Origin of the sequence: Microbacterium esteraromaticum (genome assembly GCF_014084045.1) — a bacterium.
Classification (GTDB): Bacteria; Actinomycetota; Actinomycetes; order Actinomycetales; family Microbacteriaceae; genus Microbacterium; species Microbacterium esteraromaticum_D.
The window spans coordinates 1527457-1988829 of record NZ_CP043732.1 but is presented as its reverse complement, the minus strand read 5'-3'; the positions used below and the strand labels follow the sequence as shown (position 1 = coordinate 1988829).

General features: G+C 68.0%; 426 protein-coding genes, 9 tRNA genes and 4 pseudogenes (2 of these 439 cut by a window edge). 137 read left to right on the top strand and 302 right to left on the bottom strand.

Features of this window, described 5'->3' with window-relative positions:
* Window positions 1-800 carry the 5' portion of a glycosyltransferase family 2 protein gene (locus tag FVO59_RS09420; RefSeq protein ID WP_182252402.1) on the bottom strand. It extends 172 nt beyond the left edge of the window, so only the first 800 of its 972 coding nucleotides appear in the window; it begins with the start codon at window positions 798-800; its stop codon lies off the left edge, out of view.
* An 84-nt stretch (window positions 801-884) separates the two neighbouring features.
* On the opposite strand from FVO59_RS09420, the gene FVO59_RS09415 reads away from it, so the two are divergent.
* Entirely contained in the window at window positions 885-1952 is a 1068-nt protein-coding gene (locus FVO59_RS09415) for a glycosyltransferase family 4 protein (RefSeq protein ID WP_259363133.1), read from the top strand.
* A gap of 14 nt (window positions 1953-1966) precedes the next feature.
* Here the strand turns inward: FVO59_RS09415 and FVO59_RS09410 are convergent, their stop codons facing one another.
* Genes FVO59_RS09410 through FVO59_RS09400 form a run of 3 tightly spaced genes read right to left on the bottom strand, consistent with a single transcriptional unit; the run spans window position 1967 to window position 6079 of the window.
* Window positions 1967-3127, bottom strand: a complete 1161-nt coding sequence (locus tag FVO59_RS09410; RefSeq protein ID WP_182252401.1) for a glycosyltransferase family 4 protein — start codon at window positions 3125-3127, stop codon at window positions 1967-1969.
* Window positions 3111-4709, bottom strand: coding sequence for a tyrosine-protein kinase domain-containing protein (locus tag FVO59_RS09405; protein ID WP_182252400.1), 1599 nt, complete (start codon window positions 4707-4709; stop codon window positions 3111-3113). The genes FVO59_RS09410 and FVO59_RS09405 overlap by 17 nt, the downstream gene beginning before the upstream one ends.
* The gene (locus FVO59_RS09400; protein ID WP_182252399.1) at window positions 4679-6079 is read right to left on the bottom strand and encodes an O-antigen ligase family protein; all 1401 of its coding nucleotides are present in this window, start codon (window positions 6077-6079) and stop codon (window positions 4679-4681) included. Before FVO59_RS09400 ends, FVO59_RS09405 begins: the two co-directional genes overlap by 31 nt.
* An 87-nt stretch (window positions 6080-6166) precedes the next feature.
* On the opposite strand from FVO59_RS09400, the gene FVO59_RS09395 reads away from it, so the two are divergent.
* On the top strand, window positions 6167-7258 hold the full coding sequence (locus tag FVO59_RS09395; RefSeq protein WP_182252398.1) for an acyltransferase family protein: 1092 nt from the start codon (window positions 6167-6169) through the stop codon (window positions 7256-7258).
* Between the two features lie 33 nt (window positions 7259-7291).
* Here the strand turns inward: FVO59_RS09395 and FVO59_RS09390 are convergent, their stop codons facing one another.
* Window positions 7292-8617 carry a UDP-glucose dehydrogenase family protein gene (locus FVO59_RS09390; RefSeq protein WP_182252397.1) on the bottom strand — a complete coding sequence of 442 codons (1326 nt, stop codon included), beginning with the start codon at window positions 8615-8617 and terminating at the stop codon, window positions 7292-7294.
* Between the two features lie 77 nt (window positions 8618-8694).
* On the opposite strand from FVO59_RS09390, the gene FVO59_RS09385 reads away from it, so the two are divergent.
* Together FVO59_RS09385 and FVO59_RS09380 are read left to right on the top strand one after the other, a co-directional pair.
* Window positions 8695-9180 carry a VanZ family protein gene (locus tag FVO59_RS09385; protein WP_182252396.1) on the top strand — a complete coding sequence of 162 codons (486 nt, stop codon included), beginning with the start codon at window positions 8695-8697 and terminating at the stop codon, window positions 9178-9180.
* Window positions 9181-9328: 148 nt separating this feature from the next.
* On the top strand, window positions 9329-9916 hold the full coding sequence (locus FVO59_RS09380) for a hypothetical protein (protein WP_182252395.1): 588 nt from the start codon (window positions 9329-9331) through the stop codon (window positions 9914-9916).
* A 499-nt stretch (window positions 9917-10415) separates the two neighbouring features.
* On the opposite strand, the gene FVO59_RS09375 is transcribed toward FVO59_RS09380, so the two are convergent.
* The 5 genes from FVO59_RS09375 to FVO59_RS09355 form a co-directional block, all read right to left on the bottom strand.
* The gene (locus FVO59_RS09375) at window positions 10416-11243 is read right to left on the bottom strand and encodes a hypothetical protein (RefSeq protein ID WP_182252394.1); all 828 of its coding nucleotides are present in this window, start codon (window positions 11241-11243) and stop codon (window positions 10416-10418) included.
* Window positions 11244-11481: 238 nt separating this feature from the next.
* Entirely contained in the window at window positions 11482-12846 is a 1365-nt protein-coding gene (gene glmM, locus FVO59_RS09370; protein ID WP_182252393.1) for a phosphoglucosamine mutase, read from the bottom strand.
* 17 nt (window positions 12847-12863) lie between these two features.
* Window positions 12864-13349, bottom strand: coding sequence for a 30S ribosomal protein S9 (rpsI, locus tag FVO59_RS09365; protein ID WP_182252392.1), 486 nt, complete (start codon window positions 13347-13349; stop codon window positions 12864-12866).
* Window positions 13350-13379: 30 nt separating this feature from the next.
* Window positions 13380-13826 carry a 50S ribosomal protein L13 gene (gene rplM / locus FVO59_RS09360; RefSeq protein ID WP_182252391.1) on the bottom strand — a complete coding sequence of 149 codons (447 nt, stop codon included), beginning with the start codon at window positions 13824-13826 and terminating at the stop codon, window positions 13380-13382.
* A 247-nt stretch (window positions 13827-14073) separates the two neighbouring features.
* Entirely contained in the window at window positions 14074-15705 is a 1632-nt protein-coding gene (locus FVO59_RS09355) for a choice-of-anchor G family protein (RefSeq protein ID WP_182252390.1), read from the bottom strand.
* Window positions 15706-16144: 439 nt separating this feature from the next.
* Here FVO59_RS09355 and FVO59_RS09350 point away from each other — a divergent pair, with 439 nt between their 5' ends.
* From FVO59_RS09350 to FVO59_RS09340, 3 genes are all read left to right on the top strand, one after another.
* On the top strand, window positions 16145-17044 hold the full coding sequence (locus FVO59_RS09350; protein ID WP_182252389.1) for a glycosyltransferase family 2 protein: 900 nt from the start codon (window positions 16145-16147) through the stop codon (window positions 17042-17044).
* 204 nt (window positions 17045-17248) lie between these two features.
* On the top strand, window positions 17249-18337 hold the full coding sequence (locus tag FVO59_RS09345; protein WP_182252388.1) for a glycosyltransferase family 4 protein: 1089 nt from the start codon (window positions 17249-17251) through the stop codon (window positions 18335-18337).
* The gene (locus FVO59_RS09340) at window positions 18334-19278 is read left to right on the top strand and encodes a glycosyltransferase family 2 protein (RefSeq protein ID WP_182252387.1); all 945 of its coding nucleotides are present in this window, start codon (window positions 18334-18336) and stop codon (window positions 19276-19278) included. Before FVO59_RS09345 ends, FVO59_RS09340 begins: the two co-directional genes overlap by 4 nt.
* 196 nt (window positions 19279-19474) lie before the next feature.
* Here FVO59_RS09340 and FVO59_RS16760 read toward each other — a convergent pair whose 3' ends face one another.
* On the bottom strand, window positions 19475-20446 hold the full coding sequence (locus FVO59_RS16760; protein WP_430736346.1) for a Coenzyme F420 hydrogenase/dehydrogenase, beta subunit C-terminal domain: 972 nt from the start codon (window positions 20444-20446) through the stop codon (window positions 19475-19477).
* A 15-nt stretch (window positions 20447-20461) separates the two neighbouring features.
* Here FVO59_RS16760 and FVO59_RS16500 point away from each other — a divergent pair, with 15 nt between their 5' ends.
* The 3 genes from FVO59_RS16500 (at window position 20462) to FVO59_RS09325 (ending at window position 23502) form a co-directional block, all read left to right on the top strand.
* A complete protein-coding gene (locus tag FVO59_RS16500) occupies window positions 20462-20704 on the top strand; it encodes a hypothetical protein (RefSeq protein WP_259363132.1) in 243 nt (80 codons plus the stop codon).
* Between the two features lie 61 nt (window positions 20705-20765).
* Complete coding sequence (locus tag FVO59_RS09330) at window positions 20766-21854, top strand: polysaccharide pyruvyl transferase family protein (protein ID WP_182252385.1); 1089 nt, start codon at window positions 20766-20768, stop codon at window positions 21852-21854.
* Between the two features lie 172 nt (window positions 21855-22026).
* The gene (locus tag FVO59_RS09325) at window positions 22027-23502 is read left to right on the top strand and encodes a lipopolysaccharide biosynthesis protein (RefSeq protein WP_182252384.1); all 1476 of its coding nucleotides are present in this window, start codon (window positions 22027-22029) and stop codon (window positions 23500-23502) included.
* A gap of 284 nt (window positions 23503-23786) precedes the next feature.
* Here FVO59_RS09325 and FVO59_RS09320 read toward each other — a convergent pair whose 3' ends face one another.
* Both FVO59_RS09320 and FVO59_RS09315 read right to left on the bottom strand, forming a co-directional pair.
* Entirely contained in the window at window positions 23787-24728 is a 942-nt protein-coding gene (locus FVO59_RS09320; RefSeq protein ID WP_259363535.1) for an acyltransferase family protein, read from the bottom strand.
* Window positions 24729-24941: 213 nt separating this feature from the next.
* Window positions 24942-26132, bottom strand: coding sequence for an O-antigen ligase family protein (locus FVO59_RS09315; RefSeq protein ID WP_182252382.1), 1191 nt, complete (start codon window positions 26130-26132; stop codon window positions 24942-24944).
* Window positions 26133-26303: 171 nt separating this feature from the next.
* On the opposite strand from FVO59_RS09315, the gene FVO59_RS09310 reads away from it, so the two are divergent.
* Window positions 26304-27194, top strand: a complete 891-nt coding sequence (locus tag FVO59_RS09310) for a nucleotidyltransferase family protein (RefSeq protein WP_182252381.1) — start codon at window positions 26304-26306, stop codon at window positions 27192-27194.
* Between the two features lie 50 nt (window positions 27195-27244).
* Here FVO59_RS09310 and FVO59_RS09305 read toward each other — a convergent pair whose 3' ends face one another.
* The 9 genes from FVO59_RS09305 to FVO59_RS09265 all read right to left on the bottom strand — a co-directional run bounded on the left by FVO59_RS09305 (window position 27245) and on the right by FVO59_RS09265 (window position 38707).
* On the bottom strand, window positions 27245-29491 hold the full coding sequence (locus tag FVO59_RS09305; RefSeq protein WP_182252380.1) for an N-acetylneuraminate synthase family protein: 2247 nt from the start codon (window positions 29489-29491) through the stop codon (window positions 27245-27247).
* A 49-nt stretch (window positions 29492-29540) separates the two neighbouring features.
* On the bottom strand, window positions 29541-30386 hold the full coding sequence (locus FVO59_RS09300; RefSeq protein WP_182252379.1) for a hypothetical protein: 846 nt from the start codon (window positions 30384-30386) through the stop codon (window positions 29541-29543).
* A gap of 182 nt (window positions 30387-30568) precedes the next feature.
* Window positions 30569-31315: a glycosyltransferase family protein gene (locus FVO59_RS09295; protein ID WP_182252378.1), complete on the bottom strand. Its 747-nt coding sequence runs from the start codon at window positions 31313-31315 to the stop codon at window positions 30569-30571.
* Between the two features lie 239 nt (window positions 31316-31554).
* On the bottom strand, window positions 31555-32100 hold the full coding sequence (locus FVO59_RS16630; protein WP_182252377.1) for an acyltransferase: 546 nt from the start codon (window positions 32098-32100) through the stop codon (window positions 31555-31557).
* Window positions 32097-33125: an NAD-dependent epimerase/dehydratase family protein gene (locus FVO59_RS09285; protein WP_182252376.1), complete on the bottom strand. Its 1029-nt coding sequence runs from the start codon at window positions 33123-33125 to the stop codon at window positions 32097-32099. Before FVO59_RS09285 ends, FVO59_RS16630 begins: the two co-directional genes overlap by 4 nt.
* A 94-nt stretch (window positions 33126-33219) precedes the next feature.
* Complete coding sequence (locus FVO59_RS09280; RefSeq protein WP_259363534.1) at window positions 33220-34776, bottom strand: tyrosine-protein kinase domain-containing protein; 1557 nt, start codon at window positions 34774-34776, stop codon at window positions 33220-33222.
* Between the two features lie 426 nt (window positions 34777-35202).
* Window positions 35203-36330 (bottom strand): acyltransferase family protein, encoded by a 1128-nt coding sequence (locus tag FVO59_RS09275; protein WP_182252374.1) that lies wholly within the window; start codon window positions 36328-36330, stop codon window positions 35203-35205.
* A 35-nt stretch (window positions 36331-36365) separates the two neighbouring features.
* Window positions 36366-37397 carry a glycosyltransferase family 4 protein gene (locus FVO59_RS09270; protein WP_182256658.1) on the bottom strand — a complete coding sequence of 344 codons (1032 nt, stop codon included), beginning with the start codon at window positions 37395-37397 and terminating at the stop codon, window positions 36366-36368.
* A 110-nt stretch (window positions 37398-37507) separates the two neighbouring features.
* Window positions 37508-38707 carry a hypothetical protein gene (locus FVO59_RS09265; protein WP_182252373.1) on the bottom strand — a complete coding sequence of 400 codons (1200 nt, stop codon included), beginning with the start codon at window positions 38705-38707 and terminating at the stop codon, window positions 37508-37510.
* A gap of 163 nt (window positions 38708-38870) precedes the next feature.
* Between FVO59_RS09265 and FVO59_RS09260 the strand changes: the two genes are divergently transcribed.
* Window positions 38871-39158, top strand: a complete 288-nt coding sequence (locus FVO59_RS09260; RefSeq protein WP_182252372.1) for a hypothetical protein — start codon at window positions 38871-38873, stop codon at window positions 39156-39158.
* A gap of 3 nt (window positions 39159-39161) precedes the next feature.
* On the opposite strand, the gene FVO59_RS09255 is transcribed toward FVO59_RS09260, so the two are convergent.
* From FVO59_RS09255 to FVO59_RS09225, 7 genes are all read right to left on the bottom strand, one after another.
* Window positions 39162-39830, bottom strand: coding sequence for an endonuclease/exonuclease/phosphatase family protein (locus tag FVO59_RS09255; RefSeq protein ID WP_182252371.1), 669 nt, complete (start codon window positions 39828-39830; stop codon window positions 39162-39164).
* A gap of 57 nt (window positions 39831-39887) precedes the next feature.
* Complete coding sequence (truA, locus tag FVO59_RS09250) at window positions 39888-40769, bottom strand: tRNA pseudouridine(38-40) synthase TruA (RefSeq protein ID WP_182252370.1); 882 nt, start codon at window positions 40767-40769, stop codon at window positions 39888-39890.
* A gap of 128 nt (window positions 40770-40897) precedes the next feature.
* The gene (locus tag FVO59_RS09245; RefSeq protein ID WP_182252369.1) at window positions 40898-44251 is read right to left on the bottom strand and encodes an ATP-binding protein; all 3354 of its coding nucleotides are present in this window, start codon (window positions 44249-44251) and stop codon (window positions 40898-40900) included.
* Window positions 44248-45120, bottom strand: coding sequence for a DUF4194 domain-containing protein (locus FVO59_RS09240; RefSeq protein ID WP_346265659.1), 873 nt, complete (start codon window positions 45118-45120; stop codon window positions 44248-44250). Before FVO59_RS09240 ends, FVO59_RS09245 begins: the two co-directional genes overlap by 4 nt.
* A complete protein-coding gene (locus tag FVO59_RS09235) occupies window positions 45113-46582 on the bottom strand; it encodes a DUF3375 domain-containing protein (protein ID WP_182252368.1) in 1470 nt (489 codons plus the stop codon). The genes FVO59_RS09240 and FVO59_RS09235 overlap by 8 nt, the downstream gene beginning before the upstream one ends.
* Before the next feature lie 85 nt (window positions 46583-46667).
* On the bottom strand, window positions 46668-47408 hold the full coding sequence (locus FVO59_RS09230) for an SDR family oxidoreductase (protein WP_182252367.1): 741 nt from the start codon (window positions 47406-47408) through the stop codon (window positions 46668-46670).
* 32 nt (window positions 47409-47440) lie between these two features.
* Entirely contained in the window at window positions 47441-48106 is a 666-nt protein-coding gene (locus FVO59_RS09225; RefSeq protein WP_220465659.1) for a TetR/AcrR family transcriptional regulator, read from the bottom strand.
* Between the two features lie 154 nt (window positions 48107-48260).
* Between FVO59_RS09225 and FVO59_RS09220 the strand changes: the two genes are divergently transcribed.
* The 4 genes from FVO59_RS09220 to FVO59_RS09205 all read left to right on the top strand — a co-directional run bounded on the left by FVO59_RS09220 (window position 48261) and on the right by FVO59_RS09205 (window position 50707).
* Entirely contained in the window at window positions 48261-48746 is a 486-nt protein-coding gene (locus FVO59_RS09220; RefSeq protein WP_259363129.1) for a type 2 periplasmic-binding domain-containing protein, read from the top strand.
* On the top strand, window positions 48743-49732 hold the full coding sequence (locus tag FVO59_RS09215) for a cation diffusion facilitator family transporter (protein WP_259363128.1): 990 nt from the start codon (window positions 48743-48745) through the stop codon (window positions 49730-49732). Before FVO59_RS09220 ends, FVO59_RS09215 begins: the two co-directional genes overlap by 4 nt.
* Window positions 49733-49837: 105 nt before the next feature.
* On the top strand, window positions 49838-50437 hold the full coding sequence (locus FVO59_RS09210) for a PASTA domain-containing protein (protein WP_182252364.1): 600 nt from the start codon (window positions 49838-49840) through the stop codon (window positions 50435-50437).
* A 132-nt stretch (window positions 50438-50569) separates the two neighbouring features.
* Window positions 50570-50707 carry a hypothetical protein gene (locus tag FVO59_RS09205; protein WP_182252363.1) on the top strand — a complete coding sequence of 46 codons (138 nt, stop codon included), beginning with the start codon at window positions 50570-50572 and terminating at the stop codon, window positions 50705-50707.
* Window positions 50708-50850: 143 nt separating this feature from the next.
* Here the strand turns inward: FVO59_RS09205 and FVO59_RS09200 are convergent.
* From FVO59_RS09200 to FVO59_RS09110, 19 genes are all read right to left on the bottom strand, one after another.
* A tRNA-Met gene (locus FVO59_RS09200) sits at window positions 50851-50924 on the bottom strand.
* A 32-nt stretch (window positions 50925-50956) separates the two neighbouring features.
* Window positions 50957-51028: transfer RNA gene (locus tag FVO59_RS09195), tRNA-Thr, on the bottom strand.
* Window positions 51029-51094: 66 nt separating this feature from the next.
* A complete protein-coding gene (locus FVO59_RS09190) occupies window positions 51095-52366 on the bottom strand; it encodes a M23 family metallopeptidase (RefSeq protein WP_182252362.1) in 1272 nt (423 codons plus the stop codon).
* Window positions 52367-52495: 129 nt separating this feature from the next.
* Window positions 52496-53290 (bottom strand): inositol monophosphatase family protein, encoded by a 795-nt coding sequence (locus tag FVO59_RS09185; RefSeq protein ID WP_182252361.1) that lies wholly within the window; start codon window positions 53288-53290, stop codon window positions 52496-52498.
* Window positions 53287-54429 (bottom strand): hypothetical protein, encoded by a 1143-nt coding sequence (locus FVO59_RS09180; RefSeq protein ID WP_182252360.1) that lies wholly within the window; start codon window positions 54427-54429, stop codon window positions 53287-53289. The genes FVO59_RS09185 and FVO59_RS09180 overlap by 4 nt, the downstream gene beginning before the upstream one ends.
* Before the next feature lie 72 nt (window positions 54430-54501).
* A complete protein-coding gene (locus FVO59_RS09175; protein WP_182252359.1) occupies window positions 54502-55311 on the bottom strand; it encodes an enoyl-CoA hydratase/isomerase family protein in 810 nt (269 codons plus the stop codon).
* Window positions 55312-55387: 76 nt separating this feature from the next.
* Window positions 55388-55879, bottom strand: a complete 492-nt coding sequence (locus FVO59_RS09170) for an FBP domain-containing protein (RefSeq protein ID WP_182252358.1) — start codon at window positions 55877-55879, stop codon at window positions 55388-55390.
* 77 nt (window positions 55880-55956) lie between these two features.
* Complete coding sequence (locus FVO59_RS09165; RefSeq protein ID WP_259363127.1) at window positions 55957-56676, bottom strand: ankyrin repeat domain-containing protein; 720 nt, start codon at window positions 56674-56676, stop codon at window positions 55957-55959.
* Window positions 56677-56710: 34 nt separating this feature from the next.
* Window positions 56711-57592: a ribokinase gene (locus tag FVO59_RS09160; RefSeq protein ID WP_182252357.1), complete on the bottom strand. Its 882-nt coding sequence runs from the start codon at window positions 57590-57592 to the stop codon at window positions 56711-56713.
* Between the two features lie 34 nt (window positions 57593-57626).
* Window positions 57627-58403 (bottom strand): GntR family transcriptional regulator, encoded by a 777-nt coding sequence (locus FVO59_RS09155; RefSeq protein ID WP_182252356.1) that lies wholly within the window; start codon window positions 58401-58403, stop codon window positions 57627-57629.
* Between the two features lie 124 nt (window positions 58404-58527).
* Window positions 58528-59487 (bottom strand): SIS domain-containing protein, encoded by a 960-nt coding sequence (locus FVO59_RS09150; protein ID WP_182252355.1) that lies wholly within the window; start codon window positions 59485-59487, stop codon window positions 58528-58530.
* Window positions 59484-60386, bottom strand: coding sequence for a PfkB family carbohydrate kinase (locus tag FVO59_RS09145; protein WP_182252354.1), 903 nt, complete (start codon window positions 60384-60386; stop codon window positions 59484-59486). The genes FVO59_RS09150 and FVO59_RS09145 overlap by 4 nt, the downstream gene beginning before the upstream one ends.
* A complete protein-coding gene (locus FVO59_RS09140) occupies window positions 60386-60826 on the bottom strand; it encodes a secondary thiamine-phosphate synthase enzyme YjbQ (protein WP_182252353.1) in 441 nt (146 codons plus the stop codon). Before FVO59_RS09140 ends, FVO59_RS09145 begins: the two co-directional genes overlap by 1 nt.
* A complete protein-coding gene (locus FVO59_RS09135; RefSeq protein WP_182252352.1) occupies window positions 60823-62916 on the bottom strand; it encodes an ADP-ribosylglycohydrolase family protein in 2094 nt (697 codons plus the stop codon). Before FVO59_RS09135 ends, FVO59_RS09140 begins: the two co-directional genes overlap by 4 nt.
* Window positions 62913-63737, bottom strand: coding sequence for a carbohydrate ABC transporter permease (locus FVO59_RS09130; RefSeq protein WP_182252351.1), 825 nt, complete (start codon window positions 63735-63737; stop codon window positions 62913-62915). The genes FVO59_RS09135 and FVO59_RS09130 overlap by 4 nt, the downstream gene beginning before the upstream one ends.
* Complete coding sequence (locus FVO59_RS09125; protein ID WP_182252350.1) at window positions 63734-64660, bottom strand: carbohydrate ABC transporter permease; 927 nt, start codon at window positions 64658-64660, stop codon at window positions 63734-63736. The genes FVO59_RS09130 and FVO59_RS09125 overlap by 4 nt, the downstream gene beginning before the upstream one ends.
* A gap of 75 nt (window positions 64661-64735) precedes the next feature.
* Entirely contained in the window at window positions 64736-66088 is a 1353-nt protein-coding gene (locus tag FVO59_RS09120) for an ABC transporter substrate-binding protein (RefSeq protein WP_182252349.1), read from the bottom strand.
* Window positions 66089-66151: 63 nt separating this feature from the next.
* Window positions 66152-67045 (bottom strand): nucleoside phosphorylase, encoded by an 894-nt coding sequence (locus FVO59_RS09115; RefSeq protein WP_182252348.1) that lies wholly within the window; start codon window positions 67043-67045, stop codon window positions 66152-66154.
* A 39-nt stretch (window positions 67046-67084) separates the two neighbouring features.
* The gene (locus FVO59_RS09110; protein ID WP_182252347.1) at window positions 67085-67993 is read right to left on the bottom strand and encodes a carbohydrate kinase family protein; all 909 of its coding nucleotides are present in this window, start codon (window positions 67991-67993) and stop codon (window positions 67085-67087) included.
* On the opposite strand from FVO59_RS09110, the pseudogene FVO59_RS09105 reads away from it, so the two are divergent.
* A pseudogene (locus tag FVO59_RS09105) lies at window positions 67965-69010 on the top strand (nucleoside hydrolase). The gene FVO59_RS09110 and the pseudogene FVO59_RS09105 sit on opposite strands and share 29 nt — an antisense overlap.
* Entirely contained in the window at window positions 69007-70014 is a 1008-nt protein-coding gene (locus FVO59_RS09100; protein ID WP_259363126.1) for an adenosine deaminase, read from the top strand. Before FVO59_RS09105 ends, FVO59_RS09100 begins: the two are co-directional and overlap by 4 nt.
* 89 nt (window positions 70015-70103) lie before the next feature.
* Here FVO59_RS09100 and FVO59_RS09095 read toward each other — a convergent pair.
* A tRNA-Tyr gene (locus FVO59_RS09095) sits at window positions 70104-70184 on the bottom strand.
* 86 nt (window positions 70185-70270) lie between these two features.
* The gene (locus FVO59_RS09090) at window positions 70271-71176 is read right to left on the bottom strand and encodes a carbohydrate kinase family protein (protein ID WP_182252346.1); all 906 of its coding nucleotides are present in this window, start codon (window positions 71174-71176) and stop codon (window positions 70271-70273) included.
* A gap of 96 nt (window positions 71177-71272) precedes the next feature.
* On the opposite strand from FVO59_RS09090, the gene FVO59_RS09085 reads away from it, so the two are divergent.
* Complete coding sequence (locus FVO59_RS09085; protein WP_182252345.1) at window positions 71273-71863, top strand: hypothetical protein; 591 nt, start codon at window positions 71273-71275, stop codon at window positions 71861-71863.
* Between the two features lie 226 nt (window positions 71864-72089).
* Here the strand turns inward: FVO59_RS09085 and rpoC are convergent, their stop codons facing one another.
* A complete protein-coding gene (gene rpoC, locus FVO59_RS09080) occupies window positions 72090-75965 on the bottom strand; it encodes a DNA-directed RNA polymerase subunit beta' (RefSeq protein ID WP_182252344.1) in 3876 nt (1291 codons plus the stop codon).
* Window positions 75966-76030: 65 nt separating this feature from the next.
* Window positions 76031-79531, bottom strand: a complete 3501-nt coding sequence (gene rpoB, locus FVO59_RS09075; protein ID WP_182252343.1) for a DNA-directed RNA polymerase subunit beta — start codon at window positions 79529-79531, stop codon at window positions 76031-76033.
* A gap of 204 nt (window positions 79532-79735) precedes the next feature.
* Between rpoB and FVO59_RS09070 the strand changes: the two genes are divergently transcribed.
* A complete protein-coding gene (locus FVO59_RS09070) occupies window positions 79736-80236 on the top strand; it encodes a hypothetical protein (protein WP_182252342.1) in 501 nt (166 codons plus the stop codon).
* Window positions 80237-80295: 59 nt separating this feature from the next.
* Here the strand turns inward: FVO59_RS09070 and FVO59_RS09065 are convergent, their stop codons facing one another.
* From FVO59_RS09065 to FVO59_RS09045, 5 genes are all read right to left on the bottom strand, one after another.
* Window positions 80296-80607, bottom strand: coding sequence for a hypothetical protein (locus FVO59_RS09065; RefSeq protein ID WP_182252341.1), 312 nt, complete (start codon window positions 80605-80607; stop codon window positions 80296-80298).
* 124 nt (window positions 80608-80731) lie between these two features.
* Window positions 80732-82396 (bottom strand): ABC transporter ATP-binding protein, encoded by a 1665-nt coding sequence (locus FVO59_RS09060; protein ID WP_182252340.1) that lies wholly within the window; start codon window positions 82394-82396, stop codon window positions 80732-80734.
* A 17-nt stretch (window positions 82397-82413) separates the two neighbouring features.
* Window positions 82414-83361, bottom strand: coding sequence for an ABC transporter permease (locus tag FVO59_RS09055; protein ID WP_182252339.1), 948 nt, complete (start codon window positions 83359-83361; stop codon window positions 82414-82416).
* Window positions 83361-84365 carry an ABC transporter permease gene (locus FVO59_RS09050; protein WP_182252338.1) on the bottom strand — a complete coding sequence of 335 codons (1005 nt, stop codon included), beginning with the start codon at window positions 84363-84365 and terminating at the stop codon, window positions 83361-83363. Before FVO59_RS09050 ends, FVO59_RS09055 begins: the two co-directional genes overlap by 1 nt.
* Before the next feature lie 71 nt (window positions 84366-84436).
* Complete coding sequence (locus FVO59_RS09045) at window positions 84437-86113, bottom strand: ABC transporter substrate-binding protein (RefSeq protein ID WP_182252337.1); 1677 nt, start codon at window positions 86111-86113, stop codon at window positions 84437-84439.
* 162 nt (window positions 86114-86275) lie between these two features.
* On the opposite strand from FVO59_RS09045, the gene FVO59_RS09040 reads away from it, so the two are divergent.
* The 4 genes from FVO59_RS09040 (at window position 86276) to FVO59_RS09025 (ending at window position 89717) form a co-directional block, all read left to right on the top strand.
* On the top strand, window positions 86276-87505 hold the full coding sequence (locus FVO59_RS09040) for an LCP family protein (RefSeq protein WP_182252336.1): 1230 nt from the start codon (window positions 86276-86278) through the stop codon (window positions 87503-87505).
* A gap of 25 nt (window positions 87506-87530) precedes the next feature.
* Entirely contained in the window at window positions 87531-88400 is an 870-nt protein-coding gene (locus tag FVO59_RS09035; protein WP_182252335.1) for a spermidine synthase, read from the top strand.
* A gap of 258 nt (window positions 88401-88658) precedes the next feature.
* Window positions 88659-89189 carry a hypothetical protein gene (locus tag FVO59_RS09030; protein WP_182252334.1) on the top strand — a complete coding sequence of 177 codons (531 nt, stop codon included), beginning with the start codon at window positions 88659-88661 and terminating at the stop codon, window positions 89187-89189.
* 39 nt (window positions 89190-89228) lie between these two features.
* Entirely contained in the window at window positions 89229-89717 is a 489-nt protein-coding gene (locus tag FVO59_RS09025; protein ID WP_182252333.1) for a SprT-like domain-containing protein, read from the top strand.
* Window positions 89718-89755: 38 nt separating this feature from the next.
* Here the strand turns inward: FVO59_RS09025 and FVO59_RS09020 are convergent, their stop codons facing one another.
* From FVO59_RS09020 to FVO59_RS08980, 9 genes are all read right to left on the bottom strand, one after another.
* On the bottom strand, window positions 89756-90130 hold the full coding sequence (locus FVO59_RS09020; protein WP_182252332.1) for a DUF3054 domain-containing protein: 375 nt from the start codon (window positions 90128-90130) through the stop codon (window positions 89756-89758).
* Between the two features lie 131 nt (window positions 90131-90261).
* Window positions 90262-90942: a 2-phosphosulfolactate phosphatase gene (locus FVO59_RS09015; RefSeq protein WP_182252331.1), complete on the bottom strand. Its 681-nt coding sequence runs from the start codon at window positions 90940-90942 to the stop codon at window positions 90262-90264.
* 85 nt (window positions 90943-91027) lie between these two features.
* The gene (locus FVO59_RS09010) at window positions 91028-92497 is read right to left on the bottom strand and encodes an FtsX-like permease family protein (protein WP_182252330.1); all 1470 of its coding nucleotides are present in this window, start codon (window positions 92495-92497) and stop codon (window positions 91028-91030) included.
* Window positions 92494-93255, bottom strand: a complete 762-nt coding sequence (locus tag FVO59_RS09005; RefSeq protein ID WP_182252329.1) for an ABC transporter ATP-binding protein — start codon at window positions 93253-93255, stop codon at window positions 92494-92496. The genes FVO59_RS09010 and FVO59_RS09005 overlap by 4 nt, the downstream gene beginning before the upstream one ends.
* A gap of 262 nt (window positions 93256-93517) precedes the next feature.
* The gene (locus tag FVO59_RS09000) at window positions 93518-94153 is read right to left on the bottom strand and encodes a response regulator (RefSeq protein WP_182252328.1); all 636 of its coding nucleotides are present in this window, start codon (window positions 94151-94153) and stop codon (window positions 93518-93520) included.
* A gap of 27 nt (window positions 94154-94180) precedes the next feature.
* Entirely contained in the window at window positions 94181-95398 is a 1218-nt protein-coding gene (locus tag FVO59_RS08995) for a sensor histidine kinase (protein ID WP_259363124.1), read from the bottom strand.
* A 60-nt stretch (window positions 95399-95458) separates the two neighbouring features.
* Window positions 95459-96250 carry a class I SAM-dependent methyltransferase gene (locus FVO59_RS08990; RefSeq protein WP_182252327.1) on the bottom strand — a complete coding sequence of 264 codons (792 nt, stop codon included), beginning with the start codon at window positions 96248-96250 and terminating at the stop codon, window positions 95459-95461.
* Window positions 96251-96271: 21 nt separating this feature from the next.
* A complete protein-coding gene (locus FVO59_RS08985) occupies window positions 96272-97393 on the bottom strand; it encodes an AMP-binding protein (protein WP_182252326.1) in 1122 nt (373 codons plus the stop codon).
* A gap of 13 nt (window positions 97394-97406) precedes the next feature.
* Window positions 97407-98318, bottom strand: coding sequence for a 1,4-dihydroxy-2-naphthoyl-CoA synthase (locus FVO59_RS08980; protein ID WP_182252325.1), 912 nt, complete (start codon window positions 98316-98318; stop codon window positions 97407-97409).
* A 44-nt stretch (window positions 98319-98362) separates the two neighbouring features.
* Here FVO59_RS08980 and FVO59_RS08975 point away from each other — a divergent pair, with 44 nt between their 5' ends.
* Complete coding sequence (locus tag FVO59_RS08975) at window positions 98363-99055, top strand: peptidylprolyl isomerase (protein WP_182252324.1); 693 nt, start codon at window positions 98363-98365, stop codon at window positions 99053-99055.
* 92 nt (window positions 99056-99147) lie between these two features.
* Here FVO59_RS08975 and FVO59_RS08970 read toward each other — a convergent pair whose 3' ends face one another.
* Both FVO59_RS08970 and FVO59_RS08965 read right to left on the bottom strand, forming a co-directional pair.
* Window positions 99148-100101: a permease prefix domain 1-containing protein gene (locus tag FVO59_RS08970; RefSeq protein ID WP_182252323.1), complete on the bottom strand. Its 954-nt coding sequence runs from the start codon at window positions 100099-100101 to the stop codon at window positions 99148-99150.
* A 1-nt stretch (window position 100102) separates the two neighbouring features.
* The gene (locus FVO59_RS08965) at window positions 100103-100438 is read right to left on the bottom strand and encodes a PadR family transcriptional regulator (RefSeq protein ID WP_182252322.1); all 336 of its coding nucleotides are present in this window, start codon (window positions 100436-100438) and stop codon (window positions 100103-100105) included.
* A gap of 78 nt (window positions 100439-100516) precedes the next feature.
* Here FVO59_RS08965 and FVO59_RS08960 point away from each other — a divergent pair, with 78 nt between their 5' ends.
* Together FVO59_RS08960 and FVO59_RS08955 are read left to right on the top strand one after the other, a co-directional pair.
* The gene (locus tag FVO59_RS08960; RefSeq protein WP_182252321.1) at window positions 100517-101536 is read left to right on the top strand and encodes a GNAT family N-acetyltransferase; all 1020 of its coding nucleotides are present in this window, start codon (window positions 100517-100519) and stop codon (window positions 101534-101536) included.
* 130 nt (window positions 101537-101666) lie between these two features.
* Window positions 101667-102644 carry an o-succinylbenzoate synthase gene (locus tag FVO59_RS08955; RefSeq protein WP_182252320.1) on the top strand — a complete coding sequence of 326 codons (978 nt, stop codon included), beginning with the start codon at window positions 101667-101669 and terminating at the stop codon, window positions 102642-102644.
* Window positions 102645-102752: 108 nt separating this feature from the next.
* Here the strand turns inward: FVO59_RS08955 and FVO59_RS08950 are convergent, their stop codons facing one another.
* A complete protein-coding gene (locus tag FVO59_RS08950) occupies window positions 102753-103376 on the bottom strand; it encodes a TetR/AcrR family transcriptional regulator (protein ID WP_220465656.1) in 624 nt (207 codons plus the stop codon).
* A 128-nt stretch (window positions 103377-103504) separates the two neighbouring features.
* Between FVO59_RS08950 and FVO59_RS16755 the strand changes: the two are divergent.
* Both FVO59_RS16755 and FVO59_RS08940 read left to right on the top strand, forming a co-directional pair.
* Window positions 103505-106263: pseudogene (locus FVO59_RS16755) on the top strand (MMPL family transporter).
* Window positions 106260-108422 (top strand): YhgE/Pip domain-containing protein, encoded by a 2163-nt coding sequence (locus tag FVO59_RS08940; protein WP_182252318.1) that lies wholly within the window; start codon window positions 106260-106262, stop codon window positions 108420-108422. The pseudogene FVO59_RS16755 and the gene FVO59_RS08940 overlap by 4 nt, the downstream one beginning before the upstream one ends.
* A gap of 260 nt (window positions 108423-108682) precedes the next feature.
* Here FVO59_RS08940 and ccsB read toward each other — a convergent pair whose 3' ends face one another.
* Genes ccsB through FVO59_RS08915 form a run of 5 tightly spaced genes read right to left on the bottom strand, consistent with a single transcriptional unit; the run spans window position 108683 to window position 113295 of the window.
* Window positions 108683-109666, bottom strand: coding sequence for a c-type cytochrome biogenesis protein CcsB (ccsB, locus tag FVO59_RS08935; RefSeq protein ID WP_182252317.1), 984 nt, complete (start codon window positions 109664-109666; stop codon window positions 108683-108685).
* A gap of 3 nt (window positions 109667-109669) precedes the next feature.
* On the bottom strand, window positions 109670-111475 hold the full coding sequence (gene resB / locus FVO59_RS08930; protein WP_182252316.1) for a cytochrome c biogenesis protein ResB: 1806 nt from the start codon (window positions 111473-111475) through the stop codon (window positions 109670-109672).
* Entirely contained in the window at window positions 111456-112220 is a 765-nt protein-coding gene (locus FVO59_RS08925) for a cytochrome c biogenesis CcdA family protein (protein WP_182252315.1), read from the bottom strand. The genes resB and FVO59_RS08925 overlap by 20 nt, the downstream gene beginning before the upstream one ends.
* Window positions 112217-112837, bottom strand: coding sequence for a TlpA family protein disulfide reductase (locus FVO59_RS08920; protein WP_259363120.1), 621 nt, complete (start codon window positions 112835-112837; stop codon window positions 112217-112219). The genes FVO59_RS08925 and FVO59_RS08920 overlap by 4 nt, the downstream gene beginning before the upstream one ends.
* 23 nt (window positions 112838-112860) lie before the next feature.
* Complete coding sequence (locus FVO59_RS08915; RefSeq protein WP_182252314.1) at window positions 112861-113295, bottom strand: MerR family transcriptional regulator; 435 nt, start codon at window positions 113293-113295, stop codon at window positions 112861-112863.
* A gap of 62 nt (window positions 113296-113357) precedes the next feature.
* Here FVO59_RS08915 and FVO59_RS08910 point away from each other — a divergent pair, with 62 nt between their 5' ends.
* Complete coding sequence (locus FVO59_RS08910; protein ID WP_182252313.1) at window positions 113358-114248, top strand: NAD(P)/FAD-dependent oxidoreductase; 891 nt, start codon at window positions 113358-113360, stop codon at window positions 114246-114248.
* Window positions 114249-114283: 35 nt separating this feature from the next.
* Here FVO59_RS08910 and FVO59_RS08905 read toward each other — a convergent pair whose 3' ends face one another.
* The 3 genes from FVO59_RS08905 to FVO59_RS08895 are packed head-to-tail and all read right to left on the bottom strand — an operon-like array spanning window position 114284 to window position 116082.
* On the bottom strand, window positions 114284-114925 hold the full coding sequence (locus FVO59_RS08905) for a histidine phosphatase family protein (protein WP_182252312.1): 642 nt from the start codon (window positions 114923-114925) through the stop codon (window positions 114284-114286).
* Between the two features lie 22 nt (window positions 114926-114947).
* A complete protein-coding gene (locus FVO59_RS08900) occupies window positions 114948-115244 on the bottom strand; it encodes a transcriptional regulator (RefSeq protein ID WP_182252311.1) in 297 nt (98 codons plus the stop codon).
* A complete protein-coding gene (locus FVO59_RS08895; RefSeq protein ID WP_182252310.1) occupies window positions 115225-116082 on the bottom strand; it encodes a hypothetical protein in 858 nt (285 codons plus the stop codon). The genes FVO59_RS08900 and FVO59_RS08895 overlap by 20 nt, the downstream gene beginning before the upstream one ends.
* A 136-nt stretch (window positions 116083-116218) precedes the next feature.
* Here FVO59_RS08895 and aspS point away from each other — a divergent pair, with 136 nt between their 5' ends.
* Window positions 116219-118003, top strand: coding sequence for an aspartate--tRNA ligase (gene aspS / locus FVO59_RS08890; RefSeq protein ID WP_182252309.1), 1785 nt, complete (start codon window positions 116219-116221; stop codon window positions 118001-118003).
* Between the two features lie 160 nt (window positions 118004-118163).
* Window positions 118164-118679: a GNAT family N-acetyltransferase gene (locus tag FVO59_RS08885; protein WP_182252308.1), complete on the top strand. Its 516-nt coding sequence runs from the start codon at window positions 118164-118166 to the stop codon at window positions 118677-118679.
* A gap of 3 nt (window positions 118680-118682) precedes the next feature.
* Here FVO59_RS08885 and FVO59_RS08880 read toward each other — a convergent pair whose 3' ends face one another.
* The 7 genes from FVO59_RS08880 to FVO59_RS08850 form a co-directional block, all read right to left on the bottom strand.
* The gene (locus FVO59_RS08880) at window positions 118683-119507 is read right to left on the bottom strand and encodes a carbohydrate ABC transporter permease (RefSeq protein ID WP_220465655.1); all 825 of its coding nucleotides are present in this window, start codon (window positions 119505-119507) and stop codon (window positions 118683-118685) included.
* A complete protein-coding gene (locus FVO59_RS08875; RefSeq protein WP_182252307.1) occupies window positions 119504-120451 on the bottom strand; it encodes a carbohydrate ABC transporter permease in 948 nt (315 codons plus the stop codon). Before FVO59_RS08875 ends, FVO59_RS08880 begins: the two co-directional genes overlap by 4 nt.
* Before the next feature lie 50 nt (window positions 120452-120501).
* Window positions 120502-121749, bottom strand: coding sequence for an ABC transporter substrate-binding protein (locus FVO59_RS08870; RefSeq protein ID WP_182252306.1), 1248 nt, complete (start codon window positions 121747-121749; stop codon window positions 120502-120504).
* Between the two features lie 153 nt (window positions 121750-121902).
* Window positions 121903-122727: a sulfite exporter TauE/SafE family protein gene (locus tag FVO59_RS08865; RefSeq protein WP_182252305.1), complete on the bottom strand. Its 825-nt coding sequence runs from the start codon at window positions 122725-122727 to the stop codon at window positions 121903-121905.
* Between the two features lie 115 nt (window positions 122728-122842).
* The gene (locus tag FVO59_RS08860; protein ID WP_182252304.1) at window positions 122843-123169 is read right to left on the bottom strand and encodes a hypothetical protein; all 327 of its coding nucleotides are present in this window, start codon (window positions 123167-123169) and stop codon (window positions 122843-122845) included.
* A 142-nt stretch (window positions 123170-123311) separates the two neighbouring features.
* Complete coding sequence (locus FVO59_RS08855) at window positions 123312-124982, bottom strand: hypothetical protein (RefSeq protein WP_182256924.1); 1671 nt, start codon at window positions 124980-124982, stop codon at window positions 123312-123314.
* A gap of 386 nt (window positions 124983-125368) precedes the next feature.
* Window positions 125369-126034 (bottom strand): response regulator transcription factor, encoded by a 666-nt coding sequence (locus FVO59_RS08850; RefSeq protein WP_182252303.1) that lies wholly within the window; start codon window positions 126032-126034, stop codon window positions 125369-125371.
* Between the two features lie 277 nt (window positions 126035-126311).
* On the opposite strand from FVO59_RS08850, the gene FVO59_RS08845 reads away from it, so the two are divergent.
* Window positions 126312-128165 (top strand): RNA polymerase sigma factor, encoded by a 1854-nt coding sequence (locus FVO59_RS08845; RefSeq protein ID WP_182252302.1) that lies wholly within the window; start codon window positions 126312-126314, stop codon window positions 128163-128165.
* 65 nt (window positions 128166-128230) lie between these two features.
* On the opposite strand, the gene FVO59_RS08840 is transcribed toward FVO59_RS08845, so the two are convergent.
* The 9 genes from FVO59_RS08840 to FVO59_RS08800 all read right to left on the bottom strand — a co-directional run bounded on the left by FVO59_RS08840 (window position 128231) and on the right by FVO59_RS08800 (window position 133091).
* Window positions 128231-128986, bottom strand: coding sequence for an amino acid ABC transporter ATP-binding protein (locus tag FVO59_RS08840; protein WP_182252301.1), 756 nt, complete (start codon window positions 128984-128986; stop codon window positions 128231-128233).
* Window positions 128983-129780, bottom strand: a complete 798-nt coding sequence (locus tag FVO59_RS08835) for an amino acid ABC transporter permease (protein WP_182252300.1) — start codon at window positions 129778-129780, stop codon at window positions 128983-128985. The genes FVO59_RS08840 and FVO59_RS08835 overlap by 4 nt, the downstream gene beginning before the upstream one ends.
* 34 nt (window positions 129781-129814) lie before the next feature.
* A complete protein-coding gene (locus FVO59_RS08830) occupies window positions 129815-130630 on the bottom strand; it encodes a transporter substrate-binding domain-containing protein (RefSeq protein WP_182252299.1) in 816 nt (271 codons plus the stop codon).
* A gap of 128 nt (window positions 130631-130758) precedes the next feature.
* Entirely contained in the window at window positions 130759-131058 is a 300-nt protein-coding gene (locus FVO59_RS08825; protein ID WP_182252298.1) for a Dabb family protein, read from the bottom strand.
* Window positions 131055-131318: a glutaredoxin family protein gene (locus FVO59_RS08820; protein ID WP_182252297.1), complete on the bottom strand. Its 264-nt coding sequence runs from the start codon at window positions 131316-131318 to the stop codon at window positions 131055-131057. Before FVO59_RS08820 ends, FVO59_RS08825 begins: the two co-directional genes overlap by 4 nt.
* Window positions 131315-131608 carry a rhodanese-like domain-containing protein gene (locus FVO59_RS08815; protein WP_182252296.1) on the bottom strand — a complete coding sequence of 98 codons (294 nt, stop codon included), beginning with the start codon at window positions 131606-131608 and terminating at the stop codon, window positions 131315-131317. Before FVO59_RS08815 ends, FVO59_RS08820 begins: the two co-directional genes overlap by 4 nt.
* A gap of 65 nt (window positions 131609-131673) precedes the next feature.
* Window positions 131674-131772, bottom strand: a complete 99-nt coding sequence (locus tag FVO59_RS08810) for a 30S ribosomal protein bS22 (RefSeq protein WP_003792170.1) — start codon at window positions 131770-131772, stop codon at window positions 131674-131676.
* Between the two features lie 115 nt (window positions 131773-131887).
* A complete protein-coding gene (locus tag FVO59_RS08805) occupies window positions 131888-132079 on the bottom strand; it encodes a helix-turn-helix domain-containing protein (protein ID WP_182252295.1) in 192 nt (63 codons plus the stop codon).
* A gap of 85 nt (window positions 132080-132164) precedes the next feature.
* Window positions 132165-133091: a TetR/AcrR family transcriptional regulator gene (locus FVO59_RS08800; protein WP_182252294.1), complete on the bottom strand. Its 927-nt coding sequence runs from the start codon at window positions 133089-133091 to the stop codon at window positions 132165-132167.
* 80 nt (window positions 133092-133171) lie between these two features.
* Between FVO59_RS08800 and FVO59_RS08795 the strand changes: the two genes are divergently transcribed.
* The gene (locus tag FVO59_RS08795) at window positions 133172-134077 is read left to right on the top strand and encodes an efflux ABC transporter ATPase subunit, DrrA-related (RefSeq protein WP_182252293.1); all 906 of its coding nucleotides are present in this window, start codon (window positions 133172-133174) and stop codon (window positions 134075-134077) included.
* Window positions 134074-134877 carry an ABC transporter permease gene (locus tag FVO59_RS08790; protein WP_182252292.1) on the top strand — a complete coding sequence of 268 codons (804 nt, stop codon included), beginning with the start codon at window positions 134074-134076 and terminating at the stop codon, window positions 134875-134877. The genes FVO59_RS08795 and FVO59_RS08790 overlap by 4 nt, the downstream gene beginning before the upstream one ends.
* A 36-nt stretch (window positions 134878-134913) precedes the next feature.
* Here the strand turns inward: FVO59_RS08790 and FVO59_RS08785 are convergent, their stop codons facing one another.
* Entirely contained in the window at window positions 134914-135324 is a 411-nt protein-coding gene (locus FVO59_RS08785) for an ArsR/SmtB family transcription factor (RefSeq protein ID WP_182252291.1), read from the bottom strand.
* Window positions 135325-135407: 83 nt separating this feature from the next.
* Here FVO59_RS08785 and FVO59_RS08780 point away from each other — a divergent pair, with 83 nt between their 5' ends.
* Complete coding sequence (locus tag FVO59_RS08780; protein WP_182252290.1) at window positions 135408-136838, top strand: TrkH family potassium uptake protein; 1431 nt, start codon at window positions 135408-135410, stop codon at window positions 136836-136838.
* A gap of 1 nt (window position 136839) precedes the next feature.
* Window positions 136840-137502 (top strand): potassium channel family protein, encoded by a 663-nt coding sequence (locus FVO59_RS08775; RefSeq protein WP_430736282.1) that lies wholly within the window; start codon window positions 136840-136842, stop codon window positions 137500-137502.
* Between the two features lie 138 nt (window positions 137503-137640).
* Here FVO59_RS08775 and proC read toward each other — a convergent pair whose 3' ends face one another.
* Genes proC through FVO59_RS08760 form a run of 3 tightly spaced genes read right to left on the bottom strand, consistent with a single transcriptional unit; the run spans window position 137641 to window position 140298 of the window.
* The gene (proC, locus tag FVO59_RS08770; RefSeq protein WP_182252288.1) at window positions 137641-138480 is read right to left on the bottom strand and encodes a pyrroline-5-carboxylate reductase; all 840 of its coding nucleotides are present in this window, start codon (window positions 138478-138480) and stop codon (window positions 137641-137643) included.
* Window positions 138481-138539: 59 nt separating this feature from the next.
* Complete coding sequence (locus FVO59_RS08765; protein ID WP_182252287.1) at window positions 138540-139655, bottom strand: NAD(P)/FAD-dependent oxidoreductase; 1116 nt, start codon at window positions 139653-139655, stop codon at window positions 138540-138542.
* 37 nt (window positions 139656-139692) lie between these two features.
* Window positions 139693-140298, bottom strand: a complete 606-nt coding sequence (locus FVO59_RS08760; protein ID WP_182252286.1) for a helix-turn-helix domain-containing protein — start codon at window positions 140296-140298, stop codon at window positions 139693-139695.
* Window positions 140299-140543: 245 nt separating this feature from the next.
* Between FVO59_RS08760 and FVO59_RS08755 the strand changes: the two genes are divergently transcribed.
* The 9 genes from FVO59_RS08755 (at window position 140544) to FVO59_RS08715 (ending at window position 149429) form a co-directional block, all read left to right on the top strand.
* On the top strand, window positions 140544-141458 hold the full coding sequence (locus FVO59_RS08755; RefSeq protein ID WP_182252285.1) for an ABC transporter permease: 915 nt from the start codon (window positions 140544-140546) through the stop codon (window positions 141456-141458).
* Window positions 141455-142351, top strand: a complete 897-nt coding sequence (locus FVO59_RS08750) for an ABC transporter permease (RefSeq protein ID WP_220465654.1) — start codon at window positions 141455-141457, stop codon at window positions 142349-142351. The genes FVO59_RS08755 and FVO59_RS08750 overlap by 4 nt, the downstream gene beginning before the upstream one ends.
* A gap of 9 nt (window positions 142352-142360) precedes the next feature.
* A complete protein-coding gene (locus tag FVO59_RS08745) occupies window positions 142361-143161 on the top strand; it encodes an ABC transporter ATP-binding protein (RefSeq protein ID WP_182252284.1) in 801 nt (266 codons plus the stop codon).
* On the top strand, window positions 143161-143997 hold the full coding sequence (locus FVO59_RS08740; protein WP_182252283.1) for an ATP-binding cassette domain-containing protein: 837 nt from the start codon (window positions 143161-143163) through the stop codon (window positions 143995-143997). The genes FVO59_RS08745 and FVO59_RS08740 overlap by 1 nt, the downstream gene beginning before the upstream one ends.
* 42 nt (window positions 143998-144039) lie before the next feature.
* Window positions 144040-145617 (top strand): ABC transporter substrate-binding protein, encoded by a 1578-nt coding sequence (locus FVO59_RS08735; RefSeq protein ID WP_182252282.1) that lies wholly within the window; start codon window positions 144040-144042, stop codon window positions 145615-145617.
* 96 nt (window positions 145618-145713) lie between these two features.
* Window positions 145714-146307 carry an isochorismatase family protein gene (locus FVO59_RS08730; RefSeq protein WP_182252281.1) on the top strand — a complete coding sequence of 198 codons (594 nt, stop codon included), beginning with the start codon at window positions 145714-145716 and terminating at the stop codon, window positions 146305-146307.
* A gap of 2 nt (window positions 146308-146309) precedes the next feature.
* Window positions 146310-147536, top strand: coding sequence for an NAD(P)/FAD-dependent oxidoreductase (locus FVO59_RS08725; protein WP_182252280.1), 1227 nt, complete (start codon window positions 146310-146312; stop codon window positions 147534-147536).
* 10 nt (window positions 147537-147546) lie between these two features.
* A complete protein-coding gene (locus FVO59_RS08720; protein WP_182252279.1) occupies window positions 147547-148518 on the top strand; it encodes a cation diffusion facilitator family transporter in 972 nt (323 codons plus the stop codon).
* 20 nt (window positions 148519-148538) lie between these two features.
* Window positions 148539-149429 (top strand): alpha/beta hydrolase, encoded by an 891-nt coding sequence (locus FVO59_RS08715; protein WP_182252278.1) that lies wholly within the window; start codon window positions 148539-148541, stop codon window positions 149427-149429.
* A 5-nt stretch (window positions 149430-149434) separates the two neighbouring features.
* Here the strand turns inward: FVO59_RS08715 and tadA are convergent, their stop codons facing one another.
* From tadA to FVO59_RS08685, 6 genes are all read right to left on the bottom strand, one after another.
* Window positions 149435-149866, bottom strand: a complete 432-nt coding sequence (tadA, locus tag FVO59_RS08710) for a tRNA adenosine(34) deaminase TadA (protein WP_182256640.1) — start codon at window positions 149864-149866, stop codon at window positions 149435-149437.
* A 111-nt stretch (window positions 149867-149977) separates the two neighbouring features.
* The gene (locus tag FVO59_RS08705) at window positions 149978-152026 is read right to left on the bottom strand and encodes an alginate lyase family protein (protein WP_182252277.1); all 2049 of its coding nucleotides are present in this window, start codon (window positions 152024-152026) and stop codon (window positions 149978-149980) included.
* A gap of 40 nt (window positions 152027-152066) precedes the next feature.
* Window positions 152067-154319, bottom strand: a complete 2253-nt coding sequence (locus tag FVO59_RS08700; RefSeq protein WP_182252276.1) for an FAD-dependent oxidoreductase — start codon at window positions 154317-154319, stop codon at window positions 152067-152069.
* A 90-nt stretch (window positions 154320-154409) separates the two neighbouring features.
* Window positions 154410-155696 (bottom strand): sugar ABC transporter substrate-binding protein, encoded by a 1287-nt coding sequence (locus tag FVO59_RS08695; protein WP_182252275.1) that lies wholly within the window; start codon window positions 155694-155696, stop codon window positions 154410-154412.
* Between the two features lie 37 nt (window positions 155697-155733).
* Window positions 155734-156639, bottom strand: a complete 906-nt coding sequence (locus FVO59_RS08690; protein WP_182252274.1) for a carbohydrate ABC transporter permease — start codon at window positions 156637-156639, stop codon at window positions 155734-155736.
* Window positions 156636-157481: a carbohydrate ABC transporter permease gene (locus tag FVO59_RS08685; RefSeq protein ID WP_259363113.1), complete on the bottom strand. Its 846-nt coding sequence runs from the start codon at window positions 157479-157481 to the stop codon at window positions 156636-156638. The genes FVO59_RS08690 and FVO59_RS08685 overlap by 4 nt, the downstream gene beginning before the upstream one ends.
* A gap of 227 nt (window positions 157482-157708) precedes the next feature.
* Here FVO59_RS08685 and FVO59_RS08680 point away from each other — a divergent pair, with 227 nt between their 5' ends.
* Window positions 157709-158482: an IclR family transcriptional regulator gene (locus FVO59_RS08680; protein WP_182252273.1), complete on the top strand. Its 774-nt coding sequence runs from the start codon at window positions 157709-157711 to the stop codon at window positions 158480-158482.
* Between the two features lie 23 nt (window positions 158483-158505).
* Complete coding sequence (upp, locus tag FVO59_RS08675; protein ID WP_182252272.1) at window positions 158506-159138, top strand: uracil phosphoribosyltransferase; 633 nt, start codon at window positions 158506-158508, stop codon at window positions 159136-159138.
* A 96-nt stretch (window positions 159139-159234) separates the two neighbouring features.
* Here upp and FVO59_RS08670 read toward each other — a convergent pair whose 3' ends face one another.
* The 3 genes from FVO59_RS08670 to nadE form a co-directional block, all read right to left on the bottom strand.
* Complete coding sequence (locus tag FVO59_RS08670; RefSeq protein ID WP_182252271.1) at window positions 159235-160005, bottom strand: hypothetical protein; 771 nt, start codon at window positions 160003-160005, stop codon at window positions 159235-159237.
* A gap of 32 nt (window positions 160006-160037) precedes the next feature.
* Entirely contained in the window at window positions 160038-163550 is a 3513-nt protein-coding gene (locus FVO59_RS08665) for a TM0106 family RecB-like putative nuclease (RefSeq protein ID WP_182252270.1), read from the bottom strand.
* Window positions 163551-163620: 70 nt separating this feature from the next.
* A complete protein-coding gene (nadE, locus tag FVO59_RS08660) occupies window positions 163621-164439 on the bottom strand; it encodes an NAD(+) synthase (protein WP_182252269.1) in 819 nt (272 codons plus the stop codon).
* Window positions 164440-164490: 51 nt separating this feature from the next.
* Between nadE and FVO59_RS08655 the strand changes: the two genes are divergently transcribed.
* A complete protein-coding gene (locus tag FVO59_RS08655; RefSeq protein ID WP_182252268.1) occupies window positions 164491-165048 on the top strand; it encodes a phosphorylase family protein in 558 nt (185 codons plus the stop codon).
* Here the strand turns inward: FVO59_RS08655 and FVO59_RS08650 are convergent, their stop codons facing one another.
* The 3 genes from FVO59_RS08650 to FVO59_RS08640 form a co-directional block, all read right to left on the bottom strand.
* Window positions 165049-168066, bottom strand: a complete 3018-nt coding sequence (locus tag FVO59_RS08650; RefSeq protein ID WP_182252267.1) for an AAA family ATPase — start codon at window positions 168064-168066, stop codon at window positions 165049-165051.
* Entirely contained in the window at window positions 168066-169226 is a 1161-nt protein-coding gene (locus FVO59_RS08645; RefSeq protein WP_182252266.1) for an exonuclease SbcCD subunit D, read from the bottom strand. Before FVO59_RS08645 ends, FVO59_RS08650 begins: the two co-directional genes overlap by 1 nt.
* An 85-nt stretch (window positions 169227-169311) precedes the next feature.
* A complete protein-coding gene (locus FVO59_RS08640) occupies window positions 169312-169620 on the bottom strand; it encodes a GNAT family N-acetyltransferase (protein ID WP_182252265.1) in 309 nt (102 codons plus the stop codon).
* 340 nt (window positions 169621-169960) lie between these two features.
* On the opposite strand from FVO59_RS08640, the gene FVO59_RS08635 reads away from it, so the two are divergent.
* Window positions 169961-170650: a winged helix-turn-helix domain-containing protein gene (locus FVO59_RS08635; protein WP_182252264.1), complete on the top strand. Its 690-nt coding sequence runs from the start codon at window positions 169961-169963 to the stop codon at window positions 170648-170650.
* Window positions 170651-170792: 142 nt separating this feature from the next.
* Window positions 170793-171737, top strand: a complete 945-nt coding sequence (locus FVO59_RS08630) for a DNA-3-methyladenine glycosylase family protein (protein WP_182252263.1) — start codon at window positions 170793-170795, stop codon at window positions 171735-171737.
* A gap of 158 nt (window positions 171738-171895) precedes the next feature.
* Here the strand turns inward: FVO59_RS08630 and FVO59_RS08625 are convergent, their stop codons facing one another.
* From FVO59_RS08625 to FVO59_RS08610, 4 genes are read right to left on the bottom strand one after another with little or no spacing between them, the layout of a single operon-like run.
* Window positions 171896-172651 carry an iron ABC transporter ATP-binding protein gene (locus FVO59_RS08625; protein ID WP_182252262.1) on the bottom strand — a complete coding sequence of 252 codons (756 nt, stop codon included), beginning with the start codon at window positions 172649-172651 and terminating at the stop codon, window positions 171896-171898.
* Window positions 172648-173688, bottom strand: coding sequence for an iron chelate uptake ABC transporter family permease subunit (locus FVO59_RS08620; RefSeq protein WP_182252261.1), 1041 nt, complete (start codon window positions 173686-173688; stop codon window positions 172648-172650). Before FVO59_RS08620 ends, FVO59_RS08625 begins: the two co-directional genes overlap by 4 nt.
* A complete protein-coding gene (locus FVO59_RS08615) occupies window positions 173681-174697 on the bottom strand; it encodes an ABC transporter permease (protein ID WP_182252260.1) in 1017 nt (338 codons plus the stop codon). The genes FVO59_RS08620 and FVO59_RS08615 overlap by 8 nt, the downstream gene beginning before the upstream one ends.
* Before the next feature lie 51 nt (window positions 174698-174748).
* Window positions 174749-175741, bottom strand: a complete 993-nt coding sequence (locus FVO59_RS08610) for a siderophore ABC transporter substrate-binding protein (protein ID WP_182252259.1) — start codon at window positions 175739-175741, stop codon at window positions 174749-174751.
* 86 nt (window positions 175742-175827) lie between these two features.
* On the opposite strand from FVO59_RS08610, the gene FVO59_RS08605 reads away from it, so the two are divergent.
* The 4 genes from FVO59_RS08605 to FVO59_RS08590 all read left to right on the top strand — a co-directional run bounded on the left by FVO59_RS08605 (window position 175828) and on the right by FVO59_RS08590 (window position 178549).
* Window positions 175828-176595 (top strand): siderophore-interacting protein, encoded by a 768-nt coding sequence (locus tag FVO59_RS08605; protein ID WP_182252258.1) that lies wholly within the window; start codon window positions 175828-175830, stop codon window positions 176593-176595.
* 155 nt (window positions 176596-176750) lie between these two features.
* Complete coding sequence (locus FVO59_RS08600) at window positions 176751-177158, top strand: VOC family protein (RefSeq protein WP_182252257.1); 408 nt, start codon at window positions 176751-176753, stop codon at window positions 177156-177158.
* Window positions 177159-177160: 2 nt separating this feature from the next.
* Window positions 177161-177964 carry an alpha/beta fold hydrolase gene (locus FVO59_RS08595; protein ID WP_182252256.1) on the top strand — a complete coding sequence of 268 codons (804 nt, stop codon included), beginning with the start codon at window positions 177161-177163 and terminating at the stop codon, window positions 177962-177964.
* 177 nt (window positions 177965-178141) lie between these two features.
* On the top strand, window positions 178142-178549 hold the full coding sequence (locus FVO59_RS08590; protein ID WP_182252255.1) for a VOC family protein: 408 nt from the start codon (window positions 178142-178144) through the stop codon (window positions 178547-178549).
* A gap of 7 nt (window positions 178550-178556) precedes the next feature.
* On the opposite strand, the gene FVO59_RS08585 is transcribed toward FVO59_RS08590, so the two are convergent.
* The gene (locus tag FVO59_RS08585; RefSeq protein ID WP_182252254.1) at window positions 178557-178961 is read right to left on the bottom strand and encodes a RidA family protein; all 405 of its coding nucleotides are present in this window, start codon (window positions 178959-178961) and stop codon (window positions 178557-178559) included.
* A gap of 52 nt (window positions 178962-179013) precedes the next feature.
* On the opposite strand from FVO59_RS08585, the gene FVO59_RS08580 reads away from it, so the two are divergent.
* On the top strand, window positions 179014-179418 hold the full coding sequence (locus tag FVO59_RS08580) for a VOC family protein (RefSeq protein ID WP_182252253.1): 405 nt from the start codon (window positions 179014-179016) through the stop codon (window positions 179416-179418).
* A gap of 17 nt (window positions 179419-179435) precedes the next feature.
* Here FVO59_RS08580 and FVO59_RS08575 read toward each other — a convergent pair whose 3' ends face one another.
* Entirely contained in the window at window positions 179436-180107 is a 672-nt protein-coding gene (locus FVO59_RS08575) for a hypothetical protein (protein ID WP_182252252.1), read from the bottom strand.
* An 85-nt stretch (window positions 180108-180192) separates the two neighbouring features.
* Here FVO59_RS08575 and FVO59_RS08570 point away from each other — a divergent pair, with 85 nt between their 5' ends.
* Window positions 180193-180780, top strand: a complete 588-nt coding sequence (locus tag FVO59_RS08570) for a TetR/AcrR family transcriptional regulator (protein WP_182252251.1) — start codon at window positions 180193-180195, stop codon at window positions 180778-180780.
* 295 nt (window positions 180781-181075) lie between these two features.
* Window positions 181076-182245, top strand: coding sequence for an RtcB family protein (locus FVO59_RS08565; protein WP_182252250.1), 1170 nt, complete (start codon window positions 181076-181078; stop codon window positions 182243-182245).
* A 125-nt stretch (window positions 182246-182370) separates the two neighbouring features.
* Here FVO59_RS08565 and FVO59_RS08560 read toward each other — a convergent pair whose 3' ends face one another.
* The 7 genes and pseudogenes from FVO59_RS08560 to thrC all read right to left on the bottom strand — a co-directional run bounded on the left by FVO59_RS08560 (window position 182371) and on the right by thrC (window position 191671).
* Entirely contained in the window at window positions 182371-183885 is a 1515-nt protein-coding gene (locus tag FVO59_RS08560) for a PucR family transcriptional regulator (RefSeq protein ID WP_182252249.1), read from the bottom strand.
* Entirely contained in the window at window positions 183882-184916 is a 1035-nt protein-coding gene (locus FVO59_RS08555) for an S-methyl thiohydantoin desulfurase domain-containing protein (RefSeq protein WP_182252248.1), read from the bottom strand. The genes FVO59_RS08560 and FVO59_RS08555 overlap by 4 nt, the downstream gene beginning before the upstream one ends.
* A 9-nt stretch (window positions 184917-184925) precedes the next feature.
* Window positions 184926-186026, bottom strand: a complete 1101-nt coding sequence (locus tag FVO59_RS08550) for an S-methyl thiohydantoin desulfurase family protein (protein WP_182252247.1) — start codon at window positions 186024-186026, stop codon at window positions 184926-184928.
* On the bottom strand, window positions 186023-187120 hold the full coding sequence (locus FVO59_RS08545) for an S-methyl thiohydantoin desulfurase family protein (protein WP_182252246.1): 1098 nt from the start codon (window positions 187118-187120) through the stop codon (window positions 186023-186025). Before FVO59_RS08545 ends, FVO59_RS08550 begins: the two co-directional genes overlap by 4 nt.
* A gap of 1 nt (window position 187121) precedes the next feature.
* Window positions 187122-188669 (bottom strand): hydantoinase/oxoprolinase N-terminal domain-containing protein, encoded by a 1548-nt coding sequence (locus FVO59_RS08540; RefSeq protein ID WP_182252245.1) that lies wholly within the window; start codon window positions 188667-188669, stop codon window positions 187122-187124.
* 29 nt (window positions 188670-188698) lie between these two features.
* Entirely contained in the window at window positions 188699-190039 is a 1341-nt protein-coding gene (locus FVO59_RS08535) for a purine-cytosine permease family protein (RefSeq protein WP_182252244.1), read from the bottom strand.
* A 214-nt stretch (window positions 190040-190253) separates the two neighbouring features.
* Window positions 190254-191671, bottom strand: a pseudogene (thrC, locus tag FVO59_RS08530) (threonine synthase).
* A 141-nt stretch (window positions 191672-191812) separates the two neighbouring features.
* On the opposite strand from thrC, the gene FVO59_RS08525 reads away from it, so the two are divergent.
* Genes FVO59_RS08525 through FVO59_RS16480 form a run of 3 tightly spaced genes read left to right on the top strand, consistent with a single transcriptional unit; the run spans window position 191813 to window position 193205 of the window.
* Window positions 191813-192271, top strand: coding sequence for a carboxymuconolactone decarboxylase family protein (locus tag FVO59_RS08525; protein ID WP_182252243.1), 459 nt, complete (start codon window positions 191813-191815; stop codon window positions 192269-192271).
* 38 nt (window positions 192272-192309) lie between these two features.
* Window positions 192310-192906, top strand: a complete 597-nt coding sequence (locus FVO59_RS08520) for a sigma-70 family RNA polymerase sigma factor (RefSeq protein WP_259363111.1) — start codon at window positions 192310-192312, stop codon at window positions 192904-192906.
* A complete protein-coding gene (locus FVO59_RS16480; protein ID WP_259363110.1) occupies window positions 192867-193205 on the top strand; it encodes a sigma-70 family RNA polymerase sigma factor family protein in 339 nt (112 codons plus the stop codon). Before FVO59_RS08520 ends, FVO59_RS16480 begins: the two co-directional genes overlap by 40 nt.
* A 12-nt stretch (window positions 193206-193217) precedes the next feature.
* On the opposite strand, the gene FVO59_RS08515 is transcribed toward FVO59_RS16480, so the two are convergent.
* Together FVO59_RS08515 and FVO59_RS08510 are read right to left on the bottom strand one after the other, a co-directional pair.
* Window positions 193218-193964 carry an AAA family ATPase gene (locus FVO59_RS08515; protein WP_182252242.1) on the bottom strand — a complete coding sequence of 249 codons (747 nt, stop codon included), beginning with the start codon at window positions 193962-193964 and terminating at the stop codon, window positions 193218-193220.
* Window positions 193965-194142: 178 nt separating this feature from the next.
* On the bottom strand, window positions 194143-194637 hold the full coding sequence (locus FVO59_RS08510; protein ID WP_182252241.1) for an SRPBCC family protein: 495 nt from the start codon (window positions 194635-194637) through the stop codon (window positions 194143-194145).
* A 118-nt stretch (window positions 194638-194755) separates the two neighbouring features.
* On the opposite strand from FVO59_RS08510, the gene FVO59_RS08505 reads away from it, so the two are divergent.
* Entirely contained in the window at window positions 194756-195910 is a 1155-nt protein-coding gene (locus FVO59_RS08505; RefSeq protein WP_259363109.1) for an FUSC family protein, read from the top strand.
* Here FVO59_RS08505 and FVO59_RS08500 read toward each other — a convergent pair.
* Window positions 195895-196074: a hypothetical protein gene (locus FVO59_RS08500; protein WP_182252240.1), complete on the bottom strand. Its 180-nt coding sequence runs from the start codon at window positions 196072-196074 to the stop codon at window positions 195895-195897. The two genes, FVO59_RS08505 and FVO59_RS08500, sit on opposite strands and share 16 nt — an antisense overlap.
* Window positions 196071-197819: an FAD-binding protein gene (locus tag FVO59_RS08495; RefSeq protein ID WP_182252239.1), complete on the bottom strand. Its 1749-nt coding sequence runs from the start codon at window positions 197817-197819 to the stop codon at window positions 196071-196073. The genes FVO59_RS08500 and FVO59_RS08495 overlap by 4 nt, the downstream gene beginning before the upstream one ends.
* Before the next feature lie 70 nt (window positions 197820-197889).
* Here FVO59_RS08495 and FVO59_RS08490 point away from each other — a divergent pair, with 70 nt between their 5' ends.
* Window positions 197890-198834 carry a LysR family transcriptional regulator gene (locus tag FVO59_RS08490; protein WP_182252238.1) on the top strand — a complete coding sequence of 315 codons (945 nt, stop codon included), beginning with the start codon at window positions 197890-197892 and terminating at the stop codon, window positions 198832-198834.
* Between the two features lie 6 nt (window positions 198835-198840).
* Here the strand turns inward: FVO59_RS08490 and FVO59_RS08485 are convergent, their stop codons facing one another.
* Window positions 198841-199401 (bottom strand): response regulator transcription factor, encoded by a 561-nt coding sequence (locus FVO59_RS08485; protein WP_182252237.1) that lies wholly within the window; start codon window positions 199399-199401, stop codon window positions 198841-198843.
* Window positions 199402-199523: 122 nt separating this feature from the next.
* On the opposite strand from FVO59_RS08485, the gene FVO59_RS08480 reads away from it, so the two are divergent.
* Window positions 199524-200717, top strand: a complete 1194-nt coding sequence (locus tag FVO59_RS08480; RefSeq protein ID WP_182252236.1) for a hypothetical protein — start codon at window positions 199524-199526, stop codon at window positions 200715-200717.
* 90 nt (window positions 200718-200807) lie between these two features.
* Here the strand turns inward: FVO59_RS08480 and FVO59_RS08475 are convergent, their stop codons facing one another.
* The 5 genes from FVO59_RS08475 to FVO59_RS08455 all read right to left on the bottom strand — a co-directional run bounded on the left by FVO59_RS08475 (window position 200808) and on the right by FVO59_RS08455 (window position 207091).
* Window positions 200808-201518, bottom strand: coding sequence for an aspartate/glutamate racemase family protein (locus FVO59_RS08475; protein ID WP_182252235.1), 711 nt, complete (start codon window positions 201516-201518; stop codon window positions 200808-200810).
* Between the two features lie 60 nt (window positions 201519-201578).
* On the bottom strand, window positions 201579-202850 hold the full coding sequence (locus FVO59_RS08470) for an alpha-L-fucosidase (RefSeq protein ID WP_182252234.1): 1272 nt from the start codon (window positions 202848-202850) through the stop codon (window positions 201579-201581).
* A gap of 86 nt (window positions 202851-202936) precedes the next feature.
* A complete protein-coding gene (locus tag FVO59_RS08465) occupies window positions 202937-204352 on the bottom strand; it encodes an FGGY family carbohydrate kinase (RefSeq protein WP_182252233.1) in 1416 nt (471 codons plus the stop codon).
* A gap of 57 nt (window positions 204353-204409) precedes the next feature.
* Window positions 204410-205567, bottom strand: a complete 1158-nt coding sequence (locus tag FVO59_RS08460) for an NAD(P)/FAD-dependent oxidoreductase (protein ID WP_182252232.1) — start codon at window positions 205565-205567, stop codon at window positions 204410-204412.
* Window positions 205568-205597: 30 nt separating this feature from the next.
* On the bottom strand, window positions 205598-207091 hold the full coding sequence (locus tag FVO59_RS08455; RefSeq protein ID WP_182252231.1) for an APC family permease: 1494 nt from the start codon (window positions 207089-207091) through the stop codon (window positions 205598-205600).
* A 92-nt stretch (window positions 207092-207183) separates the two neighbouring features.
* Here FVO59_RS08455 and FVO59_RS08450 point away from each other — a divergent pair, with 92 nt between their 5' ends.
* Complete coding sequence (locus FVO59_RS08450) at window positions 207184-207927, top strand: GntR family transcriptional regulator (RefSeq protein ID WP_182252230.1); 744 nt, start codon at window positions 207184-207186, stop codon at window positions 207925-207927.
* On the top strand, window positions 207924-208574 hold the full coding sequence (locus FVO59_RS08445) for an HAD family hydrolase (RefSeq protein WP_182252229.1): 651 nt from the start codon (window positions 207924-207926) through the stop codon (window positions 208572-208574). Before FVO59_RS08450 ends, FVO59_RS08445 begins: the two co-directional genes overlap by 4 nt.
* A 36-nt stretch (window positions 208575-208610) precedes the next feature.
* Here FVO59_RS08445 and FVO59_RS08440 read toward each other — a convergent pair whose 3' ends face one another.
* Window positions 208611-209459 (bottom strand): helix-turn-helix transcriptional regulator, encoded by an 849-nt coding sequence (locus FVO59_RS08440; RefSeq protein WP_182252228.1) that lies wholly within the window; start codon window positions 209457-209459, stop codon window positions 208611-208613.
* Window positions 209460-209563: 104 nt separating this feature from the next.
* Between FVO59_RS08440 and FVO59_RS08435 the strand changes: the two genes are divergently transcribed.
* A complete protein-coding gene (locus tag FVO59_RS08435) occupies window positions 209564-210598 on the top strand; it encodes an SDR family oxidoreductase (protein WP_182252227.1) in 1035 nt (344 codons plus the stop codon).
* A gap of 423 nt (window positions 210599-211021) precedes the next feature.
* Here FVO59_RS08435 and FVO59_RS08430 read toward each other — a convergent pair whose 3' ends face one another.
* From FVO59_RS08430 to FVO59_RS16800, 7 genes are read right to left on the bottom strand one after another with little or no spacing between them, the layout of a single operon-like run.
* Window positions 211022-211297 carry a rhodanese-like domain-containing protein gene (locus FVO59_RS08430; protein WP_259363108.1) on the bottom strand — a complete coding sequence of 92 codons (276 nt, stop codon included), beginning with the start codon at window positions 211295-211297 and terminating at the stop codon, window positions 211022-211024.
* 32 nt (window positions 211298-211329) lie between these two features.
* The gene (locus FVO59_RS08425; RefSeq protein WP_033105402.1) at window positions 211330-211848 is read right to left on the bottom strand and encodes a DUF4395 domain-containing protein; all 519 of its coding nucleotides are present in this window, start codon (window positions 211846-211848) and stop codon (window positions 211330-211332) included.
* Between the two features lie 20 nt (window positions 211849-211868).
* Window positions 211869-212639, bottom strand: a complete 771-nt coding sequence (locus FVO59_RS08420) for a sulfite exporter TauE/SafE family protein (RefSeq protein WP_182252226.1) — start codon at window positions 212637-212639, stop codon at window positions 211869-211871.
* Window positions 212640-212656: 17 nt separating this feature from the next.
* On the bottom strand, window positions 212657-214066 hold the full coding sequence (locus tag FVO59_RS08415) for an MBL fold metallo-hydrolase (RefSeq protein WP_182252225.1): 1410 nt from the start codon (window positions 214064-214066) through the stop codon (window positions 212657-212659).
* 26 nt (window positions 214067-214092) lie between these two features.
* Window positions 214093-214212, bottom strand: coding sequence for a DUF8730 family Cys-rich protein (locus FVO59_RS16805; RefSeq protein WP_494516663.1), 120 nt, complete (start codon window positions 214210-214212; stop codon window positions 214093-214095).
* A 14-nt stretch (window positions 214213-214226) separates the two neighbouring features.
* On the bottom strand, window positions 214227-214592 hold the full coding sequence (locus FVO59_RS08410) for a thioredoxin family protein (protein ID WP_033105406.1): 366 nt from the start codon (window positions 214590-214592) through the stop codon (window positions 214227-214229).
* Window positions 214593-214598: 6 nt separating this feature from the next.
* A complete protein-coding gene (locus tag FVO59_RS16800; protein ID WP_074731942.1) occupies window positions 214599-214784 on the bottom strand; it encodes a DUF8730 family Cys-rich protein in 186 nt (61 codons plus the stop codon).
* A gap of 101 nt (window positions 214785-214885) precedes the next feature.
* On the opposite strand from FVO59_RS16800, the gene FVO59_RS08405 reads away from it, so the two are divergent.
* The gene (locus FVO59_RS08405; protein ID WP_182252224.1) at window positions 214886-215179 is read left to right on the top strand and encodes a metal-sensitive transcriptional regulator; all 294 of its coding nucleotides are present in this window, start codon (window positions 214886-214888) and stop codon (window positions 215177-215179) included.
* Window positions 215180-215323: 144 nt separating this feature from the next.
* Window positions 215324-216234: pseudogene (gene lgt, locus FVO59_RS08400) on the top strand (prolipoprotein diacylglyceryl transferase).
* A 282-nt stretch (window positions 216235-216516) separates the two neighbouring features.
* On the opposite strand, the gene FVO59_RS08395 reads toward lgt, so the two are convergent.
* Both FVO59_RS08395 and FVO59_RS08390 read right to left on the bottom strand, forming a co-directional pair.
* Window positions 216517-217035, bottom strand: coding sequence for a DUF305 domain-containing protein (locus FVO59_RS08395; RefSeq protein ID WP_259363107.1), 519 nt, complete (start codon window positions 217033-217035; stop codon window positions 216517-216519).
* Window positions 217032-217433 carry a four-helix bundle copper-binding protein gene (locus FVO59_RS08390; protein ID WP_182252223.1) on the bottom strand — a complete coding sequence of 134 codons (402 nt, stop codon included), beginning with the start codon at window positions 217431-217433 and terminating at the stop codon, window positions 217032-217034. The genes FVO59_RS08395 and FVO59_RS08390 overlap by 4 nt, the downstream gene beginning before the upstream one ends.
* A gap of 269 nt (window positions 217434-217702) precedes the next feature.
* On the opposite strand from FVO59_RS08390, the gene FVO59_RS08385 reads away from it, so the two are divergent.
* From FVO59_RS08385 to FVO59_RS08360, 6 genes are all read left to right on the top strand, one after another.
* Entirely contained in the window at window positions 217703-217984 is a 282-nt protein-coding gene (locus FVO59_RS08385; protein ID WP_060926252.1) for a metal-sensitive transcriptional regulator, read from the top strand.
* A 35-nt stretch (window positions 217985-218019) separates the two neighbouring features.
* Window positions 218020-218343 (top strand): heavy-metal-associated domain-containing protein, encoded by a 324-nt coding sequence (locus FVO59_RS08380; protein WP_182252222.1) that lies wholly within the window; start codon window positions 218020-218022, stop codon window positions 218341-218343.
* 54 nt (window positions 218344-218397) lie between these two features.
* On the top strand, window positions 218398-220527 hold the full coding sequence (locus FVO59_RS08375) for a heavy metal translocating P-type ATPase (RefSeq protein WP_182252221.1): 2130 nt from the start codon (window positions 218398-218400) through the stop codon (window positions 220525-220527).
* 53 nt (window positions 220528-220580) lie between these two features.
* Window positions 220581-221015, top strand: coding sequence for a DUF6153 family protein (locus FVO59_RS08370; RefSeq protein ID WP_182252220.1), 435 nt, complete (start codon window positions 220581-220583; stop codon window positions 221013-221015).
* Between the two features lie 86 nt (window positions 221016-221101).
* Window positions 221102-221695, top strand: coding sequence for a DUF305 domain-containing protein (locus FVO59_RS08365; RefSeq protein WP_182256632.1), 594 nt, complete (start codon window positions 221102-221104; stop codon window positions 221693-221695).
* A 212-nt stretch (window positions 221696-221907) separates the two neighbouring features.
* Window positions 221908-222684, top strand: coding sequence for a F510_1955 family glycosylhydrolase (locus FVO59_RS08360; RefSeq protein ID WP_259363106.1), 777 nt, complete (start codon window positions 221908-221910; stop codon window positions 222682-222684).
* Window positions 222685-222800: 116 nt separating this feature from the next.
* Here FVO59_RS08360 and FVO59_RS08355 read toward each other — a convergent pair whose 3' ends face one another.
* A complete protein-coding gene (locus tag FVO59_RS08355) occupies window positions 222801-222974 on the bottom strand; it encodes a hypothetical protein (protein WP_153243572.1) in 174 nt (57 codons plus the stop codon).
* A gap of 130 nt (window positions 222975-223104) precedes the next feature.
* Between FVO59_RS08355 and FVO59_RS08350 the strand changes: the two genes are divergently transcribed.
* The 3 genes from FVO59_RS08350 (at window position 223105) to FVO59_RS08340 (ending at window position 224788) form a co-directional block, all read left to right on the top strand.
* Complete coding sequence (locus tag FVO59_RS08350) at window positions 223105-223359, top strand: hypothetical protein (protein WP_074731521.1); 255 nt, start codon at window positions 223105-223107, stop codon at window positions 223357-223359.
* A gap of 176 nt (window positions 223360-223535) precedes the next feature.
* A complete protein-coding gene (locus tag FVO59_RS08345) occupies window positions 223536-223847 on the top strand; it encodes a hypothetical protein (RefSeq protein ID WP_045264357.1) in 312 nt (103 codons plus the stop codon).
* 287 nt (window positions 223848-224134) lie between these two features.
* Window positions 224135-224788 (top strand): DsbA family protein, encoded by a 654-nt coding sequence (locus FVO59_RS08340; protein ID WP_045264183.1) that lies wholly within the window; start codon window positions 224135-224137, stop codon window positions 224786-224788.
* Between the two features lie 85 nt (window positions 224789-224873).
* Here the strand turns inward: FVO59_RS08340 and FVO59_RS08335 are convergent, their stop codons facing one another.
* The 6 genes from FVO59_RS08335 to FVO59_RS08310 all read right to left on the bottom strand — a co-directional run bounded on the left by FVO59_RS08335 (window position 224874) and on the right by FVO59_RS08310 (window position 230561).
* A complete protein-coding gene (locus FVO59_RS08335; RefSeq protein ID WP_259363105.1) occupies window positions 224874-225407 on the bottom strand; it encodes a signal peptidase II in 534 nt (177 codons plus the stop codon).
* Complete coding sequence (locus FVO59_RS08330; RefSeq protein ID WP_045264185.1) at window positions 225404-226012, bottom strand: cadmium resistance transporter; 609 nt, start codon at window positions 226010-226012, stop codon at window positions 225404-225406. The genes FVO59_RS08335 and FVO59_RS08330 overlap by 4 nt, the downstream gene beginning before the upstream one ends.
* Window positions 226012-227922, bottom strand: a complete 1911-nt coding sequence (locus FVO59_RS08325) for a heavy metal translocating P-type ATPase (RefSeq protein ID WP_182252218.1) — start codon at window positions 227920-227922, stop codon at window positions 226012-226014. The genes FVO59_RS08330 and FVO59_RS08325 overlap by 1 nt, the downstream gene beginning before the upstream one ends.
* A complete protein-coding gene (gene cmtR / locus FVO59_RS08320; RefSeq protein WP_045264358.1) occupies window positions 227919-228278 on the bottom strand; it encodes a Cd(II)/Pb(II)-sensing metalloregulatory transcriptional regulator CmtR in 360 nt (119 codons plus the stop codon). The genes FVO59_RS08325 and cmtR overlap by 4 nt, the downstream gene beginning before the upstream one ends.
* Window positions 228279-228387: 109 nt before the next feature.
* Window positions 228388-229788 carry an FAD-dependent oxidoreductase gene (locus FVO59_RS08315; protein WP_045264187.1) on the bottom strand — a complete coding sequence of 467 codons (1401 nt, stop codon included), beginning with the start codon at window positions 229786-229788 and terminating at the stop codon, window positions 228388-228390.
* An 11-nt stretch (window positions 229789-229799) separates the two neighbouring features.
* On the bottom strand, window positions 229800-230561 hold the full coding sequence (locus tag FVO59_RS08310; protein WP_430736280.1) for an MIP/aquaporin family protein: 762 nt from the start codon (window positions 230559-230561) through the stop codon (window positions 229800-229802).
* A 48-nt stretch (window positions 230562-230609) separates the two neighbouring features.
* Here FVO59_RS08310 and FVO59_RS08305 point away from each other — a divergent pair, with 48 nt between their 5' ends.
* Window positions 230610-231284: an arsenate reductase/protein-tyrosine-phosphatase family protein gene (locus tag FVO59_RS08305; protein ID WP_046747248.1), complete on the top strand. Its 675-nt coding sequence runs from the start codon at window positions 230610-230612 to the stop codon at window positions 231282-231284.
* Window positions 231285-231305: 21 nt separating this feature from the next.
* Complete coding sequence (locus FVO59_RS08300; protein ID WP_062635603.1) at window positions 231306-231704, top strand: arsenate-mycothiol transferase ArsC; 399 nt, start codon at window positions 231306-231308, stop codon at window positions 231702-231704.
* Window positions 231705-232195: 491 nt separating this feature from the next.
* Here FVO59_RS08300 and FVO59_RS08295 read toward each other — a convergent pair whose 3' ends face one another.
* Both FVO59_RS08295 and FVO59_RS08290 read right to left on the bottom strand, forming a co-directional pair.
* Window positions 232196-233494: a nucleotide-binding domain-containing protein gene (locus tag FVO59_RS08295; RefSeq protein WP_045264191.1), complete on the bottom strand. Its 1299-nt coding sequence runs from the start codon at window positions 233492-233494 to the stop codon at window positions 232196-232198.
* On the bottom strand, window positions 233494-234048 hold the full coding sequence (locus FVO59_RS08290; protein WP_197073244.1) for an SLATT domain-containing protein: 555 nt from the start codon (window positions 234046-234048) through the stop codon (window positions 233494-233496). The genes FVO59_RS08295 and FVO59_RS08290 overlap by 1 nt, the downstream gene beginning before the upstream one ends.
* A gap of 365 nt (window positions 234049-234413) precedes the next feature.
* Here FVO59_RS08290 and FVO59_RS08285 point away from each other — a divergent pair, with 365 nt between their 5' ends.
* On the top strand, window positions 234414-235286 hold the full coding sequence (locus FVO59_RS08285; RefSeq protein ID WP_153243569.1) for an HNH endonuclease: 873 nt from the start codon (window positions 234414-234416) through the stop codon (window positions 235284-235286).
* On the top strand, window positions 235286-236911 hold the full coding sequence (locus FVO59_RS08280; protein WP_182252216.1) for a restriction endonuclease subunit S domain-containing protein: 1626 nt from the start codon (window positions 235286-235288) through the stop codon (window positions 236909-236911). The genes FVO59_RS08285 and FVO59_RS08280 overlap by 1 nt, the downstream gene beginning before the upstream one ends.
* Before the next feature lie 402 nt (window positions 236912-237313).
* Here FVO59_RS08280 and FVO59_RS08275 read toward each other — a convergent pair whose 3' ends face one another.
* Window positions 237314-238183: a hypothetical protein gene (locus FVO59_RS08275; RefSeq protein WP_153243567.1), complete on the bottom strand. Its 870-nt coding sequence runs from the start codon at window positions 238181-238183 to the stop codon at window positions 237314-237316.
* Between the two features lie 239 nt (window positions 238184-238422).
* Between FVO59_RS08275 and FVO59_RS08270 the strand changes: the two genes are divergently transcribed.
* Window positions 238423-241218: an NACHT domain-containing protein gene (locus tag FVO59_RS08270; protein ID WP_046746359.1), complete on the top strand. Its 2796-nt coding sequence runs from the start codon at window positions 238423-238425 to the stop codon at window positions 241216-241218.
* Window positions 241219-241402: 184 nt separating this feature from the next.
* Here FVO59_RS08270 and FVO59_RS08265 read toward each other — a convergent pair whose 3' ends face one another.
* Window positions 241403-244123, bottom strand: coding sequence for an ATP-dependent DNA helicase (locus FVO59_RS08265; protein ID WP_062635597.1), 2721 nt, complete (start codon window positions 244121-244123; stop codon window positions 241403-241405).
* A 476-nt stretch (window positions 244124-244599) separates the two neighbouring features.
* Between FVO59_RS08265 and FVO59_RS08260 the strand changes: the two genes are divergently transcribed.
* A complete protein-coding gene (locus tag FVO59_RS08260; protein ID WP_045264198.1) occupies window positions 244600-245076 on the top strand; it encodes an HAD domain-containing protein in 477 nt (158 codons plus the stop codon).
* Between the two features lie 23 nt (window positions 245077-245099).
* Here the strand turns inward: FVO59_RS08260 and FVO59_RS08255 are convergent, their stop codons facing one another.
* A complete protein-coding gene (locus tag FVO59_RS08255; RefSeq protein ID WP_045264199.1) occupies window positions 245100-245477 on the bottom strand; it encodes a hypothetical protein in 378 nt (125 codons plus the stop codon).
* Between the two features lie 86 nt (window positions 245478-245563).
* Window positions 245564-245986, bottom strand: a complete 423-nt coding sequence (locus tag FVO59_RS08250) for a hypothetical protein (protein ID WP_156149170.1) — start codon at window positions 245984-245986, stop codon at window positions 245564-245566.
* 262 nt (window positions 245987-246248) lie between these two features.
* Between FVO59_RS08250 and FVO59_RS16670 the strand changes: the two genes are divergently transcribed.
* Window positions 246249-246533, top strand: a complete 285-nt coding sequence (locus FVO59_RS16670) for a helix-turn-helix domain-containing protein (protein ID WP_197073245.1) — start codon at window positions 246249-246251, stop codon at window positions 246531-246533.
* On the opposite strand, the gene FVO59_RS16665 is transcribed toward FVO59_RS16670, so the two are convergent.
* The 6 genes from FVO59_RS16665 to FVO59_RS08220 all read right to left on the bottom strand — a co-directional run bounded on the left by FVO59_RS16665 (window position 246414) and on the right by FVO59_RS08220 (window position 252222).
* A complete protein-coding gene (locus FVO59_RS16665; protein ID WP_045264201.1) occupies window positions 246414-247076 on the bottom strand; it encodes a hypothetical protein in 663 nt (220 codons plus the stop codon). The genes FVO59_RS16670 and FVO59_RS16665 overlap by 120 nt on opposite strands.
* 482 nt (window positions 247077-247558) lie before the next feature.
* A complete protein-coding gene (locus FVO59_RS16750; RefSeq protein ID WP_153243565.1) occupies window positions 247559-248461 on the bottom strand; it encodes a TniQ family protein in 903 nt (300 codons plus the stop codon).
* Window positions 248458-249189, bottom strand: a complete 732-nt coding sequence (locus tag FVO59_RS08230) for an ATP-binding protein (RefSeq protein WP_259363530.1) — start codon at window positions 249187-249189, stop codon at window positions 248458-248460. The genes FVO59_RS16750 and FVO59_RS08230 overlap by 4 nt, the downstream gene beginning before the upstream one ends.
* Window positions 249190-249194: 5 nt before the next feature.
* A complete protein-coding gene (locus tag FVO59_RS16465; RefSeq protein ID WP_259363097.1) occupies window positions 249195-249485 on the bottom strand; it encodes a hypothetical protein in 291 nt (96 codons plus the stop codon).
* The gene (locus tag FVO59_RS08225; protein WP_156172595.1) at window positions 249482-251407 is read right to left on the bottom strand and encodes a TnsB C-terminal domain-containing protein; all 1926 of its coding nucleotides are present in this window, start codon (window positions 251405-251407) and stop codon (window positions 249482-249484) included. Before FVO59_RS08225 ends, FVO59_RS16465 begins: the two co-directional genes overlap by 4 nt.
* Before the next feature lie 77 nt (window positions 251408-251484).
* Window positions 251485-252222 carry a TnsA-like heteromeric transposase endonuclease subunit gene (locus FVO59_RS08220; RefSeq protein ID WP_182252215.1) on the bottom strand — a complete coding sequence of 246 codons (738 nt, stop codon included), beginning with the start codon at window positions 252220-252222 and terminating at the stop codon, window positions 251485-251487.
* 469 nt (window positions 252223-252691) lie between these two features.
* On the opposite strand from FVO59_RS08220, the gene FVO59_RS08215 reads away from it, so the two are divergent.
* The 3 genes from FVO59_RS08215 to hrpB all read left to right on the top strand — a co-directional run bounded on the left by FVO59_RS08215 (window position 252692) and on the right by hrpB (window position 257524).
* The gene (locus tag FVO59_RS08215) at window positions 252692-253123 is read left to right on the top strand and encodes a MarR family winged helix-turn-helix transcriptional regulator (protein ID WP_182252214.1); all 432 of its coding nucleotides are present in this window, start codon (window positions 252692-252694) and stop codon (window positions 253121-253123) included.
* 54 nt (window positions 253124-253177) lie between these two features.
* A complete protein-coding gene (locus tag FVO59_RS08210) occupies window positions 253178-254800 on the top strand; it encodes a flotillin domain-containing protein (RefSeq protein ID WP_182252213.1) in 1623 nt (540 codons plus the stop codon).
* A gap of 168 nt (window positions 254801-254968) precedes the next feature.
* A complete protein-coding gene (gene hrpB, locus FVO59_RS08205) occupies window positions 254969-257524 on the top strand; it encodes an ATP-dependent helicase HrpB (protein WP_182252212.1) in 2556 nt (851 codons plus the stop codon).
* Between the two features lie 10 nt (window positions 257525-257534).
* Here the strand turns inward: hrpB and FVO59_RS08200 are convergent, their stop codons facing one another.
* The 4 genes from FVO59_RS08200 to FVO59_RS08185 all read right to left on the bottom strand — a co-directional run bounded on the left by FVO59_RS08200 (window position 257535) and on the right by FVO59_RS08185 (window position 260338).
* Window positions 257535-257873, bottom strand: a complete 339-nt coding sequence (locus tag FVO59_RS08200; protein WP_182252211.1) for an ATP-binding cassette domain-containing protein — start codon at window positions 257871-257873, stop codon at window positions 257535-257537.
* Window positions 257874-257918: 45 nt separating this feature from the next.
* Entirely contained in the window at window positions 257919-259418 is a 1500-nt protein-coding gene (locus FVO59_RS08195) for an L-serine ammonia-lyase, iron-sulfur-dependent, subunit alpha (protein WP_182252210.1), read from the bottom strand.
* A 61-nt stretch (window positions 259419-259479) separates the two neighbouring features.
* The gene (locus FVO59_RS08190) at window positions 259480-259728 is read right to left on the bottom strand and encodes a DUF6457 domain-containing protein (protein WP_182252209.1); all 249 of its coding nucleotides are present in this window, start codon (window positions 259726-259728) and stop codon (window positions 259480-259482) included.
* Entirely contained in the window at window positions 259721-260338 is a 618-nt protein-coding gene (locus FVO59_RS08185; RefSeq protein ID WP_182252208.1) for an NTP transferase domain-containing protein, read from the bottom strand. The genes FVO59_RS08190 and FVO59_RS08185 overlap by 8 nt, the downstream gene beginning before the upstream one ends.
* A 74-nt stretch (window positions 260339-260412) precedes the next feature.
* Between FVO59_RS08185 and fdhD the strand changes: the two genes are divergently transcribed.
* Window positions 260413-261267, top strand: coding sequence for a formate dehydrogenase accessory sulfurtransferase FdhD (gene fdhD / locus FVO59_RS08180; protein WP_182252207.1), 855 nt, complete (start codon window positions 260413-260415; stop codon window positions 261265-261267).
* Window positions 261268-261533: 266 nt separating this feature from the next.
* Window positions 261534-263615, top strand: coding sequence for an FdhF/YdeP family oxidoreductase (locus tag FVO59_RS08175; protein ID WP_259363095.1), 2082 nt, complete (start codon window positions 261534-261536; stop codon window positions 263613-263615).
* 104 nt (window positions 263616-263719) lie between these two features.
* On the opposite strand, the gene FVO59_RS08170 is transcribed toward FVO59_RS08175, so the two are convergent.
* From FVO59_RS08170 to FVO59_RS08135, 8 genes are all read right to left on the bottom strand, one after another.
* A tRNA-Arg gene (locus FVO59_RS08170) sits at window positions 263720-263792 on the bottom strand.
* Between the two features lie 73 nt (window positions 263793-263865).
* Complete coding sequence (locus FVO59_RS08165; RefSeq protein ID WP_259363094.1) at window positions 263866-264498, bottom strand: asparagine synthase; 633 nt, start codon at window positions 264496-264498, stop codon at window positions 263866-263868.
* A gap of 54 nt (window positions 264499-264552) precedes the next feature.
* A complete protein-coding gene (locus FVO59_RS08160; RefSeq protein ID WP_259363093.1) occupies window positions 264553-265212 on the bottom strand; it encodes a GntR family transcriptional regulator in 660 nt (219 codons plus the stop codon).
* Between the two features lie 66 nt (window positions 265213-265278).
* On the bottom strand, window positions 265279-265413 hold the full coding sequence (locus FVO59_RS08155; RefSeq protein WP_182252206.1) for a methionine/alanine import family NSS transporter small subunit: 135 nt from the start codon (window positions 265411-265413) through the stop codon (window positions 265279-265281).
* Window positions 265410-267029 (bottom strand): sodium-dependent transporter, encoded by a 1620-nt coding sequence (locus FVO59_RS08150; RefSeq protein ID WP_182252205.1) that lies wholly within the window; start codon window positions 267027-267029, stop codon window positions 265410-265412. Before FVO59_RS08150 ends, FVO59_RS08155 begins: the two co-directional genes overlap by 4 nt.
* Before the next feature lie 71 nt (window positions 267030-267100).
* Window positions 267101-267313: a multidrug transporter gene (locus tag FVO59_RS08145; RefSeq protein ID WP_259363092.1), complete on the bottom strand. Its 213-nt coding sequence runs from the start codon at window positions 267311-267313 to the stop codon at window positions 267101-267103.
* Between the two features lie 71 nt (window positions 267314-267384).
* The gene (locus FVO59_RS08140; protein ID WP_182252204.1) at window positions 267385-267975 is read right to left on the bottom strand and encodes a hypothetical protein; all 591 of its coding nucleotides are present in this window, start codon (window positions 267973-267975) and stop codon (window positions 267385-267387) included.
* Between the two features lie 86 nt (window positions 267976-268061).
* Window positions 268062-268943 (bottom strand): MurR/RpiR family transcriptional regulator, encoded by an 882-nt coding sequence (locus FVO59_RS08135; protein WP_182252203.1) that lies wholly within the window; start codon window positions 268941-268943, stop codon window positions 268062-268064.
* A gap of 265 nt (window positions 268944-269208) precedes the next feature.
* Here FVO59_RS08135 and FVO59_RS08130 point away from each other — a divergent pair, with 265 nt between their 5' ends.
* From FVO59_RS08130 to FVO59_RS08095, 8 genes are all read left to right on the top strand, one after another.
* Entirely contained in the window at window positions 269209-270771 is a 1563-nt protein-coding gene (locus tag FVO59_RS08130) for an ABC transporter substrate-binding protein (RefSeq protein WP_182252202.1), read from the top strand.
* Window positions 270772-270867: 96 nt separating this feature from the next.
* Window positions 270868-271845: an ABC transporter permease gene (locus tag FVO59_RS08125; protein ID WP_182252201.1), complete on the top strand. Its 978-nt coding sequence runs from the start codon at window positions 270868-270870 to the stop codon at window positions 271843-271845.
* A complete protein-coding gene (locus FVO59_RS08120; protein WP_259363091.1) occupies window positions 271842-272735 on the top strand; it encodes an ABC transporter permease in 894 nt (297 codons plus the stop codon). Before FVO59_RS08125 ends, FVO59_RS08120 begins: the two co-directional genes overlap by 4 nt.
* The gene (gene murQ, locus FVO59_RS08115) at window positions 272735-273739 is read left to right on the top strand and encodes an N-acetylmuramic acid 6-phosphate etherase (RefSeq protein ID WP_182252200.1); all 1005 of its coding nucleotides are present in this window, start codon (window positions 272735-272737) and stop codon (window positions 273737-273739) included. The genes FVO59_RS08120 and murQ overlap by 1 nt, the downstream gene beginning before the upstream one ends.
* Entirely contained in the window at window positions 273740-274978 is a 1239-nt protein-coding gene (locus tag FVO59_RS08110) for an anhydro-N-acetylmuramic acid kinase (protein ID WP_259363090.1), read from the top strand.
* On the top strand, window positions 274975-276165 hold the full coding sequence (locus tag FVO59_RS08105) for a serine hydrolase domain-containing protein (protein ID WP_182252198.1): 1191 nt from the start codon (window positions 274975-274977) through the stop codon (window positions 276163-276165). The genes FVO59_RS08110 and FVO59_RS08105 overlap by 4 nt, the downstream gene beginning before the upstream one ends.
* Window positions 276162-277832: a dipeptide ABC transporter ATP-binding protein gene (locus FVO59_RS08100; RefSeq protein WP_182252197.1), complete on the top strand. Its 1671-nt coding sequence runs from the start codon at window positions 276162-276164 to the stop codon at window positions 277830-277832. The genes FVO59_RS08105 and FVO59_RS08100 overlap by 4 nt, the downstream gene beginning before the upstream one ends.
* An 80-nt stretch (window positions 277833-277912) precedes the next feature.
* Window positions 277913-278866 carry an ornithine cyclodeaminase family protein gene (locus FVO59_RS08095; protein WP_182252196.1) on the top strand — a complete coding sequence of 318 codons (954 nt, stop codon included), beginning with the start codon at window positions 277913-277915 and terminating at the stop codon, window positions 278864-278866.
* Between the two features lie 16 nt (window positions 278867-278882).
* On the opposite strand, the gene FVO59_RS08090 is transcribed toward FVO59_RS08095, so the two are convergent.
* On the bottom strand, window positions 278883-279926 hold the full coding sequence (locus FVO59_RS08090; RefSeq protein WP_220465653.1) for a GDSL-type esterase/lipase family protein: 1044 nt from the start codon (window positions 279924-279926) through the stop codon (window positions 278883-278885).
* A 287-nt stretch (window positions 279927-280213) separates the two neighbouring features.
* On the opposite strand from FVO59_RS08090, the gene FVO59_RS08085 reads away from it, so the two are divergent.
* From FVO59_RS08085 to FVO59_RS08075, 3 genes are all read left to right on the top strand, one after another.
* The gene (locus FVO59_RS08085; protein ID WP_182252194.1) at window positions 280214-280597 is read left to right on the top strand and encodes a RidA family protein; all 384 of its coding nucleotides are present in this window, start codon (window positions 280214-280216) and stop codon (window positions 280595-280597) included.
* A gap of 47 nt (window positions 280598-280644) precedes the next feature.
* On the top strand, window positions 280645-281274 hold the full coding sequence (locus FVO59_RS08080) for a MurR/RpiR family transcriptional regulator (protein ID WP_220465652.1): 630 nt from the start codon (window positions 280645-280647) through the stop codon (window positions 281272-281274).
* Between the two features lie 168 nt (window positions 281275-281442).
* The gene (locus FVO59_RS08075) at window positions 281443-282879 is read left to right on the top strand and encodes a serine hydrolase domain-containing protein (RefSeq protein WP_182252192.1); all 1437 of its coding nucleotides are present in this window, start codon (window positions 281443-281445) and stop codon (window positions 282877-282879) included.
* A 35-nt stretch (window positions 282880-282914) separates the two neighbouring features.
* Here the strand turns inward: FVO59_RS08075 and FVO59_RS08070 are convergent, their stop codons facing one another.
* Window positions 282915-284111, bottom strand: a complete 1197-nt coding sequence (locus FVO59_RS08070; protein WP_182252191.1) for an alanine racemase — start codon at window positions 284109-284111, stop codon at window positions 282915-282917.
* A 171-nt stretch (window positions 284112-284282) separates the two neighbouring features.
* Here FVO59_RS08070 and FVO59_RS08065 point away from each other — a divergent pair, with 171 nt between their 5' ends.
* On the top strand, window positions 284283-285107 hold the full coding sequence (locus FVO59_RS08065; RefSeq protein ID WP_182252190.1) for a M55 family metallopeptidase: 825 nt from the start codon (window positions 284283-284285) through the stop codon (window positions 285105-285107).
* 18 nt (window positions 285108-285125) lie between these two features.
* On the opposite strand, the gene FVO59_RS08060 is transcribed toward FVO59_RS08065, so the two are convergent.
* The 9 genes from FVO59_RS08060 to FVO59_RS08020 all read right to left on the bottom strand — a co-directional run bounded on the left by FVO59_RS08060 (window position 285126) and on the right by FVO59_RS08020 (window position 297978).
* A complete protein-coding gene (locus FVO59_RS08060; RefSeq protein ID WP_182252189.1) occupies window positions 285126-286706 on the bottom strand; it encodes an N-acyl-D-amino-acid deacylase family protein in 1581 nt (526 codons plus the stop codon).
* Window positions 286703-287512 (bottom strand): serine hydrolase, encoded by an 810-nt coding sequence (locus FVO59_RS08055; protein ID WP_182252188.1) that lies wholly within the window; start codon window positions 287510-287512, stop codon window positions 286703-286705. The genes FVO59_RS08060 and FVO59_RS08055 overlap by 4 nt, the downstream gene beginning before the upstream one ends.
* A gap of 2 nt (window positions 287513-287514) precedes the next feature.
* On the bottom strand, window positions 287515-288882 hold the full coding sequence (locus tag FVO59_RS08050) for a M20/M25/M40 family metallo-hydrolase (protein ID WP_220465651.1): 1368 nt from the start codon (window positions 288880-288882) through the stop codon (window positions 287515-287517).
* A gap of 58 nt (window positions 288883-288940) precedes the next feature.
* Window positions 288941-290599 carry an ABC transporter ATP-binding protein gene (locus FVO59_RS08045; protein ID WP_182252186.1) on the bottom strand — a complete coding sequence of 553 codons (1659 nt, stop codon included), beginning with the start codon at window positions 290597-290599 and terminating at the stop codon, window positions 288941-288943.
* Window positions 290599-291537, bottom strand: coding sequence for an ABC transporter permease (locus FVO59_RS08040; RefSeq protein WP_182252184.1), 939 nt, complete (start codon window positions 291535-291537; stop codon window positions 290599-290601). Before FVO59_RS08040 ends, FVO59_RS08045 begins: the two co-directional genes overlap by 1 nt.
* Window positions 291534-292577 (bottom strand): ABC transporter permease, encoded by a 1044-nt coding sequence (locus tag FVO59_RS08035; RefSeq protein ID WP_220465650.1) that lies wholly within the window; start codon window positions 292575-292577, stop codon window positions 291534-291536. Before FVO59_RS08035 ends, FVO59_RS08040 begins: the two co-directional genes overlap by 4 nt.
* A gap of 187 nt (window positions 292578-292764) precedes the next feature.
* The gene (locus tag FVO59_RS08030) at window positions 292765-294411 is read right to left on the bottom strand and encodes an ABC transporter substrate-binding protein (RefSeq protein ID WP_182252182.1); all 1647 of its coding nucleotides are present in this window, start codon (window positions 294409-294411) and stop codon (window positions 292765-292767) included.
* 366 nt (window positions 294412-294777) lie between these two features.
* A complete protein-coding gene (locus FVO59_RS08025) occupies window positions 294778-296712 on the bottom strand; it encodes a S9 family peptidase (protein WP_182252180.1) in 1935 nt (644 codons plus the stop codon).
* Between the two features lie 24 nt (window positions 296713-296736).
* Window positions 296737-297978 carry an NAD(P)/FAD-dependent oxidoreductase gene (locus FVO59_RS08020; RefSeq protein ID WP_182252179.1) on the bottom strand — a complete coding sequence of 414 codons (1242 nt, stop codon included), beginning with the start codon at window positions 297976-297978 and terminating at the stop codon, window positions 296737-296739.
* A 213-nt stretch (window positions 297979-298191) separates the two neighbouring features.
* Here FVO59_RS08020 and FVO59_RS08015 point away from each other — a divergent pair, with 213 nt between their 5' ends.
* The 3 genes from FVO59_RS08015 (at window position 298192) to FVO59_RS08005 (ending at window position 301288) form a co-directional block, all read left to right on the top strand.
* Window positions 298192-298635, top strand: a complete 444-nt coding sequence (locus tag FVO59_RS08015) for an Lrp/AsnC family transcriptional regulator (RefSeq protein ID WP_182252177.1) — start codon at window positions 298192-298194, stop codon at window positions 298633-298635.
* Between the two features lie 198 nt (window positions 298636-298833).
* Complete coding sequence (locus FVO59_RS08010; RefSeq protein ID WP_182252175.1) at window positions 298834-299880, top strand: homoserine dehydrogenase; 1047 nt, start codon at window positions 298834-298836, stop codon at window positions 299878-299880.
* Window positions 299873-301288: an aldehyde dehydrogenase family protein gene (locus FVO59_RS08005; RefSeq protein ID WP_182252173.1), complete on the top strand. Its 1416-nt coding sequence runs from the start codon at window positions 299873-299875 to the stop codon at window positions 301286-301288. The genes FVO59_RS08010 and FVO59_RS08005 overlap by 8 nt, the downstream gene beginning before the upstream one ends.
* Before the next feature lie 175 nt (window positions 301289-301463).
* Here FVO59_RS08005 and FVO59_RS08000 read toward each other — a convergent pair whose 3' ends face one another.
* Both FVO59_RS08000 and FVO59_RS07995 read right to left on the bottom strand, forming a co-directional pair.
* Window positions 301464-301922 carry a hypothetical protein gene (locus FVO59_RS08000; RefSeq protein WP_182252171.1) on the bottom strand — a complete coding sequence of 153 codons (459 nt, stop codon included), beginning with the start codon at window positions 301920-301922 and terminating at the stop codon, window positions 301464-301466.
* Between the two features lie 483 nt (window positions 301923-302405).
* Window positions 302406-302494: transfer RNA gene (locus tag FVO59_RS07995), tRNA-Ser, on the bottom strand.
* Window positions 302495-302988: 494 nt separating this feature from the next.
* Here FVO59_RS07995 and FVO59_RS07990 point away from each other — a divergent pair.
* Genes FVO59_RS07990 through FVO59_RS07970 form a run of 5 tightly spaced genes read left to right on the top strand, consistent with a single transcriptional unit; the run spans window position 302989 to window position 309808 of the window.
* A complete protein-coding gene (locus FVO59_RS07990) occupies window positions 302989-303486 on the top strand; it encodes a hypothetical protein (protein WP_182252169.1) in 498 nt (165 codons plus the stop codon).
* Window positions 303487-303509: 23 nt separating this feature from the next.
* Window positions 303510-304517: an aldo/keto reductase gene (locus FVO59_RS07985; protein WP_182252167.1), complete on the top strand. Its 1008-nt coding sequence runs from the start codon at window positions 303510-303512 to the stop codon at window positions 304515-304517.
* 17 nt (window positions 304518-304534) lie between these two features.
* On the top strand, window positions 304535-305413 hold the full coding sequence (locus FVO59_RS07980) for a phosphoenolpyruvate hydrolase family protein (RefSeq protein WP_182256366.1): 879 nt from the start codon (window positions 304535-304537) through the stop codon (window positions 305411-305413).
* The gene (locus tag FVO59_RS07975; protein ID WP_182256364.1) at window positions 305410-306249 is read left to right on the top strand and encodes a phosphoenolpyruvate hydrolase family protein; all 840 of its coding nucleotides are present in this window, start codon (window positions 305410-305412) and stop codon (window positions 306247-306249) included. Before FVO59_RS07980 ends, FVO59_RS07975 begins: the two co-directional genes overlap by 4 nt.
* Before the next feature lie 25 nt (window positions 306250-306274).
* The gene (locus FVO59_RS07970) at window positions 306275-309808 is read left to right on the top strand and encodes an indolepyruvate ferredoxin oxidoreductase family protein (protein ID WP_182256362.1); all 3534 of its coding nucleotides are present in this window, start codon (window positions 306275-306277) and stop codon (window positions 309806-309808) included.
* 11 nt (window positions 309809-309819) lie between these two features.
* On the opposite strand, the gene FVO59_RS07965 is transcribed toward FVO59_RS07970, so the two are convergent.
* From FVO59_RS07965 to FVO59_RS07930, 8 genes are all read right to left on the bottom strand, one after another.
* Entirely contained in the window at window positions 309820-311181 is a 1362-nt protein-coding gene (locus tag FVO59_RS07965; RefSeq protein WP_182256360.1) for an aminotransferase-like domain-containing protein, read from the bottom strand.
* Window positions 311182-311190: 9 nt separating this feature from the next.
* The gene (locus FVO59_RS07960; protein ID WP_182256358.1) at window positions 311191-311820 is read right to left on the bottom strand and encodes an NHL repeat-containing protein; all 630 of its coding nucleotides are present in this window, start codon (window positions 311818-311820) and stop codon (window positions 311191-311193) included.
* Window positions 311821-312184: 364 nt separating this feature from the next.
* Entirely contained in the window at window positions 312185-313942 is a 1758-nt protein-coding gene (locus tag FVO59_RS07955; RefSeq protein WP_182256356.1) for an ABC transporter permease, read from the bottom strand.
* Window positions 313939-314472 (bottom strand): TOBE domain-containing protein, encoded by a 534-nt coding sequence (locus FVO59_RS07950; RefSeq protein WP_182256354.1) that lies wholly within the window; start codon window positions 314470-314472, stop codon window positions 313939-313941. The genes FVO59_RS07955 and FVO59_RS07950 overlap by 4 nt, the downstream gene beginning before the upstream one ends.
* Complete coding sequence (locus tag FVO59_RS07945; protein WP_182256351.1) at window positions 314436-315104, bottom strand: ABC transporter ATP-binding protein; 669 nt, start codon at window positions 315102-315104, stop codon at window positions 314436-314438. Before FVO59_RS07945 ends, FVO59_RS07950 begins: the two co-directional genes overlap by 37 nt.
* A 34-nt stretch (window positions 315105-315138) precedes the next feature.
* Complete coding sequence (locus tag FVO59_RS07940) at window positions 315139-316254, bottom strand: ABC transporter substrate-binding protein (RefSeq protein ID WP_182256349.1); 1116 nt, start codon at window positions 316252-316254, stop codon at window positions 315139-315141.
* 58 nt (window positions 316255-316312) lie between these two features.
* A complete protein-coding gene (locus FVO59_RS07935; RefSeq protein ID WP_220465712.1) occupies window positions 316313-317143 on the bottom strand; it encodes a phosphoenolpyruvate hydrolase family protein in 831 nt (276 codons plus the stop codon).
* 25 nt (window positions 317144-317168) lie between these two features.
* Window positions 317169-318371, bottom strand: a complete 1203-nt coding sequence (locus FVO59_RS07930; protein ID WP_182256347.1) for a Tm-1-like ATP-binding domain-containing protein — start codon at window positions 318369-318371, stop codon at window positions 317169-317171.
* A gap of 187 nt (window positions 318372-318558) precedes the next feature.
* On the opposite strand from FVO59_RS07930, the gene FVO59_RS07925 reads away from it, so the two are divergent.
* Together FVO59_RS07925 and FVO59_RS07920 are read left to right on the top strand one after the other, a co-directional pair.
* Entirely contained in the window at window positions 318559-319548 is a 990-nt protein-coding gene (locus FVO59_RS07925) for an NAD(P)-dependent oxidoreductase (protein ID WP_182256345.1), read from the top strand.
* Window positions 319549-319557: 9 nt separating this feature from the next.
* A complete protein-coding gene (locus tag FVO59_RS07920) occupies window positions 319558-320406 on the top strand; it encodes an HpcH/HpaI aldolase family protein (RefSeq protein ID WP_182256343.1) in 849 nt (282 codons plus the stop codon).
* Here the strand turns inward: FVO59_RS07920 and FVO59_RS07915 are convergent.
* Entirely contained in the window at window positions 320337-321170 is an 834-nt protein-coding gene (locus FVO59_RS07915; RefSeq protein WP_259363507.1) for an IclR family transcriptional regulator, read from the bottom strand. The two genes, FVO59_RS07920 and FVO59_RS07915, sit on opposite strands and share 70 nt — an antisense overlap.
* Before the next feature lie 37 nt (window positions 321171-321207).
* Between FVO59_RS07915 and FVO59_RS16745 the strand changes: the two genes are divergently transcribed.
* Entirely contained in the window at window positions 321208-321957 is a 750-nt protein-coding gene (locus tag FVO59_RS16745) for an NAD(P)-dependent oxidoreductase (RefSeq protein WP_430736340.1), read from the top strand.
* Window positions 321958-322000: 43 nt separating this feature from the next.
* Here the strand turns inward: FVO59_RS16745 and FVO59_RS07905 are convergent, their stop codons facing one another.
* The 4 genes from FVO59_RS07905 to serS form a co-directional block, all read right to left on the bottom strand.
* Window positions 322001-323251 (bottom strand): LCP family protein, encoded by a 1251-nt coding sequence (locus FVO59_RS07905; RefSeq protein ID WP_182256337.1) that lies wholly within the window; start codon window positions 323249-323251, stop codon window positions 322001-322003.
* Window positions 323252-323275: 24 nt separating this feature from the next.
* A tRNA-Ser gene (locus tag FVO59_RS07900) sits at window positions 323276-323360 on the bottom strand.
* A 113-nt stretch (window positions 323361-323473) separates the two neighbouring features.
* A complete protein-coding gene (locus FVO59_RS07895; RefSeq protein ID WP_182256937.1) occupies window positions 323474-324268 on the bottom strand; it encodes an HAD hydrolase family protein in 795 nt (264 codons plus the stop codon).
* A complete protein-coding gene (gene serS, locus FVO59_RS07890) occupies window positions 324265-325581 on the bottom strand; it encodes a serine--tRNA ligase (RefSeq protein ID WP_182256335.1) in 1317 nt (438 codons plus the stop codon). Before serS ends, FVO59_RS07895 begins: the two co-directional genes overlap by 4 nt.
* A 76-nt stretch (window positions 325582-325657) precedes the next feature.
* Between serS and FVO59_RS16460 the strand changes: the two genes are divergently transcribed.
* Both FVO59_RS16460 and FVO59_RS07885 read left to right on the top strand, forming a co-directional pair.
* Window positions 325658-326002, top strand: coding sequence for a hypothetical protein (locus FVO59_RS16460; RefSeq protein WP_259363506.1), 345 nt, complete (start codon window positions 325658-325660; stop codon window positions 326000-326002).
* A complete protein-coding gene (locus FVO59_RS07885; protein WP_259363505.1) occupies window positions 325903-326655 on the top strand; it encodes a diacylglycerol/lipid kinase family protein in 753 nt (250 codons plus the stop codon). Before FVO59_RS16460 ends, FVO59_RS07885 begins: the two co-directional genes overlap by 100 nt.
* A gap of 7 nt (window positions 326656-326662) precedes the next feature.
* Here FVO59_RS07885 and FVO59_RS16455 read toward each other — a convergent pair whose 3' ends face one another.
* The 3 genes from FVO59_RS16455 to FVO59_RS07870 all read right to left on the bottom strand — a co-directional run bounded on the left by FVO59_RS16455 (window position 326663) and on the right by FVO59_RS07870 (window position 329105).
* Window positions 326663-327046, bottom strand: coding sequence for a hypothetical protein (locus tag FVO59_RS16455; protein ID WP_259363504.1), 384 nt, complete (start codon window positions 327044-327046; stop codon window positions 326663-326665).
* A 377-nt stretch (window positions 327047-327423) separates the two neighbouring features.
* Window positions 327424-328878: a cardiolipin synthase gene (gene cls, locus FVO59_RS07875; protein ID WP_430736345.1), complete on the bottom strand. Its 1455-nt coding sequence runs from the start codon at window positions 328876-328878 to the stop codon at window positions 327424-327426.
* Between the two features lie 53 nt (window positions 328879-328931).
* Window positions 328932-329105, bottom strand: a complete 174-nt coding sequence (locus FVO59_RS07870) for a hypothetical protein (protein ID WP_182256331.1) — start codon at window positions 329103-329105, stop codon at window positions 328932-328934.
* A 161-nt stretch (window positions 329106-329266) separates the two neighbouring features.
* On the opposite strand from FVO59_RS07870, the gene FVO59_RS07865 reads away from it, so the two are divergent.
* Complete coding sequence (locus FVO59_RS07865; protein ID WP_182256329.1) at window positions 329267-330379, top strand: DUF4192 family protein; 1113 nt, start codon at window positions 329267-329269, stop codon at window positions 330377-330379.
* Between the two features lie 11 nt (window positions 330380-330390).
* Here the strand turns inward: FVO59_RS07865 and FVO59_RS07860 are convergent, their stop codons facing one another.
* From FVO59_RS07860 to hpt, 12 genes are all read right to left on the bottom strand, one after another.
* The gene (locus tag FVO59_RS07860; RefSeq protein ID WP_182256327.1) at window positions 330391-331578 is read right to left on the bottom strand and encodes a MarP family serine protease; all 1188 of its coding nucleotides are present in this window, start codon (window positions 331576-331578) and stop codon (window positions 330391-330393) included.
* Window positions 331579-331591: 13 nt separating this feature from the next.
* Window positions 331592-333115 carry a lysine--tRNA ligase gene (gene lysS, locus FVO59_RS07855; protein WP_182256325.1) on the bottom strand — a complete coding sequence of 508 codons (1524 nt, stop codon included), beginning with the start codon at window positions 333113-333115 and terminating at the stop codon, window positions 331592-331594.
* Window positions 333116-333182: 67 nt separating this feature from the next.
* Entirely contained in the window at window positions 333183-333881 is a 699-nt protein-coding gene (locus FVO59_RS07850) for a DUF2520 domain-containing protein (RefSeq protein ID WP_182256323.1), read from the bottom strand.
* The gene (locus tag FVO59_RS07845; protein ID WP_259363503.1) at window positions 333878-335560 is read right to left on the bottom strand and encodes a PH domain-containing protein; all 1683 of its coding nucleotides are present in this window, start codon (window positions 335558-335560) and stop codon (window positions 333878-333880) included. The genes FVO59_RS07850 and FVO59_RS07845 overlap by 4 nt, the downstream gene beginning before the upstream one ends.
* 23 nt (window positions 335561-335583) lie before the next feature.
* Window positions 335584-336141 carry a PH domain-containing protein gene (locus FVO59_RS16450; RefSeq protein WP_430736344.1) on the bottom strand — a complete coding sequence of 186 codons (558 nt, stop codon included), beginning with the start codon at window positions 336139-336141 and terminating at the stop codon, window positions 335584-335586.
* 220 nt (window positions 336142-336361) lie between these two features.
* On the bottom strand, window positions 336362-336826 hold the full coding sequence (locus FVO59_RS07835) for a DUF3180 domain-containing protein (RefSeq protein WP_182256319.1): 465 nt from the start codon (window positions 336824-336826) through the stop codon (window positions 336362-336364).
* Window positions 336823-337362 carry a 2-amino-4-hydroxy-6-hydroxymethyldihydropteridine diphosphokinase gene (gene folK / locus FVO59_RS07830; RefSeq protein ID WP_182256613.1) on the bottom strand — a complete coding sequence of 180 codons (540 nt, stop codon included), beginning with the start codon at window positions 337360-337362 and terminating at the stop codon, window positions 336823-336825. The genes FVO59_RS07835 and folK overlap by 4 nt, the downstream gene beginning before the upstream one ends.
* Complete coding sequence (gene folB / locus FVO59_RS07825; protein ID WP_182256316.1) at window positions 337362-337730, bottom strand: dihydroneopterin aldolase; 369 nt, start codon at window positions 337728-337730, stop codon at window positions 337362-337364. The genes folK and folB overlap by 1 nt, the downstream gene beginning before the upstream one ends.
* A gap of 1 nt (window position 337731) precedes the next feature.
* A complete protein-coding gene (folP, locus tag FVO59_RS07820; protein ID WP_182256314.1) occupies window positions 337732-338526 on the bottom strand; it encodes a dihydropteroate synthase in 795 nt (264 codons plus the stop codon).
* Window positions 338523-339113: a GTP cyclohydrolase I gene (gene folE / locus FVO59_RS07815; RefSeq protein ID WP_182256312.1), complete on the bottom strand. Its 591-nt coding sequence runs from the start codon at window positions 339111-339113 to the stop codon at window positions 338523-338525. The genes folP and folE overlap by 4 nt, the downstream gene beginning before the upstream one ends.
* Before the next feature lies 1 nt (window position 339114).
* Entirely contained in the window at window positions 339115-341121 is a 2007-nt protein-coding gene (gene ftsH / locus FVO59_RS07810; protein ID WP_182256310.1) for an ATP-dependent zinc metalloprotease FtsH, read from the bottom strand.
* A 72-nt stretch (window positions 341122-341193) separates the two neighbouring features.
* Entirely contained in the window at window positions 341194-341745 is a 552-nt protein-coding gene (hpt, locus tag FVO59_RS07805) for a hypoxanthine phosphoribosyltransferase (protein ID WP_182256308.1), read from the bottom strand.
* An 85-nt stretch (window positions 341746-341830) separates the two neighbouring features.
* On the opposite strand from hpt, the gene FVO59_RS07800 reads away from it, so the two are divergent.
* Window positions 341831-342415: a DUF937 domain-containing protein gene (locus FVO59_RS07800; protein ID WP_182256306.1), complete on the top strand. Its 585-nt coding sequence runs from the start codon at window positions 341831-341833 to the stop codon at window positions 342413-342415.
* Window positions 342416-342418: 3 nt separating this feature from the next.
* On the opposite strand, the gene tilS is transcribed toward FVO59_RS07800, so the two are convergent.
* The gene (gene tilS, locus FVO59_RS07795; protein WP_182256304.1) at window positions 342419-343411 is read right to left on the bottom strand and encodes a tRNA lysidine(34) synthetase TilS; all 993 of its coding nucleotides are present in this window, start codon (window positions 343409-343411) and stop codon (window positions 342419-342421) included.
* A gap of 146 nt (window positions 343412-343557) precedes the next feature.
* On the opposite strand from tilS, the gene ppa reads away from it, so the two are divergent.
* Window positions 343558-344049, top strand: coding sequence for an inorganic diphosphatase (ppa, locus tag FVO59_RS07790; protein ID WP_182256302.1), 492 nt, complete (start codon window positions 343558-343560; stop codon window positions 344047-344049).
* Window positions 344050-344128: 79 nt separating this feature from the next.
* On the opposite strand, the gene FVO59_RS07785 is transcribed toward ppa, so the two are convergent.
* Entirely contained in the window at window positions 344129-345538 is a 1410-nt protein-coding gene (locus FVO59_RS07785) for a M23 family metallopeptidase (RefSeq protein ID WP_182256300.1), read from the bottom strand.
* Window positions 345539-345767: 229 nt separating this feature from the next.
* Here FVO59_RS07785 and FVO59_RS07780 point away from each other — a divergent pair.
* From FVO59_RS07780 to FVO59_RS07765, 4 genes are all read left to right on the top strand, one after another.
* A tRNA-Glu gene (locus tag FVO59_RS07780) sits at window positions 345768-345840 on the top strand.
* Between the two features lie 26 nt (window positions 345841-345866).
* Window positions 345867-345940: transfer RNA gene (locus tag FVO59_RS07775), tRNA-Asp, on the top strand.
* Window positions 345941-346009: 69 nt separating this feature from the next.
* Window positions 346010-346082, top strand: a tRNA-Phe gene (locus tag FVO59_RS07770).
* 427 nt (window positions 346083-346509) lie between these two features.
* Window positions 346510-347199, top strand: a complete 690-nt coding sequence (locus FVO59_RS07765; RefSeq protein ID WP_182256298.1) for a hypothetical protein — start codon at window positions 346510-346512, stop codon at window positions 347197-347199.
* 728 nt (window positions 347200-347927) lie between these two features.
* Here the strand turns inward: FVO59_RS07765 and FVO59_RS16445 are convergent.
* The 4 genes from FVO59_RS16445 to FVO59_RS07745 form a co-directional block, all read right to left on the bottom strand.
* Window positions 347928-348782 carry a DUF4440 domain-containing protein gene (locus tag FVO59_RS16445; protein ID WP_259363502.1) on the bottom strand — a complete coding sequence of 285 codons (855 nt, stop codon included), beginning with the start codon at window positions 348780-348782 and terminating at the stop codon, window positions 347928-347930.
* On the bottom strand, window positions 348779-349354 hold the full coding sequence (locus tag FVO59_RS07755; RefSeq protein ID WP_182256295.1) for a dihydrofolate reductase family protein: 576 nt from the start codon (window positions 349352-349354) through the stop codon (window positions 348779-348781). Before FVO59_RS07755 ends, FVO59_RS16445 begins: the two co-directional genes overlap by 4 nt.
* 118 nt (window positions 349355-349472) lie before the next feature.
* Entirely contained in the window at window positions 349473-350120 is a 648-nt protein-coding gene (locus FVO59_RS07750) for a response regulator (RefSeq protein WP_182256293.1), read from the bottom strand.
* Window positions 350117-351178: a sensor histidine kinase gene (locus FVO59_RS07745; RefSeq protein WP_182256609.1), complete on the bottom strand. Its 1062-nt coding sequence runs from the start codon at window positions 351176-351178 to the stop codon at window positions 350117-350119. The genes FVO59_RS07750 and FVO59_RS07745 overlap by 4 nt, the downstream gene beginning before the upstream one ends.
* A gap of 149 nt (window positions 351179-351327) precedes the next feature.
* Between FVO59_RS07745 and FVO59_RS07740 the strand changes: the two genes are divergently transcribed.
* Window positions 351328-352065, top strand: coding sequence for an ABC transporter ATP-binding protein (locus FVO59_RS07740; RefSeq protein WP_182256291.1), 738 nt, complete (start codon window positions 351328-351330; stop codon window positions 352063-352065).
* Window positions 352062-352829, top strand: a complete 768-nt coding sequence (locus FVO59_RS07735) for an ABC transporter permease (protein ID WP_182256289.1) — start codon at window positions 352062-352064, stop codon at window positions 352827-352829. The genes FVO59_RS07740 and FVO59_RS07735 overlap by 4 nt, the downstream gene beginning before the upstream one ends.
* A 136-nt stretch (window positions 352830-352965) precedes the next feature.
* Here FVO59_RS07735 and FVO59_RS07730 read toward each other — a convergent pair whose 3' ends face one another.
* The 13 genes from FVO59_RS07730 to FVO59_RS07670 form a co-directional block, all read right to left on the bottom strand.
* Window positions 352966-353913, bottom strand: coding sequence for a nucleoside hydrolase (locus FVO59_RS07730; protein ID WP_182256287.1), 948 nt, complete (start codon window positions 353911-353913; stop codon window positions 352966-352968).
* Window positions 353914-353922: 9 nt separating this feature from the next.
* On the bottom strand, window positions 353923-355209 hold the full coding sequence (locus tag FVO59_RS07725) for an MFS transporter (RefSeq protein ID WP_182256285.1): 1287 nt from the start codon (window positions 355207-355209) through the stop codon (window positions 353923-353925).
* An 11-nt stretch (window positions 355210-355220) separates the two neighbouring features.
* Window positions 355221-355985 (bottom strand): nucleoside phosphorylase, encoded by a 765-nt coding sequence (locus FVO59_RS07720; RefSeq protein WP_182256283.1) that lies wholly within the window; start codon window positions 355983-355985, stop codon window positions 355221-355223.
* On the bottom strand, window positions 355982-356119 hold the full coding sequence (locus FVO59_RS07715) for a hypothetical protein (protein ID WP_182256281.1): 138 nt from the start codon (window positions 356117-356119) through the stop codon (window positions 355982-355984). The genes FVO59_RS07720 and FVO59_RS07715 overlap by 4 nt, the downstream gene beginning before the upstream one ends.
* Complete coding sequence (locus FVO59_RS07710; protein WP_182256279.1) at window positions 356116-356754, bottom strand: nucleoside phosphorylase; 639 nt, start codon at window positions 356752-356754, stop codon at window positions 356116-356118. The genes FVO59_RS07715 and FVO59_RS07710 overlap by 4 nt, the downstream gene beginning before the upstream one ends.
* 29 nt (window positions 356755-356783) lie before the next feature.
* Window positions 356784-357677 carry an energy-coupling factor transporter transmembrane component T family protein gene (locus tag FVO59_RS07705; protein WP_182256277.1) on the bottom strand — a complete coding sequence of 298 codons (894 nt, stop codon included), beginning with the start codon at window positions 357675-357677 and terminating at the stop codon, window positions 356784-356786.
* Window positions 357678-357687: 10 nt separating this feature from the next.
* Window positions 357688-358584, bottom strand: coding sequence for an energy-coupling factor ABC transporter ATP-binding protein (locus tag FVO59_RS07700; protein ID WP_182256275.1), 897 nt, complete (start codon window positions 358582-358584; stop codon window positions 357688-357690).
* Complete coding sequence (locus FVO59_RS07695; protein WP_182256273.1) at window positions 358577-359440, bottom strand: energy-coupling factor ABC transporter ATP-binding protein; 864 nt, start codon at window positions 359438-359440, stop codon at window positions 358577-358579. Before FVO59_RS07695 ends, FVO59_RS07700 begins: the two co-directional genes overlap by 8 nt.
* Window positions 359441-359498: 58 nt before the next feature.
* A complete protein-coding gene (locus FVO59_RS07690) occupies window positions 359499-360215 on the bottom strand; it encodes an ECF transporter S component (RefSeq protein ID WP_182256270.1) in 717 nt (238 codons plus the stop codon).
* A 160-nt stretch (window positions 360216-360375) separates the two neighbouring features.
* A complete protein-coding gene (locus FVO59_RS07685) occupies window positions 360376-361329 on the bottom strand; it encodes a nucleoside hydrolase (RefSeq protein WP_182256268.1) in 954 nt (317 codons plus the stop codon).
* On the bottom strand, window positions 361326-362102 hold the full coding sequence (locus FVO59_RS07680) for a GntR family transcriptional regulator (protein WP_182256266.1): 777 nt from the start codon (window positions 362100-362102) through the stop codon (window positions 361326-361328). Before FVO59_RS07680 ends, FVO59_RS07685 begins: the two co-directional genes overlap by 4 nt.
* Entirely contained in the window at window positions 362102-362779 is a 678-nt protein-coding gene (gene deoC / locus FVO59_RS07675) for a deoxyribose-phosphate aldolase (RefSeq protein WP_182256264.1), read from the bottom strand. The genes FVO59_RS07680 and deoC overlap by 1 nt, the downstream gene beginning before the upstream one ends.
* Window positions 362779-363711, bottom strand: a complete 933-nt coding sequence (locus FVO59_RS07670; RefSeq protein WP_220465711.1) for a PfkB family carbohydrate kinase — start codon at window positions 363709-363711, stop codon at window positions 362779-362781. The genes deoC and FVO59_RS07670 overlap by 1 nt, the downstream gene beginning before the upstream one ends.
* 166 nt (window positions 363712-363877) lie before the next feature.
* Here FVO59_RS07670 and FVO59_RS07665 point away from each other — a divergent pair, with 166 nt between their 5' ends.
* The 3 genes from FVO59_RS07665 (at window position 363878) to FVO59_RS07655 (ending at window position 366983) form a co-directional block, all read left to right on the top strand.
* Entirely contained in the window at window positions 363878-365347 is a 1470-nt protein-coding gene (locus tag FVO59_RS07665) for a deoxyguanosinetriphosphate triphosphohydrolase family protein (protein ID WP_182256261.1), read from the top strand.
* Complete coding sequence (locus FVO59_RS07660; RefSeq protein ID WP_182256259.1) at window positions 365347-365895, top strand: hypothetical protein; 549 nt, start codon at window positions 365347-365349, stop codon at window positions 365893-365895. The genes FVO59_RS07665 and FVO59_RS07660 overlap by 1 nt, the downstream gene beginning before the upstream one ends.
* Before the next feature lie 167 nt (window positions 365896-366062).
* Window positions 366063-366983: an NADP-dependent oxidoreductase gene (locus FVO59_RS07655; protein WP_182256257.1), complete on the top strand. Its 921-nt coding sequence runs from the start codon at window positions 366063-366065 to the stop codon at window positions 366981-366983.
* A gap of 66 nt (window positions 366984-367049) precedes the next feature.
* Here the strand turns inward: FVO59_RS07655 and FVO59_RS07650 are convergent, their stop codons facing one another.
* The 3 genes from FVO59_RS07650 to FVO59_RS07640 all read right to left on the bottom strand — a co-directional run bounded on the left by FVO59_RS07650 (window position 367050) and on the right by FVO59_RS07640 (window position 369180).
* Window positions 367050-367307: a DUF6458 family protein gene (locus FVO59_RS07650; RefSeq protein WP_182256255.1), complete on the bottom strand. Its 258-nt coding sequence runs from the start codon at window positions 367305-367307 to the stop codon at window positions 367050-367052.
* Between the two features lie 107 nt (window positions 367308-367414).
* A complete protein-coding gene (locus FVO59_RS07645; RefSeq protein ID WP_182256605.1) occupies window positions 367415-368554 on the bottom strand; it encodes a low temperature requirement protein A in 1140 nt (379 codons plus the stop codon).
* Between the two features lie 131 nt (window positions 368555-368685).
* Complete coding sequence (locus FVO59_RS07640) at window positions 368686-369180, bottom strand: winged helix DNA-binding protein (RefSeq protein ID WP_259363500.1); 495 nt, start codon at window positions 369178-369180, stop codon at window positions 368686-368688.
* 109 nt (window positions 369181-369289) lie between these two features.
* On the opposite strand from FVO59_RS07640, the gene FVO59_RS07635 reads away from it, so the two are divergent.
* A complete protein-coding gene (locus FVO59_RS07635) occupies window positions 369290-369649 on the top strand; it encodes a hypothetical protein (protein ID WP_182256251.1) in 360 nt (119 codons plus the stop codon).
* A gap of 3 nt (window positions 369650-369652) precedes the next feature.
* Here FVO59_RS07635 and FVO59_RS07630 read toward each other — a convergent pair whose 3' ends face one another.
* A complete protein-coding gene (locus FVO59_RS07630; RefSeq protein WP_182256603.1) occupies window positions 369653-370864 on the bottom strand; it encodes a glycosyltransferase in 1212 nt (403 codons plus the stop codon).
* A 120-nt stretch (window positions 370865-370984) separates the two neighbouring features.
* Between FVO59_RS07630 and FVO59_RS07625 the strand changes: the two genes are divergently transcribed.
* Window positions 370985-371248, top strand: coding sequence for a glutaredoxin domain-containing protein (locus FVO59_RS07625; protein ID WP_182256249.1), 264 nt, complete (start codon window positions 370985-370987; stop codon window positions 371246-371248).
* A gap of 29 nt (window positions 371249-371277) precedes the next feature.
* On the top strand, window positions 371278-373008 hold the full coding sequence (locus tag FVO59_RS07620; RefSeq protein ID WP_182256247.1) for an aldehyde dehydrogenase family protein: 1731 nt from the start codon (window positions 371278-371280) through the stop codon (window positions 373006-373008).
* A 32-nt stretch (window positions 373009-373040) separates the two neighbouring features.
* Here the strand turns inward: FVO59_RS07620 and ypfJ are convergent, their stop codons facing one another.
* The gene (gene ypfJ, locus FVO59_RS07615; protein ID WP_182256245.1) at window positions 373041-373916 is read right to left on the bottom strand and encodes a KPN_02809 family neutral zinc metallopeptidase; all 876 of its coding nucleotides are present in this window, start codon (window positions 373914-373916) and stop codon (window positions 373041-373043) included.
* A 51-nt stretch (window positions 373917-373967) separates the two neighbouring features.
* Here ypfJ and FVO59_RS07610 point away from each other — a divergent pair, with 51 nt between their 5' ends.
* Window positions 373968-374957: a malate dehydrogenase gene (locus FVO59_RS07610; protein ID WP_182256243.1), complete on the top strand. Its 990-nt coding sequence runs from the start codon at window positions 373968-373970 to the stop codon at window positions 374955-374957.
* Window positions 374958-374999: 42 nt separating this feature from the next.
* A complete protein-coding gene (locus FVO59_RS07605; RefSeq protein WP_182256241.1) occupies window positions 375000-375458 on the top strand; it encodes a recombinase family protein in 459 nt (152 codons plus the stop codon).
* 11 nt (window positions 375459-375469) lie between these two features.
* Here FVO59_RS07605 and FVO59_RS07600 read toward each other — a convergent pair whose 3' ends face one another.
* From FVO59_RS07600 to FVO59_RS07510, 19 genes are all read right to left on the bottom strand, one after another.
* Window positions 375470-376120 (bottom strand): hypothetical protein, encoded by a 651-nt coding sequence (locus tag FVO59_RS07600; RefSeq protein WP_182256239.1) that lies wholly within the window; start codon window positions 376118-376120, stop codon window positions 375470-375472.
* Window positions 376117-376614, bottom strand: a complete 498-nt coding sequence (locus tag FVO59_RS07595) for a hypothetical protein (RefSeq protein ID WP_182256237.1) — start codon at window positions 376612-376614, stop codon at window positions 376117-376119. The genes FVO59_RS07600 and FVO59_RS07595 overlap by 4 nt, the downstream gene beginning before the upstream one ends.
* Window positions 376611-378173 carry an alpha/beta hydrolase gene (locus FVO59_RS07590; RefSeq protein WP_182256235.1) on the bottom strand — a complete coding sequence of 521 codons (1563 nt, stop codon included), beginning with the start codon at window positions 378171-378173 and terminating at the stop codon, window positions 376611-376613. Before FVO59_RS07590 ends, FVO59_RS07595 begins: the two co-directional genes overlap by 4 nt.
* Before the next feature lie 3 nt (window positions 378174-378176).
* A complete protein-coding gene (locus tag FVO59_RS07585; protein ID WP_182256233.1) occupies window positions 378177-378458 on the bottom strand; it encodes a hypothetical protein in 282 nt (93 codons plus the stop codon).
* On the bottom strand, window positions 378455-378643 hold the full coding sequence (locus FVO59_RS07580; RefSeq protein WP_182256231.1) for a hypothetical protein: 189 nt from the start codon (window positions 378641-378643) through the stop codon (window positions 378455-378457). Before FVO59_RS07580 ends, FVO59_RS07585 begins: the two co-directional genes overlap by 4 nt.
* A 164-nt stretch (window positions 378644-378807) precedes the next feature.
* On the bottom strand, window positions 378808-379095 hold the full coding sequence (locus FVO59_RS07575; protein WP_083428829.1) for a WXG100 family type VII secretion target: 288 nt from the start codon (window positions 379093-379095) through the stop codon (window positions 378808-378810).
* 183 nt (window positions 379096-379278) lie between these two features.
* Window positions 379279-379566: a WXG100 family type VII secretion target gene (locus tag FVO59_RS07570; RefSeq protein ID WP_083428829.1), complete on the bottom strand. Its 288-nt coding sequence runs from the start codon at window positions 379564-379566 to the stop codon at window positions 379279-379281.
* Window positions 379567-379725: 159 nt separating this feature from the next.
* Window positions 379726-380292 carry a hypothetical protein gene (locus tag FVO59_RS07565; protein ID WP_182256229.1) on the bottom strand — a complete coding sequence of 189 codons (567 nt, stop codon included), beginning with the start codon at window positions 380290-380292 and terminating at the stop codon, window positions 379726-379728.
* Window positions 380283-380852 carry a hypothetical protein gene (locus tag FVO59_RS07560; RefSeq protein ID WP_182256227.1) on the bottom strand — a complete coding sequence of 190 codons (570 nt, stop codon included), beginning with the start codon at window positions 380850-380852 and terminating at the stop codon, window positions 380283-380285. The genes FVO59_RS07565 and FVO59_RS07560 overlap by 10 nt, the downstream gene beginning before the upstream one ends.
* A complete protein-coding gene (locus FVO59_RS07555; protein ID WP_182256224.1) occupies window positions 380849-381307 on the bottom strand; it encodes a hypothetical protein in 459 nt (152 codons plus the stop codon). The genes FVO59_RS07560 and FVO59_RS07555 overlap by 4 nt, the downstream gene beginning before the upstream one ends.
* A gap of 40 nt (window positions 381308-381347) precedes the next feature.
* Window positions 381348-382634, bottom strand: a complete 1287-nt coding sequence (locus FVO59_RS07550; RefSeq protein WP_182256222.1) for a putative T7SS-secreted protein — start codon at window positions 382632-382634, stop codon at window positions 381348-381350.
* Window positions 382634-382963, bottom strand: a complete 330-nt coding sequence (locus tag FVO59_RS07545) for a hypothetical protein (protein WP_182256220.1) — start codon at window positions 382961-382963, stop codon at window positions 382634-382636. Before FVO59_RS07545 ends, FVO59_RS07550 begins: the two co-directional genes overlap by 1 nt.
* A gap of 163 nt (window positions 382964-383126) precedes the next feature.
* Entirely contained in the window at window positions 383127-383660 is a 534-nt protein-coding gene (locus FVO59_RS07540) for a hypothetical protein (RefSeq protein WP_182256218.1), read from the bottom strand.
* Window positions 383657-384265, bottom strand: coding sequence for a hypothetical protein (locus FVO59_RS07535; RefSeq protein WP_182256216.1), 609 nt, complete (start codon window positions 384263-384265; stop codon window positions 383657-383659). Before FVO59_RS07535 ends, FVO59_RS07540 begins: the two co-directional genes overlap by 4 nt.
* Window positions 384249-384806: a hypothetical protein gene (locus tag FVO59_RS07530; protein WP_182256214.1), complete on the bottom strand. Its 558-nt coding sequence runs from the start codon at window positions 384804-384806 to the stop codon at window positions 384249-384251. The genes FVO59_RS07535 and FVO59_RS07530 overlap by 17 nt, the downstream gene beginning before the upstream one ends.
* A gap of 9 nt (window positions 384807-384815) precedes the next feature.
* Window positions 384816-386000, bottom strand: coding sequence for a hypothetical protein (locus FVO59_RS07525; protein WP_182256212.1), 1185 nt, complete (start codon window positions 385998-386000; stop codon window positions 384816-384818).
* On the bottom strand, window positions 385997-386302 hold the full coding sequence (locus FVO59_RS07520; protein ID WP_182256210.1) for a hypothetical protein: 306 nt from the start codon (window positions 386300-386302) through the stop codon (window positions 385997-385999). The genes FVO59_RS07525 and FVO59_RS07520 overlap by 4 nt, the downstream gene beginning before the upstream one ends.
* Window positions 386303-386387: 85 nt before the next feature.
* A complete protein-coding gene (locus FVO59_RS07515; protein WP_083428829.1) occupies window positions 386388-386675 on the bottom strand; it encodes a WXG100 family type VII secretion target in 288 nt (95 codons plus the stop codon).
* 297 nt (window positions 386676-386972) lie between these two features.
* Entirely contained in the window at window positions 386973-387893 is a 921-nt protein-coding gene (locus FVO59_RS07510) for a LysR family transcriptional regulator (protein WP_182256208.1), read from the bottom strand.
* Between the two features lie 58 nt (window positions 387894-387951).
* On the opposite strand from FVO59_RS07510, the gene FVO59_RS07505 reads away from it, so the two are divergent.
* Window positions 387952-388893 carry a DMT family transporter gene (locus tag FVO59_RS07505; RefSeq protein ID WP_259363528.1) on the top strand — a complete coding sequence of 314 codons (942 nt, stop codon included), beginning with the start codon at window positions 387952-387954 and terminating at the stop codon, window positions 388891-388893.
* A 49-nt stretch (window positions 388894-388942) separates the two neighbouring features.
* On the opposite strand, the gene FVO59_RS07500 is transcribed toward FVO59_RS07505, so the two are convergent.
* The 30 genes from FVO59_RS07500 to FVO59_RS07365 form a co-directional block, all read right to left on the bottom strand.
* The gene (locus FVO59_RS07500) at window positions 388943-389149 is read right to left on the bottom strand and encodes a hypothetical protein (protein WP_182256206.1); all 207 of its coding nucleotides are present in this window, start codon (window positions 389147-389149) and stop codon (window positions 388943-388945) included.
* On the bottom strand, window positions 389146-389277 hold the full coding sequence (locus FVO59_RS16440) for a hypothetical protein (protein ID WP_259363498.1): 132 nt from the start codon (window positions 389275-389277) through the stop codon (window positions 389146-389148). The genes FVO59_RS07500 and FVO59_RS16440 overlap by 4 nt, the downstream gene beginning before the upstream one ends.
* A 191-nt stretch (window positions 389278-389468) precedes the next feature.
* Window positions 389469-393974 carry a type VII secretion EssC family protein gene (locus FVO59_RS07495; protein WP_182256203.1) on the bottom strand — a complete coding sequence of 1502 codons (4506 nt, stop codon included), beginning with the start codon at window positions 393972-393974 and terminating at the stop codon, window positions 389469-389471.
* 22 nt (window positions 393975-393996) lie between these two features.
* Window positions 393997-395421, bottom strand: a complete 1425-nt coding sequence (locus FVO59_RS07490) for an RDD family protein (protein WP_182256201.1) — start codon at window positions 395419-395421, stop codon at window positions 393997-393999.
* A complete protein-coding gene (locus FVO59_RS07485; protein ID WP_182256199.1) occupies window positions 395418-396131 on the bottom strand; it encodes a hypothetical protein in 714 nt (237 codons plus the stop codon). Before FVO59_RS07485 ends, FVO59_RS07490 begins: the two co-directional genes overlap by 4 nt.
* Entirely contained in the window at window positions 396128-397765 is a 1638-nt protein-coding gene (locus FVO59_RS07480) for a serine/threonine-protein kinase (protein WP_182256197.1), read from the bottom strand. Before FVO59_RS07480 ends, FVO59_RS07485 begins: the two co-directional genes overlap by 4 nt.
* Window positions 397762-398085: an FHA domain-containing protein gene (locus FVO59_RS07475; RefSeq protein WP_182256195.1), complete on the bottom strand. Its 324-nt coding sequence runs from the start codon at window positions 398083-398085 to the stop codon at window positions 397762-397764. The genes FVO59_RS07480 and FVO59_RS07475 overlap by 4 nt, the downstream gene beginning before the upstream one ends.
* On the bottom strand, window positions 398046-399116 hold the full coding sequence (locus tag FVO59_RS07470; protein WP_182256193.1) for a hypothetical protein: 1071 nt from the start codon (window positions 399114-399116) through the stop codon (window positions 398046-398048). The genes FVO59_RS07475 and FVO59_RS07470 overlap by 40 nt, the downstream gene beginning before the upstream one ends.
* Window positions 399113-399922, bottom strand: a complete 810-nt coding sequence (locus FVO59_RS07465; protein WP_182256191.1) for a PP2C family protein-serine/threonine phosphatase — start codon at window positions 399920-399922, stop codon at window positions 399113-399115. The genes FVO59_RS07470 and FVO59_RS07465 overlap by 4 nt, the downstream gene beginning before the upstream one ends.
* On the bottom strand, window positions 399919-401292 hold the full coding sequence (locus FVO59_RS07460) for an RDD family protein (RefSeq protein ID WP_182256189.1): 1374 nt from the start codon (window positions 401290-401292) through the stop codon (window positions 399919-399921). Before FVO59_RS07460 ends, FVO59_RS07465 begins: the two co-directional genes overlap by 4 nt.
* Window positions 401289-403673, bottom strand: coding sequence for a transglutaminase domain-containing protein (locus tag FVO59_RS07455; RefSeq protein ID WP_182256187.1), 2385 nt, complete (start codon window positions 403671-403673; stop codon window positions 401289-401291). The genes FVO59_RS07460 and FVO59_RS07455 overlap by 4 nt, the downstream gene beginning before the upstream one ends.
* Window positions 403670-404929, bottom strand: coding sequence for a DUF58 domain-containing protein (locus FVO59_RS07450; protein ID WP_182256185.1), 1260 nt, complete (start codon window positions 404927-404929; stop codon window positions 403670-403672). The genes FVO59_RS07455 and FVO59_RS07450 overlap by 4 nt, the downstream gene beginning before the upstream one ends.
* The gene (locus FVO59_RS07445) at window positions 404929-405900 is read right to left on the bottom strand and encodes an AAA family ATPase (RefSeq protein WP_182256183.1); all 972 of its coding nucleotides are present in this window, start codon (window positions 405898-405900) and stop codon (window positions 404929-404931) included. The genes FVO59_RS07450 and FVO59_RS07445 overlap by 1 nt, the downstream gene beginning before the upstream one ends.
* Before the next feature lie 95 nt (window positions 405901-405995).
* Window positions 405996-411719 (bottom strand): Ig-like domain-containing protein, encoded by a 5724-nt coding sequence (locus FVO59_RS07440; RefSeq protein ID WP_259363497.1) that lies wholly within the window; start codon window positions 411717-411719, stop codon window positions 405996-405998.
* A 530-nt stretch (window positions 411720-412249) separates the two neighbouring features.
* Window positions 412250-417976 (bottom strand): Ig-like domain-containing protein, encoded by a 5727-nt coding sequence (locus FVO59_RS07435; RefSeq protein ID WP_182256179.1) that lies wholly within the window; start codon window positions 417974-417976, stop codon window positions 412250-412252.
* Between the two features lie 493 nt (window positions 417977-418469).
* Entirely contained in the window at window positions 418470-419027 is a 558-nt protein-coding gene (locus FVO59_RS07430; protein WP_182256177.1) for a hypothetical protein, read from the bottom strand.
* 1 nt (window position 419028) lies between these two features.
* Window positions 419029-419856: a PP2C family protein-serine/threonine phosphatase gene (locus FVO59_RS07425; RefSeq protein ID WP_182256175.1), complete on the bottom strand. Its 828-nt coding sequence runs from the start codon at window positions 419854-419856 to the stop codon at window positions 419029-419031.
* Window positions 419853-421394: a DUF5684 domain-containing protein gene (locus tag FVO59_RS07420; RefSeq protein WP_182256173.1), complete on the bottom strand. Its 1542-nt coding sequence runs from the start codon at window positions 421392-421394 to the stop codon at window positions 419853-419855. The genes FVO59_RS07425 and FVO59_RS07420 overlap by 4 nt, the downstream gene beginning before the upstream one ends.
* Complete coding sequence (locus FVO59_RS07415) at window positions 421391-423937, bottom strand: transglutaminase-like domain-containing protein (protein WP_182256171.1); 2547 nt, start codon at window positions 423935-423937, stop codon at window positions 421391-421393. Before FVO59_RS07415 ends, FVO59_RS07420 begins: the two co-directional genes overlap by 4 nt.
* Window positions 423934-425232, bottom strand: coding sequence for a DUF58 domain-containing protein (locus FVO59_RS07410; RefSeq protein ID WP_259363496.1), 1299 nt, complete (start codon window positions 425230-425232; stop codon window positions 423934-423936). The genes FVO59_RS07415 and FVO59_RS07410 overlap by 4 nt, the downstream gene beginning before the upstream one ends.
* Window positions 425233-425300: 68 nt before the next feature.
* Window positions 425301-426266 carry an AAA family ATPase gene (locus tag FVO59_RS07405; protein WP_182256167.1) on the bottom strand — a complete coding sequence of 322 codons (966 nt, stop codon included), beginning with the start codon at window positions 426264-426266 and terminating at the stop codon, window positions 425301-425303.
* Between the two features lie 46 nt (window positions 426267-426312).
* Window positions 426313-432231 carry an Ig-like domain-containing protein gene (locus tag FVO59_RS07400; protein ID WP_182256165.1) on the bottom strand — a complete coding sequence of 1973 codons (5919 nt, stop codon included), beginning with the start codon at window positions 432229-432231 and terminating at the stop codon, window positions 426313-426315.
* The gene (locus tag FVO59_RS07395; protein ID WP_182256163.1) at window positions 432231-433358 is read right to left on the bottom strand and encodes a serine/threonine-protein kinase; all 1128 of its coding nucleotides are present in this window, start codon (window positions 433356-433358) and stop codon (window positions 432231-432233) included. The genes FVO59_RS07400 and FVO59_RS07395 overlap by 1 nt, the downstream gene beginning before the upstream one ends.
* A 93-nt stretch (window positions 433359-433451) precedes the next feature.
* Window positions 433452-434021: a DNA-3-methyladenine glycosylase I gene (locus FVO59_RS07390; protein ID WP_182256161.1), complete on the bottom strand. Its 570-nt coding sequence runs from the start codon at window positions 434019-434021 to the stop codon at window positions 433452-433454.
* Window positions 434022-434155: 134 nt separating this feature from the next.
* The gene (locus FVO59_RS07385; RefSeq protein WP_182256159.1) at window positions 434156-436216 is read right to left on the bottom strand and encodes an acyl-CoA dehydrogenase family protein; all 2061 of its coding nucleotides are present in this window, start codon (window positions 436214-436216) and stop codon (window positions 434156-434158) included.
* Window positions 436217-436377: 161 nt separating this feature from the next.
* Window positions 436378-437811 carry an MFS transporter gene (locus tag FVO59_RS07380; protein WP_182256157.1) on the bottom strand — a complete coding sequence of 478 codons (1434 nt, stop codon included), beginning with the start codon at window positions 437809-437811 and terminating at the stop codon, window positions 436378-436380.
* 64 nt (window positions 437812-437875) lie between these two features.
* Window positions 437876-438079, bottom strand: coding sequence for a MetQ/NlpA family ABC transporter substrate-binding protein (locus tag FVO59_RS16435; protein WP_259363495.1), 204 nt, complete (start codon window positions 438077-438079; stop codon window positions 437876-437878).
* The gene (locus FVO59_RS07375) at window positions 438028-438693 is read right to left on the bottom strand and encodes a MetQ/NlpA family ABC transporter substrate-binding protein (protein ID WP_259363494.1); all 666 of its coding nucleotides are present in this window, start codon (window positions 438691-438693) and stop codon (window positions 438028-438030) included. Before FVO59_RS07375 ends, FVO59_RS16435 begins: the two co-directional genes overlap by 52 nt.
* A gap of 49 nt (window positions 438694-438742) precedes the next feature.
* Window positions 438743-439414: a methionine ABC transporter permease gene (locus FVO59_RS07370; protein ID WP_182256155.1), complete on the bottom strand. Its 672-nt coding sequence runs from the start codon at window positions 439412-439414 to the stop codon at window positions 438743-438745.
* Window positions 439411-440175: a methionine ABC transporter ATP-binding protein gene (locus tag FVO59_RS07365; protein ID WP_182256152.1), complete on the bottom strand. Its 765-nt coding sequence runs from the start codon at window positions 440173-440175 to the stop codon at window positions 439411-439413. Before FVO59_RS07365 ends, FVO59_RS07370 begins: the two co-directional genes overlap by 4 nt.
* Window positions 440176-440261: 86 nt before the next feature.
* Here FVO59_RS07365 and FVO59_RS07360 point away from each other — a divergent pair, with 86 nt between their 5' ends.
* Window positions 440262-440675: an OsmC family protein gene (locus FVO59_RS07360; protein WP_182256150.1), complete on the top strand. Its 414-nt coding sequence runs from the start codon at window positions 440262-440264 to the stop codon at window positions 440673-440675.
* Between the two features lie 208 nt (window positions 440676-440883).
* Here the strand turns inward: FVO59_RS07360 and FVO59_RS07355 are convergent, their stop codons facing one another.
* The 4 genes from FVO59_RS07355 to recQ all read right to left on the bottom strand — a co-directional run bounded on the left by FVO59_RS07355 (window position 440884) and on the right by recQ (window position 445231).
* Complete coding sequence (locus tag FVO59_RS07355) at window positions 440884-441219, bottom strand: hypothetical protein (RefSeq protein WP_259363493.1); 336 nt, start codon at window positions 441217-441219, stop codon at window positions 440884-440886.
* Between the two features lie 220 nt (window positions 441220-441439).
* A complete protein-coding gene (locus tag FVO59_RS07350) occupies window positions 441440-442411 on the bottom strand; it encodes an HNH endonuclease signature motif containing protein (RefSeq protein ID WP_259363527.1) in 972 nt (323 codons plus the stop codon).
* Window positions 442345-443040: a hypothetical protein gene (locus FVO59_RS16430; RefSeq protein WP_259363492.1), complete on the bottom strand. Its 696-nt coding sequence runs from the start codon at window positions 443038-443040 to the stop codon at window positions 442345-442347. Before FVO59_RS16430 ends, FVO59_RS07350 begins: the two co-directional genes overlap by 67 nt.
* A gap of 181 nt (window positions 443041-443221) precedes the next feature.
* Window positions 443222-445231: a DNA helicase RecQ gene (recQ, locus tag FVO59_RS07345; protein ID WP_182256148.1), complete on the bottom strand. Its 2010-nt coding sequence runs from the start codon at window positions 445229-445231 to the stop codon at window positions 443222-443224.
* A gap of 81 nt (window positions 445232-445312) precedes the next feature.
* On the opposite strand from recQ, the gene FVO59_RS07340 reads away from it, so the two are divergent.
* From FVO59_RS07340 to FVO59_RS07325, 3 genes are all read left to right on the top strand, one after another.
* Window positions 445313-445855: an ECF transporter S component gene (locus tag FVO59_RS07340; RefSeq protein ID WP_182256146.1), complete on the top strand. Its 543-nt coding sequence runs from the start codon at window positions 445313-445315 to the stop codon at window positions 445853-445855.
* A gap of 81 nt (window positions 445856-445936) precedes the next feature.
* Window positions 445937-448330, top strand: a complete 2394-nt coding sequence (locus FVO59_RS16425) for an ATP-binding cassette domain-containing protein (protein WP_259363491.1) — start codon at window positions 445937-445939, stop codon at window positions 448328-448330.
* Between the two features lie 10 nt (window positions 448331-448340).
* Window positions 448341-449213: a siderophore-interacting protein gene (locus FVO59_RS07325; protein WP_182256144.1), complete on the top strand. Its 873-nt coding sequence runs from the start codon at window positions 448341-448343 to the stop codon at window positions 449211-449213.
* Between the two features lie 112 nt (window positions 449214-449325).
* Here the strand turns inward: FVO59_RS07325 and FVO59_RS07320 are convergent, their stop codons facing one another.
* From FVO59_RS07320 to FVO59_RS07270, 11 genes are all read right to left on the bottom strand, one after another.
* Window positions 449326-450489: an acyl-CoA dehydrogenase family protein gene (locus FVO59_RS07320; RefSeq protein ID WP_182256141.1), complete on the bottom strand. Its 1164-nt coding sequence runs from the start codon at window positions 450487-450489 to the stop codon at window positions 449326-449328.
* A 138-nt stretch (window positions 450490-450627) separates the two neighbouring features.
* Window positions 450628-451557, bottom strand: a complete 930-nt coding sequence (locus tag FVO59_RS07315; protein WP_182256139.1) for a M15 family metallopeptidase — start codon at window positions 451555-451557, stop codon at window positions 450628-450630.
* A gap of 36 nt (window positions 451558-451593) precedes the next feature.
* Window positions 451594-452445 (bottom strand): HpcH/HpaI aldolase/citrate lyase family protein, encoded by an 852-nt coding sequence (locus FVO59_RS07310; RefSeq protein WP_182256137.1) that lies wholly within the window; start codon window positions 452443-452445, stop codon window positions 451594-451596.
* A complete protein-coding gene (locus FVO59_RS07305) occupies window positions 452442-453632 on the bottom strand; it encodes a CaiB/BaiF CoA transferase family protein (protein ID WP_182256135.1) in 1191 nt (396 codons plus the stop codon). The genes FVO59_RS07310 and FVO59_RS07305 overlap by 4 nt, the downstream gene beginning before the upstream one ends.
* On the bottom strand, window positions 453629-455587 hold the full coding sequence (locus tag FVO59_RS07300) for an SUMF1/EgtB/PvdO family nonheme iron enzyme (protein ID WP_182256132.1): 1959 nt from the start codon (window positions 455585-455587) through the stop codon (window positions 453629-453631). The genes FVO59_RS07305 and FVO59_RS07300 overlap by 4 nt, the downstream gene beginning before the upstream one ends.
* Before the next feature lie 4 nt (window positions 455588-455591).
* Window positions 455592-456521 (bottom strand): ribokinase, encoded by a 930-nt coding sequence (locus FVO59_RS07295; protein ID WP_182256130.1) that lies wholly within the window; start codon window positions 456519-456521, stop codon window positions 455592-455594.
* Window positions 456518-457882 carry an ADP-ribosylglycohydrolase family protein gene (locus FVO59_RS07290; protein WP_182256128.1) on the bottom strand — a complete coding sequence of 455 codons (1365 nt, stop codon included), beginning with the start codon at window positions 457880-457882 and terminating at the stop codon, window positions 456518-456520. Before FVO59_RS07290 ends, FVO59_RS07295 begins: the two co-directional genes overlap by 4 nt.
* Window positions 457879-459048 carry an ADP-ribosylglycohydrolase family protein gene (locus tag FVO59_RS07285; RefSeq protein ID WP_182256126.1) on the bottom strand — a complete coding sequence of 390 codons (1170 nt, stop codon included), beginning with the start codon at window positions 459046-459048 and terminating at the stop codon, window positions 457879-457881. The genes FVO59_RS07290 and FVO59_RS07285 overlap by 4 nt, the downstream gene beginning before the upstream one ends.
* A 94-nt stretch (window positions 459049-459142) precedes the next feature.
* Window positions 459143-460438, bottom strand: coding sequence for an ABC transporter substrate-binding protein (locus FVO59_RS07280; RefSeq protein WP_182256124.1), 1296 nt, complete (start codon window positions 460436-460438; stop codon window positions 459143-459145).
* A gap of 57 nt (window positions 460439-460495) precedes the next feature.
* Window positions 460496-461335: a carbohydrate ABC transporter permease gene (locus tag FVO59_RS07275; protein WP_182256122.1), complete on the bottom strand. Its 840-nt coding sequence runs from the start codon at window positions 461333-461335 to the stop codon at window positions 460496-460498.
* Window positions 461332-461373, bottom strand: partial view of a carbohydrate ABC transporter permease gene (locus FVO59_RS07270; RefSeq protein ID WP_182256120.1) — the final stretch only. 900 nt of this gene lie beyond the right edge of the window; the window shows 42 of its 942 coding nt (coding positions 901-942); the start codon falls outside the window, past its right edge; the stop codon is at window positions 461332-461334. The genes FVO59_RS07275 and FVO59_RS07270 overlap by 4 nt, the downstream gene beginning before the upstream one ends.

Below are 461373 nucleotides of genomic sequence, written 5' to 3'. Positions count from 1 at the left end.
GCGATCTCGGTCGCCATCCCCGAGACGATCCGGCCGAGGTGGCGGATGAGATGCGGATCCCCCCACCCGAGCACGGTGGTGAGCAGCAGGATGTGGTTGCGGGCGCCGTAGAAGCGGTAGCGGAGGTCGAAGCGCTTGCCTTTGGCGTACTCCCCCGCGACGTGCAGCACGGCGGCGCGGGGAGCGAACACCACCCGCCAGCCGGCGGTCTTCACACGCAGAGCCAGGTCGGAGTCCTCACGCAGGCACGTGCCGGGGTAATGATCGTGGATGCCCCCGATGCTGCGCAGTGCCTCGGTGCGCACGGTCATGTTGGCGCCCAGCATGTGATCGGTCTCGACGATGCGCCCCGGGTCTGCGCCGAAGTTCCCGGTGAGAGTCCCGTCCGGCAGCAGCCGCCCGATCCGGTCCCAGCCCTCGAGCTCCTCGCCGGGACGATCGTTGTCGGCGCGTCCGCCCACCGCCCCCACAGCAGGATCGTCGTACGCGGCGAGGATCTCCGCGAGCCACTGCGGCTCGGCGTACGCGTCGTCGTCGATGAAGGCGATGACGTCTTCATCGGCGCCCTGCACGCCGATGGCGCGCGAGGTGGCGAGCAGGCCGACGCCGAGGTCGTTGCGACGGTAGTGCACATCGGGGAAATCGGAGACGACATCGCGGGTGAGGGTGTCGGGCGATGCGTCCACCACGACGACTCGCGCCGGTGCGACGGTCTGCGCGGCGAGGTGCTCGAGGCACGTGCGGACGTGCTCGGGTCGACGATACGTCGCCACGACGACCAGTGCGCTGCGCTCGGCCATGAATCTCCCCACTCGGGTGAGCTGCGGCTCGCCCATCTCCCCGTGTCAACGATACTGATACCACGGCGACAGGAGAGACTCGATGTGGGCATCCGGATGCATCGGCTGAGCATCGCGACCATCGCGACCGACAACCCGATGGGCGCGCAGGCATACGTCCGTCAGATCGCGGATCGTGCGGCAGGCGCCCTGGGCACGGCGTCGACGTCGCCGTGGACCGTGCGTGAGGTGGCGACCAGGTCGTTGCGCTCGTCACTGCCGGGCCAGCGGCGGCTGCCGCTCACCAGGGTGGCGAAAGCACCGGCATCCATCCGCCGGATGCTGGGTGCCGCTCTGTTCGCCGGCGATACGCTGACGCACCGGATGGCGCTGGAGCTGCCACCGGGCCGACATGATGTCGTGACGCTGCACGACGTCGTGTCATGGCGCTTTCCCGACGAGTCCGCCCCGGTGCCGGCCGCGGCGGAGGAGCTGCGGAGCGCAGAGGCGGTGATCTGCGTCTCGCAGTTCACCGCCCAAGAAGCCGTGGATCTGCTCGGCGTGCGCGACCCTGTCGTGGTGCACAACGGCGTCGATCCTCGGTACCTCGATGCACCTGCCCTCGACGCGGTGACGCGGGAGGGCCTCGGGCTCGACGGTCCGTACGTCCTGCACGCCGGTGGCGCCGCGGCGCGGAAGAACCTCGAGGGACTGGCGCGGGCGTGGCCCTCGGTGCACCGCGAGCGTCCGAGCCTCACGCTCGCGTTGGCCGGACCCCCGCACCCCCGGCGGACCGCCCTCTTCGACGGCATGCCCGGCGTGCGGATGCTGGGTCGGGTGCCCGACGAGCTGATGCCGTCGCTGGTCGCCGGAGCAGGCGTCGTGGTCGTGCCGTCGCTGGTCGAGGGCTTCGGGCTGCCCGTGCTCGAGGCGATGGCCGCGAACGTTCCGACGGTCGTCGCCGAGACGAGCAGCCTCACCGAGGTCGCGGCGGGTCACTCGATCATGGTCGGCACGGATGGCGCGTCCATCGCCGCGGGTCTCATCGAGGTGACTGCGGACGCCGTGGCGGTGGCGGAGATGGTCCGCGGCGCCCGCGCCCATGCGGCGCAGTTCACCTGGGAGCGCAGCGCCCAGGGCCATGCCCGCGTGTGGCAGCGCCTGGGCGGCTGAGCCCGCGACCCGGATCAGGACACGCGTTCGTAGAGTCGCTCGTAGGCGTCGGCGGCTCGTGACCAGGTGAATCCGCTGACGTCATCGCGTCCGCCGCGGGCGACCCGCGTGCGCAGCTCGTCATCGGAGACGATCCTGGTGATGGCCGCGGCCAGGGCGTCGACATCCGTCGGGTCGACGAGCAGCCCGTTCTGCTCGTGCCGCACGAAGTCGAGCGCGCCGCCCCGCGATGTCATCACCAGCGCAGTGCCGGCACGCCACGCCTCGAGGGCGACGATGCCGAACGACTCCACACGCGAGGGGACGATGACTGCGAGGGCGGCGGCCATCCCCGTCGCCACCTGCCGCGGCGTCTGCCGGCCGATCAGGCGCACCCGGTCATGGAGTCCGGCCGCATCGATCCGCTGCTGCAGCGCCTCGCGTTCGGGGCCGTCGCCGCCGATGACGAGGGGGATTCCCGGCTCTGACCGCGCGTATGCGTCGATCAGCAGGTCGAAGCCCTTGGGACGCCCGAGACGCCCCACCGCGTAAAGGCAGGGCACGCTCGGCGGGGCCGTCCGATCGGGTCGCACGTCGAGGTCGACGCCGTTGGGGACGACGAGTCCGGATGCGTCGAGTCCGTGATGGGCGCGCAGGTCGTCGAGCACGAACCGGCTGGGCGCTGTCACCGACACAGCCGCGGCGAGCGCACGTCGCAGCCACGAGCGCAGCAGGGCGGAGCGCGCGTATATGCCGTGGTCGTCGCCGAGAGTCTCGCCGTGCGAGGTCACGATCATCGGAGTGCGGAACCGGCGGTGCAGCAGCTCTGCGTAGATGCCGTTCGGTCCGAAACACTGCACGTGCAGCAGGTCGGGCGAGAACCGACGGTGCGCCCGGACCCATCGCGCCCACGCCGGCACGATGCGCAGGCCGAAGCGCAGCAGCGCTCCGAGGTCGCGGGCGGGAAGCGGGGCCGGCAGGTAGCGCACCGCGATCTCGCTGCCGTCGCGTGCCGTGAACGGGGCATCCGGGAGCTCGCCGCGGTCGACGGTCCACACCTCGACGGTGTGGCCGCGCGACTGCAGCTGCAGCGCGATCTGAGCGACGTGCTCCTCGACCCCGCCCACGTGCGGGGCGAATGACGACGTGATCAGTGCGATGCGGCGGGGCGCTCTCGCGTCACTGCTTCTTGGCATTGCGCGGCGCGGACCGGCGCGGCGGCACCTCGACGGTCGCACCCCGCAGCAGCTCGTCGAAGTCGTCGGAGTCCGCGGGTGCCGGCGCCGCGACGGGATTCACGCGGGTGCGCGTGTCGTCGGCTGCCGGAGCCTCGGAGGCGGCGGTCGTGGCCGCCCCTCCCGCGGGCGTGGCGGCCTGCCTGGCGCGCCGCGTGCGCGCCTTCGGTGCTTTGGCCGGTGTGTACTCGTAGGTGTAGACCGACGACTCCGCCCCGGTCAGCGGCGCACGATTGAGCACGATGCCGAGCACCCGACCGTGCACCTTGTGCAGTGCGTCGCGCGCCTTCTCGACGAGGTCGTACGTGGTCTTGCCGACCGACACGACGAGTAGCACGCCGTCGGCCTGATGTGCGAGCACGGCCCCATCTGTGACCGCCAGCAGCGGCGGAGCGTCGACGATCACGGTGGCGTGCTGAGCGAGCTCGTCGAGCAGGGACTTCATGCGCGCCGATCCGAGCACCTCGCTGGGGTTCGGCGGGATGGTCCCCGCGGTGAGCACGGCGAGGCTGTGCGCGTGCGGCGTGCGCTGCAGCACCTCGGCGAGTGCGGCGCGGCCGGCGAGGACATCGGTGAGGCCGGCGGGAGCATCCACGCCGGCGGTCTTCGCCACCGTCGGCCGGCGCAGGTCGCCGTCGACGAGCACGACGGGGGCGCCGTTCGCCGCGAGGGTGGCTGCGAGATTCGCGGCGACGGTCGACTTGCCCTCGCCAGGCACCGCACTGCTGACCACGATGACGCGCGGCGGGTTGTCGACGTCCATGAACTGCAGGTTGGTGCGGATCACGCGCAGCGCCTCGCGCAGCGCATAGCTCGACTTCGTGCCGGTCTGGTCGTCGGTCAGCAGACGATGGCCGTCCTGCACCTCGTCGGCGGCGGGCAGGATGCCGACGACAGACGTGCCGAGTCGCTGCTCGACGTCGTCGCTGGCGCGCACACGGCGGTCGGACACGGCGCGCACCAGCGCGAACGCGATGCCCATGCCGAGGCCGAGCACGCCGCCGACCAGCAGCGCCATGCGCTTGTCGGGGAAAGACGGCGCGCTCGGGAGCGCGGCCGACTCAGCGAGCTCGACGGTGACAGGAGCAGATCCGGGCGAGCCATCGCCCTCACGCTCGTCGATCGTCGCGGTGAGTCCGTTCACCCATGCCTCTGCGAGATCGCGGGCGGCCTCGGGAGACGCGGCGGCCGCGGTGATCTTGATGATCGGAGTGCCATCGGGATTGTCGGCCGCGATGCGGGCGACGAGGTCCTCCGGCTTCACCTCGAGTCCGAGCTCGATCGCCGCCTTCTCGGCGACGTTGCGCCAGGTCGCCATCTCGAGGTAGGTGGGGACCTTGTTCTTGGTGATCAGGTCGTTCGCCCCGGCGGTGATCTCCTCTCCTGGGACGGGCTTGACCGTCACGACACCACTGGCGTCCGCGTTGTAGACCGGGGTCTGCATGGCAGCCCACCCGAAACCGGCCCCCAGGCCCAGCACCGTGAGCAGCACGATGCCCAGCCAGTGCCGCTTCAGCGCGTTCGCGTAGTCACGGAGTTCCATGACGCCCCCATCTGTCCCTGATCCTCGATCTTAGAAGTTTCGTCGGCTGCGGGAGCGTCCCGCGTCTGCTGCTCGCTCGTCCAGACCTGGGCGCCCAGACAGACCCCGGCGATGAGGAAGGGCACCGACACCTGCGACGCGACCCAGAACAGGTCGAACTGGGCGGCGACGATGCGCGAGACGACCGCGGCGAAGGCGAGCGCGCCGAACGCGGGATGCGCGGTCCAGAACTTCCACATCACCACGGCGATGCCCATCCACATGACGGCGAACGCCACAAGCCCGACGAGCCCCGTCGAGGCGAGCACCTCGAGCTCGGCCTGCGGCGGCTGGAAGTTCGCGGTGGGGTGCACGTACCAGTAGCGAAGTCCGTGTCCGAAGATCGGCGAGTGCTTCCACAGTGCATACACCTCGCGGAACCATTCCAGGCGCTGATAGGTCGAGTTGAACCTGTTCTGCGACTCGACCTGCTCGATCACGCTCTGCACGATGAGCACCGCGCCGGGAATGGCCAGCAGCGCCACCAGCGCCTTGTGATGCCCCGCGCCCTGGCGCAGCGTGTAGAGCAGCAGGGCGATGATCAGGCCGATCACGGCCTGTCGCGACTGCGTGATGGCGAGTGCGATGAGGAAGAGCCACATCGCGGGCAGCGTGACGCGTCTCGTCAGGCCTGCGGCCGGAGGCCTGATGAACACGATCAGCACGCCTGTGGCGAGCGCGAAGCCCGCGAAGTTCTTGTGCATGCTCCACGGCCAGCGCGGGTAGATCGCCTGGAAGCCCTCGGTCACGTAGACCACCACAGCCGTCGCGATCGTGCCGAGGGCGATCACGGCGACCGCGCCGACCATGAGCAGCAGCGCGGCGCGCAGCAGCCCTGCCCGGCCGATCCCCCAGCCCAGCACGAGGGCGCCGCTGATCAGCAGCCAGGCATGGAACCACTCGACAGTGTTCTGCGGGTAGGGATTGACGATGACGGTGAAGAGCGTGGCGAACTGGTACACCCCGTTGAGCCACAGCATGGCGCGCATCGTCGGGCTGAAGTCGCGACGCGAGAGCAGCACGACGGTGGCGAACCCAAGGGCGATGGCGAGGTCCGATACCGTGAGGTCGGTGCCGCCGAGGCCGATGCGAGCCGTGACGAACGCGCCGGGCACGGCGAGCAGCGGGAGCACCATCGGGTGACGAGGGGTGAGCACGACGCCGATGACGATCACCGCCAGCGCGATGGCGGTCGTCGCGCCGTCCGACATGGCGCGCTCGAGCAGGAAGTAGACGCCGAGCAGGGTGGCGACGGCGAACAGCATCCAACGCCAGAGATTGGCCCAGAACTCCGCGAGCAGGGCGCGGATCGAGGCACGGCTGATCGCCATGTCCCCCTCCTCTCCCTCGCGGTATCTCAGTATCGCACCCGGCCTGCCGCGACGCTTCTGCTCGGCGCTATGCTGAGCGCGATCGCCATGCCTGACACCCCCACGGTGGCCTCCCCCGGCCCAGCGGCGAGCACCTACGTGCCCGCGCTCGACGGCGTGCGCGCCATCGCCGTGGCCGCCGTCTTCCTGCTGCACCTCGCCGCCGCGTACTTTCCCGGCGGCGCGGTGGGAGTCGACCTGTTCTTCGTGCTCTCGGCTTTTCTGATCACCGGTCTGCTGCTCGACGAGTTCTCACGCACCGGCCGCGTGCGCTTCGGCGCGTTCTACCTGCGACGTGCATTCCGCCTGCTCCCCGCGCTGCTGATCTGGCTCGTGCTGGCCTCGTTCACAGCCGTCCTCGCCGGTGAGGGCGAGAAGGTGCCGTGGAGCGTCGCGGGCGCCCTGTTCTACTTCAACGACTTCCAGCAGGCATGGACCGATCGTGTGGCGACGGCGTTCAACCAGTCCTGGTCGCTGAGCGTCGAGGAGCAGTTCTACTTCGTGTGGCCGCCGCTGCTGGTGTTCGTGCTGCTGCGCGCCTCCCTCGGTGCGCAGCGCTGGTTCCTTCACGCATCCGTGCTGGTGGCGGTCGTGGTGCCGTTCGCCGGTCCGAACTACTTCCTGCCGACGGGCCACCTGCTGCCGCTGGTGATCGGATGCTGGGCTGCGGAGCAGCGCGCTCGCGGCTGCACCCCGTGGGTCGGGGCGCTGATCAGCCGACCGTGGGTGGGCTATGCCGCCTGCGCCGTGTTCGCGTTCGCCACGGTGACCGACATCCGGCCTCTGCGTGAGGCGACATTCATCGCCGCCTCGGTGGCGACGGCTGCGCTGCTGCTGCAGCTCACGATCGGCGCCAGGACAGCGGTGTCTCGGATGCTGGGCTCGCGCGTGCCCGTCTGGATCGGGGCTCGCTCATACGGGGTCTACCTGTACGGGCTGACCTTGATGGGCCTGGTTCCGCTGCTGCTGCCGGGGATCGAGCTGAAGATCGCGGCTCCGATCGACATCGTGCTCACGGCTGTCGTGGTCGCCGCGTCGTACCGGTTCGTCGAGTCGCCGATACGCCGATGGGGGCGGGCACGGCTCGCAGGGCGCCGGCGACAGGACGCGGACGCGGACGCGGACGCGGTGGAGCATTAGACGGACCGACTCCGCAGATGTCGGGGATACCCGTCAGGGGCGTCCCATACCGTGGTACTCGAACCCGGCGGCGCGCCACGCGGCGGGGTCGAGTCCGTTGCGTCCGTCGATGATCACCCGCCCCTCGGTCAGCGTCGCGAGGTGTTCTGGGCTCAACCCGCGGCGGTACTCGTCCCACTCCGTGACCAGCACCACCGCATCCGCTCCGCGCAGCGCCTCGTCACGATCCGCGACGTAGGTGAGCTGAGGGCTCACCCTGCGGGCGTTGTCTATCGCGGCCGGGTCGGTGACGGTCACGATCGCGCCGAGGCCGTGCAGCTGCGCTGCGACGTCGAGGGCGGGCGAGTCGCGCACGTCATCGCTGTGCGGCTTGAAGGCGGCGCCGAGCACGGTGACCCGCTTGCCGTACACAGATCCGCCCAGTCCTGCTTTCACGAGGTACACGGCACGGTCGCGACGGCGCATGTTGATCTCGTCGACCTCCCGCAGGAAGCCGACCGACTCGCCTCGCCCGAGCTCCTCGGCCCGAGCGGCGAAGGCCCGGATGTCTTTCGGCAGGCATCCTCCGCCGAACCCGATGCCCGCGCCGAGGAAGCGGCGGCCGATGCGAACGTCGTGCCCGATGGCATCGGCGAGCGTCGTGACATCCGCGCCCGTGACCTCGGCGATCTCGGCCATCGCGTTGATGAACGAGATCTTGGTGGCGAGGAACGCGTTGGCGGCGACCTTCACCAATTCCGAGGTGGCGAAGTCGGTGACGATGTAGGGCGCCCCGCCGGCGAGCGATGCCGCGTAGACGTCGCGGAGGATGTCTGCGGCACGAGTGCCGTCGGCCGCAGGTGCGCCGTCGCTGCCGGCGACGCCGACGACGATGCGGTCGGGGCTGATCGTGTCCTTCACGGCCCACCCCTCCCTCAGGAACTCCGGGTTCCACACGAGGGATGCCCCCGTGCTCGCGACGATGGGCGCCAGTCGCTCAGCGGTGCCCACCGGCACCGTCGACTTGCCTGCGACGACATCGCCGGCGCTCAGCACGGGCAGCAGCATGTCGATCGCGGAGTCGACGTGACTCAGGTCGGCGGCATGGCCGTCTGCCTGCTGCGGTGTGCCGACCGCGAGGAAGTGGACGGCGGCGCCACGGGCATCCCGAACATCGGTGCTGAAAGCGAGCCGGCCCGACGCGAGCCCCTCGGACAGCAGCTCTGGCAGCCCCGGTTCGAAGAACGGCGCCCTGCCGGCGGCGAGCATGGCGATCCGATCGGCGTCGATGTCGATGCCGACCACCTCATGGCCGAGGGATGCCATGGCCGCGGCGTGCACGGCGCCGAGGTATCCGCATCCGATGACGGAGAGCTTCATGTGCATGATCGTATAGGCGGGGTGTGACGTGGGGGTGTCCGGCCGGTGACGCGGGCGGAGACTGCGACAATGGCGTGATGGCACGGCAGGCACCAGCGCAGCGCTCGGCCCGGCGCGGTGTGCTCGTCGCACTGTTCGGCGTGTGCCTCGTCGGGGCGGCGGCGATCGTGTTCCTGCCGATCGGATGGCAGCTCAACAGGTTCGTCGTGTGGCTGTACTACGCCGGGCGGGGCATCGGCGTCCCGCCGTTCGTCACGATCGGGACCTACGACATCGCTCTCAACCTGCTGCTGTTCGCGACTCCGGTGGCGCTGGCGTCGCTGCTGTGGCCTCGTGTGAAGTGGTGGGTGTGGGTACTCGCCGGGGCTGCGGGATCCACGTGCGTGGAGCTGGTGCAGCTGGTCGGCCTCGACCGCGACGCGTCGGTGTGGGACATCGTGGCGAACACGGCAGGAGCGGTGATCGGCGTGGGAGTGGCTGCGGGTGCGAGGAGCCTGGCGTCGCGCCTTTCTCGACGCACTCGACGACGCACGGTTACGCGGTCGATGACGGACGGTTCGTGAACGCGCCTAACAAAGGATAGGCTTGGTGGGCAGGCCGCCCGATTGGGGTGCGATCGATCGCACGAGGCGGCCAGGCGAATCCACAGATAGGGGACTGTGATTCGGCATGCGCATACACATCTACTGACTACTGGGGAGTCTCAGAACCATGGGGAAAAACGTCTCATCGGAGACGATGTCGGTCACGCCCGGCATCAGCCGCCGTTCGCTCGTGAAGGGCGCCGCCTGGGCGGCACCCGCAATCGTCGCCGCGGCATATGCGCCGCTCGCGGCCGCATCCACCACGACCGTGCCGCCGACGCCGGTCTTCCATTTCGCAAGCGCCTGCAAGAACCCGGGCAACTCGAGCACGGGCTGCACCGGCCGCCCGATGCAGTCGTATCAGGTGCGCGTCACCGTGACCAACACCACTGCCGAGACCCAGATCCTGCGATTCACGGGCTTCCGCGCCGACACCACCAACGCCGGAGTGGCAGCAGTTCATACGTACAGCGCGAGTGCAGCTGGCCAGTGCGCCGCCGCTCTGCCCAGGACGACGGCCTGCGGCACCCCCGGCGGTATCGAGCTGGCTCCCGGGGCGACCCTCGACGCCTGGATCGTCTCCGGCAGCGCAGGCAGCAGCGGCGCGGGCCTGCTCCACGTCGACTGGTCGTGGCACGCCAAGAGCACCTGTGCGACGACCTCCTCGGGCACCTCTTCCGGCAGCCCCAGCGGACTCTCCTGCCCGTCCCGGTAGAGACGCTGCGAGCACGGGGGTGGGTTGCCGGTTGACCGGCAACCCACCCCCGTTTGTGTTGCAGGGCCGGCTCGCATCGACATGAATATTCGGTCGGCACGAATATTCACAAGTCGCGTAATGAATCCGATGAGGCGGCGTCTCTCATATGGGCGGTTGGGGTGCCCGCAACCGGGGGGTTGCGCGTTTGGCCCCACGCCCGGCGTGACCCGTACTGGGGAGTATCGGGTCATCGCGCGAACGGCGGCAGGGTCTCCCACCCCTCTGGGGGCCCTGCCGCCTCGCATCCGATGACTGGGGAAGCACTCGGAGAAGAGGGGCGGTCAGACGTGACCGCCCCTCTTCCGGGGGTCACCGGGCCGAGGGAGAGATCGTCGTGCTCGTCCGGCACCCTGAACACGATGAGGGCGACCGCCCAGCACTGGCGGCCGCCCTCATCGTGATCCCGTCGTCAGTGCCGAAATCACATCACCGCGACCGAGATCGCAGGCGCTGGACCCTACGGCACGCAGTCGGGGTTCTGCGCTGTGAACGTGAACGGCCCCACCCAGATGTTCTGGTTCGGACGGTCTGTCCCTTCGCGCCCTGAGTTGTTGGCGACGAAGGTGAGGGAGAACGAGCTCAGTGAGGGCGACGTGACGGCGACGTTGCCCGCGCCGCTGGTGGGGATGACCTCGGTGTTCGGGGATCCCACCGCCGGGCGCCAGGGGTTCGTCGACGTGCCCTGACCGGTGACCCACGTGGAGTTGTACGTGCCGGTGCCCGCGGGGAGGAGATACACGCGCTCGGCACCGCCCGCCCCGTCATCCGCCTGGAATCCGTCGAGGTCCTTGATCTTGTACGCCAGATCGTCGACCACGAGCGGCGCCCCTCCGAGCGCGAAGCTGAAGGTCACCCGCTCACCTCCGCCGGCGTTGTTCAGGTTGAGGGTGTCCAGCGACAGTCTGACGCTGGGCACGGCCTCGCCACCCTGGGTCGAGCTGTCGAGCAGCAGGTTGTTGGCGGTGTTGATCGCCATGTTGGCGGCACCGTTGGGAACGGCCGACAGCGACAGCGTCAGGTTGACACCGCTGCCGAACGGATCAGTCCAGGTGAACACCGCCGACGTCGCGCTGACGCGCGTGTACGACGCCGTGGTCGTGCTGAGTGTCGCCGTGCAGGTCGGCGAGGCGATCGCTGACGGAGCCGCGGTGGCAGCCGCGATCACAGGGATCGACCAGAAGACCCCCTTCGCCACCGTGCGCCGGGTCAGACCGCCTGCGGTACCGGCGATGGCGGGGGCCGCTTCAGTGCTGTCGAGTTCAGGCGGGGAGGACGGACCGGACATTGGGGAGTTACCTCTCAGTATTGAAATCGATTCACCACGTGTATTCCCTCAAATACACAAGTGGCACGTTACCGATCTCACACCGTTCGCAGATCTCCTGCCCTGGCGATTGGGCACTTCTGCCACCCGACAGGGGTCATGCCGTCGCCCATGCCCTATTATGCGGTGTCCACGTGACACGCATCGAGGGCGGCCACCCCGTCGGGTGACCGCCCTCGATGAGCGTCTGCAGCCGGCGTCAGAGCGCCAGGTTCCGGCGCACGACCTCCGCGAGCGATTCGGCATGGGCGTGGGCGGTCTCGGCATCAGCCGCCTCGACCATAACCCGCACGAGCGGCTCGGTACCCGACTTGCGCAGCAGCACGCGGCCCGACGAGCCCAGCTCGGTCTCGACGCTCTTCACCGCATCCTGCACGCCGGCATGATCGGAGACGGCGTCCTTGTCGACGTCCTTCACGTTGATCATCACCTGCGGGTAGACCGTCATGATCGATGCCAGCTCGGCGATCGGCTTCTTCTGGCGGGCCATCTCGGCGACCAGGTGCAGACCGGTGAGCAGGCCGTCACCCGTGGTCGCGTAGTCGCTCATGATCACGTGGCCCGACTGCTCGCCGCCGAGCGAGAAGCCACCGGCGTTCATGTCCTCGAGCACGTACCGGTCGCCGACGGCGGTCTGGCGCACGGTGATGCCCTGTTCCTGCATGGCGATGTGCAGACCGAGGTTGCTCATCACCGTGGCGACGAGGGTGTCGTCGACCAGCTTGCCGCGGCTCTTCATCGCCACAGCGAGAATGGCCATGATCTGGTCGCCGTCGACGATGCTGCCGTCGGCGTCGACCGCGAGGCAGCGGTCGGCATCGCCGTCATGAGCGATCCCGACGTCGGCGCCGACGCGAATGACCTCGGCCGCGAGCTTGTCGAGGTGGGTCGATCCGACGCCGTCGTTGATGTTCAGCCCGTCGGGGTCGGCGCCGATGACCGTGACCTTGGCGCCGGCCGCGCGGAACACCTCGGGAGAGGCCCCGGATGCGGCGCCGTTGGCGCAGTCGAGCACCACATGGATGCCGTCGAGACGGTGCGGGAGCGACGCCAGCAGGTGCATGACGTAGCGATCCTCGGCATCCGAGAAGCGGATGACGCGACCGACCTCAGCACCGGTGGGCTGCAGCTTGGTGCCCGATTCGAGGGCCTCCTCGATGCGCTGCTCGACGAGGTCGGGCAGCTTCACTCCCCCACGGGCGAAGATCTTGATGCCGTTGTCGGGGGCGGCGTTGTGCGAGGCCGAGATCATCACGCCGAAGTCGGCGTCGATGTCGGAGATGAGGAACGCCGCTGCCGGCGTGGGCAGAGTTCCGGCATCCAGAACATCCACGCCGGACGAGGCGAGACCCGCCTCGACCGCAGCGCTGAGGAAGTGGCCCGAGATGCGCGGGTCGCGCGCGACGACGGCGGTGAGCCGCTTGCCGGCGGCGCGGCGCGCGTCGGCAATACGGCCCTGGCCCAGGACGACAGCAGTCGCCTGGGCCAGGTGCAGCGCAAGTTCGGCGGTGAGGAGCTGACCGTTGGCCAGCCCCCGCACGCCGTCCGTTCCGAACAGTGCCATAGAAGGAACTGAGCGGATCAGCGCTTCGAGTACTGAGGAGCCTTGCGGGCCTTCTTGAGACCGGCCTTCTTGCGCTCGATGACGCGAGCGTCGCGCGAGAGGAAGCCGGCCTTCTTCAGGGTCGGACGGTTGTTCTCGGCGTCGATGTTGTTCAGCGCACGAGCGATGCCGAGGCGCAGCGCGCCGGCCTGGCCCGAGTCGCCGCCACCCGAGATGCGGGCGATGACGTCGTAGGCACCCTGCAGGTTCAGAACCGTGAAGGGGTCGTTGATCAGCTGCTGGTGCAGCTTGTTCGGGAAGTAGTCCTCGAGCGTGCGACCGTTGATCGTGATGGTGCCCGAGCCGGGAACCAGACGCACACGGGCGATGGCCTGCTTGCGACGGCCGACAGCGGCGCCGGGAACGGAGAGCACGGGGCGGGGAGCCGACTCCTGAACCTCGGCCTCAGGGGTCGAGGTCGTGAAGTTCTGCGGGAATTCGGTGGTGTCCTGGATTTCAGCCACGAGTATGTCCTTAAGAAATCTGAGGGGCGCTTACTGCGCGACCTGGTCGAGGGTGTACGGCGTGGGCTGCTGAGCGGCGTGCGGGTGCTCGGCACCTGCGTAGACCTTGAGCTTCGACAGCTGCTGACGACCCAGGGTGTTCTTGGGGAGCATGCCGCGGACGGCCTTCTCCACGGCGCGAACCGGGTGCTTCTCGAGGAGCTCGGCGTACGAGGTGGCCGTCAGACCGCCCGGGTAACCCGAGTGGCGGTAGGCCATCTTCTTCTGGAGCTTCTGACCCGTGAGGGCGACCTTGTCGGCGTTGACGATGATGACGAAGTCACCGGTGTCGACGTGGGGAGCGAAGGTGGCCTTGTGCTTGCCACGCAGGATCGCTGCTGCGTGCGAGGCGAGACGACCGAGAACGACGTCGGTGGCGTCGATGACGATCCAGTCACGCTGGACCTGCCCGGCCTTCGGGGTGTAAGTGCGCGTCACGATAGTGCTGCTTTCTTGATTCGAACGGAGAGGTTCGTGAATCCCACTCCGGGGTGGGTTTCGACTCGATGTTCTCGAGTCGAAACACGCGCCAGTGGAGGGCTCACGTTCGTCGTGCCCGCGCCTCGGCAAGCCGAAGGCAGGCACCAAAGAAACAGCTTACGCCATCGGGGGCGCGAGAAGCAAAAGCGTGTGGATGCCAGAAGAGGCCGCCCCGCGGGACGACCCCTTCTGAACGCGCGAGCCGTCAGCGTGCGTTGTTCTCACCGCTCGAACCGCGGGCCACGCTGAGGTTGAGCAGGCCGCCGGCCACTCCGAGCAGCTCGAGGTGGAGTGCCGCCACGTCGTAGCGCCCCACCGGCGTGATGGCCTGGTAGTAGGCAGGAACGGTGCCGCCTGCGGAGTTCTGCGCATTGACGGTGATCGCCAGCACACCGCTCAGAACGCTGAACAGGTTCGACAGCAGCACGTTGAGCACATCGAGCGTGCCGCGCAGGGCGCCGGTCTGCGAGTTGAACAGCGCCGCGATGGCGCCCCGCACGACACCTCCGACGGCGGCTGCGACTGCCCCGAGGTTCACTCCCGCAAGAGGCGTCCAGCCGAACGGCGGCAGCAGGTTGGGAACCTCGACCGCCACCGTGCCGTTGCCGGCGAGGAGGTCGGCCAGGGTGCCCTGCACCCGGATCCGAACGATTCCCACCGCGGTGATGGTGATGTCGACTGTCGCGAGCTGCGTGAGTCGATCGACCAGCGCGTTGACCCACTGATCCAGGACGGCCGCGATGCCGCCGGCGGGCAGCCCGGCGTCGACGAACAGGCGGGTGTTCGGGCCGCGGCTGTTCAGCCACTCGGAGATGTCGCCCGTGTACGCGCCGCCCAGGAGCGAGGCGACGTCGAGCGTGATCGTTCCCTCGCTCGGGTGCACCGCGAGCGCAGCATTCGGCGCGTTCGGAATCGACTGCTGGGTGAGCTGAGCGGTGTTCACGGTGATCGTGGAGTTGACGGTCGCGAGGGCGGCGCCGACTCCGGCGATGATGGGGCCGAGCACGGGGATCGGCTTCAGCGCGTCGAGCAGGGCCTGGGTCGACACCGAGATGGTGGTTCCGTTGAGCCCGGTGGAGATGCCGCCGATGAGCTGACCGACCACGGCGGTCTGGATCACAAGGCGCAGGTACGCGATGAGGTAGTCGCGCGTGAGCTCGCCGGGAGCCGGCGTGACGCAGAGCGAGTCGTACGACGTGCGGCCGGCGGATGCCCCGATGCGGAGTTTCAGGTCAGAGACCGAGGCGACCAGATTCGCCGCGGCCGTGTTGCCTGTGAGCTGCGCGAGCAGCGAACGCAGGTCGACGGAGCCCAGCTCGGGCGGGTTGGGCGAGCTGTTGTTGAGCGTCAGCGCACCCGAGTCCTGGTTCACCGCCCCCGATGCGCCGACATCGGCGAGCGTCGGCCCGCCCACGGATTCGTTGGCGCGTGCGAACTGGTTGAGCGCGCCTGCGTTCTGCCCGGTCGTCAGGTCGAGCAGGTTGGAGACGGCTCCGGTGAGGGTGCCGAAGTTCAGGGTCAGCGCCTGCAGGGCCGTGACGCTGAGAGCGGAGGATTCGGTGTCTGTGGCCGTCGTTCCGAATGCCGTGGCGTGAGCGCCGTTGACCGAGGCGATGGCGTCGAGATTGACACCGCCGATCGCGCCGCTGACCATGCGGCCCCGCGCCTGCGCGTCGAACTTGGTGCCGACGGGCGCGCAGAACTGCGGGCTGGCTGCGTAGGCCGGCGCAGCAGTCGCGACCATCAGAGCGGGAACGGTCCACGCCGCGCCCTTCATGACAGTACGGCGCGACAGGCCAGACGGCGGGTTGACGGAATCTAGGGTTGCTTCAACCATGCGGGGAGGTTCCTCTGATCACACTTCTCCGGTACAACACAGCGTCGCCGAACAGCGCCTCTCAGCGACGAGAGTGTTTCGACCTGCGGGGGCAGATCGTACGGGCGGGGGCCCGTTGGGGGTCAGACTAGCGTGCACTCCGGCTTCGCACAAAGAGCGGAACGTAAAATCCGCGGCCCGCGGGTGTCGATGACCTGCTCGAGGGGTGAAAGCATTGACGAAAAGGGGTCATATCCGCCGCTGTCTAGCCTCCGATTCCGTGTCCAGCAACGGCCGCCTCAGCGACGCCGCGCAAGCATATCAACGGTGATGGAGGCGTGAAGAGGGATGCGCCCCGTGCACCTACACTGTTCGTCGTGTCGCGGGCATCGTGACCGATCACCTCGGCGTGGGCTCACAGCTACACACCCTTGTTCCTCTATTTCAGCGATGGGCTCCCGTGCAGAACACCGTCAGCATCGTCATCCCGCATTTCGGGGACCCCGAACCGACCATCGCGTTGATCGACCAATTGACGAATCAGACGAAGCAGGTTGTCGAGATCATCGTCGTGGACGACGCCTCGCCGGTTCCGCTGCCCGATCAACCGCGGGCGACAGTCATCAGGCGCACCGCCAACGGAGGCTTCGGAGCAACGTGCAACACCGGTGCGCGCGCCGCTGAAGGCGAGCTGCTGCTCTTCCTCAACTCCGACCTCGAGGTGCCGGCAGACTTCGTCGAGAAACTGACAGATCGCGCTGCACCCTGGCAGCCCTGCGTTGCCGGTCCACGAATCGTGGACTCGGGCGGAATCAACGGATCAGCGCGTCACTTCCCGACGATCGGCCATCAGGTCATGGAATGGCTCGTGCCATTGGCAAGATTCCATGGGACTCGATGGATGTCAGAGCGCATCGGCCATGACACCAGAGTCGTCACCGGCAGCACACCAGGCGTCACGGACTGGGTGGTCGGCGCGGCGATGCTCATTCCGAGATCGGAGTTCCTCTCCATCGGCGGATTCGATGAGGAGTACTACATGAACTGCGAGGAAGTCGACTTGCAGTTGCGCCTGAATCGCGAACACATCCCGGCCGTCTACATTCCCGACACCAGCGTCACTCATGTGGGCGGCGGATCGTCTCCGTCCACGAGACGAGCCTTCTGGGTTGCGGCCGCCCGCAATCGGTACGCGGAGAAGTGGGGACATCCGAACCTGCTCGCACTCGCGCTGACCTCGGCAACGGTCGTCAACTTCGGCTGGAACTGCATACGCCGGATCCGCAACGGCGCGGTGCGCCCCCTGGCGAGCGCACGCCACGAGCTCGCACTGATCCGGTCTTCCGTCAACTCGCATTGATCGGATAAGGCCGCCCCCTGTCGGTCGTCGCAGACGATCCCGGCGCGGTTGGGGCGAGATGGCGGCGTGGATGCGGCTGGTATCTTGACTCGGGGGCAAGATCCGGTCAAAAAGGGGAGACGATCAGGATGTGCGGCACGTGGCGCTTGTGAGTGCTCGGACGATCCCGGCGCAGGTCCGGCTAGTGACCAGTGAGGCTGACAGGTGAGCAACCCGATCGCCCTTTGGGTGAGTCCGGTATCCGACATCGCAGGTGTCGCCCGGCACATCCTCGACGTCACGTCAGTGGGACTACCAGGGTGGCGACTCGTCGTCACCGCCCCAGAGGGCCCATTGCTCGAACGCCTGCGTGAGCTTCGCATTCCCGTGATTCCCCTGCCGATGGGATCGACGCAGGAAGCCATGTTCGCGCTGCGCCACACGATCAGACAGCTGCGACCAGCGATTGCTCATTCGCATCTGGCAAAGGCCGACATCCTGCTGGCGGCGGCCGCGACCGGGCTCCCGACGCGGCTGGTCACCACTGAGCACCACATCCCGCCGGATCGATTCATGTTCCACCCGACGCTTCGTTCGGCGGTCACGATGGAGACGGTTCATCGCATCCGACTGACGCGCTTCCGCCACGCCATCGCAGTCAGCGAATCCACGCGACGCGACATGCTCGCCCGCTGGCATCCGCGGCCGCCGGTGACGACGATCCTGAATGGCGTCGACCGCGCCCCATCGCCACAGAGCAGACGACCGGGCCTTCGGCTGCTCTCGCTTGCGCGCCTCTCCCCCGAGAAGGACGTCGCCTCGACGCTGCGCGCCTTCGCCCTGATCGCCTCCGAACACTCCGAAGCCACTCTCACCGTCGCCGGGATGGGCACAGAGGAAGGGGCATTGCGCTCCCTTGCGGCTGACCTCGACATCGAAGACCGCACCTTCTTTCCTGGCTTCGTCGATGCGAGCCAGGCGATGGCCGAACACGATGTGCTGCTGCAGCCGTCACGCTCCGACAACTGCTCGTACTCGCTGCTCGACGCGGTAGCGACGGGGATGGGGGTAGCAGCCAGTCCGATCGGCGGCAACCCGGAGATCCTGCCCGCTCGGTGCATCGCGGAGTTCGGCGATGTCAGAGGTCTCGCTGACATCGCCATCGATCAGGGCCTCAATCCTCGATCCAGGCCTGCGCTGCCGGACGCCGTGCCCACCGTGGCCGGCATGGCCCAGCGCATCACCACGATCTACGGCAAGGTGACGGCCGAGCCACAACGTCCTGAGTTGCTCACGTCGATGGGACAGGAATGAAGGCCTCGGTAGTCATCCCCACCCGGGGCGGTGCTGCTCGTCTGCCCGCCCTCCTGGATTCGCTCAGCGAGCAGACGCACTCGGATTGGGAGGCGATCGTCGTGATCGACGGCGACGTCGACGACTCCGAGTCGGTCGTCAGCCGCTACAGTCACCTCCCGGTGCGATCTGTCGTGTTCCCCGAGAACCGTGGACGAGTCGCAGCCCTCAACGCAGGGTTCGCGACATCGACAGGCGACGTGCTGATCCGCGCGGACGACGATTTCGAACTGAGCCCCGAGCACATCTCGGCTCATGTCCGCCCGCACGTGGATGGTGAATGCGGCGTTGTCGGGCTGCCGCGCAATGTGGCGCCGCTGACGCCGTACATGCGCGTCTACGGGCATCACGCCGACCAGAGAGGACGCGAGGAGGCGTACCGCTCGAGAGCCGACGCGCGCTGGCGGCTGTGGGGCGGAAACGTGTCAGTGAGCAGAGCCGTCTATGAACGCATCGGCGATTACGATGACCGCTACCGCGGATACGGCTGGGAAGACATCGACTACGGCTTCCGGCTGCATCGCGCAGGCATACCGGTCGTGCTCGCCGACGACGCTGAAGTGATTCATCATGTGGCCGCGACCACCACGGAGATCCGTGTGCGCCGTGCATTCGACTCCGGATCGGCACGATGGACTTTTGACACAATCCACGGCGTCGGCACCAGTGGCCCGGCTGCTCCCGCCGATCGGTCGCTCTGGAATCACGCCGTCACCGGGCTCTCGCGGGTGCTGTCTCGAGGGAGCAGCCTGAAGCTAGCTCGTTTCGTCGACCGTGCTCTGCCGATTCTGCCGCCCGCGTTCGGTCGTCGCGCCGTCGGCTTGACGGTCGAAGCCTCAGGCTTCGCCGGTTACCGCCGCGCACGGCAGGCAGCCGATGGCCCAGGTGTGGAAGCGCTATGAGAAAGAACCTGACGTACCTCGTCCGTGCAGTACCACGCGATTGAGCTGAGGCCGGGGAAACCGATCCGACACCCCCGACAGTCACGGCCGCAGCTTTCGCCCCGGCAAGAGCTTTCGCCACTCACGCGGTGGCGCAAATCCGCCAAATCGGCATCTCTCGACCAGGCCAGCAGCTCTGTTGGCGCTAAGCCGGAGTTCACGAGGAACTGTTGTGACCTCTAATGGACTTCGTCCATGCACGTCGCCGACGTCGCGTACCGAGGATTTCGTGCCACACCCGGAAAGGCGACTTTCGCGCCAACCAGATCAGCCTGAACCCTCTCATTCTTGGCGTCCGCGCGCCCGCCAGAGCATTTCCGAGAATCCGCCCAACCATGTACTTGCGGCGAGTGAAATGGTACGGCTGCACAGCGAGCACGTCCTGCAGATTCACCGGCTCAACCACGATGGCCCCGCGCTCCACGGCGCGCGCCAGCAATTCCTGACCCCGTCGGGTACGCACCAAGACTACGGAGCGTCCTTCTGACTCATCGAAATCAGGGGATCCATCTGCCTTCGAATGCCAGAAGTCTCCCACTGCGACGTCCGCAGACTCGCCCACACCGTCAGGGCAGACCCTGCACCGCCATTGCACCGTCGGGCCAAGATGTCGCCCCCAACTCTCGTCGTACGACATGCTCAATTCGGTGCCATCCGGACGCTCAACAGTGAAGTTCCCCGGCCACCCACGTCCGCGATACCAAAGGTCCGATACCGTCTCGCCTACCGGTACGCCCAACGTCTGCACCAACTGGTCAGTCGCCTGCTGATTAGGAACTCCAGCACAAAAGAAGCTAAGAAGCAGCGGGGCGACGTCGCGGTTCCCGGAGTCACTGCGAATACCCATCACCTCACAGGGCTTGCCGACCAATGCGCCGACGTTGGAATCGGACAGCCTCTCGGTCGGCGCACACGGAGCGTACCGCGAGCCTGCTGACGCCAGTGCCTGCTCACGGGTTGTGATCGTGACGCTCACGCTTCGTCGGGGGTCACGAGTGTCAGCTGCGGCCCCTGCGACTATCTCCCCCTCGCTCGCCAGAAGGGCGACGAGAGCGGACAACACTCCTCCACTGCTCCCTCGTCGGCGCAACTCCGCGTCTGTCGCCCATCCAGTCCAAGCCGACAGCACAGGGCCGAAGTATGGGTGGCGCTCGACACCGGGTTCCGCGCCGGCACGGATAACTTTGCCGGGGCAGCTGCGACGGAAACGATCACGCTCGTCGCGGTCATTGGCACTTGGCGAACCGACGACGACCGGGCGCTGAAACCCTCCTACCGTCGTCATTCGGACACGCCCGAAGGCAGCGGCGCACATTCCGCAACCGCTACAGTTGTCCTGGGCGACGACCCGTCGTATCTCGCTAGCCAGCCGGTCGGGTGTCGGTGAGCTCATTATGCGACCTTAGCGCAGCGCGCGCTTCAATCCTGACTAGTACCTAGGGAGATCAATGCGAGTTCTCGTCCTCTGGGCAGCTCCTCGGCACGCCAACTTTGGGGTCGCAGCGCTCGCCGAAGGCGCTCAGGCACTAGTCCATCAGGCTGTCGGCGATGCCGACGTGCGGTTCCATGGCACGGGAATTGATGGCGACGGGCCAATGAACATCGGCCATTTGCCTCCGCTTGTCAAAGAGGTATTCGTGCGCAACAAGGGATTGCGTGACTGGCTCCGTGGCTTCGACCTCCTGATTGACATGCGCGGAGGGGACAGCTTCACAGATATCTACGGCCTGAAACGGTTGTACAAGATGTCATTTGTGCCGCTTTACGCCAGACGCCTCGGAGTCCCCGTGGTACTAGGACCACAGACTATCGGCCCATTCAAGTCGCAGGCCGGCAGACGACTGGCGCAATACGTTCTGAGAAGTGCGTCTCAAGTGCATTCCCGGGACCCCGTCAGTGCCCATGCCGCACAGCAGCTCGGGCGCCCCGTAGACGGGATCTCGACAGATGTGGCGTTCGCCATCGCGCCACCGGTCTCAGGGCCCAGCCGCGACGTCATGTTCAACGTGTCGGGCCTTTTGTGGTCGGAGAATCCGCACGTCGACAACACGACCTATCGCGCCTCGGTATGCAAGTCAATAGATGGGCTGCTTGCGAATGGCCGCGAAGTCACCGCTCTGGCACACGTCGTGGGCGCGAACGAAGCGCCAGGAGATAACGATCGGTTCGCGCTCGCCGAACTAGAGCAACTCTACGGGGACCGGCTGACGTACTTGACGCCCACCGATCTGCAGGACGTGCGCTCCCAGATCAGTGGAGCGCGTCTGATGATCGGCGCGCGTATGCATGCCTGCCTTAACGCGATGTCGGTAGGAGTACCGGCCGTTCCCATGGCGTACTCGCGGAAGTTCAAGCCTTTGCTCGATCAGATCGGCTGGGAACAGACGATTGATCTCAGCGCGTCCCCCGAACACGTCGCCGACCAAGTGCTGCGCTCGAGTGAGGCGGAACTGGGCCAGGGAGTAGCCGCAGTGCGAGAGCGCGCAGGACGATTGCTCACGTCGACCGCGCGTGATATCGCCCAATTGCTTCGATAGACCGGCGCAGCTATCCGGCGCACACATGAACTCAGCATCCTCAAGGGCGCCCATTGACGGAGATTCACTCAGACGCTATCCAACGAGCTGCGGGAAACGCGCGTCATGCTGACTCAACCTTCGCAGGAGTAAGAATGCTTTCGGTATGGCCGAATCGCAAGGAAGAGACGCCATGACCTCGCAGGACCACGGCCACCTTGGTGGACGTGCGGCTCGTAGCGCGGCCCGCCTCCTCGGCGGTCAATCGGCCTTGTTTGTCATCCAACTAACGTCGATCGTTGTTCTTGCTAGGCTGCTCACGCCGCAGGAGTATGGCATTGTCGCAATGGCGCTTGCGTTCACTGGATTCGGTCACTTGCTTCGCGATGTTGGACTGTCGAGTGCAGCGATCCAGGCGCCTACGCTGTCGCACGCACAACGATCCAACCTATTCTGGATCAACACCGGGATCGGTGCCGCCATGGCTACCGTGGTGATGGTATTGGCGCCGGTAATCGCCATCTATTATGCGGAGCCAACGGTGCTGTGGATTGTGCTCGGGTTCGCCCCAACCTTGCTTCTGTCAGGGATGGCGACGCAGCTCAGAGCGCATGCGGTGCGCACATTGCAGTTGGGTCGCCTCGCGCTCGTCGACGTCACCTCTGCGTTGCTGGGTCTCGCCTCGGCCATCTTGCTCGCTTATGCAGGCGGTGGCGCCTGGGCCTTGGTAATACAACAACTGGTCGGCGGGCTATGTACGCTCATCCTCATGCTGGCGCTCGGCGGCTGGATGCCAGGGTGGATTCATCGCGGTGTGCCGATGCGGGCCTTCTTCGCCTTCGGAGTCCCTCTCTTCGGGTCTCAGCTTCTGACCTATTTCGCTAGCAATCTCGATTCCATGCTGATGGGGCGTCACTACGGGAGTGTTCTGACGGGGCTCTACAACCGATCATTGCAGCTCGTTCGAGTGCCGATGAATCAGCTGCGGTCACCCCTTGGGCAGCTCGCTCTTTCCGTGCTCTCCAGAATACAATCCGATGATTCGCGTCTCATCAGCTATGTCAGCCAAGGTCAACGCGCGATGGGATATCCACTGTTGTTCGCCGCTGGTCTACTTGCAGCGATGGCGCCAGCCGTGATCGACGTCGCTATCGGTGATCAATGGGCCTCCGCAGCTCCGTTTGTTCGCCTCATCGCTGTGGGAGAAGGCCTGACAACTCTTGCGGGTGTCGGCGGCTGGATCTACACGAGCCGTGGTCTTGGCGCGGCGCTTCTGAAGTACACCGTCGTGTCGGCTTCCGTCAAAGCTTGTCTACTTATCACCGCTGCAGCGTTCGGCCCGATCTGGATCGCTGCCGCGTTCGCCTTCGCACCCGTGGTGTTGTGGCCGCTCTCGCTTATCTGGGTGGGCAAGGTTGCCAATCTGCGCACCTTGCCGCTTCTCGTGAACTCATGCCGAATGGTTGCCGTTGCCACGATCGCGTCAATAGCGGCCTACTTTTCGCTCGAATGGGTGTTGTCTGCAGGCGCAGGATCGATTGTTGGAATCGCCGCCGGTTGCTTTGCCGCGCTCATCACCGCTGCAGCAGCAGCGGTGATACCGGCAGTGCGTAACGACTACCTACTCAGCTTCCAATTGGTGAAGACAGCTATGGTCCGGCCAAGCTGAGCCGCCGAGTCGCCTTGGGGGAGGTTGCAGCTCTTCCGATCGACCGGTGGCCCCGACCCTTGCGTGGCGCCGCATCGAATCGGCGTGGACAGCACCCGATACAGCCATGACACCGCAGGCTGGAGAGCTGCCATCCTCGGCCAGCAGCGAGCATGATCGCGTAGAGCTGGGTTGCGACACTCTGCACCGTCCTTCACGTGACGCCGGCTCGGGCGTCGGGCACCCGACGCCGGTTCCCTCGGCATAACCCTCCTCGTTTCTAGAGTCAGGAGCCTCCATCAGGCCTAGGGGCGTGCCGGGAAGACAGGCGCAACCAGAGTCCCAGTGTGCTTCTTGCGGCGACTTCGAAGCATCACAGGTCGCTCGACGAAAACCCAACTCGCCCAGGCGAAGGGAATGGTGGCGGTGATCGACGCAAGCATGAACAGCCAGAGTGGCAGGTATGGGCCGATCGTGATCGCGAGAAGCTGCTGTACCGGGAAGGCGTAGATGTACATCCCGTAAGAGATGTCGTTCTTCGCACCGACTCGGTGCAGTGGCAAGGCGATACCCAGCCACATGCACAGGTACGCCAGCGGGATGGCCGCGAGGATGTCGAACGTCCCGGTTGCGATGGTGAGGATCACGGCGACAGCGGATGCGGCGGCGATCTCCCACCGGCACGCGACATGCTCTCGCAGGACGTAGAGGAGAGCGCCAGCGACGAAGTAGGTTCCGAGGCGAACAGCGTGCAGAATGACGTTCACATGCAGCACGTCAAAGTACACGTGTGCGGCGGTCACCGCCATGCCGCCGACGAGTGTGAGCACGAGGACCGACACCAACCATCGTCGAGGGATGATCGTCATCGCCAAGCCGATCCCGAGATAGCAGAGTGCCTCGAAGAAGAGCGTCCACAGTGACCCGTTCCACGCGTCAGGGTAGGGTGCGCTGGTGAGAGTATCGCTCACGTCGAAAGTGAAGATGTACATGCCCGCGTTCTTGAACAGATACTCAAGTCCGGCCGCTATCGAGTATTCACCCATCACGAGCGTCGACAGTGGGGCGAACACGAACGCCGTCACCGCAAGGACGACCGCGAACGCTGGATAGATCCTCAGAAATCGGCGCCAGAAGAATGGGCCGAGCGCAGAGTGGTCACGGCTGCCGGCGATCAGGTAGCCGGAGATCACGAAGAATCCAGCTACAGCCCAGGGACCGAGCGAGTTGAAAGCTCCAGGCCCGATCGGCTCGGCCGCTCAGGGGCCATGAGTGAGCGACGATCACCGCGGTGGCGAACAGCAGACGCAGGGCGTTCAGGCTGTTCCGCTTCGGGTCGAATGCGGCCCCCAGTGAAGTCACGAGCCTGAGCGTATCGAACCTGTGGGCACCAGCCGACGCTCGGGCGAACAACGGTGACCCCTTAGGGGTCGCGCGCATCCTAGCGAGGCATTCACCAACTATTCCGCGAGATCTGCGGATCGCTCAGTCGGTGCGGTGAATCGCTCGTACCAGGCGATTCCGAGCGCGAAGAACACTGCTGCGGTGAAGAACACCTCACCGAGCTGCCATGCCGCGACAAGCGCGACGATGAGGGCGCCCTCCGCAGCTCTGAGGCCATCACTCACCACGCGTCTTCTGCTGAGCAGCCCGAGCCCCGCGATGCCCACGAGAGCCAGCATCGTCCAGAGCATGGGATAGCCGCCTTCGACAAACAGACTGGCGTACGAGTCGTGAAACCACATATGCGGGAAGTTCGGGATGTCGACCCATGCGGAGTTGAGCCCCTGCCCATGCCATGGCGTCAGGGTCACCTTCGCTCGTTCGGCGGCATGAATGCTCTCTCGAAGGATGTCGGTGCCCTCTCGGTCCGCAAAGGCACCGGTCTGCGAGAAGGTCTCCTCGAACCACTCGAGCAGCCGAACTCCAATGAGGAAGGCCCCCAGCCGCAATAGAAGCGGGGCCCGGTTGCGCATGAGCCACCATCCGATCGCCAAGACGAATGCGGCGAGGGATGTGCGCGAACCAGTGAGCCACAGAAACGCGAACGCCGTCGCGAGAACTATGACGATGAGCAAGTACCGCCTCACGACACCAAGCAGAAGCATGCCCACGGTTGCGTAGTAGAGGCCTGCGACGTTTTTGTCCATGAGCCACCCCGTGAGGAAGGGCGGATACTTGTTGGGGGTGAGTCCGGCGTAGAACGCTCCGACATTGATGGCCAAGCCCACCGCGGCTCCCACGACAATCGATCGCCAATCGAGGCGCCCACCCGCAATTGTGAGAGCGAACAGCGCGAGCAACGCCAAGCGCAGAGTGCGTTGCTGCCAGCTCGCCCCCTCAAGGATCGAGACCGCCACGACGAAGGCGATCATCGCGAAGTACAGCGCACCAAGCACGAGAAGGGTGTTGCCCGATGTGCCCTTCGCCCTGCGGAACATCCCGACGGTGATCACTGCGCAGATGACGAGAATCTCTCCGGGGATCCCGCCGATTGGGTAGCGCCAGAATGCGATGCTCGCGCCGATGAGCAGTTCGAAGAGCTTCACATCGCCGAAGCGGAATGCCGACACGGCGTTCTCTGCCCCGGTCTTCAACGCAGCGATCGAAGGAGCTAGCGTCGATGCCGTCGAGGCGCGATGGTTCGACATCACCCCGCCTCACCTCGCGTGAACACGGGAACGGTCGATCTGACGCACGCTGCAGTCATAACTCGGTCCACGCCCCCAAGATCGTGTTGCGCACTGCGTCCCTCGGCTCCCGCACGCGCTACCTGTCAAGTATCGCAGAGCCCCGATGATCGGATCGACCATACTGTCTGTATGCGCCCTTCGCCACAGGTTCCGGTCTGGGCCAACGTGCATCTCACCCACGCCCGCCTTCAAGCTCTGGCGGATGAAGCGGGAGTGGATATCCTCCACATCAAGGGCCCGACAGACGCCGCCCTGCGCATCGCCCGTCACGATTCGACCGACGCCGATGTGCTCGTGCGTCCCGAGCACGTCGGCCGATTCCTCGACGCGCTGGATGCAACCGGCTGGTCGCTCACCGCCGACTTCGATGAGGGCTCCCCGTTCGGTCACGCGGCCAATCTGACGCACGCCGACTGGGCGATGGTCGACGTGCATAGAAGCTTCCCCGGTATCGGCATCCCACCAGAAGATGCGTTCGCTCTGCTGTGGGCTGACCGCCAGACGCTCGACATCGCTCACCGCCCTGTCGGCGTGCTCGCCCCATGCGCTCAAGTCCTCATCCAGGTGCTGCATGTCGCGAGATCACATGGCGCGGACAAGCCCGAGACCTGGGCAAACGCTGGCGAGCAGTTGCGCGCGGACGCGCGGGCTCTCGCCAAGCGTCTGCACGCCGAGGTGCCGTTTGCCGCCGGCGTCGGTGAGCTCGAAGCACACCGCGCATCTTCGGACTACGACCTGTGGAGGCACTGGTCGCGGTCTGAAGACAACCGTTTGACCGCATGGACGGTTCGCCTTCGCTCGACGGCCGGCCTGCGGGCGCGGCTGGGTGTCATCGTCAAGGCGCTGCGCGTCAATCGCGCATATCTTCGCCAGCAGCTCGGTCACGAGCCCAATCGTCGCGAGGTTCTTCGTGAGCAGGGCAGACGCCTCGGAAATGCGATGCTGTCTCTCTTCGCCTTGGTGAAGTCGCTGTTGCAACCTGAGCGCCGCCAAGAAGGCGGTAGTTCCGCCAAGGGGTAATCAGTCATCGGGATCCGTTGTGTCGCTCCGTGAGTGAGCGACACAACGGTTTACAGCTGGCCTTCCAGCCGGTCTAGAGCAGTCCAGAACCCTTCACCGTGGTTGACGTGCCCCTGCCAGATCTCAGGGATGAACGGCACACCGGGCGCCAGTCGGTCCAGACCGGCGCCGAATTCCTCCCAGTCGATGTCGCCCTCGCCGACCTGCACGCCCTCGCCGTCGACGCCGGTTGCGTCGACGAGATGGAGGTGGATGCTGTGCGGGGCGAGCAGGTCCACGGCCTGAGAGAACGGAAGTCCGAGCCAGTTCGTCGCCAGTTTCGTGTGCGACGCATCGAAGCACAGGGCGGTGCCCGTAGAGGCTGCCCACTCTGCGGTGTCACGAGGGTCGACGAAGAGGTTGTGGAACTGCTGCCCGCCCATCAGCCATGGGTAGGGCGGCAGGGTCTGCGCGGCGATTCGCACTCCGCTGGTGTCGAGGCGGCCGAGAGCCTCGGTGATGCGCGCGTACTTGTGCTGACGCTCCGCGGGCGCGATGTGCTTGTCTTTGGTGAAGCCGCCCATGGTGACGACCATGATCGGATCCTCATCCATCGTGAACCAGCGGCGAAGATCGCGGGTGACGTCGATCGTGCGCTGGACCTCACGGATGGAACGCTCCCAGATCTCCGTCTCGTCCGACGCGAGATCGACGAGGAAGTCACCGGCGAACAGGTCGGGAAGATGCGTGGTGAACCCGATCGGCAGGCGTTCGGTGAAGAACGAGTCCCTGTCGACATCGAGATCCTTGTATGAGAAGTGGAACTCGAGGAAATCGGGGTTCGACTGCTCCATGAGGGCCGCGTAGTCGTGGTACCGGACCGGGAGTCCCCACGGCCGACGGAAGGTGAAGGGACGCCCTGTGGGCGTGGCATCCTTCAGGTCGCCGTCGAAGAAGAAGTCGCCTTCCGCCATGTCGTGGGTCAAGGTGCGACCGAGCAGCTTCGGCAGGGCATTGGGCTGCAGACCGCGGCCGGGACTCTTCACGGTGACGTCGTCGTCGGTGAGAACAGTGCCCGCCATCAGAGGGCGGGCCGCGACCAGCGACTTCGCCAGGGTGACCCGGTTCATCTGCTCTCCGGTGGACACGACACGCGCATCGCCGTTGCCCATCGACGTCTCGATGTCGCGGATCTGCTCGACCATGATGCGGAACTCATCGGGCAGCAGCGACACCGTGTGGTCGTTGCCCTCCATCGTCCGGTCGACGGTGAAGTGCTTCTCGATGATGTGCGCGCCGCGCGCGACCGCCGCCACGGGGACGTGCCAGCCGCGCTCGTGGCCGGAGTAGCCGACGACGCTCTGTCCGATCTCGGCGAGGCGGTCCATGTAGGCGAGATTCAGGTCTTTGTAGGGCGCGGGATAGGTCGACTGGCAGTGAAGCAGCGCGAACGGTGCGCCCTGTCCCCGCAGCAGCCCGACGGTCTCGACGATCTCGGTCTCGCGCGACATCCCCGTGCTCAGCACGAGCGGAATACCGCGACCCGCTGCATCCGAGATGAGCTCGTGGTTGGTGAGGTCGGCAGAAGAGATCTTCAGCGCCGGGATGCCGTAATCGGCGAGCGCGGCGACGCTCGGAGCATCCCACGGGGTGCACATCACGTCGATGCCCGCGTCGCGCGCATGGTCGAAGACGTCGAAGAGCTTGTCGGCGGGCAGCGAGAATCGGCGCAGCAGGTCGAGCGTGTACTGCACGCCGAGGTCCTCTCCCCCGGTTGCGGCACCACGCTGCCTGTACAGCGCGTCCATGTCGCGCAGCTGGAACTTGACGGCGTCGGCATTCGCCTCGACAGCGAGGTCGACGAGCTTCTTGGCCAGGTCGACCGAGCCGTTGTGGTTGTTGCCGACCTCGGCGATGACGAATGCGGGATGCCCCGGACCGATCTCGTGCTCTGCGATGCGCAGCGTCTCACTGCTGTCGATCGCGAGGGCGACGAGGTGACCGCGCTCGTCGACCAGCGGCACGTGGTGCACGCCACTGCGCCCCATGAGGGGTGCGATGTCGGCCACGGTCGACGACTCGGGAAGAGCGTGGACATCGCGATTCGCGACGGTCACGCACGAGACGTCGAGCGACTCGGTGGGATTCGCGATGATCCAACGCCGGAAGTCGCCGTCCGACAGTGACCCCCGAAGGATGCCATGCGAGTCGACGACGAAGACGATGCGCTGCTTGTTGGCGTTGATCTTGCCGAGCCCGGCGAGCACCGGATCCTCTGCGAAAACGATGTAGGGCGTGAGGTCACGCTCGATGATCATGCAGTTGTCCCCAGTTTCTCGTTCGTGCGGTTGTTCATATGAATGGATCTCAGCGTTCGCCCGTTGCCGCAAGCACAGCGTCGGCGATGGCCTGAGCCGGCTCGATGGCCGGGCGAGGAGGCGCAGGTGTCGGGGCGGCATCCGCGCCCCACCGGTGGATTCGGTAACGGTCCCAGAACTCCTCGAGCCAGCGCGGAGGATTCTCGTAGTACGCCCAGGCGGGAAACCCGGACGCAGCAGCCTCGAGAATTCCGGTGGAAAAGGCGCCGACGATCGGACCGCCGAGCTCGCGAATCGGCAGATTGCTGCGGTCGATCCGCATGCCGCGTGCCTGCCAGATCGCGTGCTGCGCCCTGGACAGCCGATCCGCTTCGAAGGGGTGCGGCCGATAGATCGCTCCGGTCTGCCGCCAGAATCGGGCTGTGGATCGAGTCTTGCCGCGTCGCGGCAGCTCGGATCCGTGGAGCTGGCCCAGGTAGACCGGTGGCCCGCTGGGGTGCGTCTTGGATTCCGTCGTCGATGTGTCCCACAGCAGCTGCGCACCGACAGCGATTCCTTCGATATCGCTTCGCTCCGACGCCCAGAACGCCGCGTCATCATCGCTGAAGGCGAGCAGCGTCGCCCCGTGTGGCAGCGGAGGAGCGAAAGGAGTGAGCAGACCGTGCTGCACGACGAAGTGAGGAACCCGGCGTTCCTGCGAAGTCCGCCACCCGAACTCGCCGGCGGGAACGTAGTGCCCTGCAGAGACAACTGCGGCGAGCGAGCGCGGAAGGTCGGTGATGTCGACCTCTCGTGACTTTGTCTCCGCTGCGCCGAGAAGCTCGGTGAGCTGCTGCTGCGAGTGCACCGAGCTTACGATCACGAGCGCCGGCAGGCGCGCGATCAAGGCGTGCAAGGAAGCTATCCCTGATCGCGAGGTCGAATCGATCGCCAACAGGACGGAAGGCGCTTCGCCACGAGCAGCTGCGCGGAGTGTCGGCGATGTCTCTGTCGTTCGGCCGATCGCCGCGCGCAGGTTGCGGAGACGGTGCTGTCGGCGCTCCCACGATCTCCAGTCGGCCAGATCGGCTGGAATGTTCAAGCCCATAGTCCCTCCAGCCGACGCAATCGATGCGCAAGTGTGTGCTCGGCGAGAGTGCGCCTCTGCCCCTGCACGCGAAGGCCGTCGGCCCACCCGACATCGCGTGTCGTCCTTCGACACAGCTCGACGAGCTCATCGAGATGTGCGAACGTCAGCAGCTCGGTGCCCACGTCATAGTGCTCACTCACGTCCGATCTGTCGCAGATCTGCACGCCACCGACACCCGCTGCCTCGAAAGTGCGCATGGTGAAGCCGTCCTGGTCGCCGTGAAGGTTCATGGTCGCCGCCGAGCCCTGCATGGCTCCGTATGCCAGGCTGCGAGGCAGCTCGCGCTCTGCGCGCACGCCCGGGTGCGTGAACTGCCCTGATCGAAGCACGTCCACCGGGTGGCGAGACCAGTCACGGCCGAAGGCGACCACGTCCACTCCGTGAGCCGCAAGTGACCTGAGGACGTGCTCCCGCCCGGGATAGCGCGCACCGATGAAGCTCACTCCCCGAACGTCGCGCGCCGAGATCGGCTGCAGCGCGTCGAAACCCAGCGGTACGTGATGCGAGTCAAGGCCGCGCTCCGCGAGATCCTTGGCATCGATCGGGCTGTAGGTCGCAAGGGGTCCGATCTCATCCAAAAGTCCCTCGTCGTAACGCATGCGCCGGAGTTCGTCGTAGAACCACGTCACACGCGGCATCGAGAGGTGGTCGAGTTGCTCCCACCATTCTCCACCGAGCAGGTCACCGCGGATCACGATCACCGCATCGGGCCTACTCTCCCGCACAGCCGCGATCGCGCGAGCCGTGAGCGCGCGTCTGGTGCGAATCGCCAGGGCACTGCGGGGGTGATTGAGAACCGCACGCATCCCCGCACGACCCACTGGACCGGCCGCTCGATCGTAGACATGCACCCGCGCATCGTGTCCGAACGACGCGAGCGTGCGGCCGATCGCCGACGCGTAGCCATGGAAGCCAGGACTGACGACGAGGATTCTCATCGCGCCGTCGCAACGATGCGGGCAGGTACCCCCGCTACCGTGGCCCCGGCCGGCACGTCACGAGTCACGACCGCCCCGGCGCCAACTGTCGCCCCCGGTCCGATCGTCACCCCCGCGAGCACCATCGCGTTCTGCCCGATGAACACGTCGTCGCCGATCACAATGGGTGCCCCCGGAACGGCGGACTTGGCTTCGTCCATCTCGTGGGAACCAGAACTCACCATGACGTTGTCAGTCATCATGACTCCATTCCCAACCGTGATGTTTCCGACTGCGTGAAGGTGAACGCGATGACCGAGGTAGACACGATCGCCGATCGTCAGGTGCGCGCCCGGCTCCGCCTCGATCCAGCACCCTTCGTAGGCGGCCAACCGGCTGCCGATCACTATCCGTTCGGTACCTCGCAGGCGAAGAGGTGCGACGATCACACTGCCCGCGCCGTAGTTCTTGAACGCGCGCCGGTAGATGAGACGCGAAAGCAGCTCATACCAGCGCCAGCGCAACGACGGGGGAAGCTCAGTCAGGGTCCGAGCGAGATTCATGAAGAAGACGCCAATCCTCGGTCGTTGAGTTCTGCGAGCGCATCGTCCCACACCGTTGAGGCAGCGACCTTGCCGTCCCATGAACCACGGATGAACTCGGCGACCGCCTGTTCCGTGCTGCGCTTCGGCAGAGGCGCTTCCAGCTCACGCAGCCGGCTCAGGTCCGCGCACGCGTGCTCGATGTCTCCGGAGCGATGCACATCGACGTACTCGATCGAGACCGCGTCACCCGGAGCAGCAGCGATCGCGTACTCGGCCAATTGAGTCAACGTCGTGCGCTCCCCGGTGCCGCAATTGAGCACTCGCGTCGATCCGCTTCCGGGAGGGACGTCGAGGCTCCAGAGGATCAGCTCGGCGAGGTCATCGACGTGCACGAAGTCGCGTGTCTGAGTGCCGTCACCGTAGATCGACAGGGCCCGACCCTCGCGCAGTCGCGCCAGGAACGCCGCCAGGACACCGGTGTAGGGGTTGTGCAGCGCTTGGCCGAGTCCGATCACGTTCTGAGGTCGGATGATGGTCAGAGGAGCCCGTTCTCCTGCCTCTTCGGTGGCCGCACGCTCTGCGAGAGACTTCGTCTCGCCGTAGAACGACACAGGTGCGTGGTCGTCATCTTCCTGCGATGCGAGCAGAGCGCCGCCTTCGCCCACGACTCCCTCTCCATAGACCGCACGCGAGCTGAGCGAGACCATCGGCACGCCCGCGCGCGCGGCGGCCCGGGCGGCGAGTCGAGTGCCTTCGACGTTGACGCGCTCGTAGCGCTCGCGCTCGTACATCGACTGCGCCGTGCCGGTCTCGGCCGCGAGGTGGATCAGAGCGTCGAACTCCGGCACCGAAGCCCATGCGGACTGATCGGCGACATCGCCGAACACGACCTCTCCCGGGAACCGTCCAACGGCCTCGTCAGGGTCGACATGGACCTGGGGCAGAAGTGAATCGAGTGCGATGACCGTATCCCCGCGTTCCACCAGCAACGAGGCGACTCGCTGGCCGATGAAACCAGCCCCGCCCGTGATCAGAACCTTCATACGCTATTCCTTGTGAATCGGGCGCTCACGCGATCGACGGCCTATGGGCAGCGAATGTGAAGTGAACTCAGCCAGATCCACACCGCTTCACGCCTCATGCTCGAGTGCTGCTGCGGCGTCGCAGTTGAGGCAGTTCGCTCTGCGTGGGCGGCGTCGCATCACGCACGTCAGGCTGCGACGAACCCGCCGGCTCCGGCGTCGGAGAAACGGTGTTCGTGGTCGACGGCGAATCGTGTACCGTCCGCCTGGGGCCGGCGACGACATCCGCGCGAGTGGCAGCAGGCACCAGCGAAGCCCGCGCAACCGCCGGGGCGGAGACGGCGGAGGCTTGCTTCTTTCGCTTGCCGCGCGACTTGCCCTTGGGCGTGACGTAGTAGTTGCGGTTCTGGCGGTAACCGTAACCGTAGCCGTAGCCGTCGGCGCCGTTAAGTGACACGAGATTCAGGACCACACCGAGCACTCGCGCGTTCACCTGCTCGAGCTGTGCCCGTGCGACAGCACCCGCCGTCTTGCGCGTCTGTCCGACGGCGAGCACGAACACGACTCCATCGACCATCGTGCTGACGACGGTTGCATCAGTAACGGGCAGGACGGGGGGCGCGTCGATGACGATGAAGAAGTCTTTGCGCAGTTCCTTGATGAGATTCCCGAACGCCGACGAACCCAGCATCTCCGACGGGTTGGGAGGCGTACCGCCTGCAGCGAGCGCGAAGAGACCCGCTGCGTCTGTCGACTGCACGGCGTCGCGGACGGTTATCTGGCCGCTCAACACCTCGCTCAGACCCACGGTGCCCTCCAGGCCGAAGTTGCGCGCGACCTTCGGGCGTCGCAGGTCGCCATCGATGATGAGCGTGCGCTCCCCGGACTCTGCGATGACTCGTGCAAGCGACGACGCTGTCATCGACTTGCCCTCGCCCTGGTTGGCGCTGGTGACCATCACCACCCGCACCTCGCTGTCAACGTTCGCGAAACGCAGACTCGTACGCAGCTGCCTGAACGCCTCATTGGCGACCGTCTCGGTGAGCGAATCACCCTGAGGGGTACCCTTGCGCCCCATCTTGGGAACGCGGGCGAGCACGCCTGCGCCCATGAGCTCCCGTGTGTCGGTGTCAGCGCGGACGCGGACATCCAACGCCCTGCGCAGAAACAGCACCAGATACGCGAGGACCAGACCAGCGGCTGCTCCCGCGATCACAGCCAACCTCAGGTTCGGCGACACTGGCGATGTCGGCTGCGCTGCGTTGTCCATAGGGACGATCGTGAATCCCCCTGCGTTCACCGCGCCTGCGGCCTTCTCGATCTCCTCAACCACAGCGGCAAGGGCGTGTAGCGAGCCATTGGCCAGTTCTAGCGCCGCCTTCGGTGAACTTGAGGTCGCTGTCACGCGAATCATTGTGGATCCGGGTACAACATCCGCGCTTAGCGCACCGCTGAGGTCCGAGACGTCAACTCCAGCCTCTTTCGCGATGGCCTCACGCACCTGAGCGCTGTCGATCAAAGGAGTGTACGAACCCGCCCGGGCGACTGCCGCATCCGAGCCGGCGATCACCGCGTCCCCCGCCGTGGCGATGAATCCGGTCGACTGCGCCTGGTAGGACTTCGGCGCGAGGAATCCGTATGCCGCACCGCCGAGAGCGCCGAGCACGATCATCAAGGTGAGGATTCTCCAACCGCGCCTCGTCAGCACCAGGAAATCAAGTACGGTCACGCGTGCAAACCCCCGAACAGAACTCACCGACAACGGCGCGCCTTGCCCCTGAGCACGCAACCGTTCGTAAACCACCCCATCGTACCGGAGGCCACTGGTCGCAACTCGGTGCTGACGCATCCGACGACGAATGCCGCATCCGTGGAGCGGACACACGAACCTGGAGCGAGAACGGGAAGTCTTCTGAGTCCCCCAGGTGGGCGCATCACCCGCGAGCTCTGCTCAAGATTCTCGCTATGGGGTGGCGACGCCTGCGAACAGAGACGACTCATCCCCTTTGGGGGGTCAAGTGGCCTCACATCACGACGGCAGTTCGAGGCTCGAATGCGATCTTTCTGGCGACGGTGCTGATCACAGTGCAACTATCTACTACGAATCGCTGGCGATCACCTGTTGAGGACCTCCAGAACGCTTCCTTCTCCAGCCGCCATGTGCCGCTTCCCGTGGTCTGCCACGACGAGGGAGTGCGTCTCGAGCTCTCAGTAGCCACGCGCGAACGCGCCTGCTGAGGAACTGCTCTGCACCGACCCATAGCAACCAGGCGCAGAACAATACTGTTATGAACGCCAGGATCGTAGCCGCTGCGCGCCCGATATACGGCGAGAGCAGGTGAATGACGACTATTCCCACGATCGAATGGATCAGATAAAGAGAATAACTCACTTTACCGAGCCATTGCAGCGGAGCCAGATACAGGAGGCGCGTCTCTTTGCGTAGTGACACGATGATGAAACCGAAGCAAATCAAGGCAACGATTCCCCCGTTCACCCACTCCTCGATCAGGCCGGTTGTCACGGCCGCGATGACTGCCGACGGAAGCAGCAGCCAATGCCTCCTGCCGTTCCTACGCGAGATGAATGCGAGCATGCCCGTGCAGAACAACGGCCCGTAGGACGCGAGCAAGACGTTGACGATGAGCTTCACCGAGGTCGGCACAGCCTGGGGGTCAACGCCATGAGTAGTCGGGAACGCCCACAACGCCACCATGAGGCAGGCCATCAGCCAGACGAGCACCACCCGAACTACCAACTTCTCCGTCAACCGGCACCGGGTGAATACCAGCAATGCGAAGAGCAAGGCGTAGAACTGCATCTCCACTGCGAGCGTCCAAAAGACATCCAGCACGTTCGGAACGAGGAACCACCGTTGAATCATGGTGATGTTCATCACCACAACGTCAACGGCAAGAGGCACGTGTGGGACAGCAAAGATCAGCCCCATGGCAACACCCACGATCAACGCAACCCAATAGACTGGGTATAGTCGCGAAAACCGCGATATCACGAAGTCTGATGTCTGACGTGCGTTATCCGCCGACATGAGAATGACGAATCCGCTAATTAAGAAGAAGAGCTGAACGCCAAAAGCGCCCCACCAGATGTCGATCAAGGGGCGCGGGTCTTGCGGATAGTAAGTGTTGTAGTGACCGCTGAAGTGATATAGCACGACTGAGAGCGCTGCTAAACCCCGTAACCCATCGAGTTCCTTGAACCTCACCTAGTCGTTCCGATTCTCTTCGTCAAACCCAACCTTCACGCACCGAGCGTGTCGAGCAGCTCGCGGACTCGAACGACGCCTGCGGTCGGCGAATAGTTCTCGGCCCATCGAGCATGCTGCACCGCGACATCGACGCCCTCATTCCCCGAGGCGATACGAGCGATCTTCTCAGCCAGCGCCGGCGCATCCCCCTTGGGGGTCACCATGCCGGTCTCACTGCCGACGATCTCCGGGAGCGCACCCGCGTCGCTGACGACCACCGGCACCTGTGCTGACATGGCCTCAGCTGCGACCAGGCCGAACGGCTCCTCCCAGACGGAAGGCACGACGAGCAGGTCGATCGTGTCGAAGAACTCGGAGGGTCGGACCCACCCGACTCGATCGACGAGGGCGTCCACCTCGGCGAGCGCCTGCTCGACCTGCTCGACCTTCGATTTCGCGACGAACACCGGCTCCCCGGCGAGCGCAAGGCGGTAGCGCCCCGGGTCCTGCTCATCGAGCAGACGCATTGCCTGAGCGAGCACGTGAACGCCCTTGTCGGGGCCCAGACGCCCGAGGAAACCGACGGTGAACGGGGCGTCCGGCCCAGGGCTGCGCTCGCTGCGCGGCATCAACGCGGTCCAGTTGGGCATGACCCGGGCGCCAGGCACAGATCGCAGCATGTGCGCTGACGGCACGAGGGTAGCGACAGCACCCACGCGCGACAGCGCACTGAGAACACGGTGAAGTCCATCGGGGTGCTGGTGCAGGTGAACGATGCGATCGCGGTGCCCCCAGGTGGCGGTCGCGGGCACGAGACCGTTGCACCACAGCACGCCCTTGCGATGCTTGGCATCCCACCTGCGCAGCTGCCACATCCACGACAGGCGGTTCTTCACGTGCAGCTGCACCGTCTCGAACCCGGCCTTCTTCGCCGCTTCAGCGACCCCTCCAGGTGTGGCAGGGGCGACGACGGTCACCTCGACCGACAGCTCGCGCAGCGCCTCCGCGATGCGCAGGAGCATGACTTCGCCGCCTCCGATGGCGCCGTTGTTGGTCGCCAGGGTGACGTGATCGACGGCCTGCATCGACACCGGGAGCTCCTAGGGGAATGATCAGGACGCGTGCACTCGCGGGGGCCGGCACGCTGTTGACCACAAGATAGCGGACCAGGCCGGACGCGGCACAGAGGATGTCGTCAGGCGGAGGGGTCGCCCCGGCCGGTTTCGACGCTGACGAGCCCCCGCTGCACAAGTTCGTTCAGCGCCGTTCGCATCAGCTCTGACGCGTCGGGATGCGGTCCGTGCGCCTCCACGAGCATCGCCGTGAGCTCGCTCACTCGTCGCGGTCGGGCGCATGTCACCCAGATCGGCGCCGCGATTCCGGCGATTCGTGAGAACTGCGAGCCGACCAGCACCGAGACCTCGTCTTCCGACTCGATGGCATCGGTCCACGGCATCCGACTCACGAGAGCGTCGTCTGTCACCACGACCTGCGGCGGATCGACAACGGGAGAAGTCGTCCAGCGTTCATCTCCGACCGGTCGATGATTGACCCATTCGTGGGTCAACTCTGTCGCCGTCTTCGGACTCAGCAGACCGGCGATCAGCTCTTCGCATTCCGCGATCTCGGAGTAGACCAGCCGGTAAGGCCCTCCCCCGCTGGTCCCCGCCTCCACCAGATGCTGCAAGGGACGCTCGCTCCGCCAGATCGATGACGACTGCGGCAGCACCTCGGCGATGAATTCGTGCACGCTGATCCGCTCCAGCACGGCGCCGGTCGCATCCCGACGACGCGACAAGGCGATGACCGCCGCCAGCTCCGGCGCCCCCTCGGGGGTCGGGGCCAGGCCCAGCTCGTCGGGCGACGACTCGTCCTTTCCGCCGGGGAACCCGGGGACGATGATCGACAGCGGCTTGGTGAGACCGTGCATTCGATGCTGGGCGTCCACTCGCATCAGCTCATCGCTGATGTAGCCGAACCGTCTGCCGAGCGTGCGCGCGGCCGTGCTCTTTCCCGTCCCCGACGACGCCACCAGCACCACACCACGTCTCCCATCCGCAGACGCAAGACCGGCAGCATGCAGCAGCAGTCCCGAGCCCGTGAGACGCGTGATCAGCGCCTGGGTCATCGCGCGAGAGAACGCGTAGGGGAAGGCCCCGTCGGTTCGCTCAGGGATGTGCGCCGTGACCACGCCATCGTCTGTGGCGCCTGAAGCTCCCGACGGGTGAGGTCGGAACACGACGTCGTATCCGGCACCGCCCTCAACCAGCCGCGACCACAGCTGAGTCAGACGAGCGATGAAGGGAGACGGGTCCTCGAAGGCCGACAGATCGATCAGCCAGCGTTCGCCGAACAGCCGCAGCAACAGCTGCGTCTCGTGCTCGGTCGCTGCCACGGCCCCTCCCCTCGAGTCCCCTCTAGAGTAGGGGCATGCGCGCGCACGAGATTCACGTCTGGGCGCAGACGCATCTCGTCGATGCCACGACGTGTCGCTCGGGTCCGCCGGACGGGCGCGCAGGCACGACCGCCCACCTTCTGCATAGGCATAGAGGATCATCGTGACCCGCTCTTACGCGATCCGGGAGGACGTGGCCTGGGTCGACGCCGCCGACGGCGGACGCACCGACAACGCGGTATGGATCAGCCGCCTCGACACCGGCGAGCTGTTCGAGCTCCGCAACGCCGGATGGCTGGTCTGGAGCATGCTCGCCGACGGCATCGGCGACGCCGAGGCGATGGCCGCCGAGATTCACGCTCTCGAGATCACCGTCGACTTCGGCGACGAGGGCCTGGACGGGTTCCTGTCGGCGCTGGAGGCGCAGGGGCTCGTCACCGCCGTGACCTGAGGGCTACGCGGCCTCCGCCGTGATCAGGATGGGGCGGTGATCGCTCGTGGCCTGTGGCAGCGTGGTGATCCTCGAGATGTCGAAGCCGACCGACGTCGCGAAGTCGTAGTGCCCCTTGAACACCCGGTAGCGGGTGTAGGTGCGGTCGTCGCTGAGGGTGAGCGTGTAACCGTGGTCGCGCACGGTCTGGCCGAGGCTCTCCTTGAAGATGGGGTAGTTGTAGTCGCCGACCATCAGCACCGGCATCCCTGGGCCGAGCGCCTGCAGGGCATCCAGTCCGGCCCGGATCTGGTTGCGGCGCAGCGAGTTGAGCGCGGTGAGCGGCGCGGCGTGGAACGAGGCGACGATCAGGCCGCGACCCGTGTCGATGTCGCGCAGCCGCGCACCGAGCACCCGCTCGTGCGCGGGCTTGAGCACCCGGTCGTGCAGCGACTTCTTCAATCCGATGGTGCGTACCTGCTCGACGCGGAACGTGTTGCGGCGGAGGTACATCGCGAGCCCCAGTCTGTTGCCGCTCGTGGTGTGCACGAGCGCGAGGCCGCCGATGTTCTCAGGGAGAGCCGCCGTGTCGCACTCCTGCAGGCAGAGGATGTCGGGATCATGCTCGCCGACCAGCCCGACCAGCTCCGTCGCGGCGCGATGCTTGCGAAGGTTGTACGAGATGACTCTCATGGCCCTCACGTTACCGCCGTGCGCTGAGCGCGCGACGGGGTTGAAATGGCGTGTGCGTCAGGTTAGGCGCTCGCCCGAGACGCCGCCTGCGTCCTCCCCCTCGCGGTCGCGGCGAGCGCGGGTCTGCTCGGCTCGGGATGCCAGCAGCTCGTCGGCCGGATAGCCGACCTCGGCGAGGGTGAGACCCCGCGCCGGCAGCACCTTGAACGCGCTGGTGCGGGTGAGCTCGTCGCGCAGCCGCACGACGTCCGCGACCTCGAGCTTACCCTCGCCCACCGCGGCGCACGCGCCGACCAGGGCGCGCACCATGCTGTGGCAGAACGCGTCGGCCTTGACCTCGGCGACGAGCACGCCCTCGTGATCGCGCGCCCACCGGTAGTCGAGCAGGGTGCGGATCGTCGTCGCCTCCTCGCGCGGTTTGCAGTACGCGGCGAAGTCGTGCAGCCCGATGAGGGTCTGAGCCGCGGCATCCATCAGCTCGACGTCGAGAGTCGCGGGAATCGTCGTCGTGTCGTTGCGGCGCATCGGGTCATAGCCCACGGTCGCGTCAGCGAGACGGTAGATGTACCGGCGCCAGACGGCCGAGAAGCGCGCATCGAAGCCATCCGGGGCGAGGCCGCTGCGGGTGACGGTCACGTCGGGGTACCTGCCGAGCACGCCCCGGATGCGACGGGCGAGCGACCCGGCGGGGTCGGCCGCGGCGTGGCCGTGGCGCGTCTGCACCCGAGCCCACTGGGCCTCATCGAGGTCGACGTGCGCCACCTGATCTGAGGCGTGCACACCGGCATCCGTGCGCCCTGCGACCACCAGCTGCGCCTCCGAGCCGAGGATCCGCGCCAGCGCGGCCTCGATCGTCCCCTGCACCGTGCGCAGGCCCGGCTGCTTCGCCCACCCGCGGAAATGGGTGCCGTCGTAGGCGATGTCGAGGCGAATGCGCACCCGTCAAGCCTAAACGGGACGGTCGATTCACCCGATTCGGCACTCACTCCCGTTCAGAGACGGGAATCGCCGGTTCACGCGCATCCACACCGGCGTTTCCCATCTCGGTACGGAACCTGCCGCCGAGATCACTCCCCGACGGCGACCTTCGGCTTGGCCCACGACCGGCCGCGGGTGTCCTTGAGGATCGTGTACTCGACGTCGACGTGCGGCTCGATCGCGCTGTACTTGTCGTTCGGGGCGCCGATCACCAGCTGGAAGCCGAGGCCGCGCCACGCGCCGATCGCACGCTTCGTGAAATGGGCATCCGCCTTGATCAGCGCCTCATCCATGAACACCGGCGCGTAGCGCGGGTGCGACGCTCCGGCATCCCCCAGCTGATATCGCAGGGCGGCGCCGACGATGAACGCCACCAGCTCCTGCGACTCGCCACCCGACTTCTCGCCGATGTGATCGTAGAGCGCCACGTGCTCGCCCGTCGCAGCGAGAACCCGCTCGGCAGACACCCGCACGTGATTGCGCACGTCGATCAGCTCGGCGAAGTCGGGAGCGCTGCGGCGCATGCGCCCGATCAGTCGGCTCATCCGCTTGTACGCGTGCTCGCGCTCGTCATCGGTCGACGCCGCCTCGATCAGCCCTCGCACCTCGCGCAGGTCGCGTCGGAAGCGCTTGCGCGCCTCGGACTGGCTCTCGCGGGGCGAGATCTGCAGGCGGTGCTGGTCGTCGTAGAACGGCAGCTCGCGCATGATGCTGTTGATCGGCTCGATGCGCTCCTTGATCTCGCGCACCGACCGGCTCAGCGTCGAGTCGAGGCTGGTGAGATCGTTTCCCGAGAGCTTCAGCAGGCTGTCGCGCCACTCGTTCTCGAGCTCGTGCAGGCCGTTGGCGCGCAGCGCCTCGAGAATGCGGAGGAAGTCGTCGACGGAGGCATCCGGATCGGGAAGCAGATTGAGGTTCGGCCAGCGCTCGAGGAACGACGACATCAGCTGCCGCATGCGCTCGCGCTGCTCATCGTGCGCCTCCTCGGCCGCGCGCCGATCGGCGGCAAGCCTCGCGGCCGCCGACTTCAGGGCCAGGTCGAGGCGGGCCAGGCGCTCGCTCGCCGACAGCCCCTCCGCATCAGACGGAGAGGAGAGCATGAACCGCTCGTCGAGGAACGCCGCCTGCGCGGCATCCACCGACAGGGACTCGGCCTCGTCGACCACCCGCTGGCAGTCGTCGACGTCGTCTGTCACGGCGCCCCAGCGCTCCTGCGCCTCGGCCCGCTGCGCACCGACCGCGCCGATCTCGTCGCGCAGCACCGCGGCCTTCACCTTGAGCGTCTCGGCCCGCTCTCGCAGCTCGGCGATCTCGGGGTTCGCCGTGGTGACCTCGGCCTCGACCGCCGTCCATCGCTCGAGCTCCTGCGTGAGCGAGTCGACGTCGATCTGCTCCCAGGTGAGGCCGTGGATCATCGCGAAGGCCGTCGAGCGCTGCTCGATGGCATCCATCGCCGCCTCGGCCTCTGTCACCGCAGCGGTCGCGGCTGCGACCTCGGCCTCGAGGGCCTCGGCCTGCTCGTCGAGAGCGCGCAGGCGTCGCTCGTTCGAGAAGCCGAGCACGTTCTCGCGCCCGTGCCCGCCGTGCGCGCCTCGGGTGCCCTGCGACATCTGACCCGTGATCGTCAGCGCCATCGTGTGCGCCGAGAGCTGCGACGACGAGTCGACGCAGACGAACGCGAAGCGCTCATCGAGGCGCTGCTGCAGCCAGCCGGTGAACGGCGTGGAGCGGTGGTCGAGACGACCCGGCAGGGTGCGCCCGTCACCGTTGGGCGACTCGGCGAGCCCGGCCTGGACGCCCTCGTAGCGCAGCCGCATCGGCAGACGCACCTCGTCGATCGCCGCGCGGAACCGGGCGAGATGCGCATCGTCGATGAGCAGCGTCGTCGCGAAGCCGCCGAGGGCGAGGTTGAACGCCTCGCGCCACGGCTCGAACTCGGTGCGCACCTCGATCAGCTCGCCGACGAACGGCAGGTCGTCGACGTCGAGGCCGGCGGCCTCGGCGAGCAGCATGCGAGCCCTGTCGAGAGCGGGAGGGATGCTGCCGCGCAGGCGGTCTGCTTCTGCACGCTCCTCGGCGAGCGCGCGACGGCGCTTCGCGAGCGACTGCCTGGCCGACTCCGCCTCGGCGAACGTCGCCCTGGCCTGGCGGCGGGCGGATGCCTCGGACTGCGCCGCACGGGCTTCGGACTGCACCTTCGCGAACTCGTCGGCGCTCGACGCCGACAGGCCCAGCTCGGCGAGCACGGCGTCGAACCGGTCGCGCTCGCGCCGGACGTCGGCCAGGCGGCGTTCGACCGCGCGCAGCTCTCGCTGCGCCGTCTCGAGACGGTCGCCGCCCGACTGCCGCAGCAGGTCGAGCAGTCCGTCGCGTTCGGCCTCGGCCGCGTCGACCAGGGCCTTCTTCTCACGCAGGGTCAGGTCGAGGGCGTGCGTGCGATCGCGCAGCTCCGCCTCCACCTCGCGCAGCAGGTCGAGCCGGCGCTCGGCGCGCCACAGCGTCGCGCGCGAGCTCGGCGATGCGAAGTCGCCGACCTCGTCGATCAGCCGCACCTGCTCGGCCGCGGCAGCGATCCGCTCCCGGATGCCCTGGATCGGCTCGAGCGCGTTCACCTGCTGCCGTGCGGTGATCATGCTCGTGCGGGTGCTCTCGAGCTCGTCGAAGTGCGCGACCACGGCATCCGCCGTCGCCATCGTCTCTGGTTCCTCGAGCACGAGGCGCTTGTAGAGGTCGTCCACGGTCGTGATCTGCTGACCGGCCTGGATGCGGGCGAGCAGGCTCATCGCCTTCGCGCCCGAGCCCGCGGCGCCGATGCCCAGCACCGCGTGCAGCCGGGCGGAGAACTCGCGGTCGGTGCCGAGGGTCTCAAGACCAAGGGTTCGAAGCGCCGAGTCGGCAAGGCGCTGCGAGGCCGCCTCTTCGAGCTGCGAGAGGTCGAAGAACCCGTCGAATGTCGCGCGCACGCGCACGGTGTCCTCGAGGATGCGGGCGGCAGCCGGGATGTACCAGGCGCGCAGCGCCGTGAAGCGCGAGCCGTCGTGGTCGAGCCACGTCATCGCGATCGCCGTCCAGGTGTCCTCGCCGTCGCCGCGCAGCACCCGCAGTCTGGTGCCCTCGTCGGTGCGCGACTCGTCGATCTTGCCGCGCCCGTACGAGAGGATGTTGCGCTGCTCATCGCCGCGAGGACGGCCGGTGATCCCGCCGTTCGAGGCGCCGTTGAACGGCGTGGTGTGCGGCATCATGAGCGCGATGTAGGCATCCATCAGGGTCGACTTGCCCGACCCCGACCCTCCGCACAGCAATGTCGCGTACGGCGAGAACCGCACCCGGTGCGGTCCGCCGTCATAGCCGCCCCAGTTGATCAGCTGCAGGTCTTCAGCGACCCACTGCTGGCCGCGGGACTCGGCGGGGATGAGCCCGAAGAGAGTGTCGAGCATCGTCACGGCGTGGTCTCCTTCTGCGCCTTCTCGGCGTGTGCCGCCTGCTGCGCAGCCTGTTCGCGCAGCCATGCGCGCAGCTCGGCGAGCTTCTCGGCGCTCAGCACCACCTCGACCAGCGGGCTGATCCGGTAGCGGCCGAGGGTCTCCTCGTCGATGACGCCCTCGCGGTCGAGCCGGTCGAGAGCGGCGCGGATCGCCTTCTGCTGTCGAGCAGTGCTGCCGTCGGCATCCGTCAGGTAGCTCAGCACGGTCTGCTCGACGTCTTCGATGTCGATGCGAGGGGCGGGCTCCCCCGCCGCCGATTCACGCTGGAAGACCGTGCGCAGGTGCACGAGCACGAGCGTCTCGGTGCGGTTGTACGGCGCGTCCTTCAGCAGGATCGGCACCTCGAACTCGTCTGAGCGCACCTGCTGCTTGTACGCCACGCCCCGGCCGAGATCGACCACCAGGCGCAGGTACAGGTCGTGCATGCGCGACTCGATCAGCTGCTGGTGCTCGAGCAGCACCGCCCATTCGGCACGGTTGTCGGCGCTGAGGAACCGCCGCTGCAGCACGTGCACGAGCACCCGCCGCACCTCGGGGTCGAGTGTGCCGCGGTCGCCGGGGAAGATCTCGTCCGGGTCGTCCTCCATGGCGACGGGCGCGATGAACGGAGCATCGGGTTCGGCATCTGCCTCTTCGGCCGTGGCCTGCCCGCGTCCCTCGTCTCGGATGGAAACCGCCGGCTCCACGGCATCCGCACCGGCGTTTCCCATCTGGGTTCCGGATGCCCGGATGGAAACCGCCGGTTCCACGGCATCCCCACCGGCGTTTCCCATCTGCACGGCCGACCGAGCGACCGCCGTCTCGGGCTCGAGCGTCTCGTCAGTCATCGTCGTCCTCCTCAGCCGCGCGAGCGGTCACCGAGACGAAGGCGAAGCGTCTCGTCGTGCCGTCGGGGCGCAGCGTCTCGACGGTCGACAGACCGTCGGTCTCGTTCATGCCGTTGCGGTGCGCGATCTCGAGCAGACCGACGAGATCCACGGGGCGCCGGGTGTCGTCGGGCGCGTGTGCGAACGCATCCGCCAGGTCGAACTCCTCGCCCAGGCCCGCGACGTAGGCCTCGAGCTCGGCGTACCGCGGCCCTCCCCACGAGCGCGAGTCGGCCTCGAGGTACTCGACGTCTTCGGCATCGGTCAGCGGTGCGGGCGCGCCGGGCGGACGCACGTCGCCCACCGTCTGGCGCAGCCGGCCCAGGTCGATGAGCGGAAGGCTGCGCACCGGATCGACCGTGGCGTTCGGCGGCGCGGCCTGCGCCCACTGGTGCAGGCCCGAGATGACGTCGCGCAGCAGGTCGTCTATCTGTCTGTCGCGCAGCGGATCGTGCGTCTTCACCTGCCCGGTGATCACGTGCGAGACGCGACGCTGCGCGGCGAGAACTTCTTCGACCCCGAGCTCGACCCGTCGGCCGATCGCGTCGAACTCCGCCCGCTGCGTGGCATCGAGGTGGCGGGCGAACGGATGCGCGAGGAGGTCGTGCAGCTGCTCGGCGAGCGCGTCGATCCGCTCGGGATCGCCGATCAGCCGCAGCGCACCGGCGAACGCGCGGCCCTCGGGGGTGGACTGCATGACGTTCTTCGCGCGCTGCAGGTACTCGCGCAGCACCTCGCCTGTGGGCCGCTCATCGCGACGCAGATGCGCGACCACGTCGCGCTGCATCGTCTTGAGCGACTCGGCGACGCGGGTGAAGTCGGCCGGCAGCTCTCGCGCGAGGTGCAGGATGTTCTCGGCCTCTTCGTAGAGCTCGTCGTCGTCGACGACGACCGTGCCGTTCGCCTGCACCCGCAGGATCTCGGCGTCGAGGGCGTCTCGCTCGGCGGTCAGGCGCGCGATGCGCTTGACCGGGTCGGCCTCCGCCTCGTCGGCGAGCCGCTCGACAGCGTCGAGCAGGGTGCGCACGCGGGAGTTGGAGACGCGGGTGCGCCCGCCGCCGGTGCGGCCGGTGATCTCGAGCGCTTCGACCGCGTGCGCCGAGAGGCGGTACACCTCGACGTCGTCGTCGATCTGCTGCACGAGCCAGCCCTGCTTCGCCCAGGTGCGGCACACCTCGCGGCCGCTGCCGGAGGGAATGCGACGGTCTTCGTCGTCGTGGCCGGCGGAGCGCAGCTCGTCGAGGGCCTCGGCGACCTCGGCGTGCGCGTCGGCGACGGCCACGGACGGCCGGTCGGCCGAGAAGAGCATCGACAGCGCGGCGATGACGAAGGGCGCCTGGCGACCGTGAAGCAGCCCCAGCGTCGGCGTGCGGAACGCCGCGAGGGAGCGAGAGTATGCCGCCTCGGCACGCGCGCCAGTCACACATTCCAGTTTATCGACGGGCCCGGTGCCGTTCGAATCGCAGGATCTCCCGACGAGCGCTCAGAGGTTGCGGAGGGGGCTGTGCTCAGGCCAGTCCACCGTTCGTGAAGATCGTCTGCCCGTTCACCCAGCGTGCGGGGCCGGCGAGGAAGGCGACCGTCTCGGCGATGTCGTCGGGCTGGCCGAGGCGCTCCAGCGGCACCGCCGCCGCAAGCCCCTGCACGGCCTCGTCGCTCTTGCCCTCGAGGAACAGCGCAGTCGCGGTCGGACCGGGGGCGACGGCGTTGACCGTGATGTCGCGGCCGCGCAGCTCTCGCGCCAGGATCAGCGACAGGCTCTCGACCGCGGCCTTGGTGGCGACGTAGGGGCCATAGGTGGGGAACTGCGTGCGGGTCACGCTCGTCGAGAAGTTGATGATCGCGCCGCCTGCGCGCACGCTCCTCGCCGCCTGCTGCGAGACGACGAAAGCACCGCGCAGGTTCGTGCGCACGATGCGGTCGAAGTCGTCGAGCGAGTACTCGGCGACCCTGCCGAGCAGCATCACGCCTGCCGTGTTCACGACGACATCGACGCCTCCGAACGCCTGCTCGACGGCGGCGAACGCAGCCTGCATGGCCTGCTCGTCGGCGACGTCTCCGCCGACGGCGATGGCCTGACCACCGCTCTCGATGATCTCGCCGACAAGATCGTCGGCCTTGGTCTTGTTGCCCGCGTAGTGCACGGCGACGGCAAAGCCGTCAGCGACGAGCCGCTGGGCGACGGCCCTGCCGATGCCGCCGGAGGCACCGGTGACGAGGGCGATGCGGGCGTTCTGGGGGGTGGTCATGGGATTGCTCTTCTTTCGATGTCGTATGTGCGTCAGGCGAGGCGCTGCAGCCATTCGGCGAGCAGGCTGCGCTCTGCGGGTGTGAAGGCCTCGGCGGATCCGAGGCGAGTGGTGAGGGTGATCGCCGCCGCGGCGACGGGGTCGTGCTCGGGAGCGCCGTCGATGACGAGCGAGCCGAGCACGGCATCCCTCGTCGTGCCAGACGCCGAGGCATCCGGATACTCCTCCGGGCGCAGGATGAGCCCGAGGGCGACGCCGCTGTTCGCCGCCATCACGACGCGGGCGGCGTCGGCTGCGGGAATCCGCAGCCGACCCTGCGCGGCGAGTCGGTGCAGGATGCCCTGGAGCAGACTCATCGCCTCCGCCATCGCTGCGGGACGGGTGGCGAGAGTCGATGCGAAGACGAGGCGGTAGGCGTGCGGATGCCGGAGGGCGAACGCCGTGTGGTTGTCCCACCCGGAGCGCAGGTCGTCGAGCGGATCCGCTGAGCTCTCGGCGGCGCGCTTCGAGGAGAGGTACTCGCCCCACACCCGGTCTGCGACGGCGGCGAGCAGGCCGTCCTTGTCGCCGAAGTGCCGGTACAGCACGGGTTGCGTCACGCCGGCCGCCTCACAGACCGCACGCGTGGAGATGTCCCCCGTCGCGGATTGCGCCAGCAGTTCGGCGGCGGTCTCGAGTATCACTGTTCTCGTCGTCACGTATCGATGATACCGCTCTCGAGTATCGTTGATACGCCAACTCCGCGAAGACGGCAGCGGGGCGGTGCGCCCCGGCCGACGCCGCTCTACGCCGATCGGGCATGTGTTTGTCAACCATGTTCCATTCGCGGAATACGGCCGCCACCATGAGGCTGTGACCCACACCGGACGAGTCCGCCACTCCGTCTCCGCGGTTGCCACGCTGATGCTCGCGACGGCGTTGACCGGCTGCGGCGTCAGCATCCCGACCGATCCCGACGGCACCCTCGACAGGGTGACCGGCGTCGAGCTGCGCGTCGGCGCCTCGCCCGACCCGGGCCTGGTGGATGTCGACGGCGCCACCCCGAGCGGACCGCTCGCCGATCTGGCCGACGAGTTCGCCACCGCCCTGGATGCCGAGCCGGAGTGGACCGTGGGCAGCGAGGAGACGCTGGTCGGGATGCTCGAGGCCGGCGACCTCGATCTGATCATCGGCGGGTTCACCGAGAAGACCCCCTGGCTCGACAAGGCGGGGGTCACGCGTGGCTACGGCGGCATCGCGGGAGCCGACGGGCGCAAGATCGTGATGCTCGTGCCGATCGGCGAGAACGCCTTCCTCAGCGACCTCGAGCGGTTCCTCGATGAGGAGGTGGGATCGTGAAGGACCACATCGCCCACCAGTTCGGCCGCACCGACCTCCCCGCCGAGCAGCAGAAGGCCTTGAAGAGCGCCGTCCGCTGGGAGATCTTCACCATCTGCTACACGACGGTGACGATCGTGCTCGTCGCATTCGTCGTCGGCAACTCGCAGGCGATGCGCACCGCGTGGATCGAGGACATGCTTTCGCTCGCGCCGCAGGTCACATTCCTCGTCGCATTGATCTTCGTGCGTCGGCGTCCGACCCGAAAGCACCCCTACGGCCTGCACCGCGCCATGGGCGTCGGCCACCTCGTCGCCGGTGTCGCCCTGCTGGTGATCGGCGCGAACCTCGCCGTCGAGTCGATCACCGGGCTCGTCGCCGGCGAGCATCCGACGATCGGCACGGTGCAGATCTTCGGCCAGACGATCTGGCTCGGCTGGCTGATGGTCGCGGTGATGAGCGTGATCATCATCGGCCCGGTGTTCATCTACGGCCCGGCGAAGGCGAAGCTCGCTCCGGTGCTGCACAACAAGCTGCTCTACGCCGACGCCGACATGGCCAAGGCCGACTGGCACACCAATGTCGCCTCGGTCGTCGGCGTGCTCGGCATCGGCATGGGCGTCTGGTGGCTCGATGGCGCTGCGGCCATCTTCATCTCGCTCGGCATCGTATGGGACGGCTGGCGCAACACGAAGGGCGCCGTGCTCGACCTGATGGATCAGCGCGCCATGACACACGACGACAGGAGCGCGCACCCGCTCGCCGGCCGGATCGTGCAGCAGCTGCGCCAGGAGCGCTGGGTCGCGGATGCCGCGGTGCGCGTGCGCGACCTCGGCCAGGTCTTCCAGGTCGAGGCGTTCGTCGTGCCCTCGCGTCGCAAGGTGAGGGTGACCGACGTCGACGCGGCATCCGAGATGATCGCCGAGCTCGACTGGAAGGTGCAGGACGTCGTGGTCATCCCGGTGTCTGCGCTGCCGCAGGAGGCCGACGACGGCATCGTCACCTGAGACCCCTCGCCCCCCAGGTGCACGTCAGCGCAGGCACGCCGAACGCCTTGTGCCATACGCCGAGCACGATCCCGATAGCCTGACTCGAAACGTCGGCGAGGCCGTATGGATCACGCGCAGTCACGGCGCCGCTGGCTATGGGTGGTCGGCATCGCTGCGGTGCTCATCGCCGTCCTGGCGATCTCGCTCGGCGTGCTGCGCTCAGCCTTCAGCGGCATCGCTCAGCAGCCCGACCCGTCCGACCCCGCATGGAGCCTGGTGAACATGCCCGATGTCGTGGGAGACGAGGCCTCCGAAGCCCACGAGAAGCTCACCGCCTTGGGACTCGTCCCGCTGTACGCCGGCGGCGAGGAGGCCGAGGTGCTCGCCGACGCATGGACCATCTATGCTCAGGACCTTCCGGCCGGTCAGCTCGCCGACGCCGGCACCCACGTCATCCTGAAGGTCAGTGAGCCATGGCTTCAGGCGACGACGCCCCTCGAGGCCGAGGCGCCGGAGATCTGCGACGACCAGGGAAGGGTGCAGCACCAGACGGGCTACCAGGTGGACTGGCCGAACGCCCTGCACTGGTCGAACACCGAGAGCGATCGAGTGTGGCTGCGCTACGACGCCACGATCGACGACCGCCCGGTTCTGGTCGACTGCGTCATCGGCCCGTCCCCGGTCGAGGTGGCAGTGCTCCAGTGGGATACCGCGCCGCGGTGACGCGGCTGAGACGGTGCCTCGCACCCGCGATGCCTCGCAAGCCGACGTCGATCAGCTGATCGTGACGAGTTCCTCGAACGTGCCGATCGGCGTCTGATCACCGATGTGATCCGCCATGCTGGATCATCGGAGATGCAGTATCGGCATGTCGCGCCGCACGAGCATCCGCTGCTCTGGGTGAGCGATGCTGTCGCTTGGGGCTGCTCGAACGGCGGCGACTGGATCCGTCGCGTCGACGCGATCGTCGAGTCCCGAGTCACCCGGCTGTAGAAACACGTGAGCCTGGCTCGTCATACCGTCCGGAAGACTGCCGGGCTCCGAGGGCTACTGCCCGCCGTGCTACACGTGTACCTCGCCGGATCCGTGACCGGCCGGTGCGACAAAACCCCCGGAAATCCGGGGGTTTCATGCTGTAGCAGGAGCGGGGCTTGAACCCGCGACCTCACGATTATGAGTCGTGCGCTCTCACCAACTGAGCTACCCTGCCGCAGGGCATCCGATCGAAATGCGAATGCTGCGAGCCCCGAGTCAGGATTGAACTGACGACCCCTTCCTTACCATGGAAGTGCTCTGCCACTGAGCTATCGGGGCGTGCTGCCCGTTTCCGGGCAACCAGATGAGATTAGCACCTTCGTGCACCTCTCGCGAAATCGAGGCCTAGTACTCGTACCGCCCGGCGTTTCGCTTCATCCACGGCAGCGGATCGACGGTCGAGCCGTTGATGATGATCTCGAAATGCAGGTGTGCGCCGTACGAACGGCCGGTGTTGCCGACCTTGCCGATCACGTCGCCGACCTTGATCTTCTGGCCCGGCTTGACCTGCAGCGAGCCGTACTGCATGTGCGCGTAGTGGCTGGTCACGACCTGCCCGTCGATCACGTGGTCGACGTAGGCGGTGACACCGTATGCGCCGCCCGACTCGGTCGCGATGCGCACCGTGCCGTCGGCGATCGCCTGGATCGGCGCACCGGCGCCGGGAACCAGGTCGATGCCCGCGTGCAGGCGACCCCATCGCTGGCCGTAACCCGAGCTCATCGCCACACCGACCTTGAACGGCCACTGGATGGCGGCCTCGGGGTCGTTCGTGTAGAGGCTCTGCGAGAACTTGATTCCCTCTTCGGCGGCGACGTCGGCCATCGACACGGTCGAGAACGCGTCGGAGCGCACGATCGCCTCGTCCTGCACGTCAGAGGAGGCGACGAACGCCTGGATCTCGTCGTCGCTGACCTTGCTCGACGCCGGCGCCTCGGTCGGGTCCGCGACGAGGGAGGCCGGTGCGCCGCCCTGCGCGGCGGCGACGGCCGACACCGGCAGGGTCATCGAGACGGCGATGAGGCCCGCGACACCCATGACGCCCAGGCTCGCACCTGCGGCCACGACGCGGCGCGCGATGCGCGGACGGCGGGGGGCGACGTGAGCGATGACGCCTGCGGCGACCGGCTCGTCTGCGACGGGGATCTCGACGGCGGAGTCGGCATCGACCGGCTGGAAGCCGAAGGCCTCGGAGGCAGCCGCGAATGCGTCGGCGTCGGATTCTGCTGCGGAGCCGCTCGGCTCGGCGGCCGGCTCGACGACCTTGGGAGTCTCGTGGCTCACGGCGGGTGCGGGTGCCGATGCGGCGGCGGATGCCACGGAGGCGACGACCTCGGCGATGACGGCGGCGGGCGCGGCGATGACGGCTTCGGGCTCGACGACGGGCTGCACCTCGGGGTTACCCGCGGCAGCCATCCGGCGGGCGCGACGGCTGGTCGCGGCGGCCGAGACGGCGGCGGCGGTCACTGCTGCGGCAGCGGCTGCGGCGGATGCCGAAGAGGGGACGGCCTGCTCTGCGTGCGGAGTCGTCGAGTTCGCGGGGGCCGAGGTGGCGGCGCGAAGTCGATTCGAACGTCGCGTCGGGGCAGCGACGTTCTCTGTGTACTCAGGGGGCAAAACGGATCTCTCGGGTTCAGGTCACGCTCGGGGAAGCTCTGTCACTCTCGTCGTTCGGGTTACGAAAGTAACGATCGGATAAACGATACCGTGCTCAGGCTGAAAAAGCCATGAGTCCGAACATATCCGTCATGGGCCGGATGTGCTGATCAGATCACGCAGACGGTCGTGCACCGCACGCCCTCCCGCGATGAGCATCGGCCTCGGGACATCCGGATCAAGACGCGACACCAGTCCCCCGGCCTCCTGCACGAGCAGCGCGCCAGCCGCGAAGTCCCAGGCGTTCAGGCCTCGCTCGAAGAACCCGTCCAGGCGTCCGGCAGCGAGGTACGCGAGGTCGATCGCAGCCGATCCCATTCGTCGAAGGTCGCGGGCGATCGTCATCACCCGGCGCACCGTGGCGATGTCTCCGTCGTGGGTCAGGGGGTCGTATCCGAACCCGGTGCCGAGCAGCGCGCCCGCCGGCGTCTCGCCGCTGACGGCCAGACGGCTGCCGTCGAGCCATGCCCCGCCACCGCGGACAGCCGTGAACAGCTCGCCCAGTGCGGGTGCGCACACCGCGGCGGCCACGCCCTGCCAGCGCTCCGGATCGGGTTCGCCTTCGACCACGGCGATGCTGACGGAGTACCCCGGGATGCCGTAGGCGTAGTTCACGGTGCCGTCGATCGGGTCGACGATCCAGGTGAACCCGCTGGATCCCCGTTCCGCGCCGGTCTCCTCGCCGAGGAAGCCGTCGTCGGGGCGCTCGGCACGCAGCCGATCGCGGATGAGCTGCTCGACCTCGCGGTCGGCTTCGGTCACGATGTCGGCGAGCGTCGACTTGGTGGCGGCGAGCGCGACGCCCTCCGAGCGCCGACGACGGGCGAGCTCGCCGGCCTCACGCGCGATCTCGGCAGCGAGCGCGCCGAGATGCTCTGCCGTCACTGCTGCGCCTCCGGCGCCTGCGGCGGACGCGGCGCGGGAGGTGCGTCGGGAGATGCCGCAGCCTCCGACGCGGGCGGCTGCGGCAGCGGCAGCGGCAGCGGAGGCGCCGGTGGCACGGGCGGGGGAACGGGTGCACCGGAACCCCCGTGCGGCGCAGGCGGGGCGGGCGGCGCAGGCACAGCCGGGGCGTGCGCCTCGTCGTGCCGCCCTGGCACGTGAGCGATCGGAGCACTGGCATCCGGCGTCCGCTCCACCCGCGGAGCGACCGTCGGGAATCCGCTCTGGGCGCTCTGCCCGTACGGGTGCTGCGCCGCCTCGAGGGTCGGGAAGCTCGGCGTCTGCTGCGGCGCGTAGGTCGGGCGGCCGGTGTAGTACGCGTTCACGTCGGGGCTGCCGTCGGGCAGGGCGGGCAGCGGGGTGCGGCCGTCTGCGTACGTCGGCCACATCTGCTGCGGCGCGATCGCCTGCGCGGCCGGATGCCGGGGTGCGCGCGGGGCGAACAGGGCGTTCAGCAGCGGGATCAGAGTTGTTCCGACCGCGGCGAGGATCGCGAGCGCGATGACGATGCGCCAGTACAGGTCGTCGTACACGAACTGGTCGGGGAAGCTGAGGTGGAACACGAGCATCGCGACGAGAGCAGCGAGCATCGCGAACGTGACGATGACGATCACCCGCGTGAAGGTCGTGACGTAGCGGCGCGAGGCCTTCACGAAGAGACGCAGGTGCACGAGGGCGAGCTGCAGGATCCCGATCACGAGGAGGAACTGGAAGAACCGCACGCCCACCCAGCCGTACGACTCGGCGATGTCGCGCGGCAGCCAGATCTTCACCGCACCGACGAGCAGCACGATGATCCAGCTGATCATGCTCGCGAGTGCCAGCCAGTCGGGGCGGCGCTCGGCGAGGTGCGCCTCGGCGATCGCGACGCCGGCGAAGAGCGCGAGCAGCAGGATCGTGAGGAACGCACGGCCGACGATGCCGTCCTGATCGCCGACCAGCACCCACACCACGCAGACGAGGGCGGCTGCGATCAGTGCGCCGATCGCGATCCAGATCGCGCCGCGCAGCAGCTTCGACGACATCGGCTTCTGGTCGCCTGCGCTCGCCTGCTGCTCAGCGGACGGTGTGACGTCGGACATGAGATCCTCCCCCGGTCGGTGGTCTCATCCTCCCACGCGTCCTCGTCGATCGCCGGATGCTGTGGATAAGCCTCAGCGCTTGCGCGACGCCGCAGCGAACCCGGCGATGCGCGCCTGGGCATCCGGAGTGTCGAACGCGGCGCCGATCGAGTCGGCCTCGGCGCTCAGCTGCTCCTCGAACGAACGGGACGGCTGCGAGCGCACCAGGCGCTTCGCGTGGCCGTACGCCGATGAGGCCCCGGCGAGCCAGAAGCGCGCGATCTGCTCTGCGCGCTCGCGCACGGCATCCGCCTCGGCATCCGGGTCGGCCCCCGACTCGGCGACCGGCCCAGGGACGGCCTCCGCGACGAGACCCCAGTCGACGGCCTCGTCGGCCGAGAGCATCCGGTCCTGCAGCAGCAGCTGCAATGCGCGGCGCTCGCCGACGGCGCGCGCGAGCTGGGCCGAGACCGACAGGTCGGGAGTCAGGCCGATGTTCGCGTAGCGGCTGCCGATCTTCGAGCCGGCGCCGACGACGGCGTAGTCGCTGCACATCAGGATGCCGAGCCCGCCGCCGGCCGTGGTGCCGTGCGCTGCCGCGACGACGGGAACGGCCGAGGTGGTCAGCGACAGGATGCCTGCGTTGATGACGTGCGCGAGTGAGGTGATCTCATGGCCGCCTGCCATTCCCTGCGACATGGCGAGCACGTCGCCGCCAGCGCAGAACGCGCGACCGTTGCCTGCGATGAGGATCGCACCCACGTCGTCGCGGGAGACGACCTCTGCGGTGGCGTCGCGCCAGGCGTGCGCCAGGTCGGCGTCGAAGGCGTTCAGGCTCGCCGGGCGGTTGAGCGTGAGCCGGGCGAGGCCCTCGTCGATCGTGAGCAGAAGCGGATCGGTCATGGCTCTCCTTCGATGCGCAGGACGGGGTTTCAGCTTAGCTGGGACTCAGATTCATACGCGCGCCGCAGCACACGGCTCAGTGCTCGGACAGCACGCGGACGACGAAGTCCTCCATGCGATGCTTCGTGCCGTCGAGACGCTGGTCGACCTGGCCGGGAGCGCGCACCTCGCTCGGGGCGAGGGGATGGGCGAGGCGCACGTTGTCGTGACACGACAGGTCGGCGCAGATGTACGTTCCCGCGCTGTCGCCGCGACGCCCCTTCGCTCCCCCGCGCCGTGCGGTCAGCAGCGCGACCTGGTTGCCCGGCTGCATCGTGCGGCAGATGTTGCACATGCCGGAGCGCACCCGGCCGGGATCGGTCGAGCGCAGCACGATGCCGAGCGGCTGCCCCTCGTGCTCCACGATCACGACCGCGCGACGGCTGGAGTCCGGGTCGCGCCATGCGAGGAAGTCGAGGTAGTCCCAGTCGGTCAGGATGAAGTCGTGCGGCATCCCGATCTGCGCGATCTCATCGGGATCGGCGTTCTTGATCGCTTCGCGGACCTGGGCCTCGGTCAATGGTCGCATCGATCCAGTCTAAGAAGGTCAGCACCCGGCGAGGCGGCGCGGCCGAGTCGGGGCGCCGGCGTCCTTCGCATCCGCGTCTACTTCTTCGCCGCATCGATCACGGCGACGATCTCGTCATAGCCCTTCTCGACCGCGAGTTCGCGCGACGTGCGCCCGTCGTTCTCGGTGATGTCGGGGTCGGCACCGGCCGCGAGCAGCAGGCGCACGGTCTCGACCTGATCGGGCCCGCCGTCGTTCAGGATGATCGCCTCGTGCATGGCCGTCCAGCCGAGGTTGTTCACATGGTCGACGGGCACGCCTGCGGCGATGAGCAGCTTCACGGTGCTGACATGACCGTGCTCGCTGGCGGGGATCAGGGCGGTGCCGCCGTAGCGATTGGTGCTCGTCACATCGGCACCCGCGTCGATCGTCAGCGTCAGGATCTCGTCGAGCCCCTCGGCCCCGGCGTAGAGGAACGCCGAGTCCTGCATGCCGTCCTTCGCGTTGACGTCGGCGCCCGCGTCGATGAGCACGCGCGCGATCATCGGCTGGTTCTGCTTCGTCGCCTGGATGAGGGGTGTCGCGTCATTCTGGCCGCCGCGGTCTTCGAGTTCGGCGCCGTCCTCGATCGCGCGGATCGCGGCGTCGGCGTCCTCCGCCTCGATCGCCGCCCACAGGTCGTCGGTCGCGTCCTTCGCGGCGTCGGGGGTGGAAGGTGCGGATGCCGGGGCGCACCCGACCAAGCCGCCCAGCGTCGCGGCGGCGGCGACCGCCACCAGGATCGTGCGGAACACGCGCATCGAGACCTCCTCAGTCACGAGGATGGTATACCAAAAACTTCAGCGCGAGGGGTCAGCGTCGCGGCGGACGTGCACCGATCCACGAGACGGACTGCGCGGCGGCCGATGTCGCCCGGCGCACGGCATCCCGCAGCGCCTCGCCCTCCGCGATCGCGGCCGCCAGAGTCCCCAGGAAGGCGTCACCCGCACCCGTGGTGTCGAGCACTTCCGGTGCTCTCTCGGCCGGGACCGAGTACTCGACGCCGCGATCGATGATCCGGCCGCCCTGACCGCCCAGGGTCACGACCACGGACGGTGCGCCCGTCACCTCCGCGAGACGTCGCACGATGTCATCCGTCCCGAGCCCCGACGGGTCGCCGCAGATCTCACGCGCCTCGTGCTCGTTGACGACGAGCGGGTCTGCGGCTGCCAGGGTCTCGGCGCCCAGGGCGACAACGGGTCCGTCGTTCAGCAGCAGCCGCACCCCGCGCGAGCGGCACCACCGCGCGACGGCCTCGATCAGATCGATGGCGACCTCGGTCTGCAGGACCACGACTGCAGGGTCGCTGCCCTCGATCTCCGCAAGGGCATGATCCTGCGTGAGCTCTGCATTCGCCCCGGCGGCGACGATGATCGAGTTCTCGCCGTCCGGCGTGACGGTGATGAGCGCGAGCCCGGTCGAGGCTCCGCGCACGGTCCGCACCCGCGAGACATCCACTCCGTCTTCGCGGAGCTCGGCCAGCTGCACCTCTGCTTCCGCATCGTCTCCGACCGCAGCGATGAGGATGGTGGCCGCTCCCGCGCGCGCTGCCGCCGCAGCCTGGTTGGCGCCTTTTCCGCCGGCTCGTCGGACGATGTCGGTCGCGAGCACTGTTCGGCCACCACCGGGACGCTCGCGAACAGAGGTGATGATGTCGGCGTTGATCGAACCGACGACGACGACGCGTCCAGTCATTGATGCTTCCCTTGGTTCGGCGACTCGGGCCGGGTCATGCGCCCGGCGTGGCGTAGTGGAATCGGACCCGGGAGCCGAGCCAGACGGTGCGCGCGGTCTCGATCAGTTCGCCGCCGTCGCGGCCGACCGACCAGTCGACGAAGAGCGTGCCGTCCTCGCTGGTCTGCAGAAGCGCCGCCTCGGCTCGCGTCACCGTTCGGACCTCGAGGAAGTGGTGCTGCTGCGTGCTCGCGATGCCCACCTTCGTCAGCGTCTTCGAGACCGATCCCTCGACGAGCTCGCGCCCCTCGAGCGCCTGGGCCGCCCGCCCCGCGATCCACGAGTCGGTGATTCCGATCGGGCGCCCGTTGACCTTGTGCAGCCGCTTCAGATGCAGACGAGGCAGATCCATCTCGTCGGCGTCGAGCTCGCGGCGGAGCTCGGCGGGTTCGGGCTCCGGTTCTCCGTCGACGAGGTGGATCGACTCCGCCTCCTCGCCCGCGGCACGGAAGCGATCCCGCCAGGGGGTCATGAGCCCGAAGTCGTGCTGCACGAGGGCAGGCCGGTCTGCGACGAACGTGCCCGTCCCCTGCCGTCGCTCCACATAGCCGTCCTGCGCCAGCGCGGCCAGCGCCTGGCGCACCGTGATGCGGCTGACTCCGTAGATCGAGGCCATCTCCAGTTCGGTCGGCAGCTGCTCGCCGATGTCCGACACCTGGTCGATGAGGGTCTTGAGATCGCGATGCACCTGCGCCCAGGCCGGCATCGGCGACTGTCGGTTGACAGGGGTGGCCGACACTGCGAGCGGATGCGATAGTGCGTCGATCGGCATGAACCCACCTCCAGGACCAGTTGTATGAGTCATTATAACTACATGACATCATCGGACGCGGCCGCCGACGGCGCACGGGCCCGACGCGCCGTCGAGCCGGGCCCGCACACCGTCGGCCGTCTGATCAGCTGATCGCCTGAGCGTCCAGCTTGATGTGCGCGGCGTCCATGTTCACCGCGCCGCCGCGGAACGGCGGGCGGCCCCAGCGTCCGGCTGCGGCCTCGGCGACCACCGTGCCGACCACGGCGCCGCCGAGCTCCGTCAGGACGGCGTCGATGCCGGCCTCGCCCGCCTGCTGCGGGAAGGCCACCTGCTGCACCGTCTGCCCCGTGTGCTCGAGAGCCGCAGCCAGACGATCGAAGCGGAACCGGCTGTACGCACCGAGAAGCTGCACGGCGAGGTGCGGCTGCGGCCCCAGGAAGTAGTCCACGTGGCCGCTCTCCTCCAGCGGGACCGATCGCACAGCGAGGCCCGTGGCCTCGATGAGCTTCAGCATCCAGAAATCCGCGGCTCCTCGCAGATCGGGCAGCGAGAGCAGCGAGATGCTCACCGGCGCCTCCGCCGGCAGTCCCTCGACGGTCTCCTCGACCAGGCTCGTGAGATCGCGCAGACGGCTCGCGAGCGCCGAGGTGGCGCCGTCGACGTCTGCGCCGCAGACCGCCGCGACGCCGAGGCCCAGCATGAGGTGTCCGGCGACCGGCACGGCCTCCTCCACGTGCAGCGACGGGACCACCTGCACCTCATCGGCAGCCTCGGCGAGCGGCGAATCGGAATTGGAGGTGATGGCTATCGTGCGCGCCCCTGCGGAACGCGCCAATCGCAGCGCCTGGACGGTCGCGCCCGAGGTGCCCGAGTGCGAGATGCCGACGACGGTCTCGACCCCGACGGGCAGCCGCCCCATGAACGTGATGTCACCCGACGACATCGCCCTGTGCCCGTACGCCTGCGCGAGCAGCGCCGACGACAGCGAGTCGCCGGATCCGGTGAAGACCGCGCTGCCTGGCGCGTCCGACACGGACGCACGAACATCCGCTGACGTCTCGAGCGCCGCGATGAGACGGGTGAGATTCTCCTGATGAGTCATCTTCTTCTTTCCTTACTTGCAGTGACGCCATCGGGCGGCACGGTGAACTGTTCGGCGCGAAGGAGCCCACTGGCGCCCCAATCGCTCACGGCGATGCGTGCGACCGCCACGCCGAACATCGCCGCGGTCCTCAGATCGGCGCCGAGTGCGATCGCCGCCATGATCGCGGCGGCCGAGGAGTCCCCTGCACCGGTCGTCTCGACCACATGAATCCCGGAGTCGCGGATCTCCCAGTCGTCGGGGTCATCCGGATCGACGACCAGCATGCCCTCGCGATCCAGGCGCGCGATGACGGGTGTCGCCAGCTCGAACGCGATCCGGCGTGCGGCGGCCCGCGCGTCGGAGTCGATGAGCGCGAGCTGCACCCGGCTCGGAAGCACGACACCGCCAGGCCTGACGACCCGCCTCAGATACTCGAGCCCCTCGAGGCGCATCGGCCCCTGATGCGGATCGACACCGGTCGCCGTGCGCGGGTCGACCTGCGCACGGCTCAACGGAGACGAATCGAGCAGTGCGTCGAGGCCAGCGAAGAAGCGCGCGTCGGTCTCGGGCTCGCCCTGCTCGTCTCCATCGGAGCCCTCCCCCTCGATCTCGATCGCCGATCGGGATGCCGTCTCGACGATCCGACGACCCTCGTTCGAGTTCAGGATCCACAGCCGAGTGGCCGCAGCGCCCACGGTGCAGTACCGGTGATCGATGCCGTGACGTGTGAAGAGCTCGGCGAAGCGCGGATCGTCGGAAGGCAGCTCTGTGGCCAGCCGCACATCGACTCCGGCGACCAGCCGTGCGCCGAGGACGGCGAAGAGCCCAGGGCCGCCCGGTTCCGCGAACCGGGCGCCCTTCCCCTCCCAGACCAGGTGGTCGACGGAGAGTCCGCCGCGCACGCCGAGCAGTGCCATCAGAACGACTGCAGCGCGTACTGGACGGTTCGGTCGCGCGGACCATCCAGTTCGAGCAGGTAGACGCCCTGGCTGTGACCGATGCCGAGCTCGCCGTCGATGACAGGCAGCTGCAGCGACTGCACGCCGAAGACCAGGCGGACGTGGGCTGCCGCGTCCTGCGGACCGTCGTGCAGATGCACGAACGGGCGATCCACCGGCACCGACTGCTCGATGAACAGGCGGATGTCCTGCAGCGTGGTGCCGTCGACACCGGAGTTGAAGATGATCGTGCAGGTGGTGTGCGGGATGAACACGTGCAGAACCCCGTTGCCGGCCGATCCGGACACGGCTTCGCGCAGCTGCGGGGTCACGTCGACGTACCCGGTCGGGGCGGGGAAGCCCTCGGCGGGCTTGGTGTTGATCGAGAAGCTCTCCCAGGTTCCGGGGGTGACGCTCATGCTGTTGCCTTTCTCTGTTCCATCTGGTTGGGACTGTGGCGCCGAACGGAGAAGCCGTCGGCGGTGAAGGTGCCGCGCTCGACCAAGAATCCGGCACCGCCGCCGACCTCTCCCCGCGTCGTCCGCGCGGTGATCACGGTCTCGCCGTCGACGCTCATGACGAGCAGCTCGCCCCTGACCGAGAGCGATACCTGCAACGGGCTGTCAGGCGCGTACTCGTGCGGCACCTCGGCGAGCACCCGGCGTTCGTCGTCGATCTGGTCGATCAGCTGCACCGTCTGCTGAGTGAAGACGCCCGCGGTGTAGTTCCGGTGGCCTCGCGCGCGCACCACCAGTCCGGCGCTCCGGTGCAGCGACAGGATGAGTGCCGACGTCACCTCGTAGTCGCGCCAGCCACGGCTGCCGATCGTCACGACACCGCCGTCACCCGGATGCGAGACGCAGTACGTCCCCGCGAAGTCGGCCTCCCAGTTGCGCGCCGAGCTCACCCATGGGGCCAGGCCCGCCGGCTTCGTGTCCCAGATCGAGGAGAGCAGGATGCCGGTCTGGCGGAAATCATCTGGCGCACCGTCCCAGTCCACGCTGTCGATCGTGACGAGGGCACCGGCGCCACGGGAGTGCAGCTCGAGACCGATGCGGAACGGCACGAGGTTGCCGACCGCGGGGACGACCCAGGCGAGTGTCTGAGCGACCGTGACCGTCGCGGTGTCGCTGTACCGCCGGAGCACCCCGTCGTCGCTCTCGTACAGGGCGTAGAGGCGGGCGTCGACAGCGGAATCCGCCCCGAGACGCACCGTCACCTCCTGCGTCGGGTAGAGCGTCGGGCTGGCGACGGTCGAGAAGTTCCCCACCCGGTCGAGCGGATCGAGGAAGGTCGGGGTCGAGATCGCGGCCACTCTCTCGGCCGGCACCTCCGCGCAGAGCGCACCGCCCGAGTTCGACAGCGCCGTCGCCGCGTCGGCCAGATGCGGGCAGCTCGTGAACCCGTGCCTGGCGCCGGGGAGCGCGAAGTCGAACCGGGGGCCGGACCCCGTCGCGGCGAGTCCCTTGAGCGATCGGGCCGCGTCGGCGATGCGAACCGCCTCGCGCGACGCATCCGTCACCGCCTCACCGCCGTCCGCGCTGACGACCACAGCCCGGTCGGCAACCGGATCCCGCAACGAGACTGGAATGGCGCCGAGCCCGAGACGAACGCCGTTGAGGCACCCGATCGTGCCCGCATTGCTGTCGGTGTCGAACCCGACGGATGAGGCGATCGCCACCGCCCTGCCGAAGTCGTCGCCGCCGAGCAGCAGAGCCGCCAGCACCATCGCCGTGTTCGAGAGCGCGTGACACGGACCTGGGTAACGGGCGTACCCGTAGCGCGCGTCGACCCAGGCGCGCACGTCGCGCCAGTCGTCGGCGGGATCGACGTGCGCCGTGACGTCGTCGATCAGAAGCTGCATGCGCAGATCGGCGACGTGCCTGCGTCCGATGTCGATGAGTCCGAGCAGATCGGAATCGACGAACGCCTGGGCGCGCATGGCCGCGAAGAAGGCTGCCGCGTCGAGTGCGACGCCGTCGTGGCTGACGCTGGCGGCCGCACGGGTGAGCGCCGCAGCGGCATCCGGATCTCCCGGATGCATCAGAGCGAACGCATCTGAGAAGATCTGCGCGCCGATCTGCTCGGCGAGCGTCTGCCCGTTCACCGCGATGGACCCGCTCTCAGGCGCCTCGATCCCGGAGCGCAGATTGAGATAGGCGGTGTGCTCGGTCGAGCGACCGTAGCCGCCCCACCACAGGATCGTCTTGTCCTCGATGATGTAGTTCAGCCAGGTCCGGCCGACTTCCCGCGCTCCGACAGCCCGCCCAGGGTTGTCTTCGACTGATCGCCCGAAGGCGAGCGCGCCGGAGATGTCGTCGTCGGCGACGATGAGCGGCACGCCGAGGTCGCCATTGATGTACCGGTCGACGAGCCCGAAGCGTGAGGCGATGTCGTCGTAGGCCCACCCTTCGACGGGCCTGCCCAGGTAGACGCCGATGAGCTTGCCGAGCACGCCTGCGTACACCCGCTCGACATACCGGGAGTCGAGCGGAGCAGCCGCGCTCATCCCTTCACCGCCCCGCTCGCCATGCCGTCGACGACGAACCGCTGCAGGGCGATGAAGACCACCAGGATCGGCAGGATCAGGATGAGCGCACCGGCCATCATCGTCCCGATGTCCGTGCTGAATGTTCCGTTCATGGTCAGGAACCCGAGCGTGAGCGTCTTCGTGTCGCGCCCCTGCAGGAAGGTCGACGAGATGAGGAACTCGTTCCACGCGTTCAGACCGATGATCACGCCGACCGTGATCAGGCCGGGTCGCACCATCGGAAGCAGCACGCGGGTCACCAGCTGGAAGGTGTTGAGTCCGTCGACGAGCGCGGCCTCCTCGACCTCGGTGGGCACATTCAGGAAGAACGTGCGCATCAGGAACGTGGCGAAGGGCATGTTGATCGCTGCGAGGATCACGCCGACGACGAACACGTTGTCGGTGAGGCCGAGGCTTGCCGCCACGGAGTAGAGGGGGAAGATGAACAGCTGGATCGGCACGGTCATCGCCATCGTGAGATAGACCATGATGAGCGGCCACGTGCGCACCTTCTGCCCGGCGAGCACGTAGCCGGCGAGCGCGGAGCAGACCAGGACGACGATCACCGTGGTGCCGGTGAGCAGGATGCTGTTCACGAACCCCTCGGCGAAGCGACCGTACTGCCACGCCGTCGAGAAATTGTCGAACGTGAGGCTCTGCGGCAGCAGGAACGGGTTGCCGAGGATCTCGGAGTTGTCCTTGAAGCTGTTCAGCAGAACCAGCACGAGCGGCACGAGCGCGGTGATGGCGAACACGGCCAGCACGAGGTGGCTGACGGTGGTGTGCAGGCGGTTCCTCATCGCAGGAGATCCCTTCGGCTGATCCAGGTGTAGACCACGGAGGCGAGCAGGCCGAAGAAGCTCATGATGAGCCCGACGGCGGCGGCCTTCCCGAACTGGAAGGAGGAGAACGCGAAGGCGTAGGCATAGGTGCCCATCACCTCACTGGAGTGCGCCGGTCCGCCCTGCGTGAGCAGGTAGACGTAGTCGAATGCCAGGAACGAGAAGATCACCGTCATGACTCCCATCAGCAGCAGAGTGGGCCGGATGCTGGGCAGGTAGACGTGCAGGAAGACCTTCCATGCCCCCGCTCCGTCGACGGTGGCCGCCTCGACCTGGTCGATAGGCGTCTGCCGCATCGCGCCCAGGTAGACGACGGTGAGGAATCCCCAGTAGTGCCACATGTCGACGGCAGCCGCCGCGTACAGCGAGGTCGGCTGGATCGAGGTGGGCGGATCGATGCCGAGCAATCCGAACACGCCGCCGTTGGGGTTGTAGATGATGGTCTGCCAGACCATCGCGTTGACGACCGGAGCCAGCACATAGGGCATCAGGAAGATGACCTGGTAGAAGGTGCGCATGCGCTTGCGGCGCAGCAGCGTCGCAGCGGTGAGCAGGCCGATGATCACCGGAAGGGTGAGGAACAGCACCAGCCACTTGATGTTGTTGGTGAGCGACGTCGCGAACACCGGGTCGGCGAGGATCTCCTGGAAGTTGGCGAACCCGGTGAAGGTGGCGTCGAAGCCGATCCCGTTCCAGTCGGTGAACGCGAACAGCAGGGTCAGGATCCCCGGGATCACGACGATGACGATCGACAGCAGCAGCGCCGGAGCCACCAGGAGGTAGCTGGTCAGGGTCTGTCGACGGAAGTGTCCTGCTCGCCGGCCGTGCGACGCGCGTCGCGCCCCGGAGTCGCCGGTGACGATCGCGTGGGTGGTGTGCATTCGAGGCTTCCTCTTCTGCTCGGACGGAGTGTTGTGCAGGCGGGCCCGCCATCGGGTCGGCGGGCCCGCCGCGCCTCAGTTGGCGGGTTCGGGCAGCGGCGGGACGAGCCCCTTCGCCTTCTCGTCGTCGAACACCTTCTGCACCTTCTGGAGGAACTGCTCGGCCGTGGTGTTGCCCAGCCACACCGAGTCGATGTCGGTGAACGCAGCCGCGGTCGCCGGCGGGAAGAAGGTTCCGGCGAAGTAGCCGTAATCGCCCGCGTTGACGCCCTCGATCGTGTTCTGCATCGCCGTGACGAACGGGGCCGACAGACCGTCGTAGTCGGCCGCGTCGAGGTCGAAGTCCTTCAGGGGCACGGCCCAGTAGCCGGGCCACGTCTCGTTCATCTGCTTGGCGAAGTCATCGCTCATCATGTAGTCGATGACCATCGCCGCGCCGTCCTTGTTCTTCGAGGCCTCGTTGATCGAGAGAGAGGCCGTCGTGCCGAGCGTGTAATAGGGGCTGGGCAGTTCGGGGTTGATGGTGGGGAAGGCCATGAACCCGAGATCCTCGGTGTTGCCCGCCTCGTCGCTGAAGTAGTTCGACGCGAATTGGAACGCGAGGCTCGGCCCGATGAAGAAGGGCGACTTCTCCTCGCTGAGCAGCTTCATCGACTGATCGAAGTTGAGATTCGGGTAGTCCTTCCCGCCCAGGTAGCCGGCGTTGTAGAAGTCGGAGGACGCCTGCACGGCCTCGACGAGCGCGGGATCCGTCCACGGGATCGTGCCCTGCAGCGCGTCGTAGACGGCCTTGCCGCCGGCGACCTGCGACAGGAACAGCGAGATGTAGTTCTGGTTGACCGGCTTCCAGCCCTGGTTCCCCGTGACCGACGGGTACAGGCCGGCACCCTCGGCCTTGTCGAGCACGTCGACGAACTCGTCGTAGGTGGTGGGAACCTCGACCCCGAGCGTCTTCAGCACGCTGACGTTGTAGAACACCCCGATGTCTTCGATGGAGTTCGGCAGGGAGTACAGCTTGCCGTCGTACGTGCCCGACTCGTACATGGAGTCGAGGATGCGGTCCTTCCACCCGTACTTCTCCGCGTACGGGGTCATGTCGGCCAGCTTCCCTTCCGCGGCATACGCTGCCGCGAAAGCCGGTCCCGAGCCGTACACGACGTCCGGTCCGCGGTTCGCGCTCAGCGCCACCTGGACGTTCTTGTCGACGGCGTTGTCGAAGTTGACCTCGAGCTCGTACTCGTCCTGCGACGCGTTGAACCCGTCGACGAGCACCTTCTGCATGGTCTCCTGCTGCGCCGGGGGCGCACCCCAGAACCACAGCTCCAGCTTCTCCTTGCCTGCAGCGACGCCGCCGCTGCAGCCCGCGAGGGCCATCCCTGCGATGGCCGTCATGCTCACCACCGCGAGGGTGGACGCTCTCCTGTTCATGCTGTACTCCTCGTCGAATACTCGGGTATGTTGTAATGAAGTTATAACCACCGAATGACTCTGTCAAGCCCGAGCCGACAGAAGTCCCGCACCCGCCTCGGCTTCGGCATCCATGGCGGCGAGCTCGACGACGCCGGCAAGGGCGATGTCCATGCTCGACGCATGCCCGGCCCCCGCCTGGAACTCGGCATCGGCGATGACGTTGTCCGCCACCGAGCACACCGACCCGCCGCGCTTGCCGAACAGTGCGGCGAGTGTCACGATCGCGGCCGACTCCCTGTCGCCGTTGAGCACCCCGGCGCGGGCCCAGGTCTCGAGGATGTCCATGTGCCAGGGCTGGAAGTACCCGCCCACCGAAGGGCGTCCGACTCCGCAGAAGTCGCTGTCGCTCGACCGGGTCACCCCGATGTGGAAGGGCTGCCCCAGCCCGTCGGCCGCCCTGGCCATCGCGACCACGACGTCGTGCGAGGCGACGGCCGGATACGAGGCGGGGATGTACGCCTGGGTCATGCCCTCGTCGCGCACCACTCCCGAGGCGATCACCACGTCGCCCGGTGCGACCTTGGGATGGTAGCCGCCCGAGCCGCCCACCCGCACGAAGGTGTCGGCGTCGGTGAACTCCAGGAGCTCGTGCATGATCAGCTCCGCCTCCGGCGAGCCGCTCCCGCCGGAGACGACCGTGAGCGCGACATCGCGGTATCTCCCCGTCCACGTCGTGAACATGCCCGATCGCCCGATCTGCTCCGCATCGTCCAGGCGTCTGGCGAGCTGTGTGGCGGGATCCTCGTCGTAGGCGCACAGCGGATCCCGCACCGTGAGCAGCACGTACCGCGCCACCTTCTGAGGGTCGAACTGCGAGAGCGCGGGCCGCCCTTCGACGAGCAGACCGCGGCGGGGGACGTTCGCGCTGAGGCGGTAGGACTCGTACAGCGCGTACGGGTTCCAGGTGGAAGACATCGGGGCCCTTCTTTCTGTGCGGCGCGTGATGCGCGGTGGTCAGCGGCTTTCGAACGTCACGGATCGCGCCGCGAGGGCGACGCGTCGACGCGAACGGTCGTCGATCTCCGGCGCCCCCGGAGCAGCGACGATGGCGCTCGCGGCCGCGGCGGCGGTCCGCGACGCCAGTGCGAGGTCACCGCTGCGCGCATAGCAGGCGAGGAACGCGCCGGTGTAGCTGTTTCCGCCGCCGGTGGGGTCGACCGCAGCGGTGGGAGCCGTGCCGACGACGTGCACGGCGCCGCCCGCGAGCACGAGCGACCCCTGGGACCCGCGTCGCAGCAGGACCGTGGTCGCAGACCGCTGCAACCACGCGATCGCGCCCTCGAGGCGGCTCGCCCCCGAGAGAGCGCGGGCCTCCGTCTCGTTGATCGACAGGATGTCGACGACGGCCATCAGCTCCGCCACCTCGGCACGATGCTCGATCCGGCAGGCGTCAAGAGAGATCTCCCACAGGATCGGCCCGGTGAAGGTGCGCGCGAAGGCCTCCACCTCCTCCCAGTACGAGCGCTCGTGATCGTGGAACAGGTAGACGCCACTCAGAGGGCGGGCCTGATCGGGGATGTGCCTGGGCAGCGGCGTGTGAGATTCGAAGTGCTCGAGGCCGAACACCGGAGTCTCCTCGCGCTCGCCGTCGGAGAAGTACCGGATGCGCGTGCGCGGAGAGTGCACGCCGACCTCGAACAGTCCGGTGGTCGAGATCTGCCGGCGAGTGCACCACTCCTCCAGAAGCGCCTTGTCTTCACGACCGGCTCCGGATACGAGAAGGGTCGACCCCGCCTCTCCCGCCAGGCTCGCACCTGCGGCGGCGTACGCGCCGGCACCGCCGACCTCGGTCGCCAGCAGGCGGTGTTCCGAGTCGAACACCTCATCCACGACGATGTGCGAGAGCACCGCGACGGACTCCATTGACCCTCCATCAGTCTTGTTGTTATGTTTACAATACCTTTTACCTGTGACGATGCAACCCGAAAGGACTCCGATGAAGGTTCTGATTGACACGGATCCCGGCATGGACGATGCCCTCGCGATCTCGGTGGCGCACAAATCGGACGCGCTCAAGATCGTCGCCCTCACCGCCGTGACCGGCAATCTCCCCAGTGACCGCACCGTCGCGAACATCCTGCGCGTGCTCGACCTGCTCGACGCCCCCGAGATCCCCGTCGCCCAGGGGCCGGTCGTCCCACTCGGGGGAGCTACCCGTCAGACCCGTTCTCGCACGGCTCCGATGGTCTTGCGGAGTCCCACCTTCCGGCATCCACCCGCCGCGTCGACCCTCGCGGCGCCGCGCAGCTGATCGTCGACACGGTGAATCGACACGAGGGCGACATCGCGATCTGCGCACTCGGCCCCCTCACGAACATCGCCCAGGCTCTTCAGTTCGACCCGGAGCTGCCGAAGAAGGTGAGTCGCCTGACGATCATCGGGGGCTCTTTCGGCGCCACCCCTTACGCGTGGTCGCAGGCGACGGGCGACAATCCGACGAGCGAGTGGAACGTCTTCGTCGACCCCGAGGCGGCCAAGATCGTGTTCAACGCCGGTTTCCGGATGCTGGCAGTCGGCCTCGACGTCGCCACCCACCCGCAGATCAACTTCCGCGACAGCGATCTGGCACGGTTGCGCGACTCGTCGCGACCGGAGGCCGCACTCGCCGCGCGCATCGTCGACTTCGTCGAGGGCAGGGGGTACCAGAGCTACTGCTCGCTGATCGACAGCGCCGCCGTCGCCAGCCTGATCGACCCGAGCCTGGTGTCGACCGAATCGGTGCTGTGCGATGTCGAGACGGAGGGACGCCTCACACGCGGCATGACGGTGGTCGATCGCCGCCTGCACCATGCGTGGGACGATCTGCCTCGAATCGAGATCGCCACCGGCTTCGACTATCCGCGCTTCCTCGACCTCGTCACCGATGAGCTGACCGCATGATGCTCCGCTCCCCGGCTCTCCCGTACCGGCTGCCCTTCTGCGAGCTCCATGTGCACATCGAAGGCACCCTCGAGCCTCACACCGTCTTCGCTCTCGCGCAGGCGAAGGGGATCGCGCTCCCCTACGACTCCGTGCACCAGCTGCAGGAGGCATATCGCTTCACCGATCTGCAGTCCTTCCTCGACGTCTACTACGACAACATGAAGGTTCTGCAGACCGAGGACGACTTCTTCGAGCTGGGCGCCGCCTATCTTCGACGCGCGCACGGAGGAGGCGTCGCGCACGCCGAGATCTTCGTCGACCCGCAGGCGCACTCACGCCGCGGCATCGACGAGGCCACGGTGCTCACCGGTCTGAACCGGGCCATCGCCGCCGTCGGTGCGGAGACCGGCATCTCGGCGTCGCTGATCGTCTGCATCGTGCGCGACGAGCCGGTGATCGAGGCCGAGCGCATGCTCGACCGCGTGCTGACGACGGGTGTTCCCATCACCGGCCTCGGCCTCGACTCCGCTGAGCAGGGTCATCCGCCAGAGCTGTTCGCCGGCGTCTTCGATCGCGCGCGCTCGGCCGGGATGCGCCTGGTCGCGCACGCCGGCGAAGAGGGTCCGCCGGAGTACGTCTGGCAGGCGCTGGATGTGCTCGGGGTCGAGCGCGTCGACCACGGCAACCGCGCACTCGAGGACCGCGCCCTCGTCGCCCGCCTGGCCGCCGAGAGGATTCCCCTGACCATGTGCCCGCTCTCGAACCTGCGGCTCAGGGTGATCGATCGGCTCTCCGACTTCCCCCTGCTGCCGGCACTCGATGCAGGGCTTCTCGTCACCATCAACTCCGACGATCCGGCCTACTTCGGCGGATATCTCGATGACAACATCCGCGCACTGGTGAAGACCTTCGCGCTCGGCAGCGACGAACTGCATGCGCTCGCGACGAACTCGGTCGCAGCCAGCTTCCTGCGCGAATCCGAGAAGACACGGCTGGGCACGGGCGCAGGGCCTTCGGCCTAGACGACACGCTCCAGCTGCATGAGCCGGTCCACCGCGCTCTCGGCGGAATGCGAAAGGCCCCCGCTTCGCGGGGGCCTTTCGCATTCACGTGGCAAGTGAGGGATTCGAACCCCCGAAGCTTACGCGGCTGATTTACAGTCAGCTCCCTTTGGCCGCTCGGGCAACTTGCCAGTGCACACCCGTCCGGCTTCTTCAGCCAACCGGGGGCGCGACTATCAAGCATACCTGCCCGCACCGGTCGCGAGAAATCGAGCGCTCAGCTGCCGTGCACGCCGTGCTGCGCATCCGCCAGCGACTCGGGCGTGCGCAGCAGACCGCCCTCCGCGCGGCAGGTCGCGGCGGCGATGAGCATGGCTCGATCGAGCAGCTGCTGCCACTCGGCATCCGTCTTCGGCTCGCCCTGCGACAGCCCGGCGGCGACCGCGGCCAGTGTGGCATCGCCGGCTCCCACCGTGTCGACCACGGGCCCCGCAAGCGACGCGATCGGGGCGCGGAACGATCCCGCGGCGGAGTCGATCACAGCGCCTTCCGCCCCGGCGGTGGCGAGCACGGCGCCTGAGCCGAGACCTCGCAGCCGCGCTCGGAGTGCGTCGAGGTCGCCGTCGTACAGCAGTGTCGCGTCATCGGCGCCGACCTTCACCAGCTCCGCCCTGGCGGCGAGGCGCTCGAACCCGCGCACGAACTGAGCGGCGTCGCTCATCATGCCGCTCCTCGGATTCGGATCGAGCGCCACCCTGGCATCGCCGAGCGCATCGACCAGTGCATCCACCTCGCCGGTGACGTCGAACGGGAAGCAGCTGATCGCGACGACGTCCGCCGTCGAGATCGCCTGCCGCATCTCGTCGCCGTATCGGATGCTTCGGGCTCGGGCAGCCTCGTTGAACACGTACTGCGGCTCGCCCTCCGGCGAACGGGTGACGACCGCTCGCGATGAACCCAGCGGAGACGGGCTCTCGATCAGACGCACGCCGTGATCGCGCAGGTACTCGCGGATGTGCGCGCCGGCCTCGTCGTCGCCGACCATCGCGATCAGCGTCGTGTCGACGCCCAGCCGGCGCATTCCGACCGCGACGTTCAGCGCGGCGCCGCCGACCAGTTCGCGCACGCCCGACGCATCCCGGATCTCATCGATCAGGGCATCCCCGATCACCACAGCAGTCATTCTGCGAGAGTACCTCGACTGTGCCACGGACAGCATGGCGGTGACGCGCCACGGCGCGGCTCCGCGTCGCGGCGGCGGGCGGTCCTACCCTGTGTCATGAAGCTCCGCGCCGGCGCGGCAGTCGCGCTCATCCTCGCATCCGTGTCCCTGCTGGCGGGCTGTGCCACAGCCGGCCCCGAAGAGGCGGCGAAGCCGGCGAAGAGCGACAAGCCGACGGCATCCGGATCGGCGTCTCCCTCGTCGAAGCCTTCGCCGGCGCCGGAGAAGACCCTGATGCCGCTACCGGGGGACTGTCGCAAGATCCTGTCGGACGACGTGCTCGCGCAGCTGAAGGACGTGCCGCTCAACGACCCCGGCTTCGGCGACAGCGGTCTGCTCGACGACGGCTCGCTCGTCTGCAACTGGGGCTCCCCCGACGCCGACACCACGGGCCTGACAACGAAGATCTCGCGGATGGATCGCGGCCCCGCGCTGGACATGCTCAACGAGCTCGCCGCGACCGACGGCTTCACGTGCTACACCCCCGACGACGGCACCCGCTGCGAGAAGACCTGGCAGAACGAGCAGTACCCGGTCACCGACGGCCGCACCCTCTTCTGGCGCGACGACCTGCTGATCGACACCCGCTATTCGAACCTCGCCCCGAAGGGATACACGACGAGCATCGTCGAGGCTCTCTGGCCCTGAGGTCTCGCGGTCGGGGATGCCGGCGCGGCGCACTCTGAGGCGCCCCCGCCCCTGCCCCCGGCCCGGAGGAGAAAGCGCCCTCGGGAGGAGGATCCCGGGGCGAACTCCCTCCCCAACGCGCGAAGTCCTCCCGAACGCGCGAACACCTCACGTCGGCGAGAGCCGGCGGGCACGGGAAAGGCCCCGGCCCTCCGAAGAGGGGCCGGGGCCTTCGCATCACACCAGATCAGTTGTAGGTGCCTGGGGTGATGTCGTCCGTCGAGAACGCGTCGAAGTCGACGTAGCCGAAGTCGCCGTCGGCGTACGCACCGTCGGATGCGAAGATCCGGTTCGGGTAGCGCTCGCTCTTGGCCTCTTCCGTCGCCTCGACCGTGATGTTGCGGTACTTCGACAGACCGGTTCCGGCGGGGATGAGCTTACCGATGATGACGTTCTCCTTGAGACCGACCAGCGGGTCGCGCTTGCCCTCCATGGCGGCCTGCGTGAGCACGCGGGTCGTCTCCTGGAACGAAGCGGCCGACAGCCACGACTCGGTGGCGAGCGACGCCTTGGTGATACCCATCAGCTCCGGGCGACCCGACGCGGGGCGCTTGCCCTCTGCCACGGCCTCGCGGTTGATCTGCTGGTAGCGCTTCAGGTCGACCATCTCACCCGGGAGCAGCGTGGTGTCAGCGTGGTCGACCACGGTGACCTTGCGCAGCATCTGACGGACGATGACCTCGATGTGCTTGTCGTGGATCGGCACACCCTGCGAGCGGTACACGCCCTGCACGCCGCCGACGAGGTACTTCTGCACCTCGCGGGCGCCCATGACTCGCATGACCTCCTTGGGGTCGAGCGTGCCGACCTGCAGGGGCTGACCGACGGTGACGTGCTGGCCGTCCTCGACGAGAAGCGTCGCACGCTTCAGCACCGGGTAGACCACCTCTTCGTCGCCGTTGTCGGGCGTGAGGATGACCTTCTTGGCCTTCTCGGTCTCCTCGATCGTGATGCGGCCGTCGGCCTCGGCGATCGGGGAGGCGCCCTTCGGGGTGCGGGCCTCGAAGAGCTCCTGCACACGCGGCAGACCCTGGGTGATGTCGTCGGCCGAGGCCGAACCACCCGTGTGGAAGGTGCGCATCGTCAGCTGGGTGCCGGGCTCACCGATCGACTGCGCGGCGATGATGCCGACGGCCTCGCCGATGTCGACGGTCTTGCCGGTCGCGAGCGAACGGCCGTAGCACTGCGCGCACACGCCGACTGCCGAGTCGCAGGTCAGCACCGAGCGGACCTTGATGGTCTCGATGCCGGCCTCGACGAGCTTGTCGATCAGCACGTCACCCACGTCCTCACCGGCGGTGGCGACGACCTCGCCGGCCTCGGTGACGACGTCGGATGCCAGGGTGCGGGCGAACACCGAGTTCTCGACGTTCGCGTCGCGCACCAGCACACCCTGCGAGTTCGGAGCGGCGATCGGGAGCTCGAGGCCCTTCGACGTGCCGCAGTCCTGCTCGCGGATGATGACGTCCTGCGAGACATCCACCAGACGACGGGTCAGGTAACCCGAGTCGGCGGTGCGCAGAGCGGTGTCGGCCAGACCCTTACGGGTACCGTGCGTCGCGATGAAGTACTCCGCCACCGACAGGCCCTCGCGGTACGAGGAGATGATCGGACGGGGGATGATCTCACCCTTGGGGTTGTTCACCAGACCGCGCATACCCGCGATGTTGCGGATCTGCAGCCAGTTACCACGAGCACCGGAGGTCACCATGCGGTTGATGGTGTTGTCCTCGGGGAAGTGGGCCTTCATCGCGGCCTGCACCTCGTCGGTCGCCTCGGTCCAGATCTTGATGAGCTCCTGACGACGCTCGACATCGGTCGTCAGACCCTTGTCGTACTGCGACTGGACCTTCGCGGCCTGCTTCTCGTAGCCGGCGACGATCTCGGCCTTGTTCGGCGGGGTGAGGATGTCGCTGAGCGCGACGGTGACACCAGAGCGGGTCGCCCAGTGGAAGCCGGCATCCTTGATGCGGTCCAGCGTGGCGGCCGTCTCGACCTTGGGGTACTCCTCGGCCAGCTTGTTGACGATCTGCGACAGCTTGCCCTTGTCGGCCTGGCCGCGCACGAAGGGGTAGCCCTTCGGCAGAGCGCCGTTGAAGATCGCCTGACCGAGCGACGCGTCGACGAGACCGTGACGCTCGTAGCCCTCGGGGGCCTCGCCCTCGAGGAAGGTCAGACCCGGGATGCGGATGCGGACCTTCGCCTGCAGGTCGAGGGTGCCCTCGTCCTTCGCCAGGATCGCCTCGGAGACCGAGCCGAACGCACGACCCTCACCGGCCGCGCCCTCCTTGACCGTGGTCAGGTGGTGCAGACCGATGATCATGTCCTGCGAGGGCAGGGTGACCGGACGGCCGTCCGACGGCTTGAGGATGTTGTTCGAGGCGAGCATCAGCACGCGGGCCTCGGCCTGGGCCTCGACCGACAGCGGCAGGTGCACAGCCATCTGGTCACCGTCGAAGTCGGCGTTGAACGCGGCGCAGACGAGCGGGTGCAGCTGGATGGCCTTGCCCTCGACGAGCTGCGGCTCGAACGCCTGGATGCCGAGACGGTGCAGCGTGGGTGCGCGGTTCAGCAGCACGGGACGCTCGCGGATGATCTCCTCGAGCACGTCCCACACCTCGGGACGCGTGCGCTCGACGGCGCGCTTGGCGGCCTTGATGTTCTGCGAGTGACCGAGGTCGATCAGGCGCTTGATCACGAACGGCTTGAACAGCTCCAGTGCCATCTGCTTGGGCAGACCGCACTGGTGCAGCTTCAGCTGCGGGCCGACGACGATGACCGAACGGCCCGAGTAGTCGACGCGCTTTCCGAGCAGGTTCTGGCGGAAGCGACCCTGCTTTCCCTTCAGCATGTCGCTGAGGGACTTCAGGGCGCGGTTGCCGGTGCCGGTGACGGGACGACCGCGGCGGCCGTTGTCGAACAGGGCGTCGACGGCCTCCTGCAGCATGCGCTTCTCGTTGTTGACGATGATCTCGGGGGCGCCGAGGTCGATCAGACGACGAAGACGGTTGTTGCGGTTGATGACGCGGCGGTACAGGTCGTTCAGGTCGCTGGTCGCGAAGCGGCCACCGTCGAGCTGGACCATCGGGCGCAGCTCCGGCGGGATCACCGGGACGACGTCGAGAACCATCGCGGCGGGGCTCATGCCGGTCTCGAGGAACGAGTTGACGACGGTCAGGCGCTTGATCGCGCGGATCTTGCGCTGGCCCTTGCCCTCCGAGATCTGCAGGTGCAGGCTCTCGGCCTCGGCCTTCAGGTCGAAGGTCTCGAGGCGGCGCTTGATCGCCTCGGCGCCCATGTGCGCCTCGAAGTACTGGCCGAAGCGGTCCTGCAGCTCGTGGAACACGTCGTCCTCGGGGCGCAGCGCGCCGACCTCGAGCGTGCGGAAGTCCTCCCACACGCGCTCGAGCTTGGCGATCGCCTCGTCGGCACCCTTGCGGGTGAGCGACATCTCCTTCTCGGCGGCGTCCTTGACCTTCTTCTTGGCGTCGGCCTTGGCGCCCTCCGCCTCGAGTGCGGCGAGCTCCTCCTCCAGCTTCGCCATCCGCTCCGCGATCTTCGCGTCGCGGCGGTCGCCGAGCGTCTTCAGCTCGAGACGGATGTTGTTCTCCTGCGTGGCGAGGTCGCGGTGACGAGCATCCTCGTCGACCGAGATCACCATGTAGGCGGCGAAGTAGATGACCTTCTCGAGGTCCTTCGGCGCCATGTCGAGCAGGTAGCCGAGGCGCGAGGGAACACCCTTGAAGTACCAGATGTGCGTCACGGGAGCGGCGAGCTCGATGTGACCCATGCGCTCACGACGGACGGAGCTCTTGGTGACCTCCACGCCGCAGCGCTCGCAGACGATGCCCTTGAAGCGGACGCGCTTGTACTTGCCACAGGCGCACTCCCAGTCACGGGAGGGGCCGAAGATCTGCTCGCCGAAGAGGCCGTCCTTCTCGGGCTTCAGCGTGCGGTAGTTGATCGTCTCGGGCTTCTTGACCTCACCGAAGGACCAGCCGCGGATGTCGTCAGCGGTGGCGAGGCCGATTCGAAGCTCATCGAAAGTTGTTGCGTCGAGCACTATTTCTCCTGTTTAGAAAATTCATCCTTGGGCCCTCGAGGGCCCTGAGCTTGTCGAAGGGCCGATCAGATCTCGTCGATCGATGCGGCTTCGAACCGGCTGGAGATGTTGATGCCGAGCTCCTCCGCTGCGCGGAAGGCCTCGTCGTCGGTGTCTCGCAGGTTGACAGCGGTGCCGTCGGCCGAGAGGACCTCGACGTTCAGGCAGAGCGACTGCATCTCCTTCATGAGCACCTTGAAGGACTCGGGGATGCCGGGCTCCTGGATGTTCTCGCCCTTGACGATCGCCTCGTACACCTTGACGCGGCCGAGGATGTCGTCGGACTTGATGGTGAGCAGCTCCTGCAGCGCATACGCGGCACCGTAGGCCTCGAGGGCCCACACCTCCATCTCACCGAAGCGCTGTCCACCGAACTGCGCCTTACCGCCGAGCGGCTGCTGCGTGATCATCGAGTAGGGGCCGGTCGAACGAGCGTGGATCTTGTCGTCGACGAGGTGGTGCAGCTTCAGGATGTACATGTAGCCGACCGAGATGGGAGCCGGGAACGGCTCGCCCGAGCGGCCGTCGAACAGCTGCGTCTTGCCCGACGAGTCGATCAGGCGCACGCCGTCGCGGGTCGGCAGGGTCGAGTCGAGCAGACCGGAGATCTCCTCCTCGCTGGCGCCGTCGAACACCGGGGTCGCGACCTTGGTGTTCGGGGCGACGTCGCGACCGTTCTCGGGCAGCTTGACAGCCCACTCGGGGTTGCCTTCCACCTTCCATCCGGTCTTGGCGATCCAGCCGAGGTGGGTCTCGAGGACCTGGCCGAAGTTCATTCGACCCGGGATGCCGAGCGGGTTCAGCACGACGTCGACCGGCGTGCCGTCCGACATGAAGGGCATGTCCTCGACGGGCAGGATCTTCGCGATGACGCCCTTGTTGCCGTGACGGCCGGCGAGCTTGTCGCCCTCGGTGATCTTGCGCTTCTGGGCGATGTAGACCACGACGCGGCGGTTGACGCCCGAGCCCAGCTCGTCGTCGCCCTCCTCGGCGTCGAACTCCTTGACGGCGATGATCGTGCCCTGCTCACCGTGAGGAACCTTCAGCGAGGTGTCGCGCACCTCGCGGCTCTTCTCGTTGAAGATGGCGCGAAGCAGGCGCTCCTCGGCCGACAGCTCGGTCTCGCCCTTCGGCGTGACCTTGCCGACGAGGATGTCGCCGGGGCGGACCTCGGCGCCGATGCGGATGATGCCGCGCTCGTCGAGGTCCTTCAGCAGCTCGGGGCTGACGTTGGGGAGGTCACGGGTGATCTCCTCCTTGCCCAGCTTCGTGTCGCGGGCGTCGACCTCGTACTCCTCGATGTGGATAGACGAGAGGGTGTCGTCCTTCACCAGCTCCTGGCTCAGGATGATCGCGTCCTCGAAGTTGTGGCCCTCCCACGGCATGAACGCGACGAGCAGGTTCTTGCCGAGCGCCAGCTCGCCGTTCTCGGTGGCGGGGCCGTCGGCGATGACCTCGCCGACCTCGACGCGCTCACCGGCGTTGACGATCACGCGCTGGTTGTAGGACGTGCCCTGGTTCGAGCGGTCGAACTTGCGCAGGTGGTACTCCTGCGTGCCGCCCTCGTCGAGCATGACGACGACGCGGTCTGCGGAGACCTCGCTGACGACACCGGCCTTCTGCGCGGTGACGACGTCACCTGCGTCGATGGCGGTGTAGCCCTCCATACCGGTGCCGACGAGCGGCGAGTCGGAACGGAGCAGCGGCACGGCCTGACGCTGCATGTTGGCGCCCATGAGCGCGCGCTGCGCGTCGTCGTGCTCGAGGAACGGCACGAGCGAGGTCGCGACCGACACCATCTGGCGCGGCGAGACGTCGATGTAGCCGATCTCCTCGGGCAGGAACAGGTCGACCTCACCCGATCCGCCGCGGGGACGGGCCAGGACGTGGCTCTCGGTGAAGCGGCCGTTCTTGTCGAGCGGGGCGTTGGCCTGCGCGATGTTGAAGTCGACCTCCTCGGCTGCCGTGAGGTAGTCGATCTGGTCGGTGACGGCACCGTCGACGACACGACGGTACGGGGTCTCGATGAAGCCGAACGAGTTGATGCGCGCGAAGGTCGCGAGAGCACCGATCAGACCGATGTTCGGGCCTTCAGGAGTCTCGATCGGGCACATGCGGCCGTAGTGCGAGGGGTGCACGTCTCGCACCTCGACGCCGGCGCGGTCACGCGAGAGACCACCGGGGCCGAGGGCCGACAGACGGCGCTTGTTGGTCAGACCCGCGAGCGGGTTGTTCTGGTCCATGAACTGCGACAGCTGCGAGGTGCCGAAGAACTCCTTGATCGCGGCCACGACGGGGCGCACGTTGATCAGGGTCTGCGGGGTGATGGCCTCGATGTCCTGCGTGGTCATGCGCTCGCGGACGACGCGCTCCATGCGCGACAGACCGGTGCGGACCTGGTTCTGGATCAGCTCGCCGACCGCGCGGATGCGACGGTTGCCGAAGTTGTCGATGTCGTCGGTGGCGATGCGGATCTCGGTCTTCTTGCCGCCGCGGACACCCTCGAACGTCTCGTCGCCGCGGTGGATGCGCACCAGGTACTTGATCGTCGCGACGATGTCGTCGACGGTCAGCACCGAGTCGGTGAGCGGGGCCGCGAGACCGAGCTTCTGGTTGATCTTGTAGCGACCCACCTTCGCCAGGTCGTAGCGCTTCGGGTTGAAGTAGAAGTTGTCGAGCAGCGAGCGCGCTGCCTCGGCGGCCACCTGCTCGCCCGGACGCAGCTTGCGGTAGATGTCGCGCAGGGCGTCTTCCTGGGTGAGGATGGTGTCCTTCGCCAGGGTCTCCTCGATGGAGGGGAAGCCGGCGAACTCGGCGAGGATCTGCTCGCTCGACAGGCCGAGCGCCTTCAGGAAGACGGTGACGGACTGCTTGCGCTTGCGGTCGATGCGCACGCCGACCTGGTCGCGCTTGTCGATCTCGAACTCGAGCCACGCGCCGCGGCTGGGGATGACGCGAGCGGTGACGATGTCCTTGTCACTGGTCTTGTCGGGGGTCTTGTCGAAGTAGACACCGGGCGAGCGAACGAGCTGCGAGACGACGACGCGCTCGGAGCCGTTGATGATGAACGTGCCCTTGTCGGTCTGCAGCGGGAAGTCGCCCATGAAGACCGTCTGGGTCTTGATCTCACCCGTGAGGTGGTTCATGAACTCGGCCTCGACGTACAGCGGGGCGGCGTAGGTCTTGCCGCGCTCCTTGCACTCGTCGATCGAGTACTTCTCGGGCTCGAGGTACGGGTTGGTGAACGAGAGCTGCATCGTCTCGCCGAGGTCCTCGATCGGGGAGATCTCCTCGAAGATCTCGCCGAGACCCGAGATCTCGGAGACGTCGCTGCGGCCGGACTTCTTGGCCTCGGCGACGCGGGCCTTCCAGTCGTCGTTGCCGACGAGCCAGCCGAAGGACTCGGTCTGCAGCGCGAGAAGGTCCGGGACCGTCAGCGTGTCGGAGATCTTGGCGAACGAGAGGCGGGAGACTCCGCGGCCGTTCTTGTTGGTGGTGGATGTGGATGCGTTGCGAGCAGCAGCCAAGGGAGTAACCTCCGTGAGCCCGTGCAGGGGCTGGTCGATTCCTAGACGTCGGTGGAGAACGCGCTCGAGAGCTCAACGGATGCCGACCACCATATGAGGGCACGGAGAAGCGAGCGCAACTACCAACTATACGCACGATTTCACGACATGGCAAGCAGGATCCTTGACCAATGCCCGCCGCTGCGGTATGAGCGACACTGCAGTATGCGCATCGTGCTCAGGTTCACCATAGGCTGCGACCCCGACACGGCCTGGCGAGCCCTGCACTCGCCGCGCATCCTCGGGAAGCTGTATGCGCCGCTGCTGCAGGTGCAGTCGCTTCTGCCCGGCCCGGTGCCGGAGCGGTGGATGCCCGGCGATGAGGCTCCCGTGCGACTGGCGGTCTTCGGCCGCATCCCGGTCGGCACGCAGCTGATCCGCGTCGATGATCGCACGGTCGACGAACCCGGCGGTCGGGTCCGCATCCTCCGCGACAGCGGCATCCCCCTCACCGGCCCGCTCGGCGGCCTCGACGTCTGGGACCACCAGATGGCGGTCTCGCCCCAGCCCGGGCGGCCGGACCGCACCCTGTGGCGCGAGCGGCTCACCTTCGACGGGCCGACGGCCGTGCTGCTGTGGCCGGCGCTGTGGGCGACGTGGCAGCTGCGCGCGTTGCGCGTGCGCGCCCTCGCGCCGCGCTGGGCGCGCGACCCGGATCTGAGCTGAGTGTCCGGATGCCACGGTGCCGAGCCATGGCATCCGGAACCGTCAGCGAGTCGAGGCGGTCATTCCTCGTGCATGGCGCTGCCGCGGCAGGCCACACCGGGGCCGCCCTCGGCGCCCTTCATGCCAGCGCGCACCAGCATCCCGTAGCTCTGCACGTGCCCGCCGGTGACGGCATCGTCGTTCATCCATGGCATCGGATTCATCTCCACGTCGTCGGGCAGATCGCGCCCCGAGAAGTGGCACGCCGAGTGCGCCTTGTCGCCGCCCTTCACGTCGCCGCCATTGCCGGTGTACTCGCCGGCCATCGCCGTTGCGCTGCTGCCCGCCACGAGCATCAGCGCAAGTGCGCAGCCGATCACAGCCTTCTTCATGTTCGTTCCCATCCCCAGAGAAACGAGTCGCCTCCCCTCGGCTCGATGCGGCGCCGTCGCCGCACAGCACCGTTCTAGACCCGCCGCGCGCCGCGCACAAGACCGATGTGCGGGCGTGCGGGTGTCAGGAGGCGATGCCGAGCTCGTTGCCGGGGATGGAGGCCAGCAGGCGACGCGTGTACGGGTCGCGGGGGTTGGTGAAGATCTCCTCCGAGCTCGCCGCCTCGACGAGCGCGCCGTCCTTCATGACGCACACGAAGTCGCTGATCAGCCGCACGACGGCGAGGTCGTGGGAGATGAACAGATAGCTGAGCCCGTACTCCTTCTGCAGGTCGCCGAGCAGAGTGAGGATCTGGTCCTGCACGAGCACGTCGAGCGCCGAGACCGGCTCATCGCACACGACCAGATCGGGCGAGAGCGCGAGCGCACGGGCGATCGCGACGCGCTGGCGCTGACCTCCCGACAGCTCGGACGGGTAGCGCTGCAGCATCGACTGCGGCAGGGCGACATCGTCGAGCAGCTTGCGCACGCGCGCTCGGCGCTCGGTGCGGTTGCCCCGCTTGTAGAACTCCAGCGGCTCGGCGATCAGGCGCTCGATCGTGAACATCGGATTGAGGCTCGAATACGGGTCCTGGAACACCGGCTGCACGCGCTGGCGGAACTCCTTCGCCTGCGCGCGATCGAGCTTCGCGATGTCGCGGCCCTCGAAGCGGATCGTCCCCGCCGTCGGCTCGATGAGCTTGAGCAGCATTCTTGCCGTCGTCGTCTTGCCCGAGCCCGACTCCCCCACGATCGCGACGGTCTTCCCCCGTGGCACGGCGAGCGATACGTCGTCCACGGCGACGAAGTCCTCTGCCTGGCCACGGATGGGGTAGACCTTGCGCAGACCCTCGATCTCGACGATGTTGTCGACGACCTCCGTCTGCCCCTCCCCCGTCGTGTCGGCACCGGCGAACACCTCGGGCTGCAGGCGCGCGGCCGCGATCGACGGCGCCGCCTTCACCAGGCTCTGCGTGTACGGGTGCTGCGGGTCCTCGAGGATCTGCCGTGCCGGGCCCTGCTCGACCACCCGTCCGCGGTGCATCACCACGACGCGCTGTGCGCGCTCGGCGGCGAGGCCGAGGTCGTGGGTGATCAGCAGCACGGCCGTGCCCAGCTCGCGGGTCATCTCCTCGAGCTGGTCGAGGATGGTCTGCTGCACCGTGACGTCGAGCGCGCTGGTGGGCTCGTCGGCGATGAGCAGCCGAGGACGGCACGCCAGGCCGATCGCGATCAGGGCGCGCTGGCGCAGACCGCCCGACAGCTCGTGCGGATACTGCTTGGCGCGCCGCTCGGGGTCGGGAAGACCTGCGGCCGAGAGCGCCTCGACGACCTTCTGCTGCACGTTGCCGCGGTTGGCGAGCCCGTGCGCGAGCAGCGTCTCGGCCACCTGCGTGCCGATCTTGGCGACCGGGTTGAGGTTCGACATCGGGTCCTGCGGGACCATGCCGATGTCGCGGCCTCGGATCCTGCGCATCTCGCTCTCGGCGATGCCGACCAGCTCGCGTCCGTCGAGCGTGATGCTCCCGCCGGCCACGTGTCCGCCGGAGGCGAGCAGGCCGATCACAGCCATCGCCGTCGTGGACTTGCCCGAGCCGGACTCGCCGACGATGGCGACGGTCTCACCGGCCGCGATCTCGAGGTCGACGCCCTCGACGGCGTGCACCACGCCGTCCATGGTGCCGAAGTCGACGGCGAGGTTCGACACCTGCAGCAGCGGCTGGCGCGGGGATTCGTTCGTGTTGTGCATATCCATCGTCTCGTCCCTCAACGCGCCCTGGTCCTGGGGTCCATCGCCTCGCGCAGCGCTTCGCCGAACAGCGTGAAGCCCAGCGCGGTCACCGCGATGCAGATGCCGGGCAGGAACGCCAGCTGCGGAGCGATCGCCAGCTCGTTCTGGGCATAGGTCAGCATCCGACCCCATTCCGCCGTCTCGGGGCGACCGCCGCCGAGACCGAGGAACGACAGCGCCGCCGCGTCGATCACCGCGGTGGCCAGGGTCAGCGTGCCCTGCACGATGACAGGTCCGATGGCGTTCGGCAGCACATGCGACATGGTGATGCGTCCGCGTCCGAGGCCGAGCGTCTGGGCCGAGAGCACATACTCCGCCGAGCGCTGCTGCAGCATCGAGGCGCGCAGCAGGCGCGCGAAGATCGGAACCTGCGAGGCTCCGATGGCGATCATCACCGCCGATGGCGTCTGGCCGAGGATCGCGGCGATCGACACGGCCAGCAACAGGTTCGGCACCGACAGGATGATGTCGACGATGCGCATGATCAGGGTGTCGACCCACCCGCCGAAGGTGCCGGCGATGAGACCGAGGATCATTCCGCCGACCAGGCCGAGCGCGGTCGAGACCACGCCCACGAGCAGGGAGGCCTGCGCTCCCCAGATCAGCTTCGAGAGCACGTCGCCGCCGAAGCGGTCGAGCCCGAGGGGGAACCCGTCGATCTCTCCGATGCCGGGGATGGTGGTCGGGGTGATGTGCTCCGTGCCCGGCAGCGCGCGCTCCGGGTAGGGAGCCAGGAGCGGCGACAATGCGGCGACGAGCAGGAAGAGCACGACGATCACGGCCCCGACCCACGCTGCGGGGTTGCGCCGAAGGCGGCGGAAGACGTCCTGCCAGAAGCCGCCGCCGGACTTCAGATCGGCCTGTGCGACGGCGACGGTGTCGAGCACCTCGCCGCCCTGTGCGGGTGGGAGCACTGCGCTCATCACTGAACCCTCACTCTCGGATCGATCAGGCTGTACGACACGTCGACGGCCAGGTTGATCAGCGCGTACGCGATCGCGATGAAGATGATGAAGCCCTGCAGCACCGGGAAGTCTCGCGAGAAGATCGACTGCGCGAGGAACGAGCCGACTCCCGGATACGCGAAGACGGTCTCGGTGAGCACCGCGCCCGAGATCAGCAGGCCGGTCTGCAGACCGATGGTGGTGATCACGGGCAGCATCGCGTTGCGCAGGATGAACCGGTTGCGGAGGGTGGACGATGCCACGCCCTTCGCCTTTCCGGTGCGCACGTAGTCGGCGTTCTGCACCTCGAGGACGCTCGCCCTGGTGATGCGCACGATGATCGCGAGCGGGATGGTCCCGAGTGCGAGGGCCGGCAGCACCAGGTGCAGCACGGCATCCCACGCCGCATCGAACTCGCCGGTGATGATGCCGTCCCAGACGTAGAAGCCGGTGACGTGCGTCGCGTCGATGCGCGGGCTCTGCCGGCCGTCCGAGGGCAGCCAGCCCAGCTGCACCGCGAAGATGTACTTCAGGATGAAGGCCAGGAAGAACACCGGGATGGTGATGCCGACGAGGCTGAAGATCACCGCGGAGTGGTCGGTCCACTTGCCGTGGCGGCGTGCCGCCCAGTAACCGAGCGGGATGCCGACGCCCACCGCGATGATGAGGGCCGCGACGCTGAGCTCGATCGTCGCCGGGAACCGGCGGAAGAACTCCTCGACGACGGGGCGGGACGTGACGATCGAGGAGCCGAAGTCGCCCTGCAGCAGGCGTCCGATCCAGGTCACGTACTGCTCGATCAGCGGGCGGTCGAATCCGTACAGCTGGTTGACCTGCTCGATGGCCTCAGGCGTGGCCTTCTCGCCGAGGAGGGCGACCGCCGGACCGCCCGGGAGTGCGCGGACCCAGGCGAACAGCAGGATGCTGAGGCCGAAGAGCGTGGGGATGAGCAGCAGCAGCCGCTTGCCTATTGTTCGAAGCACGAAGTTCTCCGTCAGGGCTGCGCCCTTCGTCCCGCTGCACGAGGCGACGAGACGAAGGGCGCAGCGGTGCCTTACTTGGTGAGGACGATCTCGCTGAAGACCTCGTCGTTCACCGGGCTCGCCGGGTAGCTCTTCACGCGCTCGTCGAACGCGAGCGTGGGAGCCGGGTGGGCGAGCGGAACACCGGGGATGAAGGTGGCGACTTCCTCGTTGATCTTCTCGTAGGCGGCGGTCTGCTCCTCGATGTTCGAGATGCCGCGGGCCTCGGTGAGCGCCTGGAACAGCTCGGGGTTGTCGAAGCCCCACTCCGCGCTCTTCGTGCCGAAGAACACGCCGACGAAGTTGTCGGTGTCGTTGTAGTCGCCGGTCCAGCCCAGCAGGTGGATGCCGTGGTCGGAGCCCGAGGTGATCTTCTCGAGGTAGTCAGGGCTCCAGGCGTCGGTCTGCGGGTTGACCTTCACGCCGACCTCTTCCAGCTGCTTCGCCAGCACGGTGAAGATCTGCTCGGGGTCCGGCATGTACGGGCGCGAGACGTTGACCGGGTAGTTGAAGGTCAGGGTCAGCGGCTTGTCAGCCGTGTAACCGGCCTCCTCGAGCAGCGACTTCGCCTTGGCGGGGTCGTAGTCGTAGGTCGTGACGTCCTTGTTGTAGCCGTTTACCACCGGCGGCACGAACTGCGTCGCCTTCTCGGTGCCCTCGGGCAGGACCTGCTTGATCAGCGCGTCCTTGTCGACGGCGTACGAGAGCGCCTGGCGGACCTTGATGTCCTGCAGCTCGGGGATCGCCTGGTTGAAGGCGAGGTACAGCACGGTGAACGGCGGGCGCGAGACCATGTTGAAGCCCTTGTCGGCGAGCGCCTTGGTGTCGGCTGGTCCGACAAGGTCGTAGCCGTCGATGTCGCCGGCCTCGAGCGCCTGACGGCGTGCGGTCGGGTCGCCGATGACGCGGAAGACGATCTCCTCGATCTGGCCCTTCTCACCCCAGTAGTCGTCGTAGGCGGTCAGGGTGACGTCCTCACCCGGAGCCCAGGCGTCGAACTGGAACGGACCGGTGCCGACCGGGTGGCCCTTGGCGTACTCGGACAGGACGGGAGCCTCGGCGGTGCCGCCGACCTCGTCTGCCTTGAACTCCTCGAGCGCAGAGGGGCTCTGCATGCTGAACGCGGGCAGCGAGAGCGACGCCACGAAGCCGGCGAACGGCTTGTTCAGCTCGATGGTCACCTTGTCTTCGCCGTCGGGCGTGCACGACTTGTACACGGCGTCGGCCGCGTTGGCCTTATAGCCGTGGAACAGCTTGTTGTAGTAGTAGCCGAGCGCCTCGGAGGCCAGCAGGCCCTCCCAGTTGAACCAGCGCTCGAAGTTGAAGCAGACGGCGTCGGCGTTGAACGGGGTGCCGTCGTGGAACTTCACACCGGTCTGCAGTGTGAAGGTGTGGCTGAGGCCGTCCTCTGCCGACTCCCACGACTCGGCGAGCAGCGGCGCCGGGTCTGCGGTGCCTGGCTTGGTGCCGACGAGACCCTCGAAGATCTGGCGCGAGACGCGGAACGTCTCGCCGTCCTGCGCGAGCGCCGGGTCGAGGCCCTGCGGGTCGGACGACGCGGCGAAGACGAAGGTGCTGTCGACGTCGCCGGACGACTCGGAGCCCTTGTCGTCGTCGCGCTGGCTGGCGACGCAGCCGGTCAGCAGCATCGCTGCGACGGCGGTGCCGGCGGCGAGGGCGATGCCTCGCCTGCGGGTGCTGTGGAGCATGGTGTGCCTCTCTGTGAATGCTTCATCGCATGGGCCGGATGCTTCATCGCATCCGCACATGATGCCTTGACGCTACTCAGCCGCCATGCGGAACTCCAAACTTTCGCGTGTTGCGATCCGGTATCAGGTCGCGCCCTGCGGGCCGCTGTAGGGTCGGATGCCATGAAGCGCAGCACCGTCGCTCGGCATGCCCCGCACCGCTCGCCCTCGGCATGGGGATCGGCCCTGCGGATGCTGGGGATCGGCATCGCCGTGGTGACCGTGTCGGCGCTCGGGATCGGGGGCTTCATCGCTGCGGATCTCGCCCTGAGGGTGAGCGACGGCGCGGTCGATCTGGAGGACGCGCCCGAGGTCGCGCCCCCGTCGCTCGGCGCCTATCCCGGGGAGTTCGCGATCCTGCTCGTCGGCACCGACGAATGCGGCGCGGTGTCGAAGCAGAAGCTCGGGGCGCGCTGCGTCGGAGAGGACGGCATCCGCAACGATGTGAACCTGCTCGTGCACGTCTCGCCCGAGCCGCGCAAGGTGAGCGTCGTGTCGCTGCCGCGCGACCTCATGATCGAGGTGCCCGAATGCACCCGCGAGGACGGCTCCGTGGCATCCCGATCGTCCAAGGCGGCGATCAACACCGTCTTCGAGCGCGCCGGGCTCTCGTGCGTCGCGAAGTCCGTCAGCGAGCTGAGCGGCATCGACATCGGCTTCGCCGCCAAGCTCAGCTTCGACGGTGTGATGGAGATCACCGACGCCATCGGCGGCGTCGAGATCTGCGTCGGCGGCACGGGCATCCGCGACCGGCACACCGACATCGACTGGGATCCGGGACCGCGCACCGTGTCTGGCTACGAGGCGCTGCAGTTCATCCGGGTGCGCAAGGGCATCGGCGACGGCAGCGACCTCGCGCGCATCTCGAACCAGCAGCAGTACATGTCTCGCCTTGCCAAGACCATCCTCAGCAGCGAGACGCTCACCGACGTGCCCAAGGTGCTGCGGCTGGCGAACGTCATCGCCGACAACGTCGAGCCCAGCAAGGAGCTCGCGAACCCCGTACGGCTCGCCCAGCTCGCCCTGGCACTGAAGGACGTGCCCTTCGACGAGTTCAAGTTCCTGCAGCTGCCGACGCTCGAAGACCCCGCGGACGCCGACCGCGTGGTGACCAACGAGAGCGCAGCCGAGCCGATGTGGGAGGCGATCCGCACCGGCGAGTCCATGCAGATCACCGGCAGACCGAGCAACCACGGCGGTGTGGTCGCCGAGGGCGAGGCAGAGCCTCCTTCGGAGTCTCCCTCCGCGGCTCCCAGCCCGTCCGCGTCACCGACGGAGGGCGTGGTGCTGTCGGATCAGATCAGCGGCATCGACCTGAACCAGGAGACCTGCTCTGGCGGCAAGCGGCGCTGACGCCGCCGGGCAGTACCCTCGAGGAATGGGACGAGCACGCGCGCGGGACACCTCCAACCCGCAGGCGCGGCTCGATCACGGCGGCATCGCAGAGGTGGCGCCCAGCGAGTTCGCGAGCGGGTTCGAGCTGATCGTCGACGGCACGCCGCAGTCGCATGTCGACCTCGATGACCCGACTCACCTGCACTTCGAGTACATCGTGCGGATGGGCGCGGTGATCGATCAGCTGGGCGCCTCGGCATCCGCCCCGCTCAGCGTCGTGCACCTCGGCGCCGGCGCTCTCACCATCCCCCGTTACATCGCCGCCACGCGACCGGGGTCGCGGCAGCAGGTGATCGAGTTGGAGGGGCCCCTGGTGACGCTCGTGCGCGAGCACCTGCCGCTGCCGCGGTCGGCTGCGATCCGCATCCGGATCGGGGATGCCCGCGATGGGCTCAGGCGGCTCCCTCCGGCCCTGACCGGGCACTGCGACCTGATCGTGTCGGACGTCTTCTCCGGCGCGCAGACGCCCGCGCATCTGACGAGCATCGAGTTCTACCGCGAGATCTCCGACCTGCTCGCACCGACGGGCGTGCTGCTGGTGAACATCGCCGACGGGCCCGGCCTGGCCTTCGCACGGCGGCAGGTCGCGACGGCCATGAGCGTGTTCGAGGAGGTCGCGCTGCTCGCCGACACGCAGGTGCTGAAGGGCCGCCGGTTCGGCAACCTCGTGCTCGCGGCATCCCGCACCGCCCTGCCGACGGAGTGGCTGCCGAGGCTGCTGGCCGCGGGCCCGCACCCGGCGAAGATCGCTCAGGACGCCGAGGTCGCCGACTTCGCGAAGGGCGCGGCGATCGTCACCGATGCGGATGCCGTGGCATCCCCTCGTCCCGACGCGAGCATCTTCCTGCGCTGAGCCCTTCTTCGCAGCGCGCGTCCGCGGGGCGGCTGCGCTGCCCTGTCGCGGATGGGAAACGCTGGTGACGACAGCACCGCACCGGCGTTTCCCCTCTGCAGGCGACGCAACCGGACGGGAAACGCCGGTGACGACAGCACCGCACCGGCGTTTCCCCTCTGTATGCGAGTCGGATGCCGAGTCGCAGGGCGTGCCTCGGACGGATCCCAGGTCGGGGAGGCAGACTGGGACGACGGTCGCGGAGAGGAGTCAGCAGTCGTGAATTTGATCCAGGGTTACGACCCCGAGACCCTTCGTGAGCTGGTGGATCCGCGCGAGTGCATGACGCGTCTCGCCGAGATCGAGAATCAGCGCAGCCTGCCCGTTCTGCTCGAGCGCGTGTGGCTTCTGAAGGTGCTCGACCGACTCGATGAGGCGCTGGATCTCGCCGACGAGACGGTGCGCCAGGCGCGCATGGCCGGCACCCGCAAAGACCTGCTGCGTGCCCGCGTGCTGCACGCGACCGTGCTGCAGAACCGCGGGTCGCACGCCGCCGCAGCCCAGGAGCTCGCGACCTGCGCGAACGAGGCCGAGGGCCAGGGCTGGGCCGGAATAGCCGCCTTCGCCCACCAGCATCACGGCAAGAACGCGTACGAGGCCCGCGATTTCGAGCAGGCGCGCGAGAGCTTCAAGCGCTCGCTCTTCCTGCGTCGCGCGGCGGGCGCCGACGACTCCGACCTCGAGAAGGCGCTGCGCGCCATCGAGGCCGCCGAGCGTCGCAGCGACGCGGTTGCCGAGGTGCTCGTCTGAGCCGACGCCGATGTCGGCCCGTGGTCCTACTCTGATCACATGGCCGATCTGAATCGCGTCCGCGTCTGGGGTGAAGCGCTGATCCGCATGCACCTCGACGAGTCGTGGTCGTTCGACTTCGACAACGCCAAGCGGCGTGCAGGTCTCTGCGACTATCAGCGCCGGCGCATCTCGGTGTCGCGCTACCTCGCCGCGCGTTTCGACGACGACGAGATCCACCAGACTCTGCTGCACGAGGTGGCTCACGCGATGGCCGGGCACGCCGCGGGCCACGGTCCGGCGTGGAAGCGCATCGCCCGCTCGCTCGGGTACGTCGGCGGCACCACGCACCACGGCGAGACTGCGACCGAGCTCGCACCGTGGATCGGCCGGTGCCCGTCGGGGCACGTCGCCTACAGGCACCGTCGCCCCGCCCGCGAGACCTCGTGCGCCAAATGCTCGCGGCGCTTCGACCGCCGCTTCCTGTTCGAGTGGCACCGCCGCGAGATCACCGCGGCCGACCGGCTCGCTGCGCAGCTCCCCCGCTGAGCCCTTCCGGTCGCGGCCTCCACGCGACCGCGAGGCCGTCAGTCGGCGACGCGCGGGGCGCGATAGCGCCGGACGAGCAGGGCGATCAGCCGCCAGCCGAGCAGCATCGCAGCCAGCACGAGCGAGGCCACGATGATGAACGGCGTCTCGGCGGTGTCACCGGAGGCGATGCGCAGCAGCATCCCGCCGCCGACCGTCACGATCCAGACGACCACTCCCCATCCCAGCGACCAGGGACGCCGCGGACGGGCGGGCACCAGCGCGGCGAGCGCGTGCCCGACGAGGAGCGCGACGAGGAAGGGCCAGGCCGTCATCAGGAAGCCGAGCGGATCCTCCTCATGCGAGGCGCGGCCGATCACCGCGAACACGAGCACGAAGACGGCATCGACGACGACCGCTGGCAGGTACCTCATGCTCCGACCCTACGACGCCGCTCGTGCTCTGCCCGGTCGGAAACACCAGACGATGCCGGATGCCCACGGCGCGGCGTCCCCCGACACACCGCGCTCGCACCGAACGGTCCGAGATTCCCGACGGAGGAGAGTCAGACGAACCGCTCGAAGATGCCCAGTCGCAGTTCGGGCACGGCGTCGACGGCATCCAGCTCCGCCGCCTCGGCCGTGGTCGCCGGGCGCACGCCCGCGGCCTCCATGCGGGCGGTGGATGCCACGCCCTCGACCAGCTCCCGACCCGAGCCGCTGCCGATGAGCATGTGCCTGAGGCCCGGTCGCAGCGCGCGGAACGCCTCGGCGGCGGCCGCCGCCTCCGGCGAGGAGTGATCGATGCCGAGATCGCACAGCGCTGCGACGATCGCCCCGGCGCCGAGCTGATCCTCGACCGCGAATCGCAGCTCACCCGTGGATGCGAGCTCGCCGGCGGCGACGATCGACACCGACGCCCGAGCGCCCTGGCGCTCCTGCAGCGTCATGACCGCGCGTGCGACGGCGGCGGCGTTGCGGATGCCTCCGACCAGGACGGTCGAGCGAGGGGCATCCGGAGAGCGGGGAGCAGAGGCCGCGGCGGCGACGGCCGCGCCGTTCGCCGACCACAGCACCGCAGCCTCGAGCGGGACCCGCTGCCCCGCGGCGACGGCATCGGCGAGGGTGGATGAGAAGCGGAGCACGTCGACCGCGATGACGATGTCGGCGGGGGCGAGCCGCGCGAGGCCCTCCGTCCCCCAATCCAAGCGAACCTGGTACGAGGACTGGTCGAACGGCGAGCGCATTCGCCCAGCATATTGCGGGCGACGCCTTCAGACGACGCAGGGCCCCGCACGACGCGCCGTGCGGAGCCCGAGCGGATCGCGATGGTCAGTCGGCGGCGAGCGCCTCGACCGGCGCCACCCGCGTCGCCAGGCGAGTGGGTGTGACCGCGGCGACCACCGTCAGCGCGGCCGTGGCGGCGACGATGATGGCGACGGGGATCCACGGCACCGCGGGGTACACGAGTCCGGCCGGCTCGAAGTCGGGCAGCACCGGCACCGATCCGAGCAGCGACTGCGCGGCGATCCAGCCGTACGCGATGCCGAGCACGAGTCCGGTCAGCGTCGCCGCGACGGTGATGTGAACGGCCTCGAGCAGCACCATCCGGCGCACCTGCGACGAGGTCAATCCGATCGCCCGCAGCAGGCCGAGCTCTCGGCGTCGCTGCACCACGCCGATGGTGAGCAGGTTGACCAGCCCGACAGCGGCGATGACCGCCGAGACGGCCACGAGCACCATCATGATGCTCGCGAATGCATCCATCGGGGCGAAGAAGTCGTCGACGAACTCGCCCTCGCTCTGCCGCATCATCAGGGCCTTCGCCGATTCCATCGCGACGGCGAACATGGTCACCAGCGCGACGCCCATCACGACGCCGATCGCCATACGGCTCGAACGCTCGGGGTGCCGCAGTGCGTTCTCTGCCGCCAGCCGAGCGGTCGCGCCGTCGCCGAAGAGGCGGCCGACCAGACGCAGCACCGGTGGCATGAACAGCGGCGACGCGGTGGCGAGTCCCGTGAACGAGAACAGCCCGCCGAAGAAGGCGACGACCACGCCGAGCGGGCTGATCAGCCCGAGCATGACGCCGGCGACGAGCAGTGCGATGCCGATCACGATCAGCACGAGGGCGCCGACGTGCTTGCCTCGCCGGCCGGCCTCATCGTCGTGGGTGCGCTCGACCGATCCGCCCAGAGCCTGCAGCGGGGTGACCGTGAGCACTCGTCGCGAGCCGATCCACGCGGCGAGCCACGTCGTCAGCGCGACGCCGACGACGGGGAAGACCACGCCGGGCTGAACGAGGGTGAACTCCTCTGGAGTCCGCTCGAGCAGGGAGTCGCCGATCAGCATCCCGACAGCCGAGAAGCCGATGCCCGCGACCAGGCCGATTCCCGCCCCGATCAGTCCGACCACGAAGCCCTGACCGGTCACCTCGGCGCGCTGCGACCGCGCGGACGCGCCGATCAGGCGCAGCAGCGCGATGCGACGGGTGCGCCCCGCGATGATCGTCGAGAAGGTGTTCGCGGTGACGATGGCCGCGACATACATCGCGACCGCCACCAGCAGCACCGAGAGGATCATCACGACGAGGGCGAGCATCTCGCTGTCGCCGATGAAAGGGTCTGCCTGCAGCATCGCCCCGATGTAGACGGTCACCTCGACGAGGATCACGCCGAACGCGGCGGCGAGGGCGGAGACGAGGATGCTGGCGCCCATCCCCCGCTCGCGCAGCCAGCCGAGACGGGCGACGCGGGGTCTGCTGAGTTCGAGACGCGGCACCGTGGCGGCCGGCGCGCTCATGCCGCGACCTCGGCGGCGAGCATGTGGGCGGCGATCTGCTCGGCGCTCTGCCTGGGGTGGTCTGCGGTGATGCGTCCGTCTCCGAGGAAGAGCACGCGGTCAGCGTGGCTCGCCGCGATCGCGTCGTGCGTGACCATCGCGATCGACTGGCCGTGATCGCGGCTCGCACTCGCGAGCAGCTCGAGCACCTCGCGTCCGCTGCGGGAGTCGAGGTTGCCTGTCGGCTCGTCGGCGAAGACGAGGTCGGGTGCCGTGGCGAGCGCACGGGCGATGGCGACACGCTGCTGCTGACCGCCGGAGAGCTCGTGCGGGCGATGGGTAAGGCGGGATGCCAGGCCGAGGCGGTCGACGAGCGAGTCGATGCGCGCGCGCTCGATCGCCGTCGGGCGACGCCCGTCGAGCTCGAACGGCAGCAGGATGTTGGCCAGTGCGTCGAGGGTCGGCACGAGGTTGAATGCCTGGAAGATGAACCCGACGCGACGACGGCGCAGCACCGTCATCTCGAGGTCGCCGAGGCCGGTGATCTCGGTGTCGCCGATCCACGCGCGCCCCTCGGTGGGGGCATCGAGGCCGGCCATGATGTGCATGAGCGTCGACTTGCCCGAGCCGGACGGGCCCATGATGGCGGTGAACTGGCCACGGCGGATTCCGACGCTGACGTCGTCGAGGGCGCGGACACCGGCGGCGCCGGCCCCGTAGGTCTTGGTGAGGTGCTGGACGCGTGCGGCGAGGCCGAGGTCCGAGGTCGTGATCTCCATGCCTTCGACGCTATTTCCGGCATCCGGGCGGTCGCATCGGCCAGGGGATGCATTCGCGTACATCCGGAGGATGATCGCGCTCGCACCTCCCGACTGAGGTCGGGTACGGATGTCGGCGGGGATCACGGATGTCGGCGCGATGCGCCGAATCGCGCCGACATCCGTGAATCGCGCCGACATCTGTGTTGGCTGCGGCCGGACGCCGGATGCCGGATGCCGGGGCTGCGACGCCGGACGCCGGATGGCGGATGCCGGGGCTGCCTCAGGCCAGGCCGTGCTCGAAGGCGAAGACGACCAGCTGCACGCGATCGCGCAGGCGCAGCTTGGTGAGGATGCGGCTGATGTGCGTCTTGACCGTCGCCTCGCTGAGGAACTCGCGTGCCGCGATCTCGGAGTTCGACAGCCCGCGTGCGGCGAGCGCGAAGATCTCGCGCTCGCGATCGGTGAGGTCGGCGTACTCGGCCGGCACGGGCTTGGTCTCGGCCGTGAAGTGCGCGAAGAGCTCGCGGGTGGCGGATGCCGCGATGACGCTCGAGCCGGATTCCACCGTGCGGATGGCGGCCAGGAGGAACTCGGGGTCGGCGTCCTTGAGCAGGAATCCGCTGGCGCCCTGCTGGATCGCCCGCGCTGCCGCCTCGTCGAGGTCGAAGGTGGTGAGCATCACGACCCGCGGCGGATCAGGCTGCGCGAGCACCTCGGCGGTGGCCGTCAGGCCGTCCATCACGGGCATCCGGATGTCCATCAGCACCACATCGGGGCGGGTGCGGGCGATGACCTCGAGGGCCTCCCTGCCGTCGCCGGCCTCGCCGACGACGTCCATGTCGGGCTGCGACGAGACGAGCATCCGCACACCCGCACGGAAAAGCGCCTGGTCGTCGACGAGCACGACCCTGATCATCCTGACCTCCTGGTCGTCTTCGGCCGCTCAGTTCGCCGAGGGGCCGATCGGAAGCGTAGCGCGGACGGTGAACCAGCTCGGCTCATGTTGCACCGTGAGCACTCCTCCGACGAGCTGCGCACGTTCCCGCATTCCGATGACCCCGTGCCCTCCTGGCACGGTCGGCGTCGTACCAGGCGCGGACGGCGCGGACGGCGGGGGGATGCGGTTGCGCACCGCGATCTCGACGCGATCCGCCCACCACGACAGCCGAACGTCGACGTCGCCCTCGCCATGACGGATGGCATTGGTGAGCGCCTCCTGCAGGATGCGGTACACGGCGAGCTGGATGGCTCCCGGGGGCTCGCCCTGAGGCATCGGGTCGACGGTCACCCGCGGCTCGACACCCGCCTGGCGCACCTGCGCGAACAGGGCCTCGAGATCGGCGAGCGTCGGCTGCGGGCCGTCGCCCTGACGGTGGCGGAGCTGCGTCAGCAGCATCCGCACGTCGGACAACGCGGAGCGGGCGGTCTGCGCGATCGTGACCAGTGCCTCCTGCGCGAGCTCGGGCTTCGCCGCGGCGGCGTAACGAGCGCCGTCGGACTGCGCGATCACGACGGCGAGGGAGTGCGCCACGACGTCGTGCATGTCGCGGGCGATGCGAACCCGCTCCTGCTCCTCTGCGGCGACGGTCTCGGCACGCAGCTGGGCCTCGCGGTTCGCCCGGCTCTGCCGAACCAGGCGCCACAGCAGGCCGGCACCCCACGCCATGGCCAGCGACAGCACGATCGTGAGCCCCATCGTGACGCTGAGCAGCAGCAGGCGCACCTCGAGCGGAGCGGGGGCGGCGACCGCGGCGACGTCGTACTGCAGCAGCCCGATGTACAGTCCGCCGAGTATGCCGCCGCCGACGGCAGAGGCGCCGCCGAGCCAGAGCATGCGCTGCGTGCCCCACGCGGAGGTGGCGAACAGCACCCCGAAGATCGCGATGTCCGTCGGCAGCGGCGGAAGGCCGGCCCCCATCTGCAGGAGGGCGCCCGCCCAGGCGAGGATGAGGGCGATCGGCGGTGACAGCCGGCTGATCGCCGCGGCACCCCAGATCAGCAGGGACGTGACGACGAGCATGAGCGTCGCCGACATCTCGGGCAGCCAGAAGCTGAGCTGCTCCGCGCTGAAGGTCAGCGACAGCGGAATCGTGATCAGCGCGCCGAAGACCGCCCCGACGATGTCGAGCACGAGCCAGGGCGTGGGAATGCGGCGAATCACACGTTCACGCTACGGGAGTGCGTGCGCACCCCGCGTCCGTCTCGAGATGTATCCCGGCGCTCAGGCTCGACAGAGGATCTCGCCGTGCGGCACGAGGTACCAGCCGTCGCCGTCGGATGCCCAGCTGCGCCACGCATCGCTGATCTGCTGCAGCTGGGCGCGGGTGGCGAGCCCCTCGCGCTCGAGCTGCGCGGCGAGCGCGGACTGCAGGATGCGGTCTGCCCACATCCCGCCCCACCACTCGCGCTCTGCGGGGGTGGCGTAGCACCACGTCGATGCGGTCGCCGTGATGTCGGTGAATCCCGCCGCTCGCGCCCACTGCAGCAGGCGGCGCCCGGCATCGGGCTCTCCCCCGTTGAGCCGGGCGGCTTCCCGGTAGAGCCGCAGCCACTCGTCGAGCTCGGGCAGCAGCGGGAACCAGATGAACCCCGCGTAGTCGGCGTCTCGGGCGGCGACGATGCCGCCGGGCTTCGTGACGCGGCGCATCTCGCGCAGGGCCTGCACCGGATCGCCGACGTGCTGCAGCACCTGGTGCGCGTGCACGATGTCGAACGCGGCGTCGGCGAAGCTCAGCGCATGCACGTCTTCGACCGCGAAGTCGATGTTGTCGATGCCGCGCTCGGCGGCGAGCGTGCGCGAGAGGTTCAGCGCGTCTTCTGAGATCTCGACGGCGGTGACACTCGCGACCCGCCCCGCGAAGTCCGCTGTGATCGTGCCCGGGCCCGCGCCCACGTCGAGAAGGTGGGCATCGGCCGCGAGGTGGGGCTCCAGATACGCCGCGGAGTTCGCGATCGATCGGACGTTGTGCGAGCGCAGCACCGAGTCGTGGTGCCCGTGGGTGTAGACGGCCATGCTGTCAGTCTTGCATCACCGTCAGCCCTGCGCAGAACGCCGCAGGGCCTCGCGGTCGGGCTTTCCCGATGCCAGCATCGGGATCGCCCCCGCCTCGAGTCGAGCCGGCCGGGCGTGCCGTCCGATCTCCTCCTCTACATGTGCGCGGCCGGCCTCGAGCAGTCGCGCCGCGTCTGCACTGGCCACGTCGGCGAAGATGACGGATGCCTGACCCCAGCGCTCATCGGCGACGCCGACCACCACGGCGTGCTCGAGACCCGGGATGCTGCGCACCGCCCGCTCGACCCGGTCGAGCGACACGTTGATACCGCCCGAGACGATGACGTTGTCGATGCGGCCGGTGATCGTGAGACGCCCATCGGGGGCGACGCTGCCCGCGTCGCCGGTGCGGTACCAGCGGACGCCGCCGCCCTCGGTCGAGAAGACGCCGGCCGTGAGCACCGGGTCGCCGAGATAGCCGTCGGCGAGCATCGGGCCGCTGATGCGCACCTCGCCGTCGACCTCAGCCAGGTGCACGCCGTCGAGGGGCAGGCCGTCGTAGACGCACCCGCCGGCGGTCTCGCTCGAACCGTAGGTGCGCACGATCCGCGCGCCCAGGTCGCCCGCGCGCTCGTGCAGCGACGGGGGCAGTGCCTGGCCGCCGACGAGGATCGCCCGGTATGAGGTCAGGGCGTCGCGCACATCCGCACGCGACTGCGCCGCATCGAGGAGCGTCGCGAGCTGAGCGGGCACCAGCGAGGTGAACCGGTCGACGTCGTCTCGCAGCGCACGGGTGGCCACCACGAACGACTCGGCCGTGAACCTGCCCTCCAGCAGCACCGGATCCACGTCCGCCAGCAGCGAGCGCCCGAGCACCTGCACGCCGGCGATGTATGCGGCGGGCAGCGCGAGCATCCACTGTCCTGAGCCGATCCGCGCGGCGGTCGCCTCTGCGCTCGATCGCAGAGCGGCGGCGCTGAGCACGACCCGCTTCGGCACCCCGCTCGACCCCGACGTCGCGATCACGACCCCGGTGCCCGCCGGCACGAGGTCGCCGGGCGCGGGATCGAAGCCGAGTGCGAGCGGGCGGATGCCATCGAGCGCTGCGGGCAGGGCATCCCGAACAGCGGCGGCGTCTGCGCCGTCGATCGCGTGCAGCGTCACCCCGTCCACGCGATCAGAAGTGGTAGGGGAAGGGCGACCAGTCTGGATCGCGCTTCTGCAGGAACGAGTCGCGCCCCTCGACCGCCTCGTCGGTTCCGTAGGCGAGTCGCGTGGCCTCGCCTGCGAACACCTGCTGGCCGACCATGCCGTCGTCGACGGCGTTGAAGGCGAACTTCAGCATGCGGATCGCGGTCGGCGACTTCGTCAGCACGGTGCGCGCCATCGCCAGCGCCTCGCGCTCGAGCTCGGCATGGGGCACCACCCGGTTCACCGCGCCCATCTCGTACGCGCGCTGCGCCGAGTACTCCTCGGCGAGGAAGAACACCTCGCGGGCGATCTTCTGCCCGGTCTGGCGCGCCATGTACGCCGAGCCGTAGCCGGCGTCGAAGCTGCCCACATCGGCATCCGTCTGCTTGAAGCGGCCATGCTCGGCGCTGGCGATCGTGAGGTCGCACACGACGTGCAGGGAATGCCCGCCGCCCGCAGCCCACCCGGGGACGACGGCGATGACGACCTTGGGCATGAATCGGATGAGCCGCTGCACCTCGAGGATGTGCAGGCGACCGGCCCGCGCCGTGTCGTGCACGGTCGCCTCGTCGTCGCTGTACTTGTAGCCGTCGCGGCCGCGGATGCGCTGGTCGCCGCCCGAGCAGAACGCCCATCCGCCGTCCTTCGGGCTCGGTCCGTTGCCCGTGAGCAGCACCGCACCGATACGCGGGTCCTGCCTGGCGATGTCGAGGGCACGGTAGAGCTCGTCGACGGTGTGCGGGCGGAAGGCGTTGCGCACCTCGGGCCGGTCGAACGCGATCCGGGCGACGCCCCCGTCGCGGGACACGTGCGCGGTGATGTCGGTGTAAGCCTCGGCGCCGGGCGCCGTCTGCCACTCGGACGGGTCGAAGATGTCGGAGACGAAATCGGCGGTCACGGCTCTCAGCCTATTCCGCGACCGCACTCGCGTACGATCGTGGCGTGCTTCTCTCACCTCGCCTCCGCCGTTCCGCGCTCGTTCTCACCGCCGCTGCCGCGCTCGCCCTGACGGGCTGCGCCTCGAGCCCGGATGCCACCGAGCCCGGCTCATCGGCGCCGTCGTCGACGGCGACCGAGGCATCCGGAACCTGCTCGTACCCGGCCGACGACCGCCCGGCGGCGAAGCCGGCCGACGCGCCCGCGTCCGAGTCTGCGGAGACGGCCGAGGCCACGGCCACCATCGCCACGAGCGTCGGCGACCTGGCCGTCACCCTCGACGCGGCGAAGACGCCGTGCACGGTGAACAGCTTCCTCTCGCTCGCGGAGCAGGGCTACTTCGACGGCACCACCTGCCACCGCCTCACCACGGACGGCATCTTCGTGCTGCAGTGCGGCGACCCGAGCGCCACGGGATCCGGCGGCCCCGGCTACTCGTTCGCCGACGAGCTCGACGGGTCCGAGACCTACGAGGCCGGCACGCTCGCTATGGCGAACGCGGGGCCGGACACCAACGGCTCGCAGTTCTTCGTCGTCTACGCCGACAGCCAGCTGCCGCCGAAGTACACCGTCTTCGGACACCTCGACGAGGCGTCGACGGCGACCGTGGCCGAGGTCGCTGCCGCCGGCACCGAGAGCGGCGGCACCGACGGCGCGCCCAAGACCCCGGTCGACATCGAGAGCGTGACCCAGGGCTGATCCAATTCGCCGAGACCCCCAGTTCGCGCCGACACCCCTACCTGCAGGCGTCTGCAGGTAGGGGTGTCGGCAGTAAATGGGGGTGTCGGCGCTCAAGCGGTCCGTGCCCGCGCGGCCTTGCGCCAGCCGTCGACCATGTCGCCGACGGTGACTCCCACGATCGCGATGCCGCTGAGCACCGCAAGCACGATCACCGCGTCGCTGTCGACGCCGTTGGACACGAACACCTCGTCGACGAACCGCGGGTTGTAGAGCACACCGCGCCCGAGCGCGGTCAGGCCCAGGCTCATCACGCAGACCGCGATGCCTGCGTTGATCCAGGCGAGGCGCATCGTCCAGCGTCCGCGGGCGAAGACGGCGAGTGCCAGGTCGGCCTCGGCGACCAGCAACACGATCAGCGCTCCGATGCCCCAGGGCCACAGCTCGGGGTTGAGGATCGACAGCGGAGCGCCGTCCGACGGCACCCAGCCGCGCAGTTGATCCCACAGCAGGAGCCCGGCGAACAGGGCGAGCATCACCAGCGAGGCGATGAGGTCGGCGCGCCCGGTGCCGGCGTGGGACTCCTCGGGCAGCTGGTCGACGTTCCACCTGACCCCGGTGTCGGCGCCGGTGCGCTCGAGCACGAAGAAGACCAGGGTCGTCCAGAACGACACGTGCACGACCACCGACAGCGCGACGGCGATCGCCTCGCCGATGATCTCTCCGACACCCGCGCCGGTCAGAGCCTGGGCTATCGCGACTCCGCCGAACGCGCACGCCGGCACGATGGCGAGCAGGAGCTTCAGCAGGCGCCACCATGTCAGGTAGAACGTGGGTCCGATCAGGTGCAGCGGCCGATCGGCATAGCTCGCGGCCAGGATTCCCGGGTCTCCGAGCTCGGTGAGCACGGCGCGCTCGGCGTGCTCGAGCGGCTCCCCGTTCTCGGTGCGCGCGTCGACCGCATCGCCGATCGATGCGCGCAGCTCGTCGCGCACCTCGGTCTGCAGCTCGACGGGGAGGCTGCGCACAGTGGCGGTGATGTAGCGGTCGGTCAGTGTGGCGGTCATGTCAGTTCTCCCCTTCGCGGAGCGCGGCGGTCGCGGCGGCGATGGCGGCGACCTCCTGGGTCAGTGTGGTTGCGAGGCGGATGCCCGCCTCGGAGGTGCGATAGAACTTGCGGGGCCGTGCCTCGTCGGTGTTCCACTCGCTGTCGAGATAGCCCTGCTTCTCGAGTCGGCGCAGCAGGGGGTAGAGCGTGTTGGCGTCACTGGGAAAGCCTGCGGATGCCAGCTGCTCGAGCAGCCCGTACCCGTATCCGGGGGTGCGGAGCAGCTGGAGGCTGGCGAGGACGATGGTGCCTCGCCGTAGCTCCTGCAGATGGCCGTCGAACTCGGATTCGTTCATGTCAGTCACTATATTGTGCGTCACACACCATTGTCAACAACACATTGTCGTGCATCCGGTCGCGCCTAGTCTGGGGCGATGACCTCTGAGATCGAGATCCGCCGCGTCGACCCGTTCGACACCGTCGAGCACAATCTGTGGTGGCAGACGTACGCAGAGGCGAAACGCGCCGACATGGGAGAGAACGCCCTCATCTGGACGCTCGAGGAGAGCCGGGCCGAGATGCAGCAGCGCTCGGCGACGACCGAACGCCGCACGTACGTGGCCCTCCGCGAAGGCTCGGTGGTGGGCGGCGGGTCGATGGCACTGCCGCTGAAGGACAACGTGCACACCGCCGCGGTCGGAGTGACCGTGCCGTTCGCACACCGACGCCACGGCGTCGGCTCGGCGCTGCTCGCGCACATCGAGGCCGAGGCGGCCGCGGCCGGTCGCACGACCCTTCGCGCAGAGACCGCATGGTCTGCAGCCGCACCAGAGGACGGCTCGGGCGAACCGGGGATCGAGTTCGCGCGCCACCACGGCTACGCACTCGCTCTCGGCGACCTGCAGAACCGCCTCGAGCTCCCCGTCGACGACGCCGTCATCGCCGAGCTGCTCGCCGAAACGCCCGCAACCGGGTACGCCATCCGCAGCTGGGTCGGCCCCGTGCCCGACGAGCACATCGCCGAGTGGGCCGCGCTCGACGCCACGCTCGACACCGAGGCGCCCACCGGCGAGCTCGACATCGAGGCCGCCTCCGCAGACGTCGACGACTACCGCGCCGACGAGGCCGTGCAGGCGGCACAGGGACGCACCTCGTACGGGACGGTGGCCCTGGCATCCGACGGCCGAATCGCCGCCTACACGCAGATCGTGGTCTCGGGAGACGACGGCAACGCCTACCAGTGGGGGACCCTGGTACAGCGCGAGGACCGCGGCCACAGGCTCGGCCTGCGCGTCAAGCTCGAGAACCTGCGGATGCTGCAGCACCACTCCCCCGAGACGCCACGCATCTACACCTACAACGCCGAGTCGAACGCGCACATGCTGGCGGTCAACACCCGCCTCGGCTTCGAGGCGACGGGCCGCCTCGGAGAACTGCAGAAACGGCTCGGCTGACCAGAACGCTCGCCGAGACCCCTACTTGTCGCCGAGACCCCCAGCTACGGGCGTCCACACCTAGGGGTGTCGGCACGAACTGGGGGTGTCGGCGCGCGGGGCGGAAGAGCACCACGGGCATGATGGACGCATGATCCCGACCCTCGCCGACCTTCTCGCGACCGCCAGGGTGGTGGCGCTGCCGATGAGCACCCGCTTCCGCGGCGTCGACGTGCGCGAGGCGCTGCTCTTCGAAGGCCCGCAGGGGTGGGCCGAGTTCTCGCCTTTCGTCGAGTACGCAGATGCCGAGGCCGCGACCTGGCTGGCGGCCTCGATCGACTTCGCGTTCGCCGAGCAGCCCGCGCAGCTGCGGGCCCGGATCCCCGTCAACGCAACGGTGCCGGCCGTCGAGGCCGCCCGCGTGCCGGAGGTGCTCGCCCGCTTCGACGGATGCCGCACCGCCAAGGTCAAGGTCGCCGAGCGCGGACAGGTGCTCGCCGACGACATCGCTCGTGTGCGCGCCGTGCGCGAGCAGATGGGCCCTGAGGGGCGCATCCGCGTGGACGCGAACGCCGGATGGAACGTCGACGAGGCCGAGCACGCCGTCCACGCGCTGGCGGAGTTCGATCTCGAGTACGTCGAGCAGCCGTGCGCGACCGTGGCGGACCTCGCCGATCTGCGTCGCAGGGTGAAGCACATGGGCATCCCGATCGCCGCCGACGAGAGCGTGCGCAAGGCCGAGGATCCCCTGGCCGTCGCCCGCGCGGGCGCGGCGGACCTGGTGATCATCAAGGCGCAGCCGCTGGGCGGCATCCGGCGAGCGCTCGACATCGTCTCGCAGGCGGGCCTGCCCGCGGTCGTCTCGAGCGCCCTCGACACCGCGGTCGGCCTGTCGCAGGGAGCGGCTCTCGCGGCATCCCTGCCCTCCCTCGAGTACGACTGCGGGCTCGGGACCGCATCGCTGTTCGCCGACGATGTCGCCGACGCACGACCTGAGGGCGGATCCGTGTCGGCTGCGCGGGTCGTTCCGGATGCCACCGCGCTGGCGCGCCTCGAGGCACCCGCCGAGCGCCGGGAATGGTGGCTGGAGCGTCTGCGCCGCTGTCATTCCCTGATCACTGCGCTCTGAAGCGATCGTCAGAAGGCCTGTGAGGTCTATGGTGCTCTCGGCACCGAACGACTCGGTCACGATGCGCGTGGAAAGGCGGTGCATGGGCGGTCGTCCCGGCCCCGCCTTTCACGGCTTTTCGAGCAGAAGCGACACCAGTCGGCCGAGTTCGGCGCTGCCTGCCTTCCGGAGCTGCTCGTCGTCTGCGCCGGCCATGGCTCCGCGCACGGTCATTCCCTCCCAGACGATCATCAGAAGTCGCGCGGTCTCTTCGGCGTCGGCGCGAAGCACCAGGCATTCGCCGTCGACGATGTCGGTGATGATACGTGCGATACCCGCCACCATCTCGCGTTCTCCGGCCAGGTACGCGGCGCCGAACTCCGCGTCGCGCAGGGCGCGGATGCGGATCTCGCTCATGAGCATGACCCCGAGCCGATCATCGCCCGCGGAATCCATCACCTGCTGCACCAGCTCCGCCGGGTCGTCGAGCGCAAGCGCACCCGACTCGGTCATCTGCTGAATCCGCTCACGGACGGCGTTCACCCGCGCCTCGCCCACCGAGGACGCCAAGGTCAGGAACAGCTCGTCCTTCGACGCGAAGTTCGAGTAGAACGCTCCTCGGGTGAAACCGGCGCGGTCGCACACGGCCTCGACGGTGGCGCCCTCCAGGCCCACCTCGGCGAAAACCTGAGCCGCCGCGTCGAGCAGCCGCGCTCGCGTATTCTCACGGCTCCGCGTCGCGATCGTCGTCACGGTCGTACCTCCTGATCTCACACCTGGCACACAGGCTCTCACGGCGCGCTGGGAATACGATACATGCACGTACTCAATACATCTCTGTATCGAGTACGCGAATGCATCCAACGTGAGCGGAGGCTTCCGTGTCCACCCTTCTCTCCTCGCTCGGGCGCTGGTCGTTCCGGCACCCGTGGCGCGTGCTCGTCGCATGGCTGGTCGTGCTCGGCGTCGCCGGCGGCGGCGCCCTCGCACTCGGCGCAGGCACCGACAACACGTTCTCGATCCCCGGCACCGAATCCCAGGCAGGTCTCGAGCAGCTCTCGCGCACCTTCCCCCAGGTCAGCGGCACGAACGCGCAGTTCATCGTGGTGGCCGCCGACGGCGACGACATCACCGATGCGACCTATCGCGACGACATCGACGACGCCGTCGACCGCCTCGAGCGCTTCGACGGCGTGCTCGCCGTCACCTCTCCTTACGACGAGAACATCACCGGCATGGTCAACGACGAGAAGACCGCCGCCATCGTCCGGATGCAGTTCGACGGCCAGTCGACCGATGTCCCCGACAGCGTGAAGGAAGACCTGCAGCACCAGGTCGACGAACTCGCGGCATCGCTGCCCGACGGAGCGCAGGCCGCTCTCGGCGGCGACCTGTTCGCGACCTCGATCCCCGCCGTGACGATCACCGAGGCGATCGGCCTGCTCATCGCCCTGCTCGTGCTCATCGTCACCTTCCGCTCGTTCGTCGTCGCGGGGCTTCCGCTGCTGACGGCGGTGCTCGGCGTCGGCATCTCGATGGCAGGCATCTTCGCCGCCACGGCGTTCGCCACGGTCTCGTCGACCACGCCCCTGCTCGCGCTCATGCTCGGCCTCGCCGTCGGCATCGACTACGCGCTGTTCATCGTCGCCCGCCACCAGGACCAGGTGCGCGAAGGCATCGACCCGGAGGAGTCAGCCGCGCGCGCCGTCGGCACGGCGGGCTCCGCGGTCGTGTTCGCCGGCATCACCGTGCTTATCGCCCTGATCGGGCTCGGGTTCGCGGGCATCCCGTTCCTCACGACGATGGGCATCGCCGCCTCCGTCGCGGTCGCGATCGCCGTCGCCATCTCGGTCACGCTCACCCCGGCGCTGCTCGGGTTCATGAAGGGCCGCGTCGCGGGAAGGCCGCGTCGTGCGCGCAAGAAGGCGGATGCCGCACCGCGCCCCGCGTTCTCCCGCCGCTGGGTCGACGCCGTCACGAAGCGCCCGGTGATCGTCGCCACCTCGGTCGTCGTCGGACTCGGCATCGTCGCGGTCCCCGCGCTCAGCCTCGATCTCGCCCTCCCCAATGCGGGGGTGCTCCCCAAGGGCTCCGAGGCGCGCGTCAGCTACGACCTCACCGCCGATGAGTTCGGTCCAGGGTTCAACGGCCCCCTCATCCTCACCGGAACGATCGTCACCTCCACCGCCCCTCTGAACCTCATGCAGGACCTGGGCGACGAGGTCGAGAAGCTCCCCGGCGTGCGCGAAGTCGCCCTCGCCACGCCGAACGAGACCGCCGACACGGGCATCGTGCAGATCATCCCGAGACGGCACCAGACGATCCGCGCACCAGCGACCTCGTGCGCGAACTGCGGTCCCACCACGACGAGTGGCTCGACGAATACGGCATCGATCTGAAGGTCACGGGCTTCACCGCCGTCGCGATCGACATCTCCGACCAGCTCGGGGCTGCGCTGCTGCCGTTCGGCATCTTCGTCATCGGCCTCTCGCTCATCCTCCTCGCGATCGTGTTCCGCTCGATCTGGGTTCCCGTCACGGCCGCCATCGGATACCTGCTCTCGATCGTCGCCGCCTTCGGCGTGGTCGCAGCGGTGTTCGAGTGGGGCTGGTTCGCCGATGCCCTGCACGTCGCTCGCACGGGCCCGATCATCAGCTTCATGCCGATCGTGCTGATGGGCGTGCTGTTCGGCCTGGCGATGGACTACCAGGTCTTCCTCGTCTCGAGGATGCGCGAGGACTTCGTGCACGCTCGCGGTTCTGGACGCGCAGAGGCCGTCGAGGCGGTTCGATCGGGCTTCGCGGGAACCGCGCGCGTGGTGACCGCTGCCGCGCTCATCATGTTCGCCGTGTTCGTCGCGTTCGTGCCCGAGGGCGATTCATCGCTCAAGCCGATCGCCCTCGGTCTCGCGGCCGGGATCGCGATCGACGCCTTCCTCGTGAGGATGACGCTGATCCCCGCGGTGATGGCGATCCTCGGCGAGCGGGCGTGGAGCATCCCGCGCTGGATGCAGCGAGTCCTCCCGCACGTCGACATCGAGGGCGAAGCCGTCGAGCGCGAGCGCGCGCTCGATGCGTGGCCCGGAGATGACAGCGTCGTCGCCGCAGACGATCTCGTCATCGATGCCGCCGGGATCGATCACGCGCACCTGCGGCTCGCGCCCGGCCGTTCGCTGATCGTCACCGGCGCCACGCCCCGCGCGCTGCGCGCGCTGGCGCTCGTTCTCGCCGGACGCGTGAAGCCGGATGCCGGGAGGCTGCGGGTCACCGGTCATCTGCTGCCGGGCCGTGCCGCGTGGGTTCGCGCCCACGTCGGCGTGGCGCTGCTCGACCAGCCGGATGCCGCCGCGCAGCTCGCCGAGGCGCTGCGCGGCAGCACCGCACTGGTGATCCTCGACGGGGTGGAGCGCGTCTCCGCCTCCGACCGCGATCAGCTGGCCGCACGTCTGCGCGACGCAGGCGACGGCGTGTCCGTGCTGCTCACGACGCCCGACCCGGATGCCGCGCAGCTGCTGCTCGTCGAAGCGGGCCGCGCCATGGCATCCGTCACCGACCTGCGCGAGAGCGGCGGCGTCCCGACCTCCGACTCGACCGAGGTGGACGCACTCGATGCACTGACCGAACGGAGTGAGACGAAGTGACCCTCCCCATCGAACGCGCGCGATCGCGCCGGCCGATCACCTGGCTGACGCTCATCGGCGTGCTGCTGCTGCCCGCGGTCATCGGCGGGATCCTCGTCGCGGCTCTGCAGGACCCGACCGACAGGCTCGAGGAGATGACGGCCGCGGTCGTCAACCTCGACAAGCCCGTCACCATCGACGGACAGTACACCCCGCTCGGGCGCCAGCTCGCGGCAGGTCTCGTCGAGGGATCCGACGAGCTCGACTCGAACCTCACGTGGGTCATCTCCAACGAGGATGACGCCGCGGAGGGTCTGGCTGACGGTCGCTACCAGGCGATCGTGACGATCCCGAAGTCCTTCTCGAAGGATGCGACGTCGGCAGGCACCGCCCTGCAGGACGGCGGGGGCTCAGCCGAGCAGGCCGAGATCAATGTGACGACACCGCAGGACGGGCGGGTGGCCGACGGCCTCATCAGCCAGCAGATCGCGTCGGTCGCGGCGTCGACCATGGGCACGATGCTGAGCGAGGCGACGGTCGGCAACGTGCTGATCGGGTTCACGACACTCGGCGAACAGATCGGCGAAGCCGCAGACGGTGCCGATCAGCTCGCGGACGGAGCACGTTCGGCCGCTGACGGCGCAGCGGCGATCCCCGACGGCGCGACCCAGCTGGCCGACGGCGCAGGCAAGCTCGCCGACGGATCGACCCAGCTGTCAGACGGAGCCGCGCAACTCGGCGGGGGCGCGTCTCAGCTCGCCGGCGGCGCCAACCAGGTGGCCAGCGGTGCCGTATCGCTGGGCACGGGCCTCGACACGATCTCGACCAAGACCAGAGAGGCGGGCGCCGGCGCGACCCAGCTGGGCAACGGCCTGGTGGGCGGGGCTGCGGCGATCACCGCACCCGACAGTGAGGTCAGCACGCTCGTGCAGACTCTGCAGCTCGTGGCGAGCAAGGCCGCGACGGCGGCGGCCTCGTCGGTGGACGCGGTCACCAGGATCGGCGGGGTCGCAACGAGCCTCGACGCGCTGGCTGCGGAGTGCGACCCGGCCGTGTCCGGCTCGGACTTCTGCGACCGTCTCGACGCAGCCGCCACAGACGCAGGGGCCGCTGCCGACTCCGCGAAGCAGGCGGCCACCGACGCGGGCACGGTCTCGGGGTACATGGCGCCCGTCGCCGAGAACGTGAAGGGCCTGCCGCAGCAGCTCGCCGCGCCCCTGAAGACCGCCGGCGACTCGGCTCTCGCCCTCGGCGCCGGTGTCGGCCAGATCGCCGACGGCATCGACCAGTCGGCCGACGGCGCCCGGGCGCTCTCCGGCGGGATGGTCGAGGTCGGCACGGGCGCAGCCACGCTCGGCGACGGAGCCTCGGGGCTGGCCGTCGGAGCCTCAGGACTCGCCGACGGCGCGTCGCAGCTCGGCGACGGCATCACCGCGCTCGGCGACGGAGCAGGTGAGCTCTCCGACGGACTCGACGAGCTGGCGTCGGGCACCGGAGACCTCGCCGAGGGCCTGCACACCGCATCGACCTCGCTGCCGTCGTTCGACGACGAGCAGTCGACCACGCTCGCATCGGTGATCGCAGATCCGGTCACGTCGACATCGGATTCGGATGCCATGTTCGGACCCACCACGATCCCGCTGCTCTCGGCCGTGGTGCTGTGGTTCGGCGCGCTGGCCTCGTTCATCGCACTGCGGGCCGTGCCCGGCAGCACTCTCACCTCGCGGCGATCGTCGATCGGCATGGTGCTGCGCGGCTTCTGGCCCGCCGCCGCGATCGGGGCGGCTCAGGGCATGCTGGTCGCACTGGTCGTGCAGTTCGTCGCCGACTACGACGCCGCGACGTGGTGGGGCTTCGCCGGATTCGCGGTGATCGCGGGCATCGCATTCGCTGCGATCAATCAGGCGCTGGTCGCCGTACTGGGTGGCATCGGCCGCTGGGTGAGCGCCCTGGTCGGTGTGCTGGCCCTGGCGACGAGCCTCATCTCGACGGTTCCCGCCTGGCTCGCCGGGCTCGGAGCGGCGATGCCGACTGCGCCCGCGCTGAGCGGTCTGATCGCCCCGAGCGGCGCGGCCTTCGCCGGCCTCGCGGTGTGGGCGGTGCTGTCGCTCGGAGCGGCGACGCTGGCCGTCGCCACACGTCGCACGACCTCGGCCAAGGCCGTGCTGGCCGCGGCCTAGCATCCGGAGCCGGACGGCTCACCGCCCCGGCGCACCGACCCGAGTCGCCGGACGTAGGCCAACACGCGAGGGCAGGACCGGGATCCGCGGATCCAGGTCCTGCCCTCGCGTGTTCCCTTACCGCCGCGTGGGCGGAAGCCCTCGAGAACAGGCTGGTTCGCCAGGACAGGCCCGTTTCCGGGCATCCGTCCTGTCGTCGCGAACCAGCCTGTCCTCGGCGAAGTGCCGCGAGGGCGACCGCGTGCGGGCCGGAAGCAGACTCAGCTCAGGCCGGAGTACGCGTGCAGGCCCTTGAAGAACACGTTCACGATCGCGAAGTTGAAGATCACGGCCGTGAAGCCGGTGATCGACAGCCATGCCGACGGGTTGCCGCGCCAGCCGCGCGTGGCGCGGGCGTGGATGTATCCGGCGTAGAGCACCCAGATGATGAACGTCCAGGTCTCCTTGACGTCGAAGCCCCAGTAGCGGCCCCAGGCATCCTGCGCCCAGATGGCGCCGGCGATCAGGGTGAAGGTCCAGAAGATGAAGCCGACCACCGTGAAGTGGTACGCCATGTTCTCGAGCCGCACGGTGTTCGGCAGGGTGCGCAGGAAGCCGGGGCCGGCGTTCTCGATCCCCTCTGCGACGCGACGTTCGCGGCGCGACTGCAGCAGCTGCATCACCGACAGGGCGAAGGCGAGAGCGAGCAGGGCGGTGGAGAGGGACGCGACGAAGACGTGGATCACGAGCCACACCGACTTCAGCGGGTCGACGAGAGGCGTGACGGCGACGTAGAAGTTCGCCGCCGCTGCGCCGAGCAGCACGACCACCAGGCCCGAGATGAACGTGCCGAGGTAGCGCAGGTCGACGCGCGTGAGCATCGCGAGGTACACGGCCATGATCAGCAGGGTGCCGATCATCGCGAACTCGTAGAGGTTGGCCCACGGCACCCGTCCCGCGGCGAATCCGCGGGTCAGCGTCGCTGTGAGGTGGAACAGCCAGCCGAGGATCGCGAGAGCCGTTCCGATCCGCGCGAAGATGAAGCGCGGCTGGCCGCCCTTCCCCCGCGCGGCGGTTCCGGATGCCTGTGACGCGGCGCCCCTGGCGTCCGCACCCCCGGCCGCGACCAGCACCGGCGACTCGACTTCGGCGGTCGTCGCAGACGAGCGACGCGCCAGGTCGAAGGCGTAGGCGATGAACGAGCCTGCGTAGACGGCGATCGCCGTCCACAGAGTGAGGATCGAGATCGAATCGAGGTCGGGCATGGATCAGTCTTCCTTCGCGGGGGTCGAGCCCTCAGGCGCGGCCGCATCGAGAAGCCGCTCGTGTCCGCGGACGAGGTCGTCCACGGCGGCGGCGAGGGTCGGGTCGTCGCCGCGCGCGAGGGCGGCGTACTCGAGATGGATGCCGTCGTCGGCGGCGGTGGCCTTCACCCACATGCGACGACGAGGGACGAACAGGGCGAGGCCGAGACCTCCCAGGGCGAGCAGCGCGAAGGCCAGCACCCAGGGCGCCGAGGCGTCGTGGTGGATCTGCAGCGAGACGTAGCGCTTGACGGACTGCAGCGTGTCTTTGGCGCCGTCGGGCGACACGTTCTCGAACGTGACCGTGCCGAGGCCGTTGGGCAGGTCGGCGGTCTCGCCCGGCTGCAGCTCGATCGACTTCTCGTCGGTGCTGCGGCCGTTGAGCTTCTCGAGCCCGTCGGTGTTGAGCTCGAACACCGAGACGGGCCTGCCGCCGTCGACGCCGAGGTCGCCCTGGTACACGTCGAGCGTGAGCAGGGGCAGGTTCAGGGCGCCGTGCACCGACGTGTACGCGCCGCTCTTCATCTTGAGCGGGGTCGGATAGAGGAAGCCGATCATGCCGAGCTGCTCGGGCATGCCGTCGGTGATCTTCACGACCCCGAGCGACGTCATCGCGCTGTCCTGCGGCAGGAACTCGACCGGCCCGCTGAACACCTTGTCTCCCTCGGCGTTGCGCACCGTGATGGTGGGCGCGTAGCCGTTGCCGAGCAGATAGATGCTGTCGCCGGCGACGTGCACCGGGTAGTTCACACGCACGGTTTCTTTGCTCTTCGAGCCGTCGACGTTTCGCACCGTGAGGTTGGCGGCGAAGTTGCCGGCCTGGCCGGCTCCTGGCGTGCCGAAGTCCTCGTAGGTGACGTCGAACGAGTCGAGGGTCAGCGCGTAGGGCTGGAAGGCGTCGTCGGCGACGAAGCGTCCGCGGTTGATCGAGTTGTAGTCGATCAGGGTGTTCACGTAGCTCGCGCCCTCGATGACCACACGCTGACCCGTGTACGCGAAGCCGCCGCCGATGCCGACCGTGACGAGCACGCCGACGAGGGCGATATGGAAGAGCAGGTTGCCCGTCTCGCGCCAGTAGCCGCGCTCGGCCGACACCGACCACGTCCTGCCGCGGTCGTAGCGCGCGACGCGATAGCCGAGCGCCTTGAGCTGCTTCTCGGCGACGTCGATCGAGGCGGGGGCGTCGCCCTGCTCGCGCGTGACCGACCTGTGGTGCTCGAGCCGCCCGAGACGCGCCGGCGTGCGCGGAGGCTGGGCGCGCAGCGCCTTGGCGTGGTGCTTGATCCGCGGGATGATGCAGCCGATCAGCGAGATGAACAGCAGCAGGTAGATGGCCGAGAACCATGGCGACGAGTACACGTCGAACATGCGCATCGCGTCGAGCACCGGGAAGATGTCGGGGTTGTTCTGCTTGTACTGCACGACGCCGTTGGGGTCGGCGGTGCGCTGCGGGAACACCGACCCGGGGATCGCCGCGATCGCGAGGATGAGCAGCAGCACCAGCGCCACGCGCATCGATGTCAGCTGACGCCAGCCCCAGCGCAGCCAGCCGACGAGTCCCAGCTTGGGCTGATTGATCTCGTTCTCGTCGCCGGGTGCGGAGTCGATGTGGTCGGAGGGGCGCAGCGGGTCGGATGCCGCTGCCGCACCCTCGGCGCGGCCGGGGCGGCCCGGGCGGCCAGCCTTGCGGGAGGGATCAGCCTTGCCGGAAGGACCAGCCTTGCCGGAAGGACCAGCCTTGCCGGAAGAATCAGAGGGGGAGGATGACACTGCTCATCACCGCCGTGAGTCGGGACATGATCTGGGTCCATACACCGGTGATCATCAGCAGGCCGAGCACGATCAGCAGCGCTCCTCCGATGATGTTCACGGTGCGGATGTGGCGACGCATGAAGGCGGTCGCGTTGGTCGCCCAGCCGAAGCCGAGCGCGACGAGCAGGAACGGGATGCCCAGGCCGAGCGAGTATGCGACGCCGAGCAGCCCGGCACGCCACGGGTCGCCCAGCGTCCAGCCGACGCTGATGATGGCGCCGAGGGTGGGTCCGGTGCACGGTGCCCAGCCGATGGCGAGGGTGAAGCCCAGCAGGGGCGCGCCGATGAGGCCGGTGGTCGAGTTCACCTGCATCTTGTACTGCCGCTGCGCGAAGCCGAACAGGCCGAGGAAGATGAGTCCCATCAGCACGACGACGCCGCCGAGCACACGGGTGATCAGGTCGCCCCATTCGAGGAAGAAGGCGGATGCCGCGCCGCCGATCACCGTGTAGGCGACGAAGACCACGGTGAAGCCGGCGATGAACAGCAGCACGCCGAGCAGCATCCGGCGTCGGCTGCGAGACGGGGTGACGCCGGTTCGCGCGGGCGGGGCGCCTGCGCCCGCCGCTCCCCCGATGAATCCGAGGTACCCCGGAACGAGCGGGAGGATGCAGGGAGAGAGGAACGACACGAGACCGGCGAGCAGGGCGAGCGGGATGGCGATCCAGAGCGCGCCGGCTCCGATCACGGCATCCGGATTCACACCTTCTCCTTGAGCGCGTCCTTGATGAGGGTCGACAGGATCGAGGTGCCGTCGATGGGTCCGATGATGCGAGCCGCGACGCGTCCCTGCCGGTCGATGACGAGCGTGGTCGGCGGCGCCTGGATCGGCGTCACTCGTGCGAACGCGAGCTTGGCGTCGCCGGTCGTGGCGTCCATGAGGCTCGGATAGGTGACGCCGTAGGTCTTGGCGAAGGCCTTGGCGGTGTCGGCCTGGTCGTAGATGTTCACGCCGATGAACTGCACACCGTCAGCCTGGTGCTTCTGCCAGGTCTCCTCGAGATCCTCGGCCTCGATGCGGCACGGGCCGCAGCCCGCGTACCAGAAGTTGACGACGGCGACCTCGCCGCGGATGTCGTCGCTCGAGAACTTCTCACCGTTCTCGGTGACGCCGCCGAAGTCGACCGGCTCCCCGCGTTCGGCCTCGGGGATCGAGTCCACGCGGAAGTCGGCCGCGGTGTACGCCTTCTGATCACCGTTCTTGTAGGCCTCGACCATGGGGTCGGGTGCGCAGGCGCTCAGACCGATGGTGAGCGCAGCGGCGAGCGCTGCGGCGCCGATGCGCCAGGCGCCGCGAAGGGATCGAGCAGGCACGGACACGCTGGGAATCGTACGCGCGGTTCCTATGCGCGCTCTGAGCCGTTCTGCCCCTCGGGGAACTCGACCAGCAGATCGGAGAGCTCGGCTCGGAAGCGCGGGCAGGTCGAGATGTCATGCGCCGAGCATCTGAGGGCATGCTCGGTCATCGCCTTCGATCGGCGCATCTCGGCCATCCGCCGCTCGAGGTCGTCGATGTGCGCCTGCAGCACGCGATGCCTGCCGGCCATGTCGCGCTCCAGCAGATGCGCGATCTGGTCGAGACTCATCCCTGCGGCCTTGCTGCGCAGGATGACCGCGACTCGTACAGCGTCGTCGCGTCCGTACCGTCGCCGGCCGGCGGAGTCGCGCTCGGGAGCCAGCAGTCCCACCGTCTCCCAGTGACGAAGCACGTTCGCCGGCAGGGAGAAGCGGTCCGCGACCTCGCCCACCGACCAGGGACGTTCGGCATTTGACTTCATGTTGACATGAAGTCACAGACTGAGGTCAATCGCAAGATCGAGACCCATCTGGAAGGACACACATGAGCGACGTCATCATCATCGGGGCAGGGCCCGCCGGGCTGCAGGCGGCATTGACACTGGGGCGGATGCACCGTTCAGCGCTCGTCGTCGACTCCGGCGAGTACCGCAACGGCACCGTGCTGCACATGCACAATGTCGTCACCAATGACGGCACTGCACCGGCCGAGTTCCGAGCGAAGGCCCGCGCGCAGCTGGCGGAGTACGAGACGATCGCGATTCGCCAGGGGAAGGTCGCGGCGGTATCGCCTGTCGACGACGGATTCGAGGTGCGGTTCGATGACGGCACCGTCGAGCGTGCTCCACGGGTGATGCTCGCGACGGGCATGAGGGACGATCTGCCCGATGTCCCCGGTCTCGGCGAGCTGTGGGGCGTGCGCGCGTTCAACTGCCCGTTCTGCGATGGGCACGAGTTCGCCGGTCGCAGGGTGGGGGTGCTGGGCGCGGATCGGGCCGAGCATGTGGTGCGGATGCTTCGACCCATCGGCGCCTCGGTGACCGTATTCGACGGCGGCGGGCTCGATGACGGCCAGCGCACCGCCCTCGAAGCTCTGGGCGCCACCATGCACCACGCCCCGGTGGAGTCGGTCTCGGCCGACGGAGACGACGTGCGGGTCGTCGCGGAAGACGCCGTGCGTGTCGACGGGCTCTTCGTGACCAATGCCACCGCGCGCCAGCGCGCTCCCTTCGCCGAGCAGCTCGGTCTGCGGATACTTCCCAGCGGCGCCGTCGAGATCGATGAGTTCGGTCGCACGTCGCTGCCCGGCGTCTGGGCGGCAGGCGACCTCGCACACCGGGCGACCCTTCCCGGGATCATGGCGGCCGTCACCCTCGCGGCCGCGGCCGGTCAGCTGGCCGCCATTGGAATCGTGCAGGAGCTCGCGATGGAGTGAGTGCCCCGAACCGTCGGCAGGGGGCGGACCGGCCCTCAGACGGCGCCGAGGTCGATGCCCTTGGCCGCCGGCTCCACGTACTCGATCTCGCGCCACACATCGCCGACCCGCTCGAACGAGGTGACGCTCGACAGCGCGCACCGGCGCGTTCGCGGATCGTGCCGCAGCGGCAGACCGGCGACCGACAGGTGCGTGATCCAGATCGGCGCCTGGTGGGAGACGAACACGATGTCGCCGTCGTGCACCGCGGGGCCCCGCTCCGCGGCATCCCAGGCCTCGTCCATCGCCGCGCGCATGCGCTGAGCGACGGAGGTGTACGCCTCGCCCCAGCTCGGCACCGACGGGCGGCGCAGATGCCGCCAGTTGAACGGGTTTCGCAGCGCTCGCGACATCCGCTTGCCCTCGAAGACGTTGGCCGGCTCGATGATGCGCACGTCGTGCACGGCCTCGAGACCGAACAGCTCGGTGAACGGCTCCGCGGACTCCTGAGTGCGCTCGAGCGGTGAGCAGCGCAGCTCGCTGACCGGTCGATCGAGGGATGCCACATGCTCTGCCGCATCGTGCGCCATCCGGCGCCCGGCGTCGCTCAGGTGGTAGTCGGGAAGGCGCCCGTAGAGCACGCGGGCGGGGTTGTGCACTTCGCCGTGGCGCACCAGGTGGAGTCGTCGTGCCGTCACCTGCCCACCGTACCGCGGCCCCTCAGACGTCGCCGACGATCGCGCGCAGCGCTGCCATGTGCCGAGCCAGCGCGCGCCGCCCCGTCGCCGTCGACGAGACCCAGGTGCGTGGGCGCGCTCCGGCATAACCCTTGGTGATGGCGACGTAGCCGTGATCCTGCAGGTGCGTGATGCCCTTCGACACCGCCGAGTCGTCGGCCTCGAGCAGATCGCGCAGCGCAGCGAAGTCGAGTTCGATCCCCTCGGGCAGCGCGGCGAGCAGGGAGAGCCGCACGGGGGTCAGCAGCGCGGGATCGAGTTCATGCCTCGGGTGCGCCATCGGCGCCCTCCTCGTCGAACCCGTCGTCACCGCGCCCGGGGAGGAAAGCCGCGAGCAGCAGCGATGCGCCGATCACGACCCCCACCGATGCGCTGATGACCGGACCGATCAGTTCGGTGGCGATCGTCAGGGTGGCGAGCAGGAACATCGCCCCGGTCGCGACGCCGAACGCAGACCACTGGATCACACCCCAGGACCAGCCTGTCGAGCGCAGTCCCCACGACGAGGTCGCGGGGGCGGAGATCAGCACGAGCACCATGCTCGCCATCAGCATCGCCCACACGGCGACCGGCACAGACAGGGTCACGCAGATCCCGCCGAGGACGAATCCGATGGCGATCGTGGTCATGCGGCTGCCCTTGGGCAGCGGCGCGGGAGTTGTCGCCGGATGCTCTGCGGTGCCCTGCCGGAGGAGCACGCCGACCGGCCGGACGCCGAACACGGCCAGCGTGGCGACCAGGCTCACCAGCGACAGCCACCAGGGATAGCCGCCCCCGATCAGCGCCCACAGGAGGAACACCGCGAGCATCACACCGAAAGCCGCGGCCGCCATCCAGTACCGCCTCGTCGGGCGCAGCCTGCCGCCGTAGCGCTGAGCGGCTCCCTCGATCAGCGCGCTGGAGAGGATCATCGGAGGGAGGAGCAGCGCCATGGTCCTGCCCCCGAAGCTGTCCGGGCCCCCTTCGGACGAGCCCGTGTACACGAACACCGCCATGTAGGCGGACATCATCACCGCGTACAGCAGCTGCATCACGGCATGACCGCGAGGAATCGTGGTCGCCCGCGCCCGCACCCTCTCAGCGGCGCGGAGCGCCATCGCGGCCTCTGCGTCAGGCATCCGATTACTTTCCATCTGGCAAGTATGTGCCATTCGACAAGCCGCCACAACCCCTCCCCTCCGCGGCCGGATCGGCCGCAGCGGCCTGCCACGTAGACTGGGCGGGTTCGTATTTCCCCGATCAGAAGGAATCTCCGTGCTTCGCACACACACGGCAGGCTCACTCGATGCCTCGCACATCGGTCAGACCGTCACCCTCTCGGGCTGGGTCGATCGTCGCCGCGATCACGGAGGCGTCGCGTTCATCGATCTTCGCGATGCGTCGGGCATCGCCCAGGTCGTCATCCGCGACGAGGAGGTGGCGCACCCGCTGCGCTCGGAGTTCGTGCTGCAGGTGACGGGTGAGGTCTCGCGCCGCCCCGCGGGCAACGAGAACCCCAACCTGCCGACCGGCGAGATCGAGCTGATCGCCGCTGACGTCGTCGTGCTCAACGAGTCGGCTCCTCTCCCCTTTCAGGTCTCGAGCGGCCTGGCCGAGTCCGACCCGATCGGCGAGGAGGTGCGCCTGAAGCACCGGTACCTCGACCTGAGGCGTCCGAACCCCGCGGCCGCGATGCGTCTGCGCTCGGACGTCTACAAGGCGATCCGCGACGAGCTGCACAAGCGCGACTTCGTCGAGGTCGAGACTCCGACCCTCACCCGCTCGACGCCAGAGGGCGCCCGCGACTTCCTCGTGCCCGCGCGCCTGCACCCGGGCAGCTGGTACGCACTGCCGCAGTCGCCGCAGCTGTTCAAGCAGCTGCTGATGGTGGGCGGTGTGGAGAAGTACTTCCAGATCGCCCGCTGCTACCGCGACGAGGACTTCCGCGCCGACCGTCAGCCGGAGTTCACCCAGCTCGACATCGAGATGTCGTTCGTCGAGCAGGAGGACGTCATCGAGATGATGGAGTCGCTCGTCGTCGCGATGTGGAAGACCATCGATGTCGATGTGCAGACCCCGCTGCCGCGCATCACCTATGCCGACGCCATGGCGAAGTACGGCTCCGACAAGCCCGACCTGCGCTTCGGTCTCGAACTCGTCGAGGCGACCGAGTACTTCGCGAACACGCCGTTCCGTGTGTTCCAGTCGGAGTACGTCGGTGCGGTGCTCATGCCCGGTGGTGCCTCGCAGCCGCGCAAGACGCTGGATGCCTGGCAGGACTGGGCGAAGCAGCGCGGCGCCCGAGGTCTCGCCTACGTGCTCTTCAACGAGGACGGAACTCTTGGCGGCCCCGTCGCCAAGAACCTGTCCGAGGCAGAGCAGGCCGGCCTCGCCGACCTCGTCGGAGCCAAGCCCGGCGACTGCGCCTTCTTCGCCGCCGGCGAGACGAAGGCCAGCCGCGCACTGCTCGGCGCCGCCCGCGTCGAGATCGGCCGACGCCTCGAGCTGCTCGACCCGAACGTGTTCGCGTTCACCTGGGTCGTCGACGCGCCGATGTTCGAGCCCGCCGGCGACGCGGTGGCATCCGGTGATGTCGCGGTCGGCTCCGGCGCCTGGACGGCGGTGCACCACGCGTTCACCGGCCCGAAGCCCGAGTTCGCCGACACGTTCGACACCGACCCGGCCTCGGCCCTCGCCTACGCGTACGACATCGTGTGCAACGGCTCCGAGCTGGGCGGCGGCTCGATCCGCATCCACCGCGAAGACGTGCAGAAGCGCGTCTTCAACGTCATGGGCATCACCGAGGAGCAGGCCGACGAGAAGTTCGGCTTCCTGCTCGAGGCGTTCAAGTTCGGCGCTCCCCCGCACGGCGGAATCGCACTGGGCATGGACCGCGTGATGCAGCACCTGACCAAGACGGACTCGATCCGCGAGGTCATCGCGTTCCCGAAGTCGGGCAACGGCTTCGACCCGCTCACCGAGGCGCCCGCGGCGATCACGCCCGAGCAGCGCGCCGAGGCGGGCGTCGACGCCGAGCCCGAGGCGTCCGTCCCGGCCTGATCGCCGACCGCAGGCACCCGCCCGGATCGCCGGGCTGATTGCCGACACCCCCAGTAATCACCGACACCCCTGACTCTGGACGTCCACAGCCAGGGGTGTCGGCATCTTCTGGGGGTGTCGGCGGGGCTGGGGGTGTCGGCGGGGCTGACAGGATGGGGGGATGCTGGCATCCCTCCCCCTTCCCCATTCGATCGACACCAGGGCCGGTCTCGCCGAGCTGCGCCGCGCGACGCAAGACGACGCCGACGGCATCATCACGCTGCTCGCCGACGACCCGATCAGCGCCGCGCGCGGGGATCAGGCATCGGATGCCGATCGCCCGGCCTACCTGGCCGCCCTCGGCGACATCCTCGCCAACCCGTCGAACGACCTGCTCGTCGTCGAGCTCGACGGAGCACTCGTCGGCACGCTGCAGCTCACGTCGATTCCTGGAATGGCCAGGCAGGGAGCGCGGCGGCTGCTCGTCGAGGCGGTACGGGTGCGCAGCGACCTGCGGTCGAGCGGCATCGGCTCGGCCATGATGCGCTGGGTGGCGGATGCCGCGGCGCCGGCCCTCGGCGCTGCCATGGTGCAGCTGACTTCCGATGCGTCACGGATCGATGCGCACAGGTTCTACGAGCGGCTCGGCTATGCCGGCTCGCACGTCGGCTTCAAGATCGCGGTCCCCCGCCGCTGACGCTCACTTCAGCGAGCCGGCGACCATCCCTTTGATGAAGCTGCGCTGCAGGAACAGGTACGCGAGCAGCACCGGCACGACCGAAAGCAGGGATGCCGCGGCCGCGGCTCCTGGGTTGCTGCCCTGCGACGCGAAGAACCCCGCGACCGCCGGAGCGATCGTGCGGGTCTCGTCGGTGCGCAGGAAGTAGGTGCTCAGCGCGAACTCGTTCCAGATGCCGACGCCCGCGAGGATCGCGACGGTCGCCGTGACGGGTCGGAGCATCGGGAAGACGATGCGGAACAGCATCTGCAGCGGCCCCGCTCCGTCGACGGTCGCGGCCTCCTCGATCGACACCGGCAGGCTGCGCATGAACGCCGTGTACAGGAACACCGCCAGCGGCAGGTTGCCGGTGACCATGAGCACGATGATGCCCCAGTGGGTGTTCAGCCCGCCGAGGTCTTTCATGAGGGTGTACAGCGGCACGAGCACCGACAGCGGCGGGATCATGATCAGGCTGATGATGCAGGCGTAGACGAGCTGGTTGCCTCGTGTGATCCGCCGCGCCAGTGGGTAGGCGGTGAACGCGCCCAGCACGCACACGAGCACAGTCGAGACGACCGTGACCAGCGCGCTGTTGCCGATCGCCTGCAGAATGTGCCCCTGCTGCATGGCGGTCTGGAAGTTGGCCCAGTGGATCTCGCCGGGGAAGACCCAGGGCGAAGACAGATCGGTCTTGGGCTTGGATGCCGTGGTGAGCCCGAAGTAGAAGGGCAGCAGCTGCAGCAGGGCGATGAACCCGAGACCTGCGTAGATGAGCGCCTTCGACGGCGTCGCGGCGTTCTTCACAGCTCGACCCGCTTTCGATTCAGAAGCGAGTTCAGCACGAACGTCACCGCCACGATCAGCACGAACAGCACCACGCCGATCGCCGCCGAGTACCCGGCCGCCTGGTTCGAGAAGTAGGTCTCGCCGATCAGCGTCGACACCGAGTGGGTCGACTGCCCTGGTCCCCCGCCGGTGAGCACCTGAACCACGTCGAAGAGCTTGAGTCCGCCGATGAGGTTCAGAACGATGCTCGTGGCGAAAGCCGGCTGCAACAGCGGCACGGTGATGCTGCGGAACCTCTGCCACCACGTCGCCCCGTCGAGCTGCGCGGCCTCGTAGTACTCGGTGGGCACGCCCTGAAGCCCCGCGAGGTAGATGACCATCGAGATGCCGACGAACTGCAGCGAGTTGACGATCACGATGACGGCGATGCCCACTCCGGCGTCGGCGAGCCATGCCACCTGCTCCCCGCCGAACAGTGCCCGAACATCGTTGAGGGCGCCGTTGTTGTAGCGGAAGATCAGGTAGTACATCGTGCCGAGCACGACCGGCGAGACCATCACCGGGAGGTAGATGACGGCACGCAGCAGCGACGACCCGCGTGCGATGCGGTCGAGCACGACAGCGAGCCCCAGCCCGAGCACCTGCTGGATCAGCGTGCTGCCGACGCCGTAGATCAGGGTGTTCACCATGGCGGTGCGGAACACCTCGTCGTCGAGCAGGCGCAGGTAGTTGTCGAACCCGACGAAGGCCCTGCTGCGGCTGTACCCGTTCCAGTTCGTGAGCGAGAGGCTGACACCGCTGATCAGCGGGTAGATCGAGAAGACGGCGAACAGCACGAGCGCCGGCACATAGAACCAGTTGAGCCTGCGCGGGAAGATGCCGCGGGTGGCGGAGTTCAGGCGTCGCCCGGGCGCGACGACTGCGACCGTATCCGTGGGATCCGGTGTGGGTGTGACGGTCATCGATCCTCCAGGGCGTCCGGGGCGGGCCGCCGCCCCGGACGCATGCGGTCCTACTGCTGACCGTACAACGTGCCGAACTCGGCCTCGGTCTGCTTCACCGCCGAGTCGACCGTCGTCTGGCCTGTGATGATGCCACCGGTGGTCGAGATGAGCGTGTTCCACATGCCGTTCGGCAGATAGGCGCGGTCGAAGTAGGGCACCATGCGCACCTCGCCCGGCGTGAAGAACTGCTCGTAGCTGTCGGACAGGTCGCCGAGATCGACGTCGACACCGGTCAGGCCCGCAGGGTTGCCGTCGTCGCTCGCGAATGCGCCGATGTTCTCGGTCTCTGCGAGGAAGGCCAGGAAGTCGAGCGCCTGCTCCTTGTGCTCGCCGTCGCGCCACGCGCCGAGCGCGACGCCCTCGCCACCGATGAGGTACTCGGGGTCGCCGTTGATCGCCGGCACCGGCATGAAGCCGAGCTGAGCGTCGGGCACGAACTGCTTCGCGCTGAGCGCGAGGCTGTTCTGGATCATCACGAACGCGGTCTTGCCCTGGCCGAGCGCCGTGGCGATGTCGTCACTGGTCGCCGATGAGAAGTCGGGGTTGAAGTAGCCGGCCTTCGTCCACTCCTCGAGCTTGCTGAACATCGCCTCGAAGCCGCTGTCGACGAATTCGCCGTCGGCGAGCTGCTCGGATTCCTTCCCGTCATACGAGCCCGAGCCGAGCCAGTCCGCGACGTTGCCGGCGAACCAGTCGTCCTTGCCCGAGCTCGAGATGGGCACGACGCCGGTTTCCTTCACCTTCGCCAGTGCCTCGTCGAAGGCCTCGATGGTGCCGAGCGACGCGGGGTCGATCCCGGCGTCTTCGAGCACGGTCCTGTTGTACAGGATGCCGGCGACGTCGGTTGTCAGCGGCAGCGCGAAGAACTCACCATCGTCGTTCTTCATGGTCGAGTCGAGCACGGGGTTGAGCGTGTCGGCCCACGGCTGGTCGTCGAGCGGCTCGAGGAACTCGCTGTACCGCAGCAGAGACCAGCCGTGCGTGGCCCAGATGTCGGGCAGGTCGCCCGAGCCCATGCGCACCTTCATGTCGCCCTCGTAGTCGCTGCCCATCGCGACCACGTCGACTTTCACGTCGGGGTTGTCGTCCTCGTACGCCTTCGCGAGCTTGCCGAGGGCGTCGAAGCGCGGCGTCCCCTCAGCCATCGCCGACTGCACCTCGAGTGCGACCTTGTCGCCGTCACCCGGACCCCCCGATCCAGAGCATCCGCTGAGCGCGACCGCTGCGGCAGCGAGCCCGGCGAATCCGGCCAGCACTGCCCTCCTTCTAGGTGACCTCATCGTCCCTCCTCCGTGGGAGCGTGAATGCGCCCGGCCGGGCGCAGTTCGGAGTCTACGCGGGAAGACAGCACTGATGGCAAGGATCCGTCCGTCGCGATATGCCAGGTGATCCGGTTTCGGATGCCCGTTTCACGGCCCGTCGAGAAGAGGCGAGACGTTCTCGTTCCAGACGTCGAGCCCGAGCTTCGCGATGAGCACGATCACGACGCCCAGGAAGACCACGCGGATGAACCCTGAGCCGCGCGAGATCGCCATGCGGGAGCCGAGGTAGCTGCCCGCGGTGTTCGCGACGCCGAGGATCAATCCGAGCAACCAGAGCACAGCCCCGTGCGGGATGAAGAGGATGAGCGCACCGGCGTTGGTGGCGAAGTTGACGATCTTCGCCTTCGCGCTCGACTGGAGGAAATCGTAGCCGAGCAGCGCGACGAGCGTGATCACCAGGAAGGTGCCCGTGCCCGGGCCGATGAGCCCATCGTAGAAGCCGATCACCAGCCCGGCGGCACCCGCCGTGACGTGATGCCGATGCCCCGCGAAGCGCAGCGCGGTCGCGGCTCCCAGCTGCGGTTTGAAGGCGGTGAACAGTGCGACGGCCAGCAGGGCGACCACGATGATGGGTTTGAAAGCGGATGCCGGAAGCACGGTCGCCACCGCGGCTCCGCCGAATGATCCGGCGAGCGCGATCGCGGCCATCGGCAGCGCTGTGCGGATATCGGGTTTCGCGCGGCGGTAGTAGGTGACGCTGCTCGTCGCGGTGCCGAAGATCGAGCCGAGCTTGTTGGTCGCCAGCGCCTGCACCGGCGTGATGCCCGGGATCAGCAGCACAGCGGGCAGCTGCAGCAGTCCCCCACCACCCACGACTGCGTCGATCCACCCCGCGCCGAACGAGGCGAAGACGACGAGGACGAGGACGCCCCACGTGAGCTGCTCCAAGCCGAGGAATGCACCGATCTCCATCACAGTTCAGGATGCCAGATCATCGCGCGCACGCTGCCGTACGAGACAGAGAACGGCTCGACCTGCCGCACCTGAGCCGAAGCGTCAGAGCGGCAGGTCGAGCCGTCAGAGTGTCTCAGATCAGCACTCGACCTGAATCGCCCTGGGTTTCGTTCCGTTCTTCAAGCAAGGATGTCAGAAGTTCTCGCCTGATACCGATGAACACGTCGACGTCGTCGTGTCCGTCAATGCTGGTGACCACTTCGCCCTCCCGTTTCGTTCGCGACGGCGGGAATGGCAGGCAGAGTACGCGCCGGCCGCTTGTCGAAGCAGTGCAGGTACGCATTAAACTGCTCTCCAGCGGAATCAGGGCAGGGATGATGCGCTGGGGGTCGAATGATGCGGCTCCCGCACCGGGTGCGGCGATGGTGCAGCTGACCTCGGATCCCGTGCGCACAGACATGCACAGGTTTGACGAGCGCTCGGCTACGTCAGCTCGCACATCGGCTCCACATGCCCTGGTGGGCTAACCCCGCGACGGCACGCTCACCCAACATGGTGGTCGTGTCGGTGTCGAGCCGCCGCAGGGCGTCACAGAGCGACCGTCAGGTGCGCACGACGTAGTACCACGCCGGCGTGGTGCCCCCCACGTTTCCGGTCACACTGAGACGGCGGAGAATGGACGTCCCATTGTTCTCGCACGACAGCTCCGGAGGAATGATGACGCGAGCGAGCGTATAGAAGCCGTTCCACGCGTTCATCGTACTGGCCCAGAACTCCCAGGTCACGGTGATCGAGGCGCCGGGCGGGACCTCACCGACTGTCGTGTAGACGTAGCGGGTGCCGTACGGGTCGGAACTACCGCCAGGAACTTCGTCATAGACAGGCGTGCCCAACGCAGACGCGTACGTGCCCGAAGTTCCCACGATCTGAGCATGGAGATCGCGCTGATTTCCCGACAGTTCGACCCAGATCTGGGTTCCAACCGGCCATGGCTCGGTGCCGGTGTTCTGATAGACGTTCTCGACGACAACGTGGGTGTTGAGTGGTACGTCGTAGTGCGGCGTTCCGGACGCGGCGACGTTCGGGAAGCCCGCTGTCTGTGGAGTCGTCGAGATGACCGCCTGGTATTTGTCCCGCTCCGCGAGCGGGATGCACGCGGGCTCCGGCTCTTCGCAGCCCGCGGGTGTACCGGCGAGAGCGAAGCCGTCTGCGGTGATCTGAGTCACCGTGTTGCCCGGGGTGCCGACCACCTGGAACACACCGGACGTAGCGTTAGTCGACCCCCACCACGTGCCGTCGCTCAGCTGCGCCCACCAGCCTTCGTTTGGACCATTTCGCTGGACCGTGTCGACGATCATGTTCGGGTCAAAACCCGCGGGTAGGTTCGTGTACTGCTGTGGCGTCGCCGATGGTGTCGCCACATAGTACATCTCTCCACCTTCGACGTACATCGCACTGTCGTTGTAGCTGTAGGTGAGGTGAGTGACGGGGCCATCCGTCACCTTCCGCCATGCACTGCCATTCCACGACCACAGGGCACCGTTGCTGTCTCGCGCATAGAGAGCCCCCGGGTGGAAGGTGCTGAGATTGCCGACCACCTCAACCACGTCGTCCGGAGCGGTGGGACCGCCCTGCGGCAGCGCCTCGGCTCGCGCCCCCGGGCGAGCCGTCCACACCTGCCCGGTCGCGGAGATGAAGACCGGATTTCCTCGCACCTCATCACTGTCTGCCATCGAGTCGATGACCAGCTGGGTCCCGTCAGGCGCGAGCAGGGGGCGCCACGTTGATCCGCTGAGTCGCCACACTGCACCGCCCGCATCGAGGGCATAGGTCGTACCAGTGCCGTCAGAGTCATAGACCTGAACGATGTTGCTCGCACCGGTGATCGGGGTCGCCGTCGTCGTCGCGAACGATCCGTTCGTCGGCATCGTCGCCTGATAGACGTTGCCGTTGGCATCGATGCCGAACTGACCTGCCCAGATCGACTCGATCGGTGGAGTGCCCGCGACCCGCCAGACCTTGCCACACCCATTCTGCGCAGCCGAATCCCGGAACCACCAGGTGCCGGTGGCATTGTCGAGCAGCACGAGCTCCGAGTTCTGCTGCGACACGACGTCGGCCGTGGCAGCGACACCATCGCAGTCGTACAACTCAGCGGTGACCGGCCCTGTCGCCGCGCCCCGATCACCGAGACCGACGAAGTACAACACTCCGCCCGTCGGGACGCACCCCGAGACCGCCGACGCAGGCGCCGCACCCGCGATGGCGATCACCGGAAGGCTCCACGCCGCACCTTTCATCACCGTGCGACGCGAGATACCACTCGCGACGGCTAGACCCTTGTGCTGCACGACCTCAGTCGTCTCCATGCTTGTTCCTCCCCAGTGGCGCCTTCGCTGTCGCAGCCCCGCCGCACAACGACCACGAGGCACCCGAACTGGGCGACCTCGTCGTTTCAAGACCTGTTTGTATGGTGGCGCGATCCGGGGGACGTGCGCAAAACGCACCGTAGGTGCGACCCATCAGGGGGTCAGTTCCGGTTACGCGCGTCATCGCTGGCCCCCATCGCCGCGCACGCCACTCGGCCCAACAGTTCACGCCGACTTGCCGGCCTGCGGCACTGATGCCAGTGAGCCCCACCGCAGGCGCGGCTCACCGATCAGCCGAGCAGCCCGTCCTCCCAGGCCAGACGAGCGAGATCGAGCTTCGAGTTCGCCTGACGCCCGAGGGCGATGTACTTCTTCTTGACGCGAGTCAGGTACTTGCGCGCCGTGTCCTCCTTGACTCCGATGGACTCTGCAACGGCGCCGATCGGCTTACCTGCGACATACAGCTCGAACACCTTCGCCTCCTGCAGCGAGAGCTGAGGCATCCGCGGATCGGGTGCGACCGCCGCCCTTGCGAGCTCGGTGACGTACTCCTCGCCCACGAGCACCTCGGCGACGGCCGCGAGCAGAGTCTCTTCGGTGTCTGCCTTCGACACCACGCCGTCGAACTCGGCGCCCATCAGCGAGCGCGCCGCCCCGCGGGGAGTCAGCGATGAGACGAGCATGACCCGCACCCCGGCCTTGCGCAGCGCCGCCACTGCCGAGCGCTCACGCTCTCCGTACGCGAGAGGCAGCATCTCGATCAGCAGCAGGTGCGGCCAGCTCGATCGATCCTGACCACGCATCCAGGTCATCAGCGCGTCGAGCGAGTCACTGGCGTGCACGACCTCGATCCCGGCTCCGTCCCTCAGCACCTCCACCGTGCGCAGACGCTGCAGCACGTGCGGCTCCACGACGGCACCTCGACGCCAGGTGCGCGGATACGACCTCGCTCGCATGTGGAATCCCCTGTTCCCTAAAACAACTTCTCGCTGAGAGAGCACCACCCTTCAGAAAAGTGACGAAGACCCACGAAAATCGAATGCAATGGGCGAGATGACCCCTTAACTAGGTCACCGTTTTGCGGGCGCGTCACCTTTTGGCTTGGGGTTCCACTGCCCGGCCGCTTCCGATACTCTCAGATCATCCGCCACGGCTTCTCCGGCCGGACGGCCACCGCTCATCGCATCCGATGGCCCTCGCCCTCTTCCCCCCGCCCGCGAAGAAAGCCAGCCCGTGGCACCACTGTCGAACGACCTGCTCGCCTTCGGCGAGCCGTCGAAGACGCACGCCGACAAATCAGACGCGGAGCTTCTCGACCTGCTGCGGTCAGGCGACACGGATGCCTATGAACAGCTCTGGCGAAGGCACGTGGATGCGGCCAAGCGCGTCGCCAGGCGGCTCAGCTCGTCCGACCATGACGACCTCGTGTCCGACGCCTTCCTGGCCGTGTTCCGGCAGGTGGCGATCGAAGGCAAGGGCCCGCAGGCATCGTTTCGCGCCTACCTCTTCACGACCATGCGCAACACGGCCGCGCGGTGGAGCAGACAGGGCCGAACGCTCATCTCCGACCCCGACGCGGATGCCGCCGTCGATGAGAGCGGATACGAACAGGTCGAACGCGAGCATGAGGGAGCACAGCTGCTCGACGCCTTCCGCGCCCTGCCAGACCGATGGCAGCGCGTGCTCTGGCTGGCCGAGGTCGAAGAGGCCCGCCGTCCGGCGATCGCCTCCGAGCTGGGCATCAAGCCGAACGCCGTATCAGCTCTGCAACGACGCGCACGGACGGGACTGCGCGAGCAGTGGCTGCTGCAGCAGGTTCCCGCCGATCTGCGCAGTGATTCGACTCACGTCGCGCGGCGGCTCCCGGCGAGCCTGCTCGGCATGCGCAACGACGACGCACCCGAGCTCAAGGCGCACCTCAAGGACTGCGCCCTGTGCCGCAGTGTAGAGCGCGACCTGCTCACGGCGTACGCCGATGGCCGCAGCATCACGGCATCGGTCAGCGGTCTGGCTGCACTCGGCGTGATCCTCCCCGGTGCGACCACCATCTGGGCCGCGCCCACCAGCATCAGCATCGCAGCGGGCATCGGCTTCACTCTGGCCTCAGCCGCCGCAGTCGCCGGAATCGTGTCACTCGGTGTCGGCATAGGAGTGATCCCCCCTCTCTTCCCGGCAGGAGGTCCGGCGCCCGCTGCCGCGGCGCCGTCGTACGCGCCCGAGAAGGAGTCGCCGGCCGATCTTCCGCCGCTGCTCCCCGCACCCGACGACACGGCTGCGGCTCTGCCGCCGTCTCCCCCTCCCCCCTCGTCGACGGAGCCGCCGATCGAGGAGATCGATTTCTGGCGCACCGACGGCGAGGTACCGCCGATGCCTGCCCGGCCGGCTCCGCCGACGGAGGCGAACCCTGACGACGTGCCCGCCCCCGCAGAGACCGGTGGAACGCCCCCCGAGCCGGGCACGGAGCAGCCGAACGCGGCCCCGGCGGTCACGACGGCGTCGCCCGCCTCCACGTACATGGCACCGGTGCTGTCGGGCGCGGCGCCGGAATCCGAATCCGTCGCTCTGCGCTTCGGCGACGCCCTCTACACCGTCGCACCGGGTGAGGACGGGAGCTGGGAGTTCGATGCTCGGTCGCTGTCACTTCCGGCAGGCGAGCACCAGGCCGAGGTCTGGACGGTGACCGACGGTGTCTCGTCGCCGGCGACGCTCGTCGGATTCACCATCGATGAGCTGGCCGTCGACGGATTCCAGCAAGACGTGCTGCTCGATCTCGAAGACGCCAGCACCACGGGTCTGGTGCTCAGCTTCACGGGTCCCGCGGGCGGGCTTCTCTGCGTGACCGCCGACACCGGTCAGGCCGCGACCGTTCCCCTCGATGACGACGGGACCGTCACCAGGCGCATGCGCTTCCTGACGACGGGCCTCTACGTCCTCACCTTCGAGACCTGCAGCGCCGACGGCTTCTACGGCCCGGCGGTCGGTCGCACGCAGTGGGTGTCGACGGGCATCTTCGACCCGTGGGGCGACGTGCCCGAGTTCGTGCTCGAAGAGACAGACGCCCAGGACCCCGCTTCGGGCGAAGGCTGATCCGCGCTCTCGAGACGCTACGGCCCCGGGCGCGACCTGCGCTGCCCGGGGCCGTGGCGATCTGCTCAGAGCACGCGCGCGAGGAAGTCCTGCGTGCGCGGATGCTGCGGGTTCGACAGCACCTCGCGCGGGTCGCCCTGCTCGAGGATGTGACCGCCGTCCATGAAGATCAGGCGCGAGCCGACCTCACGGGCGAAGCCCATCTCGTGCGTGACGACCATCATCGTCATGCCCTCGTCGGCCAGCGTGCGCATGACCTGCAGCACTTCGCCGACCAGTTCGGGGTCGAGCGCCGAGGTCGGCTCGTCGAACAGCATCATGTCGGGATTCATGCACAGCGCCCGCGCGATCGCCACGCGCTGCTGCTGCCCGCCCGAGAGGTGACTGGGATAGGCATCCGCCTTCTCGGACAGGCCCACCCGGCCCAGCATCTCGCGCGCGATCTGCTCGGCTTCGGCTCTGCCGCGCTTCTTGACCCTGCGCTGGGCGATCGTCAGATTTCCGAGCACCGACATGTGCGGGAACAGATTGAACTGCTGGAACACCATGCCGATGCGCTGGCGCACCCGGTCGAGATCGGTGTCTTCATCTGTGACGTCGATGCCCTCGATCAGGATGTGCCCGCCCGTGGGCTGCTCGAGCAGGTTCACCGATCGCAGCAGGGTCGACTTGCCCGAGCCCGAGGGACCGATGATGCAGACGACCTCACCGCTGAGCACAGTCAGGTCGATGCCCTTGAGCACCTCGTTGTCGCCATACGTCTTGACCAGACCCTGGATGTCGATCGCCGGGGCATGGATGTCGATCAGATCCGTGCTCATCTCTCCCTCGCCATCCTCCGCTCGAGCCACGCCGTGAAGCGGGTGAGCGGAATCGTCACGATCAGGTACAGCAGCGCCGCCATGATCAGCGGAGTGCCGTTCGCGTTCTGCGTCGACGCATCTCGTGCGAAGGTCGTGAGTTCCTTCGACCAGATGAACGTTCCTGCCACGAACAGCAGCGAGGTGTCCTTCAGCAGCAGCACGAACTCGTTGGTGAGCGGCGGGATGATGATGCGGAAGCCCTGCGGGATCACGACCCAGAAGGTCGTCGCCATCGGCGACATGCCGAGCGACCTTGCGGCCTCGGTCTGCCCCTTCGGCACCGCCTGCAGACCCGCGCGGATCGTCTCTGCCATGTACGCGGATGCCACCAGGATCAGACCGATGAGCCCGAGCACGACCGGCCCTCCGAGGTCTTTGCCCGGCACGCCGGCCGCGATCGGCAGGATGAACGCGATCGCGAAGATCGTGAGGATCGCCGGCAGACCGCGGAACAGCTCGACGTACACCGTCGCGATCCACCGGAACGGCCCGATCACCGACATCTTCATCAGCGCGAGGATGACGCCGATGACCAGGCCCGCGATGAATGCCACCGCGGTGAACCACAGCGTGTTCACCAGGCCGACCGTGATGATGCTCGGGAGCATCTTCACCGCGACCTCGGGGTTGAGGAACAGCGGCACGAGCCGGCCCCAGTTCGCCGTGAGCACGACCCAGAGTGCGATCGCGATCAGCACGGCGTAGACGCAGTAGCGGTAGAGCCTCTGCTTCTGTGTGCGCCTCAGCGCCATTGTCGGTGTCCTTCCGCTCCGGTTCCGGCGCGGGTCACTTCGCCGTGAAGAACTGGTCGTAGATCTTCTGGTACTCGCCGTCGTCCTTCAGCTCCTGGAGCGCCTCATCGACCGCCTCGCGCAGGGCATCCTTCTTGCCCTTCTCGAAGGCGAAGCCGTACTGCTCGTCGGTCTTGTACTCCTCGACGATCTTGTACGCCTTGTCGGCCTTCTCGTGCTCGAGGTTGACCGGCTGGTCCTGCAGGATGGCGTCGAGCTGACCCGCCTGCATGGCCGGCCACAGGTCGCCGTCCGAGCCCATCTGCAGCAGCTCGGCGCCCTTGGCGTGCTCGGTCGCGTACGACTCGCCCGTTGTGCCCTGCTGCACGCCGACCGTCTTGCCGTCGAGGTCGTCGATGCCCTCGATGCCCGAATCGGTGCGCACGAGCAGCGACTGCAGCGACTCGTAGTACGGCTCCGAGAAGTCGATGTTGGCCTTGCGCTCGTCGGTGATCGTCATCGCCGATGCGCCGACGTCGCACGTGCCGGCGGCGAGCGTGGTTCCCGACTGCAGCGCGTCGAAGCCGACGTCCTGCACGTTCAGCTTCAGGTCGAGCTTCTTCGCGACCGCGGCGAGCAGCTCGATGTCGAAGCCGGTGTAGCCGGTGCCGTTGTCGCCGCCCTCGAACTCGAACGGGGCGTAGGGGATGTCGGAGCAGACAGAGAGGGTGCCGGGCGTGACCAGGTCGTACTCGGCGCCCGCTGCGGGCTCGCCACCGCCGTCGGCGCCGGGGCTGCTGGCGCAGCCGGAGAGAGCGAGGATGGCGGCGGCGGCGACAGCCGTGCCGAGGATCAGGGGACGGCGCTTCATGGCCACTCCTTCGTGACAGGGGCTTGCGCCCTCGGGCGGGTAGAACTCATCTTGTCACGCGGTTCACCGCATCGTGACGAGGGTCGGGCGGTCGCCCGATCACATTTGCGTTGCAACGTCGGCGCTCGTCAGACCTCGAAGTCGACGGCGACGCGAGAGGCGACGACCGACGCGATGTAGGCGCCGGCTTCTTTGTGCGCCGGGTGCACCTGGTAGGCCGCGAGGGCCTCCAGCGAGTCGACATCGGCGACGAGGGTGACATCCCAGTTGACATCGGGATGCGCGACATTCGCCCCTGCCGACACCGCGCGCAGCTCGGGCACGACGCCCATCAGCGCGTTCAGTCGACGGGCGACCTCGGCCGCCTGCTCCGCGCGCACCGCGGCGTCTTCGGCCGCGAGCTTCCAGCTGACGACATGACGGATCACTTCATGGCCTCCTCGAGTGCCTGACGCAGACGGTCGGGCGACACGCGCCAGTGCGCGTGCAGCTCGCCGTCGATGAGCACGACCGGGATCTTCTCCCACCAGCGCTCGTAGAGCGCGGGATCATCGGCGATGGACTTCTCGACGATCTCGAGACGCTCGGCGGCGGCATCCGGCAGCTCGGCGACGACGGCGTCGACCACCTCGCCCGCGACCTCGCAGAGGTGGCAGTCGGGCTTGCCGATGATCGTGAGCGTTGTCACTGCTCTACCGGGCGCCCCTGGGCGACCCAGGCGGCGGTGCCGCCGTCGACGTTCGTGGCATCGTGACCGCGCTCCGCCAGCACCTCGACGACCCGGCCCGAGCGACCGCCCAGCTCGCAGATGACGTCGAACGCCTCACCGGGCAGCTCATCGAGGCGGCCGCCCAGCTCGGACATCGGCAGGTTAATCGCGCCGGGGACGTGCCCCGCCTCGAACTCGTGGCGCTCGCGCACATCGATGAGGGGCACGCCCTCGCGCTCGGCGAGCTGCTCGACGGTGATCGACTTCATGGGTTCTCCTCTGTGGCCGCAGACACGAAGCGCCCGTCCGGAGACAGGCGCTTGTGTCGTGCCGCTTACTTCTTGTTGCGGCGCTGGTGGCGAGTCTTGCGAAGCAGCTTGCGGTGCTTCTTCTTCGCCATGCGCTTGCGGCGCTTCTTGATGACTGAACCCACGGAAACCTCACTAAGTCAGGGGTTGGATGCCATGGAACGGCACCCGGGTACGAGGCACGAAAAAAATGCCTCGGACGATTCTAGCAAACCGTCGCACGCCTCCCGAACCGGCGGATCAGCCCACGTCGGCGATCGGGGTGCGCATCGCATCGGCCACGGCCGACTCGGGCACCCGGTAGCTGCGGCCGAAGCGGATCGCCGGCAGCTCACCCGCGTGCACGAGTCGATACACGGTCATCTTGGACACGCGCATGATCTCGGCGACCTCGGCCACCGTCAGGAATCGAACGTCTTGAACGTCGGGCATCCCCAATACCCCTTTCTGCTGAAGCACAGCATATGGGGTGGGTGCGACAGCTGTAAACACGTGTGGCTGCTGCGACTCCGGGCGCTCAGGCTCCACCTTCGCGCGCGGCACGGGCGCGAGCCTCGCGCAGGGCCAGCCGCTCCTCCTTGCGAGCCGCATGCAGCGCCTTCTCGGCCTCGCGCAGCGCCTTCCGCTTCTCGCGCACCTTCTTGTCGGCGAGGACCTGCGGCGGGTCTTCACTCTGCCACTGCACGGGAGGGACAGGTCCGGCACCGGCTGCGCGTTCGTCGACGTAAGCCGCCACGCCCTCGAGCAGGCGATGCAGACCGAACCGGAACGTGTCGGAGTCGTCGAGGAAGACACCGTCGTCGACGGCGGCGCGCAGCGCGGGGAACTCGTCGGCGGTGATGACACGGTCGAAGAGCGCCGACTCCTGCTGAGAGATCTGCTCGGCGTTCAGACCCGTCGCGCGGGCCTGCTCGGTGTAGCCGGCGAAGACGATGCCACACCACCGCGCCTGCCCCATCACAGCCAGCGCGACACCGATGCGCTCGGTCGGGCTGAGCCCGGTCTCACCGAGGGCATCGAGCGATGCGTCGAGCCAGGCCGAGCTGTTGGGCGTGACGGGCGAGCCTGTGATGGGAAGGGTCAGTATCCAGGGGTGCTCGAGATAGACGGCGACGGCCGCGTCATAGAGCGACTCGAGCTTCGCCCGCCACCCCACCTGCTCGCGATGCGCCTCGGGCGGCAGGCCCGTCGCGTGCTCCTGCATGAGCAGCAGCAGGTCGTCCTTCGCGCTGACATAGCGATACAGCGACATCGGCGTGAACCCGAGTCTGGCGGCCACGGCCGCCATCGAGACCGCACCGATCCCCTCGGCGTCGGCCAGCGCCACCGCAGTGTCGACGATGCGCTCGACGCTCATCTCGCGCTTCGGCCCGCGCTGCGGATCCGCCGCGATGCCCCATGCCAGTGCGATGCCGCGGGGAAGGTCGGTCTCGTCGTCGGCCATGCGTCAAGCATAGGTTGTGTATGTCATAAACAGCGTGTTAGCGTCATAAACAGTATTTGCCATACACAGAAGGGGATGCCATGCCGCTCGCCATCCACGCGACAGCGCTGAGCAAGCAGTACCGGGGGCGCACCGTGCTCGACGGAATCGACCTCGAGGTGGAGAGGGGTGAGATCTTCGCGCTCCTCGGCGCCAACGGCGCGGGCAAGACCACGACCATCAGCATCCTGACCACGCTCGTCCGACCCGACGGCGGCACGGCCGCCGTCGCCGGCCACGACGTGGTCGTCTCGCCCGAGGAGGTGCGCCGTCGCATCAGCCTCACGGGGCAGTCCGCTGCGGTCGACGACATGCTCACCGCATCCGAGAACCTCACGATGTTCGCCAGGCTCGGCGGCCTCGGCATCCGCTCGGCTCGCGCTCGCGCCGCCGAGCTGCTCGAATCCCTCGATCTGGAGGAGGCGGCGAACCGCAGGGTCGGCACGTTCTCCGGCGGAATGCGCCGACGCCTCGATCTCGCGCTGAGCCTGATCGTCGCACCCGAGGTGCTCTTCCTCGATGAGCCCACCACCGGTCTCGACACCCGCAGCCGACGCACTCTGTGGCATCTGATCCGCTCCCTGGCCGACGCGGGCACGACGGTCTTCCTCACCACCCAGTACCTGGAGGAGGCCGATGAGCTGGCCGACAGGATCGCCGTGCTCGACAGCGGACGTATCGTCGGGCTGGGCACACCTGCGCAGCTCAAGGCCCGCATCGGCGGCACCTCGGTCGAGGTGGAGAACGCCGACGGGGCCCTGCTGCTGAGCCTGCCCACCGACGGCACGATCGCAGGGATCCGCGCCGCGCTCGACTCGATCGGCCTCGTCGAGGGCGCGCTGCACCTGCGCACCCCCTCACTCGACGACGTCTTCCTCGCGCTCACCGGAGATCCGTCCTCGGCTCGGACCACCCCGCTCACCTCATCACGAAAGGAATCAGCATGACCGCCCTCCTCGACGCCTCCGCACCCGGCATCCGTCCGCGGCTTCGCGGCCTGACCGCCGAAGCGGTCTTCATCGACCGGAGCCTTCGCCGGTCGCTGCGCGACGGCGAATCGCTGCTCATGGCGATCCTGCTGCCCGTGATGCTCATGCTCGTCTTCACCTGGATCTTCGGAGGAGCGATCGATCCGGGCGGCGGCTACGTCGACTACGTCGTGCCAGGCATCATCCTGACCTGCGCGGGTTTCGGCGCCTCGTCCACCGCCGTGTACGTCGCGACCGACATGTCATCAGGCATCATCGACCGGTTCCGCACCCTTCCGCTGCGGGCGAGCGCGGTGCTCACCGGGCACGTGGTGGCGAGCCTGATACGCAACCTGCTCGCAACCGCGATCGTCGTCGGCGTGGCCCTGCTCATGGGGTTCCGCCCCTCGGCATCCCCGGGAGAGTGGATCGCGGCATCCGCCCTCATCGCGCTGTACATCCTCGCCATCACCTACCTGTTCGCGGCCATCGGCCTGGCGGCGGGCAGCGCCGAGGCGGCGAACGGCTACGGGTTCGCGCTGCTGTTCCTGCCGTACGTCTCGAGCGGGTTCGTGCCGGTGGAGAGCATGCCCGAATGGCTGCAGCCCGTCGCGGAGCTGCAGCCGCTCACCCCGATCATCGACACGATCCGCGGTCTGCTGCTGGGGAACACGCTCACGAGCGAGCCGCTCTGGGCCGTGGTCTGGTGCGTCGCGATCATCGTCGGCGCCGTCGCGTGGGGCAACGCCCTGTATCGACGCCGCGGCGTTCGTCGCTGACGCCGGGCCGGGCCCGCCTCGTTCGGCGGGTCCGGCTCAGGTGCCGAGCTTCTTCAGGGCCGTGGTCACCACGTGCTTGGCCGACGCCGCCGCTCGGCCGACGACCTCGGCCGCATGCGCGGTCGCTGCCGGCAGCGGTGCGAACGGGATGTCGATCTCGGGCGCCTGATCGCCGTACGCGTCGACGAGGAAGGGCACGAGCCAGTCGTCGACCTCTTCGAGCGGCCCGGCCGAGAGACTGTAGAAGCGACGCTGACCGTCTTCGCGAACCGTCACGAGCTGCGCCTCGCGCAGCACCTTCAGATGCTTCGACACGGTGGGCTGACTGATACCCAGGCGGCTGACGATCTGGGTGACGCTCGTGCCCCCTTCGGACGACTCGCTCAACAGCAGCCGGAGGATGTCTCGCCTCGTGCCGTCTGCGATCACGTCGAAGATGTCGGTCATCCCCTCAGGGTAGTCGGCACCGCACCGGAGTACCATGACGAAGGCTCGGCGAACGACGCCGGCCACCGGAGGAAAGGGGAACGATGTCGGGCATCGTGTCGGCATCCTCCCCGCGGCGAACCCTGCGCGGCGTCGGCAGGCAGGTCAAGCACCTCGTCACCTCATCGCCGTCGCGATTCGCGATCATCATCTTCGCCTCGCTGATCCTGCTCTTCACCGGCCTGCTCTCGCTGCCGATCGCGTCGGCCGACCGCACGGTCACCCCGCTCAGCGACGCGCTGTTCACCGCGGTGTCGACAATCTGCGTCACCGGCCTCGCGACGGTCGACATGGCTGCGCACTGGTCGCCATTCGGCAATGCGGTCATCTTCGTCGGCGTCAACATCGGCGGCATGGGCGTGCTCACGCTCGCCTCGGTCATGGGTCTGGTCATCTCCAAGCGGCTGGGGCTGCGCGCCAAGCTGCTCGCCGCCGGCGACACCAACCCGATGCGCGCGCACGGCGGCCCGGTCAACGAGAGCCAGACCGTGCGCCTCGGCGAGGTCGGCCAGCTGCTGACCACGGTCGCGCTGTCGACCCTGGTGATCGAGGGCACCCTGGCGGTGCTTCTCTACCCAGCCTTGCTGTGGGCCGGCATCCCGCCCATCGCCGCGCTCTGGGAAGCCCCGTACTACGCCGCCATGGCGTTCACGAACACCGGCTTCACGCCCAACGCGGGGGGCGTGACGGTCTTCGCGGACGACTACCTCGTGCTCACGCTGCTGATGACCGGCGTGTTCCTCGGCAGCATCGGGTTCCCCGTCATCTACACCCTGATCAAGCACGTCTGGCATGTGAAGCGGTGGTCGCTGCACTCCAAGCTCACGATCATCACCACCGTGCTGCTGTTCATCGTCGGAGCCGCGGTCTTCCTCGTACTCGAGTTCGACAACCCCCGCACGTTCGGCTCGATGGATGCCGGCGAGACCACGATGAACGCGCTCTTCCTGTCGGCCATGACCCGGTCGGGCGGATTCAACGTGATCGACATCGCCGACCTGCACGGATCGTCGATGCTCGTCGGCTGCATGCTCATGTTCGTCGGCGGCGGCTCGGCATCCACCGCGGGCGGCATCAAGGTCACCACGCTGGCAGTGCTCGCCATCGCCGTCTGGTCGGAGGCGAAGGGACGCCCGTCTGTCGAGGCGTTCGGGCGCCGCATCCCCTCCGACGTGCAGCGCGTGGCCCTCAGCGTCGTCGCCTGGGGCGCCACGATCGTCGCCGTCTCGACGGTGATCATCGCCCAGATCACCAAGGCCGACATCATCGACGTGCTCTTCGATGTCATCTCGGCGTTCGCGACGGTCGGCCTCAGCTCCGGCCTCACCGCCGAGCTGCCGGACTCGGCCAGCTACGTGCTCGCCGTGACGATCTTCATGGGGCGCGTTGGTACAGTGACACTCGCCGCGGCGGTCGCCGCGACTTCCCGATCGCAGCTCTACTCGCTGCCCGTCGAAAGGCCGATCGTTGGTTGAGATGGTGCGGGGCGACGCCCCGGTGCTCGTGATCGGACTCGGCCGTTTCGGCGCCGCATGCGCCGGCGAGCTCGACCGCCTCGATCGCGAGGTGCTCGCGATCGACGAAGACCTCGGCCTCGTGCAGAAGTGGTCGGAGCGAGTCACCCACACGGTTCAGGCGGATGCCCGCAACATCGACGCGCTGCGCCAGATCGGCGCGCAGGACTTCCAGGTCGCTGTCGTCGCCGTGGGGTCGCTGATCGAGGCATCCGTGCTGATCACCGCCAACCTCGTCGACCTGAAGGTGCCGCAGATCTGGGCGAAGGCCGTCTCGCAGTCGCACGGCAAGATCCTCGCGCGCGTCGGCGCGAACCACGTCATCTATCCCGAGCGCGAGGCCGGCGAGCGGGTCGCTCACCTGGTCAGCGGCCGGATGCTCGACTTCATCCGCTTCGACGATGACTTCGTGCTCGCGAAGATGTACCCGCCGAAGTTCATCCGCGGCGTGCGCCTGAACGAGTCGGGCGTGCGGTCGAAGTACAGCGTCACGGTGGTCGGCGTGAAGAGCCCCGGCAAGCCCTTCCGCTATGCGGAGGCGAACACCGTGGTCACCAACCACGATCTCATCATCGTCTCGGGCACGAACGTCGACATCGAGCGCTTCGCCGGCCTCGACCGGTAATCGGTTCCGCGCGGCTCGCGATTCCGGCGCTGAGAACAGGCTCGTTCGCCAGAACAGGCCGGATGCCCGGAATTCGTCCTGCCCCGGGCAACCGTCCTGTTCTCGATCGCGGGCGCCCGGGTCCCCAGACAGCCGCACTCAGGCGCCGGCAGCGAGCTCCTTCGCACGGGCGAGGGCTGCGGCGGTCGCGTCGGCGAAGACGCCGTCGAGCCCGGCGGCCTGCAGCACCGCGACTGCCCGCTCCGTCGTGCCCTTGGGGCTGGTCACGCGGCGGCGCAGCTCGGCCGGATCCTCTCCGGATGCCGCCAGCAGGGCGGCCGCGCCGATGAACGTCTGCTCCGACATGAGTCGGGCATCGGCATCCGAGAATCCCATCCCCCGCGCAGCCTCCGTCAGCTTCTCGATCAGCAGGAAGACGTACGCGGGACCGGAACCGGAGACCGTCGACAGCGCGTCAATCTGCGACTCGGGCACTTCGATGACCGCGCCGACCTGCTCGAACAGGGCGCGCACGAGTGCGATGTCGTCTTCGGTGGCCGCGGGACCTGCCGCGATGCCGGTCACGGCACGCCCGACCGTGGCCGGGGTGTTCGGCATCGAGCGCACCGTGTGCGCGCGATCGCCGAGCGCGTCGGTGAAGGTCGCCAGCGTGACGCCTGCCGCGAGGCTCACGACGATCGCGTCGTCGCGCAGCGACGGGGCGATCTCGCGCAGCAGGTCGGGCACCATGGCGGGCTTCACGCCGACGAGGATGATCCGTGCCGCGGCGGTCGCCTCGGCGTTGCCGTCGGGATTCTCCTCCAGGGCGATGCTGGCGACTCCGGGGAGGGACGCGAGGGCATCCGCCTTCTCGCGGGTCCTGTTGGTGGCGATGATGCCGCCGTCGACCGCGACGCCCGAGGCGACGACCCCCTGCAGGATCGCGCCTCCCATGGAACCTGCTCCGAGGAATGCGAGTGAGGGGAGGGAATCGACCATGCCGCCCATCCTACGAGGCCCACTCAGCCGAGTCGGCCGGCAGCGACGAGCTCTTGCGATCAGAGTCGCACGGGCGCGAGGATCCCCTCGGAAGGAGCATCCGCCTGCCCGAGCATGATCGCGGCGAGCTGATCTCCGACGATCGGGCCCATCGTCAGTCCGCCCGCGCCGAAGCCGGCGTTGAGGTAGACACCCGGCATCGTGTCGATCGCCCCCACGACGGGCAGCGTGCCCTCGGGCATCGGGCGAAGGCCGACGCGGGTCTCGATCAGCGTCGCATCGGCGAGGCCGGGTGCGACGGCGAGCGCGTTCTCGAGCACCTCTCGCTGCCCGGCCGCCGTCACCCGCGGGTCGAAGCCGGTGCCCGGCTCCCTGGTCGCGCCGACCACCACTCGCGAGTCGTCGAACGCGAGCATGTAGTGACCCGACATCGGGTGCACCGACGGCCAGAAGCGGGTATCGACCGAACCAACGTGGAGGTGGGTGATCTGACCGCGCTGCGGCTCGATCGCGACCCGCTTGCCCAGAGGCTCCAGCAGGCGGTTGGTCCAAGCGCCGGCGGCGAGGACGATGCTGTCAGCGACGATCTGGCGACCGTCGACCACCGCCGCCCAGAGTCCGTCGGCGGTGGGCTCGAGCGTCGCCGTTCCCTCGACGACCCTTCCGCCGAGCCGCTCGATCGCGTCCAGCAGCCCACGGCGCAGCACCCGCCCGTCGACGCGCGCGCCGCCCGAGATGTGGATGCCCTCGAAGCCGTCTCCGAGCGGAGGGAAGAGCTCCTTCGCACGCGCCTCGGACACCCGCGACACCTCGCCCGCGAGACGTGCGGCGCCGATCCGGCTGTGCACGCGCTCCTCGACCTCGTCGAGAAGGCTCGCCTCGCGGTTGACGACGAGAGCCCCCGACTGGCGATAGCCGATGTCGTCGATGCCCACTTCGGCCAGGCGCGGGATCAGCTCGTCGTAGAAGTCGGCTCCCGCCGCGTAATAGCGGTAGTACCCCCCCTCGACCGCCGAGCTCCAGGGCTGGATGATCCCGGCGCCGGCGGCCGTCGCCGGCGCCTCGAACCCCGATTCGATCATGGTGACGTCGACGCCGCGCCTCGCGAGAGCGAAACCCGTCGAAGCGCCGGCGACGCCGGTTCCGATCACGATGGCAGTGGGGCTCGAGGCCATGGCAGTTCTCCTTGCTGGTGAGGTGGCTGTGCAGCGATCAGTACGACGGGTGATGCGCCGAGGCGTCGCCGTCTGCCGACAGCCAGATCGCCTCGACGATGCCGTCTGTGCGGTTGAGGATGGTATGGGGTGTCTGCGAGCTGAGATGTATGGCGTCGCCCGCGCCGAGCTCGACGATCTCGTCGCGCAGCTCGAACGTCAATGTGCCGGATAGGACGACGGCGACCTCTTCGCCCTCGTGGCTCAGCCTCGGCAGGGCGACCTTCGTGGGGTGGATCCGGAGGAAGATCGGCCGCAGGCCGGACTGCGCGACGGCGGCCGAGAAGGCGAAGTACTCCCGCTCGCCCACGACGCTCTTGGGCTTCGGACGATCGCCGGCGCGCCAGATCCCGAACTCGGCCTGAGCCGGAGCCGCATTCGATGCCGCCCCGACGACGTCTGCGGGATCGATCTCCAGCGCTCGGGCGATGCCGAACAGCGAAGTCAGCGACAGTGAGCACTCCCCTCGCTCCACGAGCGAGAGGAAGCTGGCCGACATCCCAGACCGTGTCGCCAGATCGCGCAGGCTGAGCCCCGCCTCCTTGCGGATGTCGCGCAGCCGGCTGCCGACAGCCACCAGCGTCGCATCGGCGCCGTTCTCCATATCCCCTCCGAAGGGTTCGTTCCCAACGATGTACGCGCACAGCATATGCCGCTCACGGAGCGTACGCATATTCTGCACACAACTGCGACAGAGTACCGAAAAACCCGGAGAAGTCGCCTGCACACTCCACATTACTTGTGCAGTATTGACGCACACGGACATCGTCGCTATGTTCGTGACCAATCTCGCGAAGGCGGCGCGAACGTCGCCGCTCGCCACACCCCATCCCAACGCCAGGAGGCCGAGTGCTGAACTATCTGCTGCGACGGGTGCTCGAAGCGATCCCTGTGCTGCTGATCATCCTCACGTTCGTCTTCGTGCTGGTGAACGTCGCGGGTGATCCGGTTGCGAGCATGCTCGGCGAGGAGGCCACGCCCCAGCAGGTGGCCGCCACGCGCCACGCGCTCGGCCTCGACCGGCCCATAGTCGTTCAGTACGTCGACTACCTCTGGCATGTCGTCCAGGGTGATTTCGGCGATTCCTACCGCTACGGTCAGCCGGCGCTGGTGCTCGTGCTGCAGCGCCTGCCCGTCACCCTCACGCTCGCGATCAGCGGAATCGCGCTGGCCGTGGCCTTCGCGATCCCCGCAGGCGTCATCGCCGCGGTGCGCCGAGGAAGCGCACTGGACAACTCGCTGCTCGGCATCTCGGTGCTGGCGAAGGCGATGCCCAACTTCTGGCTCGGCATCATGCTGATCCTGGTCTTCTCCGTCGGACTGCGCCTGCTTCCCGTCTCGGGCTCCGGCTCGATCGCCCACCTGGTCCTTCCGGCGGTCGCCCTGGCCACAGGCGTCGCCGCCGAGATCATGATGCTGGTGAGATCCAGCGTGATCGAGGAGCTCGGGAACGACTACGTGCGCACCGCGCGCGGCAAGGGCATCACCGAGTCGCGTGTGCTTCGCGTGCACGCGCTGCGCAACGCGTTCGTTCCGGTCACCAGCATCGTGCTCCTGCAGTTCGCGGGCCTCATCGGCGGCGCGATCATCGTGGAGACCGTCTTCGCCTGGCCGGGGCTGGGGATGCTGCTCATCCAGGCCGTCACCAACAAGGACCTGCCGGTCGTCCAGGCCGGCGTATTCGTCGTAGCCCTGATGATCATCGTCGTGAACCTGTGCGGCGATGTCATCTTCCGCCTCTCAGACCGGAGGATCCAGCTGTGACCGGCACCGATGCACCGCAGTCGACCCATGCGATCCGTCAACCGAAGAAGCGCGCCTCCCTGCTGCGCTCGGCCACCTGGCCCGCGCGCGTGTCGATGGCGATCCTGGCCGCCATCTGCCTCCTGGCGGTGATCGGGCCGTGGGTGACGCCTCATGACCCTGCTCAGATCGACGTCACGAAGGCGCTGCTGCCTCCCTTCACCACCGATCCGGCCGTCCACGTGCTCGGCACGGACAACCTCGGGCGCGACATCCTCTCGCGGCTGATCGTCGGCTCGCGGATCTCGATCCTCGTCGGGGTGCTCGGCGTCACCGTGGCGGGCGTCATCGGCGTGACGGTCGGCATCGTGGCCGGCTACTTCGGCGGCTGGGTCGACGCCGTGCTGATGCGGATCGTCGACGCCTTCCTCTCGATCCCGACGATCCTGCTGATCCTCGCCGTGCTCGCGATCCTCAACCCGGGCGTGACCACCCTGATCATCGTGCTCGGTCTGACGACCTGGGTGGTCTACGCCCGCCAGGTGCGCAACGAGGTGCTCGAGATCCGCGAGCGCCTGTTCGTGAAGGCCGCACGAACCTTCGGCTCGGGGAACCTGTTCATCACCACGCGGCACATCCTCGTGAACGTCGTCCCCACGTTCGTCGTGCTCTCCACCCTCAGCGTTGCGGCGCTGATCGTCACTGAGTCATCCCTGAGCTTCCTCGGGCTGGGCATCCAGCCGCCGGATGTGTCGTGGGGCCTGATGCTGACGGGCGGACGCGACTACCTCGCCACCGCGTGGTGGGTGAGCACGTTCCCTGGCCTGGCGATCACCCTCACGGTGCTCTGCATCCTGTTCATCGGCGACTGGCTTCGCGCCCAGCTCGACCCTCGGCTCAAGACCACGGTGTGAGGAATGACCATGCAGCAGACACCCCTTCTCCGCGTCGAGAACCTCGTCGTCACACCGAAGAACGACCCCTCGCTCACGCTGGTCAACGATGTCTCGTTCGACATACACCCCGGCGAGCGCGTGGCGATCGTCGGCGAATCCGGATCGGGAAAGAGCCTGACCTGCTTCTCAGTCATGGGCCTGCTCGACCCGGCCCTCCAGGTGAGCAGCGGTGAGATCAGCTGGGAGGGACGCAGCACGCTCTCCATGACCCCGTCGGAGCACCGCAGGCTGCTGCGCACACAGCTCTCGATGGTGTACCAGGAGCCGCTGACCGCGCTCAATCCGCTGATGAGCCTCGGCCGGCAGATCAAGGAGGGTGTTCCGGGTGTCCGGGACGAGGACGTCCTCCGCATCCTGGACGAGGTGGGCATGCGAGACCCGCAGCGCGTCGCGCGGGCCATGCCGCACGAGCTGTCGGGCGGCATGCGTCAGCGCGCGATGATCGCCATGGCGATGGTGCGCCAGCCGCGACTGCTCATCGCGGACGAGCCGACGACCGCCCTCGACGTGACCATCGAGTACCAGGTGCTCAAGCTCATGTACGAGCTGACCGAGCGGATGAACACCGCGCTCCTCTTCGTAACGCACGACCTCGGGGTCGTCGCGAGGCTCGCCGATCGCGTCATCGTGATGTACCTCGGCGAGGTCGTCGAGGAGGGCGAGACAGCGGAGGTGCTGGGGGCGCCTGCCCACCCCTACACGAAGAGGCTGCTGGCCGCGTCCTCGCTCGCGACTGCACGCAAGCTCGTCCTCGAGGAGGAGAAGTGATGGGAGCCGACACCATCGACGCAACGGACGCGATCCTCACCCTGAGAGGGATCCGCAAGGCGTTCCGGGTACGGAAAGGGCTCAAGGCCCTCGAGATCCAGGCTCTCGACGGAGTCGATCTGACCCTTCGCCGCTCGAAGGTGCTCGGAGTCATCGGCGAGTCGGGCTCCGGCAAGTCGACCCTCGCGAACATCATCATGGGCCTCGACACACCCGACGCGGGACAGATGATGTTCGACGGAGCCGAGATCGACATGCATTCGCGGCGTGTCCGCGCATCGATCGCACGCGACATCCAGGTCGTCTTCCAGGATCCGTACTCCTCGCTGAATCCCCGCATGAATGTCTTCCAGCTCCTGCGGGAGCCGCTGCGCCACGTGCCCTTCGACTCGAAGAACGCGCTCTGGGAGCACTGCGCCGAGCTGCTCGAGCTCGTCGGACTCGATGCCGATGCCCTCGATCGCCACCCCCACCAGTTCTCGGGAGGCCAGCGGCAGCGTATCGCCATCGCGCGGGCGATCGCACTCAAGCCGAAGGTGCTCGTGTGCGACGAGGCGGTCTCGGCCCTGGACGTCTCGATCCAGGCGCAGGTGCTCGAGCTTCTCGCCGACCTGCGCGAGCGCCTCGGACTCTCGATCGTCTTCATCGCCCACGGTCTGAGCGCCGTCGAGCGGATATGCGACGACGTGATGGTGATGAACGGCGGCCGGGTGGTGGAAGAGGGGCCGAGCGCGCAGGTGCTGCAGACGCCCGCGGATCCCTACACGCAGCGCCTGGTAGCCGTCAGCCGCGACATCGTTCCCTTCAGACTCATGCCGCACGACACCGAAGCCTGAACACCCCCCTACCCGCACCACCGACTCTCCACAGGAGGAGAAATGACGCAATCATCCAAGAAGAGGCGCATCGCAGCAGTGTCCTCACTGGCTGTCGCCGCGCTCGCGCTCACCTCGTGCGCGCTGGGAAGCGACCTCGAGGAGGCGAACAAGGGAGGCGACGACAGCGAGGTCAAGCGACTCGTTCTCGCGCAGAGCTCTGATTTCAAGTCGCTCGACCCCCAGAACCTCGTCGAGACCCCCGGCGAGCGGATCATGCGCAACGTGTACAGCCGTCTGTTCACCATCGACGACGACATGAATCCCCAGCCTGATCTGGTCACCCAGTACGAGCAGACCGACGACCTCACCTGGGTCTTCCACATCCGCGACGACGTGACGTTCCAGAACGGCGACCCGCTCACCGCAGACGACGTGGCGTTCTCGCTGAACCGCCCCTCGGACGACGACGGACTGCTCGAGTACCTCTACTGGAACGGCATCGAGGATGTCACCGCCGTCGACGAGCACACGGTCCAGATCAAGACCAAGGAGCCGATGCCCACCCTCATCCGTCTCCTGGCCAAGAGCGGCGGTGACATCATGCCGTCGAAGCTCATCGAGGAGATCGGCCTCGACGAGTTCTTCAAGGCTCCCATCGGATCGGGGCCGTACCAGATCCGATCGTGGACGCCCGACGATCGCATCATCCTCGACGGCTACGACGACTACTTCGGCGGCGAGCCGAAGTGGGACGAGGTCGAGTTCCGAGTGATCCCGGAGGCGTCCACCCGCATCGGCGAGCTGCTGACCGGCGGCGTCGACATCATCACCGACATCCCGCCGGTCGACTGGGACCGCCTCGAGACCGAGGAGAGCGCTGACGTCGTGTTCGGCGACACGACCCGCACGATGCTCATGCTCCTGCGCAACAAGCAGGGGTGGATCACCGCCGACAAGCGGGTGCGCGAGGCGATCGATCTCGCCATCGACAACGAGGAGATCACGGAAGGCCTGTACAAGGGCGCGGCGAAGCCGATCCGCTCCCGCGTGCCGGTCGGCATCTTCGGCGCGAACCCCGACCTCCAGGACACCTTCGTGTACGACCTCGAGCGCGCCAAGGAGCTGGTGGCCGAGGTCGAGGCCGAGACCGGCGAGCCCATCGTGCTGAACATCACCGCGCCGAACAACAGGTATCCGCTCGACTCGGATGCGACGCAGATGATCGCTCAGATGCTCGAGGAGGCCGGGTTCACCGTCAAGCTCGAGGTGCTCGAAGGCGCCGCGATGAGCGACGCGTTCGGCAACAACACGTTCGGGGAGGGCATGATCATCGGTCTCGCCGATGCCCTGCTCGACGCCAAGTACTCCGTCGGTCACTATCTGGCCGGGGACCCGGCGAACGTCGGCCGTGCCGACTACGACAACCCGAAGGTGAACGACCTGCTGCACGAGGCCAACATGAGCATGGATCAGGACCTGCGCGAGAAGAACTATCAGGAGGCTCTGCAGATCATCGCAGACGACCGCGCGCACGTGTTCCTGTACCAGCTGCCTGCCGCATACGGAGTGTCGACCCGGGTGGAGTTCGAGCCCCGTCTCGATGACCGCACCTACTTCGACGACATCACTCTGAACTAACCCCCGAGGAGGGGTGTGCGCAGGTGCCGGCCGGGCACCCGCGCACACCCCTCCTGCCATGACTGCACCGCTCAACTCACGACCTAAGGAACACACATGACCGAGCCGCTCTTCGACCCCCGCCGCACCGCGTTCATCTCGATCGACATGCAGAACGGCGTCGCCAGTCACGACTCCGTGCCGAACTCCGCCGAAGAGGTGATCTCGCGCGTCTCGACCATCGTCGACGCAGCGCGCGCCGGCGGCGGACTGGTCGTCTACGTCCGCACCAGCTTCCTGCCCGACGAATCCGACGCTCTTCACCCGAAGATGGACGTCGCGCGACCCGCTCGGCCGACGCGCCCCGAGGGATGGGATCAGATCGTTCCGCAGCTGCAGCCGCTCCCGACGGAGCCGGTCGTCGTCAAGCGGAGCTTCGACGCCTTCTACGGATCCGAGCTGGACCTGGAGCTGCGGCGACACGGCATCGACACGATCGTCATCGCCGGCATCTCGACGCATTTCGGTGTCGAGGGAACGGCCCGGAGCGCCTACAACATGGGCTACGACGTCATCGCGGTCGAGGACGCCATGGGCGCCGCGAGCCTTGCCGGGCACGAGGGGTCGCTGAAGAACGTGCTCCCCTACATCGGCCGCGTGCGCAGCGTCGCGGAGGTCGTCGCGGCCTTCACGGCCGAGCAGAGGGCCTGAGCATGAAGATCGTCGTCATCGGAGCCGGCTCCGTCGGAGCGCACATCGCGTACCGGCTGCAGGAGCGGGGAGCGTCGGTCGTGCTGCTCGAGGCGGGCGCACGGGCGCACGGCACGAGTCGCTCCTCGTTCGCCTGGCTCTCCTCGTTTCCGCAGCGGGCGTGGACGGAGGATGCAGGGCGGGCGGCGCTCCGTCCCACCGTTCATCCCCGGTTCGCGGAGCTCGCCGACGAGCTCGGCGGCGACTGGATCCACTGGTGCGGGACGCTCGCCTGGGGGGCTCCCGATGAGCGAGCCTCCTTCCGCGAGCTCGCCGCGACCTGCATCCGACGGGGCGTCGAGCTCGAGGTGTGGGATGCCGCCGCCGCACGCGAGCGGATGCACGGGCTGCGCATCGCCGACGACACCGAGTTCGTCTTCGAGCCCGAGAGCGGCTGGGTCGACGCCCCTGCGCTGATCGACCGGCTGATCGGCCGGCTCGAGGCTCTGGGCGGAACGGTGCGCGAGCAGACCGCCGTCGCCGATCTCCTGCGCGCCGGCGATCGGATCACCGGTGTCGTGACGGCATCCGGTGAGCGGATCGAAGCCGATCTGGTGATCAACGCCGCGGGCAGCTGGGGCAGCCACATCGCCGCCCTCGCCGGTGTGGCCCTCCCTCTGGACATCGTGCCTGGGCTGATGATCTACACGGACCCGGTCGATCCGGCTCTGGCGCCTTCTGCCGTACTCAACTCGCCGACCTGGCTCTCCCGTCCGCATCCGGGCGGCGGGCTCGCGATCCACTGGCGCGGGGAGTCGATGACGAGCAGGCACGGGGCGAACGGCTGGTCGGCCGAGCGCATCATCGCAGATGTGGCGAAGACCATTCCCTCGCTCGACGGTGTCGGCGTCTCGGCGACGCGTGTCGGAATCCGGCCCATCCCGCCGGGCGGGCCCGTCGTCGGGGGCTGCCCTGGGTGTCGGGCCTGTACCACGTGCTCTCGCACGGAGGGATCGGGTGGGGCCCGATCTGGGCGGACGTCGTCGCTCGCGAGGTGCTCGATGGAGAGGACGTCGCAGAGCTGGCGGGCATGCGACCCGATCGCTTCTACCTGCAGACCGCCGAGCTCGGAAGATTCGCCGACGACGCCGAGCAGAGCCGACTCGTCCGCTAGGTTCGCGACGCCGGACGACCGACGCGCCCTCTGCGACCCCGCCGCGCCCCATGAAGTGGGCACGGCGGGGTCGTAGACTCGGCACCATGAGCGCATCCGGTGGCAGCAAGGCGATCATCGCGGCATTCCTGGCGAACATGGGCATCGCCCTGGCCAAGTTCGTCGCGTGGGCGCTCTCGGGTTCGGCATCCATGCTCGCCGAGGCGATCCACTCCGTCGCCGATTCCGGCAACCAGCTGCTGCTGATGCTCGGGAACCGCCGCGCCACCCGCGAGGCGGACCGCGCGCACCCGTTCGGATACGGTCGCGAGCGCTATGTGTCGGCGTTCGTCGTCTCGATCATCCTGTTCTCGCTCGGCGGCCTGTTCGCCGTGTACGAGGGCGTGCAGAAGATCGTGGACCCGCACGAGATCGACCACACCTGGTGGTGGCTGCCCATCGCCGTCCTGGTGATCGCGATCGTGCTGGAGTCGTTCTCGCTTCGCACCGCGGTCCGCGAGAGCAATCTGGTGCGCGGAAAGGGCCAGTCGTGGACGTCGTTCATCCGCCACGCGAAGGCCCCGGAGCTGCCCGTGGTGCTGCTGGAGGACACCGGCGCCCTCGTCGGCCTGACCTTCGCCCTGTTCGGGGTGGGCCTGACGCTGATCACGGGCGACCCGCTGTTCGACGCTCTCGGCACGCTCATGATCGGTCTGCTGCTGATCCTGATCGCGATCGTGCTGGCCATCGAGACGAAGAGCCTGCTGATCGGCGAGGGCGCGAGCCGGGCGGATCACGACCGCATCGTCGACGCCATCGTCGACGGTCCCGATGTCGAGAAGCTCATCCACATCAAGACGCTCTATCTCGGACCCGACGAGCTGATGGTGGCGGCGAAGGTCGCCCTCACCGCCGACAAGACCGTGCGCGAGGCGGCAGCCGACATCGATGAGATCGAGCGCAGGATCCGGGATGCCGTGCCCGCTGCGCGCGTGATCTATCTCGAGCCGGACGTGTACCGGCCATCGCTCGACCCGGAGCCCTCGACCGACGCATTCGTCTTCCCCTCGTCGGACTGATCGACGGTCGGACCGCAGCCGTGAGAGAAGAGCTCGACGCCGCTCTGGCGCGCCCTGATCTGCTCGAGGGCGTCGCCGACAAGCTCGCGCACCTGAAGAAGGTGCTCGTCGCCGACCCGCAGGCCCGCCTGTCGGCGTTCTCGATGGCGGCAGGAGAGCCGCACGCCGTCATGACGTTCGGCGACGTCGACAGCGCAGAGCTCGTGGTGTATCTGCTGCACGGCATCGACACCGACCTCGGACAGTTCCCCGGGTGGGCGGATGCTGCGCAGCGGGTGTGCGCGGATGTGATCCGCGCCTGCGTCGCGCGGGGAGCGCCCCGTTCCGTCGCGACGATCGCGTGGTTCGCGTGGGACTCGGGCACCCACGTCTCAGCCCTCGCCACCCGGCATGCCACGATCGGCGCCGCCCGCCTCGCCGTGGACATCGAGCACCTGGTGCAGCGCAACCGCGATGCGCACATCGCCGTGGTCACCTACTCGTACTCGTCGACGCTGCTGGGCGAGATGTTCGCGATGGGCATCGCCGACGACGTGCGCACCGCATTCTCCATCGCCTCGGCGGGCATGACGCATCCGGCGGCCGGCGCCGTGGCCGACGCGATCGCCGCCGGCGACGTGGTCGTGCACGCGACCGAGGGGGCGAACGACAGCATCGCGCCGCTCGGCCGGCTCGGCCAGCACCCTGTCGACCCCCGCAGCATCAGGGGGGTCATCACCTACGACTGCGACGGCGGCGAGGCGCCAGGGCCCGACGGTGCCACCGTCGTCGGCATCTCGGTCGAGGGACACGCCTCGCAGAGCTCGGTCGACGAGCACGGCGTGACGCACGCCGGCTACTTCGACCCGCGCGCGCAGGGGTACCTGACGCTCGTCGCGCGCCTGGCCGACGCGGCCACGGCCGGCAGCTGACGGGCTCAGCGCCGGGTCTCGAAGAAGGCGCGCAGCTGCATCGTGGCCTCGTCGGCCCGGATCCCGCCGACGACCTCGGCCCGATACGGCAGTCTCCTGTCGCGCAGGACGTCGTACATCGAACCTGCGGCCCCCGCCTTGTCGTCCCAGGCGCCGAAGACCACACGGCCGATCCGCGCCTGCAGGATCGCGCCCGCGCACATCACGCACGGCTCGAGCGTGACGACGAGCGTGTGCTCCTCAAGATTCCAGCCGCCGTTGGCCTCTGCCGCGGCACGCAGCGCGACGATCTCCGCATGTGCCGTCGGGTCATGGGTCTGCTCGCGCAGGTTGCGGCCCTCGCCGACGATGCGGCCACCGGCATCCAGAACCACCGCCCCGACGGGCACGTCGCCCGCCGCTCCCGCCGCAGCGGCGAGCGCGAGAGCGCGCGTCATCGCCCGGCGCCCGGGATCGGTCGTGGTCATCATCGCTCAGGAAGTGTACTCCGACGCCCGAGACCGGCCCGCGCCCAAGGACGCGGACCGGCCTCAGCGGCGCCTAGTCGCTCACCGGCAGACGACGTCGTACTCGACCGTCGCCGTCACCGCGTGTCCGTCGGCCGTGCGGGCCGTCACCTCGATCGTGCCGTCCGCCTGTTCCGGAGTCATCACGAACACCTTGCGCGCCCGCTCGCCCGGCAGCACGCCCTCCTCGCTCCTGATGGCGGAGTCGGCATCGAAGGTCACGTCGATCGGCTCATCCGCGATGCTCGTCGCATCCACCCTCACCTTCACACGCGGACCGACGCACTGCACGTCCACCGCAGTGCGCACCAGCGGCTCGAGATCCGGAGTCGCCATGGAACCGTGGGTGAGGCTCAGGAACGGCGCCGAGTGGATCGTCGTCATCGGCCCCTCCTCCGCGAGCAGAGCGTCGAGCTGAGCGGACGGATAGTGGTTCGCACCGAGTTCGAAGTAGCTCATGGAGTGCGCCCGGATCCCCGCCGCACGAAGGTAGTCGATCGTGCGCACGTTCGCGAGACCCGCGACGTCGCCGGAGTAGTACTCGAACGTCGACGGGTCGGCGACCCAGCCGCTCACCTCAGCCACGGCGTCCGCAAGGCCTGCCCCGTTCGCGTTGACGTACGAGTGCAGGTCGTACCCGTGCGGTTCGAGCGTCTCGGCGACGAGCATGAGCGGGAGCAGCGAGAAGTGGGTGTACCAGATGCCATAGTCGCCGACCCCGTTGTTGCGCCCGACCTCCTCGGGAAGGTGCCCGTTCGCATCGATCTGGTGTTCCAGCAGCTGAAACGCCCGTTCGCCGGCTGCCTGGATGAGCGACTCGTCGGCCAGATACGCGGCACCCGCGGTCTTCGTCTCGAGCGCCCAGCTGCCCCAGTTGTTCTCGCGATGCATGATCGACTCGGCGACGGGGATGGCGGTCTCACGCACGAACCCGGCGAACCGCGCCTCGGCCTCGGTCGTCCACGCCGACGTGCCGCGCAGCAGCTCGGCGGCGTACACGAAGGCCGGGAAGTGGTAGCTGAAGGCCAATGCCGAATCCTCCGAGGTGCGCACGCACTCGAGCGTCGACGTCCACGCGTCGATGAACGACGCCGCGTGCGAGCCGTAGGCGGCGTCGCCGGTGATGCGGTACGCCAGCGCGAGCCGGTACGCCGCATTGGCATCGTTCTGCAGCCCGTCGCGCGCGGCGCGGTGAGCATCGGGGTTGTTGTAGAAGAACGGCACGAAGAAGGTCTCGGGCGCGTTCGGGGTGCGCGCGAGATCGTCGGCGGTCTCATCGAGCAGGCGATCGAATGCCGAGGCCTGCGGCTCGACATCCGTCTGGATCCGCCGCGTCACGGCGGCGATGCGCTCGTCGCTGTTGAGCACGACCCCGCGCTCGGCGCCGGGCTCGGCGGCGCCCGACCACGCCTTGCAGTCGGGGTAGGTCACCGTCGGCTCGTCGCGCTCCACGACACCGGTGAGAGAGACCTCGTCGGCGATCATCTTCAGATCGCGGTGCGCCGCCAGGCTGAAACCGCCGCCGGTGAACGCGGCATCCGATACCGAGAGCACGTGCTCGCCGCCGAGCGACACGTCGAGATCGTCGCCGTCGAGCGCGACGGTGAGGGTGACGGGTGCGGTGCCCGGCGCCGCCGCGGTCTGCGCGGTGCCGAGGTAGCGCACGGCCGAAGCGCCCGCTGCGGCGATGACAGCGACCTCGCCGTTGTTGCGCACCAGCACGGTGTAGCCGGACTGGGTGTAATCGTCGCTCACCAGATTGCGGTCGACGGTGAATCCCGCCCATGCCGTGGCGCCGCCGCCCTCCGTCGAGAAGGTCGCGGTCGCCGTGCTCACGGATGCGAGGCGATGGTCGGTGAGTGCGAGGATCGAGCCGCGAGGCGAGCCTGCGGTGACCACCCGCGCGGCGCCGTCGGTCGCCTCCCACACGCCCGCGGACTGGGTCCAGTGTGCGCCGAGCTCGTCGAACCCGTCGCGCAGCGTGCCGTCGGCCGCTGCGGCGGAACTCGCCGCGACGGCGGGGAGAGCCGCCGCGGCCAGTGTGAGCGCCAAGATCGCCGAGAGCGATGATCTCCATCGACTTTTCGTCATCGGTGTTCCTTTCTCATTACCTGACCGGGGCGGTCAGAGGTCAATACACCCGCACCGAGACCACCCGCGCCTGTGCGGCGCCGTTCGTCGCCGTGATGCGCAGCCTCAGCGCATCGGTCTGAATCGGGTCGATCTCGTGCACCCGCTGCCGGCGCCGATTGGCGGTGACCGTCACGAGGTCGGTCCAGCCGGCCGCGGACCGCGCCTCGATCACGTAGTCGCGGACCAGCTCGGGGAAGATCCGATCGGGCGTGCGGTGGTGGTGCAGAGTGTTCAGCTCGACGTCGGGGTCGTCGTCGAAGACCAGCCGGATGCTGTGGATCGCCTGCTGCTCGTCCCACTCGAGCGTGAGCGATTCCTCGCCCGAGAACGGCTGCGAGACCCACTCGTTCGGACCGCCGTAGAACCGCTGGTATCCGCCGACCGACTTCTCGGGGACGTACGCCTCGGTCTCGGGCAGCAGCCGCAGTCGCGGCGTGCGCCCGCGCAGCGGGATCGCCGGCCAGGCGACGACGCGCTCGGATATGTCGACGGCGACGTTCAGGTCGCCATCCGCCTGAGCGCGTCGCGGCAGGGCGAGCACCCCCGGCACCTGCGCGTCTGCCAGGATCAACGACAGCGCGTCATCGGCCTCGAAGACGATCACGACGTTCTCGGGATCGCCCGGCGCCCACTCCAGGGGCACCCGCACCCACTGCGGTTCGTCGGATGCCACGACAGGGGTCTCGACCGAGAGCCGATGATCGACGGGCACGGCGTTCTGGCGGTGGCGGGTCGTCCACAGCTGTGCCTTCAGCACCGTGTCACGGCGGCACGCGACGAGCACGTCGATCGCGTCGAGCCGCGGATCGACGGGCAGCAGCACGCCCGTGTCGGTCTCGAGAGGCAGCTCCGTCTGCTCGGCGCCCGGCACCTGATCAAGCGGATCGATGCTGCGCATGACGCTGCTGGCGGTGACGCTCGCCGTACGCGCAATGTCGGCCGGGTCGGCATTGCGCACCCCGAACACCGAGGCATCCTGACGCAGCAGCAGCTGCCTCAGGTCGGCGGAGTGCGCATCGGCGACGACCCGCGGGCGCACCCCGAGCTCAAGGGCGAGCGAGGCGCCCGTTCCGGCCGCCTCGCCGCCCGCGCCGCAGGTCGCCATGACCCGCGTCGAGCCGAAGGCGACATGCGTCGCCGAGATGTCGCGTCCTGCGATGAGCAGGTTGTCGATGTTGCGCGAGTAATAGCTGCGGAACGGGATGCCGTAGATGCCGTCCGAGTAGCGCTGGTGCGCACCAGCCGCGGTGGCGTACATGCCTTCGACGGGGTGCAGGTCGATAGACCAGCCGCCGAATGCGACGTCGTCATGATGATCGACCTGGTCGAGGATATCGTTCTGAGTGAGCACGTGGTCGCCGAGGAAGCGTCGGTACTCCCGCTTGCCCGGTATGGTGCCGACCCATTCGAGATCCAGCGTCTCGGCGTCGAATCTGCCTGAGTTCTTGATGTAGTCCCAGATGCCGAAGATCACCGAACGCAGCTCGTCGCGGATCGCCTCGTTGTCGTGGACGGTGTCGAGATGCCCGCCCCATTCGATCCACCAGTAGTGGGCGCCGGAGTCACCGGAGCGCAGGATCCGCGAGGTCGGGATCGGTGTCTGGGTGATGTCCTTCGCGGAGTCCGGGGCCACGAAGTCGACCGGCCGCCCGAGGTCCTTGGTGTAGAAGAGGATCGTGGAGCCGAGCAGCTCGTCGTCGGCGGTCTCCGGCGCCCACGCCTCATCGAACTCAGCGGCGGCCTCGCGTCCGATCCGATGGTCGGCCCCTGCGAGGAAGCCGATGAACCCATCGCCGGTGCAGTCGATGAAGTACGGGCTGGTGAAGGTGGTGAGAAGCTCGGATCCCATGGTCCAGCCGATCGCCCTGGCCACCACGCGCTCGCCGTCGCGCTCCTCGGTGTCCACCTCGCGCACGTCGGTGTTGAGGAACAGCGTGATGTTCGGCTCGGCGCGGACGGCGTCGAGCACGACCTCATCCCAGATGATCGGGTTGCCCTCCGGGTTCCGATACTGGTTCTCGACGTACAGCTCCCCGATCACGCCGCTTTCGCGCGCATAGCGCTGCACCCCGTGCGAGGTCGCCCCGACCACCCAGACCCGCACCTCCGACGACGAGTTGCCGCCCAGCACGGGCCGGTTGCCGATGAGCGCCACCTTCTTTCCCAGTCGCGCGGCGCTGATCGCCGCGCAGACGCCTGCGAGTCCACCGCCGATGACGGTGATGTCGGAGTTCACGTTCTGAGTGCGCATGGTTCCTTCAGGTCTGGATCTCGCGCCCGTCGGGCGCGCAGAGGCGTATGACCGGAGCGGCGTGCCCGCCGCCCCGGTCGGGTGAATCGATCAGAGGAGCGCGTCGATAGCGGATCCCGCCTTCGACATGGCGTCCGTGGCCGAGCTCTGACCGATCAGGACGGCCTGCACCTGCTCGGCGATCGCAGACTCCATCTGCCCGTACGCGGGATTCGCCCAGAGGGGGCTGGCGGTCGCGGTCGAGGTGATCTTCTCGGTGAAGCTCTGAACGAAGGTGTTCGCGGCGACAGCATCCGATCCCAGCGCCTCGTCCGTGGTCGGCGGCAGACCGAGCGCCTCGAAGTAGGAGACGGTCTGCTCGGGCTCGCTCGTGAGCCACTGCGCGAAGTCGGCGGCGGTTCCCGCGCCGTCTCCGTCGACGACGACGACGAGGTGTCCCCACAGCACGTGCTGCGGGGTGTCGCCGGCGGCGAGCACAGGTCGGGCGATCGGCGTCATCTTGTCGCCGAGGGCCGAGTCGGGCGACTGCGACACGACGGCGGACTTGCCGACGGGGGCGTCGTCGTACAGTGCGGCCGCCCCTTGGGCGAAGAGGGTGCGGGCCGCCGCACGATCCACGTCGGGGGCGATGAGTCCCTCGTCGTAGAGCTTCTTGTACCACTCCACGGCCTTGACCGATGCCTCATCGCCGATCGCGGCCTTGCCGTCTTCGACGATGGGTGACCCGAACGTCTGCATCCAGACGACGATGTCCTTCAGCTGCGCCGCCTTGGTCGATGCCGCATACGGAGTCACCCCGATGCCCTTGAGCGCCCGCAGGCCCTCCTCGAACTCCTCGATCGTCGCCGGAGTCAGCGAGGCTCCGGCCTTGTCGAACAGCTCTGCGTTGCCGATGAGGCCCACGGCACCGATCGTCCAGGGCAGGCCGAGCTGCTTGCCGCCGAACTGGCCGGCGCCGAGCGCGGCATCGGTGTAGCCGCGTCCCTTGGCGAAGGCCGAGAGATCGGTCAGCTTGCCGAGCGCGGCGATGGCCGAGAGCCAGGCGACGTCGAGCTGCGCGGCACCGGTGAACTGACCGCCGCGCACCTGCAGGGTCAGCTGGTTCAGATAGTCGTTGTACGGATAGACACTGGTCGGGATCTTGATCCCCTTGTCGGCGGCGAATGCGTCGAGCGCGGCCTGGACGGCGGGCTTCGCGGCCTCCTCCGAGAGGCTCCAGGATCCGAACGTGAAGTCGGTCGCCTTTCCGGCGCCGGGAGTCGCGACCGGTGCCGTGCCTCCGCCGGGAGCGCAGGCGACGAGTCCGGCTGCGGCGACGGTGCCGAGTCCGAGGGCAGAATAGCGCAGCAGGTCGCGGCGCGAGAGGTCGATGGCCATGGGTTCTCCTTTGAATCGAGTGGTGCGGAAGGGGGGATCAGCCCTTGACGGCGCCGGCGGTGATTCCGCCGACGAGGAAGCGCTGGAGCAGGATGAAGGCGACGCACACGGGCACCGACACGATGAGCGAGGCTGCCATGAGCGCGGGCCACGAGGTGCTCGCCTCGGAGATGAAGGTGTTCACCAGACCCGGGGGCAGGGTCTGCTTGTCGGGGCCTGCGAGGGTCAGCGCGAAGATGAAGTCGTTCCACCCGCGCACGAACGCGAACAGACCTGCCGCGACGAGGCCCGGCGCGGCAAGCGGGAAGATGATCGAGTGGAAGATGCGCCAGGGGCCGGCGCCGTCGATGCGCGCGGCCTCGATGAGGTCGTCCGGCAGGGCGTCGAAGAAGCCCTTCAGCATCCACACGCACAGCGGCAGCGTGAACGTCGCGAACGAGAGGATCAGTGCGAGGTACGTGTTCAGCAGCCCGAACTGCGCGAAGACCAGGTAGAGCGTGACGAGCAGCAGCGCCTGCGGGAACATCTGGCTCGACAGCACGAAGTACATCAGCGACTTGCGCCCGCGGAAGCGGTACTTCGAGAAGGCGTACCCCATGTACATCGAGACCACGACCGAGAGCACCGCCGTGATCACCGACACGATGACGCTGTTGCGCAGGTACCCGAAGATCGCCTCGTTGCCGAACACTGCGGCGTAGTGGTCGAGGGTGAGCTCAGAAGGGATGAGCCTGGGCGGAAACTGGAACACCAGGTGGTCGGGCGTGAGCGACGTGACCAGCAGCCAGTACACCGGGGCGAAGCCGAACAGTGCGAGCACGGCGAGCGTGATCCACATGCCCCAGCGGATACGGCGGATGCCGCCTCGCCGCGGCTTCGCGGAGTGTCTCGGCCGCTGCCGCTCGTCGGCGTCCGACACGGGCGGGGTCAGCACCTCGCTCATCGGCGGGCCTCCTTCTCGGTGCGCTCGGACAACCAGACGTAGACGACGACGAGCACCGTGAGCAGAGCCATCCAGACGATGCCGAGTGCACCCGCGTGGCCGAGGTCGTATGCCTTGAACGCCGTGTCGTACACCTCGGTGGCGAAGGTGCTCGTCGTGCCGGCGGGTCCACCGCCGGTGAGCACGAAGATCGTGTCGAAGTGCTGGAAGTTCCAGATGAACTCGAGCAGCACGACCAGTCCGGCGACGCCGCTGATGTGCGGCCAGGTGACGGCGAAGAAGCGTCGCACGGTGCCCGCTCCGTCCATCGCCGCCGCCTCGTGCAGCTCGGCGGGCACGGTCTGCAGTGCGGCCAGGAGCATCACCATGATCCACGGGAACGTGTTCCAGGTCTTCGCCGCAATGAGCGCCGTGCGTGCCGTGTCGGTGGAGAACAGCCACGCGACCGGACTGTCGATGGCGCCGAGGTTCATGAGGATGCCGTTGAGCACTCCGTAGTTGGCGTCGAAGATCCACATCCACAGGAACGACACCACGACCCCGGGGATCAGCCACGGGATCAGGAAGGCCCCTCGCAGCACCCGGTGCCCGGGGAAGGTCTGGTTGAGCACCAGCGCCAGCGCCAGCCCGATGAGGAACGGCACGACGGTCGCGCCGACCGTGAAGATCAGGGTCTGCACGACGAGCCGGCCGAAGTCCGCGTCGAGCACCTGCGCGATGTTCTCGAAGCCCACGAACGTCATGCCGGGGTAGAGCAGGCTCTCGTCGAAGAACGCCGAGATCAGCGATCGGATGAGCGGATACAGCACGATCGCGCAGAGCAGCACGAGGCCGGGCAGCAACAGGAATGTCAGAAACGTACGCTCTGTCAGCGCAGCACCGCGCCGCAGGCGAGCGCCAGACGCGGGTGCGTCCTCGCGCGTTGAGGTCATCATCGTCCTTCGGGTGTTCGAGCGTCTCTTGCGCCTTGCGGCGCCATGAACACAGTGCACGAAGTAACCACGCCTTGCAACTTCTATGCACTATGTGCATAGACTGCTGTAATGCAGGCTGATGAGGAGGTGACGGGATGACCGTCGAGAAGGGCACGAATCAGAGCGTCGAGAAGGCGATCTCGGTGCTCGAGACGTTCTCGAGCGGCGAGCCGATGCGCGTGGGAGATGTCGCGCGAGCGGCGGGGCTCGGCCAGTCCACGGCATCCCGCCTGCTGGCCACACTCGAATCCGGCGGTCTGGTCGAGCGCGATCCGCTCACGTCGCTGTACTTCCTCGGTTCCGAGCTGATGACGCTGGCCGGCATCGCGATCAACCAGAACGCCGTCCACCGGGTCGGACGCCAGATCGCCCAGAATCTCGCCGCACAGCTGGGGCTCGGCGTCAACATCGCTCTGCGGCGCGGAGCCGAAGTGGTCTACCTGTGCAACTTCGAGGGGCTGCGCTCACCCAAGTCGCACACCCTGATGGGGCAGCGTGTGCCGCTGCATGCGACGAGCATCGGCAAGGCGACTCTGGTCGGCTCGACCAGATCGTCGCGTCTCGGGCTCCTCCCCGAGCTTCCGCAGTTCACCGAATCGACGATCACCTCGCACGACGACCTCGACCGCGAAGTGGCTGCGATCACGCGCCGTGGCTACGCGACCGAGCTCGAGGAGTTCGTGCTCGGACGCGCCTCGGTCGCGGCACCCATCCTCGACCAGTTCGGCAAGATCGCAGCGGCCATCTCGATCTCAGGCCCGCTCACCACGATCGACCTCGGCACACGCGAGCAGGAGCTCGGAAGACTCGTGCTCGAGACCGCCGATCGCATCAGCTCGGGCCTCGGCTACCACGGACCCATCTCGTGAGTCGCGCCCGGTAATCTGTTCCCATGCGCGTTCATGTGGCCGACCACCCGCTCATCACTCACAAGCTCACGGTGCTGCGGGATGAGAGGACTCCGTCGCCGGTCTTCCGTCAGCTGACCGAAGAGCTCGTGACCCTGCTCGCATACGAGGCGACGCGCAACGTCAAGGTGGCCCCGATCGAGGTCAAGACGCCCGTGACGACCACCACCGGCGTGAAGATCGCCGAGCCGCGGCCGATCGTCGTGCCCATCCTGCGTGCCGGCCTCGGGATGCTCGAGGGCCTGGTGAAGCTCATCCCCACCGCCGAGGTCGGCTTCCTCGGCATGGTGCGCGACGAGGAGACCTTCGAGCCCACCACCTACGCCGAGCGTCTGCCCGACGACCTCAGCGACCGGCAGTGCTTCGCCATCGATCCGATGCTCGCCACGGGCGGCTCGCTGGCCGCAGCCATCCAGTTCCTCTTCGATCGCGGTGCGAAAGACGTCACCGCGATCTGCCTCCTCGGCACCCCGGAGGGCGTCGCCGCGATCGAGAAGCTGGTGGGCGATGCCGACGTCACCCTCGTGCTCGGAGCACTCGACGAGCGCCTGAACGAGAAGGGCTACATCGTGCCCGGTCTCGGCGACGCAGGCGATCGCCTGTACGGCACGGTCTGATCCCCCGCGCCTCGCGGCGGCGCGCACCTCGCGGAGGAACCCGCCTGAGAGACACGGTGTGCGCCGGGTTCTCACGCCATACGTGGTCTCCCGAGCTCAGACCGTGAGCACGTACCCGCGCTCGTCGCCGAGATGCTCGAACCCGGCGCGGGCGAGGATGGGGGCAGAGGTCGAGATGCGGCCCTTCACGAGCGCTGTCGTCGCCCCCATCTCGACTCCCAGCCGCAGCCGCCCATCGAGCACCGCGCGGTAGGCGCCCCTGCCCCGCGCCTCGGGGAGGGTCGCTGCTCCCCACAGCCGCACGAATCCATCGGCGACCGTGCATCCGCCCGTGCTGACGGCGAGGCCGTCCAGACGTGCGAGGACGCGTCCGCCTGTTCCGGATGCCAGCGACGCGGCGTTCTCGTCCACCTCTTCGCGCACTCCCCGCTCGCTCAGCGGATTCTGGTGCTCCCACACGGCGACATTGATGCGGTCGAGCTCGCGGACCTGGTCCGCGGTGCGCACGATCTCGGATGTCACGTCGTGCGGCACCTCTATCGGGATGCCCGCGATGGGCCTTGCCAGCACCGCGACGGTGTCGACGTGCCTGGCGCCGCGACGGCGCAGCTCGTCTTCGAGGTCGGGGCGGTCGGACGCGTTGGTCCAGAAGGTCAGCTCGCGCTCTCCCCAGGCGCGGGTGCGCTCGATCGCACGGCCGAGCACGCTGCGGGCGTCTTCGTCCGAATCCACCTGGGAGGCCTTGACCCCTCCGCCGAAGCGGGCCGGGTGGCGCACGAGCTGCAGGTGGCTCTTCTCGTGCTCACTGCCGCGAGGGAACCACACCCACGCCGCTGACGCGCGCAGGATGTCGTCGAGCGTGTGCATGCTAGCAATCTAGCATGCACACGGGGCTGCGCTCACTCGCGGTCGGCGCCCACGAGGTGCGCGAAGGCGCTCAACCGGGCGACACCCTCGGGCGTCCACGGGAGGTCGTCGAGCAGTGCGGGCGAGTGCACGAGATACGCCACGCTCTTCGCCCGCGAGATGGCGACGTTGAGACGGTTCTGCAGCAGCAGGAACTCCGGTCCGCGCGGTGCGTCGCGTCCGCTGGATGCCGCGAGCGAGGTGATCGAGACGACCGCCTCCTTGCCCTGGAAGTTGTCCACCGTCCCGACCGCGACGTCGCCGTGCCCGGCCGCCGACAGCTCGTCGTGGATGAGCTGCTTCTGTGCGTTGTACGGCGCGACGATGATGATGTCTCGCTGCTCGAGGGGTCGCGGCGGATCATCGCACATCCCGTCGACATACGAACGGCCGAGCAGATCGCCCACGATGCGCACGACCTCGGCCGCCTCCTCCGACGACTGAGTGGCGTTGCCGCGGTGTCTCACCGGCACGATGTGCAGCCCCGGCTCCACCCCGTCGACGAGGCGCCCCTCGGCGCCGGGAGCGGATGCAAGGCGGCTCGCGTACGACAGCCGGGAGACGGGTGCGGCCACTGCCGGATGCATGCGCCAGGACTGCGCGAGGAAGTAGCCGTATCGTGGGTCGATCACCGACGATCCGTCCATCACCCAGCCCAGTGCCGAGGTGTTCACCGGTTCGGGATGAGTGCCCTGGCTGACCTGCGGCAGCTGCTGCGGGTCGCCGAGCAGCAGCAGCCGCTTCGCGCCCGCGGCCACCGCGATCGTGGACGCGAGCGAGAACTGACCCGCCTCGTCGATCACGAGCAGATCGAGGCCCTTGCGGTCCACCCGTCGCGTGTTGCTGAAGTCCCAGGCCGTCCCCCCGACGACCGCGCCGTGATGCGCGTGCTCGGCGAGGAAGGCGGCCATGCCGTCTTTGCGCATGACGGTGAACGCCGGGTCTGGCGCATCCGGGTCCTTCGGCGCCTTCGCGACCTGCGCGGCGGGCACACCGTCGGCCACCACGCGGTCGAGCAGGTTCTCGACGATGGCGTGCGACTGCGCGACCACCCCGATGCGGTAGCCGTGATCGCGCACGAGCCGCGCGATCACCTGCGAACCCGTGTAGGTCTTGCCCGTGCCCGGAGGACCCTGGACGGCGAGGTAGCTGTCGTCGAGGTCGAGCACGCCGCGGACGATCGCGTCGATGGTGTCGTCGCCCGCGAGCGGCAGCGCCGCTCCCGAGACGGTGCGCGGCGGGATGCGACGGAGGATGTCGGTGGCGGCGTCGCGCGGGAACACGGGCGCCGCGTGATGCAGCGATGCCGCCCACTCCTCGATGGCGCCCTGCTGCGAGGCGACGTTCGGCGGCGCGGCCGGAGCGAGCGCGACCGGCAGCTCATCCCACACCTGGCCCTGCACGGTGCGCTCACGCACCACATAGCCGTCATCGAGCATCTCGACGATCTCGACCTCGTGCGGCACGTGGATCACGCGTGACGGGGCCTGGATGTCGAAGGGGGTCGGTGCGGCGTACAGCGCGAACGGACGCCCGCCGACGCCGAGTGTGCTGCCAGGGGCGACCTCGCCGCGCAGCCGGACCAGGCGCGTCTGCGCCCTCCGGCCCTCATCGATCGCCCAGTCGGCGTCGACGCCACTGGCTGCGGCGTCGACGCGCAGCACGTCACGGGTCGACTCCCAGATCGACACCGGCTCGCGCAGCCGCTGGAAATGCCCCTGCCAGAAGCTCTTCGCCTCGCGAGGGTGATAGTCGATCGCTGCGGCGGCCACTCGGTACGACGCGGCGCTCGACTCCTCTGCGTGCTGCGCCTCGGCCTGCAGCGCGAGCGAGAGCGGCGAGGGCTCGTACGCCCGGGTCTCGGGGTCGTCCGGTGGCGCGGGGACGACACCGGTCTCCCGCGCGAGACCGATCAGCCAGTCGCGCAGCCGCCTGGTCGACACGCAGTCGTACCGGTTGTAGTCGGCGAGGTCGTCGAGGATGCTCTGCGCCTCGGCCTCCTGGCCGGATGCCTGCAGCTCACGCGCCTGCACGTACTGGACGATCGAGTCATCGCCCTTCTGCACATCGCTGGTGCGCACCTCATCGCCCATGTACAGCGGCTCGAGCTTCTTGATCGAATACGAGCGCGATCCGATGCGCACCGAGCGCAGCACGATCGGATAGAGGTCGACGAAGACGCCCTCGCGCAGCAGCCGGTCGACGTCGGCCTCACCCACGCCGTGCCGTGCGGCCATGGCCGACAGGTGCGAGGTCTCGTACGGCGCGTAGTGGTAGATGTGCATGTCTGGATGCGTCTGCCGACGCAGCTTCACGAACTCGAGGAAGTCCAGCAGCGCCTGCTTCTCGTCGGCGAAGGTGTGCGCCCACAGCGCGGAGTACTGCTCGGCGTTGTCGGTCCACCCGAACAGGTAGTCGATGCCCCATCGGGGACTCTCCCCCGGCGCCACGGCCTCTGTGTAGAGCGGATCCCCCTCGAAGTCGAAGAACAGATCGCCGCGGCTGGGGCGGGGCATCAGGCCGATCGCATGCGCCGCCACGAGCTCGAACGGCGGGACGGCCGCAGGATCTGCGGACACCCCTGCCTGCAGCCGCGCCTGAGCGCGCAGAGCCGTGAAGGTGTCGGCGTTCATGCCTTCGGGAGCATGATCGGCGGCGGCGAGATCGTCGATGGTGTGCACGCCCGCGGCCCGCAGCCGCTGACGCTGCACCGGTCGCATGCGAGCGACCATCAGCAGGTCGCGATGCGCGATCACCTGCTCTTCGCAGGTCGCGCAGCGGCCGCAGGCCGCGACCTGCAGGTCACCGCGGTCGTCGCCCCAGGCGAGGGGCGCGCCTGATGCCCCATCGGCCGGTCGCCGGTCGGCGATCAGAGCGCGCAGCCGCGCGCGGCGCACGTGGAACAGGGGAAGGAGGTCATCGACCCGGTGCGTGCTGATCGTTCCGTCGCCCAGGATCAGGTCGACCTCATCCGACCTGGGGATGCCGAGGCGGTCGAGCTGGTCCACGTATGCCCCGAGCTGCATGAGCGCAGTCGCTCTGGCCGTGCGGGCGAGCTTCGAGTCCTGCACCCGCCAGCGACCGCCGCTCTCGCCGGGAAGCGGCTCATCCCTGGCGATGAAGTCGGCGAACCCGACGAACTCAGGGGTGGAGAACGCCGCCTGGAAAACGAGCGACGCCCCGGAGTGCAGCGCACGTGCGGTGGCCTCGACCGTGGCCGCCAGCTCATCGGCATCCGCCGAAGACACCTTCGGGAGCACGACGACACCCGGACCGCCGTCGACCGACTCCCCCAGATCGCGGACGTACCTCTCGAGAACCTTCTCTTCATGGAGGTCGCCGAGGCGAGCGGCGCGCTCGAGCGTCGCGTCTTCGGGCTCCTCGACCGCGGGGACGCGACCGAGCTTCGCGTCGAGGGCGCGCGACCAGGCGAACTCGCACTCCGCCGCCAGCTTCAGGTCGCTGGCACTCCAGACGACCCGGTTCTCCGCTGCGATGACCCGCACGATGCCCCTCTCCCTTGCCTGCCTTCGACACTATCCGCAGGCTCGGACATGGCCGGGGCCGGCGATTCCGTCAGCGCCACCAGCCGTCGGCGGGCGTGACGGGAAGGTGCCGCTTGTGGCGCGATGCCCGGTACTTCTGCTCGATGATCGCGGCAGCCCCCCGGTTCACCTCTCGACCCTCGAGGTAGTCGTCGATCTGCTCGTAGGTGAGGCCCAGCTCGTCCTCATCGGGCCGGCCGGGCATGCCGTCGAGCAGATCGGCCGTCGGCACCTTCATGTAGAGGTGCTCGGGCGCGCCGAGCTGCTTGAGCATCGCGCGCCCCTGTCGCTTGTTGAGCCCTGACAGCGGCAGAAGGTCGGCGGCTCCGTCGCCGAACTTCGTGTAGAAGCCGGTCACGGCCTCGGCTGCGTGGTCGGTTCCGATGACCAGAAGTCCATCGTGGCCTCCGAGCGCGTACTGCACGACCATGCGCAGCCTCGCCTTGATGTTGCCGCGGTTGAAGTCGGTGATGCTCTCGCCGAGGCCCTCTTCGAGATCGCGCTCGATGCCCTCCACTCCGTTCTGGATGTTGATCGTCACCGAGCGGTCGGCGGCGACGAAGTCGATCGCGGACTCCGCGTCGGCAGCATCCGCCTGCACCCGGAACGGAAGACGCACGGCCAGGAACATCGCCTCACCGCCCCCGGCGCGCACCCGCTCGACGGCCAGCTGCGCAAGACGGCCGGCGAGGGTGGAGTCCTGTCCGCCCGAGATGCCGAGCACGAATCCCGCGGCGCCGCTCGCGCGCAGGTAGTCCACGAGGAACCCGATCCTCTTCTCGTTCTCGGCCGCGGGGTCGATCTCGGGCTTCACACCCAGGTCTTCGATGATCTGCTGCTGCATGCTCATGGCGCCTCCTTCGTCGGATATCAGTCTCCCCCACCTGAGAGGATGGAGCACGTGAGACTTCTCGTCGCCGCCCTGGCATCCGAACTTCAGGCCTTTCCCGCCGAGCTTCCCGGCTTCGACCGGCTGGTGACCGGCCCCGGCAAGCTCATGGCCGCATACGGCCTGACGCGCGCACTCGACGCGAGGCGCTACGACGAGATCGTCGTCGTGGGCACCGCGGGGGCGGTGGACGACTCGGTCGAATCGGGCATCTACGACGTGAGCGCGGCGATCCAGCACGACGTGCAGGACCTGGACGGCGTGATCGGCCAGCACGTCTCGCTCCCCTCGCGCGTCGAGACGGGTCGCGACGGCGTGACCATCGCGACCGGCGACATCTTTGTCGACGACGCCGACGCGGTCGCGAGGATCCGGGGACTCGGCGGGGTGCTGGTCGACATGGAGACGTTCTCGTTCATCTGGGTGGCGCAGAAGTTCGACGTGCCGATCAGGGTGATGCGCGTGGTCTCGGACCGCGCTCAGGACGGCGCGACGCAGGTGTGGGACGACGTCGTCGCCGCATGCAGCGCTCAGCTGTGGGAGCACATGCGCGCCGAGTACGCCCTCTGATCAGCTCGCGTGCCGCGGCGCGTCGATGACGCTGTGCCCGTCGGGAACCGCTCGCACGGTCAGCTGCGCGGGGATCTGCTCCTGCATCGCCTCGACGTGACTGATCACGCCGACCGTGCGCCCGCCCTGGCGCAGCTCGTCGAGGGTGCGCATCGCCGTCTCGAGCGTGTCGGCGTCGAGTGAGCCGAATCCCTCGTCGATGAACAGCGTGTCGAGCCGGATGCCCCCCGCTCGCGCCGTGACGACCTCGGCGAGGCCCAGCGCGAGCGCGAGCGACGACAGGAACGTCTCGCCGCCGGAGAGCGACTTGGCGGGCCTGGTCTGGCCGGTGAACGCGTCGAACACGACGATGCCGAGACCGGATGCCGCGCCGCGAGCGGCGAGAGCATCGGAATGGCGCAGCTGGTAGCGGCCGTCGGACATGTCATGCAGTCGCAGATTGGCCGCGGCGACGATCTCTTCGAGTTCGGCCGCGAGCACGAACGTCTCGAGGTTCATCTTGCGGGTGTTGCCCGAGCGACCCGCGAGCGCATCGGCGAGGCCGCGAAGCACCTCGAACTCGGCCGCCTGCTCGGCCGACGCCTCATGGGCGTGCGCCGCGGAATCGACCGTCGCCGTGAGACTGCGTTGCACACTCCGCGCCCGACTGTCGGCGTCGACCGAGTCCTGCCAGGCGTCGCGCGCCTGCCGTGCAGTCTGCTCGGCCGGCGCGAGGTCGATCGGCTCCTCAGGGAGCATGCGCATCTCGAGGTCGAGAAGCAGTGCGCGCTCCTTCTTCACCTCTACCGCGTGAGCAGTGATGCGGTCGTCGAGCGCGGCGATGTCAGCCGCGCCCAGCAGCGCCTGCTGTGCCTCTGTGACGTCGTCGAACACCGAGTCCTCGACGGCCTCGGTGAGCTCGTCGCTCGCCACGCGGTCGCGCTCGACCGCGGCTGCATGCGCGTCGATCGCGTCGGCTGCGGCGGTGGCGAGAGCGATCTGCCGCCGCGCCTCGGTGAGGCGGTGCGCGACGCTGTCGTGCTCGCCGCGGGCCTGAGCGATGGTCTCGTCGGCGTCTGCGATTCGCTGCTCGATCAGCGACAGCGCCGTCCGTGAGGCGCTGAGGGCCTCGGATGCCGACGCGCGGCGCTGCTCGACATCGGCGAGATCGCGCTGGAGCTGCTCGACCTGGTCGCCGAGTTCGCGGGCGCGCGCAGCGGCGGTGCCGGCCTCGTCTCGGGCAGCAGCCGCCTCGGCCAGCCGGTCGTGCGCCTCGACGACGTCGAGACCCCCGGAGCGTTCCACGGCGGCGGCGAGCTCGGCGGTGCGCTCGGCGAGCAGCTTTGAGGCGTTCCGCTCGGCCAGGGCGGCCGCATCGCGGACGGCCTCGGCAGCCTCGATGTCGTCCGCAGAGACCGGATCGGCGTGCTCAGCGGGAGCAGGGTGCGCCGTCGATCCGCACACCGCGCACGGCTCGCCGTCGACGAGCGCGGTGGCGAGCTCACCGGCGTAGCCGTCGAGACGGCGACGCCGCAGCCGCGAGAGCTCGGCCTGGGCTCTGGCATGCGCATCCGAGGCATCGGACTCCGCGGCCGCTGCGGCGGCCACATCCGTCGAGAGTCGCTCGACGTCGCGCGCCCCGGCATGCTGCTTCTCGGCGAGGGCGACGGCCTGCGCGGCTGAGTCGAGGCGGTCTCCGGCACGGCGGGCGGTGTCGCGCACCTCCGTCAGCTCGGCGATGCGGGCGGGCAGCGACTCGCGCTCGGAGTCGAGTACGGCGAGGGATTGGGATGCCGCGGCCGCCGCGGTCTGCGCGGAAGCGAGCTCTGATGCACGCTGCGGCGCCGCGGCCTCGAGCTCCGCCGCCTGCTCCCACGCTCCGCTCTCGCGCGTGCGCTCGGAGGCGAAGTCACGGTACGCGGCAGCCGGGGCGTCATCCCGCAGCGCAGCTCCTGAGCGGGTGCGCCCGTCACGCACGGGAGCGGCGGCGGCGAGAGCCGCCTTCTCGAGCTGCGCGGCCTCGGCGCGAGCGGCCGATGCGCGTGATGCGGCGGTGATGAGGGTGCGCAGCGGATCGGCCGCGCGTGCTCGATCCCGCCGCTCCGTGGCATCCGCGATCTCTTCGGCCTGCGCATCCAGCGCCGCCAGCGCTCTGCGAGCGCAGTCGCGATCCGACTGCGCCTGACGCTGCTCTGCGAGCGAGGTCAGCGCGGCATCCGCAGCGGCGTGGGCCTTCTCGGCGGCCGCTCGCTCGGTGCCGAACCGCTCGACGCGATAGTCGGCGCGGGCGATCGCCCGGCGCAGCACGTCGATCCTGGCTTCCGTCGTCTCTGGCGCGGAATCCGCGTCGTCTCCCCACAGCTCGACCTCGGTGACGATCCGCTCGGCCTCCTCGAGTCGAGCCTCCACCGTCGCCCGGCTGCCTCCGAGCGCCTGCTCGGCCGCTCGACGGCGTTCGTCGAATCGCGCCTGATAGTCGGCGAACCGCTCGGTGCCGAACAGCCGGCGCAGCAGCGACTGCCGCTCGCGGCTGTCGGCGAGCAGGAAGTCGGCGAAGCGGTTCTGCGCCAGCAGGATGACCTGCAGGAACTGCTCCTGCGTGAGCTGCAGGATCTCGTTCAGCTCGTTTCCGACGTCGACGGCACGTGCGGCCCGGCCCACCCAGCCCGCATCGGTGAGCTCTTCCAGCGAGACCGCAGCCGCCTGCTTGGTGAGCCCGCCCCCTCGCTTGGCCGGGCGCTGGTACTCGGGTGAGCGGGTCACCCGGAAACGGCCGGCGACGGTGCTGAACTCGACGACCACCTCGGTGATCTCGTCGGGATCGGAGTGGTCGCTGCGCAGCCTCTTCTCACCGCCCTTCTCGTAGCGCGGCACACCGCCGTAGAGACCGAAGCAGACCGCGTCGAGGATGCTCGACTTGCCGGCCCCGGTGCGGCCGGCGATGAGGAAGATGCCGTCGTCGGCGAACGCGTCGAAATCGATGCTCTGCCGCTCGCGGAACGGTCCGAACCCCTCGATCTCGAGGCGATGCAGCTGCATCAGACGAGTGCCTCGGCGCGCACGCGGTCGTCGAGGACCTCGCGGATCAGCTCCGCCTCGCGCTCGGACGCGCCCTGGCCCGCCCGCACGTGCTCGAGGAACGCCTCGATGCGGTCTGCGTCGCTGACCGCGGCGCGCAGCCGCTGCGTGTAGGAGCGCTGGTCGCCGGCATCCGCCTCAGCGGGCTGATGCTGCACGAGTGCGCAGAACGGGAAGCGCTCGCGCAGGCGCCTCATCGGCTCGTGCTGCGGCACCGCATCGGTGTAGACGACGCACACCCAGTCTTCGGCGTGCCGAGCCAGGTCCTCGTCGGCGAGGATCCCATCGAGCGTTCCGGTGAGGGTCGCCAGCGCCCGCGGAACGGGGAGGTCGAGCCATTCGACCGACGCGAGGCCGGCGGCGTCGAGCTCGACGAGCCACGAGCCGCGCTGCCTGTGCTGCTCGCCGAAGCTGTAGTGCAGCGGGGCTCCTGAGTAGCGAACACGGTCGCTCAGCTGCTGGCGGCCGTGGATGTGGCCGAGGGCGACGTAGTCGGGCCCGTCGAATGCGGCGAGCGGCACCAGGTCGAGACCGCCCTGGCGCACCTCGCGCTCGAGCCCGGCGGTGACGTCAACGCCGGCAGCGAAGCAGTGCGCGATGGCGACCGAGCGGCCCTCATGCGCCGCCATGCCCTCGTGCACGAGACGCATCGCGTGGTCGATCACCTGCGCCTGGGTGCGCAGCGCAGGCTCGCCGTCGATCCAGTGCTGACGCACGATGGCCGGCTCGAGATAGGGGATGCCGAAGAAATGAACGGGGCCGTGCTCGTCGTGCACCGTGACGGGCTCTGCGATCGCGAGCGGGTCGGTGAGCACGTGGATGCCGTCTCGCAGCAGGCGGGAGTGGAACCCCAGACGCGCTGCGGAGTCATGGTTGCCGCTCGTCATGACGACGGTGGCGCCGGTCTCGTGCAGGGCGAGGAGGGCATCGTCGAGCAGCGTGTACGCGGACGCCGCCGGGGTGGCCGAATCGAACACGTCACCCGCGACGACCACCACGTCGACCGCGTGCTCACGCACCTGCGCGACCAGCGCGTCGAGCACCTCGGCCAGCGCCGCGAGCGTGGAGTGCCCGTGGAACGTGCGGCCGACGTGCCAGTCGGAGGTGTGCAGGATTCGCATACCCACACGGTATGCAGGGCCTCCGACATCATGTCCGAGGCGTGCCGCGACCCGGCGCACTGCGCCTTCGCCGCGGCTCTCACGGTCAGCGGGGCCGGAGCATATGACGCTTGTCCGGATGCGCGTCGAACCAGTCGGCGACGTACCAGCACACGGGGTCGACGCTGCGGTCGCCCCGCGCCTCGAGGTCGGCGACGGCGCCGGCCACCACTTTGGCCGCATACCCGCGCCCGCGATGGATCGGGATCGTGTACGCCCGTGTCATCGCCACCGTGCTGCCGTCGTCGCGGTAGTCGAGCACGCTGAGCAGCTCGCCGCCACGCGTGAGGGTGTAGCGAGACGCATCCTTCTCGTCGAGGAACACGAAATCGAAGGCACGGGCGGTTGAACTCACCCCACAACGTTACGTCGTGTTTCATGCCCGGGATTGTCACGTTTTGACATGGTGGGTCATCGTGGGAAATAATCACCCCCATGACCACCAACGCAAGCCCTTTGTCCGCCCAGGAGGCGAACGGGACTGCCGGGATGATGATGCCCGGTCGCGTTGGCACGTGTTGCCGAATGTGTTGCTAAGGCGCAACCACCCAGCCTGACTCGCTGAATTCTCCTCGATCTGAGGACGAGTCTCTGAGCGCCCACCCTTCGCGCTCATCTCCCCACCGGCTCCGCCCGGTCATTCGTGCAACGCATCCAGAGCCCTCGGCTCACGCATCCGTGAAGGATCCATCATCATGTCGAACACCGCACTCGTCGAGCGTCCCGTCACCGCCCCCGTTCGCGTCATCTCGCAGGCCGACGCCGCCGCAGACCTCCCCTCCGTCCGCTCGCCGCGCGGCTTCGCCCTCTACGTCGGCATCGACGAGATCAAGGCGGCGTCAGCGGGCGTGAGCCTCCCCGTGCTCGTCGACGCGCTGCGCCGCACGCTCGCGGAGCTCGCCCCGACCGCCGAGACGCACGCGACCGTCGCCCTCGCCCCGCAGTCCGCGGGCGGCCGCGACCTCGATGTCGTGCGCCTCGCGCTTCACGAGCCCGGTGCCATCGCCCGCGCCAACGCGGCGGTCGAGGAGGAGAAGGACGAGGAGTCCGGCGTCGTCGTCGACATCTCCCGCAAGCGCGTGCTGCTCGACGGCGAGTCCGCCTCGTTCACCTACAAGGAGTTCGAGCTGCTGCAGTACCTGGTGCTGCGCGAGGGCCGCACGATCGAGCGCAGCGAGCTGGTCTCGGCGCTGTGGCAGGCGTCGTCGGATGAGGATGCCCCCGGCGAGCGCACCATCGACGTGCACGTGCGGCGCCTCCGGGCCAAGCTCGGTCGCCACGAGGACATCGTGCGCACCGTGCGCGGCGTCGGCTACCGCTTCGACCGCCACGCAGACGTGTCGATCCGCTACGGCCACGGCACCCCCTCGCCCGACCGCTTCTGACCTTCCTCGCCGAGACCCCCACTTCCCGTCGACACCCCCAGGTGTGGACGGAAGCAGATAGGGGTGTCGGCGCAAGGTGGGGGTGTCGGCGGATCAGCCCCGGTCGGGAGGCGCTGTCAGCGGCGGCGCGTAGGGTGCATGCATGACCTTGATGACGGATGCCGTCGCGCACGCGCCGGTGCGGGAGTCCGTCTACAGGCCCCGGGCCGCGCTCGACCTGATGCGCACCGTCGGCATGCTGCGCCGCGGCGCGGGCGACCCGACGATGGTCGTCGACGGCCAGCGGATCTGGATGGCTTTCCGGACGGATGCCGCTGTCGCGACGCTCTGTCTCCGGCGGGGCTCCGAGGGCATCCACGCCGCCGCATGGGGGCCGGGCGCCGAGGAGGCGCTCGACGCCGTGCCGCGGCTGTGCGGCGCGGACGACGACGACACGGGCTTCGATGTGTCGATGCATCCGAAGCTCGGGGAGGTCGCGCGGCGGCATCCGGGCATCCGGATGGCGCGCACCGGCCGCGTCTTCGACGCCCTCGCATGCGCGATCATCGAGCAGAAGGTCACCGGCATGCAGGCGTTCGGAGCGTGGCGGCAGCTCGTCTCCCGCTTCGGGCAGCGCGCGCCGGGGCCGACGCCACGACCGATGTTCGCCTCGCCGTCGCATGAGGTGTGGCGGGGCATCCCGTCGTGGGAGTGGCACCGTGCGGCCGTGGAGCCGCCGCAGTCGCGCACGATCGTGGCCGCCGCGCGGCGCGGCGCGAGCGTCGAGCGCGCCGCGCTGGCTGCGGAAGACGGCGCGGCCCGCGACCGTGTGCTGACCAGTCTGCCGGGTGTGGGGGTGTGGACCTCGGCCGAGACGCGCATCCGTGCGCTCGGCGACCCCGACGCCGTGAGCGTCGGGGACTACCACCTCGCGCACGAGGTCGGCTTCGCGCTGACGGGGCATCGCACCGATGACGACGGGATGCTCGAGCTGCTCGCCCCATGGAGCGGGCACCGCCAGCGCATCATCCGCCTGATCTGGGCATCCGGGTCGCGCGAGCCGCGCCGCGGCGCCCGCCTCGCCCCCGAAGACCACCGCGACCGCTGAGCCCCCGCGCCCGCGGCGCCGCTGTCCCCCGTCTCCCACGGATGTCGGCGCAGATCACAGATGTCGGCAGGAACACGCGATTCCCGCCGACATCCGTGTTTCCCGCCGACATCCGTACGGAGAGCGCGGGATGCCCCGGGCGCATCGACCCGGACGGCTCAGTAGTACACGGCCAGTGGTCCGTGCGGGCCGTCGATCACCTGCACGGGCGTCTCGAACACGCGCGTGAGCACCTCGTCGGTCATGATCTCGGCCGGGGTGCCGAACTCCACGACCTGCCCGTCCTTCATGGCGCAGATCCGGTCGGCGTAATGGCCCGCGAAGTTGATGTCGTGCAGCACGATGACGATCGTGCGACCCAGCTCGTCGGCGGCGCGACGCAGCTGCGCCATCATCGTCACGGCGTGCTTCATGTCGAGGTTGTTCAGCGGCTCGTCGAGCAGCACCACATCCGTGTCCTGTGCGAGCACCATGGCGACGTACGCGCGCTGACGCTGACCGCCCGAGAGCTCGTCGAGGTAGCGGTGCTCGAGCATCCCGAGATCGAGGAAGTCGATCGACCGGCTGATGACGTCCTCATCGGCCCTGGTCAGGCGGCCCTTCGAGTGCGGGAAGCGCCCGAAGCCGACGAGCTGGCGCACCGTCAACCGGGTGACGAAGTGGTTCTCCTGCCGCAGGATCGACACGACCTTGGCGAGGTCGGCCGACTTCGTCGAGGCCACGTCGAATCCGGCGATCTCGATCGCTCCGGCGTCCATCCCCATCAGCCGGCCCACCATCGTGAGCAGCGTCGACTTGCCCGCGCCGTTCGGCCCGATCAGCGCGGTGATCCCTCCCGCCGGGATGACGAGGTCGACCGGCCCGATCGCGACATCGCTCGCGTACTCCCGGCGAACCTTCTCGATGGTGATCACAGGCGGCCCTTCTTGAGGATGACGATGAGGAACACGACGCCGCCGACCAGTTCGATGATGATCGAGACGACGCCCTGCGCGTAGAAGATGTTGCGCATCACGAAGTACGCACCAGACAGGATCGTGAAGGCGGTCAGCACCGCGATCGGGAACACCAGCCGATGATCGTCGGAGCCCGCGAACTGATACGCCAGCGTCGCGACGAGGAAGCCGAGGAACGTCATCGGCCCGACCAGGGCCGTCGAGGTCGCCATCAGCACGGCGACGAGGAAGAGCGTGGTCATCAGCTCGCGCCGGTGGTTCACGCCGAGCGCGTTCGCGGTGTCGGCGCCGAGAGCCATCACGTTGAGGCGCCTGGCGCGCATCCAGAGCAGAGCGGATGCCGTGACGCACAGCGGCACGGCCACCGGAAGATATGACGGATCGGCGTTCGAGATGTTGCCGAACAGGCGCGCGGCCAGTACGTCGAACTCGCTCGGCGTGAGCAGCCGCTGCATGAAGGTGGCGATCGCGCCGAGCCCTCCGCCGATCACGATGCCGATCAGCAGCATGATCTGCAGGTTCGCGTAGCGTCCGGTGAGCAGCCAGCCGTAGAGCAGCATGGCGAGACCCACCATCACGGCGATCTGGATGCCGAACTGCAGCAGCCCCTGCATCGCGACGAGCCCGGCGATGCCGAAGAGGTACACGGACGAGGTCTGCACCGCGCGGTACAGCGACTCGAAGCCGAGGATCGACGGCGTGACGATGCGGTTCGTCGCCACGGTCTGGAAGCTGACGGTCGCCACGGCCTGGCACACCGCGACGATGATCATGACGAGCACGTTGGTGAAACGCAGCTCGGCGATGCGCCAGAATCCGGCGGTGCCGAAGGGCATCGGGTTCTCCCAGGCGAGCAGGCCGACGCCGAAGCCCGCCGACAGGACGATGAGGATCGTCAGCGCGATCAGATAGCGACGTCGCGCACGGGCATCCGCGAACCAGCCCGCCGTTGCGCGTGCGGGCGCGGGCTGCGCGCTCTCGACCGGCCTAAGCACGGCGACGCTGCCTGAGCAGGAGGAGCACGAACACGACGGCGCCGACGATACCGAGGATGAGCGACACCGGCACCTCGAAAGGCATCACGATGATGCGGCCGATCAGGTCGCAGAGCGTGACGATGCCGATGCCCAGCAGGCACACCCACGGCAGGTTGCTGCGCAGGTCGTCTCCGCGCAGCATCGAGACGATGTTGGGCACGATCAGCCCGAGGAAGGGCAGGTTGCCGACGACGACGGTGACCACGCCGGTGACGACGGCGATGAGCGCGGTGCCGAGCAGCATGATGCGGTCGTAGTCGAGTCCGACATTGGTGGCGATCTCCTCGCCGAGGCCGGCGACGGTGAGCCGGTCGGCGACGACGAAGACGATCACACCCACCACGGCCACGATCCAGAGCATCTCGTACTGACCGCGCAGCACCGAGGTGAAGCTGCCGGCGAACCAGACGCCGAGGCTCTGCAGCGTGTTGGTGGCGAGGGCCAGGTAGGTCGACACGGCCCCGACGACCGCGCCGAGCATGATGCCGACGATGGGGACGATCAGCGAGGAGCGCAGCGACACCCTCTTCAGGAACAGGAAGAAGATCATGGTGCCGATGAACGCGGCGACGACGGCGCCTGCCATGCGCAGCGGGAGCGACGGGTGCGGAACCAGCACCATGACCGTGAGCAGGCCGAGCCCCGCCCATTCGGTCGTACCGGTGGTGGTCGGCTCGACGAAGCGGTTCTGCGTCAGCAGCTGCATGACCAGACCGGCCATGGCCATGGAGGCGCCCGCGAGCACGAGCGCGATGGTACGAGGGACGCGGGTGATCTGGAACATCTCGGCGCCGTCGGCGGCGCCCGCGATGTCGTATACGCCGGTGAACAGCGAGGCGACGAGCAGGGCCGCGACGACGAGAATGCCGATCAGCAGCTTCGCGTCGAACAGGCGCCCGCGGGTCGCCGCGCTCGCCCGCCCCGGAGGGGTGGGGTGCGGCTCAGTGGTGGAGGCGATGCGTGTCATGGTGCGGCGCGCGGTGGCATCCGGAACCTGCCGGATGCCACCGCGCCGGTGTCACTTCGAGGACTTCTCGAGCGCGTCGGCGAAGTCGTTGAGGAAGGTCGTGTACGTCTGGATGCTCTCGTTGAGGTACGTGTCCGTGGGCATGTAGACGATCTGCGCGTCCTTGACGGCGGTGACGGATGCCAGTGCCTCGGAGCTCTCGAGGATCTCGGCGGCCTGCACGTAGTTCGGCTCCTCATCGGCGAACACGGCGTCGCGGTCCATCACGAGGATCCAGTCGGGGTTCGACTCGGCGATGGCCTCGACCGAGATGTCATCGCCCTGGTGGTCGTCGGTGGCGCCGTCGACCTCGAGCGCGGGGGTCAGCTCGAGGAGGTCGAAGATCGGGCCGAGCGTGCGGCCGACCTTCGGCGCGATGTAACCGATCTCGCCGCCGGAGGTGGTGACCGCCATCACCTTCTCTGCGTCGTCGTAGGCCTCTTTCGCCCGGGCGATGGCGGCGTCGAAGTCGTCGACGAGCTTCTTCGCCTCCTTCTGCTTGCCGAACACCTCGCCGAGCACGGTGACCTGGCGCTTGAGCTCGTCGTCGAAGGGCTCCCCCTCGCGCGGGTCGAGCTCGAGGATCGTCGCATCGGGCACGAGGCCTGCGAGCTTGTCGTGGTGCTGCGTGAAGCGCTGACCGTTGATGATCAGATCGGGCTCGACGGCGACGACCGACTCGAGGTCGGGCTCGTTGTGGGTGCCGAGGTCGATGATGTCCTCGTCGTCGACGTAGCCGACGGTCTCCGGCATGAGGGCGACGGCACCGGCCGACAGTTCGATGCCCCAGTCGCTCAGGGTCTGGAAGGTGCGGTTGTCGGTCGCGACGACCGACTTCGGCGGGGTGGAGATCTTGTGCGTGCCGTTGTTGTCCTCGACGGTGACGGTCGTGGCCTTGGGAGCGGCCTCTTCGGCTTCGGCGGCGGGACCTGCTGCGCAGCCGGCGAGGGCGAGGACGCTGACGAGACCGAGTGCGGTTCCGCCGAGGATTCGGGGCATGGACATGGAGAGTCTCCTGTTCTGCGATGGTGATGCGCGAGCTGCGCGGGAAGCGAGTCCGTCCTCGCTGCGACTTAGGTTAGCCTTACTTTATGAGCGATGTGAAATCCGGTTTCTCGATCGAACGACAGGGCCTCGATCTGCGCTTCCGCTCCGCGACTCTCGCGGAGCGGGTGTGGCTGGCCCCGAACTACGTGCGCGTGCGCCTGGCGGGTGCCGACCTCGCGGGGTTCAGCTCTCTCGGTGCGGATGACCACATGCGCCTGTTCTTCGCAGCAGGCCCGACCGACTCGGTCGACGAGCTGCGGGCGTCACCCAGCCGCGAGTACACGCCGCTGGCTTGGGGGGACAACTGGCTCGACGTCGAGTTCGCCGTGCACGGCGATGAGGGCGTGGGTGCGCCGTGGGCCGCATCCGCTCCGCTCGGCTCGTTCGTCGGGGTCGGCGGGCCGCGCGGTTCGGCGGTGCTGACCGGCGAGCCGGGATCGTGGCTGCTCGTGGGTGACGAGACCGCGATCCCGGCCATCCGCCGCTTCGCGGCGATGATCCCTGCAGGCGCGCCGGCCCGCATCGTGGTCGAGGTGGCGACCGAGGCCGACCGGGTCGAGATCGGCGCGCCGGTCGAGGTCGAGTGGCTGCACCGGGGCGCCAGCCCGGCGGGCTCGGCCCTGATCGCGTTCGTCGAGGCTCTGAGCGAGGCGGATGCCGTCGGCTCCGACCCCTTCGTGTTCATCGCTGCAGAGCAGTCGATCGTCAAGCCCGGCCGCGCACTGCTCGCCCGCTGGGGCGTCGATGCGGCGAACGCCGTGGTGAAGGGCTACTGGAAGCGCGGCGAGGCCGAGTACCACGCCCCGCACTGACCAACACGCCCCCGCGAGACGTACGTTCCATCATGAAACCGACGCTCAGACGGCAAGTCTCGTGCTGGAACGCAAGTCTCGCGGCTGGGGTGGCCTGCGGCGACGGGCAGCGGCCGGCACGGGCATCCGGGCGAGGGTGCGGCAGACTGAGGGACATGGCGCTCCTCGATCACCTCGGCATCTCCGTCCTCGACATCGAGAGGGCGCGGGCGCAGTTCCATCCGGTGCTGACCGCGCTCGGCTACTCGGTCGGCGTCGAGGCCGAGCACGGCATCTCGTGGGACAACGGCGACGAGACCGAGATCATCGTCTTCCCGATCCGCGACGACGCCGACGCGGTGCCGCACCGTCACGGCGAGGCGGGCTGGCAGCACCTCGCGTTCTCGCTCGGCTCGCGCAGCGAGGTCGACCGACTGCATGCGGTCGCGATGGATGCCGGGTGGACCGCGGTGCGCGAGCCGAAGCTGTACCCGCGGTTCAACGCGAACTACTACGCGTCGTTCGTGGAGGACGAGAGCGGCGTCCGACTCGAGTTCGTGCACAATCCGCCGCGCGAGCAGTGAGCATGCTGGCCGAACGAGACCGCTTCGACGTGCATCCCGCCGAGCCGAGCGGCACGGGAGTGCTGCTGCTCGCGGGTTCGAGCGGACGCCTCGAGACCGCGCGCGCCGAGCTGCTCGCAGCGCACGGCGCGCGGGTGCGCGCGATGCGCTGGTTCGGCGGCGAGGGTCAGCGGCCCGCGCCCCATGAGGTGCCGATCGAGCTGTTCGCCGAGCAGCTCGATCGGCTGCGGCGGGAGTGCGACAGGGTCGTCGTGTTCGGCACGTCGTTCGGCGCGGAGGCCGCGCTGCTGACCGCGACGGTCAGCCCTGTCGATGCGGTCATCGCGGTCGCTCCGACATCGGTCGTCTGGGCCGGCGCGCACGACGGCGCCTGGTCGTCGCACTGGACGCTCGCAGGCGAGCCGGTGCCCTTCGTTCCGTTCATGGACGGCTGGATCCCGGATGCCGATCCGCCGGCGTTCCGCGAGCTGTACGCCTCGAGCCTCCAGCACTTCGCGGAGCGGGCATCGGCCGCCCGGATCGCCGTCGAGCGGATCGGGGGCGAGGTGCTGCTGATCGTCGGCGGGGACGATCAGGTGTGGCCGTCGGATCTGTTCGCGCGGGAGATCGTCGCGGCGCGGAGGCCGGCCGGGCTGATGACGACGGTGATCGGGCATCCGGATGCCGGGCACCGGCTGCTGCTGCCTGGCGAGGAGCCGGCGAGCGGCGGCGTGCACATGGAGCGTGGCGGCACGGCCGCCGCCGACGCCGAGCTCGGCGAGCGCGCCTGGCCCGAGATCCTGCGCGTTCTCGGCGCTCACGGCTGAGCGCCGCTCCTACTCGCGAGACTTCTGTTCCAGCGCGAGACAGCGCCCAATGGGTGCCGTGTCGTGCTGGAAGTGACGTCTCGCGGGGCGGGGAGCGGATGCCGTTGCGGATGTCGGTGGCGCGGCGAATACTTGTCGTCGCCGGGGCGTCCGGCATCCGCCTTCGAAAGGTGAACCATGCCCATCCTGAACCCGTACATCTCGTTCCGCGACAACGCACGCGAGGCCCTCGAGCGCTACCACGAGGTGCTCGGCGGCGACCTGCAGATCATGACCTTCGGCTCGATGCCCGAGATGGGCTACGACCCGAGCGAGAGCGAGCTCGTCATGCACGGCTCGCTCACCACCGACGACGGCATGGTGCTGATGGCGTCGGACACCCCGTCGAGCATGGAGTATCAGGCACCCCAGGGCGTCTCGATCTCGATCGGCGGCGCCGAGGCCGACCGCCTGCGTGCGGTCTGGGACGGCCTGCTCGACGGCGGCACGGCGACGATTCCCCTCGCGCCCGCGCCCTGGGGCGGTGACTTCGGAATGCTCGTCGACCGGTTCGGCGTCGCCTGGATGGTGTCGATCGACACCTGATCGGGTCTCAGTCGACGACCGCGGCGACGGCCTCGATCTCGACCAGCTGATCGTCGTATCCGAGCACGGTGACTCCCATCAGCGTGCTCGGCACGTCATGTGCTCCGAACGCGTCGCGGACGACATTCCAGGCCGAGACGAGGTCTGCCTGCGACGACGAGGCGACGAGCACTCGGGTGCTGATCACGTCGGTGAGCCCTGCGCCCGCCGCGGCGAGCGCGCCGCGCAGGGTGTCGATGCACGCGGCCGCCTGGCCCGCGTAGTCGCCCACCGCAGCCGTCGTGCCGTCGGGGTTCAGCGGACACGCCCCCGCGAGGAAGATGAGCCGGGCGCCTGCGGGCGCGGTGGCGGCGTATGCGTACTGGGCGGCGTCGGACAGCTCGGGCGCGCGGATGAGGGAGACGGCGGTCATCGTCCCAGTCTGCCGTGACGACGCGACTGCGAGGATCGGCCAGACTGTGAGGATGGCGACTTTCGATCACCTCGGCATCACCGTCGATGACGTGCCCTCGGCATCGACCCAGTTCAATCCCGTCTTCGAGGCGCTCGGCTACACGAGGGCGCACGACGGGGAGGATCACGCGTACTGGCGGCGCACCGACGAGCCTGAGATCCTGCTGTACACCGCTCGGGAGAAGGGCACAGGACCGCACGTGCACGGTCGCGTCGGCTGGCAGCACCTCGCCTTCGCGGTCGACTCCAGGGACGAGGTCGACCGGATCCACGACATCGCCGTGGCCGCAGGATGGAGCGAGGTGCGCGAGCCCAAGGACTACCCGCGGTTCAGCGACCGGTACTACGCGTCGTTCGTCGAGGATGCCAACGGCATCCGGCTCGAGATCATGCACAACCCACCGCGCACCGACTGATCACGCGCGCCCGGCGCTCAGGGGATGTGCGTGCGCACGGCGTCGAGGAAGGCCGCCGGGTCGTCCACCGAGATCCGCACCGCGGCGACGGTGACGTCGCCCTGCGGCAGCGGCAGCAGAGTGGGCCGCTCGAGGGCGATCTCGATCTCGGAGTGGTCCTGGATCACCTGATTCAGCACCTGCTCGTCGCCGGCGCCGGTGAGGCTGAGCTGTGGAGCGCCGCTGAGGGAGTGACGGCGCCGCTGCACCGAGGCGATCATCTCCCAGGGCAGGTCGATGTCGACCTCTCCTCCGTGCCGCACTCGGATGCCGTCAGGGCCGACGGAGTGCGGGCGGGTGAGGTGGCTCAGCAGCATGCCGAGCATGGTGAGCACTCCCCAGACGCCGAGGGCGAGCAGGGGCCACCGCAGCCACGCGATGCCGTGCACGAGCAGGTCGATCACGGGGATCTCGATCGCCGAGAGCACGAGGAAGATGATCAGGATCGTGCGGACCGGACGGTCGTAGCTGAATCCAGTCGCTCCGTGCGGGACACGAGGTCGACCCAGGAGCGCGCGGCCGATGCTGCGCCAGCCGGCGGCCTCCATGGCGGTGGCGCGACGGATGCCGTGGCGCAGGCGCTCGGCGCCGTGCAGCTGCGGGGCGATTCGGCGCGGCTCGGCGGTCGCGGCGGCTGCGGTCTGCGTCATCGGCCGCTCCTTTCACGTTGCACTCGTAATGTATCCGTCACCCGTATGCGTTGTCAATACGATCGCAATGTGAAAGCATGGCGGCATGCCGAAGATCGTCGATCCCGCCGAGCGGCGCGCGCTGATCGCCGACGCCCTGTTCCGCGTGATCGTTCGCGACGGGGTCGGCGGGGTCAGTCTGCGCAACGTCGCCGCGGAGGCGAACGTGACCGCGGGCATGGTGCAGCACTACTTCGCGTCGAAGGACGAACTGATGGCGTTCGCGATGCAGACCGCCGCCACACGTTACGAGCAGCGCATCGGCGCATCGGTGGCCGCCCTCGGCGAGGCGCCGTCCCCCGCTGCCGTTGTTCGCGCCGTCCTGCTCAATTTCATCCCGCAGACCGACGACGAGCTGCACGACGGAAGGATCAGCCTGCAGTTCCAGGCCTACGCGGCCATCCGCGACGACCACTCCCGCTCGCTGGCACAGGGCGAGGCGCAGCTCCGGCACTGGTTCACCGAACTGCTCGAACACGCGGCGGATGCCGATGCACAGAGCGCGTCGGCACGCGCGACCGCTCTGCTCGCCACGGCTGAGGGTCTCGGTCTGACCGTGCTGAGCGCCGGGCTTTCGGCATCTGACGCCCTCGCGGCGCTTGACGCGCAACTGATCGCCAACGGCATCCGCTGACGGCGACGATTGGGAATGCCGCTCTTGACGGCCGAGCCCAGCCCCCCTATAATGACACGGCTGTGCCGAGCGGCACAGCAGCCAGCCGAGGAGACGACGGATGACCGCGCAGCAGCGCAACCTTCCCACGGTCCTTGCCTTCGAACCGAAGCGCAACGACCGCGACGAGTCGTACCCTCCGGCGCGCGCCGTGTGACAGCATCCGCTGCTCGCATGCCCCGCACCGTCAGGTCCGGGGCATCTTTCATGAATCCTCCGTGACCTGTGCCCGGCACATCACAGAAGGAAAGGAATCATGGAGAGGCTCTCCGCACGGCTGCTGTCGTGGGCATCGTTGATCGATCAGAAGACACTCGATCAGGCGCGCACCACTGCGACGCTTCCGTTCATCCACCCGCACCTGGCGCTCATGCCGGATGCGCACCTCGGCAAGGGGGCGACGGTCGGCTCGGTCATCCCGACGCTCGGCGCGATCATCCCCGCCGCCGTGGGCGTCGACATCGGCTGCGGCATGATCGCCGTTCGCACGCAGTTCACCGCCTCACAGTTCACCGAGCGCGATCTCGCGCCGCTGCGCGAGGCGATCGAGCGCGCGATCCCGCTGTCAGCGGGGCGGTACAACCGCAAGGTCGTCGCCACCGCCGAGCCGCGGATCGCCGACCTGCAGAGCCTCGCCGAGAAGAACGGGTTCGATCCGGCTTCGTACACCGGCAACTGGATGCTGCAGCTGGGCACCCTCGGCTCAGGGAACCACTTCATCGAGGTCTCCCTCGACGAGCTGGATCGGGTCTGGCTGTTCCTGCACTCCGGGTCGCGCGGCGTGGGCAACAAGATCGCCATGCACCACATCGCGGTCGCGCAGCGAATCGTGAAGCAGTACTGGATCGATCTCCCCGACCCCGACCTGGCCTACCTGGTCGAGGGCACGCCAGAGTTCACCCGGTACATCCGCGAGCTGAGGTGGGCACAGCACTTCGCCCTGCTGAACCGGGAGGAGATGATGGACCGCGTGGTGCGCCAGGTGTCGGAGTTCGCGGGGGCGGAGGTGCAGGAGCAGGAGCGGATCAACTGCCACCACAACTTCACCGAGTCCGAGAAGCACTTCGGCAAGCAGGTCTGGGTGTCGCGGAAGGGGGCGATCCAGGCAGACGCCGGTCGCGCCGGGCTCATCCCAGGCTCGATGGGAACCGCCTCGTACGTCGTGGAGGGACTCGGCAATCCGCTGTCGCTGAACTCGTCGCCGCACGGCGCCGGGCGGGAGTACTCGCGGTCGGCGGCGCGGCGCACGTTCACGCGCGAGCAGCTGCGTGAGGCGATGGTCGGAATCGAGTTCCGTGACACCGACGCCTTCATCGACGAGATCCCGCAGGCGTACAAGCCGATCGATCAGGTGATGGCGGATGCCGCCGATCTCGTGACCATCCGGCACACGCTGCGGCAGATCGTCAACGTGAAGGGCGACTGATCACCCCGAGACTTCACTTCCGGCATGGGACCTGCACTCGTGCACGCTGTCTCAAGCTGGAAGTGAAGTCTCGCGAGGACAGCGTCCACTCGAGCCGAACTCGCTCGAGAACCGGCCCTGCGGCGTCAGCGCATCAGCACCGCTCTGCAGGCCAGATGCAGGGCGAGTCGAGCCTCGGGGTCGTTCATGTCGATGCCGAGCAGCTCCTGTGTGCGGCGGATGCGCAGCGCGACCGTGTTGCGGTGCAGGCCGAGCGCTGCGGCGGTGGCGGCGATGCCTGATTCATGGTCGAGGTACGCGGCGAGCGTGGTCAGCAGCTCGCCCGTGCCCTCGCGCAGCGGAGCGAGCAGCGACTCCGCGGCGGGAACGAAGGTGTCGTTGCCCGTCCAGGCGAGGAGCAGCTGCTCGAGACCGAGGCTGTCCACGCGCACGAACCACCCGGTCGCCGAGCGAGCGGCGGCGATCCTCGCGGCGTCAGCGGCCTCGTCGAGGGTCGTCACCAGTCCCGCCGGGCCCGGCTGCAGCGAGCCGACGCCCGTGGCGACGGGGAAGTCGCGAAGAGCATCCGCATGCAGCTGCCTCAGCGCGGCGACCGTGCGCTCGACCCGGTCTGGCCCCGGCGGCTCGGCGAAGGTCAGCCATCCGCTCACCCCGCTGCCCGCCGCCGTCGCGTGCGCCTCGGCATCGATCGCTCCGAGTCCTGCCCGCAGCGATCGCAGCAGGGAGAATGCGTCGAGCCGCCCTCGCGCGGCCAGGTGGAACCCGAGGTGATGCCCCTGAGTCCGCCACCCGCGCTCGATCATCCGCCGGTCGACGTCGTCGTCGGTCGCGCCTCGCAGATCGGTGAAGTCGCGCAGCAGCGCCGATGACACGGTCACGTCGTTGATCGCCGCGACCTCGTCGATCAGGATGCGGGCCGCGATGGCGGGCATCGCGATCTCGGCGGCGACCGACAGCGCCTGCAGCTGCGGTTCGCCCATCCCGTCCCCGAACAGCGCGAGCCGCAGTCCCGTGCGCCCGGGGCTGTCGACCCGGACGGATGCGGCCGCGGCATCGCCGGCACGCGCGAGGTCGGCCCACGAGTCGAACCCGATCGCCGCATGCAGCTCTGCACCGAGATGTCCACCTGCTTCGAGGACGACCCCGGCACGATCCACGAGGGCCACTCCCCTGCCGAGGTTCGCCGCGATGTGCCGCAGCAGGTCTCCGAGGTCCTGGGCGGAGTACTCGAAGGACTGCGCGACCTTGCGTACCTGACCGAGCGTCAGCGCATCGCGGGCCTCCAGCAGCATCCAGCACGCCTTCGCCAGCTGCACCGGGCGCCCGACGTCGAGCAGCGTGAGCCTGAGGCGGTCGGCGAGCCGACGTGCACCCTGGTCGATCGCCGTGGCGCCGGGCAGCGCGAGGCCCGTGTACCCGCGATCGCGGACTCGGCGGAGCATCGCATCCTGCTGCCAGGTGGTGCGCGGGATGCCGGAGGTGAGCACCGCGAGCCGATCGTGGGCGGCAGCCGCGAGATCCGTCTCGCCGTTCTCCACCGACACGGCCTTCCACGCCGCATCCGATGGACCCGCCACCAGCACGAGACCGCCGTTGTCGGGATGGGACAGCAGGTCGCTCAGACGCAGCCCACCGCTCATGCGACGTCCAGATCAGCCAGGCCGTAGGCGGACGGGGTGACGTGCCGCAGACGGTAGGGGTGGGCGTTCCACCACGCGGGAGCCGGGATCGCCAGCACGGCGACATGACGCGCCAGTGCCAGCTCGGTCACCTCGAGCACGTCGCGGGAGATCGCGTCGATGACGACGATCACCGTGGGTGCAGCCGCGACGACCGTTCCGTCGCTCAGCACGGCCAGGGCTTCGGAGCGGGTGATCACGCGGTGCACCGCGCCGTCGACGCCTGCGATCTCCACCGCGCTCACGTGAGGGTCGTCCGCATGGGAGGCGACCGAGAGGATGCGACCCTCGGCGACCAGGCGGGCGCCGAGCGCCTCAGCGAGTTCGGCGAGGGGTCGCGAGGAGGTGGACACGAACGAACGACCCCGTTCGAGCGCATGCGCCAGGTGACCTGAGATCGCATGCTCGCGCAGGTCGCCCACCGTGAATCCGGCGAACACCGCGCATCCGGCACCGCCTGCCTGGATGATCGCCGCCCGCACCACCCTCTCCACGTCTATCGCGCGCGCCGCCTCGACCAGAGCGACTCCGCCGGCTCCGGTGTCGCAGGCGACGACGATGCCCGGCACGCGGTCGACGAACAGCGACATCTGATCGAGGCCGGGTACAGCGCGGCCGGTGCAGTCGGCGTCCACCACGGTGTGGGTGTCGGCGAGCATCAGCGGAGCCAGCCCGTTCATGCCGCCGCCTTCCATCGAGCAGACCGCGGGAACCTCGTGGCCCAGCCATCTCTCGACCGCGTCGAGCAGCGGACGGAAGGGGTCGGCGCCTGGCATCCGCTCGCCAAGGAGGATGGTGGATCCGACGAACGCGACGCCGAGGCACGGCGTCTGCGGATCGAGTGACTCGGGCGCGGCGACCTCGAGCGGCCAGGTCGACGACCCGGCGAGGATCAGCTCGAGCATAGTCGTCGATCCACCGCCTCCGGAGCCGAACAGCGCATAGCCGCGCGCGAGCGCAGTCAGATCCTCACGCCCGAGCAGGCTCACCATCGTTCCAGGTTACGGCCTCGCCACCTGCTCGACCGGGACGAAGTCCTCTCCGAGGCCGAACGCCGACGGGCCGAACGCGGCGAGCGCGGCAGGAGTGCGCATCATCTCCGGGGTGGAGATCCCGAGCACCCGCACCCGCTGGCCGTACCGCAGTCCCTCGGTCGTGATCGGCTCGGCGGTCTCATGGTCGACGACGCAGATGAGGTCGGGCACGATGGCGACGAGGCGACCGCCATGACGGGCGATGAGGTTCTCATTCTGGAACGAGATCTCGAAAGCGTCGTCGCCCTCGTCGAGAGGCGCGATCACCGCCCGCCCCTTCGCGAACCCCTCGGTCGTGCGCCGCTCGACGTCGACCACCTTGCCGACGAACAGCTCGCGCATGTGCGGATACAGCGTGGATGCGAGTGTCGCCGAGATCGCCTCGAACGGGGATCGGTGCTCATCGCGCGCCAGCCGGATCGCGCGCCCGAGCGCGAGCGCCATCGAGATGGTGCGCGGCACGGCGGTGCGGCGCACGTCTGCGCCGGTCATCGGGTACTCGGCGATGTGGCCGACGCCGCCGAGGCGGATCGTGATCCCGCGGGCGAGCCATTCCATCTGACGGTCGTCGTCGCCCGTGTCGATCACGACCCGCTCGCCCCGCTCGCCGGCGAGGGCGAGGGGCGAGCCGTGCACGCCGTAGACGGCGAAGGTCTCCATCGACAGCTCGGGGAACGCACGGCCCATCCCGTCGGCGTCGACCACGGGAAGGCCGGTCTCCGCTGCGACGATCAGCGGGATCATCGAGTTGATGCCGCCGCATTCGATCGGCATGGTCGCGTCGGCCCTGCGCCCCAGATGATCCTCGAGGGTGCGCAGGGCGAGCGTGGGCTCGGTCCCTGCCGGGATCTTCTCGACCATCACGGTCGGCGCGCCCATCTGGGCCGTGGGGATGACGAACAGGTCATCGGCCAGCTCGTCGGGATCGAGGATGGTGATCGCCCCGTCGCCGAGAACGCGTTCGACGAGCATCTTGCCGATGTACGGATCTCCTCCTCCGCCCGTGCCGAGCAGCGTGGCTCCCCGCGCGAGATCGGGCAGATCTGCGGCAGTCAGCTGCCAGCTCACGCTGTCGCCTCAGCGCGCTGACCGGCCGAGACCGTGCCGTCGAAGCGGTGGGCGGGCATGTCGTAGCCGAAGTAGCCCGGTCCGACCATCGCCAGCGCCTCGGCGGAGTGCCAGCGCTCGTCGGCCGGCGCGGCGATGACGCGCACGCGCTGACCGTAACGCAGCGCCTCGGTCGTGATCGGCTCACCCGACTCGCCCTCGAGCACCATGATCAGGTCGGGCGTGGTGGCCAGCACCTGCCCGTCCTTCTCTGCGACGAGGTGCTCGTTCTGGAACTGCAGCGTGATCGAGGTGTCGTCGGCACCATCGATCCGCGCCCGGCCGCGCGCGAACCCGGTGGTGGTCGCGCGCTGCACGTCGACGACCTTGCCGTCGAACAGCTCGCGACCTCCGAGCAGGGCGACGGCCGCGGCGACGGGGTCGGTCTTGTCGTCGCGCGCCGCGACGATGACCTCGCCGATCTCGATGCAGCGCGACAGCGAGCCGGCGACGAGCGATTCGCGCGCCTGTGCACCAGACATCGAGAAGCCCGAGATCATCACCGAGCATCCCATCTCGACGCACGCGACGCGGGCGATGCGCTCGGTCCACGAGTTGTCGACGGTCTGCAGCACCCCCGTGTTGCCCTTCTCATCGCTGAACGCCAGCGGCGAGGCGGTCACGCCGTAGAGAGTGGGGAGCACCATCTGCAGCTCGGGGAACGCGCGCCCCATGCCGTCGGCGTCGATCAGCGGCAGACCGAGCGCCGCGGCGGCGGCGATCGGAATGGTGGAGTTCACACCTCCCACCTCCGCACAGGCGATGTGGGTGATCGGACGGCCGAGATGCACTCCGAGCGCCCGGACGGGCTCGACGACCTCGTCCAGGCTGGGCAGCTTCTCGACCATCACGGTCGGAGCGCCCATCATGGCGACGAAGAGCACGACGGCGTCACCGGGCACCTCGTCGAGGCCGACGACGGTGACGTCTGCATCGGCGAGCGCCTGGCGTGCCAGCAGCGCGCCGATGTACGGGTCTCCGCCGCCGCCGGTGCCGAGCACGGCCGCGCCGCGGGCGAGTGGATCGATGTGCTCTGCGGTGATGGTCCAGCTCATCTCACGCCCCCATGTCGAGGTCGCCGACGGCCTTCGCGCGGATGCGCGTGGCGTTGCCGGGGAGGTACGGGATCGGCACCTCGTCGAAGTCGATGATCGTCACGGTCGACGGCTTGGCTCCTGCGGCGACCGCCTTGTCGACGGCCTCGGCTCGCACCTCGGCGATCGTCTCCTCGCGGCGTCCCGGTTCGATGGCGTAGACCTTGTCGATCTCGCCGCCGACCTGGGCGATGGAGGCCCCGATGGCGTTGGCCACGGCATAGTTCTCGGGCCGGTGCACGGTTCCGAACATCGGCAGCTCGTCCGGCAGCAGGATGGATCCGCCGCCGACCGCCACGACCGCGATCGGCTCGGGCGAGGTGCGCATCCGGTCCACGGCCTCGGAGACGCGCTCGGCGATGCGGTCGAGCACGCGCGCCACGAGCGCCGGATCGAGGTGGGCGACCTTCGACGCGTCGCCGACGTCGGCGCGTCCCGCGGCCACGGCGATGTCGGTGGCGGTCAGCGTGCTGCCGCCGAACACCAGCGCCTCGGTCGTGAGGCGGTAGCCGACCGATGCCGGTCCCACCTCGCCGGTCTGCTCATCGACGATGCTGCCGCCGCCGATCCCGAGCGAGAGCACGTCGGGCATGCGGAAGTTGGTGCGGATGCCCGCGACCTTGACCTCATTGGCCGTCTCGCGCGGGAACCCCTTGATCAGCAGGCCGATGTCGGCGGTGGTGCCGCCGACATCGATCACGGCGCAGTCGTCGAGTCCGCTCGTGGTCGCGGCTCCTCGCATCGAGTTGGTGGGACCGGACGCGAAGGTGGCCACCGGGTACCGGCGCACGTACTCGTCGTCCATCAGCGTGCCGTCGTTCTGGCTGAGGAAGATGGGCGCCTCGATGCCCTGGGCGCGCACCGCTGAGGTGAGTCCGTCGACGATCTCGGAGGCGAGCTCGCGCAGCGCGGCGTTGATGATGGTGGCGTTCTCGCGCTCGAGCAGTCCGATGCGGCCGATCTCGTGCGAGAGCGAGATGGCGACGTCGTCGCCGAGCACGGAGGCGATGATCTCGGCGGCCTGCGTCTCGAGGTCGTGGTTGACCGGGCTGAACACCGAGGAGATGGCGACGGAGCGGATGCCGTTCGCCTTCATGTCCTCGGCGTGAGCGCGCAGCTCGTCGGGGTCGAGCGGCGAGATCGGGCGTCCGTCGAACTCGTAGCCGCCGTGCGCCAGGTAGCTGCGCGCGCGGGTGGCTTCGACGAGCACCTCGGGCCAGTCCACCAGCGGCGGCAGCGCCCGCGTCGCGGGGAGGCCGAGACGGAGGGCCGCCGTCGGTGCGAGTCGACTGGCCTGCACCAGCGCGTTGATGAAGTGCGTGGTGCCGATCATCACGGCATCGATGTCAGAGCCCTCGAAGGGGTGGTTGGCCCGCAGGTCCTCGATCGCCTGCACGATGCCGCTCGTGACGTCCTCGGTCGTGGAGTGCTTGACCCCCGCCAGTGTGCGGGTGCCCTCCATGAGTACTGCGTCGGTGTTCGTCCCGCCGACGTCGATGCCGATGTGCATGGTTCTCGCTTTCTGTGTGGAGGCCGGAGTCAGGCGCTGACGGGCTGGGAGTCGGATGCGGGCGCCTGGCGGGTGGTGGCGACACCGACGCCGCGCACCAGCCCGAGCTTGCCTGCGATGACGTACAGCACCATCGAGAGGAAGAGGCTGAGCAGCGACGGGATGCCCCAGGTGACGAAGTAGCCGACGAGCGACGACACCAGCCAGACGACGATGGTGGCAGGCACGAGCCGCGGGGCGGTCGCGGGCAGGGTGCCCGTCTCGCGAGTGGCGTCGAGGTCGGCGCGCCAGCGTCGCACGAAGTAGTACTCGGCGACCATGATGCCGGCGATGGGCGGGAACGCGACGCTGAGCACGACGAGGAACGAGGTGAACTGACCCAGGATCCCGACGGCGGCGAGGATCGACCCGACGACGCCGAGCACGATCGTCGTGGTGACGCGGTGCAGGTTGCGGCCGAACGCCGTGGAGATGAAGTTCACCAGGCCGAGGGTCGACGAGTACAGGTTCCAGTCGTTGATCTTCAGCGTGCCGGTGAGCACGATGAACAGGCCGATGAATCCGACCGACGAGGTGACGATCGCGACGATGTCGCCGGTGCCGGCGGCGTGTGCGAGCAGAACTCCAGCCAGACCGATCACGAACTCGCCGAGCGAGACGCCCACCACGGTCTGCTTGATGACATCGGCGCGGGAGCGGTTGAAGCGGGTCATGTCCCCCGTGATGATCGCACCGACGATGAGGCCGCCGGCGACGATGCCGGTGCCGGCCCACACGCTCATCGTCGGACCGGGGGCCGGGCTGGTGAGCAGCTCTCCGATGTCGTGACGGCTGAGCTCGCTGATGACCGACCAGCCGACCAGCACCAGGAACAGCGGCACGGTGACGTTCGCGAGCCACTGCATCCCGACGAAGCCGAAGGCGACGATCGCCGTGACAGCAAGACCGAAGATGAGGCTCCACACCCACACCGGCAGGACTCCGGGCATCAGCGCGTCGAGGGACTGCGCGGAGATCGCGGACTGGATGCCGAACCAGCCGATCAGGCTGATGCCGATGGCGAGGCCGACGAGCGAGGCGCCGATCTCGCCGAAGCCGGTCCATCGGGCCAGGAGCGCGGTGTTCAGCCCCTCGCGCTGACCGATGAATCCGACCACGCACATGATCACCTCGAGGATGAGCGAGCCGAACAGGAAGGCGAGGACTGCCTCGCCGAAGGTCATGCTGAAGCCCAGTGTCGCCCCGAGCAGGAACTGCGAGAGGGCGGAGACCTGACCGAATCGCTGCACGGCGATCCCGAACCAGGGCTTGCGTGCTTCGGGCGTGACTCGGGAGAGCGCGAAGTCATCGGAGTGCGCCATGCGTGCCATGAGGGTGTCCTTCGAGAGGAGTGACGGGTTGTGGCAACAGTAATCACGCCGCTCGACACGCGATATGTGCGATCTGCACGAGTATCGCGAACAGATGGGCAACATGCACTCGACCCCAGGCTCACTCGTGAACCTGGGGTCGGTGCAGAGCCGCGCGCCTCGTAAGGCCGCGTCAGCGCAGGCGGGTCAGCGCAGGCGGGTCAGCGCAGGCGGGTCAGCGCAGTGCGTGCTCCGCGACGAAGGCGCGCAGCGCCTGCTCGTCGTCGGCCATCTCCGTCACCCGCTGAGGCGCCGCCAGCATGTCGCGAAGCTCGGCCGAGAACTCCAGCTCGACGCCGATCGCCTCGGTGATCGTCTCGGCGAACTTCTGCGGCTTGGCGGTCTCGAGCACGAGCATCGGCACCTCCGGCTCGACGTGCTCGCGGGCGACCTTCACGCCGTCGGCGGTGTGCGGATCGATGACCTCTCCGGTCTCCTCGTACACCGAGCGGATCGTGGCGAGCCGGTCGGCGTGGGTCGAGGTGCCGCTGACGATGCCGAACTCGCTCTCGAACCGGCCGAGGTCGGCGGAGAAGTCGAAGAATCCGTCGCGGTCGAGCCCCGCCCAGGCGTCGACGACGCCCTGCGGCGAGCGCCCGACGAGGTCGAAGATGAAGCGCTCGAGGTTCGACGCCTTCGAGATGTCCATCGACGGGCTCGACGTGGCGTGCGTGTCGGCGGCCGACCGGGGGCGGTAGATGCCCGTGCGGAAGAACTCGTCGAGCACGTTGTTCTCGTTCGCGGCGAGAACGAGGCGGCGGATCGGCACGCCCATGCCCTTCGCGAAGAAGCCCGAGAGGATGTTGCCGAAGTTGCCGGAAGGCACCGTGAACGACACCTCGAACCCGGACCGGAACTCGGGCTCGACGGCGTCGGTCACCCGCAGCCAGGCCCAGAAGTAGTAGACGACCTGCGCGGCGATGCGCCCCAGGTTGATCGAGTTGACCGCGCCGAGGTTCTGCTCGCGCTTGAAGGCGAGATCGCCGGCGAGCTTCTTAACGAGGTTCTGGCAGTCGTCGAAGACGCCCTCCACGGCGATGTTGTGCACATTCGCGTCGTGCAGCGAGTACATCTGCGCGCGCTGGAACGGGCTCATCCTGCCCTGCGGCGAGAGCATGAACACCGACACCCGCTCCTTGCCGCGCAGCGCGTGCTCCGCGGCCGATCCGGTGTCGCCCGAGGTCGCACCGACGATGTTCAGCACGCGCCCCTTCTTCTCGAGCACGTATTCGAGCACCTGCCCCAGGAACTGCATCGCCATGTCCTTGAATGCGAGCGTCGGGCCCTCCGACAGACCGACCAGGGTGAGCCCGCCGCCGATCGAGCGCAGCGGCACCACGGCATCCGGGAAGTCGGCATACGCCGCCGCCGTCATCCGCGCGAGATCCTCGCGGGGGATGTCGGTGGCGAACAGCGAGAGCACCTCGGTGGCGAGCTGCGGATAGGTGAGCGCCCGCCACCGCTCCAGCGTCTCGGCGTCGACCTGCGGCAGCTGCTGAGGCACCGCGAGCCCCCGTCGGGTGCGAGTCCTTCGAGCAGAGTCTCGCTGAACGGCTGCGGCTGCATGCCGCCGCGGGTGGAGATGTACAGCACGAGGGCTCCTCGGGTCGTCGGGTTCTCCATTCTCGCAGGATCGTCGCGGCAGAGAGGCCGGATGACACCTGTCACACTCCGGCGCCCGCCTCCGACACATGTGCAGAGGCATCGGACGGATGCCAGGACGAGAGGACCACCATGACCAGGATCGACATGGCTCGCACGAACAAGCTCGGCTACGCCGCCGTGATCGGGATGGAGGCGTATGCGAGCAGGGCGGTCGAGAAGCGCCTCTACGAGCTGATCAAGCTGCGCGCGTCGATCCTGAACGGCTGCGGGTTCTGCGTCGACATGCACGCGACCGACGGCGCGAAGCACGGCATCCCGCAGCGCACCCTGCACGCGGTGGGCGCCTGGCAGCACGCCCGCAATCTCTTCGAGCCGAAGGAGCTCGCGGCCCTCGCTCTCACGGACGCGATCACCAAGCTCGGACCCGACACCGTGACCGACGAGATCTGGGATGCGGCGGCCGAGCACTTCGACGACGCGCAGCTCGGCGCGCTCGTCATGGCCATCTGCACGATCAACGTCTGGAACCGCATCGCGATCTCGACGCAGATGGAGCCGCCGATCGATGACAAGCACCCGATCGTGTGACCGCGGCGGCGTCGGCGAGGGGCGGTAGCGTGAGCGTCATGACCATCGCCGCCGCCTCCGCCGCGCTGGCATGGGAGGCCGAGCGCGGCAGGCTGATCGGCATCGCATACCGGATGCTCGGCGACTTCGGCCACGCCGAGGACGTCGTCTCGGAGGTCGCGATCGAGGCGCTGAAGGCCGAGCGCGCGGATGCCGCGGCAGTGCGCTCGTGGCCGGCCTGGCTGACCACCGCGTGCGTGCGCCGGTCGATCGACCGCGTGCGCGCGCTGGTCGCCGTCAGGGAGGAGTACACCGGGCACTGGCTGCCCGAACCCGTCGCGACGGATCGGCTGCCCGAAGACGCGGTGGCCGATCGAGAGATGCTCTCGCTGGCGCTGCTTCACCTCGCCGAGCAGCTCTCGCCCGAGGCCCGCGCCGCCGTCGTGCTGCACCGCGCCTACGCGATGACAGCGGTCGAGATCGGCGGGATCCTCGAGAAGTCCCCGGCGGCGGTGCGGCAGCTGATCTCGCGTGCGGAGCGCCGACTGCAGCTCGATGAGCACTCCCCGCGCCGCGCGCGGCCGACCCCGAGGCCCTGCGCAGCCTGCTCGAGGCCGTGCAGGACGGCGATCTCGACACCCTGCTCGCCCTGCTGACCGACGAGAGCATCCTGTGGACCGACGGCGGGGGCGTCGTCTCGGCGACCCGCAACCCGATCTTCGGCGCCGCCAAGGTGCATCGCTTCTACCTCGGCGTGCGCGAGAAGGCGCGCGCGTTCGACGCCGCGCATCCGTTCTCCGTCGCGCCCATCGAGGTCAACGGCGAGATCGCCCTGGCGCTGAGTCACAGCGGGCGCACCGACGTGCTCACGCTCGAATTCGATCCGAGCGGTCGCATCCGCGGCATCCGCCAGGTCTGCAACCCGCACAAGCTCACCCGCGCCTTTCCCGGCTGAGCGGGCGACGGCTCAATCGAGCAGGTGCCGCAGGTAGCGATCAGGCTCGCCGAGGAACGATCGCCAGTGGCGCACCAGCTCCAGGTCGTCCCACGTCGTCTCGCGCAGACCCCACTCGCCGACCTCGAGGATCGTCGCGCCGGGCAGCGAGGCCAGCACCGGCGAGTGGGTGGCACAGAGCACCTGCCCGCCGTCGTCGGCGATGCGACGGAGCACCGAGATGAGGGTGAGGGTCGACGCGAACGACAGCGCGGCCTCCGGCTCATCGAGGCAGTAGAAGCCGGGTGAGTCGAAGCGGGTGCTCAGGATCTCGAGGAACGACTCGCCATGGCTCATCTCGTGGAATCGCGAGTCGCCGGGAGACGGGTTCTGCTCGAGGTACGTGTAGAAGGAGTGCATCGTCTCGGCGCGGAGGAAGAATCCCCACGAGCTCGCGCCGATGCCGCGCTCGAGCCGCAGCCAGTCCGACAGCGGCGACTCGGTCGGTCGGGTGCTGTGCCTGGCGTTGCGCGATCCGCCCTCGGGTGAGAGTCCGTAGGCCAAGGCGACGCCCTCGACGATGGTCGACTTGCCGCTGCCGTTCTCGCCGACGAGGAAGGTCACGCCGGGTGCGAGCCGCATGCCCTCGCGCAGAAGCTGCGCCACGGCGGGGATGCTCGTCGGCCACCGGTCGCTCGGCTCGGGCGCATCGTCGCCCGCGGTCACCGCGACGACCGGATGCCTGCGGCGCAGCCATCCCGTGTCGTCGAGCGCACTCATGGCTCCGACCCTATCCGCCCGCCCGCACGCGCGCCGCGCCCATGCGCGCCGCCTGCACGGATGCAGGCGCGAAGCACAGATGTCGGCGAGAACAGCCGGATACGGCCGACATCCGTGTTTCTCGCCGACATCCGTGCCGAAGTCGACACGTGTGCCCGAGCAGACAGGCGTCGTGGTGCTAGGAAACGGGGTCCACGCCCGGCGCGGTGCCTCCGGTCGGCGCGGACTCGCGCGGCCCGAGCGAGTCGCTCTCGGCGAGGTACGACAGCCGCCGCAGCGTCTCGCTGTTGCGCCAGCGCAGCAGCGGCCCTGTGATGAAGGAGGGGATCGCGGCGCCGATGCCGCGTGCCGGGGTCTCGTGAATCGACACGAGGGTTCCGGAGTGACCGGGCTCAGCCTCGATGACCACGCGGGCTTCGCCGATCGGCCAGCCGCGCGCCTGCATGACGGCGCGCCGATCCGGATGCCATTCCCGCATGCTCGTCGTCCCGTTGAGCAGGAAGGGCCAGGTGCCGACCGAGTGATGCAGGACCGCCCCCGCCGCCGGCCAGGCGGCATCGACCTCCCGCATGCGCGCCGCCCCCACCACCCACGACGGATACAGCCACCCGTCGCTCAGCGCGCGGAACACCGCCTCGGGTGCACACCGCATGAGTCGCCGATTCGTCGCCATGATGCCCTCCTGAAGCCGTCGAACGCCGAGATTGTCGCAAACGCCGCACCCGGGGGGAACCCCCTTCCGCCACACCCCCGGCACGTGTGTGCTGGTGGTGAGCGAGGAGGTGATCGGAGTGCGTCCACAGCGCCTCGAACGACGGATGCGGGCTTCGCTGAGCACCGTCAGACCGTCGCTCAGGGGCGCGGTCACCCGCGCCCGGTTGCTGTTCGCGGCGAAGACGGCGCTCGCTGTCGCCGTGGCGTGGCTGATAGCCCCGCACATGCCGGGGGTGACCGACGACTACCCGTACTACGCGCCGTTCGGCGCGCTGATCAGCATGTACCCCACGCTCATGTCGTCGTTCCGTTCCGGCCTGCAGACCCTGCTCGGGCTGGGAGTGGGGATCGGGCTGGCTGCGCTGGTGCTGCTGACCGTCGGGCCCAGCGTGTGGTCGATCATCGGGGTCGTGGGCATCGGCGTGCTGGTCTCGGGCACCGGGTGGTTCGGCATCGGTCGCGAGTACATCCCGATGGCGGCGCTGTTCGTGCTGATCATCGGAGGAGCTGATGCGGAGGACTACTCCCTCGGCTACGTCACCCAGACGGCGGTGGGCGTGGTCGTGGGACTGCTGGTGAACCTGATCATCCCGCCCGCGCCCCTCGTGTCGGAGGCCGCCGGCCGCATCGACGCCTTTCAGCAGCGGCTGGCCGCCCATCTCGACGACATCGCCGCGGCGCTGACCGAGAAGTGGCCGCCGGAGCGCGATGGCTGGATGCAGGATGCGGGCGCGCTGGCCGAGACGAGTCGCTCGCTGCGCGATGCGCTCGCAGAAGCCGACGAGAGCCGTCGAGGCAATCCCCGCGCGTGGCGCGGTCGAGCCGACACCAGCGAAGAGCACGCCCGCCTCGAGGTGCTGGTCGAGGTGGCGCATCAGATCCGCGACGTCTCGGGCTGTCTGAGCGACACGATCAACGGGCGGCCGTCGGCGTTCCCACTCGATCCCGAGCTCGTCGAGCCGCTGTCGCGTGCGTGCAGCGCGGTCGCCGACGTGCTCGGGGCTGAGGCGGGCGAGGCCGTCGAGCTGCATGTGCGCGCGTCGGATGCGGTTCAGACGCTGCTGCGGGCCGTGCATGCCCGCTCGATCGAGATGGACGCCGTCGCCGGACCCGGCGTGCTGAGCGCGATGCACCTGCAGCGCATCCTGGGCATGCTCGCGCCGGCCGACGGCGACGATGCCCAGCGGGACGTCGCCCAGCCGGACGAGGCGGACCCTCAGCGCAGCGAGTAGTGCAGCAGCAGCTCGTCGCCCGCGCGCAGCACGGTCACCAGGTGAGCCCCGACGGGCAGCGCTCCGGCGACCTCGCCGCGCACGCATAACCCATCGGCGAACGGCCGGACGACCGTGCCGCCGGAGGCGGCCGCGATCGTCCGGCGCCGATCAGACCGGCTCACTCCACGAGCTTGCCGACGACCGAATCCGATGCCGAGGCCTCGGCCAGAATGCGGAACGACTCGGGGGCATCGGGCAGCGGCTCGAAGCTGACGCCGCCGGCCGGGCTCCAGATCATGTTGCCGCGCAGGGCCGGATCGGTCTCGGGGTAGTCGGCGCGGTTGTGGCAGCCTCGGGTCTCACGCCGCTCGACAGCCGACTCGAGCGTGGCTCGGGCGGCGAGCAGCGAGCCGAGCAGATCGAAGGCGTGGGCGAGGTCGTCGAAGCCGGCGATGTCGGGGTGCGCGCCGACGTGAGTCGCCCGCTCTTCGAGGACCGCGAGCTTCGCGAGGCCTTCGCGCAGAGACTGCTCGGTGCGGATGACCCCGGCGTGCTCGGTCATCAGGTCGCGCACCGCGCGCTGCAGCCGACGCGGTGTCTCCGTGCCGGTGCTGGTCAGGAAGCCGTCGATCTCGGCGCGCGCCTCGGCGACGGCGGCGGGGTCGCGATGCACCTCTGTGCGCGCGCGCACGTACTCGGCTGCCGTCTCACCAGTGATGCGGCCGTAGACCATCAGCTCGATCAGCGAGTTGCCACCAAGGCGATTGGCGCCGTGCAGGCCGCTGGATGCCTCCCCGATGGCGTACAAGCCGTCGACGCCGGTGCCGTGGTCGTCGGGCCGTACCCACACACCGCCCATCGAGTAGTGCGCGGTGGGGGCGACCTCCATCGGGCTCTCCGTGATGTCGAGCATCTGCAGGTCGATCATCGTGCGGTACAGCCGGGGCAGCTTCTCGAGGATCTGCTCGCGCGGCAGGTGCGACACGTCGAGCCAGACGCCGCCCTTCTCGGTGCCGCGGCCCTCGGCGATCTCGGTGTAGTTCGCCAGTGCCACGCGGTCGCGGGTCGACAGCTCCATGCGCTCGGGGTCGTAGCGCTGCATGAACCGCTCGCCCAGCGCGTTGGTGAGGATGCCGCCCTCGCCACGAGCGGCCTCGGACACGAGGGTGCCGGCCGCGTCGTCCGGCTCGATGAGTCCGGAGGGGTGGAACTGCACAAGCTCTGCGTCGCGGATGCGCGCCCCGGCGAGCGCGGCGAGCCGGAACGAGTCGCCGGTGTTCTCATCGCGCCGAGACGAGGTGTACCGCCAGATGCGGGTGTGCCCGCCGGCGGCGAGGATGACGGCGTCGGCGTGGATCACGACCGGGGTGCCGTCGACGACGTCGAATCCGTAGGCGCCGAACACCGTGCCATCGGCAACGAGGATGCGTGTGATGTAGACGGTGTCGATGATGGGCACGGCGAGCTCGGCCGCGCGGCGCATGAGGGTGCGCTGGATCTCGAGGCCTGTGTAGTCACCCGCGTAGGCGGTGCGGCGGTAGCGGTGTGCGCCGAAGAACCGCTGGCTGATGCGGCCGTCGTCTTCACGGGCGAACGGCATGCCCCATCGCTCGAGGTCGTCGATGCCACGTGCGGCACCTCGCGCGACGACCTCGACGATCGCGGGGTCAGCGAGGAAGTACGACTCGCGCAGGGTGTCGGCGGCGTGCTGCTGCCACGAGTCCTCCGGGTCCATGGTGCCGAGCGCGGCGTTGATGCCGCCGGCGGCGAGGGTGGTGTGCGCATCGTGCTTGCGACGCTTGCCGACGGCGAGCACCTGGATGCCGCGCTCGGCGAGTTCGATCGATGCGCGCAGGCCCGCGCCGCCGGTGCCGATGACGAGGACGGAGGTGGACAGGCGGCGTTCGGTGCGGGGCTGAGTGCTCATGCTTCCACGCTAGAAACTCCCTGATGATAACGCCAATGCATCTTCTGCCTCACTTCGATACGCTGTATGCATGAAATTGGAGCAGCTGCGCGCCTTCGAGAGCGTGGCCCGTCTCGCCCACTTCACCCGCGCCGCTGACGAGCTGTTCCTCACGCAGCCATCGCTGTCGCGACAGATCCAGGCGCTCGAAGCCGATCTCGGCGCGACGCTCTTCCAGCGCGATCGCACGGGAGTGGTGATCACCACAGCCGGCGAAGCGCTGCTGCCCATCGCCCGGCGAATGCTCGCGGATGCCGACTCGGCGCGCCACGCCATGGACGAGCTGGCAGGCCTGCGCCGCGGGCGGGTGCGGCTGGGTGCGACGCCGACGCTGTGCGTGTCGGTGGTCGCCGAGGTGATCGCGGAGTTCCATCGCGAGCATCCGGGGGTCGATCTGCAGATCACCGAGGCAGGTTCGCATGCTCTCGTCGACGCCCTCGTCGAGGGCTCTCTCGACCTCGCCCTCACCATCACCCGGCCGAATGTGCGTGACGACAGCGCCGTCGAGCGGGTCGCGCTCTTCCGCGAGGAGCTGATGGTGGCATCCGCCGCCGACTCCGCGCTTCGCGCCCATGCCGACGTGCCCGCGCGGCTGACGGTCGCCGAGCTCGCCGCGCTGCCGCAGGTCGCGTTCAACCGCAGCTACGACCTGCGTCTGGCCACGGATGCCGCCTTCGAGACGGCAGGTCTCACGCCCTCGATCGCCGTCGAGGGCGCCGAGATGGACGCCGTGCTTCGCTTCGTCGCTCGCGGCATCGGCGTCGCGGTCGTGCCCGCAGCCGTGCTGCTTCACAGGCCGGAGCTTCTCGGCACAGAGCTGACCTCCCCGTCGATGACGCGCACCGTGAACCTGTCGCGGCGCGCGGCGGTGCGACCGACCGCCGCCGTCGCGGCGATCGAGCGGACGGTGTTCGACGTGGTCGCCCGGCTGGCCGAAGACGGCGAGCTCGGCGGGCGGATAGCCCTGGTCGCGTGAGGCAGGTCAGCGCGGCATCCCGACGTGCTCGCCCGACCGGATCGCCAGCGCCACAGCCTCTATGCGCGAATGCACTCCCAGCTTCACGAGCAGGCTCTGCATGTGCGCCCCGACCGTCTTGATGCTGATACCCAGCGCAGAGGCGACCTGCTTCTGCGACAGCCCCTCGGTCGTCAGGCTCAGCACCTCGCGTTCGCGATGGGTGAGCAGCGACAGCGGGCGCAGGTCGGTCGTCGGGTGCGGCCCTCGTCCCCTGCGCTCGATGAGCCGGCGGACCCGCGCCAGGAACTCCTGCGCGTCCATGGACTCCGCCGCGTAGTCGTCGGCTCCGACGAGCAGCCCGGCGACGACGTCGGCAGGTGCGGTGCGCTCCGCCGACACCAGCATGGCCGGGAGGTCGGGACCGTACCGATCGCGCAGCTCGCGCAGCACGGTGCAGCCGCCGTCCTCCACCTCGAGAACGGCGACGGCGGGCGCGTGCGGGATGAACGCGGCGTCCGCGCCATCCGCGTAGGCACGCACGGGAAGTCCCAGCCGGCCCAGCAGACGGGTGTAGCCGTCTCTCACATGATCACCCGACGCTGCTCGACGATGCCGTCTCGGCGACGGCGTACAGCCCTGACAACTTCAAAGGCGAGGCAGCCGTCGATCTGACTGCGATCCTGTCGAACGGGGTTCCACAATGCCTCGTGCTCGCCAATGTGATTCCCAGCACGGTGACGGGCAACTCCGACACAGCCGACTACAAGGACACCATCCTCACCCCGGCGCCCGAACTGAGCAACTGCGAGTCGTCCACCGTGACGACGCCGCAGACCGGAGCCGGTCTGCCCATCCCGGCGAACTTCTCGATCGGCACCGGCATCGTCGCCGTGCGCGACTCGGCCGTGGTCGACATGACCGGCGGAGACCCGGCACCCGATGGCACTGTCACCTTCCACCTCTGCAAGGTGGCGGGCGCGGCGCACTGCGACACCGGCGGAGTCCTGGTCGGCACCGTCGATGTGACGGGCGACGACTATCCGGTGACCGTGCCGTCTCCCGTGGCCTCCGTCACCTCCGCCGGCCGGTACTGCTGGCGGGCCGAGTACAGTGGCGACTCGGCGAACGACATCCCCGGCTCGAGCGACTCGCGCGACTCCGAGTGCTTCACGGTCGCACCTGTCACCCCGTCCCTGACAACGGATGCCAGCGATCCGATCAGCCTGGGAGGGACAGTGCGCGACACCGCTCAGCTGAGCGGCACCGCCACGCAGCCCACCGAGCCGCCGATCAACCTCACCGGCGCCGCGGGGGCGAAGGACGACGGCACGATCGTGTTCAAGCTGTACGGCCCCAGCGCCACGGAGTGCGGAGTCCTGGCCTACACCTCCCCGCCTGTGGCGGTGGACGGCAACGGCAGCTATCAGAGCCCCGCGTTCACACCCACCGCAGCGGGCGAATACCACTGGGTCGCCGTGTGCACCTCGGGTTCGGCGAACACCAACAGCGTGACGCACAACGCCGACTGCACCGACGCTCAGGAGGACGTGGTGGTCTCGACCGTGGCATCCTCTCTCACCACGGCGCAGCGCTGGGTGCCCAACGACTCGGCGACGATCACCGCCCCCGCGGGAGGGACTCTGGCAGGCACCGTCACGTTCCAGCTCTTCACCAACGCGACCTGCTCCGGCACCGCGAAGTACACGCAGGACGTGGCGGTCAGCGGCGCGTCCGGGGTGACGGTCGGCACCACCAACACGGTGGCGGAGAGCGCGAGCGGATCGTTCTCGTGGACGGTGACCTACGACAGCACCAACCCAGCCCAGCGGGACATCCCCGCCAGCTGCCACGAGACCTCCGCCCTGACGGTGACCAACGGAGGGACGGTGACCAGCCCCTGACGGCCGACTGATTTGGCACGCCCTGCGCGCAGGGGCGGCGGAGGGCGGGGCGCACCGGGTGCACCCCGCCCTCCGCGCGCTTCCCGTCGTTCAGCCCGCAGCAGGAGCCCGCGCCACCCCCGCGGCGGCGAGCGCCGCATCGACGTGCAGCGCCGTCGTCGGGAAGACGGGCACGGGCGAGTCGGCCGCGGTGATCAGCAGCTCGATCTCGGTGCATCCGAGGATCACTCCCTCGGCACCACGCGCGGCCAGCACGTCGATCACCTCGCGGTAGTACGCGCGCGACTCCGGGCGGATGACGCCGTGCACGAGCTCGTCGTAGATGACGGCGTGCACTCCGGCGCGCTGCTCGGCGTTCGGGACGAGCACCTCGATCCCGTGCGCTTCGAGACGCTCGCGGTAGAAGGGCTGCTCCATCGTGAAGGCCGTGCCGAGAAGGCCCACCCGCCGGACGCCGGCATTGAGCACGGCGGCGGCCGTGGTGTCGGCGATGTGCAGAAACGGGACCTCTGTGGCGCCTTCGATGCGGTCGGCTACGAGGTGCATCGTGTTGGTGCACAGCACGATGAGGTCGGCGCCGGCGCCCTCGAGGCCGCGGGCACGCTCGGCGAGCAGCGAACCGGCCGCGTCCCAGTCGCCGCGGGACTGAAGCTCTTCGATCTCGGCGAAGTCCAGCGAATCGATGATGATGCGCGCCGAGTGATGCCCTCCGAGAGCGTCACGCACCCGCTGGTTGGCGAGCCGATACCACTCGAGCGACGATTCCCAGCTCATGCCGCCGAGCACACCGATCGTCTTCATCGGCACCTCCGGGCGCGGGTGGGATGACGGGCCGGTCGCATCCATCGAATGTACCCCCGCTCAGTCGAGAGGAGCGTCGGTCGGAGCCTCGTAGCCCTCGGGAGGCTGCGGGATAGTCTCATGACCCGTGAGGAAGCCGGTGACCTCGGCGAGCTTCGCGCCATGTCCGCTCACACGAATGCGCAGCTCGGTGACGTCGCGCGCGGGGAAGGCGTGGATGCGCCCCTGCCCGACGGTCAGGCCCCGAGCGATCGTCTCGGCTGCGGCATCCACCCCCGCGATCACCTCGTGCGCGGTGATGCGCTGGCCCGAGGTCAGGTGTTCTCGCAGGCGGAGATGGTCGATGCGAACCGGCTGGGTGAAGCGCACTCGCCACTCGGCCCCGTCGCGCTCGACGTGCGCCTCGATCGGAGAGCCGAAGCGACGGTCCCACTCCGCACGCCACTCGCGCAGCCGCCGCACATCCGCCGGGTCGAATACGCCTTCTGGCGTGGGCGGGACGTTCAGCAGCAGGTTGGCGCCCATCCCGATCGATCCGTACATGATGGCCATGAGGTGATCCACCGTCTTGGGCTCGTCATCCGGATGCCAGAACCAGCCCCGCCTGATGGACACATCGCACTCGGGCGGGAGGTACGCAGCCTCGCGCGTGCTCATCGACGCGGCGGTGTAGTTGCTCAGCTGCGTTCGACCGACGACGTACTCGACCGGGTCGCTGGCGAGGCCGTCCTCGTTGCCCACCCAGCGGATGGTGGGCCGTCCCATGTTGAACACCATCGCGTCGGGCTGGTGCTCGTCGATGACGGCCACGATCCGTTCCCAGTCGTACACGTAGCCGTCGGACCCGGCACCGTCGAACCAGATCTCGACCAGCGGGCCGTACCGCGTGCACAGCTCCGTGAGCTGTCGAGCATAGAACTCGCTGTATGCCTGCGGATCGTCGTAGCACTCGGCATTGCGATCCCACGGCGAGAGGTAGACACCGAAGCCGATGCCGGCCTCACGACATGCCTCGGCGACCTCCGCGACCACATCTCCCCTGCCGTTCCTCCACGGGGATGAGGCGACGGAGTAGCCGGTCGTCTCGGTCTGCCACAGACAGAAGCCGTCGTGGTGCTTGGCCGTGAGGATCAGGTGGCGGGCGCCGACGTCGACCACCGACCTGACCCACGCCCCGGCATCGAGGTCGACGGGATCGAAGCTGTCGGCGCGCAGCGTGCCGTCGCTCCACTCCCGGCCGTGGAAGGAGTTGAGGCCGAAGTGGACGAAGAGTCCGAACTCGGCCTGCTGCCAGGCGAGCTGGCCTGCAGTGGGGACGACGATCGCTGGCATCCCACTCACTGTAGTGAGCGCGGTCGCGCCCCGTTCACCGGCTGGGCCTTGCGCCCGCGTCGCATCCCTTGTGTTCCTCCGCGGGATCAGGTGAGGGCATCGGCGGCGGCGCGCCAGCGTGCCGAGAACTCCTCGGCTCGTGAGTCCGACCACCGCGGTTCGTAGGTGTGAGACGGCGCCCACGAGATGATGGCGTCCTCGAGTGCGAGGTCCTTCTTCATCGCGCACCGCGCCAACGCCGCAGCGCCGAGCGGCGTCGCGTGCTGGGAGGGATAGACGTCCACGGGGATGCGCATGAGGTCGGCGACCGCTTGCATGAGCACGCGGCTCTGGGTGAGCCCGCCATCCACTCGGAGACGCTGCAGGGGCTGACCGAGATCCGTTGTCATCGCGCGTGCGAGCTCAGCCACCTGGGCGGCGATGCCCTCCAGCACCGCACGAACGAGGTGCTCGCTGCCGGTAGACAAGGTCATTCCCGTGAAGGTGGCCGTGGCGTCAGGGCGCCACCAGGGCGCGGCGAGCCCGGCAAGCGCGGGCACGCACAGCACACCGTGAGAGTCATCGGCGGCGACGTGATCCATGTCGGCGGCGGTGTCGATGAACGTCAGCTTCTCCAGCCATTGCACGGCCGAGGCGGCGGTGTACACCTGCCCGTCGAGGCAGTAGGTGCTGCGTCCTCCCTGCTGCCACGCCACCGAGGAGGAGAGACTGGCCGACGACCGGACGGCGTTCCGCCCGGTGTTGGCGAGCAGAAAGGCCCCGGTGCCGAAGGTGCACTTGGCTTCCCCGGGCTGCAGGCACGCCTGGGCGACGAGGGCGGCCTGCTGGTCGACGATGAGGCCACCCACCACGGCGGTGCTGCCGAACGCAGTGGTGGTTCCTGCGAGGTCGTCGCACGCGAGAATCGTCGGAAGCCGCTCTTCACCCAGTGCGAAGATGTCGAGGAGCTCTCGGTCCCAGGCGACCGTGTCGAGGTCCATCACGAGTGATCGGCTCGCCGTCGAGGCGTCGGTGACGAACTCACCGGTGAGCTGATGAAGAAGCCAGCTGTCCGATGTCGTGACAACACCCTCGTCTGTGACGTTCTGACGGATCCAGGCCTGCTTGGGTGCCGAGAAGTACGGGTCCAGGACCAGCCCCGTGCGAGCGGCGATGTCACCGGCATGATCCTTCAGCCCGGCGCAGATCGATTCGGACCGACGATCCTGCCAGACGATCATGTTCGACAGCGGCGTGCCGGTGTCGGGGTCCCAGGCGAGAACGGTCTCACCTTGGTTCGCGATCGTGACGATATCGATGTCCACTCGCGCCTGATTGACCGCGACACGGCCGGCACGCAGGACCGAATCGAGGAGCGCCTGCGGGTCGTGCTCGACGCCGCCGCCGGGGAGATAGGTGGGCCGAATCGAGACCTCACTGAGAGCGAGGACATCTCCGGCTTCGCCTACGACGACGGCTTTGGTGCCGGATGTGCCCTGATCGATCGCCAGAACGGTTGTCATGTGTGGATCCTTCAGATCGGTGCGGGCGGCTGCATCGAGCGGTGGCCGCCCTCGTCGTCACGCAGTGGTCGCGTTGCGGTGCTTCGCGGTGCGCTGCCACCAGGGGCCGTCCTGCTGCGTCGCCACGGCGACGGTCGGCGGACGCAGGTCGTCGTCGACCGATACGCCGATCTCACGGAGGATCTCAGCGACGTAGTCGGCGATGCCGAGCGATGCGGTCAGGCCCGTCGAGCGGATCGCAGCGACGTTGATCAGTCGGTCGTTCTTGTCGGAGCGTCCGATGACGTAGTTGCTTCCGCGCCCGGCCGGGCGGAGTCCCGCGTAGCTGGCGATGGGCTCGAGTCCTTCGAGGGCAGGGAACTGCTGGACCGCCTTGGCGAGGATCTCGTCTTTCGCCTCCGGGCGGACCGACCAGTCCTCCTTGTCCTCGAGGTCCACGGCCGTGGGGCCGGCGACGGCCTTGCCGTCCAGGGTCGGGAACACCAGCACCCCCTTCGTGCGCTTGGTCGGCACGGGCAGGATGATGTGCTCGAGAGTCTGTCCGTCGGGCAGCTCGAAGACGAAGAACTCTCCCTTGCGCGGGTAGATCTCGAAGGATTCATCGCCCACGAGCCGTGCCACCTCATCGGCGTACAGCCCTGCGGCGTTGATCGCCGCCGTCACCGTGAATCGACGTCCGTCGGCGATGGCGATGTCGAGGCCGTCGTCGATCGCCGAGATCGCGGCGACACGGGCATCCAGTTCGACCGTCGCTCCGGCAGCGACCGCGGACGCTGCAAGCGCCTGTGTGAACGCGACCGGATCGCTCACCGACTCGCCGGGAACGAGAAGAGCACCATCCGACGGGCGGATGCGCACCTCGACACCGTTCTCGGCGGCGTTGGCAGCCAGCGCGCGCACCGTCTCTTCGTCCTCGGCGGAGTGCGGCACGAGTTCCGCTCCGGCATGGATCACCGGCACACCGAGTGCATCGAGGATCGCGGGCCTGATACGGGCGGCGCGGAGGACGAGCTCGGTCTCGAGCTGGCCGGGCGTCGAATCGAACCCGGTGTGCAGGACACCGGAGTTCGTCCCGCTGGCGCCGAGCCCGAGAGCGGACTCCGACTCCAGCAGAACGGCGTCGACTCCTCGGTGCGCCAGGGTGTAAAGGATGGCCGATCCGACGATGCCGCCACCGATGACGGCGACAGTTCGGGACGGAGAGTGCGAACTCATTGTTGGTGCTTCCTTCGCGATGAGGCGGACTTACTTGGAGCTGGCGATGGTGTCTTCGTCGAATGCTCGATCGACGTCCTGCATATCAGGCATGCTCAGGCCCTTTCGCCCGCGTGTGACGATCAGGTAGATGAGATAGGCGATCCCGATGACGAGCATGATGCCGACGTACAGCCGAGGCTGCTCGAACGAGGCATCCCGGAAGATGAGCAGCTCGTACACGAGCCACACGCTGGCAAGGACCAGCACAGGGACTTCCCATCGTCCCAGGGTGAAGCCCTTGCTGGCCGGCAGCGACTTCCGCTTGACGATGTAGAGCAGCACGGTGCCCGCGTAGATGATCGCCGGGAGCAGAGTCGCCGCGGAGAACAGGACGAACAGAGCGTCGCTCGTACCGCTGAAGATCGCGAGGATGGTCTGGGTGATCATGAAGTATCCGATGGTCGCCGCGGCCGGCGTGTGACGCGTGCGGCTCACCTTGCGCAGCAGCTGCCATGCGGGGAAGCGCTCGTCACGCGACATCGCCCACACCAGGCGAGTTCCGCTGAGGGTGATCACGAGTCCGCACGAGAAGATCGAGATCACCACGAGCACGAGCAGCGCCTTGCCGACGACCGGCCCGAGGACCGATGTGATGACGGTCGCGACAGGAGTGGCGGACGTGGCCAGCTCCGCCGTGTCTCCGGCCAGGGCGGTGACGGCGATCAGGAAGAGCATGCCCAGCACGCCGAGCGCGATCACGGCCTGCACCATGGCGCGGGGAATGACCCGCTCCGGGTTCTTCGTCTCCTCCGCGAGGTTGGCCGCCGACTCGAACCCCACGATTGTGAACGCACCAAGGAGGAACGCGAGCGGGAACGGGCCTGCGCTCGTCAAGCCGCCGAAGTCCCAGTAGCCGGTCGCCGACACGGGGGCCGTGGCGAACAGCTGCGTGAAGTCGAGCCGGCCGATGACGGCTCCGACGACGAACAGCAGCACGGTGATGCCGATCATGCCGATGATCTGCACGGTCACCGCCACCTCGTTCACGCGGTTGGTGACTCTGGTGCTGAAGGCTACGAGGATCGCCTGCAGCAGCATGACGATCGCGGTGATCACCCAGCAGTTCGCCGGCGACGGCGCGTATCCGAAGAGCTCCGGAAGAATCGTGGCGGCGATGGTGTAGTCCACTGCGACGACGACGATGACGAGGAATGCGAACGAGACCCATCCCGTCAGCCAGCCGAGGATCGGGTTGGCGAGCCGAGACACCCACTGGTAGGCGTACCCGCTGATGGGGATGCGTGCGGCGAGCGCGCCGAAGATGAGGGCGACCATCGTCTGGCCGATGACGGCGATGGGCCATGCCCAGATTCCTCGAGGTCCGCTGCTGTTGAGAACGGCACCGTACGTGGTGAAGATGCCGGTGGCGATCGAGACGAAGCCGAACGCGACGGCAAAGGAGGCGTAGAGACCGAGCTCGCGCTTCATGCGCGTGCCGGACTGCGCTTCGGAGGTGGACCTGACTGCTTCGGGAGATTCCATTGCCTGGCCTTCATTGGACGGGTTCATTGGTCTATACCAACTTGGTATATACCAAGGTACGGTAGATGAAGGGAGGTAGCGTGTCAAGCGTGATGAGCGTCCGGACAGAGAGACTCGCGACAGAGAGAGCCAGCACCCCGGCGTACGTGCGCATCGCGGCTGAACTTCGCTCGCGCATCCGCGCCTCCGAGCTGCAGGTGGGCGAACCGATTCCGCCCGAGCGGGAGCTGTGCGTCGAGCTGGGTGTGAGCCGCATGACGCTGCGCCGAGCTCTTGGCGTGCTGGAGCGCGAGGGGCTCGTGCGCCGTGATGCGACTCGGGGCACGTTCGTGTCAGAACCGCGCGTGCAGCTGCGTCTCGGTTCCTTCTCGCAGGAAGTCGTGCGCGCCGGTCGGCACCCCGGGGCTGAACTGTTCTGGGCGGAGGAACGTCGTGCGGACGACGAGATCGCCTCCGGCCTGGGAGTGGCGCCTGGTCATCCTGTATACGCGCTCCGCCGTCTCCGTCGCTCGGATGGCGAACCGCTCGCCGTGGAGACGACCTACTATCGCGCTGATCTCGTTCCAGGCCTTCTGGACGGAGATCTGACCGGATCGCTGTGGGACGAGGTGCGAGGCAGGTTCCATCTCAGGCTCGCACGAACGACAGCCGAGCTGGAAGTCGTCGTGCTCGACGTCGAGAACAGCGGCCACCTCGGCGCGCGCCAGGCCGCCGGCGGGCTGCAGCTCACTCGCCGGACGTACATCGAGTCCGGGGAGTGCGTCGAGTACGCCGTTGACGTCTACCGCGCCGATCGCGTCTCGCTCATCATCGAACGAGCAGTCGACGACGAATGACCATCGCCTTCGACCTCGACGGCGTGCTGAGCCGGTCGGACACGATGGCGGCGGTCGTCTCCGCGCGCCTGCGCTCGCGGCCATGGCTTGCCTGCCCGATCGCCATCCTCGCCGCCGTTGCGGCTCTCGCGCCAGCACACGGGCGGCTCCGCCCTCGGTGCAACAGGGCCATCGTGCACATCGCGCTCGCCGGTCTGCAGGAGCATGAGTATCGGCATCTGGTGAGGTCGGTGGCGCGCCGACTGGCATCGCGGCCTGGCAACACCTCGCCGTGGATCATCGAGGCCCTCCGGCGAGCCCACCGCGACGGCTCCGCCATCGTCACCACCGCGACCGAGCGTCACCTGGCCACCGAGTACCTGCGTCTGATCGGCATCGAGGGGCTGCCCATTCAGGCATCGGAGTTCCGGTTCCAGCGGCAGGGTCCGAGGTTCGCTCGCCACAACGTCGGCGACGCGAAGAGCACGGCGCTGAGGGCTTCACGTGCGCAGGCCGGGCTTGAGCGTCTGTACACCGATTCAGCCAGTGACCTGCCGCTGGCGCGGCTGAGCACCAGCACCGTACTCGTCGAACCGAGCCGCCGCTCGCTGCGCGCCTTCGAGGGGAGCGGCCTGAGCTTCATGACCGCGCGGTGGACAGCGCGCTGACGGCGGTCGGCCCATGCGACGCGACGGCGGTCGGCCTCATGTGCCGGCGGAAGACCTCGCGCTCAGCGCCGACAGCAGCCTCAGCTTCTCGTGGCTCTCGCTGCCGGGAACCGCGGTGTAGACGAGCAGCGAGTGAGCCTGCACGGGATCGACGAGGGTCTGACAGGTGAGTTCGAGCGCACCGAGCTCGGGGTGACGGAAGCGCTTGACCTCTCGGGGGCGCACGCCCACCTCCTGGGTCTCCCAGATCGTCCGGAACTCGGCACTGCGCTCGAGAAGCAGGTCGGCGTAGGCGGCTGCGCGGGAATCCGGGCCGCGCACCGCGATGACTTCGCGCAGTCCGGATGCCCACAGCCGGGAGAGGAAGGAGTGCTCTTCCGGAGCGTAGCGCTCACGGACCGCCGGATCACTGAACCATCGGAACCCGATGCTGCGCGCCGGACCCGTGAGACCGGTGGTGTCGCCGGTGAGCGCCACGCCGAGCGACGTCTGCCGAAGCGTCTCGCCGAGTTCTGTCACCACTTCCGCCGGAGTGTCCTGGAGACGGTCGAGGATCCGCAGCATGCCCGGGCTGACATGGTCGTTCGTCGCTCCGCGCGTTCGCGGCGGATGCCCTGCCAGACGGTCCAGGTGGTCGCGTTCGTCTGCCGAGAGATGCAGGCCCTGCGCGATGGCGGCGATCATCTGCGCGGAGGGCACGGGGCCCTGCCCGCGTTCGAGTCGCGCGTAGTAGTCGGCCGACATGTGACTGAGCGCAGCCACCTCTTCACGACGCAGACCCCGTGTCCGACGTCGGCTGCCGCGGGCGAGACCCACGTCCTCCGGCTGCAGCACGTATCGGCGGCTGCGGAGGAACTCCGCTATCGCTGCCCGATCTGCCGACATGGGTCGATCCTCACACGACATCCGGACGGGATCCACTGATCGACGAGTCCTGGATAAGCCGCACGGTGAGCCGCAGAGTGAGAGCGACCACACGAAGGAGCGCCATGTCGAACCGCAGCATCGAGATCACCGTCCCCGACCTGTCCGGCAAGCGGATCGTCGTGACGGGCGCCAGCGACGGAATCGGGCTGCGCATCGCCGGTCGACTGGCGATGGCCGGAGCAGAGCTGGTGCTGCCCGTGCGCAACACCGCAAAGGGCGATGCTGCCGCGGCCCGCATCCGCCGACGCACGCCCGGCGCCCAGATCACGACACCGCCGCTCGACCTGTCCTCTCTCGAGTCCATCGCCGCGTTCGGCGACTCGATGCGCGCGGACGGGCGCCCCGTGCACGTGCTGATCAACAATGCGGGCGTGATGACCCCTCCCGATCGACGCACGACCGCTGACGGTTTCGAGCTGCAGTTCGGAACCAATCATCTCGGGCATTTCGCGCTGGTGGGTCGGCTGCTGCCGCTCCTGCGTGAGGGCCGCGCCCGTGTGACGTCGCAGATCAGCGTCGCCGCGAATGAACGCCGCATCAACTGGGACGACCTCAATTGGGAGCGCTCATACAACGGCATGACCGCCTACAGCCAGTCCAAGATCGCCCTCGGATTGTTCGCGCTGGAGCTGGATCGCCTCAGCGCGGAGCGCGGATGGGGCATCACCAGCAACCTGTCGCATCCCGGCGTGGCCCCTACGAGCCTGCTGGCGGCGCGACCCGAGCTGGGGCGACCGCGCGACACCCTGGGGGTGCGGTTCATCCGATGGGGATCAGCGCATGGCATCCTCTTCGGCACCCCGGAGTCCGCCGCACTGCCGGCGCTGTACGCCGCCACATCGCCGGACGCCGAACGCCGCGTTCTGTACGGCCCCAGCGGCATCCGCCACCTCGGAGGGGCACCGGCGGCGCAGAGGCTCTATTCGAGGTTGCGCAGCGCGGAGGATGCTGAGCGCATCTGCGCGGTGTCGGAGGAGCTGACCAGGGTGCGATTCCCCGACTCGGATGCGGAGTGGTGCGACACCGTCCGACATGTCCGATCTCACGAAAGCTGTCGGTCGGTGAGACAGAACATTCCCGGGAAGACGGGTGAGTGATGCACGGTCGAGGCTGCCGGCTGTCTCACGAAAGATGTCGTAAATCACCTTCCACTCTCACGCTGCCTAAAACGTCGAACGGCCAGTTTCGGCGCATCTGGTTTCGGCAGGGGGTTTCGGCGGGTGCGCGATCGGCGTGTCGTGCGATCGGCCGGCGACCTCCGTGCGTCTGCCGTAAACGATCGTTTTCGGTGGGCTAAGGCGAGCAGGCTTGAACAGTCGGGGCGGGTATCTGGGGACCCCGCCCCGCCTGTGCATCGCGAGGCAGTGCTCGAGCGATGCGGTGGCGTGCTGTGCACGCAGGTACGTGCTCGTGGGGGCGAGCACGTACGTCTCAGGGCTGCACGACGGGGAGGCCTGTCGTGGCGGCGGCGTCTTCCAGGGAGCCGAGGTTGAGGAGGTCGGTGAAGCCGGCCTGCTTCATCAGGTCGATGGCGACTCCTGCCCGGTTACCTGAACGGCAGTAGACGAGGTAGGTGGCTTCGGGTCGAGGTCCGGCAGCGCAGCTTGGAGGTCGCCGCCCGTGACGTCGAGCAGGAGGGCGCCGTCGAGGTGGCCGGTCGCGTGCTCGGCGGGGGTGCGCACGTCGATGATGACCGCGTCGGGGTCGAGGTCGGCCCGTGGTGTGGGTGTGCTGGCGCAGGAGGTGAGCGTGAGTGCGGTGATGACGGCGAGGGTGGTGAGGGTGAGGCGGCGCATGTGCGTCCTTTCGTTGTGAGGGAGCGAGGGTGTCAGCGGTCGCAGGCGCCGTTGGCGCAGTGGCGGGTGGGCTGCCTACTGAAGCGTTGGTGCAGGGCACATCCCGCGCACCACCCGAGGGTGGCTTCTAGGAGCAGGACTGTGAAGCAGGGTCCGCAGAGCCCGAGAGTCACGGGTAGCGGGACCATTCCAGCGCGCATCGTCACGCACGAGATAGCAGCGAGACCGAGGGCGAGCCACCAGGCGAAGACCTTCTGCGGCGCGCCTACCCAGTGCCGACGGCGGCGGCGTGTCAGAGCACGGCCGAGGGCGAGAGTGAGGGACAGCCGGTCGCTGATGAGTACGCGCGTCGTCATGTCGAGGAGGAAGAACATGCCGAACATCTGCAGCGGCCTGATGCTGTCGGAGGCGAGCGTGATGGTAAGAGCGGTGATGCCTATGGCGAGGAGGATGCCGGCGGCGATGCGGACGGCGTGCTCGTCGAGGACGGGCACCTCGTATCCGTCGACGTGTTCCCCGGCGCGGGGCGCGGTGTCGGTCGCGTGAGGCATCGGCTTCTTTCTGGTGGTGGTCAGGCGGAGAGCGTCTGAATGATGAGGGTGGCGAGCATGGTCAGCCCCACGGCCAGCACCAGAACCCCGAACCCGGTGCGGATGCCGGCAGCCGGGAGGCGATGCGACAGTGCCAGACCGATGAAGGATCCGGCGACGGCGAGCGCGGTGAAGGTGAGGACGATGGGCCAGTGGATGGCCACGGTCGTGATCTGGGTGAGGAAGCCGGCGGACGAGTTCACGGCGATGACTAGTAGCGATGTCCCCACTGCAGCGGCGATGGGCTGGCCGAGGAAGGTGAGGGCGGGGACGATGAGGAACCCACCGCCTGCTCCCAGTGCCCCTGTGAGGACTCCCACGCCGAGTCCCGTACCTGTCGTTCGGATCCCACGGACGACCGGCCGCGTCGGAGGGCGCCCCGCGCGTTCTCGTCGCGGCCGCATCATGGCGATCGCTGTGACGATCATGATCACCGCGAACAGAACGGTGAGCACGGTTTCTGGTAGCAGCTGACCAGCCATCCCGCCACCGATTCCCCCGATCAAGCCGGTCGCCGCGAAGACGCCGGCGACTTTCCAGCGCACCTCGTGTCGGCGCACACGGAAGGCGGCGGAGACGGCGCTGGTGATGGCGACGACGAAGAGAGAGGAGACGATCGTCTCCCTCGTTCCGATGCCCAGGACGAGGGAGAAGATGGGGAAGGTGAGGATGGAGCCCCCGCCGCCGAGGAGCCCGAGTGCGACACCGACAAGGGCCGCGAGAGTCATCGCGAGGATGATGGAGGTGTCCACTCGAGCTCCTCGGCCGCTCAGGCGGCCGTCGGCCGAGACGGCGTCGCGGCGAGCCAGGCGTTGTAGCTGCCTTCGATCTCGATGACGTCGTGCCCGGCCCGGCGCAGGGCGCTGGCGACGACGCTATTGCGGACGCCGCTCTGGCAGTAGGTGAGGATCTTGCCGGCGGGCAGTTCGTCGGTGTGCCAGAGGGCCCGACCACCGGAGAGCTGCGCGGCGCCGGGGATGTGCCCGGCGTTGTACTCGGTACGGTTTCGCACGTCGAGGAGGAGCGCCGCGTCGACCTGGTCCAGGTCGGTGGGGGCGATCGTCTTGGGCTGCACCGTGGGGAGGCCATCGAGGGTGGTGATGAACCCGTCGACCTGATCGATGCCGACCCGCAGCAGATGATCTCGGAACCGGGCCGCGGCGTCCCCCGAGTCGATGAGGAGGACGAGCGGCCGCGTCTCGGTGTCGGGGTCGTAGACCCAGGCACCGTAGCTGGCTGCTCTCGCGACTCCGGGCACGTTCAGCGCGCCCTGAACAGTGCCCTCGTGCACGAGGGAGTGGTGGCGGGTGTCGACCATGATGACCCGGTCGGCGTCGATGTCGGCGTCAAGATCGAAGACGCTGCGCTCGAGGAGCGGAGGAAGTTCGCCCAGCACGGCCGGTCCGACGCGGTTCTGCCGCTTCATTCGTGCGAAGTAGGCGTGTGCGTCGGGCTGATCGTTCAGCAGCGTGTCGATGAATCCCTGCTCATCGCCGGCCTCGAGGTAGGGAGCCCACCAGGCGAAGCGCCGCTCGTATCCGACTGTCGAGCTCGGGACGGCGCCGAGCGCCTTGCCGCAGGCGGACCCCGACCCGTGCGCGGGGAGTACCTGCACGTAGTCGGGCAGGGTGAGGAAGTAGTCGCGGAGGCTCGCGAAAAGATCCCGTGCGCCGTCGAAGCGGGTGTCGATGCCGCCTGCGGCCTCGTCCAGCAGGTCCGGGCGTCCGACGTCCCCGACGAACACGAAGTCACCGGTGAGGACATAGCCCGGCTCGGAGGTCGTGGCGCCGTCGATGACGAGGAAGGACAGGTGCTCGGGGGTGTGCCCGGGAGTGTGGACCGCCTCGACCGTGATGTTGCCGACCGTGATGCGGTGACCGTGCATCATCCGGGTGGCGTCTTGGAACCCGACACCGTACTGCCAGTCCGGGCCGCCCTCGCCGGAGACACACATCGTCGCCCCGGTACGGGCTGCGAGCTCGCGGGTGCCGGAGAGGTAGTCGGCGTGGATGTGGGTCTCGGTGACCGCGGTGATGGTCATGCTGTTCTTCGCGGCGAGGTCGAGGTAGACCTGGATGTCGCGGCGCGGGTCGACGACGATCGCTTCACCGGTGCGCTGGCAGCCGATGATGTAGCTGGCGTGGGCGAGGTCGTCGTCGTAGAGGCGTTCGAGGAGCATAAGGGTCTCCGTCGCTTTCTTCTGGGTCAGTGCGTGCAAGTGCAGCGCTGGGATTCGGGGACGCCCGCGAGGGCTTGTTCGATGTGCTGGCCGCAGCCGTCCCAGGTGGGCTTGCCGCAAGAGGAGCAGGTGATTCGTGCGCACATGGTGCCAGGTCCTTTCAGGGGGTAGCGGTGTTGGCGAGCTGGCGGCGGACATCGTCCATGTCCAGTCCGCGGGCCTTCTCGATGAGCAGCTCGAGCTGCGGCTCGGCAAGAGCTCCCGGCTGCCGGTAGACCAGGACGCCGTCGCGGAAGACCATCAGGGTCGGAATCGAGGTGATGCGGTGGGCGGAGGCCAGAGCGGTCTCGGCCTCGGTGTCGACCTTCCCGAAGATGATGTCGGGGTGCCTGTCGGATGCGGCATCGAATACCGGGGCGAAGGCCCGGCAGGGTCCACACCACTCAGCCCAGAAGTCGATCAGCGCGATGCCCTCGGCGTGGGTGAGCTGTTCGAAGTTCCCGGTGGTCAGTTCAACGGTCGCCATCGCCGATCACCGTCCGAACAGGCGGGCGAAGAAGCCACCCCGCTGAGACTGGGCGGCCTGGACTTCGGCACGGGTATGGCTGCCATTGCACCAGTCGGATGCGGGCACGGATTTCCGCACGGATGCGACGTGCTGACCGCACCCGGTCCAGGTCGTCTTTCCACAGGTGTGGCACTTCGTTGCTCTGCACATACGCTGATCTCCTTGCTCGGCGATACCCCGGGGAGTATCAGTTCATGTGAATACGATACCCCGGGGGTATAGTGGTTGTCAACTCGACGGAAGGACCACCCATGACCGACACCCTCGTCCCCGGCGACCCGCTCGTCCACGACCCCAAGGCCAAGCGCAAAGTCGTCAACCGCCTCAAGCGAGCTCAGGGCCAGCTGGCGGCGGTCATTACGGCCGTCGAGGACGACGCGCACTGCCGCGACGTCGTGCAGCAGCTCTCCGCCGTCTCGAAGGCCCTCGACCGGGCCGGATTCCTCGTGATCTCGACCGCGCTGCGGGAATGCCTCACCGATCCGCACGCCGACGACGTCACCTCCCCCGCCGAGTTGGAGAAGCTCTTCCTCTCCCTGGCCTAAACCGGTCAGGCCCGCTCCTCGGGGCCCTCGCCTGGTGACCTGGGAGGAGTTCGACGATTCCCGTGTCGAACACCGTTAATCTTCCCAGGGCGCTGTTCACAGGGGACCGGCGCTGAACAATGATGTGTTGAGGCATTCACAGCGATGCCAGATGAGGAGCGGTGCTTCGTGCTTTTGACGAGTCTTCCCAGCCCCCCACCGTCGTGGGCACAGTTCACCCTCGGGCCGCTCACAATCCACACCTACGCGCTGTGCATCATCGCCGGGATCATCGCCGCCGTGATCATCACTCAACGACGCCTGTCGGCACGAGGCGCGGAGGACGGCGTGGTTGTCGACATCGTCATCTGGGCTGTCCCGATCGGCATCATCGGAGCCCGGTTCTATCACGTGTTCACCCACGTCGGGGACTACTTCTATCCCGGCGCGAACCTCGGGAACATCTTCGCCATCTGGGACGGCGGCAACGCCCTCTACGGGTCCCTCCTGGGCGGCGCTGTCGGTGCGTACATCGGCTGCCGACGAACCGGCATCCGGCTTTGGTCCTTCGCCGACGCTCTCGCGCCCGCGATGCTCATCGCGCAGTCCATGGGTCGGATCGGCAACTACTTCAACCACGAACTCTTCGGGCTGCCCACCACGCTGCCGTGGGGGCTCGAGATCCTGCCGACGGACACCATGTTCCCGGACGGCCTCCCGGCCGGAACGCTGTTCCACCCGCTGTTCCTGTACGAGATCATCTGGAACTTGATCGGCGTCGCGATCATCTCCTCCTCGAGCGCAGATACCGGTTCCGGTGGGGACGCACCTTCGCCCTCTACCTCATCTGGTACGGCCTCGGACGCAGCTGGCTCGAGGCCATCAGAATCGACCCCACCAGCGACGCCCTGTTCGGCATCCCCGCGAACGTCTGGGCATCCTTCGTCGTCGTCGCCCTCGGCATCGTCCTGTTCATCGTCCAGGGCCGGCGCCACCCCGAACCGGAACCCTCCGTGTACCAAGAAGGACGCGCGCCAGCGGTGGAACATCAGCCCAGCAGCGCAGACGCGACCTGAACACCACCCGACCCCTCCAGCTGTCAGCTAGTTCTGTCTGAGCGATCACAGACAAAACGCCTCTTGACGTGGTGCGCCGAAAATCCCTGCCGAAAGGGGATTCCGGAGATCGTTTGCGGCGCCTCATAAGGAGCGAACGGGCCAGTAACGCCGAAATCGATCGTTTTCGGTGGTTCACGGAGGTCCCCACGCGTAGTGTGTGCCGAGTCGGCCTAGACCCCGCTGATCGGCGGTGGGTCCGGAGTCCTTCTTCGGGCTCACTCGTCGCCAAAGGTCGGTTGACTATTCGTTGAGCCGGTCGAGGATGTCGTTCATCTGGTCGATCTCTTCTTGTTGTGAAGAGATGATCTGCTTACAGAGATCTTGGATTTCCGGGTCGCTGATGTCTGACTGCTCACATACCAGGATCGCTCGCGAATGGTGCGGGATCATGGAGCGGAGGAACTGGTCGTCACCGACGAAGGCTTCCGCCCGGCCCATGAAGAACGCGAAGAGAAATAGTGCGGCGAAGCCTACGAGCAGCCCGACGTTCACCGCCTTGTTCGGGAACATCTTCCACATCACGATGACCATGATGATGCCCATGGGGAACACCATCATCAGAGCCATGTAGAGGTTGCTGATGTTGAGGAAGAGGTCACCGAGGACGTTGATCATCGCGAACGTGAGGAAGTACATCACGACGAAGCTGAGCGTCAGGGAGATGGCGAGTTTGAGGTAGCTCGACATTCCGCCGTGGTCTTGTTCGTGGGATTCCTGGGCGGGCGGGCGTGCACCGTTGTCGGCGTGGTGCTGTGTCATAGCGTCTCCAGCAGAGCGGTGCAGGCTTGTTCGCAGCGCCGGCATGCCTCGGCGCAGATCGTGCAGTGCTCGTGCATGGTGTGCTGTTCGCACTCGTTGGCGCAGCTCGTGCAGGCCGTTCGACAGGCTTCGAGCGTGGCGCGGGTGAGGTTGGCGTCGTACCCGGTGTGACGGGAGAGGATGCGGGCTGTGGTGGCGCAAAGGTCTGCGCAGTCCAGGTTCGTGCGGATGCATTTGGTCAGGTCAGCGACCATGTCCTCGCTGAGGCAGGCGTCGGCACACGCGGTGCATGCTTGCGCACATTCCAGACACGCGTCGATGCACTCAGCGAGCTTCTCCTGATCGATTCCGCCTAGGTCTTTCGGGTAGGTGCGGAGCATTTCCTCGGTAGTAGACATGAGGGGGTCCTTTCGTGAGCCACGAGTTTCGTGAGCCACGAAGGTACGCTCGCGCCCTCCACGCATTGAGGCCCTTGAGTACCCCGCCGGGGTGTGTTAGCTGTGGTGGGCCGCGTTCGCGCGAGTCTCCGCCGCAACTCCGGATACTCGCGACAGCACCGCCGACGAATCACGGGTCGCAGCGTGAGCGAGGTGCAGACAAAGTACTCACGTCGGGAATGGAACCGGAACCACTTGAGTTGCATACCCCCAGGGGGTATCTTCGAATCATGAACGGGTATGACGGAAACAAGGACGATCTGCGCAAGCGGTTGAACCGTGTCGAGGGTCAGGTGCGAGGGATTGCCCGGATGGTCGATGAGGACAAGTACTGCATCGACATCCTCACCCAGGTTTCTGCGGCGACGAAGGCCCTGGAGACGGTCGCCTTGTCGCTGCTCAGCGATCACCTGAGTCACTGCGTCGCCGAAGCGAGCGCCACAGGCGGGGCGGTCGCTGCAGAAAAGGTCCGCGAGGCCAACGAAGCAATCGCCCGCCTGGTCCGTTCATGACCCCCACGTCTGTCTAGTTGAAGGAGAACATACGCATGACTGATCGCATCGAACTCGGGCTAAAGGACGCGAACGCGGGCTGCGCATGCTGCGCTGCCCCCTCGAGCACGGAGACATCCGCACCTGTGACGTCAGCGGTTACGCAGGACGTGCTGGTCGAGGGAATGACGTGCTCGCATTGTGTGTCGAGCGTCAGTGAGGAACTGAGCGGTGTCGACGGCGTCGAGTCCGTCACCGTAAATCTGAATGCCGGCGGCCCGTCCCGGGTGACCATTCACAGCACCAGCCCTGTCGACCCCGCTGCCGTGCAGGCTGCGGTTGAAGAGGCCGGCTACGCCCTCGCGACCAACCGCGCCTGAGTCGCACCTGAGAGCGTCCGGCCCGACCCGGGCGGATTCGAGCAAGGAGTTCCGATGAGCCAGCACGACGACCACACCGATCACACCGCACACGCCAAACACGGCGGGGCGCCCACAACCGAGCACGACCACGCGGCGATGGGCCACGACCACGGCGCATCACCAGAACACACAGGTCACGGCGGGCACGAGGGTCACGGCGGCCACGGGGGCCACGGAGATCACGTGGGCCAGTTCCGGCGACTGTTCTGGATCATGCTGCTCCTCGCGGTGCCCGTGGTCGGGTTCTCGACGATGTTCTCACTGATCCTCGGCTATCCGCTGCCCGATGCCGCGTGGGTCGCGTGGATCTCCCCGGTCCTCGGAACCGTGATGTACGTGTGGGGCGGGACCCCGTTCCTCACCGGCGCGGTGAGTGAGCTCCGTGCCCGCAAGCCCGGGATGATGCTGCTGATCGCCCTTGCGATCACCGTGGCGTTCCTCGCGTCGTGGGGTGCGAGCCTCGGCCTGCTGCACCACGAGCTGGACTTCTGGTGGGAGCTGGCCCTACTCATCGTGATCATGCTGCTCGGGCACTGGATCGAGATGCGCTCCCTCGCACAGACGACATCGGCGTTGGACTCCCTGGCCGCGTTGCTGCCCGACGAGGCCGAAAAGATCGACGGTGACACCACCGTCACGGTCGCACCTTCCGACTTGCAGGTGGGCGATGTCGTGGTCGTGCGCCCCGGCGGGCGGATTCCTGCGGACGGGCGGATCGTGCAGGGCTCGGCCAGCATGGACGAGTCGATGATCACCGGAGAATCCAGGCCGGTACGCCGCAGCGACGGTGACCCGGTCATCGCCGGCACCGTCGCCACTGACTCGGGTGTGCGAGTGGAGATCACCGCCATCGGTGAGGACACCGCTCTCGCGGGCATCCAGAAGCTCGTCACCGAAGCGCAGAGCTCGTCGTCGCGGGCCCAGCGTCTCGCGGATAAGGCGGCGGGATGGCTGTTCTGGTTCGCGCTCGGCGCCGCCGCGATCACCGCCATCGTCTGGACCATCGTCGGCTTCCCGGACGCTGCCGTGATCCGTACGATCACGGTGTTGGTGATCGCCTGCCCGCACGCTCTTGGCCTGGCGATCCCGCTTGTCGTCTCGATCGCGACCGAGCGGGCCGCTCGTGGTGGCGTTCTGATCAAGGATCGTCTTGCTCTGGAGAGCATGCGCACCGTCGATACGGTGCTGTTCGACAAGACCGGCACGCTCACCAAGGGCACCCCTGCCGTGACCGCAATCGATCCCATCACGGGGATCGACGCGGATCAATTGCTGGCGTGGGCTGCGGCCGCGGAAGCGGACTCCGAGCATCCCCTCGCCCGCGCGATCGTCAACGCGGCGAAGGAGAAGAACCTCACCGTTCCGGGCTCGTCCGACTTCGAGTCGTCGCCTGCGGTCGGGGTGCGTGCCCGTGTCGATGGTCGTGTCGTGCAGGTGGGTGGCCCGTACATGCTCGAGCAAGAACACGCCGCCGAGCTGCCGGTTGCCGACGAGTGGCGCGGTGAGGGTGCGATCATCCTCCACGTGCTCGTCGACGGTCAGGTGACGGGTGCGTTGCGCCTGGCGGATGAGATCCGTTCCGAGTCGCGTCACGCGGTCGATGCGCTTCACGAGCGCGGCGTGCAGGTGGTCATGATCACCGGTGACGCTGACGCGGTAGCCGCGTCCGTCGCCGGCGAGCTGGGTATCGACCGGTACTTCGCCGGGGTCCGTCCGGAGGACAAAGCCTCCAAGGTGAAAGAACTGCAAAACGAAGGCCGCAAGGTCGCGATGGTCGGTGACGGCGTGAACGACGCCCCCGCCCTCGCCCAGGCGGACGTGGGGATTGCGATCGGCGCAGGAACGGACGTTGCGATCGCCTCCGCGGGTGTCATCCTCGCCAGCGACGACCCCAGATCGGTGATCTCCGTGATTGAGCTGTCGCGGGCCAGTTACCGGAAGATGAAACAGAACCTCTGGTGGGCCGCCGGGTACAACCTTCTCTCGGTGCCGTTGGCTGCCGGTGTGCTCGCCCCCGTCGGGTTCGTGTTGCCGATGTCGGTCGGTGCGGTGTTGATGTCACTGTCCACGATCGTTGTCGCGCTGAATGCGCAGTTGCTGCGACGGCTGAACCTCAGCCCGGGCGCCGTCGTCGACAAGTAGGCGCATGGGCGGCGGCGACGTACCCTGGAAGAAAGGGAGGTGGGACAGTGTTGATGACGATCGCACGGCGCGTGCATGACCAGCGCACCCTCACCCGCACCCTCCTGACCGTCGTCGCCGTCGCCTTTTCCGTGATCTTCGGGCTTCTGGCGATGCACTCGATGAACACGCACACCATGCCCTCCGGGCACAGTGAGACCATCGCCGTCGCACCCGCGCATGCCGATGCTCACCCCGCACACGCCTCTGGCGACGCCGCAGCGGTGGACGAGGCGGGGTGCGCCACGTGTTCTGACGATCACGGCATGGCGTGGATGGCCTGCGTTCTCGCGCTCCTCATTGCCGTCGTGCTGCTCGCCCGGCCGTCCGCCTGGTGGCGAGCCGTCGCGCACTCCCCGGGAACGCCCGTGTCCCGCCTACATCTCCGGGATGCGCTGCATCCGCTGCGGCCTCCGTCTCTCACCGTTCTCTGCATCAGTCGCACGTGATGGCAGGCGCGCCCGCCTTCTGCGGGTAACGCCCTCGCCCAGCCTCTCTCGCTGGGCACCATCATCGACTCTTGGAGAACCCCATCATGAAGACCCGGTTTGCGGCGACTGCCGCACTCACCCTCGCCGCAGTGCTTGGACTCGCCGGCTGCGCCGGTACCACCTCCGGCGGCGACATGCCCGGCATGAACCATGAAAGCAGCACCTCGGCCCCGGCGTCCGCGGACGTCAATGACGCCGACATCATGTTCGCCAGCATGATGAAGGAGCACCACGCCCAGGCCATCGACATGTCCGACATGCTCCTTAGCAAGGAGGGTGTCGACGAACGTGTCGTCGCTCTTGCGGAAGAGATCAAGGCCGCGCAGGAGCCCGAGATCCAGAAGATGGACCAGTGGCTCGAAGAGTGGGGCGCTGATACCTCCGACATGGAGGGCATGGATCACGGCGGTGGCATGATGTCGGAGGATGACATGCAGGCTCTCGAGGATGCCACCGGTGCGGACGCCAGCCGCCTGTTCCTCGAGCAGATGATCCAGCACCACGAGGGTGCCGTCGAGATGGCCCAAGAAGAGGTCGACAACGGCCAGAACAGCGACGCGGTCGCTCTGGCCGAGACGATCATCGAGGCGCAGACCACGGAGATCGCCACGATGAAAGACCTCCTCGCCACACTCTGATCTACCTTCGGGGGTGCGGCGCTCGCCCGCACCCCCGAAATGGCCATCTCGCAGTAACCCACGCCACCGCGCTGGTGCCCTGTCGCGACTCTCATTCGCGTACCGCTCGCGCACCCGCATGCATTTCTTCAAGTCGGAGTCTCATGAACCGCCACTCGCCCCTACCCGCTTTCGCGATCGCTCTCGTAGCCGTCGCCCTCACCGGCTGCGCCGTGCCGCAGGCCTCCGGCACCAACGCGGTCCCCCCCGTCATCCAACACATTCACGGTGTTGCCGCTGACCCCCGCGGTGAGGACCTCCTCGTAGCCACCCACGGAGGGCTCTTCACCCTCACACCCGAAGGTGCGATCGCCGGTCCCATCGGAGGCCACGATTTCGATGCGATGGGCTTTACCGTCCTCGACGACGCCCTCTTCGCATCCGGACACCCGGGCACACAGACACCCGCAGAGCTCGGCTCCCCGAACCTAGGTGTCATTCGCAGTGACGACTTCGGCGAGTCGTGGTCACCGATCGCGCTCACTGGCAGCACGGACTTCCATGTCCTCACCGCCGGACCGGACGGCACTCTCTACGGGATCGCCTCCGATGGCGTCGATCTGCTCATCAGCACTGACGACGGTCTCGAATGGACCCGCGGCGCAACGCTTGCCGCGGCAGACCTCGCCGCCACCGGCGACGGTCTCTACGCGGCCGCAGAAGAAGGACTGCTCCTCAGCACCGACAACGGCGCCACCTTCACCCCCATCGCCGACGCCCCACTGCTCTACACACTCGACGCCAAACCCAATGGCTCGCTCGCAGGAGTCGGAACCGACGGTGCCCTCTGGTCACAGAACACCGAAGGAACATGGCAACGCCTCGACGCGCTTCAAGGGGCCGCTCAGGCCTTCACCGCGATCGATGACGAACGCTTCATCGTTGTCGACGACCGAGGCATCGTCCAGATCACAGCCGACGACACAACCATCCTCGCCCCCGCCCGGTAGAGAACGCCACCACCGGAACGGCCACCCATGGTCCCCCGCCGCAATCCCTTCCGCCGCATATCCGTCTTCATCGCGTGCGCCACAGTCCTCGCCTTGCTTCTCGCCCTTGCGAGCTTCTACCTCATCGGAGCCATATTCAGATGACCCGCCACCTGCACCCAGCTCGGCACCGTCCACCAGCACACGTTCCCACGCGCACCAGCCACGTGTCCCCACAGCGGCGTCACGATCGCCTCGTACGTGTCGGGGCCTTCCTTCTCCTGGCCGCCGTCGCACTGATCGCGGCTCATCTCCTCATCGACACAACCGTTCCAGACCAATGGTCACTCTGGGCATACACGCTCGGAAGCTACGAAACAGCGTTCATCCTCGCAATCGTCGGACTGGCGCTCGTGCTGCGTGAGCCCCCGGGAGGCGCGGATGAATCTCAATGACTACTGGACCAACGCCTTTTGGTCCGTCATCCCCACGATCGCCGTCGTCGCAGCATTCTGGTTCGTCCTGCGGTCCATCATCAGAGCCGACCGCAACGAACGAAAAGCACACGCCAAGATCGAGCAACAACTCCGCGCGGAACGAAACCAACCACGCCAACTCGCATCGACGGACGACGAGCAAGATCAGCTACCTGAACGCCGGAAACGTCTACCGAAAGCAGATACCGGCGAACGTTAACGGCGGGCGTACGATGACGTGCGACGCGAGCTCGCCGGAAACGATCGTTTTCGGCTGGTCGCGCACCTGGTTGACGACGACCGCTGCCTTGCCATAGCCGATCGTTACAAAAGATTGAAGCGTAGGCCCCCGGCGATGCTGCGCGGTCAGCAGCAGATGGGAGGATCCTTGTGATCATGGAGATTGAGTTATTGCATATCGCGGGCTGTCCCAGCTGGATCGCCGCGGGCCACAATGTTGCCGAGGCGCTTCGGGAGACAGGCCATGGGGCCACGCCGTTGCGCTATCGACTCATCCGCACGGAGGAGGATGCCGCTGCGGTTCCCTTTGCCGGGTCTCCCACGATCACACTGAACGGGAAGGATCTGTTCCCCGGCGCGGATCACAGCGTCGCCTTAGCGTGTCGCGTCTACGCGACACCCGCGGGCGTGGCAGGTACGCCGACGGTTGATCAGATCCGGGAGGCGATCATCACTCGTGGCCGCTGAGTCAGACGAGACATGTACGTGTTGCGGGCGATCGTTGCCCCGAAGGAAATTGCATGCCCTTGGGAAGCGCGGGGTGTTCATCTGTCGCCGGTGCGGCTGGTGGGTTGCGCTTCGTCTGCGACGCGACCATCCACCGGATCACCAGGAGAGTTAGTCAGCAGTCCCTGTACAGTCAGCGTGTGCTGACTTTTGCTTTCGTCTCGATGCAATGAACGAGACGCCCCTACTCGCCCTCTTCTAAACCTCCCTACCTTGGCGACGCCCGCCACCGATCTGGAGCATCCGTCTTGAAACCCCCCGTCAAGGTCGCCCTCGTCACCGGCTCCACCCTCACCGTGCTCGCCATTATGGCGCTCGTGGTCGTCCTGATGACCCGCCCCGCAGCTCCGGAATCCCGCACAGAAGGTGCACTGCCTGGTACCCGTGCGGATTCGCATGTGCTCGACGCGGCCGGGCCAGACGCTCCGACGCTGGTTGAGTTCCTCGACTTCGAGTGCGAAGCGTGCGGTGCGTTCTATCCGGTCGTCGAGCAGATCCGCGAACAGTACGAGGGTGGAATCAACTACGTCGTTCGCTACTACCCCCTCCCCGGACACTTCAATTCGATGAACGCCGCCCTGGCTGCGGAAGCCGCGTCCGAGCAGGGGAAGTTCGAGGAGATGTATCAGCGCCTGTTCGAAACGCAGACTCAGTGGGGCGAACAGCAGACCTCGCGAGCGGACCTGTTCCGTACCTTCGCGGAGGACCTCGGGTTGGATTTGGGTGCCTATGACGCGGCTGTAGCCGCCCCGGCGACTAGGGAGAGAGTCGAAGCTGACTTCAACGATGGACAGTATCTTGGGGTCAGCGGCACGCCATCATTTTTCCTGGATGGCGAGAAGCTTGAACTCACTCAGCTCAGCGACCTGACTAACGCACTCGACGAGGCGACCAACCGTTGACCTCGAGTGTTCGAACCCTCTCGCGTCCTGCCGCCGCAATCAGCCCTCCTACCGCATCCGCGCATTAGCGGCTGCCCTAGACGTCTCATTCTTGGGTCTCATCGCCGCCGCGGATCATAAGGAACGCTCCGGCGATCGCAGCAGCGAAGATCACAATGTCCGCGACATTTCCGATGAACCAGTTCCCGTAGGCGAGGAAGTCCACGACGTGTCCGCGGGCGAACCCGGGATCTCGGAAGAGACGGTCGCCTGCGTGTGATGCTGCGGCTCCTCCGAGCGCGCCGATGATGATCGCCCATCCCAGGCGTTGAACTCGAAACGCGAACACGATCGCTGTAACGGTGGCGGCGACAGCGAGCAGCGCGAACACCCAGGTGAAGTCTTCGCCGAAGGAGAAGGCGGCACCAGGGTTGTACGCAAGCTGCAGGCCCAGCAGGTCGCCCGCCAGCGGGATGCGCTCGCGCTCCGTGAGAGTCGCTACCGCCCACACTTTCGTTCCCTGATCGATCAGGACGACGAACACGGCGATCAGGAGCGCTCCAACCGTGAGTTGCCAGCGCGGCGCCGACGGCACTTTTAGCGCAATAGACGGGCGAGCTTCGGCCTCGGACGACATCATCCGAGGACCTCAATCAGGCGAACGATGACGCCGGATTCGATCAGTATGAACAGCCCGAGACCGATGAATACGGCCGGTACGAGCCAGTGCTCGACTCGTTCCAGCCCCTCGGTGACGGCCTTGTTGGTGCCGATCAGCCGTCCGGCAGCGCACCAGACGGCGACGAGGATGAGGAACACGACGATCATGACGACGACGTCGCCGGGCGCGCTGGTGCGGAAGATCGGCGTGTAAAGGGAGATGTTGTCGGCCCCGTTGGCGATCGTGATCCCGGCGACGCCCCACAACCCGACCGCGGTGATCTTGGCGTCATCATCATCGTCATCACCGTTTCGACGCAAGCCACGTACGAGCGTCCAGATGCCGATGCCGAGCGGGATCAGCCCGAGGAAGCCCACCCACTCGTCCGGGACGATCGTGAGGCCGAGCGCGGCGATCACGCTGATCACGACGAGGGTGATGAACCCGAAGTACTGGCCTGCGACGATCTGCCACGGTCGCGGCTTTCCTCGGCTGGAAGCGAGGAACAGCACGGTGAGCACGACAATGTCATCGATGTTGGTCGCAGCGAACAGGCCGATCGCTGATCCGATGGTCGCGAGCATCAGCTCTTCACTCGCGGAGTGCGGGCGGCGCGCAGGCCGTTGAGAATAACGATGACCTCGGCGACCTCGTGGACCAGGACGACCGCCGCGAGCCCGAGGACACCGAAGAGCGCGAGCGGGAGCAGTGCGGTGATGATCAGCAGCGACAGGATGATGTTCTGGTTGATGATCCGTCGTCCCCGTCGGGCGTGGTCAAACGCGCGCGGGATCAGACGCAGATCGTGACCGGTGAACGCGACGTCGGCGGATTCGATCGCTGCGTCGGAGCCGGTCGCGCCCATCGCGATGCCGATGTCTGCGCCGGCGAGAGCCGGGGCATCATTGATTCCGTCACCGATCATCGCGACCGGCCCTACCTTCGACAACTCCGCGATCGCGGTCGCCTTGTCCTCCGGACGCAACTCGGCTCGCACGTCACTGATCCCGGCCTGCGCACCAAGCGCACGGGCAGTCCGGGCGTTGTCGCCGGTGAGCATCGTCACGCCGACGCCCTGGCCGGTGAGCGTTCGGACCACCTCGGGGACTTCTGGGCGCAGCTCGTCACGGACGCCGATCGCGGCGACCGGCGTCCCGTCACGATGCACGATCACGACGGTCATGCCCTGCTCTTCGAGCTCCGCGACCCGATCCCCGAGCGCGCCGGCGTCCAGCCAGCGGGGGCTTCCCACAGTGATTCTCGAGTCGTCGACCGTGCCGTCAATGCCGTGACCAGCCCGCTCGGTCACGTCCGCAGCGGCTGTGACACCCGGAGCGGCCGCCGTGATCGCGGCAGCGAGAGGATGCGTGCTGTGCTGCTCCAGCGCTGCCGCCCACGCCAGCGCCTGAGCCTCCGACACGCCATCTGCGGTGAGGACAGCGGTAACGATGGGCTCGTTGCGGGTGAGGGTGCCGGTCTTGTCGAGGGCAACGTGCCGGACGGTGCCGAAGCGCTCGAAGACGGCACCGGACTTGATGATCACGCCGAACTTGCTTGCGGCGCCGATCGCGGCGACGACCGTGAGTGGCACCGAGATTGCGAGTGCACACGGAGAAGCCGCGACCAGCACGACAAGCGCGCGGGTGATCCACACCTCTGGATCGCCCAGCAGCGACCCGATGATCGCGACGAGCGCCGCGAGGATCAGAACACCGGGCACCAGCGGGCGGGCGATCCTGTCCGCGAGACGAGCACGCTCGCCCTTCTCTGTCTGCGCTTTCTCTACCAGCTCCACGATCGTAGTGAGCGAGTTGTCGGTGCCAGCAGCCGTCGTCTCGACCTCCAGCGCACCGGCACTGTTGATCGCACCCGCCGACACCGCATCGCCGGGCTCCACCTCTACCGGGATCGATTCGCCGGTGATCGCCGAGGTATCCAGGCTCGAGCGACCAGAACGCACGACCCCATCGGTCGCGATCCGCTCGCCCGGCCGGACCACCATGACCTGGCCGACCGTCAGCTCTCTCGCCTGCACCTGCACAGTAGTGTCGCCCTGCAGGATCGTGGCTGTTTCCGGTACGAGCTTGAGCAGTGCGCGCAGGCCGCCGCGGGCACGGTCCATCGCCTTGTCCTCGAGCGCCTCAGCGATCGAGTACAGGAACGCGAGAGCTGCGGCCTCCTCCACGTAGCCGAGGATGACTGCACCGATGGCGCTGATCGTCATCAGCAGACCGATGCCCAGCTTGCCCTTGAACAGCTTTCGAACCGCTCCCGGCGTAAACGTCGAGGCACCCAGCAGCAGACCGACCCAGAACAGCACCAGCGCGGGGATCTCCTGGCCAGACCACTCCAAGATCAGGCCGGCCAGGAACGCGACCCCGGAGAAAACCGGCACCAGAACTCCGCGGTCTTTCCACCAGGGGCGCTCGGCCTCTTCGATTTCCTCGTCCACCGCGCTGGCAGGCTCGTGCTCGCAGCCACACGCCGCGCTCACGCGTCCACCCCCGTCGCACAGCAACCGGCCACCGTACACGCTGAGTCCACGCACGGCGCGTGCTCATCCACAGCCAGCGTCACATCCACCAGCGCAATGAGGGCAGCAGCGAGGTGCGGATCGGCGATCTCATAGCGAGTCTGGCGGCCTTCTGGTTCCGCGACGACGATTCCGCAATCGCGCAGGCACGTCAGGTGGTTCGACACGTTCGAACGAGTGAGTACCAGATCGCGCGAGAGGACGGCCGGATAGCTGGGCCCCTGGAGCAGGGTCATCAGGATCCGGGAGCGCGTCGGATCGGCCATCGCCCGGCCAAGCCGGTTCATTACATCGATACGGGAAGCAATAGTCAGCACGTACTGAACTATACAGCCATCGGTGACCAATCGCGATCGTCGAAAGAGGACTCGAGTAAGGCTTCCAGCGTCGTTGGTGGGCCCGGAGTATCCCCACGTCAGAGCGATCCTAAGCAGCAGGCTGTCGCAGCGCAGATGCCGACCGGCGCGTTTCCCGCTCCCACGCCTGGGTTGCGACCTGCACGGCGTCCCACGGTGAGCCGAGCGGGGGCGTGTACGACAGGTCGAGGTCACTCATCGCCGCGACAGTCATGCCGTGGTGCAGAGCCGTGGCGTAGGTGTCGACGCGCTTGGAGATTTCGGCACCGCGGGTGCCGACGAGCTGCGCGCCGAGCAGACGGCCGTCGTTGGTGTCTCCGGTGATGCGGATGCTGATGGGCGTGGCGCCCGGGTAGTACCGTTTGTGGTCGTCCGCGATCGCGGTGTGACTGTGCGGGGCGAAGCTGGCGGCTGTGGCTTCGTGGTCGCGGAGCCCCGTGCGTGCGGCCACGACGTCGAAGACCTTCACGACCTGCGTGCCGAGGCTCCCTGCAAATCGGGTGTCGCCGCCGATCGCGTTCTCCCCTGCGACGCGCCCTTGCTTATGCGCCGTGGTGCCGAGAGGAAGGTATGTGACGCCGAGCAGGCGGTGATGGGTGACCACCCCGTCGCCGGCCGCCCACACGTTCGGCAGGCCGGTGCGCATCTGTTCGTCGACGACGACAGCGCCGCCCGCTCCCGTGGTTGCGCCGGCTGCGGTGAGGAGGCTGGTGTTGGGTCGCACGCCGACGACGACGAGGACCACGTCAGCGTTGCGGGAGAATGCTTCGCCGTCACGGGTGCCGGTGACGGCGATCCGTCCGGCTTCACGGGCGACGGCTTCGACGCGCGTGCCGGTGAGGACGTCGACGCCGTGTCGGGTGAGTTCGTCGTGGACGAGGGAGCCGAGTTCGGGATCGAGGGTGGAGAGGACTTCGGGGCCGCGCTGCAGCTGGGTGACCTGGAGGCCCCGCACGGTCAGGGCTTCGGCCATTTCGAGGCCGACGTAGCCAGCTCCGACGATGATTGCCGTCTCGGGCTGATGTTCGTCGAGGTACTTCTCGAGCGCGAAGGTGTCGCCCATCGAGTGCAGCAGGTGCACGCCGTCGTCGGGGCCGAGCTGGTCGAGGCCTGCGATGCCGGCGATTGACGGGGATGCTCCGGTGCCGACCATGAGTTCGTCGTACGCGATCGTTGATTCGCTGCCGTGCGCGTCGCGGACCGTGAGTCGTCGGCTGTCGACGTCGATACCCGTGGCGAGGGTGTCCAGACGGAGGTTCATGCCGGTGGCTTCGAGATCCGCGTGGGTGCGGTGGGCGAGCGACTGCCAGGGCTGCACCTCGCGGGAGAAGTAGTACGGGATGCCGCAGATCGAGAAGTTCGGATACGCATCGGCCACGACAACGGTGACGTCGACGGACGGGTCGAGTTCGCGGGCCCGGAGGGCGGTGGAGATTCCAGCGTCGCTTCCGCCGATCGCTACAAGATGCATGAGGGTGCCTTTCAGGGCTGGTTTTCGAGTTGCTGAGGGACCACGACGTCGCCGGCCGTGCGGGAGGCGGTCGGGTAGAGGGTGAGCAGCACAGCGAGGCCGATCGCAGCCCCGACGAGCTGTGCAGCGATGAACGGCGCGACAGAGGCGGGCGCAATGCCGGCAAAGGTGTCGGTGAACATGCGGGCGATCGTCACCGCGGGATTCGCGAACGACGTAGAGCTTGTGAACCAGTACGCCGCGCCGATGTACGCGCCGACCGCGGCCGCCGTGGTCGATCCCTTGCCCGTGCGCGCGAGCGCGAAGATCAACAGCACAAGTCCCGCGGTGGCGACCACCTCCCCGACCAGGTGGCCATCGGTCGCGCGGTCGTTCGATGAGAGCGCGGGGGCGGCGTCGAACATCACTCCCGCCAAGAACGTTCCGGCGATCCCGCCGAGAACTTGCGCGAGCAGGTACGGGGTGAGGTCGCGCAGCGGGAGTCCCGTCCCGGCGCGGCGTCCGAGCAGCCAATCTGCGATCGACACCACGGGGTTGAAGTGCGCGCCAGACACGGGGCCCAGCATGAGGATCAGGACCGTCAGGCCGAGCGCGGTGGTCAGGCTGTTCTCCAGCAGTTGGAGGCCGACGTCATCCGGCGAGAGGCGCTGCGCAGCGATGCCGGAACCCACAACGATCGTGACGAGCAGGCCCGTTCCAAGGAACTCGGCAGCAGTTCGGCGCAGCATGTGAGGTCGCGCGGGCTCGGACTGGGAGCGGGTAGCAATGTTCATGTCGGCTTATCTTGACCCGAGAGGGGTAGTTCAGTCAAGATTGAAACAATGAACACTGAACGAACTGATCAGGTGGAGGCGCGCGCGGCAAAGCACGCCGCGCTGGGTGACCCATCTCGCCTACGGATCGTCGACCGTCTCACGCTGGGCGACCTCTCCCCCACCGAAATCGGGGTGGCGTTGGGCCTTCCCTCCAACCTCGTCACACATCATCTGAATGTGCTGGAGTCCGTGGGGATGGTCTCGCGTTCCCGCTCGGAGGCCGACAAACGGCGCAGCTACGTTCACCTAACCGAAACCGCACTTCGCGGGCTCACTCCCGGCCGAGTGGAGCGCGCGGATCGCGTCGTGTTCGTCTGTACGGCGAACTCCGCCCGGTCGCAGCTTGCTGCGGCATTGTGGTCTACCCGCAGCAGCATCCCGGCGTCATCGGGAGGAACGCACCCGGCCGAGCGGATAGATCCGGGAGCGGTTGCCACAGCCGAGCGCCACGCCCTCGCGCTGCCAACGGAATCACCGCGCGCCCTGACTTCGGTCCTGACCGATTCGGATTTCGTGGTGACGGTGTGCGATAACGCTCACGAAGAACTCGGCGTCTCCGGGCACCTGCACTGGTCGATTCCCGACCCGGTGCGGATCGGCACCGATGACGCTTTCGATACCGCCTTTGACGAGCTGGAGCGCCGCATCGCGGAACTCGCTCCCCGTCTCGCCGCCAGCTGAACCCAACCCGGAAGAGACCCCGTGACTGACGCTCCCCCAACCGTCCTTTTCATCTGCCAGCACAACGCCGGCCGCTCACAGCTCGGCGCAGCGCTCCTAGAGCACCTGGCCGGCGACCGGTTCACCGCGACGTCGGCGGGCCTCTCCCCCGCCGACGAAGTAAACCCGGCCGTGGCCGCCACCGTCGCAGAACTCGGAATGAACATCACCGATCGTGTGCCGCGCGCCGTCACCGTCGACGACCTGGACGCCGCCGACATCGTGGTCCTGATGAAGCCCGGACTCACCCTGCCGGCGACGCCTCGCGGGGAACTCCTGGAATGGTCGTTCCCCAACCCGGCGTCCTGGGACGCCGAAGCAGTGCGCCCGCTGCGCCAAGCCGTATCCGAGAAGATCCAGAGCTCACTTCTCAACCGTTGAGCTGACTGGAGCGGAGCGCCAGAGGTCAGCGAATACGCCTGCCAAAACCCTCTGACGGCTCACGTTTCTGGACCCCATTCAGCGGCTGTACGAGTCATCCCGCCGTACACGATCATTCTCGGCGGGGTCGGTAGCTTCGCCGCCGATCGGTGCTGCGACAGGTTTCATGAGAATCCGCCACCTTCCATGAGAACTGCGACAACATTCGTGAGAAAGTGACGACTTTCGTGAGAAACGACAGGCCTGTCGAAATCTGCTTGATGTCCGATCTCACGAGAGTTGTCGTGAGATCGGATCGCGATCCCGCGAGTTTCCGGGACAGCTGTAGCCGGCACATGGAGCGACTTGCCTCATGACGCTTATCAAAATTCCGACGACGAGAATGATCGACCAAGCTGACTTGCTCGAGAGGCGTTGGAGCCAGTCACCTGTGGCAGGGTGGATCGCCGCAGGGCCGCGGGCATGGGCACCCACTGCACCAGGGGCGCGGTCTAGGAAGACTCTGCTGCGATCGGGATGTCGATATGCCCGCGAGCCACGACGACGTTGCGCTGGATGACGTAGCACTCCACGTAATGATTCCCTCGGAAGGAGGTCACTTCGCGGCGCTCGGTGCCGTGGGTCGGACGGATGATCTCACCGCGTACGTGATCCCGCCGCTCAGCTTCGGCTCCTCGGTTCAGTACCTTCCAACGCACCTCATATGATCCCGGCACGTCGATGTTGTCGATCGCGAACGTAAGTTGTTTCTTTGCGGGCAGTAGCGAGAACAGGTTGAGAAATGAGTTCAGCGAGGTAGGACGGAATCCGTCCTGGGTCACGGTACAGCTGATCTCGACCGAAAAACGGATGTCCACGGGATGGGTGTCCTCGATGAACTCCTCCGTGTCGTTGAACGATCTGGCTGCAAGCGCATTCTCCCCTCCAGCCACTACTGCTGGGACGGACTTTCCGAATACTGCTCTCCACTTCTTGTACTCGTTCTTCTGACCAGCAGCGTCGACCGCCTCGGTGCAAAGCTCAGCGCCGGACGCAGCCTTCTTCTGGAAGCGCTTCTTGACTCGAACGCGCTGACGGCTTCCAAGCGCCAGATAGAAATCGTGGTCCACCTGGTCCGCGAGGTACAGAAGGAAGTCGCGCATCATCTCGCCGTAGGATTCGGACGTGCCAGAGCGATGTTCCGTCGTAGACGTTAGGAAATTGTACGCAAGGGTGTCTACGAGCAGCCCGCCCATCACGACTCCTTGCTTGTTGCGCCATGCTCGAGCGAGCTTGCACAAGCGTCGCAGATTGCCACTAGTAGCTGAGTCTTCCTCGCTGATTGCGGAGATCTCATCGCGAGGCTTCGTCATCTTCCACGAGTCGCTGTAAGTGTCCGGGTAGTCGAAGGACCCGTCCTCGTTTTCGAACACGGGCTGCACCTCGAAAGTGAAGTTCGAGAACTCCACTACGACGACCAGCCTGTCGACCCCGACAGTCGTCGTCGGATACCGCTTCTGGATCGCAGCGCGGGCGCGCCGCAGCGCTTTGAGCGGCCCGCCTTCCTCCTCGTATGAGGCGCGCAGACTGGACGGCAATATGTACAGGAGGTCAAGGTCCGATATACCTTTGATCGCTGTCCAACGACCGTAGGAACCGACCATCAGCTTGTTCGCCGTGGAGCCGGTCAAGCTGCGGAACTCGCTGTTCAGAGCTTTCGTTACTTCGTCCCGCCGGTCGGCGATGCTCTCAGCAGTGTTGACCCTGAGATTGGTGAGGAGACCATCGAAGATGTCACCGGTTTGCGACATCAGTGCTCCCAATCCTCTCGAAGCGCCTCCGGCAGCATCAAATCGATCTCCTGCGTGCTGAGAGTGAGATCTTCCTTGTCCTTCAGGCCGGATTGAGCCATGGCATACGCCTGCGGTGTCGTTCGCGGGGCGTCCTTCAGCACGGCCTGAGCCGCCTTCTGCAGCTCGTCTCGTTTCTGCCGCGCCTGGTCGAGCGGCAGAGACTCGGACTTCAGGTCCACAATCAGCGACAGATACGACTCCCGCAAGTTCCATAGCAAAGCCGCGGTGTCGCGGTGCTGCTGCATCTCCTCGCCGTATCGGAATGTCCGGTCACCCAGGCTTGCCGCCGTGACTAGCACGGCGATGAAGGAGGTAGCTAGCGATGCCCACTGCGGGTCCAGCAGCAGCCCGAAGAGTGACGCTAGGAACGTCCCCGATCCGACCGCCGTGAGAACGAACTTCCAGACTCTTTGCCTCCGCGAGGACATCGCGCAGATGTCAGCTTGCTTCTCATGGGTCTTCTGCGTGTACGCGATGCGCCCATATAGCTCTCTCACCTGGTTGAGAAGCAAGTCACGACCCGCCTCTGACGGTTCTGTCTCTCGTCGATGCATCTTTCCCCCAGCCCACGGCGACAGTCCGCCGCAAGTGCATGCTAGCGGCGGACACCGACACGGCCCGTTTCGAAGGCGAACCAATGGGCGTAGCTCGGCCGGAACGTTGGGGACGAAGTCCCGCGCAGGCTACGACTCTTTCCGTTCACCCCAGAGAGAAACGACTCTGCATGCCCCGGAATTTACATCCGGCTCACAAGCGCGATCCGTCATGAAGCCTGAGCGAATTCACCGATAGAGGCGACGCAGTCGCGCTACTTCCTCGATTTAGAGAGCTAGCGGACATTCCCGCAACGTCGAGGACGACGAGTACAGTCTGACCCGTGAGCGATTCGTCTGGCCAGCCTCGTGTACGCGGTGTGATTGAAAGCGTCAATGGGCGTGCGAATGGTCGCGGCATCCCTGAGCTCAGCCAGGCCGTTCTTCGTCTGGAGGATGGGTCGACGCTCGAGGTGCGTATGCCGCGGCCATTGGGAACAGAGCGGTATTTTCAGGCGCTCCCTGTCGCGTTCGATTTTGTCGACTTTGGTGTTTGCCCGATCTGCTTCGCGCCGGAGCCGCGAAGCCGAGAGCATGTGCCGCCCCACTCAGTTGGCGGGAGCGTGATCACGATGACCTGTGAAAATTGCAACAACGAGTTCGGCAGCAAGTACGAGCCGCACCTGCGCAATTGGTATGAGAACGCGATCGGGAAGGTACGACTCTCGGGCAAGACCGTTCCCGGCCGCCGCAGCGTTGGCGAGTACCTACTACGCGAGAACGCATCCGGCGGGTTTGTTCTCTTCCAACACGGCAAACACGACCCGGCGGTCTCTCAGATCTTGGGAGAACAGGAGTTCGAGATGAGCTACGAGATTGTCGACGCAACCCGTTCGCACATCGCAGCGGTCAAGACTGCATATTTGGCCGGATGCGTTGCGCTGCACGCGATCCCGCGGACGCCCCGCGCTGATGCGTTGAGAGCTGAGCTCCTCGTTGCCCGAGACGTGCCCCGTGACCAGAAGGCTGAGCTCGGCGACGTAGCGAGGTCCATCAAGGTCGCGCGTTCCGCACACGAACCGAGCCCTGGCGAGATCATCTTGATGGCAGCCTCGGATGAACTAACGGAATCGGCAATGGTGATCAGCTTCAATCGCGTCTTCGCCGTCGATTGGCCGTTCGACCCGATCACGGGATTCACAAGGCGTGTGGACTGATGGCGGCTCAGAACGATCGTCGCGGCCAGAAGAAGGTGGCACCGACGATCGAGCCCGCAAAGATCGTGGAACGCTTTGTTCTGCGTGCGCGACGGGTTGCCGCGCACTCACTCTCGCAGTCGAGGGACCGCCTCCAGGCGTTCGCCAACACCATGATCCGCGGCAACATCGATCTCGCGGGCCGCTTTACCGTCGTAGAGGACCTGCCCGATGAGGAGACCTTCGAGTCTCTCGTCGCTCGCCTGCGCCCGCTCACGGTCGAGTCGGAGCCGATCTTTTACAACCGGGTCCTCGACGCGATCACCGCATTGACTGCCGGGGCGGCATCAGCTTCCGATAGGCAGCGAATCACGGCCCTACGAGCAGCCTGGGGGTCTACGGAAATCCAGGGAACACAAGTCCAGGGATACACCGTTCAGGCGGTCGGACCCGATCATGCACCGACCAGCATCGTCTCGGATACGCAACTTGCGGCAGGCTGGCTCTACGCAGATCTCGTCCACGCGGACCCCCGCGGAGCGAAGGTGGCGGCGCTCGAGCATGATCTCAAGGAGCGCTACACCGCGGCGGTTCGCGTGTTCTCGCGCATCGCAATGCTCACACTCGACACATTGGACCTTGTTCGCGACCTGCAAGAACGATCGCTGATCATGTTGCCTGATGATGCATGGACGTCCGCGGTAAGCGTTCACGAGTCGGAGTCACCGATCGATGTGCGCGTGTTTTACGCCGACACCGGCACCGCGGTCCCTGATCTAGCGGAAGGCAGCGACCTGCCGACCGAATGGTCGCGCTTCACCGTCTCTGACCTGTTCCTGCAGGACCCCGCCAATCAGGTGTCCCTCACCCTTCAGACTGGCGACGAGCATACGAACCTCGAAGCCGCAGTCATGCACCGTCGCCCTGAAGAAGGCGGCGTCGAATGGGACATTTTCGTCGATGGGTGCCTCATCCTCACCTTCGCGTTCACATTCGAGAACGATCGGGCAGTCGCATGCACCCTCGCTGAGGAAAAGTACCTCGAACTCACAAACGCGCAAAAGCTTCGCTCCACACAGCTCGCACGGCGCCTGCACTCAGCAGATCGCGCGGTGTTCGACGTCCCCGGCGGAAACATCACCATCTCGATGGAGGACCTCAGCGCCGAAGAGGAACTCCAGATGCGCGTTATCGAGGAGGCGCTCAGTGATGTGATCGAGATCGAGAGGATCACGGGAAATGAGATCGGAGTCTGCAACGGACGCTTCACTAACCTGGAACGCGTCAGACTGCGGCAGACACGTCTGATCTGGGAAGGCAAAGTCGTCCATGCCCGCCTAAAGAGCGCGACCGTCACCTCACCATCGGGAAATCCACCGCAGGTCATCGCCATCAAGGAGGGATCGATCGCGTTCGCCGGGCAACAGATCCCAACGCCCGCGACGCACCTCTGGCATCAGCAGCTCGAGGTGCATCCCACCACGGCGACCGACAGCCCCGGGCACCCGCGCGACTACATCATGAGTCCGCCGCAAGGCGAGCACCTTGTAGCGTGGGCCCCCACACGGTTAGTCCGCTCTGAAACCGAGCCAGTGCTCGCGTCGCCGTGGGATCTCACCGGAATCGATGAAAAGTCGTTCCCGTAGCACCGACGAGTTCGGCACAACGCAGTCGACGCGCCGAGCACGGACAGAGCACCGGCAGCCCATCAGTTCCGTCTCGGCCAGCAAGGCAGGCGCGATCCTCACCAGAACTTTCCTGCACGCGGGCTTCACCAACTACGCCATAGTGGCGGGCTGCAGATGGCGATCGACGCGAAACGCGCCTGTCTCACCTGGAGCCGCCTGCGGAGTTCGCGGTGCCCGCCGAGTGGGAACGCACCTATCGACCACTCGCCGTGAAGACCCCTGCAGCTGGCGAGATCCTCACGCTCACGTACACAGCTGCACCCCGCACTACCCTCCCCAATCAGAAGCGCCCGGGGCGAGGTGCCCGTGCGCAGCCATTGGCGTAGCGGTCAGCCTGCACTCTCGAAGGCCGCGAAGCCCCTAGAGCTTCCCAGCGAGGACCATCGCGCGCATCGCGATCTTGCCGGCATTCATGATCCCGTATCGGTCTTCGACCCGCGCGGCGAGCTCGTTCACGGATTCTCCTGCTTCCGCGGCACCGAGCACGCTGCCGAGCAGCACCGATTGATCGTAGACATCTCCGCCGGGGGCTAGGAACTGCGCCATCAGCTCTTCGGTGGGAGTGAGGGGTTTCCCGCGCAACGGAGTGCTCACCTTCCATCGAGCATCCAGGCGGTTCAGCGAGTACCACTTCGCTCTCGACCGGACGGAGCTCGGCGATAGTTTGACGCCACCTTTCCCCGACGTCACGGCTGCGCGAGCCCAGATATTTCCCCCCGCTCCTTGAGGCTTCTGGAAGGTCATGTCGCTGCGCGCGATGACGGCCATCGGCTGCAGCATCAGGGTAAAGACGCAGGAGTCATGGACCTCGAGCCGGATCCGGCTTTCGTCCTCTCCCCAGCTGCCGCCTACCAGCTGACCCGACACTCGCAAGTCCTCCGCACCCTTCGAGCTGAAGAGCAGCGCCGGGCTGAGTACCGTCACCGGGGTTCGGCCCTTGTTGATCACGGTGATGACAGCGACATCGAGTGCGGGACCGTCCAGTCTGTATGGCATCCGCCAGTCGATGGCATCGGGGTTCTCCATATCTGCCGGAGAGGCACGTACCATCCGGAGGCCATCGGTTCGGCCGAGCTCGAGCTGCACCTTCAGGATGCTGCCGCCCCATACCCACTCCCGGACAGCCCAGAAGAGTGCCACAGCCGCGACGACCAGGATCCCCACCTGCACCAGGTCGGCAAGAGGATTAGGGGCCGGCGCGACGCAGGCGAGGGCGGCTAGACAGATCACGTGGCCTCCTGGCGGTCACGTGATCTTACCGAGGCCGACGCTCTGCGCTTCTCCGGACATGTTCGGCACGGGTCACTCGTAAGGGAGGGCGCTTCGCACAATCTTCAACGCTCCTGCTCGAGCAGCCTCGGCGAGCACCCTGCCGTGAAACAGTGGCCCTGTTCGGTACATTGATGCGACCGACTGGATCTGTCACGTATTGAATCGTCTCGCCTCGAAAGACCACGAATGGAGCCCCCATGGCCCAGGACTACCCGCTCGAGGAACTCAGTCCGCGCGCTTTCGAACAAATGACGATCGCCGTGTGTGAGGAGGTGTTCGGTCCAGGGCTTGAAGCCTTCGGGGCGGGGCCGGACGGGGGGCGCGAGGCCACCTTCCGTGGGCTCATTCGGTGGGGCACCGAGCCTGACGATCCGAACGTGTGGGATGGGTACACGGTGATCCAAGCGAAACAGCGCGAGCATCACTCCGTCGATCCCGCTAACAACCTCTCTTGGCTTCTCAAGCAGATCGACGCGGAACTCGAGAAATGGCTGGACATGTCCAGCACCCGGGCTTCAGTCCCGGACCACCTCCTTTTCGTCACGAACGCCCGCATCTCGAGTGCGCCGGGCGCCGGCATCGACCGCCTCACCGCGCACCTTGCCAAATGGTTGGACAACCCCGCGTCCGGCGACCCGAGAGTCACCCTGCGAAAGCGCGGCCTTCGACAGATCCGGGTGTGGCACCGAGACAAAGTCAACTCTCTTCTCACCGCGCACGGATCCGTGCGCAACGGGTTCAGGGCTCTCCTCACCGTGGGTGACCTGCTCGAACGCCTCACTCAGATTTCCGACACCTTGAGGCCCGACGAGCTGCATCCCTTCTTACACACCCACGCGGGAGCGGCGCTGTCCGCCGAACGCTGGGTCCATTTTCAAGAAGCTGGCGGCAGCGACCGCGAGTCCGTCGAGCAGATCGTCATCGACCTGAAAACTACCGACGAAGACGCAACGGAGTCTACGGTCCTCTCCGAGATCTTCACCCGGTCAAGCGCTGTGCTGAAACCCATGATGGCCGATCGGGTGGAGCGCCCCCACGTCGTCATAACCGGACGAGCAGGAAGCGGCAAGAGCACCATCACGAAATTCGTCACGCAGGCATTTCGCTCACAATTTGCGGCAGAAGAGTCTCTGCCACCCACCGCTCGGCACGTCCGCGAAGCAACCGAGGCAGCATTCCGCGGCCTCGGGACGGATGGTCCTACCGGGCGGCGATGGCCCGTGCTCATCAGGCTCACGGATTTCGCTGCGGCCATCGGGCCGAGCGGCGACCTCATGCTGCTCCGATTCCTCGCCGACACGATCTCGCGCCGGGCCGACATCGACATCAAACCGAACGTCCTCAAACGGTGGCTCACCTCCTGGCCGTCGATCATCATCCTCGACGGGCTCGATGAAGTGACCGCGCTCGAGGTCCGCCCACGAGTGCTCGACGCGATCACCTACTTTGTGGAAGACCTCGAGAACAGCAACGCCGACCTCCTCTGCATCGTCACCACCCGCCCCTCCAGCGACGCGGAACGATTCATGCCCGAACGATTCCGTCAACTTAACCTCACCTCCCTCGATCGGGAAACAGCAGAACGCTACGGGCGCATGGTCACTCAACGGCGCCTCGCCGACGATCCGGACCGCCGAGACCCACTCCTCGCGTCCCTGGAACGTCAGTTCTCACTGAGCACGATGCAACGCCTCATGAAGACTCCGCTCCAGGTACTGATCATGACGATCATCCTGGAGCGAGTCGGAACACTGCCCTCGGACCGCTACCAGCTCTACTCCCAGTACTTCGACACGATGTACACGCGCGAAGCAGGAAAACCCACCACCCTGGCACCCCTCCTCGCGTCACAGAATCACGCCATCATCTATCTGCACGAAACGGTCGGCCGGGTCCTCCACATCAAGGCGGAAACTTCCGGAGGCGAAAAATCGGTGATGCCCCGCGGGCAGATGCGCGAGCTTCTCGACGCCCGACTCACCGAACTCGAACACGACACAGACCGCCTCCGAACCCAGATCGGGGACCGGATCATGCAAGCCGCAACCGAACGGCTCGTCCTCCTCGTGCCCGCCGAAGACGACGGGTTCGCCTTCGAAGTCCGCAGCCTTCAAGAACTCATGGCTGCTCGGTCACTCGTGAAAACCAACGACGCCAACCTTCGCACGCGGCTCATCGCCCTCGCCCCCAGCCCGCACTGGCGCGCAACCTGGGTGTTCATGGCCGGATACGTATTCTCCAACGGCACCGACGAACAACGAGAAATGATCGTCCACATCGTGGAGAACGTCGACATCGGCGAGACGTGGCCCGGCTGGTTGAGCCCGATCGGCCCCGAACTCGCCGCTGCCCTCCTCGACGATGGCCTCGCCACCCAGACACCTAAATGGCTGCGCCGACTCGTCCAAGTCGCCCTCCGAGCATTGACCGGCCCGGCACCACGCAACATGCAGGCGTTCGCGGACGGCCTCACCGCAGCAGCCAGCGCCGATTCCACCACACGAAGCCTCATTCGCAACACACTCATCCAGGCCCTATCCGGGACTCCACGAGCAAGTCACACCGCCCGGTTCCTCCTCGCGATGACCAAGCTCGACGCAGGGATCAGTCAGGCAGCGCTCCGGGACGCCACAGAACCGATCTTGTCGAGAACCTCCGAGACCTTCGACTGCCTCGGCACCGTCCTCGAAGACCACATCTCGTCGCTGCCAGAACCCGGCGACGCGGTCGTGGCCCTCAGACCCCTCCTCGATGCTTTGAACTTCTACCACGCACCACCGTTCGGCAGCGGCGAGGTCGGCGTGACCCTCGTGCACAACGACACCGTCACCGACAATTCGACCGCGCAACTGATCGACGACCCACACACCGCCGCACTCCTCGAAGTCCTCATCGCCTCTCTCCCCCTCGAGAGCTGGCGCGTCCCGCACGGGGTGTCTGTCATCTACGAACGCGGCGCCGGCCGCCGCCCCGTCTCCGACCAACTCGACTGACCGTCACGAAACTGCACGCGAACCCCAACCGCCGCGCGCGCCGCACACATGCACGGAGACGAGTGGAGATGAAGTCGGCCATTTCGGACTGTTCCCCACTTCGGCGACGCGGGTCGTGGTGCCGATCTTGCCGCTGGGCCTGACCAGACCCCGCTCAGCAGCCGGTGGCGACACCGACCGGAGACTAGGGACGCTTCTTCGACCCAATCGACTTGAGCCCGCGGCGTCCACGGAGTAGACCGAGGTCCCGTCCTTGGTGCGGTCGTTCGAGCCGGCTCAACACAGCGTGTTGGGTCTCTGGCGTCCAAAAGATCGTGAGGCGCTCTCGAGCTCGGGTAACCGCCGTGTAGAAGATGCTGTGTGAGAAGCGGTCCTCGTTGGCGTCGGTGATCACAACCTTCACGGAATCGTACTCGAGACCTTGCGCCTTGTGGATGGAAACCGCGTAGGCGACTTGGAACGGAACCGTCTTGCTATTGGACTCGTCCTCCTCGTCGGTACTCCCCTGCTCCGAAACGGAGAAACGGACCGTCGAGCCGCCGAGCCACTGCAATCCGGAGACTCGCGCGACATCAAATGCCGTGAGTATCCGATCTAACTCGATGTCAAACTGGATCTGACCGGGGAAGGTTTCGATTCCAACAATCGTTCCTTTGAGGTTGTTGTAGATGACTCCTCTGAATCGCGAGGTGTCCCCGAATAAGACGGGGTCGCCGATCTTGTACGTTGAGACGCCCCAAACGGTCGCTTCGCCAGGATTGCCGCTCTGGAGGAACCGGTTGATGTTGTTGATGCCGTATAGGCCGTCGTAGTTGAGGCACAGGATGATCTCTTGGTCATTGCGCGGTGCGAAGAGGGTCTCGTCGAGCACGGCTGAGTAGCCGTAGTGAGCCAGCAACTCTTCGATGTTCGGCTCGATGCCGCGCACGGCATCCCAGAACTTCAGTAGCTGGGCGCTCTTCGTGCGGTAGGGGCTGGTGAGCTCGAACACCGAGGAGTCCGGCAGGAACGCCGGAGCCAACGTGAACCAGTTGCCGAATTTTATTGATTCGATCTGGTAACTGTCCCCGACAAGAACAAGTAGTTCGAACGACGTCCGCCGTAGCACCTGGAGGAGATCGTCGTTGCTGACGATGCTGCACTCGTCAATGAACAGCACGTCAAATTCGGTGCCGGTGTCGTTCCAGAGGTGGCTCGCGATCGTTCGAAACGTGGAGTTCTGGGCACTGACGCGCCGCTCAAGGTTGTTCTTCGCCGGATTGGTGTGCGCCAGGAACAACTTCCTCTTGTCGTTGAAAAAGTGAGCGATGTGGTCGATCATCGTCGACTTTCCCGTGCCGGCTGCACCGTAGATCAAGGCGACCTGGGAACTCGCGAACAGTGCTTTGAGCGCTGCCTCTTTCACCGGATCATCCACGTTCACCGTCGGCGTCTCCTCAAGCCATCGCTCGACCGCCTCGGTATATCCGCCGATCCCAGATTTGGCGTGGGCCTGAAGTTCTTCGATGATCTCGACCGAGTCGTCTTCGTACTCCTGGACGAAGACGTGCTTCTTGTCGTGGACGAGGTCCCGCGCCGGGCGGTGCCCGTGCCAGAGCTTGCTGTTGAAGGTCGCGATCAAAGCGTCAATGTCGCCGAAGCGCTCAAGCTCCTCATCGGGTGTGTAGAGCATGCCGTGCTGCTCGACGTTGTTCTTTACACGACGAGCAAGCAGCTCGTGGACGCGGTCACGAGTGTCCAGACTTTCGACCAGGTCGGAGAACGTGACGTTGTGCTTTTTCGGCGAGGTGCAGAAGGGCATTGAATCGAATGGCTTGCATCCGCGATCCAGGTTGAGATTCGAAAGCAGGCTAGAGGTTTGAGAGCTGTACTGCTGCTTGAGGATCAGGTTATTCATCCTGAGCATGAGGTAGCGGATCATGTTGTGCCCGGGGCGATGGCGGGAAATCAGATCGCGGGCCCTCTCAAGCACGGGAAAGATCGCCGCCTTCTGGACGCGCCGCGTGGCATCCTCTCGTAGCCCCGCAAACCTAGTGTCAGGAAGCGCGACGACATCGAGGAGTCCAGTCTCCGTTCGAGTCAAATACTCCATAAGCACGCGGTACTCACTGGACCCTGACGATACCTTCGACGCCACTCCGAACAACCGAGCGAAGTTGTCGAACTCGCACGGACGAATCGAGACCTCCCAGTCCGTGATGATGGTGATCGGCATCGTCTGGCCGAGCACGTCGATGGCTTCGGAAACCACGGTAAGGTTCGCCGCGTACTTGTCCGTCATCTCGATGTCCGTGAAGGCAATGATTCGGTCGACCTTCTGCAAGTGATCAGTCGTCGCGCGGAAGACTACCTCGTAGAGAATCCGCCCCTTCGTGAAGATCGGCCGGATTCGATGGACGTAGTACCGGTTCCGAACACCTCCTGGTGTCGGATTGGCGCGGACGGCATCGATCCGGGCGGCGATCTTGCGGTGGTACTCGCGAAGTGAAGGATCGAGGTTGACCGGAAAATCCTCCAGATTATTGAGCGTCTCAATCTTGCAAGCTGCCCGCAGCAGCAGGCGTAGCCTGATGAGGTACTCGTAGTACTTGAGCATCAGCCGCTCGGAGGTGTCACCATCCATCGTGTAGTGCGACACGCTCTCCTGTAGCAATTTGTGGAAACGGTGCAGGAACTGAACGCGCTTCGGCGCTGACCCGATGGCGACCAGCGCCGCCTGAATCGCGTCGTAGTCGTAGTCAGCATCAGCACGGCCCGTGTGAAGGCGAACCGCTGCTCCCTCTACGAGATTTCGAAGGTGTGACAAAACCACGAGCGACATAAGTGCACGATCGCCTTTCAGCGCAGCGATGCTGTCACAGATGGCACGATCGGCGCTACGGATCTGATCATCGACTGTTCTCATCGCCGCCCCCTTGCAAGCCTCGTCGTGTCCAACCTGTGGCTCGTGCCAGAGCGCTGGGATGGATCGCTGTACGCTCAAAGTACCGCGCGTGGTTGCAGTACGTCACGAACTAGCCGAGTTCCGTCCAATCTTCAGCACGTACCTCGGCAGCCGAGCTACGCTCGAGCACTTCATAAATTGACGAGCCACCCCTACATCCGGCATGTACCCCACCGACCAAGCGCACGAGGCTCTCAACGCACGCGGCTTCTCCCACCCGAAGGAGACACTCCGGCGCATCACTCGGCACCCGGCGTCGCTGACCACTCACGCTTAGCCACTTCCACCTCAAACTCAAGGGGGTCGTAAGCTCGCGCTATGACGATCTCGGAGCCTTCGTCGGACACGTCAAGGCGGCTGCACGTCCAAACCCCCGAGCACTTACGGGGAGATGCCTGATCATGGATAGACGCTCGCATCAGCGCTCCGCACTGCTTGTGCTCGACGTCGATGGCACGATCTCCAGGATCCACCGCGAGGAAGAGCGCACGCTGCACCAGAACGCACAAGGCTGGCGCTCCTGGATGACGGTCGACGATGACCTCGTGGACGCGCTTGACGATCTCGCACTGCGAGCCGACGTGCAGTTCGCGTGGTTGACGACTTGGCCGCGCGATCAGGTCGGCTGGTTGATCCGCGAGCCGTTACGCGGCAAGCTCAATGGCCCTTACGTGCCCTGGCAAAACTGGCCAAAGAGTGGATGGCGGACGATGAGCCTCATCTCGCACATCCGGCAGACGGGCCCAGATGCGGTCGTGTGGGCAGACGATCGAGCTCCCGAGGACGCTGAGCAACGGCTAACCGCGATGACGGAGGTCCCATCGCTGGTCGTCCGCCCCGACAAGTTCGTGGGCCTCACCCTTGCCGATGTTGGGCAAATTGATCAGTTCCTAGACGAGCAGCTCGTAGTCTGAACGTCCGCCAGGCAGGGCGGCCCTCATTCGGATGCTTCCCCGGCCTTGGCACGAGCGTGAGACGCGCAGAGTGCCCACACCCACATTCGGATCGTGTAGGTCCTCGCCGGTGCCCCGCATTCTTCGCAGGTCCTCGTGCTCTCCCACTCAGCAGCAAGGATGGCGTCGCTGAACACTTCGTTGTAGTCGTAGACGTCGTCGGATGCACGAGCGTAAAAGCTGAGAGAGCCAAACTTTGATTTGATCTGCTGAACGACGTAGCCCGGAGCGATCGCCGCGAGCTTTCTGTCAAGCCGGTCGAGAAGCGGGTACCAGCCGGAGCTCACATCGATGAGCTCAGGCCAGCCAGGTTCGATGCGAGCAATGATCCGCCGAAGCCCCGGCGGAGCGTTCTCAGTCATATCGTCCCCTCCTGATCGACGTTCTCCGCTCTAGACGACTCGAACGGGCTAGTGGTGGTTCACGGGTACATCGGCTCGATGGGAGCCTACGTACCTTCGTTCGTTTCGTCAGCCACCTCCAGCGGTTCCGCAAGCAGGACCAGTGTGGAATGCTTCGAACCGTTACGGGCAACTAGGGACGCTCGGGACTGTTGCCGCCGTCGAGAATGCTCACGGAACGCGCGCCCTACGCGCAGACTGCGCATCACGGCCCTGTCGAAGCTAATCATTCCTCGACGACGCCACTCGATAGCGGCGTGACCTCGAAATCCCGTGACCGCCCGTCGGCGCTCCATGAACTCGAGTTCTGGGAAAGGACCCGGCAATCCACCGGTGTCGGGCAGCAGGTGGGTGAAGAGTTCGGCGAACGTCGGACCGAGGCCCGTGCGGCGTCGAGTCTGCGCGATGAAGATGGCGGCAGCCAGCGCCCATTCCTCCGCGGTGTCATCGCCGGTGAACTCTTCGAACATGTACACCCATTCTGTAGGCGGCGGACTCGTGATGTCCTGCCACCAGATCGGGAACGCCTCACACATGACGCACACCATCACATTTCGCGGTCGCATGCACGGGCCGATCCCGCGGCGCGACCGCCAGTCACCGGGATGGGCAGCACACGTGCAGGGAGTAGCGGAGCAATCCGACGAAGATGATGATTGTTTCGTATGGCCTCCCAAATTATGCCATACCGATTAGGCCAAGCATGAGAGCCCGGATCTAGACGCTTGGAAGGTGCGCCAGCGGAACGACGACTTGGAAGCAGACTGGGATGCGTTCGCGCAGCGCTTCGCCACTTCCCTTCGCACTGCTCGCCACAAAGCCAATCTGAGCCAGGAAGACGTGGCCTACCGCGCCGGGCTGACCCGGTACACGTATCAGAAGTACGAGAAGGGCGAATCACGCCCCGGCCACCCGGCTAACCCGACGTTGCGAACTCTCCTGGCTCTCACCCAGGTGCTCGGCATCACCTTGACCGATCTGGTCCCGGGGAACGCTCCCGATCTTCGAAGTCGCTGAGCGCTGTTCAGGCCCCTGCGTGACCCACGGTGCATCGTCGGCCCAGCCGGGAACGATGCGCCGGGATACGACCCGAGATGCAGGTGCCGCACGCACAGAACGCTCCAGGATGTCCGCTCTTCTGCCGGAGCGCGTGATGTGGCGCAGGAGAACCGCTTTCTCACGGTAGGACGCTTCCGCGACCCCCTTCTCAAATGGCGTTTTCGATACCGTCGCCCCGCTCGACTTCGGCATTCGGATCGCGGTGTACATCGCGGCGCGGTGAACCGCTACGACCGTGGCTGCGGTCGATTCCAGTTCCGCCGTCCGGCTTCCACCTCCAATGCCTACGACGAGCCCGATAAGCCCTTCGACCTGCTGGGAGTCGCTCTCGGCGAGTGCAAACAAGCTGAGCGTGACGTCAGGGTGCGTTAGCGTCACGAGCAGGTCAACTGCCGGCGCATACGAGCACGAGGCTCGGAGCCAGCGCGCGTCAGGTCGCTCTTGCCAGCTGTCGATGATCAAGCGCAGGGCAAGGTCGTATTCGCCCGTGTGCATCGTCACTCCACGTCTCCAAAGGACTCCTGAAATCGACTGTTCGGCGCGATGGCACGCCGACGGGGTGGACAGGAGTTCATCTTCACCGAGGAAGTGCCATCGACGGTGGCGAATGCAAAACCCACCTCCCCTACTGAACACCTCAGTCGGGTTTCCGTCGCTGCATACCAAGCACGCGGAGCGAGCGCGATCAACAACTTCGCACGTGGCGCAGCGTCGAAGCATCCACCGAACGTGGTGGCAGCGCCGATACAGACGGAAGCGTGCGCGCTCCTTGGCGAAGTACCCGGGAGGCAGCGCACCGATTGCCTCAGTCGCAGATGTGAATCGAGCGTTGGTCGAGCTCGACCTGTTGGCACCAACCGTCCGCTCCAAATAGTGGGTGAGCGCGCTGAGATCGAGCGAGTTGGCGACGGCCAACCTAGCCAGGAAACCGGCAGGCGTCTCCCCGGGCAGCGGAATCACACGACAGGGAAGAGTTCGCATGCCTACCTCGACCTCAGTTCCACACGATGGTTCAGCACATGCGCCCTGATCGCCTTGACCCTCGGAAGCATGCGCCTGGCAGCGGGCGTAAGCACGCAGCCGCCTTGCGTCGCGACCGCGGACCTGCCGATCCAGAGTTCCCGTCCCTGAATTCTCAGGCTGTCGAAGATGCCGTCCACGGCGCGATGCCCTAGAGAGTGCGCGGCGACTACGCGATCGAACAGCATTGCCAGTGCGTACCCACCGAGACCCTGCGACATCAGAACGTTCGCGAGACGAGCGTCAGTGAGCCGCGCAGTGAGCGCGATTCGCCGCGGAAATTGAAGAATCTCGTCATCCAGAAGTTCAGCTGCGCACCCACCTTCGAGATTTCGCAGTCGCAGCAACTCCGCGGCCGCATCAACTTCGGGTGACCGATACGGCACACCTCGAAGAGTGAGAGTTCCATTCAGCAGGCGTTGCGCGAGCAGGTGCTTGTGCCTCCCCGGCAGGGGAATATCTCGGCCGCTTCCGTGCCACCTCCGGTGTCGCACGCAGACCGGACCGTGCATACGCGCGACTGTGACCTGATCGCCTCGGGCGCACCGTCTGCAGAGAGCCACAGCTGCCGGAATCATGCGACAACTCGGGCATTCGACTTGACGCGTGGCGCCACCATGTCCACAGGCGCGACCGCCGGCTTCGCGGAGCAATGCACCATCCGGAAGCCCACCCAACGCCTCGATCTTCCGGAGGGCGCTTCTCGGTGTCACCCGAATTGGGAGGGTTCGATCCTCGCGTCGCAACGCCAACCAGAGGTCCTTTTCGCCGATTGCATTTGCGGCGCAAAGCCGCGCCCAGTAGCTCGCCGCCGTTTCTCCCGGATACAGGCGAACGGAAGTCGGAAGCCCGGGACGCGAGGTCATGCCGCACTCACAGGCGTTCGCGATCGTCGCGGCTTGCTTGTGTGGAGCGTTGCGGCCGTCTGACGGCGGGCAAGATCGCGTTCAAATGCGGCCGAATCGAGCTTCTCGGTTCCGTCGTCCATCGCGCTCAGGGCAGCGAACTGCAAGAGGTCCTTGAGCAGTCCGATCTCCCCGCCCGTCAGCGCGTGCAGTGTCGGCGCCGCGGACAGAATCGATCCTGGCCGTTGCTCTGCTAGACACAGTGAGCTCTCCATGGCGAGAAGCAGATCACCCCAGCGAGCCTTCTCCGCGGTCGAGATCAAAGGAAATGGTAAGGCCACGTGCACTTCGAATCGCTTCCCGATCTGCCCACCACGTGAGCCGTCGAGAAGTCCGGTCCCCTCAACTGCGATTCCGGCGTAGACGAACGTGCCTCCACATCGCTCGGAAAGCTGCTTGAGCATGTCTGATGCCTCGACGTTCTGCCGGTACTTCAGATCGAGGTGATGCACGTCATCGACCAAGACAAGTTCGGTGGAGCATCTGCGCAGGGCGTTCGAGACCGCTTCCAGCAGGTCCCCGTAGGTCATCCTGCTGAGAACCGGGAGACCAAGGAATCGGGCGAACTCATGCATCAGAGCTTTGGCTGAGCACTGGGCGGGTACCGCGACATACACGACTGGGAGCATGCCCGGCCCCGCAGCCGGGTGGCCGGTGTCTCGCCGCCTGCGTTCGTGTGCTCTACCGATCTCGACTAGCGAAGTAGTCTTGCCCTGGCCTGGCTCCCCGAGAGGATCAGGCCTAGCTTCCCGACTCGTCGGTAGGCGTTGAGCATGACGCGATCCCGCACGGCTCGCTGGAAGGCTTCGAACTGCGGTGTCCGCACGAAGGCGCCTGCCTGCGAGTATTGAGCTCGTCCCTGGTTGTATAACGCGCGGTCCCCGAAGCTCATGGCCCGAAGCTCCTCGGATGTGACCGGCGCCGGGCGCTCATACGCGGTGTCGACGTGCTCGCGCCAGCCTTCCTTGGTCGCGATCTCGATCATTCGTCGATCCTCCGCCGCACCTCGTCGAGCCTGTCTCCGATGAGAGGGAAGCCACCGGTGTTAGGCCATTCCTCAGTAGAGGTGGTCTCGATGGACGAATTGTCATCGTCAGCAGGTCGTTTCTCGTCCTCGATGCCCTTCACACTGGTGAAGTTCATCGGATCTTCAGCGATCGCTGCCAATCGAGCGCGCTCTCGCCCGCTTCGCTTCTGACCGTTGCTTCGAGGGGCCGGATTCCCTTGACCGGCGAACGCCTTGATCGCCATCGCAAGCTCGCGACGTTCAGCATCGAGATCCGCGACACCACCGGAGCGCGACGTGCGAGCGTACCGCCAGACATCACCCAGCATCGGGAGTTCATGGACCTGATTGGACCATCTCAGAGGGATGAACTCGCCGTCCCGCTCGAGCCAGACGACGTGCAGATTGTAGGGGTCTACGCGGATCGGCCATCGGCCGTTCCGCGCTTTGTCAGGAGACTTGCGCCTCCACAGGCCTTTGAGCCGCTCGGAGTTGTAGACGCGGTTATCGATGCGCACGCCGTAGCGGTTCAGAACTCGGTAGTCCACAGGTAGCAGCGCGATGTAGTCGTCTCGCGTCAGCGGTACGTGGAGTTCGGGCACGTAAGCGCGGAACGCGCGACACATCTCGTTCGGCGACAACTTGATGCGCGGATGCAACGGGTCCCGCAGTCCGTCATGCGGACGATTCTGCCACTCGACCGCGATCCAGTCCTCTAGGAGCTCCTGGGCCTGTGCGATCGTCAGTAGTTCGTCGGATTCCGTGTCTGTGTCGCGCCCGCGATGTTCGACGCTGCGGCCGACATATCCCTTCACATGCTGCAGCAGCATTGAGTTGATTGCCCCGAACGCTCGCTCTACGTGCGGTTTGTCCGTTGGTGTGTGCGGCGCCGAGGTGATCAGCGAGATATTCAAGGTTTCACACGCAGCGCGGAAATGCCGCGACAAATAGTTTCGTCCGCGGTCGGTGGTGATCGTGTCCGGAAACACATACGGCTGCGCGATACGCAATCGCTCAAATCGCTCCTGATCGATCAGTTGATCGTCAGCCCATGCCGTCGAAATCAGCTGTCGGGTCTCGCGAACCCCTTCCATACGCCGGCCATAGGGCACCAGGGCCCGTGCAAGGACAGCCACCAGGTCGACGCTCTTCGTCCCTTCGGGGCGGAGCATCGCGGCAAGAATCGAGCGCGTTGCGACGTCAAGGAGAATCGTCAGTTCGGGCCGGCCGACGGTTTCGTCATCGATCCGCAACATGACATCAATCCGCGTGGAGTCCATCTCGACCAGTTCGCCGGGACGCAGTGCGGTGCGAGTGCCGAATGTGCCGTCGGGTTGAAGCGCAAGCGACTCGCGAGTCTTGGCCGAACCGAAGGTGAATTGCCCGTGCTCGTCTGCTTCGAGAAGTCGGAAGAACGTCGCTCGGCTCGGCAGCTTCACCGCATCGCCGTGGAGACGTTCGACGCGCCTCATGATTTGTTCGATCGCTGTAGTTCGACTCACAGTCGAGGCGCGGCTCTTTCCTCCGAGTACGTGGTTGATGGCCTCGACGAGGCGTGGATCCCATGTGCTCTTGCGTGGGGAGCCTTTGCCTGCAGTGGTCGTCCCCTGCTCTCGGAACGCTTTAAGCCGACGCTCCACGGCGCGCGTGGAGACAGTTCTACTTAGGCGCACCTCCAGCCACTCGCGCTCTGCTTCAACAGCCTTCCCGACCCCGATCTCTTCTCGGGTCGCCTCGATACGTATGCAGGATTGCAGCCACGCATCCATGTCCGGCGTGATGTCCTGCACCTGCAGAGGAAGGTTCAGCAGACCTGAAGTGTCGCTAGGCACCGGTGTTGCATCATGTCGAAGCTCGTCGAGAGCGACTTCGACCTCACTTCCGTCCTCATCTCGGAGCATCGCCGAATCCTTCTCGATGAACAAGACCGAGAACTTGCGTTGACGCCACGTGAGCGACCCGCCAACTACAACCCGCATTACACGCTCCTTTGCCACACGATCGTTCTGACGTTGAGGGCTTGATCGAGATCTGCCTCGAGCGCCCCTGACCAGAGGTGCGCGTAGCAGTGTGCGAAGCCCTCGGATCCGACGCCGAGCAGCGCAGCTACCTCAGCCAGGGGCAGCCCATCTTCTGGGAGCATTGGCAGTTCTTCGCTGCTCGCCCAGTCTCGAAACGGGCCCAGGAATCGGAGGTTGGCCTCGCGGACTACCGATTCCGCGTCATAGACGACATACCGCCAGCCGCGCTCAGCGGCGAACACCGCTGTCATGTCGAACTGTCTTCTGACGTCGTCCTTGATCTGAGTCGCCGGCTTGACGTCCATCAGCACGGCGTGCCCGTCGTCCAGACGCACGAAGTAGTCCGGGCAGTGCTCGCGCGGGCCGTCGGGTGTGGTCCATCGGATCCACATGGGCTGGCTGGCGATCGCAACCACGCCCGGGGTGCGGTCCAATTCGATGAGGCAGCCCCGCTCCGTCAGCGACTCGAATCCGACAGACGCGCCAAGCGCACCCATCCAGTGGTAGCCGTCGTAATGACGCTTGAGCCGCCAACTGGGAAAGTTCCGAACGGGATCGCCTCGTTCGAAGGGCACGCTGTCGCAGTCGACGGCGTCGAGCTCTAGTTGCACGCCATCGAGACGGTACTCAACGCGAGCTCGCGTCCGGTTGGCTTTAGTGGTGGGAGGAACAGGCCACTGCTGAGTCAGGTCCATAGGGATCCAATCGACATCGACGGATACTTCCTATTCGGCAGTCAGCCTCTCTCCTGGGGAGCGGTACTGGCCTATGTCCTGAGCCCTGACAAAGATGCCCCGACTGGGGATCTGCTCACGGGCAGACTATGTCCGGCACCCAACGAGGCTGGTCGACACGCCGCTCTTCCGACACGTCTAGTGAGACTCCGACACTTTCGTGAGACTCTCCGACAGCCTTCGTGAGACTCCGACACTTTTCGTGAGATCGGACACGACAGAAGGGCGATTCTCAGAATCCGTAATCGAACCGTTGCATTCGTTACCTCGCCGTTATACACTCATCGCACGGTGAATGTTTGCTGTGGCATCCACCGCATGTGATTGCAGGACTCTCTTTGGTGCAAGGGACAAGGGCCGGCCGGAAGCCTCTCCGACCGGCCCTTACTGCTGCCTGCCCGACGTCGGCGGCCGACACTACGCTGAGATCATGACCGACCGTGAGCTCGCCCTGCAGGCGTGGGAGAGCCTGTTCCGTGCGCAGCATCAGCTGCTCGCCGAGATGGCCGTCGACTTCGAGGGCTCCGACCTCGCTCAGGGCGAGTACGACGTGCTGCTCACCGTGGTGCGCTCGCCCGAGATGACCTCCCGGCTGCGCGACATCACCTCCAAGTCGCTCATCAGCCAGCCGAGCGTCTCGCGCCTCATCGACCGCATGGTGGCCCGCGGGCTGGTCACGAAGGCGATCGATCCCGACGACGGTCGCGGGGCGGTGATCACCGCGACGGATGCCGGGGCCAGGGCTTTCCGACAGCTGGCGACCGTGCACGGGCGCACGATCGCCGAGAAGATGTCGCCCCTCGACGATGCGGAGCTCGCGGCGCTGCTGCAGCTGACGCGGAAGCTCCGCCGCGTGCAGTGACCGGGACTCTGGCAGGGTGGACCTGAAACCTACGAGGGGGAAAGGAAGGTCACCATGGAGATCGCCGGAGCAATCGGCATCCTGGTCATCATCGGAATCGCGGTCGTCGCCGCGATCGTCATCGCACTGATCCTGCTGCTGTTCGCGCGCAGCTGGATCAAGGTCGCTCGCGCCGACGAGGCGCTCGTCATCTCGGGCCGCAAGCAGAAGGTGCAGCGCACGGTCGTCGCAGCCGACGGCTCGACCCGCGGCGAGACCGAGGAGTCGCCGGTGACGGTCATCGTCAACGGCAAGTCGCTGGTCAACCCGATCACGCAGCGTCACGAGATCATCTCGCTGCGCTCGCGTCAGGTGTCGCTGAACGCCGAGGCGCAGTCGCTCGACAGCGTGACGCTCAACGTCGACGGCGTCGCGATCGTCAAGATCGGCTCCGACCCCCTGTACGTGCGCCGCGCCGCCGAGCGCTTCGCATCTCAGGACAAGGCGATCGAGCAGTTCACCACCGAGCAGCTCGAAGGCGCACTGCGCGGCATCGTCGCCACGCTGTCGGTGGTCGAGCTCATGCGCGAGCGCAAGAAGTTCTCAGACCAGATCGCCGCAGACGTCTCGCAGGAGCTTGCCGAGCAGGGCCTGATCCTCGACTCGTTCCAGATCAAGGGCATCACCGACAAGGTGGGCTACATCCAGTCGCTGGGTGCGCCCGAGATCCAGGCCAAGCGCCAGGCGGCCGAGATCTCGCAGACCAACGCCGACCGTGCGATCAACCAGAAGAACATCGCCAACCAGGAAGCGAACCTGATCGAGCAGACGGCGCTCGACACGAACACGGCCAACGCCAATGCCGGCATCGGCCGGGCCCGCGCCGAGGCCGAGCAGGCCGAGCAGCTCGCCCGCGCGCAGGCCGAGCAGGCCGTTCTGCAGCAGCAGGCCGAGAACAAGCAGGCCCAGCTCGACGCCGACGTCAAGCGCGTCGCCGACGCCCAGCGCTACGAAGCCGAGACCCGCGCCCAGGCAGACCTGTTCACCCGCGAGAAGGCGGCAGAGGCAGCGGCTATCGAGCAGGTCAAGCAGGCCGAGGCCCGCACCCGCATCGCCGAGCAGCAGGCTCAGGCCGACAAGGCCCGCGCCGCCGGTGAGGCGGCCGCCGCCGAGGCCAAGGCCACCGGTGACGCCAATGCCCTTCGCGCCCAGGCAGAGGCAGAGGCAGAGGCCCGCCGTCTGCGCGCGAACGCCGAGGCAGAGGCCATCCGCGCCGAAGGTGAGGCGCGCGCCGCCGCCGTCGAGGCGGAGGCCAAGGCCATCGCCTCGAACCAGGAGGCGTTCCTCTCGCAGCGCGTGCTCGAGGTGCTGCCCTCGATCATGGCCGAGTTCGCCAAGGGCTACTCCGCGATCGGCAACGTCTCGATCATCGGCGGCGCCGGCGACGACGGCGCGTCCAGCGTCGTCGGCGGCGACAGCGCCAAGGCGATGCGCTCGGTGTTCGACAGCGTGAGCGCGGCCACCGGGCTCGACCTCGCCGCGATCATCCAGGGCCAGGCCGTCGGCCGCGGCTTCGGCGCCGGGGTGGCCCAGGCGACGGATGCCCAGCCCGCGGCATCCGCATCAACCGCAGCGCCCACGACGACCGTGGTCGAGCGCACCGGCGATGACGCGACGGAGCCGTTCACCGGCGCCTGAGCATCCGGCATCCAGCATCCGGCATGCCGAAGAGCCGCCTCGCTCCCACGAGGCGGCTCTTCGCATTCCGCGCCTCGACCGCAGCCCGGTCGCCGTATGGATCTCGCCTAGCACCCGTTCACAACGGACCCCGCACCTCATCTCCCCGCCACCCGGCAGACTGGTCGTGTGACCTCCCGCGCGTTCGACCTCGCCCGCATCGGCGCCGGGCTGTCGTTCGCCGAGGCGCTCCCCGAGGTCGGGAGCGCGCTCGACGCGGGCACGGCAGTCGTCATCAGCGCCCCTCCCGGCACGGGCAAGACCACCCACGTGCCTCCGCTGCTCGCCGAACGCGCCCGAGGTCGCGTCATCGTCACGCAGCCTCGCCGGGTCGCCGCACGCGCCGCCGCCCGCCGCCTCGCCGAGCTCGACGACTCGCCGCTCGGCGATCGAGTCGGTTTCACCGTGCGGGGCGAGCGCAGAGTGAGTCCCCAGACGCGCGTCGAGTTCGTCACAGCGGGAGTGCTGCTGCGCCGGATGCTCGATGACCCCGGCCTCGACGGCATCGATGCCGTGATCATCGACGAGGTGCATGAGCGTGCGCTCGAGACCGACCTGCTTCTCGGGCTGCTCGGCGAGGTGCGCGAGCTGCGCGACGACCTCGTGCTGGCCGCGATGTCGGCGACCCTCGACGCCGAGCGCATCGCATCGGTCATCGGAATCGACGGCGCCCCGGCTCCCGTCGTCGAGCACTCCGTGCCCGCGCACCCTCTGATCGAGCGATGGGCCCCGAGCCCCGCGCCCCGACTCGACGAACGGGGGGTCACGCGGGGGTTCCTCGACCATGTGGCCGCCACGGCGGCATCCGCTGCCCGCGAGCTCGTCATCGACGACCCCGGCGCCGACGCTCTCGTCTTCGCACCCGGCGCTCGGGAGGTCGCCGAGATCGCGCGCCGCATCGCCGCCGCAGCACCGACGTTCGATGTGCGAGAACTGCACGGGCAGCTGCCTGCGGCCGCCCAGGATGCCGTGATCCGCGGTCGCGACGCCGGCGACGCACCTCGGATCATCGTCACCACCTCGCTCGCGGAGTCGTCGCTGACGGTGCCGGGAGTGCGGCTCGTGGTCGACAGCTGCCTGGCCAGGCAGCCGCAGCGTGACGCGACGCGCGGCATGACGGGGCTGGTCACGACCGCGGCATCGCGGTCGTCGTGCGTGCAGCGCGCCGGGCGAGCGACACGACAGGGCCCCGGCACCGTGGTGCGCTGCATCGACGAGCGCGGGTACGCCGCCGCGCCCGCGCGGCCGGCACCCGAGATCGACACGGCCGACCTCGCCGACGCCGCCCTGCTGCTGGCCTGCTGGGGTGCGCCGGGCGGCTCAGGTCTGCGCCTCATCGATCCGCTGCCCGCCGACAGCCTGCGCGACGCGATCTCGGTGCTGCACGGCCTCGGTGCGATCGACGACGTCGGTCGCGCGACCGACGAGGGCCGCACCCTCGCGCGCATCCCGACCGACCCCCGACTCGCGCGCGCTCTCCGCGATGGCGCGGCCATCGTCGGTGCCCGCGCAGCCGCCGAGGTCGTCGCGCTGGTCGGAGGCGACATCCGCATACGGGATTCCGACATCGCCGCGGCTGTGTCGTCGCTGCGGAGCGGACGGACGCCCGAGGCGCAGCGCTGGTCGCGAGAGGTCGACCGGCTGCTGCGTCTCATTCCCTCCACCCGCGCTGCGCGCGATGACGCCGACTGCGCGGGGCTCGTCGTCGCGCTCGCCTTCCCCGAGCGCATCGCCACGCGCGTGGAGCGCTCGGCCGGCGGTGCGACGTTCCTGCTCGCATCCGGCACTCGGGCCGGCATCAGCGGGCCGCTCGCAGATGCCGAATGGCTCGCGGTGGCCGACGTCGCCCGGGCATCCGGTCGCATCGCAGCCGGCTCCGGAGCGGTGATCCGCGCCGCAGCGGTGATCACCGAGAGGCAGGTCGAGCGCGCCGCCGGTCATCTCATCACCGATCGAGTCGAGGCCGAGCTGGCCGACGGCCGGATCACCGCCCGCCGAGAGCGGCGCATCGGCGCCATCGTTCGCTCGTCCATGCCGGTGCGTGCATCGGCGACGGAGGCGCAGGGTGCCGTGCGGCGTGCCGTGCGCGCCCGCGGGCTCGGTGTGTTCACCTGGTCGGATTCCGCCGACGAGCTGCGCAGAAGACTCGGTCTGCTGCACCGCGAGCTCGGCGCCCCGTGGCCCGACGTCACCGATGACGCCCTGCTGAGCAGACTCGACGAATGGCTCGAACCCGAGCTCACAGCGCTCGCCGATGGGGCCTCGGCGCACCGCATCGATCTGACCGCTCCCCTGCGGCGTCTGCTCCCCTGGCCTGCGGCGGCCGAGCTCGACTCACTCGTCCCTGAGCGGCTCGAGGTGCCCAGCGGTTCGCGCATCCGGATCGCCTATCCCCCGCTCGACGAACCCGAGGCCGCCCCGGTGGTCGCCGTCAAGCTGCAGGAGTGCTTCGGCTGGGCCGAGACACCCCGCCTCGCCGGCGGACGCGTCCCCGTGCTGTTCCACCTGCTCTCTCCCGCCGGGCGCCCGCTCGCCGTCACGGGAGACCTCGCGTCGTTCTGGTCGGGGCCCTACGCGCAGGTGCGAGCGGAGATGCGCGGGCGCTATCCGAAGCACCCCTGGCCCGAGGATCCCTGGGCCGCCGCCCCCACACGCCACACCACCCGTCGCGCCGAGCGCCGATGACGGGTCTCCTCTACTCCGAGCTCGGGGTGCCGAGGACGGATCCGAAGTATCGGAGGTTCCCCTGCACGCTGAGGTCGCCGTAGACGGCGGAGCCCTGGGTGCCGTACGAGACCCGATCACGGAGCGCGCGCGACCCGGCGGGCTCCCCCAGCACGGTCACGGTGCCACCGTGGGTGCGCTGCACCCCGACGATGGAGCGCATCAGCGTGGTCTTGCCGCACCCCGAGGGCCCGAGAAGGCCGATGACCTCGCCGCGCGGGATGCGCAGCGAGAGGCCGTCGAGCACCTCGTGATGCCCGCGCCGCACGCGCAGCCCGTCGATGACGACGGCATCCGCCGAGTCGATCATGCGTCGATTGTCCGCCTGCGGACGCGTCCTCGGGCGGATGATCCGTCAGCACTCGATGACGTTCACCGCGAGGCCGCCCTCGCTGGTCTCCTTGTACTTCGTCGACATGTCGAGCCCGGTCTGGCGCATCGTCTCGACGACGGCGTCGAGCGAGACGTAGTGGTGACCGTCGCCGCGCAGCGCCAGGCGTGCAGCCGTGACCGCGGTCGACGCGGCGATCGCGTTGCGCTCGATGCACGGGATCTGCACGAGACCGCCGATCGGGTCGCAGGTGAGACCGAGGTGGTGCTCCATCGCGATCTCGGCGGCGTTCTCGATCTGCCGCACGGTGCCGCCCATCACGGCGGTGAGTCCGCCGGCGGCCATCGCGCAGGCCGAGCCGACCTCGGCCTGGCAGCCGCCCTCGGCACCCGAGATCGACGCATTCGCCTTGAACAGCGACCCGAGCGCGGTCGCGGTCAGCAGGAACCGGCGGATGCCACGGCGTCGGTTCGCCTCGGCGACGGCGGCCTCGTCGAGCTGCTCGCCGGCTGCCGGCAGGGCAGCCTGATCGTTGCGGAAGCCGAGCAGTGCGCTGCCGACCAGCTCGCCGTGCGGGGTGACGGCGTTGCCGACGCCGAGACCGGAGTCGGCGAGGAAGCGCCACCAGTGCATCGCGACGGCGGGAAGGATGCCTGCAGCGCCGTTCGTCGGAGCGGTGACCACTCGCCCGCCGGCCGCGTTCTCCTCGTTGACGGCGAGGGCGAAGGCGCCGAGCCACTCACCAGGCAGCGCCGGGTGTCCGTCGGCCTCGGAGGCCTCCAGCTGCTGCCGGATGTCGCCCGCGCGACGCTTGACCTTCAGGATGCCGGGCAGCGTGCCCTCGGAGTGCAGCCCGGCGTCGACGCACGAGGCCATGGCATCCCAGATCGCATCCAGACCGGCGGCGACCTCCTCCTCGGTGCGCACCGCCATCTCGTTCGCACGGGCGATCTCGGCGATCGACATGCCGGTCTCGTCGCACAGGGCGAGCAGTTCCTCGGCGGTGTCGTACGGGTACGGCTGCGGGGCCGCAGCGACGCGCGCCTCCTCGCCGTCGCGGCGGATGAAGCCTCCGCCGACGGAGTAGTACGTCTGCTCGAGCACCGGCGCGCCATCGGCGTCGAGCGCGTGCAGGGTCATCGCGTTGGGGTGGCCGGGCAGCCGGGTGCGGGGGACGAAGGCGATGTCGTCCTTCGCGAAGGGGATGCTGTGCTCCCCCGCGAGCAGCAGATCGCGCCCCTCGGGCCACGAGCTCCACAACTCGCGCACGTCCGCGGGATCGCAGGTCTCGGGGTGCAGTCCCTGCAGGCCGGCGACGACCGCATCCGGAGTGCCGTGACCCAGCCCTGTCGCTCCCAGCGAGCCGAACAGCTCGCAGCGCACCCGGGCGACGCGGTCGAGGATCCCCTGGGCACGCAGGCGATCGGCGAAGTCGACGCCGGCGCGCATCGGCCCGACGGTATGCGAGCTCGAGGGTCCCACACCGATGGAGAACAGGTCGAAAGCCGAGACGTACGCAGTCACCCCTCCAGCCTACGGCTGCCGCGGCTTGTCGGGGCCGCGGCGACCGGACGGCAGGTCGGTGTCAGCTCTCGGAAGGCGTCCGTGGCAGGCGGGCGCGAACGGTCGCGATGGCATCGTCGACGGCGAGTCCCCGGCCCGCGGCCAGCCCGATGAGGAATGTCGTCACGGGGCCAGCGGGTCGCGTGATCCCGTGAGCCGTCTCGCGGGTGACGTCCAGGAGCAGGCCGATCGGCACCTCCTCCGGATCGATGCCGAGGGCGGCAGCCACGGAGTGCACCCACCCCTCGAGGTCGGCAGGGGTGTCATCCACGATCTCCTCCTCCTGGGTGTCTGGGCGCATCTCGATATTCGTCGATCGCCTCCCAGGTGTCGAGATCGAGTGCAGCCGCGCCCACGTCGACCGCGCTCAGCCGGAGCGCGTGCATGATCACCTTCATCGGCACACCGGCGCCATCTCCCCACTCGGCGCGGACACGACGGAGCGCGTCCAGGCGATGGCGGCCGGCGCGCCACTGCTCTCGGCCGTCCCCATCCGTCGCGACCAGCCCGTCGTCCTCCTCGGGGATCGGCACGGCGTCGAGCAGCCCTGCGAGGCGCACCGCTTCGGGCAGATCCGCGGCCAGCAGCAGCACCTCGGCGTCGCTTGGAAGGTCGTCGAGAACGGCGAGCGCGGCCATCAAAGCCGCTGCCGGGCCGCCGAACCGCGGTTCCTCTCTCGTCCAGACGATGCGGTCGTCGGTGATGTCGAAGGGCCCGCCGACCACCACGATCTTCTCTCTGCTCGCTGCGGCCTCCAGCGCGCACGACAGCAGCGTCCGCCCTCTCACCAGGATCAGGGGCTTGTCTGCCCCTCCGAGACGGCGCCCCCGTCCACCGGCGAGGATCACCGCGACGCGTCGCGCGGGACCTGGGGTCTTCATGCCCCAACGCTAGCGCTCGCGACTCTGCGGAGGAGTTCTCCGAGAGAGTCCGCCCCCGGAGTACGCTCGGACCCGTGGGACGCATCACGACACGTCGCCCGGTGCTGAAGATCGCGTTGGACGGCGACACCAGACGGATGCCGGACACTCTCGCCGTCGAGGAACCGCTGGAGATCCGGGTGCTCGGAGTGCCGCTTGCCGTCACGATGCGCACCCCTGGCCACGATGTCGAGCTCGCCGCGGGCTTCCTCGTGTCGGAGGGCGTCATCTCCTCGGGTTCCGACTTCCGAACCGCGATCCACTGCGGCGGGCCCGGAACCGGCGGAGCGGAGAACACCTACAACGTGCTCGACGTCGCGCTCGCGCCCGGTGTCCGCCCGCCCTCCCCCGACCTCGCGCGCTCGTTCTACACGACCAGTTCGTGCGGCGTCTGCGGCAAGGCGAGCATCGACGCCGTCGAGACGGTGTCGCGTCACGACACGACCATCGACGAGACGCCCGTGGATGCCGGGCTGCTGGCCACCTTCCCCGAACGCCTGCGCGAAGGGCAGGATGCCTTCGACAAGACGGGTGGGCTGCATGCGGCGGCGCTCTTCGACGCGGCCACAGGCGAGCTGCTCGTCCTCCGCGAGGACGTCGGCCGACACAACGCCGTCGACAAGGTCGTCGGATGGGCCGTGCTCGCCGACCGGCTGCCGCTGCGCGGCATCGTGCTGCAGGTGTCAGGACGCGCGAGCTTCGAGCTCGTTCAGAAGGCGGCGATGGCCGGCATCCCTATGCTGGCCGCGGTCTCGGCGCCCTCGTCGCTCGCTGTGGACCTGGCGGACCGCTCGGGCGTGACGCTCGTCGGGTTCCTGCGGGGGCGGTCGATGAATGTGTACACGCACGCCGAGCGGGTGCGTGCTGAGGTGAGGAGCCGGCATGCGTGACCAGCCGCCGCAGGGCGCATCGTTCTTCACGGGACTCCTGCCCGCTCGTCCGCGACAAGGCGGATACGGACCGGTGACCGTCAAGCCGTGGTCGCAGCAGGACTACCACCACCCGGCCGCCGGGTGGGGCGCCGCGATGTCGGTCGGCGCGGTGCTCCTCCGCGAGCGCGAACCCGTCTCCGGCGCGCTCGCGATGCTGCGGATGAACCACCCGATCAAGGGGTACGACTGCCCGGGTTGCGTGGCCCGACGACCAGAACGGACTCATGCTCGACATCTGCGAGAACGGCATGAAGCACGTCACCTGGGAGATGACGCACAAGCGAGTCGGCAGCGGGTTCTTCTCGACGCACACGGTGAGCGAGCTCGCCGAGTGGACGGACTACGAGCTCGAGAACGCCGGCCGGCTCACCGAGCCGATGGTCTACGACCCCGAGACCGACCGGTACGCGCCGATCAGCTGGGATGACGCCTTCGCGCTCATCGGGGACGAGCTGCGCTCGCTGGCGAGCCCCGATGAGGCCACCTTCTACACGTCAGGGCGCCTGAGCAACGAGTCGTCCTTCCTCTACCAGCTGATGATCCGGGAGTACGGCACGAACAACATGCCGGACTGCTCGAACATGTGCCACGAGGCCTCCGGTCGAGCGCTCACCGCCTCACTCGGCACCGGCAAGGGCACGACGACCGTGCAGGACTGGGAGGAGACGGACGCGCTCTTCCTTCTCGGGGTGAACGCCGCGTCGAACGCGCCCCGGATGCTGACCGCGCTGTCGGATGCCGTGAAGAACGGCGCGCAGGTCGTTCACGTGAACCCGCTGATCGAGGCGGCGTCCACGCGCACCATCGTGCCCCACGACTTCGTCGACATGGCCCTCTTCAAGACGCACGCCACGGGCACGCTGAACCTGCAGGTGCGTCCAGGGGGCGACATGGCGCTGATGCGGGGCATCGCGAAGGTCGTGTTCGAGGCGGCGGAGAGCGACCCGTCGGTGCTCGCGACCGAGTTCCTCGAGGAGTACACCCAGGGCATGGCGGAGTACCGCGCACTCGTCGAGGCGACGTCGTGGGATGAACTGGTCGTGCAGTCCGGCCTCACCGAGCAGCAGATCCGGGCCGCAGGCGCCATCTACCTCGAAGCGGACAGGACCATCATCAGCTGGTGTCTCGGCATCAGCCAGCAGGAGCATGCGGTCGACATGGTCCGCGAGTTCACCAACGTCCTTCTGCTGCGAGGCAACATCGGGCGCCCCGGGGCCGGCCCCGCGCCGGTGCGCGGACACAGCAACGTGCAGGGCAACCGCACCTGCGGCATCAATCACCATGCGCCGCCCGCTCTGCTCGATCGGCTCGATGCGGTGTGCGGCATCACCTCTCCGCGTGAACCGGGGCTCGACACCGTAGGCAGCATCGAGGCCATGCATGAGGGGCGCGTGAAGGTCTTCGTCAGCCTCGGCGGCAACTTCGTGCTCGCCGCTCCCGACACCCCGTACACGGCAGAGGCGCTGCGCTCGTGCCGCCTCACCGTGCAGGTGAGCACCAAGCTCAACCGAAGCCACCTCGTGCACGGCCAGAAGGCGCTGATCCTGCCGTGTCTCGGCCGCACGGAGGAGGATATCCAGGCGACGGGCCCGCAGGGACAGACCGTCGAGGATGCGATGAGCATGGTTCATGTGTCGTACGGGAAGAAGCGTCCGGCATCCGAGCACCTCCTGTCCGAACCCGACATCATCGCGCGGATGGCGCGCGCGACCATGCCGGAGAGCCGGACGCCGTGGGAGCAGTACGTCGACGACTACGACCGCATCCGCGACGTCATGGCGAAGGTCCTCCCTGGATTCGATGGGTTCAACGCCCTGATCAGAAACCCGACGGGCTTCCGCATTCCGCAGCCTGCCCGCGAGCGCGACTTCCTCACGCCGTCGGGTCGTGCCGAGTTCTCCGCGGCTCCCCTGCACGATGTGCGCCCCGCCGCCGACGACATGCTCGTGCTGCAGACGATGCGCTCGCACGATCAGTGGAACACCACGATCTACACCAGCAACGACCGCTACCGCGGAGTGAAGAACCTTCGCGAGCTGATCTTCATGCACGCCGACGACATGCGCGAGCGCGACATCGCCCAGGGCGCCCTCGTGGACATCGTCTCGACATCGAAGGACGGCTCGCTGCGCGAACTGCGCGACTATCGAGCGATCGCCTACGACCTCCCGAAGGGCAGCGCCGCGGGGTACATGCCCGAGATGAATGTGCTGCTCGGCAGCGCCGACTACAGCTCGCAGAGCGATCAGCCGCTGATGAAGAGCATCCACGTGCGGGTCAGTCCGGCGTCCCGACGCACCGCGTGACGCGAGGTGTCTCACCTCTCCGCAGGGCTGCGGCCGAACCTGCGGGAAAGGCGAAACCCCCGCCGCTTCCGCGACGGGGGTTTCACTACTGTCTCAACACAGTGCGCGCCCCGAGGGACTCGAACCCCCAACCTTCTGATCCGTAGTCAGATGCTCTATCCATTGAGCTAGGGGCGCACGGCCCGCTCAGCGGGCCGAAGAACAGCCTACAACACGATCCGCCGAGAAGCGAAATCGGGCCGGAGCGCGCTCACGCCCGGCGTGTCCAGGGGGTGCGCCTGCCATCGCGGTCCGCGCGCGCGGCCTCCTTCTCGGCCGTTCGCTCGGCCGCCTTCTCGCGCTTTCGGCGGGCGCGCTGCTCAGAAGACAGTGCCTGCAGATCCACGAGCTTGAGCGCCTGCATCCGCGCCTCCCGCATCTGCTCGTACTCGGGATCCTGGTCGGCACGCATCCCCTCGACCCGCAGCCGGCGATCGAGGTTGCCCCGCACATCGGCCCAGGCCGCCGCCCTCGACTCCTCCACGAGCGCGCGCAGGGCCTCCGGGTCGTCGGTCATCTCACGCAGATGGTTGGCCACGCCGATCGACTGCTTCGCACGGCGACGCAGGTTGCGCACGTCGCGATCACGGTAGTCGTGAGTGCCGTGCGGGTCGGAGTGACGACCGCGGGCGCGCCTGCGCAGCGCGGCGAGGTGCTCGGCCGCCTGTTCGGACTCATCCGCCATCGCGCGCAGCGCGAGGCGGGCCTCATCCATGTAGTGGTCGATCTCGAAGGTGCCGCCCTGTGCGATCGTGCCGACGAGGATCTGGTTCTTCACGGTCAGCCGAACGGCCGCCGTGGCGATCGCGACACCCTCGGCGATGGCATCCGCTGTTCGTCCCACGAGTACCTCCCGCATCGAGCGTACCTGCACCCCACCGACACCGCCGGGGCGGATTCAGTCCGCCGTCACCGACAAGCCGAACATCCGCCTGTGCGCGGCCTCGCGCCCCTCCGCCAGGTGCTCGGGGATCAGCCGTCGCACCAGCTCCACATCGCGAGCGAGGATGGCGTCCAGGATGGTGCGATGCGTCGCCGCCATCCCCGCGACGTCGTCGTGCTGCCCGAACAGCCACCGCAGACGCGTCACCAGCGACGCGGCGAGCTCGATGAGCATCGTGTTCTGAGACAGCCGGACGGCGGCCATGTGGAAGGCGGCGGACGCCTGGCGGGCGGAATCGCGGTCGCCCATCGCGGCTGCCGCCGTCTCCTGCGTCACGATCGACTCGAGCAGGGCGATGCCCACCTCGTCGATGCGCTCGGTCGCCAGCGCGAACGCGAGGGTCTCGATCGCCTCGCGAACCTCGGCGAAGTCCTGCAGGTCCTGCGGCGAGAACTCCCGCACCGTCGCCCAGCTGCGCGGCCGCGCCACGACGATCCCGTCCGCCACGAGGGCCTTGATGGCCTCGCGAACGGGCAGTCGCGAGACCCGCAGCTCGGCGGCGATGTCGCGCTCGATCAGCCGCGAACCCGGCGCTCGACGTCCGGACATGATGTCGTCGCGCAGTGCGTCGGCGACGCGCTCGGACTCGAGGCCCGCAATCCGATCCATCGACATGAACGGATTCAACCACCCCGGGGGCCGAAGGACCAGAGTTCCGGTGTATCGGGCAGGACGCCGGGCCTACAGCTCGACGGGCGGAGCCGGCTCGTCCTCGGCGACCTCGGGGTGACGCGCGAGGTTCACGATGGCGAGGGCGAGGCCTCCCCACACGGTGACCATCGCGACGATCATCATGATGATGGCGGTCGTGGTCATGAGCGTGCTCCCTTCGCAGTCTCACCCGGCAGTGCGATGCTGCCGGTCTCGGCATCCGGTTCGTAGTTCTCCTCGACGAGGAACTCGTCGTAATCGGGATCCCGCTTGGCGTGCGAGCGACTGCTCCACGGCAGCAGCGTCAGCAGGACCGCCAGCACGACGAGGGCGATCACCATCCCCCAGCCGAAGATGGCGAGGAACCAGTCCGGGTAGTCGCCGTACGGCGCCTCGGCCTTCGCGACGATCTCGTTGTAGAGCAGGTAGCCGAGCACGACCGGTGCGAGAGCGCCGACCAGCAGCATCCAGATCCACCCGAGCCTGAAGCTGGAGCGCTTGTTGAGGTGGTCGCGCAGCACCGGCAGCTTGTGCAGGATCCACGCGACGAACACCACGGCGACAAGGGCCACCGCCATGATGCCGAAGGCATTGACGAATGCGTCGGTCGTGTCGAGCACCGCGAGAGCGGTCGTGGTCGAGAAGAACGCGACCGAGATCAACGCCACGGGGATCGAGACGACCAGAGTCGTGCGCACACGCCCCCAGCCCAGCTTGTCCTGCAGGGCGGCGACGACGACCTCGAGCACCGAGACGAGGGAGGTCACTCCGGCGAACACCAGCGCTCCGAAGAACAGCACGCCGATGATCGGACCGCCGGCCGCATTCGACACGATCGTCGGGAAGGCGATGAATGCCAGTCCGATGCCCGACGAGGCGACGCCCGAGACCTCGACGCCCTGCGCCGCGGCCATGAAGCCGAGCGCGGCGAACACGCCGATGCCGGCGAGGATCTCGAAGCTCGAGTTCGCGAAGGCGACGACCATGCCCGACCCGGTCAGATCCGTCTTCCGCTTCAGGTACGACGAGTAGGTCACCATGATGCCGAAGGCGACGGAGAGCGAGAAGAAGATGTGGCCGTAGGCGGATGCCCAGACGCCAGGGTCGGCGAGCGCCTCCCAGTTCGGGGTGAAGAACGCCGTCAGGCCGTCCATCGCGCCGGGCAGGAACAGCGACTGCACCACGAGGGTGGCGAACATGAGGGTGAGCAGCGGCATCAGGATCATGTTCGCTGCGCCGATCCCCCGCTTGACGCCCAGCGCCATGATGATGATGACCACCAGCCAGACGCCGATCAGCGGGACTCCGACCTGCGGCACGAACTCGGTCGAGAGTCCGGTGCTGACATCCCCCATCTGCAGGAAGTCGGAGAAGAAGTAGTCCTGCTCGTTTCCCTTGCCCCAGGTGATCTGCGCCGAGAACCAGGTGTACATCGCAGCCCACGCGATGATCACCGCGTAGTAGGTGGCGATCACGACGCAGATGAGCACCTGCCACCATCCGAGGGGCTCGGCCGCCCGACTCATGCGGCGGAACGCGAGAGGTGCCGAACCGCGGAAGCGGTGCCCGATCGCGTAGTCGAAGAAGAGGAGCGGGATGCCTGCGGTCAGCAGAGCGCAGAGGTACGGGATCAGGAACGCCCCGCCGCCGCCCTCGTACGCCACGTACGGGAAGCGCCAGATGTTGCCCAGCCCGACGGCAGATCCGATCGCCGACAGGATGAAGACGTTGCGGGAGCCGAAGGCCTCGCGCTTGCTGGTCTGCGTCGTTGCGTTCGCCATGTGGATGAGGGTACCCGAGGCGCGACACGACGCCTGCGGGCTCGCCGGTCGGGTACTCGCCGGGTCTGACCTCAGGAGTCACTCTCGGGATCGTCGACGCCGGGTCCGGGGCCAGGCCGGACCGCCGCGGTGTCGGCGATGTCGATCCGCACGTTGCCGTCGTGTTCCGACACCTCGATGCGCGGCGCCGCGTCGGCCTCGGTCGAATGCTCTGCGCGGAGGAACTGGTCGCGGAGCTTCTGCTTCTGGGTCATGCCGTCTGGGTCGTGAGTGCTGTCGGCCATGACGACAGAATGCCCGGATGCTGAGGTCACGGGCGAGGGCCTGGCCCTGCGGGCACCCGAGTGATAAGCGTTCAGAGGCGTCGTGCCCGAGAGCGGCGGCGATTGCGTCGAAGCGAGCCTCGGGTGAGCGGCTCAGCCGGGGACGACACCCGCCTGTGGCGGCGGCGGGACAGCATCGGGATGTCTCCCCACGCGGCCGCCTGGTAGAGCACGTACCCTACCCAGCCGATGAGAAGCAGTCCCATCGTCCAGGGCCCGGCGCCGGTCAGCCCGGAGGCATGGACGACGTTGTTCGATTCATCACTGATGATCGCGTTGGGCTGATAGCTCGCGCGCGTGATGTCTGCACCGTCGGTCCAGCCGTCGAGGTAGATGTCACCCTTGATGATGCCGCCATCGTCGCTGACCCACGTCCCGACCGGACGACAGCCACCGCGAGGTCGCGGCTCGCAGTCCGTCTGGGTGAAGGTGCCCCAGATCCGCGGCTGCCTGAGATCGATGACGGCAACGACGAGAAGGGCCGCGATGCCGACAGTGAGAGCGAGTGCGATCAAGTAGAACACGATCCGTCCGAGCCGGCGCAGGCGCTCTTCCCATCGACGCTGCCGCGCCATGCGTCGGTCGTACGCCGACTGCGGATCGGGCGCACCCATCTCGGTCACGGACACCAATCTAGGCCGCGCGCTCGAGCCGACGACTCCGCGAAGAATCCGACCATCGAGAGTTCGTCCCGTCGCGCTCCGTGCAGCTAGTCCGCCTCCGACGAGGGCCTGCGACGCCCTTCAACCGCGGAGAGCGTCGCGGCCAGCGCCTGGGTGACGGCATCGGGCCGGCGTTGCGCGACGCCGATGAAGAGCACGTCGACGATCATCAGCTGCGCCATTCGGCTCGACATCGCGCCGTAGCGGAAACGGGTCTCCCGCGATGCCGTCACCAGGACAGCATCGGCGAGGCGCGAGAGGGGCGACCCGGGGAAGTTCGTGACAGCCACCGTGTACGCTCCGGCCTTTCGCGCGATCTCGAGCGCGGTGAGCGCCTCCTCGGTTTCGCCGGAGTGGGAGAAGGCGATCGCGACAGACCCCGGTCGCAGCACCGCTGCGCTTGTCATCCCCAGGTGCGCGTCGCTCCACGCGCTCGTGTAGTAGCCGATCCTACGGAGCTTGTAGGCGAGATCCAGCGCAGCGAGGCCGCTCGACGAGGAACCGTAGACGTCGATGAATGGCGCGTCGATGATCGCATCGACCACTCGATCCACTTCATCCAGATCGAGCATCTCTGCCGTCTCCTGCACAGCGCGGGCTTCCTGGTAGGCGAGCTTGCGGACCACCTCACTCGTGGCGTCGGCGGGGTCGATGTCACCCTCGGAGACACCGAACTGACGCATGCGGCCGTTCTCATCGGCGACGGCGCCTGCGAGCGCGAGGCAGAAGCTCTTGTACTTCTCGAAGCCGATGCTCCGGCAGAAGCGTGCGACCGTCGCCGTCGACGTGTCGCAATGCGCGGCGAGCTCCGTGATGCGCAGCGAGGAGACTGCTGCGGGATCCGCCAGTGTCGCCTCGGCGATCCGACGCTCACTCGGGCGCAGGCTCGGAAGCGCCTGGCGCAGCCTCGCCAACATGTCTTCGGCCATCGGATTCCTCACGTTCCTGGTGGGCGGCGCCGCGGTCCTCTGCTCTCCTTCGAGCAGAGAGGAAGCAGAGCACATCCTGTCCGCCGGCGGTAGCCCTCGTCAATGCGATGCCCGTCCGGACCGGCCACAGACATCGTCGACCGGCGGTGGAAAAATTATTGACATGCTGAAGCGCGCGTATGTAGATTTTTATCACGCTCGTTTCGGTAGCGCCACTGCGTCGCCGAGCATCGGAGAGAACCCGATTGTTCAAGGGAGAACTGAGATGAAGGTCGCACCCTCCACACACAGAGCCGCAGCCGCCGGCGCGATGCTGATGACAGCGTCGCTGCTGCTCGCCGCGTGCGCCGGCGGCGGACCCGGCAAGCCGAACGAAGACGGCGGTGCCGCAGACCCAGACGCGGGGATGGTCTTCGGGATCACGGCCGACGTGGCGCAGACCCTGCCGTGGAAGACGACGTCCGAGCAGTCGTTCCAGGTGCTCTCGCAGATCTACAGTCCGTTGCTCAGCACCGACAAGGACAGCGTGATCATCGGCAATCTCGCCGATCTCCCGGAGATCTCGGACGACAACCTGACCTACACCTTCACATTGAAGGAGGGGCTGAAGTTCAGCGACGGCTCCGCTCTCGATTCAGAAGATGTGAAGTACACGTACGACCTCATCATGAATCCGGAATCGGCCGCGAGCTCCTCCTCGTTCTTCGCCTCTGTCGAGTCGATCGAGGCACCGTCGCCGACATCGGTCGTCATCACGCTGAAGCACCCGGATGCCTCATTCCTCTCCGGTATCAACGGGGTGAACACCGGCATCGTCCCGTCCGACGTCGACATCGAGACGCTGCAGACCACGCCCATCGGCTCCGGCCCCTACAAGTGGGCGAAGCGCGTCGCGAACGAATCGATCACCCTCGAGCGCAATGACGACTTCTTCCTCGGCACGCCGGGTGTCGCCGAGCTCGAGTTCCGCATCATCCCGGAGAGCCAGGCCATGGTCTCCGCTCTGAAGACCGAACAGGTCGACGTCGCGATCTTCGACAACCCGGTCACCGCGAAGACCGCGGCGTCGAACGCCACGAAGACGGAGGAGGTGGGCTCGCTGCAGTACCACGTGCTGCAGATGCGCGCCGCATCGCCGGTCCTCGCCGATGTGAACAAGCGTCTCGCGATCCAGTGCGCCATCTCGCGCCAGGAGGTGATCGACTCCGCCGCGCTCGGCGCCGGAGAGGTCACCGGGCCGATCACCGCGCCGGAGTTCCGCTCGGACGTCACCGCGCAGCCGTGCCCCGACCAGGACCTCGACAAGGCGAAGGAGTATCTGAAGAAGGCGGGCACCCCCGACGGCTTCGATCTCACCATCATCACCTCACAGGGTCTGTACTCCACGGCCGTCGACGAGGCCCAGACCGTGCAGGCTCAGCTCGCGCTGGTCGGCATCAAGGTGAAGGTCGAGACTCTCGACTCGAGCGCCTACGTGGACCGGTGGCTCGAAGGTGACTTCGACGCGGCGATCGCGGCGAACGGCGGCGGCACCGACCCGCACACCGGATACGCGCGCTACTTCACCTCGACGGGGAGCTTCAACAACGTCGCGGGGTACAGCTCGCCCGAACTCGACGCGCTGTTCGCGGAGGGAATCGCCACGACCGACAAGGTCGAGCGCAAGGCCGTCTACACGGAGCTCTCGGGATACCTCGTCGACAAGGCGGTGTGGGCGTGGCTCTTCACCCCGAAGAAGTTCATCGTGCTGAACACCGGAGTCAACGACTACGAGGCACGCATCGACGCCAGCCTCGCCGGTCTGTGGAAGGCGAACGTCTCGAAGTAGGCGACGTGTGGTGGGGGACGGAGTGTCCGTCCCCCACCACATTTCCTGTTCTCCCCACCCTGGGAAAGACTGACCGCTCGAGGACCGGACTCCCACATGACAGCACTGATGCACACCCTCCGTCATCCGGTCACCCGGCGCCTGGGCGAGGCGATCCTCACCCTGATCGGGGTGTCGATCCTGACGTTCATCATCCTGCGCGTCGTGCCAGGCGACCAGATCACCGCCGCATACGGCACAGAGGCAGGCGCGCTCTCCCCCGAGCAGATCGCCCAGCTCCGGGCGTACTACGGCATCGACGAGCCACTCGTCGTGCAGTACTTCACGTGGCTGGGCGGCGTGCTCACCGGAAACCTCGGCATCAACACCACCTCCCACCAGACGGTCGCGGCGATGACAGCCCAGGCCCTGCCGAACACGTTCGAGCTGGCCATCATCTCGATCATCATCGGCCTCGCGATCGGCATCCCGGGCGGGATGTACGCCGCGAACCGCCCCGGCGGGATCGCCGACAACCTCACGCAGGCGGGCAGCCTCCTGGCCCTCTCGATCCCCACCTTCCTGCTCGCCACCGTGCTGGGGAGCTGGGTGGCCGATGTGTGGGGCTGGTACCCGAACGGCGCCGGCTACGCCACGCTCTTCGAGGATCCGCTGCTGAACCTGCAGCAGATGCTCCTGCCCTCTCTGGTGCTCGGCATCAGCATCGCGTCGCCCGTGCTTCAGACCACCCGAACAGCGATCCTGGAGATCCGCTCAGAGGACTACATCCGCACTGCCCGAGCCAAAGGCGTGCCCGCTAGGCGGCTGCAGGTGCGGCATGTGCTGCGCAACGCGCTGATCCCCGTCGTGACGATGACCGGCCTGCAGTTCGGCTTCCTGCTGGGCGGCGCGCTCCTCGTCGAGCAGATCTTCGCCATCCCCGGCATCGGACGACAGACCCTGCTCGGCCTGAACCAGAAGGAGTACGCCGTGGTGCAGAGCACGGTCCTCATCATCGCGACGATGTTCGTGCTGGTTAATCTGCTCACTGATCTGCTCTATCGCGTCGTCGACCCGAAGGTGCGTGTTCAATGAGCGCCGCAGCGGGAATGGACCTCGTGCCCGAGGTCGCGATCGATGCGGGTCGTCGCTCGCGTGTGTGGCGCACCGCGTTCCGATCGGTCTCGGGCATCGTCGCGATCGTCCTGATGGCCATCGTCGTCGTCCTCTCCCTGCTCTCGGCGATCGGACTGCTCCCGCACGACCCGGCAGCGCAGAACATCTCCCAGGCGCTGATGCCGCCGAGCTCCGAGCACTGGTTCGGCACGGATCAGTTCGGCCGCGACACCTTCTCACGCATCTGCGCCGGTCTCGCGAGCTCTCTCGTCATCGCGATCGTCTCAGTCGCGTTCGCCTTCGTGGCGGGGACCTTCCTCGGGGTGATCGCAGGCTTCTATCTCGGCCTGGTCGACCGCGCCGTCGGCATCGTGAACAACGTGCTCTTCGCGTTCCCGTCCCTGCTGCTGGCCCTGGCGCTCGCGGCGAGCCTGGAGCGGAGCTGGCTCACCGTCGCCATCGCCATCGCCATCGTGTACATGCCGATCTTCGCCCGCGTCGCACGGGGGCCCGTCCTGAGCCTGCGGAGTGCCGAGTACGTCGTCGCGTCGACCGCGATCGGACGCAGCCGGCTCTCGACGCTCATGGAGCACGTGATCCCGAACATGCGCGGTGTCCTCGTGGTGCAGGTGACCCTGTCGCTGTCGTGGGCGATCCTCACTGAGGCGTCGCTGAGCTTCCTCGGATTCGGCACCCCGCCGCCGGCGGCCTCGTTGGGCGGGATGGTCTACGAAGCGCAGACGCTGTCGAGCATCGCGCCGTGGATGCTGCTCTTTCCCGGTGCGGCGCTCATATGCGCCGTCATCGGCCTGAACCTGATGGGCGACAGTCTGCGCACGGCCCTCGACCCGAAGACCGGAGGCCGCTGATGACCGGACACGCCACGGGCGGGCAGGAACGACGCACGTCGATCGGGCTCACCGACGAGCAGACCGCACTGGATGCCGAACTCGAGGGCCTCGCCACCGAGCGAGTGCTCGACGATGAGCTGATGCTCGACGCGCTCAGCGCGTCGGAGCTGGTCGCGATGATGAACGACAGGGATGCGCGGATCGCCGAGAGCGTGCGCGAGGCCGCGCCGGTCATCTCGGCCGCGATCGAGGCGACGTCCACGCGGATGCGCGCCGGAGGCCGGCTCATCTATGTCGGAGCGGGGACGAGCGGACGCCTCGGCGTCCTGGACGCCTCTGAGGTGCCGCCCACGTTCGGCACCAGCGGGGATGTCGTGATCGGCCTGATCGCAGGAGGACCGAACGCGCTCGTCAGCTCGATCGAAGCGGCGGAGGACAGCGAGGAGAGCGGCGCTGCGGATCTTGCGCAGTTCGCCCCCGGGCCGCTCGACACGGTCGTCGGCATCGCCTCGAGTGGTCGGACTCCGTATGTGGTGGGGGCGCTGCGCCACGCGACGGCGCACGGGGCGCTGACCGTGGGGCTGGTGTGCAACACGGAGGCGCCGATTTCGAGCATGGTCGACTTCGGGATCGAGCTGGACGTCGGCCCCGAGATCGTGACGGGCTCGACCCGTCTCGGCGCGGGGACGGCGACCAAGATGGTGCTGAACATGTTCTCGACGATCACCATGATCGGCCTCGGCAAGACCTACAAGACGCTCATGGTCGATGTGAAGGCCTCGAACGCGAAGCTCGTCCATCGTGCCGTCCGCATCGTCATGCTCGCCACCGGAGCGGACAACGCGGTCGCTCGCACGGCCCTCGAGGTCGCCGACTGGAATGCGAAGCTCGCGATCGCCACCATCGCGACCGGACTGGGCGTCGACGCCGCGCGCCGTGAGCTCGAAGCCTCAGGTGGCATGCTGCGCAAGGTGATCACGGACGCGACCGCATCCGCCCTCTCAGGAAAGGAACGCCGCTAGATGCGCGTACTCGGAATGATCTCAGGCACATCCCACGACGGCATCGACGTCGCGATCGTGAACTTCACCCCGGGAGACGAGCCGGCCCCGGGTGCCGTGCGTGCGCAGATCGAGCACAGCGCCTCGACGCCATACCCGGCCGCGCTGCGCGAGCGTCTCATCGCCGCGCTGCCTCCCTCCCGAGTCGGCCTCGACACGGTCTGCGAGTTGGACACCGAGATCGGGCAGGAGTTCGCCCGTGCCGCCGTCGCAGCCATCACCGCACACGGAGACGCAGGGTACGACCCGGTCGACCTCATCTGCTCCCACGGGCAGACGGTGTTCCACTGGGTCGAGGGCGGGGCGGCCCGGGGCACCCTGCAGATCGGGCAGCCTGCGTGGATCGCCGAGGCGAGCGGGGTGCCGGTGCTCTCGGACATCCGCTCAGCCGACCTCGCCGCCGGCGGACAGGGAGCACCGCTGGTGCCGCTCCTCGATCGCATCCTGCTGCGTCCGTTCGTGGATTCAGGGCTGCGTGCGGCCGCCCTGAATCTCGGGGGCATCTCGAACGCGACGGTGATCTCCGAGGGCGAGGATCCGGTCGCCTGGGACATCGGCCCCGCGAACGCGCTCATCGACGCCGTGGTCACGGACTCGGCGGAGACCACGGATACCTTCGACGTCGACGGAGCCCTGGCCTCGGCCGGCACCGTCGACGACGAACTGCTGGCGAGCCTGCTCGCCGAGCCCTACTATGCGCTGCCGGCGCCGAAGAGCTCGGGCAAGGAGCTGTTCCACCTCTCCTATGTACGTGAGCATCTCGCCCGTCGTGGAACGGACGACTCCGGGCGAGCCGAGCCACGGCTCGTCGACCTCGTCGCCACGCTCACGGAGCTGACGGCGCGCACGGTCTCCGATGCGATCCGGGCCGCCGACGTGGACGTGCTCGTCTCCTCCGGTGGAGGTGTGAGGAACCCTGTGCTGATGCGTCGGATCGCCGAACTGCTGCCGGGTGTCCGGATGAACACCACGGGCGATCTCGGAGTCGACTCGGACATCAAGGAAGCGGTCGCCTTCGCTCTCATCGGCTGGGCCACGGCTCACGGGCTGCCCGGCAACGTGCCGAGCTGCACGGGGGCCGCCGGCGAGCGCGTGCTCGGCCGGATCGAGCCGGGCCCCAGCGGGACCATCCCGCGGGGAGAGGGGCTCACGAGCATGCCCGACCTGAGTTTCGAGACGATCGACAGGAGAACAGCATGACGGTTCAGAGCGCTGCGGATCGTCTCCTCGAGCTCGGCGACGCCGGAACGCATCCGGCGAGCGCCATCGTGGGCATCCGCACGGGCCGGGGCACCGAGGTGGCGACGGCCGGCCGCGCCGCGCTCCAGGGATCCGGCACCGTCGAGGTGCCCCTGTCACGCGAACACCTCATCGATGTCGCCTCGATCACCAAGGTCGCCTCGACGACGACGATCATCATGCGTCTCGTCGACGACGGCGCCCTTCGTCTCTCCGACCGCGTCGGCGCCTTCCTGCCGGGGTTCGCCGGCGGGGAGAAGGACCGCGTCACGCTCGCGGATCTCCTCACCCACACCGCTGGACTCCCTCCGTGGTGGCCGCTCTACATGGAGACCCGCGATCGCGACGGCGCCATCGCGCACGTGCAGGAGCTCCCGCTCGCCACATCGCCCGGCACCGCCCGCAGCTATTCCGATCTCGGCCTCATCCTCGCCGGTGCGGTCATCGAGCGGGTGACGGGTTCGCCGCTGCAGGATGCCTATCGCACGCTCGTCGCCGATCCGCTCGGCCTCCGCAGCCGCTACGGTCCGGTCCCACCCGAGTCGGCGGCAGCCGCAGCCGACAGCGACGCCTACGAGTACGTGATGATCCGCTCCGGCCGCCCCTACCCCGTGCCGTTCGCGGCCGAGAGCTTCGACGGCTGGCGGGACCACCCTGTCCGCGGTGAGGTGAATGACGGAAACGCCGCCCACGCCCTGGGCGGAGTGTCCGGGCATGCGGGTCTGTTCTCCACCATCGACGACCTGATCACGCTGGGGTCGGCACTGCGGGGCGGCGAGTTCGTATCGGAAGCGGTGCTGCGCGAGTTCAGCGCGCCGAGCACGATCGAACCGAGCCAGGCCATCGGCTTCCGCCGGTACACCCTTCCCGTGGCCGGGCAGCAGATCACTCTGCTCGGTCACACCGGATTCACCGGAACCTGGTTCGCGTTCGGGCTCGATCGCGAGATCGTCGTCGCCGGTGCGGCGATGCGGTTGTACGGCACCGTCGGAGGACTCCCGGTCGCCGGCGATGACACCCCTGAGCTTCCCGTCGTCGTCGGGAACGATCCGATCTACGACGTGCTGTTCGACGCGGCCGTCGACGCGCTCGCCGAGGCGCCCAATCCTCCGGCGGGCGAGGCGGCGGAAAGGGGCACGACGAGATGAGCACTGCCGGCCTCGACTCGGCGCCCGCCTCGAACCCTGTACTGACCATCCGCGGCCTGACCGTCGCGTTCTCGACCTCGCGGGGCGAGATCGAGGCGATCCGCAACGTGGACCTCGACGTCGCCGCCGGGGAGACCGTCGCCGTGGTCGGCGAGTCCGGCTCAGGCAAGTCGACGCTCGCGGCCTGCGTCAACCGCCTCCTGGCCGACAACGGGAGGATCGTCGCGGGCTCCATCACCCTGAAAGAACTCGACATCACCGCGATGGGCGAGAAGGCGATGGCCGGCATCCGCGGGAACCGCATCGGTCTCGTGCCGCAGGACCCGATGACGAACCTGAATCCGGCGATGAAGATCGGCAAGCAGATCGTCGAGGCGCTGGAAGTGCATGGTCGCGCCAAGGGCGACGCGGCGAAGCAGGAGACGATCGCCCTCCTCGAGCACGCGGGCATCTCCGATGCGACCAGCCGATTCGGCCAGTACCCCCACGAGTTCTCCGGTGGCATGCGCCAGCGCGTCCTCATCGCGACGGCGCTCGCATGCCGCCCTGAGCTGCTGCTCGCCGATGAGCCGACGTCTGCCCTCGACGTCACCGTACAGCGGCTCGTGCTCGACCAGATGGGCGCACTCGCGACCGAGATGGGTACCGCGGTGCTGTTGATCACGCATGATCTCGCGCTCGCGGCAGAGCGTGCCGATCGGGTCGCGGTCATGTTCCGCGGGGAGATCGTGGAGACAGGACTCGCCTCCGAGCTCGTCGCCAACCCGCAGCACGAGTACACCAAGCGACTGCTCGCCGCCGCCCCCGGCATGGCGAGCGCGAAGGTCGCGCCTGTGCTCCAGGAGAGCGACGACGGTGCGGGCGGAGGAGCGGAAGGTGCGAGCGAACCACTGATCCAGGTGACCGACGCGGTCAAGAAGTACCGGATCCGCGGGAGGTCCGAGCCGTTCCTCGCGCTCGACGGTGTGAGCCTGACCGTCCCGAAAGGTCAGACGGTCGCGATCGTCGGCGAATCCGGCTCAGGCAAGTCGACGACGGCGCGCCTCGCGCTGAAGCTCGAAGACGCGGACAGCGGATCCGTCCGCTTCCGCGGCGAGGAGATCTCGACGTTCTCGCGCAGGCGCCTGCTCGAGTTCCGGCGGTCCGTGCAGCCGGTGTTCCAGAATCCGTACGCCTCGCTCGATCCGCGGTACACGATCGAGCAGGTGATCGACGAACCGCTGCGCGTCCACCGGATCGGCAATGCGGCGAGTCGGAAGAAGGCCGTCGTCGAGCTGCTGGATCAGGTCGCGCTCCCGCGCTCGTATGTCGACCGCTTCCCCCACGAGCTCTCCGGCGGGCAGCGGCAGCGCATCGCGATCGCCCGTGCCCTTGCTCTCGACCCTGAGCTCGTCGTCATGGACGAGGCCGTGAGCGCGCTGGATGTGCTGGTCCAGGAGCAGATCCTCGACCTCATGGTGTCGCTGCAGCGCGAGCGCGGGCTCTCCTATCTGTTCATCAGCCACGACCTCGCGGTCGTCCGGCTGGTCTCGCACTACGTCTACGTCATGCAGGCGGGGAAGGTCGTCGAGAGCGGCGAACCGGATGCGATCTTCGACGCACCGCAGGAGACATACACGCGTCAGCTCATCGCGGCGATCCCCGGATACTCGCTCGCGGGCCGCTAGGACGGCATCGGCATGACAGGATCGAAGAAGAACAGGCTCCTCATCAAGGGAGATCGGCTCTCCGGAGGGAGTTCACCCACATGACTGCTTCCGACATGCTCTGGATCCCGGCCTCTGAGGTCTTCGAGCGGGTCACCGTGCTCGACGCGGTCCGCGCCATCCAGCGCCACCTCCGAGGGGGAGCGGATCCGGCAGACGACTTCGAACGCAGCGTTCTCCCCGTGTCGCACGGCCAGGTGCTGATCATGCCGAGCGACTCCGCCGAGTTCTTCGGCGTCAAGGTCGCGAGCGTCGCGCCGGCGAACCCGGAGAGGGGCAGAGAGCGCATCCAGGGCGTCTATCTGCTGATGGACGCGGAGACCCTGACGCCGAGCGCGCTCATCGACGGTGCCGCGTTGACGACCCTGCGCACCCCTGCCGTCTCCGCCGCCGCAGCGGATCTGCTCGCCCCCGCCGAGGTGGAGCACATGGTCGTTTTCGGGTCCGGTCCGCAAGCCGACGGCCATGTCGCCGCGATGAAGGCCGTCCGATCGATCGGGCGCGTGACGATCGTGGCGAGGAACGCGGAGCGTGCCTCGAGCTTCGCGGCGAAGCTGCGTGCGGAAGGAACCGAGGCGGGAACCGGGACGAGCAGCGATGTCCGCGACGCCCAGCTCATCGTCTGTGCCACGACGGCACGCGATCCGCTCTTCGACGGAGAGCTGGTGCCCTCGGACTCGTGCACCATCGCCGTCGGCTCGCATGAGCCGGCCGCCCGGGAACTGGATTCTGCTCTCCTGAGTCGCGCTCAGGTCGTCGTCGAAGACATCGCCACGGCGTTGCGCGAGGCCGGGGACGTGATGATCCCGGTGTCCGCGGGGGACGTGGATCCGGCGTCGATCGTCCCTCTGCGCGATATCGTCCTGGGCGTGCGCGAAGTCGACCCCCGCAGACCGCGCGTCTTCAAGAGCACCGGAATGGCCTGGGAGGATCTCGTGGTCGCCGCAGAGCTCTTCCGAGCCGTGCGACCCCGGGATGGCGCCGGCGCCGTCTAGGCCTTCGGCCCGCTGATCACGAGGCGATCTCGAAGGCCGCGGCCAGCGCCGAACCCGTGGTTCGTGCGAGTGCGGCGAACCGCTCCCCCATGAGCCGGTAGCCGTCGCCGTCCGGATGCAGGTTGTCATACAGAAGGTGCGCGTCGTGCTCGGTGAAGAGATCGCGTCCGTCCATGTAGAACAGTCGGGAGTCGGACGTGGCTCTCTGGCCGATCGCTCGCTCCGCGAGCGCCCGGATCCTCCGCAGCGTCAGCACCCCATCGTTCTCGTCGAGTGCCCTCGGCGTGCCGAAGCACAGCTCCGTCGTCCCCTCCTCGATCACGACGGTGGGGCCGGGGATGTCCTCGTGGATGGGGCAGGCGATCGGCGAGATGAACACGATCGGCGTGTGCGGATGCCCCTCGCGGATCGTGTCGAGGAAGCCGTGGATGGCGGGGATCAATGTCCTCGCCCTCATCGAATCGCCGTTCACGAGGTTGATCCCGATCTTGAGCGTGATGACGTCGGCGGCGGTGTCGCGGATGCTCCGGGCGGTGAACGGGTCGAGAAGCGCCTGGCCGTTGAACCCGAGGTTGATGACGTCCACCCCGAGTCCTGCAGCTGCGATCGCCGGCCAGGTCTCCTGGGGCCCGGCGGCGTTCGTGCCGTGACTGATCGAGCTGCCGTGATGCAACCAGGTGAGCTCGCCGCGCGAAGGGGCGGGCAGCAGCGGAGCCGACGCGCGCATCCCTCGGATCTCGACCCAGCTGTTGTGCGGCAGCCAGATCACCACTCGACGCTCGGAACCTGCGGATGGACCGAGCCGAAGCGAGAAGCGCGAGGCCGCTCCCGGCTCCTCCGTGTGGCTCTTGTCTTCGCGCACCCACAGCCGATGCCCTTCATCGAGCGCGACTCGATCGGTCTCCACGCCGTCGACCACCGCGACGAAGGTGGAACGCCTCTCCGAGCTGTCGATCCCCACCGAGAGATTGCGAGTGATCATGACGTCGAACTGGATCGCATCAGCGGACGTCACGAAGTCCAGGTGCACCCCGGTCGTCTGGTTCGCAACCCACTCCATGACCGGGGAACCGTACTGTGCGCGCGTCCAGCTGGGCAGCCTCCGGGGCGCGATTCCCTCCGGGGTACGCTCGATCTCGAGGGCGCCGCGCACTGATCCTTCCACGACGTCGAGCGGAACTGCGGACAGAGCGTGCGTTGGCATGGTGAGCCCTACTGAATCGGCGCTGAGCAGTGAGTGGTGGTCGATCCGCCTTCGCGGACGAGCACACTGACCATGTGGGAACGGAAAGAGGCTATCAGCCGCCCACGACGGCTACGCTTCTCACGAGCCGAAAGAGGAGAACGATGAGCAGAGAAGCCCTACTTGCCCCCAGCGCACCGGCGCCGGCCGGACCGTACAGTCAGGCCATCGTGAGCAACGGGTTCGTCTTCACCGCCGGAGTGCTTCCGCGTGACGCGGCGTCCGGGGAGGTCCCGGAGACCGTAGGCGAGCAGACGCGACTCGTGCTGCACAACATCCGGGAGATCCTTCGGCACGCGGGCGCGGAGCTGGATGACGTGATCAAGTGCACGGTGCACCTGCAGAATCCCAAGCGCGATGCCGCCGAGTTCAATGCCGTCTACGCCGAGGCGTTCGCGGCCCCCTACCCGGTGCGGACCACCGTCGGCTCCGAGCTCAACAACGTCCTCGTCGAGATCGACGTGGTCGCGGCCCTCCCGGCGCGCTGATCCCCATGGCCGCCCCCACGCCTCCCTCCGGCAGCCACCAGGAGCACATGAGCCTCAGCTCGGCCGGTGAGCGATACCGGGCCAGACTCCAGCAGCGCTCGCTCTCCAGCGTGCTGCAGCAGCGCGTGGTCGACAAGGAGAAGGAGACTCTCTCCGTCGCGCTCGATCGAGTGCTGGAGGACAACTCCGCGATCGCCCTCGCCGGTATCGTCGTCGCGGCACGTCGTCGCTTCGTGGCGGGGACGGGCAAGTCCTTCGCCTACGCGACGCTTCTCGCGCGCGACCTCTCCGGTGGACTGGCCGAGGTCTTCCTGGTCGACAACAACATCATCCGCTCCGTCGAGGTCCTGCGGGAGACGAAGCCGACGGACGTGCTCGTGGTGTTCTCGTTCCGTCGCTACCGGCGCGACACCATCGAGCTGGCCGAGCAGTTCGTCGCGGCGGGTGGAACCGTCGTCGCCATCACCGACGCGGAGGACTCCCCCATCACCGCGGTGGCGGCGTCGTCGATCGTCGTCCCCACGGACAGCGTCTCCTACGCGGATTCGCCGACCGCCATCGCGGCCATCATCCACCTCGTCGCCACGCTGTCCACGGCGAGCGCGAAGGGCGCCAAGCGCCGACTGGCGGAGCGCGACCGCATCAGCAACGAGCTGGGCATCTACCTGCAGGACTGAGGACGGGGCGCCCACCTCTCGCGACACGCGCGACGCGCCGCTAAACATACGTTTGAAATACTCGCAGCCGAGTGCCAAATTTGCGCTCCTCCGCGGATATCATGGGATGTATACGTGGCAGATCCTCACGGAGGCTGAGGTGCGCCGAGTCCGCACGGAGGGTTTCTCATGACAACGAAGCAGTTCACCGAGGACCCGGCGGCACCGGTGCAGGAGATCTTCGACATCTTCCGGCGCAGGGTCGACGAGGGGCACACGCCCGGCAGCTTCTTCGCCCTCTTCAGCGCAGAGGGCATCGAGTTCGAGGGAGGGTTCGGTCACCACCGGCTGGGCGGCTCCGCACCCCAGGGGGGAACAGCGTTCCGCATCGCATCCTGCACCAAGAGCTTCACGTGCGCGACCCTCCTCCTGCTGCGCGACCGCGGACTCCTCGATCTGGACTCGCCGATCACGGCGTTCGTCCCCGAATACACGCCGTCCACGCCGGCATCCGATCCGGTCACGCCGACGGTCCGGATGCTCATGACGATGTCCGGCGGACTCCCCACCGACGACCCGTGGGGCGACCGGCAGGAGTCCATGACACGGGCGGAACTGGGCGCGCTCCTCCAGGCCGGTGTTCCCGCCGTCTCGATCCCCGGTACCGCTTTCGAGTATTCGAACCTCGGCTACGCCCTGCTCGGCCAGGTGGTCGAATCGGTCACCCGACGACCGTACATCGATCTCGTCACGGAGGAACTGCTCCAGCCCCTCGGGCTCGAGCACACGAGGTTCCGCGCCAAGGACGTCGACGGCGAGCTGGCACTCGGCTACCGACGCAGCGGAGACCGGTGGGTGGAGCTGCCATTCTCCGAATCGGGCGTCTTCTCCCCCATGGGCGGTCTGTTCTCCACTCCCCACGACCTCGCCCGCTGGGCCACTTGGCTCGCCTCGGCGTTCTCGCCGGCCTCCGCGCTGCCCGGGCCGCTCTCGCCGGCCAGCAGACGGGAGATGCAGCAGATACACCGTGCGATCGCGGCGGATCCGGACGCGACCGTCGCATCCCCCGGCGAGCAGGGCTACGGATTCGGGCTCTTCGTCGAGAGGGATCCCGTCTGGGGCACTCTGGCCAACCACTCCGGAGGCTACCCGGGGTTCAGCACGCACATGCGGTGGAACAACGATGCGCAGATCGGAGTCGTGGGCTTCGAGAATGCGACCTACTCCGGGGCGAAGGCACCCGTCACCGAGGCGCTCGATCTCGCCGTCCGGCACCTCGACCGCCGCGTCGTCGGATCGACGCCCTGGCCTGAGACCCTCGCACTGCGGGAAGCGGCCGAGGCTCTCGTGCTGCGCTGGGACGACGGCCTCGCTGACAGGATCTTCGCGGACAATGTGGCACCGGACATCCCCTATGACGAGCGTGTGGCGACCATCGCCGCTGCGATCCAGAGCGTGGGCGGGCTGGGACCAGGGCGCTCCGGCGACGCCTCCGAGGCACGGGGCGACTCCCCCGCCCATCTGGTGTGGCACATCCCCGGGAGGACCGGACGCCTTCGCTGCGAGATCCGCCTCGCCCCGACCACTCCGGCCGCCATCCAGACCTTCATCGTCACGGCGGTGTGACGGCTCGGCTCCGCTCGCCGGAGCCGAGCGAGACGTCAGTGGAAAAGGGTGTGCGCGACGCTCTCCACGCTGTAGTCCTCGTCGACGATGTACGCGGTGCGCCACTTGTCGAAGGTGGTGCACGGATGCGAGATGCCGAACGCGATGAGATCGCCGATCCTCAGAGGGACGGAATCCGGGCTCACGCGGATGAACGCATGCTGATCATTGAGGCGGGTGACGCTCACCCCCGTCAGCTCACTGACGACATCGTCTCTGCGGATGGCCAGCGGCACGGGCATCCCCTCGTCGTATGAGACGTCGCGCTTGCCGACGCCGGCGATGGCGAGACCCGGCTCAGGCAGGGACAGCACGACCCCCCAGACCTCCATCCCGGGAGACAGCCGCGGCTTTCCCACCCGCGAAGGCACGTCCGCGTGAGACGCGGCGTAGGTTCCGTGGTCGTGTGTCAGGTAGCAGCCGCTGCGGAGGATGACGGTCGCCTCCGAGGGTGACAGCGCGCCGCGCACGCGTTCCACGACCGCCGGATAGAAGCGCGAGCCTCCGAAGGTGGCGATCGCGGGAGCCTCGACCAGCCCGCGGTCGATCAGTTCTCTGACCGCGACCACACCGGAGTCGAGATAGGCGTCGATGGCACGGTCGCGTTCCGCCCCCGACAGCTTTCCGAAGACGCCCTCGTAGCCCTCCACGCCGACGAGATCGAGAACGCGCGTCGCGGATGCCGCTGTCGCCACCTCGATCACCTCCTCCAGCGTCCTCGCGCCGGAGCGAAGGCCGCGAGCGCCGAGTTCCACCAGCACAGGCAGCGGAGGAAGATCAGCGGCGACCTCCTCGAGGATCCGCTCGATGAGAGTGACCGCCTCGATCGAGTCCACGAGCATGCTGATCTGGAAACCAGGGTCTTCGCGCCGCATGTCGCTCATCGCCCGCAGCCCCGCACGGTCGACCACCTCGTTCGCGATGAGGATGCGGCGCACACCGTGCTCGAAGAGCGCCGCGGCCTGGGCGACCGTCGCGACCGTCGCGATCTCCGCGCCCCACTCCTGCTGCATGCGCCACAGCTCCGGACTGAGGTGCGTCTTGCAGTGCGGTGCGAGCGTGACGTCGTTGTCGGCGCAGAAGCCTCGCATCTCCGCGAGATTGTTGGTCAGCGCATCCTGTCTGAGGATGAGCACCGGGAACTGCACGGTGCCGTCGAACACATTCTGTGTGGCATGATTCGGATCACTCATCGGTCTCCCTCGATGAAGTCGTCTCCATCGCATGGAGCGATCTTACGTCACTTATATTAGCGCGATCGCTTCGAGATAGGCTGCAAACAATGCATTTCAATCCGCGTGCGATAGAGTTTTTGCAACCTAAACTTACCCAACCGGCCACAGGTCGAGGAGAAGAGGACTGGCATGCGCGCGATGATCTCGGCTGACATGGAAGGTGCCACCGGAGTCACCTACCCCCTCGATGTCGAACCGCGCGGAGACGAATGGCATCGCTTCCGCAAACTGTTCACCGCGGATGCCAATGCCGTCGCGCTCGGTCTCCTCGAGGCCGGCATCGAGGACGTCGTGATCAACGAGGCGCACGCGTCGATGCGCAACATCCTGCTCGAGGAGCTCGACGACAGGGTGCGCCTGCTGACCGGTCGCCACAAGCCGCTGGGGATGATGCAGGGCATCGAGGGGGCGGATGCCGTGGTCTTCCTCGGCTATCACGCCGGGGCAGGCGAGAAGGGCGTCCTCTCCCACACCTACCTCGGCAACTCCATCCTCGGCGTCTGGCTCGACGGGGAGCCGGCGAGCGAAGGCTACCTCAACGCCGCGCTGGCTGAGGAGCACGGCGTGCCGGTCATCATGGTCACCGGCGACGACAAGGCGTGTGAAGACGCCCTCCGATACGCGCCCGAGGCCGAACACGTCGCGGTCAAGGAGTACGTGAGCCGGTACACGGCGATCTGCCTCCCACCGGCGACGACGTTCCGGCTGCAGCGCGAGGCCGCCGGACGAGCCGCGACACGTGCGGGCCGGACCGAGGCACTGGCACGGCCGCACCGCATCGAGGTCGAGTTCGACGCCGTTCAGCTTGCTGACGCCACGGCGAACATCCCCACCGTCGAGCAGACGGGTGATCGGCGCGTCGCCTTCGATGCACCGACGATGACGGATGCGATGAAGGCCTTCAAGATCGTCTCGAGCATCGCCGCGGCCGCCCGTGAGGTGTTCTACGACTGAGCCGCGCCGCCGCCATCCTCACGCCGACCGGAGCCGGCGACCCGGACGCCGCCCGGTGAATCCCTGCGCGGACACGACCTCTACGCCGTTCACGTAGACGGCGTCGATGCCGCGGGGACCACGCTCCGGATCCGTATAGGTCGCGCGGTCCTCGACGCCGGCGGGATCGAAGACCACGAGATCCGCGGCGTAGCCCTCGGCGATCCGGCCGATGCCCGGAAGCCGGAAGGTCTCCGCCGGCAGCCCTGTCATCCGATGCACCGCCTGCTCGAGCCCGAGCACGCCGCGCTCGCGCGTGTAGCGGCCGAGCACCCGGGGGAACGTCCCCCATTGCCGCGGATGCGGCTTCCCGGGAAGCCCGGGCGGGAGTCCGTCGGATCCGATGCTGGTGAACTCGTCGCGCATCGCCTCTTCGACATCGGCCTCGCACATCGCGAAGCAGATCATGCTCGCGCGCAGACGCTCCGAGAGCAGGACGTGCACGAGGGCATCCGCTCCTCCCACGCCGAGCCCTGCCGCGACCTCCTCGAGCGTCTGCCCCTCGAAGCGCCCGTCATACGTGCTGGCGATGAGGATCCCCGAGTACCCACCGGCCTGGATGACGTGGTTGTCCCAGTCACCCTTCGCCAGCTCGCTGCGCAGCGTGGCCACGACCTCGGGCCGCCTCAGTGCCGCGAGCAGATCCTCGTTCGGGAGACCGGCCAGCCTCGCGGGCAGGCAGGAGGTGAGGCTCGTGCTCGACGCGGTGTAGGGATAGACATCGAAGCGCACGTCGACCCCGGATGCCCGCGCGTCGCGTGCGAGAGCGAGAGTCAGCGCGACCTCGCCCCAGTGCGCCTTCCCCATCGCCTTGTGATGGGAGATCTGCACGCGCACGCCGGCGTCGCGCCCCACGGTGATCGCCTCCTCGGCTGCGGCGATGCGATCACCACTCTCACTGCGCACATGGGAGGCGTACAGGGCCGGACGACCGCTCAGCGATCGGGCGAGATCCACCAGCTCCCCGGTTCCGGCGAAGCGCCCCGGAGGATAGACCAGACCACTCGTGAACCCGACCGCCCCGGCGTCCAGGGCGGCCTCGAGCATCCCACGCATCTCGGCCGCCTCCGAGGCGGTCGGCTCCCTCGCCTCGAAGCCCATGGCTGCGATGCGCAACGTGCCATGCCCGACGAGCGGGGCGTAGTTGGTGATGTAGCCGGCTTGATCGGTGAGTGCGAGGAAGTCGCCGAACGACTCTCCCTGCCACTCCTGCACCGGGAAGAAGCGCTCGAGGTAGGACCTGAGCAGCTCCCCACGCTCCCGGGAGCGTGGGGCGAGGCTGATCCCGCAGTTCCCCACGATCTCCGTCGTCACGCCCTGCAGGATCTTGGAGACGTCCGCCTCTGCTCTCAGAGGAGCGTTGTCGGCGTGCGAATGCGTGTCGATGAACCCCGGGGCGATGGCGCGGCCGCTGAGGTCGCGTACGGGAACCCTGCCGTGCGAATCGCTCGACGGGTCGATCGAGACGATCTCCCCGCCGTCGATGGTCACATCGGCGACATAGCCGTCCGCCCCCGTGCCGTCGATCACGAGGCCTCCGGCGAACACCGTCCGAGTCATGAGGCCCTGCCCAACCATGCGTCGTAGACGAGCCTGGCCATTCGCGCGATGCACTCCTGCCCCTCGTCCGTCACGCCGTCCCCCGCCTCGTGGGCCTCTGTCATGAACGCCATGGTCACTGTGTCCCCGCCTGCGGTCAGCACGGCGACATCCGTGCATATGCCGGGAAGCGAACCTGTCTTGTTGGCGATCCTGAGCCGGTCGGGGGCGTAGGGGTTCCACGGCAGGTACCGGGGAATCGTGCCTCGGTAGATCTGCTCTGCGGCCACAGCCCTGGTCACTGCGGCACCGGGCAGCCGGTCCTCTGCCAGATCGCCGAGATAGCGTCCGAGTGCCTCCGGGGTCGCCCGACCCATCGACCGCACCGGCGCCCCCGACTCGTACCCCGCGAGCTTGTCCACGCGGATCCCGTCTCCGATCACCCGATCGATGACCCGATTGGCGCCGTCGACGGTCAATGCGCGCAACAGGATGTTCGTGGCGGTGTTGTCCGACAGGCAGATCATCAGCCAGGCGGCATCCCGCAGGGAGATGTCGCGCGGGAGATCGAGATGCTGCAGGATGCCGGAGCCGGCCGCGAGCTCGCCCTCGTCGATATGGGCGATGTCGTCCCAGTCCGCCCCGCCCTCGTCGACGAAGGCGTGGAACGCGGTGAGGAGCGGGAGCTTGACGGCGCTCGCCGTGGGAAAGAACTCGTTCCCGCACCGGGACACCGTGGTACCCGTGCTCAGGTGCGACACGGCGTATCCGACCCGTCCGGCGAATGCGCTCGCCTCGCGCTCCAGTTCTTCGGCCAGCGCGCTCATCGTCATACGTCCGTCAGGAACTTCTCAAGAATGGTCGCCCCGATCTCGAGCGCGGCAACGGGCATCCGCTCATCCACGCCGTGCATGCCTCCTTCTCGCCGCCCCTCGGGGTCGCGACCGAGTGGGGCGAACCCGTACCCCGGGATCCCGAGCTTCGCGAACGCCTTCGCATCGGTGCCCCCGCCGAGAAGGTAAGGCAGCACGATCGCCTCGTCGTCGTAGGCGACGATGGCGTCGGTGATCGCCGAGAACCACTCCGAGTCGAAAGGCGCGGAGATCCCGGGCGCCTCGGCGACGAACTCGCGGGTGACGCGCGGGCCGAGCAGACGATCGATCTCCTCGAGCATCGCCTCCTCCGTGCCCGGGATGCTCCGCACATCGATCTCCGCCTCTGCGACCCCCGGGATGACGTTGACCTTGTAGCCGGCCTGCAGCACCGTCGGGTTGAGCGAGCCCCGCGTGGGGACATCGCTGCGCAGTTCGGGCCCGATGGCCACGAGCGCCGCCTCGACCCCCTCGTCGGTGGACAGGTCGACGGCGACCCCGAGCGCAGCGGCGGTCTGCTCGATGAAGGCGCGACTGGTCGGGATGAGAGAGATCGGCCACTCATGGTGCGCGAGACGACCCAGCGCGTCGATCAGATGCGTCACAGCGTTGTCAGCCCATCCTCGCGAGGCATGCCCGGACTCCCCCCTGGCCTGCAGCCGCATATGCAGGGTGCCTCGCTCCGCCGTTCCGACGGGATAGAACCAGTGGGTCTTCCCGTTGGCATCCTTCTCGCTCACCGGCGTGCCGCCGCCCTCGCTGATCGCCGCGCCCACCCCGGTGAACCACTCCGGATGCTCCGACGCGAGCCAGTCGGCGCCGAAGTCGCCGCCGGCCTCTTCATCGGCCACGAAGGCGAACACGATGTCCCGCCTCGGGCCGGTCCCCTTCTCCTTCCAGCGCAGGAGAGTGCTCACGGTGCTGGCGACCATGTCCTTCATGTCCATCGCCCCCCGACCCCAGATGTAGCCGTCCTTGATCACGCCGGCGAACGGATCGACCGACCACTGATCCGCTTCTGCGGGGACGACGTCCATGTGCCCGTGCACGAGCAAGGCGTCCAGGCCAGGCTCCCGGCCCGCGACCCGCAGGAGCACATTCGCGCGACCGGGTGCGGACTCCAGGAGGACGGGCTCGTACCCCACCTCCGTCAATCGCTCCACGATGTAGTCGGCCACCGCTCGTTCTCCGGCGGGGCCGCCCGGACCGTAGTTGCTGGAGTCGATCGCTATGAGCTGCGAGCAGAGCTCTACGACGGAAGGGGAGGCCGGGGAGTCCGTCGATTCCGTCGATTCCATGGCAAGGGGCGAGAGGGCGTCGCGCATAGTTGATTCTCTACCTTTCATTCTTGACGGGCTGCGAAGCTCTGGCAGCCCACACGATTCACGACGGGAGCGAGTCCATCGTGGGAACGACCGAGAGGAGCTCCCTCGTATATGAGTGCTGCGGATTCAGCAGCACGTCCTTGACCGCACCCGACTCGACGAGTCTGCCTTTGTGCATCACGATCACCCGATCGGCGATGTTCCACGCGAGCCCCAGGTCGTGCGTGATCACGAGCGCCCCGAGTCCGAGCTCGCGTTTGAGCTTGAGGAGCAAAGCGAGGATGTCCCCTCGCACGGACGCGTCCAGGGAGGCGACCGGCTCGTCCGCCACGAGGAACTGCGGCCCGAGGGCCAGCGCACCGGCGATCACGACGCGTTGACGCTGGCCGCCCGAGAGCTCCTGCGGAAGGGAGCCGAAGAACCGCTCCGGCGGTGTCAGCTCGGCCTGGGAGAGCGCCTGCGACACGCGGTCACGCTCGTCGCCCGGCAGGGAGTGGATGCGGATCCCCTCGGCGACGGACTCGTAGACGGAGTGCTTCGGGTTGAGGGCGTCGCTCGGATCCTGCAGGATCAGCTGAACATCTCGCCGGTACTCCTTCAACGCCCTCGTCTCCTGGGCGAGGGGCTTCCCTCGGAACAGCACCTCTCCGCTGTCCGGCGCCTGGAGTCCGAGCAGAGTGTGCGCCAGGGTCGTCTTCCCCGAACCGGACTGCCCGACGAGCGCGGTGATCTCCCCCGCGCGGCATTCCAGAGAGACGTCGTCGACGGCTTTGACCACGCCGGCCCTGCCGTGGAACGCGACGTTCAGATTGCGCGCCGAGAGGAGAACGTCGCCGCTGCGCTCCCGCTCCTCGGTCACCACGGCCACCGGGGACATCGACTCACCATGCCGGCTGACCGGATTCAGTCGGCTCTCCGGATCTCCGATCAGAGGGAAGGCCGCGGCGAGCGCACGCGTGTGCGGATGCTGCGGATCGGTCATGATGTCGTGCGCTGAGGCGAGTTCGACCACCTCGCCGGCGTACATCACCGCGATCCTGGTGCAGACCTTCGCCAGCACGGAGAGATCGTGGCTGATCATGACGAGAGAGATCCCGCGCTCGCGGATCAGGTCGGTGAGCACAGCCAGCACCTGGTCCTGCACCACCACATCGAGGGCGGTCGTCGGCTCGTCCGCGATGATGAGCTGCGGTTCGCAGGCCAGCGCCATCGCGATCATGATCCGCTGCTTCTGTCCCCCAGAGAGCTCATGCGGGAAGGACCGCAGCATGTGCGGCTGCAGATCGACCTGTTTGAGCAGATCCGCAGCGCGTCGCTCACGCAGGGCATCGGTGCCGTACTTGCCCTTCACATGGATCGCCAGCGCCTCGGTGATCTGCCTGCCCACCCGCTGAACGGGATTCAGCGAGTGCATCGCCCCCTGGAACACGATGGCCGCCTCGCCCCACCGCACCACCCGCAGCTCGCCCCAGCTGAGTCCGGTGACATCCTTCTCGCCGACGAGGATCCTGCCGCTCACCCGGGCATTGCGGGGAAGCAGCCGGAGCACCGACATCGCGAGCGTGGATTTGCCCGAACCGGATTCGCCGGCGATGCCCAGGCTTCCGCCCTCAGGCAGGACCAGGTTGACGTTCTTGACCGCGGCGACTTCGCCACGGCCTTCTTCCGATTGGGTTCCGTAGACGATCGACACGTCCTCGAAGGTCAGCGAAGACATCAGCGGCCTCTCAGTTTCGGGTTGACAATGGACTCGACCGCGCGCCCGACGAGGGTGAACGCGAGCACGACGACGACGATCGCGACGCCTGGCGGGAACACCATCCACCAGTAGCCCGCGGTGGCGGCACCGCTGCTGAGGGCGGTCTGCAGCATCGCGCCCCACGACGTGTCGCCGCTGCCGATGCCGAGGAACGACAGCGTCGCCTCGGCGTTGATCGCGGAGCCGATGGCGAGGCTCGTGCTGGTGAGCACCAGGGGCATGACCCCCGGGAGCACGTGCTTGCCCATGATGTGGGCGTGTCCTGCGCCCAGGGCCGTGGCGCGTTTGACGTACCCCCTGGTCTCGATCGACAGAGTCTGCGATCGCACCAGTCGCGCCGTGCCCGCCCATGAGGCCGCTCCGATCGCGATGATGAGTGTCAGCAGCCCCCTCTGCAGCACGCTCGCGAGCACGATGGCCAGGAGCAGGGAGGGGATGACGAGGAAGAAGTCCACGATGCGCATCAGGACGGACGAGCGCCATCCGATGAAGTGACCGGCCAGCAGCCCGAACACGGTGCCGATGAGCACCGACATCACCGTGGCGGCGATTCCGACGGTCAGCGAGACGCGCGCACCCCACATCAGCATCACGAGCACCGACCTGCCCAGCGGATCCGTTCCCAGCGGATGCTCCCACGACGGCGGCGCGTTGAGAGTGTTGTGCACCTTGGTCGGGTCCAGGAGTGACTCGTCTGCGATCCACGGCGCGGCGAGTGCGAGGCCGATGAAGATGACGAGGATGACCAGGCCGAGCATTCCGGTCCTGCTCTGGCGGAATGCGGCCCAGAACTCCTGCAGCCGCTGTCGTCTGCGTGCTCGCGTCAGCTTCTTCGCACTGGCGAGAGGACGTGCGCCGGCGCTCTTCGCGTCGGTCGTCTGCTCTGTGATGCTCATGCGGTCGTCACTCTCGGGTCGATGGCACGGTAGACGAGGTCGGCGGCGAAGTTGGTGAGGATGATGATCGACGAGAACACCACGAACGTTCCTTGCAGTAGAGGCAGATCCGGGCCCGAGAGCGCCTGGAAGGTGAGGAACCCGAGTCCGGGCCAGGAGAAGACCGTCTCCACTGTGACGGCTCCGGCGATCAGGCCGCCGATCTGCAGGAAGACGATCGTGACCGTCGGAAGGAGTGCGTTCGGCACCGCGTGCCGGCGACGGACGGCGTCGTCCGTCAGTCCCTTGGCCCGCGCGGTGGTGAGGTAGTCCGACGACATCTCCTCGATGAGGGATGCCCGCATGATCAGCGAGTACTGGGCGTAGCTGACGGCCACCATCGTGGCGACGGGGAGGGCCAGATGTCGTATCAGGTCCCACAGGTAGGGGAATCCGGTGAGATTCGCACCGGGCGTCACCATTCCTCCCGCCGGGAGGATGTGCAGCATGCCCGCGAAGATGAGGAGGAGGATCAGGCCGAACCAGAACGTGGGCATCGACCAGAAGACGAGGGCGGTGCCCGTGCTCAGATTGTCGAACCAGCTCCCCCGTCTCCATGCTGCCCGCTGCCCGACCCACAGCCCCAGCGTGATCGCGATCGCTGCAGAGACGGTGGTCAGCAGGAGGGTCGGGAACAGGTAGTCCATGATGAGGTCGGAGACGGGCGCGCGATAGGTGTAGGACTCGCCGAGGTCACCCTGGAACAGATGCTCCAGGTAGATGACGAACTGCGTCCAGAGAGGCTGGTCGAGGCCGAACTCCTTCTTGAGCTGGGCGAGCTGCGGCCCGAGCACCGGCCTGCCCCTCGTCAGGCTGGCGACCGGGTCGCCGGGGAGGATCCGGAAGGCGAAGAAGCTCATCAGCACGACCAGGATCAGACTGATCGCCACGCCCACCAGCTTGTTCGCGACGTAGCGCAGATAGGTCGATGACCTCGTGGAGGTCTCCCCGTCGACCACACCGGGGGTCTCGCTCATCTGGATGAGTTCAGTCTCTGACATCGCGCTATCCCACAGCCCTTCCCGGCACTCGTCCGGGCCGACCGCCCTTGACTCTCTGCATCGCCACAACCTCCGTAGCCTGGTCGAATCGGCGGCCTCCATCGAGGCCGCCGTGCTCGGTGCTCCGCTCGCCCGGCCGCTCGCTCCCCCGGCACGAGGCCGAGGGAACGAGCAGTCGATCGATTGCCTACTCTCGGTCCGTCGCGGTCTGCCGACGACGGATGACCACGATGGTCACGATGCCCGCGACGACCACCAGAGCGGCGATCGCGACGATCCATGGCCAGCTCGCTCCCTCCCCCGACGAGGAGGAGGACGACGTGCCCTCTTCCTGGCTCACCAGGGTGAGGTCGTGGAAGGTCTGGTAGGCGGTGAAATCGTTCTGGATCTTGGTCACATGAGCGATCCGGTCCGTGCGGTACGCCTGCAGAGCAGCCGGGTAGTAGAGGACGGCGACGACGGCCGCCTCGTAGTGGATGGAAAGCGCGTCCTGCACCAGCTTCGTGCGCTTGTCCTGGTCGAGTTCGACGTGCTGCTGCTTGTACAGCTCATCGAATTCGGGGTCGCACCAGTTGTCGGCGCTGCCGTTGCCGGCACCGTCTGCCGCCGGAGCCCTCGAACCGCACGTGTTGATGTACAGCATGTAGTCGGGGTCGATCGGGTTGCCCCAGCCGTTGAGCGTGAGGTCGTAGTTGCCCGAGTGTCGCTCCTGGTCGCGCTGGTCGATGCTCTGCGGCATCAGCGTGACCTTGATGCCGATCTCCTTGAGCCACGGCTCGATGAACGAGGCGATCTGCGGTTCGGCTGCACCGGAGCCGTCGAACGTGAGCCGCAGGTTGATCGGCTTGCCTTCCTTGTCCATCCGATAGCCGTCGGCACCCTTCGTGTACCCGGCGTTGTCGAGTGCCTCGTTCGCGGCATCCGGCGAGTAGGGGTCGACGATGTCCTCGTAGTCGCTGTAGTACGGCTTCGTCGGCGGACCCAGAATCTCCGGCCCCGTCCAGCCGTGCCCATTGAGCACCTTGTCGACCAGCTGCTGCGTGTCGAGGGCCTGTCGAATCGCCTTGCGGACCACCACGTCCTGAAGGACAGCAGCGCCGTCGCCCATCGGCGTGCCATCGAGAGTCGTCGACCCCACGTTCATGGAAAGGCCGAGGTAGCGCCCTCCTCCGGTCTCGACGGGCTCGATGTTCGCCGCGCCGGCCAGAGAGTCGAACTGCGACGCGGTGAGCCGGTTGGACCAATCGATCTCCCCGGACTTGAGCGCCAGCACCTCCGCGTCCTTGTTCTTGTAACTGATGACCTCGATGCCGTCCAGCTTGGGAGCCCCTCGCCAGTTGTACGGGTTGGCCTTCATGTGCGCAGAGACCCCTCGGGAGTACGCGCTCATGACGAAGGGCCCCGATCCCACGACATCCTCGGTGTTCTCGTAGGTCTCCGGGCTCTCCATGTCGGCCCAGATGTGCTTCGGGACGATGTAGAGCTTTCCGGGGTTGATCGCCTGAGGGGTCTCGGTGACGATCTCGACGGTGTCCTCGTCGACGGCGGTGACGGAGGCGAGGTTGTCTCCCAGGTTCCCGTTGCTGATGGCGAGCTTGGGGTTGGTCATGATGGTGTTGTAGTTCCAGGCGACGTCCTCCGCCGTCAGGTCCTCACCATCCGACCACTTCAGGTCAGGCCGAAGCTCGAACGTCCAGGTGTTGCCGTCGACCGTCCACTTCTCCGCCAGGCCAGGGCCGTCCGCACCATCGGGTGCCGTCGGCATCACCAGGGATTCGTACTGGATCTGCGCCAGGTCGAAAGAAGCCTGGTTGAGCATGGTGAAGGGGTTCATCGAGTCGATGACGCCTCCACCTCCGACAGGGATACGTAGGATATTGTCCGAGCCACCCTTAGCTTGGGCATAGGCTCCGGCGGACGCGCCTCCGCTGCAGAGGGCCACCACCAGTCCAGCAGTTACCAGGGGAACAAGGCGTTTTGTGATTCGCATGAGATCTCCACTTCTACGGTGAAACGGATATGAGCGTCGTTGCTTGGCGCAAGCTTAGAGTGCATATCTCTGTCGCGGGAGGCCAGACTGCCGAGACAGGACCGATGACCTGTCGACGGTGCACATCGCCAGGAGTCTTGGTCGGAACGGTATGGGCAGGCGGCGGATCGCCGCCGATGTCGACAGCGTCGGAGAACGGATGGACGATCATCACGAGCTCACGAACTCGTCCAGCCAGGCGACGAGCCGTCGACCGTAGTCGACACGGTGCGACGGCCGACCGGTGACCACGAACAGGTGCGATGCCCCCGGATAGACGACCATCTCGGTGGTGACGCCTTGTGCGCGCAACGACACGAACCACCGCTCCGCCTGATCCAGCGGGCAGCGCTTGTCCGCCTCGCCGTGGAGGATGAGCGTCGGGGTTCTCACCGCGCCGACGGAGAGGTAGGGCGACTGCGCCCTGAGCTTCTCCTGGTCTCCCCAGGGCGTGGCGCCGAGCTCGCAGAGGATCTCGGGTCCCCCCTCGTCCGAGGACGTCACGCCGACAGCGTCGCAGATCAGGCCACCGGCGATCGCTGCTGCGAAGCGATCCGTGTGCGACGTCAGCCAGCAGGTCGAGTATCCGCCGTAGCTGTATCCGGCCACCGCGAGCCGCTGTGGATCGACCATGCCCTCGGCGACCAGCGCATCGATGGGCTCGAGGAAGTCATCCTCGTCGCCATGCCCCCACGACCCGACGTTGTCGTTGAAGAACGCCTCGCCATATCCGTCGCTGCCCACCGGGTTCACGGTGAGGATGGTCCAGCCCCGGGCGGCGAGCACCTGCTGGTAGTAGTGGGATTGGTCGATCACGCCGTTCCAGGCGTTGTGCGGCCCGCCGTGGATGTCGAGCAGCAGCGGACCCTGGTCGGGAGCGGACGGATGCCGCATGACCCATCCGTGAACGGTTCTGCCGTTGCGGAGCACGAACGCGCGCTCTCGCGGCACGAGGAACTCGATCTCGGCGACGGCACCGCTGTTCTCGGTGCTGCGGGCCAGCTCCTCGCCGTTCGACAGGTCCACGACGACGACGGCGCCGGGCGACGTCGGCGTCACGCTGACGATCGCGGCTCGACCGCCCGCGACCGACATCCCGGCGATCACCTCCGTCGCAGATCCCCTGACGTGCTGCACCGCTCCCGTGCGCGCGATCGAGAACAGCTGCGTCGCACCCCCGTCCCGCGCGCAGAAGTAGATGATGCCACCGTCCCCCTCCCCTGGCATCGCGCCGGGGTAGCCGGGAGAGCCGAGGACGAGATTGCGGTCGAGGGCCGCCGTCAGGTTGTCGACCACACGGCCATCACGGTCCGCTCGCAGCAGATGCTGATGGCCGGCGCCTGGATGCTCTCGTCCGACCACGATGAGGCCGTCGCCGGATCGCGTCCACCAGGCAGCCAGAGCGGCGCCGTCCTCCAGCGCCAGGATTTCCGGCTCCGCGGGGTCGGCGGCGCGTGCATCCAGTCGATACACGCCGCTGGTGGCCAGGCGGTCGGCGTCTGGTTGTCCTCCGCCGACGGTCAGGAGGGATTCTCCGTCTGGATGCCAGGAGACGCGCCTGGTGTTCCATTCGACGGCGGTCAGCGCTCGGCACTCGAGCGTCGCGAGGTCGAGGACGTGCACCTGGGAGCGCGCCATGCTCATCTCGCTGCCGTCGTTCTTGTACCCGAGGGCGCGCACGACGATCGGCGACGCGGCATCACGAGAGCCGCCTGCCGGGTCCACCGGCGCGCTGAAGGCGATCCGCCCGCCATCCGGACTCCACACGGGAGCTCCGGCCCCCTGGGGCAGCCCCGTGACGGGGACCGGGTCTGCGTCAGTGGACGTTCGCAGGAGGTGGATCTGAGGAACGCCGTCGACATCTCGGAGAAACGCGATCGTCTCGCCGTCGGGCGACCAGCGGGGAGAGACATCCGTAGGGCCGTCGGTCAACGCCGACGATCGATTGCTCGGGACATCCAGCAGCCACAGGGCGTGCTCGTGTTCGTCGGTGCGGGTGCTGACGGTGCGCACCGAGTAGACGACTCGCTGCCCGTCCGGCGACAGGACGGGATCGGATGGGAGCTGGAAGAGGTCGAGGTCTTCGAGGGCGGGCGCGCGCTTCATCAAGGGTCCTAACGTCAGTGCGGGCTAGCGGAGCGGGTCGAACATGCGCATCAGGGGATCCGCCGGTCCGCCGGTGATCGCGGAGGCGATGTAGCGTCCGGTCAGCGGCCCGAGCGTGACGCCCCACATTCCGTGGCCTCCCGCGACGAAGACGCGCGGGGACCTGGTGGGGCCGATCAGCGGCAGGCCGTCGGGAGTGCAGGGGCGGGCACCGAACCACTCCTCCCTGCGGTCCTCCCAGTCGATGCCGGTGAGCATCGGGCGGACGGCGGTGACGACGGAGGCGAGCCGGCGAGGATCGAACGGCCGGTCGACGGAGCTCAACTCCATCACGCCGCTGATCCGGAACCGATCTCCCAGCGGAGTGCACGCGACATGCTGACCGGGGAAGTCGATGGGGTGGGTTGGCATGGTCTCGGGCACGACGCTGAAGCTGTAGCCCTTCCCGGGCTGCACCGGCTGCCGGACGCCGAACGACCGCGCCAGTTCGCCGAGCCACGCACCGTTCGCGATGACCACCGCATCCGCCGCCAGCGACTGCCCACCGGCTCCCCTCACCTCGGCGCCGCGCGCGCCGTCGCGGATGTCCGTGACGTCGAAGCCGCCTATGATCTCGCCGCCGCGGCCGCGGACGGCGCGGGCGAGGGAGTCCACGAATCGTGGCGGATCGATGTAGCGCTGGCCGTGCAATCGGAGGCCCGTCGTGACCCGGTCGCTGAGCACCGGTTCGATGGCACGAAGCTCGTCCCCGTCGACGACGTCGTAGTCGGCTTCGCCACCGGCTCTGACGACCGCGTCGAATGCCCGCGCCAGAGCATCCCTCGCCCTGTCGGAGACGAAGCCGTTGAGCAACGGCTCGGCGAGATGCGTTGGTTCGTCGACCGCGCCATCGGTGAGCTCGTCGAACGCGTCCGCGCTCACCCGATTCATCTCGGTGAACACGGCCATCGCCGACCGCCAGGCCGAGGGCGCAGAGTGGATCGCGAATCCGGCGAGGAAGCGGATGAGCAGCGGATCGAAGAGCCTCGGGATGCTCAGGGCGGCGTCACGGCGGAACATCGCGCCGGCGCCGTAGCGGAGCATGGCCGGCTCGGGCAGCGGGACGGTCAGCGCGGGCGCCAGCCATCCGGCGTTGCCCCAGGACGCACCAGCCGCGACGCCGACCCGGTCGACGACGGTGATCTCGACACCGCGATCCTGGAGGAAATAGGCGGTCGAGAGTCCGACGATCCCGGCTCCGACGATGACGACCCGTTGTGGCTTCACAGGTTGAGGTTAGCGGAACATATGCGACGTATCCTCAAGCTCTGGATCAGAAGGAAGGGCGATGAAGGCGCCGCAAACACCGAAAAACCAGGAAACAGTTCCTTCCTTCCTTGAGAAACCATGCCAAGATACGTATGTGAGAGGGGTTCCGAACCCGAGTCCAGATGGACCGGAATCCCCTGTCCCAGACCAGGAGAGGCGCCGTGCAGAATCATGCGTGATCTCGATGCCATCGATGTGAGGATCATCTCGGAGCTCCGTGCCGACGCCCGAGTCAGCCTGGCCCGACTCGGCGAGATGGTCCATCTCTCCCGAAACGCCGTGAGCCAGCGGATCAAACGTCTCGAGCGCGATGAGCACATCCTGGGGTACACGATCTCCGAACGGCACCCCGGCGAACGACCTCGTGTCAGCGCGACGCTGCTCGTCCACCGGCATGACCGCGTGCGCGGAGTCGATGTCATCACCGCCATCGACGCGATCCCGGAAGTCGTCCTGAGCGATGTGGTCACGGGCGAGCTCGATCTCATCCTGCGGGTGGAGGCCGCGGACCCCGAACGCCTCCGCGAGGTCTGGATGATGATCGCTGCCCTTCCCGGAGTACGGGACATCACCACGGCGTTGTCGCTGCGGACGACGACGAACCGCAGATTCTGAGCGCGGGGGTTTGGTGGCGTGCGGCCGGAGCCGGCGGCACGACGCCGGAGCGGAAGCCCCTTCCGCGGACCGTTCGGCAGGGCGCACGCCTCGACGCCGTCGATTCGGCATGTCCCTCGGCCGCTTCGACCGTAGGGGACGGTGCAGCCGCGGAGCGATAGTGGGAGCATCATCCCGCTCACGAAGGAGTACGCAGAGATGCGCACGTACAACCTGGCACTCATCGGATTCGGGGGCGTCAACCGTGCTCTCGCCCAGCTCATCGCCGAAGATCCGACCCGCTTCGCGCATCTGGGCTTCGAGCTCAAGGTCGTCGCGATCACCGATCTGCTGATGGGGTCGCTCGTTCAGAGCGAAGGCGTCGATCTGGGAGCGGTGCAGTCGCTGCCCAGAGGGGAGACGTTCGAGTCGTTCGCCGGCGGGTCCGCGACTGCCGACAACGAGCGCATCATCCGGGACAGCCCCGCCGACATCGTGGTCGAGGCCACCTTCACCGATCCGACCGACGGAGAACCCGCGGCCTCTCATGTGCGCTGGGCGCTGGACTCGGGCAAGAGCGTGACGACCACGAACAAGGGTCCTGTCGCCTTCCACGCCGAGGCGCTCACGAAGCTCGCCGCAGACAACGGCGCTCTGTTCGCGTACGAGGGGGCCGTGCTCAGCGGCACGCCCGTGCTCGGACTCGCGCGCGATCAGCTCGCCGGCCTGACGATCCGCGGCTTCCAGGGGATCCTGAACGGCACCTCGAACTACGTGATCGGCCGAATGGAGGCCGGGCTCACACTGGAGAGCGCAGTCAGGGAAGCACAGGCCGAAGGCTACGCGGAGGCCGACCCCACCGCAGACATCGGCGGATCCGATGTGCAGCTCAAGGTGGCGATCCTTGCGAACGAGCTGCTCGGCGCCGGCATCTCGCCCGCCGACGTCGATGCCACCGGGATCACCGGCATCGCGCCAGACGACATCATCGACGCCGCTCGCGAGGGCAGGCGCTACAAGCTCATCGGATCCGCCCGTCGAACGGAGGACGGCGGGATCATCGCGACGGTCGCGCCGCGGGCGCTCGAGGCCGACCACCCGCTCGCTCATGTCCCCGGCGCGACCAACGCCGTCTCGTTCGAGACCGATCTGCTGGGAACGGTCACCATCACCGGCCCCGGAGCCGGACGCATCGAGACGGCCTTCGCGCTGATCACCGACATCATCGCCATCCACTCTCACGAGAAGGAGAAGGTCGATGCCTGACGTGCTCGCCACGCCCGCACAGGACGACCTCGTCGTCGTCGACAAGTTCACCGGTGAAGAGATCGCCGTCCTCCCCCAGCTCACGGCCGAGCAGGCCCTGGACGCACTGGACATCGCCCAGACGGCCACGGCGACCGCGGCCGCGCTCTCGCGTCACCGGCGCGCGGCGATCCTGGACGGCGCCGCGATGCTGCTGCGGGAGCGCTCGGAGAGCGTGTCGCAGCTCATCGTCTCGGAAGCCGGCAAGACCATCCGCCAGGCGCGGAAGGAGGTCTCCCGCGCAGTCAACACGCTTCTCCTCTCCGCGGCGGAGGCACGACGCAACGCCGGCGAGGTCATCCCCTTCGACTCCTTCCCCGGCGACGAGAACCGTCTGGGCTGGTACTCACGCGAGCCGCTCGGCCTGATCGTCGCCATCACCCCCTACAACGACGCGCTGAACCTCGTCGCGCACAAGCTCGGTCCGGCGCTCGCCGGTGGCAACGCGGTGCTGTTGAAGCCCTCGCAGCAGACGCCTCTCACCGCCCAGCTCCTCGTCGATCTGCTCTACGAGTCCGGGCTCCCCGACAACGTCATCACGGTCGTGCGAGGAAACCGGCAGGTGGCGCAGGCCCTGGTGCGGGCGAGGAATGTGCGGATGGTCTCGTTCACGGGCGGGTTCGCCACCGGCCAGGCGATCGCCGCCTCCGCCGGCATCAAGAAGCTGGCCATGGAGCTCGGCGGCAACGCGCCCGTCCTCGTGTTCGAGGACGCCGATCTCGAGCTCGCCGTCAAGGCTGCGGTCTCAGGCTCCTTCTGGGCGGCGGGTCAGAACTGCATCGGCGCGCAGCGCATCCTCGTGCAGCGATCCGTGTTCCCTGCCTTCCTGAAGGCGTTCGTCGCGGCGACCGAGAGGCTCGTCTCGGGGAACCCCCGACTCGATGCCACGGATGTCGGCCCGATGATCAGCGCACAGGCGGCGGAGACCGCGCGCACGAAGATCCAGGAAGCGGTCGCAGACGGAGCCACGCTGCTCACGGGGGGAGTGCGGAACGGCTCGGTGCTGACTCCCGCTGTCCTGACGGGCGTCCCGCGCACGTGCCGCCTCTGGCACGAGGAGGTCTTCGCCCCGATCGTCGTGGTGGAGCCCTTCGACGATGAGCGATCCGCGATCCTCGCCGCCAACGACAGCGACTATGCCCTGCAGGCCGGCGTCTTCACCAGCGACCTGGATCGTGCGCTCCGGGTCGCAGAGTCGATCGACGCCGGCGGTGTGATGATCAACGACTCTTCGGACTACCGGCTCGACTCCATGCCCTTCGGAGGCAGCAAGTACGGGTCGATGGGGCGGGAGGGCGTGCGCTTCGCGTACGAGGAGATGACCCAGCCGAAGGTCGTGGCGATCTCACGATCGAGCGCAAGGGGCTGACAGTCCGGAACAGGTCATTGTGTGCCGAAGCCGTGGGATCGGAAACGGCACAGGTGCGCGTGCGGGGGCGTGCATGAGTCCGACGTTCACGCGGTAGTGAAGGTGCCGGATCACACGACTGAGTCAGCGGTGACGCTCGGCGTGGCAGCTCGTAGGGCGACGGCTGCGCATCCGGCTACTCGGGGATGCGATCGGGATGACCCCGCTTCACGACAAGGAGGACGACGTATGCAATCAGCGCCGCAAGGCCCCCTATCACGACGAACGGCACACCCAACCAATACAACGACAGCCGAGTCGTTCCCCATTTGGCCTCGACCTCCGGCCCGTTCATGTCGTCGAAGAAGTACGCCAGAGCCATCGACATCATGCCGAGAACCACTGGCGGGATCAACACGAGGAACGGGAGATCTCCCATGGAGCGAAGGCGGGCGGTCACTGCACAGACGATCGTGGCGGCCCCGGTGATCACGCACAGCCCCACCATGATCGGGATCGGCGGGGTGAACACGGGGGGCGGCACGACCATATCCCACCTCGCGTCTTCGGTGGTCGCCAGCTGCCCTCCGGACAGCAACAGACTCCCGAAGACATAGGCGAAGAACACGACGGCGAAGACTGCGAGGACGACCATGACCACTAGCCTCGCCAATCCATAGACACGCCCCAGCCGCGAGTTCGGTGAGAACGGCCTGGTCGGCACGAACATCCATCCGACCATCTCACTCCTTCCGCCGTGTTCCTCCCCCGATTCTACGGGCGCCCGAAGCTCGGCCAGAGGTTGCTGGCGGTTCGACGCCGATACCGATGACGTTGTTGACGTGGCTCGTCAACCGCGATCTCGGCCAGGATCTGCGCGATCGGCCGCGCGGCATTCGGGCCGGAACGCCTCACTGCAGCTCCATGATGCTGGCGATGCACTGCCAGCCGCCTGCGGAGCCCAGGCCTTCGCAGACGCGTAAAATAACTTCTGGCCAGGGGAAAATGGGCGGAGACGGAGGAGCTTGAACCCTCGCGGCCACTCCACGCCGCGCGTGGGGCCCTGGGTGGAAAAGCACGTTCTTGCCTATAACCCGAAAACGAGCCCTGGACTTCGTCCGGGCTCGTTTTCATTCAGCGGAGACGGAGGGATTTGAACCCTCGGTCCCCGTGAGGGGACTCCACCTTAGCAGGGTGGTGCACTAGGCCTGACTATGCGACGTCTCCAGGCATCCGGCTGACTCAACGCGGATGCGCCTTGCAAGCATACCCGCTCCGAAGGAGCGTCACGAATCGAACGCGCGAACTACGGCTCAAGAGGCCCAGTCACAGCTCCTTGCACCGCTGTATCATTCTGTACTAGAACAAAACGGTTCTTGCATTCATCGAATTGTTACAGTAGTTTTCAAGTACTTTCACCGCCGAAAGCACACGTGAGACCGGCGAGACATCCCGTCACCGCATGTCTGGAGGCGAAGCCACCCCACGCATGAAGGAGCATCGGCGTGCCCGTCTACACTCGCGAATCACTCCAGACCGACCGACTTCCCTGGGTCGACGTCGATGACTTCGAGATCTTCGTCCTCGGTCGCAACCTCGGGATCCCACGCACGCCTCAGGCCCCGAATCCGGACGGTCACACGCCATCGTGGGGAGCAACGGGAAACAATCCCCAGCCCAGCAGCCGACGGATCCTTCCCACTCATCCTCACGAACGTGTGATGGTCACCTTCGGCGAAGTGGCGGTGGAGACCCCGCAAGGACGCTTCCATCTGCAGCGCCGGGATTGGCTCGAGATTCCGGAGGAAGGAGTGATCGTCTCGAACAATGGGGCGACTCAGGCGGAGCTGGTCTGGGTCGCGGGGCACTGGTCGAGCACGGTGCGCATGGAGATCTGCCTCTTCACGCCGGAAATGCCCTGCGACTACCACTATCACGACAGCGATGAGTACTGGATCGTCTTCCGGGGCCACTTCACTCTGGACTACGACAGCCGGAGATTCGGGATGCGACCCGGCCTGATGCTGGCCGCCGGCATGGGATACGAACACGGCGCCACCGCACCCGAAGAGCATTTCCAGGCGGTCGTGATCGCCACCCAGCTCGAGGGCCGCAGCCGTGACGGGCACCTGGAGAGAGCCCACCACGGTGACCCGACTCCGAACCGGGAAGTTCCTGCGTCATTGCTCGACGCATCTCCATTCCTCCAGGCCGACTGAGCCTCCGAACCAAGGGAAGAACCATGATCGAGAAGACAACGACCCGCCCGCCAATGCCCCGGGTGACCCTCGGCCGCACAGGCCTGGAGACATCACGCCTGTCCATCGGGACATGGGGATTCGGGACAGGCAGCGCGCCAGCTGCGCAGCAGAACGACGACCAGGTGCTCATCGACGTGCTCACCGCCGCTTTCGAGGCGGGAGTCACCTTCATCGATTCCGCCGAAGCCTACGACAATGAGCAGCGTCTGGGCCGACTGCTGTCTCAAGTCGAGACTCCATCCGACCTCATCATCTCGACGAAGTTCGGCCACGGCCGGGGTTTTTCGGCCGATGACTTCCGACGCAGCGCCGAGCGCAGCCTGGCTCAGCTGCACCTGGAGCAGATCCCGATCATGATGGTTCACGACCCCCGGGATGATGACGACATGGACACCATCCTCGGTCCGGGAGGTGCGCTCGAGGGGCTGCGCAAACTGCAGGATGAGGGACTCGTCGCACACATCGGTGTCGCCACGGCAACACTCTCCCCGCTGCAGCGTGCCGTCGACACCGGCGAGTTCGACTTCCTCCAGATAGCGCGGCTGTACACCTTGCTGAATCCCGCGGCCAAGACGAGTGGTCTGCTCGCCGCCGCCCGCGAGAAGGGCATGGCGGTCTGCAACGCCTCCCCCTTCGGCGGCAACATCCTCGCCACGGGAACGGCGAACCCCCATGCGCTGTATACCTACCGTCCTGCGCTGCCCGAGGTGCGCGAAGCAGTGCAGCGCATGGAGGCACGGTGCGAGGAGCTCGGGATCACCATTGCCGAGGCGGCGATGTCCTACTCGCTCACCCAGCCCGACATCGATGTCACGATCGTCGGGGTGACGAGCACCCGCGAACTGGGCTGGGATCTCGACGCGCTGAAGGTGACGACAACCCGCGACGAGATCGAGTCGATCGCGCGCGCAGGCGAGATCGATCCCGCGCTGCTGGGTGGGCCGACGTTCCGCACGGCGTGGCCGGCTGATCGCGTCCCTGAGAACTGAGGATGGAGACCCCACCCATGACCGTCGCCCAGCGTTTCAGTCGCACCGAGATCATCCGAAGGCTGCGTTCCGAGGTCGATGCGGGACGCCCGATCATCGGCGCAGGGTGCAGTTCCGGCCTCATCGCACGCGCCGCCGTAGCGGGCGGCGCCGACCTGGTGATCGTGTACAACACCGGCCGATCGCGCTTGGCGGGTCTGCCCACGAGCGCCACCGGCAATCACGCGAACCCCACCACGATGGCGATGTATCGTGAAATCGCCAACGTCGTGCCCGACGTCCCCATCGTCGGCGGCGCCGAGGCCGCCGACCCGACCTATCTCTACGACGTCCCTCGACTCGTCGACGACTACGTCCGCACCGGTTTCGACGGAGTCATCAACTTCCCCACGACCGGTGCACGCAACACCCACAACCCCGAGCGCGATGCCGTCGGGCTGGGGGTGCACCGGGATTACGAGCTCGTCGCCGCCGCTCGCGCGGCGGACACGTTCACCATCTGCTACGCGTACACGGAAGAGCAGGCGCGCGGCGTGACGGAAGCAGGTGCTGACGCCATCGTGCCGCACGTCGGCTGGACAACCGGCGGTTTCGTCGGCGCGGGCGCTTCGGCCCTCGAACTCGACGCGGCGTGCGAGCGAGTGCAGTCGTTTCTAGAGGTCGCGCGTGCCGTGAACCCCGATGTCTTCGTCCTCTCGCACGGTGGACCTCTCGAGGGCGCCGATTCGACTCGATACCTGTACGAGAACACCGATGCGCAGGGCTTCCTCGGCGCATCGAGCGTCGAGCGCCTCCCGGTCGAAGCGGGCATAGTCGAGACGATCCATGGCTTCCGTCAGCATCGTCCCCGAGCATCCCGGACAACCGGAACCGCCACGAACGGAGAGTACGCATGACCGTCGAAACGCCCTTCTCGCGCTCCGCGATCCTCGATCGCCTGGCGCGACGTCGGGATGCTGGTGAACCGATCCTCTCCGCTTCCGCCGGCATCGGCCTCGTCGCCAGATCTGCTGAAGCCGCAGGAATCGATCTCTTGAATATCCAGGTCACGGGCATCTCGCGGCATCTCGGTGTGCCGACGACCACAACGCTAGGCAACGCGACCGCCCTCACGATAGAGGCCCTGCCGGAGATCGCCAACGTGGTCGAGCACACACCGATCATCGGTGGCCTCGAGGCGACCGATGGCTCGCGGCGTGACCTCCGAGCCACCATCCGCCGGTACCGCGACCTTGGTTTCAACGGCATCAGCAACTTCCCGACCGTGGGGTCGATGCTCACGTGGGCAGACATCCGCCGCTCGGTCGGCGAGGGGATCGACCGGGACTTCCAGCTCATCCGACTGGCAAGGGAAGAGGACCTCTTCACCCTCGCGCACGCCTACACCGCCGACCACGCTGCGGAACTCGCAGCATCCGGCGCAGACGTCGTGGTCGCACGGTGCGGCGCGACAGCCGGGGGTATGGTGGGCCAGCCCCGCGAGAACGTCTCGGCGGAGGCAGCCTGCGAGTACGTGCAATCGGTCATCGACTCCGTCCGCCGAGCGAGTGCCGACACCTACGTGATCGCCCACGGAGGCCCCTTCGCCACGCCAGAGGACGCACCCAGCCTGTTCGCGTCCACAGACGCGGACGGCATACACGGCGAGTCGGCCATCGAGCGCATCCCCATCGAAGTCCACGTCGCCAAGCAGGTCGCCGCGTTCAAGAACCAGCGGATCCGGGTCGCTTAGGCGGACGGGATGAAGGAGCTACGCCTTGGCTGAGTCGACAGTCACCCGTGCCGTGACGGACAAGTTCAGCGCTCTGGACGGCGCATTCCCGATGACGGGAGTCGAAGCGCTCGTCAGGTTGCCACTGGACATGCGGCGCATCGATGTTAGACATGACCGGTCGACCGCTGCGTACATCTCGGGGTACGAAGGCTCGCCACTCGGCGGATACGACATCGCGCTGCTCGCACAGAAGGGCGAACTCGACCGGCTCGACATCATCTTCCATCCCGGGGTGAACGAGGAACTGGCTGCGACCGCGGTGCAGGGTGCACAGCTCGCCCCGACGTTCGACGACGCGAGGGTCGAAGGCGTGACCGGGTATTGGTATGGGAAGTCTCCCGGCCTCGACCGCGCATCCGATGCGATACGCCATGCGAACCTCAGCGGAGCGCATCCGCGTGGAGGAGCGGTGGCGCTGCTGGGAGATGATCCGTCCGCCAAGTCGTCGACTGTGCCAGGCGCATCGGAGGCGCTGCTCGCCGACCTCGGCATTCCGGTCCTCTATCCCGCCACTCCCCAAGAGGTGCTCGACTTCGGTCTGCATGCGGTGCACATGTCGCGAGCGTCGGGCCTGTGGACCGCGCTGAAGGTGGTGACGAACGTCGCCGACGGCAGCGGCATGGTCGACGTCGACCCGAGCCGGCTGTCGTTCGTGGCCCCCGACAACGTTTTCAACGGCCGGCCATACGAGCACACAGTTCACGCCAGGATGCTGCAGCCGAATCTCACCGGGCTTGAGCGAAGCCGCAACGGCGAGCGTCTTGAGATCGCGCGTCGGTATGCAGCGGTGAACCAACTGGACAGAAACTTGGGCGCGGGTGAGGGCGCTCGTATCGGCATCGTCGCAGCAGGCAAGACGGCAGTCGATGTGAACCATGCGCTGACCCGCCTCGGCGTGCCCGCCCACCAGCTGTCGTCCCATGGCATCAGAGTTCTGCGCCTGGCCATGATCCACCCTCTCAACGCTGTTGCGATCCGAGAGTTCGCCGAGGGCCTGTCCGAGATCGTCGTCATCGAAGAGAAGCGACCGTTCCTGGAGATGGGTGTGAAGGATGCCCTGTACGGTGTGGCCTCACCGCCGCTGGTCGTCGGCAAATACGATCCCTCAGGCGCTCCCCTTCTACCTGCAGAAGGGGAGCTCGACCCCGACGTGATCGCGGAGATGCTGACCCGCCGACTGGCGGCCCAGGGCGTCGCACCCGGTGTCGACTGGAGCGAGAGGTTCGAAGGCACACGACCTCGGCGCCAGCTTTCGATCCGCCCTGTGTCGTCTGACGCGAATCGCACCCCGTACTTCTGCTCGGGGTGTCCGCACAGCCGATCGGCGAAGGTCCCGGACGGCTCCCTGGTGGGCGGCGGCATCGGCTGCCATGCGCTGGTCATGGTCATGCCGGAGAGCCAGGTCGGCGATGTCGCGGGCCTCACGCAGATGGGAGGTGAAGGTGCGCAATGGAACGGCATGTTCCCGTTCGTGCAGCGCAGCCATCTGATCCAGAACATCGGCGACGGCACCTTCCATCATTCTGGGAGTCTGTCTGTCCGAGCGGCTCTGTCGTCCGGCGCCAACATCACGTTCAAACTGATGTACAACTCCGCCGTCGCCATGACAGGCGGTCAGGACGTGACCGGTGGAATGACGGTGCCCGAGATCACTCGCACGCTCTCCGCCGAGGGAGTGGGCCGCATGATCATCACCACCCGCGAACCGCGCTCATACAGCCGAAGAGGACTCGCGAAAGGCGTGGAGGTCTGGGGGCACGACCGTCTCCTCGAGGCTCAGGAGGCTCTCGCCGCCACACCGGGGGTGACATTCCTGATCCACGACCAGGAATGCGCGACCGAACTCCGCCGCAAGCGCAAACGCGGCCTGGCGCCCGATCCGAGCACCCGCGTGCTCATCAACGAGCGAGTCTGCGAGGGGTGCGGTGACTGCGGTCGCGTCTCCAACTGCCTCTCGGTGCGTCCGACCACCACCGAGTTCGGACGCAAGACTCAGATCGATCAGTCGTCCTGCAATAAGGACTATTCGTGTCTCGACGGCGATTGCCCGTCGTTCATGACCATCACCCCAGGAAAGCGCGGCCAGCGTCGTGACCGGCCCTCTCGCGCCCGCATGCTCGACGCGTCGTCCCTGTCCGAGCCGGAACTGCCATCCGCGCGGACGCCGTACACCATCCGTGTGCTCGGGATCGGCGGCTCCGGTGTCGTCACCCTGTCGCGAATTCTCAGCGTCGCCGCGGCGGCGGATTCCCGATCTGTCCGCTCCCTCGACCAGACCGGCCTCGCGCAGAAAGGCGGCGCCGTCATCTCGGATGTGAAGATCAGTGATGAGTCGGCAGACATCGCCAGCAAGGCTGTGGCGGGCGAGGTCGATCTCTATCTCGGTTCGGACCTGCTCGTCGCCGCGAACCCTGTGAATCTGGCGACGGCCGACCCCTCACACACCGTTGCCGTGGTGTCGACAGCTCAGATCCCCACTGGACAGATGATCGTCGACACGACCATCGACTTCCCGCCCGTCGCGGACCTCATCGACGTGATCTCGGCCGCGACACGCAACGACGCCGGCATCTACTTCGATGCCCGCGCCTACTCGGAGTGGCTGTTCGGGGACGATCAGTACTCCAACCTCCTCCTTCTCGGCGCCGCATTCCAGGCGGGCTGCGTGCCGATCCATGCGGAGCGGATCGAGGAGGCCATCCGGGCGAACGGAGTGAAGGCGGATGCCAACATCGAGGCGTTTCGTCGCGGGCGGCAGTTCGTCGATCAACCCGAACGGCTGGAGCGGGACATCTCCAAGGCACGGCCGGTCGCCGCGGAACCCCATGCGACGACGGCGGAGGAGAAGGCTGCGATCGCCATGGTCGAGGTGGCTCCCGATTCGCGAGTCGCAGCCCTTCTCGAGGTACGCGTGCCCGAGCTGCGACGTTTTCAGAACATTCGTTATGCACGGCGGTACACGGCGTTCGTCGAGCAGGTCCGCAGAGCTGAGGCACCGCTCGGCTCCGAGCTGCTGACGGAGACCGTGGCCATGTACCTGTTCAAGCTCATGGCGTACAAGGACGAGTACGAGGTGGCGAGACTGATGCTGTCCGATGCCGGCGCAGCGAGAGCTCGCAGCGAGTTCGGCGACGGCACGAAGGTGCACTACCGCCTCCATCCCCCGATCCTCCGGGCGCTCGGAATGAAGCGGAAGATCGCGCTCGGCTCATGGGCTCACCCGCTGTTCCGACTGCTCGTGTCCGGTCGCCGGCTTCGCGGCACGCCGTTCGATCTCTTCGGCTACACGGCCGTGCGGCGCGCGGAGCGGGAGCTGATCTCGAGGTACATCGACGAGATCGATGCTCTTCTCGACGACCTCACCGCCGAGTCGCTGGAGACGGCGATTGCGATCGCGGCGCTGCCCGACGTCATCCGGGGCTACGAAGACATCAAGCTCGCGAACATCCAGATCTACGACGACCAGATGAGGACGTTGACCGAGGATCTTCGTCGCGGCGTCATACCGGCCGGCTGAGCGCGCGCCGCTCACCGGGGGTGCGCGGGCCGAGACGTTCTCGCCCTCGGGGGCAGTGCTGCGGCGGCTATGGCGCCGGCGAGCTCGGTGAACCCCTCAGAGATCGCGGAGCAGGTGATGCGAATGAACTCCGACGGGAGCGGTGCGCTGAGAAAAGACGACCCGAGTGCCACGGCGATCCCGGCGTCGCGCATCGCCAGCCGAATCCGCGCCTCGTTCTCGTTCGCGACGGGAACCCAGATGTTGATGCCGTCCTCCCCGACGATCTGAAATCCCTCCCGGCGCAGCGCCTCCACCATCGAACGCCGCCGATGCGCGTAGACCGCACGAGCGTTGGCCAGCTGCGCGAGCGCTCGCTCATCTGTGAGGAGGTACAGCAGAACGTGCTGAAGCAGTCGGCTCGACCACCCCGGGCCGAGCGCCCGCGCGTTGTCGAGTCTCACGATCGTGTCGGCGGCGCCACCGACCGCGGCGAGCCGCAGGTCGGGTCCGAACGCTTTGGAGAAGCTCAGGATGCGGATCACACGGTCGGGGAGGTACGACCCCAGGCTCACTTGGCTGGCCGAAGTGATGCCCCCGGCATGGTCATCTTCGATGATCAGGACGGACGACCCCGTCAGCACCGCTGCGAGATCCTCGGCCCGCTCGTGCGTCATGCTGACACCGGACGGATTCTGCGCTCGCGGCTGCAGCACGAGCAGGCTCGGCCGCATCTCGAGAGCATCTCTCAGCGACCCGGGCACGATTCCATGCTCGTCCAGCGGCAAACCGATGATCTCCGCCCCCGCGCGCTCGATCATGTCGAGGACGGGCGGGAACGTCGGGTTCTCGACGAGGACCCGATCTCCCACTCTGAGAGTGAGCCTGAACAGTCGGTCGATGGCGTCCAGAGCGCCATCGACAACCGTGATGGCTCCTGGCTCGAAGGGCCAGCGGCGACGCAGCTCCCACTCGAGGTCGGGAAGCACCGGCTGCTCCATGTACCCGCTCGTCAGTATCGCGGTGTCCTGCGCCGCCAGCGACATCAGGGCCGCACCGACGTCGGGAAGCAGCGCAGGGTCCGGTGTGCCGCTGGTGAGGTCCCACAAAGGCATCAGCTCTTTGTCCGACGCCGCGTATCGCGGCGGGCGGGTCGATTCGGCGGCACCGCGCACCACGGTGCCGCGCTTGCCCTGAGCGATGACCAGCCCCGACTGCGCCAGAGCCTGGTAGGCATGCTGCACGGTGGTGGGACTCACCTCGAGTTCATCGGCGAGCGCGCGGATGGCCGGCAGTCTGGTCGCCACGTCGAGTTCGCCCGATGTGATCAGCCGTCCGATCTCAGCGGCGATCCCCTTCGCCGTGCGGCTCCGCACCTGTGTGGCCAGAAGCATTGAACCACTCTATGTGACGAGATCGCCCATGGCCTGTCTTCGCACCCATTTGACGAGGGTCCGCCGTGTCGATGGCGATTCCCGGCCCGGGAACATCATGGGCCACCCGATGCTCCACACCTGTCCGATGTAGATGTCGCCTCTGCTGTCGACGGCGACTCCATGCGGCGCGACGAGCTGCCCCGGTTCGACACCGGCGGAGGGCTGCATCGCTATGCGAGCGAGGACCTCTCCGGTCGACGACAGGATGCTGATCCTTGGACCCAGGTTGGGAGCACCGCGGTTGAACGCCCACATCGGCCCCAGCTCTGCGACGGCCCATTCTCCGGTCGGGGTGCGAGCAAGGGCCGAAGGTCGGTGCACGCCCTGCCAGACGTCCACGACCCGTCCATCAAGATCGAGCAGCTGGATCCGATGGTTCTCACGGTCGGCTACATAGAGCAGGTCGTCGTGGATGTTGATGCTGTGCGGAAGATTGAATTCACCCGGCTCCACACCGGAGGATCCGAACGACGACATGTGCCGTCCCTCGGCGTCATAGCGATGAATCGTCGCGTTCCCGTACCCGTCGCTGACGTACACATCGCCATTCGGCGACTCGACCGCCTGCGTGCATCGGCGGAACGGATGGTTGCTCATGAAGGGCGCCGGCGATCCGGGGGAGCCGATGACAAGAGCGACAGCACCCGAGCTGTCGATCTTACGAACGGTGTGGTCTCCGTCATCCGTGCACCACAGCACGCCATCTCTGCCGGCGCTGATCCCATGGGGGTTTCGGAAGATCCCTGCTCCCCACTCCTGCAGAATCCTTCCCTCCGCGGAGTACCGAGTCAGTGGCGTCGGCGCCCGACGGAAGGCGGTCACGGAGTCGTCGTCCCCGACTACAACCCCCGCGACATCCGCCGATGGGGCGCTTTCATGTTCGGCAGGCCAGTCCACCGGTGCGTACCGGTACTCGCCGTCTCCCAGCTCGCACGAACGCTTCTCCTTCGGCTCCACAGCATCACCACCGACGGCGAAGAAGCCGGCTGACCCAGAGCAGCGACGCCACCACCGAGAGGATCAATGCAGCGATCAGCGTGCCCATCACAGCCAGCTGGCTGAAGCTCCCCACTTCGTACGTCTGCAGGATCGCGAAACCTGCGACCTGCGTGCCCGGCTGCGCCAGAACCCGTGACATGGTCGCCTCACCGGCCATCATCGCGAACAGCAACGCGAACGCGGCTATGAACCCGGGAAGCGCAAGCGGCGTCACGATCTTCACTCGCGTTCGCCATTCGGACGCCCCCGCGACGCTTGACGACTCGAGCAGCTCTCTACGCACCTGGGCCACCGCGGATTCCGCGAGGATCGACGCATACGGCAGGTAGTTGATGATGTATGCCCCGATCAGCAGCACCATCGTTCCTCCGAGGTGGAACGGCGCTCCATAGAACGCCATGACGAAGCCGATGGCCAGCACGACGCTCGAGATGGCCGCGGGGATCTTCATCACCCCCAATCCGACCTCCGCGAAACGGGATCTCCGAATGCTCACCGAGGTGGTCAGCAGCCCGACCACCAGCACCGCGATCGTGGCGCCGATTGTCGCGTAGATGGCACTGTTGACGATCGCGCCCCCGAGGTTCTCCGATTGGAGGACCTGTTGGAAGTTCGAGAAGCCGAGCGACGCGGCATCGATGTCGGGTGTCCAGTACGGCTGAAGCGCCACGAGAACCAGTGCGAACAGCGGCAGCACCGCCGAGCAGAGGAAGAAGCACATCATGACGGCGCGCACCAGCCACTTCGCCCACCCGAGCTTCATGAGGCTGGCCTTCGCGGCCTTCCCGCCGATCTGCGAGAACCTTCCGCCCTTGCTCACCTTGAAGTAGATCAGCCACAGGCTGCCTGTCACGAACAGCATGAACAAGCCCATCACCGATCCTTCTCCCAGCTGCGCCGGATACGAGGCGGTCACGAATCGCACCGTGTGCACCGAGAGGATGTCCAGCCGGGCAGGCGTGCCGATGATCAACGGAACGGAATACTCCGCGATTCCGACGATGACCGCCAGAAGCGCGCCGCCGAGGATCGCGTGCTTCACCGCGGGAAGAGAGATCCGCCACACTGTGCGGCGGATCCCGGCGCCCGCGACGATCGATGCCTCCTCCAGGGCCGGGTCCACATTGCGCAGAGCGTTCTGCAGAATCAGGAAGGGGAACGGCACCAGCGTCAGGGTCATCACGAAGATGAGCCCTGGAGTGCTGTGGAGATCGGGAATGATCGCATCGAGAAGCGGATACCTCTCGACCTGACGCTGCAGCAGCCCGACCCGCGGCGCGCCGAGCATCACCCAGCCCGTCGCGAGAACCATCCCCGGCACGACCAGCGGGATGAGAGGCAGGATCTGCCCGAACCACCCCATCGCCGCGTCTGTGCGCTCGTTGGCCCAGGCAAGCAGTGCGGCGATGACGACGGCGGCGGCGCTGGAGCAACCCACCACGATCACGGTGTTGCGCAGAGCATCCGGAAACCACCTCGCACCGAAGACGTCACGCACGGCGTCCAAGGAGAACAGCCCCTCGGGAGCGAATCCGGTGGTGAAGAGGCGAAGCAGCGGGAGGAAGATCGCGACGCAGAGGATCACCACGATGGCGACCACGGCCACTCGCTGCAGAGTCACCGAGAAGGCGCTCGCCCTGCGGCGATCGCGAGACTCCGATCCGACGGGAACGACCCCACGCGGAGCGGCGCTCTCTCTGTCGATTAGTGGCTGAGTCATCGGTCGACCACCCTTGCCCGGGCGACATCGAGCGTCAGAGCGACGCCCGCACCGATAGCGGGGATGAAATGGGACTTGAGGCACAGGGCGCGCACGCGTTCGCCTCCTGGGAGAGCGATGTCCACCTCAGAGCTGGCTCCGCCGTAGTCGATGCCGACGACCTCCCCACGCAGCGCGGTCTCGGATCCGTCACCATCGTCCGGCCGGAGTGCGACGTCCTCCGGCCGGACGATGAGATACGCCGATTGCCCCTGCGCCCAGGAGGTGCTGCTCGGTGCGGTGAGGACCCCCAGGGCAGACGACACCGTGACGGACTCGGGCGTCTGGCCCGCGATCGTGCATTCCACGATGTTGGCGCGTCCGACGAACTCGGCGACGTACCTCGTCGCCGGCTCGTCATAGATCTCGGTGGGGGTGCCGATCTGCACGACCTCGCCCTCGTGCAGCACCGCGATGCGAGTCGCGAGCGACAACGCCTCCTCCTGATCATGGGTCACGTAGAGCGCCGCGAAGCCGATGCGGGCGTGCATCGATCGGATCTCCTCTCGCAGCTGGTGACGAACCTTCGCGTCGACGTTCGAGAGCGGCTCGTCGAACAGGATGACGGCAGGATCGATGACGAGCGCCCGTGCAAGGGCCAGCCGTTGCTGCTGCCCCCGCTCAGCGTCCCCGGATACTCACCGGCCAGGCGCTCGAGGCCGACTGCAGTCAGCACCCGGCTGACGCGCTCAGCGATCTCCTTCTTGTCACGGACCCCGTGGGACTGCAGCGGATAGGCGACGTTGTCGCGAACCGTCATGTGCGGCCACAGTGCGTACGCCTGGAAGATCATCGAGAGACCGCGTTCGTTCGCATTCAGCATGACCTTGGCATCCGATGAGAAGACCGTCCGGCCGCCGATCGAGATGCTGCCGCCGTCTGCGTCTTCGAGCCCTGCCACGCATCTCAGCAGGGTCGTCTTACCGCAGCCGCTGGGCCCCAGAAGCACGACGAGCTCCCCAGGGTCGACCTGCAGCGATACGTCATCGATGGCACGTACGTCCTCGCCGGACGAACCTCTTCGCTTGAAGGTCTTGAACAGACGGTCCACCCGGATTCCGCGGTCAGATTCCGGGTGAGCGACTTCGCGGAGGTCATCCATCGCGGCTGTGAGAGCAGTCATGGTCGATTTCCTTTTCCCACCGTGCAGACGGCGGCTAGTTGAGGTCCATCGCGTCAAGAACCGGGTCCTTGACGGACTGCGGGATGTTGAGGTCGAACACTTCGAGCGACGGATCGATGTGGAAGGCATCGCAGTCCCCCTCCGCCTTCGCGTTGAGCGTGCCGAGCTGCCCGATCGTGCACTGGATCTCCTGCGCCTGCGCAGATAGCAGGAAGGCGGCGAGGACGCGCTGCGCGTTGGGGTGCGGCGGATTGGCAGGCAGCGCCATCGTCGTCGCCGACACCTTCGCGGGGAGAAGATCGAGATGCTCGACGGGCGCCCCCTGCTCACGGATCTGTGCACTGTGGCTGCGGGCCACCGGTCCTCCGATGTCGAACGCCCCGGCAGCGACCTGCTGGCTGAGCGATGCCCCGCTCTCAGACAGCGTGGCGTCGTTGGCGAGGAGCCCCTGCCCGAACGCGGCCCCGTAGCTTTCGTACATAAGCGCATGGAACGCGAAGTAGGCGCTGGCCGATCGTGGATCGGCCACCATCACTCTCCCCTTCCACTTCGGGTCTGTGAGGTCTTCCCAGGTCTCGGGAAGCTCGTCCTCTGTGACCCGATCGGTGTTGTAGGCGAGCGTCCAGGTGTAAGCCGCTGATGTGATCGAGCGCGGGCGGTGCTCGGGTGCGGCCTGGTCGAGCGGGAAGTCCCCCAGGGTCGGGATGATCGAAGGGTCCATCTCGCGGATGTTCACGAACCATTCGGGGTTGTCGGCGATGACCGGCTCGAAGATCGAGCTCTCGAGCACATCAGCGGGCGAATCGCCTGTCGATTCGTACTCCTGCACGAATCGGTTCGGGAGGGTGTCGACGCTGTCCCGTACGACCTTCACCTCGATCCCCGGGAACGCTTTGGCGAAGGCATCGATAGTGGCGCTGCTGACCTCCTGGCTCTGATTCGAGTACAGGATGACCTCGCCCTCCTCGAGCGCCGCGGCCACGACGTCGTCCCAGTCGTCGGGCAGGTGCTCGGCATCCCGCTCTTGGAAGCCCGTGATGGAGGAGGCCGGTGCCTCCGGTGCGCTGCACGCGATCAGCGACAGTGCCATACCGCCGCCGACCAGCGCGGGAAGAATGAGGCGAAGGCCCCGGCGTCTCGTGGTTCTCATGCTGCAGATCTCCTTCGATTACAGTTCGGGTGTTCGGGCGTTCGGGTTGAGGATGACGTCAGCGCGTGTTGTAGCCGGCGAAGGACTTGACCGTGTCGATGATCGCCCGCTCGATCGGGATCCGCTCGACCGAGGAAGCGCCGACGAACCCCTTCGCATCCGAATTGGCGTAGAGGTATTCCGTGTCTTCGGGAGTGGCGATCGCGCCTCCGTGAGCCAGGCAGATCACGTCGGGGTTCTCGGCGGCGGCGGCGTCGATGATCTCCTGCACATGCTCCACGGAGCGCGCCAACGAGGTGTCGTCGTCGCTGCGACCGATCATGCCCCCCGTGGTCCAACCGGCATGCGGCACGACGACGTCGGCGCCGGCCGCGGCGAGGATCCGACCCTGCTCGATGGTGAGCGCGTATGCCATCGTGAACACGTTCATCTCTCGGGCGATGCGCATCATCTCGGCTTCCACGCCCAGCCCCTGGCCGACATGCTCCCGCATCTTGGCTCGCTCCGGATTGATCGCCTCTGTCGGGAAGTTGATGAGCCCGTCGTATCCCGTGTCTACGAAGGATCGCACGAGGCGCTCAGTACGCCGGTAGGTCGGATCGCCGGCCCATGCGCCGCCGATGATCGGGGTCTTGTCCACGACATTGTGCAGCTCGTCGTACATCTGCATGGTGATCGCGTTCGAGTCCCCGAGAATCGTCGTCGGCAATCCCATGATTCGAGAGCGCCCGGTGCTGTAGACCACGATGAGGTCGGCGCCTCCGGCCTCAGCGGCCTTGGCGATGAGCCCGGCGCTGCAGCCGGCGGCGACGATGGGCTGGCGCGCAGTGATCTTCGCTCGGAGGTTGGCGAGGATGCTTTCACGGGTGAACTCGATGAAGGAAGGCACGGTGGGTAACTCCTTTTGCAGTGATTCAGACGGACGTGGACGGAAGCAGTTCCAGGAAGGCCCGGGCTGCGATCGCAGCGAACTCGGGATCGTTGATGTTGTGCGGATGGGTGCTGAACGGGATGGACGAATGCAGCTCGGCGCGCATGGTGTCGATCCACGCTGCGTCGGCCTCTGCTGAATGGAATGGACCACCGGGTGCACTGAGCTCAGAGAAGCCCCGCTCTGGGACGACGACACTGACCGGGCCGATGGACGCATTCAGTTTCGCGGCCATCGAGTTGGCGAGCACCCGCATGTCATCCGCATTGGTCCTCATGAGCGTCGCCGCGGGAGTGTGCTCGTGCAGGCGACGGCCTCGATACCGCTCGGGGACGCTGTCGCGTCGACCGAAGTTCGCGATGTCCAGCGCACCGGGCACCACCAGCTGAGGTATCCCGGCTCGTCCGGCCGCACGAAGCCTGTCGGGTCCGGCCGTGGCGATGCCGTCGAGCAGGTCGTCCACGAGCTCCGTCGTCGTCCATTCGGCGACGCTCGCGACCACGCGATCCTCGATCAGGCTTTCCAGCATCATGCCGCCGTTGCCGTTGGCGTGGAACACTGCGACGTCCAGACCTGCCTCTTCGAGCGCGCTCTTCAGCGCCATTCCGCCGCGAGTGGTCACGCCGAACATCGTCATAGCCGTGACGGCCGCATGCTGCGGGGCACCGCGGTAGGACGCCACGGCGACGGCCCCGACCACTGCACCGGCTGCACGGCGGAGCACCTCGCGGAGGAGACCATTGAGGCCCGCGATGTCTGTGATGCTGGGCACGACAATCGTGTCGCTGCCCTCGAGGTAAGTTCCAGCGCGTGTCGCCAGGGTGGTGACGAGCACCTTCGGGATGCCGAGTGGAATCCGCTTGGCGATCTCGGCGAACAGCCAGGTGCCTTGACCGCCGCCGAGCCCGATCAGGCCTCGCAGGCTTCCGTCTTTGACGAGCGGCAGCAACGCCGCGGCTGCGTTGTCGACGACACCCTGCATCGCGACTCGCTTGGCCTCGGGACCGAGCGACCGGTCACCCGTCCCTGGAGAGTGAACGGGCTCTTCGGAAGGGAGGCTCGAGCCGTCGAGCGACAGGTCGACATAGAGGGGCTTGGTGCCGAGGGCGGCGATCCGCTCACCCACGAACTCGGCCTCGCGGCCCTTGGTGTCGAAGGTCGCGAGCACTGCGATGTAAACCGCCATTGGTCTTTCCGCCTCATACATGAATCGTGTTGTCATATGTGACACGCTTTCGCCAACCTAAGCTCACGCCGGATCGGCTGTCAAGGGCGAGTCGTCGCTCACTTTCCCCGCATTGACAAGTCGGGGACTGGCGAGCATCATGACATTCACTTATGAAACACTCATTCGAGTACGAAACAGGAGTGCGATGAACGACGACACACGCAACCAGGCGAAGCGCCTGCTCGTCACTTCCGGAGTCGCCAGGCTCGACCGTCGCCACCTGGAGCAATTCTCCGAAGCCGGATTCGAACTGGATCTGCGATATGAGCTCAGCGGCATCCGCGACGAGGAGACCCTCGTCGATGCCCTGGACGGCGCTTGGGGCGTGATCGCCGGAACCGAGCACTACACTCGCGCCGTCCTCGAGCGCTCCCCTGGTCTGCGAGTGATCGCGCGGTGCGGCGTGGGCTATGACGCGATCGATGTCGACGCGGCAGACGACCTCGGCACGGTCGTCACCACAACGCCCGGAGCCAATGACGAGTCAGTGGCCGAGTTCGCCGTCGCCCTCGCCGTCGCGCTGCTCGGCAGGGCGGCGCCGGCACGTCGGCTCGCCGATGAGACCGTGGCCGTGATCGGGCTGGGTGCTATCGGCATGGGAGTCGCCCGTCGATTCGCGGGGTTCGGCAGCCGGGTGCTGGGTGTCGACCCCTGGGCAGACCCTGCGGCCTGCAGAGCGGAGGGCATCGAACTGACCGGCATGCCTGCGGCCCTCGCCGCAGCGGGCGTGATCTCCCTGCACGTTCCGCTCAGCAGCGCCACCGCAGGGCTCATCGGGGCAGAGCAACTCGCCCTGATGCCGCCCGACTCCCTTCTCGTCAACACCGCTCGCGGGGAGATCGTCGACGAAGGGGCACTGCTCGATGCGCTCCGCTCCGGCTCCATCGGCGGCGCCGCACTCGACGTCTTCCTCGACGAGCCGCTGCCGCCGGGCCACCCCATCCGCGAAGTGTCGTCGACGATCCTGACGGGGCACATCGCGGGCATGACCCAGGCAAGCGTGATGGCGATGCTCGACGACACACTCGCGCACCTCCTGCGGATACGTGCGGGGATGCTGCCCCGGCGCGGTGTCGTAAACAGACGTCTGCCGGCGAAAGGCGCACCTTCGGCCACCACGACAGCCGACCTTTAGGAGCGATGGATGACCGGCTCGAGCACGCTGAAGCAGCGTCTGGCACGCGGAGAGGTTCTGGCCGGCGCCTGGTGCTCGATCGGCAACGCCGCCTGCGTCGAGATCCTGGCGAACTCGGGCGCGGCCTATGTCGCACTCGACCAGCAGCACGGTGACATCTACCCGTCGACGACCCCTGCGCTGGTCGCGGCCGCGGACGGGCGCGCTCAGGTACTGATTCGCGTCGCGCGCAACGAACCACAACTGATCGAGAAGGCTCTGGATCAGGGCGCCGATGCAGTGATCGCGCCTCTCGTCGAAAGCCTCGACGACGCCCACCTCCTTCGCGACTCAAGCCGCTTCCCCCCTCACGGCAGACGCAGCTACGGCGGACGAACGCGAGGCGTCATGCGAGCAGACGGGGACCCGCGCACCGCGAATGATCAGGTCGCCTGCATCGCCCTGATCGAGACGATGGCGGGCGTGGAGAGCATCGAGGAGATCTGCACCCGGGGCGGGATCGACGCGGTCTACATCGGTCTGAACGATCTCGCGCTCTCTTTGGGGCTGTCCCCGAAGATGGCTGTCCAGGAGGGCCCACATGCGCGGGCCGTCGAGCGGATCGCCTCCGCGTGCCGTGACGCAGGCATCGCGTGGGGCGCGCACGCTTCACCGCAGACAGGCGTTGATGAGCTGATCGCCCGCGGGGCCCAGTTGATCACCGTATGCAACGACATCGCGCTCATCGAGAACGGGGCCCGGCATGCCGCCTCCGCCGCTGCTGCTGCGGCCGTCTCGGCGGCGGCAGCTCACAACGATTCGGCTCCGGAGACGCGCGCGCGCGTCAAGCGTCTCGCCGACCGCGACAGGGCAGTATGAAGTTGCTCCACATACTCCGGTGCATAGTCGTCCATGCTTCCCGTAACAGCGAGGCCCGCCCGCTTCTTGTATCCGGGCAGCGTCACCGGGACGGCGATCGCGAAGCGCCCGAGGATCGCCCCTTCGAGATCAACAGCAAAACCTGCGGTGCGCGACTCGTCGACCTCGCGCAAGAACTCGGTCCGATCGGTGATGGATCGAGAGGTGAGCGAGGGAAGCGATCGCGGCACCACCCTCTCGATCTCGGTCGTGTCGAGCTCTGCGAGCAGGACCTTTCCCAGTGCGGAGCAGTTCGCCGGCACCCGCGCCCCCACGTACGTCACGCTGACGAGGGCCTGCTCAGGTTGCTGCTTCGCAGTGATCAGCACGTCGAAGCCACTAAGGACGCCGAAGTTGACTGTCTGACCGCTCTCTTGCGAGAGCTCGCGGAGTATGTCAGTCAGCTCCTCGGGTTCACCGAGCTTGCCGATCGCCCCGGTGAACTCCAGCACACCATGGGCGAGGTGGTATCCGCGACCGCCTGCGCTCGTGACCAGGTCCACCTCCTCGAGCTCGCGAAGGACGCGAAAGGTCAGCGACTTGCTGGATCCCGTCTCACGTGCGAGCTCGGCGATCGGAAGCGGAATCGGCGAACGCGCGAGCGTGAGGAGCACGCGGGCTGCACAGCCGGCCGCGGGCGCAGAGTATCGCGACGATTCCGACTTGATCTCACCACCACCGCTCGATCGACGAATCGGCGCACGGGTCGTCACCTCGTTCGACATCAAAGCACCCCCACGGAGATCATGAAAGGAACTATATATGAACCAGCGACCCTGCCCGCGTCTCACACATGAACTATCGCAGCACTCTGACAGCGCTGGCCTCGATCACGCCAGCCCCGAACGCACCATCGCAGTCATCTCGGGCGAACCATACCGAAGCATCGCGCTCCGCTACCTTGCGGCCGAGGCGCACCTGTCCGGTCTGGTGGCGACACGATCGGATGACAAGAACCCCTGGGGAGCGCTCGTGATCGGACAGGCGGTCGATCGCAACGCTCTGCGGGGGCGATACAGAGAACTCCGGGCGGTGAGGATCGTCGGAGATCGACACACGGGCTCGAGCGGAGAGATCAGTCCCGAGCTCGTTGCCGACAGATGTCTGGCCCTTCTCCTCGAGCGGAGTCGGGCGGTGTCAGCCGCAGACCGCCTCGTCCGCGCAGGCGGGTGGCGCCCTGCCGACGTCCCTCCCGCGCTCCATGGAAGCTCGGTGGCGATCGTAGGCAAGGGCGAGCAGGCGGTGCGCACCGTCAACGGACTCCGCGCGTTCGGATGCATCACCGCCACGTACGGCTCGATCGCGAGCGCACACTCCGCGAGAGCAGACGAGGATTGGACCATCATCCTGCCGAGCGGCGGCAACACCGCTCACCCGATTTCGGCAGATTCAGCGACGACGATCGATGCTCGACACGTCTCCGCTCCGCCCTGCACGTGGAATGAACCTCAAGAACACGAGATTCGCCGCGCGGTTCGGGACCTTGCGGTGGCGGCCCTCGCCCCGGAGTGACCCCTCTCGGGAGGAACGCCCTGTTCTGACAGGCAGTCTCGAATCAGCCGCGGACGTTGCCGTTCGAGCAGGTCTGCACGGCGGCCGAGTTGCCCTTGATGGTCGAGGGCAGCTCTGCGACGTCATCCGGAACCGGGTTGGGGGTGCCGGATTCCGTGGGCGCGGGGGTCTCGGGCTCCTGCACGACCACACCGTCGTTCGCGGTGGTCTCGTGAGTGATCTGCAGCTGCTTGTTGGCCGCGATCGCGTCCCACAGGGCGGTCGCTGCGCGCTTGTCCGGCACGACCTTGTTCGGGTTGCTGGGGTCTTCGACGGTCGGGTACTGCACGAACACGATGTCCTCGAACGGCACGCTCTTCACGGCGAGGGCGATCTGGACGATCTTCATCGGGTCGGCCAGCGAGGTCGACGCCTCGAGGTTGCTGAGCCCGGTGTCTGCGAGGCGGAGCATCACGGGGACGTTTCCGAGAACTTCGCCGCTGATCAGCTTGCGCGCCAGGCTCGACATGTACTGCTGCTGGTTGCCGATGCGGCCGAGGTCGGATCCATCGCCCACGCCGTGGCGGGTGCGCAGGAACTGCAGCGCCTGAAGCCCCTGGATGGTGTGCGTGCCCTCGGCCATGTCGAGACCGGTGTGCCTGTCCTTGATGGGGCTCGCGAGGCACACGTCGACCCCGCCGATGGCATCCGTGATCTCGATCACGCCGCCGAAGGTGACCTTCGCGGCGAACTCGATGTCCTCGCCCGTCAGCGCGGCCACGGTCTTGACCACGCAGTTCAGACCGCCGTCCTCGCCGCCGTGCTCGTACGCCGTGTTCAGCGGCTGCTTGCTCATGGCCGACTTGGTGTCGCCGTTCGCATCGGTGCACTCGGGGATGGGCAGCATCAGGTCACGGGGAAAGCTGACGGCCGTGACGCGACGCGGCTCGGACGAGACGTGCACGAGCAGGTTCACGTCATTGAGCGTGCCGCCTGCATCCTTGCCGGAGCAGCGCTTGCCGAACAGCTCCTTGTACTTCTCCTCGCACGTGTCGACGCCTGTGAGCAGGATGTCGAACCCACCCGGGTAGGCGCCGATGTCCGGCGGCAGCTCCTTGGTGTCCTCGAGCTCGACCGCGTTGGCGCTGACGGTCGACGTGAAGCCGGTCAGGACGTAGCCTGCGACACCCACGCCGCTCACCAGGACCACGGCGAGTGCGACGCCGATCAGCTTGAGCAGCTGACCCACCGCACTGGGCGAGCTCAGCTGACCATGGCGCGCCACGGGCTGGCGCCGTTTGACGGACGTGCTCACTCGGGGAGGCCTTTCGACAGGAAGCGGAGGGTGTGGGATTCGAACCCACGGGACATTGCTGCCCACTGGTTTTCAAGACCAGGTCCATCGGCCGCTCGGACAACCCTCCCGACTCCGGTTCGCACCGGACGGTCAGACGTCGAGTCTATCGGCTTCGGGGGAAACCGATCGCGGACGCTCCATTCTCGCGTGAGCGCCTGGGTATCTTCTGGGCGACGTCGGTCAGAGAAGGGTGCGCAGGGCGGATGCCAGGCCGCCGTCCTCCACGGCGCCGGTGAGCTCACCGGCGGCGTTCTGCACCTCGTCGACGGCCTGCCCCATGGCCACGGCCCGTCCTCCGCCCGCGAGCGCCCAGGCGAACATGCCCAGGTCATTGCGGCCGTCGCCGGCCACGAGCACCTTCTCGCGAGGCGTCCCGAGCTGCGTCCGCACGCGCTCCAGGGCGGTGCCCTTGTCGACGCCCTTCGGAGCGATGTCGAGCCAGGCGGTCCACCCGACGGCGTACGAGACCTCATTCAGGCCCGCCTCGGCGACGATGCGCTGGAAGTCAGCCTCGTCGTGCTCGGGCGAGACGACGACGATGCGCGAGACGGGCTGCTGCATCAGCTCGTCGAAGTCGACCTCGCGGCCCGCATCGAGGGTCCAGTCGTCGAGCACGTCGGTGTAGAGCCTCTCCCCCGAGCCGAGTTCGACCATGTACCGCGCCTCGGGCAGGGTCTCGCGCAGCAGCGCGAGCACAGGCGCGGGATCGAAGACCTCGACACGCCACCGCTCCCACTCGTCGCCGACTCGCCGCATCACGACTGCGCCGTTCGAGCACACCGCGTACTCGGCCATCAGGCCGAGCTGGTCGATGTATCGCTTGGTGCCGCCCCAGCTTCGCCCTGTCGCGAGCATGACCTCGTATCCGGCATCCCGCACCTCGCCGACCGCCTCGACGACTCCGGGACTGAGGGTCTCGTCTTGCAGCAGGATCGTGCCGTCGATGTCGAGCCCGACGAGGCCGCGCGAGCTCACTCGGCGCCCTGCGCGCCTGCAGGCTCTTCCGACCAGCCGATCGGCCGCAGCACCTCGATGCCTCCCAGATATGGACGAAGCACCTCCGGCACCGTCACCGATCCGTCGGCCTGCTGGTGCGTCTCGAGGATCGCGACGATCCATCGCGTGGTCGCGAGGGTGCCGTTCAGGGTCGCGACGGTGCGCGTCTTCGCCGGGGACGCGTCGTCGGACTCAGGTCGGTATCGGATGTCGAGCCGGCGCGCCTGATAGGTCGTGCAGTTCGACGTCGAGGTGAGCTCGCGGAACGCGCCCTGGGTGGGCACCCATGCCTCGATGTCGAACTTGCGGGCCGCGCTCGACCCCAGATCGCCCGCCGCGACGTCGATCACGCGGTACGCGAGACCGAGAGCCGTGAGCATCTCCTCCTGCAGTGCGACGAGGCGGTCGTGCTCTGCCTCGGCGTCCTCGGGGGTCGTGTAGACGAACATCTCGAGCTTGTTGAACTGGTGCACCCGGATGATGCCGCGGGTGTCCTTGCCGTACGAACCGGCCTCGCTGCGATAGCAGGTCGACCAGCCGGCGTAGCGGTGGGCGCCCTGACCGAGGTCGAGGATCTCGTCCTTGTGGTACCCGGCGAGCGGCACCTCGCTCGTGCCGACGAGGAACAGGTCCTCCTTGTCGAGGTGGTAGACCTCGTCTGCGTGCTCACCGAGGAAGCCGGTGCCCTGCATGATCTCGGGGCGCACCAGCGTCGGGACGATCATCGGCGTGAAGCCGTTCGCCAGCGCCTTGTCGAGCGCGAGGTTCATCAGCGCGATCTCGAGGCGCGCACCGACTCCCTTGAGGAAGTAGAAGCGCGAGCCCGAGACTTTCACGCCGCGCTCCATGTCGATGGCGCCGAGCATCTCACCGAGCTCGAGGTGGTCGCGCGGCTCGAAGTCGTAGGTGGGCACGTCGCCGACGCGACGGAGCTCGACGAAGTCCTCCTCGCCGCCGGAGGGGACACCGTCGATGATGACGTTCTCGATGCGCTCGAGCGCGGATGCAGCGGCATCCGCAGCCTCGTTGGCCGCCTGCTGCGCGGCCTTGACCCTGTCGGCCAGCTCCTTCGCCTGCGCGACCAGCGCGGCCTTCTCGTCCTTCGGAGCCTTGGCGACCGTCTTGCCGAATGCGTTCTGCTCTGCGCGCAGCGTCTCGAAGGCGTTCAGCGCGTCACGACGCGATCGGTCGGCCTCGATCGCCGCGTCGACCGTTTCGGGCGCGTTCCCGCGCGCGATCTGTGAACGTCGGACGAGCTCGGGCTCGTCGCGGAGAAGGGCGAGATCGATCATGGCCCAAGTCTATCGAGGCGGTCCGCGCGGCCAGGGCGACGCCGGCCGGGGGCGGCCCAGGTCGTAGAGTGGCGTCATGTCGGCATCCGGGAACGAGCGCGCGCACGCGGCGCTCGTCCTCAACCCGGTGAAAGTCGACGCCGAGCGCCTGCGCTCGGGGCTGCTGTCGCTCTCCCGCGCCCACGGCTGGGCGCCGCCGCGGTTCTACGAGACGACCATCGAGGACCCCGGCCAGATGATCACGCGAACCGCTCTCGACGAGGGCGCCGCCGCCGTGCTCGCCGCCGGGGCGATGGCACGATCCGGGCCGTCGCCGAGAGCATGGCGGGCACGGGAGTCCCGTTCGCCGTCCTCCCCGGCGGCACCGGCAATCTCTTCGCCCGCAATCTCGGTCTGCCCCTCCTCGACATCGAGAAGGTGATGGAGGCCGTGTTCACCGGCTTCACGCATCCCGTCGACATGGGCTGGGCGCGACTCAGCCGCACCGACGGCAGCGTCACCGAGCACGGCTTCGTCGTGCTCGCCGGCATGGGGCTCGACGCCGACATGATCGCCAACACGCGACCCGACCTGAAGCGCTCGGTGGGCTGGGTGGCGTACCTCGACGGAGCCGCTCGCTCGCTGCCAGGCGCGAAGCCGTTCCGCGTGGTGTATCAGATCGATGACGGCCGGCTGCATTCCGCCAAGGTGCACAGCATGCTGTTCGCCAACTGCGGTGCCCTTCCCGCCGGTATCGCCCTGCTTCCGGATGCCTCACTCGATGACGGCGCCATGGACATCGCGCTGATCCAGGCGACCGGCCCGCTGGGTTGGCTGGGGATCTGGCGCAAGGTGTGGTGGGACAACTCGGTGCTGCGGCGCACCCGTGCCGGGCGGCTCGTGCTCGAGCGTCGGGGTCGCGACGCCTCGATCCGCTACCTGCGAGGAGCCGTTGCGGAGGCCGCGATGATCGGGCCCACGTCGATCGAACTCGACGGCGACGAGCTGGGCGTCGCGGTGCGGATGGTGTGCCGCGTGCAGCGCGGAGGACTCACGATCGTGCTGCCGGAGGGACACGACACCTCGCGCTTCTGATGGTCGGTCAGCCCTCGACCCGCACCGCCGCGTCGAGCCCGCCGCCGACGAGCGTCAGCTCGAACGGTCGATCGTCGTCTCCGGCCGGCACGAGGATGGGCGTGAGCCGCGGAGCCATGTCCATCGTGCAGACGCCGTCGATCTCGGCGAACGTGACGGTGGCGCCGGACTGCGCCGGCTGCACGTCGTCGACGACCGGCGCGCACGAACTGGAGCCCCAGGTCAGGAGCACGATGCCGTCATCGTCGAACCAGCTGGCTGACGGCTGATACTCGGTCGCGCCCTGCGGGGCCTCGGCGAGAGCATCGAGATCCGCATCGTCGGTGCGCTGTCCGTGCTCGACCTCCACCTCCACGTCGGCGGTGACGTCGACCCCCTCGGGGACGGGCACCAGGAGCGCGCGGGGGCGAGGTCGTCGGTGCAGGCCTTCTCGCCGCTCGCGGCGAGGGTGATCCGGATGCTCTGCCCCGATGCCGTGACATCGCCGAGCGATGGGGCGCACGACGATGATCCCCACGTCAGGATCGCGAGGGAGCGACCGCCGTCGATCCATGCCACCTCGACCTCGTCCGCCCCCGCGGCGATCGGCGGGGTGGAGACCCCGGTGGGCGCACTCGAGCTCGTCGGGGCGTCCGATCCTGGAGTCGTCGCGCACCCGGCGGCGAGCAGCGCGACGGCGGCGAGCGCTGCGGCGGAGGGAAGGACGCGGAAGAGGTTCATACCCCGATAGTGTCACGGCGACGGCGACCGTCCCACCGCCCTCGCCGACTACTGCAGCGCAGAGGTGAGTCTGGCGAGGTTGTCGAGCACCGTGGAGCGCAGTGGCTGCTGCATCCATTCGTCCAGCGTCAGCTCGCGGCTGAGCGCGCGGTACTCGTCTTCGACGACGCGCATCTCGTCGACGAACTCCTCGCCGCGGACGAGCATCGAGACCTCCATGTTCAGACCGAACGAGCGCATGTCCATGTTGCTCGACCCGATCACCGCGACCTGGTCGTCGACGGTGAGGCTCTTGGTGTGCAGGATGTAGGGCTTGGGGTACATCCAGATGCGGATTCCTGCGCGCAGCAGCGCCTCGTAGTAGCTGCGCTGCGCGTGGTAGACCATCGCCTGATCGCCCTGCTCTGACACGAACAGCTCGACCTGCACGCCGCGGTCCACCGCCGAGGTCACGGCCGCGAGCAGGGCCTCGTCCGGCACGAAGTACGGGCTGACGATCATGATCCGCTCCTGCGCGGCGTACAGCAGCCCCAGGAAGAGACGGAGGTTGTTCTCCACCTCGAATCCGGGACCGGAGGGAACGATCTGGCAATCCAGGTCTCCCGCTCCCGTCTCGACCCGGGTGATGTCGGTGCCATCCGGCACCGAATCGGTCTCGGCGTAGTAATCGCTGAGGAACACGCCGTTGAGACTTGCCACGACGGGGCCGTCCACCCGCACCATGAGGTCGACCCAGTGCAGGCCCTGCCTGATGTTCTTGGGCAGGTTGTACGAGGAGTCGGTGATGTTCTGCGAGCCGAGGAACCCGATCGTGCCGTCGACGACGAGCAGCTTGCGGTGATTGCGCAGGTCGGGTCGCTGGATACGGCCGCGCAGGGGCTGCACGGGCAGCATGAGATGCCAGTCGGCGCCCATCGCGTCGAGCCGTCTCACCGTCTCGCGGTACTTGGGCTTCCACCGGTTCGCCCAGTAGTCGAGCAGCACGCGCACGGGGATGCCGCGGGCGGCGGTCTCCTCCATCGCGCGGAAGAAGCCGTCGGTCGACTCATCGGCCTGCAGGATGTAGAACTCTACGTGCACATACTCCTCGGCCCCGCGGATCGCGTCGGCCATCGCGTCGAGGGACGCCTGGTAGTCGCTGATGAGGTGGGCGCCGTTGTCTCCCGAGAGCGGGAGTGCGCCCATCGCCTGATTCATCCTGACCAGCGGGGGGAACCACTCCGGCGGATCAGGACGAAGGCTGCCGAGGTGCAGGCTGCTCGCGATCTCGGCGATGTACTCGTTGACCTGGGTCTGCTTGCGACGACGGTGGCGCGGCAGCTTGGGGTTGCCGATCAGCAGGAAGAGCAGGATGCCGAGCACGGGGATGAAGAAGATCGCCAGCAGCCATGCCATCGCGGCGGTGGGACGGCGGTTGCGCGGCACGACGATGATCGCGAACGCTCGGACGGTCAGGTCGATGACGACATAGCCGAGCACGGCCCACCAGGGCCAGCTGTTGATGTCGAGCACAGCGCCTCCCCTGCCGATAGCCTCGGTTCAGCGTAGCCGGTGCCTCAGACGCGGGGCGGCAGGCCGCGAGCTGCTCGCTCTTCGGCCTCGATCTGGGCGTGCACCTTGCGCTCCGTGCGATCGAAGCGAAGGATGCCGCGGAGCACGATCACGAAGACCACGCTCACGGCGATGGTCGGCAGAAGTGCCCATGCCGCTGCGACCCAGAAGTTCTCCACACCCTCATCGTACCGTCCGCGTCTATGAGCGAGGCCGACGCGAATCAGATGCGCCTGCATCCTTCCTGCACATCGCCGCCGATGCGGCAGCTGTGCACAGTTGCCGGCGAACGCCGCCGATCCGGGATCGCACGGTCGGCACCGGCGAGCACACTCCCTTCATGACCACGATCATCCACGCCACAGACCCCGCCGAGTTCCTCGGCCTCGTGCCGGCTCTCGCCGGCTTCACCCCACGGCGCAGCATCGTCCTGCTGCCCTTCCACGGCTCGCGCACCCAGGGTGCGATGCGCATCGACCTTCCAGCCGCCGACGTCGATCCCGACGACTTCGCCGACGTCGCGCTGCGGGCGCTGCTGCAGGTGCCCGATACCGATGCGGTGGCGCTCGTCGTGTACACCGACGAGCCTGTCGCACAGGTGCCCGACGGTGTTCTGCTGCCCCATCTGTCGCTCGCCGAGACGATCGTCGACGTCTGCTCGCACACGGGGCTGCGCATCGTGGAGGCGCTGTGCGTCACCGACGACGGATGGGCCGACTACCTCGACGATTCGCCGCTCGTCCACCCGCTCGACGAGATCCCCGCCGCACCAGCGGTGCCTGGCATCGGCGACGTCAGCGGCGACCAGCTCGCCGGCGCTGAGCTGCCCGCGAGCGACCTCGTGGAACGCGAGAGGGTCGGGCGCGCGCTGCGAGATCTCGCCGAGGCGATCGATCACAGCCTGCACGGTGGGGCGCGCGGCACCGAAGACCCCACGACTCTGATGACAGCCGAGGTGATGCTCGACGACCTGCCGCACTTCGTGGAGCACCTGCTCGACTCCCCCGCCGACGACGACCCCTACGCGTGCGCCGCACTGCTGTGGTGCCTGAGCCGCCCGCCGCTGCGCGATGCGATCCTCGTGCAGTGGGCGACCGATCTCGACTTCGGCTACCGCGCATTCGACGCCCAGCTTGCGTTCACGAGCGACCGCACGACGGTGCCGGATGCCGTGGCCGAGGTCTTCATGGGCCGCGGGCCGAGGCCCGACTTCGACCGGCTCGGCTGCGCCCTGCAGGTGGTGCGCTCCGCTGCTTCCCGTGCTCCGCGCCACGCCAAGGTCGGCGCTCTCACCGCGGCCGCCTGGCTGTCGTGGGCCATGGGGCGCTCATCCCACGCCGGCGCGTACATCGACGAGGCCCTTCGACTCGAGCCCGCTCACAGCATGGCCTCACTGATCTCGAACATCCTGGCGGCGGCGATGCTGCCGGAGTGGGCGCTGCGTCGACCGTGATCAGTCGGACGTCAGCGGATGCAGGCGCCGACCGAGACCTCGTCCGATGCCTCCGCGACCTGCGCGATCACAGGCAGCAGCTCGTCGTTGGTCATCGCGTAGCCGACGTTCTGCGTGGCGGCGTCCTTGGCGAACACCATGCCGGCGACCTGCCCCGCGTCGGTGAGCAGCGGTCCGCCCGAGTTCCCGGGCTCCACCTGCGCCCGCAGAGCGTACACGCTGCGCATGGCGGCGGTGTCTCCATAGATGTCGTTCACCGGAGCGCTCGACGACGAGATGACGCCCGCGGGCTCGACTCGGAACGGGCCGCCGAACGGATAGCCCATCACCGCGGCGCCGGCACCGGGCGACAGCGCCTCCGACAGAGCCAGCGGCTCGGCGCGCACATCCGCAGAGACCACGGCGATGTCGTCGATCGGATCGAAGTACACGACGGTCGCGTCGCGGGCGGCCTCTCCCGGCACCTCGACGATCGGCGAGCCGACGCCGGCGACGACGTGCGCATTGGTCATGATGCGGTCCTCGGCGATGACGAAGCCGGTGCCGGACGAGATGACACCGCACCCGTCGGCCGAGCCCGAGATCCTCACCACGGAGCCGGCCGCCCTCTCGAGTTCGGGTGTCGCGAGCTCGATCGGCGTCGGCTCCGGGGCGGCGTCGAGCTGTCCCGGCTGCAGCAGACCCTCCAGGCTCGGCAGTCCCGATTCGCCGAACACCAGCGAGTTCAGGCGGGCAGCCGCCTCGGCGACCGGCTGCGGGATGTACCTCTCGACGGTGCGCAGCAGGGTCGACGAGGCGACGGTCGCCGACAGACCGGGGACGCCCGCCGAGGAGATGGCCGACCCGACCATGGTGATCGCGAGCGCCGCGGCGATCACGGCTGTCACGCCGCCGAGCATCCGCTCCACCAGGCGCAATCTCAGCCGATCGGCGCCCTTGCGCACCAGTCGGCCGATCGCCGAGCCGATCGCCACCCCGACGGCCAGCAGCGCGACCGCGGTGACCACGAGCAGAAGCCCCCGCCAGCCGCTGTCGGGCACGGCGCGAGCGACGAGCGGCAGCACCCACGGCGCGGCGAGCGCGCCGAGCACGAGACCGCACAGCGACCCGAGCACCGCGAACAGCCCCGCACCCAGCCCCGTCGCAAGCGCTGCGATCAGCAGCACGGCGATCAGCAGGTCGACGAGGTTCGGCGTCACGGCCGGCGTCCGGTCACTTCACGAGCGGGAACAGGATGGTCTCGCGGATGCCGAGGCCGGTGATCGCCATCAGCAGTCGGTCGATGCCCATTCCCATGCCACCGCTCGGCGGCATGCCGTGCTCGAGCGCGCGCAGGAACTCCTCGTCGATCGGCATGGCCTCGTCATCGCCTCGCGCGGCGAGCTTCGCCTGCTCGACGAAGCGCTCACGCTGGATGACGGGGTCGACCAGCTCGGAGTATCCGGTGGCGAGCTCGAAGCCGCGCACGTACAGGTCCCACTTCTCGACCACGCCTGCGATCGAGCGGTGCTCGCGCACCAGGGGCGAGGTGTCGAGCGGGAAGTCCATCACGAAGGTCGGGCGCACGAGGTCGACCTTGACGAAGTGCTCCCAGAGCTCTTCGATCAGCTTGCCGTGCGTCGGGTGCGGCGGGATGTCGACCCCGTTCGCCTCGGCGAACGCGATGAGCTCGGCGAGGTCGTCCTGCGGGGTGAACTCGCGTCCGGCCGCGGCCGAGAGCGAGCCGTACATCGAGATGCGGTCCCATTCGCCGCCGAGGTCGTACTCGGTGCCGTCGGCCCAGGTGACCGTGGTCGAGCCCGCGACGGCGACCGCCGCGTTCTGGATGAGCTCCTGGGTCAGGTCGGCGATGCCGTTGTAGTCGCTGTACGCCTGGTAGGCCTCGAGCATCGCGAACTCCGGGCTGTGCGTGGAGTCGGCGCCCTCGTTGCGGAAGTTGCGGTTGATCTCGAAGACCCGCTCGATGCCGCCGACGACCGCGCGCTTCAGGTACAGCTCCGGCGCGATGCGCAGGTAGAGCTCGGTGTCGAAGGCGTTCGAGTGGGTGATGAAGGGACGGGCCGAGGCGCCGCCGTGCTGCACCTGCAGCATCGGGGTCTCGACCTCGAGGAACTCGTGAGAGGTGAAGGTCGCCCGCAGGCTGGCGTTCACGGCCGCACGGGCGCGCACCGTGGTGCGCGCCTGGTCGCGCACGATGAGATCGAGGAAGCGGCTGCGCACACGACCTTCCTCGCTGAGCTCGGAGTACGCGTTCGGCAGCGGCAGGATGGCCTTCGACGCGATCCGCCAGGCATCCGCCATGATCGACAGCTCGCCGCGACGGCTGGAGATGACCTCTCCCTGCACGAAGACGTGGTCGCCGAGATCGACGAGCGCCTTCCAGTCGGCGAGCGACTCCTCTCCGACGTTCGCCAACGAGACCATGGCCTGGATGCGTGAGCCGTCGCCGGCCTGCAGCGTCGCGAAGCAGAGCTTGCCGGTGTTGCGGCTGAACACGACACGACCGGCGACACCGGCGACCACGCCGGTCGCGGTGTCCGGCTCGAGGTCGCCGTACTCGGCGCGCAGCGCCGGGATGCTGTGCGTGACGGGCACAGAGACGGGGAAGGCGCCGCCGCCGGCATCCGTCCGCTTCTCGATCAGCCGCTCGCGCTTCGCGAGGCGAACCGCCTTCTGCTCGAAGACGTCGTCCTCGAGCTCGGCGGATGCGGGGGTCGGCGCGGGCGCGTCAGTCATGGGTGGGGCTCCTCGGAAAGTCCCTGCAAGTCTACCGGCGCCTCGTTACCCGCCATCGCGGGCCGCCTCAGAAGAGAGGCGGCTCCGCGGGGTCCGACGCCTCACGAAGAGCCTGCTCGACGGTCGACCCGACGAGAGCCGACAGGTATCCGCCCGGGTTCTCGACCCCGACACCGCGCAGCAGGCCGGTCGCCTGCTGCACGATGCCGCGCGAGAACTCCGACGCGGTGGCGATGGCCTCGGCGTACACCGCGCGATCCTGCTCCGCGATGACCACGGGTTCACAGCCCATCTCGACTGCGAGCGCCTGCGCGATCGGCAGCACCGCGGCCGGTGCAGTGACGGCTGCGAAGGCCGCCTGCAGCTGACGCAGGTCGATCGTGGTGCCGGTGAACGAGATCGCGGGATGCACGGCGAGCGGGATGGCCCCGCGCTCGGCGGCAGGACGAAGCACGTCGGTGCCGTACCCGGCATCGGTGTGCAGGACGAGCTGTCCGATCTGCCAGCCGTCGAGCTCGGCGATGCCGCTGACCAGCCCGGGAAGCTCATCGTGCGGCACGGCGATGATCACGAGCTCGCTGCGTCGGATCACCTCTAGGGCATCGAGCACGGGTACACCCGGAAGCACAGCCGCCGCGCGCTCGTCGTCGGAGCCGGAGGTGATGCCGGTGACGGCATGGCCAGCGCCGGCCAGCGCGGCGCCGATGACCGGGCCGACACGGCCGGCCCCGATCACCCCGATGCCGAGGCGCCCGGCTCGGATCACGGCTGCGCCGCTTCGGCTGCGTGCTCCGCTCCGGCTGCGTGCTCCGCTGCGTGCTCGGGCGTGTACTCGGCCCAGCGATGCGTGCGGTCGGCAGACGCGGCGAGCGCGGCGGCCCGGCTGACGCCGTCGAGCAGCGCGATCGCATCGTCGCGCTCGAGTCCCGACAGGTTCCCGGTCACGGGACCTGTGACGGAGTGGATCTGTCCCCGCGAGACGCGCTGCAGCCGGTCGATCGGCCCCTGCGAGATCGACACGCTCTGCAGGCGGGCGAGCGGGAAGACGGCGAGCCGCCGCCACAGGAATCCGCGGCGCACGAGCACCGAGTGCGCGGTGAGCCGGTAGCCGTGCCTTCTCCACGACAGCGGGCGGCGCCACCAGGCTCGCGCCGGGATCGTCTTGTAGGGGTCATCGGCGGCAGGACCGGTCACCCCGCTCTCCCACATGGCGCTGATCTCGTGTGCGGCGATCCCGGGCAGCACGAGCCCGAGCACCCGCTCCACGTCGGCTCGTCGGCCGACGGGCAGCACGATGTTGAACTGCTGGGCGTTGCCGGACTGCTGCTGCGTGGCGCTCTTTCCCGTCATCCGGTTGATCTTGACCGTCCACCAGCCGAACGGCCGCCACAGCAGCGACTGCGAGACCTCGACCGCGAAGATGCGGCCGGGCGGCAGGGTCTCGGTGACCGTGGTGAGCAGTCCGAAGGTGATCCGCACGCCGTCCGGCGTGGATGCGATCGAGTAGCGCAGCGACTTCGAGATCTGCGCCCAAGTGATGCCGACCACGGCGATGACCAGCGGGATGCCCATGCCGAGGCTGAGCGCGACCATGCCGATCGCGATGTCGGCGTGGTCTTCCCCGTCGGCGGTCATGCCGAGGTACATGGAGATGATCGAGACGAGGTAGATCGCTCCGAAGAAGAGGATCCACAGCACGGCGACGATGAGCTGCGAGCCGATCAGCCGGCCGGCCGGGATCTTCACGACGCTCTCGGGGGCGACGTCGGCCAGGTCGACGCCTTCGATCAGCCCCGAGACCCCCGCGTTGACCGAGCCGATGAGCTGTTCGCGGGTCGTCCGGGGGGCGGCTCCCGATGCCACGAGCCTGGCGTTGCGAGCACCGGCCGCCAGCCTCAGGATGTCGGCGCGCACCGCCTCGGCCTTGGCGGTGGAGAGGTACTCGAGGGGCACGTTCGCGTCGTTGCCGGCGCCGACGACCTCGAGCTTGGCGAGTCCGATGATGCGGGCGGGGAACGGGCGGGTGAGGTTGACGCCCTGCACGCGGTCGAGCGGTGCGCGTCGGTGCGAGCGGAACAGCAGTCCCTTGCGCACCTCGACGTGAGCGCCGGTGATGCGGAACTGGTGGAAGCGCCACAGGAACCAGAAGATCGCGATCAGCACCACCACGAGACCGAGCACCGCCAGGAGCGCCAGAAGCACCAGGTCGTTCTCGAGCACCCAGTCGACGGGATCGCCGCCCTGTCCGCCGTATCCGGCCTCGGGGGCGAACAGCGCCACCATCCACCCGATGACCTTGTCGCGCATGTTGGTGATGACGATGCCCGCCACCACCAGCAGGGCGAGGCCGCCCTTGAAGAGCGGCGTGAGCGGATGCATCCGGTGCCATTCGCCGTCTGCGAGCGACGACGAGCCGCCGTGCGGCAGCGTCTCCGGTGCCTTCACGGCTGCAGGGTTCTCCGGCGTGCTCACAGCCCGGTCCGCCGGTTCTCGGCGACCTCGATGAGAGTGTCGCGCAGCGCCTCTGCGGCGCCCTGCGTGAGGCCGGGGATCTGCACGCCGGTGGCCGCGGCGGCCGTCACCATCTTCAGCTGCGACAGACCGAAGGTGCGATCGAGCGGACCCTGAGTGATGTCGACCAGCTGCATGCGTCCGTACGGCACCGCGACCATGCGCTGCCACAGGATGCCACGGCGGAACACCACGTCGTCGGCACGCAGCATGTAGCCGAGCGCCTTGGCCTGGCGCGGCAGGATGGCGAGGGTGACCAGGTCGATCGCGATGAACGCGCCGGCCGGGATCCAGACCCACGACTGCTCGAGCACCGTTCCCGCGACCACCGCGGCGACGGCCACCAGCACGATGATGATCGCGTTCTGGACGAACTGCGAGGCCACGTAGCGGGGCGAGATCTGGTGCCACGTGCCGTCGAGCGAAAGGGCGCCTTCGCCGCGCGGGACGCGGATGCCGGTGTACGTTCCCTCATCGAGCGCCGCCGGTGCGGCCGGAGCTTCGGGAGCGGCCAGAGCTTCGGGATCGGCCGGAGCGGCCGGAGCTTCGGGAGCGGCCGGAGGTGCAGCCGAAGCCGAGGCCGGGGGTGCCGGCGGAGCCGCCGGGGCGACTGCGCCTACCGGTGCGGCTGCCGGAGCCGGCGGTGCGGCCGCGGGAGGTGCGGGCGGAGCCGGTGCGGCTGCGGGAGGGGCAGGCGGCGCGGGCTGAGCTGTGGGTGGGGTGAACGGGTTCGGCTCACGGGGCGGGTTCGTCTGGCTGTCGCTCATCAGGATCCTTCGGCAGTGTGCAGAACTGTTCTGCGATGAGCGCCACCCCGACCAGCAGTGCTGCGCCGATGATGAGGGCGGTCATCGCCACCACCGACCCTACCGGCGCGGGCACCGGACGGGTGACGAGGAAGAGCAGCAGACCCGCGCCGAAACCGGCCATGATCGCCCCGACCAGGCTCGACGCGCGCGCGAGCGTCGCTGCGCGCAGCGCTCGGAAGGGGTCGATGCGCCGACCGCCTCGAGTGCTGCGGCGCACCGGCAGCGCCAGCAGCAGCACGGCCGCGGCGAGGAGCACGAGCAGCACCGGCAGGAAGCCGGACGGCGTGAAGGTCGCGCGGCCCGTGACCGTGAGCAGGTGGTCGAAGGCGAAGCCGGCACCGGCCGCCAGCAGCGCCAGCACGAGCAGGAGGGGTCCGGAGGTGCGCTTCATCGATCGTCCGATGAGCGCAGCCTGCGCACCAGCTCGTCGACACGTCCGGCACCGGGAAGCACGGCATCGGGGTCGATGCTCAGCCACGGCTCCAGCACGAACAGCCGCTGGGCGGCACGAGGGTGCGGCACCTGCAGATGCTCGGCGTCGCTGGTGAAATCGCCGTACGCGATCAGATCCAGGTCGAGGGTGCGGTCGCCCCAGCGCTCGATGCGCACCCGACCCTGCTCCTCTTCGACGGCGTGCAGCATGCCGAGCAGCACCTGAGGCGCGAGGCGCGTCGTCATCAGCGCGACGGCGTTGAGATACGGCGGCGCGTCGGGGTCGGGGCCGTCGGGCTTCACCGCCACGGTCTCGATGGGCTCCGACAGCACGAGGTCGTCGACCAGCGGCAGGCGGCGCAGGCGATCGGCCGCCGCCCGCAGCATCTCGCCGCGATCGCCCTCGTTCGATCCGAGCGCGATCACCGCGACCTGCGGCTCACGCCCCGGCCCGGGGTCTGGCAGGTCCGAGAGGTGGGTGAGGCGGCGGTCCATCACGCGCGCTCCCTGCGGATCGTCACCGCGACGTCGGCGAAGGTCTGCTCGATCGGCGCGTGCGGCTTGTGCACGGTGACCTTCACGCTCCGCACGCGCTCGTCGTCGAGGGCTGCATCGGCGATGCGCTGCGCGAGGGTCTCGATGAGGTTCACCGGCTCGCCGGCGACGATCGCCGCGACCCGATCGGCCAGCTCGCCGTAGTGCACGGTGTCGACCACGTCGTCCGACGCGGCGGCCGCGGAGAGCGACAGCCGCAGGGTCAGGTCGATCGCGAACTCCTGCCCCTGACGGCGCTCGAAGTCGAAGACGCCGTGATAGCCGAACACGGTCAGTCCGGTGAGGGTGATCTCGTCCAGCTCGTCCATGTCAGGCTCCATCCCATGCGGTGGTGACGGCGAGGGCGTCGCGGGTCGCACCGACGTCGTGCACGCGCACCGCCCACGCTCCGGCGCGTGCGGCGAGCGCGCTGGTCACCGCGGTGGCGAGATCGCGTCGCGGCTGGTCCGCCTCGCCGTCGAGAGTCTCGGCGAGGAAGCGCTTGCGCGAGGTACCCACGAGCACGCGGTGCCCGAGCCCGATGATCTCGTCGAGCCCGCGCAGCACGTCCCAGTTCTGCTCCCCCGACTTGGCGAAGCCGATGCCCGGGTCGAGGATGACGCGCGACGGCGCGATGCCGGCCGCGGCGGCCGCGGTGACGCGCTCGCGCAGCTCGGATGCCACCTCGCGAGCGATCCGCGTGTACTGCGCACGGGCGTACATGTCGGAAGAGGGCCCGCGCCAATGGCCGATGGCGATGTCGGCATCCAGATCGGCCACCGTCGCGAGCATCCGCTCGTCGGCCAGCCCGCCCGAGACGTCGTTCACGACGCGCGCTCCCGCGCGCACAGCGGCGCTGGCGGTGTCGGCGTTGAGGGTGTCGATCGAGGCGGGGATGCCCTCGGTCGCGAGAGCCTCGAGCACCGGCAGCACGCGGCGCTGCTCCTCGGTGCTGCCGATGCGCTCGGCCCCGGGCCTGGTGGACTCGCCGCCCACGTCGATCACGCTCGCGCCCTGCGCGCGCATCGCGCGTGCTCGGGCGACGGCGATGTCGAGCTCGACGTACCGGCCGCCGTCGCTGAAGGAGTCGGGGGTGATGTTCAGGATGCCCCAGATGCCGGTCATGCCTGACCGCCGCCGATCAGGGCGATCAGCTCGGCGCGGGCGGCCGGCTCGGTGAACTCGCCGCGCGCGGCGATGGTCACGGTGGTCGCTAGGGGCTGACGGCCGCCGCGCATCGTCACGCAGCCGTGCGACGCGTCGAGCACGACGAGCACGCCCCTGGTGTCGAGGTTCTCGGCGATGGCATCCGCGATCTGCTCACCGAGCCTCTCCTGCACCTGCGGGCGGGTGGCGAGCGTCTCGACGACCTTCACCAGAGCGCCGAGCCCGACCACCTGCTCGCCGGGGAGGTATGCGATGTGCGCGACGCCGGCGAACGGCAGCAGGTGGTGCTCGCACACCGAGCGGAAGCGGATGTCACGCAGCAGCACGGCCCCTGAGGGCAGGGTGTCGGGCGCGGGCCCGCGCGAGACACTGATCGTGCGCGCGAGGTGGATCGCCGGGTCCTCGCCCACGCCGGCGAAGAACTCGGCGTAGAGCTCGGCCATCCGGCCCGGCGTCTGCGTGAGCCCCGGCCGGTCCGGGTCCTCGCCGATCGCCTCGAGCAGCTCGCGGGTGAGCCGCTCGACGCGCGCCCTGTCGACGCTCACGTCACGCCGTCGCCGGTCGGGCCTGCCCGCCGGTCGCGGGCGAACCGGCGGTGCGGGCGGAGTCGCCCGGCTGCGAAGTCTGCGCGGCCACGCCCTCCTCGACGCGACGCGGCATCGCGATGGGGGGCAGCGTCGACACCGGACGCTCCTCGCTGGAGAGCCACTGCGGACGCTCGGGGAGCTTGCGCACCTCGGTGAAGATCTCGGCGATCTGGTTGTGGTCGAGGGTCTCCTCCTCGAGCAGCGCCAGCGCGAGGCGGTCGAGGATGTCGCGGTTCTCGCTGATGACCTTGTATGCCTCGTTGTGGGCCTGCTCGATGAGCGCGCGCACCTGCTCGTCGACCGCCTCGGCGACCTTGTCGGAGTAGTCGCGCCCGCGGTTCATGTCGCGCGCGACGAACATCTCGCCACCCTCCGAGCCGAGCTTGACAGGGCCGACCTGCGTGGTCATCCCGTACTCGGTGACCATCTTTCGGGCGATGTTCGTCGCCTTCTCGATGTCGTTCGAGGCGCCGGTGGTCGGGTCGTGGAACACGATCTCCTCGGCCACGCGCCCGCCCATGGCGTAGGTCAGCTGATCCTGCAGCTCGTTGCGGGTGACCGAGTACTTGTCGTCGACCGGCAGCACCATCGTGTATCCGAGGGCCTTGCCGCGCGGGAGGATCGTGATCTTGGTCACCGGGTCGGTGTAGTTCATCGCCGCCGCGGCGAGGGCGTGACCGCCCTCGTGGTACGCCGTGATGAGCTTCTCCTTGTCCTTCATCACGCGGGTGCGGCGCTGGGGGCCGGCGATCACGCGGTCGATGGCCTCGTCGAGGGCACGGTTGTCGATCAGCTGGGCGTTCGAGCGAGCGGTGAGCAGAGCGGCCTCGTTGAGCACGTTCGCGAGGTCGGCACCGGTGAAGCCGGGTGTCTTTCGCGCGACGACCTCGAGGTCGACCGACTGCGACAGCGGCTTGCCCTTGGCGTGCACCTCGAGGATGTGCTGACGGCCCTTGAGGTCGGGGGCGTCGACGCCGATCTGACGGTCGAAGCGGCCGGGGCGCAGCAGCGCGGGGTCGAGGATGTCGGGACGGTTGGTCGCCGCGATCACGATGACGTTCGCGTTCGGGTCGAAGCCGTCCATCTCGACGAGCATCTGGTTGAGCGTCTGCTCGCGCTCGTCGTTTCCGCCGCCGAGGCCCGCGCCGCGGTGACGGCCGACGGCGTCGATCTCATCGATGAAGATGATCGCGGGCGCGTTCTCCTTGGCCTGGGTGAACAGGTCGCGCACGCGGGATGCGCCCACGCCCACGAACATCTCCACGAAGTCCGAACCGGAGATGGAGTAGAACGGGGCGCCGGCCTCGCCGGCGACGGCGCGGGCGAGCAGCGTCTTGCCGGTTCCTGGAGGGCCGTACAGCAGCACGCCCTTCGGGATGCGGGCGCCGATCGCCTGGAACTTGCCCGGATCCTGCAGGAACTCCTTGATCTCGTGCAGCTCCTCGATGGCCTCGTCGGCGCCGGCGACGTCGGCGAAGGTGACCGTGGGGGTCTCCTTGTTGACGAGCTTGGCCTTCGACTTTCCGAACTGCATGACCTTGCTGCCGCCGCCCTGCATCGACGAGAGCAGCCACCAGAACAGCAGGCCCAGCAGCACGAGCGGCAGCAGGAGCGAGAGGAAGCCGTCGAACCAGGTCGCGCGCGGCACGACGTCGTTCGCATCCTTCGCCTTGATCTCTGCGCCGTCGATGGCCGTCACGACCTGGTCCGCGCGTGCTTCGACGTAGTAGAACTGCACGTTCTTGGCGCCCTCGAACTCCTTCGAGAGAGTGAGGTCGACCCGCTGGTCGCCGTCGGTGTTGACCACCTTCGTCACGGTGTCGCCCTCGAGCAGCTCGAGACCCTGCTGCACCGTGACCTGCTTGGGTGCGGAGAGATTCGAGATCAGCAGGAAACCGGCGAAGAGCAGTGCGCCGATCAACGCGACGTAGATCAGCGGATTGCGGGAGACCTTCTTGACATCCATGATGCGTTCAGCGTACCGCTCGGTGTTCAGGCGTCCGCTGTGCGTTCACCGTCGGCGGAACGGCGCGGGGACTCAGCTGTAGACGTGCGGCGAGAGCACGGCCACATCGCGCAGGTTGCGGTAGCGCTCGGCGTAGTCGAGGCCGTAGCCGACGACGAACTCGTTCGGGATGTCGAAGCCGACGTACTTCGAGTCGATCTCGACCTTCGCGGCCTCGGGCTTGCGAAGCAGCGCGAGCACCTCGATCGACTCCGCCCCTCGGGACTCGAAGTTCTCGAGCAGCCAGCTGAGGGTCAGGCCCGAGTCGATGATGTCCTCGACGATCAGCACGTGCTTGCCGTGCAGGTCGACGTCGAGATCCTTGCGGATCTGCACCACGCCGCTCGACTTCGTGCTCGCGCCGTAGCTCGACACGGCCATCCAGTCCATCGGGGCGTCCATCGGCAGCGCACGCGCGAAGTCGGCCATCACCATGACGGCGCCCTTGAGCACCCCGACGAGCACGAGATCCTTGCCCGCGTAGTCCTCGGCGACCCGGACTGCGAGCTCGTCCAGCTTCGCGAGGATCTCCTCCTCGGTGACGAGGATCTTGCTGAGGTCGTCCTGGATGTCGGCAGCGCGCATGGATCGATCTTAGGTCGATCCGCCGTGGGCTTCCGCACTACTGTGAGCGGTGGAGCGGGGCATCCGTCCTGCGGGGAAGGAACACATGAACCTCGACGAGATCCTGAAGCAGGTGCCGATCGACGACATCGCTGAGCGCTTCGGCGTCAGCCCCGATGTGGCGCGACAGGCCGTGCAGGAAGGCGGCGCGACGCTGCTGGGAGGCCTCGCCAAGAATGCGGAGACCGATGAGGGCTCGGCGGCGATCGAGAAGGCGCTGAACCGCCACGGCGGGTTCTCCGGAGCCTCGAAGGTCGATGACGTCGACCAGGCCGACGGCGAGAAGATCGTGAAGCACGTCTTCGGCGATCGCCAGGGCGAGGTCACCGAGACCCTCAACAAGAGCGAGAAGACCGCGGGCGGGATCGACTTCGGCAAGCTGCTGCCGATCCTCGCGCCGATCATCATGGGCATCATCGCCAACATGAACAAGGGCAAGTCGGGCGGCGCCGGCGGAGGACTCGGCGACATCCTCGGCGGACTGCTCGGCGGAGGCCAGGGCTCGTCCTCCGGATCCGCAGGCGGCGGACTCGGCGACATCCTCGGCGGACTGCTGGGTGGCGGACAGGGCTCGTCCTCCGGGGGCGGGCTCGGCGACATCCTCGGCGGACTGCTCGGCGGCCGCAAGTAGCCGCTAACGCGCGGTGAAGACGATCTGCCCGCCTGACCGCCGCGCGGTGCAGGCGGGCAGATCGATCGGCCCCTGACCCGACCAGTGGGTCACCAGGCGAGCCACCTCGAGAGTCTGGGAACGGGTGAGGCTCACTCCGAACTCGCTGTCGACGACGAGGCGGATGATGCGGTTGCGAAGCGCCGCCGGGTTCGCGGCGAGCGCGGCGACGCTGACCGCGATCCCCGCCTCGGCGTGCTCGACGATGTCCTCGATGGTCTCGTGGATCATCTCCTCGAAGGCCTCGGCATCCTCGCGAAGCTGCTCTGCCGTCCGGGCCAGCGCCTCTGCGATCCCCGGTCCGAGTTCGGCCTCGAGCACCGGCAGCACGCGCTCGCGCGTGCGCACCCTGGCGTAGCGGTCGTCGAGGTTGTGCGGGTCGTCCCAGGCCTCGATTCCGGATGCCGTGCAGCACGCGCGCGTGGTGACCCGGCGCACTCCCAGCAGCGGACGCATCCAGAGCATCCCGTCTTCGCTCGTGCGAACAGGCGCCATGCCCTGCAGACTGGCGGCGCCAGAGCCACGGGCCAGCCCGAGCAGTACCGTCTCGGCCTGATCGTCGAGGGTGTGTCCGAGCAGCACGGCCGCGGCGCCTTCGGCGCGGGCGATGCTGTGGATCGCCGCATAGCGGGCGTCGCGGGCGGCCGCCTCGATGCCGTCTCCATCGGCGAAGACGTCGACCTTCGTCTGCAGGGCGTCGTGCACGCCGAGCTGCTCAGCGGCGACGGCGGCGGACGCGGCGACGTCCGCCGAGCCCTCCTGCAGCTGGTGATCGACCGTCAGACTCAGCACCTGCATGTCGCGTGCGCGCGCCTCGAACACCGTGGCGGTCGTGAGCGCGAGTGAATCCGCGCCGCCGGAGAGAGCTACGATCACGGTGGCCCCGTCAGGCAGCGGACTCAGCGCGGCGCGGACTGCGCGGCGGACTTCGGCGATGGCGGGATCGAGCGATGGCACGGCTCAACGCTAGCGCGGTCACTTCGAGGGCAGGACGCAGCGGCTCGGAGGCTCCAGCCCGCCCGAGTAGGCTTGTCTGCGGCATCCACCCGTCTTTTCGGCATCCGCCGACTTTCGACACCCGTCGATTTCAAGGAGAACAGCACATGGGCGCACACGACGCCGTCATCGAGATCCCGCGCGGCAGCCGCGTGAAGTACGAGGTCGACCACGAGACCGGTCGCGTCCACCTCGACCGCGTCCTGTACACCACCTTCGGCTACCCGGCCGACTACGGCTACTTCGACAACACGCTGGGTGAGGACGGCGACCCGCTCGACGTGCTGGTGCTGCTCGACCACGCGATCTTCCCCGGCGTCGTGGTGAATGTCCGCCCGGTCGCCGTGCTCAAGATGAGCGACGAGGCGGGCGGCGACGACAAGCTCGTGGCCGTGCTCTCGAAGGACCCGCGCTGGGCCCACATCCAGGACATCGGCGACCTGCCCGAGTACACGAAGAAGGAGATCGCGCACTTCTTCGAGCACTACAAGGACCTCGAGCCCAGCAAGTGGGTCAAGGTCGACGCCTGGGGCGACGCCGCCGAGGCGCAGCGCATCCTCGACGAGGCCATCGAGCGCTTCGCGAACGAAGGACACTGACTCCGCGCCCGCGCTGCGGGCACGACGAGAGAACCCCCGGCCGCGTGGCCGGGGGTTCTCTCGTCTCGATGCGCTTCGCTCAGAGAGCGCCGCGGCGCGAGAGGAAGCTGTACGGGTCGGTCGTGCCGCCGCCGGTGTACACCTCGAAGTGCAGGTGACAGCCCTGCGAGGCGCCGGTGTTGCCCGAATAGCCGATGATCTGGCCGGCGCTGACGTTCTGCCCGCTGCGGACCGCGTAGCTGCTGAGGTGCGCGTAGCCGGTGGCGACGCCGCCGCCGTGCTGGATGCGCACGTAGTTGCCGTAGCCGCCGTTGTACCAGGCGACGTCGACGCGACCCGATGACGCCGCGTAGATCGCCGCACCGCAGCCGTTGGCGAAGTCGAGACCGCGATGGAAGGTCGAGCGGCACACGCCATTGGTGCAACGCGGTGGGCGAGGCCCGTAGCCAGACGAGATGCGCCCCCCGTGCGGGCGGCGCCACGCGCCGGAGCCGGATCCACCGCCACCGCCACCGCCACCACCGCCACCGCCACCACCGCCACCGCCACCGCCGCCCTGGTTGTTCTTGGCGGCTTCCTCGGCGGCCTTGCGAAGGCGCTCGGCCTCCTCCTGGCGGCGCCGCTCCTCCTCGGCCTTCCGCACGCGCTCGCCCTCCTGGTAGGCGGCGACCGTTGCGGTGGTGTTGTCCTTGAGGGCGGCGAGCTGAGCCTGAAGGGTGACGAGGTTGGCCTGGCGCTCCTCCAGAGCGTTCTGTGCCGCCTCGGCTGCCTGCTGCGCCGCGACCATCTTCTCTTCGGCGATCTTCTGCAGACGGTCGCGCTCATCTCGAGCGGCGGATGCCTGGTTGCTGAGCGACTGAGCGGTGTCACGAGCGGATGCTGCGCGCTCGGCGACGGTGCGGTTGTACTCGACGAGCTTGTCCATGCTGCCGAGGCGGGCCAGCAGGTCGTCGGCGCCGTTGGACGATTCGGAGAGGAAGAGCTCGAGGGCGGCTTCGTCTCCGCCACTGCGGTACAGCTGGTTGGCGACCTGGCCGGCCTTGCGGGCGCTCTCGTCGGCGATCTGAGCCTGCTCGTCGGCCTGCGTCTGAAGGGCCTCGGCCTTGGCGGCCTGGTCGAAGTAGGCCTGCTGCGCGGCGTAGAACTCCTCGCCGGCCTTACGTGCTGCCGCCTCGGCGGCGGCAGCCTGATCGGTCAGCTGCGCGATCAGCGTCTCGATGCGCGTGATCTCGACGGCCTTGGCCGCCTCGCTCGCCTTGGCGCGCTGCACGTCGTCCCAGCTGGGGTAGTCGGCGGCCTGGGCCGTCTGCGTGGTGTGGGAGACTCCGAATGCGGTGAGGGCGATGGCGCTCAGCGCGCCGACGGTGATCGCTCCACGACGAGTGACCTTCGAATTCGCCAGCAGGGAAGAGCGGTCGGCAGGGGGCGGCGTGCAGCCGCAGTCGTCGTCGCCTGCGGATCGGGCGTCCGCAAGTCTTACCTCGTTCACTCGGCTCCTTCCGCCGGTTTCACAGCTGTAACACTAACAACATTCGTCACATCCGCAACAGGTGGCGTGCCTCGCAGAGCACTCGGGCAGCACTCGGACGCGCATGCGAGACCCCTCTATCGTCCACCCGAAACGCCCGGGATGGAAGCGGAACCGCCCCGATTTCGTTTTTCGCTTCTTCGTCCCTTATGCTTGAGCGTCGGCAAGGGAAACCCCCGGGAATCTCTTCGGCCCCATCGTTTAGCGGCCTAGGACGCCGCCCTTTCACGGCGGTAGCACGGGTTCGAATCCCGTTGGGGTCACTCTTCCGATACAATTGAAAAGTTATGGCCCTGTAGCGCAGTTGGTTAGCGTGCCGCCCTGTCACGGCGGAGGTCGCGGGTTCAAGTCCCGTCAGGGTCGCTCCGAGCGATGAGCCTTCTTTCGAGGAGGCTCTTCGTCTAGGACGCGGCAGTTCTCGAAGTGCCGCGCGGCTCTGTAGCTCAGTTGGTAGAGCGTTCGACTGAAAATCGAAAGGTCACCGGATCGATGCCGGTCGGAGCCACAAGGACCGTCGTTACAACGGTCCCAGAAACCCTCGCGTAGCTTCTACATCGCGAGGGTTTTGCTTTGCCCTGGTGAGGGACGGTTTCTGGGCCGCGCTCCTGGTTGCTCCGGCCTCGTTGTTATGCGAGTGAAGCCCGGTCGTTGAGCGAGCGAAGCGAGACGAAACGCGCCGCATGCGGGGCTTGTGCCGGTTTTGTGCCGGTTGCACCGCGTGTTCCACCTTCTTCACTGCGAGCTCACCCAGCGCAGGGCGCGTCGACAAGGCAGCGAGCCACCCGGGATTAGGCTCCCGGTGACGCCGTCACGCGAAGCGCCCGCAGGGCCGGGAGCCTAATCCCGGGTGGCAAGACGAAACCCCGGCGATGTGGCCATTGCCAGTGATCGTTCCGGGGTCTTCGTGAACTAGCTTACGACCAGGATCCTGAATGTCAACCGAGCGGGCACCCCTGACACCCGAGGACTACGACGCGCTCCTCCCCCTCGTCACCGCCGAGCGCCTGGGTTCGTACGTTCGCGCCACCAGAGGCACGACGACCGACGCGTTCGAACTCTACGAGTGGAACATGCGCGCCGCCGCCAGCGCCATGGAACTGACGTCGATGGTCGAAGTGATCACGCGAAACGCGCTCGACGCACAGCTGCGCGATTGGGCACAGCGGAAGCGTGATGGAGCATCCTGGCTCGACACGATTCCCGTCGATGCTCAAGGGCTCAAGGACCTCCGGCAGGCGCGCGACCGGGCAACACGCAAAGGAAAGCGCAAGGAGATACACGGTCGCGTCGTTGCGGAGCTCTCCCTCGGGTTCTGGCGCTACCTGGTGGAATCCCGCTATCTGACCTCGCTCTGGATCCCCTCAACCCATGCAGCTTTTCCGTTCGGGCATCCGGATCTCCGCACAAGGCAGAAGAACGTGGCCTTCCGGATGCAACAGCTCAACTACGTGCGGAACCGAGCCGCCCACCACGAGCCGATCCATCAGCGTGACCTCGGCAAGGATCTTCAGTTCGCCCTCGACCTGGCCGGTTGGATCTCGCCGACCGCCCAGAAGTGGGTCACGGTCACGACATCATTACCGTCCCTCATCGCAGAACGGCCCACCCGCCGCGCCGAGTGACGCCCACCATGGGGTGACTGAGATGATCCAGCAGCCTGCTGGATCATCTCCAACGCCCCGTCAGGATCGATCTGTCGCCATGACCTATCTGGTCGCGAACGGGATCTGCAGCGGTGGTCGGACTCTGTGGTGGTAAGACCTCAAGGGTGGATCTGTGATCAACTGTCGTTCATCCGCACCGTTCTGAATGTGACCTGGAAGGAAAGCTGACTTATGCGATCTTGGCTGATCTACATCGGAATCATCGTTGTGGCTCTAGTAGTCCTCGTGCTGCTTGCGACAGGCTTCCCATCACTCTCGGCGGGAATCTTCCTCGTGGGCACTCCGCTTGTCGTAGTGTTCGCGGGACTTGGCGCAAAATTCGTCCAGCGCAGCAACAAGATCGCACAGGAGAAGGGCCTCTGAGGGAGAGCCATCTGCACATCCGGCGGGAAGGCTACGCGCGGAGAGGTTGCTCTGATGTCCGTCATCAACCATTTCGCCACACTCAGCATCGTCCTCGGCGCCCTCGGCATGAGGACTGCCTTCCGATCAGGACCGATCGAAATGGCAGATACCCCGCCGCGACTCTGCCCGTATTGCTGCGCTGCCTGCAGCCACCGCCGGACTGTGCTATCGATCCCCCATCCGCGCCGCCAGCGGCAGCATCGTCGACGACCTGCTCAGCAGCCCCGCGAAGCCGACCTCACGTCCCTGTTCGACAGTGGCTTCCTGACGAGCGACGGTGATCATCGTGAGGCGATGGCAGTCTGCTGATACAGCGTCAATGCCGGCTTACCGTCGACGATCGCGTAATGACTAGCCATCAGCGCGCAGAACGGCTCATCCCGGCCGAGACGATGAGCCGTGGCCCTGTAGACCAGCGCAGCAGTGGTCTCGCCGGTCGGGACCTGTCGAGCATCTTCGATGGAATAGGACGACCACGGGGGCGAGTCATTCAGCGCGTGAACGGTCGCCTGTCTGTCGAGCACCGATCCGTCGACGAGCACCATCACCGCCTCCGGCGTCATGATCTCTCCGTAGAACGAACCACCTTCGGAGCGGCAGAGCGCATCCCACCCGCGACGCTCGAGCGTCAGGAGACTCTCGAGCCTCAGCGCCGCACGAGCGTCGACTTCAGGGTTCAGAGCTCCCTGCTCAGCCTTCGGTGCTGGGTGATCGGGGCCTGCTGTGCGGTGGGATGCGGGGATGTGGGAGATCCCGACCAGAAGGCCCTCGGGGCTGAGGAGGCGGGCCGTCGTCCGCCCCCACGCCTCCTCATGCACGTTGACGAGGATCTCCTGCCCCTTCTCACGCAGTGCCTGTGCGACCTCTGCCACCGCCCGCGAAGAATCGACCTCGATCTCGATCCATGCTTGCGGAACCTGCCTGTCTCGTGGCCACTGGTCCGCACCGAAGGTCGCCTGTGCAGCCTGTTTCAGCGGCCAGAGCGCGAAGGCTTCTGCGCCGTCCAGACCGGGCAGGAGGCGGTGACCCGCGACAATCCCATCGAACTCGATCCCCATGGCGTTCGACCAGAAGTCGAGCGCGACACCGGGGTTCTGCGCAACGGGACCGAAGCCTGCGATGAATGCGATCCTCACGAAGATGCTCCCTTCGCGACAGTGCCGCTGGTTGGCACGTCGTAACTGAGGTGGACGACGCCGCCCCCGAAGCGCTCGAGGCGGCGGAGTTCGAGATTCATACGGACTTTCGGCCAGAAAGCGAGACCACCCCCGACTGTGACCGGGCAGATCAGCAGACTGATCCGGTCGACGAGTCCGTGTGCGATCGCTTCGGCGGCGAGTGTCGGACCGTCGACCGTCAGGTCGCGTGCCGTCGCTTCCTTCAGGCGTGCGATCTCCGCGGGATCGAACGTCTGTCGCAGCCCTGTGCGGGAGGTCGGCTCGCGCGAGTAGACGACCTTGTCGGTCCGTTTCCAGATCTCGGCGAATCGCGCCGATTCCGCTGATTGAGCCGCGACAGCGGGGTCGGTTTCCCAGACGGCCATCATGTCGTACATGCGGCGCCCGTACAGAAAGGTCCCGACCTCGCTCATCTCCTCGTTCACGGAGGCGAGCGCCTCCTCTGTGGGTTGCGCCCAGCTGAAGTCTCCGTCGGCGTCGGCGACGTACCCGTCCTGCGAAACGATCATGGAGTAGATCACGTTGCCCATGCGGCCCTCAATTCTCCTGTTTTTGCGTGCTCGACCCGCACCGTTCCCTCGTGATGGATGGGAGTGTCGATCGATAGGGCGATCGCCTGAGACAGGTGGTCGCAGGCGGGCAGGCGGGTCATCCGAGCAGCCCATCGTGCAACGCGCGGAGGACTGCGTTGGTGCGATCCCGCGCCCCGAGTTTGACGAGGATCGTCGAGACGTGGTTCTTCACTGTTCCTTCCGCGAGGAACAGTGCGTCGCCGATCTGACGATTGCTGTAGCCGGAAGCGACCAGGCGGAGGACATCGAGCTCGCGATCCGTCAACTCGCGCGCGCCGTCGATCGCTGTCGCGTCCTCCGGTGGCGCCTGAGACCGAATCGCGCGCAGCATCCGGTCAGTGAGCGCGGGCGCGATGAGGGTCCCACCTGCGGCGAGGGTTTCCACCGCATGCGTGAGCTGCTCAAGAGTGATGTCCTTCAAAAGGTATCCGCGCGCGCCCGAGCGCAGCGCATCCAGCACGAGCGCGTCCTCATCGAACGTGGTGAGCACCAAGACGGGGACGTCGATGTCTTCCTCGCGCAACTGCTGCAGAACCCAGATGCCGTCGAAGCGAGGCATGCGCATGTCGAGCAGGACGACATCCGGTCGGGTGCGAACGATCACCTCTCGTGCAGCCTTGCCGTCCGCCGCCTCACCGACGACCTCCATGCCGGCAACGCCGAGAAGGCCAGCGAAGCCCTGACGAACCAGTGCCTGGTCGTCGACGATGACGACGCGGATCACGCGGGCGTCCTCACGGTGACCTGGAACCCCGCACTTCCGTCCACCCAGAGGCCTCCGCCGAGTTCCTCGAACCGTTCTCGAAGGCCCCGCAGACCGTTGCCGAAATGGACCTGCGTCGCCCCGCGGCCGTCATCGCGGGCACGGAGGATCACCGTGCTGTCCCGGTCCCGCCTCACTTCGATCCACAGTTCGCGAGCGTCGGCGTGGCGAAGTGTGTTGGTCACGACCTCCTGCGCAGCGCGGAGGAGCGCCGTCGTCTCACGTTCTCCCACGTGGACGTTCGGCGCGACGTCGATCGTGACCTCGAGCCCTGGCAGGGTATCGGTCATCTCCCGCAGCGCCCGCTCGAGGTCAGGTGCCTCTGTGCGCATCTGCCCGACAGTGTCGCGGACATCTCTCAGCAACGCGCGCGCGACCTCGTTCGCCCGTTCCGTGTGCACCCGGGCTTTCGCCTCGTCGACATGGCGGGCCGTTTCCAATTCCAAGGTCAGCACCGTCAGCTGGTGGCCGATGAGATCATGCAGTTCGCGCGATATCCGCAGCCTCTCCATCGTTCTGGCGGATTCGGAGAGCAGCACGCTGGCCGCCTTCAGGTCGACGTGTGCCCGCGCGAGCTCCTGTCGCGCACGCTGCTCGCGGATGAGCGCAGTCGTGCTCAAGATGGTCGCCGATTGAATCAGGAGATAGAAGCCGGTGAGGATGGTGCCTTCCACCAGGTCCCGACCACCCAGCACCGCGATGATCGCGATCACCGCGGTGTTGAGGCCGGCGATGACGAGGCTGATCCACAGCGGCACGACGTAGACACTGGTCGCCGCGGCGATGACGAGCAGGATCAACAAGATGCCGGTGCTCTGAGCGGTGATCACCAGCACCCAGGCGGAGCCGACGGCTGCGACGATGCCGCCGTGCCGTATCGCCTGACGTTGAGCGGCTGTCGCGACGATGAGGCCGACCAGAAAGAGAAGGAACACAGTGGCCCACCAGAAGCTGGGGACCGCCGGCTCGTCGATTCCGAACAGAGTCGGGGCGGCCACGCCGACGGACACGACCAGCATCGCCAAGCCCGCCCATGCCTCGGTTCCCCGTCTCTGCATGCTTCCACGATAGGAGGACGTTCTTCGCCCCACCCATGCGGAAAGTCACGGTGTGCAGAGATGACTTCCTGCACGCGCGACCGCTGACGACCCCCGCCTAGCGTGGGGCCATGACGAGAACCCACCCGGCGTTCCTCGCCGACGGGCTCGCGAAGAGCTACCGCGGCAAGGTCGCCATCGCCGATCTCGACCTCCGCGTCGATGTGGGCGAGACGTTCGGCATCCTCGGCGCCAACGGAGCCGGCAAGACCACCACGGTCGAGATGATTGCCGGGCTCCGCTCCCCGGACCGCGGCAGAGTCGAGGTCCTGGGCCTGGACCCGCACCGAGACCGCGCCCAGGTCCGGCAGGTCTTGGGCGTGCAGCTTCAGCACGCATACCTGCACGGTGCGCTCACGGTGAACGAACTGATCAACCTCTACAGGAGCTTCTACCCGAACGCGCGCAGCTCCGGCGAGCTTCTCGAGCTCGTCGGTCTGCAGGAACAGCAGCGCACCAGATTCGAGATGCTGTCCGGTGGCCAGCAGCAGCGGGTGTCGATCGCGCTCGCCCTCGCCGGCCGCCCCCGTGCTGTGATCCTCGACGAACTGACCACCGGCCTCGACCCGAGGGCGCGCCGTCACATGTGGGAGACGGTCGAGCAGCTGAAGGACGAAGGAGTCACCATCCTGCTCGTCAGCCACGCCATGGAGGAGGTTGAACGGCTCTGCGACCGAGTCGCCCTGCTCGATGCTGGAAGCATCATCGCCCTGGACACCCCTTCGGGACTTGTCGCAAGGGTGGGGGCCGATTCGCTCGACGACGCGTTCGTCGCCTTGACCGGAAGAGAACTGGAGACGATGGAATGACCCTCACCGTGCGGGCCCGCAGGCCCGGCATCCGCTCTCTGCTTCTCCTCATCGTCAGCGAGGGGAAGATGGTCGTCCGAGACACGGCAGGTCTCATCGTCCCGATCGGCCTGCCACTGCTCATCCTTCTGACCAGCGCAGGATCAGCCGGGGAACACGTCATCGCGAACGGCATGACAGCCCTGGACTTGTACGTTCTTCCTCTCGTGCTGGTCATCATGGTCGCCACGATCGGCATCATCAATATGCCGAGCTTTCTCGCCTACTACCGGCGCTCCGGCATCCTCCGCCGGCTCGCGGTCACCCCCGCCTCCCCGTTCATGGTGCTCGCCGCCCAGGCGATCGTCAGCGCCCTTCAGATCATCGCTGGAATCGCGGTGGCATCCACCGTCGCGGCTCTCGCGTTCGGCGCGAACCCGCCTGTCGACCTCGCCGCCGCACTCGGAGTCCTGGCACTCGCGATGGCAGCGCTCTACGGCGTCGGCCTGATCGTGGCTGCCATCGCGCCCACGCCGAATGCGGCCGTCGCTCTCGGACTCGTCGCGTTCTTCGCCCTCGGTGCCCTCGGCGGCATGTTCGGAGGTCGTGAAGCACTGCCGGATCCAGTCGCGGAGGTCGGTGGATGGCTGCCGTTCGGTGCTGCCGTCGAGGCCCTGACCGCAGCCTGGGCAGGAGTTCCCGTGCCGATCGGGCAGCTGCTCAGCCTCGGCATCACCGTGGTCATCGGCGCAGTCACGGCCGCACTGCTGTTCCGCTGGGAGTAGACCGCAGGTTCTCCGGTCGCAGGTCAGGGTGTCCAGGTCGAGAGCCTGACGAGGAGGGCGGTGCAGGTCCTCCGAACGGCCGGGCTACCGAGCTCGAGATCGCGCCACGCCTCCCGCCGAGAGGGACGCCGCCGGGTCAGCCCACATCGTCCGACGCAGCACCCGCGGCGAGCAGCCTGCAGTACGAGGCGAAGAACCCTTCGGCGTCGATCTCGTCGATGATGCGGGCGTTTGGCACCGACCTGTCGGCACGCCGATCCATCAGCGAGTAGCCGAGCGTCAGCTCGCTTCGGGTCTCGACCGCCACGAACACCTCGGACGACCTGCGGATCAGGTCAGGTTCGACGATCAGCATCGCCGTGAGCGAGTCGGGGTGCGAGCTGCCGGCGACACCCACGCTCGCGTTGTGCGCGGTAGTCGGGGCGTCGAGAATGAGGAAGAACTCCGCGAGCGACGTGGGGATCTCGCCGATCGTCGCGATCTGCTTCTCGTCCCACCACGCCTGCGCGAGCGTGAGCGTCCACGTCACGATCGTGGTGTCGAACCCCGCTCCGAGCACGATGTCAGCGGCATCCGGGTCGACATAGAAGTTGTACTCGGCGGCCGCCGTGATGTTGCCGACCGAGTTGTCGCAACCGCCCATGATCCAAAGGTGCTTGACCTTCTTCGGCAGGTCGCGATCGAGGAACAGCGCGGTCGCGATGTTCGTGAGGGGCCCGATCGCGAGGACCTCGATCTCTCCCGGCGATTCGTTCACGATGCGCACGATCGCCTCGGCCGCGCCCTCGGCGCTCGGCTGCTGCACCGGCGCCGAGAAGTCGTGATTGCCCTTCCCGTCGCCGTGCGCGCTCGCCGGCCGCCACTCCCTGACCAGCGGCACCCGCGCACCAGGATGCACCGGAACCTCACCCCCGCGACCCGCGGCCTCGATCGTGATCAGTGCGTTCTGGACCTCCTGGTCGAACCCGACGTTGCCGTTGACGATCGTCACCGCCTCGAGCTGCGCCTCGGGGTGCAGCAACCCGACGAGCAGCGCGAAGCTGTCGTCGGCGGCCGTGTCGGTGTCGATGATCATGCGGTGCATGGATGCCTCCTATGGTGTGGTGCCCGGCTGACCCACCAGCCGGGCCTCGCCGCGCCTCAGCTTGCGCGGCTCGGGCAGGAACAGGGAGAGGATGAAGCCGACGGCGGCGAGAATGCCAGCCACGACGAAGATGACCGGGTAGCCCGTCGTCTCGGCCACCGCACCGCCGAGCAGCGGCCCGAACACGAAGAACGGGGCGAGCAGCGTCGATGTGGTGCCGAGGTAAATACTCGTGTGCGACGGCGGCGCGAGCTCGATCGAGACGTTCGGGTCGCCGATGATCGTGGTGGCGTTGGCCGCCCCGAGTGCCGCGTACACGAGGGCGACGCCCACGAGATCATGCGCGAACAGAGCGCCCGTCATGCTCACGGTCAGCAGCAGGCCGCCCATAACGATGACGGACTTCCAGCCACGGTAGTTGCCCAGCAGGCTCAGCAGGAATCCGCCGGCGGCCTGCGAGAGGATGAACACGGCCGCCACGACAGCGGCCTCGGCGTTGCTGATGTACCCCTCGGCGAGTCCATGCACGACCACGAACCCCATCCCTGCCGTCGCGCTCGCGAGAATCGCCCGCACACCGAGGAAGCGCCGATAGGCGGTATCCCCCGCTACCAGGCCGGGGATGCTCTGCAGCGTCCTGCTGAGCGGCCGCCGCGGCTCGACATCCGGATACGCCTCGTCGCGCAGCGACGCGACCAGCGGGATCGACAGGAACGAAAGCCCGAAGCACAGCCAGAACGCGATCTGGTTGCCGACCGGGAACGCCCACTCGCTCAGCAGGCGCTCGGCGGTCAGCGCCGACGCGAACCCCAGGACACCGCCCAGCAGCTGCGACATGCCGTAATACCAGCCCCTACTGCGCGGCAGCGCCTTCGCCACGAAATCGCCGTACACCGGGCCGATCAGCCCGGTGGTGATCGCATACGCGCAGAACGCGAGGAAGAACAGCACCACCACCACGCCGGTGTCCCAGAGTCCCACCGCCTGAGCCGTGAGTGCGATCGCGAGGATGCCGATGCGCTCGGCCACGACGATCCAGAACAGGGCCGGCTTGCGCCGCGCCCTGCCCAGGGCCAGATGCGCGCCGACGAGCTGAGGAAGGTACCGGCCGAGCGCGTAGGTCGCACCGACCAGCCCCACCAGGGCGGCGCTGCCCGTGAGCGTCTGCACGAACGCCGGGATGATCGTCGCCTCCGAGAGGAACGAGATCGCGAACGCGAACAGCGACCCATCGAGCACGATGAGGATGAAGTTGCGACGCTCGAACCCGCGCATCCGCTCGTGGAACAGGTTCACGGGCGACGCCGTCAGGGCCACACCCCGCCCTCTCGGTCGGCGCGGATGAGCTCGCGGAGCGCTTCGACTGCCGTCGAGAGCAGCAGGGTGCGCTGCGGATCGTGATCGGTCGTGCCCTCCATGTGCATCTGCATCACGCCGCCCGCGCGGACGCGCAGGATCGACGCGACGATGAACAGCGCCGATGCCTCCATCTCGGAGCAGATCGCCCCGCCGGCCCGCCAGGCGTGCCACCGGTCTGCCAGATCCCGGGCCAGCGGCATGCGCTCCGGCTCGACCTCGCCGTAGAACGAGTCCTTCGACTGGCTCACGCCCGCTCTCGACCGGGCGCCAGTGGTGCGCGCGGCCCTCAGCAGCGCGTCGACCACAAGCGGGTGCGCGACAGCGGGAAACTCCATCGGCAGGTAGTGCGAGCTCGTGCCCTCGTCGCGGATCGCCGCCGTGACGATGGCCAGCTCGCCGGTCTCGGTGTCGGTCTGGATGGCTCCCGAGGTGCCGACGCGGATGAACGTGTCGGCACCCACCTTCACCAGCTCCTCCAGCGCGATCGCCGCAGACGGGCATCCGATGCCCGTCGACGTCACCGACACCAGCTCGCCGTCGAGATACCCCGACCACGTCTCGTACTCGCGATTGCGCGCCACCAGACGCGGCTCATCGAACAGCCGCGCGATCGGCTCACTGCGGCCGGGGTCACCCGGCAGCAGCACATAGCGCCCCACCTCCCCCGGCGCCACCTGGATGTGATGCTGACGATCGGTGGGCAGCGCGCTCATGATGCCGCCGCCCTGTCCTGGGCGATCAGCTCGCGCAGACCCGCGATGGCCGCCGGCAGCAGGTTGCCGACAGCGGCCGCCGCGTGCTCCTCCTCGGTCATGGGAACCATGTCGGGGTTGCCTGCGATCATCATGATGCCCCCGCCCGCACACGCAGGGTGGACGCGACGATGTACAGCGCAGCCGCCTCCATCTCGGAACAGATCGCGCCGCCCGCCATCCAGGCCGACCAGCGCTCCTGCAGGCGCCGCGCCATCGGCATCCGGCCCGGCTCGTGCTGCCCGTAGAACGAGTCCTTCGACTGGCTCACCCCGACGTGCACGGTCTTGCCCGTCGAGCGGGCACCGATCGCGAGCGCACGCGTGACATCGATGTCGGCGACCGCGGGGAACTCGATCGGCAGATAGTGCGAGCTCGTGCCCTCATCGCGGATGGCCGCGTTGATCACCCCGAGGTCGCCTGACCGGATATCGTGCTGCAGCGACCCGGAGGTGCCGACGCGGATGAACGTGTCGGCGCCCACCTTCACCAGCTCCTCCAGCGCGATCGCCGCAGACGGGCATCCGATGCCCGTCGACGTCACCGACACCAGCTCGCCGTCGAGATACCCCGACCACGTCTCGTACTCGCGATTGCGCGCCACCAGACGCGGCTCATCGAACAGCCGCGCGATCGGCTCACTGCGGCCGGGGTCACCCGGCAGCAGCACATAGCGCCCCACCTCCCCCGGCGCCACCTGGATGTGATGCTGACGATCCTGTGCCTGCATTGTGCGTACCTTCCGTTGAGTCGAGCGGGTCACCGCTTGAGGGAGAAGACGAGCGCGGTGCCGATCATCGCGAGGAACAGCGACGCGGCGACCACGAACGTCCAGAACACGAAACCGGGAGCGAATTGCACCTCGTGCGCCAGGCTCCAGAAGCCCTTCATGAACGAGAGCACGACGAGCAGCACCATCACCGAGATGCCGACGACGCCGAACACCCAGTCCATCGGCCGGCCGTGCACCTGGCGATAGCTTGTCTTCACGCCGTCAGACCCGAACCCGCGCGACTCCAGCGAGATCGACAGCTGCTGCACTCGCTCGATTGCGCCGACGAACACCGGCACGAAGCTCGGCAGCACGGCCTGGAAGCCGCTGCCCTTCATTCCTCGCGACTTCTGAGCGCTCATGATGATGCCCACCTCGCGCTGGAACACCGGGATCAGCTGGAGCGTCATCGCCAGCATGAAGTTGAACGTGTACGGCACCTTGAGCCGGGCGAACGTCGTGAAGAGATCGCTCGGATGCGTGGTCATGACCATCACGAGAGCGAGGATGAGGCAGCAGAGGATGCGGCCGAGCAGCACGAACCCGTAGTACAGGCCGTCGCCGTACAGCTCGACGGGACCGATCTGCCCGATCGACGTCCACGGCTTCGGCGCCGCCGGGGCGAGGATCTGCAGCGCGAGCAGCGACGCACCCGTCGGGACGATGATGATGAGCGCCTTCGAGAGCGGGCGCAGAACGCCAGCCAGCGCCGCGAACAGGAACGCGAGCGCAGCCATCGTGTAGAGGATGATGATGTTCTGCGTCGAGAACGCGAGAAGAACGTATCCGACCACCCACACGATCTTCACGAGCGGGTGGATGCGGTGGATCACGGAATCTCCCGCGATCATGGCGATGGGGAGGCCTCCCTGCATGGACATGTCGTTCTCCTCAGTTCACGGTCCGCTGCACGGCACCGAGCCGGGCGGAGATGTCGTCGGCGAGCTCGTCGGGCGTCAGCGCGATCGAACCGCCGAGGGGGACGACGGTCTGGAGGGCGATCTCGGTCACCTGCGGAGCCTGGAGGTTGGTGCGGGCCATGAGGGCCTTGTCGGCGAAGACCTCGCGCGGCGAGGCGTCGGCGATGATCTGGGTGCTCTTCATCACGATCACGCGCTCGACGACGTCTGCGAGAAGCGGCATGTCGTGCGAGACGCAGATCACGGTGGTGCCCTCGTCACGAAGGCGGCGCATGAGCGTGTTGATGACGTGGGTGGTGTCGTGATCCTGGCCGGTAGAGGGCTCGTCGAGGATGAGGATCGACGGGTTCATCGCGACGACGGATGCGATGCCGACCAGCTTCCGGATCGGGAAGCTGACGCGGTACGGATGCTCGTCGACGACGTCTCCGAGGCCGAAGAACTCGATCGCGTGGGCGACGCGCTCGCCGATCTCCTCTTCGGTCATGCCGATGTTGCGCGGTCCGAACTCGAGCTCGGCCGTGACCGTCCTGGCGAACAGCTGGTGGTTCGGGTTCTGGAACACGTAGCCCACATGCGCAGCCATCTGCTGGACGGTGCGCTCCGAGGTGATGACACCGTCGACCAGCACATGCCCCGAGGTGGGCTTGAGCAGACCGTTGAACAGCTTCGTGAGCGTGGTCTTGCCCGATCCGTTCTGGCCGATGATGCCGAGGATCTCGCCGTGCTGCACCTGCAGGTCGACGTTGCTGAGGGCGACCACGTCGCCGGTCGGATACACGAATCCGGCCCCGGTCACGTCGATCGCCAGCGGACTGCGTCCGGTGGCCGGATCGATCAGCTGAGGGGTGAGGGCCTTCTTAGCCACGGTGAGCCTCCAGGAGTCGGTCGACCGCTTCGACGGCCGGTTCGGTGCGGGTGGGGATGGGGCCCTCCCACATGCCGCGAGCGCGCAGGATCGCCGCCACGGCTGCGGCTTCGGGAACGCGCAGCTTGAGTGCGGCGAGTTCATCGACGCGGCTGAAGATCTCGGCTGGAGTGCCGTTCATGACGATCCGGCCGCCGTCGAGCACCACGACCCGGTCGGCGTAGCGCGCCATGACCTCGACCTCGTGCTCGATGACGATGACCGTCATTCCCTCGTCGCGGTTTAGCTTGGCGGCCATGTCGAACACCTCCTGCTTGCCGAGGGGGTCGAGGTTGGAGGTCGGCTCGTCCATGATCAGGATCTGCGGGCGCATGGCGAGCACCGCGGCGATCGCGAGACGCTGCTGCTGCCCGCCCGAGAGTCCGAGCGGGGATCGCTCCTCGAAGCCGGCCAGCCCGACGATGGCGAGGGTCTCGGGAATGATCCTCACCATCTCGTCGTGCGGCACGCCGGAGTTCTCGAGCCCGAGCGCGATCTCCTCGGCCACCGACATCTGGCTCATCTGGAACTCGGGGTTGTCGAAGACCATGCCGACGACCTTCGCCATCTCACGGACGGGGTAGTCGGCGACGTCGAGGCCGGCGACGGTGACGGTGCCCTGCAGCTCACCGCCGAGCATGGTGGGCACCACGCCATTGACGCAGAGGCCGAGCGTGGTCTTGCCGGCGCCGTTCAGCCCCAGGATGGCGACGTACTCGCCGGGCTGCACGTCGAGGTCGATGGAATCGAGGGCGAGGCCCTCGCCGCTCGGGTACGAGTAGCTCACGTTGCGGAAGCTGACGATGGGTTCAGTCATGATGTCTCCCAGCCGGGGGCGACGGCACCGTCGCCCCCGGGTCGATGGGTGGATCGGATCAGGCGCCGCCGCCGGCGTTGATCGCGAGGAACACGACGACGACGAGCACGCCGACGACGATGCCGGCGACAGCGATCAGGATGCCCTTGAGCGGCGTCGCCTTGATGATGTCGATGTCGTTGGTGAGCGACTTCGGGAGTGCTTCGATGATCGCCAGCGCCACGAACCCGCCGATGATCTTGTCGGCCAGCGAGGTCAGGATGTTCGACGACAGCACGGAGCCGACGAGGTTCTGTCCGACCGCGAGGAACGTTCCCGTGAGCGCGTCGGCACCGGCGCCGGTCGCGCCGCCGAACACCAGGACGATGATCGGAGCGGCGACAACGGTGCACACGACCGCGACGATGATGTTCAGCAGGAAGAACCGCGGGATCGTGCGGCCGAGCTTCCACGAACGAACGCCGTAGCCCCACAGCAGCGCGCCGACGATGTTGACGAGCATGAACGGCAGGCTCGTCGGCCCGTTGATGAGCGACGCGCCCGAGTTGGTGAGCACGCCGACCAGCACGCCCCACCAGGGGCCGAGCACGATCGCCGAGATCGCGGTGCCGATCATGTCGAGGTAGACGGGCAGCTTCAGCGTGTGGGCGATGATGCCGCCCACGATGTTGAGCGCGACGCACACGGGGATGAGCGTCACGATCATCGTCGTCGGCAGCGAGGAGCTTCCCGAGCGGCGCTTCTTCGGTGAAGACGCAACAGGAGCAGTGGTCATGATCTTGCCTTTCTCATGCGATTGATGGATGCTCGGCAGCGTTGCCGTGCATCTGCTCCGCGGACGCGGGTTGTTCCGTCCGCGAGGTTGGGCCCCAGGGGCCCGCCGTCCGGGGACGGCGATACAGCCGGTTGGGTGGATTCGGTTTCTTATGTGTGGGTCACGGTTGGAACGCTTCTGCGAGGAAGCTCGCGAACAGCGCCCGGTCGGCGGCCAGCGCGAACCGTGCGTTCGCCGGCTCGTCCCGCCAGGGTCGGTCGTCGACGATGGTGGCTCCGATGGTCAGCTCTCCTCGGGTCTCGACGTGCACGGCCGCCTCGACGACGTGGGTCAGCACCTCGGGGCGCACGATCGCGGCGAGGCAGAGGGCGTCGTGCACCGGCGCGGCGTCGCCGGTGTCCTCGCGGTCGTCGTAGCCGACGATGCGGTGCCTGATCAGGTCGGCCGAGGCGCGGCCGGCGGGCGTCCCCAGCTGCTCGTACCGCTCGCAGTCGGTGAGAGAGATCGGGGCCGAGTGGGTCGCGTCGAGCGGGAGGATGAGCACATCCCGGATGCCCGCCGAGAGCACCGCCTCGGCTGCTTCGGGGTCGACCCAGATGTTGAACTCGGCCGAACCCGAGACGTTGCCCTGCCCCCTCGCCCCGCCCATGAGCACGACCCGGCTGATCCGCGAGGCGAGCCGGGGCTCGATGGCGAGCGCGAGGGCGATGTTGGTGAGCGGTCCTGTCGGCACGAGCACGATCTCGTCGCCTCCGTCGGCCATGAACGCGTCGACGATCGCCTGAGCCGCCCCCGTCTGCGACTCCCTCAGCGGCGATGCGGGAAGAGGCAGGGTGTCGGCGTGGAACGCCGAGCCCTCGGGGTTGAGGATGTGACGCGGCACCGGGAAGTCCGGGCGCATGAGCGGTCGCACGGCGCCGCGGTGCACCGGCACGTCGACGCCGATGTGCGACAGCACGCGGAGCGTGTTGTCGACGACATGGTCGAGCGTCACGTTGCCGTTGACGCAGCTGACGCCCACGAGGTCGAGGTCGGGATGCAGCGCGGCCGCCATGATCGCGACCGCGTCGTCGCTGCCGGTGTCGCAGTCCAGCCATACCCGTGTCACGGTCATGAGGCACTCCTCTGCTTGTGTCGAAAGAGGCTGACGACGACGTCGAGTCGCCGCGAGTCGATCCATACGTGCGAGTACTCGATCGGCCGCCCGTCGTCGAGGAAGGTCAGCTGCTCGAAGTACTGCAGCGCGGTTCCCGGCTCGACGCCGAGGGCCATGGCCGTGCCGGCGTCAGCGGCGACCGCGCTGAACCGGCGCCGGGCGTTGTCGATGACGAGGCGGTAGCGCTCTTCGAGCACCCCGAACAGGCTCTCCTGGGCGAAATCGATCTGGTCGATGCCGGGTGCCAGCGCGGGCGTGACGAAGTTGTGCAGCAGCGCGATGGGTCCGTCGGCCGTGCGGCGCACGCGCACGAGCCGGAACACCTGCGCGCCATCGCCCAGGCGGAGGCTGCCAGCGACGTCCTCTCCGGCGAGCGCATAGCCGATCTCGAGCACCTCGGTGGTGAGGGCGACGCCCTGGCCGGCGACATCTTCGGCGAGGGTCGACAGAAGCTGCGGCTCGGCAGGCCCCGGCGCGCCGGACACGAAAGTCCCGAGCCCCGGCATCTGCGTCAGCAGGCCGTCCGCGATCAGGGCGGACAGGCCGCGGCGCAGGGTTCCCCGGCTCACGCCGATCTCCTGCGCGAGCGCGGGTTCGGGCAGCAGCCGGTGACCGGGGGGCCACTCTCCGCTCTGGATGCGGGAGCGCACCGCCTCAGCGATCTGCGCGTGAAGCGTCTCGCCGGTGCCGCGGCTGACGCTTCCCCTCCCCAGCTCGAAGTTGGCGACCATCAGTAGCTCTGTTCTCCGGACCCCGACGTCACGATCCCGATGCCGGCGCTGGTTCCCAGCAGCTGCGCACCGGCGTCCAGCAGCGCCCGCGCCTGCTCGGCCGAGGTGATCCCGCCCGACGCCTTCACGCCGACGCCCTCGGGAACCCGTTCGACGAGGAAGCGGATGCTGTCGGGATGCGCGATCTCGACAGCGCCGCTGCTGGCGTTCTTCAGGTATGCGGCGCCCGCCTCGATGCTGAGCGTGACGGCGGTCTCCCGCTCCTGCGGGGTGAGCAGCGGCAGCTCGAGCATGACCTTCACCGGTACTCCGGCGGCCACCACGGCGCGGATGTCGGCGCTGAAGCGATCCCAGTCACCCGACTTGAGCCATCCGATCTGAACGCCCATGTCGATCTGGTGCGCGCCGAGCCGCACCAGCTCCTCGGCCTCGCGGGCCTTGCCGGTGGTCGTCATCACTCCGACGGTGGGGAAGTCGAGTGCCGACGCGACCTGCACGGCGGTGCCCTCGAGCTCCCGCGCCACGACGTCGACCCACGAGCCGGGCACCATCGCCGCAGCGAATCCGTAGGTGATCGCTTCGCGGGCGTGAGCGATCATCTGATCTCGGGTGACGCCCGCAGCGATGAGCGTGTGCTGGATGCGCGATGCCAGCTCGGTGTCGACGGGTGCGTTCATCAGCTCTTCACTCCTGAGTTCATGAGTCGGTCGAGGGCGTCGCGGTGCGGGAGCGAGGGCAGCACGCCATCGCGGGTGACGGCGAGCGCACCGGCTGCCGCCGCGAAGCGGGCAGCCTGACGCACGTCGGCACCTTCGTGCAGCGCGACCGCGAGGGCAGCCGAGTAGGCGTCTCCCGCGCCGGTCGTGTCGACGGCATCCGTGACCGCGACGGGTTCGATCGACGCCGATCCGCCGTCTCCGTCGTCGAGATGCGCGCCATCCGCGCCGAGGGTGACGAGCATCGCTCCCGTGTAATCAGTGCGCTCTCGCGCACGAGCGCAGCAGCCGGCCACCTCGTCTGCGGTGCCCGGCTCGGCGGATGCCGCCATCGTGGCGAGCTCGCGCCGGTTGGGGGTGATGATGTCTGCAAGGCGCAGCAGCGGCAGGACCTCTTCCGACATGGGCGCGGGATTCAGGATGATGAACGCGCCGCGCTCTCTGCCGAGCCGCAGCGCCCGCTCGGCGGCATCCGCCGGGATCTCCATCGAGACCAGCACGACATCCCCGGGCCCGATGCCGGACAGCGGTGCGTCGATGTGCTCGGGATGGAGAGCCGAGAGCGCGCCGTCGGCGATGCAGATGCGGTTCTCGCCCGAGGGCTCGACCATGATGAATCCGGTCATGGTCGACATCCCGGCGATCTCGACAGCGTGGTCCTCGACGCCCTCGTCGGCCCAGAGCTGACGCGCGGCCGCAGCCGCGTCGTCGTCGCCGAGCGCCGTGATGATCCGTGCGTCAGCGCCGAGCCGGCAGGCGGCGACGGCCTGATTCGACCCCTTGCCGCCGTGGTCGACGCGCAGCACCCCGCCTGCCACCGTCTCCCCCGCTTCGGGGCTGCGCGGGACGCGCATGCTGAGACCTTGGCCGTAGCCGCCGATCACTGCGATCATTCATCCACCACCTTGTGAACAAACCTGAACAATCCGCACCATACGGAGGCTCTCAGCCGGCTGTCAATCATCCATGGCGTCTGCGCTCATATGAGCGGGAAGAGAGGGGAAATGTGCGCGTATGCGCATGAATCGACACGGGTCGAACACGTGCCACACTGACTGCATGCCTCAGCAGCCGGATGATCCCCGTCAGACGCGACGACTGCCCGAGACGCTCGACGAGTTCCAGCGGGCGGAGGGGCATCCGCAGTTCCGCGTCGATGTCGAGCGCATCCGGTTCTCCCCTTATTACTCGCGCCTGTCCGCGGTGACGCAGGTGATCTCGCAGGCGGGTGCCGGTCTGGCCGTGCACAATCGCCTCACGCACTCGATCAAGGTGGCCGCCGTCGCGCGCGCCATCGCCACGCACCTGCAGACCCGCGGCGACGAGGCCGGCCGGATCGCCGCAGAACTCGGCGGGGCGCACCCGGTCGTGGTGCAGGCCGCAGCGGCAGCCCACGATCTCGGGCATCCGCCGTTCGGCCACCTCGGCGAGCAGACGCTCGACCGCCTCGCCCGCACCCGCTTCGGACTCGCGGAGGGATTCGAGGGCAACGCGCAGACCTACCGCATCCTCACCCGTCTCGACGAGCACGACCGCCCCGGCGTCGGTCTCAACCTCACTTCCGCCGTCCGCGCGGCGGTGCTGAAGTATCCCTGGCGCCGCGGCGAGGGCGGGCCGCGGCGCGGCGGCGCGAGCAAGTTCAGCTTCTACGCGATCGACGAACCGGATGCCAGGCAGGCGCTGTCCGCGTATCCGGCGATCGTCGAGGGCCAGCAGAGCGTCGAGTGCTCGATCATGGACATCTCCGATGACATCGCCTACTCGCTGCACGACCTCGACGACTTCTACCGGGCCGGACTGCTCAACCCGGCGACCCTGTCGGCCGAGTTCCGCTCGTGGCATCGCGACCTCGCCCAGCTACGTGCCGCCGACGAGGCGACCCTCGCCGCCGACACCCGCACGCCGGGCCACTCGCTCGAGCTGCTCTGGCGCCGGATGCAGAGCAAGGACAGCTGGATCGCCGACCCCGACGCGTTCAGCGAGGCCGTCGCGAAGGTGTCGTCCGAGGTGATCGACGGTCTCGTCGCCGAGCCTTTCGACGGCTCGCTGGCCAGCGAACGCGGTCTCGCCAGGTTCACCACCGCCTGGATCGCCCGGCTCCAGTCCTCGATCGAGGTGCACAGGCATCCGGACATCCGGTCGGGCCACGTCAGTCTCAACCGCCAGGCCTGGCACGAGGTCGCGGTGCTGAAGTTCCTGCATGAGAGGTTCATCCTCGAGAGACCCGACCTCGCCGTCTACCAGCGCGGCCAGGCGAGCGTCCTCGAACGGCTCGTCGAGGGCTTCACGGCCTGGCTCGACGACCCGCGCGACGCTCGCCGTGCCCCGCGCCGCCTGATCGACCTCGTCGAGCTGGCCACCGACGATCATCGCCGCCTGAGCACACCGGCCGTCGATGTCGAGACCCTCGGCCGCGGACGCGGCATCATCGACTACGTCGCCTCGCTGACCGACGCCCAGGCCATCTCGCTCGACGCGCTGCTCGCCGGCCGCACCGAGCGCCTGTGGGATGCGGGCCAGGGGCTGTGATGCGCAGAGGAGCCGTCATCGCGATCGCCGTGCTGACCGCCGTCGCCGTCAGCGGATGCACTCCGCCGCCGCCATCTGGTCTGTCAGTCGAACCAGGAGAGGACTTCCCCGGAACCTGCATGCCGCCCGAGCTGAGCTGGCCGACGGACTTCCTCGAGTCGCTGGTCTCCGAGAACGACGCGGTCGACGGCGAGCTCGTCGGACTGCGTCTGGTGTACATCGACGACGAGTGGGCGTGGCGGCTGCGCAGCCGCTCACCTCAGCAGGACTGGGCGGGTGACCCGATAGACGACCCCAGCTCGGGCAGGGAATCCCTCGTCACCACCCGCGAGCTGCGGACGCTCAGAACATACCAGGTGACCCTCACCGAGGCCGAGCAGCTGCCCACCGCCAGTGGAGCGCTGGCGGCGGCGACCGAATCCGGCGAGACGTGGCCGAGCCCGCTGATCATCGACATGACGCGGGCCATCGAGAGCGGACGCGCCGTCTGGCGGGTCACCACCTGCGACACCGCCACGAACGAGCACACCGTGATCACTGTCGACTGATCCGACGAGACTTGCGTTCCAGCACGAGACAGCGGTGCGCAGCGCAAGTCTCGTGCTGGAAGGCAGGTCTCGCGGCCAGAGCGCGCGCGGTGAGTGAGCGGGCGGCGGCGCCGGGCACCTCTCAGCGTGGAAGAGTGGATGCCACCCGTCACTGTCCAGGAGGCACCATGCGCGCCGTCGTCTACGACCGCTTCACGAAGGATCTCGACGCCCTCGAGGTGCGTGATCTGCCCGAGCCCAAGCTCGCTCCGGCATCGGTGCTCATCGAGGTGCGCGCGGCCGGAGTGAACCCCGTCGACTGGAAGCTGATGGCCGGCGGACTCGATGCGATCATGCCGACGCAGTTCCCGGTGATCCCCGGCTGGGATGTCGCAGGAGTGGTGGCCGCCGTCGGCATGGACACCCCGGAGTTCCAGGTCGGCGATGAGGTCATGGCGTACGCCCGCAAGGACTCCGTCAGCGCCGGCACATTCGCCGAGCGCGTGGCCGTTCCCGTCTCCGCGGTGGCGCGGAAGCCGGCATCCCTCACCTGGGAGCAGGCGGGCGCCCTCCCCCTCGCCGGCGGCACGGCGCTGCGGGCCGTCGATGCGCTCGGCGACCTGACCGGCCGCACCGTGCTGATCCACGGAGCCGCCGGAGGCGTCGGCGGCTTCGCGGTGCAGATCGCCGCGAGCCGCGGTGCGAAGGTCATCGCCACGGCATCCGAACGCAATCACGACTACGTGCGGGCGCTGGGCGGCGAGCCGACGACCTATGGCGATGGGCTCGGCGAGCGCGTCCGCGCGATCGCCGGCGGATCGGTCGACGCCGTCGCCGACTTCGTCGGCGGGATGCTCGAGACCACCCTCGATGTGCTCGCCGACGGCGGCGCGCACGTGTCGATCGCGGATCCGTCCGTCGTCCGACACGGCGGGCGGCACATCTGGGTGCGACCCGACGGCACGCAGACCGCTCGCCTCGCAGAGCTCGCCGACAGGAAGCTCCTGAGGATCGAGGTCGCCGAGACCTTCCCGCTCGAGCGCGTCGCCGACGCCTTCCGCGCCAGCCAGAGCGGCCACACGCGCGGCAAGCTCGTCATCGTCCCCTGAAGAAGCGGCCCGGACAGAGTCCGCGCCCGGGCCTCACTCGGGACCCGGGCGCGGACGTCATCGCGGTCAGAAGACCTCTTCGTCTCCGGCCGCACGCGTGGAACGACGCGTCTCATAGCCCCCTGCCGCGGGCTCGGTGCGGGTGACCACATCGGTGCGGCGACGGCGCGCCATCAGCACGAGGCCGACGAGGAACGCCACGACGCCGGCTCCCATGAGGATGTAGCCGACCATGTCGAGGTCCGCCCAGCCGACGTCGACGTTGAGTGCGAAAGTGAGGATCGCTCCGATGACGAACAGAACGACTCCGGTGCCGATGGTCATCACTTGCTCCCTTCGTAGGTGGCGGGGCCGTACGGCCCGCCTGCACTCCAGGATCCCCACGCGCAGAAGCACCGAGAATGGGGTTGACAACGACGGCGCGGAACGGGTCAGCCGCGGGAGGCTTCCTCAGGCAGTGGACGACGCAGCACGAGCACCGTCACGATCGCGATGAGGATCAGGGCGGTGAGAGTCACGGGCACGGGCAGCACCGGATCGAGCAGCACGAGCAGCGCGCCGAGCGGCACGACCGTGTTCACCACGCGGTCGGCGTTGCTTCGGATCGCGACAAGCCAGATGCCGATGAGGAACACCGCGATCGGCACGCTGGTGGCGAACGAGACGGCGATCGGCGGCAGCTGGGTGTGGCCGGTGAGGTCGTCGATCCACACCTCGATGCCCGCAGAGAACGCTCCCGCCGCGGCGAAGATGAAGTAGTGCGCGTACCCGTACGCGAACGATGAGCGATCCGAGATCGCGCGATGGTGGGGCGGCCAGAAGTAGATCCACCACATCGCCGCCGCTGAGACCAGGGTGACCGCCGCGACCCAGACCAGCGGCCCGATCGTGTCGACCTCCTCGCGCGCCCCGATGATCGCGGTCGCCGAGGCCAGGAGGCTCTCGCCGAGCACGATCAGGGTGAACAGGCTGTAGCGCTCGGTGATGTGATGCGGATGCCAGGGCGTCGTGCCCTGTCGCTCCGCGACGACCGGAACGGCCAGCTCGGCGAGCATCAGCACGATGAAGACCGGCAGCGTCGCGGCATCCGGAATGAACAGGAACCCGATCCACAGCACCTGCACGACGGCGATCCCGATCGCATACGCGAGGGCAGTACGACGCAGAGTCGCATCCTGGCGCGCGGCGCGCAGCCACTGCACGATCATCGCCAGACGCATCACGACGTACGCGATGACGACGACGGTGAAGTCGCGGTGCTCGTCTTCGAAGACCGGTCCGATGCCCGCAGCCAGCACGATCACGCCGGCCATCTGCACGATCGTGGTGACCCGGTAGAACCAGTCGTCGACGTCGAACGACGAGGCGAACCAGGTGAAGTTCATCCACGCCCACCAGATGGCGAAGAACACCATCAGATACGAGACGATGCCAGACCCCGCGTGCCCTGCGGACAGCGCGTGGTGCAGCTCGCTCGATGCGGTGCTCACCGAGATGACGAAGACCAGATCGAAGAACAGCTCGAGCGAGCTCGCGGCGCGATGCGGCTCGCGTGGATCGCGATGAACCATGCGCTCGAGCGCGAAACGCGTCCCCTTGGCGTTGTCTTTCACCGGCCCAGGGTAGAGCACGATCGCCTCATCACGCGCGCCGAGCGGGAGATCGACCCCCGGCGTGTCCCCTTCAGCCCTCGGCCGTGCGTTCAGCCGTCGCCCTGGGGCACCGCCCCCACATCGTCGACCGCGTCGGCCATCGCCCGGAGGAACGCCGTCACGTTGGCCTGAGCCTGAACGTCCATCCCCGCCGCGACGGCGTACATGCGCTCGTGCATGCCGCTGAGCGTGTGCCGCACGTCCTCATCGGCATGCGCCGTGGCCCGCACGACCGCACCGCCGCCGTTCGCCGGTCGCTCCAGGTGGCCGGAGCGCTCGAGCCGATCGATCAGCACGGCGGTCGCCGCCGGCGAGATCGCGAGGTAGGCGGTGAGAGAGGCCGGCGATGCGCTGCGTTCGGGCTGGCGGAAGAGGAAGCGCAGCGCGAGCAGCTCGTTCTCGCCCATCGACATCTCGTCGCGGGTTCGGCGACGCATCGCCCGCTCGGCCGCGCGGTACACGCGAAGCGCCTCGAGGACCTCTCTCGCGCGCTCGCCCTCGCCACGCTCGTCGTACCAGTACCCGTCTGCCTGCAGCTTCGTCACGCCCGCCCCTTCAGCGACCGCCTGCCGCGCCCGCATCAGTCATGATAGGAGAGGGGAAGGGATTCATGCGGCTGAGCAGGCCGCCGAATCGCAGTGACGGAGGACATCAGTGACTTTTCGGAGTAAAGCGACGCTTGAGGCGTGGCTCGACGAGTTCCGATCGGCCCGGGAGGCCGGCGACCTCATCCGTGTGATCATCCAGGACGGCTCCGACGGCTCGGACACCGGCCTCGTCATCGTTCCGGTGAAGAACTCGTCGGTGAGCATCTTCATGCAGCCGATCAGCATAGGCGGCGAGGGCTGGAGCGTCACGCTCGAGCCCAACGACGAGAACACAGTGCTCGACAGCCACCAGCTGCACGCCCTCGCCAGCGAGCTCGCGGTCGCCGCCGAGCTGTGCTCGTACCTCGAAGCCCGCAGCGTCGGCCACCAGGAGGAGCCGCACGAAGAGCAGCCTGAGTCCGTCTGAGGCTCAGAGCTCGCCTGGTCGCATCGCCTCTGCGTCGATCGCCCGCATGATCCGCAGAGCCGCGGTGTCGGTGGGCGGCTCGTCGGCATCCGCTCGCCGCCGCGGTGCGTACACGACCAGGGCGTGGAACAGGAACCGCGCGAGGAAGGCGACCACCAGCGAGATCGCCGTGGCGATCACGCTGGAGATGTGCCATGTCTCGACCATCAGGGCCATGAGGGGGATGCGCAGCGCCGCCTCTGCCGAGTTGAACGACACGGATGCCGCGAAACGCACCCACAGCCGCGATGCGTCCTCGCGATCGTCGCGGAAGACGAACAGCTCCTGCAGCACGAAATTGCCGACGATGGTGACTGCGGCGCCGACGATCGCCGCGAGCAGATAGTCGACACCGAGATGGGTGAGCGCCCACATGATGCCGATGTTCGCCAGCGCGCCGATGCCGCCGATCAGGGCGAACCGCCCCATCTTGCCGAAGCGCAGACGCGCCAGATGCGCGAGGAAGGTCACTCCCTGACGCAGGCTCGCCTTGGAGTCGCCGTGCCGGCGCCGGTCGAACTCCATCGGCACCTCGGCGATGCGCAGCTCGCGGCGCTCGCCACCGCGCACGAGGATCTCGAGCAGGATCTTGAAGCCCTGCGGATGCAGCTCGTCGAGGTCGATGCGGGTGCGGTCGACGAGGAAGAATCCGCTCATCGGGTCGGTGCTGCGCCACAGGCGCCGCAGGAACATCGCCTTGGTGACGACCGTCGCCGCCTTCGAGACCCCGTACCGCACGGCTGTGCCGAGGCCGGCGGAGTCCCCTCCGCCGATGTAGCGCGAGGCCGCGACGATGTCGGCGCCGCCCTCGGCGTATCGGCGGAGCATGTCGGGCAGAAGCTCCGGCGGATGCTGCAGATCGCCGTCCATCACGATGCAGACGTCATGCGCCGCCTCGGCGAGACCCAGCGCGACCGCGCCGCTGAGGCCGCCTGCGTTGTGGTCGCGGTGGATGCCCCGCACGGGGATGGTCGCGGATGCCCCGACCCGGGCGATCTCGTCGATCGTGCCGTCGCCGCTGTCGTCGACGAACAGGATCTCGGCCGTGACCCCGGCGAGCGCGGCCGAGGTGCGCGCGACGAGCTCGGCCACGTTGTCGCGCTCGTTGAACGTGGGGACGATGACGGTCACCGGCGGGACGGCGATGGCGCTCACCTGTTCTCCTCCCGCGGTCATCGGAAACGCGGTGTCACCGGAATGCGGTGTCATCGCGATGCAGCATCCATCGTTTCACGGGATGCCCTGCTCAGGCTCCACACGGCGCCCGGCCAGGCGGGCGCCCGTAGGCTGGAGGGCATGAGCATCCCTGCATCCGACACCATCACCATGTTCGGCGCCGAGTGGTGCGGCGACTGCCGCCGCACCAAGAAGCAGCTCGACGAGCTGGGCATCGAGTACACGTACATCGACCTGGTCGCCGATCCCGCCGCCGCCGACGTCGCCAAGGAGATCTCTGGCCGCATGAACATCCCGGTCGTCGTCTACCCCGATGCGAGCCACCACGTCGAGCCGAGCAACGCCGACGTCGAGACCAAGCTGCGCGAGCTCGCGCTGATCTGACCCAGACCCACCGCCACCGGGAGACGACGATGACTCCGCAGACGACTCTCGACGCCGACCTCGACGAGGCGACGCGCCAGGCGCTCGATGCCGACATCGAGGTGCTGCAGCAGGGTGCACGCACCTGGGCGCACCTCACCGTCGGCCAGCGCGCCACGCTGCTGCGCGCCCTGCGCACGAGCGTCGCCGCGACAGCGGAGGACTGGGCGAACACCGCCGCCGATTCCAAGGGGCTCGACGGGCGGCATCCCCTCCGCGGCGAGGAGTGGCTGAGCGGACCGTACTCGGTGCTCGGCGCGCTCGACGCCTACGTCGACACGCTGGCGAAGCTCGCCGACGGGCGCTTCCCGCTCGACGGGGTCGCCATCGGCCGCGCCCCGGGAGGGCGCACCCGGATCAGCGCATTCCCGCTGAACGGGCTCGACCGCTTCCTGCTGTCGGGTTTCAGTGGCGAGGTGTGGCTGCAGCCGGGCATCACCCCGAACACGGCCCGCGCGAACGCGGGTCTCGCGCAGCGCACACCAGACGCCCCCGGCGGGGTCGGCCTGGTGCTCGGCGCCGGCAACATCACGTCGATCCCCGTGCTCGATGTGCTGTACGAGCTGCTCGCGCACAACCGCGTCGCCCTGCTGAAGGTCAACCCCACGCAGGACGCCCTGGTGCCCGTGTACGAGCGCGCCCTGGCCCCGCTGATCACCCCGGGGTTCCTGCGGATCGTGCGAGGCGGGCCGGCTGTGGGCTCGTACCTCACCGCGCATCGCGACCTCGTGCACGTGCACATCACCGGTTCGGCCGCGACCTTCGACGCGATCGTGTGGGGGCAGAAGCCGCAGGCCACCCGCCGCCGGCGTGAGAACCGTCCGCTGCTGAAGAAGCCGATCACCGCCGAGCTCGGCGGCGTCTCGCCGATCATCGTGGTGCCGGGCGAATGGAGCGATGCCGACATCGCCTTCCAGGCCGAGCACGTGGCGACCATGCGCCTGCAGAACTGCGGACACAACTGCATCGCCGGTCAGGTCGTGATCATGTCATCGGAGTGGGCGCAGGCCGAGCAGTTCCGCACAGCGCTGCGGCGCGCGTACGCGGCGGCTCCCGAGCGGCCGATCTGGTACCCCGGCTCGCCGTCACGCATGCAGCAGGCGGCTGAGGACTACCCGGATGCCCTGGTGCTGGCCGACCGTCTCCTCGTCGAGCTCGACGAGGGTCAGGACGCCACGGCCATGCAGCGCACCGAGTACTTCGCGCCCGTGCTCGGCGTGGTCGAGCTGCCCGGCACGGGCCAGTCGTTCCTGGACGCCGCGGTCGCACACGCGAACGACGAGCTGCAGGGCACTCTGGGCGCGAACCTCCTCATCGATCCGGTCACCGAGAGCTCGCTCGGCACCGGCTTCGAACGCGCGATCGCCGAGCTGCGCTACGGATCGATCGCGATCAACTCGTGGACCGCGTTCGGATTCATCACGCCGACGCTCACCTGGGGAGCGTTCCCCGGCAACACGCTCGACGACGTGGGCAGCGGCATCGGCGTGGTCCACAACGCCCTGCTTCTCGACGGGGTCGAGCGCTCGGTCGTGCGCGGGCCGTTCCGCCCCTTCCCCCGGTCGCTCTCGCCCTCAGGACGCCGGACGATCCTTCCGAAGCCGCCGTGGTTCGTCTCGTCGCGCACCGGCGCCTCGGTGAGCGCGGGTCTCACCCGGTTCCGTGCGCACGGCGGCATCCTGCTGCTCCTGCGCACCCTGCTGCAGGCGCTCCGCGCCTGAAGGCTGCACCGGCCGCTCCTCCTCGACGAGGATCAGAGCTGGTCGCCCGGAACGGCGAAGGCGTCGCAGACGCCGAGGCCGTTCTTGTATCCGTTGGCGAACCACGCCTGACGCTGCTCGCTGGTGCCGTGCGTGAAGCTCTCCGGGTTCACGAAGCCGGACTGCTGCTGAATGTGATCGTCGCCGACCGTGAACGCCGCGTTCAGGGCATCCCGGATCTGCGCCTCCGTCGGCGTCTGGATGTACTTGACGCCGTTGTCGTCCTCCTGCTCAGCCACGTCGCCCAGCCACGCGCCGGCGTAGCAGTCGGCTTGCAGCTCGGTACGCACTCCGTTGCTCTCAGGACCGGTGCCGTTGTTGGGGTACTTCTCCATCACACCGGTGATGTTCTGGATGTGGTGACCCCACTCGTGCCCGACGATGTACAGCTGCGCGAGCTCGCCGGCGGACGCACCGAACTGCTGGCGCATCAACTGGAAGAAGTCCGGGTCGATGTACACGCCCTGCTCCGGCGGGCAGTAGAACGGACCCACCGCGTTCGACGCGGTGCCGCACTGCGTGGAGGTCTGCCCGTCGACGACCGTCAGGGTCGGCGCCTGGTAGCCCTCGACGTGCTTCTCCCAGTAGTCGTTGAGCACGACCTCGGCGCCCGCCATGCGGCAGTCGTCGATCGTGTTCGCGTCCTGGCCCGTGTCGCACTCGGCGAGTGTGTTCTCCCCGCTGGAGGCGGGCGGGTTCTCGCCGCCGGGCACGCCGCCGACCAGGCCGGTGAGGTCGGGGCCTCCGAGCATCGCGACGACGAGCGCGACGAGGCCGAGCACGCCCACGCCGCCGCCTGCGACGACGGCGCCCCTGCCGCGTCGACGGGTGGTGTTGCCCGAGATGTCGGCATCCGGATTGAATGTCATGCAGAAAAGGTACCCCGGATATCGCCGCGAATCCCCCATATGCTCGGGGTCATGGCGACGACGATCACGATCACAGGTGCCGGCGGGCAGATCGGCTACGCACTCCTCTTCCGCATCGCGGCGGGCGACATGCTCGGGCCGGACGAACACGTCCGGCTGCGGCTGCTCGAGATCCCGCAGGGGCTGCGGGCCGCCGAGGGCGCAGCCCTCGAGCTGCAGGATGCTGCATTCCCGCTGCTCGACGACGTCGAGGTCAGCGACGACGCCGCAGTCGGGTTCGACGGCGCGAACCACGCCCTGCTGGTGGGTGCGCGCCCGCGCGGCCCTGGCATGGAGCGCGCAGACCTGCTCGCCGCCAACGGCGGCATCTTCGGCCCGCAGGGCAGCGCGATCGCCGCGTCGGCGGCATCCGACATCCGCGTCACCGTCGTCGGCAACCCGGCCAACACGAACGCGCTCATCGCGGCGTCGGCGGCAGACGGCGTGCCTGCGGAGCGGTTCAGCGCGCTCACCCGACTCGATGAGAACCGCGCCAGGGCGCAGCTCGCGCAGACGCTCGGCGCCCCCGTGGCGAGCGTGCGCCGCGTGCCCATCTGGGGCAACCACTCAGCCACCCAGTTCCCCGACGTCTCGCACGCGACGGTCGATGGCGCGCCCGCCGCCGACCGGCTCGCGTCTGCCGTGGGCGATGTGCGCAGCTGGCAGGAGCAGACGTTCATCCCGCGGGTGGCGAAGCGCGGCGCCGAGATCATCGAGGTGCGCGGCTCGTCGTCGGTGGCATCGGCGGCGAGCGCCACCATCGACCATGTGCGCGACTGGGTGCGCGGAGGCGACGACTGGACGAGCGCCGGAGTCGTCTCCCACGGCGAGTACGGTGTGCCCGAAGGGCTGATCTCGTCGTTCCCCGTGCAGTCGGTCGGCGGCCGGTGGCGAATCGTCGAGGGGCTGGAGCTGGATGCCTGGGCCAGGCAGCGCATCGACGCCTCGGTCGCGGAGCTGGTCTCGGAGCGCGAGACGGTGCGATCGCTCGGGTTGCTCTGACCGCTCTCGCACTCGGGCAGAATGGATGCCGGAGGTACGACGATGAGCGACGCGATGAACCCGACGGATGCCGTGGTGGATGCCGCCCTCACGAGCCCTCTGCACCTGCCGCACGCCGCGGCAACGTGCGAGAAGTGCCTGTCGAACGCCGATCACGGCTGGTGGTCGGCGCGGCCTGAGGGAGCCCGCCTGGTGGGTCTGGTGGTGGCACGCGACGGCATGCCGTCCGTGACTCAGCAGCGCGAGGACCTCACCCGCTTCGGTGTGCCGATCGAGGGCTTCCGCCACCCGGCCCCGGAGATCCTCGAGAGCTGGGGAGACCGTCTGGCCCGTCTCATCGAGACCCTGCGCAGCGGAGACGTGCTCGTCGTCGCCAACGCGCACGCGCTCGGCCGCGATCGCGACGAGGAGTCGCGCACCATCGCCGAGTTGCGTCGCCGCGGCATCATGGTCAAGGTGCTCGGGCATCATGCCCGCCACCTCACGGACGCGACGGTCTGAGTCGCTCTGCGTCAGCCCTTCACTGCCAGCAGCTGCTCGCGCAGCGACGGCGGTCGCACGTTCGTGAAGTACGAGACGGCGATGTATTCGTCGAACAGAGCGCACATCATGTTCTCGAGCTCGCCGAGCGGGGTCGAGAAGCGCACGAGCAGCATCTGCTTGGTGCCAGGCACCGGAATCCAGTAGTCGGCGCTGAGGCGGGTGCTGCCGTCGGCCTCGCTGCCGTCGGCGACAGGCTCCACGCGGTGCGTGCGAAGCGCAGGCGCACCGGGGCCGCGCACCTCGACCATCGATGCGTGCGCGATCGGATCGAGTTCCCGCAGCCCCTCGGCCATGACGGCGAGCACCGCCTGCGGCGCGGTTCCGATCGCCGGGCTCATCCGCAGATCAGCCGGCTCGAAGACGAGCAGCGTGACAGGCAGCGGTGTGCCCAGGGCGATCTCGGTCGAGAACATGATCGCGCGCAGGTCGCCGCGGGCACCGGCCGCCACGGCCTCCTCGAGCTGATGACGAACCCGTGCGCGCTCAGGAGCGCGGTCATCGGCCGGGCCGACGGAGTCCTTCGCGATCCGGCGGATGGACGCCGCAGTGGCCTCGGTGCTCGACAGATCGACCGAGAACCAGCGTCCTGGCAGACGGAACCGCAGCTGCGGCGTGCTCATTCGGGCTCCGTCCACGCACCGTAGCGCGTCTTCATGCCGGTGAGCGTGACGCCCGCCTGCCCCGCTTCCCGCACTCTCAGATCGTCGAGGTCGCCCGCCGCGGCACGGAGGTCGACGATCTGATCCCCCTGCTCCGGTCCTGTCACGGCGAAGAGCTGGACGGTGTTCGGCTCCCACGGCAGGGCCCGCCAGATCGCCTCGACGACGGCATCCAGCTCCTCAGCCGTGAACGGCTCGGCGGAGCCCACCACGAGCGTCAGCTCGAAGCCGTGGCCGAAGCCGTTGCGCCACCGCCCCGGATCCTCCGTCGCCGTCACCCGGGGCACCGCCTTCGTCACTGCGTTCGACACGTCTCCGTAGTCCACCGTCGTCTCCTCGGTCTTCTCGGGCGCCTCTGGCAGCACGCCGCATCCGGTCAGCCCTCCGCCCAGGAGCGCACCCGTCAGCAGGATGGCGAGCAGCCCGCGTCGCCCCGCACCCCGTTCGATCATCACTCGGTCCAGTGGTAGTAGGAGGTGTCCACGTACCCATTGTCGTTGAAGAAGTTCGCCAGGTCGGGATGATCGGACTGCACCTGGGCGATGTGGTTCTCGAGCGTCGTGGAGTAGTCGGATGCGTTGTGCGCGCCGACGTCCACTCCGAGCACGGGGTTCGGCTCAGGCGGATCGACGCGGATCGACGTCCAGTTCGATCCGTGCTCGACACTGTCGAAGTCGCCCGCGACTGCGTCGAGACGCGGCACCGGGTCGCCATTGTGCTGCACCGAGACCACATCGATGTCCCCGGGGATGGGCATGTGGTCGATCGGCGCACCGGAGGCCACGACGGCCTGCCAGTTGTAGTCCGAGTTGTAGGCGGCCAGGTGGCCGGCCATGATCCCGCCCTGACTGAAGCCCACGAGCATGACGGGGTCGTCGGGGCCGATCCCCGCCTGGGCCATCGCGTCCAGCACCGCACGCTCGTACTGCGTCTGCAGCGCCGGCGTCAGCATCAGCGCGAGGTTGCTGTCGAGGTCGTTCACCGCGCCCTTGTCCTCCAGGCGCGAGAGCCACTCCTGCGTGCTGGGAAGGGTGACCGTGTAGTACCAGCCGTCGGGCCCGAGGACCTTGGTGATCTTGACGACGCTGTCGGTCTCTCCGCCGAGCGAATCGACCTCGTGGGTGCCGTCCAGGACGGTGGCGAGGCTCGGGTCCGGCGGCGTCTTCTCCTTGGCATCGGCGTAGGGGTCGGTCTCGCTGACCGTCGGCGTCTCCTTGAGCACGTCCGACAGCACGCTCCAGATCAGGAACGCCGCGAGCACCCCGGCGATGATGGCACCGATGATCAGGCCGATCGTGCCGAACAGCGCGCCGATCGCGACGATGAGCAGCAGCACCACGAGGGCGCCAAGGATCGCGGCGATCGTGTCGGCGATCTTCTTGAGCAGATTGACGACGCCTTCGAGGAAGTCGCCGATCCATTCGCCTATCCCGGCGAGGAAGTCCCCGATGTCGGAGAAGAACTCGCCGACGCCGTCCCAGAAGCCCTCGTTCGTGGCGTCGATCGCGGCGTCGATCCGGCGGATCGCCGTCTCTGCGGCCTCGTTCATCGCGTCGCGAGCGGCGTCGATCCTATCGCGAGCGGCGCCGACGGCGGCCAGCGCCTGGTCTGCGGCGCGCTGTGCACCCGGCACCTGGTCTGTGAGGGACGGCGCGGGGTCGTCGGCCGCGTTCACCTGATCGTTGAGATCCTCGAGTGCACGGTCGGCCCGTCCCTGTGCGAGGAGCGCCTCGTCGAGGTCGTCCTGAGCGCGATGCGCGTCCTCGTGCGCGGTCGTCAGCGCGATGGCGTACTCGGAGATAGCATCCGCCGTGCCCTTGTAGCGGGGGTGGATGCGCTCGAGCTGCGACGAGATCTCCTCGTTCTGCTCGTACAGAGCCTGAACGGCCTTGCCCTCGTCATCGGCGACGATGCCTCGCAGCTCCTGGATGACGTCGAGGATCACCTCGGCGGAAGAGACGAGATCGGCGGCTCGCGAGGTCAGCTCCGCCGGATGCCCTGGGAGAACGCTCATGGTCTATCCCTCGCCTTCCTGCGCCATCTGCGCGTCTAGATCGCGGAAGGTGTCGACGATCGCCTGCATGAAGTCGGCCTGCGAGCGCAGATTGTCGCGGAGATCCTCGCGCGCGATGTCCCACTTGCCCCCGAAGTCCTCGATCTTGTTCGCGAGGCCGCCATGCCCGGTGAGTCCGCCGAGGTCGTCTGCAAAGTCCTCGGCCTCGTCGAAGGTCGTCGCGAGGCCTCTGGCCGTGCGCGCGGTGGATTCCAGCCGCGCGAGGTCCATCCGGACGTCGGTCATCGTGCCGCCCCCTTCCGGTCTCGTCGTACGACCGCATGACGTTGCGCCGCTGCGGCACGAAGCCGCTCACCGAGCGCCGCGTCGGCCGCCCTCACCTCTGCGCGAAGCGCGTCGGCGTCCTGCACCGACTCGGGAATGCGCACACGCAGCCCGGCCAGCGCTGCACGCAGGTCTTCGTCAGACATGTCTCCCCCTCCGGTATCGGCACATCCGCCGATGAGAACACGCTATCGGCGCCGGCGGCCGACGGGCCATGGGGAGTAGTCCCCACCCGCCGCGCGAGGTGCGCCGAACACGACGAGAGGGCCGACCATCGTGGTCGACCCTCTCGAAATGCTCAGACGCGGGTTCAGCCGCCGGCGAGCTGCTGATCCAGATCCTGGATCGCGCGCATCATGCCCAGCAGCGACTCCGACATGTCATTGATGCCATCCACCGCAGTCTTCAGACCCGTGGTCAGCTCACCGTAACCCTCACCGAACTTCCCCGACGCGTGCTGCGTCTTGAAGTCCTCACCCAGCAGCGTGTCCACCTGACCCTTCAGAGTGTCCAGCTGACCCTGAATGTCATCACGAGCCTGCGACAGCGACGACGCCACCTGCTCCATCTCCGCATAAGACGCACCGAAATCGGCCATCGTCAACACCTCCGGTAAATCGATTGGACCGGACCCCACCGGCCCGACAACCACCACGCTACAAGACCCCACCCCGGCAGGCGATGGGGACAACTACCCATCGCCCGCCGCACGAGGTGCCCCCGTACACGACGAGAGGGCCGACCATCGTGGTCGACCCTCTCGAAATGCTCAGACGCGGGTTCAGCCGCCGGCGAGCTGCTGATCCAGATCCTGGATCGCACGCATCATGCCCAGCAGCGACTCCGACATGTCATTGATGCCATCCACCGCAGTCTTCAGACCCGTGGTCAGCTCACCGTAACCCTCACCGAACTTCCCCGACGCGTGCTGCGTCTTGAAGTCCTCACCCAGCAGCGTGTCCACCTGACCCTTCAGAGTGTCCAGCTGACCCTGAATGTCATCACGAGCCTGCGACAGCGACGACGCCACCTGCTCCATCTCCGCATAAGACGCACCGAAATCGGCCATCGTCAACACCTCCGGTAAATCGATTGGACCGGACCCCACCGGCCCGACAACACAAAACTAACAACACCCCACAAGCACCGTCGATGGGGACAACTCCCCATTCACGAGCACGAGCACGAGCACGAGCACGAGCCGCGGGTCGACGGACCGGCGGTGGTCTCAGGCGAAGCGGATCGATCGGAAGACGGCGGCGAGCTCGGGCTGGACGGCCTCGAGCACCAGCGGATCCTCGTCGATGTGATCGAGGAGGAAGACCAGGCCGCCTCGCAGTCCGATCCAGCGCGTGGCCATGATCGTCTGGTCCGCGATCTCCGCGACGACGGCCACGCTGATCGCGACGTCGAACGCCGTCTCGTCGAGAATGCTCCACGTCTGCACCGACCCGCCGATGCCGGCCCTCGCGAGCTGAAGGGCGTCGTCCACCGACGCAGCCTCCGTCTCGGTGATGTAGAGATGAGCGACGATCGGGCGGCCGCCGACGTACTCCGTGCGCCAGAAGCGCTCGGCCGCGCCGGGCAGCGGGCTGTCCATCGCCTGCAGCGCGAGGGCCGTATCGGCCAGCAGTCGGGTGCCGGCCTGCTCGGCACCGGTTCCCGTGAGCAGGCTCGCGGCGAGAGCATCGGCCCAGTCGGCCGGTGTCTCGAACTCACCCCACGGGAAGGCCAGCGGAACCGGCAGCCACCGACTGTGATCCAGAGTGAGTGCGTAGTTCGGCTCTACTGCCACCGGAAGGTCTCCATGATCGAATCGGACAGCTCGATGGCTGCGTCCACGAGCAGCGGGTCTGCGTCGTCGGGGTACGGCAGCGAGGCGATGAAGACGAGGCCGCGTCGCTCCTGCTCTCCGGGGAGGGCGAACCCGTAGCCCACCGAGCGGGTCGTGATGCCCGCGAGATCGCCGGTCCCCTCGACGGTCGACTCCCAGCGCTGGATCGGCCCGATCGCCGTGTCGTGGGTCACGATCTCCGCCGTGGTGAGGCCTCGCAGCCCTGCGGCGAAGTCGGCTCCGACGGGAGCGACCTGCTGCCGGACGGCGATCGACAGCGGAAGGTGGGCCAGCCCCTCCACCTCGCGATCGGCGAGGTAGATGCTGTGCGTGCGCGTCTGCTCGAGGCGACGCCACTGCGAGTTCGCCAGCATGCGCAGCCGCACATCGAACTCAGGCTGCCCCAGAGCCTTCGCCCGCTCGGAGACCTTCGCCACGAAGCGCTGCCGGCTCTCTTCGTCGACCCGATACTGCGACCAGCCGGGCGGCATCATGATGCGGAATCCGGTGAGCGCGGTCATCGGATTCCGCCCTGATCGGAACGCGCAGGCTCCCTCGACCGGGCCACGCGCATGCCGAAGAGCAGGATGCCGAGCGCCACGATGCTGAAGACCGATGTGTGCCACTGCGTTCCGATGACTCCGTCATTGAAGCGCATGGGATTCTCGGGGGTGGCGAGCGCCCACCCAAAGGCACAGATCACAGACGCCACGGTAGGACCGATCAGCCGGTTCACCCGCGGAATGTCGGCGAGTCGCGTGGTCACGGCGACGGCGATGGCGAGAGCGACGGAGAGAGAGCCCACGACGACGAGCTGCATCGTCGACACGACGAACAGCGGATAGGGGATGACGACTCCCCACATCGGACCCTTGGCTGAGCCCACCTGTCCACCGGACAGGATCAGGGACCCGATCAGGTACACGATCAGCAGGACGGGCGATATGAGTACCACCACTCCGAGCAGGATGCGCATGACTCTCGCTGCCCCACCACCACGATTCGCCACCACGCCGTCAGCTTACCCGCACGTCTCGAAGACCCGGGATCTCCGGCTGCACTCCGAAGACCCCCATCAGATCCGATCCGAAGAAGCCGCCCCACGTGGCGACGTTGATGGCCTGTCGGAACCCGCCCGGCAGGCTCGATGCCGTCGACGACACGAACTGCTGCACCCCGGGGTTGGACGCCCACTGCGAGTTGCGGATCGTGTTGAGGAACGTCGAGATCTGCGCGGTGTCGGCCGCGCCCAGCCGCATCGCGGTGAGCGGGTTGGTGAACATTCCGGGCTTGGGCAGCGCCAGCCATGACTGGACGGGAGCGAACATCGACCGGATGGGCGTCAGCCACGTGGTGGGACGGAACAAAGACGCCTGCGGCAGGCTCGACCGGATGGCGGCCGTGACGGCTCCGCGCCCGCCCTGGACCACACTCGCCAGGGTCGGCACGCCACGCGAGAGCAGCTTGCCGACACCGAAGGGGAGCAGGCCCACGGCGCTCCATGCCACATCGCTCAGCGACGCGCGGCCGAAAGCGAACTTCAGGGTGGTCAGGAGGAAGGATGCCGCGGCGAGGACGAAGATGATCGTTCCCAGCAGGCCCGTGAGCGGCGCACCGATCACGAGGGCGACGATGCTCAGGACGATCAGCACGATGGCGATCACTTCGAGGACGTTGTCGATGAACTCCCAGAAGCCGTCGTTGTTGCCCGCGGTCTCGATCGCCTTCTCGATCCCGTCGACAGCAGCGTCATAGGCATCCGACCAGTCGTCGAACACGCTGTCGAACTCCGCCCACATCTGGTTGCGTGTGGTCGTCGCCGAGGTGAGGTTCGACTGAGCGGTCGCCGCGGTGGACTCCGCCCTTCCCAGCGCGTCCGACTCCGGGGAATCCGCATCGGTGCCCTGCGCCTGCGTGCTCGCGTACATCTCGGCGAGGTCGGCCTCCTCCTTCTCCTCGAGGGCCGTGCGGTACGCGTTCTCGGCAGCCTCGACCTCGGAGATGTTGGCGCGCAGCCACGCGTTGGCGGTGCTCAGCGCCTCTCCGTACGTCGTGAGAGTCTTTCCTGTGCCCGAGTACCGCGTCGCTGCGTCGGAGAGATCCGAGGAGGTCTCGCTCGCCATCTCCGCGAGCTTGTCGGTGCCCTTGCTCTTGTGCACCGACGAGTCGCCGATCTTCTTGAGCTGCGTCGCCGTGGTGCTCATCGTCTCCGCGAGGGTCGTCAGCTGGTTGCCACGCGTGACGATCGCCGCGCCGTCGCCCTCGAGGATCTGCAGCTCGTTGCCGCTCTTCGGCGAGCGCATCAGACCACTCCTCCCGTGCGGACCTCTTGGGTGCTCGTGGAGCCTTCGAGGTCACTCGCCGTCGTCGTGTCCCACTCGTCCCACCCGTCGATGATCGAGGTGAGCTGGTCTTTGATATTCGTCAGGTTCTCTTTCAGATCACCGCGCTTGTCGCGCCACGCGACCTCGAAGTCGATCACCTGGTTCAGCAGATCACCGCGCCCTGCAGGCCGACGAACAGCGTCCTCGAGGTCGTCGTTCGTGTCAGCGGCGTTCTCGAACTCTCCGATCGCCGCCTCCAGGCCCTGCTTCGCATCCTTGAGCTGTGCGAGGTCGAGCATGATGTCCATCTGATGTTCCCCTCCGGTCCGTGCACGGCAGCGGTATCCGCCACCGCCTCACGAAATCTAACAGCCGTGCTGACGACGGTCGATGGGGAGCACTCCCCATGTGAAGGCCCGATCGCGCTTCAGTCAGCGGCGAGCTGCGGGTACCGGTCGTGGATCTCGCACATCACGCCGACAGCGACTCGGCTCCGTCGGCGCCGGGTCGCGGCTCGCCCCCGACGAGGGTGATGACGTCGTCGAGAATCACGCCGAGCGCGGCCGGCTCGTCGAACACGTCGGCGATCAGAGTGCGTGCGCCGTCGACGCGTTGCGCGCGCAGGACCATCGCCATGGGGACGCCTTCGCGCGGCGCCACCATCGACAGCACCGCGCGGCCGCCGTCGAACTGCCATATCCGCTGCGGGATGCTGAACTCGAAGGGCGAATCGGGGACGGGATCGGTCTCCTCGGCGATGCTGAGATCGACCACGGCGCCGGTCGCCTGCGGTCCGAGGACGTGCCAGACCCGGCCTATCGTCGACGCGGTCGCCCGCGGTCGGGCGATCACGGCGGCCACGGCACCGCGCGCCTCGTCGCCGTCGATGAAGCCCGGGAAGGATTCCGCGGCGATCCTGCTGAGCTCCGCCGCGAACCGCGCGGCATCGGCCTCGTGCACGCCGAACGGCGTCGGCAGCCAGCCCTCGGGAAGTGCGTCGGTCATTCGTATCTCCACACCAGGGTCGATGCGACGGCATCCGCGAGCGCGGTGAACCCGTCGAGCGCGGGCCCGGCCTCGTCGACGCCGGGATGCACGATCGATGCCATCACCAGGATTCCCTTGCGCGGGCCGGCACCGGGGAAGGGGCGGACGTAGCAGATCTCGCGGGAGAGCACGCCCTCGGTCTCGGCCCGGCCCTCGCGGTCGCTCTGCCAGCGGTACACCGACGAGCCGTCACCGGCATCCAGCGTCTCGACCTCCGCGCCGTCCGCGCGGCGGACCACATCCTCGACGAACTCCCCCTGGGCGAGCCACGGGACCGTCACGATGCTCATCGGCGTGCCGCCCTCGACCGGCGCGATGATCGGCATGTAGATCTCGATCGCTCCTCGCTGCCGAAGCTGCTCCCACTGGCGGTGCACGGCGGCGCGTGCCTGACCGAAGAGATCAGGCCGGTGCACCTCCAGGAATCGCGACCTCATGAGCTCGGTGAGCTGATCTCGTCCTGTGTCGTCGGCGACGAAACGGCCCCAGTCGGGTGGAACGAGGAGCGTGTATCCGATCGGCGCGGGTGCCGCGGTGCCGAGGAGTTCATCCCGGAGTGACATGCTGAGCCCTTCTGCGCCGGCGTTCCGCACGCAGTCGCCTCATCCGCGCCGTAGCGACGAGCGTCGCGACGAGCAGCACCAGGATGAACGGAGCGACCACCCAGTGCCATCCGATCGGGTACCCGTCCGGTCCGGGGGTGCGGATCACGCCGGTGGGATCCTTCTCGAATGCGGCGATGAAGATCGGGAAGACACCCGCGAGCGATGGTGCGAAGAACATGAACGAGATGTCGGACGAGATCTCGAGCCCGCCGAGCAGGAGATAGGCGCAGGCGCACCCGATCGCCAGCAGACCCGTCGTGATCGTGAGCCACGCGGGCACGCTCAGCACGGGCCAGGGCAGCAGGGACTCGTAGAGCTTCGACGGCTCGTTGGAGTAGTAGATCCGTCCGGCGTTGAAGATGCCCCTCGCCACGACGGGGACGATCCACTGGGCGAAGGTCGCCAGAGTCGCGAGTACGGCGATGAGTCTCAGAACGCCCAGCCGGAGTGGCAGCCCACCCCGGTTCAGACCGAAGTTGGGCAGTGTCGAGAAAGGCACGGCGCCAGTCTAGGGGCGCCCGAACGAGAAGCCGAACGGGTTCGCCCTGTCGCTGAAGAGACCGCCGAGCACGCCACCCCACCAGGCGCCCTGTGCGGTGACCCCGGCGCCGCCGATCCTCGGCACGCTCTGCAGGACGACATCCGCCCACGCATCCGCGATCGTCGCACTGCGCGGTCCCGACTTCGCCGTCCAGTCGGCGAGCGCGGTACCCCATTTGCTGAGCGCGGCCCACTCGCTGCCTCGGGCGAGCGTGGAGAACGGGTTCACGAAGCCGCCGAGACGAGGCATCGAAGCCGTGCGGACACCGCTCGCGAACACAGGCAGCTTGGATGCGCTCTGCGACGCGGCCAGCAGCCCCTTGCCGCCCTCCGCGATCGGCTTGAGCGCGCGTGCGGCGAGACCGCCGACTCCCGCCGTGACGAGACCGAACGTGCTCCACAGCACATCCGAGAGGTTGGCCTTGCCGTTCGCGTAGAGATAGATGGTGCCGATGAGGTGCACGGCCGAGAGGGCGAGCGTCGCCGCCAGAAGGATGGTCGACCAGGGGCTGGAGACCACGAACAGCGCGACGACGGCGAGCACGATGATCGCGCGGCCGATCCAGGTCAGCGCTTCGGAGATCGCTCCCCAGAAGCTGTCATCGTTGTCGGCGGCGTCCATCGCATCCGCGACGCCGTCGGCTGCCTTGTCGAAGGCCTCCTCCCAGGCCGCGTACGCGCTGTCATAGGCCCGCCACAGCGGGTCGCGGGCGTCTTCGGCCGCGTCGACGGCGTCCGCCGCATCCTTCACGTTCTGCGCCTGCTCATCCGCATCGGCCGACGGGGCCCAGAGCGTGCCCTGCTGGTCGCTCAAGGCTGAGGTGTACGCGGTCTCAGCGGCTTCGAGGGCATCGTGATTCTGGGTGTACCAGTCGCGCGCCGTCTCCAGCGCGGTCGCGTACGGCGCGAGCGCCTTGCCCGTGCCCTCGTATCGGATGCCGGCCTTGCGCAGATCGGATTCGATGCTCTCGGCATCTTCCTTCAGCTTGTCGGTGCCCTTGCTGACCTGCGAAGACGCGATGTCACGCAGCGTGTCGGCGGTGCGCTTCATCGCGGCGCCGAGCTCCTTGTACTGCTCGGCCGTGGCGGCGATGGTGTCGGGCGTCCCCTCGAACTGACGAAGGACGTTGCCCGTGAACGGCGACCGGCTCATGAACTGCCTTCCTTGCCTTCGAGGGATGCAGACGCCTCCGCCTCCCACTCATCCCAGCCGTCGATGATCCCGTCGAGACGCTTGTACACGTTCTCGATCGACTCCTTGAGGTCGTCCCGGTTTCCCGACCAGTTCGCCTCGAACCATCCGACGCGGTCACGCAGCTTTGACTTGCCCTGCGGGTTGCCGATGGCATCCTCGAGTGCATCGTTGATCGAGGCCGCGTCGTCGAAGTCGCTCTTCGCGGTCTTCAGCGTGTCACGTGCGTCGCGCAGACGCGCGCGGTCGAGCAGTACATCCATGTCTGATCCTTCTCGTCAGGAGACTCGGCTACAGGCGAGAGAAGGGATCGACGACTCCGCCGACCCCTTCCCATACGACGCGGGTTCAGCCGCCGGCGAGCTGCTGATCCAGATCCTGGATCGCACGCATCATGCCCAGCAGCGACTCCGACATGTCATTGATGCCATCCACCGCAGTCTTCAGACCCGTGGTCAGCTCACCGTAACCCTCACCGAACTTCCCCGACGCGTGCTGCGTCTTGAAGTCCTCACCCAGCAGCGTGTCCACCTGACCCTTCAGAGTGTCCAGCTGACCCTGAATGTCATCACGAGCCTGCGACAGCGACGACGCCACCTGCTCCATCTCCGCATAAGACGCACCGAAATCGGCCATCGTCAACACCTCCGGTAAATCGATTGGACCGGACCCCACCGGCCCGACAACACAAAACTAACAACACCCCACAAGCACCGTCGATGGGGACAACTCCCCATTCAGACCAGGTCAGGAGCGCGGAACCACGTCGGACATGCTGGTCTCGCCGTCGTATGCCAGCCAGGCGAGCCACGCCTCCGGCTCCATCGACCGCGCCTGTGCCACCGTCGAGGCGTCGACCCCGCGCGAGCCCTCCGAAACGCAGCGCCGTATCAGGGTTTCGGCAGCGGAAACCGGTCGGGATGGATCGGCAGGTCAGGTTGTTGGAGTGATGGAGAGTCTTCGGGCCGCGGTGCGAGCGAGAGTGTCGCAGAGGTTTGCGATTCCGGGGTCCGCCTGGTCAGGTGTGCGCATGGCGAGATGGAGGCTTCGAGTCACCGGCGTTGCCAGGTCGAGCAGCTTCACTCCGTCAGGGATTTCGGTGGCAGTCAGAGCGGGCACGAGTGCAACGCCGACGCCTGCGGCGACGAGTTCGAGTTGCACCGCAAAATCCATTGACTCTGCGACGATGTGAGGTCGGAACCCTGCGAGGCCGCATGCACGTTCCATCATTGTGTAGCAGGTTACATCCGTCGTCGGAGCGATCCATGGCATTGACGAGAACTCGTCGAGCCGCACGGTCTTGTCGCCTGAGGATTGGGCGGCCGGTGCTGCCAGCCAGACCGGCTCGCTCCCGATTGAACGTGACGAGAGGCTGTCGGGTAGATCGCGGGGGACGTTCGAGTATGAGTGGATGATCGCGAGGTCGGCGTCGCCGGTCAGTAGTGAATCGATTGCGCGGTCGGGCTCCGCGACCGTGAGGTGCACGTCCAGCGCTGGTCGGGTATCCCTCAACATATCCCGAAAGGCCTCCGCAACGATGGTGCGGGATGCGGAGGGGAACGCGGTCAGGGTATAGCGGCCCACGGTGCCGGCGCGCAGGGACTGCAGTTCGAGTTCGGCGAGAGATAGCCGGGCGAGAATTTCGCGCCCGTGATCCGCGAGCGTGACCCCTGCCGCAGTCAGCACGAGCCGTCGTCCGTGCCGCTGCGTGAGACGGATTCCTAGCTCTTTCTCGAGCGCGGCCAGCTGCATCGAGACGCCAGGAGCGCTGAGGTGCATCTCTTCTGCCACGGCCGCGACGGTTCCGAGACGCTGGAGGGCGGCCAGGAGGCGGAGCTTGCGAACGTCGATCATGTGCTTCCTATGAGTAAACAATGCTTACGTATCGGTTAATAACCCGTCAATTGTGCTGATGTGGCCATCTTGCCACTCTGGTGTCATGAGACTCAACAGAGCTTTGAGTGCCGGATTGTTGGTAGTCGTGCTGTGGGCGTCAGCGTTTCCTGCCATCCGAGTCGCGGCGCCAGCGATGGGAGTCATCGGGTTGTCGTTCGCGCGCCTGCTCGTGGCAGCGCTGGCTCTGCTCATCGTCGCCGTGGTCGTGAAAGCGCGGTTGCCGAGACCGCGAGATCTGGGTTGGATCGCTGCCTGCGGGTTCTTTGGCATGGCGGCGTATCAGCTGCTTCTCAACTGGGGTGAGATCTATGTGCCTGCGGGGACGGCGAGCATCATCGTCGCCGCCGCACCGTTGGTATCGGTCGTCGTCGCGCGGGTTCTCTTCTCGGAGCGCATCTCACGAACCACTGTTGTCGGCAGCATAATCGCACTCACCGGTGTGGCGTTCGTCTGCCTCGCTCGCGCGGGTGTCTCTCTTTCGGCGGCTGTCTGGATCGTGGTAGCCGCGATGGTCGTGCAAGGCATCTACCATCCGCTGCAGAGACCGCTGCTGAAGAGATACAGCAGCATCGAGGTCGCCTGCTACGCGATGCTCGCGGGAACGGTGATGACATTGCCTCTCGTCCCGTTCGACCTGGACGGGCTGTTCGGCGCGGGCCTCGCCCCGTGGCTCTCAGCGATCTACCTCGGTCTGCTTCCCTCTGCGGCAGGGTTCGTGCTCTGGGCGTACGCTGTCGCGCGAATGCCGGTCGCCGTTTCCACTTCCTTGCTCTATCTCGTGCCGCCAGTCGCCGTTCTCATCGCATGGGTCTGGCTCGGCGAACTGCCCATTCCGCTCGAGCTACTAGGTGGCGCCGTCGTCATCATCGGAGTCGTCATCACCTCTCAAGGCCCGCGCCTGCTCGCTCGCAGAACAGCTCGCCACGGCGCTGACACACATCGAACACCGACTCAGTGAAGGGAACCAGCATGCGAATCCTCATCGTTGGGGCAGGAGCGGTCGGAGGCTACCTCGGCTCCCGGCTCGCCTCGGCCATAGGCGCGGTCGCCTGCGAACGAGGCCGCGCCAGGAATCGCCTTCGACGCTGCTGCAGATCCCAGAGCCCGGAGAACAGCGCACGGCCCGCGTCGCCCTGCTGCATCAGCTCGACCGCCTCACGGGCGACCGCCCTCACCCCCGCGTCGTCACCCGACAGTCGGACGACCGGCTTCATGCCGCATCGTCCGCTGCGGCGATCCAGGTCACCGTGGACGCCATCGCATCGAAGATCATTCGCACCGCAACAGCGTAATCGTCGTTCTCCGGCGCCTCGGCGCCGATGATCGTCGTGCCCGTCAGCATCAGCTTCTCGCGCAGCGTCTCCCGCTTGTCGTCCCAATCGCTCAGCCCAACCAGGTGTTCAACCGATCCAGATCAGACGTCGGGATGTTGATGTCCGCGCCCCTCTGACTACCGCCTCGACTTCATTCCGCCATCGGACACCGTAGGGACATCAACCGACCACGCGCGTTGGGGAGAACACGCCATCCGTGTCACAGCGCCTCCCCTTCGATCAGGGGCAGCTGCACCGTGACCTGGCGCCCTGCCTGCACGAAGATGCCCCTGCCCTCGGGGAAGTCGGTGCGCTTGACCTTCGGGAACGGCACCTTGAACACCGCGTCGCCGTCGAACGAGTCGGGCTTGAGGATGATGCCCTTGCGGCCGGCCTTGAAGTCTCCGATGAAGCCGAAACCGCTGGTGACCTGCGTCACGTCCGCATCGCCGACGAGGAGGTGATCGCTGCGGTTGATCGCCTGGAACAGCGCCTTCATGTCGCGTTCCGCCGGGCTGTCGGCGAACTGCGGCACGTCCTCGATCACGATCATCACGCGCATCGGCAGCGACTCGTCGGCGACGAGCTCGACGATCTCCTTCGCGAGCTCCTTGGCGTCGTCGGGGGTGACGGCGCTGCGGGTCCACGGGGCGTACTCCTTCAGCTGCGAGCGCCGACCGCCGAAGTGGAACAGCACGCATTCCGGATCGAAGCGGCGCATCGAGGTGATCAGCCACTTCAGCGCGTTCGTCTTGCCCGACAGCGGCGGGCCCGCGACCACGAATGTGCCGACCGGGTCGAAATCGCGCGCCGAGAGGGTGTCCTCGGCGATGCCGAGCACGGGGAACTCGCCCACCCGCTCGGGGAGGTCGCGCGCCGAGAGCCGGGTCGGCAGGGCGCCGATCTCGGCGACCTCGCGCGCTCCGGCGGCCCGGAGGTCGTCGGCGAGCTTCTCGAGCAGCTTCGTCTGCTCTGCGACGTTGGGCGTGCCGCCGAGGGTGGCGATCTGCGTCTCGAGTCCGTCCATGATGGCGCGACCGGGCGCGGAGCGCTCGTCGAGCACGTCCTTCGGCGCGTTGAGCATCGCGTAGGCCGACTCCTCTGCGAGGCGCAGCACGACGCGTCGTGAGACGTTCGCGCTCACGGCCGTCGGCACCGATCCCGAGCGGTCGGCCGTGGCGACGACGTGCACGCCCAGGGGACGCCCCTCGCCGAGGATCCGCATGAAGGTCTGGTAGAAGGGCATCCGGGCGGTGGTCGACTCCCACTCCGAGCGGAACTGCGGGAACCCGTCGATGAGGAAGAGGATGCGCGGCTCGTCGCGGCCGGTGATCTCGCGGTACTCGGTGAGGCTCGCCGCGTTGGCCGCGCTGAAGCGCTTGCCGCGGTCGTCGAGCACCCGGGCGAGCGAGCGAAGGATGCGCTGCACGCGCTCCGCGTCATCGCCCGCGATGATCGAGCCGACATGGGGCAGGATCTCGAGGCTGCGCAGGGAGCCCGACCCGAAGTCGAGGCCGTACACCTCGACGCTGCTCCTCGGGTCGTGACCGGCCGCGATCGCCAGGGTGCGCAGCACCGTCGACTTGCCAGACCCGCTGGTGCCGTAGACGAGCAGGGAGCCGTCCTTGTCGGGCAGGAAGTACGTGGGCTCCTGAAGCTGGCGGGCAGGCACGTCCATCTTGCCGAGCAGGATCTCGCCGTCACCGCGCAGGGGCAGATCACGAAGGTCGACAGCATGCTCGAGGTCGTCGAGCCACGGGCGCCGCGGGGCGGGGATGCCGGCCTGCGCCGACGCCTTCACCAGCGTCGCCACGATGCGCTTCTGGTCGGTTGGGCCGAGGTCCTCGTCGTGGGAGTCCGACTCCGGTGCCTGCTCTGCCTCCCAGAGCTGGGTCGATCCGAAGCGCAGCTCGGCGATCTTCACCTCTGCGACCTGCACCTCGTCGGTGGTCCACCCGCCGGCGTAGGCCGACTGGAAGGGCACGAGCCGTCCCGGACCGGTCTTCGCGATGCCGCGACCGGGGATCGAGGGCGGGAAGGATGCCGCGACCGGGTCGTCGACGACATCCTTCGAGTCGGACTCGTCCGCCATGCGCAGGGCGACGCGCAAGTTGGTGTTGGCGCGGAGGTTGTCTTTGATGACACCGGCGGGGCGCTGGGTGGCCATGATCAGGTGGATGCCGAGCGAACGACCGCGCTGGGCGATGTCGACGACGCCGTCCACGAACTCGGGGACCTCTCCGGCGAGCGCGGCGAACTCGTCGATCACGAGCACGAGAGCGGGAGGGGTGTCGGGGTCGCGGCGCTTCTCGAGCTCGAGGAGGTCCTTCGCCTTCTTCCGGTTGAAGAGGTGCTCGCGGTGGTGCAGCTCGGCGCGCAGGCTGGTGAGCGCGCGTCGCACGAGGTGCGGGCTGAGGTCGGTGACGAGACCGACGGTGTGCGGAAGGTCGACGCAGTCGGCGAACGCCGATCCGCCCTTGTAGTCCACGAACAGGAAGGTGACGCGGTCGGGGCTGTGCGCTGCGGCCATGCCGAGCACCCACGCCTGCAGGAACTCGCTCTTGCCGGCACCGGTGGTGCCGCCGACGAGGGCGTGCGGGCCCTGCGTGCGCAGGTCGAGCGTCATGGCATCCGTCTGCGACTGCCCGATGATCGCACGAAGGTTGCCCGCCTTCTTCAGTCGTGACTGCGGAGCGCCTGAGCGGTCGATGATGGTGTTGTTCTGCCGCCAGCGGTCGATGACGGCAGACGGGTCGGATGCCACCTCGGTGCCGACGAGAGAGAGGAACATCACCGAGTTCGGGATGTCGGACGAGTCCTCGACGACCGTGCTGGAGTCGACGACGGGGGCGAGGCGCTTCGCGAACATCGTCATGTACGCGTGCGAGACGCCCTCGACCCGCACACCGGTGTAGGAGACGCCGTTGCGGACGGTGCCGACGCGCGCATTCTCGAGGCCGTCGGTCACGTCGACGAAGCTGCGGCAAGCGGCCGGCAGCGCCTCGACCACGGGAGCGACGAACAGTCCGTACACTCCGACGTCGGCGCCGCGCTCGAGGATCTGGGTGAGGCGTGCGCGGTCGACGGGCGCGTCGTTGGTGATGATGACGAGAACGGCGGTCTGGCCGGGGAAGCTGGCCTCTTCGGCGGCGCGCTTGACGTCGGTGCCGAAGTAGGTCGGATCCCAGTCGTGGCCGTACGGCGGGCGAGGGGAGGTGGCTGACTTCGCGCGCCGCATCACGAGCTCTTCGAGGCCGTTCAGCAGCGCGGCGCCGGTCGACGCCGAATCGGCCAGCGGCACGTCCTTGAACGGGTTGCGCTCGCTCGACGTGTGCGGCAGCCACTTCAGCCAGTCGAGCTCGTTCGCCCAGCCGGGCTCGGTGATCGCCACCGTGACGAGCTCGTTCGGGGAGTGCATGCCGAAGAGCTGCACGGCGAGCCCACGCAGCGCGTCGCTCGCCGACGAGGTGGGCCCCGCGACGCCGATCGAGCCGACGCTCTGCAGCGACTCGAGGATCGGCACGTCGCTGATCATCCGGTAGCGGTCCTCGAGGCGGTCGACGCGCTCGACGTACTCGACCAGCGCATCGGCGGATTCGCCTCGCTTGACCTTGGTGCGCGAGGCGTCCTCGCAGGTGCCGAGACGCACGGCGAGGAAGTTCCAGTGCTCGGGGCGACGGGTCCACAGCATGGGCCCGAGTCGCATCGCCTCGTCGAAGACGATCGCGACCGCCGGCACCTCGGCCTGTCTCACCGCGCGCTCGTGCGGCTGGGCCAGATAGAGCTTCTCCTCCAGCTTCTCGAACTGCTCCTCGAACGACTCCACCTCTTTGCGCAGCCGCTGGCCGATATTGGTCTTCTGCGAGATGAAGTTTCCGAACATCATCAGGGGCGACATGAAGATGATGAGCAGCGAGCGGGCGTTGCCGCTGATCGCGAACATCGCCGCACCGAGCAGGATCGGCGCGACCAGCATCGGCCAGGGGAACAGCCGCTGCACCTGGTCCTTCGGGTAGCGCGGCTCGTCGAGCTCGTCGCCGATGTAGCGCTCCTCGACGCGCGGGCTGCGGTTGAACAGCAGAGCCCCGCCGCGCTCGAGCACCGGGTCGACGGCGGCCGAGCCGTCGAAGTCGCTCACCAGGTGCACCACGAGTTCGCAGTCGCCCAGCGTGAACTTCTGGCCGGGGATGACCCTCAGGCGCTGCACCAGCCCGCCGTCGACGAGGATGCCGTTGGCGGAGTTGAGATCGACGAGCTCGACGAAGGTCGATGCGACCTCGATGCGCGCGTGCCTCTTGGACACCAGTGGATCTGCGAGCACCACGTCGCTCGAGGTGTCGCGGCCGATGAAGAAGTGGCCGACGGGCAACGGGAACTCCTGCCCCGCCGCCGGACCCGACACCACGCTGAGCAGCGCGGCAGGCCGGCTGCCCATCGGGGCCGTCGCCGCACGATTGGGCCCGAGGTTCACGACCTCGGTCATGAAGCCGGAGCCGACCGGGGCATCGCCGATCAGCAGGTCGGGGTTGAGTGTGACGAGCGCGTCGCTGGTGGGCGGCGCGACCGCCAGGCTGAGCACGTCACCGGTCGACATCGCCACGGAGCGCAGCGGGTCGGTGTCGGCGATCTGAACGGCCACGTCGGCGACGGTCGCGGTCGAGTCGGCCATCACGACGATGTCGGTCAGGGGGACACCGGGGCGCCGCAGCGTCAGCTTGATTCTCATCGGTTCTCCTGGTTGTCGACTGTCATGCCCGCTCGACGGTCAGCGTGCGGTCGCCGAAGCGGACCACATCGCCGACCTGCACGGGTGCGGGGTCGCCCGGCGTCACGGGCATCTCGGAGCCTGCCCGGACGATCGCGCTGCCGTTGGTGGAGCCGCGATCGACGACGAGGACTCCTCGTCGTGCCGGGAGGATCGCGAGGTGGGTCTTCGAGACGGACCTGGTGTCGTCTGCGATGGCGACGAGCTGCACAGCGCCCTCGCCGGCGACGGGCGCCGGCGCCCGTCCGATCAGCGTGGCGCCGCGCACCTCGATGCGGCTCCCGTCGTCGAGCTGCAGCACGGCGCGCACGCCCGCTGCGGGCTCGCCGGGAGACGGCGCGTGTGCGGGCTGCCCTGCGGTACTCGACACCACCGCGGCGGAGGCCGCGGACGGAGGCAGGGACGGCGCAGGTGCCGCCGCGGGTGCGGGGGCAGCGGGTGCGGGGGCCGCAGGTGCGGGTGCGGGGGCCGCAGGTGCGGGTGCGGGTGCGGGTGCGGGTGCCGCAGGTCGCGAGGCGAACGAATCGAGCAGCTGGCCGGATGCCAGGGGCGGCGGCACGGCATCCACCATCCCGCTCGACGCGACAGCCGGAGCGAACGGCGCCGCGGGTGCGGGTGCCGCGGGTGCCGCCGGCCCGTCGGTGCGAGGCGCGGACGTTCCGCGGTGCGCGCCGATCACTCCGCCCGAGAAGCGTCCCGACGGCGTGTAGGCGGCGGGGGCGTCGCGGTCGACAGGTGTGGCGAGCGATGGAAGCGCGGGCCCTCGTTCGTGCTCGGGGATGCGCACCGACTTGCGGGCGATGCGCATGCGCTTCGCGTCGTAGGGGTTCAGCCCACGGCGCACGTCGACCATCCACGTGGCCGCGGCCTGGTCGAGCCAGCTGCGACCCCGGCGCTCGGCGTCGAAGAACGGGGAGAGGGCGACCACAAGCAGCGGTCCGAGCAGCGGCAGCAGGAATGACAGGCAGATCAGCAGATAGCGCACGACCGCGCCGCGCCAGAACCGCGGCTGCTCGAGCGTGCGCACATTGACCGTTCGCAGGCCGAACATCGCCTTGCCCGCGGTGACGCCCTTGCGGCCGAGCAGCACCAGCTGCAGGATCACGAAGATCATGGCGAGCACGTTGCCCGCGGCGAGCGTCACGATCGGCCAGAGAAGGTCGCCCTTCTCGAGCATCGCCGCCGGATCGGCGGCACCGGTGACGATCGACAGGAGTGCGGGCGTCGCCACCACCATCGCAGGGGCGGCGATCGCGAGCAGGATCAGCAGCTCGACGAGGGTCGCCATCGACCGGCGCCCGAACGGGGCAGGCAGCAGCCCGAGCGATGCGGCGTACGCAGGGTCGGGCCGGCCGGCGGCGTCGAGCCCTTCGATCTGCCTCTCGCCGTCGTCGATCTCCCAGATCAATCCAGCTCTCCTTCGGGTTCGCTGCGTGGTGCGTCGAGCAGGGCGAGATCCTCCCGCGTCACCAGGCGCGACGCCACGGCGTGCTCGACGAGTCGCGCCCGGCGGTTGGTGGCGAAGTTGCGCTGTCCGCCCCGCATGCCGGGCACGCCGATCCGATCGAGCTTGTCGCAGACGTTGTCGAGCTTGCGGTTGAAGCGGGTGACCGTCCACCCCAGCCGCTCCGCCGCCTTCGACGAGCTGGGGATCTCGCTCATCCCCGTTCCGTCCCGGCGCAGCTGTGGTTCGGCGAGTGCGAGGATCAGCAGCTTCTGGCTCTCGGTCAGCGGCACGGCGCCGATGGTCGACGCCCCGTCGCCTTCGATCTCGCGACGTGTGGCGCGGAAGGCGGGCTCGTCCGCGTGCACCGTCAGCTCGTAGGTGGTCGGGCCGGCTGTGAAGACGACCGTGGTGCGTTCGAAGACGAGCGGCAGCCGCGCCCCCGGCGCAAGCCATGCCTGCACCCCGCCGGCCGAATCGGTGACCGTCGCCGACAGCCGGGTGCCGACGTTCGTCAGCCACCACAGGCCGTCGTCGTTCGCTATCTCGAGGAAATGCCGGTGCAGGAAGAGGTTGTCGTCGAGCTCGAGGTCTCCTTCGCGTCCGACGGTGAAAGCGGCATCCGGTTCGACGGGGAAGTACTCACCCGCGAACTCCACGGTCACTGCGGTCATTCCACGCACTCCCTGACCTCTTGCGCCGACCTGCGGTCGGCTCGGACGAGCGTGACCTCGATGCACGTGCGCCCCGGCTGCACTCCCTCGAGCGTCACCGTCGTCGACTCGGTGGTCTGCGCCTGCAGCACGCCGTCGAGCGTGACCTGTGCCCAGATGTACGAGTCGCCGTCCTGGGGATCGGGATTGGTCCACGTGAACGTCACCGCGTCGCCGGCGCGCGTGCCCGCGAGGTCGTCGACCGGCGGGACGATACCGGAGACGACATCCTGCGGAGCGGGCTCATCGTCTTCGGCGGTCGGCGCCGCGGAAGGCAGCAGCGATCGCGTGAGGTCTCCCCCGAGCCCGATGGCGACGCCGATCGCGACCACGGCCGCCGCGGCGCCGATCCACACCCACGGCGAGACCCGTCGCTTCGTGCCGGCGGCAGGCTCGTCGACCGCCGGGGAGGCGAGAGGAGACTCGGCGGGCGCCGGCTGCTGCGGCTGCGGAGCGGTCGGAGCGAGCACCGTCGGCGGGCGCAGGAGCGTGGGCTCGTCGTCGACGACGACGGGAGCCGGGTCGGCGGGCCGCCGCTGCGTGTGCTCGTGCGCAGACGGCGCCTGGGGCATCTCGAACCGCGGGATGCCGGTGAGCGGCGCAGCGGGAAGACGCGGTTCCGTCGCGGCCGACGGACGGGTCGCGGTCGGCGAATCGGGGCTGATGGACTGCACCTCGCGGACGCGGGTCAGTCCGTCATCGTCGTCACGCAGCTCGTCTGCCGAGGGGTGCTCGTCGACGATGTCGATCGGGGTCACCGAATGCGACAGCTCGATCTGCACCTTCTGCAGCGCTCGGGCGAAGGCCACTGCGCTGGGATACCTGTCGTCGGCGTTCTTCGCCATCGCCCTGGCGAGCGTCGCCTGGAGGCTGGCAGGCGAGTCGGCCCGCGCGAGCGGCGGCAGGGCCATGCGCTCGATGCGCTCGATGAGGTCGGCGCTGGTGTTGCGCTCGCCCGGCCGCTCGAAGGGCGAGCGCCCCACGAGCAGGGTGTAGATCGTGGCGCCGAGCGCGTACACGTCGGTGCGGGGGCCGCTGCGCGGTGGCTCGGCGAAGGACTCGGGCGGCGACCAGGGGATCGACATGCCGGCCGCCTCCGTCACGGCGCCCGTGGTGGAGGCGATGCCGAAGTCGGTGAGCGCCGGACGGTTGTACTCGGTGACGAGGATGTTCGCCGGCTTGATGTCGCGGTGCAGCACGCCTGCGCGGTGCGCGGTCTCGACCGCACCGGCGACCTGGATGCCCACCCGCAGCGCCTCGGCTACCGAGAAGGGCTCGCGACGGGCGCGCGCCTGCAGGTTGGGGCGAGGGCAGTACTCCATCACGAGGTACGGCCTGCCGTCGCCGGCAACGCCCGCCTGGTAAATGGTGACGATGGCGGGGTGCGTCGACAGCATGGCCATCACGTTGGCCTCGTCGGTGAACTCCTGCGCAGCTCCCGTGGTGATCCGGTCGGCGAGCAGCACCTTGACCGCGACCTTGCGGCGCGGCATCTCCTGCTCGTACAGGAACACATCGGCGAATCCGCCTGCGCCGAGCGGCTGGAGGTAGGTGAACCCGGGCAGCGTGGGCGGCGGCGAGGGCGTGCGACTCATGTGAGGCCCTCGAAGAGCACGGTGACCCCGTCGCCGAGATCCACGACATCGCCGCTGAGCACGAGGGTCTGCTCACCAGGGTGCAGGCGCACGGGATCCGCGCCCGGGCGGAGGAGAGTCGATCCGTTGGTGGTGTGCAGATCGATGACGACGACGGAGTCGCCCTCTGGCCGGATCTCGAGGTGGCTGCGCGAGATGTCCTGCTCAGGGCTCTCGACGGCGACCAGGTGCGGCATGTTGTCGCCGCTGGCGCGCGTCGCGCGCGGTCGGCGGCCGATGATCACGGTGCGGTCGAGCTCGACGACCTGACCGGTCGACATGCGGGCACGCCCGTGCGAGGCGGACGGCTCGACGGTCGGCAGCACGGCCGTCGGGGCGTCAGGACCCGCTGTCTCCCCCGCAGGCGACGCAGCTCGGCCACCGAGATGGTCGCGCCGTCATGGTCGCCGAGTGATGGGGCGGACGGCGCGGGAGGTGCGGACGGCGCCGCGTGGATCGTCGCCTCGAGCGACTCGTCGTCGGTCACAGGGGGAGCGAACGTGAACTCGTTCGGGATCAGGGTCGGGAAGCCCGCATCGTGCGCGGCCGGATCAGGGGCTTCCTCCTGCTCGACCGCCTCGGGCTCCGCGGCATTCGTGGCGACGGGTTCGGTGGCGACGGGCTCCGGCGCCACGACCGCGGCATCCGCGGCATCCGCGGGCTCCGACTCGACGGGCTCCGACTCGACGGGCTCCGACTCGACGGGCTCCGACTCGACGGGCAGCGGCTCCGCGGCATCCGGCTCGACGGCATCTGGCCGCACGGCCGGCACATCGACGGCGGACGGCCAGGGCGCACCCGCCCCGGTCTCGGCATCGGCGGGCGCAGGGGCGGACTGCTCCGCGCCTGCGGCGTCCGTCGCGCGAGACGCCCGCTCGCCGCTCTCGCCGAGCGACACCGCCGAGGCGAGGACCACGCCCGAGCGCACGCTGAGCGACGCAGCGGATGGGCCTTCCTCGAGTGCGACGGTGAAGCTGCGCGGCTGGGCGATGTACCGCTCCGCCCAGGTGCTGATGTCGGCACCCGAGACGGTCTCGTCGCCATCGGCGCCGCTGACCTGCAGCACGATGTCTCCTCGCACGGCGAAGCGTGCGAAGTCGGGGCCGATGAGCGCGACGGCGAACGAGCCCAGCCTCGCGATCGATCCCGCAGTCAGGACGTCGATGACCTCGGTCAGCTGCACGGAGTCCTCGCGCATCATCCCGATCAGCGTGTCGATCCGCTCGGCGGACACGTCTCCGGGGACTGCGATCAGACCGCCGTCCTCCACGATCACCTGCCAGGTGCCGGGTCGGTATGCGAACTGGTTCATCGAACCCCTCCATTCAATGATTCCCTCGGTCTGGTGTCGTCATCGACGTCCGAGAGCACGATCGTGCCTGGCCGCGAGGCGACCGAGATCGCGTCGACCACCACGACGGTGATGTTGTCACGGCCACCAGCCTCCACGGCCTCGGCTGTGAGCTGCGCCGCGGCGCGCTGCGGGTCTGGCTCGCTCTGCAGCACCTCGCGGATGCGCGCCTCGCCCAGCTCCGACGTCAGTCCGTCCGAGCACACCAGCATCCGATCCCCGCGCTCGGCAGGGAAGAGCCAGAAGTCGGCGTCACCCGTGCTGCCTGCTCCGATGGCGCGCGTGATGATGTTGCGGCGCGTGTCGTGAAGCGCCTCCTCGGCGGTGAGCTCGCCCGAGTCGAGGAGCTCCTGGATGACCGAGTGATCGACCGTGATGCGCTCCATCTCGCCGTCCGCCAGCCGGTAGGTCCTCGAATCGCCGATGTTCATCGCGAGCCAGTAGCCGAGACCGTCGACCGACGAGATCACGACGCCGCTGAGGGTGGTGCCGGCGCGTGAAGCGCCCGAGGTCGCCAGATGCTCGACCACGCCGCGCGCCCGCGCCAGAGTCTGGCGGACGTCGTCGAGGCTGAGCGCATCACGCCCGACGAGGGTCGCGAACTCATCGACCACGGCGGCACTGGCCCGCTCTCCCGCCTCGTGACCGCCCATGCCGTCGGCGACGATGAACACGGGGGCGGATGCCAACTGGGCATCTTCGTTGAGCACCCGCCGACGCCCGGTGTGGGTGGCGGCACCGCTGTTGACGAGGACCGGAGCGCTCACGCGTACCCGCCGATCGTCACGATCCGGTCGCCGATCTCGATCGCGTCGCCCAGCCGCACCGGGATGCGCTGCCCAGGAGGGCAGGCGATGCGCACGCCGTCGCGGACGACGACGGTGCCGTTGGTGGACTCGCGATCCATGATCCAGCCGCCCGAGGGCTCGGAGGCCGCCTCGAAGTGCGTCTTCGACAGCGAGAGCGTCTCGTCGCGGACGGCTACGACGACCGCGCCGGGATCCTGTGCGGGGTTGCGCCCGAAGACCGTGCGGCCCGAGACCGTCACCCGCTGGCCGTCGTCCCAGGTGAACACCAGACGGTGGCCGGGGACGCTGATGCGCGTGGATTCGATGTCGTCATCATCGTGCGGGAACGCCGTCGGAGGCACAGCGGCCGCGGGGGCGGGAGCCGTTGGGGCCGCGGGGGCGGGAGCCGTTGGGGCCGCGGGGGCGGGAGCCGCTGGGGCCGCGGGGGCGGGAGCCTCTGCCGGCGCGGCGGCGGGAGCAGGAGGAGCAGCCGGGGCGGGGGGCTGTGCGGGCGTCGGCGCGGCGAACGTCGACGTCGGCGGCGTCGGCTCCGCGGTCGCGGGAGCAGGCGGGCCGGGCTGTGTCACACCGGGCACGAACGAGATCAGCGGGTCGCTGGGAAGCCCCTCGCCTCCCTGCGGCGCGATCAGCGTCTCATCGGGCGCCTGCGATGCGCCGGAGGTGCCGGCGCGCTGAGCGACGACGGTCTCGTCGGGGAAGGCGCTCGGCAGAGGGGGCGCCTCGCGCGTCGGCTGCGGGAAGGCGGTCGGCAGCGGCGGGGCGAACGACGTCGGCTGCCCGGCGTGATCGGTGGCCATCGAGCCCGACGGCGCGACGGGAGGCGCGGGCACCGCCGGCGCGGCCGGCGACGAGACGGGCGCCGGTGCCGATGCGGCATCCAGCATCACCGCTCCTGCTGCCTTGTCGTGCCATCCCTGGTAGCGGCCGGTGCCGTCGAACAGCGGCGAGAACATCCCCACCACGAACGCCCCGGTGACCGAGAAGACGATGTTCCGCAGCAGCGCTCGCCAGAATGACACGGGCGCGAGGTCTGCGGCGCCCGCCAGGCGGATGCCCTGAGCCCGCATCCCGATCGAGCCCCTGCCGGTCTGCATGAGCGTGTAGACGATGAACCAGCCGAGGATCAGCAGTCCGAAGACACCGCCGGTCACGGCCACCGACGCCAGTGCGCCCGCGGCGTTCTCGGGGTTCTGCAGAGCGCCGACCATCATGACCGTCATCACGACGGTGGCGACGACGGGCAGCACAGCGGCGATGAGCGCGTCGATGACGTAGGCGATCACCCGTCGCCTGATCGGCGCGACCGCGCCGGGGGGAATCGTCGTCATGGGGTCTCGCTCTCGGACTTCGGGGGGTTCTTGTCGATGTTGCCAGGTTCACGCCGCACGCGCGCGGCGGCGGCGTCCTTCAGTTCCTGCACGCGCTGGCTCATTCTGCCGTTGCCTGTCAGCGAGCGAAGGCTGAGTCGTGCCTTCGCCCGGCCCCAGAATGTGGTGGCGCCGCGCATGTGGCCCACCGCTTCGTCGACCTCGCGCCAGAAGGCGTCGACATCCTCGGCGGTCGGCTCGCCCGGTCCGAAGACCTGGCCGTCGGCGCGCTGTGCGAGGACCGTCGCCGCGGGCAGCGTGAGGGTGGATGCCACGACACCGGCCTCTTCGACACGCGTGCCGCCGGGGGCGATACGGGCGCCGTGATCGATCGCGCGGTCGGTCAGCTCCTCCCACCCGCCGCTGATCCGATCGGAGTGGCGCTCGGCGTTGCGTCGAGCACGACGCTTCGCCGCCTTCCACGCGCCGATCACGATGAACGGCGAGGCGAGCAGCAGCAGGATCCCGAGCGAGATGCCCGCGATCGCCAGGATCATCCCGATGATGCCGAGCACGTTCAGGCTCTCGTCCTCCGCCTTTCGGTCGTCGGGCACCGTCGGTGGCAGGTCGACCGGCTCCTGCGGCGGAGGCGGGGGCTGCAGCACCTGCGGCTTCGGATCGACGCGCGGCTTGGTGTTCTGGTCCTGGGGCACCTTGTCCTCGGGCGGCGTCGGGTCGAACGGCACCCAGCCGAAGCCCTCGAAGGCGATCTCGACCCATGCGTGCACGTCGTCGCCGGTGGCGGTGAACACGGGATCCTTCTTGCGGTCGGCGTCGGGGTAGTAGCCCATGACGATGCGCACGGGCATCCCGATCTCCTGCGCCGCGAGCGCCATCGCGACCGCGTACTGCTCGTCGTCGCCGATCATCTGATCGCCGCCCAAGAGGGTGCTGATGCGCTCAGCGGTGTGCCCGGCGCGCGACATGACCTCGCCCTCGAGCCCGTGGCTGAAGAAGCCGCCGTCGGCGAAGTACGTCTCGAGCGCCCGTGCCTGCTCGATGGGCGTCTCGGCGTCGGTGACGATGTCGGCCGCGGTCGCCGAGAGGTCCTCAGGCGAGTACGGCGACACCTTCTGACGTATGTTGGCGAACTTCGCCTCCTTGAGCTGCTCATCGCTGATCTTCGGAACGATGACGGCATCGACGGTGTACGCGTCGCCCTTCTTCAGGCCGGCGGTGACGATCGTCGTGTCGGTCGCGGGGTTGCTGTAGGCGCTGCGGCGCAGCTCGTCAGCACGGTCCCCGTCGAAGCGCACATCGTCGACGACGCTCGCACCGGGAAGCCAGACGCCCGAGTAGTCGGCGATCTCGAAGCGCAGCTGGGCGGGCACGCCCTCGACACCCGTCGCCATGTCGCTGCGCAGCGGCAGGAACGCGCTCGACGAACCGGGGCCGCCATCGGTCACGTTGTAGACCACGCCGTCCCAGCCGTCCATCGCGGCCAGGCGCACGCGGCCCTCCTCGGGCAGTCCGGTGACCGTGAACAGCTTCTTGGTCTTCTGGTCGCGCACGGTCTTGCGGAAGCTCTGCAGCGGGCTCGCGTAGTCGCGGATGTTGAACGGGGGGATGATGGCGTCGCGGAACACGTTGCGCGGCCCGGCGTCTGCGGTCACCGCGTTCACACCGGCACCGGCGCCGGCCGCGACGGCGATCACGATCGCGCTGCCCACGAGGCGGCGGATGCGCATGTACCTGGCACGCGACGGGTCTGCCTCGGCGACGTTCACCGCAGACGACTGGGGGGCCCACCACGCGCGCAGCGACAGCCAGATCGCGGCGACGGCGGCGATGACGATGCCCTGGACGAGCGGGAAGGCCGCGGTGGGCACGCCGAGCGCGATCACCAGGAAGAGGGTGCCGATGATCGGCAGCAGCGACCAGGCGAGCCGGCGAAGGCGCAGGGCGAGAGATGCGGCGAGGACGCTCGAGACCAGGGCGATCAGGAACGGCACCAGCAGATGGCCGTCGGCGGCGGAGACGGGTGCCACGGTGGTGAGCAGCTGCTTCCACGACGTCACCACACCGGAGGCGAGCGCGGCGAGAGTGTCGAGCGTGGGGATCACGCCGAGAAGGGCCGTGTGCGGCAAGGCGAGAGCGCCGCCGAACAGGAAGTACGCGACGACGGTCGCGCCCGTCACGATGAGGATGCCCCAGCCGCGCCACGCGCACAGCGCAGCGATGGCGAGGCCGAGCACCACGCCGCCGACGGCGGCGAGCAGGAAGCTCGGGCCGGCGAAGGTGGTCCAGAACCCGACCAGCGCGGTGATCAGCAGCGCGGCGACGGCGGCGAGGTCGATGACCCATCCGCGTCGCAGGCGGGAGGCGGTCTGAGGAACGGTCATGCGAGCACCCTCTGCAGTGCGATGGGAAGCTGTTCGAGTGCGCCGACGGTCACGACGTCGGCGTCGGCGATGCGCCGAAGCTCCGGGCGTTCGAGGCCCGACTGCGCGACGACGGCGAGAGCGCGTGCGCCGAACGGCAGCCTGGCGCATGCGCGTCGGAGCACGTCGACGTCGACGCTCGCCCCGCAGACCAGCACGACGACGCTGGCCAGCGGCATCGCGGCCGAAACGACGCCTGCGAGTTCTGCGATGCCGCCTTCACGCGCCTTCGACTGCTCGATCGCCGAGAGCGAGTCGAGCAGCTGCTTGCCTGTGCCGGATGCCAGTTCCCTCCCCTGCACGTGCACGTCCACGCGCTGCGAGTCCTGCAGGGCTCGAAGGCCGATGGAGCCGGCGATCGAGATGCCGAGCTCGAACTCCTCCTCGGAGCGGTAGTCGCCGCGCGAGCGCGACAGGCCGATCACGAAGTGCGAACGACGTGTCTCCTCGAACTGGCGAACCATCATGGTCCCGGTGCGCGCGGTCGAACGCCAGTGCACGTGCCGCAGGTCGTCGCCGGGCTGGTACTCGAGCAGGGCGTGGAACGAGACATCGTCGCGGGAGAGGTCGGCCGCCGGCATGCCCTCGAGATCGCGGAGGAAACCGAGCGACTGACCGCCGAACAGCACCGTCCTGGGGTGCACGAACAGGTCGACCGGATCGTCGCGACGGTGCGCGCGCTCGAACACCCCGAGCGGATCGCCGCGCACCACGCTCACCGGTCCGACCTCGACGACGCCGCGTCGCTGCGTCGGGATCGCGAACAGCTCCTCCGCGCTCTGACCGGCGGCGAGGCGCTGGATGGCGAACTCCCCTCGGCCGGCGCCGACGGGAAGGACCACGCGCGACGGGAGGATGGCCCTGCTGCCGCGGTTCTCGAGCTTGAGGGCGCCGATCGCCCGCTCGCCGACCACGACGCGCGTGCGCGCCAGATCGAGCGATACGTCGTACTGCGTGCGGCCGATCAGGAACAGCGCGCAGACGACGAGCACGAACGCCATCACCCAGGCGGCGACGACGAGCTCGCGCCAGCCCTGCACGGCGCCGACGATCCAGAACACCGCGGTGAGCGCCATCAGCATCCACCCCAGCGGCCGCACCACACCGGCCGCATAGCGCAGTCGCTGCAGCAGCCGCCCGCCGAGCACGGCGGCGACGTCTCGCCAGCCGGCGTCGCGCCCGGGGGCTCCCCCCTCCACCACGGTCGTCTGAGACATCAGACCGCCGCGCGCGCCTGCGGCGCAGCCACGTTCTCGAGAACCCGGCCGATCACGCTCTCCGCGGTCGTGCCGGCGAACTCCGCCTCGGGGTCGAGCAGCAGGCGGTGCTGCCAGACAGCCGGGGCGAGAGCCTTGACGTCATCCGGCAGGACGTAGTGTCGCCCGTGAGCCGCCGCCCACACCTTCGCGATGCGGATCATCGCGATCGCGCCGCGCACCGACACGCCCAGGCGGATGGCGGAGTCGGTGCGGGTCGCCTCGGCGAGCTCCGCCGTGTACCGCAGCACTGCCGGCTCCACGTGCACGCTGGCGGCCAGGTCGGCCATGTCCGCCACGGCGCTGGTGGTGATGACCGCGGTCAGGCCGGCGGAGGGATTGCGCTGCGAGGCACCGGCGAGGATGCGCTCCGCGACGGCGAGGTCGGGGTACCCGATCGACGTCTTGATCAGGAAGCGGTCGAGCTGCGCCTCGGGCAGCTTGTACGTACCGGCCTGCTCGACCGGGTTCTGCGTCGCGATGACGAGGAACGGACGCCCGGCCTCGTGGGTCACGCCGTCGACGGTGACCCGCGACTCCTCCATGACCTCGAGCAGCGCCGACTGGGTCTTCGGCGATGCGCGGTTGATCTCGTCGGCCAGGACGATCGAGGCGAAGATCGGGCCCTTGTGGAACTCGAACCGGTGCGCCTGCTGGTCGTAGATCGTCACGCCCGTCACATCGGACGGCAGCAGGTCGGGGGTGAACTGGATGCGCGAGCTCGTGCCCTGGACGGTGGCTGCCAGCGCCTTGGCGAGGCTGGTCTTGCCCGTGCCCGGTGCGTCCTCGAGCAGCACGTGGCCTTCGGCGAGCATGGCCGCGACGACCAGGCTGACGACCTCGCTCTTGCCCTGCAGCGCCAGGTCGACGTTCTCGACGAGGCGGTTGAAGGTGCCCTGGAACCAGGCCGCCTGTTCGGGAGTCATTGTCATTGCTGTTCGTTTCCTTTACTGGGGAGAAATGGGGGGTGCTGCGGTCCCGGCAGCCGGGATCGTGATCGGCGATGACGCGCTCATGGTTCGCTGCCTCAGTACCAGTTCATTGACGTCGCATCGCCCCAGCCCTCTATCGTCACCCAGACCTTCTGGCCCGGATTGCCGTAGAAGCAGCCGAGGTTGACCGTGCCGTTTGCGGGCACGTACTTGCTGCTCCCGCCGAACCGCTGTCGCGAACCGACGCCGTCGTTGCAGAACAGGCGATAGTTCCCGGCCGGGAAGTTGGCCACCTTGACTGCCATGTACGCGCAGGAAGACGTGGTGCACGAGCCTTCTCCGCCCCAGCCGGACGGCCAGTACCCGGGCGTGCCCTTCACCGTCTGCGCTGTCGGCTGCGGTCTGGGGTCTGTCCTGGCGGAGTAGGTCGGCGACAGCGCCTCGCCGCCCTGGCTCGCGACCGCCTTGACCCGGATGCTGTGGGTCTGGTCGTAGCCGTTGCCCTTGCTGCGCTCGCCCCGCAGCGGAACCTGCTGCCACGCCCCGCCGTCGATGCTGATGTATGCGGTGATGGGGCGCCCGTTGTACGAGCCCTCGGCGTTCCACTTCAGCGTGACCGACTGGCCGGCGTTCGTCGCGCTGCCGGTGGGAGCATGCGGGGCGCCGTACGGGACGACGGGGCTGGAGGCGGTGGAGTTGCCGGGGTTCGACTGCTGCCCGGCGACGATCGAGTACGCACGCACCCGGACGGTGTACTGGTCGCCGTTGTTCGCGGGGATGAGCGAGCGACCATCCCAGTTCTGCCACGCCTGGGCGTTCAGCTGGTACTGATACCGCATCTCGCCATCGGATGCCCCGTTCCGTGCTTGTTCCGTCATCGTGAAGGTCGCGCGGATTGCGCGATCCAACGGCTCTGCGGTGACACTCGACGGAGCACCGGGCTGGCCGAACGCGCGCCTCGGCGTGGACTTGGCGCCGATCGCGTTCCAGCCGGCCTTGTTCTCGGCGCGCACCGCGTAGGTGTAGTCGGTGGTGCTCGTGGGCACCTTGACGGTCTGCGAGGTCGATGTTCCGGTGAACACGCGGGCCACTTCTGCGGAACCGCGGTACGTGATCAGCTCGTACCTCCGGATGGCGTCGCCGTTGGGGAATGCTGCGTCCCACGAGACGGTCATCTGCGCCTCCGAGCCCACGGAGGGCGCACTGTTGACCTGGGGAGCAGGCACGACTCCGGGGATTCCCGCGGGGATCTCGGTAGCCGAGTACTGGCTCCAGCTCGACGGGTCGGGCGCGCGGTTGTGCGCCTGGACGCGCACGGCGTAGTCGGTGCCGTTCTCGAGGCCCTCCCAGCGCAGCGAGTTGCCGGTCACGCCGGTCTTCTGCGAGATGCCCGACGGCGGGGTGGGTGAGATCTCCAGCGTGTAGGTCTCGACCGGGGAGCCGCTCGAGGTCGGTGTGGTCCAGGTCACGTCCAGAGCCTTGTCGCCGAAGACCAGCTTCGGGGGCAGCGGAGTGTCGGGACGGGTGTCGGGACGCGCCATCTCGGATGCCGGCGACGCAGGACCCTCGCCGACCCGGTTCGTCGCGGTCACCTGGAACGTGTACTCGACGTTGTTCGTCAGACCGTCCAGCGTGCACGTCGTCGACGAGCACGACTTCGAGTACGGATTGCCCGACACCGATGTCACCTTGTACTCGGTGATCTCGGCACCGTTGTTCGACGGAGCCGACCAGTTCAATACCACCGTGCGGTCTTCCACCGCCGTCACCGTCGGACGACCCGGGGCATCCGGGATGCCCTGCACCGTGACGCTGATCCGCCCCTCGACTTCACGGTCGGGGTCCTTCGTCGCGTCCTGGATGCGGTAGCGCACGACCATGGCACCCACGAAGTTCTTGTCGGGCGTGATCTCGACGCCGTCGCCGGCGACCTTCGCCTGCCCCTGGCCGCTCTCGATCTCAGCGGTCAGAAGCTTCAGCGGCTGGCCTTCGGCGGCGAACGGATTGATGTCGTTCTGCAGTGCGGGGACGGTGATGGTCTTGCCCTGATCGGCCTCGTCGACCGAGTCGGGGCTGGCGACCGCGAGCGAGCGAGTGGATGCCGTGACCAGCACCTGCACGCTGCCCTCGACCGGCTCCGTCGTGCCGTCGGTCACCGTGATGCCGACGGTCACCGCAGTGCCCTTCGGCGTGTCAGGACCCGTCTCGGCATACAGCGTCGCCCCGTCGATCCTGACGTCGATGCCCTCGCCCGGCTGCGAATCGACGGAGAAGCGGAGCTTGTCCTGGTCTTTGGGGTCGGGGTCGGTGGCCAGCCCCGACAGGTCGAGCGCGGTGGCCTTCTCGCCGGGTGCGATCTGCATCTGCGCACCCGTCAGCGTCGGCGGCTGGTTGTCGGGCGGAAGCACCGTGATCGGGATCGTCAACGTCGACTTGCGGCCCTCCGGATCATCCGGACCATCACCATCAGTGACCTCGAACGTCAGCGCATCCTCACCGAAGAACCGATCCTTCGACGTGTAGACCAGCGTCGTGGTGTCCTTGATCAGCGACTCACCGTTCGCGAACGACGCACTCACCTTCGCCGCCTCCGTCAGCCGCACATCCCCACCACCGGCGACCACCACGAACTTCTCCAGCGGGATCTCACGCGTCTCCCCGCTCTGCACCTCCAACGGCTTCGTCGACCGCAACCGCGGACGCAGCTCCTTGATCGCCGGCACGAAGATGAACGCCGACGACGACAGCTCATCCTGATCCGTCACCACATAGCGGATCAGCTGACGCTGCTCCCCCACCGTGACCCGAACCTTGCCATCCCCCAGCAGACGAGCGCCCTCCTCAACCGTCACATCGACACCCTCGATCGTGCCGTCCGGATCCTCATCGTTGCGGAGAATATCCAGATCGACCGTCAGGTCATCCTTCACATCCTCGACCTGAACCCGATCATCACGCGCGACCGGATTCATCAGCGGAACATCCTCATCGACCTTCACAAAGATCGCCGCCGTCGCCCGCGCACCCTTCGCATCCTCGATCGTGTACTGAATCGACGTCTCCAGCTCCTCATCCGGCACATCGATCACCAGACGATCACCCGACACCTTCGCCGACAGACCCTGCACATCCGGCGGAAGAGTCAGCCCCGACTTCAGATACCCGATCCGATCACCCTCAGGATCCGAATCATTCCCCAACGCCGGCACCGCAACCGAACGACCAGGACGCACCACCACCGAATCATTCACCGCATACGGCGCCTGGTTGATCGCCTCGGGTGGGGCGACCCCGACCCGGATGGTCGCACGAGACTCCGCACCCAGGCGGTCTCGCACCTTATAGCTGAAGGCATCCACTCCGGAGGCGTCCGCGTAGGCCTCGTAGGTGAGGTAGTTGTTGCCCTGCTCCACGATGCGGCCCTTGGCCGGCGCGCTGTCGACACCGATCAGCTCGATCGAGTCGCCGTCGGCGTCGAGCCCGTCGAGCGGTACCGGGATGTTGATGCGGGAGCCCGCCAGCGCGCGAGCCGTGAGGTCTCGCGGACGCGGAGCGGCGTTGGTTCCGTCTTCTTCGATGGGGAGCACCTGCACGGAGACATGGCCGCCCGCCTTCTGGCCCCGGGAGTCGACCGCCTCGTAGGTGATGTAGACGGTGCCGGGAGTGTCACCGGCGCGGAAGCGCACGGCATCCTGAGACACGAACGCCTCACCGTCCTCGGGATCCACCAGCGGCTCGACCAGATCGGGGGCGACCTCGAGCTTGTCGCCGTTGGGGTGCACGTCGTTGTCGAGCACCGGGATCGTCACCACGTCGCCCACGCGCACGACCGCCTCGTCGTCGTTGGTGACCGGCGCGAGCAGCTTGGTGGGAGCGGGGATGGGGATGACGACGACGTCACCCTCGGCTGACTTGGTGCCGTTGGAGATGCGGTACGTGATGCGGACGGGCTCGGACAGCGCTCCTTGGTCGCTGATGCGCAGCGTCTCGTGGTTCAGGACCGAGACGTTGACGCCACTGCTGGGCGGCACCGACACCGACTGCACCACCAGCACGCCGCCGGCGGGATCGCTGTCGTTGCCGAGAACCCCGACCAGCGACTCGCTGCCGGCGGGCAGCATGGCGACGTCGCGCACGGCGACCGGGGGCAGTTCACTCTGCTGCTCGTCGAGCACGTCGACGCGCACGATGCCCTTGGCGGGCTTCGGGCCGGCGGTGGCCAGGTACTGCACGTAATAGGTGCCGGGAGAGGCCGCCTTGAACGAGAACTTCCGGTTCGCGTAGTCGCGATCGAGTTCAGCCCCGGCCGTGTCCTCCACCCGCGCGAGACGCAGCTGCTCACGCCCCGCACTCGTGTCGTTGGCGAGGGGCGAGACGGTGACGGCTTCTCCGGCGCGGGTCACCACATGGTCGGCGTTGGTGAGCGGATTGGTCGATCCTTCCGGCTTCACATCGAGGATGAGCTTGCCGTCGGCGACCTTGCCCATCGAATCCGAGACCAGCACGTCGACTTCCTTGCGGCCCTGAAGGCTGGCCACGGCGCGGTAGGTGATCTTGCCGTCCGTGGTGAACTCGACCTCGTCACCGGCGGCCGGAACCACACTGCGCAGATAGAGGTCGTCCCCGTCCGGGTCTATCCAGTCGGGCAGCAGGTTGTACGACACCGTTCCGCCTGCTTCGACGGCGAGCTTGCTCGAGCGCTTGAGACGCGGTGCGGCATTGGTCTTCTCGTCGTGCACCGAGAGACTGACGGTGGCGGTGTCTTTGCCGCCTCGTCCGTCGTCGATCAGGTAGGTGAAGGATGCCGACCCCGTCGCGTCCTCAGGAACCGTGATCTGCAGAGCCGCGCCGTTCAGAATCGGACGCACCTCACCCACCGACGGCTGCTTGCCCTCCACCGACGCGACCAGCACATCCCCATCCGGATCATTGTCGTTATCCAACACCGGCAGCAACGTCGTCCCACCCGGACGCACACCCAGCGCATCATCCTCCGCCGTCGGAACGGTGTTCTCCTCCTTGCGCTCAGGCAAAGACGTCTCCACCGTCTCCTGCGTCGTGTTCTCGTCGTCCTCGCTCTCCCCCTCCGGCGGAACCAGCACACTCCAGTCATCCACCCGCTGCAGACTCTCATTCGCCAGCCACGCAGCACCGCCGATGATGTCATTCAGCACGATCACATCCCGGTTCACCCGGAACGTCAACGACCCCGCATCCTCCGCACCCGGAATCCGCTCCTTCACATCCGACGACTCACCCACACAATCCCGAACGAACGTCGCCGACCCCGCCCACGCCGCATACGTGCACCCACGCAACTGCACCGGAGCCGCCGCAACACCCGCACCATCAGCAGCCACCTCCACAGGATCCCCACCATCGAACGGCACCTGAACCAACGCACCCGGCGTCGCCACAGCCACCACCGACGACTCCGCCGACGCCTGCTGCAACACAGCATCCGCCGCCCCACCGCCGATCTCCGCCCGGAAACCACCCGGCGACGACACCACACCCGCCGCCGCATCCAACACCACCGGCCGCGACCCCACCGCCGTGATACTCGGCGACTCACTCAGATCAAGCTCACCCACCGACGCCACCGACGCCTCCAAAGGCAGACCCTCCGGATCCACCGGAACAGTGACGACCTCACCCTTCTCACCCGCAAGCGCAAACACCGTGCCATCCCGACCCACCGTCACATCGGCACCCTTGCCGAGCTCCACCGTCGGATCCGCACCCTTGATGTCAAACCCCGCCAGCCCCTTCGCCGACGTCACCCACAAATCCCCCGACTTGTCATCCAGGATCGCCACCGTCCTCGACCCCAGCGCCACCTTCGCACTACCCGGAACCGACGCACTATCACCCAACGCCATCCGCGCCGGATCAACCGCCGTCACCGTCCCCGAACCCGCATCAGCCACCACAACCGTGCCGCCATCCTGCAGCACGTCATAATCCTCACTCGCCGCGCGCAAACCCCCATCAAGCACCGTCGACTCATGATTGAAATGCCCCACCAGGAAACTCGACGACTTCGTCAGCCACACCCCAGCATCATTCAAATCCACCTTCGTCGTCGGCAACCCGTCATACGCCACCGCCATCGTCGCCAAAGCCACCGCACCGATCGCCACACCCGCAACCGACCCAGCCGTCTTCCGGTGCACCCGCACCCACGACAACACACGCAAAACGAATCGACCCCCCTCAGATGTCACGAAACGCCGTCAATATCTTACAGAAGCGTTACAAAGCGCCCCGGTGACCGCCATGGGCAGAGGTGCCCATGGCGGCCGAGGCCATCACCGACCGTGCGCGACAGAGTCGACCGAGGCGCGGATCACCAGAACTGGCCGTACGCGCTGCTGGGGTTGCCGCCGATGATCTTGAGCTCCTTGTTCGAGTAGTACCCCGAATAGCACGCGATCTCAATGGTCCCGCCAGAGGGGATGTACACCGGGTACCCGGCGTTGTTCGACGAGTACCTTCCGCCTGCCCAGCATTCGACGTTGTAATTGTCCGCCCTGAACTGCTGGTTGGTCGTCAGCTTGTATCGGTGGCATGCACCGCCGCCGTTCGCCGCAGTGCATCCGGACACCACCGAGCCCGCAGACAGCGTCGCAGTGGGCTGCACCGGCTCCGGCTTCGGGCCCGATGTCGCGCGATAGACGGGTGACTCCGCCGAGCCGCCCTCGGTCGCCGTGACCCGCACCTTGATCGAGTGCTCGGTGCTGTAGGTGTTTCCCACGACCCGCCTGCCGGTGGTGGCGACCTGCTGCCAGCCGCCGCCGTCGATGCTGATGTAGGTGGTGATCGGGCGTCCGTTGTATGAACCACCGGCGTTCCAGGTGACCTCGACGCCCGTGTCGCCAGACCTCGACGCAGAGCCAGTCGGTGCGTGAGGTGCACCGAAGGGGGTGACGGAGTTCGAGGCCGTCGACGGGCCCACATTGGACTGCTGACCGTCGACCACCGAGTACGCGCGGACGCGGACTGTGTAGGGGTCGCCGTTGTTCGCCGGGACGAGCGATGTGCCGTCCCAGTTCTGCCACGCCTGCGCGTTCAGCTGGTACTGATACCGCATCTCGCCCTCGGACGCCCCGTTGCGGGCCGCGTCCGTCATGGTGAAGTCCACCTCGATCGCGCGGTCCTTCGGGGTGGCCGTCACGCTCGACGGCGCGCCCGGCTGGCCGAACGCCCGCTGCGGGGCGGACTGCGGACCGAGCGCACCCCATTCAAGAGCCTTGTTCTTCGCTCGCACCGCGTAGGTGTAGTCCGCCGTACTGGTGGGCACCCTCACCGTCTGCGAGGTGGCCGTGCCCACCCGCATCCGAGACACCTCGCCGCCACCGCGGTACGTGACGAGCTCGTACTGCTCGATCGCGGCACCGTTGGTGTCGGGCTGCGTCCAGCTGACCGTCATCTGCGCCTCAGAGCCGACCGAGGGGGCGCTGCTCACGCGGGGAGCCGCCACCGCGGCGGGAGGACCAGCCGGGATCTCGGCCGCCGAGTACAGGCTCCAGCTCGACGGATCCGGGGCGCGGTTGTGCGCCTGGATGCGCACGCTGTAACTGGTGCCGTTCTCGAGCCCCTCCCAGCGCAGCGAGTTGCCGGTCACGCCGGTCTTCTGACCGATGCCCGACGGCGGAGTGGGTGAGATCTCCAGCGTGTAGGTCTCGACCGGCGAGCCGCTCGACTTCGGTGTGGTCCAGGTCACGTCCAGCGCCTTGTCGCCGAAGACCAGCTTCGGCGGCAGCGGAGTGTCGGGGCGGGTGTCAGGGCGGGCCATCTCCGATGCCGGCGACGCCTCGCCCTCGCCGACGCGGTTGGTCGCCGTCACCTGGAACGTGTACTCGACGTTGTTCGTCAGACCGTCCAGCGTGCACGTCGTCGAGGCACAGGTCTTGCTGTACGGGTTGCCCGAGACCGAGGTCACCGTGTACTCGGTGATCTGCGCACCGTTGTTCGACGGCGCCGACCAGTTCAGCACCACCGTGCGATCTTCCACCGCCGTCACCGTCGGACGACCGGGAGCATCCGGAACACCCTGCACCGTGACGGTGATCCGGCCGTCCACTTCCCGGTCCGGATCCTTGGTCGCATCCTGTACGCGATAGCGAACCACCATGACGCCGACGAACGAATCGTTCGACGTGACCTCCACGTTGTCTCCCACGACCTTCGCCTGGCCGGCACCGCTCTCGACCACTGCGGACAGAAGCTTCAGCGGCTTGCCGTCGGCGGCGAAAGGATTGATGTCATTCGCCAGAGCGGGGACGGTGATGGTCTTGCCCTGATCGGCCTCGTCGACCGAGTCGGGGCTCGCCACGGCGAGCGATCGGGTGGATGCCGTGACCGTGACCTGCACGGTGCCCTCGACGGGCTCGGTGGTGCCGTCGGTCACGGAGATCGGGATCGTGACCGATGTGCCCTTTGGTGTATCTGCACCCGTCTCGGCATACAGCACGTCACCTTCGACGCGTGCTCTGATGCCCTCGCCCGGCTGCGAATCGACGGAGAAGCGGAGCTTGTCCTGGTCTTTCGGGTCGGGATCGGTGGCCAGTCCCGACAGGTCGAGCGCGGTGGCCTTCTCGCCGGGTGCGATCTGCATCTGCGCACCCGTCAGCGTCGGCGGCTGGTTGTCGGGCGGAAGCACCGTGATCGGGATCGTCAACGTCGACTTGCGGCCCTCCGGATCATCCGGACCATCACCATCAGTGACCTCGAACGTCAGCGCATCCTCACCGAAGAACCGATCCTTCGACGTGTAGACCAGCGTCGTGGTGTCCTTGATCAGCGACTCACCGTTCGCGAACGACGCACTCACCTTCGCCGCCTCCGTCAGCCGCACATCCCCACCACCGGCGACCACCACGAACTTCTCCAGCGGGATCTCACGCGTCTCCCCGCTCTGCACCTCCAACGGCTTCGTCGACCGCAACCGCGGACGCAGCTCCTTGATCGCCGGCACGAAGATGAACGCCGACGACGACAGCTCATCCTGATCCGTCACCACATAGCGGATCAGCTGACGCTGCTCCCCCACCGTGACCCGAACCTTGCCATCCCCCAGCAGACGAGCGCCCTCCTCAACCGTCACATCGACACCCTCGATCGTGCCGTCCGGATCCTCATCGTTGCGGAGAATATCCAGATCGACCGTCAGGTCATCCTTCACATCCTCGACCTGAACCCGATCATCACGCGCGACCGGATTCATCAGCGGAACATCCTCATCGACCTTCACAAAGATCGCCGCCGTCGCCCGCGCACCCTTCGCATCCTCGATCGTGTACTGAATCGACGTCTCCAGCTCCTCATCCGGCACATCGATCACCAGACGATCACCCGACACCTTCGCCGACAGACCCTGCACATCCGGCGGAAGAGTCAGCCCCGACTTCAGATACCCGATCCGATCACCCTCAGGATCCGAATCATTCCCCAACGCCGGCACCGCAACCGAACGACCAGGACGCACCACCACCGAATCATTCACCGCATACGGCGCCTGATTCACCGCCTCGGGTGGGGCGACCCCGACCCGAATGGTCGCGCGAGACTCCGCACCCAGACGGTCTCGCACCTTATAGCTGAAGGTGTCGACGCCGTTGACCTCGTCGTAGGCCTCATAGGTCAGATAGTTGTTGCCCTGTTCGACGATGCGCCCCTTCGTGGGAGCACCGTCCACACCGATCAGCTCGACGGAGTCGCCATCCGCGTCGAGACCATCCAGCGGCACCGGGATGTTGATCCGCGACCCGGCCAGCGTCCGAGCCGTCAGGTCACGCGCGCGCGGGGCGGCATTCTTCCCCTCCTGATCCACCGGCAGGATCTGCACCGCGATATGACCACCGGCCTTCTGGCCCCGGGAGTCGACCGCCTCGTAGGTGATGTAGACGGTGCCGGGAGTGTCACCGGCGCGGAAGCGCACCGCATCCTGAGACACGAACGCCTCGCCGTCCTCCGGGTCCACCAACGGCTCGACCAGGTCCGGCGCCACTGTCAGCTTGTCGCCGTTCGGATGCACGTCATTGTCGAGCACAGGAATCGTCACCACGTCACCCACGCGCACGACCGCCTCATCGTCATTGGTGACCGGCGCGAGCAGCTTCGTCGGGGCCGGGATGGGGATGACGACGACATCCGCCTCGGCCGACTTGGTGCCGTTGGAGATGCGGTACGTGATCCGGACCGGCTCGTCGAGCCCGCCCTGGTCGCTGACGCGGAGGGTCTCATGGTTCAGCACCGAGACGTTGACGCCACTGCTGGGCGGAACCGACACCGACTGCACCACCAGCACGCCGCCGGCGGGATCGCTGTCGTTGCCCAGCACACCCACCAGCGACTCGCTGCCGGCGGGCAGCATGGCGACATCGCGCACGGCGACCGGGGGCAGATCGCTCTGCTGGTCATCGAGCACGTCGACGCGCACGATGCCCTTGGCAGGCTTCGGGCCTGCAGTGGCCAGGTACTGCACGTAATAGGTGCCGGGAGCGGCCGCCTTGAACGAGAACTTCCGGTTCGCGTAGTCGCGGTCGATCTCGACCCCGGCGGTGTCCTCCACGCGGGCGAGGCGCAGCTGCTCACGGCCGGAGCTGGTGTCGTTGGCGAGCGGAGACACCGTCACCGACTCACCCGCTCGCGTCACCACGTGGTCCGCGTTCGTCAACGGGTTCGTCGACCCCTCCGGCTTCACGTCCAGCACGATCTTGCCATCGGCCGCCTTGCCGAGTGCATCCGAGACGACCACGGCGATCTCCTTGCGGCCCTGAAGGCTGGCCACGGCGCGGTAGGTGATCTTGCCGTCGGTGGTGAAGTCGACCTCGTCGCCTTCCGCTGCGACCACGTTGCGCAGATAGAGGTCGTCCCCCTCGGGGTCCCGCCAATCGGGCAGGACGTTGTATGAGACGGTGCCGCCGACCTCTACCGCGAGCTTGCTCGATCGCTTGGGTCTCGGAGCCGTGTTCGAGGACTCCTCGTGAACGGTCACGGCCACGGTGGCGGTGTCTTTGCCGCCTCGTCCGTCGTCGATCAGGTAGGTGAAGGATGCCGACCCCGTCGCGTCCTCAGGAACCGTGATCTGCAGAGCCGCGCCGTTCAGAATCGGACGCACCTCACCCACCGACGGCTGCTTGCCCTCCACCGACGCGACCAGCACATCCCCATCCGGATCATTGTCGTTATCCAACACCGGCAGCAACGTCGTCCCACCCGGACGCACACCCAGCGCATCATCCTCCGCCGTCGGAACGGTGTTCTCCTCCTTGCGCTCAGGCAAAGACGTCTCCACCGTCTCCTGCGTCGTGTTCTCGTCGTCCTCGCTCTCCCCCTCCGGCGGAACCAGCACACTCCAGTCATCCACCCGCTGCAGACTCTCATTCGCCAGCCACGCAGCACCGCCGATGATGTCATTCAGCACGATCACATCCCGGTTCACCCGGAACGTCAACGACCCCGCATCCTCCGCACCCGGAATCCGCTCCTTCACATCCGACGACTCACCCACACAATCCCGAACGAACGTCGCCGACCCCGCCCACGCCGCATACGTGCACCCACGCAACTGCACCGGAGCCGCCGCAACACCCGCACCATCAGCAGCCACCTCCACAGGATCCCCACCATCGAACGGCACCTGAACCAACGCACCCGGCGTCGCCACAGCCACCACCGACGACTCCGCCGACGCCTGCTGCAACACAGCATCCGCCGCCCCACCGCCGATCTCCGCCCGGAAACCACCCGGCGACGACACCACACCCGCCGCCGCATCCAACACCACCGGCCGCGACCCCACCGCCGTGATACTCGGCGACTCACTCAGATCAAGCTCACCCACCGACGCCACCGACGCCTCCAAAGGCAGACCCTCCGGATCCACCGGAACAGTGACGACCTCACCCTTCTCACCCGCAAGCGCAAACACCGTGCCATCCCGACCCACCGTCACATCGGCACCCTTGCCGAGCTCCACCGTCGGATCCGCACCCTTGATGTCAAACCCCGCCAGCCCCTTCGCCGACGTCACCCACAAATCCCCCGACTTGTCATCCAGGATCGCCACCGTCCTCGACCCCAGCGCCACCTTCGCACTACCCGGAACCGACGCACTATCACCCAACGCCATCCGCGCCGGATCAACCGCCGTCACCGTCCCCGAACCCGCATCAGCCACCACAACCGTGCCGCCATCCTGCAGCACGTCATAATCCTCACTCGCCGCGCGCAAACCCCCATCAAGCACCGTCGACTCATGATTGAAATGCCCCACCAGGAAACTCGACGACTTCGTCAGCCACACCCCAGCATCATTCAAATCCACCTTCGTCGTCGGCAACCCGTCATACGCCACCGCCATCGTCGCCAAAGCCACCGCACCGATCGCCACACCCGCAACCGACCCAGCCGTCTTCCGGTGCACCCGCACCCACGACAACACACGCAAAACGAATCGACCCCCCTCAGATGTCACGAAACGCCGTGACAAGCCTAATCTGCGCAGTCGAGCAGATCTTCTCCACCCGATGGGGACAATTCCCCATCGGGTGGAGCCTGCATCAGCCCAGGAGCACGATCCCGAGAGTCGCGAGTCCTGCGACCGACACGAGGCACGCCGCCCCGACCGACAAGAGGGCGAAGATTCCGGTGCGTCTGCTCCGGCGCAGAACAGACGTCGTGACCGAAGCGGTGTCGCGGGTGGGCGCGACACCGCCTGCCGTCACCGGCGGGCGGGACGGCACCAGCGGCGCCGGTCGCGGCTTGTAGATCGCTGGGGCGGACTCGTCGGCACCGCGTCGCGGCGGAGCCGCGATGGTGTCGGCGACCGACGGGTCGAGGTCGGATGCCGCGCCGTCATGGGCAGTGGAGGCTGCGGCCGGGCGCGACCGATCGACGACGACGGTGCGTTCGACGTTCGCCGGCCGCTCGACCACCACGGTCTTCTCATCGACGGAACCCGACTCGAACGAGCCCCGATCGACCACCACGGTCTTCTCATCGACGGCGTCCGCTTCCGGCGGGCCGGCGTCGGAGATGCCGGTGCCGTCGGCAGTCCGCGCGCGCCGGGCCCGCCGCGTCAGCATCACCGTCTCCTCGGCCGACTCGTCGTCGTGCATGTCAGCCGCCCCTCCGCACCGGGACGGTCGTTCCCTCGAGCATCGACTCGGTGCGCACAGCAGACGCCAGGCGACTGTCGGTGGTGCCGTCGCCCGACGCGATCGCGCCACCGGAGACGACGTCGATCACGATGACCGAGATGTTGTCGCGGCCGCCGGCCTCCTTCGCACGGCGGACCAGAGCCTCAGCAGCTGTCTCCGGACGCCCGCACATCGTGAGCGTCGCCCGTATGCTCTCGTCGCTTATCTCGCCGCTCAGCCCGTCTGAGCAGATCAGCAGCCGCTCCCCGTCGATGACCGGCACCAACCAGCTGTCGGCGACGCTGTCTGCGGCCCCCACCGCACGCGTGATCACATTGCGCTGAGCGAAACCGGCGAGGTTCTCAGGTCGCAGCTCACCCGCATCCACCAGTTCCTGACCCAGCGAATGGTCGACGGTCAGCTGATCGAGGGCCGAACCGAGATGCCGATACACCCTCGAGTCGCCGACGTTGAACACCAGCCAGTGCGGCACGCCGTCGTGCTCGACCAGTGCCGCCGCGGCGACGGTGCTGCCGGCTCCACGTGCATGCTGGGCGGCGATGGACGACACCGCCTCATTCGCCCGTGCCAGTGCCGCGCCGATGTCCGCAGTGGTCACGGCCGAACCACCGAGGGTCGCGAACGCCTCGACGACGGCGATGCTGGCCTTGTCGCCCGCATCGTGTCCGCCCATGCCGTCGGCGACGAGGAAGATCGGCGACTCCGCAAGAACGGCATCCTCGTTGACCGCCCGCTTCAGTCCGACATCGGTGAGTGCGGCGACGTTGAGGACCACTCCCTGCGTCATGAGCCCGACTCCTCAGCGACGTGCATGCCGACCTCGCCGAGGATGAACCTGCCGGCGCCGATGACGCTCTCACCCGCGTCGAGGAGGGTCTCCGCACCATCATCGGCCACGACGACCACGCCGTTGGTGGAGTGCAGATCGGTGAGCCGCCACTCGTCCCCCTGCACGACGAGGCGTGCATGGGTCTTCGACAGGGTGCGTGTCTTGTCGGGGATCGCCAGACGCTGCTCGCCGGGCTGGCCATCCGGGTTGCGTCCGATGACGATGCTCGTCGCCGACAGCGCGAAGCGGCGTCCGTCGTCGAGCACGAGCACGCGCCGCGCCCCACGCCGGCGCGAGACCACGATGGTCGCGTCGAACTCGTCGTCGGCCGACGCAGCGGTGAGCGAAGCGGCCTGCGACGTCGGCTCTGCCGGCATCGGCTCTGCCGGCATCGGCATCGGCATCGGTCGCACCTGCGGCACCGAGCCGGCCTCGTCCGATGTCTGCCTGACCGGCTGCACGGGTGCCGCGAAGCTCGATTCCGGCGCCGGGCGACGGAGGGATGCCGGCGGGGCGGCGACGGTGTCGGCCGCCGCGAAGTCCGCCTGCACGACAGCAGGGTGGGCCGGTGCAGCCGGTGCCTGCGCGGGCGCGGCGGGCTCGTTCGCCGCCGCCGGTGCAACCGCTGGCGGAGCCGGAGCAGCCGCGGGCGGAGCAACCGCAGGCGGAGCCGGAGTAGGCGGAGCCGGAGCAGCCGCAGGCGCAGCCGGAGCAGCCGCAGGCGCAGCCGGAGCAGCCGCAGGCGCAGCCGGGGCAACCGCAGGCGGAGCCGGGGCATACCCTGCCGGGGAGACGGACGCGGTCGGCCCGACGGGCTGCGTCGCGTCGGGCGACGAGGCGCTCGCGCCCTGCCCCGACGCCCAGGGAACCGACTCGATCAGCCCGGCCGGAGCGGCAGGCGGGGCGGGTGCGGTCGCCGGTCCGACCGGCGACGGCGGCTGCACCTGAGCATCCGGAGCGGGCACGGATGACGGAGCGAACGAGGGCGCGAACGACGGAGCGGTCGACGACGGCGGGAGGATCGGCGGGGCGAGGTACCCCTGCGCGGCACCCGACCCCGCATCCGACTGCCGGCGGACGGGCCCCGGACGGATGCTGGCGAGCCGGTCGCCCTCGGGATAGGGCAGCGGGCCGACTGCGAGCACGGTCGCCCATGCCGGCGGAACCAGCAGTCCCAGCACCGTCATGCCCGCGCCGCGACCGAAGCGCTGGTTGATCCTGTGCAGCGCGACGGCCTTCACGTACAGGCCGTAGATCTGAACGATCGGCACGAGGAGGAAGATCACGTTCCACGCGGGCTTGCCGCCGAGCGAGAGGATGGTCGCCTCGTTCAGGATCGGCACCCAGCCCTTCCACCCCTTCTCATCGAGACGGGGGAACAGCTTCGACAGCGCGATGGCGTACCAGAGGTAGCCTCCGATGCCGACGACGACACCGAGACCGATCACGAGGATCGTCGCCAGGGGCATCCCGCCACCATCTGCGAGCGGATTCATGCGTCCTCCTCCTGCCGGCGCGCGCCGGCAACTGTGAGCGTATCGAGCGCCAGCCGCCGCAAGGACAGCGCCGAGGCGTGATGTGGCCGGATGCGGTCGAGGAACGACCGCATCCGCAGCCGCGCGCGGAGCCGCTGTCGGCGGCCGACCGATCCGTCGAGATCAGCGCGCTCGCGGTCGACCAGCTGCCACGCGGTCGTCGCATCGGCCTCCGCCGGTGGGTGCGGCGCGAAGACGCCCTCGTCGACGATGCGTGCGAGCGCGACCGCCGCGGGGCGCCGGGTCGACTGAGCGCTCTGCACTCTGGTGCCCGCGCCGAGCATCGTCACGCCGTTGTCGACGTAGAGATCGGCGAGCTCCTCCCAGGCGCCGACGAGGCGCAGCTCGGGATCGTCGACTGTGCGTCGCGCCCTTCTTCTCGCGCGCTTGGCGATGAGAACGGTGATCAGCGGCAGGGCGAGAAGCAGCAGGACGAGCGCGCCGATGCCCACCCAGCGCAGGACGGGCAGCACCTGGCTGAGCAGCGGCGAGGCGGTCTGCTCCAGCGGGGCGGCGTCCGACCGCGAGTCGTTCTGCGCCTGCGGCGGGTCGAGCGCCTCGCTGCGCGGCTGCTCGGGGATCGTCGGATGCTCGGGCAGCTGCTCGCCCTCGGTGATCGTGCTCGGCAGCAGAGCGAACTGGGGCGTGACGTCGACGGCGACCCATTCGCCGCCGGAGGGGCGCACCTCGACCCAGGCGCTCATGCTCGCGCCTGTGCAGACCTCGGTGCACTGCGCGATGCCTGGCACCTCCTCCGCCGCGGGAAGACGCGCGCCGATGACCACTCGCGACTCGAAACCCCAGTGGCGTGCCAGCAGCGCAGCCGCCGTCGCGAACTGCTCGTCGTCGCCCACGGCGGAGACGAGCATCTGCGGGGATGCGTCCGAGCCGACTTTGGCCTCCTGCTCGCGCAGCGACGAGAAGAGCTCCTCGATGCGCGCGGCGGAATGCCCTGCGTAGCTCGCGGCGAACGAGTAGGCCTCCTGCGCCTCGAGGGCGGCGATCCACCCCGCGGCGGCGTCATTCTGCAGCAGCGCGTGGCTGAGATAGCCGCGCGAGCGCAGACGGTCGATGAGCTCGAGGTAGCCCGCGCCGGTGCGCGGCTGCTCCTGCAGCTGCGCCCACTCGGTCAGCTCGGGGTACGCCTCCGGGTCGAGGGTCGACTGCCCGGAGCGAGCGGCAGCAAGATCTTCCGCATCGCCCTGCGGGACCTCGGCGAGCACGGTGTAGCCGTCTCCCGGCACCAGTCCCCTGCCACCGCCGGGCGCCGATGCGATGGTGATCGCGGTGTCGCCGTCGTCGCCGATGTGGAAGCCGTCCGCGAGTGCGTCGCCGCGCGCACCGGAGAACCGAGGAGCTGCGACGAGGGTGCCGGGCGACGGAAGCCAGATGCCGCGGTACGCGTCGCCGATCGTGATCCGCAATTCGGCTCTGCCCGGCCCCGCGGTCGCCGTGCGGGGAAGCCTGCTGAAGCGGGTGTCGCCCGAGACGTGGAAGTCCTGGCCGTCGTACGCGTCGAGCGCGACGAGCCGGATTCGGTCGATCCCGCCAGGATCGCCGTCGACCTGCACGACCGTGGCATCGAGGCTGTCGCCGCTGAACCACGAGCGGTACGACGAGAGAGGGCTCGGCTGCTCACGCACCACGATCATGGGCTCGATTCCGTCGCGCAGCACCGAACGATCCGACCAGGTCGCCGCCGCCGGGGTCACGAGCACGCCCGCGGCGACCGCGGCCACGATGAGGACCGCCGCGAGCATCCGACGTCGGACAGCCGGCCATACCGGCGCTCCCCGGCGTGCGATGCTGTGCACCGCGACGGCGCGCAGCGCGGCCGCCCGCTGCATTCGCGATCGGCCGATCAGCCAGGCGAGCGATGCCGCGAAAAGCGCGATCCCGACCGCGAGCTCGCGGGGCGCGGGGAGTGCGAAGGCGCCGACGCGGAGCACGGTGCTCGGCGCCGAGACTCCGAAGGCGATGCCGAAGGCGCACATGAGGGTGATCACGGCGACGGCTCCGGAGGCGCGTCGCCCTGGGTGCAGGGCGAGGAGGGTCGCGAGGAACGCGCCGAACAGGCTCACCACGAGCAGCGGGACGAGGACCGCCTGGTACTCGCCGAGCGGCGGGGCGAGGGTGAGGAGCTGCTTCCAGCCGACGACGACCCCCAGCACCGCGTCGCGCAGCGCGCTGAGGAACGCCGCAGCGGACGACATCCCGGCCGGCACGGCCAGGGGAACGGCCAGCACGAGGTACGCGCCGACCGCCGCGAGACCGCCGAGCAGCGGTCCCCACCGCAGGAGCCGGACGAGGAGGCCGAGAGCGATGCCCGCGACGCCGCCCACCACGCCGACGATGACGGCGCGGGGCGACTCGTACACCGGCCACGCGGCGGCTGTGGCCAGTGAGACCCCCACCAGCAGGTAGCCGAGAGCCCACAGCGTCAGTCCGCGCGTCGTCGTTGTGCGCCGCCGTGGCGCACGGGAGGCGGCTTCCTTCCCGCTCATCGCAGCGCTCCCCTCGCGAGCATCTGGGGCAGGTCGCCCAGCGCTCCGAGCGTCAGCACCGACAGCTCGCGCGCGTTGCGCAGCGTGGGCTCCGCGCCGAGCTCGCTGCGCACAGCCACGGCCTCGACCGCGGCCGGCAGCCGCACAGCGGCGTGCCGCAGGCGATCGACCGGCATCAGCGATCCGGTGAGCAGGAACGCGATCGAGAGGTCGGGGTACGCCTGAGCCGTCAGCGCGGTGACCGCCTCGAGGCGCATCACGTCGTCGGTTCGGTTCACCGTCGACGTGCCGTCGAGCAGCGCGCGCGGCGTCAGCGTCGACAGGGTGCGGATCGACTGCGTGGCCGTGCCACCGCTCTCCGGCACGACGCCGCTGACGGCGAACAGCACATCGCGCCCCTCGAAGACGCCCTGCAGCGCGAGCGACGCCGCCGCGCTGACGGTGTTCTCGAACTCGTCGTCGTCGTCGTACGAATCGGCGGCGAGGTCGAGCACGACGGCGATCCGGGCGTGCCGCGACTCCTCGTACTGCCGCACCATGAGCCGACCGGTCTTGGCCGTCGACTTCCAGTGCACGTGCCGCTGCGAGTCGCCGGTCACGTACTCGCGCACGGCGTGGAAGGAGAGATCCGAGTCGATGAGCGTCGTGCTGGGCGTGCCCTCGAGATCCCGGATGAGTCCGGCGGCGGTGCTCGGGATCCGCACCGTCACCGGATGCACGTGGATGCGCTGCACGTCGGGCCAGCTGAGCTCGCGATGCAGCAGCCCGATCGGGTCGCCGCGCGAGATGGTCATCGGCCCGACGTCGATGACGCCGCGGCGATGAGCAGCGATGACGAGGTCCTCCCTGTGGTGAGCCCCCGGCCGCAGCAGAGGCACATGGGCCTCGATGAGCCCCTCCCCGACCGGCACATCGACGACACCCGGCAGTGAGAGCCGTGCGCCGTCGTTGCGCACGTCGAGCGTCGCCGAGATCTCGGACCCCGCGACCACTCGGTCGCGGTCGAGCGCGAGCCCGATGCGGTAGTCGTGGGCGCCGAGCACGAAGGGCGTGCAGAGCACGAGCAGGGCCAGCGAGATCACCGCAGCGGCCCAGGCCTCCACCCACCCGAAGGCGAGGCCCGCGGCGACGCCGAACACGAGAGCGAGCACGACGAGCGCGCCGGCCGCGGTGACGGTGTCGCGCACCCAGCCCGCCGCCGAGCGCACCGCGCCCATCACGCGGCGCAGAGTCCGGCGCACGCCGGACACCGCCCCGCGGACGGCGCCGCCTTGCGTCGTGTCGAGACGGGTCACCGTGGAGGTGCGTGTCGACGTTGCTGTGCGCGCCGCCGTCCTCGTGATCCGCGATTCGGTGCTGAAGCTCACACAGTGCCGTTCTCGCGCGGCGGTTCGACGTCGAGCAGGATCTGTCCGATCACCGCGACCGCGGTGACGCCGTCGAACTCGGCCTCGGGCTCGAGCACGAGCCGGTGGGCGAGTGCGACGACCGCGAGCTCGCGCACGTCGTCAGGCGTGACGAAGGTGCGCCCGTTCTTCGCCGCCCAGGTCATCACCAGGCGCGAGAGCGCGAGGGCACCGCGCACGCTGACGCCGAGACGCACCTCGGACGCACGGCGGGTCGCGTCGACGATGCGCATGATGTAGTCGGAGATGAGAGGGTTCACGTAGACGCCCCTGGCCATCTCTCCCATGGTCAGCAGGGTGTCGGTGCCGACGAGTCCCTTCAGGCGCTTCTGCGGCTCGGGCGCGGCCTGCAGGATCCGCATGGTCGCCGCGTCGTCGGGATACCCGATCGAGGTCTTGATCATGAAGCGATCGAGCTGCGCCTCGGGCAGTCGGTACGTACCGCCCTGTTCGATCGGGTTCTGGGTCGCCAGCACGAGGAACGGCGAGCCGACCGGGCGCGTGACGCCGTCGACGGTCACCGTGCCCTCCTCCATCACCTCGAGCAGCGCCGACTGCGTCTTCGGGCTGGCGCGGTTGATCTCATCGGCGAGCACGATGTTGGCGAACACCGGGCCCGCGTGGAACTCGAACTCGCCGGCCTTCTGGTCGTACACCGTGATGCCGGTCACATCCCCGGGAAGCAGGTCGGGAGTGAACTGGATGCGCGTGCTCGTGCCGGTCACGGTCTGCGCGATCGAGCGCGCGAGCGCGGTCTTGCCGGTGCCGGGGAAGTCCTCGAGCAGCACGTGCCCCCCGGTCACTGCGGTCGCGAGCACCAGCTCGATCACGTGCCGCTTGCCGAGGATCGCCTGCTCGACGTTGCCGGCGAGGATCGAGAACGTCTCGGCGAACCAGGAGGCCTGTTCGTTGGCGATGGTCATGCAGCATCCTCTCGGAGGGGGCGGGCGGCGGTCACGGCGCCGAAGGTCACAGGCATCCGGTCATCCTCTGCGTGATCGAGGAAAGCGTCGCGTACGCGCCCGTCCACGACAGGGTCACGTCGTACGAGCCGGGGGAATCAGCGACCGCCGACGATGTGATCGTGTACGAGCCGCGCGCCGCAGCCGAGACGCTCACCGCATCCCTCGGGTCGGTGAGCGGCAGGCACCGCCCGAACTCGAGGTCGACGATCGTCGGCGCCGTGGTCGCGGTGATGTCGACGGCGTTGGAGCATCGATCCGTCTCGGTCTCGTGGCAGGCGCGGGCGCGCACCTTGCCCGGCGATGCGTCGGCACTCAGGCTGAAGGCGCTGCGCCACGAGCCGTACATGTCGTACTGGGGCACGAAGCCGCTCTCCACCTCGATCGCGGGGGCGGAGGCCAGCGGGTACGAGTAGCGGTCACCGCGCTTGGTCGGGTTCGTGGCCACCGTGTAGGTGGTGTTCCCGCCAGGGCCGTTGACGAAGGTGAAGGTGAAGACCCGTGCCGTCGTCGACTCGGCCACGCCGAACCCGTTCGAGACGCACGCCTTGACGTTGTAGGTCTGATACGCCTCGAGGCCCTGCAGCGACGGCGACGACGATCGCACCTCGGCGCCCGAGACGACCAGACCGCCGTCGGAGTCGGCGCTGCAGGTCGCCCTGCCCGATCGCCACGCGAGGTACTCGACCTCGAGGGGTGCACCGCTGCCGTTGGCCTGCGCTGCGATGCCGGAGACGTTCACGGCGGTGTTCGAGACGGCGGTCGCCTGCGTCTGGGCCGGGTCGAAGTACGGCGCACCGGCGACGGTGACCGAGATCCGGTACGCGCCGCCCTCGTTGCCGCCGTCGCCGGCGGGCGGCTGGAACTGGCTGATCGGCACGAGCGTGAGATTCTGCGAGCCAGGGGAGAGCCGGATCTCGGCGGTGGTCACAGCACCGGTCCGCTCGATGACGTCGCGGGTCTCGGCGACACGGAAGGCCCTGGCGTCAGCACCCGAGCTGATCGTCAGCTCGACGACGCCGCGCCCGCTGTCGTTGCCGGAGCGGTACACCGACGTGGCCGTCGCGTTCGTGATCTCGGGTGCCGCGTAGGCCCAGCTCGTGTGGGGTGACGTCGCAGGCGACGTGCCCACCGCGTTCACCGCGGTGGCGGTGAACGCATGCGGCGCGCCGTTGACGAGACCGTCGACGGTGCACCTGTACACGCGTCCGGCTGCCGCGCACGATGCCCTCGCAGGTGCGCCGTCCTGCTGGATCGAGACGCCGGTGACGGGCGGATGCGCGAGCGCGGCGTCGCCGAGTGCGACCTCGAGCTGGACGCTCGATCGCGTGAAGCCGGTGGTCGCGACGCTCGCCGGAGCGGAGGGGAAGCCCTGGAGGTCGAGGGTGAGCGTGCCCGACCCGGTGCGTCCCTGAGCATCCGCCACCGTGAACGGCACCGTGCACCGTCCGCCAGGGGCCTGCCCGCCGCCCGGCCAGGTCACCGACACCGCACGGTCGCCCGACACCGAGAACGTGGCGACGTCGCAGCGCGCGCCGGCGCCGAGGGCGACCAGCTCGAGACCGGCGCCCGGCTTGCCCGCGAACGGGTCGTACTCGCCGGCGACATCGACGACGTCGATCGAGCAGCTGCCGCTGGTGACCACGCACTGTCGCGTGAGCGTCGCGCCGCGCGGGGCATCCGGCGCTGCCGCGCCGACCACGAGCCGCAGCGTCGCCGTCGGCTCGCCGTACGACGGCACCGAGACGGTGACCGTCTCCATGGTGCCCGACGCGGCATCCGCCCTCGCCTCGACGTTCAGCGTCGGACCGTCCTGGGTGATGACGAACGCCGAGCCGGAGTACCCGATCCGGTATGCCAGCGACGACCTGTCGCCCTCGCGACCGCCCTCCCACGACGCCATGCCCGTGTACAGGTCGATGGCCTCGGTCGATCCTGGAGCGACGGTGTGCGAGATCGACGACAGCACCAGCTGCGGGGCAGCAGGACGGATGCCGATCGGCACGTCGACGTACGACCAGGTGCGCTGCCCCTCCAGGCGCACCGGCACGAGGCAGGTGTCGGACCAGGGCGCGTCGCGGCCCGCGTCGTACACCGCCGTCGTCGCAGAGCCCGGCTCGCAGGTCGCCGCCGCACGCTGCGCGACGAAGTCGCCGCCGCCGATCTCGACCTCATCGGACTGCGGCAGATCCAGGAAGTCGCGCACGTCGAAGCTCTTCGAGGCATCCTCGTCGACGACCACCGGATCGGCACCGGGCTTCAGCTGCACTCGCATGTCGTCGAAGGCGGGCACGTGCAGGAACCCGTAGCCGACGACGTCCCGCCCGGCCGGCGACGTGCCCGTCAGCTGGAACGGCACCAGGTCGCCGCTCTCCGGCGCCTCGCCGATGATGCGGGAGCCGCTCACCGAATACCCGGCGGAGTCTCCCCAGAGGCTCAGCTTCAGCGAGCCGACATCCCCGGATGCCCACTGCACGCGATCGGTGACGACGTCGATCCCGCCTTCGGCGAGCTCAGCGCGGTCGCGGGCGGTGAGCACGGTGTCGGCCACGTGAGGCTGATCGGCGACCGAGCCCTCGGTCACCGAGACCACGATGAGCCCCTGCGACGTACTCGCCGTCCGACTCGAGCGCACGGTGTAGAAGTAGGAGTTCGTGCCCGCCGTGTCGCCTGCGCGCAGCACCACCCGACCGTCCTTCAGCGACGTCGCCGGGTCGATGAGCGCGTCAAGCCTCTCGTAGAGCGGATTGCCGGGCACGGGCGGAGCGTTCGGAACGAGTTCGATGATCTCGAGCTCGCCCTGAGCCGGGTCGGAGTCGTTCGCGGTCGGGGAGAGCACCAGGGGCGTCTCCGAGCCGACCTCGACGCGGATGTAGTCGCTGTACGCGACCGGCGCCGCATCGCTCAGGGCCGCATCGAGCACCCCGATGCGGACCCGGCCGGAGCCCTCTTCTCCCTGGGCGTCGCGAACGGTGTAGCGGAACGACACCTGACCGCCCTCGACGCCGCCCTCGGGTGCGCGGTAGACGATCGCATCTCCGGCAGCCGAGATCGTTGCCGTGCCCGCGCCGCGCTCAGGCTGCGCGACGGCCGCGAGGGTCACCCGATCGCCGTCGGCGTCCATCCCGGTGACGGGCACCGTGAGCGACACGGTCTGCCCGCTGAGCACCCGGCCCGTGAGCGTGGCGGGGTTCGGCGCACGGTTGGTGCCGGCCGGCACGACGTTCACGATCACCGAGCCGTTGTCGAACAGCTCGGGGTTGCGCTCGAGCGACACCGCATAGGTGAGCCGGTAGGTGCCGGGGGTGCTGGGCGCGAGATACCTCAGGGAGCCGCCGTCTGCGAAGACCAGCTCGTCGGGCTGCCCCGAGCCGGTCACCTCGGGCAGCACGATGAGCGGCTCGCCGCGTGGGGCGACATCGTTCGCGGTCACGTCGATGCGCGCCAGCGCGCCTGCGCGCACGGTGATGGCGTCCGGGAAGACGATCGGCCGGGTCACGGTCGACGGCGGGGCGAGGAAGACGGTCACTGTGCCCTCGACAGCAGCGCCCGATCCGTCGGCGACGGTCACCCTCGCCGTGCCGATCACCCCGGGTTCTCCGTCGGGAGTGGTTCCGCTGACGCGCAGACGCTCGCTGCCGACGACGTTCGCCGTGAGCTGGGGCGTCGAGCTGACGGCGCCGGCGAGGATCAGCACGCGGCCGCTCGTGTTCTGGGCGGCGCCCAGCACGTCGACCGTCGTGTCCTCACCTGCGCGCACGAACGCGGTCACCGGCGCCATCGCCAGGGGAGCCGCGCCGTCGACGGCGGTGACGCGGATGACGGCAGACTGCTCGGCCTGGGTAGTGGCGTCCTGCGCCGTGTAGGTGACGAGGTACTGCCCAGGCTCGGTCACCGTGATCTCGACCTCGCCGGACGCGGCGTTCGGGGTGACGCTCATACCCTCGGCCGTCGCGGCGGTCTGCACGGCGTCGACCAGCCGGTACGAGCCGGACCCGCCGGTGAGGTGATCGGCGATGCGGACGGTCTGCGGCTCGCCGATGCGCGCCATGAGCGCCACCGGCATCGCCCGCATCGACGGATTGCCGCTGACTCGCACCTCGAGGGTCTTCTCGGCGGTGGCCCCGCGGGAGTCCGACACCACGACGGTCACCGGGATGACAGCGTCCTTCGCGTTCGGATCGGTGTGCCGGATCGCGACATGCCCGTCGGCGGTGGCCACGACCATGACGGGCGCCGCGGGATCGGCCTCGTAGGCGTCGCTCAGGACGAACGCATCGCCTTCTGGGTCGACCCAGCCTGTCAGCACAGGCACGGTCGTGCTGCCACCGGGAAGCAGCTCGGGTGACGGCCATTCCTGCGTGCACGCGTCGACACCGCACCAGACCGGCGCCGTGTTCACGTCGTCTCCGACGACGGTGATCGTGACGGTGGCCGGCTGCGACACGGCCGCGCCGTCGGTCACCGTGTAGCTGAACGTGGTCTGACCGGACTGCGCGCGCACGTCGACGACGAGCGACTGCCCGTTCGCGATGAGCGACAGGTCGCCGAATGCGGGGTCGGCGAGACCACCGGCGACAGACGACGCCTCGATCGAGAGCACGTCCCTGCGGTTCGGATCGTGGTCGTTGAGCAGGACGGGCAGCACCACCTGCGCGCCGGAGCGCACCCCGAACGCGTCGTCGACGGCCACAGGAGGAAGCTGCTCCGCCATGTCCTCGACGACGACGGTGCCCTCCTGCTCCTGCGTCTCGTCTTCGACATCCCACTGCTCGAGCGGGACGAGCCGGCCGTCCGGCGCCGTCCAGACCAGGCCTGTGGAGACCTCGGAGAGCACCGCCCGATCGCCGTTGGCTCGGAAGGCCGGCTGTACGTCGACCGATTCGAGCACGTCGCCTGGCACCGTGAGCGCCGTGGACTCGCCGTCGGCCCACAGTGTTCCGGCATCCGTACCGATCCACGCCGCGTACGACGTCGATCCGACCACCACGGGTGCGGCGGGCACGCCGTCGGCCTCTGCGACACGTTCGGCGTCGCCGCCGCTCAGCGGCACCGATACGAGTCCGCCCGAATCGGCTATCAGGAGAACGTCGCCGCGAGCGGCGCCGTCCTGCAGCCGTGCGTCTTCGGCCACGTCGAGCCCGATGGAATCGTCCTGCCCGGCGATCCACAGCCGGCTCTCGCCCGGCTGCAGGAGCGCCCAGCGCTCGCCGACGACCGTCATGGCCAGATCCGCGTCGCCCTCGGGTGCGTCGGCGAGCGTGGTTCCCTCGTCGAGGAAGCGATGCCGCTCGATGTCGAACAGGCGCACAGCGCCCTCGTCAGCCGAGTACAGCGAGAGGATGCCCTCAGGCGAGAGGCCGATCGCGTCGGCGACGTAGGTCGGACGGTCCTCGCCCTCCTCGACCTCCACTTCGGAGAACGGGTCGACCAGGGCCGTGGCGGCTCCGGGGGCGAGCGACGACACCGACACCTGCCCCGTGTCGGTGCGGTACGCGATGAACGAGCCGGCTGAGACGATCTGGCGCGTTCCGGCCGGGGTGGGCACCGACGCCGACGGAGCCCCCTGCTCCCCGGCATCCGCGAGAAGATCCTGGGGACTCGCGGGATCGATGTCCCAGCGCTGACGACTGCCCTGACTGAACAGCACAGCCGACTGCCCGCTCTGCCACACGGACTCCGGCGAGTCCACCGACCGGACCGTGTCGATCTCGGCCAGCTCCGTGTTCACCCGCGCGTACTGACCCGAATCGCGCAGCACCCACACCGACGATTCGAGGCGAGGCACCTCCTGCGCCTGGTAGCCCTGCGCGGTGACCGCGAGGACGATCACCATGACGATGGCCGCGGCTGCGGCGATGCCGCCGATCAGGCGACCGCGCGAACGCACCGGCGCCATCGGCCGCACTCGGTCAGCCGCTGCCATCAGAGCACCCCGGTCATGGTGAGGACGGCGGCTCCGATCGCCGCGATCGCGGCGGCGCCGATGAGCGCGCCGACGACACCGGCCACCACCGGCGAGCGGCCGCCCGACGCGGCTGCAGGCTCGTCGCGCCCGCGCAGGCTCGTCTTCTGCTTCTCGGCGCGAGCGGCCCGGCGGGAGTCAGGCGCGACGGTGGTGATCACGGGCCCGCGGGAACCCGTGTCGGCGAAACTGACGGGGGCGGCGGCCGCCCATTCGGCCGACGCCGCCTCGAACGCCGTCGGCGCGATGCCGAGCTCGTACTGGGCCCACCGCAGCCGGTCGGCGAACTCCTCCATCGACGCGAATCGACGCGCGGGATCGCGATGCATCGCCGCCGCGAGGATCTGATCGAGGATCGGCGGCATGCCCGGAACAGGGATCGGCGTGTACCGGGCGCGGATGATGCGCTGCCGCAGCTGATCGCGGGAGTTGGACGCGCGGTCGTCGACCTCGAAGGGCGTCCGTCCGGCGAGCAATGTGTACAGCGTCGCCGCGAGGCTCCAGATCTCGCTGGGCACCGAGCCGGTCACGCGCTCCTGCAGCACCTCGGGCGAGCTCCACGGCACCGACATCGCGAAGACGTCGCTCTCGCCCGCGTCCACGACGGCTGCGGCGATGCCGAAATCGGCGAGCACGGGCGAGCCGAGCGAGTTGATCAGCACGTTCGACGGCTTGATGTCGCGGTGCAGCAGTCCTGCGCGGTGCACGGTCTCGAGCGCGCCGGCGATGCGGACCCCGGCGTCGAGAACCTCGGCGATCGGCACGGGTGCTTTGCGATACCTCGCGCTCATCGTGTCGGGGCAGTACTCCATCGCGAAGTAGGGGCGGCCGTCGGCGGAGATCGAGGCCTGATAGATCGTGACGATCGACGGATGCGCGCTCAGCCTCGCGGAGATGTCGGCCTCGGCGTTGAACGCGCGGAGCACATCGGGGTTCACCGCATCGGCGAGCAGGACCTTCACCGCGGCGACGCGACGGGGCATGTCCTGCTCGTACAGGAACACGTCGGCGAATCCGCCGGAGCCCAGCGGCCGCACGTAGCTGTAGCCGGCCAGAGTGGGCGGCGGCGACGAGATCCGCTTCGCCAAGAGTGTGCCTCCCTCACGAGCGCGAGGCGCAGGAAGACACCCCCCGCTCGATCATATCCGCTCCGTGCGCACCGCCACGGCGGGGCTGCGGGGTCAGGAACGCCAGCAGCCCTCGACGTGATCGTCGACCATCCCGGCCGACTGCATCAGCGCGTACATCGTGGTCGGGCCGACGAAGCGGAACCCTCTCTTGCGCAGCGCCTTGCTGAGGGCTGTGGACTCGACGGTCACCGCAGGCACATCGGCGAAGTCGCGTGGGCGGGGTCGGGATGCCCGTGGCGCGTGGCCCCACATCAGGGCATCCAGCTCGCCCTCCTCCATGTCGCGCACGAGTGCCGCGTTCGAGATCGTGGCCTCGATCTTGGCGCGGTTGCGGATGATCCCCGCATCCGCCATCAGCCGCTCGACGTCGTCGGGCCCGAACGCGGCGACCAGGGCGGGGTCGAACCCCGCGAACACCTCGCGGAAGCGGGGGCGCTTGCGAAGGATCGTGATCCAGCTGAGCCCCGCCTGGAACCCCTCGAGCGCCATCTTCTCGAACAGCGCGCGGTCACCGTGCAGCGGGCGACCCCACTCCTCGTCGTGATAGCGGCGGTACTCGACGTCGTCGCCGACCCAGGCGCAGCGTGCGCGGCCGTCGGCCGCGGTGAGGAGGGATGCCATGCGGCCACGCTACCGTCCGGCTCGGACACGGACAGCGCCCCTGCGTCTCGCGCGGAGAAAGACGCGAAAGACGCCTGCCGCGAACGGAATCCGAGATCCCATCCGCGGCAGGCGTTCGATTTCGCGCGAAGCGCTCAGCGCTTCTTCTGCTTCAGCACCTTCTCCGAGACGGGCGCCTGACCGGATGCCTCGAGCGCGGCGTAGTAGGCCCTGGCCTCGTCCTGACGCTGCTGCTCGATGCCGCTCGCGATGGGCGCGCGCACGTGCTCCGGCTCGTAGCCAAACGCCTGCACGAGCTCGAGGGCGTGCGGCCGCAGGCGCGCGCAGAGGCGATCGATGTAGCTCGAGACCGCCGCCGCCCGCTGCATCGACAGGCGGCCGTTGATCATGTGCCATGCGAGGTGCTTCTCGATGAGCGACAGGCCGAACAGGTCTCGAAGCCAGGTGAGCACCTGCAGGGTGTCGTCGTCGTCGATCCGGCGGATCGCATCGGTGAAGGCCTCCCACTGCAGCAGCTCGCCGTGCGCACGGGCGGCCTCGATCAGCTCGGCCTGGTTCTCGTTGAACAGCTTCTCGCCGAGCACCTTGTCCTTGCCGGCGGCGCGGAGCCGGCCGGCGATGTCGGCGACCATCTGCTGCACGCGCTCGGTGAGCAGCTCGTGCTGCTGCTCCTCGCGCAGACCGAGCTCGACCGATCGGGCCGTCGAGCCGAAGTCGGCGACGGCCTGGCCGAGGGCCCGCAGTCCCGCGCCGTGGAACACCTTGCCCGCCGTCTGCCCCACGGCGTACTTGGCGAGCGCCGCGGCGTCCTTGCCCTTGAACTGACCGGCGAAGTCGGTGAGCAGTCGCTTGCCGACCAGCTGCAGCAGGATGTTGTTGTCGCCCTCGAAGGTGACGTAGATGTCGAGGTCCTGACGCAGGCCGACGAGACGGTTCTCGAACATGAAGCCTGCACCTCCGCATGCCTCGCGGGCCTCCTGCAGCGTGTCGAGCGCATGCCACGTCGAGAGCGGCTTGAGCGCGGCGGCGAGGGTCTCGAGGTCTTCCCGGTCCTCCGGGGTGTCGGTGCGGCCAGAGAAGACGCCGTCGAACTTCTGCAGGAACTCGTCGTGCGCGAAGATCTGCGCGTAGGTGGTGGCCAGGCGCGGCAGCAGACGGCGCTGGTGCTTGCCGTAGTCGAGCAGCACGGTCTCCTCGCCGTTCGCGCCGTCGAACTGACGACGCTGGGTCGCGTAGGTGATCGCGATGTGCAGGCCGAGAGCGGATGCCCAGGACGAGGCGCCGTCGAGCGAGACGCGGCCCTGCACCAGGGTGCCGAGCATCGTGAAGAAGCGGCGGCCGGGGCTCTCGATCTCGCTGGTGTACGTGCCGTCGGGGGCGACGTCGCCGTAGCGGTTGAGCAGGTTGGTGCGCGGCACGCGAACGTGATCGAAGCTGAGGCGGCCGTTGTCGATGCCGTTCAGGCCGCCCTTGAGCCCGTCGTCCTCGCGGCCGATGCCGGGCAGGTCGTCGCCGCGCTCATCACGCAGCGGCACGTAGAAGCAGTGCACGCCGTGGTTGACCCCGTTGGTGATCAGCTGGGCGAACACCGTCGCCGCGATGCCGTGCAGGGCGGCGTTGCCGAGGTACTCCTTGGTCGCCGCACGGAACGGCGTGTTGATCACGAACTCCTCGGTCTCGGGGTCGTACGTGGCCGTGGTGCCGACCGCGGCCACATCGGAGCCGTGACCGATCTCCGTCATCGCGAAGGCGCCGGGGATCGAGAGGTCCATGACACCGGGCAGCCACTTCTCGTGGTGCTGCTCGGTTCCGAGCTGCAGGATCGCCGACCCGAAGAGGCCCCACTGCACGCCTGACTTGATCTGCAGGCTCGGGTCGGCGACGACCAGCTCTTCGAATCCGGCGATGTTGGCGCCGTTGTTCTCCTCGCCGCCGAACCTCTTCGGGAACGCCCGATGCACGGCGCGGTTCTCGACCAGCAGGTGCAGCTGCGAGAGCACGCGCTCGCGGTGCTCGTCCTTCGCGAGGCTGTCGTCGCGCCAGAACGCGGGGTCCTTGACCATCGCGCGGGCCTCGCGCCTGGTGTCGGCCCAGGTTCCCATGAGCAGCTCGTTCACGCGCTCGACGTCGATCGCGGCGGCCACGACCTGCTCGGCGGCGGCGTCGGTGGTGGGGCGGATGGCGGCGTCGACCATGGCGGTTCCTCTCAGGAAGGAGCGGGGATGCCTCGATGGTAGATCCTCGACAACGCGCAGCGAACCCGACTGTGGACTTCCCCCAACCCCGCCCCACCGGTCCCTCTGGGCTCGTTGTCGTCAGTCCACAGCATCCGCCGACGCTCTCCTGCGACGCGGGTTCAGCCGAGCTGGTCCTCGGCGTCGACATCCTTGCCGGTCGGATCCCAGCTGATGAGCAGAAGCGAGACGAGGCCGGCGAGAGGGGCGAGCGCGACGATCCAGAACACCCCGGTCGACAGCGAGGCGGCGAGCACGGGGAAGAACACCAGCGAGACGATCGAGAACACGCGCTTGATCGCCTCGTTGAAGCCGACACCGACTCCGCGCAGTCGCGTGGGATACGACAGGGTGGCGTAGCTCATGAGGTTCGCCCCCGGACCCCCGGCCTGCGCGAACACGAAGGCCGCGAGCATGGCGATCGAGATCGTCACCAGCGCCCCGGTGGGGATGCCCACGATGGCGAGCACGAGAAGCGATGCCGCCTGGATCGCGAAGCCGATGATGGTCATCCGACGCGCACCGACCCGGTTGATCAGCCCCACACCCAGCAGGCCGCCCGCCGCTCCGAAGCCGAGGTTGATCACGAGCGCCGACAGGATCGTGACGAGCGGCCCCTGCTGGAACAGCATCGCGATGATGAGAGGGGTCCCGTATGCCACCGCGTTGTACCCGAAGGTCGAGAACACCGAGACGCACAGCGCTGCGATCGTGCGCAGCCGGTAGCGCGGGGCGAACAGCTCGCCGTACTGACGCCAGTGGCCGGTGCGTGCCTTGACCGTGGTGCGGGCGCTCTCGGCATCCGGCGCCAGCTCGACGTCCAGGCCGTGGTGCGAGCGCATCACATCGACGGCACCACGCAGGTCGCCCTGATCTGCGAGCCACTGCGGCGACTCGGCCATGTACTTGCGGCGCACCAGCAGCACGACGATCGCCGGCACCGCCCCGAAGCCGACGACGACCCGCCACAGGATGCCGTGCTGCGCGACCGGCAGCAGCAGGAACACCGCCAGCACGAGCAGATAGCCGAACCCCGTCGCGATGTACCAGGCCGGCGACCACGCGTTCACACGCTGAGAGCGGCTGCCCGAGCCGCGCAGCTTCGAGAACTCCGCGAGGAAGGCCATCGCCACGGGCAGGTCGAGACCCACGCCGACGCCCATCACGAAGCGGAAGAAGATGAGCACCCATTCGTTCGGAGCGAGCGCGCACCCGATGGCGGCGACGACGAAGAACGCCATGTCCGCCATGAACAGCTTGTACCGACCGAAGCGGTCGACGAGCATGCCGCCGAAGATCGCCCCGACCACCGAGCCGACCATGATCGCCGCGTTCACGACGCCGGTCATCAGCGGATCGAGGCCGAACTCCTCCTTGACAGCGGTGATGCCGAACGCCAGGGATGAGAAGTCGTAGGCATCCATGAAGATGCCGCCAAGGGCGAGGACGATGATCGCCTTGGTCTTGGTGCCCTGAGACCCCTTCTCGGCGAGCAGAGCGTGCACGTCGCGAGCGCTGCGGATGACCGTCGAGGTGGTCTGGTGGTCGATGCTCATGAGCGTCAACGCTAGAGCTCGATGACGCTGCATGACGCCACGAGACGTCATGCAGCGTCATGAATCACCAGGCGGTCTCGATGGTGCCGTTGCCCTCGATGACCTCGCGGACCGCGTCGCTCGTGAAGGCCTTCGTGAGCGCCTCGGTAGCCGCGGAGCTCTCGTCCTTCTGCTGCACGACGAGGTTCAGGGCGAACCGGTCGTCGAGCTCCGTGATCAGGCCGTCCTTCTCGGGGTGAGACCCAGCGCCTTGATGTGCGACGGCCACTGGAAGACCAGGTCGGCCTCTTCGTAGGCGGCGTTCAGCGAGGAGATCGGCACCTGGATGAACTCGAGGTTCTTGGGGTTCTCGGTGATGTCCTTGACCGTGGACGCGTACGGGTCGACCTCGGGGTCGAGCGCGATGATGTCGTTCGCGGCGAGCAGCTTGAGCGCGCGGCCGGTGTTGGACGGGTCGTCGGGGATCGCGACCTTCGCGCCGTCGGGCAGGTCGGCGATGTCGTCGAGCGTCTTCGAGTAGAACGCGATCACGAAGTTGTACACCGGCTGCACGCCGACGAGGTTCGCGTCGTTGCCCTCGTTGAACGTCTCCATGTACGGCACGTGCTGCGAGAAGTTCGCGTACACGTCGCCGCTTGCCAGGATGGTGTTCGCGGTGACGTAGTCGGCGACCTCGACGAGCTGGACCTCGTAGCCGTCTTCGATCGCCTCTCCGGCCGCCTCGACGACATCCGTCATCGGCGCCTGCACCGCAGCGACCTTGATGATGACGGGTTCGCCGGCCGCGGCATCCGGCTTCTGCTCCGCCGCGGGAGCGCAGGCGGAGGCGAGCAGAGCCGCGCCGAGGGCGGCGGCGGCCAGGACGGCACGTGTCTTCTTCATCTGTTCTCTTCCGTTTCGATGGGGTTCGGGTCGGTGGGGCCGGCGGCGCTCAGCGGTGATCGAGTCGCGTGGAGGTGCGGTGGCCGAGTGCCTGAATGGCGAGCACGCACACGATGATGAGCACGATCGTGAGGTACATGAGGTTGTCGTTGTAGACCTGGTATCCGTAGCGCATCGCGAAGTCGCCGATGCCGCCGCCGCCCACCACGCCCAGCACGGTCGAGTACGACAGCAGGCTGATGGCGGCGGAGGTGAGGGCGTAGACGAGTCCGGAGCGCGCCTCGGGAAGCAGCATCCGGAACACCGCCTGCGGCACGGTCGCGCCCGACGCGACGGCGACCTTGGAGATGCCTGCCGGGATCTCGCGCAGGATCTGCTCGGTCAGGCGGGCGTAGATCGCCACGGCGACGAAGCACAGCGGCAGCGTGGCGGCCTGGGTGCCGAAGCTCGTGCCGACCACCGCACGGGTGAATGGGATGAGGAAGACGACGAGCAGCAGGAACGGGAAGGAGCGCACCACGTTGATGTACAGGTTCGCGATGGTGTTGATCACCCGGTTCTCGGCGATGCCGCCGCGCTCGGTCAGGTACACGACGGTGCCGAGCGGCAGTCCGATGAGCACGGCGGCCAGCACTGAGACGAGCATCATGTACCCGGTCTCGGCCATCGACTGCGCGATGTCCTCGCCGTACTCGGCGAGCAGGTCGGTGAGCCAGCTCATGCGGTCAACTCCCTCTTGACCTGCTCGTAGTAGCTGGGCAGCGAGCGGGGGCCCGCCGCGTCGATCTCGAAGATCTCGCGCAGGCGCCCCTTCTCGAGCAGCGCGGCCCGATCGCAGATCGCCTTGACGACGTCGAGGTCGTGCGTGATGACGACGACCGTGGTGCCGAGCTTCTCGCGCGCGTCGGCGAGCACCCGCAGGACGTCAGCGGTGGTCGACGCGTCGAGCGACGAGGTCGGCTCGTCGCAGAGCAGCAGCGGCGGGCGGGCGACGAGGGCTCTGGCCAGGCCGACACGCTGGCGCTCGCCGCCTGACAGCTGCGCCGGGTAGTGGTCGGCGCGGTGCGAGAGGCCGACGAACGAGAGGATCTCGTCGACGGCATCCTGCTGGCCCTTCGATCGCGTGGCCCGCGCAAGGCGCAGCGGCAGGCGCACGTTGTCGCGCACGGTGCTGTTGCTCAGCAGGTGCACTCCCTGGAAGACGACACCGACGTCGCGTCGCAGGGCGCGGAGGCCGGCGCGGTCGAGGTCGGCGACTGTTTCACCGCGCACGACGACGTCGCCGTCGGTCGGGCGGGTCAGGCCGTTGATCAGCTCGAGCAGGGTCGATTTGCCTGCGCCGCTCTCGCCGATGATCCCGAAGATCTCACCGGGCCGGATGCTGAGAGACACGTCGTCGAGCGCCGGTCGCTCATCGGCGTCGGGGCGGAACCGCTTCGTGACATGGCGGAACTCCACGATCGCGGGCAGGTCGGTGGCCATCGCCGTCTTTCGTGAGAGGAGGGGTGCGGGCCGGCCCCACGGGCCGAACGGCACTTTCTGTACGTGATCCAAATTATAGTTGGGCTATGACCCTCAGGTACCGGACGGAAGCGATCAACGGCGACGGAGGAACGGGCACGGCCCGGGTGACGGGCGGGATGGAGGTGCCGGTCGCCTCTCCCCTGGCGCCGAATCCGGACCCGGATGCCTCGAACCCGGAGCAGCTGCTGGCGCTCGCCTGGTCGACGTGCCTGAACGCCACCGCACAGGCGCTGGTGAAGCGCGAGCGCCGCACGGCGGTGCGCATCGAGGTGGAGCTGCACGATGCGTCGGAAGGACCGGGATACGAGTTCCACGTCGACACGTATCTGTCTGCGGAGGGGCTATCACTGGACGAGACGTCGGACCTGCTGCAGCGCGCGCATGCGCGCTGCCCGGTGTCGAAGCTGCTGCAGGGAGCGACGACGGTGCGGGTGCATGCCGAGGAGTTCGCGGGCTGAGCTTCGCCCGACTCTGGCACTCGCGAATCGCAGGAGTTCGCACGAAATGCAGGATGCTTCTGCCGATCGGCTCCTGTGTTTCGTGCGAGCCGGTCAAGGGACGGCGCTTGGTGCGCGGCGATCACCTCGAGTCCTCCAGCTGGGCTGACTCTGCTAGACAGCGGTTCCCGCGCCTGCACACCACCTGGTCCGGTAAGCACAGCTGGCGTCAGGTTTCGAAAGGCCAGTCTCCCGGGTAGGCAAAGGGTACGGCGACCGCTTGGACGTCGTCCTCATAGGTGATCCTTCCCGGTGTGGCGGTGCGGAGCTCGACCCAGAGCACTCCGTAGCGATCCAGGATGTCCAGATACTCTCGGGTCAGTTCGAGGAGCGAAGTCGCGGAGGATTTGAACCACGACCCTGCTCCGGGGTGATCGACCGGGTCGTAGCAATCGGGGATGACCGTAGTCGGATCGGTGTACGACGCGTTGGCTCGCGCATTGCACTCCCGCACCCGCTGTGCATCCTCGATGGAGAGAGCACCGCCGCGCAGGAGGCCGTTCACGAGAGCGAAGACGCCAGGGAATCGCCCCGTCGGTTCGGCGCCATGCTCTGGAAGCGCACGAATTCGGTTATTCTCCGAATCTAGGCGCTCACTGCGAACAACATCGGGCGCCGGACTTGCGGTCGTGCACATTGCGCTTGACGGACGCCGCCGAGCCGGCGGTGTGACCTCGGCCTCGGCCGGTTCGTGTCGCTGAGCTCGGCCGGAGCCGCCCCGGCGCTCAGGCGGCTGGTGTGAAGCGGGGTGGTGGTGGGTCGATTCCTGCCCAGGCTGCGGTGAGTGCGGTTCGGGGCATGAGGGGGATGGCTGGTCTGTTGCCGGGTGGGTGCAGGGTGAAGTGGTCTGTGCCGTGTCGGGTGATGCGCCAGCCGCCGTGGTGGAGTTGCACATGGTGGTGGCGGCAGAGGAGGATGCCGCGGTCGATGTCGGTGCGTCCGCCGTCTCTGTGCCATTCGTCGATGTGGTGTGCTTCGCAGTAGGAGGCGGGGCGGTCGCAGCCTTTCCACCGGCAGCCGCCGTCGCGGATGGCGAGGGCGATGCGCTGGCGGGGTGTGAACAGGCGGTGCTCCCGGCCGACGTCGAGCGGGTTGCCTGTTCTGTCGATGGAGATCGTGACCGTGCCCGTTTCGCAGATCTTCCGGTCGACGGCGGTGGTGGGGATCGGGTGGCCGTAGTCCTCCGTGCGGGCCGAGGTCGCACCGCCGGGGTCGTCGACGATGGTGACGATGCGCACCCCGGCCTGCCGGGTGCCGAACACCGTTGCGGCGTCTGCGAGGGCTCCGGCGCGCAGCAGGTCGATGAGCAGGTCGTAGCTGAGCTGATCGTTCGTCCGCGCATCCGCGGACAGGTCCGCGGCCTGGCGGGCCTCGGCGGCATCCACGAAGCGGGGTCCGCCCCGTCGTGGGCGGAGGGTGGCGTCGCGGATGGTGCGGATCCACGCGGCGCCGTCGTCTTCGAACTCGATCCGCCCGTGCTCGATGCCGTCGGCGTCGGTCCAGATCCGGAACGCGCGCCGCTCATACCGCTCCAGGTACCGCCGCTCGGCACCCTCCGGATCCAGCTGGTCACGGATCGCCCTGGCCTGGACGCGCAGCTCTTCGACGGTCCGCTCCGCCGCGTCCCCGATCAACTGCTCGGCAGCCGCAGTCCACGCGGCGTGCGTGTCGGGAGTGTCGTCGATCGGGTGGCCCAGGCCGCGCTGGATCGCGTCGTGCTGGGCGGGGGAGATCCGCCCCTCCAGCAGCGCCGCCGACAGCGGCGCATGTCACGGCGCATGCGGGGCTCCCCGCCCGGGGAGCAGACTGGCATCCGGACCGGTGCCATCACCCGCACCAGGGACCCGGTCCCGTCTGCGCCGGATTCGGTATCCGCACCCGCACCCGCACCGGATCCTTCGGTCGTGTCCGTTCCGAAGCCAGTGTTGCCCTTGTCAGCGGCATCCGGACCAGCGGCTGCCGACTCGCCGGCTGCGGCGGCCTCGGCGTCGAGGATCGACTGGCCCAGGCGCACCTGACGCTGCGCGTCGGCGTGGCTGGTGCCGGTGATCTCCTGCACCAGCGCCGCCGGAGACCGATGCCCACGGGACTGCGCCAAACCGTCCTGCCTCACTTCCCGGCGGGAGCGGGTGGCGACGATGCCCGCGCCGATGATCCCGATCCGCTCCGCACACTGCACCAGAGCGGCGGCCGCGGTCATCGCATCGACGAGCTTCTCGCCACTGAACGACGACATCCGCGCCGCCAGGTCGCCCACCGTGACATCGTCACCGAGCAGGTCACGCAGAGCCGCGACCTGGGCATCGATACCGGTGAAGATGGCCATGCATCCATGATTCCGACCAGCACCGACATTCGAACGAAAATACGACATTCAGGGGTCACGAAGCCGCACGACTCCCCAAACCATCAGGGCGATGAGCAGCGGTCACCACCTAGGCGCCAGCCGAGGGGGCCGCAGACCAGGGCGTCCAGCACTCGCAGCACCGAAACAGCAGAGACGTGGCTCAGTGCGCTGCGATCACCTCGAGCACGGCCGCGCCGTAGGCATCCCGCTTCTTCTCGCCGATGCCGCTGATTCCGCCGAGCCCCGCGACGGTCGTCGGTCGGTGCTCGGCGAGGGCGCGCAGAGTCGCGTCGCCGAAGACGATGTACGCCGGCACGCCCTGCTCACGGGCGGTCGCCGCCCGCCAGGCCCGCAGCGCCTCGAAGAGATCGCGGTCTCCGGCATCCAGGGCATCGGCCGCGCTCGCCTTGCGCACACGACCGGCACTCGCACGCCCGATGGTGTCTTTGCGCAGCGGAACGGCCGTCTCGCCGCGCAGCACTCCGGCGGACGCCTCGCCAGGGGCGAGGGTGCCGTACTCGCCCTGCGCCACGAGGATGCCTCTGGCGAGCAGCTGCCGAACGACGCTGCGCCAGTCCTGATCCGACAGGTCGGTCCCGATGCCGTAGGTGGCCAGCTGCTCGTGGCGCATCTTGCGGATGCGTTCGTTCGACGCCCCGCGCAGGATGTCGATCAGGTGACCGGCGCCGAACGCCTGGTTGCGCTCGCGCTTGAGGCGCACGATGGTCGACAGCAGCTTCTGAGCAGGGACGAGTCCGTCGAAGGTGTCTGGCTTCTCGAGGCAGGTGTCGCAGTTGCCGCATGCATCGCTGTCCTGCCCGAAGTAGCGCAGAAGGTTCTGCCGACGACAGGCCACGGTCTCACAGAGGGCGAGCATGGCATCGAGGTGCTGGCCCATCCTGATCTTGAAGGTGCGATCGCCCGGGCTCTGGTCGATGAGCCGGCGCTGCTGCACGACGTCGCCGAGCCCGTATGCCATCCACGCCACCGACGGCTCGCCGTCTCGGCCCGCGCGACCCGTCTCCTGGTAGTAGCCCTCGACCGACTTCGGCAGGTCGATGTGCGCGACGAAGCGCACATCGGGCTTGTCGATGCCCATGCCGAAGGCGATCGTCGCGACCATGACGATGCCGTCCTCACGCAGGAAGCGCGCCTGGTTGGCGGCGCGCACCTCAGCCGGAAGGCCCGCGTGATACGGGAGGGCGTCGAAGCCCTTGGACGCCAGGTACTCGGCGGTCTGCTCTACCGACTTGCGGCTGAGGGCGTACACGATCCCCGCGGCCCCGGCGGACTGCGATGAGATGAACTCGACGAGCTGCCTGCGCACCTCGACCTTCGGCACGATGCGGTACTGGATGTTGGGGCGGTCGAAGCTCGCGACGAAGTGCTTCGCCCCGGGCAGCTGCAGGCGCTCGGTGAGCTCCTGGTGCGTGGCGCGGGTGGCGGTGGCGGTGAGGGCCATGCGAGGCACACCGGGGAACCGCTCGGCGAGGTCGCCGAGCGCGAGGTAGTCGGGTCGGAAGTCGTGACCCCACTGCGACACGCAGTGCGCCTCGTCGATCGCGATCACGCTGAGCGTGCCGCGCTGCAGCAGCTGAGTGGTCTGCGCCGACGACAGCCGCTCGGGTGCGACGTAGATGAGATCGAGCTCGCCCGCCACATAGGCCCGCTCGACCTCGCGGCGCTCGTCGGGAGCCTGGGTGGAGTTGAGATAGGCGGCGCGGACGCCGTTCGCTCGCAGCGCGTCGACCTGATCGTGCATGAGCGCGATCAGCGGGCTGATCACGAGCCCGGTGCCCTCGCGCACGAGCGCGGGCACCTGATAGGTGATCGACTTGCCGCCGCCGGTCGGCATGAGCACGACGGCGTCTCCGCCGCCGATGACGTGCTCGACGATGGCGGCCTGATCGCCGCGGAACGCGTCGTACCCGAAGACCGTGCGCAGCGCCTCGACCGCTGTCGGGAACCGCGAGGGCGCTGCGGCGGACGGGACGGATGCGTGCGTGCGCCCGGCCGTGGGAGCCGGCGTCATCGGACCCTGGCCCCAGTCGAGCGGCGGTTCCCAGCCGTCCTCTGGCGGCACCCAGTCGAGCTCCTCGGGAGGGAGGTCGTCGTACGGGTCTTCGGGATAGGGCACATCCTCGTAGGGGTCACGGGGAGGCTGCGGCATCCCTCCAGCGTAGCCATCGGCGCCGACATCGGCTCCCGTCGTCCACAGCCCGAGGTCGGCGGCGCCCGATAGCCTTGCGGGGTGGCATCCCGACCGGCGCTGAGCACGCGCACCCTTCTCGTCTGCGCTGCCATCGGCGTCGCCACCGGCATCCTCGGCGGTATCGCGGGGCTCGTCACCGTGGGCGTGATCACGCTGGTGCCGTACCTCTACGGCCTCGTGCTGGGCGTGCACGTGCTCCCGGGCATCATCGCCCAGGAGGTGCTGCGCAGGCCCATGGTCGCCCTGATCACGCACGTGATCGCTGCGCTCATCTCGAGCGCGTTCACCCCGATGTGGGCGATGCGCTTCATCGGCACCGCCCTGCTCTTCGGCGCGATCCAGGAGGGGGTGGCCGCCCTCACCCGCTATCGGGCATGGGGACGCTGGCGCTTCTTCGTCTCGGCCGCGATCATCGGCGTGATCGTGGCCGTCGTGGTCGCCGTCGTCGTCGACCTTGCGCGCTTCGCGCCATGGGTGCAGCTGAGCTATCTGGTCATCTCGGTGCTCGGCCCGATCGCCTGGACGGCCGTCGGCATCGCGATCGGCAACGCGCTGCGGAGGGCGGGAGTCGCCCCGCGCTGAGCGCGACCCTGCACCTCCGCGACATCGCAGGTTAGGGCAGGCTAAGTTGGTACTGAACCGCCCGCTCACAGAGGACCCGCCGTGCGCTCTTCCGCGCCCCTGCTGCGCGTGCGCGACCTCAGCGTCACGCACGCGGGCGCCGCGCACCCCTCCCCGAGCGGCATCTCGTTCGACGTGCATCCGGGAGAGGTGGTCCTGGTGCTCGGCCCGAGCGGGTCGGGCAAATCCACCCTCACCCTCGCGCTGAACGGGCTCATCCCGCAGTCCGTCGAGGCACGGCTCGACGGCACGGTGCACGTCGCCGGCCGTGATACCCGCGACGCGCCGGTCGCCGAGCTCAGCACCGAGGTGTCGCTGGTCTTCCAGGACCCCGATTCTCAGCTCGTCACCGGAACCGTGCTCGACGAGGTCGCCTTCGCTCTCGAGAACCTCCGCCTCCCTGCATCCGAGGTCCTCGCCCGCTCAGAGCATGCGCTGGGTCGTGTCGGGCTCTGGAGCCGCCGCCGCTGGAACCCCGATCTCCTCTCGGGCGGCGGCCGGCAGCGTCTCGCGATCGCCTGCGCCCTGGCTGTGCGCTCACGGGTGATCGTGCTCGACGAGCCGACCGCGAATCTGGATCCGCAGGGTGTGCAGGACGTCTATGCCGCGCTCGCGGCTCTCGTCCGGGATGCCGGGGAGCGTGCGATCGTGCTGGTCGAGCACGACGTCGATGCGGCGATCGACCTCGCGACCCGGGTGATGGTGCTGGATCATGACGGCCGACTGCTGCTCGACGGGCCGCCGCAGCAGGTCATCCACGAGCATGCGGACACGCTGCGCGGACTCGGCGTCCTGCCGGCATTCGACCTCGGCCCGTCGCCCGCGGCGAGCGCGGCTGGCCCAGCGACCGCCGTCGCGGCGAGCGCGGCTGGCCCGGCCCTGTCCGATGGGAGCTCCGCGATCTCGGTGCGCGATCTGGTCGTCGACAAGCACGGCACGCGCGTACTCGATGTGCCGTCCCTCGAGATCACGGCGGGGTCGTTCACCGCGATGATCGGCGCCAACGGCGCCGGCAAGACGACGCTGCTGCAGGCCCTCGGCGGGGTGGTGCCGCCGACCGCGGGCGAGGTGCTGATCGAGGGGCTGGATGCCGGCCGCGCCTCGCCGCGCCTTCTCGCCTCTCGCGTGGGCTTCGTGTTCCAGAACCCCGAGCACCAGTTCATCGCGGGCACCGTGCGCGACGAGCTCTCGCATGGACTGCGCCTGCAGCGCCTCGACCCCGCCGACATCGACGAACGCGTCGACGAGATGCTCACGCGCCTCGACCTGCAGGCGAAGGCCGATGTGCACCCGTTCCTGCTCTCGGGCGGAGAGAAGCGCCGCCTGTCGGTCGGCACCGCACTGATCGCCCGCCCGGCGGTGATCGCGCTCGACGAGCCCACCTTCGGCCAGGATCGTGCGCGGGCCGCCGAGCTGCTCGGCATGCTGCAGGATCTGCAGCGCCGCGGCACGACCGTCGTGATCGTCACGCACGATCGACGCCTGGTAGAGGAGTACGCCACCCACGCTGTGCTGCTCGACGGCGGGAAGGTGGTCGCGTCCGGCCCGACCGCCGATGTCCTGCGAGCGGAGCAGAGTGGTGAGGCGCCGCCTGCCACGGCATCCGGGGTCTCGCCTGCGACCGAGCCCACCCCGACCGATCCGTACGCCGACGCCGCGGTGCCTCCGCGGTTCTGGCTGCATGCGCTCAACCCGCTCGCCAAGCTGGGCGCGGTCGTGCCAGCGATGGTGCTGCTGGCGTTCACCCGCGATCTGCTGACCCCGGCGATCCTCCTCTCGCTGGCGTATCTCGTGGTGCTCACCGGCGCACGACTCACCCGCCGCGCCTGCGCGGTGCTGCTGCTCGGCGTGCCGATCGCCATCGCCGTGCTCACCGTCGGCTTCGGGGTGTGGATCGACCCGGGGCAGGTGTCGGGCACCGATGCGGTGCTGACGATCGGAGACTGGACGCTGCGGTCCGGGGCTCTGGTCGTCGGTCTCGCGACCGCGCTGCGCCTGGCCGCGATCCTCGCGCTCGCACTCGTGAGCGGCCTGACCACGAGCGGCCCCGACCTCGTGCGCGCCGCCGTGCAGCAGCTTCGGGTGCCGTACCGGATCGGGTACACGGCCCTGGCGGCGTACCGCTTCGTTCCGCGGTTCGGATACGAGCTGTCGATCATCCGCGCCGCGCACCGGGTGCGCGGGCACGGCGGAGGCAAGGGGCCGTTGGCGAGGCTCGTGCGCGGCTGGGGATACATCGTGCCGCTGCTGGCGTCGGGCATCCGCCATGCCGAGCGGGTCGCGCTGTCGATGGATGCCCGCGCCTTCGGCGCCCACGCCTCCCGCACGGAGCGGCACCTCATCGTCTGGCGTGCACGCGACACGATCTTCACCGCAGCGGTGCTGCTGGCGTCGGCCGTCGTCTTCACCGTCACCTTCCCCTGGCAGCCCATCTGAGAGGCGACTCATGTCCATCAGCAAGATCGTCAAGCCGGCATCGGCCGAGCTTCTGCACCTGACCGTGCTGCGCACCGAGCGGCTCTCACCCGGATGGATGCGCGTCACGCTCGGCGGCGGCGACATCGACCGGTTCCAGCCGATGGGCTACGACCAGTGGGTGCGGCTGTTCCTGCCGATCAGCGGCGAGGCCGGGCTCGAGCGGGTCCCGGCGAAGGCCAACAAGGTGTTCGGCTATCTGAAGTTCCTGCGGATCCCCGACGGCGAGCGACCCGTCCTGCGCAACTACACGATCCGCGCGCACCGCACGGCGACGGCCGACGCGGGTGCCGAGATCGACGTCGACTTCGTGCTGCACGGCTCAGCGGCCGACGGCACGGCGGGGCCCGCGTCGCGCTGGGCCGAGACCTGCGCCCCCGGGGAGCATGTGCTGATCATCGACGAGGGGCTCTCGTTCAACCCGGCGCGTGGCGAGGAGCGCGTCGTGCTCGTGGGCGATGAGACGGCGCTGCCGGCGATCGCCGGCATCTGCGCGTCGCTTCCGGCCACGGCATCCGGAATCGCGATCGTCGAGGTGCCGACGGAGGCCGACGCGCTCGACTTCCCGCACCCCGAGGGCATCGAGCTGCGGTGGGTGGTGCGCACCGGCCCCGCCGCGCCTGGCGCTGGCGCGCTGGCCGCGCTGCGCTCGGCGGATTCGCCGGATGCCGGGGCTCACGCCTACATCGCGGGGGAGCAGTCGCTCGCATCCGGCGGCCGCAGGCTGCTCGTCGGCGAGCGGGGCGTCGACAAGCACCTCGTGAGCTTCACCGGCTACTGGAAGATCGGCTCCGCGTCACCCGCGTCGAACGCGGCACGCGCGGCCGCGGCGCGGCCCGCCTGATCCGCCGCGCCGGTCCTCAACCACGGCGAAAGATCAGAAGTGCAGGCTCCCGGGGCCGGGAACCTGCACTTCTGATCTTTCGAGCGACGCATCGGCGCCGTCTGCGATGAGGTCAGCGCCTGCCTGCGATCTGGCGGCCGACGATCTCGCGCATGATCTCGTTCGTGCCGCCGTAGATGCGGTGCACGCGGGCGTCGGTGAAGGCGCGGGCGATCGGGTACTCCATGATGTAGCCGTAGCCGCCGTGCAGCTGCACGCCCATGTCGAGCACCTCCCACTCGCGCTCGGTCACCCAGAACTTCAGCTGCGCGGCCTCTTCGGCGGTGAGCTTCGAGTCGGCGTAGGCCTTGAGGCCACGGTCGACGTAAGCCCACACGGCGTCGGCGGTGGTCGCCATGTCGGCGATGCGGAACCGCGTGTTCTGGAAGTCGATGACCCGCTCGCCGAACGCCTCGCGGTCCTTGGTGTACTCGACCGTCCACCTCACGGCGGCCTGCACCACGGCCGCAGCCGACACGGCGATCGACAGACGCTCGAGCGGAAGGTTCATCATCAGCTGGATGAAGCCCTGACCCTCCTTGCCGCTGATGAGGTTCTCGTCGGGCACGAAGACGTCGGTGAAGCTGAGCTCGGCGGTGTCCCACCCGTGGAAGCCCATCTTGCTGAGCTTCTTTCCCTGGTCGAACCCCTCCATGCCCTTCTCGACGATCAGCAGGCTGAACGCGTCGGGGCGGTTGCCCTCTCCGGTCTTGACGAAGGTGACGACGATGTCGGCTGTGGTGCCGGACGAGATGAATGTCTTGGCCCCGTTGAGGATGTAGCCGCCGTCGACCTTCTTGGCATTGGTCTTGATGCCGCGCAGGTCGCTGCCGGCGCCGGGGTCGGTCATCGCGAGGGCCCCGAGGATCTCGCCGGTCGCCATGCGCGGCAGCCACTTCTCCTTCTGCGCCTGCGTGCCCATGTGCACGAGGTAGGGCACGGCCAGGTCGTCCTGGATGCCGAGGGCGCCGGCCAGCGAGCCGGCGCCGGCGCCGATGACCTCCTCGTTCACGATCGCGCGGAAGCGGTAGTCCTGCAGCATCCCCGCGCCGCCGAACTCCTCGGGAACGGACAGGCCGATGATGCCGGCCTCGCCTGCGGCGAGCATCGTCTCGCGGTCGATCTCGCCCGCGGCATCCCACCGCTCGATCGACTCGTTCGAGACGTGCCGCTTGACGAAGTCCTTGACCAGGTCGCGGAAGGCCTCGTGATCCTCTTCGTAGATGTCGCGCTGCATGGCGTCCTCCTGAAAGTCGTGTGCGTCCTCGCACGGCGAGTCTAGGTCGGAAAGACACCGCCGAACAGTGATTTGTGGGAACAAGTCTCACACACCGTGACACTGCGTATCGCGTTTGTCGGATGCCTCAGAGCAGCCTCAGTGGCTGTAGTCCGGCGCCGGCGGAAGACCGAAGAACTCCTCGAGTGTGTGGAATCCGCCGTCGTGATACGCCTTCGCCAGTTCGGGTCCGATGTACCGGATGTGCCACGGCTCGGGTGCGTAGCCGGTGGTGCCGGTGTGACCGTGCTCGTAGCGCACGATGAACCCGTAGCGCCACCCGTTCTCGGCGACCCAGCGCCCCTGAGCCGTCGGCCCGAACGCCTCGATGCTGCCGCAGGTCGCGTCGCACGCGACGAGGTCGAACGCGAGACCGCTCTGATGCTCGCTGAACCCAGGACGCGCCGACACGGCATCCGCGCCGCTCTGGCCTCGATCGCGCACGTGCGCACCGTAGGTGCGCTGCTGCACCCCGTACGAGCGGTAGCCGTTGTTGACGCCGATGACGCCCGCCCCGGCCGCACGCGCGTCGGCCGCCATCGCCTCGAGCGCGAGCTTGGGCTCTGGTCGAAGCTCGTTCGAGAGGGTGGTGGCGCGCAGGTCGATGTCGGCGAGGGATGCCGGGGCGAAGCTCGCCGGCTCCAGCGGGCGCTGCTTGTTGACGACCACCCACGATCGACTCGGATCCGAGAGCGAGATGCACGGCGCGTTGCCACTCACGACGGCCTCGCGGAATTCAGCCCCTCCTCCGAACGACATCACGGTGGCCGCGTCGTCGCCCGCCTCGAGCATGGCGCGAACCTCGTCGGACGCACACGGGTTCGCCGCGATCTGCGCGTCGACCAGGATCCCGGGGATCGCCATGGCCGCGGCCGGAGCGGGCGGCGTAGGTACTGCGGGCGGCTGCGTGGCGAGCACTCCGCACAGGGTCGCCAGCGACGCGACCGCCGTGAACAGCACGCCGATCGGTGTCGCCACACGGACGGCGAGCGGTTCACGCGCGGCATGTCGGGTCTGCGCGGCGCTCACCGCACCATTGTCCCCCACGTGGCCCTGATCTGCGGCTCAGGATCTGGAGGCCGCCGCGACGATCCGCTCGGCGCCGCGCAGCATCGCGACATCGATGAACGTGCCGTCGTCGAGGACGAAGGCGCCCGAGCCGTCTGCGGCAGCCGATGCGACCCGGTCGACGATCCTCTGCGCGCGCTCGACCTCGGCGGGGGTCGGGGTGAACACCCGGCGGATCACGTCGATCTGCCTGGGGTGCACGGCTGTGCGACCGGCGTACCCCAGAGCCCTGCCGGCACGGCAGCTCTGCTCGAGGCCATCCAGATCGGCGACGTCGGCCCAGACGGCCATGAGCGGCGGCGGCAGCTCTGCGGCGGCGGCTGCGTTCACGAGCCGCGAGCGCGAGTACAGCAGGCCGGGCTCGCCCGCCGTGCCGGTGGGGATGCCGAGCGCCGAGCGCAGATCCGCCTCTCCCGCCCCGATGGACGCCGCACCCGACGACGCGATCTCGTACGCCCGCTCGACGGCGAGCGGCGTCTCGATCAGGGCATGCACCCGCCGGGCGGGAACGGCTGCGCTCACTGCCTGCACATCTGCGGCGGACTGCGTCTTCGGCAGGCGCACATCGAACTCGGCGGGCAGTCGGCCGACAGCGGCCAGATCGTCATCGTGCCAGCGCGACCCGATCGCGTTCACCCTCACCTGCACCGTCGGCCGCGCAGAAGCGCGCGAGCGCCACTCCTCGGCGAAGGCGTCGAGCGCCGCCCGCGCCTCGTCCTTGCGCGACGCGGTCACGGCGTCCTCGAGGTCGACGATGACGGCATCTGCACCGGCGTCCAGCGCCTTGCCGAAGCGCTCAGGGCGATCGGCAGGCGCGTACAGCGCCACCATGGTCGGCCGATCGCTCATGCGACCGCCCCCTCCTCGCGCAGGCGCGCGATGTCGGCCTCGGCGAAACCGAGCTCTGCGAGCACCTCGTCGGTGTCGGCTGCATGGCCTCGGCCGGTGAAGGCGATGCTCGCGTCGTCCCGGGAGAGGCGGAACAGCGGCCCCTGCATCGCCATCTCGCCGAGGTCGACATCGTGGATGCGGTGGATGGTGCCGAGGGCGTTGAACTGCGGGTCGGCGACGATGTCGGCCGGCTCATACACAGGGGCGACGGCCGCCTGGGCCTCTTCGAACGCGGCGACGACCTCGTCTCTGGTGTGCCTCGCGATCCACGACCCGACGGCCTCGTCGATCTCGTCCGCATGCTCGGCGCGCGTCGCGCCGGTCGCGAACCACGGTTCGTCGGCGAGTTCGGGCCGGCCGACGAGCGTCACGACCCGCTGGGCGATCGAGAGCGCACTCGCCGACACGGCGACCCATGACCCCTCCGATGTGCGGTACGCGTTGCGCGGCGAGTTGTTCATCGACCTGTTGCCCGTGCGCGGCTGCGCCGTCTGCAGCTGATCCCATCGGGTGATCTGCGGGCCGAGCATCGCGAGGATCGGCTCGATGATCGCCACGTCCACGACCTGACCGACGCCCGATGCCGCCCGCGAGTGCAGCGCCACCATCACGGCGTACGCCGTTGCGAGTGAGGCGATGCCGTCGGCCAGCCCGAACGGCGGCAGCGTGGGCGGGCCGTCTGGTTCGCCGGTAGACGCGGCGAAGCCGCTCATCGCCTCGGCGAGCGTGCCGAACCCGGGGCGGGAGCGGTACGGGCCGATCTGCCCGAACCCGGTCACCCTCGCGAGCACCAGCCCCGGATTCTCGGAAGACAGGGTCTCGTAATCGAGCCCCCAGCGCTCGAGCGTGCCTGGCCGGAAGTTCTCGATCACCACGTCGGCGGAGTGTGCCAGACGCAGGAACGCCTCGCGCCCGCCGTCGGTGTGGAGGTCGATCGCGACGGTGCGCTTGTTCCGACCGAGGGTCTTCCACCACAGGTTCTGGCCGTCCTTGCTGGGGCCGTGACCCCGCGCGGGATCGGGTCTGGTGGGGTGCTCGACCTTGATCACCTCGGCGCCCATGTCGCCCAGGTGCATGGCTGCCATGGGGCCTGCGAACAGCGTCGACGCGTCGACCACGCGCAGTCCGGTCAGCGGCGTCGTCATGCCTCATCCTCCCAGCACACTCGGAATCCGATCGAGGGCGAGGCGTCCTGCCCGAGCCCGGGCAGGAGCAGCTTCAGAGCGAACTCGGGGTCGCGCACGCCGCCGTCGACGTACCAGTCCGATCCGGTGCTCTCATGCGCGCTGCCGCCCTTGAGCATGACGAAGCGGGTGCGTCCGTCGGAGTGCTCCGACTCGGTCCAGTTCCACACCTCGGGGGTGCGACGCTCGAACCCCGGCATCACGGCGGCGAGCTGCCATTCGTCTTCCGTCGGCAGCCGCCCGCCGACCCACCGCGCGTAGTCGCGCGCCCGGGCGAAGGTGACGCCGGTCGCGGGTCGCTCGGGGCCGCGCGAGACGACAGGCTCCCCGATGGCCTCGAGGTAGAGCGCATAGTCCGCCTCGCTCACCTCGGCGGCGGCGACCCGCACGGGCAGCGCCAGCTCGGCGACGCGCTCGAGCGTGCGCTGGTCATGCAGGCGCGGCGGAAGCGGCTTCCACTCGTCGACGTACGGCGCACCGTCGTACATGCCCGTCTCGCGAGCGCGGTAGCGGACGGTCAGCACGTGCTCGCCTGCGGGAACGGTCACGGTCCGGGCGGCGGCGTCAGTGCGCACCGCATCGTCGGCGACGATGCGTCCGCTCGGAGCCGGCGCGAGCCGGTGCGCCCGTCGGTGCGGGAAGGATGCCTTCGCCACCGCGACCTCGTGGGTCAGAGCCGCACGCACGGCGGCCAGTTCAGCCGGCTCCTCGCCCGTGACCCTCATCGCGGCGGCGATGCCCTGCGCGGGCACGGTGATCGCGCCCGCCGAGTCGCCGGTATGCAGCGGCTGCCAGCCGGTGCCCTCCAGCCGGTAAGAGACGTCCGCATCGGACGTGTTGGCCAGGAGCAGCAGCAGCGATCCGTCGAGGTCGAACGTCGACCCGAAGACGGGAGCCTGATGCACGGCGAGAGGCGTCCACTCGCCGTCCACCAGCCAGCGGTGCAGTCCGCGCTGCACCGGCAGCATGCGCCGCAGCGTCGCGGCGTCGCGGTCGTTCCACCCGACCCACACCCCGAAGACGACTTCCCACACCATCATCCCGACACCGTTGAGCCAGGCCGAGCGCAGCTCTTCGGCGTGGTCTCGGTGCCACCGGCGGATGTGGTGCTGCATGTGCCTGCGCTCGAACCAGTGCGCGCGCAGCACGCCGGGCGCCTCCGAGTCGGCGAACCACTGCGCCCACGACAGGGTGTGATCTGCGATGCGCTCGGTCGCGAGCTTCGACTCGCCTTCCAAGCCGATGCCGGGGCGCGCGGCGTCGAGGGCGGCGACCATCTCGGGGTCGGCCTTCTTGAGCGTGTCGAGGAAGATGCCGTCGGCGCCGAGCCGGCGCACGGTGGCGGCGAGCTCGGTGGCGTCGTCGCCGGCGCGGCGCGTACCCGTGTCCCACGGGTTGTAGTCGACGAAGACCGCGATGCCGAGCTCGTGCAGTGCGGCCGCGGCGTCGGCGAGTCCAGGCACGTCGTAGAAGTCCCACTGGTTGCGGTCGTCGATGCCGATCACCGGGTACGCATGCCACAGCACGACGCCGTCGAGGCCGCCGAAGCGCCGGCGGGCGTCGGCGGCGAACCGCTCAGGGGTGAACCGCTGCGCCTCGAAGTCGAAGAACAGCTCGTCCCACAGCCACACCTGCGCGACGGTGAAGCATCGCGCGGCCCAGTGCGAGGCCTCGTCGTCGTACCGCGTGGGGATCCCGTTCCTGGCGCGGGCGCCCTCCCGCCAGGCGGTGAGCTGCGCCCGCCAGTCGTCGAGCTGCGCGGGGTCCGACGGCGCGGCGAAGATCTTGCCGTCGTCCATGACCAGCGCGTCGGCGCCGGCGGCGACATCGATCAGGGCGCCGTCAGCATCACGCAGCGGCACGGTCGTCGGACGGTCCAGCTCCCGGGGATGGAGGGGATCGAATCCACTGCTCACGGTCTCACTCGCTCTCTCGGCGCAGATGGGCCACCTCGGTGGCGGTGGGCACGGCGTCCTGTGCCCCTGATCGGGTGACGGAGATGGCGGATGCCGCCGCTCCCCACCTCGCGGCATCGGCCAGCAGCCCGGCATCGGCCTCGTCCGGCCGCCGACCGGATGCCGCAAGACGGGCGGCCAGGACGCCGCAGAAGGTGTCGCCGGCTCCCGTGGTATCGACGGCGTCGGCGCGGATGGCGGCGACCTCGACACGCTCGCCGTCGACCGCGACCAGCGAGCCCTTCGCGCCGAGGGTCACGACAAGGGAGCGCACGCGCGCCGACAGCGCGACCACGGCCTTCTCGAGGGCGGTCTCACCGGCGATCTCGAGCGCTTCGTGCTCATTGACGACGAGCACGTCGGTCGTGGCGAACAGCGCATCCGCTGCACGGGCGAACGGGGCGGAAGGCGCCGCGTTGAGCACGTGCCAGGCATCGGCGGGTCGCGCGTGCGCCGCATCCAGCACGAACGAGGCGGGAACCTCGAGCTGGGTGAGCAGCACTCGCGATCGGGTGACGACCGCGCGCTGAGCGTCGGTCAGCCGCCCGAGGGCGGCGTTGGCCCCCGGCACGACCACGATGGTGTTCTCGGCGTGCTCGTCGACCGCGATCAGCGCGGTGCCGCTCGGGCCGTCGACCTCGGCGAGCCCCGACACGTCGATGCCATCGTGCTCGAGGGCGGCGCGCAGCAGCGCGCCGTCGGCATCCGCCCCCACAGCGCCGACGAACGCGACCTCCGCACCGCCGGCGCGCCGCGCGGCGACCGCCTGATTGGCGCCCTTGCCGCCGCCCGAGCGCGTGAGAGAGCTGCCGAGCACCGTCTCGCCGGGCATCGGGATGCGCGCGACGCGCGCCACGACGTCCTGGTTGACGCTGCCGACGATGACGACGCTCATGACCGCTCCTCCGACAGGCGCAGAGTGCGCTCGGCGAGCTCGCGGATCGAGCGCTCGGCACCACCCGGCATCGAGGTCGCGATGCTGTCACGCAGCGGAGCCGTCCAGGCCTGGTCGATCGCGTCGGCGCCGATCAGCCCGCCCACGACCGACCCGACCGTGGCTCCCACCGAGTCCGTGTCCCACCCGCCGGCCACCGCGAGGGCGATCGCCGAGCCGAAGTCGGTGCCGTGTGCCTGCACTGCGCACGCGGTGAGGGCGGCGTTGTTGAGCGTGTGGACCCAGTGCATGCCGACGAACTCGTCGTGCAGGGCATCCAGCGCGGTGTCGAGAGTCAGGTCTCCCGACGCGAGCGCGCGCCCGGTCTCGCGCCCGAGGCGCACCGCCGCGGCGAGTCGGGATGCCGGTGGCACGACAGCATCGGCGGCATCCAGCACCTCATCCGGCGTCTCGGCGACGATCGAGGCGGCGCACAGCGCCGCCGCCCAGATCTCGCCGTAGATGCCGTTCCGGGTGTGGCTGAGGCGCGCGTCGATCCATGCGGACCGTGCCGCCGCCCTGACGTCGCCGGGGTGCGCCCAGCCGTGCACGTCGGCGCGGATGAGCGCGCCGATCCACTCGCGGAATGGGTTGAGGTGCGTGGCGGTCTCGGGCACCGGCCTGGCGTCGAGGATGTTGCGGTACGCGGCCCGCTCGGCCGTGAAGACGCGACCGGCCGGCAGCGAGGCGAGCCAGGCCTGCGCGATGTCGTCGGTCGACAGCTGCGCGCCGTGCTGCTCGAGGAGGTCGAGGGCGAGGATGGGGAAGTTGAGGTCGTCGTCCTCGGGCATCCCGTCGATGTTCTCCACCAGCGAGGTGGGCGCTGAGCGCCGGTTCCAGGGCCACTGCTCCGCGACCTCCGGCGGCAGCCCCTCCGCGGTGAAGTAGCCGCGGATAGGCCAGTTGCCCGTCGAACGTGCGATCTGCTCGATGCCCTCGCGGGGGATCTTCTCGACGGGCTTGCCAAGCAGGCATCCAGCGGCTCGTCCCGCCCACGCGCCGTGGACGCGGTCGAACGCGGCCGTGGTGGGCAGCACCGGAGCCTCGCGCATGAGACCGACGATGGCGTCCCACTCGTCCGGTTCGGCGGCATCCGGCAGCTGCAGGGTCTGCAGCTCGGCGAGCACGTCGCGGGCGAGCGCGCGCAGCTCGGCGCTCGCGGGTGTGGCGCTCGCGCCGGATGGAGCAAGGGTCGTCGATCCGCCGGCGCTCGCCCACCGCTCCTCGATCGGAGTGAGCGCCGACTCGGCGACGCCCTGCTCGCGCAGCGCCGCGAACTCCGCCGGCACGAGGTCTTCGGGCTGGGCCCAGGTCAGTCTCACGCGGCCGCCTCCGCGCCGAGCAGCTCACGCAGGCTCGCGGCGCGACGCGACGCCCGCTCGGCGTCCGCCAGGGCGACATCGCGGACGACCTCCGTCATCGCAGCCGTGACGCCGTCGAGATCGAGCCGGCTCGCGGCGACGACATCGCGCACCCACTCCGCGGGGATCGCGTCGATCCCGCCGAGTCCGCCGCAGATCGCACCGGCCATGGTCGCGATCGAGTCCGAGTCGCGACCGTAGTTGACCGCGTCGAGGATCGCGGCGCGGGCGTCGCCGCCGTGTGCGACCACGAAGCCGAGAGCCACGGGGAGCTCCTCGATCGACTTGGTGCGCGAGGGCAGGCGCGCGTCCATCGCCGGCGCTCGGTACTGGTCGCCGACCGTGTCGTACGGCGACACCGCAGCGCGGATCGTGCGACCGAGCTCACGCGGGTCGTCGGAGCCACCTGCCGCGACGAAGGCGTCGACGGCCGAGAGCACCGCGTCGATCGCGGCGGCGGTGCCGTCGTGCGCGACATCGGTCACCGCGGCGCGCACGTCGCCGACCGATGCGCCTGGCGCGGCCGCGGCGGCGACGGCGGCCGCGAACACGCCCGCAGCCTCGCGCCCGTACGAGGACTGGTGAGCACCCGCGAGGTCGATGGCCTCGGCGTACGCGCCGCGCGGGTCGCCGACGTGCACGAGCCCGACGGGCGCCATGTACATGGTCGCGCCGCAGTTGACGATGTTGCCGACACCGGCTTCGCGCGGATCGGCGTGGCCGTAGTGCAGCTTGGCGACGATCCACTTCTCGGCCAGGAACACCCGCTGCAGGATGAGCGCCTGGTCTTCGAGCTCGGGGATCCATCGGCGCTCGCCGATCATCAGCGGCACGAGGTCGGCGGCGACATCGAACGCGTCGAGATGACGACGTCGCTTGGCGTACACCTCGATGAGGGCGTGGGTCATCAGGGTGTCGTCGGTGACGTGACCGTCGCCCTTGTGGTACGGCGCGATCGGGCGGGCCGTGCGCCAGTCATCGAGGAACGGTCCCACGATGCCCTCGACCCGGCCTCCGTGGCGCTCCTCGATCTGCTCGGGGGTCCATCCCTCGGTGGCTCCGCCGAGCGCGTCGCCCACGGCGGCTCCCGCAAGCACTCCGGCCACTCGGTCCTGCAGCACGTCCATTCCACTCCTCGTCTCGTATGTCTTTCTTCGGGTGGGACGGGCACGGCGCCCGTCCCACCCAGGCTCAGCGGTTATGCGCTCAGCCGGTATGCGCTCAGCCGGCGATGTCGGCCCAGCCGTCGGACAGCTGGGTCGCCAGCTGCTCCTTGCTGATCTTGTCGGCCAGGTACTGCTGGAAGGCCGGCGTCGCGATGGTGTCCTTCCACTCGGTGTACTTGTCGGCCTTGAGGAAGGGAGGACCCTCGAGTCCCTCACCGGAGGCGAGCACCTGAGTCCATGCGGGGTTGTCGGCAGCCATCTCCTCCAGCGCCGCGCGAGCCTCGCCCGACGACGGGATCAGCGCGTCGGCATAGGCGATCTCGGCGAGGTTGTCGGCGCTCATGAAGTAGTTCAGGAACTCGGCCGACTCGTCGACGTGCTCGGAGTCGACGTTCACCGAATAGGTCTGCGGGTTGGCCGCCTGCAAGGCGCCCGCCGAGCCCTCGATCGGGGGAAGCGCGACCCAGTTGAAGCCCTCAGGGGCGTCCTTCGCGATGTTCGTGACCTGGAACGATCCCTGCACGGTCATCGCGACCTTGCCGCCGTAGAACGATGCCAGCACGTCGGAACCCGACTGCGTCAGCGACGTCAGGTCGAGCGACTGGTCGGTGTAGGCCATCTCGTGGATGCGCTCGGGCACAGCCAGCTCGTCGTCGCCGACCTCGATCTTCGCGTCCTCGCCCTCGCCCGAGAAGTAGCCGCCGTCGAAGCCGAGCGACAGGCTCATCATCGTCGCGGTGGGCGAGGCGAGGCCCCAGCCGAGGCCCTTGTGCTCGGCTGTGGTCGTCGCCTTCGCGATCTCGGCCAGCTCGTCCCACGTCATGCTGTCGCCGGTGGGAACCTCCACCCCCGCCTGCTCCAGCAGATCCGCGTTGGCGAAGGCCATGTACGACTGCAGCGTCGAGGGGTAGGCGATGATCTCGTCGCCCACGGTGACCGAATCCCAGATGCCGTCGGAGATGTCGGACTTCAGATCGGGGTCGATGAGGTCGCTGAGGTCGGCGAGGTAGCCGTCTGCCGCGAACGACGCGATCGAGCTCGCCTCGAAGTGGATGATGTCGGGTGCGGTCCCGCCCGTGAACTGCGTGATCAGCTTGTCGTAGGTGCCGTCCCAGCCGGCCTGGATGATCTCGACCTGGACGTCGGGGTTCTCGCTGTTCCAGCTGTCGACGACCTTCTTGACCGCGGCCTGGGTCGCAGGCTGGTCGGAGAGCGACTGGAACTGCAGGGTGACTGCGCCGCCCTCCCCGTCGCCGGAGTCGCGCGTCGCGCTTCCCTGGCTGCAGGAGGTGAGGGCGAGTGCTGCGACGCCGGCGAGTGCGATGGCGCCTATGCCTCGGATTCTCTTCATGATGATCGCCTTTCAGTGATGCGGTGGTTCTGGTGGTGGGGGTTTCGGCCCTGCGGATCAGCCCTTGACGGCACCGGCGAGCATGCCGCCGGTGAGCTTCTTCTGGAGGATGCCGAAGATGATGAGCGATGGGATGGTGGCGAGCACCGCGCCCGCGGCCAGCGGACCGAGCTGGGTCTGGCCCTCAGCGCCGAGGAACGAGCGCAGCGCGATGGGCAGGGTGTACAGCTCGGGGCTCTGCAGCAGCACGAGGGCGAGGAAGAACTCGTTCCATGCCGACACGAACGTGAACATCGCGGTCGCGACGAGCCCGGGCGCGAGCAGGGGCAGCACGACGCGGCGCAGGATGGTGAATCTGTTCGCGCCATCCATCTCGGCCGCCTCCTCGAGCTCGACCGGGATCGCCGCGACGTACCCCTGCAGCATCCACAGGGTGAACGGCATGGTGAACGTGACGTACACGAGGATCAGGCCGAGGAGGGTGTCGTTGAGGCTGATCGTGCGCAGCAGCAGGAACAGCGGGATGATGATCAGGATGCTCGGGAACACCTGGCTTGTGAGGATCCAGATCGTGCCGGCCGCCCGGAGCTTTCCCTGCAGCCGCGCGAGCGCGTAGGCCATCGGCATCGACAGCAGCACGGTGATGATCATGGTCGCCACCGACACGAGCAGCGAGTTCGCCGCGGCGGGGATGAGGTTCTGCCGCTCGAGGGCCGCGGCGTAGTTCGAGAAGTCCCACTGCGCGGGGATCAGGTTCACCGCGAGCGAGTTGAGCTCCTGAGACGACTTGAACGATGCCGAGACGAGCCACACGAGGGGGAAGCCGAGGAAGGCGAGGAAGAACGCCAGCCCGGCGTACATGAGCACGGTGGCGTACCAGGGGCGTCTGGTCATCATGCGCGCGCCCCCTTGTTCTGGCGGAACTGGTTGATCAG

Excerpts from the sequence above, each read along its gene's own strand:
- FVO59_RS09410 (WP_182252401.1), bottom strand. The coding sequence starts at position 3,127 with ATGCCAAGAAGCAGTGACGCGAGAGCGCCCCGCCGCATCGCACTGATC.
- FVO59_RS09405 (WP_182252400.1), bottom strand. The coding sequence starts at position 4,709 with ATGGAACTCCGTGACTACGCGAACGCGCTGAAGCGGCACTGGCTGGGC.
- FVO59_RS09400 (WP_182252399.1), bottom strand. The coding sequence starts at position 6,079 with ATGGCGATCAGCCGTGCCTCGATCCGCGCCCTGCTCGCGGAGTTCTGG.
- FVO59_RS09395 (WP_182252398.1), top strand. The coding sequence starts at position 6,167 with ATGCCTGACACCCCCACGGTGGCCTCCCCCGGCCCAGCGGCGAGCACC.
- FVO59_RS09390 (WP_182252397.1), bottom strand. The coding sequence starts at position 8,617 with ATGAAGCTCTCCGTCATCGGATGCGGATACCTCGGCGCCGTGCACGCC.
- FVO59_RS09385 (WP_182252396.1), top strand. The coding sequence starts at position 8,695 with ATGGCACGGCAGGCACCAGCGCAGCGCTCGGCCCGGCGCGGTGTGCTC.
- FVO59_RS09380 (WP_182252395.1), top strand. The coding sequence starts at position 9,329 with ATGGGGAAAAACGTCTCATCGGAGACGATGTCGGTCACGCCCGGCATC.
- FVO59_RS09375 (WP_182252394.1), bottom strand. The coding sequence starts at position 11,243 with ATGTCCGGTCCGTCCTCCCCGCCTGAACTCGACAGCACTGAAGCGGCC.
- glmM (WP_182252393.1), bottom strand. The coding sequence starts at position 12,846 with ATGGCACTGTTCGGAACGGACGGCGTGCGGGGGCTGGCCAACGGTCAG.
- FVO59_RS09355 (WP_182252390.1), bottom strand. The coding sequence starts at position 15,705 with ATGGTTGAAGCAACCCTAGATTCCGTCAACCCGCCGTCTGGCCTGTCG.
- FVO59_RS09340 (WP_182252387.1), top strand. The coding sequence starts at position 18,334 with ATGAAGGCCTCGGTAGTCATCCCCACCCGGGGCGGTGCTGCTCGTCTG.
- FVO59_RS09330 (WP_182252385.1), top strand. The coding sequence starts at position 20,766 with ATGCGAGTTCTCGTCCTCTGGGCAGCTCCTCGGCACGCCAACTTTGGG.
- FVO59_RS09325 (WP_182252384.1), top strand. The coding sequence starts at position 22,027 with ATGACCTCGCAGGACCACGGCCACCTTGGTGGACGTGCGGCTCGTAGC.
- FVO59_RS09315 (WP_182252382.1), bottom strand. The coding sequence starts at position 26,132 with ATGTCGAACCATCGCGCCTCGACGGCATCGACGCTAGCTCCTTCGATC.
- FVO59_RS09310 (WP_182252381.1), top strand. The coding sequence starts at position 26,304 with ATGCGCCCTTCGCCACAGGTTCCGGTCTGGGCCAACGTGCATCTCACC.
- FVO59_RS09305 (WP_182252380.1), bottom strand. The coding sequence starts at position 29,491 with ATGATCATCGAGCGTGACCTCACGCCCTACATCGTTTTCGCAGAGGAT.
- FVO59_RS16630 (WP_182252377.1), bottom strand. The coding sequence starts at position 32,100 with ATGAATCTCGCTCGGACCCTGACTGAGCTTCCCCCGTCGTTGCGCTGG.
- FVO59_RS09285 (WP_182252376.1), bottom strand. The coding sequence starts at position 33,125 with ATGAAGGTTCTGATCACGGGCGGGGCTGGTTTCATCGGCCAGCGAGTC.
- FVO59_RS09280 (WP_259363534.1), bottom strand. The coding sequence starts at position 34,776 with ATGATCGTGCTCGGCGCTCTCGGCGGTGCGGCATACGGATTCCTCGCG.
- FVO59_RS09270 (WP_182256658.1), bottom strand. The coding sequence starts at position 37,397 with ATGCAGGCCGTCGATCACGTCACCCTGGCGACCAACAACGGCGCCATC.
- FVO59_RS09255 (WP_182252371.1), bottom strand. The coding sequence starts at position 39,830 with ATGAGAGTCATCTCGTACAACCTTCGCAAGCATCGCGCCGCGACGGAG.
- FVO59_RS09240 (WP_346265659.1), bottom strand. The coding sequence starts at position 45,120 with ATGACTGACGAGACGCTCGAGCCCGAGACGGCGGTCGCTCGGTCGGCC.
- FVO59_RS09230 (WP_182252367.1), bottom strand. The coding sequence starts at position 47,408 with ATGACCACCCCCCAGAACGCCCGCATCGCCCTCGTCACCGGTGCCTCC.
- FVO59_RS09210 (WP_182252364.1), top strand. The coding sequence starts at position 49,838 with ATGGATCACGCGCAGTCACGGCGCCGCTGGCTATGGGTGGTCGGCATC.
- FVO59_RS09205 (WP_182252363.1), top strand. The coding sequence starts at position 50,570 with ATGCAGTATCGGCATGTCGCGCCGCACGAGCATCCGCTGCTCTGGGTG.
- FVO59_RS09180 (WP_182252360.1), bottom strand. The coding sequence starts at position 54,429 with ATGTCCGACGTCACACCGTCCGCTGAGCAGCAGGCGAGCGCAGGCGAC.
- FVO59_RS09175 (WP_182252359.1), bottom strand. The coding sequence starts at position 55,311 with ATGACCGATCCGCTTCTGCTCACGATCGACGAGGGCCTCGCCCGGCTC.
- FVO59_RS09170 (WP_182252358.1), bottom strand. The coding sequence starts at position 55,879 with ATGCGACCATTGACCGAGGCCCAGGTCCGCGAAGCGATCAAGAACGCC.
- FVO59_RS09160 (WP_182252357.1), bottom strand. The coding sequence starts at position 57,592 with ATGACTGGACGCGTCGTCGTCGTCGGTTCGATCAACGCCGACATCATC.
- FVO59_RS09155 (WP_182252356.1), bottom strand. The coding sequence starts at position 58,403 with ATGCCGATCGACGCACTATCGCATCCGCTCGCAGTGTCGGCCACCCCT.
- FVO59_RS09150 (WP_182252355.1), bottom strand. The coding sequence starts at position 59,487 with ATGACTCATCAGGAGAATCTCACCCGTCTCATCGCGGCGCTCGAGACG.
- FVO59_RS09145 (WP_182252354.1), bottom strand. The coding sequence starts at position 60,386 with ATGGCACTGCTCGGCGTGCGCGGCGGACTCTCCGTCGACCACCTGGTC.
- FVO59_RS09140 (WP_182252353.1), bottom strand. The coding sequence starts at position 60,826 with ATGAGCGTCACCCCCGGAACCTGGGAGAGCTTCTCGATCAACACCAAG.
- FVO59_RS09135 (WP_182252352.1), bottom strand. The coding sequence starts at position 62,916 with ATGAGCGCGGCTGCTCCGCTCGACTCCCGGTATGTCGAGCGGGTGTAC.
- FVO59_RS09130 (WP_182252351.1), bottom strand. The coding sequence starts at position 63,737 with ATGAGGAACCGCCTGCACACCACCGTCAGCCACCTCGTGCTGGCCGTG.
- FVO59_RS09125 (WP_182252350.1), bottom strand. The coding sequence starts at position 64,660 with ATGCACACCACCCACGCGATCGTCACCGGCGACTCCGGGGCGCGACGC.
- FVO59_RS09120 (WP_182252349.1), bottom strand. The coding sequence starts at position 66,088 with ATGAACAGGAGAGCGTCCACCCTCGCGGTGGTGAGCATGACGGCCATC.
- FVO59_RS09115 (WP_182252348.1), bottom strand. The coding sequence starts at position 67,045 with ATGTCTTCCACCTGGAACCCGTACGCGCTGTACGAGTCCTACCGCCTC.
- FVO59_RS09110 (WP_182252347.1), bottom strand. The coding sequence starts at position 67,993 with ATGGAGTCCGTCGCGGTGCTCTCGCACATCGTCGTGGATGAGGTGTTC.
- FVO59_RS09100 (WP_259363126.1), top strand. The coding sequence starts at position 69,007 with ATGATGCTCCGCTCCCCGGCTCTCCCGTACCGGCTGCCCTTCTGCGAG.
- FVO59_RS09090 (WP_182252346.1), bottom strand. The coding sequence starts at position 71,176 with ATGACTGCTGTGGTGATCGGGGATGCCCTGATCGATGAGATCCGGGAT.
- FVO59_RS09085 (WP_182252345.1), top strand. The coding sequence starts at position 71,273 with ATGAAGCTCCGCGCCGGCGCGGCAGTCGCGCTCATCCTCGCATCCGTG.
- FVO59_RS09070 (WP_182252342.1), top strand. The coding sequence starts at position 79,736 with ATGCGCATCGTGCTCAGGTTCACCATAGGCTGCGACCCCGACACGGCC.
- FVO59_RS09065 (WP_182252341.1), bottom strand. The coding sequence starts at position 80,607 with ATGAAGAAGGCTGTGATCGGCTGCGCACTTGCGCTGATGCTCGTGGCG.
- FVO59_RS09060 (WP_182252340.1), bottom strand. The coding sequence starts at position 82,396 with ATGCACAACACGAACGAATCCCCGCGCCAGCCGCTGCTGCAGGTGTCG.
- FVO59_RS09055 (WP_182252339.1), bottom strand. The coding sequence starts at position 83,361 with ATGAGCGCAGTGCTCCCACCCGCACAGGGCGGCGAGGTGCTCGACACC.
- FVO59_RS09045 (WP_182252337.1), bottom strand. The coding sequence starts at position 86,113 with ATGCTCCACAGCACCCGCAGGCGAGGCATCGCCCTCGCCGCCGGCACC.
- FVO59_RS09040 (WP_182252336.1), top strand. The coding sequence starts at position 86,276 with ATGAAGCGCAGCACCGTCGCTCGGCATGCCCCGCACCGCTCGCCCTCG.
- FVO59_RS09035 (WP_182252335.1), top strand. The coding sequence starts at position 87,531 with ATGGGACGAGCACGCGCGCGGGACACCTCCAACCCGCAGGCGCGGCTC.
- FVO59_RS09025 (WP_182252333.1), top strand. The coding sequence starts at position 89,229 with ATGGCCGATCTGAATCGCGTCCGCGTCTGGGGTGAAGCGCTGATCCGC.
- FVO59_RS09020 (WP_182252332.1), bottom strand. The coding sequence starts at position 90,130 with ATGAGGTACCTGCCAGCGGTCGTCGTCGATGCCGTCTTCGTGCTCGTG.
- FVO59_RS09015 (WP_182252331.1), bottom strand. The coding sequence starts at position 90,942 with ATGCGCTCGCCGTTCGACCAGTCCTCGTACCAGGTTCGCTTGGATTGG.
- FVO59_RS09010 (WP_182252330.1), bottom strand. The coding sequence starts at position 92,497 with ATGAGCGCGCCGGCCGCCACGGTGCCGCGTCTCGAACTCAGCAGACCC.
- FVO59_RS09005 (WP_182252329.1), bottom strand. The coding sequence starts at position 93,255 with ATGGAGATCACGACCTCGGACCTCGGCCTCGCCGCACGCGTCCAGCAC.
- FVO59_RS09000 (WP_182252328.1), bottom strand. The coding sequence starts at position 94,153 with ATGATCAGGGTCGTGCTCGTCGACGACCAGGCGCTTTTCCGTGCGGGT.
- FVO59_RS08990 (WP_182252327.1), bottom strand. The coding sequence starts at position 96,250 with ATGGCCGTCTACACCCACGGGCACCACGACTCGGTGCTGCGCTCGCAC.
- FVO59_RS08970 (WP_182252323.1), bottom strand. The coding sequence starts at position 100,101 with ATGACCGCCACACTGACCGACCGCTACATCACCGCCACTGTGCGCAGC.
- FVO59_RS08965 (WP_182252322.1), bottom strand. The coding sequence starts at position 100,438 with ATGAACGAATCCGAGTTCGACGGCCATCTGCAGGAGCTACGGCGAGGC.
- FVO59_RS08960 (WP_182252321.1), top strand. The coding sequence starts at position 100,517 with ATGACCTCTGAGATCGAGATCCGCCGCGTCGACCCGTTCGACACCGTC.
- FVO59_RS08955 (WP_182252320.1), top strand. The coding sequence starts at position 101,667 with ATGATCCCGACCCTCGCCGACCTTCTCGCGACCGCCAGGGTGGTGGCG.
- ccsB (WP_182252317.1), bottom strand. The coding sequence starts at position 109,666 with ATGCCCGACCTCGATTCGATCTCGATCCTCACTCTGTGGACGGCGATC.
- FVO59_RS08915 (WP_182252314.1), bottom strand. The coding sequence starts at position 113,295 with ATGAAGTCAAATGCCGAACGTCCCTGGTCGGTGGGCGAGGTCGCGGAC.
- FVO59_RS08910 (WP_182252313.1), top strand. The coding sequence starts at position 113,358 with ATGAGCGACGTCATCATCATCGGGGCAGGGCCCGCCGGGCTGCAGGCG.
- FVO59_RS08900 (WP_182252311.1), bottom strand. The coding sequence starts at position 115,244 with ATGGCGCACCCGAGGCATGAACTCGATCCCGCGCTGCTGACCCCCGTG.
- FVO59_RS08895 (WP_182252310.1), bottom strand. The coding sequence starts at position 116,082 with ATGCCTGACGCAGAGGCCGCGATGGCGCTCCGCGCCGCTGAGAGGGTG.
- FVO59_RS08885 (WP_182252308.1), top strand. The coding sequence starts at position 118,164 with ATGCTGGCATCCCTCCCCCTTCCCCATTCGATCGACACCAGGGCCGGT.
- FVO59_RS08875 (WP_182252307.1), bottom strand. The coding sequence starts at position 120,451 with ATGACCGTCACACCCACACCGGATCCCACGGATACGGTCGCAGTCGTC.
- FVO59_RS08865 (WP_182252305.1), bottom strand. The coding sequence starts at position 122,727 with ATGGAGATCGGTGCATTCCTCGGCTTGGAGCAGCTCACGTGGGGCGTC.
- FVO59_RS08860 (WP_182252304.1), bottom strand. The coding sequence starts at position 123,169 with ATGTCTGTGCGCACGGGATCCGAGGTCAGCTGCACCATCGCCGCACCC.
- FVO59_RS08850 (WP_182252303.1), bottom strand. The coding sequence starts at position 126,034 with ATGCGAGCGAGGTCGTATCCGCGCACCTGGCGTCGAGGTGCCGTCGTG.
- FVO59_RS08840 (WP_182252301.1), bottom strand. The coding sequence starts at position 128,986 with ATGAGCACGGATCTGATCGACATCCATGCCCCGGCGATCGACATCCAG.
- FVO59_RS08835 (WP_182252300.1), bottom strand. The coding sequence starts at position 129,780 with ATGGCGCTGAGGCGCACACAGAAGCAGAGGCTCTACCGCTACTGCGTC.
- FVO59_RS08830 (WP_182252299.1), bottom strand. The coding sequence starts at position 130,630 with ATGAAGCGCCGTCCCCTGATCCTCGGCACGGCTGTCGCCGCCGCCGCC.
- FVO59_RS08815 (WP_182252296.1), bottom strand. The coding sequence starts at position 131,608 with ATGAAGTCGATCACCGTCGAGCAGCTCGCCGAGCGCGAGGGCGTGCCC.
- FVO59_RS08805 (WP_182252295.1), bottom strand. The coding sequence starts at position 132,079 with ATGCCCGACGTTCAAGACGTTCGATTCCTGACGGTGGCCGAGGTCGCC.
- FVO59_RS08800 (WP_182252294.1), bottom strand. The coding sequence starts at position 133,091 with ATGGCCGACGACGAGACCGACCTTCCCCGCGGCATCGCACTGGCATGG.
- FVO59_RS08795 (WP_182252293.1), top strand. The coding sequence starts at position 133,172 with ATGCCGCTCGCCATCCACGCGACAGCGCTGAGCAAGCAGTACCGGGGG.
- FVO59_RS08790 (WP_182252292.1), top strand. The coding sequence starts at position 134,074 with ATGACCGCCCTCCTCGACGCCTCCGCACCCGGCATCCGTCCGCGGCTT.
- FVO59_RS08785 (WP_182252291.1), bottom strand. The coding sequence starts at position 135,324 with ATGACCGACATCTTCGACGTGATCGCAGACGGCACGAGGCGAGACATC.
- FVO59_RS08780 (WP_182252290.1), top strand. The coding sequence starts at position 135,408 with ATGTCGGGCATCGTGTCGGCATCCTCCCCGCGGCGAACCCTGCGCGGC.
- FVO59_RS08775 (WP_430736282.1), top strand. The coding sequence starts at position 136,840 with ATGGTGCGGGGCGACGCCCCGGTGCTCGTGATCGGACTCGGCCGTTTC.
- proC (WP_182252288.1), bottom strand. The coding sequence starts at position 138,480 with ATGGTCGATTCCCTCCCCTCACTCGCATTCCTCGGAGCAGGTTCCATG.
- FVO59_RS08765 (WP_182252287.1), bottom strand. The coding sequence starts at position 139,655 with ATGGCCTCGAGCCCCACTGCCATCGTGATCGGAACCGGCGTCGCCGGC.
- FVO59_RS08760 (WP_182252286.1), bottom strand. The coding sequence starts at position 140,298 with ATGGAGAACGGCGCCGATGCGACGCTGGTGGCTGTCGGCAGCCGGCTG.
- FVO59_RS08745 (WP_182252284.1), top strand. The coding sequence starts at position 142,361 with ATGCAGCAGACACCCCTTCTCCGCGTCGAGAACCTCGTCGTCACACCG.
- FVO59_RS08740 (WP_182252283.1), top strand. The coding sequence starts at position 143,161 with ATGGGAGCCGACACCATCGACGCAACGGACGCGATCCTCACCCTGAGA.
- FVO59_RS08735 (WP_182252282.1), top strand. The coding sequence starts at position 144,040 with ATGACGCAATCATCCAAGAAGAGGCGCATCGCAGCAGTGTCCTCACTG.
- FVO59_RS08730 (WP_182252281.1), top strand. The coding sequence starts at position 145,714 with ATGACCGAGCCGCTCTTCGACCCCCGCCGCACCGCGTTCATCTCGATC.
- FVO59_RS08725 (WP_182252280.1), top strand. The coding sequence starts at position 146,310 with ATGAAGATCGTCGTCATCGGAGCCGGCTCCGTCGGAGCGCACATCGCG.
- FVO59_RS08720 (WP_182252279.1), top strand. The coding sequence starts at position 147,547 with ATGAGCGCATCCGGTGGCAGCAAGGCGATCATCGCGGCATTCCTGGCG.
- tadA (WP_182256640.1), bottom strand. The coding sequence starts at position 149,866 with ATGACGCGCGCTCTCGCGCTCGCCGCTGCGGCGGGAGCGGCGGGCGAC.
- FVO59_RS08705 (WP_182252277.1), bottom strand. The coding sequence starts at position 152,026 with ATGACGAAAAGTCGATGGAGATCATCGCTCTCGGCGATCTTGGCGCTC.
- FVO59_RS08700 (WP_182252276.1), bottom strand. The coding sequence starts at position 154,319 with ATGCGCACTCAGAACGTGAACTCCGACATCACCGTCATCGGCGGTGGA.
- FVO59_RS08695 (WP_182252275.1), bottom strand. The coding sequence starts at position 155,696 with ATGGCCATCGACCTCTCGCGCCGCGACCTGCTGCGCTATTCTGCCCTC.
- FVO59_RS08690 (WP_182252274.1), bottom strand. The coding sequence starts at position 156,639 with ATGAGCGAGGTGCTGACCCCGCCCGTGTCGGACGCCGACGAGCGGCAG.
- FVO59_RS08680 (WP_182252273.1), top strand. The coding sequence starts at position 157,709 with ATGACCGTCGAGAAGGGCACGAATCAGAGCGTCGAGAAGGCGATCTCG.
- upp (WP_182252272.1), top strand. The coding sequence starts at position 158,506 with ATGCGCGTTCATGTGGCCGACCACCCGCTCATCACTCACAAGCTCACG.
- FVO59_RS08670 (WP_182252271.1), bottom strand. The coding sequence starts at position 160,005 with ATGCACACGCTCGACGACATCCTGCGCGCGTCAGCGGCGTGGGTGTGG.
- nadE (WP_182252269.1), bottom strand. The coding sequence starts at position 164,439 with ATGAGCATGCAGCAGCAGATCATCGAAGACCTGGGTGTGAAGCCCGAG.
- FVO59_RS08650 (WP_182252267.1), bottom strand. The coding sequence starts at position 168,066 with ATGCAGCTGCATCGCCTCGAGATCGAGGGGTTCGGACCGTTCCGCGAG.
- FVO59_RS08645 (WP_182252266.1), bottom strand. The coding sequence starts at position 169,226 with ATGCGAATCCTGCACACCTCCGACTGGCACGTCGGCCGCACGTTCCAC.
- FVO59_RS08635 (WP_182252264.1), top strand. The coding sequence starts at position 169,961 with ATGTCGAACACCGCACTCGTCGAGCGTCCCGTCACCGCCCCCGTTCGC.
- FVO59_RS08630 (WP_182252263.1), top strand. The coding sequence starts at position 170,793 with ATGACCTTGATGACGGATGCCGTCGCGCACGCGCCGGTGCGGGAGTCC.
- FVO59_RS08615 (WP_182252260.1), bottom strand. The coding sequence starts at position 174,697 with ATGACACGCATCGCCTCCACCACTGAGCCGCACCCCACCCCTCCGGGG.
- FVO59_RS08610 (WP_182252259.1), bottom strand. The coding sequence starts at position 175,741 with ATGTCCATGCCCCGAATCCTCGGCGGAACCGCACTCGGTCTCGTCAGC.
- FVO59_RS08605 (WP_182252258.1), top strand. The coding sequence starts at position 175,828 with ATGAGCGATGTGAAATCCGGTTTCTCGATCGAACGACAGGGCCTCGAT.
- FVO59_RS08600 (WP_182252257.1), top strand. The coding sequence starts at position 176,751 with ATGGCGCTCCTCGATCACCTCGGCATCTCCGTCCTCGACATCGAGAGG.
- FVO59_RS08595 (WP_182252256.1), top strand. The coding sequence starts at position 177,161 with ATGCTGGCCGAACGAGACCGCTTCGACGTGCATCCCGCCGAGCCGAGC.
- FVO59_RS08590 (WP_182252255.1), top strand. The coding sequence starts at position 178,142 with ATGCCCATCCTGAACCCGTACATCTCGTTCCGCGACAACGCACGCGAG.
- FVO59_RS08585 (WP_182252254.1), bottom strand. The coding sequence starts at position 178,961 with ATGACCGCCGTCTCCCTCATCCGCGCGCCCGAGCTGTCCGACGCCGCC.
- FVO59_RS08580 (WP_182252253.1), top strand. The coding sequence starts at position 179,014 with ATGGCGACTTTCGATCACCTCGGCATCACCGTCGATGACGTGCCCTCG.
- FVO59_RS08575 (WP_182252252.1), bottom strand. The coding sequence starts at position 180,107 with ATGACGCAGACCGCAGCCGCCGCGACCGCCGAGCCGCGCCGAATCGCC.
- FVO59_RS08570 (WP_182252251.1), top strand. The coding sequence starts at position 180,193 with ATGCCGAAGATCGTCGATCCCGCCGAGCGGCGCGCGCTGATCGCCGAC.
- FVO59_RS08565 (WP_182252250.1), top strand. The coding sequence starts at position 181,076 with ATGGAGAGGCTCTCCGCACGGCTGCTGTCGTGGGCATCGTTGATCGAT.
- FVO59_RS08560 (WP_182252249.1), bottom strand. The coding sequence starts at position 183,885 with ATGAGCGGTGGGCTGCGTCTGAGCGACCTGCTGTCCCATCCCGACAAC.
- FVO59_RS08555 (WP_182252248.1), bottom strand. The coding sequence starts at position 184,916 with ATGGTGAGCCTGCTCGGGCGTGAGGATCTGACTGCGCTCGCGCGCGGC.
- FVO59_RS08545 (WP_182252246.1), bottom strand. The coding sequence starts at position 187,120 with ATGAGCTGGACCATCACCGCAGAGCACATCGATCCACTCGCCCGCGGC.
- FVO59_RS08540 (WP_182252245.1), bottom strand. The coding sequence starts at position 188,669 with ATGCACATCGGCATCGACGTCGGCGGGACGAACACCGACGCAGTACTC.
- FVO59_RS08535 (WP_182252244.1), bottom strand. The coding sequence starts at position 190,039 with ATGGCACGCATGGCGCACTCCGATGACTTCGCGCTCTCCCGAGTCACG.
- FVO59_RS08525 (WP_182252243.1), top strand. The coding sequence starts at position 191,813 with ATGACCAGGATCGACATGGCTCGCACGAACAAGCTCGGCTACGCCGCC.
- FVO59_RS08520 (WP_259363111.1), top strand. The coding sequence starts at position 192,310 with ATGACCATCGCCGCCGCCTCCGCCGCGCTGGCATGGGAGGCCGAGCGC.
- FVO59_RS08515 (WP_182252242.1), bottom strand. The coding sequence starts at position 193,964 with ATGAGTGCGCTCGACGACACGGGATGGCTGCGCCGCAGGCATCCGGTC.
- FVO59_RS08510 (WP_182252241.1), bottom strand. The coding sequence starts at position 194,637 with ATGGCGACGAATCGGCGACTCATGCGGTGTGCACCCGAGGCGGTGTTC.
- FVO59_RS08495 (WP_182252239.1), bottom strand. The coding sequence starts at position 197,819 with ATGAGCACTCAGCCCCGCACCGAACGCCGCCTGTCCACCTCCGTCCTC.
- FVO59_RS08490 (WP_182252238.1), top strand. The coding sequence starts at position 197,890 with ATGAAATTGGAGCAGCTGCGCGCCTTCGAGAGCGTGGCCCGTCTCGCC.
- FVO59_RS08475 (WP_182252235.1), bottom strand. The coding sequence starts at position 201,518 with ATGAAGACGATCGGTGTGCTCGGCGGCATGAGCTGGGAATCGTCGCTC.
- FVO59_RS08470 (WP_182252234.1), bottom strand. The coding sequence starts at position 202,850 with ATGCCAGCGATCGTCGTCCCCACTGCAGGCCAGCTCGCCTGGCAGCAG.
- FVO59_RS08465 (WP_182252233.1), bottom strand. The coding sequence starts at position 204,352 with ATGACAACCGTTCTGGCGATCGATCAGGGCACATCCGGCACCAAAGCC.
- FVO59_RS08460 (WP_182252232.1), bottom strand. The coding sequence starts at position 205,567 with ATGAGTTCGCACTCTCCGTCCCGAACTGTCGCCGTCATCGGTGGCGGC.
- FVO59_RS08455 (WP_182252231.1), bottom strand. The coding sequence starts at position 207,091 with ATGGAATCTCCCGAAGCAGTCAGGTCCACCTCCGAAGCGCAGTCCGGC.
- FVO59_RS08450 (WP_182252230.1), top strand. The coding sequence starts at position 207,184 with ATGAGCGTCCGGACAGAGAGACTCGCGACAGAGAGAGCCAGCACCCCG.
- FVO59_RS08445 (WP_182252229.1), top strand. The coding sequence starts at position 207,924 with ATGACCATCGCCTTCGACCTCGACGGCGTGCTGAGCCGGTCGGACACG.
- FVO59_RS08440 (WP_182252228.1), bottom strand. The coding sequence starts at position 209,459 with ATGTCGGCAGATCGGGCAGCGATAGCGGAGTTCCTCCGCAGCCGCCGA.
- FVO59_RS08435 (WP_182252227.1), top strand. The coding sequence starts at position 209,564 with ATGTCGAACCGCAGCATCGAGATCACCGTCCCCGACCTGTCCGGCAAG.
- FVO59_RS08430 (WP_259363108.1), bottom strand. The coding sequence starts at position 211,297 with ATGCGCCGCCTCACCCTCACCACCCTCGCCGTCATCACCGCACTCACG.
- FVO59_RS08425 (WP_033105402.1), bottom strand. The coding sequence starts at position 211,848 with ATGCCTCACGCGACCGACACCGCGCCCCGCGCCGGGGAACACGTCGAC.
- FVO59_RS08415 (WP_182252225.1), bottom strand. The coding sequence starts at position 214,066 with ATGCTCCTCGAACGCCTCTACGACGACGACCTCGCCCACGCCAGCTAC.
- FVO59_RS16805 (WP_494516663.1), bottom strand. The coding sequence starts at position 214,212 with ATGTGCGCACGAATCACCTGCTCCTCTTGCGGCAAGCCCACCTGGGAC.
- FVO59_RS08410 (WP_033105406.1), bottom strand. The coding sequence starts at position 214,592 with ATGGCGACCGTTGAACTGACCACCGGGAACTTCGAACAGCTCACCCAC.
- FVO59_RS16800 (WP_074731942.1), bottom strand. The coding sequence starts at position 214,784 with ATGTGCAGAGCAACGAAGTGCCACACCTGTGGAAAGACGACCTGGACC.
- FVO59_RS08405 (WP_182252224.1), top strand. The coding sequence starts at position 214,886 with ATGACCGACACCCTCGTCCCCGGCGACCCGCTCGTCCACGACCCCAAG.
- FVO59_RS08395 (WP_259363107.1), bottom strand. The coding sequence starts at position 217,035 with ATGACACAGCACCACGCCGACAACGGTGCACGCCCGCCCGCCCAGGAA.
- FVO59_RS08390 (WP_182252223.1), bottom strand. The coding sequence starts at position 217,433 with ATGTCTACTACCGAGGAAATGCTCCGCACCTACCCGAAAGACCTAGGC.
- FVO59_RS08385 (WP_060926252.1), top strand. The coding sequence starts at position 217,703 with ATGAACGGGTATGACGGAAACAAGGACGATCTGCGCAAGCGGTTGAAC.
- FVO59_RS08380 (WP_182252222.1), top strand. The coding sequence starts at position 218,020 with ATGACTGATCGCATCGAACTCGGGCTAAAGGACGCGAACGCGGGCTGC.
- FVO59_RS08375 (WP_182252221.1), top strand. The coding sequence starts at position 218,398 with ATGAGCCAGCACGACGACCACACCGATCACACCGCACACGCCAAACAC.
- FVO59_RS08370 (WP_182252220.1), top strand. The coding sequence starts at position 220,581 with ATGACGATCGCACGGCGCGTGCATGACCAGCGCACCCTCACCCGCACC.
- FVO59_RS08365 (WP_182256632.1), top strand. The coding sequence starts at position 221,102 with ATGAAGACCCGGTTTGCGGCGACTGCCGCACTCACCCTCGCCGCAGTG.
- FVO59_RS08355 (WP_153243572.1), bottom strand. The coding sequence starts at position 222,974 with ATGAGCCGCGATCAGTGCGACGGCGGCCAGGAGAAGGAAGGCCCCGAC.
- FVO59_RS08350 (WP_074731521.1), top strand. The coding sequence starts at position 223,105 with ATGAATCTCAATGACTACTGGACCAACGCCTTTTGGTCCGTCATCCCC.
- FVO59_RS08345 (WP_045264357.1), top strand. The coding sequence starts at position 223,536 with ATGGAGATTGAGTTATTGCATATCGCGGGCTGTCCCAGCTGGATCGCC.
- FVO59_RS08335 (WP_259363105.1), bottom strand. The coding sequence starts at position 225,407 with ATGATGTCGTCCGAGGCCGAAGCTCGCCCGTCTATTGCGCTAAAAGTG.
- FVO59_RS08330 (WP_045264185.1), bottom strand. The coding sequence starts at position 226,012 with ATGCTCGCGACCATCGGATCAGCGATCGGCCTGTTCGCTGCGACCAAC.
- FVO59_RS08315 (WP_045264187.1), bottom strand. The coding sequence starts at position 229,788 with ATGCATCTTGTAGCGATCGGCGGAAGCGACGCTGGAATCTCCACCGCC.
- FVO59_RS08310 (WP_430736280.1), bottom strand. The coding sequence starts at position 230,561 with ATGAACATTGCTACCCGCTCCCAGTCCGAGCCCGCGCGACCTCACATG.
- FVO59_RS08305 (WP_046747248.1), top strand. The coding sequence starts at position 230,610 with ATGAACACTGAACGAACTGATCAGGTGGAGGCGCGCGCGGCAAAGCAC.
- FVO59_RS08295 (WP_045264191.1), bottom strand. The coding sequence starts at position 233,494 with ATGTCGCAAACCGGTGACATCTTCGATGGTCTCCTCACCAATCTCAGG.
- FVO59_RS08280 (WP_182252216.1), top strand. The coding sequence starts at position 235,286 with ATGGCGGCTCAGAACGATCGTCGCGGCCAGAAGAAGGTGGCACCGACG.
- FVO59_RS08270 (WP_046746359.1), top strand. The coding sequence starts at position 238,423 with ATGGCCCAGGACTACCCGCTCGAGGAACTCAGTCCGCGCGCTTTCGAA.
- FVO59_RS08265 (WP_062635597.1), bottom strand. The coding sequence starts at position 244,123 with ATGAGAACAGTCGATGATCAGATCCGTAGCGCCGATCGTGCCATCTGT.
- FVO59_RS08255 (WP_045264199.1), bottom strand. The coding sequence starts at position 245,477 with ATGACTGAGAACGCTCCGCCGGGGCTTCGGCGGATCATTGCTCGCATC.
- FVO59_RS08250 (WP_156149170.1), bottom strand. The coding sequence starts at position 245,986 with ATGTTCGAAGAGTTCACCGGCGATGACACCGCGGAGGAATGGGCGCTG.
- FVO59_RS16750 (WP_153243565.1), bottom strand. The coding sequence starts at position 248,461 with ATGACCTCGCGTCCCGGGCTTCCGACTTCCGTTCGCCTGTATCCGGGA.
- FVO59_RS16465 (WP_259363097.1), bottom strand. The coding sequence starts at position 249,485 with ATGATCGAGATCGCGACCAAGGAAGGCTGGCGCGAGCACGTCGACACC.
- FVO59_RS08225 (WP_156172595.1), bottom strand. The coding sequence starts at position 251,407 with ATGCTCCGAGATGAGGACGGAAGTGAGGTCGAAGTCGCTCTCGACGAG.
- FVO59_RS08220 (WP_182252215.1), bottom strand. The coding sequence starts at position 252,222 with ATGGACCTGACTCAGCAGTGGCCTGTTCCTCCCACCACTAAAGCCAAC.
- FVO59_RS08215 (WP_182252214.1), top strand. The coding sequence starts at position 252,692 with ATGACCGACCGTGAGCTCGCCCTGCAGGCGTGGGAGAGCCTGTTCCGT.
- FVO59_RS08210 (WP_182252213.1), top strand. The coding sequence starts at position 253,178 with ATGGAGATCGCCGGAGCAATCGGCATCCTGGTCATCATCGGAATCGCG.
- FVO59_RS08200 (WP_182252211.1), bottom strand. The coding sequence starts at position 257,873 with ATGATCGACTCGGCGGATGCCGTCGTCATCGACGGGCTGCGCGTGCGG.
- FVO59_RS08185 (WP_182252208.1), bottom strand. The coding sequence starts at position 260,338 with ATGAAGACCCCAGGTCCCGCGCGACGCGTCGCGGTGATCCTCGCCGGT.
- FVO59_RS08175 (WP_259363095.1), top strand. The coding sequence starts at position 261,534 with ATGCTCGACATCTGCGAGAACGGCATGAAGCACGTCACCTGGGAGATG.
- FVO59_RS08160 (WP_259363093.1), bottom strand. The coding sequence starts at position 265,212 with ATGTCGATGGATCGGATTGCGGGCCTCGAGTCCGAGCGCGTCGCCGAC.
- FVO59_RS08155 (WP_182252206.1), bottom strand. The coding sequence starts at position 265,413 with ATGACCACGACCGCCATCATCATGATGATCGTCGCGATGGTCACCGTG.
- FVO59_RS08150 (WP_182252205.1), bottom strand. The coding sequence starts at position 267,029 with ATGGCGAACGCAACGACGCAGACCAGCAAGCGCGAGGCCTTCGGCTCC.
- FVO59_RS08145 (WP_259363092.1), bottom strand. The coding sequence starts at position 267,313 with ATGGCCGACAGCACTCACGACCCAGACGGCATGACCCAGAAGCAGAAG.
- FVO59_RS08135 (WP_182252203.1), bottom strand. The coding sequence starts at position 268,943 with ATGGCCGAAGACATGTTGGCGAGGCTGCGCCAGGCGCTTCCGAGCCTG.
- FVO59_RS08130 (WP_182252202.1), top strand. The coding sequence starts at position 269,209 with ATGAAGGTCGCACCCTCCACACACAGAGCCGCAGCCGCCGGCGCGATG.
- FVO59_RS08125 (WP_182252201.1), top strand. The coding sequence starts at position 270,868 with ATGACAGCACTGATGCACACCCTCCGTCATCCGGTCACCCGGCGCCTG.
- FVO59_RS08120 (WP_259363091.1), top strand. The coding sequence starts at position 271,842 with ATGAGCGCCGCAGCGGGAATGGACCTCGTGCCCGAGGTCGCGATCGAT.
- murQ (WP_182252200.1), top strand. The coding sequence starts at position 272,735 with ATGACCGGACACGCCACGGGCGGGCAGGAACGACGCACGTCGATCGGG.
- FVO59_RS08110 (WP_259363090.1), top strand. The coding sequence starts at position 273,740 with ATGCGCGTACTCGGAATGATCTCAGGCACATCCCACGACGGCATCGAC.
- FVO59_RS08105 (WP_182252198.1), top strand. The coding sequence starts at position 274,975 with ATGACGGTTCAGAGCGCTGCGGATCGTCTCCTCGAGCTCGGCGACGCC.
- FVO59_RS08100 (WP_182252197.1), top strand. The coding sequence starts at position 276,162 with ATGAGCACTGCCGGCCTCGACTCGGCGCCCGCCTCGAACCCTGTACTG.
- FVO59_RS08095 (WP_182252196.1), top strand. The coding sequence starts at position 277,913 with ATGACTGCTTCCGACATGCTCTGGATCCCGGCCTCTGAGGTCTTCGAG.
- FVO59_RS08090 (WP_220465653.1), bottom strand. The coding sequence starts at position 279,926 with ATGGAGTGGGTTGCGAACCAGACGACCGGGGTGCACCTGGACTTCGTG.
- FVO59_RS08085 (WP_182252194.1), top strand. The coding sequence starts at position 280,214 with ATGAGCAGAGAAGCCCTACTTGCCCCCAGCGCACCGGCGCCGGCCGGA.
- FVO59_RS08080 (WP_220465652.1), top strand. The coding sequence starts at position 280,645 with ATGAGCCTCAGCTCGGCCGGTGAGCGATACCGGGCCAGACTCCAGCAG.
- FVO59_RS08075 (WP_182252192.1), top strand. The coding sequence starts at position 281,443 with ATGACAACGAAGCAGTTCACCGAGGACCCGGCGGCACCGGTGCAGGAG.
- FVO59_RS08070 (WP_182252191.1), bottom strand. The coding sequence starts at position 284,111 with ATGAGTGATCCGAATCATGCCACACAGAATGTGTTCGACGGCACCGTG.
- FVO59_RS08065 (WP_182252190.1), top strand. The coding sequence starts at position 284,283 with ATGCGCGCGATGATCTCGGCTGACATGGAAGGTGCCACCGGAGTCACC.
- FVO59_RS08060 (WP_182252189.1), bottom strand. The coding sequence starts at position 286,706 with ATGACTCGGACGGTGTTCGCCGGAGGCCTCGTGATCGACGGCACGGGG.
- FVO59_RS08055 (WP_182252188.1), bottom strand. The coding sequence starts at position 287,512 with ATGAGCGCGCTGGCCGAAGAACTGGAGCGCGAGGCGAGCGCATTCGCC.
- FVO59_RS08050 (WP_220465651.1), bottom strand. The coding sequence starts at position 288,882 with ATGCGCGACGCCCTCTCGCCCCTTGCCATGGAATCGACGGAATCGACG.
- FVO59_RS08045 (WP_182252186.1), bottom strand. The coding sequence starts at position 290,599 with ATGTCTTCGCTGACCTTCGAGGACGTGTCGATCGTCTACGGAACCCAA.
- FVO59_RS08040 (WP_182252184.1), bottom strand. The coding sequence starts at position 291,537 with ATGAGCATCACAGAGCAGACGACCGACGCGAAGAGCGCCGGCGCACGT.
- FVO59_RS08035 (WP_220465650.1), bottom strand. The coding sequence starts at position 292,577 with ATGTCAGAGACTGAACTCATCCAGATGAGCGAGACCCCCGGTGTGGTC.
- FVO59_RS08030 (WP_182252182.1), bottom strand. The coding sequence starts at position 294,411 with ATGAACCCCTTCACCATGCTCAACCAGGCTTCTTTCGACCTGGCGCAG.
- FVO59_RS08025 (WP_182252180.1), bottom strand. The coding sequence starts at position 296,712 with ATGAAGCGCGCGCCCGCCCTCGAAGACCTCGACCTCTTCCAGCTCCCA.
- FVO59_RS08015 (WP_182252177.1), top strand. The coding sequence starts at position 298,192 with ATGCGTGATCTCGATGCCATCGATGTGAGGATCATCTCGGAGCTCCGT.
- FVO59_RS08010 (WP_182252175.1), top strand. The coding sequence starts at position 298,834 with ATGCGCACGTACAACCTGGCACTCATCGGATTCGGGGGCGTCAACCGT.
- FVO59_RS08005 (WP_182252173.1), top strand. The coding sequence starts at position 299,873 with ATGCCTGACGTGCTCGCCACGCCCGCACAGGACGACCTCGTCGTCGTC.
- FVO59_RS08000 (WP_182252171.1), bottom strand. The coding sequence starts at position 301,922 with ATGGTCGTCCTCGCAGTCTTCGCCGTCGTGTTCTTCGCCTATGTCTTC.
- FVO59_RS07990 (WP_182252169.1), top strand. The coding sequence starts at position 302,989 with ATGGTCACCTTCGGCGAAGTGGCGGTGGAGACCCCGCAAGGACGCTTC.
- FVO59_RS07985 (WP_182252167.1), top strand. The coding sequence starts at position 303,510 with ATGATCGAGAAGACAACGACCCGCCCGCCAATGCCCCGGGTGACCCTC.
- FVO59_RS07980 (WP_182256366.1), top strand. The coding sequence starts at position 304,535 with ATGACCGTCGCCCAGCGTTTCAGTCGCACCGAGATCATCCGAAGGCTG.
- FVO59_RS07975 (WP_182256364.1), top strand. The coding sequence starts at position 305,410 with ATGACCGTCGAAACGCCCTTCTCGCGCTCCGCGATCCTCGATCGCCTG.
- FVO59_RS07965 (WP_182256360.1), bottom strand. The coding sequence starts at position 311,181 with ATGCTTCTGGCCACACAGGTGCGGAGCCGCACGGCGAAGGGGATCGCC.
- FVO59_RS07960 (WP_182256358.1), bottom strand. The coding sequence starts at position 311,820 with ATGAGCAACCATCCGTTCCGCCGATGCACGCAGGCGGTCGAGTCGCCG.
- FVO59_RS07955 (WP_182256356.1), bottom strand. The coding sequence starts at position 313,942 with ATGACTCAGCCACTAATCGACAGAGAGAGCGCCGCTCCGCGTGGGGTC.
- FVO59_RS07950 (WP_182256354.1), bottom strand. The coding sequence starts at position 314,472 with ATGCACGCCCGCATCGGCTTCGCGGCGCTCTACGTGACCCATGATCAG.
- FVO59_RS07945 (WP_182256351.1), bottom strand. The coding sequence starts at position 315,104 with ATGACTGCTCTCACAGCCGCGATGGATGACCTCCGCGAAGTCGCTCAC.
- FVO59_RS07940 (WP_182256349.1), bottom strand. The coding sequence starts at position 316,254 with ATGAGAACCACGAGACGCCGGGGCCTTCGCCTCATTCTTCCCGCGCTG.
- FVO59_RS07930 (WP_182256347.1), bottom strand. The coding sequence starts at position 318,371 with ATGGCGGTTTACATCGCAGTGCTCGCGACCTTCGACACCAAGGGCCGC.
- FVO59_RS07925 (WP_182256345.1), top strand. The coding sequence starts at position 318,559 with ATGAACGACGACACACGCAACCAGGCGAAGCGCCTGCTCGTCACTTCC.
- FVO59_RS07920 (WP_182256343.1), top strand. The coding sequence starts at position 319,558 with ATGACCGGCTCGAGCACGCTGAAGCAGCGTCTGGCACGCGGAGAGGTT.
- FVO59_RS07915 (WP_259363507.1), bottom strand. The coding sequence starts at position 321,170 with ATGTCGAACGAGGTGACGACCCGTGCGCCGATTCGTCGATCGAGCGGT.
- FVO59_RS16745 (WP_430736340.1), top strand. The coding sequence starts at position 321,208 with ATGAACCAGCGACCCTGCCCGCGTCTCACACATGAACTATCGCAGCAC.
- serS (WP_182256335.1), bottom strand. The coding sequence starts at position 325,581 with ATGATCGATCTCGCCCTTCTCCGCGACGAGCCCGAGCTCGTCCGACGT.
- FVO59_RS16460 (WP_259363506.1), top strand. The coding sequence starts at position 325,658 with ATGTCGGCATCCGGGAACGAGCGCGCGCACGCGGCGCTCGTCCTCAAC.
- FVO59_RS07885 (WP_259363505.1), top strand. The coding sequence starts at position 325,903 with ATGGCGGGCACGGGAGTCCCGTTCGCCGTCCTCCCCGGCGGCACCGGC.
- FVO59_RS07865 (WP_182256329.1), top strand. The coding sequence starts at position 329,267 with ATGACCACGATCATCCACGCCACAGACCCCGCCGAGTTCCTCGGCCTC.
- lysS (WP_182256325.1), bottom strand. The coding sequence starts at position 333,115 with ATGACTGACGCGCCCGCGCCGACCCCCGCATCCGCCGAGCTCGAGGAC.
- FVO59_RS07835 (WP_182256319.1), bottom strand. The coding sequence starts at position 336,826 with ATGAAGCGCACCTCCGGACCCCTCCTGCTCGTGCTGGCGCTGCTGGCG.
- folK (WP_182256613.1), bottom strand. The coding sequence starts at position 337,362 with ATGGACCGCCGCCTCACCCACCTCTCGGACCTGCCAGACCCCGGGCCG.
- folB (WP_182256316.1), bottom strand. The coding sequence starts at position 337,730 with ATGGACGAGCTGGACGAGATCACCCTCACCGGACTGACCGTGTTCGGC.
- folP (WP_182256314.1), bottom strand. The coding sequence starts at position 338,526 with ATGACCGGCATCTGGGGCATCCTGAACATCACCCCCGACTCCTTCAGC.
- ftsH (WP_182256310.1), bottom strand. The coding sequence starts at position 341,121 with ATGGATGTCAAGAAGGTCTCCCGCAATCCGCTGATCTACGTCGCGTTG.
- hpt (WP_182256308.1), bottom strand. The coding sequence starts at position 341,745 with ATGCGCGCTGCCGACATCCAGGACGACCTCAGCAAGATCCTCGTCACC.
- FVO59_RS07800 (WP_182256306.1), top strand. The coding sequence starts at position 341,831 with ATGAACCTCGACGAGATCCTGAAGCAGGTGCCGATCGACGACATCGCT.
- ppa (WP_182256302.1), top strand. The coding sequence starts at position 343,558 with ATGGGCGCACACGACGCCGTCATCGAGATCCCGCGCGGCAGCCGCGTG.
- FVO59_RS07765 (WP_182256298.1), top strand. The coding sequence starts at position 346,510 with ATGTCAACCGAGCGGGCACCCCTGACACCCGAGGACTACGACGCGCTC.
- FVO59_RS07755 (WP_182256295.1), bottom strand. The coding sequence starts at position 349,354 with ATGGGCAACGTGATCTACTCCATGATCGTTTCGCAGGACGGGTACGTC.
- FVO59_RS07745 (WP_182256609.1), bottom strand. The coding sequence starts at position 351,178 with ATGCTGGTCGTGTCCGTCGGCGTGGCCGCCCCGACTCTGTTCGGAATC.
- FVO59_RS07740 (WP_182256291.1), top strand. The coding sequence starts at position 351,328 with ATGACGAGAACCCACCCGGCGTTCCTCGCCGACGGGCTCGCGAAGAGC.
- FVO59_RS07735 (WP_182256289.1), top strand. The coding sequence starts at position 352,062 with ATGACCCTCACCGTGCGGGCCCGCAGGCCCGGCATCCGCTCTCTGCTT.
- FVO59_RS07730 (WP_182256287.1), bottom strand. The coding sequence starts at position 353,913 with ATGCACCGCATGATCATCGACACCGACACGGCCGCCGACGACAGCTTC.
- FVO59_RS07720 (WP_182256283.1), bottom strand. The coding sequence starts at position 355,985 with ATGAGCGCGCTGCCCACCGATCGTCAGCATCACATCCAGGTGGCGCCG.
- FVO59_RS07715 (WP_182256281.1), bottom strand. The coding sequence starts at position 356,119 with ATGATGATCGCAGGCAACCCCGACATGGTTCCCATGACCGAGGAGGAG.
- FVO59_RS07710 (WP_182256279.1), bottom strand. The coding sequence starts at position 356,754 with ATGCAGGCACAGGATCGTCAGCATCACATCCAGGTGGCGCCGGGGGAG.
- FVO59_RS07705 (WP_182256277.1), bottom strand. The coding sequence starts at position 357,677 with ATGTCCATGCAGGGAGGCCTCCCCATCGCCATGATCGCGGGAGATTCC.
- FVO59_RS07695 (WP_182256273.1), bottom strand. The coding sequence starts at position 359,440 with ATGACTGAACCCATCGTCAGCTTCCGCAACGTGAGCTACTCGTACCCG.
- FVO59_RS07690 (WP_182256270.1), bottom strand. The coding sequence starts at position 360,215 with ATGACCACTGCTCCTGTTGCGTCTTCACCGAAGAAGCGCCGCTCGGGA.
- FVO59_RS07685 (WP_182256268.1), bottom strand. The coding sequence starts at position 361,329 with ATGACCGTGACACGGGTATGGCTGGACTGCGACACCGGCAGCGACGAC.
- FVO59_RS07680 (WP_182256266.1), bottom strand. The coding sequence starts at position 362,102 with ATGGTCGCCAACTTCGAGCTGGGGAGGGGAAGCGTCAGCCGCGGCACC.
- deoC (WP_182256264.1), bottom strand. The coding sequence starts at position 362,779 with ATGAACGCACCCGTCGACACCGAGCTGGCATCGCGCATCCAGCACACG.
- FVO59_RS07670 (WP_220465711.1), bottom strand. The coding sequence starts at position 363,711 with ATGATCGCAGTGATCGGCGGCTACGGCCAAGGTCTCAGCATGCGCGTC.
- FVO59_RS07665 (WP_182256261.1), top strand. The coding sequence starts at position 363,878 with ATGCCTCAGCAGCCGGATGATCCCCGTCAGACGCGACGACTGCCCGAG.
- FVO59_RS07660 (WP_182256259.1), top strand. The coding sequence starts at position 365,347 with ATGCGCAGAGGAGCCGTCATCGCGATCGCCGTGCTGACCGCCGTCGCC.
- FVO59_RS07655 (WP_182256257.1), top strand. The coding sequence starts at position 366,063 with ATGCGCGCCGTCGTCTACGACCGCTTCACGAAGGATCTCGACGCCCTC.
- FVO59_RS07650 (WP_182256255.1), bottom strand. The coding sequence starts at position 367,307 with ATGACCATCGGCACCGGAGTCGTTCTGTTCGTCATCGGAGCGATCCTC.
- FVO59_RS07645 (WP_182256605.1), bottom strand. The coding sequence starts at position 368,554 with ATGGTTCATCGCGATCCACGCGAGCCGCATCGCGCCGCGAGCTCGCTC.
- FVO59_RS07630 (WP_182256603.1), bottom strand. The coding sequence starts at position 370,864 with ATGACCGCGGGAGGAGAACAGGTGAGCGCCATCGCCGTCCCGCCGGTG.
- FVO59_RS07625 (WP_182256249.1), top strand. The coding sequence starts at position 370,985 with ATGAGCATCCCTGCATCCGACACCATCACCATGTTCGGCGCCGAGTGG.
- FVO59_RS07620 (WP_182256247.1), top strand. The coding sequence starts at position 371,278 with ATGACTCCGCAGACGACTCTCGACGCCGACCTCGACGAGGCGACGCGC.
- ypfJ (WP_182256245.1), bottom strand. The coding sequence starts at position 373,916 with ATGACATTCAATCCGGATGCCGACATCTCGGGCAACACCACCCGTCGA.
- FVO59_RS07610 (WP_182256243.1), top strand. The coding sequence starts at position 373,968 with ATGGCGACGACGATCACGATCACAGGTGCCGGCGGGCAGATCGGCTAC.
- FVO59_RS07605 (WP_182256241.1), top strand. The coding sequence starts at position 375,000 with ATGAGCGACGCGATGAACCCGACGGATGCCGTGGTGGATGCCGCCCTC.
- FVO59_RS07600 (WP_182256239.1), bottom strand. The coding sequence starts at position 376,120 with ATGAGCACGCCGCAGCTGCGGTTCCGTCTGCCAGGACGCTGGTTCTCG.
- FVO59_RS07590 (WP_182256235.1), bottom strand. The coding sequence starts at position 378,173 with ATGAGCGTTCTCCCAGGGCATCCGGCGGAGCTGACCTCGCGAGCCGCC.
- FVO59_RS07585 (WP_182256233.1), bottom strand. The coding sequence starts at position 378,458 with ATGACCGACGTCCGGATGGACCTCGCGCGGCTGGAATCCACCGCGCGC.
- FVO59_RS07580 (WP_182256231.1), bottom strand. The coding sequence starts at position 378,643 with ATGTCTGACGAAGACCTGCGTGCAGCGCTGGCCGGGCTGCGTGTGCGC.
- FVO59_RS07575 (WP_083428829.1), bottom strand. The coding sequence starts at position 379,095 with ATGGCCGATTTCGGTGCGTCTTATGCGGAGATGGAGCAGGTGGCGTCG.
- FVO59_RS07570 (WP_083428829.1), bottom strand. The coding sequence starts at position 379,566 with ATGGCCGATTTCGGTGCGTCTTATGCGGAGATGGAGCAGGTGGCGTCG.
- FVO59_RS07560 (WP_182256227.1), bottom strand. The coding sequence starts at position 380,852 with ATGACCGCGCTCACCGGATTCCGCATCATGATGCCGCCCGGCTGGTCG.
- FVO59_RS07555 (WP_182256224.1), bottom strand. The coding sequence starts at position 381,307 with ATGCGCATCCTGCTCGGAGTGGTGGTACTCATATCGCCCGTCCTGCTG.
- FVO59_RS07550 (WP_182256222.1), bottom strand. The coding sequence starts at position 382,634 with ATGCGCTCGCCGAAGAGCGGCAACGAGCTGCAGATCCTCGAGGGCGAC.
- FVO59_RS07545 (WP_182256220.1), bottom strand. The coding sequence starts at position 382,963 with ATGGACATCATGCTCGACCTCGCACAGCTCAAGGATGCGAAGCAGGGC.
- FVO59_RS07540 (WP_182256218.1), bottom strand. The coding sequence starts at position 383,660 with ATGACCGACGCACTTCCCGAGGGCTGGCTGCCGACGCCGTTCGGCGTG.
- FVO59_RS07535 (WP_182256216.1), bottom strand. The coding sequence starts at position 384,265 with ATGTCACTCCGGGATGAACTCCTCGGCACCGCGGCACCCGCGCCGATC.
- FVO59_RS07525 (WP_182256212.1), bottom strand. The coding sequence starts at position 386,000 with ATGAGCCGGTCGCCGTTCACGGGCAACGTCCTTCGTCAGTTCGAGGGG.
- FVO59_RS07520 (WP_182256210.1), bottom strand. The coding sequence starts at position 386,302 with ATGGATGTACTGCTCGACCGCGCGCGTCTGCGCGACGCACGTGACACG.
- FVO59_RS07515 (WP_083428829.1), bottom strand. The coding sequence starts at position 386,675 with ATGGCCGATTTCGGTGCGTCTTATGCGGAGATGGAGCAGGTGGCGTCG.
- FVO59_RS07510 (WP_182256208.1), bottom strand. The coding sequence starts at position 387,893 with ATGATCGACGTTCGCAAGCTCCGCCTCCTGGCCGCCCTCCAGCGTCTC.
- FVO59_RS07505 (WP_259363528.1), top strand. The coding sequence starts at position 387,952 with ATGTGGCCATCTTGCCACTCTGGTGTCATGAGACTCAACAGAGCTTTG.
- FVO59_RS07500 (WP_182256206.1), bottom strand. The coding sequence starts at position 389,149 with ATGAAGCCGGTCGTCCGACTGTCGGGTGACGACGCGGGGGTGAGGGCG.
- FVO59_RS16440 (WP_259363498.1), bottom strand. The coding sequence starts at position 389,277 with ATGCTGACGGGCACGACGATCATCGGCGCCGAGGCGCCGGAGAACGAC.
- FVO59_RS07495 (WP_182256203.1), bottom strand. The coding sequence starts at position 393,974 with ATGAGAATCAAGCTGACGCTGCGGCGCCCCGGTGTCCCCCTGACCGAC.
- FVO59_RS07485 (WP_182256199.1), bottom strand. The coding sequence starts at position 396,131 with ATGACCGCAGTGACCGTGGAGTTCGCGGGTGAGTACTTCCCCGTCGAA.
- FVO59_RS07480 (WP_182256197.1), bottom strand. The coding sequence starts at position 397,765 with ATGAGTCGCACGCCCTCGCCGCCGCCCACGCTGCCCGGGTTCACCTAC.
- FVO59_RS07475 (WP_182256195.1), bottom strand. The coding sequence starts at position 398,085 with ATGTCGACCGGTCAGGTCGTCGAGCTCGACCGCACCGTGATCATCGGC.
- FVO59_RS07470 (WP_182256193.1), bottom strand. The coding sequence starts at position 399,116 with ATGAACCAGTTCGCATACCGACCCGGCACCTGGCAGGTGATCGTGGAG.
- FVO59_RS07460 (WP_182256189.1), bottom strand. The coding sequence starts at position 401,292 with ATGACGACGATTCCCCCCGGCGCGGTCGCGCCGATCAGGCGACGGGTG.
- FVO59_RS07455 (WP_182256187.1), bottom strand. The coding sequence starts at position 403,673 with ATGACCGTTCCTCAGACCGCCTCCCGCCTGCGACGCGGATGGGTCATC.
- FVO59_RS07450 (WP_182256185.1), bottom strand. The coding sequence starts at position 404,929 with ATGTCTCAGACGACCGTGGTGGAGGGGGGAGCCCCCGGGCGCGACGCC.
- FVO59_RS07445 (WP_182256183.1), bottom strand. The coding sequence starts at position 405,900 with ATGACAATGACTCCCGAACAGGCGGCCTGGTTCCAGGGCACCTTCAAC.
- FVO59_RS07430 (WP_182256177.1), bottom strand. The coding sequence starts at position 419,027 with ATGCACGACGACGAGTCGGCCGAGGAGACGGTGATGCTGACGCGGCGG.
- FVO59_RS07425 (WP_182256175.1), bottom strand. The coding sequence starts at position 419,856 with ATGACGCAGGGAGTGGTCCTCAACGTCGCCGCACTCACCGATGTCGGA.
- FVO59_RS07420 (WP_182256173.1), bottom strand. The coding sequence starts at position 421,394 with ATGAATCCGCTCGCAGATGGTGGCGGGATGCCCCTGGCGACGATCCTC.
- FVO59_RS07415 (WP_182256171.1), bottom strand. The coding sequence starts at position 423,937 with ATGAGCGGGAAGGAAGCCGCCTCCCGTGCGCCACGGCGGCGCACAACG.
- FVO59_RS07405 (WP_182256167.1), bottom strand. The coding sequence starts at position 426,266 with ATGACCATCGCCAACGAACAGGCCTCCTGGTTCGCCGAGACGTTCTCG.
- FVO59_RS07400 (WP_182256165.1), bottom strand. The coding sequence starts at position 432,231 with ATGGCAGCGGCTGACCGAGTGCGGCCGATGGCGCCGGTGCGTTCGCGC.
- FVO59_RS07390 (WP_182256161.1), bottom strand. The coding sequence starts at position 434,021 with ATGGCATCCCTCCTCACCGCGGCCGACGGCCGCGCACGCTGCGCCTGG.
- FVO59_RS07385 (WP_182256159.1), bottom strand. The coding sequence starts at position 436,216 with ATGGTCGACGCCGCCATCCGCCCCACCACCGACGCCGCCGCCGAGCAG.
- FVO59_RS07380 (WP_182256157.1), bottom strand. The coding sequence starts at position 437,811 with ATGAGCATCGACCACCAGACCACCTCGACGGTCATCCGCAGCGCTCGC.
- FVO59_RS07375 (WP_259363494.1), bottom strand. The coding sequence starts at position 438,693 with ATGAAGAAGACACGTGCCGTCCTGGCCGCCGCCGCCCTCGGCGCGGCT.
- FVO59_RS07370 (WP_182256155.1), bottom strand. The coding sequence starts at position 439,414 with ATGAGCTGGCTCACCGACCTGCTCGCCGAGTACGGCGAGGACATCGCG.
- FVO59_RS07365 (WP_182256152.1), bottom strand. The coding sequence starts at position 440,175 with ATGGCCACCGACCTGCCCGCGATCGTGGAGTTCCGCCATGTCACGAAG.
- FVO59_RS07360 (WP_182256150.1), top strand. The coding sequence starts at position 440,262 with ATGACCCTCAGGTACCGGACGGAAGCGATCAACGGCGACGGAGGAACG.
- FVO59_RS16430 (WP_259363492.1), bottom strand. The coding sequence starts at position 443,040 with ATGGCCATCTTCACCGGTATCGATGCCCAGGTCGCGGCTCTGCGTGAC.
- recQ (WP_182256148.1), bottom strand. The coding sequence starts at position 445,231 with ATGCCGCAGCCTCCCCGTGACCCCTACGAGGATGTGCCCTATCCCGAA.
- FVO59_RS07325 (WP_182256144.1), top strand. The coding sequence starts at position 448,341 with ATGTCCATCAGCAAGATCGTCAAGCCGGCATCGGCCGAGCTTCTGCAC.
- FVO59_RS07320 (WP_182256141.1), bottom strand. The coding sequence starts at position 450,489 with ATGCAGCGCGACATCTACGAAGAGGATCACGAGGCCTTCCGCGACCTG.
- FVO59_RS07310 (WP_182256137.1), bottom strand. The coding sequence starts at position 452,445 with ATGAGCGATCGGCCGACCATGGTGGCGCTGTACGCGCCTGCCGATCGC.
- FVO59_RS07305 (WP_182256135.1), bottom strand. The coding sequence starts at position 453,632 with ATGACGACGCCGCTGACCGGACTGCGCGTGGTCGACGCGTCGACGCTG.
- FVO59_RS07295 (WP_182256130.1), bottom strand. The coding sequence starts at position 456,521 with ATGAGCGTCGTCATCGTCGGCAGCGTCAACCAGGACGTCGTGGCGCGC.
- FVO59_RS07285 (WP_182256126.1), bottom strand. The coding sequence starts at position 459,048 with ATGGACGTGCTGCAGGACCGAGTGGCCGGAGTGCTTGCGGGAGCCGCC.
- FVO59_RS07280 (WP_182256124.1), bottom strand. The coding sequence starts at position 460,438 with ATGAAGAGAATCCGAGGCATAGGCGCCATCGCACTCGCCGGCGTCGCA.
- FVO59_RS07275 (WP_182256122.1), bottom strand. The coding sequence starts at position 461,335 with ATGATGACCAGACGCCCCTGGTACGCCACCGTGCTCATGTACGCCGGG.